The 461,373-nt window shown below is 48.1% G+C and carries 419 protein-coding genes, 4 tRNA genes, 2 other RNA genes, 3 pseudogenes and 3 riboswitches (1 of these 431 cut by a window edge); of the genes and pseudogenes, 231 read left to right on the top strand and 197 right to left on the bottom strand.

Going from position 1 to position 461,373, the window contains the following annotated elements:
- Positions 1 to 538: 538 nt before the first annotated feature.
- The 3 genes from N530_RS0113995 to N530_RS0114005 are packed head-to-tail and all read right to left on the bottom strand — an operon-like array spanning position 539 to position 4,184.
- Positions 539 to 2,485, bottom strand: a complete 1,947-nt coding sequence (locus tag N530_RS0113995) for a DUF3732 domain-containing protein (RefSeq protein ID WP_026481201.1) — start codon at positions 2,483 to 2,485, stop codon at positions 539 to 541.
- Positions 2,482 to 2,970 (bottom strand): three component ABC system middle component, encoded by a 489-nt coding sequence (locus N530_RS19100; RefSeq protein WP_026481202.1) that lies wholly within the window; start codon positions 2,968 to 2,970, stop codon positions 2,482 to 2,484. Before N530_RS19100 ends, N530_RS0113995 begins: the two co-directional genes overlap by 4 nt.
- Positions 2,967 to 4,184, bottom strand: a complete 1,218-nt coding sequence (locus N530_RS0114005) for an ABC-three component system protein (RefSeq protein ID WP_026481203.1) — start codon at positions 4,182 to 4,184, stop codon at positions 2,967 to 2,969. Before N530_RS0114005 ends, N530_RS19100 begins: the two co-directional genes overlap by 4 nt.
- A 570-nt stretch (positions 4,185 to 4,754) precedes the next feature.
- On the opposite strand from N530_RS0114005, the gene N530_RS19550 reads away from it, so the two are divergent.
- A complete protein-coding gene (locus N530_RS19550) occupies positions 4,755 to 4,937 on the top strand; it encodes a helix-turn-helix domain-containing protein (RefSeq protein WP_018690352.1) in 183 nt (60 codons plus the stop codon).
- A gap of 55 nt (positions 4,938 to 4,992) precedes the next feature.
- Here N530_RS19550 and N530_RS0114015 read toward each other — a convergent pair whose 3' ends face one another.
- A complete protein-coding gene (locus N530_RS0114015; RefSeq protein ID WP_026481204.1) occupies positions 4,993 to 5,808 on the bottom strand; it encodes a hypothetical protein in 816 nt (271 codons plus the stop codon).
- A gap of 169 nt (positions 5,809 to 5,977) precedes the next feature.
- Positions 5,978 to 6,052 (bottom strand) — tRNA-Thr (locus N530_RS0114020).
- A 267-nt stretch (positions 6,053 to 6,319) separates the two neighbouring features.
- On the opposite strand from N530_RS0114020, the gene N530_RS0114030 reads away from it, so the two are divergent.
- From N530_RS0114030 to rnpB, 10 genes are all read left to right on the top strand, one after another.
- Positions 6,320 to 6,502 carry a hypothetical protein gene (locus tag N530_RS0114030; RefSeq protein WP_026481205.1) on the top strand — a complete coding sequence of 61 codons (183 nt, stop codon included), beginning with the start codon at positions 6,320 to 6,322 and terminating at the stop codon, positions 6,500 to 6,502.
- Positions 6,503 to 6,675: 173 nt separating this feature from the next.
- Positions 6,676 to 7,965: a UDP-N-acetylglucosamine 1-carboxyvinyltransferase gene (gene murA / locus N530_RS0114035; RefSeq protein ID WP_026481206.1), complete on the top strand. Its 1,290-nt coding sequence runs from the start codon at positions 6,676 to 6,678 to the stop codon at positions 7,963 to 7,965.
- Positions 7,966 to 8,063: 98 nt separating this feature from the next.
- Positions 8,064 to 8,501 (top strand): DUF2948 family protein, encoded by a 438-nt coding sequence (locus tag N530_RS0114040; protein WP_026481207.1) that lies wholly within the window; start codon positions 8,064 to 8,066, stop codon positions 8,499 to 8,501.
- 20 nt (positions 8,502 to 8,521) lie between these two features.
- On the top strand, positions 8,522 to 9,820 hold the full coding sequence (gene hisD / locus N530_RS0114045; RefSeq protein ID WP_026481208.1) for a histidinol dehydrogenase: 1,299 nt from the start codon (positions 8,522 to 8,524) through the stop codon (positions 9,818 to 9,820).
- A 15-nt stretch (positions 9,821 to 9,835) separates the two neighbouring features.
- Positions 9,836 to 10,333 carry a UPF0262 family protein gene (locus N530_RS0114050; protein WP_018688441.1) on the top strand — a complete coding sequence of 166 codons (498 nt, stop codon included), beginning with the start codon at positions 9,836 to 9,838 and terminating at the stop codon, positions 10,331 to 10,333.
- 122 nt (positions 10,334 to 10,455) lie between these two features.
- Positions 10,456 to 10,674: a translation initiation factor IF-1 gene (gene infA / locus N530_RS0114060; protein ID WP_018688439.1), complete on the top strand. Its 219-nt coding sequence runs from the start codon at positions 10,456 to 10,458 to the stop codon at positions 10,672 to 10,674.
- A gap of 26 nt (positions 10,675 to 10,700) precedes the next feature.
- Entirely contained in the window at positions 10,701 to 11,330 is a 630-nt protein-coding gene (locus N530_RS0114065) for a Maf-like protein (RefSeq protein ID WP_018688438.1), read from the top strand.
- Entirely contained in the window at positions 11,330 to 11,542 is a 213-nt protein-coding gene (yacG, locus tag N530_RS0114070; RefSeq protein WP_026481209.1) for a DNA gyrase inhibitor YacG, read from the top strand. Before N530_RS0114065 ends, yacG begins: the two co-directional genes overlap by 1 nt.
- Positions 11,543 to 11,610: 68 nt before the next feature.
- Positions 11,611 to 12,759 (top strand): Gfo/Idh/MocA family protein, encoded by a 1,149-nt coding sequence (locus N530_RS0114075; protein WP_026481210.1) that lies wholly within the window; start codon positions 11,611 to 11,613, stop codon positions 12,757 to 12,759.
- A gap of 63 nt (positions 12,760 to 12,822) precedes the next feature.
- Positions 12,823 to 13,215, top strand: an RNA gene (gene rnpB, locus N530_RS18770) — RNase P RNA component class A.
- A gap of 245 nt (positions 13,216 to 13,460) precedes the next feature.
- Here the strand turns inward: rnpB and N530_RS0114080 are convergent.
- The gene (locus N530_RS0114080) at positions 13,461 to 13,925 is read right to left on the bottom strand and encodes an NUDIX pyrophosphatase (RefSeq protein ID WP_026481211.1); all 465 of its coding nucleotides are present in this window, start codon (positions 13,923 to 13,925) and stop codon (positions 13,461 to 13,463) included.
- A gap of 136 nt (positions 13,926 to 14,061) precedes the next feature.
- Positions 14,062 to 14,649 (bottom strand): transglutaminase-like cysteine peptidase, encoded by a 588-nt coding sequence (locus N530_RS0114085; protein ID WP_202899087.1) that lies wholly within the window; start codon positions 14,647 to 14,649, stop codon positions 14,062 to 14,064.
- Between the two features lie 477 nt (positions 14,650 to 15,126).
- On the opposite strand from N530_RS0114085, the gene mraZ reads away from it, so the two are divergent.
- From mraZ to N530_RS0114195, 23 genes and pseudogenes are all read left to right on the top strand, one after another.
- Positions 15,127 to 15,582, top strand: coding sequence for a division/cell wall cluster transcriptional repressor MraZ (gene mraZ, locus N530_RS0114090; RefSeq protein WP_026317269.1), 456 nt, complete (start codon positions 15,127 to 15,129; stop codon positions 15,580 to 15,582).
- On the top strand, positions 15,579 to 16,622 hold the full coding sequence (rsmH, locus tag N530_RS18270) for a 16S rRNA (cytosine(1402)-N(4))-methyltransferase RsmH (RefSeq protein ID WP_051540986.1): 1,044 nt from the start codon (positions 15,579 to 15,581) through the stop codon (positions 16,620 to 16,622). The genes mraZ and rsmH overlap by 4 nt, the downstream gene beginning before the upstream one ends.
- Before the next feature lies 1 nt (position 16,623).
- A complete protein-coding gene (locus N530_RS18275; protein ID WP_035267247.1) occupies positions 16,624 to 17,004 on the top strand; it encodes a hypothetical protein in 381 nt (126 codons plus the stop codon).
- The gene (locus tag N530_RS0114105) at positions 17,000 to 18,703 is read left to right on the top strand and encodes a penicillin-binding protein 2 (protein WP_081774021.1); all 1,704 of its coding nucleotides are present in this window, start codon (positions 17,000 to 17,002) and stop codon (positions 18,701 to 18,703) included. The genes N530_RS18275 and N530_RS0114105 overlap by 5 nt, the downstream gene beginning before the upstream one ends.
- 43 nt (positions 18,704 to 18,746) lie before the next feature.
- Positions 18,747 to 20,198: pseudogene (locus N530_RS19375) on the top strand (UDP-N-acetylmuramoyl-L-alanyl-D-glutamate--2,6-diaminopimelate ligase); the annotation flags it as partial.
- A 24-nt stretch (positions 20,199 to 20,222) separates the two neighbouring features.
- The gene (locus N530_RS19380) at positions 20,223 to 21,632 is read left to right on the top strand and encodes a UDP-N-acetylmuramoylalanyl-D-glutamyl-2,6-diaminopimelate--D-alanyl-D-alanine ligase (RefSeq protein WP_256374336.1); all 1,410 of its coding nucleotides are present in this window, start codon (positions 20,223 to 20,225) and stop codon (positions 21,630 to 21,632) included.
- 44 nt (positions 21,633 to 21,676) lie between these two features.
- Positions 21,677 to 22,759 (top strand): phospho-N-acetylmuramoyl-pentapeptide-transferase, encoded by a 1,083-nt coding sequence (gene mraY, locus N530_RS0114115; RefSeq protein WP_026481215.1) that lies wholly within the window; start codon positions 21,677 to 21,679, stop codon positions 22,757 to 22,759.
- Positions 22,760 to 22,768: 9 nt separating this feature from the next.
- Positions 22,769 to 24,097 (top strand): UDP-N-acetylmuramoyl-L-alanine--D-glutamate ligase, encoded by a 1,329-nt coding sequence (gene murD / locus N530_RS0114120; protein ID WP_026481216.1) that lies wholly within the window; start codon positions 22,769 to 22,771, stop codon positions 24,095 to 24,097.
- On the top strand, positions 24,097 to 25,257 hold the full coding sequence (gene ftsW / locus N530_RS0114125; RefSeq protein WP_018688427.1) for a putative lipid II flippase FtsW: 1,161 nt from the start codon (positions 24,097 to 24,099) through the stop codon (positions 25,255 to 25,257). The genes murD and ftsW overlap by 1 nt, the downstream gene beginning before the upstream one ends.
- A 2-nt stretch (positions 25,258 to 25,259) precedes the next feature.
- Positions 25,260 to 26,378 carry an undecaprenyldiphospho-muramoylpentapeptide beta-N-acetylglucosaminyltransferase gene (murG, locus tag N530_RS0114130; protein ID WP_026481217.1) on the top strand — a complete coding sequence of 373 codons (1,119 nt, stop codon included), beginning with the start codon at positions 25,260 to 25,262 and terminating at the stop codon, positions 26,376 to 26,378.
- A gap of 33 nt (positions 26,379 to 26,411) precedes the next feature.
- Positions 26,412 to 27,821, top strand: a complete 1,410-nt coding sequence (gene murC, locus N530_RS0114135; RefSeq protein WP_026481218.1) for a UDP-N-acetylmuramate--L-alanine ligase — start codon at positions 26,412 to 26,414, stop codon at positions 27,819 to 27,821.
- On the top strand, positions 27,821 to 28,792 hold the full coding sequence (gene murB / locus N530_RS0114140) for a UDP-N-acetylmuramate dehydrogenase (protein WP_026481219.1): 972 nt from the start codon (positions 27,821 to 27,823) through the stop codon (positions 28,790 to 28,792). Before murC ends, murB begins: the two co-directional genes overlap by 1 nt.
- A 103-nt stretch (positions 28,793 to 28,895) precedes the next feature.
- Entirely contained in the window at positions 28,896 to 30,284 is a 1,389-nt protein-coding gene (locus N530_RS0114145) for an MATE family efflux transporter (RefSeq protein ID WP_026481220.1), read from the top strand.
- A gap of 288 nt (positions 30,285 to 30,572) precedes the next feature.
- Positions 30,573 to 31,505 carry a D-alanine--D-alanine ligase gene (locus tag N530_RS0114150; RefSeq protein ID WP_256374328.1) on the top strand — a complete coding sequence of 311 codons (933 nt, stop codon included), beginning with the start codon at positions 30,573 to 30,575 and terminating at the stop codon, positions 31,503 to 31,505.
- Positions 31,493 to 32,434 carry a cell division protein FtsQ/DivIB gene (locus N530_RS0114155; protein WP_051540987.1) on the top strand — a complete coding sequence of 314 codons (942 nt, stop codon included), beginning with the start codon at positions 31,493 to 31,495 and terminating at the stop codon, positions 32,432 to 32,434. The genes N530_RS0114150 and N530_RS0114155 overlap by 13 nt, the downstream gene beginning before the upstream one ends.
- Complete coding sequence (gene ftsA, locus N530_RS0114160; RefSeq protein WP_026481223.1) at positions 32,434 to 33,723, top strand: cell division protein FtsA; 1,290 nt, start codon at positions 32,434 to 32,436, stop codon at positions 33,721 to 33,723. Before N530_RS0114155 ends, ftsA begins: the two co-directional genes overlap by 1 nt.
- 65 nt (positions 33,724 to 33,788) lie before the next feature.
- Positions 33,789 to 35,510, top strand: a complete 1,722-nt coding sequence (gene ftsZ, locus N530_RS0114165) for a cell division protein FtsZ (protein ID WP_026481224.1) — start codon at positions 33,789 to 33,791, stop codon at positions 35,508 to 35,510.
- 248 nt (positions 35,511 to 35,758) lie between these two features.
- Positions 35,759 to 36,712 (top strand): UDP-3-O-acyl-N-acetylglucosamine deacetylase, encoded by a 954-nt coding sequence (gene lpxC / locus N530_RS0114170; protein ID WP_026481225.1) that lies wholly within the window; start codon positions 35,759 to 35,761, stop codon positions 36,710 to 36,712.
- 157 nt (positions 36,713 to 36,869) lie between these two features.
- Complete coding sequence (locus N530_RS0114175) at positions 36,870 to 37,736, top strand: outer membrane protein assembly factor BamD (protein WP_026481226.1); 867 nt, start codon at positions 36,870 to 36,872, stop codon at positions 37,734 to 37,736.
- A gap of 52 nt (positions 37,737 to 37,788) precedes the next feature.
- Positions 37,789 to 39,459, top strand: a complete 1,671-nt coding sequence (recN, locus tag N530_RS0114180; RefSeq protein WP_026481227.1) for a DNA repair protein RecN — start codon at positions 37,789 to 37,791, stop codon at positions 39,457 to 39,459.
- A gap of 3 nt (positions 39,460 to 39,462) precedes the next feature.
- A complete protein-coding gene (gene ligA, locus N530_RS0114185) occupies positions 39,463 to 41,595 on the top strand; it encodes an NAD-dependent DNA ligase LigA (protein ID WP_026481228.1) in 2,133 nt (710 codons plus the stop codon).
- 93 nt (positions 41,596 to 41,688) lie between these two features.
- Complete coding sequence (locus tag N530_RS0114190) at positions 41,689 to 42,396, top strand: AzlC family ABC transporter permease (protein ID WP_026481229.1); 708 nt, start codon at positions 41,689 to 41,691, stop codon at positions 42,394 to 42,396.
- Complete coding sequence (locus N530_RS0114195; RefSeq protein ID WP_026481230.1) at positions 42,396 to 42,692, top strand: AzlD family protein; 297 nt, start codon at positions 42,396 to 42,398, stop codon at positions 42,690 to 42,692. The genes N530_RS0114190 and N530_RS0114195 overlap by 1 nt, the downstream gene beginning before the upstream one ends.
- Here N530_RS0114195 and N530_RS0114200 read toward each other — a convergent pair whose 3' ends face one another.
- The gene (locus N530_RS0114200) at positions 42,693 to 44,531 is read right to left on the bottom strand and encodes an aminopeptidase P family protein (RefSeq protein WP_026481231.1); all 1,839 of its coding nucleotides are present in this window, start codon (positions 44,529 to 44,531) and stop codon (positions 42,693 to 42,695) included.
- Positions 44,532 to 44,735: 204 nt separating this feature from the next.
- On the opposite strand from N530_RS0114200, the gene N530_RS19210 reads away from it, so the two are divergent.
- On the top strand, positions 44,736 to 44,903 hold the full coding sequence (locus tag N530_RS19210; RefSeq protein ID WP_018688410.1) for a hypothetical protein: 168 nt from the start codon (positions 44,736 to 44,738) through the stop codon (positions 44,901 to 44,903).
- A 61-nt stretch (positions 44,904 to 44,964) separates the two neighbouring features.
- Here the strand turns inward: N530_RS19210 and N530_RS0114210 are convergent, their stop codons facing one another.
- The 4 genes from N530_RS0114210 to N530_RS19420 all read right to left on the bottom strand — a co-directional run bounded on the left by N530_RS0114210 (position 44,965) and on the right by N530_RS19420 (position 48,576).
- Positions 44,965 to 45,855, bottom strand: a complete 891-nt coding sequence (locus N530_RS0114210) for a 50S ribosomal protein L11 methyltransferase (RefSeq protein ID WP_026481232.1) — start codon at positions 45,853 to 45,855, stop codon at positions 44,965 to 44,967.
- Between the two features lie 10 nt (positions 45,856 to 45,865).
- Positions 45,866 to 47,719: a sodium:proton antiporter gene (locus N530_RS0114215; RefSeq protein ID WP_026481233.1), complete on the bottom strand. Its 1,854-nt coding sequence runs from the start codon at positions 47,717 to 47,719 to the stop codon at positions 45,866 to 45,868.
- A gap of 65 nt (positions 47,720 to 47,784) precedes the next feature.
- Entirely contained in the window at positions 47,785 to 48,357 is a 573-nt protein-coding gene (locus N530_RS0114220; RefSeq protein WP_018688407.1) for an SCO family protein, read from the bottom strand.
- A gap of 84 nt (positions 48,358 to 48,441) precedes the next feature.
- Positions 48,442 to 48,576, bottom strand: a complete 135-nt coding sequence (locus tag N530_RS19420; RefSeq protein ID WP_256374329.1) for a hypothetical protein — start codon at positions 48,574 to 48,576, stop codon at positions 48,442 to 48,444.
- Positions 48,577 to 48,726: 150 nt separating this feature from the next.
- Between N530_RS19420 and N530_RS0114230 the strand changes: the two genes are divergently transcribed.
- On the top strand, positions 48,727 to 49,212 hold the full coding sequence (locus tag N530_RS0114230; protein WP_018688405.1) for a CreA family protein: 486 nt from the start codon (positions 48,727 to 48,729) through the stop codon (positions 49,210 to 49,212).
- Positions 49,213 to 49,216: 4 nt separating this feature from the next.
- On the opposite strand, the gene N530_RS0114235 is transcribed toward N530_RS0114230, so the two are convergent.
- On the bottom strand, positions 49,217 to 51,694 hold the full coding sequence (locus tag N530_RS0114235) for an ATP-dependent helicase (protein WP_026481234.1): 2,478 nt from the start codon (positions 51,692 to 51,694) through the stop codon (positions 49,217 to 49,219).
- A gap of 105 nt (positions 51,695 to 51,799) precedes the next feature.
- Here N530_RS0114235 and N530_RS0114240 point away from each other — a divergent pair, with 105 nt between their 5' ends.
- Positions 51,800 to 52,045 (top strand): hypothetical protein, encoded by a 246-nt coding sequence (locus N530_RS0114240; protein ID WP_155852012.1) that lies wholly within the window; start codon positions 51,800 to 51,802, stop codon positions 52,043 to 52,045.
- Between the two features lie 12 nt (positions 52,046 to 52,057).
- Here N530_RS0114240 and N530_RS0114245 read toward each other — a convergent pair whose 3' ends face one another.
- Positions 52,058 to 53,692, bottom strand: coding sequence for a chloride channel protein (locus tag N530_RS0114245; RefSeq protein WP_035267249.1), 1,635 nt, complete (start codon positions 53,690 to 53,692; stop codon positions 52,058 to 52,060).
- Positions 53,689 to 54,195, bottom strand: coding sequence for a thioesterase family protein (locus tag N530_RS0114250; protein WP_026481237.1), 507 nt, complete (start codon positions 54,193 to 54,195; stop codon positions 53,689 to 53,691). Before N530_RS0114250 ends, N530_RS0114245 begins: the two co-directional genes overlap by 4 nt.
- 116 nt (positions 54,196 to 54,311) lie before the next feature.
- Here N530_RS0114250 and N530_RS0114255 point away from each other — a divergent pair, with 116 nt between their 5' ends.
- Positions 54,312 to 55,748, top strand: coding sequence for an FAD-binding oxidoreductase (locus N530_RS0114255; protein ID WP_081773992.1), 1,437 nt, complete (start codon positions 54,312 to 54,314; stop codon positions 55,746 to 55,748).
- A gap of 73 nt (positions 55,749 to 55,821) precedes the next feature.
- Complete coding sequence (locus tag N530_RS0114260) at positions 55,822 to 59,589, top strand: AsmA family protein (protein WP_026481239.1); 3,768 nt, start codon at positions 55,822 to 55,824, stop codon at positions 59,587 to 59,589.
- A 12-nt stretch (positions 59,590 to 59,601) separates the two neighbouring features.
- Here N530_RS0114260 and N530_RS0114265 read toward each other — a convergent pair whose 3' ends face one another.
- The 3 genes from N530_RS0114265 to ssrA all read right to left on the bottom strand — a co-directional run bounded on the left by N530_RS0114265 (position 59,602) and on the right by ssrA (position 60,859).
- Positions 59,602 to 59,820, bottom strand: a complete 219-nt coding sequence (locus tag N530_RS0114265) for a ribbon-helix-helix domain-containing protein (protein ID WP_081773993.1) — start codon at positions 59,818 to 59,820, stop codon at positions 59,602 to 59,604.
- On the bottom strand, positions 59,820 to 60,368 hold the full coding sequence (locus tag N530_RS0114270; protein ID WP_026481241.1) for an SspB family protein: 549 nt from the start codon (positions 60,366 to 60,368) through the stop codon (positions 59,820 to 59,822). The genes N530_RS0114265 and N530_RS0114270 overlap by 1 nt, the downstream gene beginning before the upstream one ends.
- Before the next feature lie 119 nt (positions 60,369 to 60,487).
- Positions 60,488 to 60,859: a transfer-messenger RNA gene (ssrA, locus tag N530_RS18935) on the bottom strand.
- Between the two features lie 112 nt (positions 60,860 to 60,971).
- On the opposite strand from ssrA, the gene N530_RS0114275 reads away from it, so the two are divergent.
- The 7 genes from N530_RS0114275 (at position 60,972) to N530_RS0114305 (ending at position 66,928) form a co-directional block, all read left to right on the top strand.
- Positions 60,972 to 61,280 carry a DUF2853 family protein gene (locus N530_RS0114275; RefSeq protein WP_018688396.1) on the top strand — a complete coding sequence of 103 codons (309 nt, stop codon included), beginning with the start codon at positions 60,972 to 60,974 and terminating at the stop codon, positions 61,278 to 61,280.
- A 116-nt stretch (positions 61,281 to 61,396) separates the two neighbouring features.
- Positions 61,397 to 62,191 (top strand): thymidylate synthase, encoded by a 795-nt coding sequence (locus N530_RS0114280; RefSeq protein WP_026481242.1) that lies wholly within the window; start codon positions 61,397 to 61,399, stop codon positions 62,189 to 62,191.
- Positions 62,188 to 62,745, top strand: coding sequence for a dihydrofolate reductase (locus tag N530_RS0114285; protein WP_026481243.1), 558 nt, complete (start codon positions 62,188 to 62,190; stop codon positions 62,743 to 62,745). The genes N530_RS0114280 and N530_RS0114285 overlap by 4 nt, the downstream gene beginning before the upstream one ends.
- A 244-nt stretch (positions 62,746 to 62,989) precedes the next feature.
- Positions 62,990 to 64,117 carry an FtsH protease activity modulator HflK gene (hflK, locus tag N530_RS18280; RefSeq protein ID WP_018688393.1) on the top strand — a complete coding sequence of 376 codons (1,128 nt, stop codon included), beginning with the start codon at positions 62,990 to 62,992 and terminating at the stop codon, positions 64,115 to 64,117.
- Positions 64,117 to 65,040, top strand: coding sequence for a protease modulator HflC (gene hflC, locus N530_RS0114295; RefSeq protein WP_026481244.1), 924 nt, complete (start codon positions 64,117 to 64,119; stop codon positions 65,038 to 65,040). Before hflK ends, hflC begins: the two co-directional genes overlap by 1 nt.
- Positions 65,040 to 65,228, top strand: coding sequence for a DUF2065 family protein (locus N530_RS0114300; RefSeq protein WP_026481245.1), 189 nt, complete (start codon positions 65,040 to 65,042; stop codon positions 65,226 to 65,228). The genes hflC and N530_RS0114300 overlap by 1 nt, the downstream gene beginning before the upstream one ends.
- A gap of 161 nt (positions 65,229 to 65,389) precedes the next feature.
- Positions 65,390 to 66,928: a Do family serine endopeptidase gene (locus N530_RS0114305; protein WP_051540988.1), complete on the top strand. Its 1,539-nt coding sequence runs from the start codon at positions 65,390 to 65,392 to the stop codon at positions 66,926 to 66,928.
- Between the two features lie 35 nt (positions 66,929 to 66,963).
- Here the strand turns inward: N530_RS0114305 and N530_RS0114310 are convergent, their stop codons facing one another.
- Positions 66,964 to 67,542: a GNAT family N-acetyltransferase gene (locus N530_RS0114310; protein ID WP_026481247.1), complete on the bottom strand. Its 579-nt coding sequence runs from the start codon at positions 67,540 to 67,542 to the stop codon at positions 66,964 to 66,966.
- Positions 67,539 to 68,426, bottom strand: coding sequence for a phosphoserine phosphatase SerB (gene serB / locus N530_RS0114315; protein WP_026481248.1), 888 nt, complete (start codon positions 68,424 to 68,426; stop codon positions 67,539 to 67,541). The genes N530_RS0114310 and serB overlap by 4 nt, the downstream gene beginning before the upstream one ends.
- An 87-nt stretch (positions 68,427 to 68,513) precedes the next feature.
- Here serB and miaA point away from each other — a divergent pair, with 87 nt between their 5' ends.
- On the top strand, positions 68,514 to 69,422 hold the full coding sequence (gene miaA / locus N530_RS18285; protein ID WP_081773994.1) for a tRNA (adenosine(37)-N6)-dimethylallyltransferase MiaA: 909 nt from the start codon (positions 68,514 to 68,516) through the stop codon (positions 69,420 to 69,422).
- Between the two features lie 189 nt (positions 69,423 to 69,611).
- Positions 69,612 to 70,307, top strand: a complete 696-nt coding sequence (locus tag N530_RS0114325; protein WP_211097913.1) for a GGDEF domain-containing protein — start codon at positions 69,612 to 69,614, stop codon at positions 70,305 to 70,307.
- An 833-nt stretch (positions 70,308 to 71,140) separates the two neighbouring features.
- Here N530_RS0114325 and N530_RS19555 read toward each other — a convergent pair.
- A pseudogene (locus N530_RS19555) lies at positions 71,141 to 72,337 on the bottom strand (ATP-binding protein); the annotation flags it as partial.
- Between the two features lie 294 nt (positions 72,338 to 72,631).
- On the opposite strand from N530_RS19555, the gene N530_RS0114335 reads away from it, so the two are divergent.
- The 20 genes from N530_RS0114335 to N530_RS0114440 all read left to right on the top strand — a co-directional run bounded on the left by N530_RS0114335 (position 72,632) and on the right by N530_RS0114440 (position 94,471).
- Positions 72,632 to 74,431: an acetolactate synthase 3 large subunit gene (locus N530_RS0114335; RefSeq protein ID WP_202899088.1), complete on the top strand. Its 1,800-nt coding sequence runs from the start codon at positions 72,632 to 72,634 to the stop codon at positions 74,429 to 74,431.
- 94 nt (positions 74,432 to 74,525) lie between these two features.
- On the top strand, positions 74,526 to 75,098 hold the full coding sequence (gene ilvN, locus N530_RS0114345) for an acetolactate synthase small subunit (RefSeq protein WP_026481252.1): 573 nt from the start codon (positions 74,526 to 74,528) through the stop codon (positions 75,096 to 75,098).
- Positions 75,095 to 75,406 (top strand): putative quinol monooxygenase, encoded by a 312-nt coding sequence (locus tag N530_RS0114350; RefSeq protein ID WP_051540989.1) that lies wholly within the window; start codon positions 75,095 to 75,097, stop codon positions 75,404 to 75,406. Before ilvN ends, N530_RS0114350 begins: the two co-directional genes overlap by 4 nt.
- Before the next feature lie 19 nt (positions 75,407 to 75,425).
- On the top strand, positions 75,426 to 76,328 hold the full coding sequence (locus N530_RS18290; protein WP_051540990.1) for a diacylglycerol kinase family protein: 903 nt from the start codon (positions 75,426 to 75,428) through the stop codon (positions 76,326 to 76,328).
- A 65-nt stretch (positions 76,329 to 76,393) separates the two neighbouring features.
- On the top strand, positions 76,394 to 77,524 hold the full coding sequence (locus tag N530_RS0114360; protein WP_026481254.1) for an ATP-dependent RecD-like DNA helicase: 1,131 nt from the start codon (positions 76,394 to 76,396) through the stop codon (positions 77,522 to 77,524).
- A 74-nt stretch (positions 77,525 to 77,598) separates the two neighbouring features.
- Positions 77,599 to 78,345 (top strand): pyridoxine 5'-phosphate synthase, encoded by a 747-nt coding sequence (locus N530_RS0114365; RefSeq protein ID WP_026481255.1) that lies wholly within the window; start codon positions 77,599 to 77,601, stop codon positions 78,343 to 78,345.
- A gap of 100 nt (positions 78,346 to 78,445) precedes the next feature.
- Entirely contained in the window at positions 78,446 to 79,099 is a 654-nt protein-coding gene (locus N530_RS0114370) for a TetR/AcrR family transcriptional regulator (protein WP_026481256.1), read from the top strand.
- Positions 79,100 to 79,133: 34 nt separating this feature from the next.
- A complete protein-coding gene (ilvC, locus tag N530_RS0114375; protein WP_026481257.1) occupies positions 79,134 to 80,153 on the top strand; it encodes a ketol-acid reductoisomerase in 1,020 nt (339 codons plus the stop codon).
- 112 nt (positions 80,154 to 80,265) lie between these two features.
- Positions 80,266 to 80,970 carry a hypothetical protein gene (locus N530_RS0114385; protein WP_026481258.1) on the top strand — a complete coding sequence of 235 codons (705 nt, stop codon included), beginning with the start codon at positions 80,266 to 80,268 and terminating at the stop codon, positions 80,968 to 80,970.
- Positions 80,957 to 81,877 carry a PhzF family phenazine biosynthesis protein gene (locus N530_RS0114390; RefSeq protein ID WP_026481259.1) on the top strand — a complete coding sequence of 307 codons (921 nt, stop codon included), beginning with the start codon at positions 80,957 to 80,959 and terminating at the stop codon, positions 81,875 to 81,877. The genes N530_RS0114385 and N530_RS0114390 overlap by 14 nt, the downstream gene beginning before the upstream one ends.
- A complete protein-coding gene (gene guaD, locus N530_RS0114395) occupies positions 81,874 to 83,169 on the top strand; it encodes a guanine deaminase (protein ID WP_026481260.1) in 1,296 nt (431 codons plus the stop codon). The genes N530_RS0114390 and guaD overlap by 4 nt, the downstream gene beginning before the upstream one ends.
- A gap of 92 nt (positions 83,170 to 83,261) precedes the next feature.
- Complete coding sequence (locus tag N530_RS18295; RefSeq protein WP_051540991.1) at positions 83,262 to 85,682, top strand: mechanosensitive ion channel domain-containing protein; 2,421 nt, start codon at positions 83,262 to 83,264, stop codon at positions 85,680 to 85,682.
- Positions 85,683 to 85,793: 111 nt separating this feature from the next.
- Positions 85,794 to 86,072, top strand: coding sequence for a hypothetical protein (locus N530_RS0114405; RefSeq protein ID WP_026481261.1), 279 nt, complete (start codon positions 85,794 to 85,796; stop codon positions 86,070 to 86,072).
- Between the two features lie 153 nt (positions 86,073 to 86,225).
- Positions 86,226 to 87,692 carry a UbiA family prenyltransferase gene (locus N530_RS0114410; RefSeq protein WP_026481262.1) on the top strand — a complete coding sequence of 489 codons (1,467 nt, stop codon included), beginning with the start codon at positions 86,226 to 86,228 and terminating at the stop codon, positions 87,690 to 87,692.
- Positions 87,685 to 89,046, top strand: coding sequence for an FAD-binding oxidoreductase (locus N530_RS0114415; RefSeq protein ID WP_026481263.1), 1,362 nt, complete (start codon positions 87,685 to 87,687; stop codon positions 89,044 to 89,046). The genes N530_RS0114410 and N530_RS0114415 overlap by 8 nt, the downstream gene beginning before the upstream one ends.
- Before the next feature lie 28 nt (positions 89,047 to 89,074).
- Positions 89,075 to 89,497 (top strand): EamA family transporter, encoded by a 423-nt coding sequence (locus N530_RS0114420; RefSeq protein ID WP_018688368.1) that lies wholly within the window; start codon positions 89,075 to 89,077, stop codon positions 89,495 to 89,497.
- Complete coding sequence (locus N530_RS0114425) at positions 89,494 to 90,507, top strand: NAD(P)-dependent oxidoreductase (protein ID WP_026481264.1); 1,014 nt, start codon at positions 89,494 to 89,496, stop codon at positions 90,505 to 90,507. The genes N530_RS0114420 and N530_RS0114425 overlap by 4 nt, the downstream gene beginning before the upstream one ends.
- Before the next feature lie 8 nt (positions 90,508 to 90,515).
- A complete protein-coding gene (locus N530_RS18300; RefSeq protein WP_051540992.1) occupies positions 90,516 to 92,030 on the top strand; it encodes an aspartate aminotransferase family protein in 1,515 nt (504 codons plus the stop codon).
- A 15-nt stretch (positions 92,031 to 92,045) separates the two neighbouring features.
- Positions 92,046 to 93,284: a hypothetical protein gene (locus N530_RS0114435; RefSeq protein WP_026481265.1), complete on the top strand. Its 1,239-nt coding sequence runs from the start codon at positions 92,046 to 92,048 to the stop codon at positions 93,282 to 93,284.
- The gene (locus tag N530_RS0114440) at positions 93,281 to 94,471 is read left to right on the top strand and encodes a hypothetical protein (RefSeq protein ID WP_026481266.1); all 1,191 of its coding nucleotides are present in this window, start codon (positions 93,281 to 93,283) and stop codon (positions 94,469 to 94,471) included. Before N530_RS0114435 ends, N530_RS0114440 begins: the two co-directional genes overlap by 4 nt.
- On the opposite strand, the gene N530_RS0114445 is transcribed toward N530_RS0114440, so the two are convergent.
- The gene (locus N530_RS0114445; protein WP_026481267.1) at positions 94,468 to 97,029 is read right to left on the bottom strand and encodes an FAD-dependent oxidoreductase; all 2,562 of its coding nucleotides are present in this window, start codon (positions 97,027 to 97,029) and stop codon (positions 94,468 to 94,470) included. The two genes, N530_RS0114440 and N530_RS0114445, sit on opposite strands and share 4 nt — an antisense overlap.
- A 178-nt stretch (positions 97,030 to 97,207) precedes the next feature.
- Between N530_RS0114445 and N530_RS0114450 the strand changes: the two genes are divergently transcribed.
- Positions 97,208 to 97,867, top strand: coding sequence for an ABC transporter permease (locus N530_RS0114450; protein WP_026481268.1), 660 nt, complete (start codon positions 97,208 to 97,210; stop codon positions 97,865 to 97,867).
- On the opposite strand, the gene N530_RS0114455 is transcribed toward N530_RS0114450, so the two are convergent.
- From N530_RS0114455 to N530_RS0114510, 12 genes are all read right to left on the bottom strand, one after another.
- Positions 97,864 to 98,631, bottom strand: a complete 768-nt coding sequence (locus N530_RS0114455; protein ID WP_026481269.1) for a substrate-binding domain-containing protein — start codon at positions 98,629 to 98,631, stop codon at positions 97,864 to 97,866. The genes N530_RS0114450 and N530_RS0114455 overlap by 4 nt on opposite strands.
- Positions 98,632 to 98,677: 46 nt before the next feature.
- The gene (locus tag N530_RS0114460; protein ID WP_081773995.1) at positions 98,678 to 99,694 is read right to left on the bottom strand and encodes a GlxA family transcriptional regulator; all 1,017 of its coding nucleotides are present in this window, start codon (positions 99,692 to 99,694) and stop codon (positions 98,678 to 98,680) included.
- 157 nt (positions 99,695 to 99,851) lie between these two features.
- The gene (locus N530_RS0114465; RefSeq protein ID WP_026481271.1) at positions 99,852 to 101,033 is read right to left on the bottom strand and encodes an MFS transporter; all 1,182 of its coding nucleotides are present in this window, start codon (positions 101,031 to 101,033) and stop codon (positions 99,852 to 99,854) included.
- Positions 101,034 to 101,077: 44 nt separating this feature from the next.
- The gene (locus N530_RS0114470; RefSeq protein WP_026481272.1) at positions 101,078 to 103,111 is read right to left on the bottom strand and encodes an ASKHA domain-containing protein; all 2,034 of its coding nucleotides are present in this window, start codon (positions 103,109 to 103,111) and stop codon (positions 101,078 to 101,080) included.
- Positions 103,108 to 103,560, bottom strand: coding sequence for a hypothetical protein (locus N530_RS0114475; protein ID WP_162150964.1), 453 nt, complete (start codon positions 103,558 to 103,560; stop codon positions 103,108 to 103,110). The genes N530_RS0114470 and N530_RS0114475 overlap by 4 nt, the downstream gene beginning before the upstream one ends.
- Positions 103,526 to 104,596: a methyltetrahydrofolate cobalamin methyltransferase gene (locus N530_RS0114480; RefSeq protein ID WP_026481274.1), complete on the bottom strand. Its 1,071-nt coding sequence runs from the start codon at positions 104,594 to 104,596 to the stop codon at positions 103,526 to 103,528. Before N530_RS0114480 ends, N530_RS0114475 begins: the two co-directional genes overlap by 35 nt.
- A gap of 51 nt (positions 104,597 to 104,647) precedes the next feature.
- A complete protein-coding gene (locus N530_RS0114485) occupies positions 104,648 to 105,739 on the bottom strand; it encodes a methylenetetrahydrofolate reductase (RefSeq protein WP_026481275.1) in 1,092 nt (363 codons plus the stop codon).
- Positions 105,736 to 106,305, bottom strand: a complete 570-nt coding sequence (locus N530_RS0114490) for a methylenetetrahydrofolate reductase C-terminal domain-containing protein (protein WP_026481276.1) — start codon at positions 106,303 to 106,305, stop codon at positions 105,736 to 105,738. Before N530_RS0114490 ends, N530_RS0114485 begins: the two co-directional genes overlap by 4 nt.
- A 6-nt stretch (positions 106,306 to 106,311) precedes the next feature.
- Complete coding sequence (locus tag N530_RS0114495; RefSeq protein ID WP_026481277.1) at positions 106,312 to 106,614, bottom strand: virulence factor; 303 nt, start codon at positions 106,612 to 106,614, stop codon at positions 106,312 to 106,314.
- A gap of 100 nt (positions 106,615 to 106,714) precedes the next feature.
- Positions 106,715 to 107,479, bottom strand: coding sequence for a formyl transferase (locus N530_RS18305; protein WP_051540993.1), 765 nt, complete (start codon positions 107,477 to 107,479; stop codon positions 106,715 to 106,717).
- Complete coding sequence (locus N530_RS0114505; protein WP_211097914.1) at positions 107,476 to 108,111, bottom strand: exopolysaccharide biosynthesis protein; 636 nt, start codon at positions 108,109 to 108,111, stop codon at positions 107,476 to 107,478. The genes N530_RS18305 and N530_RS0114505 overlap by 4 nt, the downstream gene beginning before the upstream one ends.
- A gap of 103 nt (positions 108,112 to 108,214) precedes the next feature.
- Positions 108,215 to 108,859: a DUF1638 domain-containing protein gene (locus tag N530_RS0114510; protein WP_026481279.1), complete on the bottom strand. Its 645-nt coding sequence runs from the start codon at positions 108,857 to 108,859 to the stop codon at positions 108,215 to 108,217.
- 98 nt (positions 108,860 to 108,957) lie between these two features.
- Between N530_RS0114510 and N530_RS0114515 the strand changes: the two genes are divergently transcribed.
- Positions 108,958 to 110,049 (top strand): glycosyltransferase family 2 protein, encoded by a 1,092-nt coding sequence (locus tag N530_RS0114515; protein ID WP_026481280.1) that lies wholly within the window; start codon positions 108,958 to 108,960, stop codon positions 110,047 to 110,049.
- Positions 110,050 to 110,118: 69 nt separating this feature from the next.
- On the opposite strand, the gene N530_RS0114520 is transcribed toward N530_RS0114515, so the two are convergent.
- Positions 110,119 to 110,817, bottom strand: a complete 699-nt coding sequence (locus tag N530_RS0114520; protein WP_018688350.1) for a cobalamin-binding protein — start codon at positions 110,815 to 110,817, stop codon at positions 110,119 to 110,121.
- Between the two features lie 292 nt (positions 110,818 to 111,109).
- On the opposite strand from N530_RS0114520, the gene N530_RS0114525 reads away from it, so the two are divergent.
- Positions 111,110 to 112,720 carry a trimethylamine methyltransferase family protein gene (locus tag N530_RS0114525; protein ID WP_035267256.1) on the top strand — a complete coding sequence of 537 codons (1,611 nt, stop codon included), beginning with the start codon at positions 111,110 to 111,112 and terminating at the stop codon, positions 112,718 to 112,720.
- A 158-nt stretch (positions 112,721 to 112,878) separates the two neighbouring features.
- Here N530_RS0114525 and N530_RS0114530 read toward each other — a convergent pair whose 3' ends face one another.
- Positions 112,879 to 113,253, bottom strand: coding sequence for a rhodanese-like domain-containing protein (locus tag N530_RS0114530; protein ID WP_018688348.1), 375 nt, complete (start codon positions 113,251 to 113,253; stop codon positions 112,879 to 112,881).
- 77 nt (positions 113,254 to 113,330) lie between these two features.
- Complete coding sequence (locus tag N530_RS0114535) at positions 113,331 to 113,840, bottom strand: hypothetical protein (protein WP_026481282.1); 510 nt, start codon at positions 113,838 to 113,840, stop codon at positions 113,331 to 113,333.
- Positions 113,841 to 113,985: 145 nt separating this feature from the next.
- Here N530_RS0114535 and N530_RS0114540 point away from each other — a divergent pair, with 145 nt between their 5' ends.
- A complete protein-coding gene (locus N530_RS0114540) occupies positions 113,986 to 115,095 on the top strand; it encodes an S-(hydroxymethyl)glutathione dehydrogenase/class III alcohol dehydrogenase (RefSeq protein WP_026481283.1) in 1,110 nt (369 codons plus the stop codon).
- Positions 115,096 to 115,165: 70 nt separating this feature from the next.
- Here N530_RS0114540 and N530_RS0114545 read toward each other — a convergent pair whose 3' ends face one another.
- The gene (locus N530_RS0114545) at positions 115,166 to 115,855 is read right to left on the bottom strand and encodes a PRC-barrel domain-containing protein (RefSeq protein ID WP_026481284.1); all 690 of its coding nucleotides are present in this window, start codon (positions 115,853 to 115,855) and stop codon (positions 115,166 to 115,168) included.
- A 168-nt stretch (positions 115,856 to 116,023) separates the two neighbouring features.
- Between N530_RS0114545 and fghA the strand changes: the two genes are divergently transcribed.
- On the top strand, positions 116,024 to 116,857 hold the full coding sequence (fghA, locus tag N530_RS0114550) for an S-formylglutathione hydrolase (RefSeq protein ID WP_026481285.1): 834 nt from the start codon (positions 116,024 to 116,026) through the stop codon (positions 116,855 to 116,857).
- 3 nt (positions 116,858 to 116,860) lie between these two features.
- Here fghA and bmt read toward each other — a convergent pair whose 3' ends face one another.
- The 4 genes from bmt to N530_RS0114570 all read right to left on the bottom strand — a co-directional run bounded on the left by bmt (position 116,861) and on the right by N530_RS0114570 (position 120,716).
- A complete protein-coding gene (bmt, locus tag N530_RS0114555) occupies positions 116,861 to 117,883 on the bottom strand; it encodes a betaine--homocysteine S-methyltransferase (protein WP_026481286.1) in 1,023 nt (340 codons plus the stop codon).
- A gap of 89 nt (positions 117,884 to 117,972) precedes the next feature.
- Positions 117,973 to 118,638, bottom strand: a complete 666-nt coding sequence (locus N530_RS0114560) for a methyltransferase domain-containing protein (RefSeq protein ID WP_026481287.1) — start codon at positions 118,636 to 118,638, stop codon at positions 117,973 to 117,975.
- A 9-nt stretch (positions 118,639 to 118,647) separates the two neighbouring features.
- Positions 118,648 to 119,877 carry a DUF3419 family protein gene (locus N530_RS0114565; protein WP_035267263.1) on the bottom strand — a complete coding sequence of 410 codons (1,230 nt, stop codon included), beginning with the start codon at positions 119,875 to 119,877 and terminating at the stop codon, positions 118,648 to 118,650.
- A gap of 17 nt (positions 119,878 to 119,894) precedes the next feature.
- On the bottom strand, positions 119,895 to 120,716 hold the full coding sequence (locus tag N530_RS0114570; protein WP_026481289.1) for a UDP-2,3-diacylglucosamine diphosphatase: 822 nt from the start codon (positions 120,714 to 120,716) through the stop codon (positions 119,895 to 119,897).
- 240 nt (positions 120,717 to 120,956) lie between these two features.
- Here N530_RS0114570 and N530_RS0114575 point away from each other — a divergent pair, with 240 nt between their 5' ends.
- Both N530_RS0114575 and fdhF read left to right on the top strand, forming a co-directional pair.
- Positions 120,957 to 122,639, top strand: coding sequence for an NADH-ubiquinone oxidoreductase-F iron-sulfur binding region domain-containing protein (locus tag N530_RS0114575; protein WP_026481290.1), 1,683 nt, complete (start codon positions 120,957 to 120,959; stop codon positions 122,637 to 122,639).
- Complete coding sequence (fdhF, locus tag N530_RS0114580) at positions 122,639 to 125,428, top strand: formate dehydrogenase subunit alpha (RefSeq protein WP_026481291.1); 2,790 nt, start codon at positions 122,639 to 122,641, stop codon at positions 125,426 to 125,428. Before N530_RS0114575 ends, fdhF begins: the two co-directional genes overlap by 1 nt.
- 20 nt (positions 125,429 to 125,448) lie before the next feature.
- On the opposite strand, the gene N530_RS0114585 is transcribed toward fdhF, so the two are convergent.
- The 4 genes from N530_RS0114585 to N530_RS0114600 form a co-directional block, all read right to left on the bottom strand.
- Positions 125,449 to 125,895, bottom strand: a complete 447-nt coding sequence (locus tag N530_RS0114585) for a glyoxalase superfamily protein (protein ID WP_026481292.1) — start codon at positions 125,893 to 125,895, stop codon at positions 125,449 to 125,451.
- Between the two features lie 178 nt (positions 125,896 to 126,073).
- Positions 126,074 to 126,412, bottom strand: coding sequence for a Lin0512 family protein (locus N530_RS0114590; protein WP_018688336.1), 339 nt, complete (start codon positions 126,410 to 126,412; stop codon positions 126,074 to 126,076).
- A 57-nt stretch (positions 126,413 to 126,469) separates the two neighbouring features.
- Positions 126,470 to 127,516, bottom strand: a complete 1,047-nt coding sequence (locus tag N530_RS18740; RefSeq protein WP_051540995.1) for an AraC family transcriptional regulator — start codon at positions 127,514 to 127,516, stop codon at positions 126,470 to 126,472.
- Between the two features lie 56 nt (positions 127,517 to 127,572).
- Positions 127,573 to 127,833 (bottom strand): hypothetical protein, encoded by a 261-nt coding sequence (locus N530_RS0114600; RefSeq protein WP_026481293.1) that lies wholly within the window; start codon positions 127,831 to 127,833, stop codon positions 127,573 to 127,575.
- A gap of 304 nt (positions 127,834 to 128,137) precedes the next feature.
- On the opposite strand from N530_RS0114600, the gene N530_RS0114605 reads away from it, so the two are divergent.
- Positions 128,138 to 129,508 (top strand): aspartate aminotransferase family protein, encoded by a 1,371-nt coding sequence (locus N530_RS0114605; RefSeq protein WP_026481294.1) that lies wholly within the window; start codon positions 128,138 to 128,140, stop codon positions 129,506 to 129,508.
- A gap of 87 nt (positions 129,509 to 129,595) precedes the next feature.
- Positions 129,596 to 129,982, top strand: a complete 387-nt coding sequence (locus N530_RS0114610; RefSeq protein WP_026481295.1) for a hypothetical protein — start codon at positions 129,596 to 129,598, stop codon at positions 129,980 to 129,982.
- Between the two features lie 7 nt (positions 129,983 to 129,989).
- Here N530_RS0114610 and N530_RS0114615 read toward each other — a convergent pair whose 3' ends face one another.
- Positions 129,990 to 130,577: a DUF922 domain-containing protein gene (locus tag N530_RS0114615; protein WP_035267265.1), complete on the bottom strand. Its 588-nt coding sequence runs from the start codon at positions 130,575 to 130,577 to the stop codon at positions 129,990 to 129,992.
- 421 nt (positions 130,578 to 130,998) lie between these two features.
- Between N530_RS0114615 and N530_RS18315 the strand changes: the two genes are divergently transcribed.
- The 6 genes from N530_RS18315 to N530_RS0114650 all read left to right on the top strand — a co-directional run bounded on the left by N530_RS18315 (position 130,999) and on the right by N530_RS0114650 (position 139,991).
- Positions 130,999 to 132,492, top strand: coding sequence for a cobyric acid synthase (locus tag N530_RS18315; RefSeq protein WP_051541035.1), 1,494 nt, complete (start codon positions 130,999 to 131,001; stop codon positions 132,490 to 132,492).
- A gap of 23 nt (positions 132,493 to 132,515) precedes the next feature.
- A riboswitch (cobalamin riboswitch) is annotated at positions 132,516 to 132,738 on the top strand.
- A gap of 113 nt (positions 132,739 to 132,851) precedes the next feature.
- The gene (cobU, locus tag N530_RS0114630; protein WP_026481297.1) at positions 132,852 to 133,391 is read left to right on the top strand and encodes a bifunctional adenosylcobinamide kinase/adenosylcobinamide-phosphate guanylyltransferase; all 540 of its coding nucleotides are present in this window, start codon (positions 132,852 to 132,854) and stop codon (positions 133,389 to 133,391) included.
- Positions 133,392 to 133,394: 3 nt separating this feature from the next.
- Entirely contained in the window at positions 133,395 to 134,444 is a 1,050-nt protein-coding gene (gene cobW, locus N530_RS0114635) for a cobalamin biosynthesis protein CobW (protein WP_026481298.1), read from the top strand.
- 6 nt (positions 134,445 to 134,450) lie between these two features.
- Positions 134,451 to 138,146, top strand: a complete 3,696-nt coding sequence (gene cobN / locus N530_RS0114640) for a cobaltochelatase subunit CobN (RefSeq protein ID WP_026481299.1) — start codon at positions 134,451 to 134,453, stop codon at positions 138,144 to 138,146.
- Between the two features lies 1 nt (position 138,147).
- Positions 138,148 to 138,777: a cob(I)yrinic acid a,c-diamide adenosyltransferase gene (gene cobO, locus N530_RS0114645; RefSeq protein WP_211097915.1), complete on the top strand. Its 630-nt coding sequence runs from the start codon at positions 138,148 to 138,150 to the stop codon at positions 138,775 to 138,777.
- Between the two features lie 98 nt (positions 138,778 to 138,875).
- On the top strand, positions 138,876 to 139,991 hold the full coding sequence (locus N530_RS0114650; protein WP_026481301.1) for a hypothetical protein: 1,116 nt from the start codon (positions 138,876 to 138,878) through the stop codon (positions 139,989 to 139,991).
- On the opposite strand, the gene N530_RS0114655 is transcribed toward N530_RS0114650, so the two are convergent.
- The gene (locus tag N530_RS0114655) at positions 139,988 to 140,746 is read right to left on the bottom strand and encodes a TSUP family transporter (protein ID WP_026481302.1); all 759 of its coding nucleotides are present in this window, start codon (positions 140,744 to 140,746) and stop codon (positions 139,988 to 139,990) included. The two genes, N530_RS0114650 and N530_RS0114655, sit on opposite strands and share 4 nt — an antisense overlap.
- A 69-nt stretch (positions 140,747 to 140,815) precedes the next feature.
- Here N530_RS0114655 and N530_RS0114660 point away from each other — a divergent pair, with 69 nt between their 5' ends.
- The 9 genes from N530_RS0114660 to N530_RS0114700 all read left to right on the top strand — a co-directional run bounded on the left by N530_RS0114660 (position 140,816) and on the right by N530_RS0114700 (position 150,667).
- A complete protein-coding gene (locus N530_RS0114660) occupies positions 140,816 to 141,259 on the top strand; it encodes a TerB family tellurite resistance protein (RefSeq protein WP_026481303.1) in 444 nt (147 codons plus the stop codon).
- A 216-nt stretch (positions 141,260 to 141,475) separates the two neighbouring features.
- Positions 141,476 to 141,658: a DUF6732 family protein gene (locus tag N530_RS0114665; RefSeq protein WP_026481304.1), complete on the top strand. Its 183-nt coding sequence runs from the start codon at positions 141,476 to 141,478 to the stop codon at positions 141,656 to 141,658.
- Entirely contained in the window at positions 141,651 to 142,790 is a 1,140-nt protein-coding gene (locus N530_RS0114670; RefSeq protein ID WP_026481305.1) for a sirohydrochlorin chelatase, read from the top strand. The genes N530_RS0114665 and N530_RS0114670 overlap by 8 nt, the downstream gene beginning before the upstream one ends.
- A 904-nt stretch (positions 142,791 to 143,694) precedes the next feature.
- Positions 143,695 to 144,327, top strand: a complete 633-nt coding sequence (locus N530_RS19385; protein ID WP_026481306.1) for a precorrin-8X methylmutase — start codon at positions 143,695 to 143,697, stop codon at positions 144,325 to 144,327.
- The gene (locus N530_RS0114680) at positions 144,327 to 145,529 is read left to right on the top strand and encodes a bifunctional cobalt-precorrin-7 (C(5))-methyltransferase/cobalt-precorrin-6B (C(15))-methyltransferase (protein ID WP_026481307.1); all 1,203 of its coding nucleotides are present in this window, start codon (positions 144,327 to 144,329) and stop codon (positions 145,527 to 145,529) included. The genes N530_RS19385 and N530_RS0114680 overlap by 1 nt, the downstream gene beginning before the upstream one ends.
- On the top strand, positions 145,526 to 146,263 hold the full coding sequence (locus tag N530_RS0114685) for a precorrin-2 C(20)-methyltransferase (RefSeq protein ID WP_026481308.1): 738 nt from the start codon (positions 145,526 to 145,528) through the stop codon (positions 146,261 to 146,263). Before N530_RS0114680 ends, N530_RS0114685 begins: the two co-directional genes overlap by 4 nt.
- The gene (gene cobJ, locus N530_RS0114690) at positions 146,256 to 148,073 is read left to right on the top strand and encodes a precorrin-3B C(17)-methyltransferase (RefSeq protein ID WP_026481309.1); all 1,818 of its coding nucleotides are present in this window, start codon (positions 146,256 to 146,258) and stop codon (positions 148,071 to 148,073) included. The genes N530_RS0114685 and cobJ overlap by 8 nt, the downstream gene beginning before the upstream one ends.
- Positions 148,070 to 148,843, top strand: coding sequence for a precorrin-4 C(11)-methyltransferase (gene cobM / locus N530_RS0114695; protein WP_026481310.1), 774 nt, complete (start codon positions 148,070 to 148,072; stop codon positions 148,841 to 148,843). Before cobJ ends, cobM begins: the two co-directional genes overlap by 4 nt.
- A 162-nt stretch (positions 148,844 to 149,005) precedes the next feature.
- Complete coding sequence (locus N530_RS0114700; protein ID WP_026481311.1) at positions 149,006 to 150,667, top strand: mucoidy inhibitor MuiA family protein; 1,662 nt, start codon at positions 149,006 to 149,008, stop codon at positions 150,665 to 150,667.
- Here N530_RS0114700 and N530_RS0114705 read toward each other — a convergent pair.
- Together N530_RS0114705 and N530_RS0114710 are read right to left on the bottom strand one after the other, a co-directional pair.
- Complete coding sequence (locus tag N530_RS0114705) at positions 150,664 to 151,341, bottom strand: cobalt-precorrin-6A reductase (RefSeq protein WP_026481312.1); 678 nt, start codon at positions 151,339 to 151,341, stop codon at positions 150,664 to 150,666. The two genes, N530_RS0114700 and N530_RS0114705, sit on opposite strands and share 4 nt — an antisense overlap.
- Positions 151,338 to 152,468, bottom strand: a complete 1,131-nt coding sequence (locus N530_RS0114710) for a cobalt-precorrin-5B (C(1))-methyltransferase (protein ID WP_035267268.1) — start codon at positions 152,466 to 152,468, stop codon at positions 151,338 to 151,340. Before N530_RS0114710 ends, N530_RS0114705 begins: the two co-directional genes overlap by 4 nt.
- Before the next feature lie 57 nt (positions 152,469 to 152,525).
- Here N530_RS0114710 and cobA point away from each other — a divergent pair, with 57 nt between their 5' ends.
- From cobA to cbiB, 4 genes are read left to right on the top strand one after another with little or no spacing between them, the layout of a single operon-like run.
- On the top strand, positions 152,526 to 153,389 hold the full coding sequence (gene cobA, locus N530_RS0114715; RefSeq protein WP_018688312.1) for a uroporphyrinogen-III C-methyltransferase: 864 nt from the start codon (positions 152,526 to 152,528) through the stop codon (positions 153,387 to 153,389).
- A complete protein-coding gene (locus N530_RS0114720) occupies positions 153,386 to 154,672 on the top strand; it encodes a cobyrinate a,c-diamide synthase (protein WP_026481314.1) in 1,287 nt (428 codons plus the stop codon). Before cobA ends, N530_RS0114720 begins: the two co-directional genes overlap by 4 nt.
- Positions 154,672 to 155,658, top strand: a complete 987-nt coding sequence (gene cobD, locus N530_RS0114725; RefSeq protein ID WP_026481315.1) for a threonine-phosphate decarboxylase CobD — start codon at positions 154,672 to 154,674, stop codon at positions 155,656 to 155,658. Before N530_RS0114720 ends, cobD begins: the two co-directional genes overlap by 1 nt.
- Before the next feature lie 23 nt (positions 155,659 to 155,681).
- A complete protein-coding gene (gene cbiB / locus N530_RS0114730) occupies positions 155,682 to 156,659 on the top strand; it encodes an adenosylcobinamide-phosphate synthase CbiB (protein WP_371179715.1) in 978 nt (325 codons plus the stop codon).
- On the opposite strand, the gene N530_RS0114735 is transcribed toward cbiB, so the two are convergent.
- From N530_RS0114735 to N530_RS0114750, 4 genes are all read right to left on the bottom strand, one after another.
- Complete coding sequence (locus N530_RS0114735) at positions 156,645 to 158,270, bottom strand: ABC transporter ATP-binding protein (protein ID WP_026481317.1); 1,626 nt, start codon at positions 158,268 to 158,270, stop codon at positions 156,645 to 156,647. The two genes, cbiB and N530_RS0114735, sit on opposite strands and share 15 nt — an antisense overlap.
- Position 158,271: 1 nt before the next feature.
- Positions 158,272 to 159,144 carry an ABC transporter permease gene (locus tag N530_RS0114740; protein WP_026481318.1) on the bottom strand — a complete coding sequence of 291 codons (873 nt, stop codon included), beginning with the start codon at positions 159,142 to 159,144 and terminating at the stop codon, positions 158,272 to 158,274.
- A 3-nt stretch (positions 159,145 to 159,147) separates the two neighbouring features.
- Positions 159,148 to 160,095 (bottom strand): ABC transporter permease, encoded by a 948-nt coding sequence (locus N530_RS0114745; RefSeq protein ID WP_026481319.1) that lies wholly within the window; start codon positions 160,093 to 160,095, stop codon positions 159,148 to 159,150.
- Between the two features lie 73 nt (positions 160,096 to 160,168).
- Entirely contained in the window at positions 160,169 to 161,647 is a 1,479-nt protein-coding gene (locus N530_RS0114750; RefSeq protein ID WP_026481320.1) for an ABC transporter substrate-binding protein, read from the bottom strand.
- A 155-nt stretch (positions 161,648 to 161,802) separates the two neighbouring features.
- Here N530_RS0114750 and N530_RS0114755 point away from each other — a divergent pair, with 155 nt between their 5' ends.
- Entirely contained in the window at positions 161,803 to 162,159 is a 357-nt protein-coding gene (locus tag N530_RS0114755) for a hypothetical protein (RefSeq protein WP_026481321.1), read from the top strand.
- Here the strand turns inward: N530_RS0114755 and N530_RS0114760 are convergent.
- Positions 162,156 to 163,427 carry an acetylornithine deacetylase/succinyl-diaminopimelate desuccinylase family protein gene (locus N530_RS0114760; RefSeq protein WP_026481322.1) on the bottom strand — a complete coding sequence of 424 codons (1,272 nt, stop codon included), beginning with the start codon at positions 163,425 to 163,427 and terminating at the stop codon, positions 162,156 to 162,158. The two genes, N530_RS0114755 and N530_RS0114760, sit on opposite strands and share 4 nt — an antisense overlap.
- A gap of 149 nt (positions 163,428 to 163,576) precedes the next feature.
- On the opposite strand from N530_RS0114760, the gene N530_RS0114765 reads away from it, so the two are divergent.
- A complete protein-coding gene (locus N530_RS0114765) occupies positions 163,577 to 164,008 on the top strand; it encodes a L,D-transpeptidase (protein WP_026481323.1) in 432 nt (143 codons plus the stop codon).
- A 46-nt stretch (positions 164,009 to 164,054) separates the two neighbouring features.
- Here the strand turns inward: N530_RS0114765 and N530_RS0114770 are convergent, their stop codons facing one another.
- Genes N530_RS0114770 through N530_RS0114790 form a run of 5 tightly spaced genes read right to left on the bottom strand, consistent with a single transcriptional unit; the run spans position 164,055 to position 168,907 of the window.
- A complete protein-coding gene (locus N530_RS0114770) occupies positions 164,055 to 164,999 on the bottom strand; it encodes a lipid A biosynthesis lauroyl acyltransferase (RefSeq protein WP_035267270.1) in 945 nt (314 codons plus the stop codon).
- Between the two features lie 9 nt (positions 165,000 to 165,008).
- On the bottom strand, positions 165,009 to 166,037 hold the full coding sequence (locus N530_RS0114775; protein WP_026481325.1) for a zinc-binding dehydrogenase: 1,029 nt from the start codon (positions 166,035 to 166,037) through the stop codon (positions 165,009 to 165,011).
- A gap of 38 nt (positions 166,038 to 166,075) precedes the next feature.
- Positions 166,076 to 167,359: a beta-ketoacyl-ACP synthase gene (locus N530_RS0114780; protein ID WP_026481326.1), complete on the bottom strand. Its 1,284-nt coding sequence runs from the start codon at positions 167,357 to 167,359 to the stop codon at positions 166,076 to 166,078.
- Positions 167,359 to 168,573 carry a beta-ketoacyl-ACP synthase gene (locus N530_RS0114785; protein WP_026481327.1) on the bottom strand — a complete coding sequence of 405 codons (1,215 nt, stop codon included), beginning with the start codon at positions 168,571 to 168,573 and terminating at the stop codon, positions 167,359 to 167,361. Before N530_RS0114785 ends, N530_RS0114780 begins: the two co-directional genes overlap by 1 nt.
- Before the next feature lie 52 nt (positions 168,574 to 168,625).
- On the bottom strand, positions 168,626 to 168,907 hold the full coding sequence (locus N530_RS0114790; protein WP_018688296.1) for an acyl carrier protein: 282 nt from the start codon (positions 168,905 to 168,907) through the stop codon (positions 168,626 to 168,628).
- A gap of 220 nt (positions 168,908 to 169,127) precedes the next feature.
- On the opposite strand from N530_RS0114790, the gene N530_RS0114795 reads away from it, so the two are divergent.
- The 3 genes from N530_RS0114795 to N530_RS18320 all read left to right on the top strand — a co-directional run bounded on the left by N530_RS0114795 (position 169,128) and on the right by N530_RS18320 (position 173,434).
- The gene (locus tag N530_RS0114795; protein WP_026481328.1) at positions 169,128 to 170,582 is read left to right on the top strand and encodes an NAD-dependent succinate-semialdehyde dehydrogenase; all 1,455 of its coding nucleotides are present in this window, start codon (positions 169,128 to 169,130) and stop codon (positions 170,580 to 170,582) included.
- Complete coding sequence (locus N530_RS0114800) at positions 170,582 to 171,598, top strand: aldose epimerase family protein (protein WP_026481329.1); 1,017 nt, start codon at positions 170,582 to 170,584, stop codon at positions 171,596 to 171,598. Before N530_RS0114795 ends, N530_RS0114800 begins: the two co-directional genes overlap by 1 nt.
- 141 nt (positions 171,599 to 171,739) lie before the next feature.
- Positions 171,740 to 173,434 (top strand): iron ABC transporter permease, encoded by a 1,695-nt coding sequence (locus N530_RS18320; protein WP_035267272.1) that lies wholly within the window; start codon positions 171,740 to 171,742, stop codon positions 173,432 to 173,434.
- Positions 173,435 to 173,476: 42 nt separating this feature from the next.
- Here the strand turns inward: N530_RS18320 and N530_RS0114810 are convergent, their stop codons facing one another.
- A complete protein-coding gene (locus N530_RS0114810) occupies positions 173,477 to 174,505 on the bottom strand; it encodes a Fe(3+) ABC transporter substrate-binding protein (RefSeq protein WP_026481330.1) in 1,029 nt (342 codons plus the stop codon).
- 151 nt (positions 174,506 to 174,656) lie between these two features.
- Between N530_RS0114810 and rirA the strand changes: the two genes are divergently transcribed.
- The 4 genes from rirA to N530_RS0114830 all read left to right on the top strand — a co-directional run bounded on the left by rirA (position 174,657) and on the right by N530_RS0114830 (position 178,967).
- A complete protein-coding gene (rirA, locus tag N530_RS0114815; protein ID WP_026481331.1) occupies positions 174,657 to 175,121 on the top strand; it encodes an iron-responsive transcriptional regulator RirA in 465 nt (154 codons plus the stop codon).
- Positions 175,122 to 175,297: 176 nt separating this feature from the next.
- Entirely contained in the window at positions 175,298 to 176,794 is a 1,497-nt protein-coding gene (gene glpK / locus N530_RS0114820; protein WP_026481332.1) for a glycerol kinase GlpK, read from the top strand.
- Complete coding sequence (locus N530_RS0114825; RefSeq protein WP_035267274.1) at positions 176,794 to 177,648, top strand: MBL fold metallo-hydrolase; 855 nt, start codon at positions 176,794 to 176,796, stop codon at positions 177,646 to 177,648. Before glpK ends, N530_RS0114825 begins: the two co-directional genes overlap by 1 nt.
- 131 nt (positions 177,649 to 177,779) lie before the next feature.
- Positions 177,780 to 178,967, top strand: a complete 1,188-nt coding sequence (locus N530_RS0114830; RefSeq protein WP_035267276.1) for a multidrug effflux MFS transporter — start codon at positions 177,780 to 177,782, stop codon at positions 178,965 to 178,967.
- 12 nt (positions 178,968 to 178,979) lie between these two features.
- On the opposite strand, the gene N530_RS0114835 is transcribed toward N530_RS0114830, so the two are convergent.
- Together N530_RS0114835 and N530_RS19110 are read right to left on the bottom strand one after the other, a co-directional pair.
- Positions 178,980 to 179,414, bottom strand: a complete 435-nt coding sequence (locus N530_RS0114835) for a DUF3995 domain-containing protein (protein WP_026481335.1) — start codon at positions 179,412 to 179,414, stop codon at positions 178,980 to 178,982.
- A 203-nt stretch (positions 179,415 to 179,617) separates the two neighbouring features.
- Positions 179,618 to 179,785: a hypothetical protein gene (locus N530_RS19110; protein WP_155852015.1), complete on the bottom strand. Its 168-nt coding sequence runs from the start codon at positions 179,783 to 179,785 to the stop codon at positions 179,618 to 179,620.
- A gap of 202 nt (positions 179,786 to 179,987) precedes the next feature.
- Between N530_RS19110 and N530_RS0114845 the strand changes: the two genes are divergently transcribed.
- Complete coding sequence (locus N530_RS0114845) at positions 179,988 to 180,425, top strand: hypothetical protein (protein ID WP_026481336.1); 438 nt, start codon at positions 179,988 to 179,990, stop codon at positions 180,423 to 180,425.
- 1 nt (position 180,426) lies between these two features.
- On the opposite strand, the gene N530_RS0114850 is transcribed toward N530_RS0114845, so the two are convergent.
- Both N530_RS0114850 and N530_RS0114855 read right to left on the bottom strand, forming a co-directional pair.
- Positions 180,427 to 180,840, bottom strand: a complete 414-nt coding sequence (locus tag N530_RS0114850) for a lysozyme inhibitor LprI family protein (protein WP_081773997.1) — start codon at positions 180,838 to 180,840, stop codon at positions 180,427 to 180,429.
- Between the two features lie 29 nt (positions 180,841 to 180,869).
- On the bottom strand, positions 180,870 to 181,667 hold the full coding sequence (locus N530_RS0114855; protein ID WP_026481338.1) for a creatininase family protein: 798 nt from the start codon (positions 181,665 to 181,667) through the stop codon (positions 180,870 to 180,872).
- 117 nt (positions 181,668 to 181,784) lie between these two features.
- Here N530_RS0114855 and N530_RS0114860 point away from each other — a divergent pair, with 117 nt between their 5' ends.
- From N530_RS0114860 to pcaD, 3 genes are all read left to right on the top strand, one after another.
- On the top strand, positions 181,785 to 182,855 hold the full coding sequence (locus tag N530_RS0114860; protein ID WP_026481339.1) for a GTP-binding protein: 1,071 nt from the start codon (positions 181,785 to 181,787) through the stop codon (positions 182,853 to 182,855).
- A complete protein-coding gene (locus N530_RS18325) occupies positions 182,855 to 183,856 on the top strand; it encodes a WD40 repeat domain-containing protein (RefSeq protein WP_051540997.1) in 1,002 nt (333 codons plus the stop codon). Before N530_RS0114860 ends, N530_RS18325 begins: the two co-directional genes overlap by 1 nt.
- Positions 183,857 to 183,931: 75 nt before the next feature.
- Positions 183,932 to 184,765 (top strand): 3-oxoadipate enol-lactonase, encoded by an 834-nt coding sequence (gene pcaD / locus N530_RS18330; protein ID WP_051541037.1) that lies wholly within the window; start codon positions 183,932 to 183,934, stop codon positions 184,763 to 184,765.
- A gap of 4 nt (positions 184,766 to 184,769) precedes the next feature.
- Here the strand turns inward: pcaD and N530_RS0114875 are convergent, their stop codons facing one another.
- Positions 184,770 to 185,177 (bottom strand): ACT domain-containing protein, encoded by a 408-nt coding sequence (locus tag N530_RS0114875; protein WP_026481340.1) that lies wholly within the window; start codon positions 185,175 to 185,177, stop codon positions 184,770 to 184,772.
- Between the two features lie 130 nt (positions 185,178 to 185,307).
- On the opposite strand from N530_RS0114875, the gene N530_RS0114880 reads away from it, so the two are divergent.
- A complete protein-coding gene (locus N530_RS0114880) occupies positions 185,308 to 185,697 on the top strand; it encodes a cytochrome c family protein (RefSeq protein WP_035267278.1) in 390 nt (129 codons plus the stop codon).
- Between the two features lie 75 nt (positions 185,698 to 185,772).
- On the opposite strand, the gene N530_RS0114885 is transcribed toward N530_RS0114880, so the two are convergent.
- From N530_RS0114885 to puuE, 5 genes are all read right to left on the bottom strand, one after another.
- Positions 185,773 to 187,263, bottom strand: a complete 1,491-nt coding sequence (locus tag N530_RS0114885) for a CoA-acylating methylmalonate-semialdehyde dehydrogenase (protein WP_026481342.1) — start codon at positions 187,261 to 187,263, stop codon at positions 185,773 to 185,775.
- A gap of 202 nt (positions 187,264 to 187,465) precedes the next feature.
- Entirely contained in the window at positions 187,466 to 188,884 is a 1,419-nt protein-coding gene (locus tag N530_RS0114890; RefSeq protein WP_026481343.1) for a uracil-xanthine permease family protein, read from the bottom strand.
- Positions 188,885 to 188,904: 20 nt separating this feature from the next.
- Positions 188,905 to 189,417 (bottom strand): ureidoglycolate lyase, encoded by a 513-nt coding sequence (locus tag N530_RS0114895; protein ID WP_026481344.1) that lies wholly within the window; start codon positions 189,415 to 189,417, stop codon positions 188,905 to 188,907.
- Entirely contained in the window at positions 189,417 to 190,235 is an 819-nt protein-coding gene (locus tag N530_RS0114900) for a bifunctional allantoicase/(S)-ureidoglycine aminohydrolase (RefSeq protein WP_018688273.1), read from the bottom strand. Before N530_RS0114900 ends, N530_RS0114895 begins: the two co-directional genes overlap by 1 nt.
- On the bottom strand, positions 190,232 to 191,650 hold the full coding sequence (gene puuE, locus N530_RS0114905) for an allantoinase PuuE (RefSeq protein WP_026481345.1): 1,419 nt from the start codon (positions 191,648 to 191,650) through the stop codon (positions 190,232 to 190,234). Before puuE ends, N530_RS0114900 begins: the two co-directional genes overlap by 4 nt.
- Before the next feature lie 146 nt (positions 191,651 to 191,796).
- Between puuE and uraH the strand changes: the two genes are divergently transcribed.
- On the top strand, positions 191,797 to 192,162 hold the full coding sequence (gene uraH, locus N530_RS0114910; RefSeq protein ID WP_026481346.1) for a hydroxyisourate hydrolase: 366 nt from the start codon (positions 191,797 to 191,799) through the stop codon (positions 192,160 to 192,162).
- Between the two features lies 1 nt (position 192,163).
- Here the strand turns inward: uraH and N530_RS0114915 are convergent, their stop codons facing one another.
- Entirely contained in the window at positions 192,164 to 193,075 is a 912-nt protein-coding gene (locus N530_RS0114915; RefSeq protein ID WP_026481347.1) for a LysR family transcriptional regulator, read from the bottom strand.
- Between the two features lie 107 nt (positions 193,076 to 193,182).
- Here N530_RS0114915 and N530_RS0114920 point away from each other — a divergent pair, with 107 nt between their 5' ends.
- Entirely contained in the window at positions 193,183 to 194,403 is a 1,221-nt protein-coding gene (locus N530_RS0114920) for a urate hydroxylase PuuD (protein WP_026481348.1), read from the top strand.
- Positions 194,400 to 195,263, top strand: a complete 864-nt coding sequence (locus tag N530_RS0114925; protein ID WP_026481349.1) for a DUF1989 domain-containing protein — start codon at positions 194,400 to 194,402, stop codon at positions 195,261 to 195,263. The genes N530_RS0114920 and N530_RS0114925 overlap by 4 nt, the downstream gene beginning before the upstream one ends.
- A gap of 64 nt (positions 195,264 to 195,327) precedes the next feature.
- On the opposite strand, the gene N530_RS0114930 is transcribed toward N530_RS0114925, so the two are convergent.
- The 9 genes from N530_RS0114930 to xsc form a co-directional block, all read right to left on the bottom strand.
- The gene (locus N530_RS0114930) at positions 195,328 to 196,242 is read right to left on the bottom strand and encodes a DmsC/YnfH family molybdoenzyme membrane anchor subunit (RefSeq protein ID WP_026481350.1); all 915 of its coding nucleotides are present in this window, start codon (positions 196,240 to 196,242) and stop codon (positions 195,328 to 195,330) included.
- Positions 196,243 to 196,253: 11 nt separating this feature from the next.
- Positions 196,254 to 196,997, bottom strand: coding sequence for a 4Fe-4S dicluster domain-containing protein (locus tag N530_RS0114935; RefSeq protein ID WP_026481351.1), 744 nt, complete (start codon positions 196,995 to 196,997; stop codon positions 196,254 to 196,256).
- Positions 196,994 to 199,849, bottom strand: a complete 2,856-nt coding sequence (locus tag N530_RS0114940) for a molybdopterin oxidoreductase family protein (RefSeq protein ID WP_035267279.1) — start codon at positions 199,847 to 199,849, stop codon at positions 196,994 to 196,996. Before N530_RS0114940 ends, N530_RS0114935 begins: the two co-directional genes overlap by 4 nt.
- Positions 199,850 to 199,963: 114 nt before the next feature.
- Entirely contained in the window at positions 199,964 to 201,235 is a 1,272-nt protein-coding gene (locus tag N530_RS0114945; RefSeq protein WP_211097917.1) for an ABC transporter permease, read from the bottom strand.
- Complete coding sequence (locus N530_RS0114950; RefSeq protein WP_018688263.1) at positions 201,232 to 202,038, bottom strand: taurine ABC transporter ATP-binding protein; 807 nt, start codon at positions 202,036 to 202,038, stop codon at positions 201,232 to 201,234. The genes N530_RS0114945 and N530_RS0114950 overlap by 4 nt, the downstream gene beginning before the upstream one ends.
- Before the next feature lie 87 nt (positions 202,039 to 202,125).
- The gene (locus tag N530_RS0114955; protein WP_026481354.1) at positions 202,126 to 203,130 is read right to left on the bottom strand and encodes an ABC transporter substrate-binding protein; all 1,005 of its coding nucleotides are present in this window, start codon (positions 203,128 to 203,130) and stop codon (positions 202,126 to 202,128) included.
- 275 nt (positions 203,131 to 203,405) lie between these two features.
- The gene (locus N530_RS0114960; RefSeq protein ID WP_051540998.1) at positions 203,406 to 204,935 is read right to left on the bottom strand and encodes a PLP-dependent aminotransferase family protein; all 1,530 of its coding nucleotides are present in this window, start codon (positions 204,933 to 204,935) and stop codon (positions 203,406 to 203,408) included.
- Between the two features lie 426 nt (positions 204,936 to 205,361).
- Positions 205,362 to 206,357 (bottom strand): phosphate acetyltransferase, encoded by a 996-nt coding sequence (pta, locus tag N530_RS0114970; RefSeq protein WP_026481357.1) that lies wholly within the window; start codon positions 206,355 to 206,357, stop codon positions 205,362 to 205,364.
- Between the two features lie 108 nt (positions 206,358 to 206,465).
- Positions 206,466 to 208,247 carry a sulfoacetaldehyde acetyltransferase gene (gene xsc, locus N530_RS0114975; RefSeq protein ID WP_026481358.1) on the bottom strand — a complete coding sequence of 594 codons (1,782 nt, stop codon included), beginning with the start codon at positions 208,245 to 208,247 and terminating at the stop codon, positions 206,466 to 206,468.
- A gap of 344 nt (positions 208,248 to 208,591) precedes the next feature.
- On the opposite strand from xsc, the gene N530_RS0114980 reads away from it, so the two are divergent.
- From N530_RS0114980 to N530_RS0115000, 5 genes are all read left to right on the top strand, one after another.
- Positions 208,592 to 209,287, top strand: coding sequence for a CoA transferase subunit A (locus N530_RS0114980; protein ID WP_026481359.1), 696 nt, complete (start codon positions 208,592 to 208,594; stop codon positions 209,285 to 209,287).
- A gap of 3 nt (positions 209,288 to 209,290) precedes the next feature.
- Entirely contained in the window at positions 209,291 to 209,920 is a 630-nt protein-coding gene (locus tag N530_RS0114985) for a 3-oxoacid CoA-transferase subunit B (RefSeq protein WP_018688253.1), read from the top strand.
- A 66-nt stretch (positions 209,921 to 209,986) separates the two neighbouring features.
- On the top strand, positions 209,987 to 210,568 hold the full coding sequence (locus N530_RS0114990) for a TRAP transporter small permease (protein WP_211097918.1): 582 nt from the start codon (positions 209,987 to 209,989) through the stop codon (positions 210,566 to 210,568).
- On the top strand, positions 210,565 to 211,887 hold the full coding sequence (locus tag N530_RS0114995) for a TRAP transporter large permease (RefSeq protein ID WP_026481361.1): 1,323 nt from the start codon (positions 210,565 to 210,567) through the stop codon (positions 211,885 to 211,887). The genes N530_RS0114990 and N530_RS0114995 overlap by 4 nt, the downstream gene beginning before the upstream one ends.
- Before the next feature lie 149 nt (positions 211,888 to 212,036).
- Complete coding sequence (locus tag N530_RS0115000; protein ID WP_026481362.1) at positions 212,037 to 212,801, top strand: IclR family transcriptional regulator; 765 nt, start codon at positions 212,037 to 212,039, stop codon at positions 212,799 to 212,801.
- 115 nt (positions 212,802 to 212,916) lie between these two features.
- Here the strand turns inward: N530_RS0115000 and N530_RS0115005 are convergent, their stop codons facing one another.
- Together N530_RS0115005 and N530_RS0115010 are read right to left on the bottom strand one after the other, a co-directional pair.
- Positions 212,917 to 214,788: an ABC transporter ATP-binding protein gene (locus N530_RS0115005; RefSeq protein ID WP_026481363.1), complete on the bottom strand. Its 1,872-nt coding sequence runs from the start codon at positions 214,786 to 214,788 to the stop codon at positions 212,917 to 212,919.
- Between the two features lie 47 nt (positions 214,789 to 214,835).
- Positions 214,836 to 216,728, bottom strand: coding sequence for a SulP family inorganic anion transporter (locus tag N530_RS0115010; protein WP_026481364.1), 1,893 nt, complete (start codon positions 216,726 to 216,728; stop codon positions 214,836 to 214,838).
- A gap of 401 nt (positions 216,729 to 217,129) precedes the next feature.
- Here N530_RS0115010 and gloB point away from each other — a divergent pair, with 401 nt between their 5' ends.
- Positions 217,130 to 217,900, top strand: a complete 771-nt coding sequence (gene gloB / locus N530_RS0115015; RefSeq protein ID WP_026481365.1) for a hydroxyacylglutathione hydrolase — start codon at positions 217,130 to 217,132, stop codon at positions 217,898 to 217,900.
- A 27-nt stretch (positions 217,901 to 217,927) separates the two neighbouring features.
- Here gloB and N530_RS0115020 read toward each other — a convergent pair whose 3' ends face one another.
- Together N530_RS0115020 and N530_RS0115025 are read right to left on the bottom strand one after the other, a co-directional pair.
- Positions 217,928 to 218,674: an SDR family oxidoreductase gene (locus tag N530_RS0115020; RefSeq protein ID WP_026481366.1), complete on the bottom strand. Its 747-nt coding sequence runs from the start codon at positions 218,672 to 218,674 to the stop codon at positions 217,928 to 217,930.
- 9 nt (positions 218,675 to 218,683) lie between these two features.
- The gene (locus tag N530_RS0115025) at positions 218,684 to 220,138 is read right to left on the bottom strand and encodes an aldehyde dehydrogenase family protein (protein ID WP_026481367.1); all 1,455 of its coding nucleotides are present in this window, start codon (positions 220,136 to 220,138) and stop codon (positions 218,684 to 218,686) included.
- A 162-nt stretch (positions 220,139 to 220,300) separates the two neighbouring features.
- On the opposite strand from N530_RS0115025, the gene N530_RS0115030 reads away from it, so the two are divergent.
- The 15 genes from N530_RS0115030 to N530_RS18340 all read left to right on the top strand — a co-directional run bounded on the left by N530_RS0115030 (position 220,301) and on the right by N530_RS18340 (position 235,059).
- Positions 220,301 to 221,368 (top strand): Gfo/Idh/MocA family protein, encoded by a 1,068-nt coding sequence (locus N530_RS0115030; protein ID WP_035267280.1) that lies wholly within the window; start codon positions 220,301 to 220,303, stop codon positions 221,366 to 221,368.
- 24 nt (positions 221,369 to 221,392) lie between these two features.
- Entirely contained in the window at positions 221,393 to 222,406 is a 1,014-nt protein-coding gene (locus N530_RS0115035) for a Gfo/Idh/MocA family protein (RefSeq protein ID WP_026481369.1), read from the top strand.
- Positions 222,403 to 223,473, top strand: a complete 1,071-nt coding sequence (locus tag N530_RS0115040; protein ID WP_026481370.1) for a Gfo/Idh/MocA family protein — start codon at positions 222,403 to 222,405, stop codon at positions 223,471 to 223,473. Before N530_RS0115035 ends, N530_RS0115040 begins: the two co-directional genes overlap by 4 nt.
- Positions 223,474 to 223,509: 36 nt before the next feature.
- Entirely contained in the window at positions 223,510 to 224,790 is a 1,281-nt protein-coding gene (locus N530_RS0115045) for an ABC transporter substrate-binding protein (RefSeq protein ID WP_026481371.1), read from the top strand.
- Between the two features lie 76 nt (positions 224,791 to 224,866).
- On the top strand, positions 224,867 to 225,835 hold the full coding sequence (locus N530_RS0115050; protein ID WP_026481372.1) for a carbohydrate ABC transporter permease: 969 nt from the start codon (positions 224,867 to 224,869) through the stop codon (positions 225,833 to 225,835).
- Complete coding sequence (locus tag N530_RS0115055; RefSeq protein ID WP_026481373.1) at positions 225,828 to 226,886, top strand: carbohydrate ABC transporter permease; 1,059 nt, start codon at positions 225,828 to 225,830, stop codon at positions 226,884 to 226,886. The genes N530_RS0115050 and N530_RS0115055 overlap by 8 nt, the downstream gene beginning before the upstream one ends.
- Positions 226,887 to 227,975: an ABC transporter ATP-binding protein gene (locus N530_RS0115060; RefSeq protein ID WP_026481374.1), complete on the top strand. Its 1,089-nt coding sequence runs from the start codon at positions 226,887 to 226,889 to the stop codon at positions 227,973 to 227,975. It abuts the gene before it with no gap.
- A gap of 118 nt (positions 227,976 to 228,093) precedes the next feature.
- A complete protein-coding gene (locus N530_RS0115065; protein ID WP_026481375.1) occupies positions 228,094 to 228,366 on the top strand; it encodes a hypothetical protein in 273 nt (90 codons plus the stop codon).
- Between the two features lie 270 nt (positions 228,367 to 228,636).
- Positions 228,637 to 229,167, top strand: coding sequence for a hypothetical protein (locus tag N530_RS18335; RefSeq protein ID WP_041951587.1), 531 nt, complete (start codon positions 228,637 to 228,639; stop codon positions 229,165 to 229,167).
- 12 nt (positions 229,168 to 229,179) lie between these two features.
- Positions 229,180 to 230,454, top strand: coding sequence for an imelysin family protein (locus N530_RS0115075; RefSeq protein ID WP_026481376.1), 1,275 nt, complete (start codon positions 229,180 to 229,182; stop codon positions 230,452 to 230,454).
- Between the two features lie 13 nt (positions 230,455 to 230,467).
- The gene (locus N530_RS0115080) at positions 230,468 to 230,785 is read left to right on the top strand and encodes a bacterioferritin-associated ferredoxin (protein WP_026481377.1); all 318 of its coding nucleotides are present in this window, start codon (positions 230,468 to 230,470) and stop codon (positions 230,783 to 230,785) included.
- 59 nt (positions 230,786 to 230,844) lie between these two features.
- A complete protein-coding gene (gene bfr / locus N530_RS0115085) occupies positions 230,845 to 231,330 on the top strand; it encodes a bacterioferritin (protein WP_026481378.1) in 486 nt (161 codons plus the stop codon).
- A 50-nt stretch (positions 231,331 to 231,380) separates the two neighbouring features.
- A complete protein-coding gene (locus N530_RS0115090) occupies positions 231,381 to 232,862 on the top strand; it encodes a di-heme oxidoredictase family protein (RefSeq protein WP_026481379.1) in 1,482 nt (493 codons plus the stop codon).
- 1 nt (position 232,863) lies between these two features.
- A complete protein-coding gene (locus tag N530_RS0115095; RefSeq protein ID WP_026481380.1) occupies positions 232,864 to 233,949 on the top strand; it encodes an imelysin family protein in 1,086 nt (361 codons plus the stop codon).
- Positions 233,950 to 233,955: 6 nt separating this feature from the next.
- The gene (locus tag N530_RS18340) at positions 233,956 to 235,059 is read left to right on the top strand and encodes a DUF1513 domain-containing protein (RefSeq protein ID WP_051541000.1); all 1,104 of its coding nucleotides are present in this window, start codon (positions 233,956 to 233,958) and stop codon (positions 235,057 to 235,059) included.
- On the opposite strand, the gene N530_RS0115105 is transcribed toward N530_RS18340, so the two are convergent.
- The 8 genes from N530_RS0115105 to N530_RS0115140 all read right to left on the bottom strand — a co-directional run bounded on the left by N530_RS0115105 (position 235,056) and on the right by N530_RS0115140 (position 242,291).
- Complete coding sequence (locus N530_RS0115105) at positions 235,056 to 236,066, bottom strand: endonuclease/exonuclease/phosphatase family protein (protein ID WP_035267283.1); 1,011 nt, start codon at positions 236,064 to 236,066, stop codon at positions 235,056 to 235,058. The genes N530_RS18340 and N530_RS0115105 overlap by 4 nt on opposite strands.
- Complete coding sequence (locus N530_RS0115110) at positions 236,067 to 237,128, bottom strand: sn-glycerol-3-phosphate import ATP-binding protein UgpC (RefSeq protein WP_026481382.1); 1,062 nt, start codon at positions 237,126 to 237,128, stop codon at positions 236,067 to 236,069.
- Positions 237,129 to 237,140: 12 nt separating this feature from the next.
- Positions 237,141 to 237,932 (bottom strand): ABC transporter permease subunit, encoded by a 792-nt coding sequence (locus N530_RS0115115; protein WP_247869217.1) that lies wholly within the window; start codon positions 237,930 to 237,932, stop codon positions 237,141 to 237,143.
- A 133-nt stretch (positions 237,933 to 238,065) separates the two neighbouring features.
- Positions 238,066 to 238,947: an ABC transporter permease subunit gene (locus tag N530_RS0115120; protein ID WP_018688226.1), complete on the bottom strand. Its 882-nt coding sequence runs from the start codon at positions 238,945 to 238,947 to the stop codon at positions 238,066 to 238,068.
- Between the two features lie 61 nt (positions 238,948 to 239,008).
- Positions 239,009 to 240,310 (bottom strand): extracellular solute-binding protein, encoded by a 1,302-nt coding sequence (locus N530_RS0115125; RefSeq protein ID WP_026481384.1) that lies wholly within the window; start codon positions 240,308 to 240,310, stop codon positions 239,009 to 239,011.
- Positions 240,311 to 240,471: 161 nt separating this feature from the next.
- Positions 240,472 to 241,389, bottom strand: a complete 918-nt coding sequence (locus N530_RS0115130) for an MBL fold metallo-hydrolase (protein WP_026481385.1) — start codon at positions 241,387 to 241,389, stop codon at positions 240,472 to 240,474.
- Between the two features lie 26 nt (positions 241,390 to 241,415).
- Positions 241,416 to 241,835: a DUF6691 family protein gene (locus N530_RS0115135; RefSeq protein WP_026481386.1), complete on the bottom strand. Its 420-nt coding sequence runs from the start codon at positions 241,833 to 241,835 to the stop codon at positions 241,416 to 241,418.
- A gap of 3 nt (positions 241,836 to 241,838) precedes the next feature.
- Positions 241,839 to 242,291 carry a YeeE/YedE family protein gene (locus N530_RS0115140; RefSeq protein WP_026481387.1) on the bottom strand — a complete coding sequence of 151 codons (453 nt, stop codon included), beginning with the start codon at positions 242,289 to 242,291 and terminating at the stop codon, positions 241,839 to 241,841.
- A gap of 75 nt (positions 242,292 to 242,366) precedes the next feature.
- Here N530_RS0115140 and N530_RS0115145 point away from each other — a divergent pair, with 75 nt between their 5' ends.
- On the top strand, positions 242,367 to 242,684 hold the full coding sequence (locus N530_RS0115145) for a helix-turn-helix transcriptional regulator (RefSeq protein ID WP_051541001.1): 318 nt from the start codon (positions 242,367 to 242,369) through the stop codon (positions 242,682 to 242,684).
- Between the two features lie 8 nt (positions 242,685 to 242,692).
- Here N530_RS0115145 and N530_RS0115150 read toward each other — a convergent pair whose 3' ends face one another.
- Together N530_RS0115150 and N530_RS0115155 are read right to left on the bottom strand one after the other, a co-directional pair.
- On the bottom strand, positions 242,693 to 243,265 hold the full coding sequence (locus N530_RS0115150) for a GNAT family N-acetyltransferase (RefSeq protein ID WP_026481389.1): 573 nt from the start codon (positions 243,263 to 243,265) through the stop codon (positions 242,693 to 242,695).
- Between the two features lie 73 nt (positions 243,266 to 243,338).
- Positions 243,339 to 244,472 carry a type III PLP-dependent enzyme gene (locus N530_RS0115155; protein WP_026481390.1) on the bottom strand — a complete coding sequence of 378 codons (1,134 nt, stop codon included), beginning with the start codon at positions 244,470 to 244,472 and terminating at the stop codon, positions 243,339 to 243,341.
- A gap of 613 nt (positions 244,473 to 245,085) precedes the next feature.
- Here N530_RS0115155 and N530_RS0115165 point away from each other — a divergent pair.
- From N530_RS0115165 to N530_RS0115190, 6 genes are all read left to right on the top strand, one after another.
- Positions 245,086 to 245,364 (top strand): hypothetical protein, encoded by a 279-nt coding sequence (locus N530_RS0115165; protein WP_026481391.1) that lies wholly within the window; start codon positions 245,086 to 245,088, stop codon positions 245,362 to 245,364.
- Positions 245,361 to 245,855 (top strand): RimK/LysX family protein, encoded by a 495-nt coding sequence (locus N530_RS0115170; protein ID WP_026481392.1) that lies wholly within the window; start codon positions 245,361 to 245,363, stop codon positions 245,853 to 245,855. The genes N530_RS0115165 and N530_RS0115170 overlap by 4 nt, the downstream gene beginning before the upstream one ends.
- A gap of 52 nt (positions 245,856 to 245,907) precedes the next feature.
- Complete coding sequence (rimK, locus tag N530_RS0115175) at positions 245,908 to 246,813, top strand: 30S ribosomal protein S6--L-glutamate ligase (protein WP_026481393.1); 906 nt, start codon at positions 245,908 to 245,910, stop codon at positions 246,811 to 246,813.
- A complete protein-coding gene (locus N530_RS0115180) occupies positions 246,813 to 247,856 on the top strand; it encodes a succinylglutamate desuccinylase/aspartoacylase family protein (protein ID WP_026481394.1) in 1,044 nt (347 codons plus the stop codon). Before rimK ends, N530_RS0115180 begins: the two co-directional genes overlap by 1 nt.
- 131 nt (positions 247,857 to 247,987) lie before the next feature.
- Complete coding sequence (gene dusA / locus N530_RS0115185) at positions 247,988 to 249,085, top strand: tRNA dihydrouridine(20/20a) synthase DusA (RefSeq protein WP_081773999.1); 1,098 nt, start codon at positions 247,988 to 247,990, stop codon at positions 249,083 to 249,085.
- Between the two features lie 26 nt (positions 249,086 to 249,111).
- Positions 249,112 to 249,936, top strand: a complete 825-nt coding sequence (locus N530_RS0115190; RefSeq protein ID WP_051541002.1) for a sulfite exporter TauE/SafE family protein — start codon at positions 249,112 to 249,114, stop codon at positions 249,934 to 249,936.
- Here the strand turns inward: N530_RS0115190 and N530_RS0115195 are convergent.
- The gene (locus N530_RS0115195; RefSeq protein WP_026481397.1) at positions 249,933 to 250,154 is read right to left on the bottom strand and encodes a DUF1289 domain-containing protein; all 222 of its coding nucleotides are present in this window, start codon (positions 250,152 to 250,154) and stop codon (positions 249,933 to 249,935) included. The two genes, N530_RS0115190 and N530_RS0115195, sit on opposite strands and share 4 nt — an antisense overlap.
- Positions 250,155 to 250,183: 29 nt before the next feature.
- Complete coding sequence (cobS, locus tag N530_RS0115200; RefSeq protein WP_162150965.1) at positions 250,184 to 250,981, bottom strand: adenosylcobinamide-GDP ribazoletransferase; 798 nt, start codon at positions 250,979 to 250,981, stop codon at positions 250,184 to 250,186.
- Positions 250,982 to 251,076: 95 nt separating this feature from the next.
- On the opposite strand from cobS, the gene cobT reads away from it, so the two are divergent.
- Positions 251,077 to 252,099 (top strand): nicotinate-nucleotide--dimethylbenzimidazole phosphoribosyltransferase, encoded by a 1,023-nt coding sequence (gene cobT, locus N530_RS0115205; RefSeq protein ID WP_026481399.1) that lies wholly within the window; start codon positions 251,077 to 251,079, stop codon positions 252,097 to 252,099.
- Positions 252,100 to 252,123: 24 nt separating this feature from the next.
- On the opposite strand, the gene N530_RS0115210 is transcribed toward cobT, so the two are convergent.
- The gene (locus N530_RS0115210; protein WP_026481400.1) at positions 252,124 to 253,677 is read right to left on the bottom strand and encodes a HAMP domain-containing sensor histidine kinase; all 1,554 of its coding nucleotides are present in this window, start codon (positions 253,675 to 253,677) and stop codon (positions 252,124 to 252,126) included.
- Between the two features lie 123 nt (positions 253,678 to 253,800).
- Between N530_RS0115210 and N530_RS18345 the strand changes: the two genes are divergently transcribed.
- From N530_RS18345 to N530_RS0115230, 4 genes are all read left to right on the top strand, one after another.
- Complete coding sequence (locus N530_RS18345) at positions 253,801 to 254,400, top strand: thermonuclease family protein (protein WP_162150966.1); 600 nt, start codon at positions 253,801 to 253,803, stop codon at positions 254,398 to 254,400.
- Positions 254,397 to 255,029, top strand: coding sequence for a glutathione S-transferase N-terminal domain-containing protein (locus N530_RS0115220; protein WP_026481401.1), 633 nt, complete (start codon positions 254,397 to 254,399; stop codon positions 255,027 to 255,029). Before N530_RS18345 ends, N530_RS0115220 begins: the two co-directional genes overlap by 4 nt.
- On the top strand, positions 255,026 to 255,628 hold the full coding sequence (locus N530_RS0115225) for a uracil-DNA glycosylase family protein (protein ID WP_026481402.1): 603 nt from the start codon (positions 255,026 to 255,028) through the stop codon (positions 255,626 to 255,628). Before N530_RS0115220 ends, N530_RS0115225 begins: the two co-directional genes overlap by 4 nt.
- A gap of 72 nt (positions 255,629 to 255,700) precedes the next feature.
- A complete protein-coding gene (locus tag N530_RS0115230) occupies positions 255,701 to 256,174 on the top strand; it encodes an Lrp/AsnC family transcriptional regulator (protein WP_026481403.1) in 474 nt (157 codons plus the stop codon).
- On the opposite strand, the gene N530_RS0115235 is transcribed toward N530_RS0115230, so the two are convergent.
- From N530_RS0115235 to moaA, 13 genes are all read right to left on the bottom strand, one after another.
- Positions 256,171 to 257,004 carry an ABC transporter permease gene (locus N530_RS0115235; RefSeq protein ID WP_035267286.1) on the bottom strand — a complete coding sequence of 278 codons (834 nt, stop codon included), beginning with the start codon at positions 257,002 to 257,004 and terminating at the stop codon, positions 256,171 to 256,173. The genes N530_RS0115230 and N530_RS0115235 overlap by 4 nt on opposite strands.
- On the bottom strand, positions 257,001 to 257,708 hold the full coding sequence (locus N530_RS0115240) for an ABC transporter permease (protein ID WP_026481405.1): 708 nt from the start codon (positions 257,706 to 257,708) through the stop codon (positions 257,001 to 257,003). Before N530_RS0115240 ends, N530_RS0115235 begins: the two co-directional genes overlap by 4 nt.
- Positions 257,709 to 257,789: 81 nt before the next feature.
- Complete coding sequence (locus N530_RS0115245; protein WP_018688201.1) at positions 257,790 to 258,572, bottom strand: ABC transporter substrate-binding protein; 783 nt, start codon at positions 258,570 to 258,572, stop codon at positions 257,790 to 257,792.
- A gap of 139 nt (positions 258,573 to 258,711) precedes the next feature.
- On the bottom strand, positions 258,712 to 259,266 hold the full coding sequence (locus N530_RS0115250; protein ID WP_026481406.1) for a cytochrome b/b6 domain-containing protein: 555 nt from the start codon (positions 259,264 to 259,266) through the stop codon (positions 258,712 to 258,714).
- Positions 259,267 to 259,281: 15 nt separating this feature from the next.
- Complete coding sequence (gene glp, locus N530_RS0115255) at positions 259,282 to 260,553, bottom strand: gephyrin-like molybdotransferase Glp (protein ID WP_026481407.1); 1,272 nt, start codon at positions 260,551 to 260,553, stop codon at positions 259,282 to 259,284.
- Positions 260,550 to 261,065: a molybdopterin-guanine dinucleotide biosynthesis protein B gene (gene mobB, locus N530_RS0115260; RefSeq protein ID WP_026481408.1), complete on the bottom strand. Its 516-nt coding sequence runs from the start codon at positions 261,063 to 261,065 to the stop codon at positions 260,550 to 260,552. The genes glp and mobB overlap by 4 nt, the downstream gene beginning before the upstream one ends.
- A complete protein-coding gene (mobA, locus tag N530_RS0115265) occupies positions 261,062 to 261,688 on the bottom strand; it encodes a molybdenum cofactor guanylyltransferase MobA (RefSeq protein WP_026481409.1) in 627 nt (208 codons plus the stop codon). Before mobA ends, mobB begins: the two co-directional genes overlap by 4 nt.
- On the bottom strand, positions 261,681 to 262,568 hold the full coding sequence (gene fdhD / locus N530_RS0115270; RefSeq protein WP_026481410.1) for a formate dehydrogenase accessory sulfurtransferase FdhD: 888 nt from the start codon (positions 262,566 to 262,568) through the stop codon (positions 261,681 to 261,683). Before fdhD ends, mobA begins: the two co-directional genes overlap by 8 nt.
- A gap of 39 nt (positions 262,569 to 262,607) precedes the next feature.
- A complete protein-coding gene (locus tag N530_RS0115275) occupies positions 262,608 to 263,819 on the bottom strand; it encodes a multidrug effflux MFS transporter (protein WP_026481411.1) in 1,212 nt (403 codons plus the stop codon).
- 105 nt (positions 263,820 to 263,924) lie between these two features.
- On the bottom strand, positions 263,925 to 264,833 hold the full coding sequence (locus N530_RS0115280) for a DMT family transporter (RefSeq protein WP_026481412.1): 909 nt from the start codon (positions 264,831 to 264,833) through the stop codon (positions 263,925 to 263,927).
- Positions 264,834 to 265,757: a DMT family transporter gene (locus N530_RS0115285; RefSeq protein WP_026481413.1), complete on the bottom strand. Its 924-nt coding sequence runs from the start codon at positions 265,755 to 265,757 to the stop codon at positions 264,834 to 264,836.
- 70 nt (positions 265,758 to 265,827) lie between these two features.
- Positions 265,828 to 266,913 carry an FAD-binding oxidoreductase gene (locus N530_RS0115290; protein ID WP_035267288.1) on the bottom strand — a complete coding sequence of 362 codons (1,086 nt, stop codon included), beginning with the start codon at positions 266,911 to 266,913 and terminating at the stop codon, positions 265,828 to 265,830.
- Entirely contained in the window at positions 266,906 to 267,931 is a 1,026-nt protein-coding gene (gene moaA, locus N530_RS0115295; protein WP_202899090.1) for a GTP 3',8-cyclase MoaA, read from the bottom strand. Before moaA ends, N530_RS0115290 begins: the two co-directional genes overlap by 8 nt.
- 102 nt (positions 267,932 to 268,033) lie before the next feature.
- Here moaA and N530_RS0115300 point away from each other — a divergent pair, with 102 nt between their 5' ends.
- Entirely contained in the window at positions 268,034 to 268,387 is a 354-nt protein-coding gene (locus N530_RS0115300; RefSeq protein ID WP_026481416.1) for a gamma-butyrobetaine hydroxylase-like domain-containing protein, read from the top strand.
- A complete protein-coding gene (locus tag N530_RS0115305; protein ID WP_026481417.1) occupies positions 268,384 to 269,001 on the top strand; it encodes a pyridoxamine 5'-phosphate oxidase family protein in 618 nt (205 codons plus the stop codon). The genes N530_RS0115300 and N530_RS0115305 overlap by 4 nt, the downstream gene beginning before the upstream one ends.
- A 24-nt stretch (positions 269,002 to 269,025) precedes the next feature.
- Here N530_RS0115305 and N530_RS0115310 read toward each other — a convergent pair whose 3' ends face one another.
- The 3 genes from N530_RS0115310 to N530_RS0115320 form a co-directional block, all read right to left on the bottom strand.
- Positions 269,026 to 270,627 (bottom strand): fumarate hydratase, encoded by a 1,602-nt coding sequence (locus tag N530_RS0115310; protein ID WP_026481418.1) that lies wholly within the window; start codon positions 270,625 to 270,627, stop codon positions 269,026 to 269,028.
- A 185-nt stretch (positions 270,628 to 270,812) separates the two neighbouring features.
- A complete protein-coding gene (locus N530_RS0115315) occupies positions 270,813 to 271,850 on the bottom strand; it encodes a fatty acid desaturase (protein ID WP_026481419.1) in 1,038 nt (345 codons plus the stop codon).
- A gap of 115 nt (positions 271,851 to 271,965) precedes the next feature.
- A complete protein-coding gene (locus N530_RS0115320) occupies positions 271,966 to 272,646 on the bottom strand; it encodes an HAD family hydrolase (RefSeq protein ID WP_026481420.1) in 681 nt (226 codons plus the stop codon).
- Positions 272,647 to 272,814: 168 nt separating this feature from the next.
- On the opposite strand from N530_RS0115320, the gene rpiA reads away from it, so the two are divergent.
- The 11 genes from rpiA (at position 272,815) to gltX (ending at position 283,794) form a co-directional block, all read left to right on the top strand.
- Complete coding sequence (gene rpiA / locus N530_RS0115325; protein ID WP_026481421.1) at positions 272,815 to 273,516, top strand: ribose-5-phosphate isomerase RpiA; 702 nt, start codon at positions 272,815 to 272,817, stop codon at positions 273,514 to 273,516.
- Positions 273,517 to 273,559: 43 nt separating this feature from the next.
- Positions 273,560 to 274,105: a DUF2059 domain-containing protein gene (locus tag N530_RS0115330; RefSeq protein ID WP_026481422.1), complete on the top strand. Its 546-nt coding sequence runs from the start codon at positions 273,560 to 273,562 to the stop codon at positions 274,103 to 274,105.
- A 106-nt stretch (positions 274,106 to 274,211) separates the two neighbouring features.
- The gene (gor, locus tag N530_RS0115335; RefSeq protein ID WP_026481423.1) at positions 274,212 to 275,603 is read left to right on the top strand and encodes a glutathione-disulfide reductase; all 1,392 of its coding nucleotides are present in this window, start codon (positions 274,212 to 274,214) and stop codon (positions 275,601 to 275,603) included.
- Positions 275,603 to 276,220, top strand: coding sequence for a gamma-glutamylcyclotransferase family protein (locus N530_RS0115340; protein WP_026481424.1), 618 nt, complete (start codon positions 275,603 to 275,605; stop codon positions 276,218 to 276,220). Before gor ends, N530_RS0115340 begins: the two co-directional genes overlap by 1 nt.
- Positions 276,221 to 276,344: 124 nt before the next feature.
- The gene (locus tag N530_RS0115345) at positions 276,345 to 277,724 is read left to right on the top strand and encodes a class II 3-deoxy-7-phosphoheptulonate synthase (RefSeq protein ID WP_026481425.1); all 1,380 of its coding nucleotides are present in this window, start codon (positions 276,345 to 276,347) and stop codon (positions 277,722 to 277,724) included.
- 71 nt (positions 277,725 to 277,795) lie between these two features.
- On the top strand, positions 277,796 to 278,188 hold the full coding sequence (locus tag N530_RS0115350) for a GFA family protein (RefSeq protein ID WP_026481426.1): 393 nt from the start codon (positions 277,796 to 277,798) through the stop codon (positions 278,186 to 278,188).
- Between the two features lie 4 nt (positions 278,189 to 278,192).
- Complete coding sequence (locus N530_RS0115355; protein ID WP_026481427.1) at positions 278,193 to 278,549, top strand: diacylglycerol kinase; 357 nt, start codon at positions 278,193 to 278,195, stop codon at positions 278,547 to 278,549.
- Between the two features lie 75 nt (positions 278,550 to 278,624).
- The gene (locus N530_RS0115360; RefSeq protein ID WP_026481428.1) at positions 278,625 to 279,422 is read left to right on the top strand and encodes a class III extradiol ring-cleavage dioxygenase; all 798 of its coding nucleotides are present in this window, start codon (positions 278,625 to 278,627) and stop codon (positions 279,420 to 279,422) included.
- Between the two features lie 48 nt (positions 279,423 to 279,470).
- Positions 279,471 to 281,150, top strand: coding sequence for an NAD+ synthase (locus N530_RS0115365; protein ID WP_026481429.1), 1,680 nt, complete (start codon positions 279,471 to 279,473; stop codon positions 281,148 to 281,150).
- Positions 281,151 to 282,368 carry an MFS transporter gene (locus tag N530_RS0115370; protein ID WP_026481430.1) on the top strand — a complete coding sequence of 406 codons (1,218 nt, stop codon included), beginning with the start codon at positions 281,151 to 281,153 and terminating at the stop codon, positions 282,366 to 282,368.
- 46 nt (positions 282,369 to 282,414) lie between these two features.
- On the top strand, positions 282,415 to 283,794 hold the full coding sequence (gene gltX / locus N530_RS0115375) for a glutamate--tRNA ligase (RefSeq protein ID WP_026481431.1): 1,380 nt from the start codon (positions 282,415 to 282,417) through the stop codon (positions 283,792 to 283,794).
- On the opposite strand, the gene N530_RS0115380 is transcribed toward gltX, so the two are convergent.
- The 4 genes from N530_RS0115380 to dgcA all read right to left on the bottom strand — a co-directional run bounded on the left by N530_RS0115380 (position 283,712) and on the right by dgcA (position 289,098).
- Complete coding sequence (locus tag N530_RS0115380) at positions 283,712 to 284,788, bottom strand: DUF2865 domain-containing protein (protein ID WP_026481432.1); 1,077 nt, start codon at positions 284,786 to 284,788, stop codon at positions 283,712 to 283,714. The two genes, gltX and N530_RS0115380, sit on opposite strands and share 83 nt — an antisense overlap.
- Positions 284,789 to 284,929: 141 nt before the next feature.
- Positions 284,930 to 287,242, bottom strand: coding sequence for an NADP-dependent malic enzyme (locus N530_RS0115390; protein ID WP_026481433.1), 2,313 nt, complete (start codon positions 287,240 to 287,242; stop codon positions 284,930 to 284,932).
- An 89-nt stretch (positions 287,243 to 287,331) separates the two neighbouring features.
- Positions 287,332 to 288,108: an SDR family oxidoreductase gene (locus N530_RS0115395; protein WP_026481434.1), complete on the bottom strand. Its 777-nt coding sequence runs from the start codon at positions 288,106 to 288,108 to the stop codon at positions 287,332 to 287,334.
- A 15-nt stretch (positions 288,109 to 288,123) separates the two neighbouring features.
- Positions 288,124 to 289,098, bottom strand: a complete 975-nt coding sequence (dgcA, locus tag N530_RS0115400) for an N-acetyl-D-Glu racemase DgcA (RefSeq protein ID WP_026481435.1) — start codon at positions 289,096 to 289,098, stop codon at positions 288,124 to 288,126.
- Between the two features lie 111 nt (positions 289,099 to 289,209).
- Here dgcA and N530_RS0115405 point away from each other — a divergent pair, with 111 nt between their 5' ends.
- From N530_RS0115405 to N530_RS0115420, 4 genes are all read left to right on the top strand, one after another.
- Positions 289,210 to 290,412 (top strand): ABC transporter permease, encoded by a 1,203-nt coding sequence (locus tag N530_RS0115405; protein WP_035267291.1) that lies wholly within the window; start codon positions 289,210 to 289,212, stop codon positions 290,410 to 290,412.
- Positions 290,413 to 291,234 (top strand): ABC transporter ATP-binding protein, encoded by an 822-nt coding sequence (locus N530_RS0115410; protein WP_026481437.1) that lies wholly within the window; start codon positions 290,413 to 290,415, stop codon positions 291,232 to 291,234.
- A gap of 1 nt (position 291,235) precedes the next feature.
- Positions 291,236 to 292,612, top strand: coding sequence for an MlaD family protein (locus N530_RS0115415; RefSeq protein ID WP_026481438.1), 1,377 nt, complete (start codon positions 291,236 to 291,238; stop codon positions 292,610 to 292,612).
- Positions 292,613 to 292,674: 62 nt separating this feature from the next.
- A complete protein-coding gene (locus N530_RS0115420) occupies positions 292,675 to 293,289 on the top strand; it encodes an ABC-type transport auxiliary lipoprotein family protein (protein ID WP_035267405.1) in 615 nt (204 codons plus the stop codon).
- 77 nt (positions 293,290 to 293,366) lie between these two features.
- Here N530_RS0115420 and N530_RS0115425 read toward each other — a convergent pair whose 3' ends face one another.
- Positions 293,367 to 298,166, bottom strand: a complete 4,800-nt coding sequence (locus N530_RS0115425) for a hypothetical protein (RefSeq protein ID WP_026481440.1) — start codon at positions 298,164 to 298,166, stop codon at positions 293,367 to 293,369.
- Between the two features lie 311 nt (positions 298,167 to 298,477).
- Here N530_RS0115425 and N530_RS0115430 point away from each other — a divergent pair, with 311 nt between their 5' ends.
- The 5 genes from N530_RS0115430 (at position 298,478) to folK (ending at position 301,071) form a co-directional block, all read left to right on the top strand.
- Positions 298,478 to 298,861 (top strand): Hpt domain-containing protein, encoded by a 384-nt coding sequence (locus N530_RS0115430; RefSeq protein ID WP_081774001.1) that lies wholly within the window; start codon positions 298,478 to 298,480, stop codon positions 298,859 to 298,861.
- A 118-nt stretch (positions 298,862 to 298,979) separates the two neighbouring features.
- Positions 298,980 to 299,300 carry a 2Fe-2S iron-sulfur cluster-binding protein gene (locus N530_RS0115435; protein WP_026481441.1) on the top strand — a complete coding sequence of 107 codons (321 nt, stop codon included), beginning with the start codon at positions 298,980 to 298,982 and terminating at the stop codon, positions 299,298 to 299,300.
- A 28-nt stretch (positions 299,301 to 299,328) separates the two neighbouring features.
- Complete coding sequence (folP, locus tag N530_RS0115440) at positions 299,329 to 300,204, top strand: dihydropteroate synthase (protein ID WP_026481442.1); 876 nt, start codon at positions 299,329 to 299,331, stop codon at positions 300,202 to 300,204.
- The gene (folB, locus tag N530_RS0115445; RefSeq protein ID WP_026317225.1) at positions 300,204 to 300,563 is read left to right on the top strand and encodes a dihydroneopterin aldolase; all 360 of its coding nucleotides are present in this window, start codon (positions 300,204 to 300,206) and stop codon (positions 300,561 to 300,563) included. The genes folP and folB overlap by 1 nt, the downstream gene beginning before the upstream one ends.
- Positions 300,547 to 301,071, top strand: a complete 525-nt coding sequence (gene folK, locus N530_RS0115450) for a 2-amino-4-hydroxy-6-hydroxymethyldihydropteridine diphosphokinase (RefSeq protein WP_155852017.1) — start codon at positions 300,547 to 300,549, stop codon at positions 301,069 to 301,071. Before folB ends, folK begins: the two co-directional genes overlap by 17 nt.
- Here the strand turns inward: folK and N530_RS0115455 are convergent.
- The 4 genes from N530_RS0115455 to N530_RS0115470 form a co-directional block, all read right to left on the bottom strand.
- Positions 301,064 to 301,597, bottom strand: coding sequence for a hypothetical protein (locus tag N530_RS0115455; RefSeq protein ID WP_018688161.1), 534 nt, complete (start codon positions 301,595 to 301,597; stop codon positions 301,064 to 301,066). The two genes, folK and N530_RS0115455, sit on opposite strands and share 8 nt — an antisense overlap.
- An 86-nt stretch (positions 301,598 to 301,683) precedes the next feature.
- Positions 301,684 to 302,796, bottom strand: a complete 1,113-nt coding sequence (locus N530_RS0115460; protein WP_026481444.1) for a YcjF family protein — start codon at positions 302,794 to 302,796, stop codon at positions 301,684 to 301,686.
- Complete coding sequence (locus tag N530_RS0115465; RefSeq protein ID WP_026481445.1) at positions 302,793 to 304,241, bottom strand: YcjX family protein; 1,449 nt, start codon at positions 304,239 to 304,241, stop codon at positions 302,793 to 302,795. The genes N530_RS0115460 and N530_RS0115465 overlap by 4 nt, the downstream gene beginning before the upstream one ends.
- A 97-nt stretch (positions 304,242 to 304,338) precedes the next feature.
- Entirely contained in the window at positions 304,339 to 304,845 is a 507-nt protein-coding gene (locus tag N530_RS0115470; protein ID WP_026481446.1) for a histidine phosphatase family protein, read from the bottom strand.
- Positions 304,846 to 305,040: 195 nt separating this feature from the next.
- On the opposite strand from N530_RS0115470, the gene dksA reads away from it, so the two are divergent.
- Positions 305,041 to 305,460: an RNA polymerase-binding protein DksA gene (dksA, locus tag N530_RS0115475; protein WP_026481447.1), complete on the top strand. Its 420-nt coding sequence runs from the start codon at positions 305,041 to 305,043 to the stop codon at positions 305,458 to 305,460.
- Positions 305,461 to 305,520: 60 nt separating this feature from the next.
- Here the strand turns inward: dksA and N530_RS18745 are convergent, their stop codons facing one another.
- The gene (locus N530_RS18745) at positions 305,521 to 306,333 is read right to left on the bottom strand and encodes a flagellar biosynthetic protein FliO (protein WP_051541005.1); all 813 of its coding nucleotides are present in this window, start codon (positions 306,331 to 306,333) and stop codon (positions 305,521 to 305,523) included.
- A 153-nt stretch (positions 306,334 to 306,486) separates the two neighbouring features.
- Here N530_RS18745 and cckA point away from each other — a divergent pair, with 153 nt between their 5' ends.
- Positions 306,487 to 309,066, top strand: a complete 2,580-nt coding sequence (cckA, locus tag N530_RS0115485) for a cell cycle histidine kinase CckA (RefSeq protein ID WP_051541039.1) — start codon at positions 306,487 to 306,489, stop codon at positions 309,064 to 309,066.
- Between the two features lie 72 nt (positions 309,067 to 309,138).
- On the opposite strand, the gene N530_RS19120 is transcribed toward cckA, so the two are convergent.
- The 4 genes from N530_RS19120 to N530_RS0115505 form a co-directional block, all read right to left on the bottom strand.
- Complete coding sequence (locus N530_RS19120; RefSeq protein WP_018688154.1) at positions 309,139 to 309,294, bottom strand: hypothetical protein; 156 nt, start codon at positions 309,292 to 309,294, stop codon at positions 309,139 to 309,141.
- A gap of 147 nt (positions 309,295 to 309,441) precedes the next feature.
- Positions 309,442 to 309,549 (bottom strand): DUF2474 family protein, encoded by a 108-nt coding sequence (locus N530_RS19425; protein ID WP_081774002.1) that lies wholly within the window; start codon positions 309,547 to 309,549, stop codon positions 309,442 to 309,444.
- The gene (gene cydB / locus N530_RS0115500; protein ID WP_026481449.1) at positions 309,549 to 310,550 is read right to left on the bottom strand and encodes a cytochrome d ubiquinol oxidase subunit II; all 1,002 of its coding nucleotides are present in this window, start codon (positions 310,548 to 310,550) and stop codon (positions 309,549 to 309,551) included. Before cydB ends, N530_RS19425 begins: the two co-directional genes overlap by 1 nt.
- An 11-nt stretch (positions 310,551 to 310,561) precedes the next feature.
- Entirely contained in the window at positions 310,562 to 311,971 is a 1,410-nt protein-coding gene (locus N530_RS0115505; protein WP_026481450.1) for a cytochrome ubiquinol oxidase subunit I, read from the bottom strand.
- A 275-nt stretch (positions 311,972 to 312,246) separates the two neighbouring features.
- On the opposite strand from N530_RS0115505, the gene N530_RS0115510 reads away from it, so the two are divergent.
- The 9 genes from N530_RS0115510 to N530_RS0115550 all read left to right on the top strand — a co-directional run bounded on the left by N530_RS0115510 (position 312,247) and on the right by N530_RS0115550 (position 321,580).
- Positions 312,247 to 313,014 carry a DeoR/GlpR family DNA-binding transcription regulator gene (locus N530_RS0115510; protein WP_026481451.1) on the top strand — a complete coding sequence of 256 codons (768 nt, stop codon included), beginning with the start codon at positions 312,247 to 312,249 and terminating at the stop codon, positions 313,012 to 313,014.
- A 78-nt stretch (positions 313,015 to 313,092) separates the two neighbouring features.
- Positions 313,093 to 314,643, top strand: a complete 1,551-nt coding sequence (gene glpD, locus N530_RS0115515; RefSeq protein ID WP_051541006.1) for a glycerol-3-phosphate dehydrogenase — start codon at positions 313,093 to 313,095, stop codon at positions 314,641 to 314,643.
- A 12-nt stretch (positions 314,644 to 314,655) separates the two neighbouring features.
- Positions 314,656 to 315,735 (top strand): ABC transporter ATP-binding protein, encoded by a 1,080-nt coding sequence (locus N530_RS0115520; RefSeq protein WP_026481453.1) that lies wholly within the window; start codon positions 314,656 to 314,658, stop codon positions 315,733 to 315,735.
- Between the two features lie 2 nt (positions 315,736 to 315,737).
- A complete protein-coding gene (locus N530_RS0115525; protein WP_026481454.1) occupies positions 315,738 to 316,811 on the top strand; it encodes an ABC transporter ATP-binding protein in 1,074 nt (357 codons plus the stop codon).
- A gap of 2 nt (positions 316,812 to 316,813) precedes the next feature.
- Complete coding sequence (locus N530_RS0115530; RefSeq protein WP_018688146.1) at positions 316,814 to 317,701, top strand: carbohydrate ABC transporter permease; 888 nt, start codon at positions 316,814 to 316,816, stop codon at positions 317,699 to 317,701.
- Positions 317,702 to 317,787: 86 nt separating this feature from the next.
- Positions 317,788 to 318,597 carry a carbohydrate ABC transporter permease gene (locus N530_RS0115535; RefSeq protein ID WP_026481455.1) on the top strand — a complete coding sequence of 270 codons (810 nt, stop codon included), beginning with the start codon at positions 317,788 to 317,790 and terminating at the stop codon, positions 318,595 to 318,597.
- Between the two features lie 12 nt (positions 318,598 to 318,609).
- A complete protein-coding gene (locus tag N530_RS0115540; RefSeq protein WP_026481456.1) occupies positions 318,610 to 318,891 on the top strand; it encodes a DUF2160 domain-containing protein in 282 nt (93 codons plus the stop codon).
- A gap of 67 nt (positions 318,892 to 318,958) precedes the next feature.
- Entirely contained in the window at positions 318,959 to 320,680 is a 1,722-nt protein-coding gene (locus tag N530_RS0115545) for an ABC transporter substrate-binding protein (RefSeq protein WP_026481457.1), read from the top strand.
- A 138-nt stretch (positions 320,681 to 320,818) separates the two neighbouring features.
- Positions 320,819 to 321,580, top strand: coding sequence for an SDR family NAD(P)-dependent oxidoreductase (locus tag N530_RS0115550; RefSeq protein WP_051541007.1), 762 nt, complete (start codon positions 320,819 to 320,821; stop codon positions 321,578 to 321,580).
- A 17-nt stretch (positions 321,581 to 321,597) separates the two neighbouring features.
- On the opposite strand, the gene N530_RS0115555 is transcribed toward N530_RS0115550, so the two are convergent.
- Positions 321,598 to 322,458 carry a MurR/RpiR family transcriptional regulator gene (locus N530_RS0115555; protein WP_026481459.1) on the bottom strand — a complete coding sequence of 287 codons (861 nt, stop codon included), beginning with the start codon at positions 322,456 to 322,458 and terminating at the stop codon, positions 321,598 to 321,600.
- Between the two features lie 135 nt (positions 322,459 to 322,593).
- Between N530_RS0115555 and N530_RS0115560 the strand changes: the two genes are divergently transcribed.
- The 17 genes from N530_RS0115560 (at position 322,594) to N530_RS0115640 (ending at position 337,956) form a co-directional block, all read left to right on the top strand.
- Positions 322,594 to 323,370 carry an N-formylglutamate amidohydrolase gene (locus N530_RS0115560; protein WP_026481460.1) on the top strand — a complete coding sequence of 259 codons (777 nt, stop codon included), beginning with the start codon at positions 322,594 to 322,596 and terminating at the stop codon, positions 323,368 to 323,370.
- Complete coding sequence (locus tag N530_RS0115565; protein ID WP_018688139.1) at positions 323,367 to 323,933, top strand: TRAP transporter small permease subunit; 567 nt, start codon at positions 323,367 to 323,369, stop codon at positions 323,931 to 323,933. The genes N530_RS0115560 and N530_RS0115565 overlap by 4 nt, the downstream gene beginning before the upstream one ends.
- Complete coding sequence (locus N530_RS0115570; RefSeq protein WP_018688138.1) at positions 323,933 to 325,255, top strand: TRAP transporter large permease subunit; 1,323 nt, start codon at positions 323,933 to 323,935, stop codon at positions 325,253 to 325,255. The genes N530_RS0115565 and N530_RS0115570 overlap by 1 nt, the downstream gene beginning before the upstream one ends.
- Before the next feature lie 62 nt (positions 325,256 to 325,317).
- Entirely contained in the window at positions 325,318 to 326,352 is a 1,035-nt protein-coding gene (locus N530_RS0115575; RefSeq protein ID WP_026481461.1) for a TRAP transporter substrate-binding protein, read from the top strand.
- A gap of 87 nt (positions 326,353 to 326,439) precedes the next feature.
- Positions 326,440 to 327,807, top strand: a complete 1,368-nt coding sequence (locus N530_RS0115580) for a glutamine synthetase family protein (protein WP_026481462.1) — start codon at positions 326,440 to 326,442, stop codon at positions 327,805 to 327,807.
- Between the two features lie 3 nt (positions 327,808 to 327,810).
- The gene (locus N530_RS0115585; RefSeq protein ID WP_026481463.1) at positions 327,811 to 329,190 is read left to right on the top strand and encodes an aldehyde dehydrogenase family protein; all 1,380 of its coding nucleotides are present in this window, start codon (positions 327,811 to 327,813) and stop codon (positions 329,188 to 329,190) included.
- A gap of 1 nt (position 329,191) precedes the next feature.
- Positions 329,192 to 330,337, top strand: coding sequence for an iron-containing alcohol dehydrogenase (locus N530_RS0115590; RefSeq protein ID WP_026481464.1), 1,146 nt, complete (start codon positions 329,192 to 329,194; stop codon positions 330,335 to 330,337).
- Positions 330,338 to 330,369: 32 nt separating this feature from the next.
- Positions 330,370 to 330,470, top strand: a riboswitch (TPP riboswitch).
- 50 nt (positions 330,471 to 330,520) lie between these two features.
- On the top strand, positions 330,521 to 331,336 hold the full coding sequence (gene thiD, locus N530_RS0115595) for a bifunctional hydroxymethylpyrimidine kinase/phosphomethylpyrimidine kinase (protein WP_026481465.1): 816 nt from the start codon (positions 330,521 to 330,523) through the stop codon (positions 331,334 to 331,336).
- The gene (locus tag N530_RS0115600) at positions 331,333 to 332,328 is read left to right on the top strand and encodes an FAD-dependent oxidoreductase (protein WP_026481466.1); all 996 of its coding nucleotides are present in this window, start codon (positions 331,333 to 331,335) and stop codon (positions 332,326 to 332,328) included. The genes thiD and N530_RS0115600 overlap by 4 nt, the downstream gene beginning before the upstream one ends.
- Positions 332,312 to 332,509 carry a sulfur carrier protein ThiS gene (gene thiS / locus N530_RS0115605; RefSeq protein WP_026481467.1) on the top strand — a complete coding sequence of 66 codons (198 nt, stop codon included), beginning with the start codon at positions 332,312 to 332,314 and terminating at the stop codon, positions 332,507 to 332,509. The genes N530_RS0115600 and thiS overlap by 17 nt, the downstream gene beginning before the upstream one ends.
- A gap of 2 nt (positions 332,510 to 332,511) precedes the next feature.
- The gene (locus N530_RS0115610; RefSeq protein WP_026481468.1) at positions 332,512 to 333,285 is read left to right on the top strand and encodes a thiazole synthase; all 774 of its coding nucleotides are present in this window, start codon (positions 332,512 to 332,514) and stop codon (positions 333,283 to 333,285) included.
- The gene (locus tag N530_RS0115615) at positions 333,282 to 333,878 is read left to right on the top strand and encodes a thiamine phosphate synthase (RefSeq protein WP_026481469.1); all 597 of its coding nucleotides are present in this window, start codon (positions 333,282 to 333,284) and stop codon (positions 333,876 to 333,878) included. Before N530_RS0115610 ends, N530_RS0115615 begins: the two co-directional genes overlap by 4 nt.
- Positions 333,875 to 334,867 (top strand): HesA/MoeB/ThiF family protein, encoded by a 993-nt coding sequence (locus N530_RS0115620; protein ID WP_155852019.1) that lies wholly within the window; start codon positions 333,875 to 333,877, stop codon positions 334,865 to 334,867. Before N530_RS0115615 ends, N530_RS0115620 begins: the two co-directional genes overlap by 4 nt.
- Positions 334,868 to 334,869: 2 nt before the next feature.
- The gene (locus N530_RS0115625; RefSeq protein WP_026481471.1) at positions 334,870 to 335,808 is read left to right on the top strand and encodes an ABC transporter substrate-binding protein; all 939 of its coding nucleotides are present in this window, start codon (positions 334,870 to 334,872) and stop codon (positions 335,806 to 335,808) included.
- On the top strand, positions 335,805 to 336,491 hold the full coding sequence (gene tenA, locus N530_RS0115630; RefSeq protein WP_026481472.1) for a thiaminase II: 687 nt from the start codon (positions 335,805 to 335,807) through the stop codon (positions 336,489 to 336,491). The genes N530_RS0115625 and tenA overlap by 4 nt, the downstream gene beginning before the upstream one ends.
- Positions 336,488 to 337,213, top strand: coding sequence for an ABC transporter ATP-binding protein (locus N530_RS0115635; protein ID WP_026481473.1), 726 nt, complete (start codon positions 336,488 to 336,490; stop codon positions 337,211 to 337,213). The genes tenA and N530_RS0115635 overlap by 4 nt, the downstream gene beginning before the upstream one ends.
- Positions 337,210 to 337,956 carry an ABC transporter permease gene (locus N530_RS0115640; protein ID WP_026481474.1) on the top strand — a complete coding sequence of 249 codons (747 nt, stop codon included), beginning with the start codon at positions 337,210 to 337,212 and terminating at the stop codon, positions 337,954 to 337,956. The genes N530_RS0115635 and N530_RS0115640 overlap by 4 nt, the downstream gene beginning before the upstream one ends.
- Before the next feature lie 5 nt (positions 337,957 to 337,961).
- Here N530_RS0115640 and N530_RS0115645 read toward each other — a convergent pair whose 3' ends face one another.
- The 5 genes from N530_RS0115645 to N530_RS0115665 all read right to left on the bottom strand — a co-directional run bounded on the left by N530_RS0115645 (position 337,962) and on the right by N530_RS0115665 (position 343,444).
- Complete coding sequence (locus N530_RS0115645) at positions 337,962 to 338,189, bottom strand: alkylphosphonate utilization protein (RefSeq protein WP_026481475.1); 228 nt, start codon at positions 338,187 to 338,189, stop codon at positions 337,962 to 337,964.
- Between the two features lie 93 nt (positions 338,190 to 338,282).
- Entirely contained in the window at positions 338,283 to 339,638 is a 1,356-nt protein-coding gene (locus N530_RS0115650; protein WP_026481476.1) for a VOC family protein, read from the bottom strand.
- 56 nt (positions 339,639 to 339,694) lie between these two features.
- Positions 339,695 to 341,194, bottom strand: a complete 1,500-nt coding sequence (locus N530_RS0115655) for an aldehyde dehydrogenase family protein (protein ID WP_051541008.1) — start codon at positions 341,192 to 341,194, stop codon at positions 339,695 to 339,697.
- Positions 341,195 to 341,217: 23 nt separating this feature from the next.
- Positions 341,218 to 342,399 (bottom strand): pyridoxal phosphate-dependent aminotransferase, encoded by a 1,182-nt coding sequence (locus tag N530_RS0115660; RefSeq protein WP_247869209.1) that lies wholly within the window; start codon positions 342,397 to 342,399, stop codon positions 341,218 to 341,220.
- Positions 342,389 to 343,444: a saccharopine dehydrogenase family protein gene (locus tag N530_RS0115665; protein ID WP_026481479.1), complete on the bottom strand. Its 1,056-nt coding sequence runs from the start codon at positions 343,442 to 343,444 to the stop codon at positions 342,389 to 342,391. Before N530_RS0115665 ends, N530_RS0115660 begins: the two co-directional genes overlap by 11 nt.
- A gap of 103 nt (positions 343,445 to 343,547) precedes the next feature.
- On the opposite strand from N530_RS0115665, the gene N530_RS0115670 reads away from it, so the two are divergent.
- Entirely contained in the window at positions 343,548 to 344,450 is a 903-nt protein-coding gene (locus tag N530_RS0115670; RefSeq protein ID WP_026481480.1) for a LysR substrate-binding domain-containing protein, read from the top strand.
- A 34-nt stretch (positions 344,451 to 344,484) separates the two neighbouring features.
- Here N530_RS0115670 and N530_RS0115675 read toward each other — a convergent pair whose 3' ends face one another.
- The 3 genes from N530_RS0115675 to N530_RS0115685 all read right to left on the bottom strand — a co-directional run bounded on the left by N530_RS0115675 (position 344,485) and on the right by N530_RS0115685 (position 347,490).
- Entirely contained in the window at positions 344,485 to 344,820 is a 336-nt protein-coding gene (locus N530_RS0115675; RefSeq protein ID WP_026481481.1) for a DUF779 domain-containing protein, read from the bottom strand.
- A gap of 61 nt (positions 344,821 to 344,881) precedes the next feature.
- Complete coding sequence (locus tag N530_RS0115680) at positions 344,882 to 346,372, bottom strand: aldehyde dehydrogenase family protein (RefSeq protein ID WP_026481482.1); 1,491 nt, start codon at positions 346,370 to 346,372, stop codon at positions 344,882 to 344,884.
- A 137-nt stretch (positions 346,373 to 346,509) separates the two neighbouring features.
- Positions 346,510 to 347,490 carry a helix-turn-helix domain-containing protein gene (locus tag N530_RS0115685; protein WP_026481483.1) on the bottom strand — a complete coding sequence of 327 codons (981 nt, stop codon included), beginning with the start codon at positions 347,488 to 347,490 and terminating at the stop codon, positions 346,510 to 346,512.
- 265 nt (positions 347,491 to 347,755) lie between these two features.
- On the opposite strand from N530_RS0115685, the gene N530_RS0115690 reads away from it, so the two are divergent.
- The gene (locus N530_RS0115690; protein WP_026481484.1) at positions 347,756 to 348,052 is read left to right on the top strand and encodes a hypothetical protein; all 297 of its coding nucleotides are present in this window, start codon (positions 347,756 to 347,758) and stop codon (positions 348,050 to 348,052) included.
- Positions 348,053 to 348,282: 230 nt separating this feature from the next.
- Here N530_RS0115690 and N530_RS0115695 read toward each other — a convergent pair whose 3' ends face one another.
- Together N530_RS0115695 and N530_RS0115700 are read right to left on the bottom strand one after the other, a co-directional pair.
- A complete protein-coding gene (locus N530_RS0115695; RefSeq protein ID WP_026481485.1) occupies positions 348,283 to 349,812 on the bottom strand; it encodes a hypothetical protein in 1,530 nt (509 codons plus the stop codon).
- 35 nt (positions 349,813 to 349,847) lie between these two features.
- A complete protein-coding gene (locus tag N530_RS0115700; RefSeq protein ID WP_026481486.1) occupies positions 349,848 to 353,624 on the bottom strand; it encodes a vitamin B12-dependent ribonucleotide reductase in 3,777 nt (1,258 codons plus the stop codon).
- Positions 353,625 to 354,641: 1,017 nt separating this feature from the next.
- Between N530_RS0115700 and N530_RS0115705 the strand changes: the two genes are divergently transcribed.
- Both N530_RS0115705 and N530_RS0115710 read left to right on the top strand, forming a co-directional pair.
- The gene (locus tag N530_RS0115705; RefSeq protein WP_026481487.1) at positions 354,642 to 354,896 is read left to right on the top strand and encodes a hypothetical protein; all 255 of its coding nucleotides are present in this window, start codon (positions 354,642 to 354,644) and stop codon (positions 354,894 to 354,896) included.
- 152 nt (positions 354,897 to 355,048) lie between these two features.
- On the top strand, positions 355,049 to 355,465 hold the full coding sequence (locus N530_RS0115710) for a cytochrome c (protein WP_026481488.1): 417 nt from the start codon (positions 355,049 to 355,051) through the stop codon (positions 355,463 to 355,465).
- Between the two features lie 240 nt (positions 355,466 to 355,705).
- On the opposite strand, the gene yghU is transcribed toward N530_RS0115710, so the two are convergent.
- Positions 355,706 to 356,587 (bottom strand): glutathione-dependent disulfide-bond oxidoreductase, encoded by an 882-nt coding sequence (gene yghU, locus N530_RS0115720; RefSeq protein ID WP_026481489.1) that lies wholly within the window; start codon positions 356,585 to 356,587, stop codon positions 355,706 to 355,708.
- Positions 356,588 to 356,657: 70 nt separating this feature from the next.
- On the bottom strand, positions 356,658 to 357,071 hold the full coding sequence (locus tag N530_RS0115725) for a helix-turn-helix domain-containing protein (protein WP_026481490.1): 414 nt from the start codon (positions 357,069 to 357,071) through the stop codon (positions 356,658 to 356,660).
- Between the two features lie 75 nt (positions 357,072 to 357,146).
- Between N530_RS0115725 and N530_RS0115730 the strand changes: the two genes are divergently transcribed.
- A complete protein-coding gene (locus N530_RS0115730) occupies positions 357,147 to 357,770 on the top strand; it encodes a cation transporter (protein WP_026481491.1) in 624 nt (207 codons plus the stop codon).
- A 75-nt stretch (positions 357,771 to 357,845) separates the two neighbouring features.
- Here the strand turns inward: N530_RS0115730 and gpt are convergent, their stop codons facing one another.
- The 9 genes from gpt to N530_RS0115775 all read right to left on the bottom strand — a co-directional run bounded on the left by gpt (position 357,846) and on the right by N530_RS0115775 (position 366,156).
- Complete coding sequence (gene gpt, locus N530_RS0115735) at positions 357,846 to 358,343, bottom strand: xanthine phosphoribosyltransferase (protein WP_018688103.1); 498 nt, start codon at positions 358,341 to 358,343, stop codon at positions 357,846 to 357,848.
- 98 nt (positions 358,344 to 358,441) lie between these two features.
- Complete coding sequence (locus N530_RS0115740) at positions 358,442 to 358,975, bottom strand: phosphoadenosine phosphosulfate reductase family protein (protein WP_026481492.1); 534 nt, start codon at positions 358,973 to 358,975, stop codon at positions 358,442 to 358,444.
- Between the two features lie 103 nt (positions 358,976 to 359,078).
- The gene (locus N530_RS0115745) at positions 359,079 to 359,837 is read right to left on the bottom strand and encodes a molybdopterin-binding protein (RefSeq protein ID WP_026481493.1); all 759 of its coding nucleotides are present in this window, start codon (positions 359,835 to 359,837) and stop codon (positions 359,079 to 359,081) included.
- 168 nt (positions 359,838 to 360,005) lie between these two features.
- Entirely contained in the window at positions 360,006 to 361,007 is a 1,002-nt protein-coding gene (locus N530_RS0115750; protein ID WP_026481494.1) for an ABC transporter ATP-binding protein, read from the bottom strand.
- Positions 361,008 to 361,022: 15 nt separating this feature from the next.
- Positions 361,023 to 362,090 (bottom strand): Gfo/Idh/MocA family protein, encoded by a 1,068-nt coding sequence (locus N530_RS0115755; RefSeq protein ID WP_026481495.1) that lies wholly within the window; start codon positions 362,088 to 362,090, stop codon positions 361,023 to 361,025.
- Complete coding sequence (locus tag N530_RS0115760; protein ID WP_026481496.1) at positions 362,087 to 362,944, bottom strand: carbohydrate ABC transporter permease; 858 nt, start codon at positions 362,942 to 362,944, stop codon at positions 362,087 to 362,089. Before N530_RS0115760 ends, N530_RS0115755 begins: the two co-directional genes overlap by 4 nt.
- A gap of 11 nt (positions 362,945 to 362,955) precedes the next feature.
- The gene (locus N530_RS0115765; protein ID WP_035267416.1) at positions 362,956 to 363,882 is read right to left on the bottom strand and encodes a carbohydrate ABC transporter permease; all 927 of its coding nucleotides are present in this window, start codon (positions 363,880 to 363,882) and stop codon (positions 362,956 to 362,958) included.
- A gap of 72 nt (positions 363,883 to 363,954) precedes the next feature.
- On the bottom strand, positions 363,955 to 365,214 hold the full coding sequence (locus tag N530_RS0115770; protein WP_026481498.1) for an ABC transporter substrate-binding protein: 1,260 nt from the start codon (positions 365,212 to 365,214) through the stop codon (positions 363,955 to 363,957).
- A gap of 27 nt (positions 365,215 to 365,241) precedes the next feature.
- On the bottom strand, positions 365,242 to 366,156 hold the full coding sequence (locus tag N530_RS0115775) for an N-acetylmuramic acid 6-phosphate etherase (protein WP_026481499.1): 915 nt from the start codon (positions 366,154 to 366,156) through the stop codon (positions 365,242 to 365,244).
- A gap of 165 nt (positions 366,157 to 366,321) precedes the next feature.
- Here N530_RS0115775 and N530_RS0115780 point away from each other — a divergent pair, with 165 nt between their 5' ends.
- From N530_RS0115780 to nagA, 4 genes are read left to right on the top strand one after another with little or no spacing between them, the layout of a single operon-like run.
- Entirely contained in the window at positions 366,322 to 367,224 is a 903-nt protein-coding gene (locus N530_RS0115780) for a BadF/BadG/BcrA/BcrD ATPase family protein (protein ID WP_162150967.1), read from the top strand.
- A gap of 1 nt (position 367,225) precedes the next feature.
- On the top strand, positions 367,226 to 367,981 hold the full coding sequence (locus N530_RS0115785; RefSeq protein WP_018688093.1) for a GntR family transcriptional regulator: 756 nt from the start codon (positions 367,226 to 367,228) through the stop codon (positions 367,979 to 367,981).
- 19 nt (positions 367,982 to 368,000) lie between these two features.
- Positions 368,001 to 369,032, top strand: a complete 1,032-nt coding sequence (locus N530_RS0115790) for an SIS domain-containing protein (RefSeq protein WP_026481501.1) — start codon at positions 368,001 to 368,003, stop codon at positions 369,030 to 369,032.
- On the top strand, positions 369,029 to 370,177 hold the full coding sequence (gene nagA, locus N530_RS0115795) for an N-acetylglucosamine-6-phosphate deacetylase (RefSeq protein WP_026481502.1): 1,149 nt from the start codon (positions 369,029 to 369,031) through the stop codon (positions 370,175 to 370,177). Before N530_RS0115790 ends, nagA begins: the two co-directional genes overlap by 4 nt.
- 2 nt (positions 370,178 to 370,179) lie before the next feature.
- On the opposite strand, the gene N530_RS0115800 is transcribed toward nagA, so the two are convergent.
- The 10 genes from N530_RS0115800 to N530_RS0115845 form a co-directional block, all read right to left on the bottom strand.
- On the bottom strand, positions 370,180 to 370,806 hold the full coding sequence (locus N530_RS0115800; protein WP_026481503.1) for a 5-formyltetrahydrofolate cyclo-ligase: 627 nt from the start codon (positions 370,804 to 370,806) through the stop codon (positions 370,180 to 370,182).
- 79 nt (positions 370,807 to 370,885) lie between these two features.
- Complete coding sequence (gene alr / locus N530_RS0115805) at positions 370,886 to 371,980, bottom strand: alanine racemase (RefSeq protein WP_026481504.1); 1,095 nt, start codon at positions 371,978 to 371,980, stop codon at positions 370,886 to 370,888.
- Complete coding sequence (locus N530_RS0115810) at positions 371,980 to 373,239, bottom strand: D-amino acid dehydrogenase (RefSeq protein ID WP_026481505.1); 1,260 nt, start codon at positions 373,237 to 373,239, stop codon at positions 371,980 to 371,982. Before N530_RS0115810 ends, alr begins: the two co-directional genes overlap by 1 nt.
- Positions 373,240 to 373,329: 90 nt before the next feature.
- On the bottom strand, positions 373,330 to 373,863 hold the full coding sequence (locus N530_RS18355) for a hypothetical protein (protein ID WP_026481506.1): 534 nt from the start codon (positions 373,861 to 373,863) through the stop codon (positions 373,330 to 373,332).
- 153 nt (positions 373,864 to 374,016) lie between these two features.
- Positions 374,017 to 374,430 (bottom strand): nucleoside diphosphate kinase regulator, encoded by a 414-nt coding sequence (gene rnk, locus N530_RS0115820; RefSeq protein WP_018688086.1) that lies wholly within the window; start codon positions 374,428 to 374,430, stop codon positions 374,017 to 374,019.
- Between the two features lie 426 nt (positions 374,431 to 374,856).
- Positions 374,857 to 377,694, bottom strand: a complete 2,838-nt coding sequence (gene gcvP, locus N530_RS0115825; RefSeq protein ID WP_026481507.1) for an aminomethyl-transferring glycine dehydrogenase — start codon at positions 377,692 to 377,694, stop codon at positions 374,857 to 374,859.
- Positions 377,695 to 377,708: 14 nt separating this feature from the next.
- The gene (gene gcvH / locus N530_RS0115830) at positions 377,709 to 378,071 is read right to left on the bottom strand and encodes a glycine cleavage system protein GcvH (protein WP_211097933.1); all 363 of its coding nucleotides are present in this window, start codon (positions 378,069 to 378,071) and stop codon (positions 377,709 to 377,711) included.
- A 19-nt stretch (positions 378,072 to 378,090) separates the two neighbouring features.
- Entirely contained in the window at positions 378,091 to 379,200 is a 1,110-nt protein-coding gene (gene gcvT, locus N530_RS0115835; protein WP_026481508.1) for a glycine cleavage system aminomethyltransferase GcvT, read from the bottom strand.
- 129 nt (positions 379,201 to 379,329) lie between these two features.
- Positions 379,330 to 379,415: riboswitch (glycine riboswitch) on the bottom strand.
- A 103-nt stretch (positions 379,416 to 379,518) separates the two neighbouring features.
- Positions 379,519 to 381,903 carry a 1-deoxy-D-xylulose-5-phosphate synthase N-terminal domain-containing protein gene (locus tag N530_RS0115840; protein ID WP_026481509.1) on the bottom strand — a complete coding sequence of 795 codons (2,385 nt, stop codon included), beginning with the start codon at positions 381,901 to 381,903 and terminating at the stop codon, positions 379,519 to 379,521.
- A 62-nt stretch (positions 381,904 to 381,965) separates the two neighbouring features.
- A complete protein-coding gene (locus N530_RS0115845) occupies positions 381,966 to 383,180 on the bottom strand; it encodes a methionine gamma-lyase (protein WP_026481510.1) in 1,215 nt (404 codons plus the stop codon).
- A gap of 94 nt (positions 383,181 to 383,274) precedes the next feature.
- Between N530_RS0115845 and N530_RS0115850 the strand changes: the two genes are divergently transcribed.
- On the top strand, positions 383,275 to 383,754 hold the full coding sequence (locus tag N530_RS0115850) for an Lrp/AsnC family transcriptional regulator (protein WP_026481511.1): 480 nt from the start codon (positions 383,275 to 383,277) through the stop codon (positions 383,752 to 383,754).
- Positions 383,755 to 384,890: 1,136 nt separating this feature from the next.
- On the opposite strand, the gene N530_RS0115855 is transcribed toward N530_RS0115850, so the two are convergent.
- From N530_RS0115855 to N530_RS18365, 4 genes are all read right to left on the bottom strand, one after another.
- Positions 384,891 to 385,646: a response regulator transcription factor gene (locus N530_RS0115855; RefSeq protein WP_026481512.1), complete on the bottom strand. Its 756-nt coding sequence runs from the start codon at positions 385,644 to 385,646 to the stop codon at positions 384,891 to 384,893.
- Positions 385,647 to 385,970: 324 nt separating this feature from the next.
- Positions 385,971 to 386,681 carry a Crp/Fnr family transcriptional regulator gene (locus N530_RS18750; protein ID WP_051541009.1) on the bottom strand — a complete coding sequence of 237 codons (711 nt, stop codon included), beginning with the start codon at positions 386,679 to 386,681 and terminating at the stop codon, positions 385,971 to 385,973.
- A gap of 82 nt (positions 386,682 to 386,763) precedes the next feature.
- Positions 386,764 to 387,960 carry a polysaccharide pyruvyl transferase family protein gene (locus N530_RS0115865; RefSeq protein ID WP_026481513.1) on the bottom strand — a complete coding sequence of 399 codons (1,197 nt, stop codon included), beginning with the start codon at positions 387,958 to 387,960 and terminating at the stop codon, positions 386,764 to 386,766.
- A complete protein-coding gene (locus N530_RS18365) occupies positions 387,957 to 388,943 on the bottom strand; it encodes a hypothetical protein (RefSeq protein ID WP_155852021.1) in 987 nt (328 codons plus the stop codon). The genes N530_RS0115865 and N530_RS18365 overlap by 4 nt, the downstream gene beginning before the upstream one ends.
- A 157-nt stretch (positions 388,944 to 389,100) precedes the next feature.
- On the opposite strand from N530_RS18365, the gene N530_RS19125 reads away from it, so the two are divergent.
- The 6 genes from N530_RS19125 (at position 389,101) to N530_RS0115895 (ending at position 404,777) form a co-directional block, all read left to right on the top strand.
- Positions 389,101 to 389,451 carry a hypothetical protein gene (locus N530_RS19125; protein ID WP_155852022.1) on the top strand — a complete coding sequence of 117 codons (351 nt, stop codon included), beginning with the start codon at positions 389,101 to 389,103 and terminating at the stop codon, positions 389,449 to 389,451.
- Between the two features lie 195 nt (positions 389,452 to 389,646).
- On the top strand, positions 389,647 to 390,465 hold the full coding sequence (locus N530_RS0115875; protein WP_202899093.1) for a glycoside hydrolase family 16 protein: 819 nt from the start codon (positions 389,647 to 389,649) through the stop codon (positions 390,463 to 390,465).
- Between the two features lie 242 nt (positions 390,466 to 390,707).
- Positions 390,708 to 392,660 (top strand): non-ribosomal peptide synthetase, encoded by a 1,953-nt coding sequence (locus N530_RS0115880; RefSeq protein WP_051541011.1) that lies wholly within the window; start codon positions 390,708 to 390,710, stop codon positions 392,658 to 392,660.
- On the top strand, positions 392,657 to 400,702 hold the full coding sequence (locus N530_RS0115885; protein ID WP_081774004.1) for a hybrid non-ribosomal peptide synthetase/type I polyketide synthase: 8,046 nt from the start codon (positions 392,657 to 392,659) through the stop codon (positions 400,700 to 400,702). Before N530_RS0115880 ends, N530_RS0115885 begins: the two co-directional genes overlap by 4 nt.
- Entirely contained in the window at positions 400,699 to 403,209 is a 2,511-nt protein-coding gene (locus N530_RS0115890; protein ID WP_026481517.1) for a condensation domain-containing protein, read from the top strand. Before N530_RS0115885 ends, N530_RS0115890 begins: the two co-directional genes overlap by 4 nt.
- Complete coding sequence (locus N530_RS0115895; RefSeq protein WP_026481518.1) at positions 403,206 to 404,777, top strand: hypothetical protein; 1,572 nt, start codon at positions 403,206 to 403,208, stop codon at positions 404,775 to 404,777. Before N530_RS0115890 ends, N530_RS0115895 begins: the two co-directional genes overlap by 4 nt.
- A 2-nt stretch (positions 404,778 to 404,779) precedes the next feature.
- Here the strand turns inward: N530_RS0115895 and N530_RS18370 are convergent, their stop codons facing one another.
- The 8 genes from N530_RS18370 to N530_RS18395 all read right to left on the bottom strand — a co-directional run bounded on the left by N530_RS18370 (position 404,780) and on the right by N530_RS18395 (position 414,913).
- Entirely contained in the window at positions 404,780 to 405,529 is a 750-nt protein-coding gene (locus N530_RS18370; protein WP_051541012.1) for a 4'-phosphopantetheinyl transferase superfamily protein, read from the bottom strand.
- A gap of 39 nt (positions 405,530 to 405,568) precedes the next feature.
- On the bottom strand, positions 405,569 to 406,387 hold the full coding sequence (locus tag N530_RS0115905) for a methyltransferase, TIGR04325 family (protein WP_026481520.1): 819 nt from the start codon (positions 406,385 to 406,387) through the stop codon (positions 405,569 to 405,571).
- A 3-nt stretch (positions 406,388 to 406,390) separates the two neighbouring features.
- On the bottom strand, positions 406,391 to 407,938 hold the full coding sequence (locus N530_RS18375) for an oligosaccharide flippase family protein (RefSeq protein WP_051541013.1): 1,548 nt from the start codon (positions 407,936 to 407,938) through the stop codon (positions 406,391 to 406,393).
- A 398-nt stretch (positions 407,939 to 408,336) separates the two neighbouring features.
- Entirely contained in the window at positions 408,337 to 409,014 is a 678-nt protein-coding gene (locus N530_RS18380) for a sugar transferase (RefSeq protein WP_035267301.1), read from the bottom strand.
- 105 nt (positions 409,015 to 409,119) lie between these two features.
- Positions 409,120 to 410,415, bottom strand: coding sequence for a glycosyltransferase family 4 protein (locus tag N530_RS18385; RefSeq protein ID WP_051541014.1), 1,296 nt, complete (start codon positions 410,413 to 410,415; stop codon positions 409,120 to 409,122).
- A gap of 2 nt (positions 410,416 to 410,417) precedes the next feature.
- Positions 410,418 to 411,365: a glycosyltransferase family 2 protein gene (locus tag N530_RS0115930; protein WP_202899094.1), complete on the bottom strand. Its 948-nt coding sequence runs from the start codon at positions 411,363 to 411,365 to the stop codon at positions 410,418 to 410,420.
- Complete coding sequence (locus tag N530_RS18390; RefSeq protein WP_051541015.1) at positions 411,353 to 413,581, bottom strand: exopolysaccharide transport family protein; 2,229 nt, start codon at positions 413,579 to 413,581, stop codon at positions 411,353 to 411,355. Before N530_RS18390 ends, N530_RS0115930 begins: the two co-directional genes overlap by 13 nt.
- A gap of 12 nt (positions 413,582 to 413,593) precedes the next feature.
- Positions 413,594 to 414,913 carry a polysaccharide biosynthesis/export family protein gene (locus tag N530_RS18395; RefSeq protein WP_081774005.1) on the bottom strand — a complete coding sequence of 440 codons (1,320 nt, stop codon included), beginning with the start codon at positions 414,911 to 414,913 and terminating at the stop codon, positions 413,594 to 413,596.
- A 308-nt stretch (positions 414,914 to 415,221) separates the two neighbouring features.
- Here N530_RS18395 and N530_RS18400 point away from each other — a divergent pair, with 308 nt between their 5' ends.
- Entirely contained in the window at positions 415,222 to 416,391 is a 1,170-nt protein-coding gene (locus N530_RS18400; protein WP_081774006.1) for a glycosyltransferase, read from the top strand.
- 129 nt (positions 416,392 to 416,520) lie between these two features.
- Positions 416,521 to 416,955 (top strand): hypothetical protein, encoded by a 435-nt coding sequence (locus N530_RS0115950; protein WP_026481523.1) that lies wholly within the window; start codon positions 416,521 to 416,523, stop codon positions 416,953 to 416,955.
- A gap of 56 nt (positions 416,956 to 417,011) precedes the next feature.
- Here N530_RS0115950 and N530_RS0115955 read toward each other — a convergent pair whose 3' ends face one another.
- Complete coding sequence (locus N530_RS0115955) at positions 417,012 to 417,560, bottom strand: hypothetical protein (protein ID WP_211097920.1); 549 nt, start codon at positions 417,558 to 417,560, stop codon at positions 417,012 to 417,014.
- Positions 417,560 to 418,276, bottom strand: a complete 717-nt coding sequence (locus tag N530_RS18755; protein WP_051541017.1) for a response regulator transcription factor — start codon at positions 418,274 to 418,276, stop codon at positions 417,560 to 417,562. Before N530_RS18755 ends, N530_RS0115955 begins: the two co-directional genes overlap by 1 nt.
- Positions 418,277 to 418,769: 493 nt before the next feature.
- Between N530_RS18755 and N530_RS0115965 the strand changes: the two genes are divergently transcribed.
- From N530_RS0115965 to N530_RS0115995, 5 genes and pseudogenes are all read left to right on the top strand, one after another.
- Positions 418,770 to 420,575 (top strand): hypothetical protein, encoded by a 1,806-nt coding sequence (locus N530_RS0115965; protein ID WP_247869210.1) that lies wholly within the window; start codon positions 418,770 to 418,772, stop codon positions 420,573 to 420,575.
- A gap of 120 nt (positions 420,576 to 420,695) precedes the next feature.
- Positions 420,696 to 422,633, top strand: a complete 1,938-nt coding sequence (locus N530_RS0115970) for a hypothetical protein (protein ID WP_026481526.1) — start codon at positions 420,696 to 420,698, stop codon at positions 422,631 to 422,633.
- A gap of 95 nt (positions 422,634 to 422,728) precedes the next feature.
- Complete coding sequence (locus tag N530_RS18410) at positions 422,729 to 424,759, top strand: type I secretion system permease/ATPase (protein ID WP_202899106.1); 2,031 nt, start codon at positions 422,729 to 422,731, stop codon at positions 424,757 to 424,759.
- Between the two features lie 3 nt (positions 424,760 to 424,762).
- Positions 424,763 to 426,100 carry an HlyD family type I secretion periplasmic adaptor subunit gene (locus N530_RS0115980; RefSeq protein ID WP_026481527.1) on the top strand — a complete coding sequence of 446 codons (1,338 nt, stop codon included), beginning with the start codon at positions 424,763 to 424,765 and terminating at the stop codon, positions 426,098 to 426,100.
- Positions 426,101 to 427,119: 1,019 nt separating this feature from the next.
- Positions 427,120 to 428,251: pseudogene (locus N530_RS0115995) on the top strand (IS3 family transposase).
- A 525-nt stretch (positions 428,252 to 428,776) separates the two neighbouring features.
- On the opposite strand, the gene N530_RS0116000 reads toward N530_RS0115995, so the two are convergent.
- The 5 genes from N530_RS0116000 to N530_RS0116020 form a co-directional block, all read right to left on the bottom strand.
- Positions 428,777 to 428,863 (bottom strand) — tRNA-Leu (locus N530_RS0116000).
- A 95-nt stretch (positions 428,864 to 428,958) separates the two neighbouring features.
- A complete protein-coding gene (locus N530_RS0116005; protein ID WP_026481530.1) occupies positions 428,959 to 429,315 on the bottom strand; it encodes a hypothetical protein in 357 nt (118 codons plus the stop codon).
- On the bottom strand, positions 429,308 to 429,937 hold the full coding sequence (locus tag N530_RS0116010) for a hypothetical protein (RefSeq protein WP_026481531.1): 630 nt from the start codon (positions 429,935 to 429,937) through the stop codon (positions 429,308 to 429,310). Before N530_RS0116010 ends, N530_RS0116005 begins: the two co-directional genes overlap by 8 nt.
- A gap of 10 nt (positions 429,938 to 429,947) precedes the next feature.
- Positions 429,948 to 432,191, bottom strand: coding sequence for a xanthine dehydrogenase family protein molybdopterin-binding subunit (locus N530_RS0116015; RefSeq protein WP_026481532.1), 2,244 nt, complete (start codon positions 432,189 to 432,191; stop codon positions 429,948 to 429,950).
- Entirely contained in the window at positions 432,188 to 432,652 is a 465-nt protein-coding gene (locus N530_RS0116020) for a (2Fe-2S)-binding protein (RefSeq protein WP_026481533.1), read from the bottom strand. The genes N530_RS0116015 and N530_RS0116020 overlap by 4 nt, the downstream gene beginning before the upstream one ends.
- A 204-nt stretch (positions 432,653 to 432,856) precedes the next feature.
- Between N530_RS0116020 and ade the strand changes: the two genes are divergently transcribed.
- A complete protein-coding gene (gene ade, locus N530_RS0116025) occupies positions 432,857 to 434,656 on the top strand; it encodes an adenine deaminase (protein WP_026481534.1) in 1,800 nt (599 codons plus the stop codon).
- Between the two features lie 147 nt (positions 434,657 to 434,803).
- A complete protein-coding gene (locus N530_RS18760) occupies positions 434,804 to 435,397 on the top strand; it encodes a hypothetical protein (protein ID WP_051541019.1) in 594 nt (197 codons plus the stop codon).
- Positions 435,398 to 435,617: 220 nt separating this feature from the next.
- Here N530_RS18760 and N530_RS19130 read toward each other — a convergent pair whose 3' ends face one another.
- From N530_RS19130 to N530_RS0116060, 5 genes are all read right to left on the bottom strand, one after another.
- Positions 435,618 to 435,785, bottom strand: a complete 168-nt coding sequence (locus N530_RS19130) for a hypothetical protein (RefSeq protein ID WP_155852023.1) — start codon at positions 435,783 to 435,785, stop codon at positions 435,618 to 435,620.
- 42 nt (positions 435,786 to 435,827) lie between these two features.
- Positions 435,828 to 436,196 (bottom strand): nuclear transport factor 2 family protein, encoded by a 369-nt coding sequence (locus N530_RS0116040; protein ID WP_202899095.1) that lies wholly within the window; start codon positions 436,194 to 436,196, stop codon positions 435,828 to 435,830.
- A gap of 264 nt (positions 436,197 to 436,460) precedes the next feature.
- Positions 436,461 to 437,651, bottom strand: a complete 1,191-nt coding sequence (locus N530_RS0116050; RefSeq protein WP_035267303.1) for an SAM-dependent methyltransferase — start codon at positions 437,649 to 437,651, stop codon at positions 436,461 to 436,463.
- Positions 437,648 to 438,775, bottom strand: a complete 1,128-nt coding sequence (locus N530_RS0116055; protein WP_026481537.1) for an amidohydrolase — start codon at positions 438,773 to 438,775, stop codon at positions 437,648 to 437,650. The genes N530_RS0116050 and N530_RS0116055 overlap by 4 nt, the downstream gene beginning before the upstream one ends.
- Before the next feature lies 1 nt (position 438,776).
- Positions 438,777 to 440,228 (bottom strand): TrkH family potassium uptake protein, encoded by a 1,452-nt coding sequence (locus tag N530_RS0116060; RefSeq protein WP_026481538.1) that lies wholly within the window; start codon positions 440,226 to 440,228, stop codon positions 438,777 to 438,779.
- Between the two features lie 141 nt (positions 440,229 to 440,369).
- Between N530_RS0116060 and ilvA the strand changes: the two genes are divergently transcribed.
- A complete protein-coding gene (gene ilvA, locus N530_RS0116065) occupies positions 440,370 to 441,623 on the top strand; it encodes a threonine ammonia-lyase IlvA (RefSeq protein WP_026481539.1) in 1,254 nt (417 codons plus the stop codon).
- 6 nt (positions 441,624 to 441,629) lie between these two features.
- Here ilvA and N530_RS18425 read toward each other — a convergent pair whose 3' ends face one another.
- Positions 441,630 to 442,781, bottom strand: coding sequence for an AI-2E family transporter (locus N530_RS18425; RefSeq protein ID WP_051541020.1), 1,152 nt, complete (start codon positions 442,779 to 442,781; stop codon positions 441,630 to 441,632).
- Between the two features lie 165 nt (positions 442,782 to 442,946).
- Positions 442,947 to 443,966, bottom strand: coding sequence for a carboxylesterase (locus N530_RS0116075; protein ID WP_051541021.1), 1,020 nt, complete (start codon positions 443,964 to 443,966; stop codon positions 442,947 to 442,949).
- Between the two features lie 149 nt (positions 443,967 to 444,115).
- Between N530_RS0116075 and N530_RS0116080 the strand changes: the two genes are divergently transcribed.
- Together N530_RS0116080 and N530_RS18430 are read left to right on the top strand one after the other, a co-directional pair.
- Positions 444,116 to 444,430, top strand: a complete 315-nt coding sequence (locus N530_RS0116080; RefSeq protein WP_026481541.1) for an HlyU family transcriptional regulator — start codon at positions 444,116 to 444,118, stop codon at positions 444,428 to 444,430.
- Positions 444,431 to 444,530: 100 nt separating this feature from the next.
- Positions 444,531 to 445,331, top strand: coding sequence for a MipA/OmpV family protein (locus tag N530_RS18430; RefSeq protein ID WP_035267304.1), 801 nt, complete (start codon positions 444,531 to 444,533; stop codon positions 445,329 to 445,331).
- Here N530_RS18430 and N530_RS0116090 read toward each other — a convergent pair.
- Entirely contained in the window at positions 445,328 to 445,816 is a 489-nt protein-coding gene (locus N530_RS0116090; RefSeq protein ID WP_026481542.1) for an Lrp/AsnC family transcriptional regulator, read from the bottom strand. The genes N530_RS18430 and N530_RS0116090 overlap by 4 nt on opposite strands.
- Before the next feature lie 142 nt (positions 445,817 to 445,958).
- On the opposite strand from N530_RS0116090, the gene ald reads away from it, so the two are divergent.
- Positions 445,959 to 447,077 carry an alanine dehydrogenase gene (gene ald, locus N530_RS0116095; protein WP_026481543.1) on the top strand — a complete coding sequence of 373 codons (1,119 nt, stop codon included), beginning with the start codon at positions 445,959 to 445,961 and terminating at the stop codon, positions 447,075 to 447,077.
- 60 nt (positions 447,078 to 447,137) lie between these two features.
- Here ald and N530_RS0116100 read toward each other — a convergent pair whose 3' ends face one another.
- From N530_RS0116100 to N530_RS0116115, 4 genes are all read right to left on the bottom strand, one after another.
- Entirely contained in the window at positions 447,138 to 447,707 is a 570-nt protein-coding gene (locus tag N530_RS0116100; protein WP_026481544.1) for an OmpA family protein, read from the bottom strand.
- A gap of 66 nt (positions 447,708 to 447,773) precedes the next feature.
- On the bottom strand, positions 447,774 to 448,376 hold the full coding sequence (locus tag N530_RS0116105; protein ID WP_026481545.1) for a GNAT family N-acetyltransferase: 603 nt from the start codon (positions 448,374 to 448,376) through the stop codon (positions 447,774 to 447,776).
- Position 448,377: 1 nt separating this feature from the next.
- Positions 448,378 to 449,223: a 3-mercaptopyruvate sulfurtransferase gene (gene sseA / locus N530_RS0116110; protein ID WP_026481546.1), complete on the bottom strand. Its 846-nt coding sequence runs from the start codon at positions 449,221 to 449,223 to the stop codon at positions 448,378 to 448,380.
- 132 nt (positions 449,224 to 449,355) lie between these two features.
- A complete protein-coding gene (locus tag N530_RS0116115) occupies positions 449,356 to 450,390 on the bottom strand; it encodes a cysteine synthase A (RefSeq protein WP_026481547.1) in 1,035 nt (344 codons plus the stop codon).
- 246 nt (positions 450,391 to 450,636) lie between these two features.
- Between N530_RS0116115 and N530_RS0116120 the strand changes: the two genes are divergently transcribed.
- A complete protein-coding gene (locus N530_RS0116120; RefSeq protein WP_026481548.1) occupies positions 450,637 to 451,284 on the top strand; it encodes a cupin domain-containing protein in 648 nt (215 codons plus the stop codon).
- A 71-nt stretch (positions 451,285 to 451,355) separates the two neighbouring features.
- On the top strand, positions 451,356 to 452,192 hold the full coding sequence (locus N530_RS0116125) for an SDR family NAD(P)-dependent oxidoreductase (RefSeq protein WP_035267454.1): 837 nt from the start codon (positions 451,356 to 451,358) through the stop codon (positions 452,190 to 452,192).
- Here N530_RS0116125 and N530_RS0116130 read toward each other — a convergent pair.
- From N530_RS0116130 to N530_RS0116155, 6 genes are all read right to left on the bottom strand, one after another.
- Positions 452,189 to 453,517, bottom strand: coding sequence for an MFS transporter (locus tag N530_RS0116130; RefSeq protein WP_026481550.1), 1,329 nt, complete (start codon positions 453,515 to 453,517; stop codon positions 452,189 to 452,191). The two genes, N530_RS0116125 and N530_RS0116130, sit on opposite strands and share 4 nt — an antisense overlap.
- 92 nt (positions 453,518 to 453,609) lie before the next feature.
- The gene (locus N530_RS0116135) at positions 453,610 to 454,872 is read right to left on the bottom strand and encodes a cyclopropane-fatty-acyl-phospholipid synthase family protein (protein ID WP_026481551.1); all 1,263 of its coding nucleotides are present in this window, start codon (positions 454,870 to 454,872) and stop codon (positions 453,610 to 453,612) included.
- 41 nt (positions 454,873 to 454,913) lie between these two features.
- Complete coding sequence (locus N530_RS0116140) at positions 454,914 to 455,750, bottom strand: DUF1365 domain-containing protein (protein WP_051541022.1); 837 nt, start codon at positions 455,748 to 455,750, stop codon at positions 454,914 to 454,916.
- Positions 455,751 to 455,759: 9 nt separating this feature from the next.
- Positions 455,760 to 457,100, bottom strand: a complete 1,341-nt coding sequence (locus N530_RS0116145; protein ID WP_026481553.1) for an NAD(P)/FAD-dependent oxidoreductase — start codon at positions 457,098 to 457,100, stop codon at positions 455,760 to 455,762.
- Positions 457,097 to 458,563 carry a deoxyribodipyrimidine photo-lyase gene (locus N530_RS0116150; protein WP_026481554.1) on the bottom strand — a complete coding sequence of 489 codons (1,467 nt, stop codon included), beginning with the start codon at positions 458,561 to 458,563 and terminating at the stop codon, positions 457,097 to 457,099. Before N530_RS0116150 ends, N530_RS0116145 begins: the two co-directional genes overlap by 4 nt.
- A 150-nt stretch (positions 458,564 to 458,713) precedes the next feature.
- Positions 458,714 to 458,788, bottom strand: a tRNA-Asn gene (locus N530_RS0116155).
- A gap of 152 nt (positions 458,789 to 458,940) precedes the next feature.
- On the opposite strand from N530_RS0116155, the gene N530_RS18435 reads away from it, so the two are divergent.
- From N530_RS18435 to N530_RS0116175, 4 genes are all read left to right on the top strand, one after another.
- Positions 458,941 to 459,213 (top strand): hypothetical protein, encoded by a 273-nt coding sequence (locus N530_RS18435; RefSeq protein WP_247869211.1) that lies wholly within the window; start codon positions 458,941 to 458,943, stop codon positions 459,211 to 459,213.
- Positions 459,214 to 459,291: 78 nt separating this feature from the next.
- A tRNA-Cys gene (locus N530_RS0116165) sits at positions 459,292 to 459,365 on the top strand.
- 41 nt (positions 459,366 to 459,406) lie between these two features.
- Positions 459,407 to 460,081 (top strand): protein-L-isoaspartate O-methyltransferase, encoded by a 675-nt coding sequence (locus N530_RS0116170; RefSeq protein ID WP_026481555.1) that lies wholly within the window; start codon positions 459,407 to 459,409, stop codon positions 460,079 to 460,081.
- Positions 460,082 to 460,247: 166 nt separating this feature from the next.
- Positions 460,248 to 461,373, top strand: partial view of a TolC family outer membrane protein gene (locus tag N530_RS0116175; RefSeq protein ID WP_035267307.1) — the 5' portion only. 251 nt of this gene lie beyond the right edge of the window; the window shows 1,126 of its 1,377 coding nt (coding positions 1-1,126); its start codon is at positions 460,248 to 460,250; the stop codon falls past the right edge of the window.

The raw sequence follows: 461,373 nt of genomic DNA on the forward strand, positions 1-461,373 counted from the left end.
TAGAGCTGCTTTTTAAAATTTGAAGGTCTTGTGTTACAAAGTGAAGGTCTTGTGTTATTTTTTGATACAGTAACGGGGGCGTTCGCGCTAAAAGCAAAAAATCAGCAGGCAAAAACTGTATTTTCTTAGAATACGATATCAGGCGACCCGTCAGCGTTGATAAATACGGCAGCCAATAAGTAATTTATCGCCTCCAAACAAAGACGACCTGCCTAGCTCGTTCGCGCTCAACATTGGCATATTGGCCAACGTAAAATGACAGATCGTGTTCTGTTGATGCGATGAGTTCGCTGAGTATGGCTCGGACGCGACGGTAAATATTGCAGTCAAGCTCACCAAACAATTGCCTTCGAATGAGACAAGTCGGCGACAAAAATCGCTCATTTTTGTAATCGTTGGTTTGCTCAAAGCTTCCAGGAATGCGATCCAATCGATTGGCTATAATAAGGGCGGGGTGCAGCTATTTCGCTGCACTGCCGTAGAAGATTGCACAGGTCGCGAAAGCGGACCTTGAATGCACAATCATCTTCGATACTGGTTACTCACCACGTTCAGGCCAATCATCTGGAATCAGTTTCTGCCCGTTTTCCTTCGTCCAACGTTCCACAGTTGCATCAACGTATCGGGCGTCATTTGCCATGTATGCATGTTCGATTAACAGGACTTGCAGACCTGCTGCCTTAGCTGTTTCAGCAAAGATGAAATCAACGATCTGGGTCATGGCACGCCGGTCGTCATCGTCTTTCATTTCGCTAAGATCACGCTCATCTTCAGCTTTTTCATCCTTTGGATAGTAGGGGCGACTTATCTGGTCGATCACCAACAAACCCGGTATCGGCGACGAAACCTGTTCAAAATGCTTGTGCAAACCGAATAGGAGCGCCAAGTGTATAGCGAGATAGTTCTGATCTGAACCTACTTCGACCAAATGTAGCGAGCGTTGTCGCACCGATTCAATGATCTTAATTCTCCCATCAGCTAGAAATTGCATTCGAGCACCGGTCAATGGCTCAGTGGATGGTAACTGCGCCAGCATTTCCGTCGAGTAGTTTGAAACCATATTCTCTGCGTCTGCTATCTTGTCGCGCAGCGCCTGCGGATCAACTAAGTCACGCAACTCGTCAATCTGACTTTGAAGATCACCCAAATTGATCGAAGGTTGTTGAAAATCTTCCACAGTGGTTTCTAGAAACTGCTCTACTCGACCAATAGTCATCGCACGCGCTTGGGCGAGATCGTCGGCACGCCTAAGAGCATCATTCTGTTGAATAGCACCCCGTATTTGACGTTCGATTTCTTGGATGCGCGAGTTGGTCGATTTTAGATCGTCCTCTGCTCGCTCCAATTGCTCGATTAATTCAGGAGCAACTTGTTGGACAGACGCCACCTCTTGTTGAATTATGCTTAAAGAATTAGATATTGCATTCGCGATCTCGGTGCCGACTTCGCTGGGATTTTGACAAACGGGGCATACGCCCGCACCTAGGCGCAAGTGCCCGACAAGTTTCAATTTTTGATATTGCTCGGAGACTGTCGTTTCGAACCCCGAAGAGTCTTTGACCAATGCGCGTAGTGCATTCCGTTCTTCACGTTTGGACGAAACAGAACGTACGGCCTGTTTTCGAGCTTCTTCCAGTGGTCCCAGTTGATCGCCAAGTTCAACATCTGTTCGATTGATGTCAAAGTCTGTTATTTCTCGAAGTAAAGCTAATAATTCTGGTTCGCTGGTCTCAGGCGACGGAGCATCGACAAGTCCCACACCAGACGCATGAGTGAGAAGCGCCAATGCTCTTTCGGTTACCATCGATCGACTTTTTTGCTGGCTTTTCGACTGACGTTCCAGCCGGCCATAAGCGGCCTCTAACCGCCGTAGTTTTCGTTGTATCAACACGGTTTCTTGATCAACAGCTTGCAAGAAGTACGGCATCGTAGCCTTCAAATCGCGCACTTTGTTCGGGTCATCAAAGTCATGCAAAAGCTTTGACTTACTGATTATTACATCTGATGTGAGATACAGGTAAGGCGTTATGTGCCTAATTGTTGCCTTGCCAACTGTCCATTTTTCATCGACGTCAGCGTCTTCGATATCAGCGATCTTAAAGGCTCGTTCGATCAACTGTTTGGCAGTTGCGCGCGGTGCTGGTCCTTGCATGCGATCAAACGAACTGGGAAGTGCTAAGCCTGCCCCAGTTTTAACAAACATTTTCTCTGTGCCTTTGCCTCCATCGGGGACTACACGTCCAACCAGCATATCAATATTTCCATCAGTCCAATGAACTGCTACTCCAATTGCCCGTCTTCGAACGAAGAATGGAAGATCGCAACTCTCGGAACCAAGACAATAGTCAATTGCCTCAATTATCGCTGACTTACCTGTACCTGAACGTCCCGTGAGGATCGTAACGTCATTTTGACGTAGATTGATTGTCCTACGGCTTTCTCCTACCCCGTAAAAAGCAATTTGCACAATATTCCAACGGCTCATGGCGCTACCTCTAATGCTGAAAAGATTAACGCGGGGCTGCCGACCTGTGACATCCATACTCCCAACCGCTCAGCCCGGGAAACCGCATTTTTGGGTCCGCTAGAGAGTTTGCCCTTAGCGTTTTCTGGTGGTCTCTTAACAACGCCAATTCCCAACGTTCCATCGGGTTTTATATTGAGTAACTGGCTGTGAAGTGCTGCCCGAAGTCCCGCAGTCGTCACATGCTTTGAGTGTGCAACATCTCTTTGCAGACCGATCCTACTTTCTGGGAAGCGGTTTAACCAAGCCAGGAAGCCAGTCGATACATTTGTTGAAGCAAAGCTGGTTTCAAGCCTTTCAGACATTGCCAACGGCACCGTCAGGTACGCGAGGCTGATGTGTGGGGTGTGAGATGTGCCTTCAGAAAAACTCTTAACGAAACGGTACAACAAGAAAGAAACAAATGCTGGGTTTGTTTCAGCATAGAGATCATAGCTAATCGTCATTTCTTGAAGCCCAATCTTTCAATGTACTCTGGATGCCACCCAACACGCCCCTGAATGGACAAGACCTGATAGCTTCCGCGGACATAGAAGGGGGATGTTATGGTACTTTCAATACTGCCAACTTCTGCGGCAGCATCTTCCAACGCCCATTTTAATACATTTAGCCCCTGAGATTTTTGAGATGTTTCATCACCTGCGATTACGTTCTCACATGCAGTGTCGTGCTGATACTCCCACTCCAAAACAAGCTTTTCATCATAATCGACAATCTTGCTGTGCTTGGATGGCGCTTCGATAGACCATTGAGAGCGTTGGTTCCGCGCTTGCCATTCAGAGATGCGTGCGCGCCTTAGCATTGCAGATTTCGCATCAACCAGATCACACTGTTTTGCCAGCATTTCGTTGGTGTGAAAGATTAGGGGAGGCTGCTTGCTGCTAAAGCTGTCCATCAATGTCTCAGTGTGGAGCATCGCACAGGTCTCCGACAACTGCTCCAGTATTTCATGGCGAGCGATGAAGCGATTTCTCTTGCCTTCAAATGAAAGCAAGACCTGGCGATCCCACCATTCATAGATCTTGCGTGCAAGGGTCTCTCGTTGCCTTACTGGGTACGTATCCAAACTTTTTGCAAATGTCTCCTCCAGCGCGTCTATTTTTGGCGCATCCGGACGTAGAACGATCTTAGAAAGCAACTCTTCCCTTTCCTTGTCGGGGAGAGACAAATAGGCATTAACACCGGGCAACCTTTTTGCGTGGGGTCTTTTTTTACCTGCCAATTCTGCCGCACTCACTTCTTCCAAGACACGTTGGGCCTCCGAGACAAGCGCGCTCTGCAGTGCCGAGCGATCCGAACCTATCGTTTGCAAACACTCCAACAACGAACCTTGGGACAATGGCGCAACAGTTATCAGCGCAAATCTGGTGCTTGATATGTCAACGGAAGATAGTAGGTCGGCCCAAATTCTCAGCGTTGTCCAGAGGTTGGTAGACTTGATATCAATCGGTGCCGGTTGCTTCGCAAACGAATGTTTTAGCTGTTCGAGTATGTCAGTGCCGTTTGCCGTAAGCTGAACATCGTCCAGAGCTTCAATTGCAACAGCCGCTTCTTCATCTTTCTCACGGAGTAATTCCAACAGCGCGAAGCGTTCTTGGTATCGAAACCCCAATGCCGAAGCGGTTGCGTCATGCACAGAATTCACCAATCCTACATTCATTCAATGTTCACCCAGAAAATGTGTTCATTGCAAGGTGCACGCCGATGTCTAAGTTTTCAAGCATTAAGTAATCAGAAATGCAGCTGCGATATTCTGCAGTCTTAGGCAACTTTATTAGTAAATGTAGCCCGCAACCAATAGTTCGGTATCATCCGATCTAGCAAGTGCAGCGATGTCCGGAATTAAGAGCCGCACCGAATTACAGCAAAGGCACTGTGAACGTCAGCTTCGGGCCTATTCCGTTGAAGAAAGTCGATATTGAACGCATCTAAATGGTTTTTATAGAAACTTTTTTGAATTCGCGCCTGTAAACGGAATTTAGTTTCTTGGAAGTCGTGTTTACGAAACCGCATTCTATATTTTTCGGATGAATTTCTATTCTCTGGCTTTTTCAACAGAATTGGCCGAAAGCGCCAGAGTAGGTTAGCTTGGAGGCGGCTCATGTGGGCGACCAAAGTTGCTGTTTTGAGAGGGTGGACGCTCGTTGAAAAAAATAAATTTCTATGTCCAGATTTTAAATGATGCTGCCTGTCGATAGTTTTCTCTCAAATGGATGTTGGAGAAAACAAGATGAGTACTGTTTTAGCATATTCGATAGATGAGGGTGCACGCGCACTTGGTATTAGCAGATCGCTTTTCTATCAACTCGTAAAATACGGGGAGATCAAAATTGTAAAAATTGGAAGACGGTCGGTAGTGCGATCGCAGGAGCTTGAGCGTTATCTCAACTCGTTAGAAGTCGGTGGAAATTAATGCTATGAAGCTTAACCGAAAGAACTCGTATATATTTTGAAATAGGAAACGGGGCTTATTCAGACACAAGTGCTTTTTTGAAATGCTGAGCAACTAATGAGTTTAGTTGGAGAGGGGTTAAATCGGAATGTTTGAAAAATAGCAGTCCGCTTTGCAAATACCGAATAAATGGATTGGTTTCGCCTTCTGATCTTAAAGGTAACCCCAGTTCTGGATCAGCATATTCAGCCCAAATTTTTGTGAGGTTTTCTAAAAACCGCATCGTGGGTTCATCTGTTTTTCTGACCTTGGAGGCGTCTATCTCTTGAACGTGTAATCCGTCATTTGTATTCGTAATATAATGGCCAACCTCACGTGCAGCCGCAGACAGGATGAATTCCTCCAGAGCTAATTCATCTGCCATTTCTTGGAGCTGCTCAACTTGCTGCGTCTCGTTGTTTAGACGACGATTGATATCTGCCGATTGATCAGCTGCGCAATTTTTTAAAGTGTGTTCAGTTCGCGAGAGGCGCGCCTTTTTTGCGTTCAACGCCGCAGTTGTGGCTGCAAGCCCGTTTTGGATTTGCTGTAGATCATTTAAGAGTGCTTGAGTGACCTCAGGCTCTCGCTCATGCCGGCTTAATTCCATCCTTATCCAGCGATAAGCGATGGCTAAATCTTCGTCTGAGATATCTGAACCCAGCAAGCTACGTTTTCTTTTGATCTCCGTCAGCAGCGAGGTCATGTGGTAAATAACTTCAGATGGCTTACCGAGAGGCTTCCAATTTAGAGCCTTAATTGTAGCAATCGTTTGTAGTTCGTCATCTAGAGGCGCCCAGTTAAACAAGTCGCCGCTACCTATTACATTCGCAATATCTCCGATCTGTACCATTTCATCTCACTCAACTGCACATTACTCATATTTTTTTAAGTTAGCTTGTCAGTTGGAAAAAAAGCAGTCTTGGGTTGGACTATGCACGAATTTTTATTTTGGGGTAACAGCGGGGTAACAGATAATATGATATTGGTAAAAAGCTAATTGATTGAAATTGTTTGAGAAATGGTGCTGTCGAAGAGATTTGAACTCTCGACCTCTCCCTTACCAAGGGAGTGCTCTACCCCTGAGCTACGACAGCTTCCATTTTCTCACCCTGTAACCCAGGGTGTTACCCAACAAACGTTCTTCCATGAAGTACATGTTATATAACAAGTACTTACAACTTTAGAGCAGTCCCTTACCAAGGGAGTGCTCTACCCCTGAGCTACGGCAGCAGATGCGATGAAACTTAATTCGCGGGTGCGGGGCTAATGCCACAAGGCAAACCCCGTTGCAAGATGGTTTTCGGCTCTCATACACATCTGATCGGTGATGATGCAAAGAAAGACTTTTATTTGGCGCTGCTATGCCATATTTGAAGACTGATATGAGTGATCAAAAGAAAAAAGAAGACAAGGCCAAGCGATTGGCTGAACAATTGCGCGCTAATCTTGCTCGCCGCAAAAGCCAAGCGCGGGCGCGGCGGGCATGCGAGGGTGATGCACGCCGTGATGGTATCAAAGCGGCAAAAACAGAAGATAAAGAATAGTTCTAAGCTTCATTTTGTCTTGCTAAAGTTTATCGGCTTTGCCTTTGACGACATTATTGATCGTTAGTTTGCCTTGAACCAGCCCATTTGTTGGTCTAAAGCCACGCGCTAGTAAGATGTGGTTTTACGTTGGCCACGATAATTTATGGGGCCGCTTTTTGCGGGATTGATTTATGGACAGCATTCGAGTTGTTGGCGGTAATAAGCTGAACGGAATTATTCCGATTTCTGGCGCAAAAAATGCGGCATTGCCGTTGATGATCGCATCGTTGTTAACAGATGATACGCTCACATTGGAAAATGTGCCAGATCTTGCTGATGTTCAGCAATTGATACGCATATTGAGCAATCATGGTGTTGATTATGCTGTTACCGGCCGTCGCCGTGCTGAAGGGCAAAATTTTGCCCGTACTGTGCATTTCACGGCACGCAATATTGTCGATATTCGCGCACCTTATGAACTTGTTTCTAAAATGCGTGCCAGTTTCTGGGTTCTTGGCCCGCTGCTTGCCCGTACGGGTGAGGCGATTGTTTCGCTTCCAGGTGGCTGCGCGATTGGTACGCGCCCTGTTGATCTGTTTTTGGAATCGCTCAGAGCGCTTGGCGCCGAGATTGAGGTGGAAAACGGTTATGCTCATGCAAAGGCGAAAAATGGCCTTAAGGGCACGCATTATAAATTTCCAAAAGTATCCGTTGGTGCAACACATGTAATGCTCATGGCGGCATCGCTGGCTAAGGGCGATACTATTATTGAAAACGCTGCATGTGAGCCGGAAGTTGTGAACCTTGCTGATTGCTTGAATGCAATGGGCGCGAAAATTACCGGCCAAGGCACAACAACGATTAAAATTCAGGGCGTTACGTCTTTGTCTGGTGCGCGTCACCGTGTCATTTCTGACCGGATTGAAACAGGCACCTATGCGATGGCTGTTGGTATGACTGGCGGCGATGTGCTGCTTGCGGGTGCCGATGGTTCACTTTTGGAGACAGCGCTTGAAACGCTGCGCCAAACGGGCATGGAGATCAACCAAGAAGAAGGCGGTCTACGTGTGCGCCGCAATGGTAATGGTTTGCGTCCGATTGATGTGAAAACCGAAGTGTTTCCGGGCTTTCCGACCGACCTTCAGGCGCAATATATGGGCTTGATGACAAAGGCGGACGGGGTTTCGCATATTACTGAGACGATTTTTGAGAACCGCTTCATGCATGTGGCCGAACTTGCGCGCCTTGGTGCGAATATTACGCTTTCCGGCCAAACGGCGACTGTAACCGGTGTACCTATTTTGAAAGGTGCGCAGGTGATGGCGACGGATCTTCGTGCCTCATCGACAATGATTATTGCTGGTCTTGCGGCCGAAGGTGTAACGGAAGTTAGCCGTGTTTATCATCTTGATCGCGGATTTGAGCGATTGGAAGAAAAATTGCAGGCTTGTGGCGCTGAAGTTGAACGGATGTCTCACTAAAGCATGCTTGCGAGTATTACAGTTATGTGACTTTATGTTGCAATGCAACATAACGCGTACTAGGTGTTGGTTTGGAATAATTACATAGAGGCTCGGGGATGGCCGATTTAAAACTGATAGCAATGGACGATGCGGACCTCGCGGTCATTTCTGCACATGTGCAGGATGCTGTCTGTAAGCCGGCTATGTTTGAATATACACCTGCTAGTCGCCAGTTTTCATTGGTGTTGAACCGCTTCTCTTGGGATGCGGCGAAAAATGAACGCAAAGACTCCTATCAACGTCATGGATCTGTGCTGACATTTGCCGGTGTTAATGCGGTGCGCACGCGCGGCATTGAGCGTGGCAGCGAAGAACAGGTGTTATCTTTGCTCGCGGTTCAGTTTAATGCCGATAATGCTCCTGCTGGCACGATTGAGATTGTTTTTTCAGATGGCCCGATTCTTCAACTTGATGTTGAATGTATTGAAGTGCGCTTGAACGATCTTGGTTCTGCGTGGGAAACAAAATTCAAACCACGTCATCCTTTGGCATAATTTCACAATCGGAGTGCCTTGTGCCTATTTTTCTGAACGCCAATAGTGATGACTTCGAAGCGCGCTTCAAAACCTTTTTAGGTATGAAGCGCGAAGTTTCTGCTGATGTTGACGCAACCGTGCGCGCGATCATTGATGATGTGCGCGAAAATGGTGATGCGGCGCTTAAAAAATACACGCTGCAATTTGACAAGCTTGATTATGATAAAACGCCGATGCGTGTGTCACAGCAAGAGCTTGAAGCTGCGCTTAAAGACGTTGATGGCGAAACGCTTGATGCGTTGACTTTGGCGCGCGACCGCATTCGTTCGCACCATGCGCGCCAATTGCCGAAAGACGATCTTTATACGGACCCGATTGGTGTTGAACTTGGTTCGCGCTGGACTGCGGTTGAAGCGGTTGGGCTTTATGTGCCCGGCGGTACGGCGTCCTATCCAAGTTCTGTTTTAATGAATGCTGTTCCAGCTGTCGTTGCTGGTGTGGAGCGCATTGTCATGGTTGTGCCGTCGCTTGGCGGCGAACTGAACCCGCTGGTTCTTGCGGCTGCGCATTTGGCTGGCGTTACCGAAGTTTACCGTGTTGGCGGTGCGCAGGCTGTTGCAGCGCTTGCCTATGGCACAGATACAATTGAGCCTGTGGCGAAAGTCGTTGGGCCAGGTAATGCCTATGTGGCCGCAGCTAAACGGCAAGTGTTTGGCACAATCGGCATTGATATGATTGCCGGTCCGTCAGAAGTGCTTGTTGTTGCTGATAAAGACAATGATCCTGAATGGGTGGCTGCTGATTTGTTGGCGCAAGCTGAACACGATAGCGGTGCCCAGTCTATTTTGATCACGGATGATGTAGCTTTTGGCGAAGCGGTGGTTGCGGCTGTTGAACGCCAGCTAAAAGCGCTTAGCCGTAGTGAGATCGCCGCAGCGAGCTGGCAGGATTTTGGTGCCATCATTAATGTGGATGATATTTATTCCAGCCAGACATTAAAGCTGATCAACCGGATTGCAGCAGAGCACCTAGAGCTTGCTTGTGACCGTGCCGACGAACTTGCCACGAAAGTGCGCAATGCTGGAGCCATTTTTATCGGGCGCCACACGCCAGAAGTGATTGGCGATTATGTCGGTGGTTCTAACCATGTTTTACCGACAGCTCGCTCGGCGCGTTTCTCATCTGGTTTAGGTGTTCTTGATTTCATGAAGCGGACGTCGCTGCTTAAGCTTGGACCTGATCAATTGCGTGAACTTGGTCCTGCTGCTATTCGCTTGGCTAAAGCCGAGGGACTGGATGCGCATGGGCGCTCTGTCTCCATCAGATTAAATCTATAGAAAGCGCGGACACAGATGTCTTCGGGTGAAATAGAATTTGGTGCCAATGATCGTCTGACCGACTTAACTTTCGGTCAGTCTATTGGTCGTTCTACGCCTGATGTTGAGCATGAACGCGCCGTTGCGATTTTTGATGTGTTAGAAAAAAACAATTTTCGCCCCGTTGGCGATGATGTTGTTGAGGGCCCGTATAAGCTGAAATTGTCGGTCATCGATAATAAGCTGGTGCTCGACATTACACTTGATGATGACAGCGAAGTTGCAACGCATATTTTGTCGCTTGGTCCGTTTCGCCGTATTGTGCGTGATTACTTTATGATTTGCGAAAGCTATTATGAAGCTATTAAAACAGCTTCAACAACGCAGATCGAGACTATTGATATGGCGCGGCGCGGGGTTCATAATGAAGGCTCTGAAACGCTGATGCAGCGCCTTGATGGCAAAGTGGCTGTTGATTTTGATACGGCGCGGCGTCTATTTACGCTTGTATGCGTTCTACACTGGAAGGGCTAACGGGGAACCGATTAGCCTTCTTGATCATTTTGTCTGTTCAAAGCGTGTTTCATGTTATAGATGAACGTGAAACAGGGGCAGATATGTCCAAACTGAAATATTTAGAAGGTGCTGATTAAAGCATGGCAAAAGAAGAACTTTTGGAATTTCCCGGCGTGGTGTCGGAATTGTTGCCGAACGCGACGTTTCGCGTGAAGCTTGAAAATGATCATGAGATCATTGCTCATACCGCTGGTAAAATGCGCAAAAACCGTATTCGTGTACTCACAGGCGATAAAGTGCTTGTTGAAATGACACCGTATGACCTGACTAAGGGTCGCATTACTTACCGCTTTAAATAAGCTTTTTTACTGGGCGAACGCACCGCATGAGTGTTTTTCAAAAACTTGTACTTGCCTCAGGTTCGCCCCGACGCGTCGAATTATTGGCGCAGGCCGGTATTGAACCGGATAGATTGCTACCTGCGAATGTTGATGAAACACCGCAGCGCGCCGAACATCCACGTTCGCTGGCGCGCCGTCTTGCATATGATAAAGCGCACCGCACGCTGGAACTTATGCGCGAAGATGGCGAGACATTAGAAAACACTTATATTTTGGCCGCTGACACAGTGGTGTCGGTTAGCCGTAATATTTTGCCAAAAGCAGAATTGCTGGATGAGGCGTCACAATCGCTGCGGATGTTATCTGGCCGTGCGCATAAAGTGCATACCGGCATTTGCTTGATTACGCCGAAGGGTAAATCGCGCTCAAATGTTGTTGAAACGAAAGTGCGTTTTAAACGTATTCCGCGCGATGAAATGGATGCCTATCTTGCCTCCGGTGAGTGGCGCGGCAAAGCAGGCGGCTATGCAATACAAGGTTTGGCTGGCACATTTGTGGTCAAGCTGGTTGGTTCTTATAGCAATGTCGTTGGTCTGCCGCTTTATCAGACTACAAAGTTGCTCACAGACGAGGGCTTTAATGTGCATTTTAATTGGCTTAGCGGAACAAACTAATGTCTTCGAAAGTCGAGCCTCTACGCCCTAAAGTTAAATGTCCTGAATGTTCGCGCGATAGTGCACGCGACACGTATCCATTTTGCTCAAAGCGCTGCAAAGATATTGATCTTAACCGTTGGCTCTCAGGCGCTTATGTCATTCCCGGTCCGCAATTGACGGATGAAGATGATTATGAGGCTGTGGATTTTAATCCAGAAGTGAAAGATTAAGCGGGCGCAGCTTGCTAACTGCATTTCAACGCTTTTCCTGTAGCGTTACCCAAAACAGGAATTTTTCAATGCGATTTGCTATTATCGGGACAGGCTTTGTTGCCGATTATTATATGAAAACGCTTAAAGCTGCTGCGTCCTTGTCGCTGGCTGGTGTTTTTGACATTGATGAAAAACGTCTTGCGCAGTTCTGCGATTATTATTCAGTGGAATCCTATGCATCGCTTGATGCGGTTTTGAATGATAGCGCTGTTGAGCTGGTTGTTGTGCTGACCACACCGGAAACGCATTATGAAATCGCTTCCGCCGCGCTTGCTGCTGGCAAACATGTTTATTGCGAAAAACCATTGGCGATGGATATTGATGATGCGCGCAAATTGGTGGCGCAGGCTCATTCGGCAGGGCTCGTATTGGGCGGCGCACCGGCAAATGCTTATTGCGATGCTTATAAAGCGACCCAAAGCACACTCCACGATAATAAAATTGGCAAACCAAAACTCGTCTATGCTGAAATGGAAGATGGGGCGGTTTTTCGTGAGCAATGGCAAGAATGGCGCAGCATAAGCGGTGCTGCATGGCCAGGTAAGCATGAATTCGAGATCGGCTGCACGTTGGAACATGCAGGGTATAGCCTGTCTTGGCTGATCGGCCTGTTCGGTTCCATCAAACGTATTACGGGCATGTCGGCGACTTTGTTCATGGATAAGGGCGTTGATATTGCTGTCGGTGACATGGCACCGGATTTTTCGACGGCTATTCTTGAATTTGAAAATGGTGTTGTTGCGCGGCTGACATGTGGTCTTTGCGCGCCCAAAGATCGTTCTCTAACCATTATGGGCGAGGATGGCACGCTTACTGTTGCGGATCTCTGGGACGATGCATCCGATATTTTTCTTGAACGCAAGGATCAGCCGCTCTCATTCATGTTTAAGGTTTTCAGACGGCTGGAAGCTATGCGCGGACGGTTTATGCCAATGAAACCTCATGCTGGAACACGGCTAAAATATGCGCATACTAAAAATGATAGATTGCCTGCTTATCCATCGCGTATAAATTTTGCCGCAGGCATTGATGCTGTTCGGCAAGCTGCGCAAGGCGAGGGGAAATCGCCGGATCAACTTAGCGGCGAAGCATTGCACATAACAGAAGCTGCTTTAGCGCTGAACCGTATCGCAGAACATGCAGGGCGCTATGATATGGTCTCAAGGCTTACATAATAACAAGAGCTGCTTAATCTCGTGCTTGCGTCAAATTGGTCATGCGGTTACAGACCCATTGTGTCAGTTGGCCGGGCGGCCGCGCCGTATCAATGTCGAAAGACGTGCGGTGAGGAAAGTCCGGGCTCCACAGAGAACGGTGCCGGATAACGTCCGGCGAGGGTGACCTTAGGGAAAGTGCCACAGAAAGCAAACCGCCTTCAAGATGCTCGCATCATGGGGGTAAGGGTGAAAGGGTGCGGTAAGAGCGCACCGCATGATTGGTAACAATCATGGCAGGGTAAACCCCACCGGGAGCAAGACCGAATAGGGATGGCGTCAACTTTGTTGCGCGGCTCTTCGCGAGCCATCCGGGTAGGTTGCAAGAGGCGCATAGCAATATGCGTCCCAGATGAATGGTCGCCACGTGCTGATTTCAGCGCCATACAGAACCCGGCTTACAGGCCAACTGACACATCTTTAATTTATCCTATAGGCCCGTGAAACCTCGGGCCTATAGGGGCAGTTCCGGTTGAGTGCGAAATGACACTTTAATGAAAGTTACCCACATTTTCACCACCCATTTGTGCTGTTTTGTTCATGAAACGGTAAAGATACAGAAGTTGATGGCTAAAACGTCCAACTTAGAGCCTTTCACAAACGAAGGTTTGAGAAACAACGAATGTCTGTTTGGAGCCCATAGTTACCGAGCCAACGTCGTTCTAGTTGCTTTCAATTAGAAGATGCTTGTTTGGGGTTCTTTTAACGAACTCGTCTTCTATCCAACTAAGAACGCGGCGTTGCCCACCAAAGGCTACCATTTCAATGGCCTCCGCAAAACTAACCCATCGGTAGTCGCTGTGTTCATGGTTCAGTGTCACCGTCGCGGAGTTATCGATGAATGCGACAAATACGGGCGCTATCGTAATCGCGTCACGATCCGCTTCATAGAATTGCTCGCAAGTATCCGCCGAATACAAAGCGTTAGGCTGTAAGCCAGTCTCTTCATCAAGTTCTCGTAAGGCTGTTTGCCAAGCCGCTTCACCTTCTTCGATGCTGCCCGCCACCTGACACCACTCACCTATCAGGGTCTGCGTTCTTTTTAGGAGCAGAACCTCATGCTGCGTCTCAGTTTTTCGAACAGCGACGAGCGATGCAAGGAACGACCTGATTGGAATTTCCGCCATAATATAATCTTCGGGTCCAATGATTTGTTGTCCTATTTAGGTGATTGTGTGTGGTTGGTAAAGTGTCGCTTGGTCCCGCATTGCTGACCTTAAGGTGCCATTTTAAACTCAGCTGGAACGGCCCCTTATCGTATGATTATTGCAATGCCGCGGTTTTGGTTTTTCCATTAATCGTCAGCCAATTATTGGCATTGTTTGAGGCTTGCATACTCAAAAAGCGATAACGCACTTTGCTAACGGGCTGAACGCGGTTGCTTAAATTATCAAGCATGTAGTCGCCCTGATTTGTACGCACGATCAAAACAATATGGGCCTGACCATTTGGTAAGCGCACCTTTGTGAGTGGCAGTTGCGAGGCTTTAAATCCTGCTGCCATCATTCTTGAGCGCTTGAGGAGTGCGTAATCCTCGCAATCGCCTTGGCTTTTTGGGACTTCCCAATATTCATTGACGCCGCGACTATTGATATCCAGAACAGGCTTGATCTGTTTGTTGACAGCCGTATTGATACGGCGGATTTTAGCCCATCGGCTTTCAGTCATCTGCGCTGGTGCTACTGCGCGTTGTGATCCGCAATGGCTGCCGCCGCGTTTGCAATATTCATAATGGCCAAATGGTGTTTTTGATGCTCCACCTGTCTTCAGCCATGTTTTGGCAGATGCAGGTGCGCATGTGACCATGAGCGCGGCAAATGCTGCCGCAGCAATACGTATTTCAAACTTCAATTCCTCAACCCCCACGTTAGTCCCCACCAACGACACCTAGAAAGCGTAACAGAAATGTGAGCGCATGCAATGTTGTTATGGATGATAATATAAATGGCGATTTTCGCCTCATGGTTAACCAATCATAAATGGATTTTGGGCAATTCTATTGATTCGTGTGGGTGGTGATTGGTGTGCTTAAAACACGGCATTCCCGTTGACGCCCATGTTTGCCCATGTTACCCCATAAGGCAGCTTGATTTGCCCGGTTCTCAGTCATGCGCTTCTCAGTATTTGGTACGGTATTCGCCTTTGGCGGGTCACGCGCAAAGCAGCGCAATGTCCAAACTGAATGCTGTGATGCAAGGGTTTAGGCTATGTGTTGCAGCGTTACCGATTTTGCGGGAATTCGTAATTGGTATCGATTGTGTGGGGAAAGTTGTTTGTCTGCGCTTTCATATGAAGCTTGCGGACACGCAAAAGGTGCAAGTGGGACTGATGGAGCGATTTCTTTCAAATGCAGTCAATCGGATCGATGCGAAGGGACGTGTTTCTGTTCCTGCGCAATTTCGTTCCGTTCTGCAATTGAAGGGTTTGAGCGACCTTTACGCTTTGCAATCAATCGATATGCCTGCCATCGACACGGGCGGCATGGACCTTCTGGAAAAATACGAAGAGAAAATAGCGCTCGACGATCCCTTTCTTCGCTCGTCCGACGATATGTCGATATTTTGTCACGGCGATGGGGCTTTTTTCAAAGTGGATGGGTCGGGCCGATTGCAAGTGACGGATTTTATCCGCGAACATACGGGCATCAAGGATCACATCGCCTTTGTGGGCCGTGGACAGTTTTTTCAGATGTGGGACCCCGATCAGTTCGCAGATCATCGTGCACAGGTGCGCGCACGACTGTTGGAAAAGCGCAATCTGGATGCAGGGAAGCAAGTTTCATGACCGGCGAAGCTGATATTCACACAAGCGCAGAAGCGCCGCATATTCCCGTCATGCTGCCAGAAGTGCTTGATGCGCTTGAGCCGCGCGAAGGCAAGCACATTATTGATGGTACTTTTGGTGCCGGTGGTTATTCAAAAGCGATTATGGACCGCGGCGCGCGCGTGACCGGTTTTGATCAAGACCCCAATGCGATTGCAGATGCTGGCGCGATGGTGAGCGAGCGGGCTGGGCAATTGTCGCTCATTCAAGCGCCGTTTTCCTCAATGGATGAACATTTTGAAGCAGGATCGGTTGACGGTGTTGTTTTGGATATCGGTGTTTCATCGATGCAGTTCGATCAGGCCGAGCGTGGGTTCTCGTTCCGTTTTGATGGTCCGCTTGATATGCGTATGGCGCAATCGGGTATTAGTGCTGCCGATGTGGTCAATAAATTTGCAGTCAACGACCTCATTCGTATTATCGGAATTTTAGGCGAAGAGCGGCAAGCCAGCCGTATTGCCAAATCGATTGCTGATGTGCGTGATGAGGTGCCTTTTGAAACAACTTTGCAGCTCGCCAAACATATTGAAAAAGTAACGCCGCGAAAACATAGCGATAAAATTCATCCTGCAACGCGCACATTTCAGGGTTTACGTATCTTTGTGAATGATGAGCTTAATGAGCTTGCCCATGCGCTATACGCAGCCGAAAAGGTTCTTGCTGTTGGTGGGAAGCTGGTTGTGGTCACTTTCCATTCACTTGAAGACCGCATTGTGAAAAGATATTTTCAGGATCGCACGGGCAATGTTGGCGGTTCACGCTTCTTGCCTGCATCTGTTCCAGTACCCATGCTCTATTCAATTGATGGCAAAGCCATGTTGAGTGCAAGTGAAGCAGAGACGGCGGTTAATCCGCGCGCGCGATCTGCAAAGCTGCGTCATGGCACACGCACAGATGCAAGCCGCGACGATCTCGATTTCTCGATTTTCAAATTACCTAATCTGCCTTGGCCGCGCTTTTCAGACGCTGCGACTAACAATTCAACGCGACGGAGACGCTGACATGATGCGCTGGATAAATCTTTTGTTTCTGGGGCTGGTGATTGCGGCTGCAACGTGGACCTATCAGGTCAAGCACGAAGCCGAAGTAAAGCTGACTGAAATACGTGAGCTAAAAAATAAGATTGCACTAGAGCGCGAAACGATTGAGCTTTTAAAGGCGGATTGGGCGTTTTTGAGCCATCCAGCACGGCTTGAGAAACTTGCAAAACGTTATGAGCAAGAGCTGGGACTGCAAGTCACGGAAGCAGATCAGATTATTTCAGCAGATGAATTGCCAGATGTGCCGGTCTTTGCGCCCGGTGATGGAATTGGCGATCTCATCGCGGGTGAAGCAATCGATGATCTGCAAACAGGTTCCATTGAAGAAGGGCAAAGCAATTAAAATGCGGTTTCCTTTTTCCAAACCTTTACGGCGCTCATCTGATCAAGGCCATAAGCCTGCGCTCTCAGCGGCATCAAGCCGAAACCGTGTCGTCATTGCGATGGGATGTTTTATTGCTGTTTATGGCGTCATTGGTGGGCGGCTTATTCAATATGGTATGACTGACCTTGAGCAGGGGCGCAGCTACGGTTCGATTAACCGTAACATGGCTGCTCGACCTGATTTGGTTGACCGCAATGGCGCAATCATGGCGTCTGATATTCGGGTTGCATCGCTGTACGGTGAACCGCGCCGTATCATTGATCCAGATGAAGCTGTTGAGGCGCTAACAAGCGTATTGCCTAATGTGGACTATAAGGAATGGCACCGAAAATTATCTTCGGGTGCTGGGTTTGTTTGGCTGCGCCGTGAAATAACGCCGAAGCAACAAGCACAAGTTTTAGCGCTTGGTATTCCAGGTATCGGGTTTCGTAATGAAACGCGCCGCTTTTACCCCGGCGGCCCAAACGCTTCCCATATTCTTGGTCTCGTCGATATCGACAATGCAGGTATTTCTGGAATTGAAAAATACATCGATAACCAAGGTATCGGCGCGTTGCAGGCTCTGGGTTTAGATGCTTCTGAAGAACTTGCACCGGTCAAATTGTCGATTGATGCAGGTGTTCAGCATATTTTGCGTGATGAACTTATGACCGCGATGGATAAGTACCAAGCCATTGCTGCTGGTGCTATTATTTTGAATGCAAAAACGGGCGAAGTGGTCGCCATGGCATCTGTACCGGATTACGATCCGAACAATCCATTTAACGCTAATGATAAAGACCGGCTGAACCGTATGGCGGCGGGTACTTATGAAATGGGCTCAACGTTTAAAGCGTTTACAACCGCAATGGCGTTGGACAGCGGCAAGGTGAATTTGAATAGCCGTTTTGATGCGAGTAAGCCGATCAAAATTGCGCGTTTTACGATCAATGATTTCCACGGCAAAAAGCGTGTTCTGACTGTACCGGAAGTTTTCATATATTCCTCTAACATTGGTACGGCAAAAATGGCCGATGTTGTTGGCATTGAAGGGCATCGTGATTTTTTGAAAAAGCTTGGCCTGCTGGACATGCTTAAAACTGAGCTGCCAGAGACGGCCCGTCCGCTTGAACCTAAAGAGTGGAAGAAACTCAACTCGATCACGATTTCCTTTGGCCATGGTGTAACAACGACACCTTTGCAGACGGCAATGGCTGCTGCGGCTCTCGTTAATGGGGGCAAACTGATCAAGCCGACTTTCTTGCCGCGCACAAAAGAAGAAGCCGATGCGATGGGCGAACAGGTTATTTCAGCTAAGACAAGCGCTGAAATGCGTTATCTATTCCGCTTGAATGTGGAGCAGGGCTCTGGCCGCAATGCCGAAGTTGATGGCTTCTATATGGGCGGTAAAACAGGCACAGCCGAAAAAGTTATCAATGGAAAATATTCCAGTAATGTCCGCTTTAATGCCTTCTTGGCAGCGTTCCCGATTGATGATCCTGAATATGTCGTTTTGACAATCGTTGATGAGCCCAAACCGGTGGAAGGCCAGTACAGTGCGACAGCTGGATTAAATGCGGCACCTATGGTTCAGAGCATAATTCGCCGTTCAGCTTCATTGCTTGGTATACAGCCTAAATTCCATAATGATCGCGAGGCCTTACAAGTGTCGTATTAAGCAGCGTATAAGCCGAGCTGATTCCACTGATTTCGAGACAAAAATGTTTTTAACCCAATTATCTCCTATACTTAATAATGCACTGGAACTGAAATCAGGCGCTGTTTTGCCTGAAATCGAGGCCAATGGGGTGAGCGCTGACTCACGAGAGATTTCTACGGGTGAAATTTTTGTTGCGCTGTCAGGCGTAAAAGCCAATGGCGCGCAGTTTGCTTTGGATGCGGTACAAAAAGGTGCTTTGATTGTCGTATGCGGCCCTAATGATGATTTGGGTGATATTGGTGTGCCCGTTCTGCATGTGCCTGACCCGCACCGGACATTAGCGCTTTTAGCCGCTGCATTTTATGGCCCGCAACCAGAAACTGTTGTTGCTGTTACTGGCACCGCTGGCAAAACGTCGGTTGCAGCTTTTGTGCGCCAAATTTATGCTTTTTCAGGATTGCAGGCTGCCAGTATTGGTACAACCGGCATTGAACGGCCGGGCGGCTCGATTGAAGGCTCGCTAACAACGCCTGATCCTGTGGTGTTGCACATTGAAATGCGTAATCTGGCAGCTGAAGGTGTGACACATGTTGCGATGGAAGCGTCCAGTCATGGACTAACACAGCGACGTCTTGACGGTGTGAAACTGGCCGCTGCAGGATTTACCAATCTTGGCCGCGATCACATGGATTACCATCCAACGGTTGAAGATTATCTGGCTGCTAAAATGCGCCTTTTTGATACTTTGATGGACCCAAAATCTCCGGCTGTTATTTTTGCTGATGATGCTTATTCAGAAAAAGCCATCAATGCTGCTGCCAAGGCTGGCCTGTCGGTGATGACGGTTGGGCGAAAAGGCGAGTATATTACGCTCAAGCGTGTGGAGCACGAACGGCACCGCCAAATCGCAGAACTTGCGCAGGGTGGTAAAATCTACCGTATTGAATTGCCGCTTGCAGGTGACTTCCAAATTGCCAATGCGTTGGTTGCTGCCGGACTTTGTATCGCAACGGGTGTGGCTGCTGAAACTGCATTTAAAGCACTTGAGGTGTTGCAGGGTGCGCCGGGCCGGCTGGAGCATGTTGGCACAACGAAAAATGGTGCGCTGGTCTATGTAGACTATGCGCATAAGCCAGAGGCGCTTGAACAAGTGCTGCTATCTGTTCGCCCATTTACGACAGGCAAGGTTGCGGTGGTGTTTGGCTGCGGCGGTGACCGCGATACGGGCAAACGTCCGATCATGGGCGAAATCGCGGTGCGGCTTGCTGATGTTGTTTATGTGACCGATGATAATCCGCGCACGGAAGATGCAGCACTTATCCGCCGTGCCATTATGGACGTTGCAGATGGTGCGGTGGAAATTGGTGATCGCCGCGAAGCTATTCGCACAGCGATCTCAAATCTTGGCAAAGGCGATACGCTTGTTATCGCAGGCAAGGGCCATGAAACGGGCCAAACAATCAATGGTGTGAAGCATCCGTTTTCAGATCATGAAGAAGCGCGCAGTGCTATTGAGGAAGTTGGTCCGATTGGTGAAATGCCATTATGGACAGGTCAAGCGATGGTTGAGGCCATGCATGCACGGCCTGTGCACGGCGTTCCAGATGAGATCACAGGCATTTCGATTGATACGCGCACCCTTCAAAAGGGCGAGGCGTTTTTTGCGATCAAAGGCGACCGTGTTGACGGGCATGATTATGCCACAGCGGCTGCGGCTGCAGGTGCAGCTGTCTTGGTTATTGACGAGAAAAGACTGCCATCACTTGGCCGGATACAAACACCGCTCATGGTTGTTGATGACGTTCTGCATGCGATGGAACTTTTAGGCAAAGCGGCTCGCGCACGCTCCAAAGCAAAAATTATTGCGGTAACTGGTTCGGCTGGTAAAACCACGACAAAAGATGCGCTGGCACATGCGCTTGCTACCTGCGGCAGGGTTCATGCTTCTGCGGCCTCCTTCAATAATCATTGGGGCGTACCGCTAACATTGGCGCGTATGCCGGAAGAAACAGAGTACGGCATATTTGAAATTGGCATGAACCATGCTGGTGAAATAACACCGCTTGCGAAAATGGTGCAGCCACATATTGCCATCGTTACATTGGTTGCTGCGGCCCATATGGGGCATTTTAAAACGCTCGACGATATTGCCCATGCTAAGGGCGAAATTTTCAGCGGGCTTGTTCGCGGCGGCACTGCAATTATCAATCGGGATGATAAGCGTTTTAAACTGCTGAGCGAAATTGCTGAAAAATCAGGTGTGAAAAACATTGTTGGTTACGGTGCGAACCGGCGCAGCGACGTTGTGCTCAAAAATGCAGAATATTTAGACGATTGCACAACGGCGATTGCCAAGGTTTTTGGACAGGAAGTTGCTTTCAAGGTCAGTGTACCGGGCAAGCATGTTGTTCAAAATATGCTGGCTGTTTTGACAACGGCTCATCTGGTTGAGGCGGATATGTGCAAAGTTAGCCATTCTTTGGCGCGGCTGACCGCATCCGATGGACGTGGCCGCCATTATGAATTGAAAGTCTCGGGCGGCACTTTCACGCTGATTGATGAGAGCTATAATGCTAATCCGGCCTCTATGGAGGCAGCGCTTGAAATGCTGGCTTCGATGAACCCGAAAGGGCGTGGCCGCCGCATTGCTGTGCTTGGCGACATGCTTGAAATGGGCAAGTTTTCACAAAAGCTACATGCGGCCCTTGCTGATCCTTTGGCGCGTTTCGCGATTAAGGATGTTTATCTTGCGGGCTCAGAAATGATTGCGCTTGAGGCGGCTCTTGGCGAAGAATTTAATACGCATTATTTTGAAGATGCGGATGGTTTGGCCAAAGAATTTACCGAAGTTCCCTCTGCAGGAGATGTGGTCATGGTGAAATCGTCTAATGGTATTGGGTTTTCAAAAATTGTTAAAGCGCTTTTGAAAGCGTATAGCGCTGCGTAACAACAGGGTAATGCTGCTCGGCAGTAATTAAGGGGAATTCTACAATGCTCTACTGGCTGACGCAGTTCGCTGACCAGTTTCAAGTTCTTAACTTGTTTCGATACATCACTTTTCGCAGCGGCGGCGCGTTAATTACGTCCGCTTTTATCGTGTTTCTATTTGGCCCGCGCATTATTGCAGCGCTTAAATTGCGGCAGGGCAAAGGCCAGCCAATTCGTGCCGATGGTCCACAAACGCATTTGAAAAAAGCGGGTACGCCGACAATGGGCGGCTTGATGATACTTGTTGGTATTATTGTTGCGACACTGCTCTGGGGCAATTTGAGCAATACCTATGTGCAAGTTGTCATGATGGTAATGATCGGCTTTGGCGCAATCGGCTTTTATGATGATTATTTGAAAGTGACCAAGCAGTCAGACAAAGGCTTTTCAGGCAAAATGCGTCTCACTCTTGAGTTCATTATTGCTGGTATTGCATCCTACATTATCATGAAGGCTGGCGGCGAACCTTTCTCCTCAAGTCTTGCATTCCCGTTCTTTAAAGATTTCCTATTCAATCTCGGCATTTTCTTCATTCCAATGGCTTCTTTTGTAATCGTTGGCGCGGGTAATGCGGTGAATTTAACTGATGGTCTTGATGGGTTGGCGATTGTGCCGATCATGATTGCGGCAGGCGCTTTTGGTATTATTGCCTATTTGTGCGGTAACGCGATTTTTGCCGATTATTTGCAGATTCACTTTGTGCCGGGCACAGGTGATTTGGCCGTTGTGGTGGGTGCATTAATGGGCGCTGGCCTTGGCTTTTTATGGTTCAATGCACCGCCAGCTGCGATTTTTATGGGTGACACAGGCTCTCTCGCGTTTGGCGGATTGATTGGCACTATTGCTGTGGCGACAAAGCATGAAATCGTTATGGGCATTATTGGCGGCCTGTTTGTTATGGAAGCGCTCAGCGTGATCATTCAGGTCGGTTATTTTAAGATGACTGGCAAGCGCGTATTCCTGATGGCGCCTATTCACCACCATTTTGAGAAAAAGGGTTGGACCGAAAGCCAAGTTGTTATTCGCTTTTGGATTATCGCTCTCATTCTTGCGCTTGTGGGATTGTCCACACTAAAACTTCGCTAGGCAATAACGATGATTAAGCTGACAGTCATGGCTGGTAAAAGGGTTGCCCTTTTTGGATTGGGCGGCTCTGGCATTATGACTGCCGAAGCGCTGGTTGCTGGTGGTGCAGAGATTTTTGCTTGGGATGATAATCCTGACAGTGTCGCGCGGGCGCAGGCCAAAGGCATCAATTGTACCGATTTGCACGGCGTGGATTGGTCGGGAATTGATAGTTTCGTTCTATCGCCCGGCGTTCCGCTCACACATCCCAAGCCGCATTGGTCGGTTGATTTGGCCCATGGTGCCGGTGTGGAAATCATTGGCGATGTAGAATTATTTTGCCGTCAGCGCCGTGATGCAGAAACGACAGCCAAGCTTGTTGCGATTACCGGAACGAACGGCAAATCAACAACAACGGCGCTAGTTGCACATCTGTTTAAGGAAGCTGGACGTGATGTCCAAATGGGCGGCAATATTGGCGTTCCAGTGCTTGCGCTCGAAGAGCCTGAAGATGGGCGCGTTTATGTGATTGAATGTTCATCTTATCAGATTGATCTTGCCCCTTCGCTTGACCCTGATGTGGGCATATTGCTGAACCTGTCGCCAGACCATTTAGATCGTCACGGTTCAATGGAAAACTATGCGGCCATTAAAGAGCAGCTCGCTGCTAAATCTGTGCAGGGCGTGATTGGTGTTGGCGACAAATGGTCGACTGCCATTGCTGCACGTATTGAAAATGCGATGCTTATCGATGTTGAGCAATATGGCGATATGCTTGATTTGAGTGATGCGCCTTCACTGCGCGGTGCACATAATATGCAGAATGCTTTGGCAGCGACCGCTGCGGGCCGTATTCTGGGGCTAAGCGCGCAGGATATGACGGCTGCGCTTAAATCTTTTCCTGGCCTTGCTCACCGCATGCAAATTATCGCGGAGCGCGGGAAAACCAAATTCGTCAATGACAGTAAAGCGACCAATGCAGATGCGGCGGAGAAATCGCTTTCTAGCTTTAGTTCAATCCATTGGATTGCGGGCGGGCTTGCAAAAGAGGGCGGTATTGAACCGCTGCGTCCTTTGTTTGGCAATATTGCAAAAGCCTATCTGATTGGAGAAGCAGCACCATCTTTTGCTGCAACCCTTGGCGAAGATGTTGCTTATGAGATTTCGGCAACGCTGGATGTTGCAGTTCGACATGCTGCGGCAGATGCGGCGCAAAGTTCGCACCATGAACCTGTGGTATTGCTGGCACCGGCAGCGGCAAGCTTTGACCAGTTTTCGAATTTTGAAAAACGCGGTGAAGCTTTTACTGAAGCTGTTGAAAAATTGCCACTTGAAGAAAAAGTGGAAGGGAAAAGCTAATGTATGTACGCAGTGACCGCAGCGCAGGCGCAGAATGGTGGCGTACCATCGACCGTTGGTTATTGGTCGCATTTTTAGCGCTCATCGGCTTTGGAATGGTTTTGTCCTTTGCCGCGAGCCCGAATGTGGCCGAGCGCATTGGCTTGGATAGTTTTCACTTCGTCAAACGCCATGCCGTTTTCTTGCTGCCCTCGATAGCCGTTATGATTGCTGTTTCTTTTCTTGAAGAACGCCATGTGCGCAGACTTGCGCTACTTGTGTTGGCAGGTTCCATTGTACTTATGGTTATGGCGCTGTTTTTTGGTGTTGAAATCAAAGGCTCGCGCCGCTGGGTCAGCATTCTTGGTTTTCAGCTTCAACCATCAGAGTTTATGAAGCCGGCCTTCGTGGTTATCTGTGCTTGGATGTTTGCAGAGCGCCAACGCCGCCCTGATATACCGGGCAATTTGTTTGCTGGAATTTTGTTCATTGCAATCGTTGGGCTTTTGGTAGCGCAGCCAGATTTGGGACAAACGATTTTGCTCGCCGGTACTTGGGGTGCCATGTTCTTTATGGCTGGCATGTCTTGGTTATGGATTGTTGTGCTTGGCGGTATTGGTGCGGTTGGTCTTCTTTCTGCCTATTATGCGCTGCCGCATGTGGCCGGACGTATTGACCGCTTTTTGACCGGAGAAGGCGATACATTTCAGGTTGATATGGGGCGCGAAGCGATTGTGCGCGGTAGCTGGTTTGGCCAAGGGCCGGGCGAAGGCACCGTTAAGCGCGTGCTTCCAGATAGCCATACGGACTTTATTTTCTCCGTTCTTGGCGAAGAATACGGCATTATTTTATGTATGGTTTTGGTGGCTGTTTTTGCCTTCATCGTCCTTTATGGTTTGAAGCGCTCATTTAATGAAACTGACCATTTCCGCCGTTTTGCCGTGTCTGGTCTTGTCATCCTGATCGGCTTTCAGTCGATGATCAATATATCGGTTAATTTGCAATTGATGCCTGCGAAGGGCATGACACTGCCATTCATTTCTTATGGCGGCTCATCCATGATCGCGGTTGCTTTGACCGCTGGGTTCTTGTTGGCTTTGACACGTAAACGTCCTGAAACGCGTGCAGGCAAAGTACGCTTCCATTCACCTATTGAAGGTGGCTTGGAAGCAGCGGAGTAGAAATGACAAAAGGTGTAATTCTTCTTTGTGCCGGCGGTACTGGCGGCCATTTATTTCCAGCTGAAGCGCTGGCGCACGAACTTCACAAGCGTGGGTGGACCATTCATCTGGCAACCGACAAGCGCGCGCAGCAATATACGGCGAATTTCCCCGCCCTACAAACACATGTGATTGAAGCGGCATCGCCGTCAGGCATGAACCCGATAAAGATCATTAAAGCGGTTTTTATTTTAATGCAGGGTATGCGCACATCAAGGCAGTTGATTGGCGATCTTAAACCTAAAGCCGTTATCGGATTTGGTGGCTATCCAACGGTGCCGCCGCTCATGGCTGCTGCTGGTAAAATGCCAACGATGATCCATGAACAAAATGCTGTTGCTGGGCGCGCTAACAAAATGTTGGCAAAGCGTGTGACGATGATAGCGGGCGGTTTTTTAAAAGCTGAGGGCGCGTTTGCCGATAAGATAATCGAAACGGGCAATCCGGTTCGGCCTGCGGTTAAAGAGGCAAGCGCCAAAGCCTATGCACCAATTGGTAAAAGCGGGCCGATCAATCTTGTGGTTTTCGGCGGTAGCCAAGGCGCACAGTTCTTTTCTAAAACGATACCTGCCGCACTGGCAAAACTGCCGGAAGGTCTGCGCGCACGTATTCATTTAACGCAGCAAGCGCGGCCAGAAGATGAAGATGAAGCACGCGCAGCCTATGCAGCTATTGGCGTTAAAGCCGTGGTGTCGCCGTTCTTTTCTGATCTGCCAAATAGCATCAGCAGTGCACATTTGGTTATGGCGCGCTCTGGTGCCTCAACTGTTTCAGAGGTTGCAGCTATTGGCAGACCTGCGATTTTCGTGCCGTATCCGCATGCGCTAGATCACGATCAGGCTGCAAATGCTGCAGCTCTGGAAGCGGTTGGCGGGGCAAAAGTCATGCGCCAGTCGGACCTTGATGCTGATATAATCGCTGCAGAGTTTGAGCGTTTGTTCCAATCACCGGACGAACTTACCAAAATGGCAGCGGCTGCTAAGGCTGCGGGCAAACCGCAAGCAGACATCTTGCTTGCAGACCTGACAGAGGCTATTGCGTCAGGAAAGAGTGTTGCTGAGCTGAAAGCTGCGCAATCCTAGATATTCAACGCCTAGAATTTCGGAACTAATCATATGAAAATGCCGCAAAATATCGGACTGGTTCACTTCGTCGGAATTGGCGGCATAGGTATGAGCGGGATTGCCGAGGTTCTGCACAACCTTGGCCACAAAGTGCAAGGCTCCGATCAGGCTGATGGACCCAATGTGCAGCGCCTGCGCGAAAAAGGCATTGAAGTGTTTGTCGGTCATTCGTCGGCAAATATTGGCGATGCGCAGGTTGTGGTTGTTTCAACGGCGATTAAAAAAGACAATCCTGAATTGGTTGCTGCACGCGAGAAATTACTGCCGATCGTGCGCCGTGCAGAAATGCTGGCTGAAATTATGCGTTTTAGAAACGCGATTGCGATTGGTGGCACGCACGGAAAAACAACGACAACTTCAATGGTGGCAACACTATTGGAAGCTGGTGATCTTGATCCAACCGTTATCAATGGCGGCATCATCAACGCTTATGGCACCAATGCGCGCATGGGCGAAGGTGAGTGGATGGTTGTTGAGGCCGATGAAAGCGATGGCACATTTTTAAAATTGCCAGCGGATGTGGCTGTTATCACCAATATCGATCCTGAGCATCTTGATCATTATGGTTCATTTGACAATGTGCGCAAAGCTTTCAAACAATTCGTGGAAAATGTTCCGTTTTATGGCTTTGGCGTGTGCTGCATTGATCATCCGGAAGTGCAGTCGCTGGTCTCTAAGATCTCTGATCGCCGCGTCATAACATATGGTACAAACCCGCAGGCTGATGTGCGTTATACGCATAAAGGTATGGACGGTGCGACATCGCTGTTTGATGTTGAAATTCGTGACCGCAAAGGCGGCGAAATCGTATTCCTGCCTGACTTACGTTTGCCAATGCCGGGCGCGCACAATGTTTCAAACGCCACTGCTGCAATTGCCGTTGCGCATGAGCTTGGCATGAGCGTGGAAAATATTACAAAAGGGCTTTCTGCCTTTGGCGGTGTAAAACGCCGTTTTACGCATACGGGTGATTGGAACGGCGTTGCTGTGTTTGACGATTACGCGCACCATCCGGTTGAAATTAAAGCGGTTCTACAGGCAGCGCGTTCTGCGGCTAAAGATAAGCGTGTTATCGCGATTATGCAGCCGCACAGATATACGCGGTTACATGATTTGTTTGATGATTTTGCTGCTTGTTTTAACGATGCAGATATCGCGCTTGTTGCCCCTGTTTATGAAGCTGGCGAAGACCCGATTGAGGGCGCAAATCATGAGACGCTGGTCAGCCATATGAAATCTGGCGGGCACCGTGATGCACGCACAATTTCGGGTCCTGCGGATGTCGCATCAATCGTGCGCAAGGAAGCATCTGAGGGTGACTATGTGATTTATATGGGCGCTGGCTCCATCACACAATGGGCTTATGCGCTGCCACGCGAATTGGCCGGTGGTGACGCCTAATGTCTATTAATGGTGAAGCATTGCTGGAACGGCTGCGTCCTTTATTGCCGGATTTGCGCGGACGCATGACACCTGATGCGCCAATGAGTGCTGTGACTTGGTTTCGCACAGGCGGGCGCGCAGAGGTGCTTTATCAACCAGCAGATGAAGATGATCTGGCGATGTTTCTAGCAGCGCTGCCTGACGATGTGCCTGTTCTGGTCGTTGGGGTTGGCTCCAATTTGATGGTACGCGACGGCGGCCTTAAAGGCGTTGTTATTCGTCTTTCAGCGCGCGGTTTTGGCAGCATAGAAACTGTTGGCGACACACAGATTAAGTGCGGTACTGCCGTGCCGGATAAAATGCTGGCAAGTGCTGCGCGTGATGCGTCACTTGGCGGTTTTCATTTCTATCATGGTATTCCAGGCGCAATTGGCGGTGCATTGCGCATGAATGCAGGGGCCAATGGCACTGAAACACGCGAGCGCGTTGTTGAGGTTTATGCGGTTGATCGCCAAGGTGCAAAACATGTCATTTCGAATGAAGATATGGGCTATTCCTATCGTCATTCGGGTGCATCCAAGGACTTGATCTTCACGGGTGCGCTTTTTGAAGGTTATGCGGAAGATAAGGCCGTCATCCAAAAACAGATGGATGAAGTGCAACATCACCGCGAAACAGTTCAGCCGGTGAAGGAAAAAACCGGCGGTTCGACCTTTAAAAACCCAGATGGCCATTCAGCGTGGAAATTGGTTGATGATGCAGGGTGCCGCGGTCTGATGGTGGGACAAGCGCAAATGTCGCCCATGCATTGCAATTTCATGATCAATACGGGCGGTGCAAGCAGTCATGATCTTGAAACGCTCGGCGAAACAGTCCGCACGCGCGTGCTTGATACGTCCGATATTCGTCTTGAATGGGAAATCAAACGCCTCGGTGAGTTTGCGGACGATCAAGAGCCGGTGCAGGAGTTTCTTGGCCGTTTGCTGTGATATGGTTTTGGTAATCTGAATTTAGACTTTAACCGTTGATTTTTTACTTGATGGTGTGAAAATATTTATTGGCCTTTCGTGTAATCGAGGCTAATGGGTCTTGATGACAGATATGACTCACATCGATACGAACGTTGTAACGCCGGCAGTCAAGAGCTGGTCAGAGCATTTGCGCGCGACATTCAAGCTTGGCATTCCACTTGTCGGATCTCAGCTTGGTCTTATGCTGATGAATACCACCGACACTATCATGCTCGGCTGGTACGGCGTGGAAGAACTGGCCGCCAGTGTGCTCGCGACGCAATTGTTCTTTATCATTATGATCTTTGGTGCTGGTATCGGTCAGGCCGTAATGCCGATGGCTGCGCAAGCAGAAGGTGAAGGCGATAAACGCACGGTACGCCGTGTTGTTCGCATGGGCTTATGGATTGCTATTTTGTATTCCAGCCTTGTTCTGCCACTGCTTTTCTTTGGCGAATCTATTTTGCTTGCGCTGGGGCAAAAGCCGCAACTTGCACTTTTAGCTGGCCAATATTTGGCCATTGCAGCGATCGCTATGTTCCCGACATTGCTTAGCCATGCTTTGCGCTCGTTTTTGTCTGCTATTGAACGTGCGCAAATTATTTTCTGGTCAACAATGTTGGCAGGCCTTGCCAATATCGTTGTCAATTACATGCTTATTTTTGGTAATTGGGGCGCGCCGGAACTTGGTGTTCGTGGTGCGGCTTATGCGACATTGCTGGTTAACATTATTATGTTCTTGGCGATGGCACTTTACGTTGCTTATCAAAAAGATGCGCGTAAATATGAAGTCTTTGTTCGCTTTTGGCGCCCTGATTGGCATGCGTTCTTTGATGTATTGAAGATTGGTATTCCTATTGCCATTACGATTTTGGCAGAAGTTGGCATGTTCATTTTTGCATCGATTATGGTGGGCTGGCTTGGCGTTGTGCCGCTGGCTGCTCATGGTATCGCGCTGCAATTAGCCTCGATAGCCTTCATGATACCGCTTGGTATGAGTCAGGTCGCGACGATACGTGTATCGAACGCCTTTGGCCGTAATGATCCGGGCAACCTTCAGCGGGCTGCCAATGCTGTTATGGCAATAGCGATCTTGGTTGCTGTCGTCAGTGCGAGCCTGTTTTTCATCATGCCAGATCAGTTGATCAGCATGTTCTTAGATGAAAGCAAAAAAGATGTGGCCGCTGTGGCAACTTATGCGGTGCCGCTGCTTTTCGTTGCTGCTGTTTTCCAGTTGGTTGATAGTACGCAGGCTGTTGCGGTCGCTCAATTACGCGGTTTGAAGGATACGCGTATTCCCATGGCAATGGCTATTTTCTCCTATTGGGGTGTTGGGCTTTCAACGTCCTATTATTTGGGAATTGTCGAAAATTGGGGCGGTGTTGGCATATGGACCGGACTGGCAGTTGGTTTGGCATTTGCGGCAATCTTACTGAATTTCCGTTTTCAGCTTATTCGTCCGCGCGATTAACTTTTTTCTGTATTGAACGACCCAATGCGGCCTAACTGGCGCGCATTGGGTTCGTGTGCTCAATTTTGAAGACAATAATTCCCTTGCTGTGAAGATTTTTCGCAAGATGCTTTGGTACTTTTTTCGATTTTCACTTGTCAGCGAATCGCCACTCTGATTCATATAGACTTGTTCCGTTTTGGTTTGAGTCGGGTGCGTGTGTTGCTGCCTTGGTTCACGGTTTGCGTTTTGCGCCGTGATCGGACTCTTGCTTTATCTTGCGGATGTTGTGAAACGAAGGGAAGCGCTTTGGTCAGTCGAGATAAGCATGTAGCAGTATTGATGGGTGGTTTTTCGTCGGAAAGACCCGTCAGTTTGATGTCTGGAAATGCCTGTGCTGATGAGCTTGAGCGCTTTGGCTACCGTGTCACGCGCATTGATGTAACCCATGATGTTGCGAGCCAGCTTGCCGAAGTAAAGCCGGATGTTGCGTTTAATGCGCTGCATGGCCCTTACGGTGAAGACGGCACTATTCAAGGTGTTTTGGAATTTATGCAAATTCCTTACACGCATTCAGGCGTGCTTGCGACTGCGGTGGCAATGGACAAAGAGCTTTCTAAGCGGTTGGCCAAAACACACGGTATTACTGTTGCTGAATCAAAAGTGATGAACCGCTTTGATATTACTTCCGCGCATCCAATGCAGCCGCCTTATGTGGTCAAGCCTGTGGCCGAAGGATCAAGTTTTGGCGTGGTGATTGTGAAAGAGGGGCAAAGCCATCCGCCGCAAGTGATTACCTCTGCTGATTGGAAATATGGCGACCGCGTTATGGTGGAGCGCTATATTCATGGCCGCGAATTTACCTGTGCCGTTATGGGAGATGTTGCGCTTGGGGTCACAGAAATAATTCCGCAGGGCCAAGAATTCTACGATTTTGATGCAAAATATGCTGCTGGGGGATCAAATCATGAATGCCCAGCAAAAATTTCACCTTTTGTTTACCAAAAGATTACGAATATGGCGTTAAAAGCTCACAAGGCATTTGGCTGTCGCGGCGTGACGCGTTCCGACTTCCGCTATGACGATCGTTTCTCTGCAGAAGGTGAAGTGATCTGGCTGGAAATCAACACGCAACCGGGCATGACAGCGACATCTTTAGTGCCTGAGCTTGCAGCTTATGCCGGACATAGTTTCGGAGAGCTTTTACATTGGATGGTGGAGGACGCTTCTTGTTCGCGTTGAAGTCAAAATTGCTAGAGTTTGAAGGTTCTGTGCTTCCAAGTGCACATTACGCGAACTTGCGCGTTTTGCCGCGTTTGCTGCGGTGGCCAGTCCGTTTCTTGAAACGGCTGCTGGACGGACATATCATCATTCCAAAACATGCCGAAGGATTTGGCATTACTGCAATTATTGGCGGCGCGGTTGTTTATGGCTCAGTGATGGGCGGGCAATTCGGCGTTGCTGTGGATTCTGTGACGGCTAAATCTGGTTTTGCCGTTTCTGAAATCGAAATTTCTGGCAATACGCACACGACAGCCAATGATGTGTTTGCTGCGCTGCGTTTGGGTGAGCAACGCTCCCTCGTTTCCATCGACCCAGATGCGTCGCGCGAAGCATTGAAGCAATTGCCATGGGTTGGTGCCGCAAGAATCGCAAAAGTTTATCCTGATAAGCTGAAAATCGACATTGAAGAACGCGATGCTTTTGCTGTTTGGCAGCAAGGCGAAGCACTTACAGTTGTTCAAAAGGATGGTTCGGTTATCGGGGGCTATGCAGCTGATGCCCGTTTGTCGGCTCTACCATTCCTTGTTGGAAAAGGTGCAGCAGAAAACGGTGAAGCTTTTGTGGAAACGGTAGCGAAATTCGATGATTTGGCAGGGCGTGTTCGTGCTTTCATTCGTGTTGGTACGCGCCGCTGGAATTTGCGTCTGGACAATGGCATGACGATCCGTTTGCCGGATGAAGGATTAGAAGACGCGCTGGCACGCCTGACAGATTTGCAAAACAAACTCGGCGTCCTTGACCGTGATCTTGCTGCCATTGACCTTCGTTTAAAGGATCGCACTATTTTTGCTTTGACAGAAAATGCACAGGAAAGCCGTGAGGCTTTTGTCAAAGCACGCGCTGATGCTGCGGAAAAAGAACGCAAAGCGCGCGGGAGCCGTATCTAATGGCTAAAATTCGCAGCTCAATTGTTACTGTTCTGGATATTGGTTCCACAAAAACCGTATGTGTCATTGCAAAAATGATGCCGGTTGATGGCGGGCGTTATTTGCATGGCCGCACGCACGCACCGGAAGTGATTGGTATTGGACATACCAAGTCTGTGGGCATGAAGTCTGGCATGGTTGTTGATCTTGACAGTGTTGAGCGCACAGTGCGCCATGCGGTTGAAGCTGCTGAGCGCATGGCTGGCCTGACCGTTGAATCTATTATTACGAATATTAGCGCAGGGCGTATGGCCAGCACAAAATGTTCAGCGTCGATTACGCTAGAAGATCGGCCAATCGCTGCAAAAGATATTCAAAAAGTTCTAAAAGCTGCGGTAGCGCGTGCAGCGCGTATTGATCGCCAAGTGGTTCACTTGATGCCGGTTGATCATGTGCTTGATGGTGAGCGCGGCATTCTTGATCCACGCGGTATGATTGGCGAAGAATTATCGCTGAATATGCATTTACTCAGCGTTGATGCTGCACCGCTGCGCAATCTGGAATTGGCAATCAACCGTTCGCATTTGAGTGTCGAGCAAATGGTTGCAACACCTTATGCTTCTGGTCTTTCAACGCTTGTTGATGACGAGTTAGAACTTGGCTGCGCCTGTATTGATATGGGCGGCGGCACAACATCAATATCTGTATTCTCAGAGCGCCGATTTATCCATGCGGACTGTATTCCTGTGGGCGGTCATCATGTGACGATGGATATTGCGCGCGGGTTTTCTTGCAGTATTGAAAATGCAGAGCGCATGAAAGTGATGCAGGGTTCTGTTATGGCGGCCACTGTTGATGACCGCGAAATGATTTCTGTGCCTGGCCTTGGTGAGGACGGACTTGATAACCCGCATCAGGTGCCACGCAGCTTGCTTAACCGTATTATTGCAGCGCGTGTTGAAGAAACTTTGGAAATGTTGCGCGAGCGTCTCAATAAATCGGGACATTCAAGCGTCATCGGTAAGCGCGTTGTTCTAACAGGCGGCGCTGCTCAGATGGCAGGCCTGCCAGATTTGGCGCGCCGTGTTCTTGGCCGCAATATCCGTATTGGCCGTCCGCTTGGCATTAAAGGCCTACCGACATCAGCTAAAACACCAGCATTTGCTGCAACTGTGGGACTAATGATCTATCCACAGACAGCACATAACGATCAGAGTTTGACGAATTTTCAGGGCGCGGTGCGCCATCAACGTAACGGAACCGAAGGTCCATTGGGTCGCATGACACAATGGATCAAAGATAGTTTTTGATTTCACACGAGAGTGTGACCACCGGCAGCAAGGCAATGCTTCCGAAACCAAATGGGGAATGAGCCATGACCATTAATTTACAGAAGCCTGACATCACAGAGCTTAAGCCGCGTATCACTGTGTTCGGTGTTGGCGGTGGCGGCGGCAACGCAGTCAATAACATGATCACTGGTGGTCTGGATGGCGTTGAGTTTGTTGTTGCGAACACAGACGCTCAAGCATTGTCGATGAACAAAGCTGAACGCATTATTCAACTTGGTACTGTTGTAACCGAAGGCCTTGGTGCCGGTTCAATGCCTGACATTGGACGCGCTGCTGCTGAAGAGTGCATTGACGAGATCAACGACCACCTCAATGGCACGCATATGTGTTTCGTAACTGCTGGTATGGGCGGTGGCACAGGTACTGGTGCAGCACCTGTTGTGGCACGTGCAGCGCGCGAGCGCGGTATTTTGACTGTTGGTGTGGTAACAAAACCATTCCACTTTGAAGGTCAACGCCGCATGAAAACGGCCGATGCTGGTATCGAAGAGCTTCAGGCGAGCGTGGACACACTTATCGTGATCCCGAACCAAAACCTTTTCCGCATTGCCAATGATAAAACGACATTTGCTGATGCATTTGGCATGGCTGACCAAGTTCTTTATTCTGGTGTTGCCTGCATTACTGATCTGATGGTCAAAGAAGGTCTTATCAACCTCGATTTTGCTGATGTGCGTTCAGTTATGCGCGATATGGGCAAAGCGATGATGGGCACAGGTGAGGCGTCTGGCGAAGGCCGTGCGATGACAGCTGCAGAAGCTGCAATTGCTAATCCGCTGCTTGATGAAACATCAATGAAAGGCGCTCGCGGCTTGTTGATCTCCATCACTGGTGGCCGTGATATGACGTTGTTTGAAGTTGATGAAGCTGCAACGCGTATTCGCGAAGAAGTTGATCAGGATGCCAATATTATTCTTGGTGCGACATTTGATGAATCACTTGAAGGCATCATTCGCGTTTCTGTTGTTGCTACGGGTATTGAGTCAATGGAGGCAGCTGGTTCAGTGGATAACCGTACACCCAGCCGTGCTGTAACCGGCGCTGCTCCGGTACAATCCATGCCGCGCCCTCAGCTAAGCGTGCAGCCACAAGCAAAACCTGTAGAAGCTGCAAAGCCTGCGCCTGCAAAGCCTGCGCTTGATCCTGTTGCTGAAGCACAAAAAGAAATGGAAGCTCTTTCCAACGCACGCAAGGTTGAAGAAACAAAGCAAGAAGAAAGCTTCGTTCCGCAAAGCCGTTTGTTCACAGCGCCGCAAGCCAAACCAGCGCCAAGCGTTGCGACAGCTCAGCCAGTTCGTGAGCCTGCTGCTGAGGTTAAACCGCAGCCAACTGTTGTGCCTATGCCAACGGCTACGCAGTCTGCGCAATTTACTGAACCAAGAATGCCGCAAGTGGAAGATTTTCCACCGATGGTTCAGGCTGAACTTGAAACAAAAACTGCACGCACAGCACCGCGCGTCGCAGAAGATGATGACCGTGGACCGCTTGGCCTTTTGAAGCGCTTAACAAATGGTTTGTCACGCCGTGAGGAGCATGAAGCACCTGCTGAACCGCGCCTTCGCCCGATGAGCCCAGCGAGTGAACAACGCTCTGAAGAAACACGCCGTCCTCTTAGCCAAGAAGCATCTATGTATGCGCCTGCAAGAAGTCAGCATGACAATCAGGGTAGAACACAACCTGCCGCTGTTAATCAGGATGATGATCAGTTGGAAATTCCGGCATTCTTGCGCCGTCAAGCTAACTAACAGCTTGTAATATGACACTGTAATATTGTAACGGGCCTCGTTTTCGGGGCCCGTTACAGGTTTATTAACTCTATGTTTTTATTATTCTTTGTCGCTAAATTCTAAATGTTTCAGATGGTAACAATTAGTAAGAAAGCGTGATTTGGAAAGCGAGCCGACTCGCGGATATGTTATCTGCGGGGTATGAGCGCGTATTCTCATTTGCGGCTAGCAGGGTTCCGCATTGAGCGCCTAATAAGGAAGTGTCTATGGGGACCGATTTGAGGGCTTATCAAACCTCACTCAGCGAAGTTGTAAATCTTTCAGGTATTGGTGTTCATAGCGGTGATAGTGTTTCTATCTCTATGTTGCCCGCTGATGCTAATACGGGAATTATATTTCGCCGCATCATGCCTGACGGCACAATGCATGATTTTCCAGCTGTCGTAAGCCATGTCGGTGCAACCGATCTGTGCACGATGCTTGGCGATCCTTCAAAAATACATGTATCGACCATTGAACATATGATGGCTGCGTTTTCAGCCATTGGTCTTGATAATGTTATTATTGAAGTTGATAGCCATGAAGTGCCGATTATGGACGGTAGCTCACGCATATTTATTGATGCGATTGATGAGGCTGGCCTAACGCATTTTACTGCCAAGCGCCGTTATATTCGCGTTAAAAAGACTGTACGCGCTGAAATTGGCGGCTCATGGGCCGAGTTTAGCCCGTATGAAGGCACACGTTTTGAAGTCGTGATCGATTTTGAGAGCGCTGCTATTGGTCGACAGGAATTTAAATCAGAAGTTGATGGCGATGTATTTCGCAATGAACTTTCAAGTGCCCGCACTTTTGGCTTTATGAAAGACGTTGAGCGGCTGTGGGCTTCTGGCCATGCGCTTGGTTCATCGCTCGATAATTCAGTGGTTATCGGTGATGACAATATGGTTATTAACCGCGAAGGCTTGCGGTTTAAGGATGAGTTTGTACGCCATAAAACGTTGGATGCTGTTGGCGATCTAGCATTGGCTGGTGCACAATTTATCGGAAGCTTCCGCTCTTATCGCGGTGGTCACCGTCTTAACGCTACAGTTTTAAAAGAACTTTTGGCTGATCGCACAGCATTTGAGATTGTTGAGACACCAGAACCGCGCGAACGTGCGTTTGCGCGTGAGTTTGTGGCTATTGCTGCTCAAGCATATGCCCCTTGGGATGTGTAGAAGTCTCTATTGGCTTTAAAAACACCGACAAAGCTTGATCAAGTCACAAAATTGCGGCATTTGGTGTGCATCGCTGAGCGAGAAGTTTATTCCGCTCAGTTTTGTGGTATTGTTAAGGACATTGTGTGTCCTGCGTTTAAAGAAGCCGGTAGTTAATATGACATCTGAAAATCGTTCATCGCGTTTAAAATACCGCGCATTTTCCATCGGTCGCAATTTGCTTGTAGCCGGATTGGCTGTTGGCGTTGTTTCTGGCTGTGCCAAAGATAATGATGATGTCGATCTGAACGCTTATGTTGAGACTATCGAGCCTGCTGATGTGCTTTATAATCAAGGCCTTGCGAATATGAACCAAGGTCGTTTGCGCGAGGCATCTAAAAAGTTTGATGCGCTTGACCGCCAGCACCCTTATTCAGAATTTGCTCGTAAAGCCAATGTGTTAGCTGCGTTTACCCAGTACAAGCAGGGTAATTTTGATGAAGCTATATCTTCAGCGCGCCGGTTTGTGAGCCTTTATCCAACGCATGAAGATGCAGCTTACGCGCAATATATCATTGGTATTTCCTATTTCAGTCAGATGCCGGTTGTAACGCGCGACCAGCGCGATACGCGTCTTGCGATTCAGAACTTCAACGAGCTGTTGGAGCGCTACCCTGATTCGATCTATGTGGATGATGCGAAAGCAAAAATCCGCATTGGTACGGACCAGCTTGCTGGTAAAGAGATGCAGATCGGCCGTTATTACCTAGAACGCCGCGAATATGCTGCATCTTTGTCTCGTTTTAGAAGTGTGGTCGAAGAATATTCAAACACGCGCCATATTGAAGAGGCGTTAGCGCGCCTGACCGAGACTTATATGGCGATGGGCCTGACCAACGAAGCGCAAACGGCAACCGCTATTTTGGGTAACAACTTTCCAGACAGCGAATGGTACGCAAGTTCTTACAAGCTTCTGCAATCTGGCGGTTTGAAACCACAACAAAATTCAGGCTCATGGTTATCTCGTGCGTTCAAACGCTCTTAATCGGGGATTGAGTTTCGCTCGTCCGATTCTCTGTTTCAGGAACCTTTAAAGAATGCTGGCTGAGCTTTCGATCCGCGACATTGTTCTGATCGAAGCGCTAACGATACGCTTTGATGAGGGACTTTCTGTGCTTACCGGTGAAACCGGCGCGGGTAAATCTATTCTGCTTGATTCTCTTGCTTTGGCACTTGGTGCACGCGGCGATGCTGGTTTGGTGCGCCAAGGCGCTAATCAAGGCCAAGTGACAGCCATATTCGAATTACCGGCCGTGCATCCGCTACGCTCGGAAATTAAAGATGCAGGCATTGATGTTGATCCGAGCGAAGCATTAATTTTTCGCCGTGTTCAATCAGGCGATGGGCGCACCCGCGCTTATATCAATGATCAATCTGTGAGCGCTGGCCTTTTGCAAAAAGTCGGCAAGCATCTTGTTGAAATCCATGGTCAACACGATGAGCGAGCGCTGATAGAAACAGATACGCACCGCGATCTTCTCGACGCATTTGGACAATTGTCTAGCGAAACTGAACATATTGCACGATTGCATCATGATTGGCGTGCGGCAGCAAGAGCGCTTCTAACACATAAAGCGCGGGTGGCAGAGGCAGCCAAAGAAGCTGATTATCTCAAAGCGTCATCTGAAGAGCTTGAAGCACTTGCGCCAGAAGAGGGCGAAGAAACTCAGCTTGCCGAAAAACGTCAAGGCATGATGCAGGCCGAGAAAATTGCGTCTGACTTGAATGATGCGCATGAGGTTTTATCCGGTCCCAAATCACCTGTACCAGATATTGCAAGCTTGCTGCGGCGTCTTGAGCGCAAGACAGAAGAAGCACCGGGCCTTTTGGAAGAAGCCAATGAGAATTTAGGCAAAGCGCTCGACCATCTGGCTGAAGCGCAAACGCTGATCGAAAAAGCGATCAATATTTCTGATTTTGACAATCGTGTGCTTGAGCAAACCGAGGAGCGTCTATTTTCGCTGCGGGCTGCATCGCGCAAATTTAATGTTCCGGTTGAAAATCTGGCTGAACTTGCCGTTCAAATGGCCGACCAATTGGCCGAGCTTGATGCCGGCGAAGCGCGGTTGATTGAGCTTGAAAAGGCTGAAGGCGAAGCGCTGGCGATGTATGACCGTGCAGCGTTGCAGCTTTCCGAAGCGCGAAAAGCGGCTGCAGATCAGCTGGTTGCAGCGGTAATGGCCGAGCTGCCTGCTTTGAAGCTGGAAAAGGCGGCGTTTATCATCAATCAGACATCGGACGCTGAAAACCGTGCGGAAACTGGCATTGATACGATTGAGTTCTGGGTTCAAACGAACCCGGGTACACGGCCAGGGCCAATGATGAAGGTTGCATCGGGCGGTGAGCTTTCGCGCTTTTTGCTTGCGTTAAAAGTTGCGCTCGCGGACCGCGGTTCTGCGCCAACATTGGTGTTCGATGAAATTGACACTGGCGTTGGCGGCGCGGTTGCAGATGCCATTGGCTCGCGCCTTTCGCGCTTATCATCAAAGGTTCAAGTCTTGTCCGTAACACATGCACCGCAGGTTGCTGCGCGCGCAGGACATCATTTCTTGATTTCGAAAAAGACAGAAGATGCCGACAAGCTGGCGACTTCTATCGTTGAGATTGATATGGATAAGCGCCGTGAGGAGCTTGCACGTATGCTTTCTGGTGCCACAGTAACAGATGAAGCACGCGCAGCAGCAGCACAGCTTTTGAATGCAGGTTAAGCCATGCCAAATGAATTGCGTCTCATAAAAGTTTCTGATCTCGACGAGACACAGGCTGCAGCTGAGCTGGCTGCTCTTGCGGCAGATATGGCCAAGTATGACCTTGCCTATCACACGCAAGATGCGCCGCTTATTTCAGATGCTGACTATGATGCCTTAAAAAAGCGCAATGAGGAAATCGAAACCCGTTTTCCGAGTTTGAAACGTGCCGATAGCCCTTCTGAAAAAGTAGGGGCGACAATTTCGGAGAAATTCGAAAAAGTGCGCCATGCCGTGCCGATGCTGTCGCTCGATAATGCTTTTTCTGATGATGATGTTGAAGATTTTGCCAAGCGGGTGAAACGCTTTTTGAAATTGCCGGAAGCGGCACCTTTACGCTTGACCGCTGAGCCAAAAATTGACGGTTTGTCGCTTTCGCTGCGCTATGAAAATCGCAAGCTTATCTATGCGGCCACGCGCGGTGATGGTGCTGTTGGCGAAAATGTAACGGCCAATGCGCGGACAATTTCAGACGTTCCTGATCGTTTGCCTGAAGGTGCGCCGGACGTATTTGAGGTGCGCGGCGAGGTCTATATGACCAAGGCCGATTTCGCAGCGCTCAATGTGGCGCAAGAGGCCGCAGGCAAACAAACCTATGTGAACCCGCGCAACACGGCTGCCGGATCATTGCGCCAGCTTGATGCGTCGATCACCAAAGCGCGTCCGCTCAAGTTTTTCGCTTATGCATGGGGCGAGGTGAGTGACATGCCGGCGGACACGCAAAGCGGCATGGTTGAAAAACTGCAAAGCTATGGCTTTTCCATTAATCCGCTGATGGCGGTTTTTGATGATGTGTCTGCGTTGATTGCGCATTACCACAAGATTGAGCTTGGCCGTGCGGAACTGGAATACGACATCGACGGCGTTGTTTACAAGGTTGACGATCTTTCTTTGCAGCAGCGTCTTGGCTTTGTCTCGCGTTCACCGCGCTGGGCGATTGCACATAAATTTCCGGCTGAAAAAGCAGTTACCATCCTCAAAGCAATCGATATTCAGGTTGGCCGCACGGGCGCACATACGCCTGTTGCGCGGCTTGAGCCTGTTACCGTTGGCGGTGTTGTTGTCACCAATGCCACGCTGCACAATGCAGAAGAAATCGAACGCCTCGGTATTATGATCGGCGATACTGTCACCGTGCAACGCGCCGGTGATGTGATCCCGCAAGTGCTGGGCTATGTGCCAGAAAAACGCTCCAATAGTGTTGAGCCGTTTAACTTTCCTACACATTGTGCATGCCCTTTAAAAACCGAGCTTGTTCAAGAGGACAAGGCAACGGGTGAGGCGGGGGTTATTCGCCGCTGTACAGGTGAGTTTGCCTGTCCGTTCCAGCGCAAGGAACATTTGAAGCTGTTTGTTGGCCGCAAGGCGTTCGACATTGATGGGCTTGGCGATAAACAGATCGAGTATTTTTACGATTTGCCAGATGATGATCCTCTGCAAATTCGCACGCCTGCTGATATTTTCAAATTGCAGGAAAATGACCAAAAAGATGAACTTCGCAAGTTGAAAAACCGTGAGGGTTTTGGTGAGACGTCTGCGGCGAAACTCTTTGCAGCTATCCATGAAAAGAAGAGTATCCCGCTTGATCGTTTGATCTTTGGTCTTGGTATTCGCCATGTCGGTCAGACTACGGCCAAGACATTGGCCAAGGGCTATGAAAGCTGGGGCGCTTTTGAAAAGGCAGCGCTTGCTATTGCCAATGGCGATATGGTTGCGCGCGGCGAAATGGAAGCGCTGGATGATGTTGGGCCTGCTGTGCTTGATGCCGTTGCGCGTTTCTTTGGGGAAGAACACAATCTGGATATGGTCAAAGCGCTTGTCGATCAGCTGACGCCGCAGGACGCTGAAAAGCCGAAAAGCGATAGCGCTTACGCAGGCAAAACAATCGTGTTTACAGGCTCATTGGAACGGATGAGCCGTGATGAGGCAAAAGCTATGGCTGAGCGGCTTGGCGCTAAAGCATCCGGCTCTGTCTCGTCGAAAACCGATCTTTTGGTTGCTGGGCCAGGCGCTGGTTCAAAGCTTAAAAAAGCGCAGGAATTAGGCATTGAAGTGATTGACGAAGATGAATGGTTTGAGCGCGTGGCGAACGCTTAAACTCATCTTCAAAACATCTGATTGTCACGATCACAATTATTCAAGTGCAATAAATTGTTGCTTCCAATAGGGTCTCTTTATTGGAGAGATACATTGACGTTCACAAAATCAGAGTTCAAATCCGGCGCTGTTATGTCCATACCTATGGTCTTAGCAGCACTGCCTTTTGGTGCGCTTTTTGGCACATTGGCCGTTAAAAATGGGATGACCATTTTCGAGAGCTTTTTGATGAGTGCGACGCTATTTGCTGGTGCAAGCCAGTTGGTTGGCATTGAGCTTTTTGGTGCAAATGTTGCGCCGTGGTTGATCGTCCTTTCAATCTTTGCCGTGAATTTTCGCCACATTCTATATTCGGCTGTCACCGGCAGATATATGACGCATATGACTTTCATGGAGCGTTATTTATCTTTCTTTTTTCTCATCGATCCTTTGTATGCGATGATGGAAGAAAGACATGATCGCGGTGAAAAGATCAGTTTTTCATGGATGCTTGGTGCAGGGCTTTGTTTTTGGATTCCTTGGCAAATCGCGACGGTCATCGGGGCGACGTTTGGTAATTTGATTGCCAATCCAGAAGCGATTGGTATCGATTTTCTCTTACCTGTTTATTTTATGTCTATTGTGATGGGGTTCCGCAAACGCAATAACTGGGCTGTCATTGTTATTGCCAGTGGTGCAGCATCAATGTTTGCCTATCATTATGTTGGTTCGCCGTGGCACGTCACGATCGGCGCTTTGGCAGGCATAGTGGTGGCGGCAATCATTGGATTGCCCAAAGATGCAAAATTGGTAGCAGAATAATGTCGACAATAATCTGGATAATTTTTGCTGGCGCGTTTGCGACCTATTTAACCCGTATCGGTGGGCACGTTGTTTTGTCACGTTTTGACAAAATTCATCCGCGCGTTGATGCAGGCTTGCGGGCAGTGCCCGCAGCTGTTTTGACCGCAATTGTTGCGCCTTACGCTGCCTTTTTTGGCTTAGCGGAAACGCTCACTTTGGTCGTTGTGGCAGTGCTTGCACTATTTTTGCCGGCCCTGCCGGTATTTGCACTCGGCTGGGCCTGCATATTAGGGCTGCGTTATTTACTTGGCTGATTAAACGCGCTTGATGCGGCGCGTTGCTTTTTCCAGCCAATGAAGCGTGTCTTCATCTTCGATCAGTTTGGATAGTTCTGTGCGCACCTTGCTGTGATAGCCGTTGACCCATCGTTTTTCGGCAACGGTGAGCAAAGACACATCGATCAAACGGCGGTCAATCGGGCAAAGCGTCAGCGTTGTAAAGCTCAACATTTCGAGGTCGCCGCCCTCAGGAACTTTCGGCGGATTGACGACCAGAATATTTTCAATGCGAATGCCGTGGCTGCCTTCTTTGTAATAGCCAGGCTCATTGGAAACGATCATGCCAGGTTCAAACTCAACCATTGCGCGGCGGTGGATACCTTGTGGGCCTTCGTGAACACCAAGGTAAGAACCAACGCCGTGGCCTGTGCCATGGGCATAATCATAGCCTTCTGCCCATAATGCCTGACGGGCAAGACCATCAATGTCGATGCCGCGTGTGCCGACTGGGAATTTGGCTTCAGAGATTGCGATCATGCCTTTGAGCACGAGTGTGAAATGGCGGCGCTTGTCTTCTGCTGGCTCGCCCACAGGAATAACGCGCGTAATATCGGTTGTGCCGTCCAAATATTGAGCGCCGGAATCTACCAAGACGAGGTCGCCGTCAGTCACTTGACGGTTGCTCTGCGTATTGACGCGGTAATGCGGCAAGGCGGCATTCGGACCAACAGCGGAAATCGTATCGAATGAAATCTCTTTGAGCGGGAAGCCAAGACGCTCGCCTGTTTCAATACGGATTTGTTCCAGCTTTTGCGCGATTTTGATTTCATCAAGATCTTCAGCTTTCTGGCTATCCATCCAGCTTAAGAATTGCACCATCGCTGCGCCATCGCGCTTGTGTGCTTCCATCGCACCTTTGCGCTCGGTGCGGTTTTTGCAAGCACGTGGAAGACGGCACGGGTCATCGCCTTTTATGATTGTCGCGCCCGATGTTTCGAGTGTTTCGGCAATCTTTGCGGCTACTAAGGATGGATCGAGCAGGACGTTCAGTTCAGCTTCGCCAAGTGAGACAAGTGCTGCTTCCAGCTCATCAATTGAAGATAGCTGCGCAAGCTGGGTCAGATATGCTTCTTCTTCCGTATCGATCTTGCTTTGATCGATAAACAACATCGCGTCGCCCTGTTTTGGAACGATAGCGAAGCTGAGCACGAGAGGCATATGCGATAGGTCTTCACCGCGAATATTGAACGCCCAACAGATAGACGTTGGATCAGTCAGTACGGTTACATCCGCACCTGATTCTCGCACGGCTTTGGCAATTTCGTTGAGCTTTTGCCTTGGCTGAACGCCTGCATAATCCATATCGTGGATTGCGACTTTGCCTTTTGGTGCGTCTGGCTGATCTGTCCATGTTGCATCAAGCGGGTTTTCATCAAGCTTCACAAGGGTTGCGCCAATGCGATCGGCAGCGCTTTCAAAAGCGGCGATGCCTGCCATTGTGTGCAGCCAAGGGTCGATGCCAATGCGCATATCCTTTGAGGCCCATTTATTCAAATTGAGGGCAGGGCCAGCTTTGGTAAGGTCATGGCGCTCAAATGTTTCTGCGTCTGTCTGCTCACGCAACTGCACAGTGTAGCGACCATCAGAGAAAACATGTGCGCTATCAGCCAAGATAACGGCAGCACCCGCAGAGCCGGTGAAGCCTGTCAGCCAAGCCAATCGTTCTGCACGCTTTGGCAGATATTCATTTTGGTGCTCATCGCTATGGGGAACAATAAATGCATCAATGCCTAAATCTGCCATGCGCTCGCGCAAAGCGGCAACGCGTGCTGGGCCTTCAGATTTTTCAGAAGTGACGTCAAAAGATTGAAACATAAGAGTATCCGTTGTGTTTTTCGGCAAGCTATCTGAGCTGCACCATGTCTTCAAGATGGAAGGTTAATGTTGCGTTGCAATAAGATTTGTTCGCACATGCAAAAACGCATAGCTGCATTGCTGTATTATGCGTGGTAGAAGTGCTCTTCATATCCCATATTGCTGTTATCGCAACAATGCGAAAACAATTATTGGAGAATAGTCATGGCAAACCGTAAAGGTTTCTTAGAGGCAATGATGGATGCACGTTCACGCCAAGCCAAGGCATATGTAAACGGTGCACTTTTGATGCTTGACGACAAAACACTTAAAGCTCACGGCTACGACCGTAATGAGTTGTCTAAGAACAAGTCATCTTACTACCCGTTCTAAGCAACGGTTATAGAGTTGAAAAAAAAAGCGGTCTTTTGGCCGCTTTTTTATTGCTTTAAATTTATAGATTGCCGTGGCGCAAGTGAATAGTTACCCAGCCTTCACGCTCAATGGTGCGGCGGTGCGTCAGTCCCATATTGCGGAAAGCGGCAACAACCATTCTGCGCTGATGGGTCAAAATACCTGACAAAATAAGATCGCCGCCATAGGCCAGATGTTTTTCAATATCGAGCGCCATCGCCATGAGCGGCCAAGGCAGAATATTGGCAACAATCAATTCAAACGGGGCTTGATGTTTAAAAGCCAAATGTTTGAAGCCAGTGGATGTTTCGCACTGAATTTGAGCTGTTTGGCCATTAAGGGCAACGTTTTCACGCGCAACTTTTACCGCTATCGGATCAATATCGGTCGCCAGAATTTTTGCTGACGTTAGTTTTGCAATGGCAATAGCTAAAACAGCGCTGCCTGCACCAAGATCAAGCGCGTTATAAGGTTTGCGCTTATTAATGATGTTCTCAAGCATGATCAGGCAGCCGCTAGTGGTGCCATGATGGCCAGTGCCAAATGCCTGGCCTGCGTCAATCTCGATGCCAACATCGCCAGCACGCACGGCATGGCGATCATGTGCGCCATGCACCAAAAAGCGTCCAGCGCGTACGGGTTTCAACCCTTCAAGCGATTTTGCAACCCAGTCAATGTCGGGCAGGTCTTCGCGTGTAATTGGCACGCCAAATCCATCGGAACCGAGACCGTTTTTAATGCGGGCCGTGACATCATCAATCAGGGCATCATCCGTATCGATATACAAAGACACCATATGAATATCGGCATCTTCATCTATTTCAGTAATGGCAATGGCATAGCCGTCATCTTCGAACTCAAGTTCGAGCAGTGAGAATATGCGTTCTGCTTCGGCTTTTCCGGTACGCAGACTAATCAGGCTTTGGGACATGTGTGTTTCTTTATTTCGGCAATTTAGGATCAGGTAATTTCTTTTCGGTTTTTATCTTTACCGCTTCTTTTTCAGGTTTGGCCATCGCAAAACTCATAATCACATCTTTTGGCTGTGGTTGATGGTCCTCAAGCGCTTTGCCGGGAATCAATTTGCCATCTGGTTTACGCCAAAGCACAACATGCGTGCCTTCTGGGCGTGTGTCCTGAAATTTCTCAAACGTGAATTCATCGGTGATGCGCGTTGATTGAAATGTCCAGCCTTCGCGTGTTTTTTGTTCAAGCTCATCATAGCTGATGCCGGGCGACATTAATTGCCTGCCGCCAAGTGTGAAGCTGAGTGCTTTGCGTTCTGATTGCTCTTTGTAAGCGCCGATTTGGAAGACATGGCTACGGCCCATTTCTGGTCCAAAATCCGTGCACACCAAAGCATTATAAGCATCATTATCGCTTACCGCGATCAATGTTGAAAACTTGTTGAGCGCGAGGTGATGGTGAGAGTGCTCAGACAAGACATCGCCAAAATGAACTGGAATATCTGCGAGCCTTGCCTCGGAAAGGTGGTTCCAGTTTGAATCCGAAATGGTGACCGGAATTTCCATTGCTTGAAGACGCCTGGCAAGTGCGGTTGACCATTTTGATCCGCCAACAAGCAAGACACCAGGTTTTTCTGTCGTTTTAAGTCCAAGCGCACTCGATAGGGGCGACAGTGAAAAGCCGTGGAGTAGAATAGAGCCGACAACAACAGCAAAGGTGAGGGCAATCATGCGCTGCCCGTCTTCAACGCCAGCAGCAACCAGTGAGGCGCCGAATAGTCCTGCAACGGCGACGGCAACAATACCGCGCGGTGCTATCCAGCCAACCAAAAGACGTTCTTGCCATGTCAGGCCAGTTCTGATGGTTGCGATGGTAACGGCGATGGGTCTGACGACAAAGAGTAGAAGCAGCACGAAGGCAAGTGCATTCCAATCTAGTGTTTGAATGGTTTCCCAATCAAGCGCTGCTGTGAGCAAAATGAAAACGCCAGATACGAGAAGGACGGTGACGGTCTCTTTAAATCGGCGCATTTCTGTCAGGGAGGCGATGCGTGTATTGGCAAGCGTGATGCCCATCACGGTGACCGTGAGAAGCCCAGACTCTTCTAAAATCATGTTTGACACAGCAAACAGCGCAAGGACGGTTGTAAAAAGCACGGGTGCTTTAAGATAGTCTGGAATGAGGCCTTTTATGAAGGCGCGTGATAATAAGTATCCAGCTGCATAACCAATAATAACAGCAAAGGCGAAGGCTGAAATGACATTCAGAATAATCGCGCCTGCACCATGGCCATTGACGCTTTGGGTCGCTAGAAAAACCTCGAAAGTAATCACCGCCAAAAGCGCGCCTATCGGGTCGTTGACGATGGCTTCCCAGCGTAGCATTGAGGCAGGGCGCTGCGAGAGTTTTGCCGAGCGCAGCAGTGGCATAATAACGGTTGGTCCGGTGACAACCAATATCGCACCGAGCACCATGGCCGCAGGCCAAGCCAAGCCGCCGACATAATGGGCTGCTAAAAGCGCGCCAAGCCATGTGAGTGGTCCTGCAATGAGGATCATCCGGCGCACGCCTTTGGAGGTTTCCGATATTTCACGGAAATTGAGCGTAAGCCCGCCTTCAAAAAGAATGATTGCTACTGCTAAGCCGACAACGGGTTTATATATTTCGCCAAAATCGGTGCTTGGATCAATAAAGCCTGTTACAGGGCCGGCGATAAAGCCAGCAAGTAATAAGAGGACAATCGCTGGCAGTTTAAAGCGCCATGCCAGCCATTGTGCACCGATGCCAGCAACGCCAATTGCCGCCAGTTTGAGTGCTACATCTTCCATGTTCGCTCACTTTTTTTGTTCGACTAGCTCACTCATATGAGCCAGTCGCTCAAAAATGCAAGCAATTAGCTGCCAGCAAGGTTGCGGAGCTTTTGAATGGCTGTTTCAGAATTTTCGCCCCAAGCAATGGTGGAACGGAAATCTCCATTGGAATCGAGCAAGAAAATGGATGCTGTGTGGTCCATCGTATAGTCGCCATCTTCAAGTTCTTGGCGCTTGTAATATATGCCATAGCCCGATGCCATGGCGCGCACTTTATCAGGATCGCCTGTAATTGCTGTGACGCGATCGGTTACGCTTGAGACATAATTATTCAAAATCTCAACGGTGTCGCGCTCAGGGTCAACCGTGATGAAGAACGCTTCGATGTTTTCGCCATCTTCGCCCAAAGTTTCAAGCCAGCCATTTAACTCATAGAGTGTTGTTGGGCAGATTTCAGGGCAGTGTGTGAAGCCAAAAAACAACGCAGATGGCTGCCCTATAAATGCTTCCTGTGTAATTTTTTCGCCTTGGCCATCAACAAGTTCAAACGGTACGCCGTAAGCTTCAACGCTATTTTGTGTCTGTTGCCATTGATAGAAAACCACGCCTAAAGCCGCGACAAGCGCGACGATGAGAACGGAAAAAAGAATACGCATAAAAGTGCCCAATCATTAAATGTTGGATGTTGTATAGGATGTAAAAAATATAGTGCCTATGCGCAAATTAGCGCAGGTGCGGGCCTAAAGACACCAAGCAAGACCAGATTGAATGAGCGATGCCATCATCTGTTTGCCTGTGCCAAGCCAAGTGGCAAAAGCCAATAACGAAACGACAATGATCAGGCCGCTGGCGGCGATCATTTGCTTTGTCATCATTTGGTTTGCTTGCTTATGGTTCTGCATGCTTCGATCATAACCGCATAATCATTGCAGCGCTAGGTATGTTTTATTGTGTTCCATCACTGATAATCTTTGTTTTGGGAACTATATAGAGTTTAGATCGTTTCTAACGTCATGGAGAACATAATGTTACGTCGTTTCACAGCCGCAATACTTACCCTAGCCATAAGCACATCATCTAGCCTTGCCGAAGAAGTCGGCGAAGTGAGCGTTGATTGGCTTGGCAATGATATTGTTATCGAGGCCGTGAGCGATCCAGACGTTGAAGGTGTGACGTGTCATATTAGTTATTTTGACCGCGGTATTATTGATCGCTTGCAAAAGGGCAATTGGTTTGAAGACCCTTCAAACTCTTCTATTGCGTGCCGTCAAACTGGGCCGATTAAAATCGGCAAGATTGAACTGGACGAAGGTGGGGAAGAGGTTTTCAAGCAGCGCCGCTCGATCATCTGGAAGCAGCTTGTTGTCAAACGCATTTATGACAAGAAAAACGACACACTGATCTATCTGTCACATTCAAGGCAGGTTCAGGAAGGCTCGGCAAAAATGAGCATGTCCACTGTGCCGCTTTATGGTGCTGAGGTGGATTGGGCTGAAGGTAAGCCGGAATAGCGGCTTAAGCCTTCTCTACAAACCCATCTAAAACCTTTTTCTCGCCTGCCTTATCAAAGGTAACGGTCAGCTTGTTGCCGTCAATTTGCGCAACATTGCCGTTGCCAAACTTCATGTGAAAGACGCGGTCGCCAACTTCAAAAGCAGAGGGCTTATCTGCAACGGATTTGGCGACGAGTTCGCCCTCAATCATATTGCCTTTTATTGAGCCACGGCCTGCGCCGCGGCGGCTGTCTGTTTCGCCATAACCGATGCGTTCGACATTGGTGCCAGATCGTGAGCCCCAATTGTTGCGTGTTGCATCTGTTTTATTGGCCTGTGCGCGCCCCCAGCCCGGTGTTGAATAGGTGTTTTCAAATGGCTCGGCTTTATCAAAACGCGATTGGCCATAGCCGCCATTACCGCCGCCATAGCTGGATGGTGGGTCGGCAACATCGACATGCGCAAGTGGCAGTTCATCCAAAAAGCGCGATGGAATTGTGGATTGCCATAGGCCATGAATACGGCGGTTAGAAACAAACCAGATGTGACAATTGATTTTAGCACGGGTCAAGCCAACATAGGCGAGGCGGCGCTCTTCTTCTAAGCCGTTGCGTCCGCCTTCGTCCAATGAACGTTGGTGCGGGAACAGACCTTCTTCAAAGCCCGGCAAAAAGACGGTTTTAAATTCAAGACCTTTTGCAGCGTGTAGCGTCATGATCGAGACTTTGTCATCGTCTGGATTTTGCTCAACATCCATCACCAGCGACACATGTTCGAGGAATGAGCGCAGGCTTTCAAACTCACTCATAGAGGTGATGAGTTCTTTCAAGTTCTCCAAACGGCCCGGTGCTTCCGCACTACGATCAGCCTGCCACATGCCGGTGTAACCACTTTCTTCCAAAATGGTTTCGGCGAGCTCCGTATGTTCGGTATTTTCCAGCGCTTTTGCCCAACGCTCGAAATTAATGACGACTTCGCGCAATGCGGCGCGAGGCTTTGGCTTTAAATCGGTCGATTCAATAAGCTGGGCAGAAGCGGCAAGCATCGGAATGTTTTTGCGCCGTGCATAATCATGGATCAGCCGCACGGAGGCATCGCCAAGGCCGCGCTTTGGTACGTTGATGATACGTTCAAAGGCTAGATCATCGGCCGGTTGGCAAACAACACGGAAAAACGCCATTGCGTCACGGATTTCCAAGCGTTCATAAAAACGTGGGCCGCCAATGACGCGGTAATTGATGCCGCTCTTGATAAAGCGTTCCTCGAACTCGCGCATTTGAAATGATGCGCGCACCAAAATCGCCATTTCGTTGAGATCGTGCTGATCGCTGTGAAGACGCTCAATCACTTCGCCAATAGCGCGAGCCTCTTCTTCAGAGTCCCAAGCAGCGTGAACCTGCACCTTTGGATCATCAATGTCGGGATCATCCGTGAAGAGCGTTTTACCAAGGCGGTCTTCATTATGGCTGATGAGATGGGCCGCAGCCCCAAGAATATGTGCGGTTGAGCGATAATTGCGCTCTAATTTGATCACCGCTGCGCCCGGAAAATCTTTTTCAAAACGCAAAATATTGTCGACTTCTGCGCCGCGCCAGCCATAAATCGACTGATCGTCATCGCCCACACAGCAAATGTTTGTTGGCGTGCCTTTGGGCCGCTGCGACAAAAGCCGTAGCCACATATATTGGGCCACGTTGGTGTCCTGATACTCGTCCACCAATATGTATTTAAACTTGGCGTGGTATTCAGCCAGCACATCGGGGTGATTTTTTAATATGCGGATTGGGTGACACAATAGATCGCCAAAGTCGGCAGCATTAAGCGTGCGCAGACGATCCTGATAGGCTGTGAACAGTTCGCGGCCTTTTCCATTTGCAAAAGCGCGTGCATAGCCTTCGGGAATATCGGCTGGGCCCCAGCCTTTGTTTTTCCAGCTATCCATCAAATGCGCAAAAGTGCGCGCTGGCCAACGCTTATCATCAATGCCTTCGGCTTGGATAAGCTGCTTGATCAGGCGAATCTGGTCGTCCGTATCAAGGATTGTGAAATCTGATTTCAGGCCCACCAGTTCGGCGTGCTTGCGCAAAATCTTCACGCCGATGGAGTGGAATGTGCCAAGCCATGGCATGCCTTCAACAGCGCCGCCAACAAGAACGCCGATGCGTTCTTTCATTTCGCGTGCCGCTTTATTGGTAAAGGTGACGGCAAGGACCTGACTTGGCCATGCCAAACCTTGGCCCAATATATGGGCGATGCGGGTTGTCAGAACGCGGGTTTTGCCGGTTCCTGCACCGGCCAGCACCAAGACAGGGCCTTCAACGGTTTTTACCGCTCGGCTCTGCTCAGGGTTTAAGCCATCAAGATATTGCGGTGTTGCACGGGCTGCCATTGCGCGCGCAGCAATGCCGGACCCGCCTCCATGATTAGGGGCAGGGGCGGCGTTATTTCGAGATGGTGCTGGACCATCATCGAATGGTATGTCATCGAACGGGTTGCTCATTTGTTCGCAATGTAATGATTCGGCGGACAATTGCGAGTTTTTAGTGGAAAATTGGAAGAGATGTTAACGCTTTGGTAGCATGTTTTACATTATCGTTACCGCATTATGACAGTATTTAATAAAATCTTTGTCGGATGCGCTCTAATCTTGGCTGGTATCACAGTTGCAAGTGCGACAACGATGTCCTCTGATGCGAAGATTATTAAATCAGCTTTCACTCAAGCCAGCTCAATTGATTTCATTGTAACGGGCGGATCTAAAACCCCAACACCTAAAGGTGTTTTGCGGCATTTAGATGCGTGTGATGCAGATTGTCAGGCGAAACGCCTCGGTCTTACTTTCGATAAATAAAGTTTGCTTTGCCTAGCGGTGTTCTTCCACGCTGGCATCAATCAAAGCCTTGTTGAAATATCGCAGCGCGTTAACCTGCAAAGCCCAGGCTATAATTTTTGTTTCGTCACGCTCATCAACAACGGGCAAGCGCTGATAACCGCCAGCATCAAATGTGCGCAGCGCAAAATCAATTGAGTTACTTGGTTTTAACACTGGCGTTCCTTTTTCAGGATCAATTCTCTCCGGTTCAAGGCCGGGCTCCACAACATCCATAAAGTCCATTACTTTTTTGGTGCGCATGATCGAGCGGTGCGGCCCTAAATGGTCAAACAGACCACGCATTTCCAATTGCCAATGGAAATATGACAAGCCATGCAGCGCTTGGTTCACACCGTGAGCAATTGCCACACATAATAATAATGCGATGGAGAGGCTGTAGCCGCCTGTCAGTTCAAACACGATCATTGTGGTAGAGATAGGCGCGCCAAGCACGGCGCCTGCCACAGCGCCCATGCCCAAAATTGCGTAAAGTCCGCCGCTCGATGCAAGATCGGGGAAGAGGCTTCCGGCAATTAATCCAAATGCGCCGCCTGTTGCTGCGCCCAGAAATAGAGCAGGGGAGAAAATGCCGCCGCCAAAGCGCGAGGCAAGTGTTATGGCCGTTGCAAATGTTTTTGCGATGATGAGTGTGAACAATAGCCATAGCGGCAATTGATTCCAGAGCATCTTGTCGGTGACTTCATAGCCAACGCCAAGAATATGGGGCAGAAACATTGCCATGATACCCACGACAAGACCGCCAACAATCGGGCGCATCCAAATGGGCATCTTTATGCCGCGCGCGACATATTCAGCTGAAAATAGGGTGAACTGGAACAGCACAGCGACAAGAGCGCAGACAATGCCGAGCAGCGCGAATGCTGGGAACTCCCAATAGGATGTGATCTGATAGATTGGAATGAGAAATGTTGTTACTTCATCAAACCATAGGCGCGACAAAACAGTGCCAACGGTAGAGGCAATTACAATCGGCACGAACGAACGCATGGCATAGTGTTGCAAAATTACTTCGTGGGCAAACAAGACACCGGCGATGGGCGCGTTAAATGAGGCTGATATGGCGCTGGCGACGCCTGCTGCCAGTAATGTTTTAGAACACCATTCAGGTAATTTTTGACGATGTGCAATAAAACTTGCAAGCGTTGCGCCCAAATGAACGATTGGCCCTTCACGGCCTGCGCTGGCACCGGCACCAAGCGAAATTGCACTGACCAGTGCTGACCACAGCCCTTGTGTTAATCCAAGATTTCTGCCTGTTGTTGAGCGTGCTTCAATAACATCTGAAACATTGCCTGCACGGCGCGCATGAAGAAAGCGCAATAATTGCCCAACAATGAGGCCGCCAATTACAGGGGCTAGAAAAAGCCAAATAGTGGATACGTTTTGTGCGGCTGTCAGAATGTCTTCGCTACGGTTTTTGAGCCAAGGCCATTGTACAATGCCGATTAATTCGCGAAAAGCGATCGCGGCCACGCCAACGGCGGCACCAATGAGCAGTGAGAGAATCCAGATATTAAGTGCTCGAGAGCCTTTGAACGTATCAAGGTTAGGTTTAATCCAGCTTACCAAGATTGTCGGTAGTTTTTTTATAATGGCCCAATTCATGACGCTGTATTTTCTTTTGAACGAATGGCGATCGATTGGCCCGCTTTGGCAGGGCGTTGCAACCTTAAATGCTTGTCAGCCATCGTTTTGATATTGCTCAAAATGTCGGCAGGGAAGGGCGCAACCTTCGGCCCGCTCGCATCGATGTGAAGCGTCAAGGTTTCGCATGTTGCTGCGACAGTACCGTCCTCAAATTGAAGCTCTTGCCATGTGTGAATGCGCTTTTGATCATAATTCAAAATTTGGCAGGTTGCTGTGAGTTTGGTGCCCTTGTGCACTTCGCGCAGATAGTCAATTTTGGTTTGGCCAGTATAGGTCGTCATGTTGCGGGTTTTGACATAGTCCTCGGTCACGCCGAATGCATAATGGAAATCATCAAATGCTTTTTCAAACATGACAAGGTAATATGCCATGTTGAGATGCCCGTTATAATCTATCCAGCTGTCTTCAATATCCACTGCCTTAGAGGTAAAGGGCATAGGGCTGTGAAAATCATCGGACATTATGCTTTCAATCGCTTTTTGGTGGTGGACACAAGAGCGTGGTAACGGCACATTACGAAACATAACATAAGCAGCAAGTCAAATTGCTGAAAAATTGAAATTCTTGAATTATTTCAATGAATTTTATTGGTGGAGGAACGTCGTTGGCGCTCAAAGATATTGTCGAAGTTAAACGCAATGACGCGGGTATTTCTACGGCTCTTGGCATTTTAAAACAGGCTTTTGGAGAGGCGTTTCAAACAGGTGAAGCTCTGCGCGCGCAGCATGCGCATACGACCACGTATATACCGGCACAATTGCCCGACGGTGTGTTGTTTGCAAAATCATCTGATGATGTACAAAAAGCTGTAGAAATTTGTGCCGAGCACAAGGTTCCTATCATTCCCTTTGGTACTGGCACGTCGCTTGAAGGTGGGGTCAATGCACCTGCGGGCGGTATTTCCATTGATGTTAGCCAGATGAACAAAATCATCTCGGTTAATGAAAGCGATCTGGACTGCATTATTGAGCCGGGTGTTACGCGCGAGGATTTGAATACATATTTACGTGCATCTGGCCTTTTCTTCCCGATTGATCCGGGTGCCAATGCCAGCCTTGGCGGCATGACAGCAACGCGTGCATCGGGCACTAATGCAGTGCGCTACGGTACGATGAAAGACAATGTTCTGGCGCTCGAAGTGGTGCTGCCAAATGGGCGCAAGATCACAACGGCGCAGCGCGCACGCAAAAGCTCTGCTGGTTATGATCTTACACGGCTGATGGTTGGCTCTGAAGGCACGCTCGGCATTATCACGCAGATCACGCTTAAATTGCAGGGGATACCGCAGGCAATCACCGGCGGCGTGTGTCCTTTCCCAACGCTTGATGCGGCGGTTGAGGCGGTTATTTATACAATTCAAATGGGCCTGCCTGTTGCCCGTATCGAATTGGTCAATGCACTACAAATGCAAGCGATGATTGATTATTCAAAACTTGATTTTGAACCGACGCCTTGTTTGTTCCTAGAGTTTCATGGTTCTGAAACCGGCGTTGCAGAACAAGCTGAGATGTTTAATGAAATCGCTGCTGATCTTGGCGGCGGCCCGTTTAAATGGTCAGCGGTCCAAGAAGAGCGAACCAAACTGTGGAAAGCGCGTCATGATGCTTATTGGGCAGCGCTTGGCTTGCGGCCTGGCGCTAAGGGCATATCCACGGATGTGTGTGTGCCAATCTCGCGGTTAGCGGACTGTATTCGAGATACTGAAGCCGATATCGAAGAGCTTGGCTTGATTGCGCCAATCGTTGGACATGCAGGCGATGGCAACTTTCATGTTTTGCTTCTGATTGATGAAGAAAATCCAGAAGAAATTGCGATGGCAGAAAGTTTTGTTGAACGCTTGAATGGGCGTGCATTGGCAATGGGCGGCACATGCACTGGCGAGCACGGTATTGGGCAGGGTAAAATGAAGTTTCTGGAGATGGAACTTGGCGGCGCTATTGATGTTATGCGTGGTATCAAGCGTTCTATTGATCCGGACAATATTATGAATCCAGGTAAGATTTTTACGCTATGATGCAGAAAGATTTTTCGCTGTCCTTAAATTGTCAATTTGGCAGCGCAGGCTTACGGAAAATCAGGGGTTAGGGTTGCGTTTATTTGTTCTAATCGGCGGTATGATCGTACTGGTGCTGCTTGCAGCGCTGGTCGGGCCGTATTTTGTCGATTGGAGCGGTTATCGTGATCGATTTGAAGCCGAAGCATCACGTATATTGGGCCAAGAAGTACGGGTTGAGGGCAGCGCATCGGCGCGGTTGGTTCCTTTTCCGTCTGTCACTTTTTCCGATGTTCGGGTTGGCCCCAAAAATGCGCCCAATGTAACGGTTGAAAAGTTCTCAATGGATGTTGAGCTTGCGCCTTTCTTGCGCGGTGAAATCCTGATTTTCGATATGAATTTTGTATCGCCTGTTGTTCGCCTTGATTTAGATGAAGACGGCAAACCACAATGGGATTTTCCGCTTGAAGCGCCTGTTGACCCTGCTCAAATCATTCTGGAGCAGGCCAGCTTTAGCGATGGCACAATTGTGGTGCGTGATCAAAAGACCGCACGGCAATGGGATTTTGTTTCACTGAACGGCACGGCAGCGGCGCAAAGCCTGTTCGGGCCTTGGCGGGTTGAAAGCAAAGGTTTTGTGCGCGGTGAAGCTTTTGAGGCGCGTATTTCTACGGGCAATCTTAATCGTGAAGGATTTTCGGCGCGCATTCAGGCGATGTTGCCAGAAAGCAAGTTTGAACTGGTGAGTGAAGGGCGCATTGCGGCCCCTACAACGGAGCGCGAAAGCTGGTATTCTGGCACTTTTTCCATCAAGCCAACTGCTAAATTAACGCAGAACTATCTGATTGAAGGTCTGTTTGAAGCCGATGCGCGCTCTTTGAAAATCGAACAATTTCGCGGTGATTTCGGTGCGCTCGATGATCCTTATACGATCAATGGAACAGCCGAGATTGATGGCGGTGAAATCCCGTCATTCAACTTTCAGGCCAAGGGCAATCAGGTAAGCTTTAATGACGCGGCTGACGGGGAAGGCGCGCCTGTTTCTTTATCGAACCGATTTGCAGAGATTCAAAGCGTTCTTGCCGCGCTGCCTATACCGTCTATGGCGGGCACAATTGATCTTGATTTACCAACGATAGTTGCGGGCAGCACGACTATTCGAGATTTGACGTTGCGGGTTGAACCGAAATCAGATGCTGCTGGCAGTGTTTGGGATATCAAACGCCTTGAGGCGAAGCTTCCTGGCCGGACGGTTCTTGAAGGAAGCGGTACGTTGGTGCTGGGCGAAGGTGAGACTGCGGCGGCGGGCACATCCTTTAAAGGTGATTTGGTTATGGCCTCGCGCCAGCCCTCCGGTCTTGCTGCATGGCTTACCGATGACATAGACGAAACAATTCGCATGATGCCCAATGCAGGATTTTCGGCGCAGGTTGAGCTAAACGCAGAGCAGCAAATATTTAGCGAACTTGAACTTGTGCTTGGTGCTGCACAGCTAACAGGACGTATTGAGCGCAAGGAAAGCGCATCATCCATGCCGTATATCTCTGTTGATCTTGCGGGTGACAATGCACGCTATGAAACATTGGATGCACTCTCACGTGTCTTGTTTGGCGCGGGCAGTGGGGCATCAATATCCGGCCATGATATCGACGCGACATTTGATCTGACAAACCCACATATCAAAGATTTAGAAATGGGTGCGTTAGAAGCGGCATTGCGGGTGCGCGGTGAACGCGTTGAAGTGGATAAGCTCTCCATACGCGACATTTTTGGTGCTGCAGTTTCAGCCACTGGCACGCTTTCTGCGTTAGAAGATCAAGTTGGTTATAATACGAATTTTGATGTGAGTTTAATTGCAGCGCAAGGAGCGCCCTTTATGCGCGGGCTTGCGCGTATTTTTCCAAATGTCGCTTTCTTGGACACATTGCAGAGCGTTGCTGTGCGTGATGCTGCAGCTTTGCAAGATACAAGTTTGAATGTTGTTGGTACGGCTCTTCTGCCTGCCGACGATAATGGGGAAGTGTCAGCAAGTGTTTCGGGGCAAATCGGAGGCTCTGATATTTCTCTGACGACCACGATTACTGGCGCATTACTCAATCCGGAAAAGGCAGGTATTTCCCTTAGTGGTACGGTGTCTAACCCTGAGGCTTCGATTTTATTATCGCAAGCCGGCTTTGACGTCTTGCCTTTGCGCTTACTGGGTGAGGGGCAAGTCAAGCTGAATGCTTTGGGCAATCTGGTCGAGGGGTTAAGTACAAGGTTTAGCCTTCAAACACCGGATAGTTTTGGCAGCGCTGAAGGTGTTTTGAAGCAAAATGTTTCAGGACTTGATTATGTTGGCGCAGCGCGTGTTCAGAGCGGAGATGCCGAACCGTGGATGGATGTGCTTGGCTATGTTTTTCCTGCAACTGGGCTTGGAACGCCATTAGCAGGTGAAGCGCGTATCACGCTGCAAGATGGCAAGTTGGCGCTGTCTGATTTATCGGGCCAAGTTGCGGACAATAGTTTTGCAGGCAATTTAACCATTGCAAATGAGCGCTCGAAACGCCTGTTTGAAGGCACGCTGAAGCTGACACAACTTGATCTGGGTTTCTTGGCTGAAATATTGACGGGCCGTTATGATCTATCAGACGGGGCCAGCCTGTTTAGCAGCCCGCTTTATACGGACAACGCGCTTGATGTGCGTGTGTCAGCTGAAAAGCTCACAGCGATGGAAAACAGTGCAACTGCCGCGCAATTGCGATTAATATACCGTGATAACGCATTGTCTTTGCGCGAAATTCAGGCCGCGCTCTTTGGCGGAAATGTTACGGGTTCGCTTGACGCACAAAATGATAATGGCGCGGTTTTATTCAATAGTAATATACGTCTTCAAAATGTTGATTTGACGCATTTTGCAACAGCGCCATTATCCGATGTTGAAGCCAATGGCGCTGTAACGCTTTCGTTGACGGGGGCTGGCAATAGCACAAAAGCGGTTGTTAATTCACTGGCAGGTTCAGGTGTTGTTGCAACGGATAATCTAATATTGTCGGGGCTTAACGGCGAGGCGTTGCCGTCTGTTTTGGGTGCAGCTGATGAAATTGGCTACCAGATCACGGACGCGCAAATCACCAATATTGCAGCGATGTTTATACCGTCAGGCAGCGTGTCATTGCCGCCACTCGAATTGCCTGTGTCCGTCAATAATGGCCGTTTGAGCATTGACAATATTGCCGTGCAACTTGACCAGTTTGTTCTTAACGGCGCGTTGTCTTTGGCACTTGGAGAACAAACAATGTCAGGTGAGGCGCGTGTTACTTATGATGTTGGCGATGACATTATTGCGGGTTCACAGCCAGAAGTTGTCGTGTCGATGAACCAAGCCAATGGACAAGAACCGATCACCGTTGAACGTGATTATGCGTTGCTAACGTCTTTCATTCGTCAACGCGCATTGGAGCGAGAGCAAGCACGGGTGGAAGCCCTGCAGGCACGGTTGTTGGAGAAGCAGCGCCTTCGCCGACAGGTCCGCTATCTGAAATATCTTCAACGAGAAAACTTCGTGCGCAGCGAAGAGGAGCGACTGCGTGAAATCGCTGCAAAACGCTTAGCAATTATCATTGAGAGGCGCAGACAGGAGCAGCGGGTTTTAGAAGCGCAGCAAATTTTGGATGAGCAAAAGCTGCTTGAAGAAGCCGAGCGCCAACGCTTTGAGGCCGAGCGCAAACAAGCCGAAGAACAAAAACGTGCAGAAGACGCAGCGCGCAGGGCGAATGAAGAAAAGCCGGAAACGCTAGACGATGGGCTGACCGAAAATCCTTTCGGGCCACGCCGCAACGATTCAAACCTGTTCCAAGATTTAGAATTTGATTCTAATTGAGATGTGCGCAGTTTAAAGACGGCCGTTCTTGGCGGCGTCTAAAACATAAAGTCTAAGAGATGATGATAGATTGCTGTCGCGCGGGCGATCATTATCTATTTTAGTCACGAGCGCTGCGATAGACAAATCGTCCTGTTCGGCTAAGCGACACAAATCATCAAAGAAAATGTCTTCAAGCGAAAAGCTGGTGCGGTGCCCAGAAATTGAGATGGATCGCTTGCGCGCCAGCATTATTTCTTTTTGCGGAACGAATCGAGTGAAACAACATCAGCAGAATTGTCGCCGCCTTCATCTGATGATGGGGCATCTTCGGTAGTTGTTTCTTTGTCGTCCGCTTCACCATCAGATGCAGCGTCCTGTAGGACGGGCTGCGGTGTGCCAATGGCAGTAACGCTTGCATCACCGTCTTCTTCATCTTCTGCCTGCTCGACATCAAATTCGAGTTCAAAGTTGACAGACGGGTCGTAAAAGCCGCGGACAGCTGAATAGGGAATATAGAGTTTTTCAGGAATGTCAGAGAATGAAAGACCTATACCAAAGCCTGTTTCATTGACCTCAAGCTCCCAATATTGGTGCTGAACAACAATTGTCATCTGCTCAGGATATTGTTCTTTGATTCGGTTTGACACTTTGACGCCTTGAGCGCCGGTCAAAAACGTAATGAAAAAATGATGGTTGCCTGGAAGGCCAGTCTTGTCGACCTCAGACAGCACTTTGCGAATAACGCCGCGCAGGGCATTTTGTACGAGAATGTCATAGCGCAGAATGTCTTCTGTCATCTTTCGGGTGCTTTCCACTTCATTATTACAATTGCAGATGTGCGCCGAACGAGGGTTGAGGTCAAGAGGCAGGCACACTGCTGATTACAATAAATGTATGGAAATGGGTAGAAAATGAAAGTGCAGGCTTCTGTTGCCAGGTGCCTGCGAACCCCGCCTAACAGTGCGAACCGTTAGGAGTTAGTGTGAAGCTGTCGCACCGCAATTAAGCAGCGAGACGTGCTTCCGCGTAGTTGTCGTTTGCAACTATACAAATGACCCGATAACGGCGGTATCATGCCGAGTAAAAGTACGCTCTTTACGCCCTCGTCGATCCTATTTCGCCCCCATCATCAAAAGTTCCCGTGCACAATGTCACTTAAGAACTGTTGGTGGTGGAGGCGCCGGGTACCGCCCCCGGGTCCGAATGGTTTATTACAACGCCAATTTATCACCATAGCTGGCAAGCCAGCAGTGCTTATATAGATGTTATGTTTATGAAATTAAAGCCCCAAGTTTAGCCCGGCGCTTGACTTTACGTAGCTGTTAAAGAACATTCCCACGGAAGTTAGATTTATACCGGACTATTTAGTCCAACACTGGTCCATTCAAGAGGGGAAATCTATGAGTGACTATCTAGGTGACGTGCAGCGTTATGATTCGGGCGCAAATGAAGATGTTGTAAGCAAAATTGTAAAGCATTTGGGAATTGCGCTTCGCAGCCGCGATGCTTCTTTGGTTTCATGCAGTGATAAAAGCGAACTTGATCGTGTTATTGAAAAATGGTGCGGTAAAAAACTTGGTATGGATGCAGCTGCAGGCAGCGAAATTGTTTCTAAAGTCTGTGAAGAAATGTCCGGTGACCGCAATAAGGCGCGTGTGACATTCTATTACCTTGTTGCCAAACATGCAGGTAAACTCGGCGATCTTTAATGGTTGTTGATTTTGAATAGATGAAGCCTCCGCTTGCGGGGGCTTTTTTGTGCGTATCTTTGCCTGGAAAAAGTCAATTGTGGATTTTTGGTGAGAAATGGTAGAAAGCTTGATCCATGCAACAATATCTCGATCTTATGTCTCATGTAATGGAAAACGGCACCGATAAGGGTGATCGTACCGGCACAGGCACGCGTTCCGTTTTTGGCCATCAGATGCGTTTTGATTTGCGTGAAGGCTTTCCGGTTGTCACAACCAAAAAGCTTCATTTGCGCTCGATCATCATCGAACTTTTATGGTTCTTGCGCGGCGACACGAATATTGGCTGGCTGCAAGATAATGGTGTGTCCATTTGGAATGAATGGGCCGATGAAAATGGTGATCTTGGGCCTGTCTACGGCTATCAATGGCGGTCATGGCCTGCGCCGGATGGCACGAGCGTTGACCAAATTGAAAAGCTTGTTGATGGGATTAAGAATAATCCCAATTCACGCCGCCATATTGTGAGCGCTTGGAATCCAGCTTTGGTTGATGAGATGGCATTGCCGCCTTGCCATTGCCTGTTTCAGTTTTATGTCGCTGACGGCAGGCTTTCGTGCCAGCTTTATCAGCGTTCGGCGGATATTTTCCTTGGTGTACCATTCAACATAGCGTCCTATGCGCTTCTTACTCATATGATTGCGCAAGTCTGCGATCTTGAGGTTGGTGATTTTGTTCACACGCTTGGGGATGCGCATTTATATTCAAACCATTTTGACCAGGTCAAAACCCAACTTGCACGCGCGCCAATGGCTTTGCCGCAGTTGAAGATTAATCCCGATGTGAAAACGCTTTTGGATTTCAAGTTCGAGGATTTTGAAATTGTGGGTTATGAATCGCATCCGCATATAAAAGCGCCGGTGGCGGTATGAAAAACATAGAACCTCATATCGAAATAGTTGTTGCTGTTTCTCAAAATGGTGTGATTGGCCGCGAGGGTGATATGCCTTGGCGTCTGTCGGCTGATCTGAAGCGCTTTAAGTCGCTGACAATTGGCAAGCCGGTAATAATGGGGCGCAAGACGTTTGAAAGCATTGGCAAGGCTTTGCCGAACCGGTTGAATATCGTCATTACGCGTGATGCTGATTGGCACGCTGATGATGTGATGCGGGTTGGTTCAATTGGTGCGGCTGTGGATTTGGCGCTGGCGCATCTTGAAAGTGCTGAACCTGATCCTGATGATCTGGAAGCGCCACTGCCTGATGAAATATGTATTATTGGCGGTGGGCAAATCTATGCGCAGGCTATTAATATGGCGCATACGCTTTATGTGACGCATGTTTTGGCCGAAATTGATGGCGATACACATTTTCCAGAAATTGATGAGAATTTATGGTTGGAAGTGTCCAGCGAAGATGTGCCTAAAAGTGACAAGGACAGCGTTGAGACGCGATTTGTCATTTATGAACGTAAATCTGCCGAATAGTTTGTTTTAAACAAGTTTCACCATGTGGATAGCTTGTACGTAATCTGCCGCACAGCCTAAAACATCATGCAAAAATTCTGGTTTTTGCTCATAAGTGAGACGTTTTGTAGCATTACGTGAAGTTTGCTTGTTAAAGGCAACGAAAATCGCGCCTTATGCGTTGAAACTGGTTAAGCTGCCACCTAGTATACACATAACGGCTCTGCACATGCGGAGCTCTATTTATTCGTTTGAGAGGATTTTGATGCCCTGGAGCAATCAGAACGGTAATGGCGGCGGAGGCCCTTGGGGCGGCGGCGACAAAAATAATGGTAGTAACGGCGATAATGGCGGCCCTTGGGGCAATGGTCCAAAACGCCCGAGCAATGGCGGTGGCAATCAACCGCCTGACCTTGAGGATATCATTCGGCAGGGACAGGATCGCTTAAGAAAAGCTATCCCTGGCGGTGGTGGCCGTGGAACGAATGGTGCCTTCATTGTATTGCTGATTTTAGGCGCACTTGTGCTTTATGCTATGCAAGCTTTCTATCAGGTTGATACTGATGAACGCGCTGTGGAGCTGCTTTTCGGAAAGCCAAAACAAGAGCTTTCACAGCCAGGTCTTCATTTCCACTTCTGGCCGATTGAGACTGTTGAAAAAGTCAAAATCGTTGAGAAACAAGTTGCTATTGGTGCTGGTACAAGCCGCTCTGGTTCAACAGGCTTGATGCTTTCAGGCGATCAGAACATCGTGGATGTTCAGTTTGCGGTTCTGTATTCAGTGATTAACCCGCAAGATTATCTGTTTAATGTTTCTCGCCCTGATGATGTTGTGCGTCAAGTGTCTGAAAGCGCGATGCGTGAAATCGTTGGCCGCCGTCCGGCACAGGACGTGTTCCGCGATAACCGTGCTGCGATTGCTGAAGATGTTCGTACATCGATGCAGACAACGCTGGATAGTTACGGCGCTGGTATTCAAGTGAATACAGTTTCCATTGAGGATGCTGCACCGCCGCGCGAAGTTGCCGATGCATTTGAAGAAGTGCAGCGTGCCGAGCAGGACGAAGACCGTTTCCGCGAAGAAGCAAACCAGTATTCGAACCAGAAACTGGGTGCTGCACGTGGTGAAGCTGCGCAGATACGTGAAGAAGCCTCTGGTTATGCAACGCGTGTTGTTCAAGAAGCTCAAGGTGAGGCAGCCCGCTTTATCTCGATCTATGAGCAATATAAGTTGGCACCGGAAGTAACACGCAAACGTCTCTTCTTGGAGACAATGGAAGGCGTGCTGCGTGATTCAAATAAGATCATCATGGATAAAAATGGCAACGGTGTCGTGCCGTATTTGCCATTGCCTGAGGTTCAGAACCGCCGCACAGACGGAGGAAACAACTAATGAACAGCAATAAATTACCAATAATAGGCGCTGTGCTTATTGCGATTCTTCTCGCAATTTATGCGTCCGTTTTCGTCGTCAATGAACGCCAGCAAGCGGTTGTATTGCGCTTTGGTGAAATTCAGCGGGTTCACACAGAGCCAGGTCTTTATTTCAAAGCACCTTTAGCTTTTGCTGGCTTTGATACTGTTCAGCTTATTGATGACCGTCTTCTTCGCCTTGATTTAGAAGATACACCGCCGGTTCAGGTTTCTGGTGGCCGTTTTTATGAAGTTAATGCGTTTTTGACTTATAAAATTACGGATGCTCGCCGGTTCAGAGAAGTTGTTTCTGGTGATCTTGCGTCAGCTGAAGCGCGTTTGAAAACACGTTTTGATGCGGCACTTCGCCGTGTTTATGGTTTGCGTGGTTTTGAAGCGGCATTGTCAGAAGAACGTACACAGATGATGACGGAAGTGCGCAACTTGCTCACATCCGATGCAACATCATTGGGGCTTGATATTAAGGATGTGCGTATCGTGCGCACCGATTTGACATCTGAAGTTTCACAGCAAACCTATGACCGTATGAAAGCTGAGCGTTTGGCTGAAGCGGAACTTCTGCGTGCACGTGGCCGTGAAAATGCGCAGGCAATTCGCGCGATTGCGGATCGTCAAGTTGTCGAGACTGTTTCTGAAGCACAGCGTGAATCAGAAATATTACGAGGCGAGGGCGATGCAGAACGTAACCGCGTTTTTGCTGAAGCCTTTAACCGTGACCCAGAGTTCTTTGAATTCTATCGCTCAATGGCAGCTTACACAGCGGCATTGCAGCAATCAGGAACGACACTTGTGCTATCACCTGATTCTGAATTCTTCCGCTATTTTGAAAATGCAGATGGTAAAAAGCCTGCAGCTTCTAACCCGGTGTCTAACAACAATTGATGCTTAGCGCTTTGATTACCGCCGTAGGACTTGTTCTCGTTATTGAGGGCCTGTTCTACGGCGTTTTTCCATCAGCCGCCAAAAAACTGGCTGAATTACTCGAAACCACACCGCGCGATGTTATTCAAACAACGGGTATTGCGATGGCATTTGTCGGTGTCGTTATTGTATGGCTTGCACGTGGGTAATCGAAGGTTCGTTTCATGAACTTTTTAGAAACTACATATACGTGTTTTTCACTTTGTCGTTATCTACCCTTTGCACGAACGAAGTTCGGCCTTATTTCTTTTAAACAATAGTATTTGAACAGGGCATCGGCCAGCAGGCCAAAGCTTCTATGGAGGACTATATGAAAATTTCTGAGCTTGGTGCGCAGCTGCGCAGTGGTATGGCGCGCACCACCATTGCTGCTTTATCGGTTGCAACAATTGCGGGAACTGTGCCTACATTTGTGCCGCAGGCATCGCTGGTGACGCCAGCATATGCGCAATCTGGACCCGTTTCATTGGCAGATCTTTCAGAAAGCCTGATTGATTCTGTGGTGAATATCTCAACGTCGCAAACGGTTGAAGCTTCGTCTGGCGACCGCAATGTTCCACGGCCTAAATTGCCGGATGGATCACCGTTTCAGGAATTTTTTGACGAGTTTTTTGAAAACCAACCAGGCAGCGGCTCATCTGGTCCGCGTAAAGTCCAGTCTTTGGGATCAGGTTTTGTGCTTGATGCAGAAGAAGGCATTGTCATCACCAACAATCATGTGATTGCAGACGCCGATGAGGTGGTTGTGAACTTTAATGATGGTTCACGTGTTGATGCAGAAATTATTGGCCGCGACCCGAAAACGGATATTGCGGTGCTTAAAGTTGATCCCAAAGCGCATCCTTTAAAGGCTGTGAAATTTGGTGATTCAGATGTAATGCGTGTTGGTGATTGGGTTCTTGCTATTGGTAACCCGTTCGGCCTTGGCGGCACTGTGACGACCGGTATCGTTTCTGCGATTGGCCGCGATATTCAGTCCGGTCCTTATGATAATTTCATTCAAACCGATGCTGCGATTAACCGTGGTAACTCCGGTGGTCCTTTGTTCAATATGTCGGGCGAAGTTATCGGCATTAACACGGCGATTATTTCACCATCAGGCGGCTCAATTGGTATTGGTTTTTCCATTCCATCAGAGCTTGCGACAAATGTTGTTGCGCAATTGCGTGAGTTTGGCGAGACCCGCCGTGGTTGGCTCGGTGTTCGTATCCAACCAGTAACAGACGATATTGCTGAAAGCCTTGCGATGGATGAAGCAAAAGGCGCGCTGGTTGCGGGTGTTATCGAAGGTGGCCCTGTTGATGACGGATCAATCTTGCCCGGTGATGTGATCGTTACTTTTGACGGAAAAGAGATCGACGAAATGCGGGACTTGCCGCGTATTGTCGCTGAATCTCCCGTTGGTAAAGCTGTTGATGTTGAGGTTATCCGCAAGGGCAAAAAAGAAACATTGCAGGTAACGCTTGGCCGTCTTGAAGATGGTGAAAAGCTGGCTTCAGCGGAAGATGGCGATTCTGATGGCGAAAATGCATTGGAAGAGTCATCTGTCGAATTATTCGGCATGACGCTTAATACGCTTAATGATGCGACGCGCGAGACTTTTGGCATTGGCGACGATGTGGTTGACGGTGTTGTTATTACAAAAGTAGCAGAAGGTTCTGCTGCTGCTCGCAAGGGGGTGAGCGCTGGTCAAGTGATTATGGAAATTGCGCAAGAAGCGGTCAAAGAACCGGAAGATATTGTCGATGCAATTGATAATCTGAGAGACGAAGATCGCAAGAATGCACTTCTGATGATTGCCGATAAAGACGGTAACTTACGTTTTGTGACAATCCGCATTGATGGCTAAACTGGCCGAATTGTATATGAATGAAAGCGGCGGGTTTAACCCGCCGTTTTTTGTTTGAGCCATTCATCGCGTGTAATGGCATAAGTGTTGTGGCGGCGAAGTTCTGCGCGCTCATCTGGAATGCTGGGGTGGTCAAATTCGCGGGCCTCATCCAAGCGCATACCGATGCGTTCCATAACCGCAAAAGACTTTGCATTGCCTTGCACCGCAAAGGCCATAATTTCGTTTACGCCAATCACTTCAAAACCATATTTGAGAAAAGCGTTTGCCGCTTCGGTTGCATAGCCTTGATGCCAAAATTCGGGCAAGAAACGCCAGCCGATCTCGGTGCCGGGCCCATTTGGAAAGTCATCACGAACAGCTGCAATGCCCGCCATGCCGATGACTTGGCCTGTTTCTTTTAAGGCCACCGCCGTCCAACCATAACCATTTTCTGTAATCAAATTGGCAATGACGCCCATCATTTGATCGGATTCTTCGCGGCTGCGGCGATGCGGGAAAAACGCCATGACTTGCGGATCATTACTCAGCCGGAAAAAGGCATCGCCGTCTTTGGTTTTATCCCAATGGCGCAAAATAAGGCGCTCTGTTGTGACCTTGTCACCTGGTTTCATCGGTCGAACTCGTTTGAATGATAACCTTGGATATAAAGAAGCGCCGTTAGATCGCTATGGTCAATGCGAATATCGGCTGCCGCGGCAACAGCAGGTTTTGCGTGGAGCGCAACACCTGTTCCAGCCAGATTGAGCATCCCCAAATCATTGGCACCGTCACCAACAGCAATGGCATCGTTTGGTGTTAGGCCTAAACGGTTTGCAATATCATTGAGTGCATCCACTTTGGCTTGTTTGCCAAGAATAGGCTCGCCAACTTTTCCTGTTAATTTGCCATTAGCGTGTAGTAATGTGTTGGCACGGTTTTCCTGAAAGCCAATCATTTGCGCTATGCGGCTTGTAAATTCTGTGAACCCGCCGGAGACCAGTGCGCAGTAAGCGCCATTTTTGCGCATAGTGCGAACAAGTTCTACGCCGCCGGGCATGAGTTCAATTCGGGTCGCAATTACTGTGTCTATCACGCTGACCGATAAATCCTTCAGCAGTGCGACACGTTCTTTAAGGGCTGCATCAAATTCGATTTCGCCGTTCATGGCGCGGGCCGTAATGCCCGATACTTGTTCTTTCAGACCCGCTTCTGCGGCAAGCTCATCAATGCACTCTTGGCGGATCATGGTTGAGTCCATATCAGCGATGAGAATTTTCTTTGCCCGGTGGCTATCCATAGGCTGGATAACAATATCAATGGGGGCTTGGCCGATGATGTCTAAAATCGTCTGCCTTATTTGTGAGCCTTCAGCATTTGGGCAAAATAAATCGAGGGCTTCACCATCTTTCAGCCAGTCGATCTTTTCGCAATTGAGTGCAGCCGAACATCGCAGTGCGATCTCTTGGGTGATCAATGCGCTCGACTGAGGGGCGATGAGTGTTGCGAAGAATGACATTATCAATTGCCTTTATGCTTGCGGGTAGGCTGGTCCTATGCCAACTCAATTAGCATCGCAATAGTAGCAGCATCGGGCAGGGTGAAGGTGAGCACCAACAGCACAGAAAATAGTAATTTGCCTTGGCGTAATGCGACATTGCTCGCAGGGCCAACGGCGAGTGGTAAATCGTCGCTGGCGCTTGATATTGCGCGCAAAAATGATGGCATCATTATCAATACTGATTCAATGCAGGTCTATGATGTTTTGCGGGTGTTGACCGCCCGCCCAAGCATTGAAGATGAAAAGTCCTTGCCGCATCATTTATACGGCCATATTGACCCTGCATCACCATATTCAACGGGCAATTGGCTGCGCGATGTTGAAGGACTGCTTTCCACACTGCCACCTGAGCAGCATGTTATTTTTGTTGGCGGTACTGGATTATATTTCCGTGCGCTGCTTGGTGGGTTATCACCCATGCCAATGGTTAATGATGAAGTGCGTTTGCATTGGCGTGAGCGGCTTATTCATGAAGGTGCGGCGGTGCTGCATAGAGAGTTGGAAAAGCTGGATGCTGATGTTGCTAAAACGCTAAATCCATCTGATGGGCAGCGCATTGCCCGTGCTTTGGAAGTGATTGATGCTACCGGAAAATCTATTTTATGGTGGCAAAACCAAAAAGGGCAATCATTGGTCGCCGCTGAAAGCGTTGACCGCATTGTTATCGAGCCAGATCGTGAAATTCTGAAGAAGCGGATTGCAAAGCGCTTTGATCAAATGGTTGATGAGGGCGCGCTTGGCGAGGTTGAGGCTATTAATGCGCTTGAAATATCAAGCACAATGCCTGTCATGAAAGCAATCGGTGTTAAACAGCTAAGCGATTACCTCGCGGGCGCTCAAACGCTCGACACTGCAATAGAGCTGTCCAAGATTGCCACGCGCCAATATGCCAAGCGACAAATGACATGGTTTCGCAATCAACTTGGTGATAATTGGCGGCGCGTTCAGCTTTAGTTTGTACTATTCGCGAATACATTAAATTCGATATACTTGCTTAATGTTCTTGCAAGAATACTGTTGTAGTTAGGCCTTGCAAGTAGGTAGATTAATAAGATGCGACTTCACAAAACGGAAATTGTTTTTCTGGGCTACGCTGCCCTGACTGCGACGGCTACTTGTTTGATTTTTTTGCTGCAGCGTAATTTGGATAATCGGATCAATGTTGGTTATGCAGATTTAAGTGCTTTGAGCGACATTAATACAATGTTGCTTGGCGCACTTGCTATCATGATTAGTGGTTTGGCGATTGCCATGCTTAGTATTTATCCTGCGCTTCGCTCTGCATTGAAAGAACGTGGGCGCTTGTCGGAAGTCACGCAAGATCTGACAAAAAAGAGCGCCACTTACCAACATGCTGCATTAACCGATCCTCTGACAGGGCTTCATAATAGGCGCTATTTTGATGATGCCATAGAGCAATATTTGCAAGAGTTTGGCGCTATCGATTACCCGCTTGGTGTCGTTCTTCTTGATTTGGACCATTTTAAACGCGTTAATGATACGTATGGTCATGATGTGGGCGATGATGTGTTGAGGGCGATTGCACGATGTCTTCTTGATTACACACGCCATCATGATGTTGTTGCCCGTGTTGGCGGCGAAGAATTTGCTATTCTCGCACCAAATTTAGATGTGACTGCTCTTAATAAGCTCGCAAATCGTATTCGTGTTGCGATTTCCGAAATCACTTTCAAATCAGATGATATTTGTTTCCAAGTAACGTCTTCAATGGGTATGTCGATTTGGGACGGCAAGGAAAATGCTGCGACGCTCGTAAAGCGCGCAGACAAAAACCTTTATGTTGCAAAAGATGGTGGCCGCGACCGCGTTGTTTCTTAAGGCCGAACAGGAACTTGCTGTCCTTAGTCATAAGTGCTTGATGTTGTAACTCACGATTTCCTAAAACGACTAATTATGCTGTTCGCATTACCTGTGCGAATCTCTGGTGTTGGTGAAACAGATTGCCGTTGACGGATTGCGTCATTCAGTTGCGCTGATGATGAGCGCAGCGATGTGATTTCGGCAAACAAGTTTTGCCTGACCGTGTCAAACCTATCAGATGAAGGCGCTTGTGGCATTATTGATGCAGGTTGTTCATCCACTAAACTTGCACCGAGGGGCGCGACATCCATCATTGAATCTGAATCAAATTGGCCGCCTGGGAAGCGAATTTTCTGTAAAACAGTGCTGATATCAATTGGAATATCAACATTGTCATCCTTGCTGCCAACTTCCTCCATGAGGTGGTTGGCGGGCAACTCATGCTTCGGAATATTGATAAAACGCATGCGCATCGGCGTGTTAACGCCTTGACCGAACATGATCGCTTCACGGTTGGCAAGCGATGGCAAGAAATTGAGGTAGGAGCGTGATGCGCCTGAAATTGCTTTTCGCACGATATCTTGGTCGACATCATTGCCGAGCCGCATCGCGACAAAAGTGTTGCACTGGGAGAGTATTGTCTCGTCCAATTCACCTGGGCGCTGTGTCACAACACCGAGGCTGACGCCATATTTACGGCCTTCTTTTGCAATCCGCGCAATTGCTTGGCGCGTAGGTGCAAACCCATCTTTTTTATTGGCAGGTATGTAACGGTGTGCTTCTTCGCAAAGAACCAGCGTCTTAATTTTTGAATCGCTCCAGACCGCAAGGTCAAATGCGAGACGGCAAAGTACAGATACGACCGCATTAACAACTTCTGACGGAATGCCGTTGAGCTGGAATACGGTGATTGGTTTGCCGTTAGCAGGGACACGGAATATTGTCGATAAAACGCCGTTTAAATTGTCTTCAATGGCCTTGTTTGAAAACATGAAGCGAAAGTTTGGATCGTTTGTCAGAGCATTGATGCGGGCAAGCAGTGATTTTAAATTACTGCGCTGTTCAGCAATACCCAGTTTTCCCAAAGTATCGTCAATCATGCGAGCAAGATCAGATATGCGGTATGGGATGGGCGTGTCAGCCGTAATGCCACCGCTGTCTTTTTGTGAGCGGCGAAGCGATGTTTTGTCATCACCTTTAAAAAGCTGTTTTGCGCGCGGGATTAAATCACGTAAAATATCCACTTCGGCAGGGATATGCTCGTTTCCGCGAAATAGAACCTCAACAAACTCTTCCAGCTTGAAAGCCCAAAACGGTAAATCAAGATTAGATTCTGTGATGACAATCGATTTGTCGGGAAAAGCTGAGGAGAATTCATTGTGCGGATCCAATATGAGGATACGCATGTCGGGACGATGTTCGATAATTTTACGCATGAGAAGCGTTACTGTTGACGATTTACCAACGCCGGTTGTTCCCACCACTGCAAAGTGGCGCGAGAGCATCGCATCGATCGCAATGAGCGCTGGAATGTCAGAGTTTTGCGACAGGGTGCCAATTTTTACGGCTGATGTGTCGCTGTTTTCAAATACGGCAGATAAATCTGCGCTGCGAATACGGTGAGCAACCGCCCCTAAATGAGGGTAGGCCGATATGCCGCCATTAAAAAACGGTTTTCCGGCGGCATTGTTCGTGATTTCGCCAACCAGCTCCACATGAATCTTCATTCGGTTGTCGCCATCAAGGCTCCAGCCGTCATCGTCGGATTCGACTTTATATAACATGCCGATGGTGCGTACGCCGTCACCGACAGAAATAGAGATCAACATGCCGACCGACCAATAGTCTTCGCTGGCCGAATCTTCTTTGCGTCTAATTGCAGATATGACGGCATGCATACCATCACATTCAATCACGTGCCCCTCTGTTCGGTTCCTGATTACAGAACCGTCAGGCGCTACTTTTATACGGCTTTGGTCTCTCGAACCAACCATAGTGTGGCCAATTTGGTCTTCGTTATTCATATCTAATGCCCCGCGTCGTGCCATTTTACACCTTTGTGGTTAACGAGACACTATCGCCGCAAAATTGAACTCAAAACATCTTATGATGACGCACATTTCGGGCTTGACTGGACGTAATCGCGTGCTAGTTTTCAAATCATGACCAACATTCTTCTTATTGTGGTGGGACGGCGTATGGGCAAGATGGTGTAACCATCTGGCGAAAGCACCCATGCGCGGTAAACAACAGGCTCCTAAAGGGAGCCTTTTTTATTGCCTTTTGCGGGTCATATGCCCAAAAGGTTCAAAGAGAACCAAAATATACACGGAAATTGAACGATGAACGCTAAAAAACGCGACTTTGATGGCATGGAGATGACTGGCGCCGCAATGGTTCTACAGGCGCTACGTGATAATGGTGTAGAGCACATTTTCGGATATCCGGGCGGTGCGGTGCTGCCGATTTATGATGAGTTATTCCAACAAGACGATATTCAGCATATTCTTGTTCGCCATGAACAGGGCGCTGGCCATGCGGCAGAAGGTTATGCACGCTCCACAGGCAAAGCGGGCGTTGTTCTGGTTACCTCTGGGCCAGGCGCGACGAATACAGTGACGGCGCTGCAAGATGCGTTAATGGATTCAATTCCGCTCGTTTGTATAACAGGGCAGGTGCCTACATCGCTCATCGGTTCTGATGCGTTTCAGGAATGCGATACTGTTGGCATCACGCGTCCATGTACCAAGCATAATTGGTTGGTGAAATCGGTTGATGATTTGCCGCGCGTATTGCACGAGGCATTTCGCATCGCGACGACTGGCCGTCCGGGCCCCGTGGTTGTGGATGTGCCAAAAGACGTTCAATTTGCTTTGGGCATATATCAGGGACCTAAAATTGCAGAATCCCGCATCAGCTACAAACCCAAAGTGGGCGCAAATTTAGAGCAAATCAAAAGCGCTGTTGCCTTAATGGCAAAGGCTAAAAAACCAGTGATCTATTCTGGCGGCGGTGTCATAAATTCCGGCGATAAGGCCAGCGAGTTATTGCGCGAGCTTGTCAAAGAAACCGAATTTCCGATCACGTCTACATTGATGGGTTTGGGCGCATATCCAGCCTCCGGCGAGCGTTGGCTCGGTATGCTTGGTATGCACGGTACTTATGAAGCCAATATGGCTATGCATGACTGTGATGTCATGGTGAATATTGGTGCGCGGTTTGATGACCGGATCACAGGACGTATTGATGCCTTTGCGCCGGATTCCAAGAAAATCCACATTGATATCGATCCAAGCTCAATCAACAAAATTGTTCATGTTGATATTGGTGTCGTTGGCGATGTTGCCTATGTGCTTGAGCAGATGTTGGCGCTTTGGAAAAAAGAAAAGAAGAAACACCAAGCCAAAGCATTGAAAGACTGGCATGCGCAGATTGCTAAGTGGCAAGCACGCAATTCGCTGGCTTATAATCAAACTTCCGATGTGATTATGCCGCAGCACGCTATTGAGCGCTTGTATGAAGCGACGCAGCGGTCTGGCAAAGAAACTTTTATCACAACAGAAGTTGGCCAGCACCAGATGTGGGCAGCGCAATATTTTGGTTTTGAAAAGCCAAACCATTGGATGACATCGGGCGGTCTTGGCACGATGGGCTATGGTTTTCCAGCCGCCGTCGGTGTTCAAGTTGCGCACCGTGAAGCACTGGTGATTGATATTGCAGGCGATGCGTCCATTCAGATGATGATGCAGGAAATGTCTACGGCTGTTCAATATCACTTGCCGGTAAAGATCTTCATCTTGAATAACCAGCATATGGGTATGGTGCGCCAGTGGCAGCAATTGCTGCATGGAAACCGCTTGTCGAGTTCATATTCAGAAGCTGTGCCGGACTTTGTAAAACTTGCAGAAGCTTATGGCGCAACAGGCATGTATTGCGATGATCCGAACACATTGGATGATATGCTGGATGATATGATCAATGTTGATGGGCCGGTCATTTTTGATTGCCGCGTTGCTAATCTTGCAAACTGTTTCCCGATGATCCCATCAGGCAAGGCGCATAATGAAATGTTGCTACCCGATGAGGCAAGCGATGATGCGATTGCAAATGCAATTGATAGCAAAGGTAAGGCACTCGTTTGATGAAGCGCCAATTTGAAAATTTTTACAATTACCGGTGTGGCATTTGTCTCGGTGAGACCACACTCATTACACGCATCCAAAAGGAGCTTTCGCTATGAACGAAGTTGTTGCACCTCCTGCCTCTGCCTATTTCATTGTTAAAGATAATGGTATTCCGGAAAACCACACCTTGTCGATCTTGGTCGACAATGAACCTGGTGTTCTGGCACGCGTTATTGGCCTATTTTCAGGACGCGGCTATAACATCGAAAGCTTGACTGTTACCGAGACTGAGCATGAAAAACACCTGTCGCGGATTACGATTGTAAGCAACGGCACGCATTCTGTTCTTGAGCAAATGCGCCATCAGCTGGAGCGGATCGTGCCTGTGCATTCAGTCACCGACCTGACAGTGGTTGCACATGCAAAAGGCTATGAGAAACCACTTGAGCGCGAGCTTGCGATGCTCAAAGTTGTCGCAACAGGCGAACAGCGTCTTGAAGCACTGCGTTTGGCGGATGCATTTAAAGCGCAAGTGATCGATGCCAATGTCACACATTTCATTTTTGAAGTGACTGGCCGAACATCTAAAATTGAGCAATTTATTGCGATTATGGCCCCGCTTGGTTTGGTCGAAGTTTGCCGCACAGGTGTTGCTGCTATGGCGCGTGGTCCGGGGATCGAATGACGCTCAACAGTCAAAAGCCTGACCTAAATGAAGGCAATATACATTTAACGGGCTATATAGATGTGCCCGTTGATCGCCTTTATGATGTGCTTGGTGCGATGAACACGCATATTAATTTAACGCGCGGGGAACTGGGCTGCATCTATTTCGTTATGGAGAGGGATGTATCAAACTCTAACCATCTAAATGTCGAGGAGATATTTAAAGATCGGGCTGCTTTTGAGCATCACAAAGAGCGGAGTGCTGCGTCTGATTGGGCGCAGACGACCCAAAACATCGATCGACATTTTAAGATCAGGGAAATCTGATTAGTTAGTGGAAACAGTGATGAAATTCTCTCTTCTCCTCAATGTTCATAGCGGAACTGTTCAAGACATAGGAGCGGAGGTGATTGAGGATAAATTCTCTAAATCATTCAAAGCTGCTGGCCACGATACGTCCGTCCATCATTTCGGTTCTGGCGACCTGATTGAAGCGCTCAAAAAATGCGCTTCTTCAGGTTGCGACGGTATTATTATGTGCGGCGGCGATGGATCTGCGTCTGCTGCTGCTTCTGTTCTAACGGGCAGCGATGTTGCGCTCGGTGTTTTGCCTGGCGGGACAATGAACCTCTATGCCCGCTCGCTTGGTATGCCACTTGATGTTATCGAGGCAATAGAGGCGTTAGCATCTGCTGAAATTCGCAAAGCGGATGTGGGCTGCGCTAATGGGCGTATTTTTGTGCATCAATTTGCAACGGGATTTCAGACACGCGCGGTTAAGCTGCGTGAGAAGATGGACTTTGGTTCAAAGTTTTCAAAAATGTTTGCCAGCACGAAGGCGATTTTCAACGTCACGGTCAATCCGCCAATTTATAAGCTGGAAATGAGCCTTGATGGCGGGCAATTCCAACCGGTTAAATCTTCGCTTTTTGCTGTAACCAATAATATATTCGGTGTTGGACATTTGCCTTATGCCGATGAAATAGATGGCGGCAAGCTTGGCGTCTATTTTTCTGAACCATTGTCGCGCTTAGCTGCTGTGAAGATTATACGCGATACAGTTCTTGGCACATTGCATGATAATGAATTTGTATCGACAGATACAGCAGAGCAGGTGACGTTACGCTTTCCCAAGCTAAAGCAATCGGATCAAGCTGTTATTGATGGCGAACTGATTAAGCTAGAAGAGCAGGTCGATATTAAAATCATGAAACAAGCTTTGCGCGTTTTGGTGCCGAATAAAGTTTGAATAAGTTAGGCTTTGATGCGTTTTTTCATATTTGCCTTATGCGGCGAATCCCGTAAGCGTTTTCTATGCAGTTTTCTCCTCAACAAGATGATGCCTTAAAGGCTGTTGCCCAATGGCTTAAACGCGGTGATAGCCAATTATTCAGGCTTTTTGGTTATGCCGGTACTGGTAAAACAACTTTGGCACGCCATTTTGCCGAAGATGTTGACGGCGACGTTCAGTTCGCCGCTTTTACGGGCAAGGCCGCTCAGGTCATGCGCGGCAAAGGCGCCTCTAACGCTAAAACCATTCACTCGCTGATCTATCGTCCACGCGGCGAGGAAGAGCGCGAGGATATTGTTACGGGCAAAATGGGAATGGCGCCGGCATTTGCGCTTAACCGCTCATCAGATATCGCTAAAGCAAAACTTGTCATCGTTGATGAATGTTCAATGGTTGACGAGGATTTGGGGCGCGATCTTTTAAGCTTCGGCACGCCGGTTCTTGTCTTGGGTGATCCGGGCCAGTTGCCACCAATTTCAGGCGGTGGGTTTTTCACCGATGCGGAGCCTGATTTTTTGCTGACGGAAATTCACCGGCAAGCAGCAGAAAACCCGATTATTAAGCTAGCCATGGATGTGCGTAATGGCATTGAAATTATGCATGGCGATTATGGACCATCGGCAAAGATTATATCTAAAGCCGATGTCGATACGGACGAAGTTTTAGCTGCGGACCAAGTGCTTCTTGGTATCAATAAAACGCGGCGTCGTTACAATCAGCGTTTGCGTGAGCTTAAAGGGTTTTCTGCACAATATCCGCAGGCTGGCGATAAACTTGTTTGCCTTCGCAATGATCCCAATAAAGGACTTTTAAACGGATCGCTCTGGAAGGTGATGACATCATCTAAAGAGACAACCAAGCCCGGTATCAACCTTTTGGTGTCGCCTGATGATGGCGATCATGATCGGGGCGCTGCGAAGATCAAATTGCTTAAATCTGCATTTGATAGTCCAGATGAAGATGTCGCTTGGCAGCTTAAAAAACGCTATGATGATTTTGATTACGGATATGCGCTAACTGTGCATAAAGCGCAGGGTTCGCAATGGGACAATGTTGTTCTCTTTGACGAAAGCTATGCGTTTCGTGATATGCGTTCGCGGTGGCTCTATACGGCAATTACCCGTGCAGCCGAGAAAATCACTATCGTAAAATGATACAGTGACAATTATTTGGTGGAAGCTGCCGCATGGCTCTCTTATGCTTGGCCATATGAAGTGGAGTGCCTACGATGTCGGTTAAGCTGTCCGTTAATGTAAATGCGGTTGCCATGTTGCGTAATCGCCGTGATTTGCCTTGGCCGAATGTTGTCGATCTTTCCCGCCAAGCGCTCGAAGCTGGGGCGCATGGTATTACGGTGCACCCACGGCCAGACCAACGGCATATCCGCTTTTCTGATCTTGCGCCGCTACGCGCTTTAATCGACGATGAATTTCCGGACGCAGAATTTAATATTGAAGGTTATCCCAGCGATGATTTTCTTGAGCTGGTTATCAAAAATGAACCGGAGCAAGTAACGCTTGTGCCGGATGATCCATCGCAGGCAACGTCTGACCATGGCTGGGATTTTGTCGGCAAAGGCAATTATCTTAAGGACCGCGTGTCACGCCTCAAAGATCGCGGGTTTCGCGTATCGCTGTTTTGCGATCCAGATGCTGGCGAAGATATGATCGCACGGGCCAAAGAAACCGGTGCTGATAGGGTGGAGCTTTACACTGGTCCTTATGGCGGCTGTTTTGACGATGCCAAAGAGGCAGCGCATCAGATCAATCTGCTTGGCACCACTGCTGATTATGCCAAAAATGCAGGGCTTGGCATTAATGCAGGCCACGATTTGACTGTAGCCAATTTGCCTGCGCTTGTTGAGCGTGTGCCACATTTAGCGGAAGTTTCCATTGGTCATGGCCTCACTGCCGATGCACTGGAATATGGCTATAAGGGTGCTGTGAAGCGATTTTTGGCTGCTTGCGGCAACTGATTTTCCGCACTTTTTGACGCAAATAAATTATACAAGAATTTTGCTTCCGCGTTAGATTTACGCTTGACATAGTACCGAACGGTACGGTACACGTTTAATCATGAATACACATGCTGATCCATATATCGAAAGCGATTTTACAGACCGTCAAGGCGCGGTACTGGAAGCTGCGCTAGGGCTGCTTGTTGAAGGCGGCGAAAAAGCAATTACCACTGCTGGTATAGCGCGTGCGGCCAATTGTTCGAAAGAAAGCCTCTATAAATGGTTTGGCGATCGCGATGGCATTTTAGCCGCGATGATTACTTATCAAGCTTCAAAGGTTCGCGTTTCTGCGCGTCTTGGTGGTCCATCTCAGTCGCCAGAAGCTTTTCGCGCTGAGTTGCAAGTTTTTGCCAATGACCTTTTGACTGTTTTGTCGGGCGAGACTTCGCTTGCGCTTAATCGTTTGGCTATCGGGCAGGGCAGCCGTGAAGGCTCTGTGCTTGGCAATCTTTTGATTGAGCGTGGACGCAAAACGGTTCGAGAACGCGCCATGGTTCTTTTGCAATCTGGCCAGCTTGCGGGCGTATTACGCTTTGATGACCGTGCCGCCGCGTTTGATACACTTTACAGCCTTGTTGTTGGCGATTTTCATGTGCGTATGTTGCTTGGCGAAACTGTGCCAGCGCTGCGCGACGAGCTTGCTCGCAAGGAACATGTCGAACAGGCGATTAACCGATTTCATTTGTTCTATTCAAAAGATCATATGAACTAATTTTCTAACATTAACTCACGAACTGGAGACGACAATGCGCGTATATTACGACCGTGATGCAGACTTAAATTTGATTAAAGGCAAAAACGTACTGATCATTGGTTATGGCTCACAGGGCCGCGCCCATGCGATGAACTTGAAAGATTCCGGTGCTGAAAATGTTCGCATTGCGCTACGCGATGGTTCAACAACTGCACTGAAAGCGGAAGCTGATGGCTTTAAAGTCATGAGTGTTGCTGAGGGTGCTGCTTGGGCTGACCTTATGATGATGGCAACGCCAGACGAATTGCAGTCAGGCATCTACAAAGAACACGTAGAAGCAAACATTAAAGACGGTGCAGCAATTGCATTTGCGCATGGTTTGAACGTGCATTTTGGCCTTATCGAGCCATCAACAAACATTGACGTTGTTATGATTGCGCCAAAAGGCCCAGGCCATACGGTTCGCGGCGAATACCAGAAAGGCGGCGGCGTTCCTTGCCTTATCGCTATTCATCAGGATTCTTCTGGCAACGCACATGATCTTGCGCTTTCATATGCATGCGGTGTTGGCGGTGGTCGCTCAGGCATTATCGAAACAACGTTCCAAGAAGAATGTGAAACAGATTTGTTCGGTGAGCAGGCTGTTCTATGTGGCGGTTTGGTTGAGCTTATCCGTGCTGGCTATGAAGTTCTTACAGAAGCTGGTTATGCGCCAGAAATGGCTTACTTCGAGTGTTTGCATGAAGTGAAACTCATTGTTGACCTGATTTATGAAGGCGGTATCGCCAACATGAACTACTCAATCTCCAACACAGCTGAATGGGGCGAGTATGTAACTGGTCCGCGTATCATCACATCAGAAACTAAAGCTGAAATGAAACGCGTTCTACACGACATTCAAACTGGTAAATTCACTTCTGAGTGGATGCAGGAATGGCATTCAGGTGCTGCTAAGTTCAAAGGCACACGCCGTATGAATGATGCGCACCCAATTGAAGAAACAGGTGAAAAGCTTCGTGCGATGATGCCTTGGATTAAGTCCAACGCGCTTGTGGACAAAGACAAGAACTAACAGTTCTAATCAGATTACGAATAAAGCCGCGATATCAGTATCGCGGCTTTTTTGTTTGTTGCTGAAACGGATTCTTCCTTTTCAAGTGAAGCGATCATGTTAAACGCTGCGCATGATTCATCTGATTTCCGATTGTGAACTGACCGTCACCAGCGAACCGCTGCCTTTTGAAGAGGCGCATAAGTCACTCATTGATGTTTTTTGGGAGCAAGCATATGCGCTTAATCCACGTCTTTGGAATGGCTTGTATTATATGTTTTCGGATGTTCAGATTAAAGACGGGCATTTGCGTGCACGAGCGCACCGAACTGATTTTGCGACATTTCTTTACTGGCGCGAAAATGGTTCTGACAACACAACAAAACACATCACAGCGACGACATTTCCGGCGCTTGCTGATGGTTCATTGCTGGCTGTGCGTATGTCGCAACATACGGCGAATGCTGGACGAATTTACTTTCCCGCAGGTTCATTCGACAGGCCCGATATTGTTAAAAACAAGCTCGATCCCATGATTTCCATGACGCGGGAAATGACGGAGGAGACGGGTGTTTCACTTGAGCCCAATTGGCTTGAAGGGTCGCTGCTCGCTGTAGAAATTGACAATTCTATCTATATTACGCGCAAATCTAATCTTCCCCACAGTTTTGAAACGGTTGAGAAAATCTGGCGAAAACACCAAAAGAATGGCGGAGATGATGAAATATGCGGCCTTGTGCAGATTGAATCAACAAGGCACATTCCAGATGAAATGCCGCGCTATGCAGTAGAGCTGTGCAAACACCATTTTGGAAATGAAGATTATGACAAAAACTAAAGTCTCCAAACGGAAATATGCGATTTATGATGTGTTCACGCATGAAGCTTTGAACGGCAACCCTTTGGCGGTGGTTTTTGACAGTGCTGGCCTTAGCGACGATGACATGCAAAATATTGCTGCTGAGTTCAATTTGTCTGAAACCGTGTTTATCAGCGATGCGGAGAACAAAGCGCATACCGCCAAGCTTAGAATTTTTATGCCGCGCGGTGAGTTACCGTTCGCAGGTCACCCCACGGTGGGCGCAACAGTTGCGATTTGCGAAGCGCAAAATACGGATGTTTCACGCATTTTGATGCTGGAAGAAAATGTGGGTGTTATCCGCAGCGCCTATTCTAAGAAACAGGTTGGCTATGGCGAGTTTGATCTGCCCAAATTGCCTGTACGTGAAGTGCCAATGCTTGAAAAAGATATGGTCGCAGCGGCGCTGGGGATTGCTACAGAAGATATCGGGTTTGAGAACCACCTCATTAGCCAGTTTAGCGCCGGAGTGCCTTATTTATGTGTGCCGGTAAAGAATCTGGCTGTGATGGAGCGCTTGGTTTTCAACGAGAGCCGTTGGTTGTCCTATTTCCCATCGCTTACGCCGCTTGAAGTGCACTGTCCCTATGTTTATTGCCGTGAGACGGTCAATCATGATGCGTCTTTGCACACCCGCATGTTTGCGCCCCATCACGGTATTGCGGAAGATCCAGCAACTGGCTCAGCTGCTGCGGCGCTTTCTGGCGCACTGTTTTACTTTGATAACCCGCTTGATGGTGCCCATGAATATTTAATCGAACAGGGCATTGCAATGGGGCGTCCCTCTTTTATTCGGCTTGAGATCGAGTGCCAAAATGGCAGTATGAATTCGGCCCGCATTGGCGGTCATGCAGTGAAGGTCGCAGAAGGTACATTATTGCTATGAGCTTGGATTTACACATCATCCGTGGAAGATTGCTGTCGTTCTTGGGCGAACCTATGGGACCGGACGAGCAGGATAAATTCACCTATACCGAAGATGGTGCGCTTGTTTGTGAAAACGGCAAAATCGCATGGCGCGGACCATGGGAGAGCCTTCCTGAAAAGTTCAAAGGGCTAGATTTTACCGATCACCGGCCGCATCTTATTGTTCCAGGATTTATTGATTGCCACATTCATTTCCCGCAGCTTCAAGTTGTTGGTTCTTATGCAGGGTCATTGCTTGAATGGCTCAACACATACACATTTGTTGAAGAGCAGCGTTATCGTGATGCTGACCTTGCTGCAGCCATGGCATCGCGGTTCTTAGATCAGCTTGTTTCGCATGGCACGACAACTGCGGTCGCCTTTGGTTCTGTTCATAAAGTGTCTTGTGACGCTCTTTTGGGTGAAGCTGAAAAGCGCAATATGCGCATGATTGCTGGCAAAGTGATGATGGACCGCAATGCGCCTGAGGCGCTGCTTGATACGCCTCAAACCGGCTATGATGATACAAAGGCTTTGCTTGAGACTTGGACAGGGCGAGGGCGCTGCGAGGTTGCTATCACGCCGCGTTTTGCTTTGACTTCGTCTGAAGAGCAAATGGAAATTGCAGGTGCGCTGGTGCGTGAATTTCCCAATGCTATTATGCAGACGCATCTGTCAGAAAATCATGATGAAATTGCCGCTGTAATGGCGCTTTATCCACATTGTAAAGATTATACCGATGTTTATGAGCAATATGGATTGCTGACAGATAAGGCTCTTTTTGGTCACACAATCCATGTGAGCGAGCGTGAAACCGCACGGCTAGCCGAGAGCGGCGCGGTGGCAGTATTTTGCCCGACATCCAACTTGTTTCTTGGCAGCGGATCCTATGATCATGCGCGATTAAGTGCTGCTGGTGTGCGCCATGCTATTGCGACAGACATAGGCGGTGGTACATCTTGGTCTATGCTGCGCACTTTGGATGAAGGCTATAAAATTCAAAACTGCTTAGGCAACCGCTACCATCCCTTGCGTTCTTTCTATCAAGCGACATTGGGTAATGCGCGCGCGATTAACCGCGAGAGTGAAGTTGGTACTTTGGATATTGGAACCGAGGCTGATTTTATTGTTCTCAATGTCCATGCGACATCTGCGATGGCGCTGCGCGCTGAGAGAATTGAAACTTTGTCGGAAGAGCTTTTTGTTTTGCAGACGATGGGCGATGACCGTGCTGTGGAAGCAACGTATATTGCGGGTAATAAAGTAAAATAAAACTCTTTATTATGGTAAGCATTCTTTTGTCGCAAAGTGGCCTCATATGCTGGCCACCCGATGATCAAGGGTAATTGTGCTTTGGAGCCTTTATGCATCTATTTCGACGTTTAATCTCTGTTGTTTTGCTTGTCTTTGTCGCAACATTTGCGGCTGCCCAAGAGGTTGGGGAAGAAGACGTCAAAGCTGTTGAGACGATCACCCAAAAGATCGAGCAATATGCAAAACAGGTTGAAGCTGCGCGCGATTCCGATCAGCGTTTGGTTGAACTGGGCGTTGAAATTGAGGCGCTGGAAAAAGAGCTCTTCAACCGCGGCGTTAAGCTTTCGCCGCGCCTGCCACAAATTAAATTACGACTTGATCAAATTGGTCCAGTACCAGAAGAGGGGCAGGGCGCCGAGCCTAAAAGTGTCGTAGATGAACGGCAGAAACTTGTCGAAGAACGCGGCCGGATAAACCAGCTTTTGGGCATACTCGAAGATCAATCCATTCGAACCAACCAACTGACGGACACGATCTCTGAGGCACGCCGTCAGTTGTTCACTGATGCTTTGTCGCGTCGTTATGATATTACCGATGCCTTCAGTACTGAACTGTTTACAGATGTGGGCGATAGCATCACCTCGCTTACCAACCGTATTCATTCTTGGTGGCAATTTACGTGGCGGTTCAAATCGCAAAATGCCCTGCTGGGGCTTGGCGGTGTCATCGCGCTCACGCTGATTGCGCTATTGGGGTTAAGAAAAATATTTTCTGGGTGGATTTACCGTGACCCAAATGTGGCTGATCCATCTTATCTCACACGCCTGACAACGGCATCTTGGTACACTATTTTACCAACAGCGCTGACTTGGTTGTTTTTTCTTCTGACCTATTTGGTCATGAGCTTTTTGGGTGTCTTGCGCGACGACATTGGGCAGATTCTAAGCACCATCTTTGTTTGTGCTGCGATTATTATCTTGGTTTGGCGGCTCACGGAGGCAATTTTTGCACCGAAACTAAAGCAATGGCGCTTAATTGATGTTTCAGACCATGCGGCACGGCCATTAAAGACATTTGTTGTTCTTATGGTTGTGGTTTCAACGGGTGATGTGATGGTTACCCAAATCAATTCTATCATAGGCACATCGGTGCCCGTGACGATTGTAAAAAGCCTTTTTACTGCAATTGCGGTTGGCTTGTTGTTGATTTCAATCGCTTTTCTTAAACCGTTTGACCGACTTTTAAACGATCAAAGCTTGGTTAAAGTTGCTTGGCCTCGCACGATAAAATGGCTGCTCTGTTTTGCGGGGGCAGGACTGATCATCTCCGCGCTTTCAGGCTATATCGGGTTCTCTCGGTTTGTTGCGCAGCAGATCGTTGTTACAGGCGCTGTCATTGCGACGATGTATCTTGGTATTCGCACTGCGCGAGCCATTTCTGAAGAGAGTGCCTTTGTTGAGACCTCTCTTGGCAAAAAGTTTCTGCACAATTCAAGGCTTACAGAATCTGGCGTTGATCAACTGGGGCTTATCGTTGGGTTTGCAGTCACGGCATTGGTTTTGGCCGTTGGCCTGCCGCTACTTGCACTTATGTGGGGCTTTCAGTGGCTGGACATTGAGCGCTTTGTTATTAGCGCCTTCACCGAGATTCAAATTGGCTCCATCTCACTGTCTATCAGCAGTATTTTGATTGGCGTCGTTCTGTTCTCATTAGGCTTGCTTTTAACGCGTTATTTCAAATCTTGGCTCGACGGTAATATTTTATCGCGTAGCCGTATGGACCCAGGTGCGCGTAGTTCAATCACGACAGCGGTCGGCTATATTGGTGTTGCGATTGCTGGACTGTTCGGTGTTACAGCCGCCGGAATTGAGCTTAGCCAATTGGCGCTCATTGCCGGTGCATTGTCGCTTGGTATTGGTTTTGGTTTGCAAAACATTGTCAGCAATTTTGTATCTGGATTGATATTGCTGGCAGAACGTCCTTTCAAAGCTGGTGATATTGTTGAAGCTGGCGGCTTTACCGGTGTGGTAAAAGTGGTGAAGGTGCGCGCAACCGAAATCGAGACCTTCGATAAGAAAACTTTGGTTTTGCCCAATTCGGAGATGATCAACTCCGCTGTTATCAACTGGATGCACAAGACAGCACTTGGACGTGTGAGCGTAGCTGTCGGAGTTTCCTATGATAGCGATGCGCAGGCAGTTCATGATCTTTTGATTGAAATTGCTAAAGACCATCCGCGTGTGCTGGCCAATCCTGAACCATTTGTTGATTTTTACAATTTTGGTGATTCTGCGCTAGAGTTTGAATTGCGTGCTTATATTGCAGATGTTGGCTTTTCGGTGGGTGTGAAAACCGAGCTGCGCATTGCTATTCATCAGCGTTTCAAAGAACAGGGGATTGAAATTCCGTTCCCGCAGCGCGATGTAAATTTAAAAGTCGTGGGTGATAGCGTTAGCCAAGTTTTAGGAAACGCTGCCCAAGCGGCCCCAACGGTGATAAAGACGGGCAAAACGCCTAATTTGGACGACTAATATCATCGATATAATAATTATGGCTTTGTTCAGGCAGCATTCAGGTTCGCTTGTTATATTGCTTACATAGAAAAGCTCCATTTATTCAGGAGCAGAAAAGGGAGACGCAAAATGTCGTCTAAAATTATTAAAACTGTTCTTATTGTGGGTTCGGCAATTATGGTAACTGCTTTTGCAGCCTCTGCTGCTAGCATTGAGAACAAAGATTCTTCAGCTCACACATTGTCTGTCACTGAGGGTGGCGTGAAAAATGAAATCATTATTGGCGCTAATGAGATCGTTACAATCTGCCAAAGCGGTTGTTTTATCACAATGCCAAATGGTGACCGTGCGGCGCTATCAGGCGGAGAGAGCGTACAGATCGTGGATGGCGCGGCCATCATAAACTAACACCATAATTTTGAATGCAGTAACCGGCAGTTAACGATACTGCCGGTTTTTGCTCATTTTATGCATCGTTTTTACTTTGCTTCATCGATCCTTACCAATTGTCTGTCAGGTTGCCTTCACCTTGAGGATTAGACATTGGGCTAGACGAATACGATGGATGCAAAAACTGAAAATCAAACAATTCCGCTTGCTGTCGATTTAGATGGCACATTGATTGCCGCTGATCTTTTATGGGAATGCTTATTCAAGCTCATCCGCCGTAATGCGCTGTTCTTGTTTATGGTTCCCTATTGGGTTGCTGTGGGGGGTAAAATACGCCTCAAGCAAGAAGTGTTTTCGCGCGTTGATGTTGATCCTACAAAACTGCCTTACCGCGAAGAGGTGCTTGATTATATTCGCGCGGAAAAAAGCAAAGGCCGCAAGATTATTCTAGCGACTGCAAGTGCCCAGCATATTGCAGAAAAGATCGCGGCTGAACTTGGTTTGTTTGATGTCGTCATTGGCTCAACCTCAAAAGTCAATTTGAAATCAAAAGACAAAACCGCATATCTTGTTAAAGAATATGGTGATGGTGGTTTTGATTATATGGGTAATAGCCGCGATGACCTTGCGGTGTTTGATGCCTCACATAAGTCAATAGTTGTCGCGCCAGACAAACATGCGCGCCAATGGGCAAAATCGCATAGTGCAGAAACGCTGGCCGATGGCGGTCCTGCGACCTTCAAAGAATATTTGAAAATGCTGCGCGTTCATCAATGGGCGAAAAACGTGCTTATTGCTGTTGCGCCGATATTGGACCACCGGATATTTGATTTTACGATGATCATGTATGTCGTGGGAGCCTTTTTTGCGTTCTCATTTCTGGCTTCATCGGTCTATGTTTTCAATGATTTGTTTGATCTGGCAATCGATAGAACGCATCCTACAAAACGTAAGCGACCATTGGCTTCGGGCCGGATTGATCCTGCCACGGGCATAAAAATCGCACTGTGTTTGATTGGCCTTTCAGTGCTCATTACGATGCTACTGCCTTCAATGTTTGCTGTTGTTCTTGTGGTTTATTTCATTGCCACGACTGCCTATTCGCTCAAAGTGAAGCGCTGGCTGTTGCTTGATGTTTTAACGCTTGCTGGTCTTTACACAATTCGTGTGGTTGCCGGTGCTGCTGTCACATTCACGCCGGCATCATTCTGGTTGCTCGCATTTTCTGTTTTCTTCTTTTTATCCTTGGCTTTGGTCAAACGTTTTGTCGAACTCGACCAAGCCAGCATCGATGAGAAAGAACGCCTTTCAGGGCGTGGCTATAGACCTGAAGATAAGTCAATCATCGCCCAAAGCGGTATCGCGTCTGCTTTTGCCTCGATCCTCGTTTTAGCGCTTTATATTCAATCGGATGCAGTTTTCGAACTCTATGAATATCCATTCTTGATTTGGCCGATTTGTCCGCTGGTTCTTTATATCATTATGCGTGTTTGGATTTTGGCCAACCGCCGTGAATTTTATGATGACCCAGTTGTGTTCATCATTTCAGATTGGCGCAGCCAAATCATGATCGCTCTTGGCGCAGTCTTGATGCTGGTTGCTGGTTTGCTTGAAGCGGGTGGTACGCTCTTTGGATAATCAGTACGATAGTTTTGGCGGGCTTAATAACCATGCGCGCCATCATGTGAGCGGTGCTGTCGCTGTTCGCGGCATTGAGAGCGCGGCTGCTGATCGTTATTTGCCCTTTGGCAACGGTCGCTCATACGGTGATAGTTGTCATAATGATCATGGTGTGCTGGCTGACATGCGCGGTCAGAACAACATCATTTCTTTTGATGCTCAGAGCGGTTTGTTGACTGCAGAGCCCGGTGTTTTTCTGCATGAGATTATTGACCACTGCGCGCCCCATGGCTGGTTTTTACCGGTTACCCCTGGCACACGCTTTGTCACTTTAGGCGGTGCTGTTGCCAATGATGTGCATGGCAAAAACCATCATGTGCGCGGCACGTTTGGCTGCCATGTTGAAGCATTGACGCTGGTACGTTCTGACGGTGTTCACAGACTAACACCAGATGACTTATCCGGCCTTTTTCAAGCGACCGTAGGCGGGATGGGGCTTACGGGCATGATCGCGCGGGTCACGTTGCGCATGATGAAAATCGCATCGCTTGATGTGACGGAAAAGTTGATACCGTTCCAGACATTGGATGAATATTTTGCGCAGGCTGAACAAGCCGATGCTGACAATGAATATGCGGTGGCTTGGCTTGATCAGCTTTCCGGTGAACGCGGCATATTGATGACCGCTAACCATGCCGACAATGGCAATTTTGATACTGGTTCTCATAAGGCGAAATTGCAGGTGCCTTTTAAACTACCCTTTAATGCGCTCAATCATTTGAGTCTTAAAGCGTTTAATACAGCGTTTTACCATGCGAAAAAACGCAAAAGTGGACAGCTTCTGATATCCAACTATCAAGGCTTCTTTTATCCACTTGATGCGGTTGAAAATTGGAACAGGCTTTATGGGCCGCGCGGCCTATTTCAGCACCAAAGCGCAATTCCGGCTGACCGCGCAGTCGACACTATTCGCCTGATGCTTTATGCCAGCCAAAGGGCAGGGCAGGCATCATTCCTAACGGTGCTTAAAAGATTTGGTGCGGTTAACTCGCCCGGTCTGTTGAGCTTTCCGCAGCCCGGTTACACGCTGACGCTCGATTTTCCCAATCGCGGTGAAAAAACATTGGCGCTGCTTCGTGAGCTGGATCGGTTGACGGTTCAAGCTGGTGGCCGCGTAAATCCATATAAGGATGCGCGTATGAGCGCGCAGACCTTCGCAGCCTCATTTCCAAATTGGGAACAGCTGGAAGCAAAGCGTGATCTTAAAATCATGTCTGATTTCTGGCGGCGTACAGCACAAAAACTGCCCAAAAATGGGAATGCAAACAATTCTAATGAATTAGTTCAGCGGACTGAAACCCCTTCTGTGTAGGGTTTGAAGCAGGGAATAGGAAAGCTAAATGAAATATATCATTTTCATACTCTTTACGGTTGCGACCAATGCCGCAGCGCAGTTGATGCTTAAGCAAGGCATGACCACGCTTTCGCCATCTGTTTTGGCACAAGATAACATCATCCTGAAGCTTTTGATGGTGGTGTTTTCGCCATGGGTTTTCTTTGGATTGGCAACATTTGTCATCTCAATGGCGAGCCATATGTTCGTGCTGTCAAAGGTTGATCTGTCTTTTGCCTATCCGTTTTTATCGCTTGCCTATGTGCTGGTCGCTGTTCTTGCTTGGCAGCTTTTTGGCGAAGAACTCGGCACATACAAGATCGCAGGCATCGTATTCATTTGCATAGGCACTGTGCTGATCGCGCAATCTGGTTCGCCAACGCAAGAAACATCCATTTCACAAACGACAACTGAAGAGTATAATTCATGAAACACGTCATTTTCGGCGGCGATGGTTTTGTCGGTCGCTACCTTGCAAAAGACCTTGTTGAGCGCGGCGAGAAAGTTCTAGTCGCAGACATCCATAAGACAGATCTACCGCATTATAAATCGGCGGAATATGTGCACTGTGATGTAACCAACTCAGCGTCTGTTTCTGGTGTGAAAATCGCCAAGGGCGACATGGTTTATAACATGTCGGCAATGATGCTCTCGCCAATCCAAAAACGGATTGATCGCTATCCGTTTTTCTATCCGGTCAACACATTTGGTGCAGCCAATATTATGGCGCATACCTATGCTTCTGGTGGCCGCCAATTGGTGCAGTTCACGACGGATATGGTTTACGGCAAGACCGTTCAGAGCCCGCAAGATGAAAAGCATCCGATTGAGCCAATTGGCCATTATGGTGCGTCGAAAGCCGCGACAGAAGAGATTGCTGAAAGCTGGCGCGAAAAGGGCATGAACATTACGATCATTCGTCCGCGCCTTATTATCGGCCCTGGCCGTCTTGGTATTTTGGGCAAATTGTTCAAACTGATTGATATGGGCCTGCCTGTACCGATGATTGGTTCTGGCAAAAACCCTTACCAATTTATCTCAGTGTTTGACTGCGCGGAAGCTGCGCGTTTGGCATGGGAACATGGCGTGCCGAACAAGGCTTATAATATTGGGTCGGATAATCCGCCGCCAGTGAAAGTGCTTTTGGGTGATTTGATTAAATCAGCCGGTTCAAAATCCATACTGATCCCGACACCGGGCTTTGCCGTTAAATGGACTTTGGCAACGCTTGATTGGTTCAATGTGCCGATTATGGACCCTGAACAATATATGATCGCTGATGAGTATTGCGTGCGTGATACAACCGCGATCAAGGCAGATTTTGGCTGGGAGCCAAAGTATCGTGACGAAGACATGCTCAAAGATGCTTATGCGGAATATCGCAAAGCTGTTGATGCGGGTGTCGATGTTGGTAACTCAACCGTTGTTGCAGCGGAATAGGAACGAAAATGCTTGATTTTTTGAAGTCTAAAAAAACAGTTGAAGCACGTAAAACCGTTGCTGCACCTTCCGTTGTGACGCCAGTACCAGGACCGGTTTCAAAACCGGATCTGCTATCGGTTGAAGATGCCAAGGCAATGAGCGTTGAAAAGATGACTGATCTATTCAAAACGCATTACAATCCGGGTCAGCTGCATTTTATGAAGCTATTAGGCTTTCATAAAATCAAAATCGAACGTGCTGAAGGCATGTATTATTACGACCAAAACGGCCGTGCGATTTTGGATTTCTTTGGCGGCTTTGGCTCGCTTGCCGTGGGGCACAACAATCCGCGTATTATTGCAGCCCGCAAGAAGTTCCAAGACGAACAGCGCCATGAAATTGCAATGGCTTTCATGAGCCAATATGCAACAGCATTGGCGCATAATATTGCTGCGGTTTCACCGGGCGATCTTGATATGGTGTTTCTTGGTTCATCTGGTTCTGAGGCTATGGAAGCAGCGCTTAAGGTTTGTGAACGTGCTGCTGGTCCAGACCGCTCAATGGTGTTGTTTGCCGAAAACTCATTTCACGGTAAAACAAAAGGCGTTCTGTCATACACAGATGGCCCGCTTTACAAGAGTGAATTCAAGCTGCTTGAAAATGGCGTTAAAGTACCTTTTGGTGATATTGATGCGATTGAAGCTGCATTCAAAGCGCATCCTGAAATTGGAACAGTTTGCCTTGAGACCATTCAAGGCGGCGGCGGCATTAATACGGCACCTGCTGAGTTCTGGCAGAAATTGCGCGCATTATGCGACAAGTACGACGTGTTGTGGCTTGCCGATGAAGTGCAATGTGGTGTTGGCCGCACGGGCCGTTTTTATGCCTTTGAACATTATGGCGTTGTGCCGGATGTAACGGCAATTGCTAAGTCACTTGGCGGTGGCAAATGCGCTATGGCAGCCATGATCGCACGCACAGAAATTTATATGAAAGCCTATGGCACGCCTAAAACTGCACTTATTCATGCAGCGGCGACATTTGGCGGTATCGGCGAAGGCTGTATCACTGCGATGGAAACCATCAATGCGCTTTATGAGGATAACCTCATCAACAATGCGGCTGAAGTGGGTGCCTATCTTAAATCTGAACTTGAGCGTTTGCAGGCGAAATATCCTGATATTATCAAGGATGTTCGCGGGCAGGGCCTAATGGTTGGTCTTGAATTCCAAGATTTTAGCCAAACATTACCTGCTGTCATGCGCCCAGCCGTTGCCATGTTGGACGATAAGCTAAAAGGCTCTTTGTCCGGCTTTATGGGCGCACTGCTTCTGCGTGACCATGATGTGCTTGTCGCCTTTACTGAATATAACCGCAATGTGGTGCGCCTGTTGCCGCCTCTCGTTTGTACCAAACAGAACGTTGATCAACTGGTTGGCGCTATGGACAAGATGCTGGGCAAGGGCGTTGTGATGATCGTAAAAGACTTCATTGCTGCGCAGGTTATCGAGAAGAAAACCAAAGGCAAGAAAGCTGCTTAAAGGCGGGGATGCTTTATGCGTACTCAAGAACATCACATTGAAAATAATAAGCCGCGTGGATTTGATCCACGCGGTATTTTGATCTCCATGTTGCACGCCATTCTTGGCACCTCGGGGCAGGTATGGTTGCGCTTTGGCGGACTTGTCTCCGCGTTAACAATCATTGGTTATTTTGTCGTTGTTATTGGAATAGATTATCTGCGGCCGAGCCATAATTGGGACACGCTTGCCTATCTGGGTGTTGCGGCACGCGACTGGATGGGCATGGCTGATCCGGCGCTTATTCATGCTTTTGCCTATGACACGGTGCGTAGTGCAATCTCACCGGAACAATTTGCAATTTTTACGGAAAATGACGCTTACCGCGAACGGATGTTTGCTGATCCTCAGGCATTCGTTTCAATGCTTGGCATGTATGATGTTAAATGGCTTTATATTGCGTTATTGGTAGCGCTTAGCCCATTTGTCGGTGCGTATGATGCTGGTTTTTTTATCAATATTTTAGCCGCAACATTATTATCTGCTTCAACAATTTGGTGGCTATCTGCCAATAAAATATTGCGTTTGGGCTTTGTGGTTCCTGCATTGATGATGATTGCTGGTGTTGCCAGCTTTGCGATGTCGGATATGCCTGACTTTTTGACGCTTGCATTGATGATGAGCGCGGTTTTTGCACTTGATCGGAACCGTCTATCAATCGGATTTACCCTATTAATTCTCGCTGTAGCCACACGGCCTGACGCACTTGCTTTTGCTGGTGTGCTCATGTGCGCCGCTTGGGTTTGGCGGGATAAAATTACCGCTGGTGCCGCGATAGCTTTTCTTGTTGCCGTTGCTGTTTATGTTGCGATTCAAAGCGTTAGCACGCATCCTGGATGGTGGCCTCATTACTGGTTTTCTACCTATAAAATACAAAATGATATGACTGGATTTGCACCTGCTTTTGACCTCAAAGTCTATGTCGTTGGGCTTGGATGGAACATTGTGCGCAGTGTGCTGGAGGATACTTGGCTCGGCATGTACACCATAACGCTTGGTGTATGGGCTATGATGCAGGCAGGCGGCTTGAAACTAAACAAGCGTAGAACTGTTTTAGTTGGCGCGCTGCTTCTTGGGGTTGCTGCTAAGTTTTTGATCTTCCCGCTGCATGACGGCCGTGTGCATCTGCCACTGCTTCTGCCTGCAATTATGTTACTGATGGTTGGCCTGCGCGATGCATTGGTTTTACCGGACGAGAAAGAGAACTTGAAATGAGCGTCACGTCGCAATCATCAGGCTTTCGCGAAACACTTATGATAGGTGTTCAAAAGCTATATCGCAGGAAGGTTGTTGACGGTATCTGCCTTACTCTAGCAGCAGGACTTATTTTACTGATTGCTGCCTTTAGCATCCTTAAACCTGCCTATAATTGGGATATGATTGCTTATGTCGCCGCTGCGCTTGAGCCTGAATATCCAAATCCAACGGACCTTCACCAGCAAACTTGGGCAGTCATTGAAGCGGGTGCCAGTGAGGGGGATATGCGGCGGCTAACGGATGCTAACCCTTATAATAAAGCCAATTATGAAAGCCCTGAAGCGTTGCAATCGCAATTGGTGATGTTCGCTGTTAAACCCTTATATGTTTGGAGTATCCGTGCGCTAGAGCCTATTATCGGTATTGCTAAGGCTGCGATGGCGATGAGTTGGGCCCCAGGAATATTCGTTGGCTTTTTTACGCTTTTCTGGCTTTGGCGTGCCGATGCACTGCATGCAGCGCCGCTTGTCTTATCCATGTTTATTATCGGTGATTATTTTCATATGGCACGAAATGTGGTGCCCGACATGATGCATGCGGCAATCGCTTTGCCAGCATTATATGCTCTCGCGCGCGGCAAAAGCTGGACTGCTGCAGTGCTTTTGATCGTAGCGGTGGGCATACGTCCAGATTCTATTATTTTGACATTTGCTTTGTTGCTTGTTGCGCCGTTTTTTGGCTTGCGCATCATTCCAATTTTGGCCGCGTTTATCGGTGGATTAATCGCCGCAAAAATAATCGCAAATTATTATGACCATATTGGTTGGTGGTCTCATTTTGTTTTCTCCACCGTTGAGCTGCAAGCCAATGTTGATAAATTCGACCCTGCGTTCTCACTCAATACGATGATTACTGGTTATGTTCGCGGCGTATCCGTTGCACTTCAGCACTCTGAATGGCCTTGGTTGTTTGCGATATTGATCTTTACCCGCCTGTTTGCTCTGGCAAAGGGTATTGTTGGCGAGGCAAAAATCGAAGCTGTGTTTGCTGGATGCGCACTTGGTTTGCTTGGAAAATTTGCAAGCTTCCCTTTACCAGATGACCGGTTTTATTTCATTTTTATAGCCGGAATGACGATCGCGCTGGCCGCGATCATCAAACCTTCATTGGAGCCACAAAGCTTACGCAGTTCTGCTGCCGCTTAAGAGCGCGGTTTTAGATTCTCCGGATCGTAAAGCGGTTCATAGCCAATACCAGCGACTGATACGGCAAGCTCTTCTCCCATATAATCAATCAGCAAGCTGGTGCCTTTTTTCGCATAATCATGCGGCAGATAGGCAAGGGCGATGTTTTTGCCAATTGTAGGCCCAAACGCCATTGATGTTGTGAAAGAGCGGCGGCCCTGTGCATCCACAAGCGTCTGTTTTGTAGCCGGATCAAGAACCGGGCAAATGCCCACAGGATAGCGCGCAACACCTTGGCTATCATTATTGTCGTCAATAATGAGCGTGCACAGCGTTGCTGGTTGATGATCACGCGCACGAATGTCCAGATAGGCTTGTTTGCCGCGGAAATCGGCTTCTTTGACTTTCGGGCGGGCAAGGTCAGCCTCAATGAGGTTGTACTCGGTGAGAAGGTCGGCGTTTTGCAAACGCAAGGATTTTTCCATGCGGCGTGTATTAGCATAGGTTTCAACACCGAACGGCATGACGCCAGCTGCGTAAATGGCATCCCATACGGCAAGACCATCTTCATATTTCATATGAAGTTCCCAGCCCTGTTCGCCAACATAGGAAAGACGCAAAGTGGTCACGGATTTACCAGCGATCTCAATTTGACGCAGTGATGCAAAAGGTGAGTTTTCCTGACTAAGTGCGTCTGGATCACTGATAACCTTTTGCAATGTTGCGCGTGCGTTTGGCCCCCAAACACCAATGGTGGTGTATTTTTCAGATACGTCTTCGATGGCGACATCAAAGCCTTTGTCTTCGGCAAGGCGGCGCAAATAATGATAATCGCGTGGGCCAGCGTCCGCACCATCAATCACGCGGCAACGGTCTGCCATGCGAATGACGGTAAGGTCAGCGGCAACGCCGCCAATATCGTCAAGGAAATGCGTGTATATGCCTTTGCCTATCATGTTGTCGCCGCCGATTTTCGCAACGCAAGCATATTCCATCAGGGCTACATGGTCCGGTCCTGACACTTCAAACATGGCAAAATGCGACAGGTTTACCATGCCGACATTCTCGCTCATCTCAAGATGTTCAGCGTTTGAAACGCGCCAGAAATGGCGGTTGTCCCATTCGTTTGTGCGAACCGGAACTTTATCAGCCCATTTATCAAGCAAATGTTCGTTTGACGCATAGCCATGCGCGCGCTCCCAGCCACCAAGTTCCATGAAATAGCCGCCAAGTTCAACTTCGCGTTCATAGAACGGTGAACGGCGAATGCCGCGTCCGCCTGCGAAAGGCTCGCGTGGGTGAACCGCAGGGTTATAAATCTTCATCGCCGTTTCTGTGCAGCGTGCTTCAATATATTCTTCTGTCGTCTGGAATGGATAAAAACGTGCATAATCAATCGCGTGGTGATCAATTTCCGTGCGTCCATCGGTCATCCAGTCAACGAGCAGTTTGGCCATGCCTGGGCCGTCTTTCACCCAGATTGCGACCGCATACCAAAGGCCGCGCACTTTTTGGCTTTCACCCATTGAAGGGCCGCCATCGGTGGTTACTTGCAAAAGGCCGTTAAATGAGTGGCTTTCATTGTAGCCCAGCTCGCCAAGAATTGGCGTTAGCTCCATAGCACGCTCAAGCGGCTCCATGATTTGTTCGATTGGCAGATCACGCTGTGATGGCGAAAGGCGTGCTTCGTTCTTTTCTAAAATATCGCGTGGATGGCAAAGGCGTGGCTCTTTTTCCTCGTAGTAGCCCCACTCAATTTGGCCGCCTTCTGGTGTCTTTGGGTCGCCCGTATCGCGCATATAGGCCGAGTTGCCCTGATCGCGCATAAGCGGATAACCAATGTCTTTGCCTGTGCCTTCAAACTCTGTGTAAGGGCCAAAGAAGGTCAGTGGGTGGTCAACTGGCATGACGGGCAAATCTTCGCCAACCATATTGGCCATTAGGCGGCCCCAAAGACCTGCGCAGATGATGACTTTGTCAGCCATAATGGTGCCGCGTTCAGTTTTAACGCCTTTGATGTGTCCGTTTTCGACAATCAAGTCGAGTGCTGATGTATTGGCAAAGCTATTAAGCTTGCCGCTGGCGATTGCTTCATCAACAAGTTCGCCAGCCAGCGTTTGGGATCGCGGCGCAACAAGGCCAGCATCAGGGTCCCAGAGCGCGCCTTGGATTTGGTCTTCTTCGAGCAGCGGGAATTTCGCTTTTGCTTCTGCCGCAGAAATCATTTCGGCACGTGTGCCAAAAGCTTTGCCGGATGTGACTTTTCGCTTAAGCTCCATCATGCGCTCATCGTCGCCAACACGCGCGACTTCCAAACCGCCTACCTTTGCGTAACGGCCGCGCTTGGAAAAGAAATCAATCGAATAAAGCGTTGTCCAGCATGTCAAAAAGTCATGGGCTGTCGCGTAGCAAAAATCAGAGGCATGAGATGTGGAGCCGATATCCGTTGGGATAGCTGATTTATCGATGCCGACAATGTCGTCCCAGCCGCGCTCAATCAGATGATGGGCAATAGAGGCGCCGACAATGCCGCCCAAACCGACGATAACTACTTTTGCCTGAGTCGGAAATGCTGCCATATTGGCCTCCCATGTGTTTAATTTAAGCTACGTATATTGTGCCAAATTTGATGCGCGCGGCAATGCAAATAATAGGTACATATCAATTTGATTTATCTCTAAAGCTGTTTTGAATTCCTGTTCTTAATGCGACAAGTTTTTGCGTGAACTATGAAACGCAATAAGCTAGATCAATCTCATGCACCTTTCAGCTGAGATTATTGATATTTTACTTTTGTCATTGCGGGTCAGTATTTTGGCCTCGCTGATTGGCTTGGGTATTGGTGCGCCCATGGGGGCGTATCTGTGCACCATCTCAAATAAGAGCCAAACCATTTGGCTCACTGTCTTTAGCGCGCTGCTTGCTGTGCCCACTGTGGTTGTCGGCCTTGTTGTTTATCTTCTTTTGTCGCGTTCAGGGCCGCTTGGTTGGCTAAACATTTTATTTACGCCCACGGCTATTGTGATCGCACAGGTTCTCATCACGGTGCCTGTCATCACGGTTTTTGTTCACCGTGCCTGTTCTGCTGCATGGCGTGAGGTGGGCGATGCGCTACGCCTTGATATCGTTAAGCGTTGGCGGCGTATGTGGGAGGTTGGAAAAATAGCAAAGGCGGGCCTTGTGACTGCGTTTTTAGTCGCATTTGGCCGGGCGATTTCAGAAGTCGGTGCGGTGATGATTGTTGGCGGTAATATTCGTGGGGTAACGCGTGTGATGACAACCGCGATCACGCTGGAAACGCGGCAAGGCAATTATTCGATTGCTGTTTGGCTTGGGGTAATTTTGGTGTTGTTATCGCTTGGCGTAACGATCGTCACGTTTTTGGTCACGCGTGAGCGCAACCCTTCCAAACTCTAATCCGTGCCAAGAAAGAACATTTGCTGACCATCGATGCGAAAGTCTTTTATAGCTTTTCTGCCTTCTGCGCCCGTTAGCCATTCATGCCAGCTAAGAGCATATTGTGTTTCTTCATTTGGAATGAGTTTGTTTGTAACAACGATGCTTGAATAAGGGTTGTTGATCGGTGGATTGCCCTCAAAAACAATGACATGATCAGCTTTTCTGGCAAACTTTGTCCAGGTTGCACGATCTGATAGAGTGTAGCCGTTGATCTGTGTTGTCGTAATGATTGTTTGCCCCATACCGCTGCCGGCTTCGCGGTACCAAGAACCGAAATTGGCAACATCAAAACCTGCTTTTTTCCACTCACGCAGTTCTTTGCGGTGGGTGCCGCTATCATCGCCGCGTGAGATGAAGGTCGAGCCACCTTGCGCAAGAGCCTTGAATGCATCTGTGGTTGTTTGCGCGTCTTTGAGGCCGGCTGGGTCGTCACTGGGGCCAATAAAGATGAAGTCATTATACATGACATCACGGCGGTCTTTGCCATAGCCTTCGGCAACAAATTTGTCTTCGCCAAGCCTGTCATGGGTTAACAATGCAGCTGCATCGCCGTTTCGTCCCATTGCCAGCGCTTGCCCTGTGCCTATGGCGACAACCTTGACCTTAATGCCTGTTTTTAAAGTGAATTGAGGAATGATTGTATCAAGAAGGCCCGAATTTTCCGTTGATGTTGTTGTTGCCAGAACGAATGATTTATCAGCCGCATGAACCGAAGAAGCCATGATGGCTGCTCCTAATACGCATGCTAAAAACTGCCGTTTGTTCATATTAGGCAACAAGCAATTGTTTGCGTTCTGCGCGTTCTTGCTGCGGTGATTTGGCGTAAAGCTCGCGGTAACATTTTGAAAAGTGCGATGCCGATACAAAGCCGCACGCAATCGCAATTTCAACCACAGGCAGTGCGGATTGTACGAGCAAGTGCCGCGCGCGATCTAACCTGATTTCCAAATAATAGCGTGCCGGAGAACGGCCCATTTCATGGCGGAAAAGGCGCTCAATCTGCCGCCGTGACAATCCGACATGATTGGCGATTTCAAGCAATGATAATGGTTCAGAAAGATTGGCTTCCATAAGCTCGATGATGGCGAGCACACGCGCATTTTGTACACCAAGGCGCGCACGCAAGGGTAGGCGTTGTCTATCACTGGCGGCGCGAACGCGGTCAGTTAACATTTGTTCGCAAATTCTATTCACCAATTCATCGCTGAAATCTTCAAGTATCAGCGACAGCATCATGTCCAATGCCGCTGTGCCACCTGCACAGGTGTAGATGTTCGAATCAACTTCAAAAAGATCAGCATAAACCTCTGCTTTTGGGAACTTTTCCTGAAAGCCGGGCATGTTTTCCCAGTGAATAGCGCAGCGTTTTCCGCTCAATAGACCTGCTGCGGCAATGACATAAGCGGCGGTACATAAGCCACCGATTGCAATACCGCGCGCATATTCTTCTCGCACAAGGCCCATGACTGACTTCGTGGTGAAGTTTTCTATATTGGTGCCGCCGCACACCAAAAACAATGTCGGCCTATTGGAGGCGCTTAAAAGTTTGCGCTCTTCTTCGATTGAGGTCTTTGTTATGACCTCAATGCCATTTGAAGCCGAGACGCTGCCACCAGATTCGCATGACAGACGCCAATTATAAGCATCATAGCCCAACATTCGGTTCGCTGAACGCAGCGCTTCAACCGCCGATGTGAAGGCGATCATTGTAAATTCTGGAAGCAAGTAAAAGACGACAGTACGTCGATAAGCCGCCGAATTTGATTGGGCCTCAGTCATGGCCATCGTCCCTCAATTAAATACCCGAACTACGGGGCGCAAATTCTATTAAGAAAGCAAATCATCAAACGCGCTATTTTAGCAAGAGAAATTTATGCCGCTGGATATTATTCCAGCATGAAATTGCATTGTTGATTGAGGCTCTTAGGTTAAGACAGCCTGCTTAAGCAGGACGATACCAATTTCTGAGGTAGCCACAAAGGATGTGAACACAAATTCCCATGACATAAGCGAGGCAGGCAATGACGAGCATACCGCTCTGATTGAATGTGCCGATGGTGACCGCAAGCACAGGTGTGCCAATCAAATTACCAAAATTACCCGTTTGGACAAGAAGTCCATTGGCCTTTGAACGGTCTTCAATTGTGTTGTTAAGCTGAGGAACGGCGGCAAAAGTTGCGCCTTGGACAAGGCCAAGGCCAATATATAACGCAATCGCCATCCAAGCGTTGACACCAGAAAAAATCATTACCAAGGAGACGACAAAGGCGAGGGCAAACCCCACCGTAACGACTTTGACAGCGCTCATAATCCGCAGCAAATATGTGCCGAGCGTAAGAGACGCGATGATGCTGGTTACCGGCATGGCACCGATCACCAATAGTCTTTGATCTTCTGCAACAAATTGCGGGAGTAGCGTTATCATTGAGACAAAGGTCAGTGTGTAAAATACCCAACCAAGTGCAGGCGCTGCAATAAAGGGTGATTTGTATGCCTGAACATGTGCGATCCAGAAATTGGTGTCTGGCGCGGGTGTTTGCGCGGTTGATAAATTTGTGCGCGGGTTGGGCATGCAAAGAACCAACAAGATGCCAATCAAAGCCATGTAGATGCCGTGATAAAGGAATAGCTGGTCAAAGCGGCCGTTTTTCAACACCGCAGGTGAGATCACTGACATGAGAGCAAAGGCGACACCGAAATATGTGCCCCAAAGTGTCATTGCATAGGTTCTGATCTTGTCGGTGGCGTAGCTCGCAATAAGAGTTGGCGCTGCAACCGCAATGGCAAGGTGCGAAATGCCCTCGATCGCACGTAATGTGATCATGCCCCAGAAAGGCAAAAGCAGAACCTGTGCAAAAGATGTCAGTGCGCCGAGAAACAGGCCGCCAATCAGCAATTTCCGATTGCCATATTTGGCACCCATGACGCCGGCATAAAGACCGAAGATAACGCCTAAGAGGCTTATGGTTGATAAAAGAAAACCAGAGCGTGCATCGCTTTGACCATAATAGGCGCTAAGCTCGCCAAAGATTATCGTGATTTTGGCAAATTGCGCGGCAGCGCCAAGGCCCGCGAGCCAGATTGCAATAATCAAGAAGATCGGATTGACGCGCTGAAATAACATAAAGCAGCTATTAGCCTATTTGGTCGTGCAGAAAAGGCTGAATCTTATGTGCGCCCTCTGCGTCCACCGGATCTGCGTGGCCGTGTTTGTCCATCACTATCATCAGCGTTTTGTTTTCTTGGCGGCAGGTTAACAACCTTTCCAAGCTTTTCGAAAAGGTCGACTTTGTTGGGCAGCGCCATAGCATTGATGAAATGCTCTTGGAACTTCGGCTCCAATGCAGTTTCTACTTTTTCGATTTCACGCACTGTCTTTTCGATTTCGCGGCGGTAATCGCGGTTGATAAGTGCCATGCGCGCGCCTGTGCCAGCCGCATTACCGACGGCTTTTACGTTTTCAATTTCACAATCGGGAATAAGCCCCAGAACCATTGCGTATTTAGGGTCAATGAAAGAGCCAAACGCACCAGCGAATCGAATTTGATCAATCTGCGTTATGTTTTGCTTGTCCATAAGAAGTTTGATGCCTGCATAAAGCGCAGCTTTGGCCAGCTGGATTGCGCGGACATCATTTTGTGAAATAATGATTTTCTGGGCACCGTCATGTAGCAAATATGAATATGTGCGTCCGGTTTCCTGCACACGGCTGGAACGCTCGGTCAGAGCGCCGTTGATCACGCCATCTTCTGAAATGATGCCTGCCAAAAACATTTCGGCAACAACTTCGATGATGCCAGAACCGCAAATGCCAGTGATGCCAGTCTTTTCAACGCTCTCTGCAAAGCCTTCTTCATCAGACCAAAGCTCTGATCCAATAATGCGGAATTTAGGCTCTAATGTTAGCGGATCAATGCGCACACGTTCGATAGCGCCGGGCGCTGCGCGTTGGCCGCCAGATATTTCAGCGCCTTCAAAGGCTGGGCCAGTAGGGGAGGAGGCAGCAACCGTTTGTTGCTTGTTGCCAAGTACAATCTCTGCGTTCGTGCCAACATCCACCATGAGCATAATGTCGTCAGAACGGTGCGGGCCTTCGGCCAAAGTTGCAGCTGCTGCATCGGCGCCAACGTGTCCGGCAATGCACGGGATCATATAGACGCGGGCGCCTTCATTGGCTTCAAGATCAAGCTCTTTGGCCGATGTGTGAACAGCACCGGAAACGGCAAGCGCAAAGGGTGCGCCGCCTAGTTCTGTCGGGTCAATGCCTAAGAAAAGATGGTGCATGACAGGGTTGCCGACAAACACCATATCGAGAATGTCTTGGCGTTCTATCTCGGCAGTTTCGCAGACTTCACCAATCAGTTCGTTTAGCGTCTTGCGGACCGCGTCCGTCATCGCGCCGCGCCCTTCAGGGTTCATCATCACATATGAGACACGGCTCATAAGGTCTTCACCAAAGCGAATTTGCGGGTTTGATGCACCTGCTGATGCGATAACGGCACCAGAAAGCAATGATACAAGATGGAGCGCGATTGTTGTTGAGCCAATATCGCAGGCAATGCCATAGGCTTCGTTTTGAAGTTCAGGCCATAGCGCAATCAGTGTGGGCTGTGCTGTGTCTGAATCTCGATGTATCGCGGCTGTTGCTGTCCAATTTCCTTTGCGAAGGGTCTTTTGGACTTGCGGCAAAATATGTTGCGCGACCTCAATATCTGTCCAGCCCCAATCATTTTCGAGCGAGACTTTCAAGCGATCAAGATCGCCAAGCGGCTTGTGCATGTCTGGTTCTTCAACCTCAACATAGCAAAGTTGGACAGCTGGTTTTCGCTCAAAGACCTTGTTGTCAGCGGCCTTACGTATGACCTGAGCATTGACTTGAACATCAAGCGGAATGTCAACGACAAGATCACCTTCAATCGTTGATGAGCAGGAGAGGCGGCGTCCTTCTTTTAGGTCGCGTTTTTCTGCATAGCGCAGTTCTTTTGCGCCAAGCTCAGAGATGTTTTCTGCTTTTGATTCAATGCCATGCTTTGAGAAATGGCCAGTTTGAATCTCGACTTGGCAGCGGCCGCAAATGCCGCGACCACCACATACTGATTCCACATAAACGCCAAGATCGCGCGCTGCTTCGAGCACATTTGTGCCCTTGGCGAAGCGCCCACGTCTGCCAGATGGTGTAAAAACGACGAGGTGGTCGGTCAAAGTATGCTCCCTACTGAAACTGCTATATTAAATTTCGCAACAGAAACCAAAATAGTCGCGCCAACATAAACACCGATAAAAACAATTAATGAGATCGCTAAGGCCAATAGCGATATTAGAAAATTTTTACTATCAAATACGAAATTAAAATAGTTTTGCGTTTGGCCCATAATTGATGCTGCGAGAGCTAAACCTAAGAACCCAAATGTAAGTGAAATGAAGAATAATCCTGCGCTTTCGAAGGGCGGTAAATCTGAAGTTCGAATATAATCCCCAATACCTAGACTTAACGCAGAACAAAAAATGAAACGAGTGATTAAAGCAACGTAGTCAGATAGCTTTTTTACCTGATCAGGGTCTGACGATTGAAATGGAATATTCATTTGTCTGGCATTTCTAGGGTGTTTGAGTAAATCACCCCCGCGAGCGGCGGCCTTCACGGCGACCACGTGCGCCTGCAATTGCAGCATCGGGGTCTTTGTTAAAGTTGATCCACGCAGCACCGCCATCATCTTGATTAAGCAGGAAATTCGCAGCACGAATAGCTTCCATTTCTTTGCCGGGGCGCGGTTTTGTAGAACCCATGCCAAACATTTTCACAAATGTTTCGTCGTCCATTTCTGGCAATATGATGCCGGCTGCTTCAACAAGCGCGCGTTTTTCTGCAATCTTCTTGGGGCCGATTGGAAGTGCAACAGGATTCATGATCGCTGATGTCATGCCAGCAGCGTAAGCCATAGGGAGGAACGCATTGTTGATACCATGGCGGTTTGGCAGGCCAAATGAAATGTTAGATGCACCACAAGTTGTGTTGACGCCAAGCTCTTCACGCAAACGGCGCACGAGCGTGAACACTTGGTGTCCTGCTGTCGCCATAGCGCCGATTGGCATAACAAGCGGGTCCACCACAATGTCATGCGCGGGAATGCCAAAGTCTGCTGCGCGCTCAACAATTTTCTTTGCTACGGCAAAGCGCACTTCGGGATCTTCTGATATTCCAGTGTCATCATTTGAAATTGCGACAACCGGCACATCGTATTTTTTCACCAGAGGCAAAACCAGTTCCAAGCGTTCTTCTTCGCCCGTCACAGAGTTTAGCAATGGGCGACCTTTTGCCGTTTTTAGTCCGTTTTCAAGTGCGCCCGGGACAGATGAATCAATACACAACGGGCAGTCTGTTACCGCCTGAACATGTTCAATCAATTGCTGCATTAAAATAGGTTCAACAAAATTGTTGTCGGCATAACGCGGATCGGCAGCCATCTTGCCGGAAAATACAGCACCGGAATTGATGTCGAGAATAGTTGCGCCAGCAGCGACCTGCGCAATTGCGTCTGCTTCCACGCGGCTGAAATCACCATCTTCAAGTTCTTGATTCAGGATTTTTCGGCCGGTCGGATTAATCCGTTCGCCGATAACGCAGAACGGCTGGTCAAAGCCAATGATTGTTTCTTTGGTAGCAGATGCAACGATTGTGCGTGTCATGGGAGTCTCCTGAAGATATAAAGAGTTGTTTATATCGTTATATGAATTTGATCAAGTGTTGCTGGCGGCATTTTCAGCCATCTCAGCTGGTATTTGTTTTTGTTCGTCGACGAGTTCTTCCATGCGTTCGGCAACAAGTGCTGCGTCAGATACGGCTTCGCGTTTCCAAGGTTGGCGGCCTTTTAAAACGCCAGAATCATGTACAATTTCGGCGACGAATTCTTCTTGCCGATACGCCATAACATGAATGCCTGAAACGCCCTCGATTTCTTTAATCTCTTGCATGATTTCAATACAGAGACGTTTGCCTTCAGCTTTTTGCTTTTCAGCCCCTTCAAGACGCGTGATGATATGGTCAGGGATGTGAACACCGGGCACATTCGAGCGCATCCAGCGTGCTGTCTTAGCTGACGCCAGCGGTCCAACACCTGCCATGATGTAACACTTTTCATTTAATCCCATATCCACGACGCGCTTCATATATTCGCGAAACATTGGCACGTCGTAGCAATATTGGCTTTGCACAAATTGTGCGCCGGCCTCTATTTTCTTTTTAAGGCGTAGCGGCCTAAAATCATGAGGCGGGGCGAAGGGGTTGATCGCCGCTCCTAGAAAAACATTTGGCGGATAGGTGATTTTGCGGCCCGATAAAAAACGCTCTTCATCGCGCATTGAGCGTGCTGTTTCTAAAAGCGACATACAGTCCAGATCGAATACTGGTTTTGCACCTGGTTGATCGCCCGCTTGAACTCCGTCGCCTGTTAGGCACATAATGTTTTGAACGCCCATTGCAGAAGCGCCAAGGATGTCGCCTTGGATGGCGATACGGTTTTTGTCACGGCAAGCAATCTGCAATATGGGGGCATAGCCCATGCGGGTTAAAAGCGCACAAATGGCAACAGATGACATATGGCAGTTTGCGCCGGATGCATCGACCGCATTGATGCCGTCTACCCAACCTTCGAATATTGCTGCGCGCTCATAGACCTCATTCGGATCTGCGCTGTCTGGTGGGTTTAATTCGGAGGTGATTGCAAATTCGCCGCGGCGCAATACGCGTTCAAGGCGTCCGCGCGAGGAGTGACCCGGCAATGGATCAAGCGGCGCACCAGCATCGAGTGGATTGATATCTGAAATGCTCATGATTTAACGCTTTCTTTTGCCTGCGCTGCCTCAGCGGTGACGCGAAGCCAAGATGAGGTCTCGCGCAAAGATTGGTTCACAGGTTTTTGAACATCCATCATTTTTTCTTGGCCATTTGCCATTTTGCTGGCACCATTCCATGCTTGCACCCATACACAAGGCATATCTGGTTCAACTTCGCAGTTGCCATTTGCGCGCACGCCGCCGCATGGGCCATTGCGCAATTGTTTGGGGCAATTCATAGGGCAGGACATGCCGGTCGAGGACAAAGCGCACTGACCGCACATGCGGCAATCAAACAGCAGGCCTTTTACATGTCTTTCGACAAATGTGACTGGTTTTTCTGCGCGGTGATAGCCGACAGCTTTCCAAAGTGGATGCAGGAACAGAAAAAGTTTGGCAAATTTTTCATAGAACCATTCGAAGAACCGCGCATTGCGCACAACCCAGAGCCGAATGGTGAAACGGCGCTGCTTGCGCCTGTCAGGGCTGACATTGGCGGGCTGAAAATCGGACTTAGCATTTGTCCGGCGTAGTTTCGAAGTCCACGTTTCCAGTCTCGCCATACTGTCTCAGCTTTCTTTGCCGTCGCCTTTGACCAATGCCACAAGACGAGCCTTATCATAATTTGCCTCAATCTCGGCGGCGGCAGCTTCTGCTTCCGCTTCCAGATCATCGCCAACAGGAACGGGGTCTGATTTTCGCCATTCAGCTAGATAAGCATCGGAATCTTTGGCGCCGACGCGCATTGCGCACATATCAATCGCTTCGGTAAAACGAAGCGACAGTTCGCGCTTTGCGACATTGCGACGTCCTGCTTTTACAATTACTTGCGCAGGAATATCACGCCAATATACGATGGTCTTGTCGGCCAAAATCAGTACCTCCAATTGAAATTTGAATGAATGTGTTGCTGTCAGCTTGTTGCATGACGACGAGGGAAGATCAAAAAGCGACAGAGCTTATTTAGACTGCTCACCAGATATTTTTAGTAATTCCATTCCAAAAGTATCCATAGACCGTTGGATGGTAGTGTTGTTTTGATACTCCTTGGACCGTCATTGGCTTCACATTGCCTTCGAGGGCAGATTTTACCGCCGCAATACATATATCGGCGCATTGTGCCGAGATCGTGTGATGATAGGTCAGGAAATTATCGTTCGGATGTGGTTTGCAGGTTTTCTGAGCAATGACATTGCCAGTATCAATGCCGGCATCAATGAAATGGACTGTGCCACCGAATCGATCCGGCCTGCCATCGATCAGCGACCAATAACCAGGATTGAGGCCGCGATAATCCGGTGTTAACCCGCCGTGAAAATTGAGTAGCGGTATGTCAATCGATGCGATGGTTGCTTTTGAAAATATACGCGTGCCGATGACTAATGTTGTCGCAATCTGATTATCACGCAGATGTCCGGCAAGGCTTCCATCATTGACGGAGCCAATATGGATTGTTTGAAGGTCGCTCGGCATCGTTTGCGACGTGTTATAATCAACTGAAATTTGCTGAAAACGCTTTTGTGCCCATGTTTTGCCAAGCTTGGATATGAATTGCATGGTTAATTGCGCCAGCGTTTGAAACCAGCCAATCTTGCGCGCGCGTCTTTTAAGAAAGGTGGATTTTGATTCGCTGCTTTCTACGATCAATAATGCATCAGGGAACTGCTGCTTGAGCAGATTGATTAGAATCGCAGGCGCAGAACCGCCCGCGGTTACAATTGCCAGCCGCTTGGTCATGCACCGATTATCCATGTCACGCCGAAATGGATGGCCATAACCATGCCGATAAGGACAGCGATTGAGATAGCGCCCAATGCGACGCCGATAAACAACAGGCGGCCATCACGCTCAGAAAGGGCCGCACCACATATGGCGCATGCAAATGCGGGGAACCAGTTGCCGAGCGGTACAGGTAAAATAACGGCAATGCCTAAAATTAATGCCCAGATGCCGATAATTTTTTCGGCGCTTTTAACATCTGGAAATGGCCACGCGCGGGGTTTTACGTAGCTTTCAAGTTTTTCCAATGCGGGGATGATCTTGGTTGTTAGCTTTTCGAATGCCTTTTTACTCAAGGATTGTTTGAGAAAAAACTCTGGTAGCCAAACGGTGTTACGCCCCAGCACCATCTGCATGGCGACAATAACAATGGGTATGCCCAAAACTATTGTGGAGCCGGGCGGGAAAGGCAGCATATTAATGAGGCAGGTGATAATGAGAAATGCTGCAAATGATCTGCCCGCAAGCGCCTCACGAATGCAGCGAATGGTAACTTTTGAGTCGCCCTCACGGGCCGCGAGTCCGCGCAAAACAGCTGATAGCGGACGTGGATGATACTCATCGCTTGCCGGTTCTACTAGCATAGTCATCGTCTCATCCGTCTGCTGTAACATCAAATTGCTCGCACTACATCGCCATTAGGCGCAATTACCTGTCGCCTTTATGACTACACGCAATTTACAACTAAATTATTTACGAAATGCCGTTATCCGGAATTTGGGTATTGGCAATTGCAGGTGCAAGGTCTCCATAGCCGGTAAACTTGCGGATATAATTTAAACCCAAAATTGCGGCTATTTCTTGTGCTCTTCTGTCCAATTCAGTGTCATTTGTTTGGGCTAAATACAGCGCTGTCGTGTAATTGCCGAAATACATTTCTAACAGCTCTGGATGTTTGAGTATTCCAAGTGGTTTAAGCAAAAAGTTCTCATAATGACGGGCTAAAAAGTCCGTGATGAAGAAGGTCGTTGTGTAATCGTCGCTTGTTTTGTCAAAAGACTGATTGCCGATATAAAATGAAAAGCAGTGCGGTCCTTCTATGCGTTCCACACCGTGTTTTTGACAGATTTTATCGAGCTGTCCGCCTGTGCCACAATCTGCGTAGCCAATAAATATATTGTCGTAGCCTTCGCTGCGCGCTTTAACGATTGCTTCGTCAATCGCTGGTGCAATTAATTGCGGCTTATGATGGTAATCAGCAGGCAGGCAAGTCAGTGAGACGTGCCCAAATCCATTCATTTCGCAAACATCTAAAATTTCACGTGCGATCATACCGCAGGCAATCACACGGGTTTTTGCCTTTTCAGAGATGTCTGTTATTGGGTTTTTGTTGGGCATTCATTCACCTTTGCCTATGTAATAGCTCTTTGATGGGTGTTTTGGCCAGTGTGTATACGTCGTAGTATTGTCGCATTGGCTCATAGTTAGGGGACGACATGCAAGCTCCGGAACTTACGGTTGTTCTTCCGGCATTTAATGAGTCGAAGAATATTGAGCCGCTTGTTGGAAAAATCGCTGATGCAATGGGCAAAATTGCCCATGAAGTGATTGTCGTTGACGATAATAGCCCTGACGACACAACGGGTGTGACGCGCAGATTGGCCGCCAAGCATCCGCATGTTCGTTGTATTCGGCGTGTCGGGCGGCGGGGCCTATCGGGTGCCTGTATTGAAGGTATGATGGCGGCTAATGCACCGGTTGTGGTTATTATGGATGCAGACATGCAGCATGATGAAACTCGTTTGCCAATCATGCTGGATGAAATCAAAAATGGTGCGGACCTTGTTATCGGTTCGCGCTATGTCGATGGCGGCGATCATAAGGCTGGCTTTAATCAAAAGACACGCGCAAAAGGTAGCGAGATTGCGACGACAATGGCCAATTATATTACCGGCCATTATACATCAGATCCGATGAGCGGGTTCTTTATGTTAACGCGCCAGACGGCAGATAAAGCTGCTGAAACCGTTTCAAAAGACGGCTTTAAAATCCTTTTTGATATTGTCAGCCGTTATGGCGATAGGCTTAAAATCAAAGAAGTGCCGTTTCAGTTTCGCGAGCGCGTCGAAGGCGAGAGTAAACTCGGCTTTCTCGTCACAATCCAATTTTTGGGTCTTTTGGTGTCCCGTTTTACTGGTGGCCTAATACCTATGCGCTTTATGCTTTATGGGCTTGTGGGTTTTACCGGATTGTTCGTCCATATGGCGACATTGTTCGCTTTGCATTATGGCGCCAATGTTGATTTTGCCGCGGCGCAATTTGCTGGCGCATTTGCTGCGATGACATCTAACTTTATCCTCAACAATAGCGTCACCTATGCGCACCGAAAATTGAAAGGTAACCGCTTTTGGATTGGCCTTTTGACATTCTATGCGGTGTGTAGTGTTGGTGCATTGGCAAATGTTTCCATTGCGCAAAGCTTTTTTGAACTTAATCAATCGACATTGTTTGCAGGATTTGCCGGAGCGCTTATGAATGCAGTCTTTAATTATGCTGTCACGAAACTTGTGACATGGCGCGATACGTGACGCCAAAGTAATTTTGTTATAAAAAAAAGGGCTGCTTTTGCTGCCCTTTTATTTTGATTTATGAAGCTACTAAGCTAATTCTTGGTTGTGCTTCCGCTTCATGAATTCCTTTGCTGTTTCCACAGCAACAGCTGCGTCGCGGCAATAAGCATCGGCACCAATTGCTTTGCCGAAGTCTTCATTGAGCGGCGCGCCGCCCACAAGCACGATAAAGTCATCGCGCATGCCTTTTTCTTTCATCGTATCAATAACGACCTTCATATAAGGCATTGTGGTCGTAAGAAGGGCTGACATGCCTAAAATGTCTGGCTGCTCTCTTTCCAACGCTTCGAGATATTCTTCAACAGGCGTATTGATGCCCAAGTCGATAACATCAAAGCCAGCGCCTTCCATCATCATGCCGACGAGGTTTTTGCCGATGTCGTGAATGTCGCCTTTAACAGTGCCGACAACCATTTTCCCAAGTTTTGGCGCGCCTGTTTCAATCAACAGAGGCCGCAAAATGAACATTCCGGCTTTCATAGCGTTTGCTGAGAGCAAAACTTCCGGCACAAACAAAATGCCATCACGGAAATCTTCTCCAACGATACGCATACCCTCAACAAGAGCTTTGGTTAGAACCTCATAAGGTTCCCATCCTCGCCCAAGAAGAATATTTGTGCCCTCGGTAATCTCTTCTTTGAGACCATCATAAAGGTCGTCATGCATTTGCTGCACGAGTTCGTCGTCTGACAATTCACTTAGGATGATTTCTTCTTCGTCGGACATAGTAAACTCCTCGGCTATGCGCGATAATAACGTAAGTCTAGCGTGGTTTTTCTTAACAAGTTGAATCTGGTGCGACGTTACTTAATACGAAAACGACACGATAGGCTTAACGTTTAAACATAAGGGTATCCTTATGTCATTATGTGTGAACGATCAAGGGGTTCTTATGCGTCATGTGAATTATAATGTGTCGTCTTAAAGCTAGACGAAGGCGCGTATTGAAGGACCAAGAATCATTGTTGGCTGAATATGAGATTAAGACTATGTAGTCTCGCACTGTGGGGATAGGCAAATGAGCGATTCTGAAAATTTTGATGATATTATTCCAACACCGGAAGGTGGCGGGGAGGAGGTTCATGTGCCTGCACGTGCGCGCTCGCGCAAAGCAGGCCGAGGCGCAGCTGGGCGAAGAGCTGCACGTACTGGCGGCGGCCCGGGCGAAAGCCAATCATATATAAAGCGTAAGATTCCGGTTTATGAGGTTTTGAACGAAGAGGCTTTGGCGCTCATCGAAGCGAATGCTGATAAAATTCTTGAAGAAATCGGCATTGAGTTTCGAGAAGACGAAGAAGCATTGCGAATGTGGCGTGAGGCTGGCGCAATGGTTGAAGGCGAGCGCGTTCGTTTTCCCAAAGGGCTTTGCCGCGAATTGCTTAAAACAGCGCCGTCAATCTTCACGCAACATGCCCGTAATCCGGAACGATCTGTCCAAATTGGCGGCGATGCGACTGTGTTTGCGCCTGTTTATGGACCGCCATTTGTGCGCGATCTTGAGGGTGAACGTCGGTATGCGACGATTGAAGATTTCCGCAATTTTGTAAAATTGGCTTATATGGCACCTGCCATGCACCATTCGGGCGGCACTGTTTGTGAGCCTGTTGATGTGCCGGTCAATAAGCGTCACCTCGATATGGTTTATAGCCATATCAAATATTCAGATAAACCATTCATGGGATCGGTCACTGCGCCAGAACGCGCTGAAGACACGATTTCAATGGCGAAAATTGTGTTTGGCGAGGAGTTTGTTGATAATAATTGCGTTGTTATCAATCTAATTAACGCCAATTCTCCGATGACATTTGATGGCACGATGCTTGGTGCGGCAAAGGTTTATGCCCGTGCGGGGCAGGCTTGTATCATTTCGCCGTTCATTCTTGCAGGCGCTATGAGCCCCGTCACCGTTGCGGGAACTTTGACACAAGTTTTGGCCGAAGTATTGGCGGGCGCTGCCTTCACGCAGCTTTGCCGTCCAGGTGCGCCGGTTTTGTTTGGTACATTTGCTGCTTCAATTTCCATGCAGTCAGGTGCGCCAACATTTGGTACGCCTGAACCTTCTTTGGTGTCTTATGGTGCTGCGCAATTGGCGCGTCGCTTGGGCTTGCCGTTCAGAACAGGCGGATCTCTTTGCGGATCAAAAGTGCCGGACGCACAAGCAGCGCATGAAAGTGCCAATACAATCAATATGACGCTGCTTGCTGGCACGAACTTTGCACTTCACTCGGCTGGATGGTTAGAGGGCGGTCTTGTTTCTTCCTATGAGAAATTCATGATCGACGTTGACCAGCTTGGTATGATGCAGGCGATGAGCCAAGGGGTTGATATTTCAGAAAATGGGCAGGCCTTGGATGCAATTGCAGAGGTTGGTCCGGGGTCCCACTATCTTGGATGCGCGCATACGCAAGCAAACTTCCAGACAGCATTTTACCGCTCTACAGTCGCTGACAATAATTCTTATGAGCAATGGCTTGCAGAGGGCGAAAGCCGTGTTGAAAGCCGTGCGAACAAGCTTTGTCGCCAATGGCTTGACCAGTATGAAGCACCGGCCCTTGATGAGGAAATTGACGCAAAACTCTTGGCCTTCATCGAAGACAAAAAGAATTCGATGCCGGACGCATTCACCTGAACACAGCCCGTTCACGCCAGGGAGACAGGCAGTGTGCGCCAGATGGCCCGCCTTATCCATGGTGAAGTGTGGCGTGTAGAGAGTAAGTAATATAATAAAGGCGGCGCGCTATAATCAGCGCCCCGCCTTTTTTAATGACCGTTATTGGCTAAAGCGAATTAGTCTTCCATATCGCCGCCGGCTTCTTTCCAGTCGCCAATGCCGCCAATATTTGTGACGTTCTGATAGCCCATATCTTTAAGTGTTTTGCCTGCAAGAGCGGCTTGACCACCAGCGCCGCATACAAGGTAGAGATCAGCGTCTTTTTGCAATACTGGATTGTGGAATTGCATCTCGCTATCGGCCGCAAATTCCATAAAACCGCGGGCAATGCGATGCGCACCTTTTATAGTGCCGCTTTTAGCAATGTCACCAGAATCACGCACATCAATAAATGTGCCGCCGCCAGACTTGTATTTCGCAATTGCTTCTTCCGCTGAAATGCGCGGAACGCTGGCGTTGGCTTCTTCGAGATAATTTTTTGCAGATTTCATGGTCTTACTCCTGTTGATGGTTCGATCAATAGGTAAGAAGCATACGCTAAAAAAACGAGGTGGTTCGCGCTTTTATTTTAAGTATCTGCGGGTTTTTCTGTGAGCCAGAACTTATATGCGTTGGCGTGTGTGCAATGGGCCAATTTCTCGCGTTTGTTGCGAAAATCAAGACTTAAACTTTCTAATTGCTGTTTTCGTGCGACGGGTAATTTTCCTAACTCATCGGGTAGTGACGTATAAAATTTACGCGCAACATTGGCACGAAGATCGGAAATTTCACCTTGTTTTTCATTGGCTTTCAAGCCGAATTGATTAACTATTTCATAGTCAGTCGCAATGTTTAAAGTGAAAAAATTAAGGTGTTCTGGCGGAAGTTCCGTTTGATATATTTGCGCTGCACATATGGCCACACCCTTAGCAAGGACATCTTCTATGCCTGCCTTATCGCTTTTATAAGCTTTGGCATTATGCATAATATAAGCACGAATTTGCTGGTGTGATGAAGTGACACGATCATACTCGCTATAGGCTGCGCCGCCGATGACGGCAAGCAGCGCCATGCCTGCAATGAGAATGCGTGGTTTCATCAATATTCCTTCCGAATAGATAGTATCCCACCAAAACTGTAAAAAATGATAAACAGCACGAAAATTCCTTTTAACGTGCCTATGGCTGGCTTGCATCACACAGCCATGCGCGGCAAGGTTTGCAAAAATATTAACGGAGAATGTTATGAAAACACGTGCCGCTGTAGCCTTTGAAGCAGGTAAACCGCTTGAAGTTGTCGAGGTTGATTTGGACGGCCCAAAATCTGGTGAAGTTCTGGTTGAAATGAAGGCAACGGGTATTTGTCATACGGATGAATTTACTTTGTCGGGCGCAGATCCTGAGGGCGCATTTCCAGCAATTTTGGGCCATGAAGGCGCTGGTATTGTTGTTGAAGTTGGTCCGGATGTGAAAGATTTAAAAGTAGGCGATCATGTGATCCCGCTTTACACACCTGAATGCCGTGAGTGCGAATATTGCCTCAATCCGAAAACCAATCTTTGCCAGAAAATCCGCACGACACAGGGCCAAGGCGTGATGCCGGATGGCACAAGTCGCTTCTCTTATAAAGGCAAGCCTATACTTCACTATATGGGATGTTCTACATTTTCGAACTATTCCGTTTTGCCTGAAATTTCGCTGGCTAAAGTGCGCTCCGATGCGCCTTTCGACAAGATTTGTTATATTGGTTGCGGTGTTACAACCGGCCTTGGTGCCGTTATGTTTACGGCCAAGGTAGAGCCAAATTCGACGGCTGTTGTTTTTGGTCTCGGCGGTATCGGCCTTAATGTCCTTCAAGGGTTGCGAATGGTTGGTGCGCGCCAGATCATTGGCGTTGATATGAACCCTGCTAAAGAAGCGATGGCACGCCAATTTGGTATGACCGATTTTGTTAATCCAAACGACATTAAGGGCGATTTGACCGGACATTTGGTTGAGCTTACTGGCGGCGGTGCGGATTACTCATTTGAATGTATTGGCAATACAAATGTTATGCGCACAGCGCTGGAATGTTGCCATAAAGGGTGGGGCGAAAGCATCATTATCGGCGTTGCACCAGCAGGGGCGGAGATTGCTACGCGTCCATTCCAACTTGTAACCGGTCGTTCGTGGCGCGGTTCAGCATTTGGTGGTGCAAGAGGGCGTACTGATGTGCCGAAAATCGTTGATATGTATATGGAAGGCCGCATCGATATTGATAGCTTGATCACGCATACAATGCCTTTAGACGATATCAATAAAGGCTTTGATTTGATGCATTCAGGTGAGAGCATTCGCTCTGTTGTTCTCTATTAAGTTTTAAACGAACACATGAAAAAGCCGCCTCCAATGGAGGCGGCTTTCTATTTAGACCAGTAAAATGTGCTTACTGCGCTGGAACTTCTTCTTTAGGTGCTTCCATTGTTTCAGGAGCAACTGGAGTTTCAGCCATCGGCTCTGCCGTTGTCATTGCTTCTTCTTCTGAAGCCTGTTCTTCTTTGGTTGTAAATTCTGGCGCTGCTTCCAGTTCTTCTTTCGTGCTGTTGAGCACTAGAAGTGTATCGCCTGAATCTGGGTCGGTTTCAAAAGTGATTGCATCAAAATTGATCGCAACGCTTTTCTCACCGATGCCGAGGAAGCCGCCAACACCGACGATAACGCCAGCTAGGTCGCCTTCTGTAGACACGATAATCTGTTCTACATCGCCAAGTGATTCACCTGCCGTGTTTTTGATATCAGAACCGATCAGATCGTCAGATGTCATCTGATTAGCAGCTTCATATACGAAGAATTTCTCCGTGCTGGTTGCGGCCATATCTGCCGTTGGCGCAGCATCCATATCCGTTGCTGGCATAGCTTCTTCTGACTCCATAGCAGGCTCAGTCATTGTGTCTGTGCCGACCTCTGCTTCAGGCGCTTTTTCCATTGTTACCGCACCATCCGCAGGTGCTTCCATCTGCTCTTGTGTAGTTTCTGGCTGCGCTGCGTCCTGTGCAAGTGCCACGGGTGTAGCGAACGCCATTGCGCTGAATGCTACTGTTGCGAGTGCTGTAGAAAGGTTCAATTGCTTTTTCATTTTTTCTCTCCAATCTTGCCGTTGAGGCTGTTATGCTGCAACAACGACAAGAGCTGGGTTCGGTTCCTCTTGTTGTTTGAAAATTTTTCGATTTTTATATTAAGATACTGAAATATATTGCTATTTTAGATTGTGACCATTGTGTGTCTGAAAGCTATGGAGTTGGTTTTGAAGCTTGTTGAGCAAAAAAAGACTTTTGATGGGGCGCTAGAAGTGTTCGATCACGAGAGTGAATCTTGTCAGTGCACGATGCGGTTTGCCGTATATACGCCGCCACAAGCTAAGACCGCTAAAGTGCCGGTCCTATGGTATCTATCGGGCCTGACCTGCAATTGGTCCAATGTGATGGAAAAAAGCGGCATTATGCGTTTGGCCGCTGAATTTGGCTTCATGGTTATCGCACCTGATACATCGCCGCGCGGTGAGCAGGTTGCCAATGATGATGCTTATGATTTGGGGCAGGGCGCAGGGTTTTATATCAATGCGGCCGAAGCGCCGTGGGCAAAACACTTCCAGATGGAAACATATATTATGGAAGAGCTGCCTGCATTGATTGCTAAGGAGTTCTTAAATGCTGATATGGATAAGCAAGGCATTATGGGCCATTCAATGGGTGGACATGGTGCGTTAAGCTTGCATCTCAAATATCCGGGGCGCTTTAAATCTGTTTCCGCCTTTTCGCCAATCGTTGCGCCATCGCAAGTGCCGTGGGGCGAGAAAGCGTTTTCTACATATATAGGTGATGATCGTGCAGCTTGGAAAGCGCATGATGCGTGTGCGTTGATGTCATCATCAAGCGATGTGCCGATTTTGATTGATCAAGGAACGGCAGATAATTTTCTTGATGAGCAGTTACGGACACATTTGTTCGCGGAGGCTTGTGAGGCCGTTGGGCAAAAAGCTGAAATCAATATGCGTGATGGGTATGATCACTCATATTACTTTATCGCGACATTTCTGCCCAACCATTTTGATTGGCATGCAAAAGCGTTGAACGCTTAAGTTTTACTTGCGGCGGCGTCCACCGCTGCGGCGCTCTCTTTGCGGGCCTTCACCGGCTGCTGCCGCTTTGGTGTTACGCATCGGGCCAATTTGGTCGCAAATAAATTCAACCGTTGGGCGCTCGGCTTTCACATGATTGTCGAGCGCGACACGCATCGCACGCAAATGATCGCATGATGTGCCGCAACAACCGCCGATAATGGCTGCACCACCGTCGATGGCCAGTTCAACATATCTTGCCATCAGGTCAGGGGTGCCGGAATAAACGATTTTATCGTCTTGAAATTCTGGAATACCGCAATTGCCCTTGATGACGATTTTCGCATCGGGTGCAGCGTCTTTCATATCGAGCAGCGAAGACAAGATATCGGAAGCACCAACACCGCAATTTGCGCCGTAAGCTGTTGGCGCTTGTGGTGATTTTTCAAAAATCTTACCCATTTCAGCCGGATGTATGCCCATCATGGTTTTGCCTGCCGTATCAAAAGATGCGGTGCAAACAAATTCCATGTCTTCTGCGGCAGCGGCCTCTGATGCTGCTTGCATTTCGCCGCTGGCAGACATTGTTTCGATCCAGATAACATCCACACCGCCAGCCTTTAGGCCCTTAATTTGTTCGCGGAATGACTCCACTGCAAATTCATAAGTTAGAGCGCCAAGTGGGACGAGCAGTTCACCTGTTGGGCCGACAGAACCGGCAACGATTATTTTGCGATCTGCTTTATCTGCAACGCTGCGCGCAATTTCAGCGGCTTTTTTATTGAGTTCGAAAACACGATCTTCGGCTTTGTGAAGCTTTAAGCGTTGGCGCGTACCACCAAATGAGTTGGTCAGAAAAATATCAGCACCGGCATCAACAAAGTCCTGATGCAGTTTGACAATTTTTTCTGGTGCGCTTTCGTTCCAAAGTTCTGGCGCTTCTCCTGCTTCCAGTCCCATCGCAAATAGGTTGGTGCCCGTTGCGCCATCGGCAAGAAGAACGCCTTTTTCAGCGATGAAATCAGCAAGAGGTGTTGCGGTTGTCATTAGATGCTCCAAGATTCAGAATGTTATATAAAGAAATAAAGAAATCTTTATGTGTTTGCAACGCTTGATTCTTGTCGCGTTCATTCAATCTAGGATATGGATGGTTTTTTGATGACCGTGAAGTGTGCATAGCCACGATAGAGAGTGCCGAATTCAGCGGTGCCGTGGACTGTTCTGGCAATTCTACGCGTTACCGTTTCAAGGTCCTGCCGTGGCTGAACATGAAATTTGCGCAACCAGCCATAGAGCGCATTTTTAAACCAGTTCGGGAGTTTTGCTTGATTGCCAAAATCAACAATCCAAAGTTCGCCGCCTGGTTTTAATTGGTGCGCGGCATGTTCAATCGTGGCTTTCCAATCAGGTATCATCGACACCGCATAGGAGAGCAATATTCTGTCGAATTTTGAAACGTCAAAAAGCGCTGCCCCGTCAAAATTGGTGGCATCGCCCTTGGCAAGTTGAACCTTACCTTGAAGGCCCGTTCTTTGCAGATTGGCTTTTGCGGATTTGAGCATTTCTTCAGAAATATCCAAACCATAGAGTTTTGCGGTTGGATAAAGCTTTGCCCCTAAACACAAATTTCGCCCCGTACCGCATGCAATTTCGAGCATGGTGCCGTTTTGGGGCACAGCTAAGCGTTGCAAAATTTGATCGCGCCCAAGCAGGTAAAACTTACGAGTCGCGTCATAAAAATAGCGCTGCTTACCATAAATGGTATCCATCAAGGATGCGTGGCTGTGATCTGCGTTGCTCAAAATCTTACTCTATTTTCGGGTGTAAATATGAAAGCCGCCATAAATCGCAGAGCGGTCTTCCAGATTGAGCGCTTGTGAGCGTTGTTGATCATAATGCCAGTTGCCGAGCACTTGGGCATCCACGCGCCCTTGAAGAATGTCATTCGTACCAGCGGTGCGGTAGATTACGCGCGCGCCACTTTGGGCGGTGCGATCAATTTGTTTCCACATGGCGTTGAGCTGTTGATCGGTCATCCAGTCTTGCGCGTCGAGTAGGATGTAGCAATTTTTAGTCTCGGCGGGCATTTCCTCCAGCAGATCGGTGAGGTTGCGATTGTGGATTTCGGCCTTGTGAACATTGTTGCGCACAGTTTCATAGTGTTCTTTTTGTAGATATAGGGGCAGCGGTCCTGTGCCATCTTGTTTGTAAGAGCGGTTAAACGCCTGCCAAGCAAAGTAGTTTTCATTCAATGGAAAATCACACATGAGCTTGCGTGTGCGCTCGGTGAGTACGGCATGAATGTCGCCATCTGCGGCTCCGGCAAGTGCCTCATATTGCTGCGGCGGAATGCCGAGACCAAAAAGAGATGCACGGTTAGACGTGATGAATTTGATGAGTTTTGCATTAAGAGCAGGGCGCATTTTTGCGTCGAAAAATGCTTTTTGCTCTGCCTGTGTTTTGCAGGCCAAAAACGCTTTGTAATCCACGCCCAATAGTCGTGACATGAAATGTGCAATGCCGATGAACTTACCAAGTGCGCCGTAACGGTAAAAACCATCTTCAAACATATCGATCCGGCGCGCGCGTAAGCCTTTGCGCCCATTCCAATAGTCTAGCGATTGCTGATCCAAATAGGGGGCAATATAATGGTCAAATAATGCAGCATTGCCTTTGACATTTGCTTTGCCAAAAAACTGATAAAAAGCATCATAATCAGGCAAGTGAAGTGCAGCGGTATATTTCAAACGGTTGAGCGCGATGTGAGCCGGAGACAAATCAACCGCAGTTATGGATGCTGGCTGGGCGGTCAGGTAGCTCATAATATTGCAGCCACCAGAAGCAATCGTAACAACATGATCGGTGTGCTGAATGTTCAGTGCCTTCATATCTTGCTCTGGGTCTTCCCATATTTGCGGATAGACCAAGCCCGTGAATGTTTTGGCAAACATACGCTCTAAAATACCATCTATGCTGAGGGCTTTATTGCGTTGTACGGCTGCACCAAGCTGAGTGCGTACAGTGTTTTGAATTGCTGACATTGTGTGATTTCTGCCCTTTAAGCGGCGGATTGTTTGCCATTCGTATTGGTTGATTGTGGAGCGCTGGCGGCCAATAATTTAAGGTTTCTAAGGCGCATCTCTTCGGCCCAATCGACGAGATGAAACTTGCCACTTTCATCTTCTAAAATTGCCGTGCAACTCTCCACCCAGTCGCCTGTGTTTACATAACGAATGCCGTTTAAATCATGCAGTGCGGCATGGTGAATATGGCCGCAGATAACACCGTCAACGCGTGTCTTTTTCGCTTCTGTTGCGAGCGCTTCTTCAAAGTCGCCAATAAAATTGACAGCTTGCTTAACCTTGAGTTTTGCCCATTTAGATAGGGACCAATATTGGCCACCCCAAAGGCGGCGCACACGATTGAACCACCCGTTGAACCAGAGCAAAAAGTCATAGGCCCAGTCACCTGCATGGGCGAGCCATTTTGCGCCCATGACAACCATATCAAACTGGTCGCCGTGAATGACGAGATATTTCATGCCGTCAGCGGATATGTGAATGTCGCGGTCGCGTACTTCGATGCCGCCAAAATGCGTGCCGAGGAAGCCGCGCAGCATTTCATCATGATTGCCCGGAATATAAATTATTTCAGTACCCTTACGCGCTTTGCGCAATAGCTTCTGAACAACATCATTATGCGTTTGAGGCCAATAAAATGCCTTCTTCATTCGCCAACCGTCAAAAATGTCACCGACGAGATAAATCTTGTCGGCATCATTATGGCGCAGAAAGTCCAACAGCATTTCAGCTTGGCAGCCGCGTGTGCCCAAATGTACATCGGAAATGAAAATCGTTTTGTGGTGCTTGGTTTCAATCATAGCAGAACCGTTTTTAATTTCAGTTCGCTAGATCAGATTCATATGTCAGCTATATGAACATGCTGTGGTTCAAAATGTGAGATATTTGAACTGTATGTTTTGCAATGGGTGGTCGTGGGCCGCAAAATCCAGTAATCATTTAAACCGTAGATAAACACGACGCATTAACGACGCTTTAGAAAAAGCCTATTGCTCTTTGCCGTATTAAGTTGTGATAATGATGATATTGGATGATTTAAGATGAATGATTTGACGCCCATGCGCAAAGGCCGAAAAAGCAGTCTTACCAAAGGACGTCAGCTTGAAGACACAGCGCTGGACGAAGTAAGGCTTGCTTTGGCAGGCGCATCTCTTGCCCGCGATTTGCTAATCGAAAATCTTCACAAAATTCAAGACATGTTCGGCTGCATTGAAGCGCGTCATATTCGCGCTCTGGCTGAGGAAATGCGCATCGGCCAAGCCGAAATATATGAAGTTGCATCCTTCTACGATAATTTTGATGTTATTCGGGAAGACGACGAAAAACCTGCGCCGCTAACCATTCGCGTGTGCGATTCACTGTCCTGTATGATGAATGGTGCGGAAGATCTGATCGCAAATTTAAGCGCAAATGCGAACCCAAATCATGTGCGCGTTTTGCGAGCGCCTTGCATGGGGCGCTGTGCTGGCGCACCTGCAGCGCGCATTGGCGACCGCGAAGTAGACAATGCTTCGGCGGAAAAGCTTCTTAAAATGAGTGAGCTTGGCGAGTTTGATGTTGCTGTGCCTGACTATATCAATCTTCATGCCTATCAGGAGAGCGGTGGATATCAGGTGCTTGACCGTGTGCGTGCCAACGAGCTGACTGCTGACATGTTGATTGAAACGCTCAGCGGGGCAGGTTTGCGCGGTCTTGGTGGAGCAGGGTTTCCAGCGGGTAAAAAATGGGGCTTTGTCAAAGGCTACCCCGGTCCGCGCCTGATGACCATCAATGGTGATGAAGGCGAACCTGGTACATTTAAAGATCGGTACTATCTCGAAAGTGATCCGCATCGCATGTTTGAAGGTGCAATTGTTGCAGCTCATGCGGTCGAAGCGACACGTATCTATCTTTATATGCGGGATGAATATCCTGCTGTTTTGGAAATTTTGCGCACTGAAATTGCAGCGCTTGAAGAAGCCGAAATCATAGACAAAGGCTTTATCGAATTACGGCGCGGCGCTGGCGCATATATATGCGGCGAAGAAAGCGCGATGATCGAGTCGATTGAAGGTAAACGCGGGTTGCCACGGCATCGCCCGCCTTACATCGCAGAGGTTGGTTTGTTTGGCCGGCCAACACTTAATCACAATGTTGAAACATTGTGGTGGATACGTGATATCGTGGAAAATGGACCTCAATGGTTTGAAGATCAGGGCAAACCTGACCATCCAGGTATTCGGTCATGGTCTGTGTCGGGCCGTGTTAAAGAGCCAGGGGTCAAACAAGCGCCAGCTGGTGTTACCGTGCGCGAACTGATTGATGAATATTGCGGCGGTATGGCCGATGGACACAAATTCAAAGCCTATCTTCCGGGCGGTGCATCGGGCGGCATTTTGCCTGCATCCATGGATGATATTCCGCTGGATTTCGGCGATAGTCTTTTCCAGCATGGCGCGTTTGTGGGATCGCACGCTGTCGTAATCTTATCCGATCAAGATAATATCAAAGATGCGGTCATCAATTTGATCGATTTTTTCGCGCATGAAAGTTGCGGCCAATGTACGCCATGCCGAAGCGGTACTGAAAAATTATCCAAGCTTTTGCGCAAAGAAGGCAAGCTGGATGAAGAAACCATCCGCGATATTGAACAAGTTATGCGCGATGCGTCGATCTGTGGTCTGGGGCAGGCGGCACCCAATCCGGTCAATCATTTGCTGACCCATTTTAGGGAGGATTTGTGATGAGCAAGCAAGTCAGTTTTACTCTTAATGGCAAGTCGGCAATCGCCGAAGATGGCGAAACCATTTGGCAGGTTGCAAAGCGCGAAGGCGTGGACATTCCTCACCTATGTTATCTTGATAAGCCCGGTTACCGCTCGGATGGTAACTGCCGTGCATGCATGGTGGACATTGAGGGCGAGCGTAATCTTGCTGCATCATGTATCCGTAAACCTTCAGAGGGCATGAAGGTAAATACGGCGACAGAGCGTGCAGAAAAAAGCCGCAAAATGGTATTTGAAATGCTCGCCGCTGATATGCCTGCGCGCGATAGCGGCCCTGATGATAAATCCGTCTTTTGGGCATGGGCGGAAAGCTTTGGCATTGACGGTTCGGACCGTCTGCCGAACAAATTTGCCGATGCCTCGCGCGAAGTGCATGACATTTCAAATCCGGCCATTGCTGTGAATATGGATGCATGTATTGCCTGCGGTCTATGCGTGCGTGCGTGCCGCGAAGTGCAGGTTAATGATGTGATCGGCATGGCGCAGCGCGGCTCTCATTCGGTACCTGTTTTTGATATTCATGACCCGATGGGGCTTTCTACCTGCGTGACATGCGGCGAATGTGTTCAGGCTTGTCCAACCGGAGCGCTTTACGAAAAAACGCTTATGGATGAGGCGGGAAAAACACGCCAAATCAAAGAGTTTGATAAATCAGTCAATTCCGTTTGTCCGTTTTGCGGTGTTGGTTGCCAGACAACGATTAATGTCAAAGACAATAAGATTGTTCAGGTAGATGGCCGCGATGGACCGGCCAATGAAAACCGGCTCTGTGTTAAAGGCCGCTTTGGTTATGACTATGCGATGAGCAATGAGCGCCTAACCAAGCCGTTGATCCGCCGTGATGATGCGCCCAAGCGCGGCGATATCGATATGCGTTTTATGAAAATCGAAGACGTTTTTCGCGAAGCGACATGGGAAGAAGCGATGGCTAAGTCCGCTGAAGGGCTGATGGCGATAGAAAAGGAATATGGCGGCGATGCGCTCAGCGGTTTTGGTTCAGCCAAGGGTTCGAACGAAGAAGCTTATCTGTTCCAGAAATTGGTGCGCCAAGGTTTTGGCACCAATAATGTCGATCATTGTACGCGGCTTTGCCATGCTTCGTCGGTTGCAGCGCTGCTAGAGGGCGTTGGGTCCGGTGCTGTGTCTGCGCCATTTACAGATGCAATGGTGTCTGACTGCGTGATCATTATTGGCGCACGCCCAGCCACCAACCATCCGGTTGCTGCGACCTATTTCAAGCAAGCGGCAAAAAAGGGCACCAAGATCGTTGTCATGGACCCGCGCAAGCAGGACATGATGAAATTTGCAGAGCATGCTCTGCAGTTCAAGCCGGGTACAGATGTCGCGATGCTGAATGCCTTGCTGCATGTGATCGTTGATGAAGAGCTTTATGATGAGCAATATATTCAAGCAAATGTAACGGGCTTTGCGGCGCTTAAAGAAAAGGTCAAAGACTTTGCGCCCGAAGACATGGCCGAAGTTTGCGGCATTCCGGCAGAGACTTTGCGCGAAGTGGCGCGTCTTTATGCAACGTCCGAGCGGTCCATCATTTTTTGGGGTATGGGTATATCCCAACATACGCATGGCACGGATAATTCTCGCTGCCTGATTGCGATGGCTTTGATTACGGGGCAGATCGGGCGTGAAGGCACAGGTCTGCATCCATTGCGCGGCCAAAACAATGTGCAAGGGGCCTCTGATGCGGGCCTTATTCCGATGTTTTTGCCTGACTATAGAAGCGTTGAGAACGCCGATATTCGTAGCCAGTTTGAAAATGTTTGGGGCGCGACCATTGATCCGAAACGCGGTCTTACCGTTGTTGAAATCATGGATGCTATCCATGAAGACAAGATCCACGGCATGTATATTATGGGCGAAAACCCAGCAATGTCGGATCCAGATCAGCTTCATGCGCGTGCAGCACTCGCCAAACTGAAACATCTTGTTGTTCAAGATATTTTTCTGACTGAAACAGCATGGCATGCTGATGTGGTTCTGCCAGCTTCTGTGCATTCAGAAAAGCTTGGTACATTTACCAATACGAACCGTCAGATACAGATCGGTCGGCCAGCGCTTGATCCGCCCGGTGAAGCGCGACAGGACTTGGACATTATCATTGATCTTGCCAACCGGATGGGCCTTGGCTGGACTTATGGTGACGTTAGCGATGTCTACAATGAAATGATGCTTGTTATGCCATCATTGAACAATATTCCTTGGTCGCGTCTGATTAAAGAAGATGCTGTTACCTATCCTGCGAAAAGCGAAAATGAACCGGGAAGTGCCGTGATTTTTGACGACGGTTTTCCAACGGCTGATGGCAGCGGTAAGCTGGTGCCTGCGGATTTGCGTGCACCGGATGAAGTGCCGGACGAAGAATTTCCGATGGTGCTGACAACGGGCCGCTTGCTTGAACATTGGCACACAGGGGCAATGACACGCCGTTCAAATGTTCTTGATCATATTGAACCGGAAGGCATTGCCGCCATGAACCCGTATGAGATTGCGCGTCAGGGCTTGGTTGTGGGTGAAATGGTGAGCGTTGAGACGCGGCGCGGAGCGATTTCAGCCGTGTTGCGCGCCGACCGCGAAGTGGCGGATGGTATGATTTTCATTCCGTTCTGCTTTAATGAAAGCCCAGCGAATGTGCTTACAAATCCGCAGCTTGATCCATTTGGCAAGATCCCTGAGTTCAAGTTCTGCGCGGCGAAAATTGGACGATATGAAGAGGTTCAGGCAGCAGAATAAACTGCTGCCTTTGTCGTTTTTCACCCGTGCACATGCCCAAGAATCGATAAATGCGGTTCGCCATCGCTGGTTTTTGCTGGTGAATCGCCTTTAATGTCGATTTGCGCATTGATGCGTTTTCTGAAAGCTGAAAAGCTATCAAATGTGACAACATCAACAGCTTCATCCAGATTAAGCGTCACACGGAAATAAGCCCCGCCGCCTTGCTCTGTCACCGATAGGACGCGGCCGGTGAACGGTTGTTTGAGATATGTGCCACGCACATGATCGCCAACTTGTACCGAAATGTCTGGATAATTTGAGAGCAGGGCCGCAGCGGTGTTCCAGTCTCTGTAGCCTAGTTCTTTGGCGGCCAACTCAAGTGCTTGGCCGTGCGATAGCTGATTGCCGGTTTTTGATTGTTCAACCCGCATTTGCCGTGCGCGGAATTTGGCACGCTGTAGTGGTGTGTTATTGTTCGAGTGCATTCTTGCCTCCGTTGAGGCGGTCTTTGAAGTGGGGCTCACATTACCACATGACCGCAATAAACGGGATGCAGAATTCAACTTTAAAAAGGTTTCACCATTTTCAGTGAGCGGCAGGCACCTCAAGCCCAAGGCGGCATTAGCCTCAAACTTGCTTGCTTGTCAAACCCAAAGATGATGCTCAGATATCGAGCCAAACTTGCACAGCGGCAACTGCCATTGTCGTCACGCCGCCAGTATCAGGCTTTCCTTGGTCCAGCCCGCCAATTTCAGCTGTGACCGTTATGTCGCCATAAGGGAAGACTTTGGCAACTTCTGCCGTGTCCACGAGGTCTGGCTTTGCAATGCCGATGACGCATTTAACGACCATCTCTGACGGGTCTTTATCAAGTGCATGGGCGACAGTAAGCGAGTTGCGATAGAGCGCATCTTTGACGGCGCGTATTGCTGCCTTTGTGTAATCCTGACCACGCAGATCAACACCCATACCAAATTCAGTTGCAAATCGTTTTAGCGCCATAATGCTTCGTTCCTTTGCTAAAGATGCGTTGTGCTGTGCTCAGTTTTTAGCCAGCGATTATGCCGTTTGAGTAAGGCTTTGTTCTCTAAATTCCGTCGGACTTTGCCCTGTTCTTTCACGAAAAGCACGGTTAAACGGTGCCAGAGACGTGTAGCCTAAATCAAAGGCGAGGCTGGTGATTTGCTCGCGCGCAAAGCTTGGTTCGGCAAGTCGCTTTTTCGCGTCCGCTATACGATGATCATTGATAAAGGCGGCGAAATTTCTGTAACCGAGACCATTGTTGATCAGTTTGCGCAGACGATGTTCTGGAATGTTCATCTGAGCGGCCAATTGACCAATTGAAAGGCCGGAATGCAAATAAGCACCTTCTTCCATGAGATCGCGCAGACGCCCCAGATCAATACGGTCTGCCGCGCTTAGTTCTTCAGTATTTAAGGTCAAGTTTTGTGCGGATATTGATAATGGCAACAGGGATTGACGCAATGTCAAAACAGATATGACCAAAATAATGCCGACACCTAAAATCGCGCTCGCAACGGTAATGCGGGCAACAGCATGTTGTATTTCTATTGTTTCAAGAATTTCAATGCCGATAATTGCAACGCCGATCAGTGGAACAAGTACGCGCATGGCACGCCCAAAGTGACGCCGTGAAGCCACAAGATCATCGCGGTAGCAGCAGCGAACTCTTTTAATGGTCCAGCCCATAAGCAGGGTCACGATGATGAGTTGCAGCGTTTTTGCGTAGATTGCTATAGGCGGAAACGGGATGCAGATAAGATAAAGAGTGCCGATCAAAATGAGCGGAACTGCTTTGTACCACCGCCATTTATAATTATCATCATGCAGTGCTTCAATGAAGAGCCAGAAAAAGGCAGGCGATAACATGCCGAGCATTTTAAATGGGATGACGTAAAGCCCCATTGCTTCGCGCACGATGGGGAGAGCAACGACTGAATAAACAGCTGCGCCTGCCAAAAACAGGCTGCCAAATGCAGCGGCAGCGGTAATCGGGCGCCTTGCGAGGAGCTGTAAAACTAAAGCCATGCAAAGGGCAGCGGCGCCGCCTCTCATAGAGCTTTCAATGAGTTCGATAATCGTCATGCAAGTCAGATATATCAGCAGCGCTCAATTTAAAAGAGCACTGCTGATAATGGCGCTTATATGCCGAAGTTGCCGATGGGGGCACTAGGGAATTGTGGGTTGGGATTTCCCTTAGTGATGCGGCAAACAAAGTCGGCACCAGGCGCAGACGGATCACATGTTTTAATGCTGCCAGTTGCTTGGTTGTCTAGCTCTACAATTTCAGCGTTTTGTTTCGGTGCTTTATTGTCAGCACTTGCTGTTGTGATACCCATTTGCATTGCTGCAATAAGTGTAATCGCTGCGATTGCTGTTTTATTCTTTTTGAGGTCAAACATCTTGTGTCCCTTTCGTTTAATAAATTCGATGGGCTAGAGATGGTTGATCTATTGGCTTCGTGCTGCGCAGATTTGAAAACAGTTCAGTCATTTTCAAAAACGATCAGAGGTTTTTAAAAATGATTTGCCCTCAACCGACATTTGTTGATTGCCAAGTTTTGTAGCTCTGATAGGCTTCTGTCATGAGATTGAAAACCACAAAATTGTCACGCCAAGCGGAGCTTTTATTGCTTTGCGCACGGATCGGCTATTCGCCGCCGCATTTTTCCTGATTCATTAATTTTCTCAACTTCAGGAACTGACCATGACTTTTCAAAATTATTCGACTGAACAACTTCAAAAAATGGATGCTAAACATCATTTGCATCCCTTCACTGATCACAAAGAATTACGTGATGCTGGTAGCCGCATCGTTACGCATGCCAAGGGTGCCTTTATTTACGATAGCGAAGGCAACGAGATTCTCGATGCTATGGCAGGTCTTTGGTGTGTTAATATTGGCTATGGATTTGACGAATTAGCGGATGTTGCCGCAGAGCAAATGCGCGAATTGCCATATTACAATTCATTCTTCAAATGTACGACGCCAACGCCGGTTTTGCTGGCAGAGAAAATTGCATCACTTGCACCCGATAATATGAACCAAGTGTTCTTTGGCTCATCGGGCTCTGAGGCTAATGATACAGCGCTTCGTTTGGTGCGCCATTTTTGGGTGCTGGAAGGCAAGCCAGAAAAGAACATCATTATATCACGCGACAATGCCTATCATGGCTCCACCGTGGCAGCGACCTCGCTTGGCGGTATGAGTGCAATGCACGAACAGCTCAATGGCGCTGTACCGAACATCAAACATGTGATGTGTCCTTATTATTATGGACTTGCGCAAGAAGGTGAAAGCGAAGAGGCATTTGGCCTACGTGCTGCTAAAGCCGTGGAAGATGCAATTCTCGAAGCTGGACCTGAAAATGTGGCGGCGTTTATTGGCGAGCCAATTCAGGGTGCGGGCGGGGTTAAAATTCCGCCGGCAAGCTATTGGCCTGAAATTCAACGCATATGCGAAAAATACGACGTGTTGTTGATGCTGGATGAAGTGATTACCGGCTATGGCCGCACTGGCGATTGGTTTGCGGCACAGTCGATGAATATCAAAGCGGATACGATAACGACGGCCAAGGGGCTCACATCAGGTTATATGCCTTTGTCTGCACTGATTGTTGGTGACCGTGTTGCCAAGACATTGGTTGAAAAGGGCGGTGAGTTTTATCACGGTTATACTTATTCAGCGCATCCTGTTGCCTGTGCTGTCGGCCTTCGCAATTTGGAAATCATTGAACGTGAAGGAATGATTGAGCAGGTTCGTGATGAAACGGGTGATTATCTGCTCAAGAGCCTTCAAGATAAGATTGGCGATCATCCTTTGGTCGGTGAAATTCGCGGAAAAGGCTTTTTGATTGCGATTGAAATCGTCAAGGACAAGAAAAGCAAATCACGTCACGAACCATCGGGTGCAGGGGCGAGTGCTGTGCGCGATAACGCAATTGCTAATAATATTATGATGCGTGCTGTTGGCGATACGATGATTATGTCGCCGCCATTGATCTGGACACGCGAACATATTGATATGGCTGTTGAGCGGGTTAAGGCTGCACTTGATGGGGCTATGAAAACACTTTAGTAGCGCCTATGCTGCACTGCAGCGCGATAAAGCTTGATTTTATTGCGCTGCAGCATTATGTGTGATTTCCAATGATCGGAGATCACTATGTTTACGCCTGTTGACTTATTTGACTTATCACTCAAAAGGCGTTCATCCGGAATGGATGTTATGGTGCTCGCACCTTGGGTTATCGCCATGCGTATGCCAGCTTTGGCGTATGAAGTTGCGACACCTTGGCTTGCTAAAAATGGCAAGCGTGGCGGTGAGGGCGAATTGGCTCTAACCGAAAAAACGGCTGCCCTCATGGAAAGCTATAATGCGGCTCAAGCTGAGATGATTTCAGCATGGAGTTCGCTTGTTATCGGCGCTATGCGCGGCGAAGTTCCAAATGCCCAAGGAATTTCTAAATCACTTCAAGATATTTCGGATGCGAGCATTGAGCCAATGGCTAAACGCGTTCGGGCAAATTACAAAAGACTACGAAAAGGCTGAATTTGGCTTAAGCGTCCTCAAATATGGCTGCTAGTCGTTTCTGCTCAATAGCATCGAATCGTTTTTGAGCGCGGTCATGGCTGCGCAATATGCGTTTGAATGTTTTTTCGGCCACTTTATCAAGCTTTTCGCATGTTTTATGCGTTGGAAGCGCCATTAGGCTTTCACCTATTTGTTTGGCAAATTGCTCTGCAATCTTTACGTGCATCTGCTCGTGAAGTTTCGCATATTTTGAAAGCCCATCCCAAGCGCGGCGCAAGTCACGGTCTTTCGATGCGCGTCTGTCTGCCCAGCGCGGTAATGTAATATCAGCCTTCACGCGGAATTTTGCAGTCTTGAAACTGCAACCAGCTTTTGTGGTTTCTTGTAAGACGGAAACTGGCTCAAAACTAATCGCAGCAGAGGCAAGCGCATGGCCGCTCAAGGGCCCTTTGACGCGAAGCTCGCGGTCGATTTGTGCGCCTGTTTGCCCGTTAACTGTATAGAAGCTCGTCTTAACGGCTGGGCTTGTGCTCACGCATCCGAAAAGTGACGTAAGGGCAATAAAAATACAGCCTTTGCGCAATGTTGGCTTCACTGCCATGAAAGTGATCATCGAAGCTCCTTTGATTCTTCAAGAGCATTCAGCACTTGCCGGTCAATATCAATGCAAGAATTGCATGATGTGGCTTTGAACGCGGAAATCGTTAACAAGTGTAAACAAAAAAAGTCATAAAAAGTGCAAAATTTAGACTTGGTTAAGGTCTCAATAACTTCGTGGTAACGATGTGTGTTTATAGATGTGAGGCAAGGCGTTCAATACAGCCTGCTCCGGATCAGGTACTGCGTACCGGAGAGAATTTCGCCACAGCGTATTTGTGGTAAGTTTTGAGTACTAACCGCATTGCAACACATAGTTGCAATGCGGTTTTTTACTTTAAATGAGGCTTACACGAAATTTGCGTGACGCAGCGTCATCTCTAGGGCGTTATATATTTACGCTTTTCGCTCATGATAAATTGAGCTACGCGATTATCATGACACTTTCTATTATGTTGCAGGGTACAGGCTCGGATGTTGGCAAGACCGTATTGGTTGCTGGCCTTTGTCGTGCGCTTAAAAATCGCGGCATGAAAGTTCGTCCCTTTAAGCCGCAAAACATGTCGAACAATGCAGCTGTTGCCGATGATGGCGGTGAAATCGGGCGAGCGCAGTGGTTGCAAGCGCTGGCGTGCGGTGTCGCGCCCAGTATTCACATGAACCCCGTATTGTTAAAGCCGCAATCGGATGTTGGCAGTCAAGTCGTTGTGCACGGTAAGGTAACTGGAAGCGCAAAGGGGCGGGATTATCAAAAACTAAAGCCCAAATTACTCGGCGCCGTTCTGGATAGTTTTGAGACACTCAAACAACAAGCAGACATTGTTGTTGTCGAAGGTGCAGGTTCACCAGCCGAAATCAATTTACGCGCTGGAGACATTGCCAATATGGGGTTTGCGACGCGCGCAAATGTACCTGTTATATTGGTTGGCGATGTTGATCGGGGCGGCGTGATTGCTTCGCTCGTGGGAACACACACAATTTTACCAGATCAAGACCGCGCTATGATCGCAGGTTTTCTTATCAATAAGTTTCGCGGCGATGTTTCGCTGTTTGATGATGGTTTAACGGCCATCACTGAATTTACAGGTTGGCGCGGATTTGGTGTTGTGCCCTGGCTTGCAGAGGCTGGAAAGCTGCCAGCGGAAGATTCTGTGGCGCTGGAGACATTGGTGCGGGCGGCATCCGGCAAGGCGCTGCAAGTTGCGGTGCTGGTCACGGACCGTATTTCCAACTTTGATGATTTTGATCCGCTGATTGCCGAGGATGATGTGGATGTTCATTTCATTCGCAAGGGTGAGGCCATTCCTGCCGACGCGCAAATCGTTATCTTGCCCGGTTCTAAATCAACTATCGCTGATTTGGCTTGTCTGCGCGCAAATGGATGGGATGTTCAATTATATGCGCACGCAAAGCGCGGCGGGCATATTGTTGGTATTTGCGGCGGCTATCAAATGCTCGGGCTGAAGATTGCTGATCCCAATGGTATTGAGGGCGCTGCTTGCACCATTGATGGGCTTGGCTTGTTGGATATTGAAACGATCATGTTGCCAAAGAAGAATGTGCGCAATGTAAGTGCACATAGTCCGGTTTTTGACGTGCCACTGACGGGTTATGAAATTCATATTGGTGAAACGTCTGGTGCAGATTGTCAGCGCCCGACAAGCATAATCGACGGACGTGCCGATGGCGCTATGAGTGCGGACGGAAAGATCATGGGTACTTATCTTCATGGTTTTTTTGATAATGGTGCGTTTCGGCGTGCTTGGCTTGCGAGCTTCGGTATTGCTTCGGCTGGCGGCAACCATTTGGACCGTGTTGAAGCGACGCTTGATGATCTTGCAGAACGCTTGGAACAATTACTGGATATTGATGCGATGCTGGCTGTTGCCAAACGCTATGAACAGAAAACTGCCTTAGCCTCTTCAATTTGATTGACGTTGCTTGCAACAAAGACCTAATGTTGGCGTGCAATGGTTCTAAAAATGCTTATGCATTTTTGGATGAAAAGGGAATGTGACAGGCGAACCCAAATCGGGCGCCTTTATCACTGCCGACCCCGCGACTGTAGAATGGTAAGCACACCGCGTCTTTATGAGACACCACTGGGATAGCCCGGGAAGGTAGATGTGCCGGATAAACCATGAGCCAGGAGACCTGCCTTTGCGATTGATCTGATAGGGCGGGCGTCCTGTGTCGGGCCAGATGTGTAGGCAGTTGGTTTGTGCTGGCAGTCTTCACCTTTAGGTTCGTTCAATGCGCTTGCTATGAAACGCAATGAGATGAACCGGACATGAGCGCAGCTTCTAATTTTGAGACAAAGGGCCGAGTAACGCTTGTTTTGGGCGGTGCGCGCTCGGGTAAATCGACATTTGCCGAAAATCTCGTCTTAAAGAGTGGTCTTTCACCTCATTATATTGCGACGGCGCAAATCTGGGACGATGAAATGCGTGCGCGCATTGATATGCACAAAGAGCGGCGAACCACTGGCTGGACCAACATTGAAGCACCTGATGATCTGGAATCTGCACTGCTAGAGGCGGATGGTGAAAGTCATATCATTCTTGTGGATTGCCTCACCTTATGGGTGACCAACCTTATGATGGGACAAGCCGATGTTGCGGCGCGTTCGCAAAAATTGCGCTCAGCATTGAGCGACATGAAAGCGCCGGTCGTGCTGGTCAGCAATGAGGTTGGGCTGGGCATTGTGCCTGAAAACGACATGGCGCGCGCGTTTCGCGATCACGCTGGACGACTACACCAAGAAATAGCCGCTATGGCGGATGAAGTTTATTTTATCGCAGCGGGATTACCGCTGAAAATGAAGGGCTAAACTATGTTGAACGCAAAAATTCCTGCCACCGTGATTACTGGCTTTTTGGGCGCAGGCAAAACAACAATGATCCGCAATCTGCTGCAAAACGCTAATGGCAAGCGCATTGCGCTGATTATCAATGAATTTGGTGATCTTGGCGTTGACGGCGATGTGCTGAAAGGCTGCGGCATCGATACATGCACCGAAGATGACATTGTTGAGCTTAACAATGGTTGTATCTGCTGTACCGTTGCGGACGATTTTATTCCAACAATGGAAAAATTGTTGGAACGCGAAAACCGCCCTGATCACATTATCATTGAAACGTCTGGTCTGGCGCTGCCACAGCCGCTTGTAGCAGCCTTTAACTGGCCTGAAATCAAAACGCAGGTCACCGTCGATGGTGTTATCACCGTGATTGATGCTGCTGCTGTATCTGAAGGGCGTTTTGCGCATGACCATGATAAGTTGGATGCACAACGTGCCGCTGACGAAGAGCTAGATCATGAAAGCCCGCTTGAAGAATTGTTCGAAGACCAAATTCGTGCAGCAGACATGATCGTGTTGAATAAATCAGACTTGATTGATGCTGACCGTCTTGAGGCTGTGAAGGCCATTGTTCAAAGCCAAACAGATCGCGCGCTCAAAATCGTGTCTGCTAAACATGGCGAACTGCCAATCGAAGTGCTGCTTGGACTTGGTTCGGCGACAGAAGGCGAGATTGAAAACCGTAAGTCTCATCATGAAATTCACCATGCTGATGGTCATGAGCACGACCATGATGAGTTTGAAAGCTTTGTTGTTGAGACAGGCGAAATTGCCGATACGGAAAAGTTTATTGCTGGGCTTAAAACAATCATTGCGGCTCATGATGTGCTTCGATTGAAAGGTTTCTGTGCTGTTCCGGGCAAGCCGATGCGTTTGGTTGTTCAAGCTGTTGGGCAGCGTATTGAGACTTATTTTGATCGTGCTTGGCAGGCAGGCGAAACGCCTTCATCACGTTTGGTGGTGATTGGTTTGCACGATCTGGATCAGGCCGCAATTGCTGCCGAAATCAAAGCTGCGGTTTAATCCAACATGCATTTATTGCTGGCGCAAAAAGGCTCGCTAACGGATGGCGATGGGGATGCGATTGATCTTGGTCAATCGCCCGCAGATATTTGCTTTTTATCTTCTGCTGATACCGAGCTTGCGAGCCTTGCGGAAGCTGCAGATGCGACCGCGTGCGATAATCTTCGATTAGCCAATATGCTTCAACTCAAGCATCCAATGTCGATTGATGCATGGATGGAGCGAACGGGCAATAAAGCAAAGCTTATCGTTGCGCGTCTTCTTGGCGGGAAAACCTATTGGAATTATGGTGTTGAAGCGCTGATGATGGCGGCGCAGCAACATGGCGTTCGCATCGCTCTATTGCCCGGCGATGATAAGCCAGATGCTGAACTTGCTGATTTGTCGACTATTTCCGTTTCCGATTATTGGGCGCTGTGGCAGTTTCTTGTGCAGGGCGGGGCATCGAATGCGCAAAGCTTTTTAGGTGCTTGCCATTCAATCGTGGATGGTCAGCCGATTGATGAAGAAGCGCGTCCATTGCTCAAAGCGGGTCTATTTGGCGCGCTTTATACAAGCAAGCAAGATCAACCGACTGCTGCAATTATCTTCTATCGTGCCTTGTTACAATCGGGGCAAACGGCACCCATTCATGCGCTTTGTACAGCACTGCAAGAACGCGGTGTTCGCCCACTGCCAATCTATATATCCAGCCTTAAGGACGAGGTGAGCGTTGCGACTGTTGCGCAATTGTTTGAAAAGCACGAGCCGGATGTTGTTTTAAACGCGACCGGATTTGCGGTTTCTACGCCCGGTGCCGACCGCAAGAAAACGGTGCTTGAATCCACAGGCGCGCCAGTGCTTCAGGTTGTGCTCTCAAGCTCAGATGAGGCAACATGGGATGCTTCTACCCAAGGGTTAAATTCACGCGATTTGGCGATGAATGTTGCCCTGCCTGAGGTCGATGGGCGTGTGTTGTCGCGGGCTATTTCTTTCAAATCTGCCGACGCGTTTAATGAGCGTGTGGAATGCAATATTGTTGCTCATAAGCCGGTTGCTGACCGTGTTGATTTTGTTGCTGATCTTGCGGCCAATTGGGCGCGGCTCAAGCGCACTCAAAACGTAGACAAACACATCGCCATTGTGTTGGCGAACTACCCCAACCGTGATGGGCGCCTCGCCAATGGTGTCGGCCTTGATACGCCCGCTGGAACTGTTGAGGTGCTGCGCGCAATGCGTGATGCGGGGTATAATGTTGGTGATATACCTGCTGATGGCGATGCGCTAATCGATCATTTGCGGGCGGGCCCAACAAATGCTGCTGTTAATGCGCGGGAGATTCGCGAAACGATTTCCTTGAATCAATACAATGAGATGTTCGCAAAACTTCCCGTTCAGATTCAAGATGAAGTCGCTGCGCGCTGGGGTGCGCCAGAAAATGATCCGTTCTTTGTCGATGGCAAATTTGCGCTGCCGCTTGCGCGTTTTGGTGAAACGCTTATCGGCATCCAGCCCGCACGCGGCTATAATATTGATCCGAAAGAAAGCTATCATTCGCCGGACCTTGTGCCGCCGCATGGTTATCTGGCGTTTTATATTTATCTGCGCGAAATCTATGGTGCGCATGCGGTCGTTCATATGGGCAAACATGGCAATCTGGAATGGTTGCCGGGCAAGGCTTTGGCGCTTTCTCAAACCTGTTATCCAGAAGCTGTGTTTGGTCCATTGCCGCATATTTATCCGTTTATCGTCAATGATCCGGGTGAGGGAACGCAAGCAAAGCGGCGAACCTCTGCTGTGATTATCGACCATCTGACCCCGCCGCTCACACGCGCAGAAACCTATGGGCATCTTAAAGATTTAGAGGCGCTGGTTGATGAATATTATGATGCTGCGGGAAATGATCCGCGCCGGCTAAAACTCTTAAAGAAGAACATACTCGAACTCGTGCGTGATATCGGACTTGATCATGATGCGGGAATTGCCAAACAAGACCGTGATGATGCTGCGCTGGAAAAGCTGGATGCTTATCTATGTGATCTCAAAGAGATGCAAATTCGTGATGGTCTGCACATTTTTGGCCTTGCACCAGAAGGCCGTTTGTTGACCGATTTGGTTGTTGCATTGGCACGTGTGCCGCGCAGTGCAGGCGAGGGAAAAGATGCGAGTTTACAGCGGGCAATTGCTACTGATTTCGCACTTGGGTTCGACCCATTGGATTGCAATCCGGCCCTGCCGTGGGACGGTGAGAAACCGCGCATTCTCATGGAGATTTGCGATGATGTTTGGCGCACAAACGGGGATGCGATTGAGCGCATAGAACTTTTTGCGGCGCAATTGGTAAGCGGCGAAACTGCTTGTGAAAGCCAATGGACAAATACACGAAACGTTCTTGAAGAAATAAACCAGCGCATTCGTCCTTCCGTTGTGGTGTGCGGACAGGCTGAACTGGACGGTATTTTGACCGCGATGGGCGGACAGTTCGTTGAACCTGGACCATCTGGTGCGCCGACACGCGGGCGGCCCGATGTTTTGCCGACAGGGCGAAATTTTTATTCGGTTGATACACGTGCCGTTCCAACTGAAACAGCTTGGACGCTCGGCAAGAAATCTGCCGAACTTTTGATCGTGCGTTATATGCAGGATAATGGCGAATGGCCGACGAGCTTTGCGCTCACTGCGTGGGGCACATCCAACATGCGCACGGGCGGTGATGACATTGCGCAGGCGCTTGCGCTAATCGGTGCAAAGCCAATATGGGACGGCGTATCGCGCCGTGTTACTGGCTATGAAATTATTCCAACATCGGTGCTGGGACGGCCACGTGTTGATGTGACTTTGCGCATATCTGGCTTTTTCCGCGATGCGTTTCCTGATCAGATTGCATTGTTTGATAAAGCGATACGGGCGATTGGCGCATTGGATGAAGATGAGGCCGATAATCCAATTGCTGCACGTATGGCAAAAGAGTGCACAGCGCTTGTCGATAAGGGAATGGATTTGTCGGCGGCTCAGGCGCAATCCGGCTACCGCGTATTTGGCTCAAAACCCGGTGCCTATGGCGCTGGTCTTCAAGCGCTTATTGATGAAAAGGGCTGGGCTGACAAAGCTGATCTTGCCGAAGCCTATATGGTTTGGGGCTCTTATGCCTATGGTGCGAAGGCTGAAGGCGAAGGCGCGCGCGGCATTTTTGAAACGCGGCTAAAGAGCGTGGAAGCTGTTGTACAAAATCAAGATAACCGTGAGCATGATTTGCTCGATTCTGATGATTATTATCAGTTTGAAGGTGGCATGAGTGCTGCTGTAGAGCACCTCAAAGGCGAGCAGCCTATTGTCTACCACAATGATCATTCGCGCCCTGAGCGGCCAGTTATTCGCACGTTAGAAGATGAAATTGGCCGTGTTGTGCGTGCGCGTGTTGTCAATCCAAAATGGATCGCAGGCGTGATGCGTCACGGTTATAAGGGCGCATTCGAGATGGCCGCAACAGTGGATTATATGTTTGCTTTTGCCGCAACAACGGGTGCGGTGAAAGACCATCACTTTGATGCTGTTTACAATGCGTTTCTGGTAGATGATGCTGTTCGTGAATTTATGGAAGCAAAAAACCCTGATGCGCTGCGCGAAATGGCCGATCGGCTGAATGAAGCAATAGAGCGCGGTCTATGGACGCCGCGCAGCAATTCAGCCAAATTTGATTTAGATGAGATAGTTGGAGCTTGATATGAGTGAAGAACAAAAGCCTGTGATCGACGATGTTGCAAAACACAACGCGAAAATGGCGAAGAAAAAAGCTGCGCGCGATAAAATCATGGCAACCAAGACCGATGAAAAGGGCCTTGTCATTGTTCATACGGGCAAAGGAAAAGGTAAATCCACAGCGGCATTTGGTATGATTTTCCGCAATATCGCGCATGGGCGAAAATGCTGCGTTGTGCAATTTATCAAGGGCGGCATGTCCACCGGCGAGCGCGATCTCATTCTTGCTAAGTTTGGAGATGTTTGTGGTTTTCATACGATGGGCGAAGGTTTTACTTGGGAAACACAGGACAAATCACGCGATATCGAAATGGCACAAGCTGCATGGGCAAAGGCCAAAGAAGAGATTTTAGACGAGAGCAACCACATGGTTTTGCTCGATGAAATCAACATTGCTATTCGCTATGATTACATCGACATCAATGAAGTCGTTAGCTTCTTGAATGAGCACAAACCTCATATGACGCATGTGGTTCTAACTGGCCGTAATGCAAAAGAAGAATTGATTGAAGCAGCCGATCTTGTCACTGAAATGGAGCTGATCAAGCATCCTTTCCGCAGTGGTATTAAAGCTCAAATCGGCGTGGAATGGTAAGAAAAATCTATGGTAATCAGTTTTAATATTACTGTTTAAATTTTGTAATTCTTAATATTCCCATTTTAAACTTCCTCTGCAGAACGCGGGGGAAGTGAATGGAAATCCAACCTATTAGTTCGATCGAATGTGTGTTGCTGCACAATCGCTTCTCGCCTTTGGCGCCTGAAAAAATCACAGCACATATCGCGAATTTAGCGGCCTTACTTGGTTGCCGCGGCGATTGCCATATGATTTCCGAATTGGGCCGGCCGCCCGTTTTTACTGTTGGTGATTACCGGATCACGATTATTCAAGAGAATAAGCCGTTGCCGATTGAAGGCTTCGGTGGGTGTCTTCCGCAGCCTATTACAAAAATGATGATGCCGGATGCGGAGCAGCGTGTTGCTAACCACAGCGCTCATAGCTTTGTGAAGATTGCGCGTAACCTTGCTTTGCATGATTATGATATTGTGCCAAATCTTGACGATGAGACGTCTGATAATTTTGTTTCAACACAAGATTCATTGCGCGCCATGACGCTTGCCTACCGGATTGCAGATGTCATGCATCGCAATAATCAGGCGACCGCTTTCCACTGGCTGCCAAGCGATTATCTGGTTTCGCCGCAAGCTTTTGAACAGGCAGGCAGTGAGGCTTCCCTGACCAGCTTTTTCATCCGCCCTTATCTTTATTCAAGCGATGGCTATATTAATGATCAAGGGCCGGTTGGAATGGTGGCAAATGGTTCACAATATCTGCTGCCAAAACCGGTTATTTTCAAAGAGGCGAATGTTTCATATGAGTGGATGATCAAGCGTTCCATTCAGTTTATCGATATGGCTATCAAAGCGGATGCGGTTCCTGCAAATGGCGCACCTTTTGGTGTTGCTGAAGGTGAAATTATCGAAGTGTTTCATCAGCCGCCGGAACCTGCAAACCCGATGGGCGCTTTCATGTTGGTACCGCGCAATGTGCCCGAATTTGGCATCAAGGGTGGTTTGCATTCCATATTGAAAGAAGAATTGCTTGACGATGATATAGAAGAGCGCGCTCTTGACGAGTTGAATAAAGATGATCCCATTGATCTGGCGATCTTAAATGCACTGCGTGATCGAATGCAGGAAGCGCAAAATCCAACGGTTCTTCCACGGGTTCAAGATCGCCGAATGGGACCGCGTGAAACGCATAGGGCCGCTACATTTGGAAAGCGCAAAACGTTCGGCAAGCGCTAGTAATATTGATCGAAGAGTAGTTTTGCCGCCAAGGCTATACAGGTCAATGTGAGCAGCGGTTTAATAATGCGGGAGCCTTGCTTCATAGCCAGTCTTGCGCCGACTTGAGCGCCTGCAAATTGTGCAATACCCATCAAAATTCCAAGCTTCCAAACCACTGCGCCAGCGAGCGCCAGCACGACAAAGCCGCCAATATTGGAAGCAAAGTTGAGAAGCTTTGTGTGCGCGGTTGCTTTTAAAATGCCAAAGCCGGACAGCATTACAAAAGCGAGCATGAAGAATGAACCGGCTCCGGGGCCGAAAAAACCATCATAGAAGCCGATAAGCGGCACTATTGTTGCTATGAACACAAATGGCGTTAATCTTTGCGCGCGATCAACATCATCAAGACCAGGCTTGAACCAAAAGAACAGCGCTATGGCGATCAGCAGCGCAGGTAATATGAGACGAATATTTTCCGATGGAAGCTGTGTGATTAGTATCGCCCCAACGCAGGACGCTAATCCCGATATGATAGCAGGAACGATTTGCTTTTTCAGGTCCACATGGCCTTTAGATGCATAGGTAAAAGCAGCGGAGCCAGAGCCGAAAAGCCCCTGTAATTTGTTTGTGGCCAAGGCTTGAAGCGGCGGCAAACCTGCAATGAGTAGCACTGGCAATGTGACGAGGCCGCCGCCGCCTGCAATTGAATCAATGAAACCAGCAAAAAAGGCTGCGAATACTAACAGGATGATGATTTCATTGCTTGCTGACATATCATTCCATGATCATAGTAGGGGCGTATTGGCAAGTGCTAAACTGCCAGACATGGATTGGGGAATATAATGGGCGACGAAAAACCGCAAAGTCTTTTTGCTAAAGTTAAATCCATGATTGAAACGGATAAAAATGTCCGTTTGGTTGCGGGCGATCCGACACTGAGTGCGGAGCTCTTATTGCTCTTTCGAATGATTTTGGCTGATGGCACAGTGCGTGAAGTCGAGATTGATATGCTCAAACGCATATGCGCTGAAGAATTTGACGTCACGCCCAGTGCGCTTGATGCCATATATAAATATCTTGCCGACATGGCCTACGAAACATCTGCAACGCAATCAGCTGAAATGTTTAAAGAGCTCAGTCTTGAGCGACGTCAAAAATTGCTCGATCATATGATTGCAATTGCCGAGGCCGATGGTGAGCTGGTTGCATCAGAAGTTAAGCTTATCGAGCGAACCGCGACACTGCTTGGATTCGACTTAAAATCGCATGGGCCTATTGCCGATTAAAAACTTTTGCATCCTGAGTTTCTATGATTGACCCATAGGTTTTTAATGCCTAGGTTCGACCGATTACCGGTGGTGCTATTTTATGATGGCCAGAACGGGGGTTGTTAATTGGTTGACCCAGATCGGGGACCTTGAACAAACGCTGCCGAACTGAAGATCTTGGTTCTTAATTGAACTCGAGTGCCCTTGGTAATGCCAATAGCAATTGAGGGACTTATGATGCTTAGAATTTTCGTTACACTTCTTTCTTCCATTCTTGCAACGAACGCATTTGCGCATGCAGGTCATGTCGAACTTAAAGATGGTCATGGGCATCATCTGCTCTATGCAGGTGCTATAATTGCCGTTGCAATTCTTGCTGCACTCTACGTAAAGTTTGGCAAATCAAACAATGTTTGATAACGCGCCCGACGGCAAAAAATACGGTGTCATGATCTGCGGTCATGGCAGCCGTAACCAGAATGCGGTTGGTGAGTTTGCAAAGCTTGCTGAACGTATGCGTGAGCGGTTTCCTGATGTGCCCGTTGACTATGGCTATTTGGAATTTGCCAACCCTGTTATTCACCAAAGCATTGATGCGCTTAAAGCCAAAGGTGTGAACCATGTGCTGGCTGTGCCGGGCATGTTGTTTGCTGCTGGTCATGCGAAAAATGATATTCCATCAGTGCTGAATACATACCAAGCGCAAAACCGCGACATCACTGTCGATTATGGCCGCGAATTGGGCATTGATATGCGGATGATCCGCGCTGCTGGTGCACGTATTAAAGAAGCGCTTGTCGCCTCTGGGTGGAAAGAGGGCGAAAGCCTGCATGATTCCATGCTGGTTGTTGTTGGGCGCGGTGCTTCTGATCCTGATGCCAACTCCAATGTTGCCAAAGTTATGCGTATGCTTTGGGAAGGCTTGGGTTTTGCGTGGGGCGAGACAGCCTATTCTGGCGTTACGTTTCCGCTGGTTGAGCCCGCGCTCGAACATGTTTCTAAGCTTGGGTACAAACGTATCGTTGTTTTCCCATATTTTCTTTTTACCGGCGTATTGGTCAAACGTATTTATACGCACACCGATATTGTTGCCGCAAAACATCCCGATATTGAGTTTATCAAGGCTGGTTATTTAAACGACCATGATTTGGTGATCGACACGATGGTTGAGCGCGTGCGCGAAATCATTGAGGGTAGCAACAATATGAACTGCCAGATGTGTAAATATCGTGAGCAGGTTCTTGGGTTTGAAGCTGAAGTTGGTTTGGCGCAAGAAAGCCACCATCATCATGTGGAAGGTCTTGGCGGCGCGCCCGTCAATTGTCCATGCGATGGTGACTGTGATGCGTCATGTCGCGATGAAGCATTTTGTGCCAAGCACGGTCTTGAGTGGACGCCGATTCATTCGCACGACCACGAGCATGACCATGATCACGCACACGATCACGACCATCATCATGACCACGCTCATAGCCATGATGATCATCACCATCACCCATATCCGCAGGCAGACCACCCGCTTGGTCCGCGCACATTGAAAAAGAACTGAGCACACTGCCGTGGCGCTGTTTGACAGATATTTGATTGTGGATTGGTCTGCAGCGAACGCACCCAAAATGGGTAAAGACTCAATTTGGGTTGCGTTGTGCGATGGCACCGAGTTGCAATGGGTGCGTAATCTGGCAACGCGGTTTGAAGCTATGGCGCTTGTGCGGGAGGTTATTGCTGACAGTTTGGCTTCCCGTAAACGTCTTTTTGCTGGCTTTGATTTTGCCTTTGGTTATCCGCAAGGTGTTGCCGAACGCATTAGCAGTTCTGCAGATTGGCAAAGTGTTTGGGAACGGTTTTCGGCACTTGTTTCAGACAATGCCGACAATCATTCAAACACATATGAAACAGCTGGAACTCTCAACCAAACGGCTTTTGACGGCGTGGTTGATGGTCCTTTTTGGGGACATCCACACCAGCATGGGGAGCGTTATCTCGGTCTTGCGCCAACAAAGCCAAGCCATGCTTTTGGCATGATCCGCGAGTTTAGGCGCGTGGAGCGGGTTTATAAAAGCGCAAAATCTCTATGGCAAATGGCAGGTGCAGGCGTCGTCGCTGCGCAGTCGATGACAGGTATAAAACATCTGCAATCCTTGCGCGAAGATATGGCGCTGAAAGATCATATTGCTGTTTGGCCTTTTGAAACAAAGTTTAATGATGACCTTTCAAAATCGGTTGTGATCGCAGAAATTTATCCGTCAATTTTTCCGATTGAACAGGGCGACGACGAGGTCAAAGATGCGGCGCAAGTGCGCACGGTGGCACAGGTGTTTTCACAAGCCGATGCGCAGGATGGCTTTGCCTATTGTCTGTCATGTCCTGAAGATTTGAATGGTACTGATCGCGGGATTGTCGAGCGCGAAGAAGGCTGGATTGTGCGTGCGCCAAAGGTTCAGCCCGCCGGATTGGATTACATTCGTGATCCTGCAGAAATTTATAAGCAGTCCTTTGCAACTGTGATGCGCGAGGCGAATTTATCGAGTCTTCCCAGTGGTATGCGCGAAGTTGCTGTCAGATTGATTCATTCTTGCGGGATGATTGATATCGTTGATGATATCGCTTTTTCGACTGGTGCGGTGAAGGCTGGAACGGCTGCGCTTAAAAATGGTGCGCCGATTATTTGTGATGTTGAAATGGTGCGTCACGGCATCATCAAACGTCATTTAATGCATGACAATGAGTTGCTTTGTGCGATTGCCGATGAGGCAACCCGCACCCTCGCTGGTGATATGCAAAATACACGCAGCGCAGCGGCGATGGATATTTTGAAAGATCATTTGGGCGGTGCAGTGGTGGTGATCGGCAATGCGCCGACTGCGCTTTTCCGCTTGCTTGAATTGATTGATGATGGCGCGGAGAAGCCAGCGCTTATCATCGGTATGCCTGTTGGATTTGTTGGTGCGCTTGAAAGCAAGGAAGCGTTGATCGCAGATAATCGCGGAGTGCCTTACATCGCTGTGCGTGGTCGCCGCGGTGGCAGCGCTATGGCATCGGCAACGCTCAATGCGCTGGCTGGCGGCTTGAAAGGTGGTCTTTGATGAGCACAGCTTGGCTTAATATTATCGGTATCGGTGAAGATGGTATTGACGGTCTATCGCAAGAGGCACGGGCGCTGATTAGCGCTGCGGAAATCATCATTGGCGGGGGTCGCCATCATAAATTGGCCGATGCGCCCAATGCGACGCGCATTAAATGGCCGTCACCTTTTGATGCGATGATTGATACGATTAAAAGCTATAAGGGAAAATCTGTCGTTGTTTTGGTGACGGGTGATCCACTTTGGTATTCGGTTGGCGCACGTATTGGCCGCGCTATTCCTGCAGCTGAAATTGCTTATCATCCACAATTGTCTGCCTTCCAATGGGCGGCGGCTCGGCTTGGCTGGTCCTTGGCAGATGTTGAAACGCTGACCGTGCATGGCCGTGCGGCCGAACAGATCGTTCCATATTTTGCGCCGGATGTGCGTTTGCTCATTTTGACAAAAGACAAAACATCGCCTGAAACGGTCGCAGAACTGCTTGTTGATCGCGGCTATGGCGCATCTAAAATGACGGTACTTGCCGCACTTGGGGGCCCAAACGAGGCGCGGTTTGAAGGTGTTGCAGAAAGCTGGAAACATGATGTTCCAGATTTCCACACTCTAGCCGTTGAATGTGTTGCTGGGGCAGGGGCGCAGATATTGCCGCGCACTGGTTTGCCCGATGATGCCTTTGTTCATGATGGCAAAATGACCAAGCGTGCTGTTCGGGCGTTAGCACTGTCTAAGCTCGCCCCAACACGCGGCGCATTGCTCTGGGATATTGGCTGTGGGTGCGGCTCTATTGCAATCGAATGGATGCGCGGTGCACCAGAAGCGCAAGCCATTGGTTTGGAGCCGCGCGAAGATCGCCGTGCTATGGCGCAGCAAAATGCTGCGCAGCTCGGCACGCCCAAGCTTAAATTAGTGGACGGGCAAGTGCCTCACTCTTTGGGTGGGTTGCCTGCGCCAGATGCTGTGTTTATCGGCGGCGGCTTATCAATGGAGACTGTCGCGGCTTCAATTGATGCTTTGAAACCTCATGGCCGTCTTGTTGCCCATGCTGTAACGCTTGAAAGCGAAGCTGTGCTGCTGGAAGTTTTTGCAAAACATGGCGGCGAGCTGCAACGCATTTCCGTGGAAAGTGTCATTGATGTTGGTTCTTTTCACGGCTGGAAACCTTCTATGCCTGTGACGCAGTGGTCATGGAGTAAAGACCTATGAGCGGTAAACTTTATGGCGTGGGCGTTGGGCCGGGCGATCCGGAACTTATTACGATCAAAGCGCACCGCATTTTGCAATCCTGTCCGGTTGTTGCCTATCCGGCACCTGATAGCGGGCAAAGCTTTGCTCGGTCTATTGTTGCCGAATATCTGAGTGCTGAACAAATTGAGCTTCCCATCATTGTGCCGATGCGTGTTGAGCGGTTTCCAGCCGCTCAAGTATATGATGAAGCATCTGAAAATATTGCGGCGCATCTTGATGCTGGCCGTGATGTGGTGGTTCTTTGTGAAGGTGATCCGTTCTTTTATGGATCCTTCATGTATGTTTATGAGCGCTTGGCTGAGCGCTATGATTGCGAAGTCGTGCCGGGTGTTTCATCTATTATGACGGGTGCTGCGATGAGCGGCATTCCGCTTGCTGCGCGCAATGATGTTCTGACAATTTTGCCGGGGCCTTTGCCAGATGATGAATTGCGTGCACGCATTAATGCGGCTGATGCACTCGTCATTATGAAAGTTGGCCGCCATCTTGCGCGTATTCGCACATTGATGGGCGAAATGAACCTGCTTGATAAGGCAGTTTACCTTGAGCGCGTGAGCCTTGCCGAACAACGCACCATGCGCCTTGCTGATATGACGGACGAAACCGCTCCCTATTTTTCTATGATCACGATTTACAAAGGCGCAGAGCCTTGGATCGACACCGCTAATATGAATGTGACAAAATATGACTAAGCAAACTGCCATTATTGTGCTGAGCGAATCTGCGCTTCCGGTTGCGCGGAAAATCGCAGAAGCAACAAACGGCGTTATTCACGCGCAGAAAAAACGTGTATCTGGCGCTGAATTGACGCCAATCGACGATCTGCGTGCACATGTTCAAGCGCTGTTTTTAGATGGCACGCCCATTGTTGCCGTGATGGCTTCGGGTGCATTGATACGGTTGCTCGCTCCAGTGCTCAGTGACAAAATGAACGAGCCAGCTGTGCTTGCCGTTTCTGAAAATGGGGCAAGCATTGTGCCGCTTTTGGGTGGGCATCATGGTGCCAATGATTTAGCGCGTGAAATCGCAGACGCTTTGAATGGTTTTGCAGCTGTGACCACGGCGGGCGATGTGAAGTTTGGTGTTGCGCTTGATAATCCGCCCGATGGTTTTGTTCTGGCCAATCCTGAAGCTGCAAAAGAAGTTATGGCTTCCCTTGTCGCAGGCGCAACGGTCAAGCTTGAAGGCCAAGCTGAATGGCTGACGGCAAGTGCATTGTCATTTGCTGATGATGGCGCTGTATCAATTGTGGTCACGGATCAAACCTATGCGCCAAGCGCAAACCAATTGGTTTATCACCCTAAAAACATCGTTATTGGTGTTGGCTGTGAACGTGGTTGCCCTGCCGAAGACTTGCAAGAGTTAGTTTTAGAGCAGTTGAGCAAGGCTAATCTTTCGCAGCATTCCATTGCGTGCATCGCTTCGATTGATGTGAAGTCAGATGAGGCAGCTGTTCATGCCTTGGCAAACCATTTTAATGTTCCTGCACGGTTCTTCGATGCAGCTTCTTTGGAAGCGGAGACAGCGCGATTGCAAAACCCATCCGATGTGGTTTTTGCCGAAGTTGGCTGCCACGGTGTATCGGAAGGCGCAGCATTGGCATCTGTTGGCGGCGATGGTGATTTGATCGCCCCGAAAGCTAAAACTAAAAAATCGACATGTGCGATAGCGCGTGCCGCAAAACCAATGACGGCGCTTGCAGGCAGGGCGCGGGGCACTGTGTATGTTGTCGGCATTGGGCCCGGATCAGAAGCATGGCGTTCGCCAGAAGTCAGCCGCATGGTTTTGAAATCCACAGACCTTGTGGGCTATTCGCTTTATCTTGATCTGCTTGGACCTTTGGCCAATGGCAAGCAGAGGCATGATTTTGATCTTGGCAAGGAAGAAGATCGCGTGCGCCATGCGATGGAGCTTGCAGGCGAAGGCAAAGATGTTGCGCTCGTATGTTCAGGCGATGCGGGCATCTATGCGATGGCGACATTGATCTATGAGCTTTTCGACAAAGGCGGTATTACGGATGCTGCGCAGCGCATTGAAGTTATCTGCTCGCCGGGTATTTCTGCATTGCAGGGGGCAGCTGCACGTTCTGGTGCACCGCTTGGCCATGATTTTTGCACGATTTCATTGTCTGATCTCTTGACGCCTTGGGCCGATATTCAAAGACGTGTTCGCGCTGCTGGTGAAGGTGATTTTGTGATTGCCTTTTACAATCCAGTCTCAAAAAAGCGCCGGACGCAGCTTGCTTGGGCGCGCGATGAATTACTCAATCATCGACCTGCCACTTCGCCTGTTATTCTAGCAACAAATCTTGGCCGTGACGGTGAAAAGGTGCGCATTGTGCCGCTCGGCGAATTGAATGTTGATGATGTCGACATGCTGACGGTCGTTATCGTTGGCTCATCGGATAGCCGTGTTGTTACGACTGGCGATGGCAAATCATGGGTTTACACACCGCGCGGTTATAGCGGCAAAGACACAACACAAATGGAGAGCACACGATGACCGTCTATTTTATTGGCGCAGGACCGGGCGCGCCTGACCTCATCACTGTTCGCGGATTGCGGTTGATCGAAAATTGCCCTGTTTGCCTTTATGCAGGATCATTGGTGCCAACAGAAATTGTCGAAGCTGCGCCAGATGATGCGTTGGTTATGGATACTGCGCCAATGCATCTTGATCAAATCATTGAAGAGATCAAAAAGGCGCATGAACTTGGCCAAGATGTTGCCCGTGTTCATTCCGGTGATCCGGCGATTTATGGCGCTGTAGCTGAACAGATGCGCCGCCTTGATGCGCTTGGTATTGATTATGATGTTGTGCCGGGCGTGCCAGCTTTTGCTGGTGTTGCTGCAAAGCTTAAGACCGAGCTTACATTGCCGGAAATTGCACAAACGATCATCGTGACTCGCACAGGCATGAAAGCTTCTGCGATGCCAGACGGTGAGCAACTCGAAATTCTTGGGCAATCCAAAGCAACGCTTGCGATCCATTTGTCGATCAGAAATCTGGATTATATTCGCCGTTCGCTAGAGCCTTATTATGGTGATGATTGTCCGGTGGTGATTGCTTATCGCGCGACATGGCCCGATGAGCTTTATATCAAGACAACGCTGGCGGGGATGAAAGAAGAAGTGCGCAAGCATAAAATTACGCGTACAGCGCTGATTATGGTTGGTAAAGTTTTTGGCGATGTCGAGTTCCGCGATAGTGATCTTTATAATGCTGATTACGCCCATGTGCTTCGCAATAAAGGGAAAAAGAAAGCGAAATAACCTGGCGGGTATGCGTCTCGCAAAATTTCGCTTTCCCAGTCTGGAAACCGCTATCACTTTTCTTGAAACTGTTTGTTGGCCCTGTAATGGTCACAAACCGGTCTAATTCAGACCAAGTTTTCACGGAATGAAACGTACAGTTATAAAACTGGAGGGGTTTTCATGAAAACAATATCATTGGCAATTTTGCTTTCGACAACGATGCTTGGTTCGGCTTTTGCCGATGAGTTTAAATTTTCATCTGCGGTTGATGCTGTAACCGTTTTTCCGCGGGGCGCAGAAGTTGAGCGTGTCGCGACAGGCGAGATGAAGCAGGGCACGCATGTTGTGCTGATTGAAAATCTACCTGCGGATATTTCAGCCGATAGCGTGCGGGTGGAAGGTGTAAGCGATGGCGATATTTCGATCGGTTCTGTCGATGTGCGGCAGGTCTATCTTTCACGCAATGAAAACCCCGAAGATCGACTTAAGATAGAATTACAGATTGAAGCGCACAATGATGAGCATATGAGGCTTGATCAAGCTATCTCGGATACGGATTTGCAGCGCTCAATGTTGCAAAATCTGATTTCAAATGCGGGCAAGCCTAATCAGGGTGATGCAAGCAATGTTCTTTCCGCATTTGAGGTCGCCGATCTGCTTGATGGAGCGGCGCAGCGCCTTGATGCTTATGCCAAGCGGACGATTGATGCGCGCGCGAGCCAACGCGATATTCAGCGCCAAATTCAGGATTTACAAGGTCAGATCGCGCAGCTTGCGCCAAATGAAGAATTGCGCTCTGTCGTGGCAATTAATCTTGATGCAAAAGATGCAGGACAGGCTTCATTTAAGATAAAATATGCCATCCGCGATGCGGGGTGGCAGGCCGTCTATGATGCTGAATTATCGTTGGGTGATGGTACAGATCCAACAATGGAAATTGTACGCCGTGCCAATGTGCGTCAATCGACGGCTGAAAGCTGGGACAATGTTGCACTCACACTTTCAACGGCACGCCCGTCCACGCGCACTGCTGCACCTGATTTATCTTCGTTTGAAATAAACCAGATAAAGCCCATGGCGCGTTCAGCATCGAAGGTTCAAGCGTTGGAAGATAGTGTTCGTTTAAGCTATGCTGATGTCGCAGAGCCAGAGGTATTGGCTGTAGCCGCACCAATGGGAAATATGGCTCAGCAAACAGCGATTATGGAAACGGGCGGCTATCAAGCAACCTATGCAATCGCGGGAAAAGTGACGATTACCAATACGGGTGAAACCAAATCCGTGGTTATGGGCGAAGATAATTTTGATGTTGATGTGAGCGCCTATGCGGTTCCGCGTTTGGATGCAGCGGCCTATTTAATCGCTGGTTTTACGCTCAAGGGCGATGCGACTTACTTGCCGGGTCCAGTGCTGCTGTCACGCGATGGCGCTTATATTGGGCGCGGGCAAATGCCAATGCTTGCTCCTAATGATACGCATGATTTGAGCTTTGGTCAGGACGATTTTGTTACTGTTGAATTTGTTGAGACAGATAAAAAAGAAGGTGAAACTGGCCTCATTTCCGCGTCATTGACCAATGAGCGTAGAGCCGTGACCACGATCAAAAACCTCCATGGATTTCCGATGGATGTTACGATTGTGGACCGATTGCCGGTTGCCAACCATGAGGACATTAAAGTTGCCATGTTGGCCGGAACAACGAAGCCGACGCAAGAAGATGTTGATGGTAAGCGCGGCATTTTGCATTGGGATTTGAATATGGAAGCCGGCACGGCGACAAAAGTTGATTTCGGTTATCGGGTCACATGGCCAAAGGCGATGGATGTTTCCCCGTTAAACTAAGTATTTTGCCCAATAATAATAACGGGGATTTTCAAGGCGCGTGCTGCTTCAATTTTGGCATATGCGCCTTGGCCACCTGAATTGCGGCAAACGATATGTGTGATGGAGAACTGCTTTAAAAGCGCAGTTTCATCTTCTATGTCGCCGGGCTTTCCAATGATAATTTGATGGTTCGGCAACGACAATTGTGTGGATGGTTCATCGACCATGCGCACTATGAAGTGCACGTCGCTCCGCGTTTTGAAAATATCAATATATTGACTGCCAAGCGCTAAAAGAACGCGGGCACCAATTGGAATTGCTTTGCGCGCATCTTCCAATGTTGTGACTTCAATCCAAAGATCGTCTTGTGATTTTTGCCAAGGTTGGCGCGTTCTGATTTCTAATTTAATGCCAGTATTAACCGCCGCGATTTTCGCATTTTTAGATATGTTTTTTGCAAATGGATGCGTGACGTCGATGAGGCGCGTGATATTGTTTTGAGTTAAGAACCTAGCCAAACCTTCTGCACCGCCAAATCCGCCAATGCGCACTTCGCCTGCAACAGGCGATGGTTCTTTTGTGCGTCCAGCGAGCGAAGAAATGATGCGTGCTTGCGGCAATTCCAAGACAAGTTTTTCTGCCAATTCAGCGGCTTCTTTTGTGCCGCCTAAAATCAAAATGGTTTGGCTCATGAACCGTTAAATCCGGTTTGATGAAGCACACTTCCTTTGCGGTCCACAATCATAATTTCCACATCAACGGGAGCGTCACGCAGCACGTTCAGTGCTGTTTGTCGCGCGAGATCAGCAATTGGGGCGGTTAAGTCGATATTGTTTGTGCGAGTCAAATCAAGCACTTGTGCCGCTGTGTTTGCATTTAGAATCTGGTCCTTAAGATTTTGATTCAAAGGTGACTTAACGTCAGTTTTTTCAGTGAGTGCGGCTAGAAAATTCATGTCGACTTGGCTGCGGCCAGAGTGGAGATCAACAGCGCCTTGGGCGAGCTTGACGATCTTAGCAAAGCCGCCTGCAATGGTGATTTTATCGATTGGATGCTCACGCAAATATTTTAAAAGACCGCCTGCGAAATCTCCCATATCGAGTTGTGCAATTGCCTCAAATCCATAGACCTTGATGGCAGCATCTTCTGATGTTGAGCCGGTTGAGCCGAGTACATGGTTGATGCCTGCCGCCCGTGCAACGTCGATACCGCGGTGGATGGAGTGTATCCACGAAGAGCATGAAAAAGGATGCACAATGCCCGTAGTTCCCAAAATGGAGAGACCGCCCTTTATGCCAAGGCGCGGGTTCCACGTTTTTTGCGCAAGTGCTTCGCCGCCCGGAATAGAAACGGTAATTTTGAAGTTCGGCGCAACGCTTTGCTGGGCGCAAATTTCGTGCACAATATTGGTCATGAGTTGACGTGGTACGGGATTAATCGCTGCTTGCCCGACAGGCAAAGGCAGGCCTTCAAGCGTAATTGTGCCCACACCTTCGCCTGCTGCAAACACGATGCCTATCTCTGATGGTTCGACTGTAACGCATATCATCGCGCCATGGGTAATGTCTGGATCATCGCCAGCGTCTTTAATGATTGCGGCTTGTGCAAAGTTACGCTCAAGTTTCTCTGTGGCGAGAGCAAAAGCAGGTTGTTCACCCTTGGGCAATGTGATTGAAACTGGATCAGGAAACTTGCCTGTGAGCAAAGCGGTTAACGCAGCTTTTGTTGCAGCCGTTGCGCACGCGCCTGTTGTCCAGCCGCGTCGCAATGGACCATCGGGTTTTCGCAAACCGGCATCCGGTTCATCTGCTTGTGGCATATTGTTCATAAGCGTTTTATACTCTGATGAGAGACTTACCGAAAGGTGTTTTAGACAATGTCGTTACAAGCCAATATAAGCGATGCGTTGCGTGATCGTCTGCCTAATTTTGAGGCGGGACATGTTTGGCTTGTGGGCGCAGGGCCAGGCGATCCAGGGTTGCTGACGCTTCATGCTGCAAATGCTCTTAGCCAAGCTGATGTCGTGATCTATGATGCCTTGGTAAATGAAGAATGTTTAAAATTAGCCTCAAGCGATGCGCAATTGGAATATGCGGGTAAACGCGGCGGCAAACCTTCGCCAAAACAGCGCGATATTTCACTCAAGCTTGTTGAATATGCTCAAGCGGGTAAACGCGTTCTGCGTTTAAAAGGCGGTGATCCGTTTGTGTTTGGGCGAGGCGGCGAAGAAGCGTTGACGCTTGTTGAACATGGTATTCCGTTTCGAATCGTGCCGGGCATTACGGCGGGCATTGGCGGGCTTGCTTACGCAGGCATTCCGGTCACGCACCGTGAAACCAACCATAATGTGACATTTTTGACGGGGCACGATGCTACAGGCATTATGCCAGATGCAATTGATTGGGCTGGCGTTGCGCGTGGCTCAAAGGTCATCGTGATGTATATGGCGATGAAACATATTGATGTCATTGCAAAGCGTTTAATTGCTGAAGGGCGGTCAGCGGACGAGCCGATTGCCTTTGTTTGCGATGCTTCAACCGACAAGCAAAGTGTTTTAGAATCAACGCTGGGTAATGCTGCTAAAGATGTAGAAGCATCTGGTCTCAAGCCGCCAGCAATCGTTGTTGTTGGCGAGGTTGTTCGCCTTCGTAAAGGGCTTGATTGGAAAGGGGCACTGGAAGAGGGGCGCACACTTGTGCCTGATCCGCTTGGCACTCGCGCTCAAGGTCAATCTGCATGAACGGTTTTATGATCGCTGCGCCGCATTCCGGTTCTGGAAAAACGACGGTGACGCTTGGACTTTTGCGTGCGCTGCGCACTGCAGGTGTTGCTGTGGCACCTGCCAAGGCTGGCCCTGACTATATTGATCCGGCATTTCACGCTTTTGCCAGCGGCGAGCTTTGTTTTAACCTTGACCCTTGGGCGATGCGCGATGATTTGATTGATGATCTTGCACATAAGCATGGCGAAAATCGTCTGCTCATCGTTGAGGCGATGATGGGGCTTTTTGACGGTGCGGCTGATGGAACAGGAAGCGCTGCGGACCTTGCTGAACAGCTTGGACTGCCGATTGTGTTTGTGGTAGATTGTGCGCGTATGGCGCAATCGATTTCTGCTCTTGTATCGGGTTATATGAACTATCGGCCCTCACTTCGATTTGCCGGAATTGTTTTAAACCGCGTTGGCAGTGCGCGCCACGAACAGATGCTGCGCGCTGCACTTAAGCCGCTTGATGTTCCTATCCTCGGCGTTGTGATGCAGGATGCAGATTTGGCGTTGCCAAGTCGTCATTTGGGGTTGGTGCAGGCGCGCGAGCATGAAAGCTTGGAAGGTTTTTTGAATAAAGCCGGTGAGATTATGGGCCAAAGCCTTGATCTTGATGCTTTGACGAAGCTCGATGCGCAACTCATCTCCATTGCGCGGCCGCAATTATTGCCGCCGCTTGGGCAACATATTGCGATTGCTGTCGATGATGCTTTTGCCTTTTGCTATCCGCATATGGTGCAGGGGTGGCGTTCGGCTGGTGCAGAGATTTCTTATTTTTCACCACTTGCCGATGAAGGGCCGGAACGTGAGGCCGATGCTATTTTTCTGCCCGGTGGATATCCTGAATTATACGCAGCGCAGCTTGCCGCAACGAAGCATTTTAAACGGGCATTGCGTAATGCTGCCGACCGTAAAATTCCGATCTATGGCGAATGTGGTGGCTATATGGTGCTTGGAGAAGCGATTATAGATGCGGATGGCAAAAGCCACGATATGCTTGGGTTGTTGCCGTTGAAAACAAGTTTTGAAACACGCAAGCGCCACCTTGGATATCGCAAACTCAAGCCGCTTGATGGATCACCTTGGCAGTTTGATCTTAAAGGTCATGAGTTTCATTATTCTACTGAAATTAAGCGTGGTGTTGGTGAGCCGCTTTTTGCGATGCGTGATGCGCTGGGCAATGATCTGGGCGAGGCGGGTTTGCGCGTCGGCTCTGTTGCGGGCTCCTACTGCCACGTGATTGATCGGGCTGCTTGATGACTAAAGTTCAGCATGGCGGCGGCATTGATCGTGCAATAGCGCTTTATGGCGGGCATAAATCTGAATGGCTTGATCTGTCTACGGGGATAAATCCTACGCCTTATCCCATTCCTGATATGCCTGATGATGTTTGGCACCGCTTGCCAGATGAGAGCCTTTTAGAGGCATGTTTGATGGCTGCATGCAGCTATTATAATGTGCCTGAAGGCGCAGCTATCGTTGCGGCGCCCGGTACGCAAGCGATTATTCAACGGCTGCCTGAATTGCTGCCTACGCCAGATATTGCCATCGTCTCGCCAACCTATAACGAATATGAGCGCTGCTATACTAATGCGGGGACGCAAGTGCACAAGGCAGCTGATTTTGATGCGGCGTTGAAGGCGTCAAATGTGGTTGTGGTCGGCAATCTTAATAATCCAGATGGGCGTAGTGTTGGTGCATATAAAGTAAAGCAAGGTGCTCTATCGGGCGCGCAAATTATCGTCGATGAGGCTTTTGCTGATGTCGCTCCAGATTGTTCCCTTGTGGGTGAGGCAGGCGGCTCCGGTTTGCTCGTGCTAAAATCATTCGGCAAGTTTTTCGGGCTTGCTGGTTTGCGCCTTGGATTTGCGATTGGTGAGCCAGCTAAAATCGATGCTTTGCGTATGTCGCTAGGTCCGTGGGCGGTGTCCGGCCCAGCGCTTTTTATAGGTGAAAAGGCCATGCGCGATAATGTGTGGATTAATGAGGCGCGTTCGACCTTAAGTGCAAATCGCATACGGCTTGAGGCGATGCTAAGCGCCTATGGTTTTGCAATCGAAGGCTCTACAGATTTGTTTGTTACGGCCTCACGTTCTGATTCAAATGATGTTGCTAAGGTGTTGGCGCAGAATCATATTCTGGTGCGCGAGTTTGACTATGCGCCGGAATGGATACGGTTTGGATTTCCACGTCATGATAATGACTTTGCTCGTTTGGAAGCAGCGCTTGCGCAAGCAGATTAAGAGAGCAGAAGCGTGAAATGATATTGGGAACCTCAACATTTTTGATCTTGCTCATCGCGTTGATCATTGATCGTTTTGTCGGCGATCCTGACTGGCTGTGGCAGCGTTTTACCCATCCTGTTGTTGCTTTTGGTGCAGCCATTTCATGGGCGAATAAACGCTATAATCGGTCCACTCTTTCTGCCTTAGACAAAGAAAAGCGTGGCTTTGTTGTTATCGGTTTTTTGATGATTGCATCTGTCATAGGCGGGTGGATCATGTCTGAATTATTGCTTCGCTTGGGTGCTCTGGGGCTGGTTCTTGAAGCGATTACCGTGGCGATTTTTCTAGCGCAAAAGAGCCTGTCAGACCATGTGGGTTTGGTTGCCAAGGGGCTTCGAAAAAACGGATTAGCGGGTGGGCGCTTGGCCGTTTCTATGATTGTTGGGCGCGATCCTCAGACCTTAGATGAGCCTGCTGTTTGCCGTGCTGCAATCGAGAGCTTGGCAGAAAATGCATCGGATGGTGTTGTTGCTCCTGCATTTTGGTACGCGATATTTGGCCTGCCGGGATTGTTTGCTTACAAAATGTTGAACACTGCAGATTCCATGATTGGTCATTTGAATGATCAATATCGCGATTTTGGCCGCGCATCGGCAAAACTCGATGATTTGGCGAATTATGTGCCTGCGCGGTTGACCGGTGGGTTGATCGTCCTTGCCTCAACACCGCCGCGCTGGATTTTTAATCTCAAAACGATGCTTCGGGATGCATCGCTGCACCGTTCACCGAATGCAGGTTGGCCAGAAAGTGCGATGGCAGCAGCGACTGATTTAGCGCTCGGTGGCCCACGTATTTACGCAGGCGACATTGCTGACGAACCTTTTATGAATGATAGCGGCAACAAGAGCGCTTCAGCAGGCGACATTGAACGCGCCATTGGTATCTATTGGCGCGCGATGCTTATCGGGACAATTTTATTGGCGGGTCTCGTGCTCATTCAAAACTTAATTGTTGGCTGAGCGCCGTTCTATTGCCTGCTGTAAATCGGGCGTTGCATCAACAAGCATCTGCGCTGCCTGCGTTTGTGGATTGTCGAGAATATCGGCTGTGCGGCCTTGTTCAACAATTTTTCCTTCGTTCATCACCATAACTTCATGGGTAATGGCGCGGGCAACACTCAAGTCATGGGTGATGAACAAAAACGCGATGCCAAGATCATCATTGAGCTTTGCTAGCAAATCCAACACTTGCGCACGTATTGAAACATCAAGAGCCGATACGGGTTCATCTGCGACTATGAGTTTTGGACGTGTGATGAGCGCACGGGCAATAGCGATGCGCTGGCGCTGGCCGCCGGAAAATTCATGCGGATATTTCTTCATCGCATCAGCCTGCAGGCCAACTTCGGTGAGCGCGCCTGCAATGCGTTCACGTTTTTGATTTCTTGTGAGATCCTCATCTTCGAGAAATAATGGTTCTGCAACCAGCCATTCCACGGTTTTTCTGGGATTAAACGAGCCGTAAGGGTCTTGGAAAACAACTTGCATATGACGCCGGCTGGCGCGCATCGTGTTATCATCAAGGTCGGTGGTTACCTTGCCATCAAATTGTATCGCTCCGCTCGTTGGCTTGCTGAGGCCCAATATCATGCGCGCGAGCGTAGACTTGCCGCAACCAGAACGACCGACCAGTCCAACTGAACGTCCATGGGCAATGGAGAATGAGACATTGTTGACGGCGGTGAAATCTGGTGCGCGTGAAACGAAGCCTGTTCTGCGTCCATTATAGGTTTTGTTGAGCTCATTAATTTGGAGCAGGGGCTCTGCGGCCGGTTTTTGTGCGCGGTTTTGCCAAGCTGGAATATGGACAGAGGCTTTTGCAAGCTGCGCAGTGTAGGGATGTTTTTGCTCTTTGAGAACTTGAACGGTTGGCCCAGTTTCTTCCACCACGCCTTTACGCATAACAGTAATGTCGTCAGCAACATCGGCAACGACACCCAGATCATGACTGATCAAAATGAGCGCCATATCATTATCAGCAACCAGCTCTTTAAGCAGGTCCAATATCTGTGCTTGCAGCACAACATCAAGGGCTGTGGTTGGTTCATCCGCAATCAGTAGCTTAGGGTTCAAAGCCGTAGCGATGGCGATCACAACGCGCTGGCGCTGTCCGCCAGATAGTTCGTGCGGATATCGATCAAGCGGATACTTTGATGAGGGCAATCCTACGCGGTCGAGCATATGGCGCGCGCGTTCTTCGGCCTCGGCACGCGATACATTTGTGTGCCAGCGGATACCTTCGCTGATTTGTTCGCCGATCGTTTTAACCGGATTGAGCGCTGTCATGGGTTCTTGAAACACCATGCCAATTTCGTTGCCACGCAAGGAGCACATGGACTTTTCGCTCATATTTAAGAGATCTTTGCCATCGAACTCTATCAGCCCGCCGAGTTTGCAGACTTTTGGTAAAAGCTGCATCACAGACAGTGCGGTGAGTGATTTTCCAGAGCCACTTTCACCAACAATGCCAACAATTTGTTTGCGTTCTACTTGCAAATCAATGTCGTGCAGAATCTTAGTTTCAGCGACTTTAAGGCTTAAATCTTTGATTTTTAAAAGAGGTGAAGCCATGTTAGCGCTCCCGCTGTAATCTTGGATCAAGTAGGTCGCGAAGACCATCCCCAAGCAGGTTCAATCCAAGGACTGTCACAATGATAGCCACGCCGGGAATAATCGCCATATGAGGGGCAATTGACATCATCGTTTGCGCTTCATTGAGCATACGGCCCCAAGACACATCCGGTGGCTGTGTGCCCAATCCGACATAAGACAGGCCAGCTTCTGCCAAGATGCCAAGCGAGAATTGGATTGTGCCCTGAACAACCAAGATATTTGTAATGTTTGGCAGGATATGTTCGCGGGTAATGCGTACAGCGCCTTTGCCAGAAGCGCGTGCTGCTAAAATATATTCGCGTGACCAGATGGAGAGCGCTGCACCGCGTGCTACGCGGGCAAAGACGGGAATATTAAATATACCGATTGCGATGATGGCATTGGTGGCACTGGGGCCAAAAATCGCAGTAATCATAACGGCTGACAACAGCGCTGGAAAAGCAAAGATAATATCTGATGAGCGCATCAGTAATTCATCAACAATACCGCGCTTGGCAGCTGCCCAGCACCCCAGCGGAACACCGATTAATATGCCGATGCCGACAGCAAAAAGGGCAACAGCAATGGAGTTACGTGCGCCGACCATAACCATAGAAAATATATCGCGGCCAAAATGATCTGTGCCGAGAAAATAAGTGAGGTTCGGCGCTTTAAGGCGGTCAGCTATGATTAGCTTAGTTGTGTCAAACGGCGTCCAGACAAAGGATATTAGCGCAATTGCGAGAACAAATCCGGTCAAGAAAATGCCGACCAAAAAGTTTTTATTGCGTAGAGCGTTTTTTAAAAATGTGCGCCAGCCTTCAGCTTCAGCGTTGTGTACTTGATCATTCATCGATCATCCCTCCCGTCTTAGGCGCGGATCTGCCCAAGCATAGGCAAGATCGACAAGAAAATTGATGAGAATGACGGAGGCTACAAGCAGAACAACAACGGACTGCACCACCATCAAATCAAGGCGCTGGATTGATTGAAACACAAGACGTCCCAACCCTGGTAGATAGAATACATTTTCAATAATGATTGTTCCGGCGAGGAGGAACGCAAATTGTAACCCCAAAATGGTCAAAACAGGAATAAGTGCATTGCGCAGTGCATGATGCCATAGCACGTGTTGTGCTGTCAGCCCTTTTGCACGCGCAGTCCTAATGTAATCCTCGGCCATTGTGTCGAGCAGTGCAGAGCGCGTCACCCTTGATAGAATAGCCGCCTGCGGCAAGGCGAGGGCTATTGCGGGCAGTAGCAATGATTTTAGTGCTGGCCAAAGTCCTGCGTCCCAGCCTGGAAATCCACCTGCGGGCACAAGCCGGAATGAAATAGCAAAAATATAAACCAGCAAAATCGCGAACCAAAAATTGGGAATAGCAATGCCCACTTGGGTGATTGCCATCGCGGTTGTATCTGTCGCGGTGCCGCGCCGTGACGCAGTGAAAATGCCAACCGGAATTGCGATCACAGTCGAAAGTGTCAACGCTATGAGAGCCAATGGAAGGGATACAACAACGCGCTCAGCGATGAGGCTGCCGACAGCAGCGCCATAAGTATATGAGTAGCCGAAATCGCCGACCATCATACCGCTCATCCAATTTAAGTACCGCTGAAGAAGCGGAACATCGAGACCAAGCTGACTGCGAAGGGCTGCTATTGAATCGTCTGTTGCATTAATGCCGAGCATTAATTGTGCCGGATCACCGGGAATAACTTGCAGCATTGCAAAGATGATTATACTCGCCACCCAAAGTGTGAGCAAGACGATTAGCAATCGTCGCACGATGTAATAGGCCATGGTCAATCCAATGCAGAAAGGAACACACGATGATTGGGAGGATACATTGCTGCACCCTCCCAGTGAGTGAACATCATTCGGACCAGCTAACGCCTGTCACGTCATTTGCTTGAACGGGTGAATTTTCCCATAGACCGTTCAATTTAGCGTCCCAAACGCCATTCTTAGCCAATTGGAAAAGATAAACATTTACAGCATCATCGGTGATAATCTGCTGTGCCTGACGGTATAAATCAAAACGGGCTTCTTCGTCAGCTGTGACGTTCAGCTTAGCAATGAGTGCTTTGAAATCAGGGTTTTCATATTGGAAATAATAGTCATCGCGGGCATAGATATCGATGTCATTGGGTGCGGTATGTGACACGATAGTCAGATCGTAATCCTTGCCTCTGAAAACTTGCTCTAGCCACTGACCCCATTCCAGCGGAATGATTTCCAAATCAATGCCAACTTCACGTAATTGCGAGGCAATGATTTCGCCGCCGCGACGTGCATAAGATGGTGGTGGCAATTTTAGCGTTGCTTTTATGCCGTCTGCAAATCCAGCGTCGGCAAGCATCGCTTTTGCTTTTTCTGGATTATATTCATAGGTCTCTGACAATTCTACATAAGCAGGGTTGTGCGGCGCAAAATGCGTGCCAATCGGCGTGCCCAGACCAAACATTGCACCATCAATAATCGCTTGGCGGTCGATTGCATGTGCCATCGCGCGGCGCACCATTATATTATCAAATGGTGGTTTCATATTGTTGGTCGAGAGGATCGTTTCACCTTCGGTCGAGCCGATAGCAACGGTAAAGCGCGGATCTGCCTCAAACTGCGCGATAGCTTCTGGCGCAGGCAAGTTTGGAAATGCTTGAACATCGCCGGCTAAAAGCGCTGCAGTAGCCGCAGCAGGATCAGGAATAAAACGGAAAGTTACTTTGTCGAGTTTTGCCTGCTCGCCCCAATAGTTTTCGTTACGCGAAAGAGTAATTGCTGAGCCGCGCTGCCAGTTATCCAGCTTGAACGGGCCGGTGCCTACAGGGTTTTCTTTATTGGTATCTGCGCTTTCAGGCGCAACGATTACAGCGTCGCCCCAGCCCATGTTGTAAAGAAATGCGCCAGAAGGTTCTGACAATGTTACGACAACTGTTGTCTCGCCCGTTGCTTCAACTTTTTCGATTGCTGAAAAAAGTGCCTTTTGAGCGTTTGTTGAATCTTCAGCGCGTGCACGATCAAGCGAGAACACCACATCAGAGGCATCAAGTGTCGTGCCGTCGTGGAACGTTGCACCTTCACGCAATTCAAATGCATAGGACAAGCCATCTTCAGAAATTGTCCACTTTTTAGCGAGCCCTGGCATTATTGCACCATCAGGGCCAATACGGGTTAGGCCTTCAAAAATATTGGCATAAACAACTTCGTCAATGGCTGCAGCAGCTTCTGCTGTCGGGTCAAGACCTGGCGGCTCCAGCACCATGCCGATGGTCAAATCCATGCGGGCTGCAAGTGCAGATGATGAGAACAGGATGGCAGCTAATCCACCGAGTAAAATTGGACGTAAAGTCATTGAAATTCCCCCGTTAATATTTTCAAAGTCTAAGCAGGAAGGTTCGGCTTTGTAAAGGCTTGTCTTTTATTTTAGCCAATAACCCCCGTCTTTATGCAACTAATCATGGATTGTTACGTTATATATAGTCTGATGTAGAAATTTAGGAGGGGATTATGTTTTCAATTTATTCAATATTATCCGTATGGTTAGCAATTATTCTTGGCGGTATAATCGGCTGCATAGCGACCGCATTTGTGGCTAATGCGCTTAAAGGTGTTCCAGTTAAAGCGGTTGCAGGAAACTGGGCAAAACATGTCTGGTCGATCATATTTATGGTTCCTGTACCCTTGTTAATTGGCTTGCCTGCCGGATGGATCATTGCGTTCTTATGGTTGGTTTTAGCGCCTACAATTGCTTCGAAAATATATTTTGGCCCAAAAGATCTTCCTTTTATAACGCTTTGTACATTTCATGCCGGTTTTGCTGTTGCGGGATTGATCATCTACGCGCTGATATCCGGCACACTTTAAAGTTTATGTGATAAGAGCACGTGGACTGCATTCGCCATAACTTTGGCGGATTGCACCATGTCCTCGATGCCAATCCATTCGTCTGGCTGGTGCGCTAGATCAATCACACCTGGCCCGTAAGCAATGCAGTCATGCAAGTGACCAATGCGAGCAATGTGTTTTTGATCATATGTGCCCGGTGAGATTACATAGTCCGGTTCTTTGCCAAACTCATCGCGGATTGCGTCTGCAACAGCCCGTACAACAGGCGCATCACGGTCTGTCATTGTTGGTTCAACAGACCAGAGTTCGCGCAATGAATAATCGAATTTAGGACGGGTCAATTTTAGCTGATCCAGTATGCTGACAACTTCATTGCGCACGTCTTCGACATTTTCTTCCAATAGATAGCGGCGGTCGATGGTCATCTTACAGCTGTCTGGTACATTGGGTGAGGGCAAGCCGGTAAAGCCATCTGTCTGCCCGCCCTGAATACCATTGATATTCATGGTCGATTTACGAGCGCCTTCAGGCACCACAGGCATTTCGGTTTGTTTTTGTGCAAGCGCTGGAAAGAGATCTTGCTCAAAACGCTCCATTACAGCGCCCATATGGCGAACGGCGCAATCGCCCAGAAACGGCATTGACCCGTGTGCGATATGACCGTGCGTCTCAATTTCTGCCCACCATACACCACGGTGTCCAAGGCAAATACGGTCTTTGTTGAGTGGTTCAGGAATGATGACGTGGTCAACACGCGGCTTTGAAAACATACCTTTTTCAGCCAGATAGGCGACACCGCCAAAGCCTCCGGATTCTTCGTCCACCGTGCCAGAAATTTCGATTGCACCTGAAAAATCAGGAAAACACCGTATATAGGCTTCGGCAGCGATAATAGAGGTCGCCAAGCCCCCCTTCATATCACAAGTGCCGCGCCCAATGATTTTCCCATCATGAACGGCTGCGCCGAAGGGATCAAAAGTCCAGCCAAATCCTGGCGGAACAACATCGATGTGGGAGTTGAAATGAACGGTTTTTCCCGGACGTTTGCCTTCGCGTCTACACACCACATTGATGCGCGGATATGTATCGGTATGGCCCGGGTAATCGACGGCTGTGAAAAACTCACAATGAAAACCGGATCGCTTCAACCGCTTTGCAATATATTCGACACATGGCCGATACGCATCACCGGGAGGGTTGATTGTCGGGAAACGAACCAGGTCCTGCGTTAAGGCGACTAAGTCGTCGCGTGAATCATTTATATATTTTGATAGGTGCTGTAACATGAAGATATACTGCCTAATGTTTAATATTGTGCAAGTAAAAAAGTGAGGGAAAAGATGACGTTAACGGCTTAATTTGCTTTTTTTGACCTTTTTAAAAATCTGACGTAACGTAATATTGGGGAAGATTAAGTTCGGTTAAGGAGAGTTAAATGGGGAAGCTTTTTGGCGCAATCACATTGTCGATTGCAATCGTTTTATCAGGTGTCAGCACATCATTGGCCGCGAAGTTGGTTGCCTATGTGGATATTTCAAGTCAGACGATGACGGTGAAAAAGAATGGCAAAACCATGCACCGCTGGAAAGTCTCCACGGGCAGAAAAGGTTATAGAACGCCACACGGTACTTATAGTCCGAAGCGCATGCATAAAATGTGGTACTCGCGCAAATATGATAATTCGCCGATGCCTTATTCAATCTTTTTTCGCGGCGGCTATGCAATTCACGGAACGAACTATGTAAGCCGATTGGGCCGCGTGGCATCGCATGGCTGTGTTCGCCTAAAGACAGCGAACGCAAAACGGCTTTATGATCTGACACACCAAGTTGGCGCACGTAATATGCGCGTTGTTATCAAGCATTGATGTTGGGAAGGTGGCGGCCTGACGATAAGTGACCGCTGGCCCCATATTATTTGTTTAGATTTTCAGTTTTACTAATCCAGCGCCGATGCAGCCACATCCATTGTTCTGGCGTTTCACGGACCCAGCGTTCAACAACGTCGTTGAGCATTTGGGCTGATTGAGCAACATCAACTTCATTATTGTCGTCGCGTGGCAAAACCAGTTCTTCTTCCAAAATCAAGCGGAAGCGGCCACCGGGAAGCCGGATGCAGCGGGCAGGATATACGGGCACATTAAATTGGCGCGCAAGTTTTGGTAGCAACGGGTTTGTGCGCACTGGGCGGCCGAAAAACTCACTGACAATGCCGCGCGCGAATTTTTGATCAACCAACACGCCAACCGACTGACCGTTATCGAGCGCACGCGCAAGTCCCCAAGCAGCACCGGCCTTTGATGGCACAAGGTGCCCCATTTCAGTGGTGCGTGATGCGAGCAAACGCTCTGCAATATATGGATTGTTCGGCGGTCTAAAAAGGGCTGTTACTTCAAGACCATAGGTTGCGGCGCAAATTGGAAGAAGTTCGAAATTGCCGACATGGCCCGTAAAGAAGATGCACGGCTTGCCTTCGGCATGAAGGCGGCGAAAAATATCTTCGCCCTCAACTTCGACAAGGCCGACTTTATCTGTGTCAGGATCATAATCAAAAAGCTGATCAAGAAAGATATACTCGGAAATTAGGCGCCCAATATTGCGCCACATACCGCGTGCGATTTTTTTTATCTCCGCACTGTCCTTTTCAGGAAAGGCTTGAGTGAGATTTTCAATCACCATTTTATGGCGTGGCAAGTAAGGCCCGATGAACTGCAATAATTTCGCGTTGAGTGTCATTGCCGATTTCATTGGCAATAAACGCAGCGCGCCCAGCATTGCAAAAGACACTTTTGCCTCAAGCCAATAGCGCACATGCTTTAGCTTTGTTTTGGCTTTGAATATCTGGATTTTCCAGCTCATGAGTACTTATCAGGAAACGCGTAAAATAATTTTGCCAAACACATCGCGTGTTTCCATACGCTCAAGTGCTTTGCCAATGCCTGCAAAATCAACTTCAGTGTCGATAACAGGATGCACGATACCGCGTGCCATTTTCTGCATAGCATCTTCCATATTGCGCATATTACAGCCGAAAGACCCGATAAGGCGCAATTGCTGCTGGAAGAGCATCATAAGGTTCATGGATGTGGAAACGCCTGATGTTGAGCCGCAAGTGACAAGTCTGCCGCCGCGCTTCATGCAAAGCATTGAGCCTGCCCAAGTGTCTGCGCCCACATGTTCGAACACGACATCGACGCCTTTTTTCTTTGTCAGTTTGCGTACAACGCCTTCAAACCGATCTTCGCGGTAATTGATAACGTGATCAGCGCCGAGCGCTTTTGCTGGTTCTATTTTCGCGTCAGAGCCAACGGTCGTGATGACTGTGCAGCCCATTTTTTTGGCAAGCTGAATTGCTGCTGATCCAATGCCGGAGCCACCAGCATGGACAAGAACTGTTTCGCCCGGTTCAAGTTTAGCATTGTCAAAAAGCATGTGCTCGACGGTGCCAAAAGTAATGGGTGAGACAGCCGCGCCAATTTCATCAACGCCAGGAGGGGCAGCGACAAGATTGCGCGCTGGCATATTGACCAGTTCCTGCGCAAAGCCATCTAAATGGAAGCCATGCACACCGCCAACATGTTCGCAGTGATTGTCGCGACCTTCTTTACATGCGCGGCAAAGGCCGCAGGTGCGTGCTCCAAAGATGGAGACAAGCTGTCCTGGCAAAAAGTTAGAGACGCCTGGGCCGACAGATTCGACAATGGCAGAGGCTTCTGCGCCAACGGTGAGCGGCAATTTGCGTTTTGCAAAAGCCATACCGCGCCATCCCCACACATCAATATGGTTTAGTGCTACCGCTTTAATACGTAGTTGAACTTCTCCGAGCCCCGGTGCATCCGGTTCCGGTACTTCAACAAGTTCAAGTTTACGGTCTTCGACAAGCTGTAGCGCGCGCATTAGCCACCTATTATTGTTTTACTGTTTGACGAAAGGCTCTAAGCGGGTTCGCGCCCGATGACAAGGCAGGCATTTTGTCCACCAAATCCAAATGAGTTGGATAATACGCGTTTCACATCAGCATCGCGCTTCTCATTTGGCACCGCATCCACTTCAAGAGCCGGATCTGGATTGAGATAATTGATGGTAGGCGGAAGAACGCCGTTGCGAATTGTAAGCAGTGAAAATACGGCTTCAATTGCGCCTGCGGCTGTCAATGTATGGCCAATCATTGATTTATTGGAGGATATTGGTGTCCCGCCAAGTCTATGGCCAAAAATAGATGTCAGTGACATGCACTCCATCTTATCATTTTCAGGCGTGGATGTGCCGTGCGCATTGATATAGTCAATTTCGTCTGGCGTTACGCCTGCATCGTCAAGGGCGGCACGAACGGCAGCAATGGCTGGTGATCCATCTGGTTTTGATCGCGTGCGGTGGAAATCGTCGGCGCATTCGCCGCAGCCTTCCATAATGCCCAGAATTTTTGCACCACGTGCTGTGGCAGCTTCCAGTGTTTCAAGAACCAGTGCGCCTGCACCTTCTGCCATGATGAAACCATCGCGGTCTTTAGAGAAAGGCTTGGAGGCTTTTTCTGGTTCGTCATTTTGTGTTGAAAGCGCTGAAAGCAGCGAGAAACGAATAAGTGCTTCGGCTGTCACGGAACCATCAGTGCCAATAGCGATTGCGCGATCAGTCTCGCCGCGGCGAAGGGCTTCAACACCTGTTTGAATAGCCGTTGCGCCCGAAGCGCATGCTGTTGACAATGTGACGGGAAGGCCGCGCGAACCAATACGATCCTGCAAGCGGCGCGCTGTTGCCGCAAATTTAACCGATGCTGAAAACGAAGGATGTTTACTTGATTTTGCTGCGAGAAGCAGGCGGTCATAGCTTTGAACACTCGGTGTAAGCTCAGCGCCTTCAGCGTTTAATTGAAAGCGGTGTTGCCATTCAAGTTCAACGGGCGGTGCGGCAAGGAAAAGTTGGCCGCCAAAATCGCTTGTCGAAATGCCTGCTTCGTCGATGGCTTCAATGGCCGCAGCTTCCGCTAATGTATAGGTGAGGGCGGCAGAGCCTTCTTCTGGCGCCGTCATAAAATCGACAGTGCCAGCGATTGTTGTTCGCAAATGATCTTGCGGGAAGCGGGTAATTTTGTGGATGCCTGAAACGCCGTTTGTGAGCTTATCCCAGTTATCTTTTTTGCCGCGTCCAAGTGACGAAACAACGCCAGCGCCTGTGATCGCAATGATTGGGCGACCATTTTTATCGGTGAACTTTGACATTATGCTTTGCCTCCGTTCGCAGGTGTTAGAAAAGCTGCGCCTTCTGCGTCTTCATATCCAAGGCTTAGCACGCCAACACGCTCTGGCTTTTGGCTGATGGCAACCTCAAAGCGGCTATCCATTTGTTCAATTGGTTTTTCGTGATGCAGGCTCAAAGCGGCCAATGCGATGGCGAAGGGAAATTGTACTTCGCGCATATGACCAACGGCTGAAGCAACGCCGCGTACTGGCACGGCTTTAAGCGTTGAATTTAGAAATTCTTTTTCAATTTCAGTGCGTTGCTTGGCGCCAGATGCTGCTGAAATGATGTAGCTTGCATTTGCTAATTTTGTCGCATTGCTAATTCCGCTTAAGCGTTCAGCGGTTGCAGCTTGATCTGATTTGCCTTGATCGGCCTCAACGCTTTCTAGGGTCGCATAAATACGAGCGCCGCGCGCTTCGGCATGGCTACGTGATTCCAAAACGAGGAAAGTGCCGCCAGAACCGGTTATTAGGCCGCCGCCATCACTGTCTTCACGTTGCCAAACAGACGTCCAGCCATCGCGCTTTAAGTGATGCTCGATTTCATATCCAAGCAACATATCTGGATGCTCAGCGTTGAACGAAGCGCCGACAAGCGCATGTGTGCCCTGACCTGAGCGAATGCGGGCCGCAGCAGTGCGCACGGCAGAAATGCCTGCGCCTTCCTCACCCATGAAGGTGCGTGAGGAGCCTGTTACTTTATGCACAATGGAAATGTTGCCAGCTAACAGATTGGAAAGCTGGGCTAGAAATAGTGTTGGACGCAGTTCTGTCGTCAATTTTTCATTGACGATAATATTCGTGTCCGTTTCACCTTTGCTTGCTTCTGCAAGGATCATCGTGTCGACATCAACGTCGCGCTCACCGCCTGCGGCAGCAACAATCATATCCATTGTCGACGTAAATTCGGGGCTGTCCTTTAGGCCGGCATCATCAAGTGCCAAACCGGCAGTGTAAGTGCCGATGCGTTGCCACGCTTCCATTTGGCGTTGGTCGCGCCTAGAGATTTGCTCTGCCCAATCGATTTCGGGCAGAGGGTGCACGGTGTAGGGCGCAAATTTTTCACTATTAAATACAGGCGCAGCGCCTGATGAAAAATTGTCCCAGTTTTGCTGAGCGCCTACACCCAGTGCCGAAACCATTCCGATACCGGTAATTACAACGTCACGACCGTCCATGTTCTGTTCGTTCATGGTTGACCCTCCGGCTATCGAATTTTCATTTCAAGTAAATAGATTTTGTCAATTAAGCAGATTTTGCCGCGACGAGTTCGTCAATTTTACCGCAAAGATTCTTCAACACGAAATATTCTTCGGTTGGAACTTTGCCGTCATTGACATCCTGCGTCCACTTTTCAAGCGGAATTTTAATGCCAAATTCTTTGTCGATAGCAAAAACGATATCAAGGAAATCAAGGCTATCAATGCCGAGATCATCAATCGTGTGGCTTTCTTCTGTAATTGTTTCGCGGTCAATTTCACTTGTATCCGCAATAATGTCTGCCACTTTGTTAAACGTGTCTGCCACGGTGTTATCCTTCTGATTTCATATGCACCGCGAATGTTCCCCGCGCGCCTACTTATTGTTTTGGTTGCCGCGTATCTAAACGGTTTCGCGCGCAAGTAAAAGACTCAAGACGACTTTCTGGTCGATCAATCCAAAGTTCATTGACGCATCTAATGATTGCCTTACAAGGATGCAATTAAAATAATCTGCAAAAATGCCTTATCTGGCGGGAGAAAATGCTATGTCTACCGGTAATCAGTTCCTTCGCGAAGAAAATTACATCAATGGCGCTTGGCTTGCTGCTGATAATGGGCAAACCATTGCTGTGAATAATCCAGCAACGGGGGCGACCATTGGAACTGTGCCGGATTGTTCGACGGCAGAGACTGAGCGCGCGATTGATGCGGCCGTCGAAGCCTTTAAGACATGGCGTAAAACCACTGCGCTTGAACGTGCCAATATTTTACTGAAAATGCATGATCTGGTTTTGGAAAACCAAGAAGCATTGGCACAATTATTGACGATGGAGCAGGGTAAGCCAATTGCGGAAGCACGGGCTGAAGTTGGTGGTTCTGCTGCTTATTTGCGTTGGTTTGCAGAAGAAGGCCGCCGTGTTTATGGCGATCTTGTGCCCAGCCCGATTGCTTCGCGCCGTTTAATGGTGATGAAGGAGCCTGTGGGAGTTGTTGCCGCGATTACGCCTTGGAATTTTCCATCGTCGATGATTCCGCGCAAGCTTGGACCGGCATTGGCCGCAGGCTGTACGATCATCATTAAACCATCAGAATTTACACCCTATTCCGGTATCGCTTGGGGGCTGATTGCAGAGCAAGCGGGTGTTCCTGCCGGTGTTGTCAATATTCTGACTGGCGATGCTGCTGCTATTGGCAAGGCGCTGTGTGCAAGCGAAGCGGTGCGTAAGATCAGCTTTACTGGATCGACGCGCGTTGGCAAAATATTGCTTTCTCAATCTGCCGATACGGTCAAAAAAGTGTCGATGGAGCTTGGCGGTAATGCGCCATTTATCGTGTTTGATGATGCGGACATTGATGCCGCTATCACAGGTGCGATTGCTGCAAAATTTAGAAATGCAGGACAAACATGTGTTTGTACGAACCGTTTTTACGTTCAGGCGGGCATATATGACAGCTTCGTCAAGAAATTGACTGAAGCAGCTGGCGCAATGAAAGTTGGCGAAGGCAATGAGGATGGTGTGGTTCAAGGACCGCTCATCAATGATGCAGCACTTGCGAAAGTTGAAGAGCTGGTTGGCGATGCCGTTGAAAAGGGTGGTGACATCACCGTTGGCGGTAAACGCCATGAACTTGGCCAGACATTCTTCCAGCCGACCGTGATTGCCAACGCAACGCAAAATATGCGGTTTTCAAAAGAAGAGATTTTTGGCCCTGTAGCGCCCGTATTCAAATTTGAGAAAGAAGAAGAAGCGGTTGCGATGGCCAATGATACTATTTTTGGTCTTGCGAGCTTTGTTTATACGCAAAATCTTGGGCGTGCATGGCGCATGATGGAAGAACTCAAATACGGCCTCGTTGGCATTAATGAAGGCGTGATTGCTACGCCAGAAGCGCCATTTGGTGGATTAAAACAATCTGGCCTTGGTAAAGAGGGCGGCCATCAGGGCATTGATGATTATCTTGATGTTAAATATGTCGCTGTTGGTGGTTTGGGAATGTGATGCTTGAGGCAGCAAATATAAAAGACTGGGGAACGACAAAAAGTGGTTCTCCGGTCAAAAAAATCACATTGCATAATGGCGCTCTTACCGCGTCAATAATCACTTATGGCGCAGTGGTTCAGGATTTGCGCCTCCAAGGGCACAATGCACCGCTCGTTCTTGGTTTTGATAGGCTAGAGGCTTATGAAAATAACCGTGTCTATTTTGGTGCAATTATAGGGCGCTGCGCAAACCGAGTGTCAAACGGCACCTGCACGATTGAGGGTCGCGAATATCAACTGGAGCGCGCAGAAGGCGAAATTCATCATTTGCATGGCGGCCCTAATGGTTTTTATAGCAAATGTTGGGACATTGTTGAGATCAGCGAAAGTGCCGTTAAACTTCAGCTTGTAAGTGAAGATGGAGAGGCGGGCTACCCAGGAAAACTTATCGCAACGTGCACTTATCATTTAACTGATGACAATGCGCTGAGTATTAAACTTGAGGCGCAAAGCGACAAAGCAACGCTCTGCAATCTTACTAATCACAGCTATTTCAATCTTGAAGATGGTGGCAGTAATGATGTTAGTTTGCACCGTTTAAGGGTGGATGCGGAGCGCTATCTTGTGCCGGATGACACGCTTGTTCCAACCGGTGAGATCGCTGACGTCAGCCAGACTTTATATGATTTTCGTGTGTTGCGTCCGATTGGCGACTTTAAAAATTATGACCATAATTTTTGTCTTGCCGATACGCGCCGCCCGCTGACTGAAGTTGCGCGCGTGTCTGCGCCTTCTTCCGGCGTGGAAATGGATGTTTTAACAACAGAGCCCGGTGTTCATTTCTATGCAAGTCGGGGCTTATCTGTTTTAGATACTGGTTTGGACGGCCGTGCTTATGAGCTCGGGGCAGGTATTTGCCTTGAAACGCAAATTTGGCCAGATGCCATAAATAATGCTGCTTTTCCGACTTCTGTGTTGAGGCCCAATGAGGTGCTTACTCAGCACACAATATATAGGTTCTCTAAGGTGAGTTAAGAGGCGAAGCCAATTCGAGGTTGGTTTATCCAACTTGGTGCGACTTCATCGCTGGTGTTGATCGGTTGACCATAAAATATGTTTCATTTACTCCACTTTCCAGCGAGAAATTATAGTTCTTCAATTTAAGTTGGTACTCAGTTGGGTCGTTTTTCATTTAAAGCAGCTGTCGGCCTGTTTGCCGGACTTTGTTTGGTGCCGATTATTGCGGTCGCCATTTCAGCGTTAACGGGTACATTTGATACATGGGCGGGGCTGGCAACCACCGTCATGCCGCGCTTTATTTGGGCAACGGTTCAGCTTATCTTTTTCGTAGGCCTTGGTTCTGCGGTTATTGGCACGTCAACGGCGTGGCTTGTTACAACTTGCCAATTCCCCGGCCGCAGACTGTTTGAGTTTTTATTGGCTTTGCCGCTTGCGTTTCCCGCTTATGTTTTGGCTTACGCCTATACGGATTTATTGGACCATCCCGGCGCCGTACAGTCCTTGCTGCGTGATATAACCGGATGGGGGCCGCGCGATTATTGGTTTCCTGAAGTGCGCTCTTTGGGCGGTGCAGCGCTTATGTTGATGTTTGTGTTGTATCCTTACGTGTATTTGCTCGCACGCGCTGCATTTTTGCGCCAATCGCCGACGGCATATCTTGCCGCGCGAACACTTGGCCATAGACCATGGTCTGCATTTTTACGTGTTAGTTTGCCCGTTGCGCGCCCAGCAATCGCTGGCGGCGTTATTCTGGTTTTGATGGAAACTGTCGCTGATTTTGGAACCGTTGCGCATTTCGGTGTGCAAACATTTGCGACAGGTATTTATCAAGCGTGGTTTTCGATTGGTGATCGGTCTGCAGCTGCTCAGCTGGCATTTTGTCTGTTGATTGTTGCTCTGTTTTTGGTCTTTCTGGAAAAAGCGCAGCGCGGCGCTGCAAAACATCATGAGGCAGGTAAGCGTGTCGAGGCCATGGCGCCGCATCACTTGAAAGGCTGGCAGTCTTTCTTTGCTTTTGTCATCTGTGTGGCACCGATTCTTTTTGGTTTCCTCATTCCATTGATCGTTTTGACACAAATGGCGATTGAGTCAGGCCAAAACCCATTCACATCGCGCTATGTGCATTTCATTGCCAATTCGCTCACCGTATCGTCGATTGCAGCGGTGTTTACAGTCATTGGTGCTGTTTTGGTCGGTTATTGGTCGCGGCTTTATCCAAGCTGCTGGGCCGAGCGGTCCAAAATGCTGGCAGGGCTTGGCTATGCTATTCCAGGCGGCGTGATTGCGGTTGGCTTGCTCGTGCCAATGGCTGCTTTCGACAATGCGCTTGATGCGTTTTTGCGGGAGAAATTTGATATTTCCAGCGGCTTGTTGCTGTCAGGTTCAATCATCATTTTGATTTTCGCCTATGCCGTGCGGTTTATGGCGGCAGCGCTTTCTGCGTTTGATACGGGCATGAGCGCGATTAAACCGAATGTTGACGCGGTGGCACGCTCGCTAGGCGCAAATAGTATGCGCATGTTCTTGAAGGTGCATCTGCCGCTCATGCGCGCCAGCCTTCTGACCGGTTTGTTGATCGTCTTTGTTGACACAATGAAAGAATTGCCAGCAACGCTTATTTTGCGGCCTTTCAACTTTGACACACTGGCTGTGCAGGCCTACCGGCTTGCTTCTGATGAGCGTCTTGCGCAAGCCGCTGTCCCATCGCTGATCATTGTCGCGTTTGGGCTGCTGCCCGTTATCATTTTGTGTTTCACAATCGCGGGTTCTCGGCCACGCCACCACAGTGAAATCTCACTGCCGATTGTGGGCAAGGCAAACAAAAAACCCGCGACCGAGGCCGCGGGCTAAAGCTAGCTTAATTGAAGGGTGCCACCTTCGAATTTGGCGTGCTTATTTGTAACCGACAGTGTTGTAGATTTCCTGTGCTTCGGCTTGGTTGGTGCCGAGCTCAGACAGGTTCAACTCATCGGCTTTGAACTTACCTAGTTTTATAACAGAGGCTGATTTTTCAACGCCTTCGACAACTGGAAATTCATCATTGCCTGCAGCGAAATAATGCTGTGCTGAATCAGATGCGAGATATTCCAAGAATTTTACCGCATTTTCTTTGTTAGGCGCGTTCTTCAAAAGGCCAGCTGCAGAAACATTAACATGTGTGCCGTTGCCGTCCTGATCAGGGAAAACCCAGCCGATCTGATCGATATCAGCAGAAAGATCTTTTACTTCTGTGCGCATAGCACGTGCGAAGTAATAAGAGTTAGCCACAGCGATATCACATTCACCTGAAACAAGACCGCGAAGCTGGTCTGTGTCACCGCCTTGAGGCTCACGCGCTAGGTTGTCTTTAAGACCTTGAGCAAATTGTGTTGCTACTTCTGCACCATCGTGGGCAATGCGCGATGCCAAAAGTGACAACATGTAGATATTAGAAGATGAACGTGTGCAAATTTGACCTTTGTATTTTGGGTCAGCCAAGTCAGCATAAGTCTGTGGTGGTTCAGAAACGCGATCTTTCGAGTAGAAAATCATGCGTGCACGCGTTGAAAAGCCAAACCAATGGTTTTCAGGGTGCTGAAGTGCTGCAGGAATACGCTTTTCTAGCTCTTCGCTTTCAACGGCTGCAAAAAGATCAGCTGATTCTGCGCGCCAGATACGGCCTGCATCAACCGTTAATAGAATATCTGCAGGACTATTTGCGCCTTCGCTTTTCAAGCGTTCAATCAACTCGTCGGCTTTGCCTTCAATACGGTTGACTTTGATGCCTGTCTGCTCTTCGAAATCGCCATAAAGCTTTTCGTCAGTGTCATAATGGCGTGATGAGTAAAGGTTTAATTCGCCATCTGCGAATGCCATCTGGGCAGTTCCTGAAAGGGCGGTTGCTGCAGTGAGTGCAATAAGGGCGGCTTTAGCGAAAGTCATGACTATTCCTTTTAACTTGATTTATTTTGTCATGTTTTATTGTCGACCCAATTGCGTGTCAATAAGGTCAAGAATAAAACTTGACGAAAGAAGTAAGTTTTTCTGGAAACTTATGCTTCGGGTTGCTATTTAAGTTGTGGAGACCATTTTAATGAAGCTTACAAAACAAACTGATTACGCATTTCGCATATTGATGTTTTGCGCATCAAGTGGCGGTCGGCTAAGCCGTATTGCTGATATTAGCCGCGTTTATGGTGCGTCTGAGCCATTCCTGTTTAAGATTTTACAACCGCTTGTTTCAGCGGGAATCATCGAAACAGTCAGAGGGCGTAATGGCGGTATTCGGTTGGCAAGGCCTGCTTCTGAAATTAAGCTGGGTGAAATTGCACGTCTTACCGAAGAAAATTTTACAATTGCTGAATGCTTTGAGCGTGAAGATACAGATTGTCCGCTCATTGATAATTGCCGTTTAACATCTGCTTTGCGTGAAGCGATGAACGCTTTCATGGCGGTTTTAGATAAGTATTCTGTTGATGATTTGGCCAAGCCAAGTGCTGCGGTCATTACATTGCTGGCGATGATGGACGAAAAGCCACAGGTTAATCGTCAGCCTTGACGAATTGCTCATAAAATTTCAAACGATTTATCTTTAGAGCTTGTAGCATTGTGCACCTTTTGTATGTACGCATTATTGTTCGTGCAGATTTAGGGTGCCGTTGTCATTTAGAGAGCGAACACGCGCGTTAAGCATGGAATTAAATTGCTGCGTTGTTTGAAGTTTGGGAGAAAAGTATGGGCGAGTATATTCTAGCCATTGATCAGGGAACGACATCGTCACGCGCGATTGTTTTCAATAAAGACCAAAGCATTGCCGGTGTAAGCCAAAAAGAATTCACGCAGCATTTTCCAAAATCTGGATGGGTTGAACACGATCTGGAAGACATTTGGGAAGGTGTTGTCGAGGTGTGTCACACCGCGATGAAAAACGCGAAAATTGACGCTTCAGATATTGCTGCAATCGGTATCACTAACCAACGCGAAACCGTTGCGATGTGGGATAAGAAAACCGGCAAGCCAGTTCATAAAGCAATTGTTTGGCAAGATCGCAGAACCGCAGATATGTGCGATGATCTGAAAAAAGCAGGGCACGAACAAACATTTACAAAGAAAACAGGCTTGTTGCTTGATCCTTATTTCTCAGCCACCAAAGTGGCTTGGATGCTCGATCATGTGCGCGGACTGCGCAAGAAAGCAGAAAATGGTTCTGTTTTATTCGGCACAATTGATAGTTTTCTGATTTGGCGACTCACAGGCGGTGACCGTCATGTGACAGATGCAACCAATGCTGCACGCACAATGATGTTTAATATTCGCACCCATAAATGGGACGCGAAGCTGCTCGAAATTCTCAATATTCCTGCTGCCATTTTGCCTGAGGTGCTGGATTGCCAGGCAGATTTTGGCACCGCACATGCGGATATTTTAGGCGCTGATATTCCGATTTACGGTGTTGCTGGTGACCAGCAAGCCGCGACCATTGGCCAAGCTTGCTTTGAGCCGGGAATGTTTAAATCTACCTATGGAACAGGTTGCTTTGCACTGCTTAATACAGGCACAGACGCAGTAACATCCAAGAACCGTTTGCTGACGACCATCGCCTATCGTTTGGATGGCAAAACGACCTATGCACTGGAAGGCTCGATCTTCATGGCTGGTGCCTCTGTGCAGTGGCTGCGTGACGGTTTGCAAATTATTGACGAGGCCAATGCCAGCGGCAAGCTGGCTGCCGAGGCTGACCCTGAACAAGAAGTTTATCTTGTGCCGGCCTTTGTTGGCCTTGGCGCACCGCATTGGGATGCTGATGCACGCGGTGCAATGTTTGGCCTGACCCGTGCGACAACGGCTAAAGAGATTTCTAAAGCGACGTTGGAAGCTGTTTGTTATCAAACGGCTGACCTTTTGAACGCTATGCAGAAAGACTGGAAGGGCGCTAAAGCTGCCAAGACAACGTTGCGTGTTGATGGCGGAATGGCGATGTCGGATTGGACTATGCAGCGATTGTCAGACCTTTTGAATGCGCCTGTTGATCGCCCGATGGTGCTGGAAACAACGGCGCTCGGTGTTGCTTGGCTCGCCGGTTCGCGTGCAGGCATTTGGCCTAATCAAAAAGGTTTTGCAAAAACGTGGAAACGCGATCAACGCTTTAAACCAAAAATGAAAGAAGCCGAACGCACGCGCAAATTGGCAGGCTGGAAAGACGCGGTCGCACGCACTTTGACGGTTCGATAATGGCGCGCGTTACACTTTTGGGCACAAAGGGCGGTCCGGCGATTTATCCCACTGAAAACTTGCGCCTCCCTGCGTCATCTCTGCTGGAGATGGGTGGGCAGGCGATTGTTGTTGATTGTGGGCTCGGCGTTACACGCGGCATTGTTAACACAGGCCATTCCCTGAAATCGCTTAGCACAATTGTGATTACGCATTTACACTCAGATCATTATCTTGAGCTTGGCCCTTTGCTTCACACGGCTTGGACCGCAGGATTGCAGGCACCCGTAGCCATTTGGGGTCCAAAGGGCATTGATACTTATTGGCAGGCGTTTTTAGCGTCGATGGCCTTTGATATTAATTTGCGCATTGAGGATGAGGGCCGTGTCGATTTGGCCTCCTTGGTCACGATCCATGAGCTTGCTGAAGGCGAGATTATGCTTGGTGATCTGTCTATGCGTAGCATTTTAAACTGTCATCCGCCGATTGAAGAGAGCTACGCTTTGCGGTTTTCAGATGGCAGTAAGTCTATTGTTTTGTCTGGAGATACGGCGCCATTTCAAGCATTTAATGCCTTTGTTGATGGCGCTGATGTGCTGGTTCATGAAGCGATGATGAGCGAAGGTGTTGAGCGCCTTGCAGCGCGGGTCGGCAATGGTGCGCGCCTAAAAGAGCATTTGTTTGCCAGCCATACGGATGCATCCGATGTGGGCAAGCTTGCGAAAGATTGTCAGGTGCAGGTGCTTGCACTTAATCATCTTGTGCCCGTCGATGATCCTTTGATCACGGATGAAACATGGACAGAGGCTGTACGGTCATCTAGCTATGACGGTGACCTACACATTGGCCAAGACGGACTGGTTATCGATTTTTGAAATATAAGCTCCTGTCACACCGTGTCATGATGCTCTGTTTCATTTTGTTGAGGTCTGCTGGGTGCTCTGATAAAGCGTGCGCATAGAGTTCAAATTTGCGGCACGAGTCGCACTGTTTCTGGATAATAAATATGTTTCGTTTTGCCGTCATCTTGGGATTGCTTTCGGCTGTTGGGCCTTTAGCAATTGATATGTATCTGCCTGCGCTGCCTTTAATTGAAGCGGGGCTGGGCGCAGATGTGACAGCTGTACAGGCATCACTAACCGTTTATTTTATTGCATTTGGTGTGGCTCAACTGTTCTTCGGCCCTTATTCTGACCAAGTTGGCCGGAAGAAACCTCTTTACATTGGGCTGGCTATTTTTGCCATTGGATCAATCGGCTGCGCTCTTGCGCCAACGATTGGCTGGCTGCTGGCTGGACGCTTTGTGCAAGGTATTGGCGGTGCTGTTGTTATGGTTGTGCCGCGCGCTATTATTCGCGACCAGTATACAGGCACCCAAGCAACGCGCCTCATGGCATTGATCATGATGGTGATTAGCGTGTCGCCAATGCTTGCGCCCTTGGCTGGTAGTGTCCTTATGGAGGTCGCATCGTGGCGCGGCATTTTCTGGGCGCTTGCTGTGCTCACCCTTGCAAGCCTTTCATTGACGCTTTTCGCTTTGCCTGAAACGCTTGCTCACGACAATAAAGTGCCTGTAAATGTTACCTCACTGATGCGCGGCTGCGGTATTCTTCTGCGTGATAAGAAGTTCATGGGGCTGACATTTATTGGCGGCTTTGGCATGGCGAGTTTTTTCGTTTTTCTTGCCAATGCTGCATTTGTTTATACGTCTGAATTTGGTCTTTCGCCTGTTCAGTTCAGCCTTGCTTTTGCGGTCAACGCTCTTGGCTTTTTTAGTAGTTCTCAGCTTGCGGCTAATCTTGGCGAAAAGTTTGGCATGGAGAAGGTTGTTGCAACGGCGACGTTCGGGTTCCTGGTATTTACCGCTCTCTTGTTAGGCTTGGTACTTGCTGGATTTGGTACATTGCCAGTTATCGTGGGCGTATTGTTTCTCGCCAATGCTTGTCTTGGACTTGTTGTACCATCGACAATGGTAATGGCGCTGGACGATCACGGCGACATGGCTGGGTTGGCATCGTCGCTTGGTGGCACGTTGCAGATGGTTGCTGGCGGTCTCATGGTCGTGCTTGCTTCACCGTTCTTCGACAATACGGCACTGCCAATGGTTGCAGCGATTGCGATTTGCGCCGTTGTGGCCTTCGTTCTCACACGTCTTGTACTCAATAAGAGTGATATTGCCGTCACGCCGGCTTGAGTAAGTCGGTGCCTAGTTTGTAAACAACAGATAAAACATCATCACCCCTAAAAGGGTGATGAGAGGTGAGAAATAACGCAAGTTTAAAGTGGCGAACGGTTCTTCGGAATTCATGTGCCGTGCGATTGGTAGAAGGCCGCCAAGACCGCGTATTATAAAAATTGCGGTTAGAACAAACATCCCAGCGGTTACAATCCAGTTGGGTAATGGGTGCGGTATCCAGTTCAGCCATAGCATAGGCCAGATCGCAGCACCCCATATGCCAACAGACACCAAAGCGGTAACCCAGCGTGGAGGCATAGCTTTTATGCCCGTTGAACCAATAACTGTTTTGGAGAGGGTTTTCTCGTTTATACCGGGCCAAAGGCCGCCCAAGGCCCAATAGATATGAATAAGCGCGGTGATTGCTAAGACGACAAAGATGAAAAGGACTAGAATTGTGGTCATTATTGCTCTGCAGAAATCACTGCTACGTTCGTAATCATCTTAGCTTAGTTTTTTCGGACCATGTTGTCTCTTGGATAAAGTGCCGCAAGGGCAAAGCATATTGCCAGCAAGTCTGAATTTAATATTGTTACGACAACAAAAAATCCGGCATCGAACTATTCGTTCAACACCGGATTTGTAACTGTCTTGATTAAATAATCTGATTAAAGGCCGAATACTTTGCGCAGTTCATTGTCGCGCGTTGTGCCTTTAGTTGCAAAATGCTGTTCAGGCATGTTCGCAATTTCTTTTGCTAAACGTGCGCGGCCGAATGTTTCTGCTGCACCGAGAAAGTAATTACCGATATTTTTAAAGCGTGATTGTGAAGACATTTTCTTCTCCTTGGGTTGAGTAGAAGATACTCTCTTTTGTGCGGTGCATAATCGCTGTTTAGGGATATCAGCTATGCAATAACGGATAGGTGGCAGATAGTATTTGCAAATAAATCTCCATTTCAGCGCGGATATACTTCGTGAAGGAACGTCCTTTGAACTTGTGAGTTCTATTTAAAATGAAATAGGCAAGGGATCCGAAATGACTTTAAGAGCAATCATTGTAATTCTTACTGTGTTCACACCGCTTTTTGTTCACGCGCAGGGAATTTCTGAAACCTCTGTCGTGGGTAAGGAAATGACGGTTAGAACTGTCGATAGTAATGTGGCAGCCGATGCGTTTACGGATTTCACCAAAGATTCTAAAAACACTGCCAATGAGATACGTGTCCTCACCGCGCCGCAGGAAGTTCAAATTGTGAAACTTGGTGAGCGGCGCGTTGTCGGCGATGAAAAAATCGAAGAAGCCATGCGCGAAGAACGTGAGAATATTGAGGAATTACGCAGCGCGATTCAGATCAATGCAATCCTGATGGACGTTCTCGACACGCAAAAGATCGGCATTCCTCAGGTTGTTGGTGCGAAGTTTACGGGCGACAAGAAAATCGAAATTTACGCTTTTGCGGCGCATGATGAGTAATTTACCGATCTATGATCATTTGTTGTAATTCATCTGTACGTTTTTTTGTCATGCCCGCGAGACAAGAGTTTCGGATAAGTGGTTGAATTGACCCGCCAGCATATTGAGCCGTTTCTGCTGCACATTGTCCGTCGCGATAATCAATCCAAGCGCGTTGTGCTTTTAGCAAATTGTCGGCTGCGCTTGGCTCATCTGGTTCGAACTCTTGATTGTTTTTATCAATGGATTTCATAGCCGCGCGCGCACTAGACCAAGCTTCATTGAGGGCATTGTCCGCTTCTTTAAATTCCAAGCCAGAGCAATGGTTCATATCGAACTGCGTTTCGGCGTTATCGCAGTCAACATCTTGGCTTAATGCTGGTGTGATGGTGCTCATGAGTGCCAAAAGGGCTATAAAGAGGATAGTTCGGATCATAATTCCCACTCCGTTAATGTTAGGCCAGCTTAAAGCTTAATCCAGTCGTTTAAATCAGCTTTGTGAATATCCCTTAATAGTTCAATAAAGCCTGATGTCTGGTGCGCTGCTGCTGCTCTGCCTTTTTGCGCTGTCGCTGCGGCGGCATTGCCTACCACACCATGCTCGTTCAAATCGCCTGCCAACCAAGCAAAACCGTGTGGGCTTTGAGGCGCTAGATGCGTGAATGTTTCGCGTGCCAGTTTTGTGCTGGATTGGAAATTCTGTGCCTTAGCCATATCAACCAGTGATGGCTGGAAGGCGAGCATGAGCGATGTTTCATAATCGCCGCCATGAATACCCAGTTTCATTTCTTCATCTGTGAACAGACCATCTGGCACGCCAAAGCGTCCCCATGATGTTTTGACAACCAGCATGTCGTAGCGTTTGCGCAGCTCTAATGCGGCGATTGACATGGCCGGTTCATTGCCGCCGTGCGAGTTTACAAGTACGAGTTTTTTAATGCCGTAGCTGTTAGCTTCTTCGCCGCGCTTAACAATGATGTCGGCCATTTGCTGCGATGAAAGAGATTGTGTGGCGGTGAAGCGGCTATGTTCGTCTGATGCGCCAACACGTTCGACGGGGAAAATGCGCACATCCAGATCATGGGTAAACTGCTCGACGACAAGATTCAGCATGCCATCCATGATGTCTGAATCCGTGGTGATTGGCAGATGAGGGCCATGCTGCTCAGTGGCACCAAGAGGCAGGATTGCGATAACATTGTTCGCATCAATCCTTGAGAAGTCTTCCGGCGAAAAATCGCTCCACCAAATCTTGCGTGTCATGACAAATCCTGTTTGCGTACTTTGTGTCACGGGTGAAACGATTAGCCAAGTCGCAGGGTTGAATTTTGAGGCGAGAAAGCGCACATCACACTTTCAAATTCTGGATGGAATGCTTTCATGACGATTTCAAACGAAAAAACACCGATCACAGTGCTTACTGGCTATTTAGGTGCTGGTAAAACAACACTTCTTAATCGCATTTTGACGGAAAATCACGGCAAGAAATATGCTGTTATCGTCAATGAATTTGGCGAAATCGGTATCGACAATGATTTGGTTGTTGATGCGGATGAAGAAATTTTCGAAATGAATAATGGTTGTATTTGCTGCACTGTGCGCGGCGATCTCATCCGTATTCTTGCTGGCCTTATGAAGCGCACCGGCGATTTTGATGGTATTCTTGTTGAAACAACTGGTTTGGCGGACCCAGGCCCTGTTGCACAAACATTCTTCGTTGATGAAGATATTGCGGCTAAAACCAAACTTGATGCGATTATCACCGTTGTTGATGCGAAACATTTATTCTTAGAGATTGACCGTGCACCTGAAGCGCAGGAGCAGATTGCTTTTGCTGATATTGTTGTGCTCAATAAAATAGATACAGTTTCAGATGATGATTTGCGGACGGTTGAAGCGCGTATTCGGCGCATTAATCCAACATGCCGTATAGAGCGCGCCGAGCGTTGCAACGTGCCGATAGACCATCTTCTTGGGCAGAACGCTTTTGCGCTTGATCGCATCTTGGATGATGATGCCGATTTCTTGCAAAAAGACTTTGATGATCACGATGGTCATGATCATGAACATTGTGACCATGACCACGGAAAATGTGATCATGATCATGCGGACCATGATCATGGTCATCTGGATGCAAGCCGACACGATGAGCATGTTGCCAGTTTTTCTTTCGTGACACGCGACAAGATTGATCCTGAAAAGTTCTTTCCTTGGATACAAATGATCGGGCAAGAATTCGGTATCGATATGCTTCGTATGAAGGGTATTTTGGATATCAAGGACGATAATCGCCGCTATGTTGCGCAAGCTGTGCACATGATGCTCGAAGGTGATTTTCAACGCGAATGGCGCGAAGGCGAAGACCGCTATAGCCGTATCGTCTTTATTGGCCGTAATTTGCCACGCGATATCATTGAAGATGGCTTCATGAAGACGAGAGTGACTGCGTAATGGATCCGTTCGACGCAGCAGGCGCTGTTCTTCATTATAGATTTGAAGCGCAAGCAACGGCTTGTGCCTTTATTGGTTCTGTGTTGGCTGTTGCAGGCGGCGATGGCGCTGTGCGGCTTTGTGCGGTGGATGGCAGCTCGAAGAAGATAAGCCTGCACGATGGTGCAATTTTAGGTATAGCGTCCAATGCTAAAGGCGATGCGCTTTACACAGCTGGCGATGATGGCAACCTAAAGCGCTTGGGCGCAGACGGTGCGATAAGCGATATCCATACGGGCCGAAAATGGGTGGATTGTGTTTCCTGTTCACAGCGCGGCCATGTTGCATGGTCTTGCGGCAAAACCATTTATCTTGCCAAAGAAGGCGAAGAGCCTGTTGAAATTACGGCACCATCATCTGTCAGTGCATTGGCCTTTTCACCAGATGGAAAATGGCTCGGTGCGGCAGTCTATGGCGGCGCATTGCTAATTTCACCCAATAAGCCTGAAACAACCAAGTTTTTGGAATGGAAGGGGTCGCACGTTGCTATTGGTTTTTCCACAGATGGCCGTTTTTGCGTAACGGCGATGCTTGAAAATTCGCTTCACATTTGGAAAATCGCGACACCTGAAAAGCATGGCAATATGGGCGGTTATCCTGCCAAGCCGGTTTCATTTGACTGGATGGCAGACGGGCGCAGTATGTTGACTGCGGGCGCTGATGTTTTGGTCACGTGGCCGTTCACGGGTAGCGATGGACCTCTTGGCCAGAATGCAGCGGTGTTTGAGGGCGGTGTCGGGATTGTTCGTTCTGTGCGCGCGCGTCCAAGTTCGCAGCAAGTTTTGATTGGTTATGCCGCTGGCGGGGTCGCGTTGTTTGACCGCAAAGACGATAGCTATGGCTATATTGCGGAGGCCGATGGTTCTCCGGTGATTGACGTGCGCTTTTCACCCGATGGTCGTATGGCTGGTTTTATACGTGAAAATGGCACGGCAGGATTGCTGGATATGGGCAAGCCCTAAGCTTAAAATTGCCATGCGTAATTTGAATTTGATATTGAAGACGAAATATAGCGCACCCGCGCTGAAAGGATGATCATGCAATTTGCCACTGTAAACGATGTGACACTTCATTATCAGGAGATTGGTGGACCAACTGGAACACCGACATTGGTGTTTATCAATTCGCTGGGTAGTGATTTTCGTATCTGGCGTGATGTGATTGTGCGCTTTGTCGGCGAAGTGTCTATCATGACATATGACAAGCGTGGACATGGTCTGAGCAACATTGGCGACACGCCTTACACGATAGAAGATCATGCAGAAGATTTGATCGCACTGCTTGATCACCTTGGGAAAAAAGATGTTGTGCTGGTTGGCTTGTCGGTTGGCGGTTTAATTGCCCAAGCTGTCTATAAAATGCGTCCAGACCTCGTTGAAGCGCTGGTGCTGTGTGATACGGCAGCCAAAATAGGCACCGCTGAAATGTGGCAGGAACGTATCGATTCAATTGAAGAAAAAGGTATGGTCGAACTGGCTGAGGCGACAATGCTGCGTTGGTTTACGTCTGTATACCGCCAAAAGAACCGCGACGATGTTGCCGGTTATCGCAACATGTTGGCGCGTCAGCCGCAAGACGGCTATTTGGGCACCTGTATGGCCATTCGTGACGCCGATTATACGGCGGATGCCAAGGTGATAACAGCGCCAACGATGTGTATTGTCGGGCTTAATGATGTGGTGACAACGCCAGAACATGTTTATGAATTGTCAATGCATATTGATGGCAGCCGCTATGAAGAGATTTCAGGCGCAGGGCACTTGCCATGCATCGAGAAGCCGCAGGATTTTTCTATTCTCCTCAAGGATTTCTTGAAAGAGCTAAAAGAAGAGACAAGTGATTCAGCGCCTGATGGTGTTTCTGTTCACTGATCGCTCATTGAGTTGAAGCCTCTAGGGCCATCTTTTCCAGCTCGACCATTGCATCTTGTGCGCGGTTTGAGGGTACGAATAGATGGTCATGATAAAACGCTGAAACAGGATTAACACCCATGTTCAGCGCGGCGAGGCGGGGTGTGATTTTCGCTAAAAAACCGACCGCATCCAGCGATGAGTGAATGTTGAGAGTGATCATTCGGCAGGGGAAATCAAATTTAAATTTTTGCGCTTCTGCGTCTTCACGCTTTAAGATCAGCGTTGTGCCTTCCTCTTCTGTGAAAAGCATAAGAGGCGCAGTTTCCATATAGTCGATGGGCTCGCTTGTGGTTGCAAATACAAATTCGCCATCACGCAAGACCGGCTGCATGGAGGCGATCAATGTTTTTAAATTGGTTTCACCAGTCACAAACTTACTCCTTAAAATTTGTCAATCGCTGGTTTCTTGCTGCGTCCAATGGTCTGATTGTGTGATGTGCAATTGAGTGACATTGTTTAGATCCTACTTATTAATGTGTCCAACCTTTGGAGCCAAAGCTATGAATGGATTGAAACAGTTTATTGGAGCCGCCGCACTTTGTCTTGTTGCAGGCCAAACATTTGCCGCAGAAGGCGATGCGGATGCAGGCGCAAAGGTTTTTAAAAAATGTGCTGCTTGTCACAAAGTTGATGAAGCTAAAAATAAAGTCGGCCCTCATCTTGTTGGTATTGTTGACCGAGCCGTTGCTTCTATTGAAGGCTATAAATACTCAAGTGCGATGACAGCATTTGGTGAAGGCGAAAAGACTTGGGATGAAGCAACACTGAGAGAATATTTGGCTAATCCGCGTGCAGCCGTAAAAGGAACACGGATGGCATTTGTCGGTTTGAAAAAAGAAGAAGATCTCGACAATATTATTGCTTATTTGAAGACGTTTCCCGCTGAATAAAGCACGAACTGTTGTTAAAAAAACGCGCCGTTATTTTGGCGCGTTTTTTATTTTTATAACTGTACTAGATTTAACCTAGCTCGGGAATGTGAAGACGGCACCGTCTTTAATACCGTCAGGCCAGCGCTGGGTAATCGTTTTAAGCCGTGTATAGAACCGCACGCCTTCTGCGCCATAAATATCATGATCGCCAAAGAGTGAACGTTTCCAGCCGCCGAAGGAATGATAGGCAACGGGCACAGGTATCGGCACATTCACGCCGACCATGCCGACTTCAATACGGTCGCAGAAATCACGTGCCGTGTCACCATCGCGTGTGAAAATGGCTGTGCCATTGCCGTATTCATGAACATTAATCATATCCACGGCTTCTTGATAGCTTTGCGCGCGTACAACAGACAAAACAGGGCCGAAAATTTCGTCCTTATAGATGCTCATATCGGTTGTCACTTTATCGAACAGTGCGCCGCCGACAAAGTAGCCGTCCTCATAGCCTTGCAGCGAGAAACCGCGACCATCGACGACGAGTTCTGCGCCTTCTTCAACGCCTTTGTCCATGTAGCCCAAGATGCGTTGTTGAGCATCCTTGGTAACAACAGGGCCCATATCTGCGTCGGCATCAGTTGCCGGACCGATTTTAAGGCTCTCAATGCGTGGCTTTAGTTCTGCAACCAATGCGTCCGCAGTTTTATCACCGACAGGCACGGCAACGGAGATCGCCATGCAGCGTTCACCAGCTGAGCCGTAACCTGCGCCCATGAGCGCATCAGCGGCTTTCTTGATGTCCGCATCAGGCATGATAACCATGTGGTTTTTTGCACCGCCCAGCGCTTGAACACGTTTGCCGTGCTTTGTGCCCGTTGAATAAACATATTCGGCAATTGGGGTTGAGCCGACAAATGAAACAGCCTTGATGTCTGGATGCTCTAGAATCGCGTCGACACATTCTTTGTCGCCATGAACAACATTTAAAACACCGTCTGGAAAGCCAGCTTTTTTGAACAGGTCATAGATAAACATAACCGCAGATGGGTCACGTTCTGATGGCTTTAAAATGAAAGTGTTTCCGCAAGCGATGGCAACCGGATACATCCACAATGGCACCATGGCAGGAAAGTTAAACGGTGTTATGCCAGCAACAACACCAAGCGGCTGGCGGTCTGCAATCGTGTCGATGCTTGGGCCGACATTGCGTGAAAATTCGCCTTTCAACATAGATGGCATACCACAAGCATAATCCACAACTTCGATGCCGCGCGCAACTTCGCCCAGTGCATCATCATGGGTTTTGCCATGTTCGCGTGAAATCTCCCGCGCAATATCATCAGCGTGCTCGTCTAAGAGCTGCTTGAACTTGAACATGAACTTTGCGCGCTTAAGCGGCGGCAAATTACCCCATGCTGGCGCGGCAGCTTTTGCCGCTGCAACCGCACTATCTAACTCTTGGCGGCTGGAGAGGGGCAGGGTTCCTATCGCTTCTCCTGTCGCAGGGTTAAATATGTTTTGGCTGCGCGATGAATTTGAAGATATTAGCTCACCGTTGATTGCATTTTGGATGGTGTACATGGCGTCCCTTTTCGCGTGCATTTTGATTTGTTGATCACAGGCTAATCGGTTTTGATTTACAACGCTAGATTTTTTGACCGTGCGGTAAAAATAATTTTGAACATCAATGATATGATTGCCGATTTTAGGCGTAACTAATCATAAAATTTGGGCAAATAAAAACCCGCCTGTTAAAGGCGGGTTTCTGAAAGACAGTTTGTGTTTAGGATTTTTTCGGGAAAGACCCTTCTCCCTTACCTGACATGCCGCCAGATACTTCTTCGGTTGATTCATCGGCCAATTCCTCCGGCAATAGGAGGTTTAGAACGATTGCTATAAAGGCCGCAGGCAAGATGCCTGATGTTGCCAATACTTTAAGTGTCGAAGGCAAGTATTGCAGTGCGCCTGGCTCTAATTGCAGGCCGAGACCCAGTGAGATCGCAATCGCGAAAATCACCATATTACGGCGATTCCAGTTCACATCTGAAAGCATAGACATACCAGCAGCAACAACCATGCCGAACATAACAATCACACCGCCGCCCAGCACTTCAATTGGCACTGTTGCAATGATTGCACCGATTTTGGGTACAAGACCGCAAAGGATCAAGAAGATCGCGCCAATGGTCACAACATGTCGGCTCATAACGCCGGTCATCGCGATCAAGCCAACATTTTGAGAAAACGATGTGTTGGGTAGTGCGCCGAACAGACCTGATACGGCTGTTCCCAAGCCATCTGCAAATGTTGCGCCTTGGATTTCCTTGTCTGTTGCTTCGCGCCCTGCGCCACCTTTGGTGATACCTGATACGTCGCCTACGGTTTCAACGGCTGACACAAAGGACATGAGGCAGAAGCCGATGATCGCAGCTACAGAGAATTCGATACCGAAGTGAAACGGATTTGGCAGTGCAAATGGTGCGGCGTTTGCCACATTATTGAAGTTCACCATGCCGAGCGCAAATGCCACGATATAACCTGCAATAAGACCCAAAAGAACAGCTGAAATGGACAGCATGCCTTTTGTAAAGAATTTCAAACCAAGTGTGACGAGAATAACGACGCTTGCGACAAACCAGTTGATGCCAGAGCCATATTCAGGTGTGCCGATGGCAGGCACGCCGCCAGCTGCATATTGAATGCCAACTTGCACAAGTGCCAAACCGATCATTGTAACAACAAGACCAGTTACGAGCGGCGGTAGCGCAAAACGAATTTTGCCAATGAACAATCCAAGACAGGCATGGAAAAGACCACCGACGACGATGCCGCCCATCAATACGGCAACGGCATCAACGCCTTTGCCAGCAACAAGTGGGATCATGATTGGAATGAACGCAAATGATGTGCCTTGAACGATAGGCAGTTTTGCGCCGACAGGACCAACCCCGATTGTCTGGATGAGCGTTGCAATTCCTGCAAAGAACATCGACATCTGGATCATGTAGATCATTTGCGGAAAGTCTGGCGAGTTGGAGCCAAAGCCAAAACCGGCCGCACCGCAAACAATGATCGCTGGTGTAACGTTTGAAACAAACATGGCCAAAACATGCTGGATACCCAGCGGAATTGCTTTGGCAAGCGGTGGTGTGTAGTTCGGATCCCGCAGTTGTTCCTGCGTTCCAATCGAGTGGTCAGTCATGTCATTATTCCCCAATAAGTTTACATTTCAGTCCCTCTTACCAATTGCTTGGCAATTATTTTTGGTTCATCGAACCAGTATTCTTGTAAATTATCACCTGCTGAAACACGGTCGATCACGGCGAATTGGCCGGGCGCTGACAGTGGTGTCAGCACACCATGCCACGTGTTTCGGTGAAAATTGATTGTTTGTCCGGGCTTGGTGATAAATGCATGTACTTTGCCGGGCGTGTCGTCGTTACCTTCTGCAACGATTACCAAAAACGGATTTTGATGCAGTGGAATGAAGGCCTGCGTGCATAAGGGATGTCGTTCAACCATCTCCAGCGCATAGGGCAGTGAGCGCGCCTCCGCGTTAAACAGGCTCAAACCGCCTTTACAATTGGGACCGAAATCAAAGCGGGCGCGATCATGATAGCGCCCACATAGACCTTGATTGATAATTTTGTCCGGCTCACCGGATATGTCCACAAGGTCGCCAAATGGTGCAAACGCATCATGTGTAATGTCTTGTATGAGGACCGCTTCGCTCATTATTTGAGCCTCAGTGATGGGTGGCGGTTAACATCTTTATAGAGCAGATAGCGGAACCGTCCCGGACCGCCTGCATAACAGGCCTGCGGACAAAAAGCGCGCAGCCACATGAAGTCGCCAGCTTCAACCTCTACCCAGTCGCGATTGAGTTTATAAACCGCTTTGCCCTCAAGCACATAAAGGCCGTGCTCCATGATATGGGTTTCTTCAAACGGGATTAAGCCGCCCGGTTCAAAGTTGACAATGTTAACATGCATGTCATGGCGCAAATCATCGGGTTCAACGAAACGGGTTGTTGACCATGCACCATTGGTGTCTGGCATGACGGAAGGTTCGACGTTTTTTTCATTGGTAATGAACGCTTCTGGGGCTTCAATGCCTTCGACGGGCTCATAGGCTTTGCGGACCCAATGGAATGTCGTTTGGCTGCCTGACGCGTTCCTTAATGTCCATTTTGTATGCGCTGGAATATAGGCATAGCCGCCTTCATCAAGATCGTGAACATCGCCCTCAATGCTTACTTGCAATTTGCCTTTAACAACAAACAAAACGGCTTGTGCACTAACGTCTGGTTCCGGTTTATCACTGCCGCCATTGGGTTCAATTTCCACGATATATTGTGCAAATGTTTCCGCAAATCCGCTCATTGGGCGCGCGATAATCCATGCGCGTGTGCCAGTGAAATGCGGCAGGGCGCTTGTCACAATATCGCGCATAACGCCTTTGGGAATAACCGCGTAAGCTTCGGTGAAGATTGCGCGGCCGGTCATCAATTCTGACTGCGCAGGAAGTCCTGCAATCGGAGTTGCAAAGCTCATGGTAAAATATCCTTCAAGCGTAGAAGCGCGATACGTTCGACTTGTTTGCAGGCAGTCTCGAATTCCCGATCGCGTTTATTTTCAACACGTTGTTTGAAGCTGCTGAGAATTTGATTCTTGTCGAGGCCTTTGACCGCAATGATGAAAGGGAAGCCAAACTTCTCTGTATATTTGTCATTGAGGCGTGTGAAAGTTGCGTGCTCTTCTTGCGTCAAAGCATCCAGCCCAGCGCTTGCTTGTTCTGCGCTCGACTCTGCCGTTAGGCGTTTTGCTGCGGCAAGTTTTCCAGCAAGATCAGGGTGCGCTTTTAAAACGTCCAAGCGTTCGTTTTCACTTGCTGATCTGAATTTGCGTGTGAGTGCGCTGTGTAGTCCAATTGCTGTATTATGTGCAGGACTAAGTTCATCATCGAAGGCGCGTTCTGCTATCCAAGGCGAGTGTTCAAAAATTGATCCATAATGATCTATGAACTCTTGCCGGGACATATGTGTTGGGCGTGACATGTGATGTTCAGGCGCATGATTATTGTGCCAGTGGTCGGCGATTTCGTTACGTTTAGCAAACCAAACATCTGCATGACTTTTAGCATATTCCATAAAGCGGCGCAGAGCTTGGATGCGGCCTGGACGTCCGAGCAAGCGGCAATGTATGCCAATGGACATCATTTTCGCCTGACCTGCTTTGCCTTCGGCATAAAGGGCGTCAAAGCTGTCTTTCAAATAGCTAAAGAACTGATCGCCTGAATTAAAACCCTGCGGTGTTGCAAAGCGCATATCATTGGCATCAAGCGTGTAAGGAATAATCAGTTGGTGGCCGCTATCATGTTCATACCAATAAGGTAGGTCGTCAGCATAGCTGTCTGAAACATAAGCAAAGCCACCTTCTTCCGCAACGATGTCCACGGTGTTGACCGAACAACGGCCCGTATACCAGCCTGTTGGCCGTGTTCCTGTAACATCCTCATGCAATGCGATGGCCTTGTGCATATCTGCACGCTCATCGTCCATTGTGTAATCTTTGTACTCGATCCATTTGAGGCCGTGGGAAGCGATTTCCCATCCAGCAGATTGCATTGCTGCAACCTGTTCAGGGGCGCGCGCAAGAGCTGTTGCCACGCCGTAAACGGTGACGGGAATATCCATTTCTGTGAAAAGCCGATGCAAACGCCAAAAGCCTGCACGCGCGCCATATTCATAGATCGATTCCATGTTCCAGTGGCGTTGGCCTTCCCAAGCTGATGCGCCAACGATTTCGGAAAGGAATGCTTCTGAGGCTTTATCGCCATGAAGAACGTTATTTTCGCCGCCTTCTTCGTAATTAATTACGAATTGGACAGCGATTTTAGCGCCGCCGGGCCATTTGGGGTCCGGTGGGTTTGCGCCATATCCGCCCATGTCGCGTGGATAACGGTTCATTCTTGTGCCTCCATACTTTTTTGTATCGCAAAACAATCAATAGGATTATCAAATAAATCCATAAAGACTATTCGTATTTGTGCTGCATTGCGTTTTTCATTTATTGAGTAGAACACTATATGGGCATCGACCAAGTGGAGAGTTTTATGGCTGACGGTTTTTTGACGACACATGTTCTTGATACAGCGCGGGGGCTGCCTGCGGCCGGAATTGAGATCACGCTTTATCGTGTGTCGGAAGATAGCCGCACGAAATTGGTGTCGATGGTGACAAATGATGATGGTCGTACCGATTCGCCAATTTTGCCGAAAGACAAATTCCAAACGGGGCAATATGAGCTGGTTTTTAAAGCCGGTGATTATCTTCGTGCGCATGGTTTGGTAGACAGGGACGCAGAAAATCTGTTTTTGGATGAAGTGCCGATCCGGTTTGGTGTCGATGATGAAACATCGCACTACCATGTGCCTTTGCTGATCTCACCCTACAGTTTTTCGACCTATCGGGGCAGCTAAGTTAGCTACGTTTTTTAAGCTCTTGGCTGCATTTTTCTGACATGTAATCGATGAACAGCCGAATTTTGGGATCTTGATAACGGCGATGCGGATAAAGGCAGCTAAGCTGCACTGGCGTTGGCGGCGTATCGGTGCACACTTCAACCAGAGCGCCGCTTTTTAAGTGCTCAATAACTTCAAAGCGCGGTTTGTTGACAATGCCGCGCCCATCAAGCGCCCATTGGGTCAACACATCACCATCGTCGGATTCAAACGGGCCTTTCACATCATATTCTTTAAATGAATTGTCGGTTTTGAGCGTCCAGCGGAATTCTGCTGTTCCAGGAAAGCGCAAGAGCAGACAATGATGTTTGTTTTTAATGAGCTCAGTTCCGTTTTTCGGTGTACCCATTATTGCCAAATAATCGGGCGAACCACACAAAACGCGTTCGCAATCGGCGATAATACGGCGTTTTAGATTGGAATCTGGCAATTTGTGCATGGAAAATGCGACATCAATGCCCTCGGCTGTAATATCAATGAAGCGGTCTGACAAACGAAGGCGCACATCAATGAGAGGGTATTTTTCTTTGAAATAAGGAACGTGCGGCGCAATGAACCTGCGCCCAACGCCAAGCGGTGCACCAACAAAAATTGAACCGCGCGGATTATTGGAGATTTCTGCAATCGCAGCTTCCGAGCGTTCTATTGTTTCTAAAATTTGCGTTGCGCCGTCGTAAAATACTTTGCCGTGTTCTGTTGGTTGCAGTCGGCGCGTTGTCCTGTTGAAAAGCCGCACATTTAAATGGCGCTCCAATTCGGCAATGCGGCTGGAGGAAACGGCCGGCGATACACGCTGATCGCGTGCTGCGGCCGACATTGACCCCAATTCAAAAACGCGCACAAACATGCGTATATTTTCAACGTAACTCATATTGTCTTGTATGATTGTTTTGCTTTGTTTGAAAGTGTTTGCTTATACCAATGCTTTTGCAAGATAATTAATGACGCTAAGCTTAGGCCGTTGTGGAGGGGATTCGAATGTATGATCTAACTGTTGCTATGGAATGGCTGGAATTTGCAGTGCGCTGGACGCATGTCATTACAGCCATGGCTTGGATTGGTTCGTCGTTTTATTTCATTGCATTGGACCTTGGTCTGAACCGCAATATAGCTGGCCCCGCCGATGGTGAGGAATGGCAGGTGCATGGCGGTGGTTTTTATCACATTCAAAAATATTTGATTGCACCTGAAGCTATGCCGGAGCACCTGACGTGGTTTAAATGGGAAAGCTATATGACATGGCTGTCAGGTTTCTTCCTGCTCTGCTTAGTCTATTATCTTGGTGCTGATCTTTATTTGGTTGATCCGAATGTCGCAGATATTTCCACACTATCAGCGGTAGCAATCTCAATGGCGTCGATTGCCTTTGGCTGGATTGCCTATGATTTCTTGTGCAAATCAAAGCTTGGCGAAAGCCCAACGGTGCTTATGTTGCTGCTTTATGCGCTGCTCGTATGCATGGCTTATGGCTATACGCAGGTGTTTTCTGGCCGTGCGGCACTGCTGCATTTGGGTGCGTTTACCGCGACGATTATGAGCGCGAATGTGTTCTTTATCATCATGCCGAACCAGCGCATTGTTGTGGCAGATTTAAAAGAGGGCCGAACACCTGACGCAAAATATGGAAAGATCGCCAAGTTACGCTCGACGCATAACAACTATCTGACCCTGCCAGTTATATTCTTCATGTTGTCAAACCATTATCCGCTTGCCTTTGCGACCGAATATAATTGGATCATTGCAAGCTTGGTGTTTTTGATGGGCGTGACTATTCGCCATTATTTTAACTCAAAGCACGCACGCAACGGCAACCCAACCTGGACTTGGCTTGCGACGTTAATCTTGTTCTTGATTGTGGCTTGGCTCTCGACTGCTCCGCTTTACATGAATGAAAAAACAAGCTCAGCAGAAACGATCACACCAGTGCAGCAGTCGCTTATTCAATCTGATGGTTTTGAAAATGTCGCGACGATTGTGCAAGGGCGCTGCGCTATGTGTCACGCTGATGATCCAAGTTGGGAGGGGATTGCGTGGCCACCCAAAGGGGTGCGGTTGGAAACGCACCAGCAAATCGCGCAACATGCTGAGGCAATCTTTATTCAATCTGGTGTAACGCACGCTATGCCGCCTGCAAATGTTTCGCAGATTACGGATGAAGAGCGCGCGCAATTGGTTGCTTGGTATCGTGAAAACCGATGAAATATACGCCGCAAAATTCTGCGCCCTCAGATGCTGCGACGCGCAAAGCCGTAAAGCCAGTAATCTGCTATCCGGTTGATAGTTTGCCAGCCTATGACGCAAGTGTGTTTGCACCTGCGCGTGAGAGCATGCAGCTTATCGATGAATTGATTATTCCGCCGCGCGATGCAAAAGTTTTTGATGTGCCTGCGGGCCATTTTTTCCGCATAGTCTGTCCAGAAGGACCACAAGTCGGTGATTTAAATCTTTGGAACGCGCAGAACCTGAATGAAAGGTTCTTCTCAGGCAAAACCCGTGCGCTCCATGGAACGCATGTTTCTACCGGCGATCATCTATGGAGTAATCTTCCATATTTTCGTCCGCTCGCCACCGTCACGTGGGATACGCTCGACTGGTATGGGTGGGATGAATTTGGCGGCGGTGTACACGATGTTATCGGCACGCGCTGCGATCCTTACACGAACAGACTGCTTTCGCACGATGACTATCATTACTGCTGTCATTCAAATCTTACACGCGCGTTGGCTGCTGATACAGGCATGTCGCTTGATGAAGCCGAGCCTTATGTTCATGACGTTTTGAATGTCTTTATGTGCACCGGTTTTACGCGCGATACGAAGCAATATTTTATGAAAGCCAGCCCTGTACGAACAGGCGACTATTTGGAAATGTTCGCGCAAATTGATTTAAAAGGCGCGTTGTCGGCGTGTCCGGGCGGTGATTGCGGCTCTAAACATTCCAGCGAAGAAGCAATATGTGCGCCGCTAAAAGTGGAGATTTATAAGCCTGCTGAAGGCAGTTTAGGCAATTGGACTGCGCCTGATATATCTGCCTATAGCCGAACGCATGGTTTAAAATAAACGCCCAAAGGCTGGGCGTTTAGGTTTTCGAGCATTTCGCAGGGCCGTATGTCACGGAAATGCTTTAATAATATAAGCTAACGGCGTGTTTTGCTTCTGCAAAAAACAACCAACGTTCAGCAAATAGGCCAATTATCATGCTGATGGCAGCGATGAGCAAAAAGAACACTGGCGCTGTAAATAGCGCAAATGTGCACATGATGACTGGCACTATACCGCCCAAAATATAAGCGATAGCGCGCAGTTTAAGCGCATGTTTGCGCCCAATTTGGTGCACCATTTCACGGGTAAGATAGTTCTCGCCAGAATGTGGTTTTTCGAGCAGGCGAACCTTGCCGAGATGCCCAAGGCCGGTCGCCGTTCCTGTGTTTGAACCTGTCTGCGAAAATCCGATTGTGTCTGCACGGCGCCACCAGACGGATTTGATAATCCATGCAATGCCGAGGGCGATCACGATGATTGTCGGTGTTGGCAGCCCAAGAATAGAGGTTGCCTTACCGATCATGCCAGCCAGTAAAAGGCCGGACGCAATGGAAAAGGCGAGATAGCAAAACGGTGTGAGTTTAGAATGCCAATTTGGCACCGTTTTAAGCTGCGCGTAGATCATCGATGTTGCATAAACAGTGAGTAGGGAGCCTGCCGCGACAGCCCAGCCTAAAGGCGCGATGCGCTGGCCCGTAAACATCCAAATCAAGGCGTAAACCGCAAATAGCAATAAGGTAATAATTGCGATGACACCTTCGCGTGATAACCACGATGAGCGCCATTGTGAAAGAGCACGCCATGCTCGTTCTGGATGTCCTAAGTGAAATGTCGAGGACAGTAAGCCAGCAACGGCTAACCCGCCGCCGAACAGGCAAGATAAAAACGCCGCAACAAGACCATTGTGCATTGGAAAACCAAGGCCAATCATGGTCATCAGGCCAAAGCCTGCACCGGATGTGACGGTAAAGAAAATAACAGATATTGCCGGATGCATTGGTTTTCTCCTTAGCCGAGCTTTTCAAGTGCACGGTCAAGCCAGCCAAGCAAACCTTCGCCTGCTTTTGGCACGAATGCGGGTGCGATTTCAGTTGTCTCTTCTGGGCGAGACTTCTTTCGCGGCGGCAAATATTGATTGACCGGTTTGGTGCCCATTTCTGGCATTAGATCATAACCGCCTCGTTCTCGTGTCATTGTTGAGACGTTGGAATTTGGGTCGGCGAAATCACCAAAATGGCGCGCATTGGCAGGGCAGGTGCGAACACAAGCAGGTGTGCGGTCGATTTCTGGGATATTGTCATTGTAAATTCTGTCGACGCAGAGCGTGCATTTTTTCATAACATTTTCGACAGGGTCCATTTCGCGTGCGCCATAAGGACATGCCCAAGCGCAAAGGCTGCAACCAATGCACATGCTTTCATCGACTAGCACAATGCCGTCTTCACTGCGTTTATAAGATGCGCCGGTCGGGCATACGGTTACGCAAGGCGCATCTTCGCAGTGCAGGCAGGATTTTGGAAAATGAACGATTTGCGCAGGCGCATCATCGGGCGTGACTTCAAAGGTGTGAATACGGTTGAGCCAAGCACCGCTTGGATTGTCGCCATAAGCATCAACATCACCTAAAGGCGCGCCATAGCCGCCCGTGTTCCACTCTTTGCAATTGACCACGCAGGCATGGCAGCCAACGCAAACATCTAAGTCGATCACAAGGCCAAGTTTTTTAGTCGTTTGTGCGGGGAGCAGTGTCATTTCGTCCACTCCTTACCATATTCCACGGTCTGGTCGGGCGTACCAACCGGATTGTTTTGTGCGTCAACTTGCGGCTGACTGACTTCGTCTTCTGCGGGTGCTTTTTCCACGCGCACCCGCAAATCAAACCACGCTGCTTGCCCTGTAATTGGGTCGGAGTTTGACCAGCGATGACCGTCACCTTTTGGCGGCAAAAGCTCATTGATGATGTGGTTCAAAAGGAACCCTTTTTCAGTTTCTGGTGCTTTGGCAGATAGCGCCCAAGCGCCTTTACGTTTGCCAATCGCGTTCCACGTCCACAGGGTTTTTCCGTTCACTGCATTCATGCGCTTCACGGGTACTTTGATCTTGCCATGGTGCGAAATGATATAGGCCCAATCATCGTCCTTGAGACCAACTTCATCGCAAATTTCGCCCGGAATAAACATCGGGTTGTGCCCATGTATTTGGCGAAGCCAAGCATTTTGCGAGCCCCATGAATGATACATAGCGGCTGGGCGCTGTGTGAGTGCATGATAGGGAAAATCGTTTAAATCAATGCTTGCGCCCTCGAACGGCGGATACCATGAAGGCAGCGGGTCAAAACAGTTTAGAATCCGCTCGCGGTGCGTTTCGGGCGGTTGTGGTTCGGCCTTGCCTTCTGCACATAATTGAAACTTGCGCATTGGTTCGAGATAAAGTTGGAACACATTTTCGACAGGCGCATCCTGCAAGCCCATTTCTATGGCCCAATTTTGCCAAGCGGCATTGGCATGTTTGAAATAGAGTGCTTCGGCAGGGACATGCGCTTCTGAAAAGCCACCATTTTTGATATAAGCATCAATCTGGTTCGGGTTCGGCTCCCCGCGTCCGGTTTTAGAACCATCCTTGCCGCGCCACCCAAGAAGAGGGCCGACGCCGGGCTTTCGTTCATGGTTTTGAATATAGTCCGCGTAGTCTTTGAATTTTGGCGTACCGTCTTCATTCGTCATGGCTGGCAAGCCGAGGCGTGCACCAAGATCAAGCAGTACAGACTGGAAACCGCGCACATCGCGGTCCGGCTCGATAACCGGCCAGCGGATAGCATCACAGAGCGCTTCGGGTTCTGAGATCGGACGGTCAAGCGCCGAGATCGCATCATGACGTTCAAGATAGGTTGTGTCAGGCAAAATGAGGTCGGCAAAGGCGACCATTTCCGATGAGTAAGCATCTGAGTAAATTAGTTTTGGGATGATGTATTCGCCGTTCTCATCCTTGTCAGTCAGCATCTTCATGACACCAGATGAGTTCATGGAAGAGTTCCATGACATGTTGGCCATATACATAAACAGAAGATCAATGCCGTATGGATCGCGGGCATGGGCATTGGCGATTACCATATGCATCAGGCCGTGGGATGACATTGGTGCATCCCATGAAAAGGCTTTGTCGATGCGCTGCGGTGTTACGCCGTCTTCTTCCAACAAAAGACCTTCTGGTCCGCGCATAAAGCCAAGCTGCGGGCCTTTAAGCGGAGTGTTTGGAATATTGCCGCCATGCGGGGCTGGCTGCGCTGAAACTGGACGTGGATAAGGCGGTTTAAAGCGAAATCCGCCAGGGCTGTCGATTGAACCAATCAAGATTTGCAGCAGATGTATTGAGCGGCATGTTTGAAAGCCATTGGAGTGTGCAGAAATGCCGCGCATGGCATGAAAAGCAACCGGACGGCCGATCATTTTTTCATGTCTTTCGCCTTTCATGTCTGTCCAAGGCTGGTCGATGATGACTTCTTTTTCAAAGGCGGCATGGGCAATTTCGGCTGCAATGCGCCGTGTTTGTGATGCCGGAACACCTGTCTCTTCGGCAACATTTTCAGGCGTATAGCGGTCATCAAGATATTTCTTGGCAAGAAGTGTGAAAGACGGGACAGCCTTGCGTCCGTTTTTGAGGTTCACCTCACCTTGAAGGTCAGGTTTTACGCCTTTCGCATTATAGGCGACCGTTTTGCCTGTTTTGCGATCAATGACTTGGGCATTGCCGTCTTTATCGCGTAAAAACAGGCCGTGATCTTTTGCATCTGGATCGTCAATCAGCAGCCATGGCGCATTGGTGTAGCGGATGAGATAATCCACATCGATCCGGCCCGCTTTGAGCAATTCATGCACAATCGACAAGACGAAAAGGCCGTCGGTTCCAGGTGTTATGCCGACCCATTCATCTGCAATGGCATTGTAACCAGTGCGAACGGGGTTTACGCCGATGATTTTTTTGCCGCGTGATTTTAGCTTCGAAAGGCCAAGTTTAATCGGGTTGGAATCATGATCTTCGGCAACACCAAAAATCATAAAGAGCTCAGTTTTTCCCCAGTCCGGTGCGCCAAATTCCCAAAATGCACCGCCAAATGTATAGATACCGCCCGCGGCCATGTTTACCGAACAAAAGCCGCCATGGGCTGCAAAATTAGGTGTGCCAAAATTTTGCGCCCACCAGCCGGTGAGTGATTGGCTTTGATCGCGTCCGGTAAAGAACGCCAGCTTTTTCGGGGCTTTTTCACGGATAGGCTTTAGCCAACTTGTTGCCAGCTCCAGTGCTTCATCCCAAGAAATTTCTTCGAATTTTCCTTCGCCGCGTTCGCCAACCCGTTTCATCGGTGCTTTCAGGCGGGCAGGGGAATAGTGCTGCATAATACCCGCAGAGCCCTTCGCGCAAAGCACACCCTTATTGATCGGGTGGTCGCGATTGCCTTCGATGTAGCGTATCTTTGGTTTGCCGTCTGCATCGTTTCGCAAGTGGACGTTAATGCCGCAGCGACATGCACACATATAGCAGGTCGTTTTGCGTATCTCGTCAGAGACATGCGGAGATGTATTGACGCGTTGGCTGTCCGTAGTCAAAGACAGGTTCCTCCCGATGAAAATGCCCACCTTCTTCTTAGGGCGGGCATGTGAGGCATGATAGTGCCAGTTTTTTGTGTTCTTGAGACAGAAGGTCTCACAATTATTGATTTATCAACCCCGACCTTTCCAAGGCACAAGATATTTTTCGGCCATACGCATAAGCATATCGATACCAAAGCCGATTATACCAATTAAGATAATGCCGAGTAAAACAATGTCGGTGTTTTGAAATTTAGATGCGACCATGATCATCATGCCTGCACCTTTCTCTGCAGCAACCAATTCGGCAGCAACAACGGTTCCCCAACAAACGCCCATAGCAACGCGCGCGCCGGTAAAAATTTCCGGTAACGAGTTTGGAATAATCACATAGCGCATGATTTGCCATTTTGATGCGCCCAATGAATAAGCGGCATGGACTTTTGAAATGTTCACGCCAGAAACACCTGCGCGTGCTGCAATCGCCATAATCCAAAGCGCTGCCAAAAAGAGCAATATGATTTTGCCAACCTCGCCAATGCCAGCCCAGATGATTACGAGCGGGATTAGTGCGAGCGGTGGAACTGGCCGCATGAATTCCACAATTGGATCAAACCAGCCACGGAACCAGTTTGAAAGGCCCATTGCATAGCCGAGTGGAATGCCAACAATTGCGCCGAGCAAAAAGCCTGCAACCACACGGAATAGCGACCAACCTAAATGGCCGTATAAAGATGTGCCACGAAAACCTTCGTTTGCCAGCTTGATGGTTCTGTCCACCACGGTCTCTGGTGCTGGCAGATAAAGCGGCTCCATTTGCCAACCGTTATAGGGTTTGAAATTAGGCGTTCCTTTGTCGGATATAGTCACCGAACCGCCAGTTACATTGACTGTATCGCCCGGATTTACACTTTGGCCGTCGATGGCCGTAATCTGTGAGCCATCAGATTTGCTGATGTCATCATTTTTATCCCACGGCACCAGTTTGCTGCGCCATTGTGCAACCGAAATAATATCATTTTTCGCAAAGCCGTCACCGCCTGCAGGTTCGTTAAAACTTGGGTTTTCTGCGCGCGGGTGAACAATAACGGTTACGGTTGCTGTATCGCTCTGACCGTTTGCTTCTGCTGTATAGTCAAAAGACGTTTCGCCGACAAATGGACCCGGGGCGTGAAGAAAGCTTGGCAAGAGTGACGAGCCGGTGAACATGCCCCACAATAGGAAAATTGTTAAAATGGAAATGATGCCGGCTGCGCGGTTAGGGCGCACGGCACTCTCATCGCCAAAGGTAACGGTTTTGAGTGAGGTGTAATCACGTGTTGTTCGTGAAGCGATCCTTGAGATGATAAAAAAAGCGGCGACAAAAATACCGACATAGATTGCAAGAACTATCAAACCGCTCATGCGCTTTCCTCCGTACGGCCCATAATCTCTTCTTCCATGTCCCAGATCATTGAGAGAATTTCTTCGCGTTTAGGGCCAAAATCTGGATGTTTTTTTACTTCGCGCAAATCAGCGTCCACGCCCAGTTCAGCGAAGGGCAAATTATATTCTTTGTGGATACGTCCGGGGCGCGGGGCCATAACAATAAGGCGCTCACCAAGAAGCAGCGCCTCTTCAACAGAATGCGTGATGAGGATGATTGTTTTGCCAGTTTCTTTCCAGAGCTTGAGAACAAGGCTCTGCATTTTTTCGCGTGTCAAAGCATCTAGTGCACCCAATGGTTCATCCATCAAGATGACATCGGGATCATTGGCAAGACAACGCGCAAGAGCCACACGTTGCTGCATGCCGCCGGACAATTCGTAAACTGCCTTTTCTTTAAAATCACCCAAGCCAACAACATTCAGCAGGTGATCTACGGTTTGTTTCTTTTCGGCTTTGGGCATCTTTTTCATGGAGGGGCCGAACCCAACATTTTCGCGCACGCTCATCCATTCAAATAAAGCGCCTTGTTGGAAAACCATGCCGCGCTCAGCATCTGGTCCTTTGATCTGATGGCCATTAAGTGTCATCACACCACCTGTCGGAGCAAGAAAGCCAGCGACAATATTAAGAAGAGTGGTTTTGCCACATCCAGATGGTCCAAGAATACTTAACAGCTCGCCGCTTTTTAGGTCGATAGAAACATTTTTGAGCGCTTGAACCACCCCGCCATTAGGCAAATCAAAGCGCATCGAAATATTATCAATAGAAAGTTCTGACATTTCCCTCTTTCCGTTTGCTCTGGCAAACTGAAATTCCGATTGCGTATAAAAAAGGCCCGGCTGTGTGCCGGACCTTAATGGTGGGTTTTACATTTTGCTTGCAGCTTGCAATGGCGCAATGTTCACGGCGCCTTCATAGCTGTCGAGAGCTTTGTCGATGCTGCCCGCTTCGACAAATACATCCGCCACACCTTTCATGAAGGTTGCGGCATTTCCACCGAGCCATTTTTCAGAAGTCTGTTCTTCAAGGCTTAGAAACTTCATTGTTGAAATGGAAGCTTTGGTCGCGTCTAAATCCATGCCGGATTGCTCAGCGATTACTTGCAGCATTTCATCGCTTTGATTTGCATTCCACTGCGCATTTGCTGCAGCTGTTACCGATAGGAATTTTGCAACAATATCGCCATTTTCAGCAACATATGCTGCTGGCGCTGTTGTCACGTCAAAGACAAGGATGCCCAGCTCTTCTTTTTCTGCGCCTGTGAGAAGCACATTGCCGTGTTCCTTCATACTTGTCAGGCCGCCGCCATAACCGCATGCCAAATCAACATCGCCTTGGCTAAGGGCAACGGCTCCATCAGGTGGTGACATGTCTACAATTTCAAGTGATGAAAGCTCGACACCGAAGTGGTCCATTTGGCGTAGGAAACCGTAATGTGCGGCGGTGCCTAAAGGTACAGCAACTTTTTTGCCTGCAAGTTCGGAAGCGGAATCTTTGTCAATTTCAAGCGCCGAAGACACGACGCAATTATCGTTATCTGAATAGCTAACGGCTACATCGAGAACCTGAATGTCCTGACCGCCAGATGCTGCGACGACAAAGGGTGGAACACCTTGGCTGATGGAAAACTGTACATCGCCAGAGGCCATTGCTGCTGACATTGCTGTGCCCGTTTCAAACGCACGAAAATTGACTTTCATGCCGAGTACTTCGTCATATTTTCCTGCGGCTTTGGCTGCAAGAAATGGCATCGGCCATTGCTCGAAATAGGCAACTGTAATTTCTGAATCGCTGGCGGCGTGTGCACCTGTTGCTGCAGCGATTGCAGCTGTGCCCGCTGCTAGGCTGGTGATGAGTTTTCTTAACGTCATTTAAAGTCCTCCAAATTGCCGGTTTTCCCGTGCTGAATGTCGCTTTGTGAAACAAACGACAATTGTTGTGACGCGGTAAATGCCGAGATTTACCGCTCATCCCATTTCTTGGCCGATTTGGGCCAGAGACTTTAATCAGCACACTCTGGTTTCGAGTGCGGACCTAGCGCCAAAAATTATAGCTGCATGAGTCCAGTAAGCAGAATGCAGCATGAAATTTCGCGCCTCTGATTACTCGTACAATTTCATGCACAAAACTTAGTGTTTGTGCCTGTTTATTCAGCAGCAAAAGTAGTGATGGTCGCACTTTGTGTTGCTTCAATCGGTGTTGTCCCGAGCACTTTTGTTGCCTGTTTTGCCAAGAGCTTTATACCTTCTTCGATTCGCTCATCTGGGATGGAGGAGAAACCGAGGCGAAAATAATTTTTATGGCTCTTGCTATCGGCGAAAAATATCTCGCCGGGCTCTATTAGAATGCTATCTTTAATCGCTTCGACCGCAAGCTCTGTTGCGTCAAATCCACGTGGGCCTTGAACCCAGAAGGAGGTTCCGCCGAAAGCTGGCATATGTGACCAACCGGGGAAATAATCGGCTAGTGCAAGATTCATAATTTCCCAGCGTTTTAAATAAGTACGGTGCAAGCGGTTTATGAGTGCGTCATGGCCACCAAGTGACAGAAACAGTGCAACAACGCGCTGGTTGTTGCCGGGCGGGTGGCGCAGCATTAAGCGCCGCAATGCTCTAACCTCAGCAATCACATCTGCAGAAGCAACGACAAAGCCCATGCGAAGCCCCGGCATCATTGATTTAGACAGGCTGCCTACATGCAAAACGCGCCCGCTGGTGTCGAGACTTTTTAGCGCCGGTGTCGGTTCGCCGCGATAATTGGTTTCATACTCATAGTCATCTTCGATGATGAGTGCATCGTTTTCATTGGCCCATGCCAACAGCTCACGTCGCCGCCTCATGCTCATGGTTACATTTGTCGGAAACTGATGGCTTGGGGTGACAAAAACAACCTTTGCATCGCCCAAATGATCGACGCAAATCCCTTCATCATCGACGGGAATACGGCGCACATCATTTGTGCGAAGTTCAAACATGTTGCGAATATCAGGATAGCCGGGGTCTTCAACGGCAACGGGCGTGTCCTCACGCACAAAAAGATGGGCAAGAAGGAAGAGGGCATTCTGCGCGCCCATGGTTATTAATATTTCGTCTGAACGTGCCATCACGCCGCGCCGCGTTAAAACGCGCTGTTGAATTTGTTCAACAAGCATCGGGTCATCTGCGCTGAACCGATCATCTGTCCATGCATCGAGCCATTTGAGGCTCATTGTTTGGCGCATACAATCGCGCCATGCACTGATCGGGAAAAGCTTTGGATCTACCTGCCCATAGATGAATGGATATTTGTAGTCGTGCCAGTTTTCGGGCTTTGAAATATTGAGTTGAGCGGCAGGACGCAGACGTAACTTATCGTTCCAGTTGACGGGGGTGAGCGCTTGTGAAGATTGCTGTGCTACGTTTTGTGTTTTGTGCTTGGGGGCGGCCTGAACATCGGGTGCTACATAAAAGCCAGAACGCTCCCGAGCGACGAGAAATCCGTCTGCTGCAAGCGCTTGATAGGCGAGCATAACAGTGTTGCGCGATACTTTAAGACGCTTTGCCATGGCCCGTGTTGAAGGCACAGGTGAATTTGCGGGCAATTGCCCTGCGATCATTGCCGACACAAGCATCTCACGTATCTGAGATTGCAAAGACATCGAGTCTTGGCGTTCAACATGAAATAGGCTGTATCTCATTTTCGGCACCTTTCTAGCTTCATTACTATGCGTAAATCTGGCCCAGTTATCAATAGAAGTTGGCCCCATTTATGGATTTAATGAAACTATTTGTCCCATTTATTGATAAATGCGATGCCTCTAGCTGCTGCGAATGGCTGACATGAATTTCGGGAGAAAGATATGTTTATGCAGGCCATGTCCCATACCGTCCGATGGCCATGGCGCGCGGGTTTCGTCGTTCTCTTTTCCATGCGCATTTGAAAGAACAAGGCGACGTGTTTGGTGAAGTTGCTGGTTGGGAGCGTGCAAATTGGTTTGCGAATGCTCCCAATGAGCACCGTGCCGTGCAAAGGCGAGGCCGCGGCCGATATATGATCCGAAATCTGAACGCGTGAAGGTGTGATAAACTGATTCAAGTGTTTGGCTTAACGCCTTGGCTTTGAATCATTTTACCTGTGCTGCGGTGATGGCAATCATGTCTGTCACATCCTGTGCAGAGCAGCCGCGTGATAGATCATTTGCTGGTTTTTTAAGGCCCTGAAGGATAGGGCCGATTGCCTGCGCGCCGCCAATGCGCTGGGCAATTTTGTAGCCGATATTACCCGCATTCAGATTGGGGAAAACGAATATGTTTGCATCGCCTTGCACGGTATCATCCGGTGCTTTTATCTGCGCGACAGAAGGCACAAAGGCTGCATCAAATTGCAGCTCGCCTGAGACTGTTAAGTCTGGTTCTTTTTCGCGTATTAGCTTTGTGGCCTTTTGAACCTTGCTAACTTTTTCATGACGTGCGCTGCCTAGCGTTGAAAAAGATAACATGCCAATTTTAGGCTCGCGCCCTGTGAGTGATTTGTATGAGCGGGCAGATGCGATAGCGATTTCTGAAAGCTGAACAGCATCAGGTTCAATCGTAAGGCCGCAATCAGCAAATACGAATACCCCTTTTTTCGTATGATATTGCTCATTCATAACCATCAGAAAAAAGCTGGAAACCAACGCAGCGTCGGGTGATTTTTTGATGATTTGAATGGCGGCGCGTACTGTGTTGGCGGTTGTGGTAACGGCACCAGAAACGGTGCCATCCGCATCGCCAAGGCGCACCATCATCGCGGCAAAGTTAAGCGGTTTTCTCATGCTCTCATGGGCAAATTCTTTTGTTACCCCATTTTCTTTTCGAAGCTCATAATAACCGCTGGCATAGGCTTCATGGTGTTGTGTATCCGCCGGATCAATCAGATTGAAATCTGATGGGGTGTATCCGCGCGATTGAATGGCGTTCGTAACCTCAACTTTGTTGCCAAGTAGAGTAATGGCCGCAAGATTTTGTTTAATGGCTTCGGCAGCGCCATCAATAATACGTGGATCATGGCCCTCGCTAAGCACAATATGGCGGCGCACTTTTTTTGCAGTGGCATAGATGGACTTTAGCGGATCAAGCATGGTTTCTCTCACGTCATATAAAACGCTCTGCCAATGTTGGAATCACTGGCAGAGCGTAACTTTAATCATCCATTTATGTCATTTGACAGTCCGAACAGGTCTTTAACCTTATTCAGCAGCTTGTTGAGGACGCATATCGTTTGGATCAATGCCTGCGACAGTGACAGGTTTCTTCATTGCATCGCGGCGGAACGGTTCACCAAGCTCCTGATTTAAAACAACTTCGATGAAAGTTGTTTCGTTTCGCTTCATTTGGCCTTCAACGGCTTCGTCCAGCGCTTTTGTCAGATCTTCCATCGTTGTGACTTGCACGCCTTTGACGCCGCAAGCTTCTGCGATTCTAGCATATTCCACGCCGAGATTTAGCTCTGTGCCCACGAAATTATCGTCAAACCACAATGTTGTGTTGCGTTTTTCAGCGCCCCATTGATAGTTTCGGAAGATCACCATGGTGATCGGCTTCCAGTCATTACGGCCACAAGCGGTCATCTCGTTCATGGAGATGCCGAATGCACCATCGCCAGCAAATCCGATAACCGGCGTGTCTGGGTTGGCGATTTTAGCGCCTAGGATGGCTGGAAAACCGTATCCACAAGGGCCAAAGAGGCCTGGTGCTAGATATTTTCGGCCCTTTTCAAATGTTGGATAAGCGTTGCCGATCGCGCAATTATTGCCAATATCAGACGAAATGATCGCATCATTTGGCATTGCGACCTGAATTGCGCGCCATGCCATGCGTGGTGACATGCGTTCGGGCTCACGATCACGTGCACGTTCGTTCCATGTTGTGCCCGGATCGTCATCTTCGTGGTCCATGGATGAAAGCTGTTGCAGCCAAGCAGATTTTGTTTGCGCAATAAGCGCTTCGCGGTCTTTGCGGCCGTCATCGCCAGCGCTTGCAGATAGTTTTTCCAGAATTTGCTCAGCGACAAGTTTTGCGTCGCCCTGTATGCCGACAGACACTTTTTTCGTCAGGCCGATACGGTCTGAATTCATATCAACCTGTATGATTTTTGCGTCTTTTGGCCAGTAATCAATACCGTAAACTGGCAGTGTTGAGAACGGGTTGAGGCGTGTGCCAAGGCACAGAACAACATCTGCTTTGGCAATCAACTCCATTGCTGCTTTTGAGCCATTATAACCAAGGGGGCCGACTGAGAGCGGGTGTGAACCGGGGAACGCGTCATTGTGCTGATAGCCGCAGCATACCGGTGAAGAGAGTTTTTCAGCAAGTTCGGCGGATACAGGAATAGCACCAGATAAAACGACACCAGCACCGTTTAAAATAACCGGAAACTTGGCTTCTGAAAGCAGTTTAGCAGCTTCGGTAATCGCTTGCTCGCCGCCGCGAGGGCGCTCTAGGCGAACGATCTGCGGCAATTCAATATCAATCACTTGTGTCCAGTAATCGCGTGGCACATTGATTTGTGCAGGGGCTGATCCGCGCCACGCTTTTTCGATCACGCGGTTAAGCACTTCAGCCATACGAGAGGGGTCGCGCACCTCTTCTTGATAGCAAACCATGTCTTCGAACAGTTTCATCTGTTCGATTTCTTGAAAACCGCCTTGGCCAATCGTTTTATTGGCAGCTTGCGGTGTAACCAGAAGCAATGGGGTGTGATTCCAATAGGCTGTTTTGACAGGCGTTACAAAGTTGGTAATGCCGGGGCCGTTTTGCGCGATCATCATCGACATTTTACCGGAAGAGCGCGTGTAGCCATCTGCGATCATGCCTGCGTTGGTTTCATGGGCGCAGTCCCAGAATTTGATGCCCGCTTTGGGAAATAGATCTGAAATTGCCATCATGGCAGAACCGATGATGCCGAATGCATTTTCGATGCCATGCATTTGCAAGACTTTTACAAAGGCTTCTTCCGTTGTCATCTTCATATTATGTACCCTCCACAGTGGTTACAGATAAATCGCGCTGTTGAGATGAACCATGTTCGCTCAACATTCTCATTCTTGCGTAGTATAAGGGCTTGCATCATATTCAGTGCCAGATTTTATGGTTCATTGGGCCAGTTATGTTTTCATGCTGTTTAACGAGCAAAAACAGTCAAACACAGCCCTGATTAAAATATGCTGATATAGGGGCTTAAAATATACAACGGACACTCTTGTTCGTTGCGGACAACTCACACCAATGCATTGCTAAGCTTGACAATTGCTGCAGTGCGAAGTCAAACACTACAAGAAGCCGCCTTTTGAGAGCGGCATTTGTGGAGGTTTTGATGAAGAAGATTTATCCGAATGCGGCATCTGCTTTGGAAGGCTTGTTGCATGATGGAATGTTCATTGCTGCTGGTGGTTTTGGCTTATGCGGTATTCCTGAATTGTTGCTCCAAGCAATCAAAGAAGCTGGAACCAAAGACTTAACTTTTGCATCCAATAATGCAGGTGTTGATGAGTTTGGTATTGGTATTCTTCTTCAAACCAAACAGGTGAAGAAAATGATTTCGTCCTATGTGGGCGAAAACGCTGAATTCATGCGCCAATATCTCTCTGGCGAGCTTGAATTGGAATTTAATCCGCAAGGAACTTTGGCAGAGCGTATGCGTGCCGGTGGCTGCGGTATCCCTGGTTTTTACACCAAGACTGGCGTTGGTACTGTGATTGCCGAAGGCAAAGAACACAAAGATTTCAATGGTCAAACCTACATCATGGAAGAGGGCATCTTTGCTGATCTTTCTATCGTAAAAGCTTGGAAGGCTGATGAAACGGGCAATGCGATTTTCCGCAAAACAGCGCGAAACTTCAACCCACCAGCTGCCATGTGCGGCAAGACTTGCGTGATGGAAGTAGAAGAGATTGTGCCTGTGGGCACGCTTGACCCGGACCATATTCATTTGCCGGGCATTTATGTGCATCGCCTTTTCCAAGGTGAGCATGAAAAACGCATCGAACAACGCACAGTGCGGGAGGCTTGATCAATGGCTTGGGACAGAAATCAAATGGCTGCACGGGCAGCTAAAGAGCTTCAAGACGGCACTTATGTTAATCTGGGTATCGGTATTCCAACCATGGTTGCCAATTACATTCCAGATGGTGTGGAAGTTACACTTCAATCAGAAAACGGCATGCTTGGCATGGGGCCGTTTCCGACCGAGGAAAATATCGACCCTGATCTTATCAATGCGGGTAAGCAGACAATTACGGAACTGCCGCATACGGCATATTTCGACAGTGCGACATCGTTTGGCATGATCCGCGGCGGTAAAATAGCTATGGCGATTTTGGGCGCTATGGAAGTTGCCGAGAATGGCGACTTGGCCAATTGGATGATCCCGGGCAAGCTTGTAAAAGGCATGGGCGGCGCAATGGACCTTGTTGCCGGTGTTGGCCGCGTTGTTGTTGTGATGGATCATACCAATAAGCATGGCGATTCAAAACTGCTCAAAGAATGCTCATTGCCGCTGACAGGGCAGGGTGTTGTTGACCGTATCATTACCAATCTTGGTGTGCTGGATGTTGTTGATGGTGGCTTAAAAATCATTGAAACTGCTGACGGTGTGAGTGAAGATGAGCTTCGTGCAGCAACGCAGGCAAATATAGTCAATTGATGATAAACTCTGTTTGTGCGTTGAACTTATTTGTTAATTTTAGCGCACAAGCGCGGAGCAATTGTTTTGAATAATATACGCCGAATAGCCACTAGCCTTGCCAAGCTTATGGCTGTTCTGGGTGGTTTGCTGCTCATTTTCCTCATTGTAATGACATGTGTCAGTATTGTTGGACGCGGTTTCAACACGATTGGCAATATGTCTTTCGTGAAGGAAAATATGTCCTCAATCGCCGGATTTTTGCAACAGTTTGCGCCGATAACAGGTGACTTTGAGCTTGTTGAAATATCAATGGCTCTGGCGATATTTCTATTTCTTCCTTGGTGTCAGCTTAACCGTGGTCATGCATCTGTCGATCTGTTCACGCAGCGTCTTTTAAGCGGGCGCGGCAATGAATATCTTGCGCTAATCTGGGAGGTGCTGCTTGTTGTAATAACAGTTGTCATCACTTGGCGGCTCTACGCAGGTATGCGCGATAAGATGCTTTATAACGAGACAACATTTCTGTTAACATGGCCTGTCTGGTGGGGGTATGCCGCATGCTTCATCGCAGGCCTGTTTGCTGTTGTTGTGGGCTTTATGAGTTTGATTATTCATTGGTCAGAGCGCAACGAAACGATACATTCATCTGAACAGGTTGGCCCATGAGTAACTTTGATATTGGGCTCATTTCACTGCCTGTACTGATCTTTCTTATCTTCATCCGCATGCCGATTGGTGTCGCGATGATTGTTTGCGGTCTTGGTGGTACAGCGCTGGTGTTTGGCGACTGGACTGTCGTTCTGGCAAAAATGAAGTCAGAAACCTATTCCACATTTTCCAGCCATTCCTTGTCGATTGTGCCCTTGTTTTTGTTGATGGGACAGTTTGCATCGCTTGGCGGTATGTCCCAATCCTTGTTTCGCGCAGCAGAAGCATTCTTGGGCCACCGCAAAGGCGGGGTTGCGATGGCTTCTGTTGGTGCTTCGGCTGGGTTCGGTGCGATTTGCGGCTCGTCCTTGGCAACAGCTGCAACAATGGGGCAGGTGGCACTGCCGGAGCTTCGCCGCGCAGGCTATGAAGGTGGGTTTGCAACTGCAACACTTGCAGCAGGCGGCACGCTTGGCATTTTGATACCGCCTTCTGTCGTTCTCGTTATCTATGCTATTTTAACAGAGCAAAATATCGCAAAATTGTTCATGGCTGCCTTTATTCCAGGCTTGCTCGCGGCGATTGGTTATATGTTGACCATTGCCATTTATGTCCGCGTTTTCCCCGGTAGTGAGCAGATTAAAAGCCGTATGCCCTATAGCGAACGGCTGACAGCGCTTTTAGCTGTATGGCCGGTATTGCTCGTGTTTTTTCTGGTTGTTGGCGGCATTTACTTCGGCTGGTTCACACCAACTGAAGCGGCTGCAATCGGTGCGGCTGGAACAGGGCTTATCGCCTTGTTTAGCCGTGCGCTTACGCTTGATAATTTTGTCGATGCCTTGCTATCAACGGCATCCAATACGGCGATGATTTTTTTAATCGTGCTTGGTGCGAGCTATTATAATGGTTTTCTAGCGCTCACGCAGGTGCCGCAAGAAATGTCGCAATATGTTGTTGCTATGGGCTTAAGCCCTTGGGTTGTTTTGACTGTTATCCTTTTGGTTTATCTCGTTTTTGGCTGCATTATGGATAGTCTTTCCATGATTTTGCTGACGATTCCGATTTTCTTTCCAATAATTTCTGGTCTTGATTTTGGATTGTCGCCAGAAGAAACAGCGCTTTGGTTCGGTATTTTGGTGCTTATTGTGGTTGAGGTCGGGCTTATCACGCCGCCTGTGGGCATGAACCTTTTCATCATCAATTCGATGGATAAGGAAACACGGTTAGGGGCCACCTATAAGGCGATCATGCCCTTTATTGCGTCGGACATTTTGCGCACGATTATTCTTGTGATGTTCCCAAGCCTAACGCTTTATCTGGTGCGACTTTTCTATTGATGTTGCACAAGCAGCTTTATTCATCAGTGCTTTGCGCATGACACGCGATGTTGCAGATTCAGTAGTGTTCTTTTGCTGAAAATGAGACTTTTTGCCTCGATTCACCGCTTCAGACATGCTTGTATTCTTGAGAATAAGGAGCATGTTTGATGACGGATGAAAGCCGAATACCAACGAATTTAAGAACTTTATTGATACTTGAAATCGTGGGTAATTCAGACAAAGCACTGTCACCAACTGAAATTAATCAACATATCGGTTTGCCAAAACAAACAATGCACCGGCTTTGCGCGACATTGGTGGAAGAGGGCTTTTTAATATATGAGCCAAGCGGCAAACGTTTAAGGCCAGCACGGCGTTTGCGTTCGTTGGGCGTGGGCATGTTATATGCGTCGCATATTCACATTGGCCGTCGGCAGATATTAAAGCATGTCGCACAAACGCTTGGAGAAACGGTCAATTTTGTTGTGCCATCCGATGATGGCATGACCTATCTTGATCGGGTTGAAACCGACTGGCCAATTCGCGTTCAGCTTCCGGTGGGAACTCATGTTCCTTTCCACTGTACGGCCAGTGGCAAAGTTTTTTTGGCGTCGCTTGCACCAGCTATGCGCGAACGGCTTGTTCGCTCTCTTCAGCTTAAACCCTATACAAGCAACACGTTTGAAAATGCAGACAAGCTTCTTGAGAGCTTAGAGACGATTGCCAGCCAAGGTTATGCGATTGATGACCAAGAATTCATGGATGGAATGGTTGCGATTGCAGTGCCTATTTTTGATGAGAAAAAGCGTTTCCTTGCAGCACTTGCTACGCATGGTCCAACGGTTCGTCTTGATCCTGAAATTCTAGTTCAGCACAAAACACTTTTATCAAATGCTGCACGGCAATTGGCGCGTGCACTGGTTGATGAATGAGTTGCCAGATTTCAGATAATTGGACCTTATGCGCTTCTCGGTGCGCTAAAATTACCGAAACAAATGGAGTGCTCTGGAAGAAATGAAGCGCAAGAACGCTTGAGGTTCGGGTAAACTAAACTTCTGACGTTGCAGGCTGGTTTGTCACAAGAAACCCGCCTGATTGACGCGCCCATAGCTGTGCATAGAGGCCGTCGCTTTCAATCAATTCATCATGCGTGCCTTGCTCGACAATCATGCCCTTATCCATAACGACAAGGCGGTCCATCGCGGCTATTGTCGAAAGACGGTGGGCAACGGCTATCGTGGTTTTGCCCTCCATCAAATTGGTAAGGTTTTTCTGAATCGCTGCTTCTGCCTCAGAATCAAGCGCGGAGGTTGCCTCATCTAAAGCCAAAATCGGGGCATCTTTTAACAAAACACGAGCGATAGAAACGCGTTGGCGCTGTCCACCAGATAGCTTTATGCCTTTTTCGCCGACATGGGCATCATAACCTTGGCGATCATCACTGTCTGTGAGCTCTTGAATGAAAATGTCTGCTTGCGCTAACTTTGCCGCGTGCTCAATTTGTGCATCGCTGGCGGTTGGATCGCCATACCGTATGTTGTCGCGAATGGAGCGATGCAACAGAGATACATCTTGTGTCACGACACCAATTTGGCGTCTAAGCGATGCTTGTGTCACGTCGCGAACATCCTGACCGTCAATTTGGATGCTGCCAGCATCAACATCACGCAACCGCAAAAGCAGCGCTATGAGAGTTGATTTACCCGCGCCAGACAGACCAACAATACCAACTTTTTCACCTGCTTTAATTTGAAGATCCAGTTTGCGCAGCACCGGCTTTGCTGCATCTCCATAGGAAAAATCGACGTTGTTAAACGTAATTTCTCCAGCACGTACAACAAGGCTTGGTGCCTTTGTTTTGTCTGTGATTTTAGGCTGGCTGGTAATGACCGGCATTGCATCTTTTATTGTGCCGAGCGCCCGCGTAATGCCCTGACCAAGGCCGATGAAAGCATTGGATGAATCTGATAGTGATCGCGATACAGTTATAGCGGCAACAAACTCACCAAGCGTCACAAATCCGTCCACCAAGCCCCAAATGCCAATAGAGAATATTGAAACCACGAGGGCAACATTGAGTAAGTTGACGCATGTGTCTGTGGCGATGTATGCGCGGTTTTCGCTGTGCTGTGTGTCAATTGTCTCGCCAATGACTTTGCGAATAGCGCCTGCTTCTGAATCTTCGGCGGCAAAGAGTTTCACCATCGCGATATTGCTGTAGATGTCAGTCATTGCGCCAGTTGCTTTGGAGCGTGCACCGGCAACATGTTTGGAGCGCTGCATGTAAAGTGGCATCACATAATAGGCGAGTATGCTATTGGCTATGATCCAAAAAAGAACAGGCATTGCAAGCTGCCAAGACAATGCGAGCAACAGTGCAAACGAGCCAAAAAATTGAATGCCAACATAGGGAATAGTGCTCATTGAAAGCATCATAATGCGCTGTGACGCGCTTGTTACTTGCGCGATACGGGAAGCGACTTGCCCTGCAAACAAATCTTCAAAGAATGCCATGTCTTGGTTTTCGACAGCTTTGTGCGCTTGCCAGCGTAGCGCCGCTGGCATCAAGGTTTCCACTGTTTGATACATATATGTTTCTGCCACAAACCGTATGGAGGGATTGAACACGGCAAGCGTTATCAAAATTAAAAGCAGTAATATCCAATTTTGATCTAGAAAAAGCGATGCACCTTGCGCAGATACACCATCAACAATGAATGCCATAGCCCAGATGAGAAGCAGAGACACTGACGCTGAAATAATCGACAAAATACCGACAACAATCAGCACGGCACGGAACATTTTTGCAAAATGCCAGACCAGTTTTAGTGGTCCGTCATCCGGCATTGGCAGCACTGGTAAATCCAGTGGGGCAATCAGTTTTTCGAATGGTCCAAATATACGGTCAGCAATTGTCATCTAAGATATATAGCTACAAAAATTGTCACTGCTATATAATACAAGAATTATTCTGCTGATTGCGTTTTGGCGGGTTGAACATTCGCGGAAGATGCTTCTGATTTCGCCTCGTTCATTTGCTCCAATATTTCTTCAGGAACGGGCTTTGGTTGTGCTTCACACTCGAAGAAAATGCGTTTTGTGCATGTCGCACAAATTGATTTATCCAATGTGGGAACAACGCCGGCAATCGCATCACCTTTCGACAGGTGAATGAATTCACGGCCTAATTCCTTGATAACTTTAAAACGCGCTAGCTTAGAAATTGTCTTGGGCGTTTTTGTTTGTAGGTGGAAGGAACCGCCGCGCTTACGTCTGCGATTAGCCTCTTCTATCAACAGGTCGGCACCGGGCATATCGATTTCACCGATGCCCTTCACGATGAAGATCATATTGGTTTGATCTTTGCGCTCGATTTCAAAGCGTCTGAATTGTTTGCGCAGATATTCAACCGATCCGAAATAGAGCGGACCATCCAAACGGGCAATCATGAGCTGCGGGCATTCGGGTAGTGTTTCATTGCCACTGCCGATGCCTGAGCCAGAGAATGTGCGGCGTTTAGAATTGGGATCCGGTACGCCGATACCAATTGATGGCTTTGACGTTGAATTCAAAAACAAGCCAAGTGACAAAAGCACGCCAGCATAAATCGCAAATTCGAGATTGATTAGGATTGCCGAGAAAAATGTGATGCCAGCAATGACAGCTTCTGAGGCGGATGTGCTGAATATGTGCTTGATTTCTTGAAGGTCCACCAAGCGCCATGCGACAAGAATGATGACGCCAGCCATTGCCGGAATAGGCACATAGGCAAACCAAGGGGCGACAAGCAATAGGATGATGAATAAGAATATCGCTGAGAAAATAGCAGATAATGGCGTTTTTGCGCCTGCTTCATAGTTCACACCTGAACGGGTGAATGATGCTGAACCGGGGTAGCACTGGAAGAAGCTGCCGACGATGTTTGATGCGCCTTGGCCCAAAAATTCACGATTGTTGTCAACCATCTGACCTGATTTCAAGCCGATTGCGCGCGCCACTGACATAGCCTCCAAAAGGCCAACCATCGCGATCGCAAATGCCGCAGAAGACAAGTCGCGCAAAGAGCCCAATGAAAAGTCAGGGAGTACAAATTTTGGTATAACAGTTTCAACCGCGCCGACCGTCGCAACGGAAGTTGCTTGTCCGGAAAGCCAAATACTAATGCCAGTCGCAGCTGCAAGCGCAATGAGGTAATTGGGCCATAAGGGGCGCCATTTCTTTATCGCTACACCGATAAAAAAGGCAAAGGCTGCAATGCCAACGGAATAGGGATCTATTTCGGGGAATTTTTCATAGATGCCGACGGTGAACTCAACCAATTCGTCAGGGCGGGGTATCTCAACACCCAAGGCATGACGTACTTGGCTAAGAGCAATCAAAAGCGCTGCACCGGTCATAAAGCCTGTCATGACTGAATGGGAAACAAAATCCACCATGCCGCCTAGGCGGGCTATACCAAGCGCGAACTGATAAATACCAACCAGAAAGGCGAGCGTAATTGCAGCGCTGATATAGCTGTCTGTACCGGGCTGGAAGCTGCCGACAAGAGACACAAAGACCAGCGCAGAAATTGGCGTGGTTGGCCCTGAAACAGCATGTAAGCTTGATCCGCATAATGCCGCGACAATAGACGTGACTATCGCAGCATAAAATCCATATTCAGGGGGCAGTCCTGCAATCGCTGCGAAGGCAACGGCTTGCGGCAAAACGAGGGTTGCACCGGTTAGGCCAGCGATGAGATCGCTGCGCAGCGTATCTTTGCTGATCGTTTTGATCCATGGCGGCATGTAAAACAGTTCGTTCAAGTAGCCCTGAAATTGACGACCACGTTCTCGCCACGGATGGGCTTCTTCGCTCATTTTACTGTCCTGACCGAGCAGATGAATACGTATTTCCAATACGCACAGCAGCACAATGGCTTTTTAGCCATATGCTGTATGATCGGAAATTGCTCATTCCACTACCAATTAATTTATTTGACTTGTACAGTCTGTTTGCCTGCGCATGAAATGCGCGACCCACCAATTGGCAAAACTGTCAGTACGAGCCAAAGCTCAAAAATAAAATTTATACGGGCATTTCAAATGCGTACGTAACTGAATATCGTTATCTACTTGTAATGATGTGTCGTATAGGACCAGTTAGGTCCATGACGCAAACCGGATGATCTTACTTTGTGTCAATATTGCGAATTACCCGTTGATAAGCGCACATTTTCTCTAAATCTTAGTTTAGTGCCAGATCTTATTAGGAAATAGCCATGACCTCTCTGCAAATTCACCAGTTCGATTATTATAACGACAATTACGGCGTTCTGATTCACGACCCTGAAAGTGGTGATACAGTTGCTATCGATGCAGGTGATGCCGATCCTTATTTGAATGAGGCTAAGCTCAAAGGATGGAACATCACCCAGATTTGGATCACGCACCATCACTGGGATCACACTGATGGTTTGGCAAAGCTCAAGCAGGAAACAAAAGCAAAAGTCTTTGGACCAAGTAAGCAGAGCACAGCTATTGTCGGATTAGACGTTCTTTTGAATGAGGGTGATGAAATCGAATTTGCGAACCGCAAGGTCGAAGTTCTTGAAACGCCAGGGCATACGCTGGACATGATCAATTTCTATTTGCCCGATGATGACACCATCTTTGTCGGCGATACATTGTTTGCGCTGGGGTGCGGGCGTCTTCTTGAAGGTACGCCGTCCATGATGTGGAGCAGCTTGCAAAAGCTAGCCAAGTTACCCGCAAAAACGACTGTGTATTGCAGCCATGAATATTCCCTTGCGAATGCGACATTCGCATTGAGTGTCGATCCGGAAAATGAGGCGCTTAAAGAACGCGCTGAACAAATCGCAAATCTACGTGAAAAGGGCCAGCCGACGGTTCCTTTTACATTGGAAACGGAGCTGGCGACCAATCCATTCTTGCGCCCTGATGATGAGAAAATCCGTTCCACTTTAGGAATGGAAAATCAAAGTGACGAGGCGGTATTTACTGAAATTCGCAAGCGCAAAGATAATTTCTAACGCGCTATAAGCTTTTGCTGAATTGCTTTAGATGCAACGCCCTCCATCAACTTCCATACATACACCAGTCACCATGCTGGATTCATCCGAACAAAGATAAACTGCGGCATTGGCCATATCTTCTGGTGTTGAAAAACGGCCCATAGGAATCGTGGAGAGAAATTTAGCACGCATTTCAGGGGTGTCTTCACCCATGAAGGTTTTGAGTAGCGGTGTTTCACCGGCAACGGGATTGATCGCGTTCACTCGTATTCCTTCAGGCGCGAGTTCAATTGCCATGCTTTTGGTGGCGTTGTTCATCCAGCCTTTGGATGCGTTGTACCAGCTCAAGCGCGGGCGAGGGCTAACGGCAGCTGTTGATGCTACGTTGAGAATTGCGCTTGCTTGGTTTTTCCTCATGTGAGGCACAATATGCTTTGCCGTGAGGAAAACAGACTTGCAGTTGACGGCAAACACCTTGTCGAAATCTTGTTCGGTAATTTCATCCAAAGGTGCGGGCAGGTGAGTGGTTCCTGCATTATTGATCAATACGTCGATTTTTCCATAGGCTTCGAGTGTTGCTTCTACCATTGCTGCAACGCTTTGATCATCGGCAACATTGGTTTTAATTGCACGCGCACTTTGGCCAAGTTCACCGGCCAGCTCATTTGCTAAATCGATATTGAGATCGGCAATCATTATTTGCGCCCCTTCGGATGCAAATTTTCGTGCAATACCAGCGCCAAAACCAGATGCTCCACCGGTAATGATCGCGACTTTATTCTTCATTCGCATGGGTAATTCCTATCCGTGACGTGCTGCGACAGTTTTTAATGTTGAAAATCCATATAGGGCTTCAAACCCTTTTTCACGGCCATGGCCTGAAAGACCTGATCCGCCAAAGGGTAATTCTACACCGCCGCCAGCACCATAATTATTCAAGAAGACTTGGCCGCTGCGCAAGCGTTTGGCAAGGCGCATTTGGCGCGCACCATTTTCGCTCCAGACGGAGGAAACAAGCCCGAAATCTGTGCCATTGGCTATCGCGACCGCTTCTTCTTCGTCTTGAAACGGAATTATAACTTGCACAGGTCCGAATATTTCTTCCTGCGCCAGAACATGTTCTGACGATGCTCCAGACAATAATGTCGGTGCAATATAAGCGCCGCCTTGAGGAGCGTCTTCGACTATCGTGCCTTTTCCTATGATTTCCAGATCGCCTGCTTTTTGAAGATAGCCCTCAACGATTGATTTCTGGCGCGCAGAGATGACTGGGCCAAGATCAAGGTCTGCCATAGCTGGGCCAACTCTCAATGCAGAGTAACGTTTTGCCATTCTTGAAGCGACTTCATCATATAGGCTTTGGTGCACTAAAATACGTGAAGAAGCTGAACAGGTTTGGCCTGCATTCTGGATGCCAGCATTGACGAGAAAAGGCAGTGCTGCATCAAGGTCTGCATCTTCAAAGACGAGCTGGGGTGATTTGCCACCCAGCTCCAATGTCACTGGTATAACATTTTGTGCAGCGGTTGCTTGAATTGCACGGCCAGTAGGCACCGAACCGGTAAAGGAAATGTGGTGAACGCCTTTATGACTGCTGAGTGCTGCACCTGCCTCGCTGCCACGGCCGGGAACGACATTGAGTGCGCCTGCGGGAAGTCCAACCTGTCTTGCAAGATCAGCAAATGCCAGTGCTGTTAAGCATGCTTCTTCTGCTGGCTTTAATACGCAGGCATTTCCCATTGCTAAGGCTGCGCCCACAGATCTGCCGATGATCTGCATAGGGTAATTCCACGGAATAATATGTCCCGTTACACCGTGGGGTTCACGCAGCGTATAGACAGTATATCCATCAAGGTAAGGGATGGTGGTGCCATGAATTTTATCAACAGCGCCGCCATAAAATTCTAAATAACGCGCCAGTGCCAACACATCTGCACGTGCTTGGCTAAGAGGCTTACCAACGTCCAAAGCTTCAAGCTTAGCCAGTCGTTCAGTGTTCTCAAGAATCAAAGCACTTAGTTTAAAGAGAAAACGTCCGCGCTCTGGTGCTGTCAGTTTTCCCCATTCACCATCAAGGGCTGACTGTGCAGCAGTAACGGCATCATTGATATCAGCAGAAGATCCTGCTGCTATATCGCAAATTACTGTACCATCAGAAGGGTTGATGAGATCAATAGTTTCACTGCTATGGGATTGGCGCCATGCGCCGCCAATAAAACATTTATTAGTTTCAAACCAAGTATCAGGCTGGCTCATCTGTTTCTCCATTTCAGTTTTAATCTTGCATGTAATTTATATGATGCAAAGTGTACTCATTATTCATGCCCAAAAATATTGTGCGTGCCACTAAAACTTATCTGTTCTTTTTAGTCGTTTAATGTTGTTGACGCCTCAAAATACTTGTATACATGAGGTGTTATGACAATTGATAAAACCCAAAATCGCAAAAGAACGGTCATTATTGGCGGAGGTATGGTCGCTAAGACCCATCTTTTAGCTTTGGCTGATTTGGCTGGAAAAGTTGACGTTGCGGGTGTTTTGACTCGCAGCAAAGATTCTGCACAAAAATTTGCAGATTCGGCGCAGAAGGTACTCGGCTATAAGGTCCAAGCCTATGAGAGTGTCGCAGAGATTTGCTCCGATGCATCTATAGACTTTGCTATTGTTTTAACGCCGCCAAATGCGCGCGAAGAAATCATTGGAGAGCTGGCGCAGGCAGGCAAGCATATTTTGATGGAAAAGCCAGTCGAGCGCACAAGCGCCGCTGCGGCTGGTCTTGTCGATCTGTGCGAATCGCAAAATGTTACGTTCGGCATTGTTTTTCAGCACCGCGTAAGAGAATCCTCAACCAAGCTAAAAACGCTGATGGATGCGAACGCGCTTGGTGCGCTGCATATTGTGGAAGCGCGTATTCCGTGGTGGCGTGAACAATCCTATTATGATGAGCCGGGACGTGGAACTTATGCGCGTGATGGCGGGGGTGTTTTAATTAGTCAGGCAATTCATGCGCTGGATCTTATGCTGAGTTTGACCGGTAAAGCAAAATCAGTTCAGGCAATGGCACGAACAAGTGCCTTGCATGAGATGGAAGCAGAGGACCATGTGTCTGCCGGTGTCGATTATGAAAATGGTGCGATAGGTTCAATCCTTGCGAGCACGGCACTTTATCCTGGTGATGCAGAATCATTGTCTTTTCAATTTGAAAAAGCGGCCGTTTCATTACAGTCCGGTTTGCTCTCAATTAAATGGCGTGATGGACGCGAGGAAGTGATTGGCGAAGCTGGTGGTACTGGCGGCGGGGCGGACCCGATGGCGTTCACGCATGATTGGCACCGCGGTATTATTGAAGATTTTGTCGATGCATTGAGTGAGGGGCGAGCGCCCATTTGTTCTGGACGCGAAGCGCTGAACGTTCACTATCTCATTGATGCCATCGTTCAATCATCGAATGAAAAATGCGCTGTCACTGTTCGAGATAACAACTAACAACATTTTATAGGAGCCGTTCCGTTGGCTAAAACGATCAAATTTGCTGCAATGGGTCTCGATCATCGTCATATTTACGGCATGTCACAAAACATGATGAATGTTGGTGCTGAATTCGTCGGTTGGTGGACGGAGGGAAATCCAGAAACTTTAGACGGGTTTGAAAAGCGCTTTCCAGATGCCGTGCGTCTTAGTGACCGCAATGCAATTCTTGAGAACCCAGACATTGATCTGGTTTTGATCGCAGCAGTTCCATCTGATCGTGCGGCACTTGCCATTGAAGCGATGGAAGCTGGCAAGGATGTGATGGTCGATAAGCCTGGCTGTACGACTATGGAACAGCTGGAAGCCATTAAAGCATGTGTCGCGCGCACAGGCCGCATTTGGTCGGTCAATTATTCAGAGCGTTTTGAAGTTGCGTGCGTCACTAAAGCGGCCGAACTGGTTGCTGAAGGTGCGATTGGCAAAGTGGTGCAAACCATCGGCATGGGGCCGCACCGTTTGAACCGTGATATTCGGCCTGATTGGTTCTTCGACAAACAAAAATATGGCGGCATCATTTGCGATATAGCTTCGCACCAGATCGATCAGTTCTTGTTCTTTACTGGTTCTACTGATGCAAAAGTGACGATGGCGAGTGCAGCGAATTATGCAAATCCAACTGATAAAGGATTGCAGGATTTTGGTGAAGTTGCACTGCGCAGCGACCAAGGTCACGGCTATATACGCGTGGATTGGTATAATCCAGATGGATTGCCGACATGGGGTGATGGACGCCTGACCATTCTTGGCACGGAAGGCTATATTGAATTGCGCAAATATGTTGACGTGGCTCGCAGCGAAGGCACCGATCATGTCTATCTCGTGAACAAGGATCGCTGTGAGTATATTGATGCTTCAGATGCGGGATATCCATATTTCTCTCGTTTGAGTGCGGATATTGAAAACCGTACTGAAACAGCCATGAGCCAAGCGCACTGTTTCAAGGTCATGGAACTGGGCTTAAAAGCTCAAGCAATGGCGGATGCTGCTCAATGAGTAAGGTTCTTAAAGTTGCAATTATAGGCGCTGGAATTGGGCGTGAGCATCTTGCTGGTTATCGTGCTTTGCCGGACCGTTTTCAGGTCAGCGATATTTGCGATATTGATGAAGCGCGTGCGCGGGAGATTTCGGGCGGCGACACTGCCATTTCCATTACTTCAGATTTTGATTCACTTTTAGCGCGTGAAGATCTTGATTTAATTGATATTTGTCTGCCACCGCATTTGCACTTTGATATGTCGATGAAGGCACTTGCAGCGGATAAGCATGTGGTGTGCGAAAAGCCGCTTGTTAATTCTCTAAGAGAGGCGGATTTGCTTGCAGCGCAGGCAGCTAAACATGGCAAAATGCTTTTTCCGGTTTTCCAATATCGTTTTGGACCTGCGATTTCAAAGCTCAAAGCTTTGATTGAGCTTGCCGGCAAACCGCTGGTTGCCAGTATTGAAACGCATTGGAACAGGGAAGCCGATTACTATGCCAACCCTTGGCGCGGTACATGGAAAGGCGAGCGCGGCGGCGCTATTCTTGGCCATGCCATTCATAATCATGATCTTCTTTGTGCAATCTTCGGCGGTGTGAAAAAGGTGAATGCTTTCGTTGATACGCGGGTTAACGACATTGAGGTTGAAGATTGTGCGTCGATTTCATTTGTTATGGAGAACGGCGCTTTGGCGACGAGCTCAATCACGCTTGGTGCAGCAAATGATACTTCAAGATTAAGGTTTGTGTTTGAAAACCTTACGGCGACAAGTGGTACATCGCCATATAATCCAGCTGAAGATGAATGGACATTCGAAGCACGTGGCCGTGTGACACAGGATGACGTTGATGCAATAATATCAAAGGTAGATTTTGTGCATTCTGGCTTTGCTGGTTTCTTTGAAGCGCTGGCAGATTGCCTGCAAAATGACGGCAAAAATGCGGTAATTATCGAAGATGGTAGAAGGTCACTTGAAATTGTATCAATGATGTATCAATCTGCTCGAAGCTGCGCGATAGTGCAGGCACCAATTACAGAAGGCGATGCCTTCTATGATGGATGGGCGCCAACGGTTACAAGCTAATCTTGGCACTCGAATAGACACAAAGGGAGGAACCAGATGTCTATGAATTCAATGAAACTATTGCTCGCATCAGCGACTGCAATATCCGGCCTTGCGATGAGTGCGGGTACGGCTTCTGCGCAAGAAATTACGTATATGTGTTCCAGCGATGGAACAGAGTGCGCTACAGCACGCGAGATTTTTGACCGTTTCCAAGAGGAAAATCCCGGCGTTACCGTTAAAATTGATGAAGTGCCATATAAAGCAATTGTTGAAAGCCTGCCTGTCCAGCTTGCCGCTGGTGATGCGCCGGATATGGCGAAAGTTACAGACCTTGGTGGTTTGTCTCAGTATTATCTCGACCTTTCACCATATGTTGATGCAGCCTATTGGGAGAAGAATTTTGGCGGCACGCTAGATTGGTACCGTAAAGGCCCAGAAGACAAAGGCATTTATGGCCTGCACTCACAGCTGACAATTACAGGCGCATATATCAACAAAACGCTCTTTGAACAGGCTGAAGTGGAAGTGCCTGGTTCAGATGCAACTTGGGAGGACTGGGCAGCTGCAACACGCGATGTTGCAAAGAAAACTGAAACTCAGTTTCCAATGGCAATGGATCGTTCTGGCCACCGCATAGCGGGCCCTGCAATTTCTGATGGTGCTAAGCTTCTTGATGAAAATGGTGTTGGTATTCTCGTTGATGAAGGATTCACAACCTATGTGAAGAAGTTCGTTGAGTGGAATAATGACGGCACAATGGCGCGTGATGTATGGGCCAGCACTGGCGGTTCAGCTTATCAAGCTGCGGATAAAGAGTTCATCAATGGACAGTTGGTGTATTATTATTCTGGTAGCTGGCAAGTTGCTAAAATGGACGAACAAATTGGCGATGCGTTTGACTGGGAAGTCGTTGGTACACCATGTGGCGTTGGCGGATGTACAGGCATGCCGGGTGGTGCTGGTATCGTTGGTTTTGCTTCAACTGAGCATCCTGAATTGGTTGCGAAGGCAATTGATTATCTTGCCCAAGAAGCCAACTATGCAGAAATGACTGCTAAGACGAAAAACATTCCTGCACATGCGGCTGTTGCTGCAAAAGGCGTTGAGTATTCGGATGCATCACCTGCAGCAGCTGCTGCACTTAATGCTTGGAGCGCGCAAGTTTCCAAGATTTCGCCCGTTGCCTATGCTTATCAAGGCTACAAGAACAACCGCGCAATGTTCAACATTTCAGTTGAACGTATCACGCAGGCAATTGTTGGCGAGCTCACAGTCGAAGAAGCTATGGATCGTGCAAAAGAAGACCTAAAACAGGCTCTTGCTGAAACCAAGTAACACTATTGTGCCGCCGATATTAATGATATCGGCGGCACATATACATAATGCAAACAGTTCGACGGGAGGGAACTAGATGCTCGCAGTGCTAAATCCGCTCATGCGCTTGATCGAAGTTCCGATGAAGTGGATGCAAGATATATTGGGTTTAAAAAATCCTGCTTGGTTGTTTCTTCTACCGAACCTTATTTTATTTGGGCTATTTGCTTTTCTACCCGTCATTATCAATTTTGTGTATTCGTTCACCGGAAGCGATGGCATTTTACTGGTTAATCGTCCCTATGTGGGCACACGCAATTTCGAAAATCTTCTTGAATGCGCGAGCTATTTTGATCCTAATTCATGCCGCGATGATATATTCTGGCGTGCTGTTCACAACACGATTTTATTCGTGATTTTGCAGGTCGGCTTGATGGTTGGCTTCTCGCTGTTGACCGCGATTATTCTTAACCGCAAAATTCGTGCGCGCGGGTTCTTTCGCAGCGTTTTCTTCTTTCCTGTGCTTCTATCACCTGTTGTGGTGGCACTTATCTGGAAATGGATTTTGCAACGCGAAGGCGTTTTGAACGCTTGGCTTGAAGCCGTAGGGCTTGATAGTTTTAACTGGCTGCTTGACCCAAGTTGGGCCTTTGGCTGGTCTGTGTTCTTGTCCATCTGGGCGCATATGGGCTTTTACACTCTAATCTTGCTGGCTGGCCTGCAAGCGATTCCGCGCGATGTATATGAAGCGGCGATGATGGACCGCGCATCGCCTTGGCGGGTGTTCAGGCGCATTACGCTGCCGCTTTTAATGCCGACCATGCTTGTTGTACTGGTTCTGGCGCTGATTAAGGGCGTGCAGACATTTGACGAGATTTTTGCCTTCACAGGCGGTGGTCCAGGTTCTGCGACCACATTTATCATTCAATATATTTATAATACTGGCTTTGCTGGAACGCCGCGCTTGTTTGGTTTGGCATCGGCTGCATCAATCATGTTGGCGATAGTGCTGGTAATTCTCACATTTGCGCAACTCTGGGCAAACAGGAAGAACGTTGATGGCTAATCCTGTTAAATTTCTTACACGAACACGCGGTAACGGTTTGGGTGGTCTGCACTGGACCGATTGGCTGTCTTACTTTTATCTGTTCTGCGGTGTTTTGTTGATGTTCCTGCCTGTTATTTGGCTCGGCTTTTCATCTTTTAAGACTGAGGCTGATTTGTTGCGCTTTCCGCCGCGGCTGTTGCCTATGGCGCAAGAAACAATTGTCGTTGATGGATATGATGATCCATTGCCGCTTTACCGTATTAAAGGCGGTGAGCATGAAGGCAAAACCCTCGCTCAAGTTCGGCGTATTGGTATTATTGCGCAGATGGTTGATCCGGCGACGCCTGATGAACGATTGAAAATCAATATCAAAGAGCGCGAACCTATTGAAAGTTTCCGTCTGGCTACGGAAAACTATACGGAGCTTTTTAAGAAATTTAATTTCGGTCGTTATTTGTGGAACAGCGTGTTTATCACGGCGACGGCGACGATTATCATGCTGATTGTCAATTCTATGGCGGCGTTTGCTCTTTCCAAATATCAGTTCAAAGGCCGAACCGTTGTGCTGGCACTTGTGATTGGCACGCTTATGATTCCGCAAACCGTAGTTTTGGTGCCGTTGTTTTTGATCTCTAAAGAGCTTTATCTAACGGATAGTCTTTGGGGGGTTATTATTCCAGGCGCAGCTACGCCAACTGGTGTGTTTTTGCTGCGCCAATATATGCTGACCATTCCTGATGAAATTCTTGATGCGGCGCGCATGGATAAAGCCAGTGAATGGAAGATCTTCTGGCGCATAATTTTGCCACTTAGCGCGCCAGCAATTGCAGTATTGGCCATTCTAGCCATCATGTGGCGTTGGAATGATTTTTTGTGGCCTTTGATCGTTTTGTCAGACAGCAATAATTTCACACTACAATTGGCACTGAATGCGTTTCAGGGGGATCTGAATACGCAATGGAGTAATCTGCTTGCCATGACGATGTTGGTATTGCTGCCTATCGCAATTGTGTTCGCCTTTTTACAAAAATATATCGCGACGGGAATCGCGTCCACCGGGGGTAAATAAATGTCTCATCTGGTTCTGAGTAATGTGCGCAAATCTTATGGCGCAACGGATGTGATCAAAGGTGTCGATCTAAGTATAGAGCAGGGCGAGTTCTGTGTATTTGTTGGGCCTTCGGGCTGCGGGAAATCGACTTTGTTGCGGATGATTTCGGGTTTGGAGCCAATTACTGGCGGTACAATTTCTATTGGCGGGCAAGTGGTGAACAATATTCCTGCTGCCGACCGTGGGCTGGCAATGGTGTTCCAATCATATGCTCTTTACCCGCATATGTCGGTGCGCGAAAATCTCTCCTTTGGCCTTGAGAATGTTCGAACGCCAAAAGCGGAAATTGAGAAAAAAGTCGGTGAAGTTGCAGCCATGTTGCAGATTAGCGAATTGCTGGATCGTAAGCCGAAGGATTTGTCTGGTGGGCAGCGGCAACGTGTTGCTATCGGGCGCGCTGTTGTGCGTGAACCATCAATTTTCCTCTTTGATGAGCCATTATCAAATCTTGATGCTGAATTGCGTGTGGATATGCGCGGCGAAATTTCCGCTCTCCACAAGCGCCTTGGCAATACGATGATTTATGTCACGCATGACCAAGTTGAAGCGATGACGATGGCTGATAAGATCGCTGTCCTGCGTTTAGGGCTTGTCGAGCAATATGGGGCACCGCTCGAAATTTATAATAATCCAGCCAATATGTTTATAGCCGGCTTTATCGGTTCGCCTAAAATGAATTTTCTAACGGGTGAGGTGACGGGTGTTGCGGCTGGTAAGATTTCTTTCCAACCGACTGACGGTAAAGCGATCAAGCTTGATGCAAAGCGTTTTGATGTAAAAGCTGGCGACAAGGTGACGATTGGTTTTCGCCCTAACCATTTGACTGTTGGCACCAAAGCAAAGTCAGATATTGTCGTGAAAGTACGCAATACGGAGCAGCTTGGCGGCGAATCCTTTATTTACACTTTTGCAGCTGATGGAACGCCAGTAACAATTCATTTAAACGGACAAACATCCATTGAAGCTGATAAAGATGTTGGCATTATTCTGGATCAAAACGAGTTCCATCTCTTTGATACAGACAGCGGCCTAACACTGAAAAAGTAACCGCATCAATATTTGACGTGCGAACTGCACAATAGGAGTTGGCTGTAGGCGGAGTGTGTTGTAGCGGTTGTTATGGTAGTGAATCGCTGCTGTTTAACCAACACGAAAACACGAAACCATGATGTCTGCCGCTAAAATGGATCTGGCCCGCGAGATGATTTGCGGTGTTACTTCAGCTGATAAGTCTACTGCAATTACCTATCGGCATTTGTTGAAGTCAGCTTTGCCGGACAATATTCGGAGCGGTCAGCAATCTGTTCTTTTCGCCGCAGCCAATGAACGGTTTGGTGAATTGCTTGCGGCAATTACTGTTGAAAACCACAAAGCTATTCAGGACAGTAGAGACGCGTCTTTGGCCGCTCTAAGTGAGTTAGAAAAACTATTTTCTTAAATTGCAGTCTGCTGATTCACGCGAAAATTGCGCTCAATCTGTGAAGAAAATAAATAATCTCAATTGAAAAATGATGCCGCTGGTCTGCTTTTGTTCAAATTGTTGAGAGCTTAATTTATTGATTTTACATAGTAAATTTTATTTATTCTGTGCTTCGGGCACTCTGCTTAAACGCTAAGTTTAGAATCGTTTTAAACTTGAGTGTTTGACACATGTTTTTTGACATGTTTAATCGGACAAAATTAGTCAGGTTATATGGCGGTTCTGCAAATGCAGGGACAAACACACACTATTGCACATCGATATCTCAGCCGTCCGCCAGAGCGGTTAGTGTTGGAGGGATATCGACATTGGACAGAGAGCGTTGTTACGCAATCACCTGTTCCTATGGACGCGGCGAATGATCTGTACCGCGAAATTCTTGGTGCGCAATTTTCACGCCCAGCTTTTGTGGCAATGGCAGATTTTCTTCATACGTTAGGGCTGTGTGCAAAATGCCCGCTTCATATGTTTGCAACCAATACCCCAAATATCTGCACTGATGAGACAATGATACTTGGTCTTATCTCCGGTATTCAAAACGGCGATGATGAGGCTGTAGAGCTTTGTCTTAGTGCGCTTAGCTGCCCGACACGCTGCGACGAAGTTGTAATGGCAGCGGGTTCTTTCGCGCTCATTTTAAAAGGGGCGGCAAAGATATTGATGCCTATCCCTTCAGAAGTTCTCACATCGATTTTAAACCATCACGCAAAAACAGCAGCGCATCGTTTTAACGATGTGTCGCCGCCGACTTTTCACTAAAAGGAACGACTTATGAAACGCTCGATTACCGGAATTGCAATGCTTGCAGCTTCCACGGCACTCTTCACTTCAACAGCATTTGCAGAAGTGACAGCAGAAGCAGTTACCAAGACTTACGCTGATATTGCTTTGGCGAAGTTTGAAGATTCTCTCGCAACAGCAAAGAAACTGGACGCAGCGATTGATGCACTTGTTGCGGAACCATCAGAAGCAAACCTTGCAGCGGCAAAAGAAGCTTGGTTGGCCGCACGCGTTCCTTATCAACAAACGGAAGTTTACCGTTTTGGAAACGCGATTGTTGATGACTGGGAAGGCCGTGTGAATGCTTGGCCGCTTGATGAAGGTCTGATTGACTATGTGGACGCTTCATACGGCGCTGAAAACGATGAAAATGCGCTTTATGCTGCAAATGTAATCGCCAATAAATCAATTGCTATTAACGGCGAGACCATTGACGCATCAACGATCACACCTGAGTTTTTGTCTTCGACATTGCAGGAAGCTGGTGAAGTGGAAGCCAATGTCGCGACCGGTTATCACGCGATAGAATTTCTACTTTGGGGCCAAGACCTCAACGGTAATGATGCGGGCGCTGGTGCGCGCTCATGGACTGATTATGCGTTAGGCGATGAATGTACGAACGGTAATTGTGATCGCCGCGGCGAATATTTAGCGGCTGCATCTGACCTGCTTGTTGCGGACCTTGAAGAAATGGTTGCCAACTGGACAACGGAAGGTGAAGCGCGCGCAACACTTACTGAAAATCCTGAAAATGCGCTTTCTGTTATCCTAACAGGCATGGGTTCATTGTCTTACGGTGAGCTTGCTGGTGAGCGTATGAAGCTCGGCCTGCTTTTGGGTGATCCTGAAGAAGAGCATGATTGTTTTTCTGATAATACGCACAACTCTCACCTGTATGATGCTGTTGGTATTCAGAATGTTTACAATGGCAGCTATACACGTGTTGATGGATCAAAAGTAGAAGGCCCGTCTATATCTGAGCTCGTTGCTGCTAAAGACGCAAGCGTTGATGCTGAGCTGAAAGAAAAACTCAGCAAAACTGTATCGCTTATGCAGGCAATGGCGAAACGTGCCGAAAACGGTGAGGCCTATGACCAGATGATTGGTGAAGGTAATACCGAAGGTAATGCGGCTGTTCAGGCTGCGATTGATGGTTTGGTTTCTCAGACACGCTCAATTGAACGTGCGGTTGCAGCACTTGAACTTGGCGAGCTTGAAATCGAGGGTTCAGATAGCCTCGATAGCCCAGACGCTGTTTTCCAATAGGATCTGACCGATCATGATCGTATGTAGTTGTAACTACATTTCAAAATATGACATTGAGGGAGTCGTTCGCGGCTTCCTTGATGATGATGCATGGCAGTTGATTACGGTTGGCATGGTGTATCATGCATTGCAAAAGCGCGGAAAATGCTGCGGATGTTTTCCCAATGCGATTGGCGTGATTGTTGAGGTTAGTGCGCAGTGGCACCGTGAACAACAATCGCCTGAAGCCGAGATTATTTGTCTGCTTGATCGTATGAAGCACGAGCATGATCGCTTCGAAACTTTCAAATTAGTGAACCAAAAAAACAAAACGAAACAATTTGCAGCCTGACATTCTCATTGGATTTGGCGTAAGCTATTCAGGGCATTTTTCAAATAAGGAGTGGCCTGATGAAGGGCAATGAAAAAGTAATCGAGCGTTTGAATGAAGCGCTTTTTTTAGAGCTTGGTGCGGTGAACCAATATTGGCTTCATTATCGTTTGCTTGATGATTGGGGTTTTAAAAAACTTGCCAATAAAGAGCGTGCAGAGAGCATTGAAGAAATGAACCATGCTGACAAGCTGGTTGAGCGTATTATCTTTCTGGAAGGCTTCCCAAATTTGCAGTCTGTTGCGCCATTACGCATCGGGCAAAATGTCAAAGAAGTGCTTGAATCTGACCTTGCAGGTGAGAAAGAAGCTTGGGCAAGCTACACAAAGTCTCGTGAAATTTGCGAAGAAGCTGGCGACTATGTTTCCAAAAACCTGTTTGAAGAACTCATTGCCGATGAAGAAGGTCATATTGGTTTTATTGAAACGCAACTCGATTTGATGAGCAAAATTGGCGAAGAGAAGTACGGGCTTCTTAATGCTGTTTCTGCGGATGAGGCTGAGTAAAATTGTTACTAAAACGCTTCCGAATTGGATTGTGCTGTATTTTTGTCGGCATGCCTTTATCTGCACAAAGTGCTGATTATGATTTTCCTTCAACTGTGCGCGACGATCTTTCAGATAAAGATCTGCTGCGGGTTGAGAAAATTACAGAGCCGACTTTAGACTTTTCAAAAGCGGAACGTTTTGAAACCAATCAAGGCGGCGCGGCAACGTCAACGAAAGTTGCAAACCGCGACGCCTTTTCACAATTTTCATCCAATCTAACTTTTGAGGATGAGCAAACTTTCAAACTTGGCAATGCGCTGTTTCGCAAATTGTGGGTGTCATCGCCTTCATCCACACAGGCATCGGATGGTTTAGGGCCGCTGTTTAATGCGCGTGCATGCCAGAGTTGCCACTTAAAAGATGGTCGCGGGCATCCACCCGAAGGCGATAGTGATGCAACGTCGATGTTTTTGCGCCTTGGCAAATCAGGCAGCACTGCAGAAGAAATAGAAGCGCTGAATAATTATGTTTCTGCGACCATTCCTGATCCTGTCTATGGTGGGCAGTTGCAGGATTTAGCTGTGCCAGGGCTTACAGCTGAAGGCCATATGGTCATCGACTATCAAGAGCAGTTGGTGCAGCTTAAAGATGGCACCGAAGTCTCACTTCGAATGCCAACCTATTCTGTTTCCGATCTTGGCTATGGTCCGATGCATAAGGATACGACTTTATCGCCGCGGATCGCACCGCCAATGATCGGGCTTGGGCTGCTTGAGGCTATTCACCCTGCTGATATTATCAAAAATGCTGACCCTGATGATCTGGATGGCGATGGCATATCTGGAAAATACGCAATTGCGCGAATGCCGGTCACGGGTGAGTTAACATTAGGCCGTTTTGGCTGGAAGGCAGAAAATCCGACTGTGCGCCATCAGTCTGCATCAGCATTTGCGGGTGATATAGGAATTTCATCGCCTGATGTTGATAAGCCTTTTGGTGACTGTACGCAAAACCAGCAAGCCTGTTTGGCTATGGCAACAGGTGTGCAAGAACGGCTCGGGAATACCGAAGCACCTGACCCTGTTCTCGAGCTTGTGACGTTTTATTCAAAGAACTTAGCAGTACCTGCACGCCGCGATGTGGAAGATCAGGGCGTCTTGCGCGGTAAAGAGCTGTTTTATGGTGCTGGCTGTGCCTCATGCCACCGACCTAAATTTGTTACGCGCCGCGATACGGATGACAAAGCGCAAGCTTTTCAGTTGATCTGGCCATATACAGACATGTTGCTTCACGATATGGGCGAGGGACTTGCGGACGGTCAGCAGGTTGGCGTTGCGAATGGACGTGAATGGCGCACGTCGCCGCTATGGGGGCTTGGCCTGACTGAAACCGTGAACGGGCACACATTCTTTTTACATGATGGGCGGGCACGTAATCTAATTGAAGCGATCATGTGGCATGGTGGTGAGGCAGAAAAAGCCAAGCAAGCATTTGCCGATATGAATAAAACCGATAGGCAAGCACTTATCGGATTTTTGGAGAGCCTTTAATATGCGTGTTGCCTTCACTGGGTTGATCGTCGCTGTCGCTCTTTTAACAGGCACAGTGCAGGGGGCTTTTGCCCGCGATGCGAATGATATCGTGCGTGATGTGATTGCCGATTATATCAGGCCAGCGACAACGGCACTGAAAGCACGCGCAAATACCATGCATGCTGCCGCCAATGTTCTTTGCGAAAAGCCTAATGCAGTTGCGCTGAGTACTGCCAGAGATGAGTTTAGTGCGCTTGTTAAAGATTGGGGGCAGGTGGAATTGTTGCGCCTTGGTCCGCTCGCGCAGGATAACAGGTTGGAGCGCATGTTGTTTTGGCCGGATCGTCGTGGACGTGGTTTAAAGCAGGTGCGCGATATTGTGCGCAGCGGTGATGAAACGGCACTTGATGCTGCAAGCTTGTCTGATAAAAGCGTGGCTGTACAAGGACTGCTCGCGCTTGAGTATACGCTTTTTGGTGATGATAGTGCAGCGCTGGCGACAAGTGATGGCGCAGTGCGGTGCCAATATATGCAGGCAATTACAGAGAATATCGCTAATGTGACGGGTGAGATTGAAGCGGCATGGTATGATGATGGCCCGCAGGCGATCTCAACGCTTTGGCAAAATCCGTCTGACACCAATCCGCTCTTTCGTGATGGCCGCGAGCAACTATCTGCCTTGTTTAAGATTGTCGGCGGCGGGTTAGAGATTGTCAGCGTACAACGCATTCAACCATTTTTAGATGATGGTTTTGAAAGCGTTAAACCAAAGTCAGCTCTGTTTTGGCGTTCCGATAATGCGGTCAATATTATCGCGTCAAACTTTGCAGGTTTAAATGCGATTATGCGTGCAGCTGACTTAACCGGTGCCTTAGAAGGCGATGTGACCAGAACGGCCAACAGCGTGTTTTTTGAGTTTGATAATGCCGCACGAACTTTAAATGCGATCAACAAACCCACGGCTGATATCGCTGTTAATGCGGATGATTATGATAAGTTTAGCTATGTGAATATTGTCGGCAGAAGCATTGAGACAATCCTGCGGGAACAATTGTCGCCTGCGTTCAATCTTTCTTCTGGGTTCTCTTCGTTGGACGGGGATTAAGGCGCAATGCATAAGCCGCTGCTGATTGATCGCAGAACTTTTCTCACCTCGGCAGGTGCAGCTTTTCTTAGCTGTATGAGTGACGCCCAAGCGCGGGCTATTCAACAAACAGACGCTATCTTTGCATCAGCTTATAAAGCTCCTGATGGGCGCTATGGTATTGCGACTTTGTCTGAGCGCGGCGAGTTGTTGCATAGCTATGTTTTGCCTGAGCGGGGGCATGATACGGTCTGGCGCGCTTATGGTGGTCAATTGATTGCATTTGCCAGACGACCGGGAACATTTGCTGCTGTAATCGACCCTCGTGGTCAAAGCGCACCCACGATGATCCACGCCGTAGAGGGGCGCCATTTTTATGGTCATGGTGTTTATTCGCCCGATGGCGCATTTGTCTTTGCAACAGAGAATGATTTTGACAATGCGCGCGGTGTGATCGGTATTTACAATACACGCGACGGCTTCAAGCGTGTTGGCGAGTTTGATGCACATGGCATTGGCCCGCATGACATGGAACTTTTGCCCGATGGGCGCACATTGGTCGTGGCCAATGGCGGTATTGAAACCCATCCGGATTTTCCGAGGGCGAAGCTAAACATTGCTTCTATGAAGCCAAATTTGACCTTTCTTGATAGTGTGACAGGTAAGCTGATTGGATCATTTGAACTGCCTAAAGATCAACATAAGCTGTCAATTCGGCATATGGCGTTGATAGGAAATAATGTCTGGTTTGCGTGCCAAAATGAAGGCGACCTTGTTGCTGCTACACCGCTTGTTGGGCAAGTTTCTTTAGAGAGTGGCACGATTGATATGGCTGAAATTCCTGAGGATGTGGGCATGAATTTGCGCGGTTATGTGGGGTCAATTGCTGCAAATGAGCAGAGCAACGAAATTGCGTTCACATCACCGCGCGGCGGCATATTGGTGCGCTATGATACGCGCACCAAAAAGGTTGCAGGCATTAAGCGCAGTGATGAGATTTGCGGCGTTGCGGCATCTGGGGCAAGCTTTGCTTGGTCAAATGGCGAAGGTGCTTTTAATGCTACTCAACACCCTATGCTTTGGGATAACCATATCAGTGCTTCTAAATCTGCTAGCGCACATAAGAGCTAAACAAGCGCCACTTTCGCTATAATTAACTCGTGATCTGAAAGCGCCGTACCTTCCGTGTCCAATGCTGGCACAATGTCAGATTTCAGCTTTGCAACGCCGCGATGGGCGAACCAATCCAGCTTCATCGTGCGTTCTGGAAACCTTGTCAGACGACTCTTGCGCGTCGTGTCTCCGTCAGCATTGCCTTCCCATGAAAAGCCTTGTCGTTCAGCGGCTTGAAACAATGTTTCCTCGCGCCAGTCATGGCTTGGGATATTGTTTCCCGTGTTCAAATCCCCACCAATGATTACGGGTAGGCCAGCAGCAAAACTATCGACAGCGGCGATGATACGGTCGATCTGCGATTGGCGTATGCTGATGCTTCCCGCGCTCTCCAAATGTGTTGATACGGCGCAAATATCACCAACCTGTGTTGGAATAATTGCGGCGACCGCGACCCGGCCACCAATGCGCGGCTGGTTTGTATCTGTATCGTCGGAGGCACAAAACCAATGACCATGATCGTCAAGACGGATTTGCAATATACGCTTAGGCTTCACCTTGCTTAAAATCGCATTGCCATGCCAGCCATGTGTGTTTTGTTCATCTTTAACAAATTCAAGTTCTGGTCCGCTGCCAAGGCCGAGTTCATGAAACTCGACGCAATAGGCATAGCCCATTTGCATGAGTGCGGCGAGATCACGCGTTGTATGGCGCTGACCTGTACGCGCCATGCCATTGTCCATTTCAGAGAGCAGGACGATGTCCGGTGAATGTTTTGTAAGCAGCTGTGCGCTGCCTTCTACATCAATGCAGCGCTCCAAGTTCCATGCGGCAATGGTCAAATCTGAAGGTAATTCTGCATCGCCAATATTTTCCCAATTGTTTTCTATCAATGATAGGGCTTCAACTTGATCCATTAAATCGCGATGATTGCTGGCCGTGCGTTGAGCCGTAGAAATGTTACTGCGCAGTTGAGCCGGTACATCCGGCAATTTTTCAGAGCTATGTTCGCTATAAAGCTTCATTTAGCTGAGCCTTTTGCCAGTAGCTGTGTCGAAAAGATGAAGCATGTCGGGAGAAATCGTTGCGTAGAGATCGCCTGTTGGTACTTCATCCTCTTGATGCAGATTGATAACGAATGGCTTATCGCCCAAGCGTCCATGCACCAGACGCGCGGCTCCAAGTTCTTCTGTAAAATCATGCACGAAAGGTTGTGTGATGCCGTTTGCCTTTGTGGTCAGTTTGACCTTTTCAGGCCGCACGCCAACAGAAACATTGGATGATGCATCCAATTTATGATCGCTTTTAAGCAATCCAATACCGTCGATTTCAATGCCGCCTGAAGCGACTTTCCCTTCCATGAGGTTCATGGCCGGTGCGCCCATGAAGGTTGCGACGAATACGCTGGCTGGGCGGTGATATATTTCGTCTGGCGTGCCGATTTGCTCGATATTGCCGCCATTGAGAACGACGATGCGGTCTGCCATGGTCATCGCTTCCACCTGATCGTGGGTTACATAAACAGATGTTGTGCCCAATTGACGTTGTAGTTTGCGAATTTCGATGCGCATTTGGTTGCGCAGTTTCGCGTCAAGGTTAGAGAGCGGTTCATCAAAAAGAAACAAAGCAGGTTCACGAACAATCGCGCGGCCCATCGCAACACGTTGGCGCTGACCGCCTGAAAGTTGACTTGGGCGGCGATCAAGATGTTCTTCAAGGTTGAGAAGTCTTGCAGCTTCACGCACACTTTTATCGATGCTTTCTTTGCTGTTTTTGCGGTTTCGCAGACCATAAGCCATATTGTTATAGACCGTCATATGCGGATAGAGCGCATAGTTTTGAAACACCATGGCGATGTCCCGATCAGCAGGATCAAGATCGTTGACCTGTTTGTCGCCAATTATCAAATCACCGGATGTGATTTCTTCCAGTCCTGCAATCATGCGCAATAGCGTTGATTTTCCGCAGCCGGAAGGGCCGACAAGAACGATAAATTCTCCGTCCGCAATTTCGATGTCAGCACCATGAACGGCCTGAAATCCATTTGGGTAGATTTTTTGCAAAGCTTTGAGCGATACGATTGCCATAATTGTGACTCTCTATTTGTCAGATTCGGTCAGCCCTTTGACGAACCAAGATTGGAAGAAAATTACGATAAGAACAGGGGGCAGCATGGTGATTATCGTCAGAGCAAAACCGACGGTGAACTCAGGTACGCTGCTGCTATCTGTGAATGATTGAATGATGTTTTTAATGCCGCGCACGAGCGTGAACATGCCTTCATCTGTCGTAATCAGTGTTGGCCAAAGATATTGGTTCCAACCGTAAACAAACATGATGATAAACAGCGCAGCGATCATGGTTTTTGATAGTGGAACAAGAATGTCGATGAAAAACTTCACAGGGCCAGCGCCATCAATGCGGGCTGCTTCGACGAGTTCTTCTGGTACAGAACGAAAAAACTGGCGGAAGAAAAATGTGCCTGTTGCAGATGCGATGAGAGGGACAATCAAGCCGGTATATGTGTTGCCAAGCCCAAGGCCTTGTACAACCTCGTAAGACGGTAATATGCGCACTTCGAGCGGCAACAAAAGTGTTGTGAAAATGATCCAGAAGCTGAGCGTTGCAAACCGAAAGCGGAAATAGACGATAGCGTAGGCCGCCATCATGGAAATGACGATTTTGCCGATCGCAAATCCAAAACCCAAAATGAGTGAATTGGTGAGCATCGACACACCATCAATTGCTCCGGTGAAGCCGCTGGTCTCAAACATTGCGCGTTCGTAGTTCTCAAAAAACTGGTCACTCCAGCCAAACTGCAAACCTGATTTTGCAAATGCCAAATTGTCGTAGCTGGAAGTCATAAAAGTGAGCACGACTGGAAACAGCATGAAGAGCGCACCAAAAATTAAGATGAGGTGATCGACTACTGCTTCACGTTTTACCCGAAAGCGCTTTTTTACTTTTACAGCTGTTACGGCTGGCGGCGTTGAAAATGTATCTGTTACGGTCATGATGTGTGCCTTACGTGTAATGGATTCTGCGTTCGATCAGGCGGAACTGAAAAATAGTCAGTGCCAGAACGAGCAGCATAAGAATGACCGATTGCGCCGATGAGCCGCCAAGATCGCCGCCGCGGAAACCATCAACATAGACTTTGTAAGTGAGCGTCATCGGGTTGTTGCCAGGCTCGCTGCGCAACATCACGTCAATCACGCCAAATGTATCAAACATTGCATAGGTGATATTGGTGATCAGCAAGAAGAATGCTGTCGGTGCGAGGAGCGGGAATGTGATTGTCCAGAAGCGGCCTGAAGATGAGCGGTTATCGATCATCGCAGCTTCGCGAATTGAGCGCGGAACAGATTGCAAACCGGACAGGAAGAAGATGAAGTTGATTGGAACTTGTTTCCAAATCGACACAGCGATGAGCGCAAAGCCTGTGTCGTAATAATTTACGCCAATAACAAACTCATGGCCGAAAAAACCAAATAGCTGCGTAATCAGGCCGTGCCCTTGATAGAATAGGCTGACGCCTAAAATGCCTGCAACGGGCGGTGCAACGGCATAAACCCACATAAGCAATGTTTTATAGGTCGAAGCGCCGCGTATAACTTTGTCAGCTTTTACAGCGAACAGAAGTCCAAATGCCAGCGAGAAGAATGTCACACTAACGGTGAATACCAATGTGAAAATGCTGATCCGTAAATATTCACTGTTTTGGAAAAGCGTGAGGTAATTTTCAAAACCAACGAATGTGCCAGTGAAACCAAACGGATCTTGTAGGTAGAAAGACGATTCTAAAGCTTCGAATGCGGGCCAGTAGAAAAATACGAAAATAATACTCACCTGCGGCAATAAAAGCAGAACAGGCATCCAGGGACTTGAAAAAGCAGCGCGTTTCAATTGGCCAACTCCAAAATGGAAAACGGCCCGGATGAATCCGGGCCGAATGTTAGGTTAAAGATTAGCCTTGAGTTTTGGCGAAACGAGCAAGAAGTGCGTTTGACTCTTTTTCGATTGTTGCGAAGGCATCTTCAACGGATGTTTCACCGGTTAGGATGCGGCCATATTCGCGGTTCATCACGTCACGGATCTGAACGTAAAAGCCCATGCGGTAGCCTTTAGTCCATTCGCCAGCAGGCAATTGAAGCTGTTGAATGCCAACTTCTGCAGCCGGAGATTCTTTGTAGTAGCCGTCTTCTTTTGCAAGCTCATAAGCTGCTTCAGTAACCGGCACATAGCCAGTTTCTTTATGCCACATATACTGAACTTCAGGTGATGTTAGATATTGGAAGAATTCTGCTGTTGCTTTGTTTTCTTCAGCAGATTTACCAGCCATTGCAAATAGTGCCGCACCGCCAATGAATGTCTGTTTTGGTTCTTTTGTTACGCCTTCCCAGTATGGAAGAAGTGTTGCTGAGAACTTGAAGCCAACTTTTTCTTTAAGGCCGCCAAATGAGCCTGAAGAACCGAGCCATATAGCCACTTTTTCTTCTTCAAATGGGTTCTGGTTGTCGCCCCAACCTGTGCCGTACCATTCAAATAGACCTGCATCTTTCCACTCTTTAAGAGCTGTAAAATGCGCTTTGATTTCAGGTGTGTTGACTTTGATTTCTGTTACACCTTCATCATAACCGTTGTTGTTGGTTGCGAATTCAAGGTTGTGACGCGAGAAGAAGTTTTCTGTGAAAATCCATGGCAGGTGCGACTGTGATAACGGGATGTAGCCAGCTTCTTTGAGCGCTGGTGCCGTCGTCTCTGCGAATTCTTCCCATGTTTTCGGTGCGCTAACGCCAGCTTTTGCAAGCGCTTCTTCATTGAAGTACATGATTGGTGTTGATGAATTGAACGGCATGCCGATCATTTTGCCATTCGCATCAGCATAGAAATAACGAACGCCTGCGATATAGTCGTTGATATCGAACTTAACGCCGTTTTCGTTCAAAAGATCTTCAACAGGCACTGTTGCGCCTTTGGCACCAATAACAGTCGCAGCGCCGGCATCAAAAACCTGAAGGATGTTCGGGTGCTCACCAGCGCGGAATGAAGCGATGCCAGCTGTTAGGGCTTCTTCATATGTGCCTTTGAAAACGGGTGTGATTTTGTATTCGTCTTGGCTCGCGTTGAAATCGGTTGCGATCTTGTTGACTGTTTCGCCAAGTTGGCCGCCCATAGCGTGCCACCAAGTGATGTTTGTTTCTGCAAATGCAGTTGTTGAGAACATTGTCGCGGCAAGACCGGCTGCCAGTAATTTACGGAGGGACATAATAGCTTCCTTAAAGATTGGAGAACCCGTTCGGGGTGGGCGCTATTTATGAAGGCTCCGTGACAGTTGGATGTAGCTTTTATGACATTTGAGTGAATGCTCGTGTGGATTGCGTTAAACCAAAAGCGTTAGCCACCTTTGCGGCTAACGCTTGATCCATTCTAAAAACGGTTTACCGGCATTTTAAGGTAGTGGTTTCCATCATCTTCGCGAGCGGGTAATTTTCCTGCACATAGGTTTACTTGCAAAGCTGCAAGCATTCTATCGGGTAAGGGCAGGGTCGCATCTCGCTTTTCTCGCTTGGCAATCCATTCATCGCGGTCTGTGCCGCTTTTAACATGTATATTGCTGGCGAGATGTTCGCTAATTGTCGCTTCCCATTGCGGCTCTTGGCGTTCATCATTGGCATAGTCATGACCGATAAACAGCCGCACATCATCGCCCAGTGCAAAAATGGCCTGAATAGAATCCCAAAGTTCAGAAGCTGAACCACCTGGAAAATCGCAGCGTGATGTTCCACGGTCAGGCTGCATCAATGTGTCATGCACCAGCGCACAATCATCGCCAACGACATAGGAGATGGAGCCGAGCGTATGGCCTGTCGACAACATTACCTGCACGTCTAGCTCACCTATCGTAAAGGTATCGCCATCATCAAATAGGTGCGTGTAATGTTCATCAACTTTCAAGCCATCGGGCTCATTATAATAATCGCGCCAAAGTTCTGCGATTTTTCGTGTCTTGGCACCAATAGCGTTGGGCACATTATAGTGCTGCGCAAGTAATGATGAGGCGGTGAGGTGGTCGGCATGGGGATGCGTATCAAGCACCCATTCGACTTTGTAGCCTTCACGCTTAACCAGAGCGACGATCTGGTCAAAGGCGGTTTTGTCGGTTGCAAAACTCTTTGGGTTAAAGCCTTGAACGATATCGACCAAAGCGCATTTCTTCGTCGTCGGGCAGGCCACAACATATTGCGCAGAACCTGTTGGTGGATCATAAATTCCCCAAACCTCAGGTGATTTTGGGCCATTTGATTTTGAAAGACGCTCTACGCGATTGTCATTCGAGTTACTCATGTTGATTACTTTCCTGCCGTTTTATTCTATTTTGTCATCATATTCTTGATTGGCTGACCAATTAGAAAGCCAATTAGCATGGCAGGCAAAAAAGCCAAGGTTCCTGATGCCATAAGCGGTAGTGCTGTCCACGCAGGACCCGGGCAAAATCCACCAATACCCCAGCCGATTCCAAATAAGGCTGCACCCATCAAAAGCGGCTTGTCGACCGCAGTGCTTAAAGGAAGCTGAAAATCGGTCATTAGGATAGGATGATCGCGCTGCAAAACAATCCGGTAGCCAATAAAAGTAACGAGTGTTGCGCCGCCCATGACAAAGGCAAGCGATGGGTCCCATGTGCCAAATACATCCAGAAAATTGATCACTTTGGCAGGGTTAGACATGCCTGAGATTACCAGACCAATGCCGAAAACAAGACCGGAGAGAAAACCAAATATAATGCGCATTGATCAGCTCCAAACGTGACGTAGAAGGAAAACAGTGGCAGCTGCAAACAACATAAAAGTTGCAACGGCTGCGAGCGAGCGGGTCGATAACCTTGCTAGACCACAAACACCGTGGCCGGATGTGCAGCCGGAACCGATGGTTGTGCCAATGCCGACCAGTAAACCAGCCAGCGCCATGCCAAGCACATTGTCCGATACAGTTTGCTGAATATCGCCAGTGAAGAGCGAAACGAGCAAAGGGGCAATGATAAGACCCGCGATAAAGGCTATACGCCAGTCCCAATCTGCGGCTTTTGTTTGCGAGGGCATGATAAGGCTCAAAGCGCCCGTGGATACGCCGGTAATGCCAGCGATACGCCCGAACAAAACCATGACCATAACCGCGGAAATTCCAATTAAGACACCACCTAGGAGCGATGCCCATGGGGTGAATTCAGTAACGACACTGGGTAACATGTTCGACTCCGCGCTTTATTTCAGGGTGAATGTCGTATATTAGGAAAATGTATATAAGGCAATGGTAATATAAAGATGCTCAGCGTTCAACGTGAAGAGATTGAAATTTTAAAATCGCGCGCCGATGAGGTTGCGGGTATTTTATCGTTGATGGCTAATTCTAAGCGACTGCTTATTCTTTGTTTTCTAGCTGACGGTGAAGCTTCGGTGGGGAAAATTCAAGATACGCTTGGAATAGGGCAGTCGTCTCTCAGTCAGCATCTTACAAAACTACGTGAAGGAAACGTGGTCGCAACACGCCGCGATGCGCAAACAATCTATTATCGTCTTGCCGATGAGCGGATCGTCGCAATGATGAACGCGTTGTGCGACACCTTTGTCAAAGGAGGCTGAACTAAAGTTCAGCCCACCAATTGGTTTTTGTGCTGATTTGCAATTAGTTTTCTGCCTGAAGGCACCAAAACACCTGCTGCACCTGCCAGTGCATCTTTTTGTAGCTCTAAGCCAAGAAAACGATCCTGCTCATAGGGGCCGGGCATAGATAGCTGTTGTGTGAGGCCAGCAGAAAAACCAAACCGCTCATAATAAGCAGCATCACCGACAAGCAAAATTGCACCATGACCAAGCTCGGCTGCCTTGCTTATTGCAGCTTTCATGAGTGCAGAGCCAACGCCTGATGATTTTGATGCATCATCCACGGCAAGTGGGCCAAGCAACAAGCCGAGTTTGCCATTTTCGGATGCGACATCCCAAAGGCGGACTGTGCCAATCAATGAGCCGAACTCATTGCGTGCAACAAGCGTCAAGCCGCGAGAAGGCATGTAGCCACGGCGCAAAGCATTGGAGCTTTTCTTGCGCCAGTTTGGTGCCATGACACGGTCGAGTAATGCGTTACGCGCGCGGCCTTCGCCGTTTTGCTCAGCGCCAATCGTGAAAGTGCTTTCGGCATCGGCCGAGACAGACATAAAATTCATTGAGATATACCCAAAACGCTGTGGTAATCGGTGCTGACACTGGCGCCAGCACCGATTCCGGCTGGAGGCCGATTTAGATGACGTAAGATTTCAATGGTTCAAAACCATTGAACGCAACAGCGGAGTAGGTTGTTGTGTAGGCGCCGGTGCCTTCAATGAAAATTTCATCGCCAATGCTCAAAGTTACGGGCATTGGATAAGCGTTTTTCTCATAAAGAACATCAGCTGAATCGCAGGTCGGGCCCGCTAAAACACATGGTGTTTTATCAGCGCCATCGCGCGATGTTTTGATGTCATAACGAATGGCTTCGTCCATGGTTTCTGCAAGGCCGCCAAATTTACCAATGTCGAGATAGACCCAGCGCACATTGTCATTTGCTGATTTGTTAGAGATCAGCACAACTTCAGATTTGATAACGCCTGCATTGCCAACCATACCACGGCCAGGCTCAATGATTGTCTCTGGCATATGATTGCCAAAATGTTTTGAAAGCGCATCAAAGATTGCGGAGCCATAGGCTTCTGCTGTTGGAATGTCTTTCAAATAGCGCGTTGGAAAACCACCGCCCAGATTGACCATTTTCAACTGTACGCCAGCTTTAGCCATCGCATCGAAAATCGTGCGTGCATGCGAAAGAGGTAAGTCCCAAGCGTCGACTGTCGTCATTTGAGAGCCGACATGGAATGAAATGCCATGTGCAACGAGGCCAAGCGCAACGGCGTGTTTAAGCACGTCTGTTGCCATTTCAGGCACGCAGCCAAATTTGCGAGAAAGCGGCCATTCAGCGCCTTCGCCGTCTGTGAGGATGCGGCAAAATACGCGTGAGCCGGGTGCAGCGCGGGCGATTTTTTCAACTTCGGCTTCGCAGTCAACAGCAAACATGGAAACGCCATGGGCAAAAGCAGCAGAAATATCACGCTCTTTTTTGATTGTGTTGCCGTATGAAATACGGTCTGGCGTTGCGCCAGCTTCAAGTGCCATTTCGATTTCAACAACAGAAGCGCAATCGAATGAAGAGCCCATATCAGCAAGGAGGCGCAAGATTTCTGGCGCAGGGTTTGCTTTAACCGCATAGAAAATTTTAGATAGAGGAAGCGCGCGGCGGAATTTTGTGAAGTTGTCGGCGACGACATCAAGGTCAACAACCAAGCATGGTGTTGCAGGGTTACGTGTGTTGAAGAAGTCGATAATACGTGCAGTTGCCATTAGGCCAATCCTCAAAATCAAATACCGGATTTTCCGGCGTCAGAACGATGTCGCTTGAAAAAGAAGGCAGTAATGCACCTTACGATGAACAAGCAGCGAGATTGTGATCCTTGTGGAGTGGATCGGTTCTGCCTTTGATTGGGGATTGCTCCGCCGCACATCTGGCAATGAAAGTGGTGTCTCGAAAACCCCGACGTTTGGACCGCCAGAAGAGTAAACTTGGGCTTCAAACCCTGAGACCCTCACCGTCGTTGCTTTACGATATCCACGTATCAAGGGTTGGCCTTTGATACGTCCGGAGGGGTTAGCTCCGGTTACCTTGCCGTGCTCTTCACCATATCGAAGAGTCGGCGGATACCTATAGGCACGTGCGACTATGGGTGCGCGTCTAATACGCCGTTTTTATATGATTGCAAGTGGATTTTTTACTGTCGGTCCTCAAGGCTTCATATTTTTTATTCAATGCCCAAATGAATTGGCTTCGTTGCCTTATTTTGCAGCTTGCAGCGCATGAATAAATATTTTGCACATGCATACTAAGGGTTTGCTTTCCGTAAAATAAAATTATATTTTACCTATAGACAAATAATTTTTACCTATATATTGAATTTATATGACTTGTGATAATGAATGGATTTTTAAAACAGCTGATCGTCTCTGCGATTTATACGCGCAGGAGTTCGGTGGGAAAAAATCTGGGCGATATAGAATCCCAGCAAAACTCTTACGGGAAATAGCGGGAAGGCGGCGTCTCTACGAAGATGATATTCGTGAGATTGGACGTGCTGTTGCTGAGCGTGGTTTTGTTTTGATTGATATGGATAGTTTTTACGTGATTATGAGTGCAAACACCTTTGTGAACTATCGTCGCGCGAATGAGGATTTTCTTTGATAAAGGCCCCATCGCAGCCACGTTCCGAACCTCCTGTCCGCTGCGTCGGGTGGCGAGAAGTCGTCGAACTGCCAGATCTCGATATAAAGAAACTCCGCGCAAAAATTGATAGTGGTGCGCGAACATCGGCAATTCATGCCGAAAACCAAGAGATATTTTATCGCGATGACGTTAAATGGGTGCGTTTCAGTTTCCCTTCGCCCGATAGAAAGGGTCGAAAAATACTTGAGGCTGTTGTTTCTGATGAGCGCAAAATTAAGAATACAGGCGGTGTGCCTGAGCAGCGCGTAATCATTAGAACAAATTTGATGGTGGGGAGCTATCGCGCCAAGGTCGATATCTCTCTCGCTGACCGAAAGAATATGGAGTTTGATCTGATTTTGGGTCGAACTGCCTTACGTGTGTTGCGCCTCATGATTAACCCAAGTCGTTCTTTTTTAATGGGTGATCCTGTTTCTAAAGTGACACAAAAACATGCTGTAAACCAATAGCAACGTGGCGGTTTTCGCCTTCCTATTTACAAATTAAACAAAGGAAAAGTCGATGAAGATTGCGATGTTAGCTCGAAATGCAAAGCTTTATTCTCACAAGCGGTTGAAAGAAGCTGCAGAAGAGCGTGGTCACACGCTCGATATAATCAATACGCTTCGATGCACGATGAACATCGCGTCTCGCCGTCCAGATATTTATTATGAAGGCCAAAAACTCACTGGCTATGATGCAGTCATTCCGCGTATTGGCGCTTCAGTGACGTTTTATGGTCTTGCCGTATTGCGTCAGTTTGAGATGGCGGGTGTTTATCCGCTTAACGAGTCTGTTGCTATTGGCCGTTCACGCGACAAACTGCGCTCAACACAAATCTTGGCCCGTGATGGTATTGGTTTGCCAGTCACCACATTTGCCCATGATCCTAAGCAAACCGAAGAAGTGCTTAAAATGGCGGGCGGTGCGCCGCTTGTCATCAAGCTTCTTGAAGGTACGCAAGGCTTGGGCGTTGTTCTTGCCGATACTGATCGCTCGGCAAAATCAGTTATTGAGGCGTTCCGCAGCGCCAATGTGAACATTCTTGTGCAGGAGTTCATTAAAGAAGCGGGCGGCACAGATATTCGCGCATTGGTTGTTGGCGGCAAAGTTGTTGCAGCGATGCAGCGCACCGGCGGCGAGGGCGAGTTTCGCTCGAACCTTCATCGCGGCGGCACGGCTAAAATGATAAAAATCTCGTCGGAGGAACGCTCAACGGCTGTTCGCTCTGCAAAGGCAATGGGCTTGAATGTATGCGGTGTGGATATGCTGCGTGCAAACCATGGTCCTGTCGTGATGGAAGTGAATTCCTCACCTGGATTGGAAGGCGTAGAAAGAGCGACAGATATCGATATCGCAGGAAAGATCATCGATTTTCTCGTGGCAAGCGCTGCCAAGGGCAGCACGAAAACTAAAGGTAAGGGATAATGGCAGCGCGCGCGCCTTTTTCTATTGGTGAATTTGAAATTGAGGCTGGTGCGCAGCGCACGATTGATCTGCCGGTAAGTGTTCTTTCTGACCATACGCCTGTCACCATGTCTGTTCATGTGGTTCACGGTGAAAAACCGGGCCCGACGCTTTTTATCAGTGCGGCTATTCATGGTGATGAGGTGATTGGCGTAGAGATTGTGCGCCGGGTCCTTCAATCCAAAAGTCTGAGTAAGTTACGTGGTACTTTATTGGCGATCCCAATTGTCAATGCGTTTGGCTTTATGAACCATTCACGCTACCTGCCTGACCGCCGTGATCTAAATCGCTCGTTTCCCGGTAGTCCAAAGGGATCTTTGGCTGGACGGCTCGCGCATCTTTTTGAAACGGAAATTCTTGACCGTTCAGATGTCGGTATTGATCTTCATTCAGCCGCTATTCACCGCACGAACTTACCGCAAATACGTGTATCACCAAGCGGTGCACGAACGTCAGAACTTGCGAATGCCTTTGGTGCGCCGTTGGTTCTAATGTCCAAAGTAAGGGAAGGTTCTTTGCGCGGTGTGGCGCAGAAAAAAGGCGTAGACGTTCTACTTTATGAAGCAGGCGAAGGCCTTCGCTTCGATGAGTTTTCTGTGCGTGTCGGCGTGTCCGGCATCTTGCGCGTCATGCACACTTTGGGCATGATTGGCGCAAAAGGGGTGCCTAAATCGCGCACGACATCCATGCAGTCTTCACACAGCGTGTGGGAAAGATCGCCTGCAGGGGGGCTGCTGCGTTGTTTCGTCGGCACTGGAGAAAACGTCAGCAAAGGCCAAGTGCTGGGTATTGTTTCCAGTCCGTTCGGTGATTTCGAAGAAAATGTAATCGCAACGCATGGCGGCCTGATTATCGGCCGAACGAACCTTCCTATCGTGAATGAAGGCGACGGCCTTTTTCATATCGCAACCATTCGCCAAAACATTTCGGCAGAAACGAAAATTGAAAATATAGCAGCCGAGCTGGAAGATAGCGTCATGGCCGACGAGGACGAGATTATTTAGTTTCACTTTAGGGGGTAGAAAAGGCGTTGCACATTTATGGGTAAAATTTATGCTTATACGATATTGCCGTCTTTAAACATAAACGCATGATGGCTTCCATAAGCTATGCCAAAAGGTATATAATAGACCCAATGAGATTTAATGAGACTGTTCGTGGTCGTGTTCAAGATACTAAAATATCAAATGTTCATGATGCTAAAAAATATCTATTTTTTTCCATAGCCCCCATGATGGATTGGACGGATCGGCATTGCCGGTTTTTCCATCGCCAATTGACCAAACATGCTTTGCTTTACACGGAAATGGTTGTGGCGGACGCGGTCATTCACGGCAATCGTGAGCGGTTGCTTGGTTTTGATTCGGTTGAACATCCGGTCGCAGTTCAAATTGGCGGCAGTGAGCCGCAGAAGATGGCCGAGGCTGCACGCATATGTGCTGATTATGGCTATGTCGAAGTTAACATGAATGTGGGCTGCCCATCGGACCGTGTTCAGTCTGGTACATTTGGCGCTTGCCTGATGCGTGAACCAGACCTTGTCGCGCGATGCGTTGACGCAATGAAAGAAGCCGTTGATATTTCCGTGACGGTAAAATGCCGTATTGGTGTTGATGATCAAGACACACAAATAGCGCTGGATGATGTTGCTCAAAAATCTTGGGATGCAGGTTGTGATGCGCTTTGGGTTCATGCCCGTAAGGCTTGGCTGCAAGGTTTAAGCCCGAAAGAAAATCGCGATGTACCGCCTTTAGATTATGCGCGTGTGCTGCAGCTCAAGTCAGAAAACCCGAGTCGTTTCATTGGTTTGAACGGTGGTCTTGAGAATGTGATTCATGGTTTGGATGCTGCGAAGGGTGAAGGGGTTACGCTTGACGGCATTATGCTTGGCCGTGCCGCTTATCAAAATCCGCTGTGCCTGTCGCACGTCGATCCGCTGGTTTATGGCGATGAGAACGCAAGCTTTGATGCTGGCGAACTCATTGATGCGATGTGTGATTACATTGATGCTCAAATCGCAAGCGATAGCGGTATTCGTGTAAATCACATCACACGCCATATGGTGGGCCTCTTTCCGGGCGTTGCTGGTGCGCGGCGTTTCAGACAAATTTTGTCCAATGAATCGGTTAAGCCTAATGCTTCAAGCCAAGTATTGCGCGATGCGTTTGATATCGTCAGGGATGGGCTTGGCAAAGATAGTGACAATGCACTAGACCCTTCTCAGGCGGCGTAAGCTAAACGCCTGAGATCGGAGGCGTTTTGGCTGAGTTGGATTGGACACTTATCGCTGGTTTGGCCAGTGTTGTTGCGGCTTCCGGTGTCGTTGCCGGATTTCTAGCTGGTTTGTTCGGCATTGGCGGCGGCGCTATTCTGGTTCCGGTGTTTTTCTTTGCATTTGGCGTGGCCGGTATCGACGATGCTGTGCGTATGCACCTTGCTATTGGTACATCGCTCGCAATCATTGTTCCCACATCTCTGCGATCATTTTCGGCCCACTATAAAAAGGGCGCCGTTGCAATGGATGTATTTAAATCATTCATCATCTGGGTTCCCATTGGCGTTCTTTTGGGAACGTTGGTCATTGCCAGTATTTCCTCAACAGAGCTGCGCGTGGTGTTTGCAGGCATTGCCACAATTGTTGGTTTGCGGCTTATTCTTCACCGTGAAAGCTGGCAGCTTGGAAGCGATATTCCAACGGGTCCTATTCGCTGGATTGCCGGTGTTGTGATCGGTGCTCTTTCGATGTTGATGGGCATTGGCGGCGGTGTGTTAAACAATACGTTTATGACCTTATATGGCAGATCCATTCACCAAGCTGTTGCCACGTCTGCAGGTACAGGCGTTTTAATTTCAGTGCCTGGCCTGTTTGGTGCGATTTGGGCTGGGTGGGGAGAGGCAGGATTACCGCCATTTTCGACCGGTTATGTGAATTGGATCGGCGTTGCGCTGATCATTCCCATTACGCTTTATATGGCGCCGCTTGGTGCAAATGTTGCGCACCGCTTAAAGAAGAGACATCTTGAGGTGGGCTTTGGGGTGTTCTTGTTGATCGTTGCTGCACGCTTCGTATATAGCGTAACTTAACCGCTTTTGTTGCTGCTTTTCATGGCGCGTCGCTTTGTGACACGGCGCGGCCGTGTTTCGATTTTAGCAACACGCTCAGGCAGTTCTTGCATCAGTTCTTTACGGCGCTCATCTGAATACATTGTCCATGCGGCGATTTCATCGCGCGTGCGCCCGCAGCCATAACAATGGCCCGTGTTCATATCAATTGAGCATAAAAGGATGCAGGGCGATTCCATTAGTCTTCACTTTAGTTCTGTTATGTTTGTTAGATAGTGATTGCATAAGTGCTGGCAAGGCCAACGAGCATGGTAATCTCTACCAATTGCTGACATGCACCGAGCGTATCGCCGGTTTGTCCGCCAATCATTTTCATACATAGTTTTTGAAATCCAATCATAATCATAACTGAAAGAACGATTGCGATTGTTGCGGATATAAATCCGGTCCCTAAAACACCGAATATCAAAGCGCTGCCTAAGCCCATAACAGCTGCAATGGAGACGGCGTTTTCATGCGGTTTTCCTAGTTGGCCGGACACGCCATCAATGCGCGCTGGTGGCAAATCAGACCACATCCATACCATTGCGCCGCGCGAGGCGGCGTTCGCGGCAATCATCGCAAAGCATGCGGCAATAATGCCTGAGGCTTGTAGAATTGCCGTGAGAGCGAGAACGCGCAAAAGCAGCGAGGATATAACGGCAATGACGCCATAGGTGCCGAGCCGCGAATCTTTCATAATTTCAAGTCGGCGCTCTTTGGTTGCACCGCCGCCAAACCCATCGGCGATATCTCCCAAGCCATCTTCATGTAACGCGCCCGTCAAAATGATGACTCCGATTATTGCAATGGCGGATGAAAGCGCAGGAGGTAGATGCAATATGTGGGTGATAATAAAAGCTACGCTACCCAGCAAGCCGATCACAATTCCAGCTGCTGGAAAGTATCCCGCACTTTGAATTGTTTCGTTATGCGCATCATCATCATCATTGAAATAAGTATTTGGCACGGGCAGGCGGGTCAAAAAAGCAAGAGCGCGGGCTGTTTCTGCGATGGGTGAGTTCAATTTCATCTTTCCTGCGACATTCTTGGAACAATTGGGGCTTTAGTTGAGTAACGCTATAGGCTAATCGAAGAGCAATAACCACACTTTCAAAATGGATGGCTTTCGTGACTACTGGATTACCTTTTGATGATTTTCGTGCGCTTGTTCGCGATTTGCCAAAACCAGCGTTTGAGGCAGCAGAAGCTGTTCGCCAGCGCGATGCCACATTGACCAAGCCTGCCGGATCGCTTGGCCGCCTTGAAGAGCTTGCTGTGTGGCTTGCTGCATGGACAGGCCGCGCGCCAGCGGTCACCAGACCGCTTGTGGCTGTGTTTGCTGGTAATCACGGTGTTACGGCGCAGGGCGTATCGCCATTTCCATCTAGCGTGACTGCACAAATGGTTGAAAACTTTGCAGCAGGTGGTGCCGCAATCAATCAGATCTGTATAGCCCATGATCTTGGTCTTAAAGTTTTTGACTTGGCGCTAGATTTGCCTACTGCTGACATCACGCAAGAAGCGGCAATGGACGAGCGCACATGTGCTGCAACAATGGCATTTGGCATGGAGAGCATTGCAGGCGGTACTGATCTTTTATGTATTGGCGAGATGGGGATCGGCAACACAACCATCGCAGCGGCCATTTATTATGCATTATATGGCGGCAAGGCAGAGGACTGGGTTGGCGCAGGTACAGGCCACAGCGCTGAAGGGATTGCATTAAAAGCAGATGTTATCCGCAAGGCTGTTGATCTTCACAAAGACCATTTGAAAGATCCATTCGAAGTATTGCGCCGTTTAGGTGGGCGCGAAATTGCAGCGATGGCTGGTGCAATTTTAGCCGCACGCGTTGAGCGTATCCCAGTTATTATTGATGGCTTTGTTGCGACTTCTGCAGCAGCTATTTTGCATGCTGCATCGCCTGATGCATTAGACCATTGCCAGATTGGACATGTTTCAGCCGAACAAGCCCATAGAACAGTTGTTGAGAAGCTTGGCAAAAAGCCAATACTTGATCTTGATATGCGCTTGGGCGAGGGGACTGGCGCGGCATTGGCGGCAGGCATCGTTAAAGCTGCGGCGCTTTGTCATAGCGGAATGGCAACATTTGAGCAGGCAGGCGTTAGCGACAAGGCGTAAAGGCAGCCGAATGCCTATAATCAACTAAGCGATTGAGCGCTGTTGGCTACGTCTATCGTGAAGCCCATGGCGTTTTGACTTTTGCTGACTTTCTATTGGCTCTGCCGGCAATTCATTTAAAACGCGGGAGCGTGGAAGGATCGCAATCGCTTTTGTGCCTTCACGTAGTTTAGAGCGTAATTCCAGTTTGCCGCCATGCATTGATAGCAATGCTTGCACAATTGGAAGGCCGAGGCCTGTGCCTTGCTCCGCGCTTTTGATCGCGATGGAACCTTGTCCAAATGCTGACAGAACAATGGGGATTTCTTCTTCTGGGATGCCAGGGCCATTGTCGACAACGGACATGTATTGGCCGCCGGATTCGGTCCAGCCGACGAGTAATTTAATTGTGCCACCTGACGGTGTGAATTTAACAGCATTTGAAAGCGTGTTGAGCAGAACTTGGCGCATTGCGCGTTCATCAGCCAGCACGCGCGGCAAACCTTCTTGAAAATTCGGTTCGATTTTAATGCTCTTTTGATCCGCTTTCATCTGAATCAAAGCCATGCAATCTTCTGCAATATCGGTCAGGCGCAGTGTTTCTTCTTTGATCTCATATTTGCCAGCTTCAACGCGGCTTAAATCTAGTATCTCGTTGATGAGGTTTAAAAGGTGCTCACCTGAACTGTGAATGTCTTTTGCGTAGGTCTTATAGGTGTCGTTGCCGAGTGGGCCCAAAATCTCTGCGCTCATGGTTTCGGAGAAACCTAAGATCGCATTGAGTGGTGTGCGCAGCTCATGGCTCATGGATGCAAGAAAACGCGATTTGGCCAAATTGGCTTCTTCAGCGCGGCGGCGTGCTTCATCAGAGATAGATTTTGCCATTTCCAATTCGGCCACCAAAGAGTGGTTTTCATTTTGATAGGCAAGTCCGGATTTAGACGATTTTTCAAGGCGCACAGCTACAAAGGTGAAGAACAATAAGCCAGAAAAAACCAATGCTGTTGCCAACATTCCCGTCTGTTGCATACCGTATTGTGCACCAAATGCCACAACCGGAATGGCGAATGAGATAACGATGGTGATTGGCAGTGTGTAGCAAATTGTTGCTGTTGCCGATGTCGCCATAAGCAAGAGGATTGCTTTATAAAATATGGCAGGTTCAGCGCCGCAAGACGCACATGGTATGATTGTTAATACAGCCCAAGATAGACCCACAAACAAATGACCCAGGAGAAAAATACGTGTCCAGAGTTTGCGAGTGTCTTTTTTTCCTGTTTTCAAGAAACGGCGTGATAGCAATGCCATGGCTGTGTAGATCAGGCATGAAAGCGTAGCCCAAACAAATATTTCAGGGCCAAATCCAATTGCGAAACCTGCAAAAGATGCAAGAACGACCAACAGCGGAACCGCAACGACTGAAGAAACGATCGCATGGGCGTGGAGCTTCAATAGTTCTAGCGAGTATTCTGGTGATACCATGCTTTGTTTTGCGAGCCGTTCGCGGCTTTTTTGCACCGTGTTTCGCAAGTCACGGTTGCGCACAGTCTTGCGACGGTCAACAATGGTTTTATCGGGAAGATTTTCCGTGGAAATCATTTCAACAACACAACAAACACATTCAAAAAAGCGAACACCCGCGAACGACGATGCCGCCGCGTAGAACCCAATTTATACTTTCTAATGGGTTAACAAGTCCCTTCTATTCTCAGGATTTACAATTTGAGTAAGCGATATACAAAAGGCAGAAAGTGGCGCGCATTTGGATATTTACGGCTTATCTTGTTGTTCGCCCTCGTCGCTTTTGCTGCCAGTTGGCTTGAACACCAAAGCCGAGAGCGCCTAACCGCTGATTTTAAAGTCGTTGATGGCGATAGTTTAAAAAACGGCGATGAGCGGATACGGTTGGTGGGAATTGATGCACCAGAGATCAAGCAAATATGCGGCTCACCAAAGGGAGATTATCGCTGCGGTATTCAAGCGCGGAACTTTTTACGCGCTCTTGCCAGTCGGGGCGCGCCTGAATGTTACGTTGAGGGCAAAGATAAATATGGCCGCCTCTTAGCTGAATGCTTTGTCGGGAAAACCAGTCTCAATGCACAATTAGTGGCCGCTGGATGGGCCGTTTCCTATGGTAGTTATGGTTGGCAAGAACGTTTGGCGCGGCATGAAAAACGTGGACTTTGGCAAGGCGAATTTGACCGGCCACAAGATTGGCGCGCGACACACAGCGCTTTAATAGACAGTCCTTCTGGCCGTGTTTGGCATGGGCTCTGGCGTAGGTTAAGCTATTGGTTTTTATCCGAGGAAAGTAACATATGAGCATTGATGCGACGGACCACACGCTTTTTGATGGTGGGCGTGCGCCCAACCCACGCCGCGTTGCGATTTATTTGGCAGAGCGCGATATCAATGTAACGGTTAAGCCTGTTGATATGAGTGCTTTGGAACATAAAAGTGATTCAATATCTGCGCTCAACCCACTGAAACAATTGCCTTTGTTGCAATTGCCGGATGGCGATGTGATCACTGAGTCCATCGCCATTTGCCGCTACTTTGATGCCCTTTATCCCGATGGGGCTCTTTTCGGTAAAAATCCAAAAGAGGTGGCTATTTTTGAAATGTGGCAGCGCCGCATAGAACTTCAACTTCTCTTTCCTGTCGCACAAGCCTTTCGCCATATCCATCCGGGTATGAAGGACTGGGAAGTGCCTCAAGTTCCAGAATGGGGAGAAGTCAATAAAGCCAAAGCGGTTCGATTTTCCAAATTACTGAATGAGCATCTTACCGATAATGAATTCATTTGCGGCGATGATTTTACGGTTGCGGATATAACCGGCATTATTGCTGTGGATTTTTCAAAACCTGCACGCATCGCTTATGATGAAAACTTACCGCATTTCAGTCGGTGGATTGAGGCTGTGCGATCAAGGCCAAGTTATCGCCGATGAGCGTGAGCACATTAAGCACTGCAATTAAAGCCTGCCGTATATGCGTTGAAGAACCTATCGGTACACCACTGCCGCATGAACCAAATCCGGTTTGCATTATATCGAGCAAGGCTCGTATTTGTATATGCGGGCAAGCACCGGGCATGCGTGTTCATAAATCTGGTAAACCGTTCACAGACCCTTCTGGTGAGCGTTTGCGCGATTGGATGGGCATTGAAGAGCAAGATTTCTATGATGCTGATAAGCTTGCGATTGTGCCTATGGGGTTTTGCTTTCCCGGCTATGACGCAAAGGGCGGCGATTTGCCGCCGCGCAAAGAATGCCGAATGCACTGGCATGACCGTGTCTTTTCGGCGATGCCGCAGATCGAACTTATTTTGGTTGTTGGCCAATATGCGCAAGCGTATCATTTGGGCGCGGCACGTAAATCCAACATGACAAAAACCGTGCAGGCGTGGCGCGACTATATTGATGAAAAGCCTGCCATATTACCTCTGCCCCATCCTTCATGGCGTAATTCAGGATGGCTCAAGCGCAACCCTTGGTTTGCAGAAGATGTGTTGCCTGTACTAAAGAAACGCGTTCAAGACTTGCTTTGACTGCTCATTGTGGTACGGAATTAAATTCTAACGCGTGCATTTTCTGCATCGTATTTTAGAAAGCCATACCGTATGGACCGTTTAGATAGAAAAATTTTGAAGCTTGTGCAGGAAGATGCCACATCTTCTGTAGCTGATATTGCGAAAGCAGTTGGCTTGTCCACTACGCCGTGCTGGCGCCGAATTCAAAAGCTTGAAGATGAAGGCGTTATTCGCAAACGCGTTGCGCTTCTTGATCCTAAGGCTATCAATGCCCGTGTAACTGTTTTTGTATCAATTCGCACAAACACGCATTCTGTCGAATGGCTCAAACGCTTTTCAGAGGTGATTAGCGAGTTTCATGAAGTTGTCGAGTTTTACCGTATGAGCGGTGAGGTTGATTATCTTCTGCGCGTTGTCGTTCCTGATATTGCGGCCTTCGATGCGTTCTATCAGCGCTTGATTACGAAGATCGAAATTCGTGATGTGTCGTCTGCTTTTGCTATGGAGCAGATCAAATACACAACAGAAATGCCGCTTGATTATATGGTGATCGACAAGCCTTAGCGTTTTAGGTGGCGTGTTAGGCGCAGCTCTAGCCCATTCCAAATATTGCGTAATACTTCGACGATAACGAAATAAAATACCGCCGCCCAGATATACATTTGGAAATCAAAGGTACGTGAATAGGCGCGGCGGGTCTCCCCCATTAGGTCAAATACAGTTACTAGCGCAACGATGGCAGAGCCTTTGACCATGAGGATAATCTCATTGCCATAGGGGCGCAGTGCGACAATCAAAGCCTGTGGCAGAATGATTTTCTGGAATGTTTTCCAGCGCGGTATGCCGAGCGAATCTGCACCCTCCCACTGGCCTTTAGGCACGCTTTGAATAGCGCCTCGCAAAATTTCGGCTTGGTAAGCTGCCGTATTAAATGTGAAGGCCAAAATAGCGCAGTTCCATGCATCGCGGAAGAATATCCAGATGCCTAGCGCGTCCAATTCTGCTCGAAAAGTGCCTAGACCATAATAGATTAGGAACACCTGCACGAGTAGCGGTGTGCCGCGGAAAATATAGACATAGGAAAACGAGAGTGCGCCGATGATCTTATTTTTCGACAATCTGCCGAAGGCAATGGGCAATGAAATTATTGCGCCCAGTGCAATAGAAACAGCGACAAGCGTGAGTGTGGTTTGCAATCCGGTCCAATATTTTATGCCGTATTTATCAAACTTTGCTGGGTCCCAAGACGTAAAAAGAAACCAGATTAATCCAATGCCTGCTGCTGTCCAAAACAGCATGAGGATATTTCCGCTTATGCGCGCGCTATTCCATTGTCTTGGTGGGCGCGGCGGCGGGGCCTGATCGGGCAGTATTTCTGTGGCAATGAATTTCATCGGGCATCACCTTTTTCGCTAAAGGCTTCAATGCGTGAAATCACAATCGATGATAGAAGCGCCAGAACAAGAAATAGTAGAAAAGACACGCCATAGAACAAGAAAGCGTGTTTGGTAACGCGGGCTGCAATGCCGGTTTGCCTTACGATGTCTGCTAGCCCGATAGCTGAAACAAGCGCGGTGTCTTTTAAGAGCAGCATCCATAAATTTGCTAAGCCAGGAAGCGCAATGCGGACAAGCTGCGGGAAAATGATCAACCGCATGACGACCGATTTGCGCACGCCTAAGGCAAATCCACCTTCATATTGTCCAAGGGGAATAGCGCGAAATGCGGATAAAAATACTTCTGATGCATAGGACGAGAAAACCAAACCCAAAGCAATCATGCCTGCGACGAACGAATTAAATTCGAACGATATGTCCAGATCAAGAATGACAATGACTTTTTGTATGGCGATCTGCATGCCAAAGTAGACGAGGAACAATGTTAGAAGTTCAGGCAGCCCGCGAAAAATCGTTGTGTAAATATCGGCTGCAGTTCTCAGCGACCATTCTTGGCTTTGTTTAGCCAACGCTACAAAGAAACCGATCAGCAGTCCAAATGGAAGCGTGGCCAAAGCAAGCGTTATTGTTATTAAAACACCTGAGGCGATTTCATCACCCCAGCCCAGATCTCCAAAGGAGAGTAACTCCCAACTCGTCAAATCCCAGTCCCTTCGACTTGTTGATGTGACAACGGCGGAAGCTTATAGAACTCCCGCCGCTCTCTTAATTAAAGCGAATAATTAGTCGCCGTAAACGTCGAAATCGAAATACTTTGTGTTGATTTCTTCATATTTTCCAGATTCGCGGATCGCAATAATGGCTGCATTGAATTTTTCACGCAGTTCTTCTTCGCCTTTGCGGATCGCAATACCTGCGCCTTCGCCATTGATCGCCAAGTCTGGTGTCAAAGTGCCAAGCAATTTACAGCATGCGCCGTCTTCTGTTGCGAGCCAGTCAGAAAGAACAACAACATCGTCGATCACGCCATCGATACGGCCGCTGGCAATATCAAGTTTGTATTCGTCTGGTGTCGGGTAAAGTTTCAGTTCAGCAGAACCTAGTTTTTCTTCAGCATAGTTAGAATGCGTTGTTGAAGATTGAGCACCAAGTGTTTTGCCTGCAAGGGCTGCATCTGTTGCTTCTGCAATGTCAGAGTCTTTTGGTACGGCAATTGCTGGCGGTGTGTTGTAGTATTTATTTGTGAAATCGACCTGCTCTTTACGCTCGTCTGTGATTGACATAGACGCGATGATTGCATCGAACTTGCCAGCAAGAAGGGCAGGGATGATGCCATCCCAATCGCTTGTTACAAATTCACATTCTGCTTTCATTTCTTCGCAAAGGGCTTTTGCAATGTCGATATCAAATCCAACCAGCGAGCCGTCTGCTTCAAGGCTGTTAAATGGAGGGTAGGCGCCTTCAGTGCCGATTTTGATTTTCATAGCGTGGCTTTCTGCCTGCGCTGCGCCGACTGAAAGCGCGACTGCTGCAACAGATGCCAGAATTGTTTTTGTAAAACGCATTTTTCTTCCCTTGTAGTTTGTGCACTGCTGTTTTCGCAGTGTCATTTAAACCCAATATTTTAGGTTCCCGATCTTCCCACTAGTTTACATTGAAATGCAACAAGAAATCGGAGTAGCTGACAAAAAATGGGTGTACCGATTATTTGCCGCCGTTCAGTGGTCTTAACATGCGCAAAGTATTGCCATTTTTATTAATAATGGCATGGCGCGCAAAGCTTGCCAAATGAAGTAAAAATAATGGCAATAGGGCAGTCGCACAGAACAAATGTACCTGCTGTGTTATCTCCAATGCCGCTTGGTTGCCTGAATAAGGCGCTGTCCAGCTGACCAGATTGAAGAAATTATACGCAGTGCCAGAGAGTAAGGGCATTATAAGTCCGGTTATTGCGAGCAGAAAAATCGCAGCCAATAAGCCGATAATAATTAAGCGCTCAAGAAAACTAATTGTCGGGTGTTGATTGGGCGTGCGTGGAAACCCGCGCGAAAGGCGAAAAATAACGCGCCATATCAACGGCAGCGCTAGCAGCAGGCCAAAGCTCAAATGGATAGAAGGCAAATCAAGTTGCTGCGCGGCGACCATAATGATGATCGCAAGCACGCCAAGCCAATGATTGATCACAGAAAGCAGTGAATAGTTCGCCGCCGGATCTGCTTTTGCATTTGGTACATCATGCGGCAATATAGTTTCGGTCATTTATTTAATCTGCACTCAACTTGGTTTGAAGGCATGAAATGGTACAAAACGCACCCGATCGCCTTTGTTGATCTTGTTTACCTCTTCAGGGATTTCGATCAAGCCGGTTGCTTTGCGCAGTCCCGTTATCAGCCCTGAGCCGTCACGATCAAACTTCACTGCAATAGTGTTTCCATTTTCATCTTCTTGCAGCCAACCGCGCAGAAATTCGCGTCGGTCAGTCTTCTTCTTTTTGATTTCAAAGTCAGCTGCTACCGATATGACCTGCGGCTGCTTGATAGGCATACCTAGCAGTTTTGCGATGACAGGATAAACATAAAGATTGGCGCAAACCATAGATGCGACTGGGTTGCCGGGCAGGCTGACGACAACGCAATTGTTGATTTGTCCAAACATCATGGGGCGACCCGGTTTAATCGCGATTTGCCAAAGGTGCCGCTTGCCCAAATTGCTTAGCACATTGAGCATATGATCTTCGTCACCGCGTGATGCGCCGCCACTTGTGAGAATCAAATCATGATTTTTCGCAGCATCGCGCATGGCTTGTGTGATTGCCGCTTCATTGTCTGGCAATATGCCCAAATCGCTGATTGTTACCATTGGGCTGGCAAGTAGCGCTTTCAGCATCGGCCTGTTGGCGTCATAAACTTTGCCGGCTGAGAAAGGTTGCGACGCATCAAGTATTTCATTGCCGGTCGATAGAATTGCGATGCGTAATTTTTTGCGTAGTTTGATTTGTGCCATTCCAATTGAGGCGAGCGTCGCAATTTTCGCTGGCGTTAAAAGCTCTGCCTGATTGATAACGCATGTTTCAGCCTTGAGGTCTTCACCAGCTTTGCGGCAATTAGCGCCTAATTTTAAGCCTGACGGAATAAAGATTTTCCCATCTTCTGTGATTTCGCAATCTTCTTGCATGGCCACCGTTTCGGCGTTTTGTGGCATGATTGCGCCAGTGAATATGCGCGCACATTCACCTTTTTTCAACGTAACCTCATGGCTATCACCAGCAGCGATCAACGCGCCGAGCGCTAATTTTCCTTCGTATGAAATATAGTCCGCATGAGAAAAGGCGTAGCCGTCCACGGCTGTATTATCGGTATAAGGTACATTGCGCGGCGCGATCACATCTTGCGCGATGATACGTCCGTAAGCATCATCTAATGATAATTCTTCGTCATTGACGACCAAGTTTAAACTACGATCAATCGTATCTAAAACTTCGGCATGTTTCATCCTGTCTTTGTCGTGCAAAAAACAATCATCAAGCAGTTGGCGCGTGGTGCTCATGAACGTGGCTCTAAGTTGAGATGCTGAGCAATAAAGTCTGCGATCTGTTTGATGTCATTACGCTCAAAACGGGGAAGATCGCTGTCGATCTCGATATCTGGTTCGGCAGCGATAGCGACGACATTATTGATGCGTCCCATAAGTTTTGCCTGCTCGGCAGAAGCGATCAAAAGCACTTTGGGATGTCCTTCACTTTTAAAGCCTTCAGCCAGAATAATATCTGCGTCTGCCATATGTGTGATGAGAGTTTGTAGGTTAGGTTCGTCTTCATCGGCGCTTATTTCATGCATGAGCGCCCAGCGTTTTGCGCTGGAAATCACGACTTCCTTTGCGCCTGAACTTCGATGCTTGTCAGTATCTGTGCCCGGTTGATCAAGGTCGAATTCATGATGTGCATGCTTGACGGAGGAGACGCTTAGCTTGCGTGATGTGAACTCGGCGATCAACGAAGCCGTGAGCGTTGTTTTGCCGGAGTTCTTAAAACCTGAAATACCAAAAAGCGGCTTCGTCATGCTTGCTGCTCCTGATAGATTTTCTGAGCGATCGCCAAATCTTCCGGTGTGTTAATGTTGAAGAACGGATCGCTATCTTGTTTAAACGGAAAATCGACAAAGACATGCGGGTGCGAACGAACCCACGCCATGACTTTTAGAATGCCAGTGTCACTCAACCATTTTTCAAGATCGTTGCACAAAGATACTGGCCATAAAGCGAAGACGGGGTGATTGAAGCCGCCTGATTTTGCCATAATAATGGTTTCGGCATCTGGCGCATTTGCTGCAAGCTCGGCGGTCAAATTATCGGGGAAAAACGGCGAGTCGCTTGCAATCGTCACGATATGTGTTGTGGAGGGGCGGTTTTCACGCACCCATTGCATGGATGCTAATAGCCCTGCGAGCGGACCTTGAAAGTTAGCAAGCGTGTCGGAAAAGCAAGGTGTAGAACCTATGTTAAAACGGGGATCATCCGAATTGGTGTTGATGGCAATATCTTTGACTTGAGCTTCCAATTTGTGATGCACAGCTTGAAGGATTGTTACATCGCCAAGTTTCAAAAGTGATTTGTCCCCGCCGCCCATGCGCGTTGAGCGACCACCAGCAATAATGACGCCCGTGATGTTTTCAAGTTCAATCATCTTTGCTTCCTTTGCGCCCATGTTCAGCGTTTTCATGGGAAACTGATGCTGGGTCCAGATCACGGATAATGCGTTGATGTCCTGCAAGTGCTGTAAATCGCTTGCCGCGTGCACGCCCGATGAGCGTCAGTCCAGCACGCTGTGCAAGTTCCACGCCCCAAGCTGTAAAGCCTGAACGCGAGACGAGAATAGGGATTTTCATCATCACAGTCTTAATCACCATTTCAGAGGTGAGGCGGCCCGTGGTGTAGAAGATTTTGTTCTCCGCGGGCTCGTTGTTCAAATGCATCCAGCCTGCAATTTTATCGACCGCATTATGGCGGCCGACATCTTCCATATAGACCAGTGCTCGCCCGTCTTGGCAGAGCACACAGCCATGAATAGCACCAGCGCTTAAATATAGGCTGGGCGTCGTGTTGATGGTCTTGGTCAACTGATAAAGGTCGGATGTTTTCAAACGCGCTTCAGGATCGAGGGCGATATCATCAAATCCATCCATTATGTCGCCAAATATGGTGCCTTGAGCGCAACCGGATGTGCGCACTTTCTTTTTTAAAACTTGTTCGTAATTCGTCTGGCGCTTTGTGCGCACAACCACGACATCCAAATCATCATCATACTCAATGCCCGTTATCTCATCGTCTGGTTTGAGCATGTTTTGATTGCGTAAATAGCCGACAGCTAGAAGATCTGGGTGGTCGCCAATCGTCATCATTGTCACGATTTCCTGCGCGTTCAGGTAAAGCGTGACCGGTTTTTCAGTCACCACATTGACGGTAACGGGCAGGCCGTTTTCATCATATCCCGAAACATGGGTCGATAGACCTTCAGCTTCAGGGTTAGGCGCTAGCAAATACTGATTTTCATCTGAGGTGTTCATGACACTTATATGCCTGAAGATGAGGGCTGACTTCAAATGCTAATTTGCTTCGTATCGGCGCGACATACGCGCCGCCATCAAGGTGATAATTAATGCGGCAAGTCCAAAGCCCACCAATAGGGCACAAAGCCCGTAAGGGGAGCCTGTTTCGCCAACAACGATGCCGCCAATAATCGATGCCAAACCACCACCGCCAATCTGTAATGAACCGAGCAAGCCAGATGCGGCACCAGCGGCTTCTGGTCTCACTGATATGGTCGCAGCCGTGACATTGGGCAGTGTCATGCCATTGCCAAGGCCAATTAGCGAAAGCGGTACGAACAACATCCACGCAGCAGGTTCCGCCGACAGGTAAAACAAAAGAAGAGAGACGACCGGCCCGATAAAGCTGAAAATAGCACCAAGGGACATCATTTTTTCAAGCCCAACGGCTTCAGAATATCGACCAGCTATTCCGTTGCCGAATGCATAACCAAGGGCACATAGGGAAAAGTACATTCCATATTCAAAAGGTGTTTGCCCGAAGAACAGGCTGGATACGGCTGGCCCACCGCCAAGGAAAGAAAAGAAGACAGCTGAGGTAAATGAAGCCGAGCCGACAAATAGCCAGAAGATTGGCATTGTTGCGAGCGAAATATAGCCCTGTATCTGATTGCTCGCGCTTTGGCCGATATTTGTGTTTGTCTCAGGCAGCAAAATTAAAGTTGCCAAAAGGGCAATTAAACCAAATGAAGTGAGTAAGCCAAAGGACCATCTCCAGCCTGCGACACTGTCTATGTAGCCGCCGATAGCAGGGCCAATCATGGGCGCGACTGCCATGCCCATTACGACATAGCCAATCATGCTGGCTGATTTTTCACGTGGATAAACATCGCGCACAATCGCGCGCGATAGCACCATACCTGTCGCACTTGCTGCTTGAATAATACGGCCAATTAGAAATGATGAAGCATTGTCTGCCAGTAGGCAGATGGTGGAGCCGACGAGAAACAAAATAAGCGACCCTACAAGGACGGGCTTTCGTCCGTATTTATCCGACAATGGGCCAGAGAAAAGCGAGATTGCAGCGGTGGCCAATAGGTACATCGAAAGGCCCAGCTGCACCGTTGCATAAGGCGCATCAAGATCGAGAGCGATGCTTGGCATAGACGGAACGAATATGTTGATCGCTAAAGGACCGACCGCTGCCAGTATGACCAATATCCAAATTTTTGGCTTTGCTGCCTGATAAATGTCTGCGGAAATCGTCATTGTAGCCTCATGAATAGTACGAGGTCTTAACTTGATGACCCGATACGCTTTGTGTTGTCGCTCTATAGTACTTGCATTGTTTGAACGTTATTGATTGCGCTTACATTACTGGGGTTGAGGGTTTAGCTTTTTGAGCTCAAGCGCCCGTATGCGTTCGCGGTAGATCGCATAAATACCAGAAGCAATAACCAATATTGATCCAATTATCATCAGCAGATCTGGGCGCTCTTGTAGGAAGAAATAGCCGATAAAAATTGCGAAAATCAAACGTGTGTATCTAAACGGAGCAATGGTTCCCATCTCTCCCAGTCTGACCGAATGAACGATACAGTAATAGCCCGCAGGACCGACGAGGCAGGCGGTAAAAAGATACCAGAAGGTTGCGCTATTAATGGGTTGCCATCCACCCTGAAATTCCATCAGAAAATATGACGGTATCGCTAACGTCAAAAAGGCTATTGCAGATACGACCGCAGTTGAAATATTGACATCAACACGCCTTGTTGCCAAATCGCGCAGTGATATGCCGGCAACGCCTATAAGGGCGAGAATAGATGCTGCGTTAAAGCCCGCCATTCCTGGGCGGATGATAATGATGACGCCAGTAAATCCTATTAAAATAGCTGACCAACGACGCCAGCCGACAGGTTCTTTTAAGAAGATTGCAGCGCCAAGGGTTACCATCAGCGGGGTTGCTTGCAAAATTGCCGAAGCATTGGAAAGCGGCATACGGGTTAGTGCTGTTACAAAGGCAAACGCAGCAATAACTTCACCCAAATTACGCAACACAACGGGTGTTTTGAGTAATTTTGCCGTGAATAATTTTTCGTTTTGCAGGCGTGCAATAATTGCAAATGAAATAAAGCCCGCAAGTGAAAGAACAAAGAGTATTTGTCCCACATCCAGCTTGAGAGAGGAAAACTTTATCATGGCATCTTCGACAGCAAAAAGTGCCATAGACACAACCATCAGGATGATTGCGCGAAGATTATTCTGAATGAGGGCCAATGCCATTTAAGTACCTCGACCGCCGGGGATTTGGGTTGCTGATTTGCTGATGGCTTGAACGCTTCGGTTGCGTTGATGCTCACGAAAGATAGCGTAAAGGCCACTGCCAACAACAATGATACTGCCGATAATCGTCCAAAAATCAGGCAGGTCGTCGAATATTAAATAGCCTAGTAATATTGCCCAAAGTAGTGCGGCGTATCGGAAAGGGGCGACCGTTGCGATGTCTCCATCGCGCATTGCAAGAACGATAAAATGATAGCCAACGAATAAAAATCCTGCTGCTAGTATAAGCGTGCCCAGTGTTTTTAATGTCATTGGCTGCCAGCCGCCAAATGGGACAATTAATGCAGCGCCTAGCAATGTGACCGCCGCCGCAGCAAGTAACGAGACATAAAAAGGTGATATGTCTTTGTCGAGCATGCGTGTGACAATGTCTCTGCCTGCTGCCAGCACAACAACCACCAACATGACAAGTGAGTAGATATTAAAACCATCAAGGCCCGGGCGGATAATGATCAAGACCCCGGCAAAGCCGATCAAGATTGCCGAGACCCTGCGCCAACCTACAGGCTCATTTAAAAACAGAAATGCGCCCAATGTGACAACCAAGGGCAAGGATTGCATGATCGCAGAAGCATTTGCGACAGGCAAATTTGAAAAGCCAATCAAAAAGAATGTGGTCGCCACAGCTTCTAAGATCACACGCAAAAGCATAGGCACACTTGTGGCTTGCCTAACGGTAATGCGTTGTTTTTTATAAATGATTAGTGCGGCCAGCAAAGCAACCATCATTAAGCCACGCACAAACATGACCTGACCAGCATTTATTTCATCGGACAATGTTTTGACGATCACATCATTAATAATGAAGCCGGACATCGCCAACGCCATAAATGCGGCGGCCTTATAATTTGTGGATAGGGTCATATTGATTGTCTTATTGTGATTGATGATATCGGGTTATCATCAAGATGAAGAAACACATAGTGCACTTTGGCTAATCGCGCGCTTCAAGCCAGAGCTTTAACGATTCATAGTCCTTATTTGTAACGGATTTCGCGATTTGCTTGCCAATGGCAGCACCAAACTTATACCCATGCCCAGAACAAGCTGAGACCACGGTTACGCGTTTTACTTGATGCACAAAGAAATGGGAATCCTTGGTGAATGTGTAAGCACATGTCACCGTTTTCTCATGGATGTATTCGTTTAGCCTGTTGAAGGGCGGTGAAAAGTGGTTTTTAATTTCTTCGGCTTCTTGTGCCTGCGCGACCCTATTGTGATCGGGCAGAGACGCGTATTTATGCAACCCCGTTCCAAGCTTTACGCCTGAGCCAGCAATGGGCGGAATAACATAGCCGTCAGTGTCTGCACCAACATCAAGAATTACAGGCGCTTTTGCCCAGGCTTCGGCAAGATCTTGAGGCGGCGTATAATAGCCAACAGCGGTGCGATAGGTTGTAAGGTGCTCGGCAAGCGATGGCATAAGCTCTAATACCCACGCTCCTGCCGTTATGATAATTTGGTCATAGTGATCGCCATCAACAATGCCAAATTTTGGCGCAACGGATTTAACTTTATGATTTTCGCGTAGTTCAGCACCATTGCGCAAAAGCCATTGCTTTAAATCGGCCGCGATGTTTTGGCAGAGTAGGGCGCCGCCTTCGGGGCTTTCAGCGGCATACATAAATGTTGACGCATCTAGGAACGGATATTTTTCCGCAGCTTCCTTAGGTGTCATCTTGTGATTTGGATAGCCGCCTTCAACAAGACCTTGATAATATTCATCGGCCTCATCACCCTCGCATTGGCTAATGAGTAGAAAGCCAGTTTCTTTTAAGTGCCGTTCGCCAAGGTCTGCAAATAATTCTTCCCAAGCTGCATAGGCATCATCGATTCGTTTTTGATAACCGCTTTGCTTGCCATAGGCACGGCGAATGATGCGGTGTTCATCGCCTGATGCAGATAAAGGATTTGGAATCGGGCCTTGTTCATAGAGCGTTACTTGATGCCCGTCCTTCGTAAGCGCCCACGCCGACGATAGGCCAGCAATCCCAGCGCCAATGATTGCAACTTTAGCCACCAGTTACACTCATATGGCGCGATACAGATGGCCGTTTTGTTGTCCGGTCAATAATAAAATCATGCCCTTTTGGTTTGCGGCTAATTGCTTCGTCAATTGCTTGGCTGACAAGTTCGTTGCCCTCAGATGCGCGTAGCGGTGTGCGTAAATCAGCAGCATCATCTTGGCCAAGACACATATAAAGCGTGCCTGTGCATGTAAGGCGCACACGGTTGCAACTCTCGCAGAAATTATGCGTCATGGGCGTGATGAAGCCAATGCGTCCACCGGTTTCAGCCACTTCAACATAACGCGCAGGGCCGCCGGTTTTATAAGCGATATCGTTCAGGGTGAAATCTTGTTCGAGATCACTGCGCACTTGTTTGAGCGGTAAATATTGATCTGTTCGATCTTCATCGATTTCACCCATTGGCATTGTTTCAATGAGCGTGAAATCCATATCATCCTTGTGTGCCCAGCGCATCATATCAACGATTTCCATGTCATTGACGCCCTTAAGCGCAACGGCATTGATCTTAACTTTGAGGCCAGCGCTGCGTGCAGCTTCAATGCCGGTCAGCACGCGGTCGAGTGCGCCCCAGCGGGTGATCTTTTTGAATTTGTCACCATCCAGCGTATCCAGTGAGACATTGACGCGTTTGACGCCATTATCAGCCAATTGTTGTGCGTATTTGGCCAGTTGGGAACCGTTGGTTGTGAGTGTTAGCTCATCCAGCTCACCTGATTTTAAGTGCCGCGACAATTGCTCAATGAGATGCATGATATTTTTGCGCACTAATGGTTCACCGCCTGTAAGACGCAATCGCTTCACACCCTTGTTGATGAAGGCTGTACAAAGCCGATCAAGCTCTTCAAGCGTTAAAAGCTCTTTCTTGGGCAGAAAGGTCATATGCTCTGACATGCAATAGACGCAGCGAAAATCACAGCGGTCTGTCACTGAAACGCGCAAATAATCGACCATTCTGCCGAATGGATCAATCATTTCTGGTCCTGTTGTGCTTGCTGTCATTGTTTTCATGTCCTAACGCATATCAGGTGACTGTTGGCTGTAAAGGTCTGTTGGTCAACTCAACTTGCGGTGTTTTTTTGACACTGACACAATAATTAACGGATGCTGCCCATGAGTGAAATATGGCCGACTGAACTAAGGGTTTCAAGCGATAGAAAGCTGCTTTCTGTTCGCTTTGACAATGAAAGCGCATATGATCTTCCTGCAGAGATGCTTCGTGTGATGTCCCCATCGGCAGAGGTGCAAGGTCATTCGCCCGAACAGCGCAAGCTGAAGCACGGCAAAAAAGACGTGGAAATTATGAAGATGGAGCCGGTTGGCAATTATGCTGTGCGGATTGTCTTTGATGATATGCACGATACGGGTATTTTTTCTTGGACTTATTTGGCCGAACTTGGCGCTAACAAGCAAGCCAAGTGGTCAGAATATTTAAATGAGCTGGCAGAAAAAGGTCTAAGCCGATGAGTTTTGAAGCAGTCAAAGATGTCGCTACGCTTGAAGAACTATACGGCGTTCCGGGACAAGCATCACAGGTTAAAGTGGCACATTCATTGACCGCTGAATATCGGGCTTTAATTGAAGCTTCTCCGTTTTTTGCCCTTGCAACGGCAGGGCCAGAGGGACTTGATTGTTCGCCGCGCGGTGAGCTTGGGGGCGCGTTTGTTATTTATGATGACAAGACGATTATCATTCCTGATAGACGCGGCAATAACCGCATGGATAGTTTGCGCAATATTGTGCGTAATCCCGAAATTGCGATGTTGTTTTTAATCCCTGGCTCGCTGACAACTATTCGTTTGAATGGAACGGCCATTGTTACGACAGATGAAAAACTTTTGAAATCAATGGAGCGTGATGGAAAATTACCACGTTCTGCCGTGGTGGTTAGTCTTCGCGAAATTTACACGCAGTGCGGACGTGCTGTCCTGCGGGCAGGGTTGTGGGATCCGGAGACCTATGTTGATCCGGCAGCCATTCCATCGACAGGTGATGTGCTGAAAGCACAAACGCAAGGCGCGTTTGAGGGCAAAGCATATGATGAAGAATGGGCTGGCCGCGCAGAAAAAACGATGTGGTAATCGCTTTTGATATAGAGTTCGGAATTACATTCCGAACTCTTTGAAAAAGTCATTACCCTCACCATCGATGACGATAAAAGCAGGGAAATCCTCAACTTCAATTTTCCAAATCGCTTCCATGCCGAGTTCTGGATATTCCACAACTTCGACTTTTTTGATGCAGTCCTGCGCCAATCGTGCCGCTGGGCCGCCAATCGATCCTAGATAAAAGCCACCGTGGGTTTTACATGCCTCGCGCACTTGGCGTGAACGGTTTCCTTTGGCAAGCATCACCATTGAGCCGCCAAAACTTTGGAATTGATCGACATAGGAATCCATGCGGCCAGCCGTCGTTGGGCCGAAGGAACCAGAAGCCATGCCTTCTGGCGTTTTGGCTGGGCCGGCATAATAGATCGGATGATTTTTAAAATAATCCGGCATATCTTCGCCAGCTTCAAGCCGTGCACGGATTTTTGAATGCGCCAAATCACGGGCAACGATGATTGTGCCGGTTAGAGAAAGACGAGTCTTTACAGGGTGTTTGGACAGTTCTTCAAGAATTTGATTCATCGGCTGCGCGAGATCAATTTTGACCACAGCACCGCCCAAATGTTCTTCATCTACATCCGGCATATATTGTGCTGGATTGGTTTCCAACTGCTCGATGAAGACGCCTTCCTTGTTGATTTTGCCAAGCGCTTGTCTATCTGCCGAGCAGGAAACACCAAGGCCAATTGGCAATGAAGCACCATGCCGCGGCAAGCGGATAACGCGGACATCATGGCAGAAATACTTGCCGCCAAACTGTGCGCCAATACCCATGTTTTGGGTCATCGCATGGATTTCTTTTTCCATTTCCAAATCGCGGTAGGCGTTGGCTTCTTCGGAGCCTTCAGTCGGCAACTCATCTAAATAATGCGTTGATGCGAGCTTGACCGTTTTCAAATTCATTTCGGCTGATGTGCCGCCGATAACGATTGCAAGGTGATAGGGCGGGCAAGCCGCTGTGCCGAGCGTTAAGATTTTTTCACGCAAGAATTCGGTCATGCGGTCATGCGTTAGGAGCGATGGCGTGCCTTGATAAAGGAAGGTTTTGTTGGCTGACCCGCCGCCCTTGGCTACGAATAAAAATTCGTATTCATCAACGCCTTCCTCATAAAGGTCGACCTGTGCAGGTAGGTTGTTCTTTGTGTTTTTTTCCTCATACATCGACAAGGGCGCTAGCTGTGAATAGCGCAGGTTTTTCTTCTCATACGCGTCACGCACACCGCAGCCGAGCGCATCTTCGTCGCCGCCTTCGGTCCAAACGTTCCGGCCTTTTTTGCCCATAATGATTGCGGTGCCAGTATCTTGGCACATCGGCAATATACCGCCAGCGGCAATGTTGGCGTTTTTCAAAAGATCATAGGCAACGAAATGATCGTTTTCGGTGGCTTCTGGGTCTTCGAGAATTGAGGCCAGCTGCTTTAGGTGGCTGGGGCGCAATAGGTGATTGATATCGGAAAAAGCTTGTTCTGATAACAAACGTAGCGCTTCGGTTTCGACAACCAAGGTTTCGTTACCACGAAAATTGTCAACCGAGACGAATTTGTCTGTTAGCTTGCGCCATTGAGTGGATCGTTTACCCAGCGGGAAGAGCTTGCTCATCTGTTTTTCCTAAAGAATTACGATTGTTTGGTTTGTAAGGATTTGTGCGAAAATCGCAATCGCTCGGATATAGGATTTTCTGCTAAGATTGCGCATTTGGGCAGCAAAGCTTGTCTTTATGTACCAGATCCCAATCCCTAAAAAAGCGGCCCATGAAGGGCCGCTGATTGTTCAGTTTATGTTTCTTATGCTGATCTTGCTTCTGCAAAGGTGACGAGGCGACGTTTGTCCTCATCCCACAATTGCAGGTTTATGCATTTCAAGCTTTCTAGAAATGTTAAACGGCGAATATCTGCCAAAGCAGGATTATCATTAAGCACCTGTGTCAGGCGGTAAAACGGAATACGGCTATATAGATGATGCACATGGTGGATGCCAATATTGGCTGTTAGCCATCTGAATACCGGCGGCAAATCATAATGTGAGCTGCCATAGAGCGCAGCTTCATGAAGCTGCCATTCATCGCCGCTTTCCCAAACGGTCTCTTCAAACTGGTGTTGAATATAGAAAAGCCAAACACCAATTGCGGCCGCCATAGCCGTTGTTGCGAAGAAGATAGTGAAAAATTCAGCAAGGCCCATCGTATAAATGAGGACCGCAGCAATAACGGCAATAGCGACATTTGTACCCATGGCGCTTACCCAGTATTTTGCACCAGCGGTAAAGAACTGGAACGGCAAACGATTATCGAGCATGAAAATATAGACAGGTCCAATAACAAACAGCACCAATGGATTGCGATAGGCGCGATACTGCAAGCGTCCCCAAAATCCGCGCTCAGAAAACTCTTTGACGGTCAGCGTTTTAATGTCGCCAATGCCGCGATTGTCCAAATTACCTGAAGAAGCGTGATGCAAAATATGGCTTTGGCGCCAAACATCGTATGGCGTGAGCGTTAGAACGCCAAGGGCACGGCCAACCCAGTCGTTTAATTTCTTGTGTCGGAAAAATGCTCCGTGGCCGCAATCATGTTGGATAGCAAAAAGGCGCACGAGGAAAAAAGCAGCAGGAACGCAAATCAAAACTGAAATTATGGGGCTAATCGAGAACGCAAACCACGCCGCAAGCCACAAACCGATAAACGGTACCAATGTCCATGCTATTTCAAGTGTAGATCGACCGTGATGCGGGTCTCTATATTTTGCGAGTGTTCGCATCCAGTCAGCAGCTGGTTTTTCGCCATTGTCGACGTCAAACGTCTCTGCACTCGGTCGTTTATTCATATCTTAAGCCCAGTTAATTTTGTACTTGATGAACGGCTGAAACAATAAGTGCAATAGACGAATGGTCACAGTTGCGTTTTATCCAAAATTAAAACCATGAAAAAAGATGACTTATTTACTTGTTTATCAACGATAAAACCATTTTCGAGGTCATTTCATTAAAGTGTGAAATTATCTTTTCAGGCTGATAATCTTCAACGGGCGTGTCGCAGTAGCCAAAATCGACCGCAATGACGGGAATCAACGCCGCTTTGGCTGTTGAAAAATCCGTTGGTGTGTCTCCGACCATAATTGACCGTTTGGGATCTGCGCCTGCCATTTCGATTGTTTTTAGAAGATGATCTGGGTGCGGTTTTCGCACGGAAAATGTATCTTGGCCTGTAATTGCTTCAAACCAATGGTCCATATTTAAGGCTTTTAGAAGCTTTTTTGCGAGCATTTCCGTCTTGTTTGTACAGACTGCGAATTGAAAGCCATCTTTTTTAAGAGCCTCCATTGTATCCAAAAGACCGTCGAAAGGCTTGGAGTTGCCAGGCATGTTTTGTGCGTATTGTGCAATGAAGTCTGCAACCAGATTATCGAGTTTTTCAGGATTTATATGTTTTCCTGCCATTTGATACGTGCGCGCCAGCATGACACGGCTTCCAAAGCCCACATGTGCACGCATTTCATCCGTATCTACGGCATCCAATCCTTCAGCCGCGATTATATCGTTAAGCGTGGCAAGAAGGTCAGGAGCCGTGTCGATAAGTGTTCCGTCGAGATCGAACACAATCAGCGGCGAGGGCTTGTTCATAGTTGGTCCTAATGTAACTCTTTTGAAGCTTTAGCTCTTTGACTAATGTAATGTTTGTAAAATTGAAAAGCTATTTGATGTCTTTATAAGGTGTTTTGGCGGTTGGCGGGGTGAATTGCACATGTTATCGGACAATTTGACCTATTATATGAATGAGTGCTGAAATAAATGTCCCAACAATCCATGAAAATTGAAGCTGCGCGTGCTGCGCTTGAATATGTTGAAAGTGGTATGCGCCTTGGTATTGGCACTGGCTCAACCGCAGAGGAGTTTGTGAAACTTCTGGCTGAGCGGGTCAATGATGGCCTTGAAATCATTGGTGTTCCAACGTCTGAACGCACGGCCAAGCTTTGCACAGAGCTTGGTGTGCCGCTGTCCTCTTTAGATGAAACGCCGCAGCTTGATCTAACAATTGATGGTGCCGACGAGCTGGACGCGAATCTATCGCTTATAAAAGGCGGGGGCGGTGCATTGCTGCGCGAAAAAATCGTTGCTTTTGCATCTAAGAAAATGATCGTGATTGCGGATGGCAGCAAGGTTGTGGAAAAACTGGGTGCTTTTCCTCTGCCGATTGAAGTCAATATTTTTGGGTTGGCAGCGACCAAACAGGCCATAGAAGATGCCGCTGGTCGATTGAACCTTGTTGGCACGATTAAAATTCGCGAAAACCGCGATGGTGATGAATTTAAAACCGATGGTGGACATTTGATCCTAGATGCATCATTCGGCCACATTTGCGACCCAGAGGCGTTATCAAATGCGTTGCATGCGATACCAGGTGTTGTTGAACATGGGCTGTTTATTGGCCTGGCTGATGTTGCTGTGGTTGCTCAGGAAAACGGTATTGAGATTAAAACGACTGCATTGTGAACATAACAATGCAGATGGAACAGAGTTATAGGAGTTGGGTAGAATGAAGATAACCAAATGGATTAAAGGTGGCGTACTCGCTATTGCCGTGACAGGCGCAACGATGACAACATCCATGGCTCAAGAAGTTACTGAAGGCCACTTGGAGGCTGCGCGTAAAGCGATAACGGCTATTGAAGCAACTGCGCGTTTTGATGAGATTCTACCGAATGTAGCTTTGCGTATTACAAGTCAAATGATTGGGAATAATCCTGATTTGGAAACGCAAATTAATGAAATTGTTGACACAGAGACCTTGGCGTTGGTTTCGCGGCGTGCTGACTTGGAAAAAGAAGCTGCGCTTGTTTATGCCAAGTCAATTTCTGAAGCAGATTTGAATGCTATTGCTGCGTTTTATTCATCTGATGCAGGCAAGGCTTTGTTGAATAATGGCGCGATATTGGCCCGTGAAGTTCAACAAGCTGCTGCCGTTTGGCAGCGCGGTATCGAGCGCGATTTGCTCGAAAACGTGAACGAGAAACTTAAAGAAATAGCGCCGCGTTCGGTTGAAGACAAAACCGATGATGCAGCCGAGACTAAAACTGAATAATGCGTGTAATAAACTAAGAGTGATCGTTAAACGGTCCGCTTAGACCTTGTGAAAAGCTGCTTGTAACGCGATATGTTGCAGGCAGCTTTTTTATTTGGATAATATTATGTCTGATTTTGATTTCGACTTCTTTGTGATTGGTGGCGGTTCTGGTGGTGTGCGTGCCGCAAACCGGGTGAGCGCGCTAGGGAAAAAGGTTGGTTTGGCCGAAGAGTACCGCATGGGTGGTACTTGCGTCATTCGCGGCTGTGTTCCCAAAAAACTTTTTGTTTATGCCTCACATTATCCAGAATATTTCGAAGATGCTGCTGGTTATGGCTTTAGCGTTGGTGAGACGTCTTTCGATTGGAAGGTGCTCATGGCGAAAAAAGACGAAGAGATTGCACGGCTAGAAGGACTTTACCGTAAAGGTCTTGAAGGCAATAATGTTGAGATTTTTGATAGTCGTGCGGTTCTTAAAGGACCGCATGAGGTTTATCTTGAAGCCAGCGGAAAGACTGTCACGGCGGCACAAATATTGGTCGCAACTGGTGGCAACGCGAACACTCATAATGATTTGGATGGGCATGAGCATTGCATCACTTCCAATGAGGCGTTGCATCTGGAAGAATTGCCCAAATCAATTATCATTGCAGGTGGGGGCTATATTGCCGTCGAATTTGCTAATATTTTCCACGGCTTGGGTGTCGAAACCACGTTGATTTATCGCGGCGTCAAGATTCTTGGCGGTTTTGATGATGATTTACGCGATCACTTGCAGCAAACGATGATCGACAAAGGCATAAAAGTCATTTTGCACGAGGTCTTTACGAAGGTCGAAAAACGCAGTGACGGGAAGCTTGATGCAACCCTATCTGGCGGTGATGTGCTGACTGTGGACCAGATTATGCTTGGGTTAGGGCGTCACCCTAATACCAAAGGTCTTGGATTGGACAATGCAGGCGTAGAAATCAATCAGAAAGGCGCGATCATCGTTGATGATTATTGCCGTACAAATGTGCCACATATTTGGGCCGTGGGCGATGTGATTGACCGCGTGCAATTGACACCGGTTGCTATTCACGAATCTATGTCTTTGCTCCAAACGGCGTTTTTGAATAACCCAACAAAACCAGACTACGATACAATTCCAACGGCAGTGTTCTCACAGCCGGAGATTGGCACTGTTGGTTTGAGCGAAGAGCAGGCGGTTAAAAAATACAGTGCACTTGAAGTGTATAAAACCACATTCCGGCCGATGAAAAACATTTTGCCGGGCCGCGATGAAAAAATGATGATGAAGCTCATTGTTGATGCTTCAACGCGCATCGTTGTTGGCGCTCATGTGATTGGTCCGGATGCAGGCGAAATGGCTCAGTTGCTTGGTATTTCATTAAAAGCGCGTTGTACCAAAGATGATTTTGATGCGACGATGGCCTTGCATCCATCAGCAGCAGAAGAATTTGTGACAATGTATGAGCCAACTTACCGTATTAAAGATGGTGAACGTGTAGGCTAATGATGGAGTGGGAAGCACTTGTTGAACGGGCACGCGGCGGTGATCTGATTGCTTATTTTGGGTATGGCTCGCTCGTAAATCCGGCAACACACCGTACCAATGTTCTGCATTATGAACGCGCGCAGTTGCGCGGTTTTAAGCGTAGCTGGCAGGAAAGACCGGATGTTGGCACAGAGCCGATCGCTCTGCTTAGTTCAGCGCCGTCATCGCGTGATGATTTGTTGGACGGTTTGCTGGTCTTTGATTTTAGCGAGAATTTACCTTTGCTCGATGAGCGAGAGTGTGGCTATGACCGCCTTAGCGTGACGCCTGAGGATTTGAAGCTATATGATGACAAGGCTCTGCCTGAGATACCGCTTTATGTTTATTCAGGTAGATTGCCGCAAAAAGTCGACGCGCCGCATTATATTTTGCAGAGTTATCTTGATGCCGTAATGCAAGGGTATTTGCATCAATATGGTGAAGAAGGCGTCCGTAATTTCGTGGAACGCACGGCGCGGTTTGATACCAAACTTTTTGCAGACCGCGCATCGCCGCGTTATCCGCGTTATGTTTCCTTGTCAGACAGCGAGCAGTATTTGTTTGACCAGATCACATCATTTATGAGTATAGTTTAAGAACTATTGTTTAAAAATACAGGTCTTTCTAAGTCGAATTGCGGGGTGACATAACCGCAGGTTATGTTTTATAGGATCGCAAGTTAATGCCGCATTGGGCGGCGCAATATTAGGTTTTAAGATTATGGCAGACAATTGGACACCCGACAGCTGGCGCAGCAAACCCATTTTGCAGGTGCCTAACTATCCGGACCAAGCGAAACTCGAAGTCGTTGAGAAGCGCCTTTCATCGTTTCCGCCACTTGTTTTTGCAGGTGAGGCACGCTCGCTGAAAAGCCACCTTGCGGATGTTTGCGAAGGCAACGGATTTCTCCTTCAGGGCGGTGACTGCGCTGAATCATTTGCTGAACATGAAGCAGATAATATTCGCGATTTCTTCCGTGTTTTCCTTCAAATGGCAGCAGTGCTGACTTTTGGAGGTTCTAAGCCTGTTGTGAAAATTGGCCGAATTGCAGGGCAATTTGCCAAGCCACGTTCATCGGATATTGAAAAGAAAAATGATGTTGAATTACCGTCTTACCGCGGTGACATCATTAACGGCATCGATTTTGATGAAGCTTCACGTATTCCTGATCCAGAGCGTCAGATTATGGCATACCGCCAGTCTGCAGCTACGTTGAACTTGCTTCGCGCTTTTGCGCAGGGCGGTTATGCAAATCTAGAAAATGTGCATCAGTGGACGATGGACTTTGTTGCTGGTAGCCCGCAAGGTGCACGTTATTCAGAACTTGCTGATCGCATTTCTGAGACGATGCAATTCATGTCATCAATCGGCATCACAGCGGAAAATCATTCTAAGCTACGTGAAACAGAATTCTTCACGAGCCATGAAGCGCTTTTGCTTGGTTACGAGCAGGCGATGACACGCACCGATTCAACCTCTGGCGATTTCTACTCGACATCTGGTCATATGATTTGGATTGGCGACCGTACACGCCAGCTTGACCATGCGCATGTTGAGTTCTGCCGCGGTGTTAAAAACCCAATCGGTTTGAAATGTGGTCCATCGCTTGAAACAGATGATCTTTTGAATTTGATCGACCGTTTGAACCCTGAAAATGAAGCTGGCCGTTTAACGCTGATTGCACGTTTTGGCCATGATAAGGTTGAGCAGCATTTGCCACAGCTTATTAGAGCTGTTGAAAAAGAAGGCAAAAAAGTAGTTTGGTCATGTGACCCGATGCACGGAAACACAATTTCTGCAGGCGGTTATAAAACGCGCCCATTCGACCGTGTGCTTGGCGAGGTTCAGTCTTTCTTTGATGTTCACCGTGCAGAAGGTACTTATGCTGGTGGTATGCATGTCGAAATGACTGGCAAAAATGTTACCGAATGCATGGGCGGTGCTAAAGCAATCACGGAAGCTGATTTGCAAGATCGCTACCACACGCATTGTGATCCGCGTCTGAACGCTGATCAGGCTTTGGAATTGTCATTCCTTGTTGCGGAGCTTTTGAAAAAAGATCGTGATAGCGGCACATCGAAAGTGGCTGTTAATGGCTGATAAGGTCGCATATTAAACGCATTTATAAGGCCGCAGCTGTTATTCTGCGGCCTTATTTGTTGGAGGTTTTTATGGCCAAAGGTTCATGCCATTGCGGCGCTGTTTCATTTGACGTTTCAGGCGAGCTGCGCAAGGTGATTTATTGCCATTGCGAACAATGCCGCAAGCAAACAGGTCACTTCGTTGCTGCGACCAGTGCGGCAGACAAAGATATTGATATTCATGGCGGTGAGAACCTGACATGGTATGCAGCATCTGAAACTGCAAAACGCGGATTTTGTTCACATTGCGGGTCGGTGCTTTTTTGGAAGAGCAATGGCAGCGATAAAACGTCAATAATGGCTGGTAGCCTTGAAAAGCCAACGGGTTTGGTTGCAGATCGTCATATCTATGTTGCTGATAAAGGTGATTATTATGAAATCTGCGATGGCCTGCCTGTTTTTGAACAATCGGATTTGATCTAGTTTAATGCTGCGACTTGTATCTGCATTGAAAAATTCTTGGGCTGGCTTGGTGCATTTGCTTCGGCATGAGACAGCGTTCAAACAAGAATGCATCATTCTTGTCGCTGCTCTACCTGCTGGTTACATCATTGCAGCTAGTTTTCAGCAGTATCTTTTATTGATTTTTATGTTGGTCTTTATCATTCTTGTTGAGGTGCTGAATACTGCGGTTGAAGCGGTTTGCGATGCCTTGAGCACTGACTTTGATGCTAATATCAAGATTGCAAAGGACTGCGGTTCGCTTGCCGTTTTGCTCTCTGTTTTCATGGCCGCAACGGTGTGGGGCTTTGCTACCATAGAATGGCTATTGCGATTTAGTTGACAATGTGTCGTGAAAACCACGGCTTGTGTGAACGATCCTCACCGCACATTATCTCCTGACTAAGGAGAAAAGATAATGCCTAACACATATCCCGATGCTCTATTTATTTCGCACGGTGCGCCGGACCTTGTTTTGGCTGATACCGCCGCTGCTCGTTTCTTAAAAGAGTTCGGCGCCAATGCAGCAAAACCTAAAGCCTATGTGGTGGCCAGTGCTCATTTTGAGGCTGATCAAGTTTTGTTGTCAGGCGATGCTGAGCCGGAAATGATTTATGATTTTGGTGGTTTTGATCGACGGCTCAACGCCATGGTTTATGCCGCGCCCGGTCTGCCAAGTTTGGCATCAGATACGGCGCAAACATTGATGGAAGCTGGCTATGATGCGCACGCATTTGAAAACCGTGGTTTTGATCACGGTACTTGGGTGCCAATGATGCTCCTCAATGAAGCTGCAGATGTGCCGATTGTTCAAATATCTGTTGCGCCAAATCGCGATGCAAGATGGCATTTCGAATTGGGTAAAGCGCTGCGCGCTGCACTATCGGATGATATTGCAATCATCGGCTCTGGCTCATTCACCCACAATCTTCGTGCGGTTTTTGGTGCAAATGGTCTGGCAGATCGGAATGCCATTGCGCCTGAATGGGTGACAGAGTTTGAGAATTGGATGACCGAACGATTGGAGAGCGGTGATATTGAAGCGCTTTTGGATTACCGCAATCAAGCGCCTTATGCCGAAGAGAACCATCCGACAGAAGAACATATTGCGCCACTTTTTGTTGCTCTGGGCGCTGGTCGTTCGGGCAAAGCCGTGATGTTGCATGAAAGTCATGAGTTTGGGGCGCTTGCGATGAACGCATTTGCGTTTAATTAGGCTCTGGACCCGATTGCACGTCTTTAAAAGCCGCGCTACATCAGCTTTATGGAAAACCATTCGACCCTAGATACATTACGCATCGCTGTTGCTCAGTTAAATCCGACCGTTGGCGATATTGAAGGTAACTTAAAGCTTGCGCTGGAGGCATATCAAGATGCCAAGCGTCAGGGTGCAGACCTTGTGCTTTATCCTGAGCTTTTCATTTCAGGCTATCCGCCTGAAGATCTGGTCATGCGTCCAGCTTTCCTAAAAGCTTGTGAGGCTGCGGTCGAAGAGTTTGCGAAGACGACCAGCGAAGATGGGCCGGGCGCTGTTATCGGCGTTCCGCTGTCTCGTGAAGGCAAGCGCTATAACGCCGTGATGGTCATCGACAAGGGTGCGATCATTGCGGAGCGTTACAAGGTGGATTTGCCTAATTATGGCGAATTCGATGAGAAACGCGTTTTCCATGCGGGCGAAATGCCAGGTCCGGTGAATTTTCGCGGTGTGCGAATTGGTATTCCAATTTGCGAAGATATTTGGGGACATTTGGGTGTTTGCGAAACGCTGGCTGAAAGCGGCGCTGAAATTTTGCTGGTGCCCAATGGCTCGCCTTATTACCGCGGTAAAGTCGATATTCGTCATCAGGTCGTGATAAAGCAGGTTATCGAATCTGAATTGCCTATGGTTTATTGCGCGTTGCTGGGCGGGCAAGATGAGCTTGTGTTTGATGGTGCGTCATTTGCATTTAACGCTGATCGTTCGCTTGCCTTCCAGATGAGCCAGTTTGAAGAGCAAACAAGTATTTCGACTTGGAAGCGTCAAGACGATGTCTGGGTTTGCACTGACGGGCCGCGCTCGAAAATTCCGGAAGCAGAAGAGGCAGATTACCGCGCCTGCATGTTTGGCTTGCGTGATTACGTCAATAAGAACGGTTTTAAAAATGTCGTTCTTGGCATGTCTGGCGGTATCGATAGTGCGATCTGCGCTGCATTGGCGGTTGATGCGCTGGGTGAGGAACGCGTTCGCTGTGTGATGATGCCTTACACTTATACTGCCAAGGATTCGCTCGTTGATGCAGAAGCGGGCGCAAAAGCGCTTGGTTGCCGCTATGATGTCATACCTATTTTTGAACCAGTGCAAGGTTTTACGTCAGCTCTGTCTGATATGTTTGAGGGAACAGATGAGGGCGTGACCGAGGAGAACCTTCAAAGCCGTACACGCGGTACGATTTTGATGGCGATATCCAACAAGTTTGGTTCAATGGTCGTAACCACAGGCAACAAGTCTGAAATGTCTGTTGGTTATGCAACGCTTTACGGCGATATGAACGGCGGTTTTAACCCGATTAAAGATCTTTATAAAATGCAGGTCTATGCGCTTGCGCGCTGGCGCAACACGCAGGTGCCGGCAACCGCATTTGGACCGTCGGGCGAAGTTATTCCGCAAAACATTATCGACAAGGCACCATCTGCTGAATTGAGGCCCGATCAAACAGATCAGGATTCCTTGCCACCTTATCCAGTGCTTGATGACATTTTGGAATGTCTGGTAGAAGGCGAAATGGGCGTTAATGAGATTGTTGAGCGCGGCCATGATCGAGAGTTAGTGCACCGTATTGAGCACTTGCTGTACATCGCAGAATATAAGCGGCGCCAATCTGCGCCGGGTGTAAAAATTACCCGCAAACAATTTGGCCGTGACCGTCGCTATCCGATCACAAATAGATTCAGAGATCGGAACTAAGTGTCTGTTTTTAATTTCCTTTCTGATAACGCCCGATGGATTGGTGGTGCGTTTTTACTGACCTTGTTTTCATCGTTCGGTCAGACGTTTTTCATTTCACTTTCGGCTGGCGAAATTCGAAGTGAATACGGTCTTAGCCATGGGCAATTTGGTTTGCTCTATATGGTGGCGACACTATGTAGTGCGCTAACTTTGCCTTGGATGGGCAAAATTGTGGACCGGTTTACACCTGCTCAAGTTACAATGATGATTGTGCCAATGTTGGCACTTGGTGCCGTCGGTATGGCGTTTTCAACACATATCGCTGCATTGGTTTTGTCTATTTATTTGTTGCGCCTTTTTGGGCAAGCGATGATGACACAAAACGCATTGACGGCGACTGCGCGTTGGTTTGCCGCCAATCGCGGTAAAGCGATCTCATTTGTTACTATCGGGCACAATGTCGGTGAGGCGGTTCTTCCATTTACATTTGTGCTTGTGGCAGGGGCCGTTGGCTGGCGAAATAGCTGGTTGGTGGCGGCAGCTTTGCTTATTGTTTTTGCTTTGCCGGTGATATCAAAACTTGTCGCAAAGGACCGCGAGCGGCAAGCCTCTGATCCTGAACCAAAAGTTGCTGCCGTGCGTGACTGGACGCGGCCTGAGGTAATGCGCGATATTTTCTTTTGGCTTTTGTTGATTGGTATGCTTGCGTCGGCATTTATAGGCACAACAATTTTCTTCCATCAGGTTTATCTTGTTGAATTGCGCGGTTGGTCACTAACTGTCTTTGCTTCGGCCTTTTCTGTGATGGCGATGTTTACAATCGGGTTTGTGCTTGTTGCAGGGGCGTTGGTTGATCGATTTTCTGCTGTTGCTTTATTGCCGAGTTTTCTCATCCCGCTTTCGCTGGCATGTTTCGTACTTGGTGGTTTTGATGCGCAGTGGTCGGTATTTGTTTTTATGGCGTTGCTTGGTACATCATATGGCTTTTCATCCACTTTGTTTGGTGCTGTGTGGCCAGAAATTTATGGCACGAAACATCTTGGTTCCATCAGAGCGATTACAGTTGCGATGATGGTGTTTTCGACAGCGGCAGGACCAGGTTTAACGGGCTGGCTTATTGATATAGGCGTGTCCTATTCAAGCCAAATTATCGCGATGGGGCTATATTGTGTTGTCGCATGCGGTATCATGACATTCGTTTCAAAGGGACTATTGCGGCGTAACGCAACCACATAGTCCAATTCTGCTTGCAAAATATTACATCCTTGGTTAGGCGACATTCATGTCAGTTACAGTTAGATTTGCTCCTTCACCCACCGGTTTCATTCATATTGGCAATGTGCGTACAGCATTGTTTAATTGGCTTTATGCGCTTCAAAGCGGTGGCCAGTTTGTTTTGCGCTATGATGACACCGATGTCGCACGCTCAAAAACAGAATATGCAGAGCAAATTGCCAAGGATTTGCAGTGGCTCGGTATTGAGCCGCACCGCGTTGAATATCAATCAAAACGCATGGCAAGCTATGATGAAGCCGCGCAAAAGCTAAAAGATGCAGGGTTGTTATATCCTTGCTACGAAACAGCCGATGAGTTGGAACGTCGCCGCAAAATTCGTCTCGGCCGAAAACTACCGCCACTTTATGGGCGCGAAGCACTGAAACTCACACAAGAAGAAAAAGCAACCTTTGATGCTGAAGGTCGCAAGCCACATTGGCGCTTTTTGCTTCCGAACTTCGAGAGCGATCCATTTACGACAAAGCGCACTGAAATCGTGTTTGATGATGCCGTGCGTGGCCGTCAAGCGGTTGATCTTGCGTCTATGTCCGATCCCGTTTTGATCCGTGAGGATGGCACTTATCTTTACACGCTTCCTTCGGTTGTCGATGACATCGAAATGGGCATAACGCACATTATTCGCGGTGATGACCATGTTACCAATACTGGTGCGCAAATCGCTATCTTTGAAGCGATGGGCGCAAAAGCTCCGCAGTTTGGCCATCACAACTTGCTGACAACGATCAGCGGTGAGGGACTTTCCAAACGCACAGGTGCTTTGTCCATTAAGAGCCTTGAAGAAAGCGGTTATGAGCCGATGGCAGTTAATTCGCTGGCGGTTCTTATTGGTACATCTGAAAATGTGTTTGCCGTGCCTGACATGGCTGCGTTGTCGGAGCGTTTTGATATTGCGTCAACAACCAAATCAGCGGCAAAATTTGACCCAGCAGAGCTTGATGGGCTGAATGAGACATTGGTTCATGCATTGGCATTTGACGATGTTAAAGAGCGCCTTAGCGCAGCTGGTGTTGATATTTCTGATCCGCGTGCTCAGGATTTTTGGACGCTGATCGTCAAGAATTTGAAAAAAGTAACGGATGCTGGTGAGTGGTGGCCTATTATTGCTAGCGCCAAAGCAAATGACGCAACATTAGAAGGTGAAGATCTGGAGTTTGCGCGCAGTGCTTTTGATTATCTGCCTGAAGGCGAGATAAACGACCAGACTTGGAAGTCTTGGACGGATACGCTCAAAGAAAAGTTCGGACGCAAAGGGCGTGGTTTATTTATGCCGATGCGTATTGCGCTTACTGGACGCGCGTGGGGGCCGGAGCTTGCAGATTTATTGCCGCTTCTGGGTCGGGAAGAAATTCTGGCCCGACGACCCTAACATTGCGCTGATTAGCGCTGGCTATAATTTCATCTTTGGTCTTTGGGGCAACAAATTGCTTCATTGTTTGGACCGTTAGGTCAGCCTGCGCATTCAAACGCGATTCTGCATCTGCATACAGGTTAGGGCGGCTGGTCGGCGCGGGCAGTCGCTTCAAAAGCGGATCATCCTGTTTCGTTTCAACTTTTGCAGCTGCCTCTCCAGTAGAAAGACCTACAGCCGCTGGATCAGCTACACCGCAGCTACATGATGGACTGCGTGTTTGTGTGCGGTATTTAAAAGCCGTTGGTAGCTCTGTATAAGGCTTGCCTTCCAGTGAGACCATTTCTTCGCTTTGTGCTTCTGTGCTGTTTTTATAAACAAACAAGCGGGATTCTGTTGCTGGGCACAATGCGTTACATATTGCTTCATCACGCTTGAAATCACGGTTTGATGAAGCATGGGAAACAGGAAAGTAATATCCGTCACATGTACGCACGCACATTGTGCGGTAACCGCCGCCGGTAGCGATGGAAGGCGTTGCTATACGTGGTGCCGTTGGGGTCTTGACGATAACTGATTTTCTGGTCGTGCTCTGGCCTGAAGAATTGCAATTTAGCGCCGCAAGTTTGCGTTTGATTGATTGTGCTCTGCGACCAGAACCACCGCTAAGGCTTTCACGTTTGCGAATAAGCGCTTTATAATTTGCATTCATTTTGCGCAATGTCGCTGTCATGGCCCGGCATTGGCCACTATTGGATGAATTGCAGTTGGCACGGCGCATGTCGCGTTTAACGTACCAGATTTCTGTACTTTGGCGTTCGGCAGCAGCATCATATTTTGCATAATTGCCTGAACCGCCGCTTAGCGAAGACAATTGGTGTTGCAAGCTAGCGCATTGTTGAGGGCTGGCTTGAGCACCGGACATTGAGACCGAAACAAAAGATGCCAATGCTGCAAACAGCGTTGCAGCATGCTTTGGAAATCTGGAAAATGAAGCCTTTGAACCTAGCAATGTACACTACGCCTCAAACATACGATGTGATCAAACTTACGCAACTCATATCAGATAAGAAGCGCTGTTTGATTAAAAATGCGACAAAAAATGCAACAATTTGTAAAGCTTGATATTAGCGTTAATGTTTTCCTACATCGTTTACTTTGCCGCCTTAGCTTGCTGTGCAGCTTCCACAGCTGCAATTGCAGTCATGTTGACCACACCTCTTGACGTCACCGATGTGGTAATAACATGGGCTGGCCGAGCAACACCAAGCAAAATCGGTCCAACATGAAGTGAGTCTGTCATAGATTTCACGGCATTAAGCGTAATGTTTGCAGCATCCAAATTAGGGAACACGAGCAAATTCGCTTCACCTTCCAGAACAGAATGTTGGAATACTCTGTCACGAAGCTCTGGTATCAACGCGCTATCTGAATGCATTTCACCATCGGCCATTATCTCAGGGGCTATTCTGTGCAGAATTTCGGTTGCACGGCGCATTTTAATCGCAGATTCAGAAGGGCGAGAGCCGAAATTTGAGTGCGATACCAGCGCAGCTTTAGGCTCAACGCCGAAACGGCGAATTTCTTCTGCTGCAAGGATTGTCATTTCAGCCAACTCTTCAGCGCATGGATCAAGTGACACATAGGTGTCGGTGTAGAATGTAAGGCCGCGCTGCGAAATCAGAATTGAAAGCGCAGATAAATCTTGCGTGCCTTCCTTCGTGCCGACGATCTCTCGTACCGAGCGCAAGTGACGTTCATAGCGCCCCTCAAGGCCGCACAGCATCGCATCCGCATCACCGCGCATCAGCGCAAGTGCTGAAATGGTGGTCGTATTTGTGCGTACCAATGTGCGTGCGACGAAAGGCGTAACGCCTTTTCGTCCGCCAATGCGGATCAAGTCATCGACATAATCGCGGTAACGTGGATCGCTTTGCGGGTTGATGAGTTCGAAATCGCGGTCAGGACGAATGCGAAGACCGAAACGTTCGAGCCGTGCTGTAATGACTTCCGGGCGACCGACGAGAATTGGTTGTGCAATCTTATCTTCAATAACGATTTGAGCTGCACGTAGTACGCGCTCATCTTCGCCCTCTGCATAAATAACGCGCTGCATCGGTGCAGACTGCGCCGCTGCAAAGATTGGCTTCATGGCAAGACCAGATCGGAAGACGAAACGGTTTAGCCCATCCATATAGGCTTCATGATCCGTAATTGGACGGGTGGCAACGCCGCTTTCTTCCGCAGCTTTTGCAACGGCGGGCGCAATGCGTAAAATCAAGCGCTGATCGAATGGTGACGGGATCAAATATTCCGGCCCAAAAATCGGGGTCTCACCGGAATAGGCGCGGGCTGCAACATCAGACGGTTCTTCACGGGCAAGTTGAGCGATGGCGCGCACGGCTGCCATTTTCATTTCTTCATTAATCGCCGTTGCGCCAACATCTAATGCACCGCGGAAAATATACGGGAAGCAAAGAACGTTGTTAACCTGATTTGGAAAGTCGGAGCGGCCTGTGCATATCATAGCATCAGGGCGTTCTGCTCTTGCTTGGTCTGGCATGATCTCTGGTGTCGGGTTCGCCAGCGCCATGATGAGCGGCTTTGCAGCCATTGATTTCAAATATTCCGGCTTCAAAACACCTGCAGCGGAAAGACCGAGGAACACGTCCGCGCCGTCAATCGCTTCTGCCAAAGTGCGTTTTTCGGTTTCTCGCTCAAAGAGGCATTTCCATCTATCGCATGGAATTGGCCGTCCTTTGTAAACAACACCGTCAATATCTGTGACGATGATATTTTCATAAGGTGCGCCCAAAGCGACGAGTAGGTTCAAGCAGGCAAGGGCCGCTGCACCTGCACCTGACGTTACGATTTTTGCCGTTGTGATGTCTTTGCCAGCAAGTTCAAGGCCGTTGAGAATAGCTGCTGCAACGATAATGGCTGTGCCATGTTGGTCATCGTGGAAGACTGGAATCTTCATCTGTTTGCGAAGTTGCTCTTCAACTTCGAAACATTCCGGCGATTTGATATCTTCTAGGTTGATGCCGCCGAATGTTGGCTCCAAAGCCCGCGTGACCTGCACCATTGTTTCGACATCAGGTGCATCGATTTCAATATCAAAAACATCAATGCCTGCAAATTTTTTGAAGAGAACCGCTTTACCTTCCATCACTGGTTTGGAAGCCAGTGCGCCAATATTACCAAGGCCAAGAACCGCTGAACCGTTAGATACAACACCAACGAGGTTGCCGCGCGCTGTATAATCGGCGGCTTTGCTTGCATCTGCTGCAATAGCAAGACAGGGGGCTGCGACACCAGGGGAATATGCCAGTGCCAAGTCGCGCTGGTTACCCAGCGGTTTTGTGGCTTGAATTTCTAACTTACCAGGCTTTGGATATCGATGATAGAAAAGCGCGCTTTCTTCGAAATCGGAGAGTTTCTTTTTCTGCTCATCTTTATCTGACATGGCGGCATCCTGAATTCGTTAAAGTAATAGTGTTAATGGAGCTCATTGCTGTGGTGAAGCGTGTTTAATGCGAAACACTTTATCTGTTTTTAAAAAGCACTTGGGTACACACCGCCGTCTAGTATGATGTTTTGGCCGGTCATATAACCTGCATGGGCAGATGCTAAGAACGCGGCTGTCGCACCAAATTCCTCAATCGTTCCAAAGCGCTTGGCTGGAATTAATGCCATTTGGTTTGCTTTTTCGATATCGATCTCAAGCCCTTTTTTATCGGCTGCAAATACGATTGTATTGCGGATACGGTCGGTGTCAAATTTCCCAGGCAGGATGTTGTTTATGGTAACATTCTTATTGGCAACTGAGCGGGCGATGCCAGCCAAAAACGCTGTTAGGCCAGCGCGGGCACCCGACGATAGATCAAGGCCCAAAATTGGATTGTAAACAGACAAGGATGTGATGTTGATGATACGGCCGAACTGACGCTCTGCCATACCGTCCACAACGCGCTGCATCAGTTCAATCGGTGTCACCATGTTTTGTGTTACACCTTGAAGGATTGCATCGCGGTCAAGCTCTCTAAAATCTTTCAGAGGCGGGCCGCCATTATTGTTGACCAAAATGTCTGGCTCTGGGCAGGCTTTAAGCAACGCATCTTGCGTTTTGTGTTCAGAGACATCGCCGATCACGACGGTGACTTCAACGCCTTTGGCGCGCAATTCGTCGGCTGTTGCCTGAGTGATTTTTTCGTCGCGGCCATTGATTGTTAGGTCAACGCCAGCATCAGCCAGCATGAGTGCGCAACCTTTGCCAAGGCCTCGGCTTGAGGCGCAAATGATTGCCTTGCGGCCTTTAATACCTAGATCCATTTTACTCTCCTGGTTCTATCCCCAAAGCGATGGTGTTGGGGGTGATACCGTACTGCCAAAATAGTGCAAGGCTGGACTCCGGTCTTTTGCCAACAATAATGGTCCATCAAGATCAACAAACTCTGCATCCTGTGCCAGTAGCACCGCTGGAGCCATTGCAAGCGATGATCCCACCATGCAGCCCACCATTATTCCGAAGCCAAGTTCACGTGCTTTATCGCGTAGTTTTAGAGCTTCTGTTAATCCACCGGTTTTATCCAGCTTTATGTTCACGAAATCATATTTTCCGCGTAAATTACCCAGCTCTTCGCATGTATGAATGCTCTCATCGGCACAGATGGGCACAGGGTGGGGAATATCGAGCAATATATCGTCATCATCAACGGGTAGGGGCTGCTCTATGAGTGCGATTTTCAATCGTGAAGCCTCGCGCATCATTTTAGCAAATATATCGCTGGTCCAAGCTTCATTCGCATCGATGATTATGCGTGAACTTGGCGCATTTGCTGTCACGGCATGCATGCATGCAATATCATTATCACCGCCGAGCTTGATTTTGATAACGGCACGGTGCGAAGCTGCGCGTGCTGCATCCGCCATACGGCCCGGTGTGTCCAATGAGAGTGTGAATGCAGTTTCCACTGGGCGCGGTGTCATGGCGCAAATTTGATCAGCGACAGTTTTTCCTGTGGACTTAGCCTTCCAATCCCATAGCGCGCAGTCAAGTGCGTTGCGCGCAGCGCCAGGTTTAAGGCTTGTGACCTGTGCTTCGACTTCATTCATATCGCCATGCTTGATTGCCGAGATTTGATCAAAAACACTGTCCATGTTTTCGCCGTAACGGCTGTATGGTACGCATTCGCCGCTACCGATCAGACCATCTTGTTCAATCTGACATAAAATTACTTCCGCTTGTGTTTTCGCGCCGCGAGAAATCCGGAACTCACCACGAATAGGATAGCTTTGTTTTTCAATTTTTATTTTTAGCATGGTCAACTCGATATCGATTGTTGTGATAATGTTGGAATTTAGTCGAGAACGAATGCAAGTGTGTCTTTCAGGTTGCAGACATAGTTTTGTTAATACTTTAAGAACAGCAGCATGACTCGAACTAATAGTACAATATTAAAGAAGGGATCGGCAATTTCATCATTGTCCGATCAAGAAATACGTTTGCCTTCTTTTTCGGAGACAAGCGAGGGCGATACGCACACGATTGCGCTTGATGGTGTTTGGGCTACCCATAGCGTGGGTACGGTAGATAAGAAATTCAAAGCTATCAAGCTGCCAACACAACCTGTTCGTTTTATTATCGACTGCGCTGATATAACCATGCTGGACACGGCCGGTGCGTGGATGATTTCCCGTCTGAAGTTACGGATTCAGGACGATGGAAATGAGGTTGAAGTTCGAAACCTTAGCAAAAACAATGAAATCTTGCTCGATGCAGTAATGCATGCTGTGACCAATGACAAAAGTGAAGTTGTGAAGCCTGCGCAATTCCAATTATCTGGAGTATTGGCGGCAATTGGCAAAATGTCATATTCGTTTGCCGCTGATTTCATGGCTTCGATGAATTTGCTTGGCGCAGCTGTTCGAGGCTCGCAAGGGAAAACGGGCCAAGGCCGCCGCATGTCATTTGCGCCGATTGCCAGCCAAATAGATAAAATGGGTGTCGGCGCTATTCCAATCATCGTTCTGATGAGCGTGATTATGGGCGCTATTATTGCGCAGCAGGGCGCCTTCCAATTGCGTTATTTTGGCGCAGAGATTTTCGTCGTTGACCTCGTCGGCATTTTGGTTTTGCGCGAAATTGGTGTCATTTTGACTGCAATCATGATCGCTGGCCGGTCAGGCAGCGCGATTACAGCTGAAATTGGCTCGATGAAAATGCGCGAGGAGGTTGATGCGCTAAAAGTCATTGGCCTCAATCCAATCAGCGTATTGATTTTGCCGCGCTTGATAGCGCTGGTTATTTCTCTGCCGCTTTTAACGTTTGTTGCGAATATGGCCGCTTTGGGCGGCGCGATGATTGTCGCTCAAACATATTCGGGTATTTCTCCTGATGCCTTTATGACCCGTGTTCGGGAAGCTGTCGATATGACGAGCTTTTTTGCCGGCATCATCAAAGCGCCATTTATGGCAATTATCATCGGTATTATTGCTTCGGTTGAGGGCATGAAAGTGGAGGGCAGTGCTGAATCGCTGGGTCGCCGCGTTACATCGTCTGTTGTTAAATCTATCTTCGTCGTCATCGTGGTTGATGGCTTGTTTGCAATCTTTTTTGCGGCGGTGAATTTCTAGATGGTTGATGTAAACAACATTGTTTTATCGGTTCGCGATGTTCACGTGCAATTCGGCGATCATGTCGTGCTGCATGATCTTGATCTTGATGTTTATGCTGGTGAAATTCTCGGCTTTGTCGGGGGCTCTGGTACAGGTAAATCTGTGCTGATGCGCAGCGTGCTCGGTCTCAATCAACGCCAGAATGGTCAGGTCAAGTTTTTTGGCCATGACATTGATGCTGCTGATGACGAAACGCGTTTGGCCATTGATATGCGCATGGGCGTTTTGTTTCAGCATGGCGCATTATTTTCATCGCTTACGGTGGCTGAAAATATTGAAGTGCCGATGCGTGAATATCTTTCAATGCCCAAAAGTCTGATGCGTGAGCTTGCGCTTGTTAAGATGGAGTTGGTGGGGCTGAAACGTAGCGATGCTTATAAGCTTCCATCAGAATTGTCTGGCGGTATGATTAAACGCGCAGCATTGGCTCGCGCTTTGGCGCTTGATCCAAATATTGTGTTTTTGGATGAGCCAACATCAGGGCTTGACCCTATCGGGGCCGCAGAATTCGATGGTTTGATTGCAAAGCTTCGCGATACGCTTGGCCTGACTGTCTATATGGTGACGCACGATCTGGACAGTTTGTTTTCTGTAACAGACCGTATTGCAGTGCTAGGGCAGAAAAAGGTTATTGCTGTTGGCGATCTGCAATATATGCTTGCTCAAGACGATCCGTGGATACAATCCTACTTTAAGGGCGAACGGGCGCGCACTATTCCAGCCTTTGATGAAGCGCAACGTAAAATGCAGAACAATAATTCTAAGTTAGCGAGCCAGTAAAATGGAAACGAAAGCAAATTATACACTTGTTGGTTTGTTCACAGTCGCAGTTTTTGCGGCTTCGTTCGCATTCGTGTTTTGGATCGCAAGATCCGGCGGCGGCGAATCGCAGACAGACCTTGATGTTGTGATTGAAGGTTCTGTTACAGGCTTGGGCGTTGGCAGCCCAGTGCTGTTTAATGGTATCAATGTTGGCAAGGTGACAAATTTGCGCTTTGACCCAACCAATCCAAGGATCGTGATTGCGCGTTCGCGCGTGCGTGACAATTTGCCAATCACTCCTTCTACGAAGGCGGTTCTAGGCTTTACTGGTCTTACTGGTATTGCGCATATCGAATTTGAAGGCGGCGATTTTAATGAAGCGACTGTTTTTCAAGCGGCTGAAAATGAGGGCGGCGTTGCCTCGGTAACAGCAGACCCATCTGCGGTGAACAATTTGCTCATTACTGCGCAGGATATTTTTGATCGCACGGACAGTGTTTTGAGCGAATTGGAAGGCTTTGTTGCTGATGCGCGTGGACCGCTGACACAAACCCTCACCAATACGGCTAAACTGACTGATGCTGCGGCTAAGAACACAGATAAAGTCGAGCTCTTCATGAAGAGCATGGGCGATCTTGGTAATACTTTGGAAGCGGTGTCGGGCGATATGAGCACACTGCTTAATAGTGCGAACGGTCTAGTTGCTTCTATACCGCCAGAAGATTTGCAGGCAATTTTGACGAATGCAAAAGGTGTGACTGAAAACTTTAATAAGTTGTCAGGGGATTTGACTGGCGTTGGAAGCTCTGTAACGGCATTGGTTGATGCTTATTCAGGTACAGGACCTAAGGTTGAGCAGATTGTAAGCCAGCTGCAGGACATTCTTGGCGCAGTTAAAGCTGAAGACATCGACAGGGCGGTTAGCGGATTTGCCGATGCAGGAACGGAAGTTCAAAAGGCGGCCAAAGAAGTAAGCACGCTGACGGATGGGCTCGGCGAGCACCGTAAAGATATTGAAACTTTGCTCGCCAATGCGTCGCAAATGGCAGAACGTCTTAATGCGGCATCCGTGCGGGTTGATGGTGTTTTGGCCAAGGTTGATGGTTTCCTCGGCGATAGTTCAGCAGAAAATGTTATGGACAATGTCGATCAAACGCTGGCCTCGTTTCGTGCTGTAGCTGATACGCTGAATGCGCGCCTTGGCACGATAACAGCTGGGCTTGAGAGATTTTCGGGCAGGGGATTGCGCGATGTTGAGGCGTTGGTTTCTGAAACGCGTCGCTCTATTAGCCGTATTGAGAGTGCAATCACGTCGCTCGAAAGCAACCCTCAACGCCTATTGTTTGGTGGTGAAGGTGATGTGAAGCGTTTTGACGGCGCGCGTCAGCGTCGATAATGTAATTGTCTAAGTGGCGCGGTTGCTGACCGCGCGCTTGGTGTAAATGATTGGTTTTTGTAATGGTAAATTTGATCGCAGAAAAACGTTTCTTGCGCGGTGCAATCAGTGCAATCGGTCTCGGTTTGCTCAGTGGCTGTGCTGCTATTGGTGGCCAGAAAGCGATTTCTGATACGTTTGAACTATCTGCTGCGGAAGTCACCAATGCACAGTCCGTGCGCCGTGGTTCTCAAATTTTGATCGTTGAACCGGTCGCGCTCAAAGCACTTGATTCCGAAAATATCGTGATTGAGACATCTAATCTCACCATTCAATATCTATCTGAAGCGCAGTGGAGTGATCGCCTCCCGCGTGTGGTTCAGCAAAAGATTGCGACGGCCTTTGATAATTCAAATAAGTTCGCTGGGATTGGTCTGCCGGGCCAAGGACTGGCGATTGACTATCAGTTGATTACTGAAATCCGTGAGTTTGGGGTCGTTGCTACTGGTAACCGTGCGAAAGTTACAATCGCTGTGAAACTGCTTAATGATAGAACAGGCACTGTCATTTCCAGCCAAGTGTTCTCCTCGACTGCGAATGCAGGTTCAAGTGCATCAAGCGCTTACGTGCGTGCACTCGATACTGCCTTTAAAGACGTTAGCGAGAAAATGGTTGTTTGGGTTACGACTAAAATTTAACAGCTCTTCATATCGATATAAAAAGGCCGGATTGCATCGCTGCATCCGGCCTTTTTGTTTGGATTATTGACTGCGGTTTACTTTAAGTGGCCGCTTGCATGAGCAAGCATGGTGTACACTTTGCCTGTGTCAGATGTCAGATAGCTAAGTGCCATCGTGCCATCACGATCATTGCGGCTTACATCATCAATTAGTCGTTCAAAATCGGCAATGTAACGATCGACTGTGTCCGCAAATGTTCGGTCGTTATCATAGCGCCGCTTCATTTCCTCAAAGGTTTTCTGCCCACGCAGCGTATAAAGACTGCGTGTGAATATGTTGCGTTCACCGCGGCGATAGCGATCCCAGAGCGCAACCGATGCTTCATGGTCAATCGCCTGAGCGATATCGGCTGACAATGTGTTGAGCGTGTCAGCTTTACGCGCATCCGTGCGTGTAGGTTCTTTTTTCGCTCCCGCAGTTGGCAAATCACCTTCTTGCGATGCGCGGCGTAGCAAATCGCTTACCCAGCCACTTGATGCCGTTTTATCACTGCTTGTTGGCGCAGCACTCACTGTGCCACGCAATTGAGGCTGTTGTGGAGCAGGTGTCCGCTGCGCCTGTGCAGCAGGACGGTTTGCAACTGGTGCCTCGACTGGCGCTGTTTTAGTAGCGGTCGCCGAGGCCAAGGCCTTTTTTCCGCGTGCTCCCCCGTTCCCGACATCAAAGGCGCGCCCAGAATCTTCAACGATGCGTGAAAGATCTTTCAATGCTTTGATTTGTTCGGTTACAGCGCGGCGCATAGCGTTTGCGGATTCGCGTGTTTCTTCTGGTAGAGCCATGACACCTTTGCGAACTTCGTCGCGTGTCGTTGCAAGCTCATCGCGCATTTCAGTTGAGACACGGCGCATGTCGGTGGTTGCTTCATCAAACCGGCTCATAGCGTCTTCAGCCGTCTGGCGGATAGAATGGGCCAGATTGTCGGTTGAAGACAATGCGCGTTTCTCAATTGTATCAAGCGTTGAGGTAATGACGCTTTCAAATGAACGCATCAAGCCTTGTATCTCTTCTGATTTTCCAACCAGACCCGCAGACAGATTTTCCAGTGCATCACGGCGCTCTTCAAGCGTAGATGACAGATTGTCTTGGGCTGAACCAAGTAGGTTAGAGGCTTGCTCTAGCACGTGACCATGTTCGTTAAAGCGCGACGCGATTGAAGCCACGTTTTGCAATGTCTTGGTTGAAACATCATCCAATTTATTGGTGTTGGTTGTAAGCAACGAGACAGATTGAGCAAGATTTTCAGCAACACCGCCTGCTTTTTTCAAGAAGGCTTCTGTGCTAGCATCCAGGCGTCCATCAATTGAACCAATGTTAGCTGCTGCATGCTCAATCAATTCACCCAAGCGCGAATTAGATGCAGATAGGCGTTCAACAAGATCGCCAACATTCTCGCTGAGGTTTTGGTTCATGCCTTCGACAGCATTAACGGCCTGTGCAGTTCGGCTGGTAATAGAGTTGAGCATTCCATCAACATTGCCTTCAAGATTTGAACGCATCGTTTCGACGGTATTTACAGTATCCTGTGTTTTTGCAGTCAATGTACCCATCATGCCATCGACACCGCCTTTAAGGCTGCGCTGCATATCTTCAACAGCAGTCAATGTATCGGCAGTGCGTGTTGCAAGCATATTGACCAGCTCTGCATTTTCCGCACGCAAGCGCTCGGTTGCAGCTTTCGTCGCAGCTTCAAGCTCTGCAGCAAGGTTCTGACCACTGTCAGTCAAGCGATCAACAAGCGGTTTAGCTGAGTTGTCAAGAATAGTATTGAGCTCTTGAGTGCGTGCTTCTATCTGGCTTTCATAACGGCTGATTTCAGCTGTTAGGCCTTCCTGATGGCTGCGAAGAACAGCGGCAATACGTTCAGAGAGGCCTTCAGAATTGTCACTCGACATTTGCGCAATGCGATTTGCTTCTTCTTCAATTTCGCGGCGTGATTCAATAACTTTGTCACGCAGTGTCGCAGCAAGTTTGCCAGCGCTTTCTTCCAATGTGCGTCTGACATTGTCGACGCCCATCGTTAGTGCTTTTTCCATTGTTTCAGTGCGCTCGGTAACAATGCCTGTTTGAGACGTGAATGTCTCATCAAGTGCTGTCGTGCTTGCTTGTACTGAATCAACGGCTGCAGCTGTGCGCTGTTCAACTAGCGCTGACATTTCCATTGCTACTGCGCTTAGGCGTTCACCAAGTTTAGCGCCTTTTGCTTCCAAATCATCTGCTGGCGCACTCAGAGCTGCACCAAGACGTTCTGTTGTGCGGTCAACTGCGCCATAAATTGCATTGGTCCGTGCATCAAGCTGCGAAATGAAGCCTGTCGATGTTTCTTCAATACGCTGCGAGGTTGCTTCTGAAATCGCGGTGAGGCGGGCATCGAGCAACGATAGTTTTTCTTCAAGCGTTGCACTTTGCAAGTCAAAGGTTTCGCTGAATTTGGCACTGTTATGGCCAATTGAACCGCTGATGGAGTTTGCTTTTTCATCAAGCTGCGCAAGGAAGTTACGGCCGTCAGTATCAATGCGGCTATAGGTTTCTTCTGTCACGCGTTTAAAGCGTGCTGCTAGCTCATCAACTTTGGCATCCATGCCGCCTGTTTGGCCGGCAAGTGCGTTGGTCAGTTTTTCAGCGGTATGCTGCACAGAGCCGTAGATAGCCTGTGTTTTCTCATCAAGACGCGCCAAGAGGTCTTCAGAAGTTTCACCAAGCTTGCTGACTGTGTTGGACGTTGCTGCTTCCACGCGGGCAGCCAATTCATCGGCCTTACGGTCAATGTTTTGCGCTTGCGCAGACAGTTTTTCATCAAAGCTGGATGCGCTCTTTTGCATTGTCTCGTCGAGTTTTGACGCCTGTGCGCTAAGCGAAGAAGCCAGGCGGGCCGTTGTTTGATCCGTTTTGGTTTCGATAGCATTGGCACGCTCGTCGAGCACTTTTGCAAATTCATCAGCTTTACGGTCAATGTTTTGCGCTTGTGCAGACAGTTTTTCATCTAGGCTGGATGCATTCTTTTGCAGTGTCTCGTCGAGTTTTGATGCCTGTGCGCTAAGTGAAGAAGCCAGACGGGCCGTTGTCTGATCCGTTTTGGTTTCGATCGCATTGGCACGCTCGTCGAGCACTTTTGCAAATTCGTCAGCCTTGGCTGTGAGTGTAGCTGTACGCGAAGTAATAGAGGCGTCGATTTGCGAGCTGCGCTGTTCAAGAGTTTGTTCAAGCTCATTTTTGCTCGCATCCAAACGTTCGCCAAGTTTGCTTGTTGTATGATCCACGGCACCATAAATGGCCTGCGTCTTCTCATCTGCATGTTGCAGGAATGAGTTTGAGCGCTCGCTAATCGAGCCTGAAACCGCGTTTAATTTTTCTGTGAATGCAGCCGCACGACTTTCAAGTTCTGCAGAAAGTGATGTTGTTATGCTTGCCGCTTGCTCGCCGATGCGGCTTGAGAATGTATCTGCACCGCTTGTCATAGTTTCGGCAATTGCGCGTGTGCGCTCGAGAAGTGTCTCGTTTAGCTGACGTGCGCGTGAATCCAGCGCATTATCAAGGCGCTCAGTACCTGTATTGACGGCTTCTACGCGTGTTTGGAACTCATGGAGTAGTGATGTGCCGCGTTCGCTTAGAATGCGTTCCATATCAGCCATGCGCGTATCAAATTCGCTCGTCATAGAGCTTGTTGCGCCGCCGATAAGTGAGACCATAGATGAAGAGCGGGCTTCGAGTGCTTCAGCAAGACGCTGGCTCGCGCTATCGGTTTCCGTCTGTAGAGTCGCGATACGTGTGTCGAGTAGGCTTGCAAATGTTTCGCCTGAAGAAAGCAAATTGCCCGAAACTTCCTGCAAACGCTTAGCAATCGATTGATTTATCTCGCCGCCGCTCTCATTAATACGGCCAACCAGCTGTTCGCCAGATTGGTTGAGGGCCATGGTGAGCTGTGTCGATGCATTCATGACATTGTCACGAATAACATCAGCAGCGCTGGTTAGTTCATCACGAAGCTCTTCGTGCGCGCCAGAAATTGAAGCGCGTAAACGCTCTGCGTGGGTTACGATGCCTTCGCGCTCATTGCCAAGGTCTGTAAGAAGCGAGCGTACCCGCACTTCGTTGTCAGAATAAGAGCGCTCAAGTTCATTCACTTCGGTCTGCATAAGGGCTTCAAGCTCTGATGCACGCGCAACTGTGCGCTCAATACCTTCGCCCATAGCAGCAACTTCGCGGCGAATTGCCTGTCCAACTGTTGCAACGCGGTCTGATGCCATTTTTTCAGGGGCAGCAAGGCGGAAGGCAATCTCGCTCATTGAGCGGGCTGTCATCCGCATTTCTTGTGCACGGCGAATCATGATCGCAAATGAGAAGAACATAAACACAGGCACAATTGTGCCGACCAATACAGCGAGCGCTCCAGGAATTGCCTGTAGCTCTGCAAAGCTGCTCACTTGCCAAACTTGCGGTGCATAAAGTGTGTGTGCCAAGAAGATGCCGCCAGCGACCCACAGCAAACTAATAAGAGTAGCAACGATGTAGGATGAGCTGGCAGGCTTGTTATTAAGGCGCGCAATCATCTGTGCATATTCACGCTCTGCGTCATCATCATTAGCAGGGCGGAAGGAAGATGTCGGCGCAACAGCTGCTGCGGCAGCCGCCGTCTGATTCGCAGCCTGAAGAGCAGGCTTGTTATCGCCTTTTAATTCAGTCGCGGCTTCTGCCACCTGATTTTCAAAATCATCAAGTGATAGCTCTTCATCGAGATCCAAATCCAGATCGTCACCTAGATCTTCATCAAGTGCATTTTGAAGAGCTGCTTCCATATCCAGATCAAGATCTGCTAGGTCATTCTTCTTAACTGCCATTTCGCCTCACCTGGCCCGAAAGCCTGTACGCATACTCATTATTTTTAGATGTCACTTATATTGCCTATAAAAAGGCACAATTAGGGTGTCATCACGCTTTGCCCGTATCGTATCGATACAGGCTTGTGAAATAAACAATTGAATCGCGAAACCACTAAAAGTTTAAATATAAAGTTAACGCGCTAGATAATCATCCAGCTATTTATGCCCAAAATCCAGCAATTCCGCCCTTTTGTTAACCGGATGGGCAGGATTTTCTGGCACGATTAATGTTGGGAACGGTTTGTGTACGCGTGAAATAAGGTGTTGATATGGGACAAGCAGTTATTAAAGCCGGTCATCCGGTGTTCTCCTCTCCAGCAGGGGAATCACACATGGAGGCGCGGTCGCGTCCTGTAGATTTGGTGCATTTAGCGCGTCAAACAGGTGGCAATCGCAATCTGGAAGAAGAGGTTCTTCAGATGTTTTTGCGCCAAGCCCATAAGCTAACGCGTGAAATGGCGCAGGATTGTGATTGTGAGACGCGTAAACTCGCTGCCCATAATTTAAAAGGCGCGGCACGTGCCGTTGGCGCATTTAATGTTGCTAATTGCGCAGATGATTTGGAAAACAATCCTTCAGAAGTTTCTTATGTTTCTACATTAACGGCCGAGGTTAACACGACCTGTGATTACATATCCTCATTGCTGCGCTAATCGTTGCACAATATGTAGGTTGTAAAACGCCAATACTTGACAATTGACAGTCAACAGCTAAGCCGCAACTTAGAGACTAGGCGTGAGTAACGCCCAAAGCTTATCAGTTGGAGAAACCATGCCGAAGCTAACTATCGTCGCCTTTGATGGCACCAAATTTGATCTGGATGTAGCCAGCGGTTCAACCGTTATGGAAAATGCTGTCAAAAATTCTGTGCCGGGCGTTGAAGCAGAATGTGGTGGTGCCTGTGCTTGTGCGACCTGCCATGTTTATGTTGATGATGCGTGGAGCGAAAAAGTTGGTACGCCAGACGTGATGGAAGAAGACATGCTTGATTTTGCTTATGAGCAAAAACCAACATCACGTCTTTCTTGCCAAGTAAAAATGACGGATGATTTGGACGGACTTGTTGTTCATGTCCCTGAACGTCAGGCCTGATATTTTCAAATTATAGTGAGGGGCGGCTATGCTTGACCCGTTCCGCAAAAGACAATGGCATATCGCGTCGGATCAAACTGTAGAGCTTGGTCCGCGCGGTCATTTGATGGGCGTTGTGAATGTCACGCCTGATAGCTTTTCTGATGGTGGGCAATTTGCCGACCCGCGAGCTGCGGCTGACCAAGCACTGAAAATGGTCAATGATGGCGCTTTGATTGTCGATATCGGCGCCGAAAGCACCAAGCCGAACGCAAAATCAGTTGATTGTGATGAAGAACAAGCGCGCTTAATGCCAGCGCTGAAGGCTATTCTTGAAGCATCGCCTGATATTTTAATTTCTCTTGATACATACCGTGCTTCCACTGCTGAAAAAGGCTTGGCTGCCGGTGCGCACATTGTCAACGATGTGTGGGGGCTTCAAAAGGAGCCTGATATTGCACGTGTCGCAGCCGATTATGGTGCGGGCATCGTTATCATGCACACCAATCGCGACAGAACCGTTCTGGATGATGTGATCGAAGATCAAAAGCAATATTTTGACAAGTCTTTAAAGATCGCAGAGCAAGCGGGATTGAATGAAAATCAGATCATGCTTGATCCGGGGTTTGGTTTCGGCAAGGAAACCACTGATATCAATCTGGAATTGATGGCACGTTTTGATGAATTGCATGTTTTTGGATTGCCGTTTCTGATTGGAACCAGCAGAAAACGTTTTCTAGGGGCGATTACGGGGCGCGAGCCGCAAGACCGTGATATCGCAACGGCGGCAACGACGGCGATTTTACGTAAAAATGGCGCTGCGATCTTTCGTGTCCATGATATAAAAATAAATGCGGATGCATTAAAGCTTGCTGATGCTTTGATTGTTACCGGCCAACGTTCAGCAGGGAGGTTTGAACCTTGATATATGAAATCCGCATGAAAAACTGCGCGTTTTTTGCACGCCACGGGGTCTATGATCAGGAGGAATTCCTTGGTCAGCGTTTTTACGTGGATGCTGTTTTGCAAGTTGATCCGGGCAATGCACTGGAAAACGATTCCATTGAAGGCACCGTGGATTACGGGCGTGCATTCATCGAAATTGAAAAAATCATCGCTGGCGAACGGCGCTATTTGATTGAAGCCATTGCTTTGGAAATTGGAAAATCGCTTTGCGACGAGTTCCCGCAAATTAAAGAGGCGGATATTACAGTACGTAAACCCAATGCTCCTGTGCCGGGTGTATTGGATTATGTAGAGGTTCGCGTTGTCTATAAGCCCTGATCGTGCCGAAACATCTGCTCTGATTGGGCTTGGTGGTAATGTTGGTGATGTGTGTGCGTCAATGCAGTTTGCCATTGATGCTTTACAGACGAACGCGCAATGCCGTGTCACTAAAATTTCTAAAATTTATAAGACACCACCTTGGGGCGTGACCGATCAAGACTGGTTTTTTAACGCCTGTGCTGAGATTAAAACGTCGCTTATGCCGGAGGTTTTGCTTGATCAATTGCTCGCCGTTGAGCGTTTGCGGGGCAGGGTGCGTGATGTGCGCTGGGGGCCAAGAACGCTTGATCTGGATTTGCTCGTATATGGCGACACAACAGTTGCGACTGAACGGCTAACGGTTCCGCATCCGCGCATGGCGGAACGTTCATTTGTGATTGTGCCATTGATGGATATTGCGGCTGACCGCACCGTGCTGGGCCGTACCATTGCTGATTATGCTAAAGAGCTAGATCTTGCGGGCATTGAGGTTGCGGCGCAAGAACTGACGCTGCCTATTACTTAATTGAGCCAACAGCCATATTGTCGATGCGGTTAAGGCTCATGCCGATGACAGGCACAAGGTCTTGTCCAACGCGTACAGAAACAGTGACATTGAGCTTATTGTCGTTTGCAAGACGCGCAAGCATAGCGCCGTTTAAATCTTTGCGTTTCAATGTGAGAACGATCCGGTCGCTGGTTACATTGCCAGCTGTTACATCAAGACCTTCGCCAAGTGCACCATCCAGAAATGCACCCTTGTAGGTTTTACCCTTGCGGGTAACCGTTGCTTCCATTCTTTGGCTGAAAATACCGACGCGGCATGTGCCTTTAAGTGCCATGCCTAGGTCTTTATCCGGTGTTGATCCATCAAGGTCACAGGTGAACTTTGTGCCCTTATATTTGCCAGCGACGATTTCGCCTGGGCCACGCCAAGAGCCTTCAATTTTATTGAGAAATTTTGAATCGCGTTTTGCGTCCGCATGCGCCGGTAGGCTTGTTGTAGCAATGGCGGCGATAGATAGACACGAGGCAACAAAACGAACAAACATTGAAAACTCTTCCTGAATGGATTGGAATCATCGTGCAATCATGAACAGAAATGGTTAACGCATCCTTTTTTTAGGCCGTGCGCATGCTATTTATTTGGTTCGTTTTGCTGGGGCTTTAAATTGCTCATGGAGGTGAGGTTCGCGGCGAAATCAGAGATTTTTGGCCTTTCGAGCGCATGAAATGGTGCCGGACGGCACACATCGATCGCCGATAAGCCAACTCTTGCGGTCATTAAACCATTAATAACGCCTTCACCTAAACGGGCAGATAGTTTGGCGGCCAGTCCATGGCCTAAAAGTTGCTGGATGATGCCGTCACCAATAGCGATAGAGCCTGTGACAGCCAAATGCGCGACGACACGGCGCAGCAAGCTGAATGTACCAACAAGGCCACTGCGCCCACCATAATGTTCGCACATAACGCGTATCAGCCGAATGTTTTCATAAAGAACATAGCCTATATCGACGATAGCGCGCGGAGACACTGCTGTGACAACGGAAACGCGTTTGGCTGAGTTCATCACGATTTGGCGTGCCTCACGGTCAAGACCTGCAAGTAATTCGCGTTCGGTCAAGGCATAACGATCTTGTGCATCCATGACTTCATTTTTATTCGCATTCAAAATGCTGCGGCCATGGGCCGTTTTGGGATGGCCTTCAAAATGTGATTCAAGTTCTTTTGTTACGTTGTTGATTTCTTTGGGTTTGTTTTCCGATAGGGCAGCCTCAATACGCTCGCGCAACTTGGATACGGAGCGGATTTTCCAAATGCCGCGCAGCTCGCGTATTACGAAAGCCAAGACACCCAGCACGAACAAAGCCGCAGCAAACATGGCTGCACGGCCCAGCCAAAGATTTTGTGCGGCTAAATCGGATATCAAATTTTCAAGCCACAAGCCCAAAGAAGCAGATATGAGAAAGCCAAGCGCCGCTGTTGCGAGGGTGCCAAATTTTATACGGCTTTTTCGCAACCGCTTTTGCGGCGGCGGCGGTGCTAATGCATCCAGTTCACCGCGCTCTTCTGCTGCAAAAAAGGCTTCATCAGTCTTTTCATAATTCAGTGTAGGCGAGGCAGGTATGGACCGTGGTTTGCGCGGCTTTGGCTTTGCTTTTTCGACGTCTGGATTACTTACCTGATTAGCCTCTGCGGGTACAGAAAATGCGCGTGGCTTGCGAGAATCGGAAGGTTGCTTACTCACTGGAGGCGATCTCCCAAGAGGAACTGTAGCGCTTTATCAAGACGAATATGCGGTAATGAAAGCGTTATGCCTTCGGCGGTGCGCTCAACTTTGGGTGGCTTGAAGCGGACAAATCGTTGCTGCGGCATACTTTCCATGCGGAATAATGCTTCTGGGTCATCGGGCAGATCGCCAGGAAAAACGGCGGTTTGGCGTATGCCGTCAAATATTTCATCGCCGATACGTTCGCCTTTGGCCGGTATGCCGACGACGACCGGTAATTTTTCGCCGCCATCATCAATCGTGGCTTCTTTGGTGGCGCGCACGGCAGCCATAGCCACGGTTTCTATTGATGCGTTGGCAAAGCCTGCTGAGACAGTCACATTTTTCACCAGTCGGTCGACAACAGCTTCTAGCCGGTCATGGCTTTCGTGGTGCAAATGGTCGGCTTTTGTTGCCGCAACAAGTATTTTGTCGATGCGCCGTTGCCATAGCGATGTCAGTAAATTACCCGCGCCCGGGCGGAAGCAACTCATGATTTCAACTAAGGCGCGCTCTAAATCGGCGACGGCATCAGGGCCAGCATTGATGGCTTGCATCGCATCAATCAAAACAATTTGATGATCAAGGCGCGTGATGTGTTCACGGAAAAATGGTTTAACGACCAGTGTTTTATAAGCTTCATAGCGCCGCTCCATCATTGCTTGAATGGAGCCCGGCTCTGCGTGGTCTGTAACATTGGTGAGCGGTGCAAATGTCAGGGCAGGCGAGCCTTCCATATCTCCTGGCATTAAGAACCGTCCGGGCGGCAATGTGGAAAGCGCTAGCTCATCCTTGCGGCAATTAGCAAGATAGGTTTTGAAGCTGTCTGAAAGTTCTCTGACAGCTGTTTCATCTGCTTCAGCATTTGATTCAAGCTTATCTGCTAAGTCTAGGAATTCGCTCGCGATTTCAGTGCGTTTCTCACTTTTTGCACGGGCGATGGATTCGCGCGAGAATGTCGCAAAATCTTTACGCAGCAGTGGCAGATCGAGAAGCCATTCGCCGGGATAATCGACGATGTCCAAATGGAGCTTGTTGCGGGAAAAAAAGCGTCCCCATCCTGATGCGGTTTCATATTCAATTGTTAAACGCAGCTGCGATACGGCGCGCGTTGATTCAGGCCATATTTGATTTTTAATGAGGTCTTCAATGTGTTTTTCATAGGCAAAGCGCGGCACACCGTCATCAGGTTGCGGCTCAAGATAGGCTTTAGAAATTCGGTTGTTATGGGCAGGTTCAAAAAGCGGCATACGCCCGCCATGAATCAAATTATGTACCAATGCTGAAATGAATACGGATTTTCCCGCTCTGGATAGGCCCGTAACGCCTAATCGTACATTGGGATAAAAAAAGCTCGTAGCGCGCTCGGAAACCGTGTCCAGCGCGATAAGCGCTTCATCTCCTAGTGAAGTCAGAGAAGCCAAACTATTCAACCTTTGTGCACAAACGAAAACGACCTTCTTATAAAGTAGTTACACTATGGGCACATTTCAAAAAAGTAATTGCTATAATGATTAAGCGTTACAAATCGCGTGGCCGCAAATAATCTTCCAGCGTCCACTTTGTTTCTTGAATATTGCTCATAGGGCCGTCGAACTTTAATATTGCGACGCAGGCTGTGCCAAATCCCATATTGATATGGGTGTAAGCTTCGTCATTGCCTGTTTGACCCAATGCTATCGCAAGATCTTCAAGCATCGGGTTATGGCCGATTAACATCAGATCGCCATCACGTCCCATTTCAGACGCAACTTCCAGATAGCCGGGGGCATCGGTAGAATAGAGCGTGTCTGTGAAGGTGACATTTTCGCGCCAACCATCATTTTGGTCGATAGCATCAAAGGTTTCACGCGCGCGATCTGCGGCAGAACAAATAATTTGAGTTGGAATAAGACCGCGCTTGCGCAATGCGACGCCAACGCGTTGAGCTTCTTCGATGCCTTCTGGCGACAGCTTTCTGTTGAAATCCCGCATGCCAGGCTCAGCCCAGCTCGCTTTTGCGTGACGAAACAGAAACAGTCGGCTCATATGGTTCTTATCCTGCTTAAATTATAGTCAATCGATAGACGTTATAATGTCAGATTTCAATTAACATTTGTGAGATGTGACCAGCATATGTTGTGTGAGAATAAAGCTTAGAATCATTTTCACTCAATCTTCACTTGTTCCATGACTAAGCTATGCGTATACACCGCCCAATATCGATTTGCTGGGAGTAGGTGAATGGCAGACGAAATTCGCATTGCGGATTATTTCCCCGACGATAAAGAACCGTTCATGAATGATCGGATGCGGGCATATTTTCGAGATAAATTAGTGAAATGGCGTGCAGATCTTTTGCGTGAATCGCGCGAAACTATAGATCATCTGCAGCGTGAAAGTTCGAATCATCCAGATGTTGCTGATAGAGCATCTTCTGAATCTGATCGGTCTATCGAGCTGCGGGCACGTGATCGTCAACGTAAGCTGATTAATAAAATTGATTCAGCATTGCGCCGTGTTGATGATGGTACTTATGGTTATTGTGAAGAAACGGGTGAACCGATTGGTGTTAAACGGCTTGATGCTCGTCCAATCGCGACTTTGTCTCTTGAAGCGCAAGAACGCCACGAGCGCCGCGAAAAAGTTTATCGTGACGATTAAAGATTAAGTCTTTAGCTAAAAAATAAAGCCCGCTGATTGTTTCAGCGGGCTTTTTTATGTCTACTTATCAGAGCTTGTCAGCTTGTTGAGCAAGGCTTCCATTTCATCTTCCATTGGTTCTCGCGCTTCATCATTATTTGCGCGCTCGATTTTGTCCGACGGAAAATCCACCGTTGGCTCGAACGTATTGACCGTGCGGGAAGGTTTTTCGATGCCTGCGGTCAAATCACTGGCTGAAATATCAAGATCGAAATCATGTTCGCTGAACACTTCATTTGTAGCAATTTCAATCGTCGGCTCAAGATTTTGAGGCTCTTTAACCAGTGGAGCAGGCGGGGTTGTTGGTGTCGAACGTTGAACTTGAGGCTCTATCGTTGGGGCCGCCTCATGGCTTACGTCAGGCACTGAAGCGACAAGTGTTTCAACTGCTGGTTCTGACGCTTTTTCTCGCGGAGAATTAGACGCGGCAGGTGCCGCTGCTGCTATTAAAGGTGCTGCCGCAATGGGGGCAGCTTTGCTGCTCTCTTGCGGGCGAACTTTAGCGGCTCTTTCCTCGCGCTGCGGTGCAGGCGATGTTTTGGGTTCACCAATGTTACTTTCAATCAGCACATCGCTCATGCCGCCGATCATCACGAGATGTTCGACATTGTCACGGCGCACCAGAACCAAACGTCTGCGGCTGTCCACAGCTGTTGCATCAACAACAGCAAGGCGGCGCTCACTCTTTGCGCCGTGCACGAAAGTGCCGCCTGACATCGTTTTCCAAAGCCAACGAAGAATAAATACCGCAATGATTAGCGCGACAAAAATAACGAAATAATATATAATGAGCGCAGTTTGCTCACCAAATTGCTCGGCTAACCATTCAAACATGAATGAAATCCTTTCTTGCCTGAAGTTCTTAAGTCAGCGATTGCTATCAAGATGTCTGACTATTTACAAATTTTTATGGATAAGGGGCTTTTGCGCCTCACAGCTTTATGATTCAAGCTATAAGAAATGAATGTGGGTGTTTTGGGGAATTTTATGTTGGGACGTAAATCGACGGTAAAAAGCAGTGAACCGCTTGTTTATCGTAAAAATCAGCCGACCGCGTTCATCCGACTTTCAATGTTGGCTGCTGTCCTGCTTATTAGCTTTGGCTTCCTCGCTTTTTTTCGAGATACGATAAATGAGGGGTTTCTCCTAGGTTTGCTGGGTGTTCTGGCGATGATCGGGGTCTTTTTTCTTTTTGCGCTCGTCATCGGTTTGGTCGAATTTGGCGGTTTGAAACAAAATGACGATATTGGCGACACGTTTCTGAATAGTTTGGATGATGGTATTTGCATCACCGATAGTGATAATTCGATCGTTTATGCCAATGCAGCTTACGGCAAATTAACGGGCGTTACAGAAAGTGTTGACTTAAACACGCTTGAAAATGTTCTTTCGCGCCATGAAGACGCTGCGAATGCTCTTTATCGCTTAGCCAACGACGCCCATAAAACAGTTGATTCTAATGAAGAGTTTCGTCTGCCTGCGAGCCTTGATGGAAAACAGATGGAAGCTCATTGGTATAGAGCCACTGTTCGTACCATGGCGGCGCCAAATGGAACTGCGATGAAGGTTTGGCGCTTAAGCGACATTTCCAAAGAGCGTGACGCGCAGGAACAATATTTCCTAGAATTGCAAAAAGCGATTGATCATCTTGATCGTGCGCCTGTTGGCTTCTTTTCATCTGATTCAAATAACCGCGTTCAATATCTAAATGCGACCCTTGCTGAATGGCTTGGTATTGATCTTGTCTCTTTTAGTGCCGGTTCTGTTGGAACAGATGATATTTTGAGTGAGGAAGGGCTTCAGCTTATCAATGCGATTAAGGCTGAGCCTGGCAAAATACGCACCGCTATGCTCGATTTGGATTTGGCGGCTAGCTCCGGCGAGCGGTTGCCTGTCCAACTTATACATAGAGCGCAAACTCATTCAGATGGTGTTGCTGCCCAGTCACGAACGATTGTGATTAATCGAACCGAAGGTAATAACGAATCACAAGACCTACGAAGTGCAGAGCTGCGTTTTACGCGTTTCTTCAATTCCACCCCGATGGCTATTGCTGCAATTGATGGGGATGGCCGGATTATCAGAACCAATGCTTCTTTTGCCAGCTTGTTTGGCACTGCTGCTGATAGTGATGAGCTGAATCGACGTGTGAAGTTTGAGGAATTTGTGCATAAGCGTGATCAGCTGCGCTTTGAGAAGATATTTGAAGCGGCACGACAAAACCAAGTTAATATCGAACCGCTCGACACGGTTCTGACGACTGATAATGCACGGGAAGAAAAACATATTCGTGTGTTTGTAAATGCCGTGGCGCGCGTTGCTGGCCTTGAGGGGGATCAAGCCAGCGAAGAAGCGGCTATTGTCTATGCGATGGACACGACCGAACAAAAGGCGCTTGAGGGCCAGATGGCTCAAAGTCAGAAGATGCAAGCTGTTGGCCAGTTGGCAGGTGGTATCGCGCATGACTTTAATAACGTGCTGACCGCTATCATTATGGCTTCGGATTTGTTGCTTACAAACCATCGCCCTACGGACCCGTCTTTCCCAGACATAATGAATATTAAGCAAAATGCGAACCGTGCTGCATCACTGGTGCGTCAATTGCTTGCATTCTCGCGCCGTCAGACTTTGCGTCCAGAAGTGTTGTCTCTAACGGATGTTCTGGCTGATTTGCGTATGCTGTTGTCTCGTCTCATCGGGAACACGATCCATTTGACTATCGATCATGGACGCGACCTATGGCCGGTTAAAGTTGATCTTGGCCAATTCGAGCAAGTTATTGTCAATTTGACGGTCAATGCGCGTGATGCAATGCCAGATGGTGGTGATCTTACCGTTTCCAGTCGCAACATGAGCGCAGATGAGATTGCTGAGCTTGATTATCGCGGGCTGGAAACCGATGATTATGTGATGATTGATGTTCGCGATAGCGGTACAGGTATTGATCCTGATGTGCTTGAGAAGATCTTTGAGCCTTTCTTTACAACCAAGGAAGTTGGCAAAGGAACCGGCCTAGGGCTGTCGATGGTCTATGGCATCATCAAGCAAACAGGCGGTTATATCTATGCTGATTCAGAGATAGGCGAGGGAACTACGTTCCGCATCTTCTTGCCACGTTATGTGCCAAGTGAAGAGGAATTGGCTAAACCTAAACCAGCAGATGCGAAGGCAGAGAAAAAACAAGACCTTTCCGGTTCAGCCACTGTCTTGTTGGTGGAAGATGAAGACGCTGTTCGTATGGGCGGTATTCGTGCTCTGACATCGCGCGGTTATACTGTGCATGAGGCTGGTGATGGTATGGAGGCGCTAGACGTTCTCGAAGAACTGGACGGCAAAGTCGATATCATTGTTTCCGATGTGGTAATGCCAGAGATGGACGGCCCTTCACTCCTGCGTGAAGTGATCAAAGATTATCCAAATGTAAAATTTATTTTCGTTTCAGGATACGCCGAAGACGCATTCTCGAAAAACCTACCTGAAGGTGCAAAGTTTGGCTTCTTGCCTAAACCGTTCTCGCTCAAGCAGCTTGCGACAGTTGTGAAGGAAACGCTCGAAAGCGATGACTAGCCTTGCTAGCGAATAAAAAAACGCCCGAGGCGTTAACCTCGGGCGTAGTTACTGGAAGTTATTCAAAAATTCTTAGTAGTTGCGGAATTTGCCGCGCGCGATTTCGTTCTGACGGCGTTCCAAATCTGCCAGTGAAATAGAGCGCTCAAGGTAAGAATTCTCAGCCTCATAACGAGTAGGTGTTGAGAATGCACCGGCGATACGGCTAAAAGCTGATTTCAATTTCATGGACCGTCTCCTGTTTCAGGTGATTGTTTCGTTTCGTTGAAACCTATATAGGCGCATGGTTATCAATTGTGCAGTGCAATATATGCAAGTTGCTTATGCATAATTGCATGGCCTGCGTAACAGGAGCTGGTACAGATATTTACATATCTACAGGATGACCAGCTTTATTGCGTAAGCGACGACGCTTAAGGCCGCCACACTGCAAAGCCATATGAAGGCAAACCATGCCAGTTTTTTTATGCGGCTATTGGCCATTAATGATAGCCTTCATCAGGATTAACTTTGCCGCGAAACACCCAATATGCGTAAGCTGTATAAGCCAGAATAAGCGGCACCAAAACCACGGTGCCCACTAAAGCAAACAGTAGACTTGAATCAGGAGCCGCTGCTTCAACGATCGTTAGGCTAGGGGGAACGATATTGGGGTAAAAGCTAATACCAATTCCGATGAAGCATAAAACAAACAGACTAAGAGCTGCTAAAAATGGTTGTGCGTCCTTCTTGGTTTTCAGTCCGGAGTAGAGTGCGAATGTTGCTGCGATGAGTGCTGCAGGCATGATGGCGCTGAGCACACTGCCGGGCAAATTAAACCAACGCTGGAAATATACCGGATCCTGGAACGGTGTTAAAATGCTTACTAATCCGATAAATGCCAATGTGCCAGCTGCCAGCCAATAGGCGTATCGCTGCATCTGTTCTTGTAGTGGGCCTTCTGTCTTGAGAATGAGCCATGTTGCACCAAGCAAAGTATAGCCGACCACAACGGCAAAGCCTGTTAGGATTGAAAATAGGCTGAGCCAATCCCACCAACCGCCAGCGTAAGCACGGTTTGCGACTTCGACACCTTGAACCAATGCGCCAAGTGCTATGCCTTGCATAAAAGCTGCAAGCAGCGAGCCGCCAAAAAATGCGACATCCCAAACGCGTTTCCAGCGCACGGTTCGCCAGCGATATTCAAAAGCGACGCCGCGGAAAATTAATGCAAGCAGCATTAAAGTTATGGGCATGTAGAGCGCAGGCATGACCACGGCATAGGCCAGAGGAAAGACCGCAAAGAGACCGCCGCCGCCCAGCACCAGCCATGTTTCGTTCCCATCCCAAATCGGCGCGATGGAGTTCATCATCGTGGATCGCTCTTTTTCTCCTTTTGCGAAAGGGAAAAGGATGCCGACACCAAGGTCGAACCCATCAAGGATCACATAAGTCAAAACGGCAAAGGCAATAATACCAGCCCAAATAAATGAAAGCTCAAACATGCTAGGGCTCCTTATGCCTTGGGTTGGTTGTCAGAATTGGATTGCATAACCGGCGTGATACCAGCGCTGCGGATAGGTCCGTCGCGAAGCCCGAGGTGAGCTGTGCCAGCCGGTTTGTTCATCATGCGCAATAGATAGAACGTGCCTGCGCCGAAAACGAAGAAGTATACGATTATGAAGGCTGTGAGTGATGCGGCAACAGCAGGCGCTGCAATGGGTGCAAGGCTGTCGCTGGTGCGAAGCAAACCATAAACTGTAAATGGTTGGCGGCCGACCTCTGTTGTTACCCAGCCCGCTAGCACTGCGACAAATCCCATTGGACCCATTACAATTGTCGCGCGTTGAAGCCATGCGCCTTCATACAATGTGCCACGAAATCTGCGCCAAAGGCTCCAGATACCGAGGCCAAGCATTGCAAAGCCAAGCCCAACCATCACACGGAAACTCCAAAAGACAATGGCCACGGGCGGATGGTCTGCCTTTGGTATCGTGTCAAGGCCAGCCAATGGGGCGTTAAGATCGTGCTTTAAAATCAAGCTGGATAGTTTTGGAATTTCAATCGCATAATCAACGCGTTGTTCCTTGGCATTGGGCATACCAAATAGAATGAGCGGCGCGCCATTTGGATGGCTTTCGAAGTGGCCTTCCATTGCCATGACCTTGGCGGGCTGATGCTCCAGCGTATTAAGGCCATGCAGATCGCCTGCAAATATTTGTATAGGGGCGACAAGAACAAGCATCCACATGGCCATTGAGAACATGCGCCGCGCCGGAGCGTCTTTACGGTTCCGCAGGATATGAAGCGCGCCAACACCGCCAACAACAAGTGCTGTTGTGAGATAAGCTGCAAGCACCATATGGACAAGACGGTAAGGGAATGACGGATTAAAGACGATCAACCACCAGTCTTCTGGCACAAACTGCCCAATATCATTGATGCTGTAGCCTGCGGGGGTTTGCATCCAAGAGTTAACGGATAAAATCCAAGTGGCAGACATGAGCGTTCCAAAGGCAACCATAGCGGTTGCGAACATGTGCAGGCCGTTGCCGACACGTTCTCGGCCAAAAAGCATAATGCCGAGAAAACCTGCCTCAAGGAAGAACGCTGACAGAACTTCATAGGCCATAAGCGGGCCTAAAATTGGACCGGTTTTATCTGCGAACACGGACCAGTTCGTGCCAAACTGGTAGGACATGACGATACCGGAAACAACGCCCATGCCGAAGGCAACCGCGAATATTTTCTTCCAGTAATTGAATAAGGTTAGATAGGTCTCGTCGTCTGTTTTCAACCAAAGCGCGTTCAAAACAGCAAGGTAGCTCGCAAGGCCGATTGAAAATGCGGGGAAAATAATATGGAAAGAGATGGTGAATGCAAACTGCACACGGGCAAGCATTTCTGCTGACAGGTTTTCAAACATTATTTGCTCCAACAACCATAGTAATCAGTGATTGTACTGTATTTCAAATGCTACTTCGCCAACATTATGCGCTCATTTTGAACAGTACAGCAATGCGGCATCAAGAAGCGTGACCAAAACGCGCAGTTATTTGTCGAGTGTTCTATTTTTAGAAGTGTAACTATTGGGCCTGATAGGGGGATGAGAGTCAATTCAAACCCGCTGCGCATAGATTGCTAGTATGTTTACACTTTTCGTTTTAAAGTGAACCGAAATCACAAGGACAAGGTTTACAAGTGCAGTCACGGCATAGACATCAAAGAATTCTCGATATTCTGAAAACCAATGGTTCGGTATCGGTTGAGCAACTTGTCAAAGAGTTCGATACATCACCGCAAACGATACGCGCTGATTTGAGGGATCTTAGTTCAACCAAGAAACTTGTTCGGGTTCATGGCGGTGCGCGCAGTATCGACCGACGTGAAAATTTGGAATATGAAGCGCGCAGGCAAATTGCCGCGGATGAAAAGGTCGCTATAGGCAAAGCCGCTGCCAATCTTATTCCCAACAATTCTTCTATGTTTGTGAATATAGGCACGACAACTGAAGCAGTTTGCGCCGCATTGTCCTTGCATAAAAAACTACTCGTCATCACCAATAACATCAATGTTGCCAATAGTTTGCGGATATATCCAGAGATTGAAACTGTTATTGCTGGTGGTGCTGTGCGCATTAGCGATGGCGCCATTGTTGGTGAAACGGCTGTTGATTTTATCAAGCAGTTTAAAGTTGACTACGCCATCATCGGTTCGTCAGCTTTAGATGTTGATGGTTCTCTTCTGGATTTTGACATTCGTGAGGTGAAGGTTGCGCAGGCAATTATTCAAAACGCTCGAACCGTTGTTCTTGTTGCTGATTCTTCAAAGTTTGATCGCTCGGCACCTGTTCGCATCGGCCATCTCTCACAGGTAGATATCTTTGTTACTGACCGTTTGCCGAACGATGAGATTAGGCAGATTTGTTCTGATTGCGATGTAACTGTGATTGAAATTAGTAAATCTTGAGTGTTTTCCACATTTTCGTTTTCTTTCGTTTGACATTCGTTTAAGTTTCGTATTCTTTGGTGGGAACCGTAATCCTTAATGAGGATTGTGCGGCGATCGGAGGATCTTTTGTCAACAGATTTTGATATATTCGTCATTGGTGGCGGTATTAATGGTTGTGGTATCGCTCGTGATGCTGTGGGCAGGGGCTATTCGGTCTGCCTTGCAGAAATGAACGACCTTGCAAGCGGAACGTCCTCTTGGTCTTCAAAGCTTATTCATGGTGGCTTGCGTTATCTTGAGCATTACGAATTCCGCCTTGTGCGCGAAGCATTGGGTGAGCGCGAGGTTCTTTTAAAATCCGCGCCGCATATTATTTGGCCTTTACGTTTTGTCTTGCCGCATCACAGCGGTTTGCGCCCGGCATGGTTGCTGCGCCTTGGCTTGTTTCTTTATGACAATATTGGCAAGCGTGTGCTTCTTCCTGGGACAAGCACTGTTAATTTGAAAACGGCTGAAGTTGGCAAGTCGCTTAAACCTATTTTTTCTAAAGGCTTTGAGTATTCAGACTGCTGGGTTAATGATGCGCGTCTCGTTGTTTTGAATGCAAAAGATGCACAAGAACGCGGCGCTGTTATTGAGACCCGTACGCAGTGCATCTCTGCCAAGCGCGAAAATGATCATTGGTCTGTCACGACGAAAAACCTGAACACCGGTGAGACGCGCACGCGCACAGCTAAGCTTGTTGTGAATGCTGCGGGGCCTTGGGTCGATGAGGTTTTGGGCAATACGTTTGGCAGTAATTCATCTAAAAATGTACGCCTCGTTCAGGGCAGCCATATTGTTGTGCCAAAACTGCATGGCCATGATCGCGCTTATATTTTCCAAAATGCAGATGATCGCATTATTTTCGCACTGCCATATGAGCAAGATTATACGCTGATCGGTACAACTGACAGGGATTATACGGGTGATCCAAAAGATGTGAAAATCACACCAGAGGAAGTAGATTACCTTTGCGATGCGGCCAGCGAATATTTCAAAGAGCCGGTTAAGGCGGAAGATATCGTCTGGACTTACTCAGGTGTACGTCCGCTTTTCGATGATGGTGCTTCGGAGGCGCAAGAAGCGACCCGAGACTATGTTCTGCGTGAAGATGGCGAAGGCGATGAGCCGCGTGTCATTAATATTTTTGGCGGCAAAATCACGACATATCGCAAACTTGCTGAATCCATGCTGAAGAAAATCGAGGCGGCTCTTGGCTCTAAGAAGCAAGCTTGGACTGCAAATTCGACCTTAACAGGTGGCGATTTTAAAGTTGGTTCGTTTGATGATCTTGTTGCCGAAGTTCAGTCAAAGTACCCATTTTTAGAACCCAAATTGGCATGGCGTTTGGTGCGAGCATATGGCACGCGCGTATGGATGCTTATGGATGGCGCTTCTTCAATTGAAGATATGGGCATTCAATTTGGTGGTTCTTTAAGCGAACGCGAAGTTGATTATTTGATGCAAAATGAATGGGCGCAAGTTGCCGACGATGTCATTTGGCGTCGTTCTAAGCTGGGATTGCGTTTGAAAGCTCCCGAAATTGCAACGTTGGAAGAGTGGATGCGAAATAGATTCGCCCAACTTTCACAAGCTGCAGAATAAAGGTTTCTCACAGTGCTTGAATTTAAAAACGTCAGCAAGAAAGTTGGAAACAGTTTCCATATTAAGGATGTGTCCTTGAGTATGGAAAAGGGGTCTTTGAATGTTCTTTTAGGACCAACGCTTTCTGGTAAAACTTCTCTGATGCGGCTTATGGCTGGGCTTGATCGTCCGACCTCTGGTGAGATTCTTATGGATGGTAAGAATGTTGTTGGTATGCCTGTTCAAAAGCGCAATGTGGCGATGGTTTATCAGCAATTCATCAACTATCCAGCGATGACTGTTTATGAAAATATTGCATCACCAATGCGTGTCGCAAAAGTTGATGCTGCAACAATTGATCGCCGTGTTCGTGAAGCCGCCGAACTCATGAAGCTTGGCCCTTATCTTGACCGCACGCCGCTTAATTTGTCTGGTGGCCAGCAGCAACGTACAGCATTGGCGCGTGCGCTTGTTAAAGATGCTGAATTGGTTTTGCTTGATGAGCCGCTTGCGAATTTGGATTATAAACTGCGCGAAGAGTTGCGTGTTGAGTTGCCGAAGATTTTTGCCGCGACAGGCGCGATCTTTGTTTATGCAACAACAGAGCCGCAGGAAGCGCTTTTGCTTGGCGGTCAAACTGCAACGCTGCACGAAGGCCAGATCACGCAGTTTGCCGACACGATTGATATTTATAACCGCCCGATAGATTTGCTCACAGCGCAAACATTTTCCGACCCGCCGATGAATGTCATTACGGTTGAGAAAAAAGGTAAAGTGCTGACTGCTGGTGGTGCGCGCGTTGCTGCGCCTAAGCAAATTGCTGATCAGGCCGATGGTACGTATAAAATGGGCGTGCGGCCGCACCATGCCACATTGTCTGAGCCAGCTGGTGAATCGCTTAAAATTGAGGGCACTGTCACAACGACAGAGATTACCGGTTCTGAAACCTTCATTCATATGGATATTGGATCATCTCAAATTGTTGCGCTTATGCACGGCGTTTTCCGCGTTAATATTGGCGACAAATTGCCAGTTTATCTCGAACAGCCCAAATTCTTTGTATTTGATGCGCAAGAGCGACTGATCGCGTCACCTCAAATGGCAGGAGCTTAATCATGGCTAAAATTACGCTCGATGGATTGGCGCATTCCTATTACCCAAATCCGAAAACTGATGCTGATTTTGCTCTTAAAGAGCTTAATTATGAGTGGGATGATGGCGGTGCTTACGCGCTGCTTGGGCCTTCTGGCTGTGGTAAAACAACGCTGTTAAATATCATTTCTGGCCTGCTTGTTCCTTCAAAAGGAAACATTCTGTTTGGCTCGGAAAATGTTACAGAATTGCAACCTGAGCAGCGCAATATTGCGCAGGTTTTTCAGTTCCCTGTGATCTACGATACAATGACGGTGCGCCAGAATTTGGAATTCCCGCTGGTTAATCGTCAGGTTCCTAAAAATGAGATCGACAAACGCGTTGCGGAAATGATTCAGGTTCTTGACCTTGAAGATAAAGCTGATCGCAAAGCGCGCGGCCTGACGGCCGATGAAAAGCAAAAGATTTCGCTTGGGCGCGGACTTGTGCGCTACGATGTTAACGCGATCCTGTTCGATGAGCCGCTGACCGTTATCGACCCGCACATGAAATGGCAGTTGCGCACGAAGCTCAAAGATTTGCACCGCCAGCTTGGTCATACGATGATTTATGTGACCCATGACCAGACCGAAGCGCTGACTTTCGCGGATAAAGTGGTTGTTATGTATGAGGGTGACGTTGTGCAGATCGGCACACCTGAAGAGCTGTTTGATGAGCCGGCGCATACATTTGTTGGTTACTTCATCGGTTCGCCGGGCATGAATATCCTTTCCTCTGAGGTCAAAGGAAAAACGGCACGCATTGGCAGCCATGAAATTAAGTTGGCTCATGAATACCGCGCACTTGGTGAAACTGCTGAGGTTGGTATCCGCCCGGAATTTGTGACGCTTTCAGGCGGCAAAAAAGGCATGCCAGTTAGCATCAATTCAGTTGAAGATATCGGACGGTTTAAGATCGTTCGCGCTTCGCTTGAAGGCCAAGAGCTTAATGCTGTGCTACCAGAAGGTGCTCCGGTGCCTGCAGATCCAAAAGTATCCTTCGATATGTCGCGGATCAATATTTATGAGAATTCACACTTGGTTAGAAAGGGCGCCTGATCATGGACAAGACCTATAATAACAAGGCGTGGTTTCTCGTTCTTCCTGTTTTTGTATTGGTTGCGCTGAGCGCGATCATTCCGATCATGACGGTGGTGAACTATTCCGTTCAAGATACGTTTGGTAACAACCAATTTTTCTGGGCTGGCACTGAATGGTTTGAAGATGTTTTGAGCTCTGAGCGGTTTTGGAATTCGCTAAGCCGCAATTTGCTCTTCTCATTTATCATTTTGAGTATCGAAATTCCGCTTGGTATCGGTATCGCGCTGTGTATGCCTAAAAAGGGCCCTTGGGTTCCAGTATGCCTCGTTATGATGGCGCTGCCGCTTCTTATTCCTTGGAACGTTGTTGGTACGATCTGGCAGATTTTTGGGCGTGCTGATATCGGCTTACTTGGCCACACGCTTGAAGCGATCGGCGTTGATTATAACTACACCTCAAACATCTTTGATGCTTGGGTCACGATTATCGTGATGGATGTATGGCATTGGACAAGCCTTGTTGTGCTGCTTTGTTATGCTGGCTTGGTTTCTATACCCGATGCTTACTATCAAGCTGCACGCATTGATGGCGCTTCTAAGTTGTCTGTTTTCCGTTTCATTCAATTGCCAAAGATGCGCGGTGTTTTGATTATCGCATTCTTGCTGCGCTTTATGGACAGCTTCATGATTTATACCGAACCATTCGTTTTAACGGGCGGCGGACCGGGTAACTCAACGACGTTCATGTCTATTGATCTCGTCAAACAAGCCATCGGCCAATTCGACCTTGGACCGGCAGCTGCTATGTCACTGATCTATCAATTGATCATCATCTTAATTTGTTATGTGTTCTTTACAGTCATGAGCCACACGGGCTCAGACAAGCCAGAGCAGGGAGCGGGAGAATAATGGCTGATACAATGCTAACACCCTCAACGCCAACGGATGCATCTGGTAATAAGATTGACATCACGAAGGTTCGCACGGCGAATTCGATGAAGCAGCAGCGAAGCCTAAAGTGGCTTGTGCCGACGATTTATATCATTTTGCTTATGTTGCCGATTTATTGGCTTACCAATATGAGCTTTAAGGATAATCAGGAAATCCTGTCTTCATTCTCGCTTTGGCCTGCCAATCCGACGCTTGCCAATTACCGCGTCATTTTTAGCGACCCGTCTTGGTATAATGGTTATATCAACTCGATGATCTATGTGGCCATGAATACGGTGATTTCGATCAGCGTGGCATTGCCTGCTGCTTATGCCTTTTCGCGTTACCGCTTTCTTGGCGATAAGCACATGTTCTTCTGGCTCTTGTCTAACCGTATGGCGCCTGCTGCGGTGTTTGTGTTGCCGTTCTTTCAGCTCTATTCCGCGTTTGGATTGATCGACACGCATATTGCTGTTGCGCTTGCACACTGCCTGTTCAACGTTCCGCTTGCTGTGTGGATTTTGGAAGGATTTATGTCTGGCGTGCCAAAGGAAATCGATGAAACAGCCTATATTGATGGCTATTCGTTTCCGAAGTTTTTCGTCAAGATTTTCACACCATTGATTGCTTCGGGTATCGGTGTTGCTGCGTTCTTCTGCTTCATGTTCTCATGGGTTGAGCTATTGATTGCACGCACACTGACAACAACAGATGCAAAACCGATTGCCGCTATTATGACGCGTACAGTTGGCGCATCTGGTGTCGATTGGGGCGTGCTTGCTGCGGCAGGTGTTTTGACGATTATTCCGGGCGCGCTGGTTATCTATTTCGTACGTAATTACATCGCCAAGGGCTTTGCCCTCGGACGGGTTTAGGGGGAGTTTGTCATGGAATTATCATGGATGGCATGGACTGGCCCAACCACACTATTTTGGGTCGGAATTATAAGCTGCCTCATCGCTATGTGCGTGTGGGAATATTTCTCACCGGGCGGCAATCCACGCGTTGGCATTCTACGATTTGAAACAACACGCGGCGACCGGCTTTTTATATCGTTGCTTGGCGCGGCGTTTATCAACCTTGCCTGGTTGGGCCTTGTCGGTCCCAGCCTTTGGTGGGCCATGGGTGTCTCAGTTCTCTACGCAATCGTTGTGTTTAGAACTGTATAGCACTCGACTAAATGAGAGGGGCGACAAGCTCTTTTCAAAACGCATTGAACCTTAGGGAGGATTAATAATGCGAAATTACCTTTTAACAACCAGCGCAGCCAGCGTGCTGATGTTGGCTATGGGCACAGCCGCCCATGCTGACATGGCCGCAGCTGAAAAGTTTCTAGCCGATGAAATCGGCGAACTTTCAGTGCTGTCACCAGATGAACAAAAGGCAGAAATGCAATGGTTCATTGATGCAGCTAAGCCATTTGATGGCATGGAAATTAAAGTTGTATCCGAGACAATCACGACCCATGAATATGAGTCAAAAGTTCTCGCACCAGCATTTACTGCAATTACCGGCATCAAAGTCACACATGACTTGATCGGTGAGGGCGATGTGGTTGAAAAGCTACAAACTCAGATGCAGTCTGGTGAAAACATCTATGATGGCTATGTCAACGATTCCGATTTGATCGGTACGCATTGGCGCTACAAGCAGGTTCGTAACCTAACTGACTGGATGGCTGGCGAAGCCAAGGATGTCACAAGCCCAACGCTTGATCTGGAAGACTTCATCGGTACATCATTTACAACTGCACCAGATGGCAAGCTTTACCAGCTTCCAACACAGCAGTTCGCGAACCTTTACTGGTTCCGCTATGACTGGTTCAACGACGACAAAAACAAAGCCGACTTTAAAGAAAAATACGGCTATGATCTTGGCGTTCCGGTCAACTGGTCTGCTTATGAAGACATCGCAGAATTCTTCACAGGCCGCGATCTTTCACATATGGGCATTGATAGCAAAATCTATGGCAACATGGACTATGGTAAAAAAGACCCATCACTAGGATGGCGCTACACTGACGCATGGATGTCTATGGCAGGCATGGGCGATGTGGGCGAACCAAATGGTCTTCCTGTTGATGAATGGGGTATTCGCGTAAACGAAAACTCACAGCCTGTTGGTTCTTGTGTCGCACGTGGCGGCGCAACTAACTCTCCAGCTGCTGTTTATGCTGTTGAAAAAGCAATTGACTGGCTCAACAAATACTCACCACCTGAAGCTATGGGTATGACATTCGGTGAAGCTGGCCCAATTCCTGCGCAGGGTAATGTTGCCCAGCAAATGTTCTGGTACACAGCCTTTACAGCTGACACAGTGAAACCTGGTCTTCCAGTCATGAACGAAGATGGTACGCCAAAATGGCGCATGGCACCTTCACCGCATGGTGTTTACTGGAAAGAAGGCACGAAGATTGGTTATCAGGATGCTGGTTCATGGACACTCATGGAATCAACACCGGTTGATCGTGCAAAAGCTGCTTGGCTCTATGCTCAGTTTGTAACGTCAAAAACTGTTGATGTGAAAAAATCTGATGTTGGACTAACATTCATTCGTGAATCAACAATCCAGTCAGATCACTTCACTGAACGTGCTGACAAACTTGGCGGTTTGGTTGAATTCTACCGTTCACCAGCGCGTGTTCAGTGGTCTCCAACTGGTACTAACGTTCCAGATTACCCGAAACTCGCACAGCTTTGGTGGCAGAACATTGGTGATGCAATGTCAGGCGCGAAAACTGCGCAGGGTGCATTGGATAGCCTTTGTGAAGCACAGGAAAAAGTACTTTCTCGTTTGGAACGCGCAGGCGTTCAGGGCGATCTTGGTCCTAAGCTGAACGAAGAAAAAGGTGCTGACTTCTGGCTTGCTGAGCCTGGCTCACCAAAACCAAAAATTGAAAATGAAAAGCCGCAAGGCGAAACAGTTTCATATGATGAGTTGATCAAAAGCTGGCAGTAAGCTGAACACTTTTAATTGATATGCACGCGGCCATTGCCGCGCGCTAAAAGAGGGGCCAAAACATGTTTTGGCCCCTTATTTAATTGGTTTTATGATTGCGTATGAGGAACGAAAAGTTCTCAAATTTGGAGCTGCGACATGACAAAATTCGGTTTCGATAAGGATTTGTTGGCTGGAAAGACAGTTGTTTTAACTGGCGCTGGGCGCGGCATAGGTTTGGCGGTTGCACAGGCTATTGTTGAGTGCGGGGCAAAGCTGATTGCTCATAGCGGACGCGCGGGTACAGCTTCATCATTGGATGGTATCGCTGACGCGGTATTTGAGGGTGACTTATCCGAAGGTCAAACATGCGTTGATTTCGTTGATTTTGTAAAATCAAAGACATCAGGTGTGGATGTGCTGATCAACAATGCGGGCACAATGCTGGGGCGCTTTGCTGCGGACGCATTGACGATGGAGCAATATGATAAGCTTGTGGCGCTTAATCAGACTTCTGTTGTGCGGATCACTAGCGGGTTGATACCGTTATTGAAAACCTCCCATAGTGCGTCAATCATCAACACAGTTTCGATTTCTGCTACCACCGGCGGTAGCGCAGGGTCGTCCATCTACAGTTCAACGAAAGCCTTTGTTGCGACTTATACAAAGGCGCTTGCAACTGAACTTGCGCCAGATGGTATTCGGGTTAATGCCGTTTCACCGGGCACAATTGCGACGGACTTTCATGAGCGTTATTCGACGAAAGAAAAGTTGGAAAAGACGAGAAATGCTATTCCGCTTCGCAGATTAGGGACTGCGGATGATTGCGCGCCTGCTTATGTCTTCTTTGCCAGTGAACGCTTGTCTGGCTATGTCACGGGCCAAGTTTTTGAAATCAATGGCGGGCAGCTTATCTGCTGATTAAAACGTCTGTAGAACTACGAAAACTTTCTAAAAAAGCGCGTGCGGTCAAACATGTTTTCTAAATCCTGCATGCGTTCTTTTGTCGTGTCCCAGTGATGCTCTTGAACTTCGGCGATCACAATTTCAGCCAGTAGCATACAGGTTACATTGGAGTCCCAAGCAGACGGAACGGCAATTCTGCTGCTAAAGCTGTGGCTGGCGTAATTGCTGATGGGGGACTTCCATTGGTCGGTAAAGAGTATTATTTCAGCGCCTTTTTCACGTACCATTTCAGCCAATTTTAATGTGCTGTTTTCATAGCGGCGAATGTCGAAAATAACGACAATATCACCTTCAGTCACGTCAATCAGATAATGCGGCCATGCATTCGAACTTGAGCTAATGTGCGTTACATTATTTCGGATAACTTGCATGTGCAAAAAGAAATAATCTGCAAGTGTGCGCGTAATTCGCCCACCCACAACAAAAATTCGTCGATCCACATCGCTCAGTTTTTGACACGCTTGGTCAAAAAGTTCGGTGTCAATGTCGGCCAATGAATGTTTGATATTGTCGATAACGGCATCGGTGAAACGGTTTATGATATGCTCGTTCGGCGCATTGTTTGCCCAGCCTTCGCGCTTGGCGATTGGACCTGAAATTTTCTCATTCAGCTCCTTATGCAGATGCGCTTGAAAGTCGGGAAAGCCCGTAAAACCAATCTTTTGCACCAACCGTGCGACTGTTGGCGTTGAAACCTCAGCGGCACTTGCCAGTGTGGTAATCGTACCTAATCCCGACGCTGGATAATTTTGCATAATGGTTTGAGAGAGCTGCCGTTCGGCGCGGGTGAGCTGATCTGTCTTATCCTGCAAACGTTCGGCAATTGATTTCATCGGACAGTTTCACCCCTTCGTTGAAAACAAGATTTAAAGTATCAAAGCAAAAAAGAAAATAGAATAAATCTTGACAAGCTCAACTCAATTGAAGAGGATTTTACAAAACGGGGATTTTGACGGAGGGTTTTTTACTTGTCGCAGACGCAGCAAACACCGCAGATTGAAGTTTTAAGAAGTGGTCATCAGTCACCATTCTTATTTGTATGCGAGCACGCGTCGAATTTTATTCCTGATGAATATGACAATCTCGGACTGCCAGAAGATTTGCGCCAAAGCCATATTGCGTGGGATCCTGGCGCTGCAATGGTCACGCGGTTTCTAAGCGAAAAGCTTAATGCTCCTGCGGTTCTTGGTGTGGCCTCTCGTTTGCTCTACGATTGTAATCGGCCGCCTGAAGCCATTGATGCTGTGCCATCGCGCAGTGAAGTTTTTGATGTTCCGGGCAATTTAGATTTGACTGCTGAGGACATTAAGGCGCGTGTCGATCAATTTTATCTTCCCTTTGAGGCGGCGCTAAAATCTGAACTTGATAAGCATGGCGCTGACATTGCGCTTGTTACAATTCATAGCTTTACACCCGTTTATAAAGGGCAGGCTAGGGCGGTGGAAATTGGTATTTTGCACGATACGGATTCGCGTTTTGCAGATACAATTTTAATGCATGCGTCTAAACATACTTCAATGAAAGTTGAGCGTAACCAACCTTACGGCGCGCAGGACGGTGTTATGCATACGCTTGTTGAGCATGGTTTGGGGCGCGGCTTGCTTAATGTGATGATTGAAATTCGAAATGATTTGATCGCGACAGATGCAGATTGTGAAGCTGCTGCCGATATGCTCGCTGGATTGTTTAGCGATGCCCTTGGAAGCGTCTCACAAACAGATCAGGCTAAGCAGGTGATTTCATGAGTTTTGCCCGTACCTATATCCGCAGTGTTGATGCCATGAATTATCGCATCGGGCGCGTGATGATGTACGGCATTTTTGTCATGGGCGGGATTTTGCTTTGGTCTTCGATTTCCAAAACCTTCTTTAATCCATCGCTTTGGACATTGGAAATGGCGCAATTTGCGATGGTCACTTACTACATTCTGGGTGGGCCATATTCGATCCAGATCGGTGCTAATGTACGCATGGATCTCTTCTATGGCGAGTGGAGCGATCATCGAAAAGCACAGATTGATGCGATTACGGTGTTGATGTTGATCTTCTATCTTGGTGTTTTGCTTTATGGCGCGCTTGGCTCAATGGCCTATTCGCTTGGGCATTATAAAAATGTGCCGTTCCAGTTTTATTGGGGCTTGCTCACAGGTGCAGAAGAAATAGGGCGCTTAGAACATAGCGCGACGGCATGGCGTCCCGTAATTTGGCCGATCAAACTCATCATGTGTTTCGGATTCTTCCTTATGCTGCTTCAAGCCATATCCGAACTTTTGAAAGACCTCATTCGAATTAAAGGCGGCACCGTTTAATGTCACAAGAGATGATCGCCATCTTCATGTTTTCCTCCATGATGCTGATGCTTTTTACAGGTCAGCGTGTTTTCGGTGCAATCGGTGCCATTGGTGCGATTGCAGCGATTGCATTGTGGGGCGTTGGCGGCTCAGATATTCCATTCTCATCGGCAATGAAAGTGATGAAATGGTATCCACTCTTGACGCTGCCTATGTTCATTTTCATGGGCTATGTGCTGTCGGAATCAAAGATTGCCGACGATTTATACAAAATGTTTCATGTCTGGATGGGACCGGTGCGCGGCGGACTGGCTATCGGCACAATTGGCTTGATGGTTTTGATTTCAGCGATGAACGGCCTTTCTGTTGCTGGTATGGCAATTGGCGCGACCGTTGCGCTGCCTGAACTTATCAAGCGTGGCTACGATAAGCGCATGGTGACAGGTGTTATTCAAGCTGGATCATCGCTCGGTATTCTTGTCCCGCCATCGGTGGTGTTGGTGCTTTACGCAATGATTGCACGCCAACCGGTTGGTCAGCTTTGGCTTGCGGGCATTTTGCCTGGCTTGATGATGGCCGCAATGTTTATGATCTACATCTATATTCGTTGCCGTATTCAGCCAGAGCTTGGGCCTGCGCTTCCGGAAGCGGACCGCGATATTTCACGCAGTGAAAAATTCAAACTGCTGCGTGCAGGACTGCTTCCTTTGTTCATATTTGCAGCGATGATGGTGCCGTTCGTTAATGGGTGGACATCGCTCGTGGAAAGCTCTGCCGTTGGTGCTGCAACAGCGTTTTTAGCGGCTGTTGTAAAGAAGCGTATGACGCGTGCCGTGTTTGAAGTGTCCGTGCGCCAAACGCTTGCGATCTCTTGCATGTTCATGTGGATTATTCTTGCCGCACTTGGCTTTGGCGCGGTGTTTGATGGTCTAGGTGCGGTCAATGCGATCGACGGATTGTTCACAGAACAGCTTGGGCTTAATCCTTGGATGATCCTGATTTTGATGCAGCTTTCATTCCTGATTATGGGCACGTTTTTGGACGACACAGCCATGTTGGTTATCGTTGCACCGCTTTATGTGCCGTTGGTGGATGCGCTTGGTTTTGATTTGATTTGGTATGGCGTGCTTTATACAATCACGACACAGATCGCTTATATGACGCCGCCATTCGGCTATAATCTGTTCTTGATGCGGGCCATGGCACCGCCGGACATTACGCTTAAAGATATTTACGCATCAATCACGCCATTTGTGCTGGTGATGTTGTTCGCACTGATCTTGGTCATGCTGTTTCCGCAAATCGCGATGTGGCTGCCAAACTACGTATACGGGAAATAACAAGAACCTCGCAAAGAGGCGGCAACTGTTTTTTAAATAGAGCTGAAACCGAGGAGAGTACCATGACGACAAGACGTACATTTATTAAGGGTGCGGCATTGGCTGCACCAGCCGCTGCATTGGCAACACCTGCCATTGCACAATCAAAAATCAAATGGCGTATGCAAACTTATGCAGGCAGTGCATTGGGTGAGCACGTTATCAAACCAGCGATTGATACATTCAACAAAATCGCCGGCGATCAGATGGAAATTGAACTTTTTTATGCCGACCAATTGGTTCCAACGGGCGAGCTTTTCCAAGCTTTGCAACGCGGCACAATTGATGCAGTTCAGTCTGATGATGACTCAATGGCTTCACCAACCGAGGTTACTGTTTTTGGCGGTTACTTCCCGTTCGGCAGCCGTTATTCGCTGGATGTTCCGGTATTGTTTAACCAGTATGGGTTGAAAGAAATCTGGGATGAAGAATATGCCGCTGTTGGCGTGAAACACATTTCAGCTGGTGCATGGGATCCATGTCACTTTGCCACAAAAGACCCGATCAATTCATTGGCCGATCTTAAAGGCAAGCGTATCTTTACATTCCCAACAGCTGGCCGTTTCTTGAGCCAGTTTGGTGTTGTGCCTGTAACGCTTCCTTGGGAAGATATTGAAACTGCTGTTCAAACTGGTGAACTTGACGGCATTGCTTGGTCTGGCATTACCGAAGACTACACAGTTGGCTGGGCAGATGTGACAAACTACTTCCTGACCAACAACATTTCGGGTGCTTGGATTGGCCATTTCTTTGCCAATATGGACCGTTGGAATGAACTACCGGACAATCTGAAAGAACTTCTGACTGTTTGTATGGAGCAAAGCCATTACTATCGTCAGTGGTGGTATTGGGGCGGTGAATCCGATCTTCGTGTGAATGGCGATAAGCTGAAACTGACAACTATTCCAGATGAGGAATGGGCGACAGTGGAAGATGCAGCTGTTAAATTCTGGGATGAAATTGCCGCAGAATCGCCAACGAAAGCAAAGGTTGTCGAGATTTTCCGCAAATATAATAACGACATGAAAAAAGCGGGACGTCCATACCGCTACAGCTAAGCTTTAGCTGGGACTTAAATAAAGCCAGCGCCGAATTTCGGCGCTGGTTTAATGTGAAAATAGTTACTTACAGAGAAGAGAACTTTCATGGCAGGTACGATGTCGTTTGATGCGCTAAAACAAAAAGTATCATCGGGTGAGATTGATACAGTTCTTGTTTGCCTTGTTGATATGCAGGGCCGCCTAATGGGTAAAAGATTTCACGCGCAAAACTTTGTAGACAGTGCCTACAAGGAAACTCACTGCTGTAACTATTTGCTGGCCACAGATTTGGAAATGGCCACGCCAAGCGGATACGCGTCGACCAGTTGGGAAAGCGGTTATGGCGATTATGTCATGCAGCCTGACCTTGAGACGATCCGTCCAATGCCTTGGCTTGAAGGAACGGCGATGGTGCTCTGTGATGTGCTTGATCACAACACACATAAGGAAGTTCCGCATTCGCCGCGTGCAATTTTGAAGAAACAAGTCGCGCGCCTTGCTGAGCTTGGGTTTGAAGCCAAAGCCGCGACGGAACTTGAATTCTTCCTTTTTGAAAAAAGTTTTGAAGAAATTCGCAAAAGCGGATTTCGTGATTTAGAGCCAATTAGTGGCTATAATGAAGATTACAATATTATGCAGACCACGCGTGAAGAGGTGGTTATGCGTCCGCTGCGTAATCATCTTTATAATGCTGGTATTCCCATCGAGAACTCGAAGGGCGAGGCTGAGGCTGGCCAAGAAGAGCTTAATATTCGCTATTCAGATGCGATGGATTGCGCCGAATTTCACACAATCGCTAAACATGCGACCAAGGAAATTGCTTGGCAGCAAGGACATGCAGCAAGCTTTTTGCCTAAATGGCATCATGAGCGCGTTGGTTCATCCTCTCATGTGCATATGTCGCTTTGGACGAAGGACGGCGAGGCTGTGTTCTTTGACAAGGATGGCGACCATACAATGTCGCAAACCATGCGCCATTACGTTGCCGGCATGCTCAAATATGCGCCTGACATGACTTATTTTCTTGCGCCTTACATCAATTCCTATAAGCGCTTTTCTGCTGGCACATTTGCGCCAACAAAAATTATCTGGTCGATTGATAATCGCACGGCAGGGTTCCGTCTTTGCGGCGTTGGTTCAAAGGCAGTTCGTATTGAGTGCCGTATTGGTGGCTCAGATATCAACCCTTATTTGGCGATTGCCGCCATTATTGCTGCTGGTATTAAAGGGTTGGAAGACAAGTTAGAACTCGCGCCGCCAAGCAAAGGCGATATCTATAAAGACAACAAGGCTAAGACGCTGCCGACATCGCTACGTGATTCTGCTGAAACGCTGCGCAGTTCCAAAATGCTGCGTGAGGCAATGGGGGATGATGTGGTTGATCATTATGTACGCGCAGCGACTTGGGAGCAGGAAGAATTTGATCGGGTCGTCACCGATTATGAAATCGCACGTGGATTTGAAAGAGCGTAAATAATGACAAAACTATTGAAGTGTATTTCGCCGATTGACGGTTCGGTTTATGCCGAACGTCCGGTGTTAAGCAGTGCTGAAGCGCGTGATGCTGTTGCAAAGGCCAAATCTGCTCAGCTTGAATGGGCAAAACGTCCCTTGCAAGAGCGTATTGATTTGGTGCTGGCAGGCGTTGCCGCCGTTGGTGCAATGAATGATGAAATCGTGCCAGAACTTGCCCATCAAATGGGCCGTCCTGTGCGCTATGGCGGCGAATTTGGCGGCTTTGAAGAGCGCGCAAAATATATGGCGAAAATTGCTAGTGAAGCATTGGCGGATATTGAAATTGCGGATGATGCGCAGTTTCGCCGTTTGATCGCGCGTGAACCGCATGGCGTTGTGCTTGTCGTTGCGCCTTGGAATTATCCTTATATGACGGCGATTAACACGGTCGCGCCTGCTTTGATTGCAGGCAATAGTGTTGTGCTTAAGCATGCGACGCAAACGCTGCTTGTGGGCGAACGCATGGCAAAAGCGTTTCACTCTGTTGGTATTCCTGAAGAAATATTCCAAAACGTGTTTCTTGACCATGATACAACGTCGGCGCTTATTGCTGAGCGCAGCTTTGGCTTTGTCAATTTTACAGGTTCTGTCGGTGGCGGCAAAGCCATGGAAAAAGCTGCTGCTGGAACATTTACCGGTGTTGGGCTTGAGCTTGGAGGCAAAGACCCAGGCTATGTGATGGAAGATGCAGATCTCGACAGTGCTGTTGATACGCTGATTGACGGCGCAATGTTTAACGCTGGTCAATGTTGCTGCGGCATTGAACGCATTTATGTGGTCGAATCTCTCTATGATGCTTTCGTAGAAAAAGCGGTCGCCATTGTTAAGGGCTATAAGCTTGGCAATCCGCTAGACAAAGAAACCACGATGGGGCCAATGGCGCATGTACGTTTTGCGCAAGAAGTTCGTGCGCAAACTGCTGAAGCAATTGAGGCAGGCGCGATTGCGCATATTGAAACCTTTGCGGAAGATGATGGCGGGGCCTATTTGACACCGCAAATTTTGACCAATGTGAACCATGATATGCGCGTGATGCGCGAGGAAAGCTTCGGTCCTGTTGTTGGCATCATGAAAGTCAAAGACGATGAAGAAGCTATCGCGTTGATGAATGACAGCGATTACGGCTTAACCGCATCGCTTTGGACCGCAGATATCGACCGCGCTTTGAAAATTGGCCGCCGCATTGAAACGGGCACCGTTTTCATGAACCGTTGTGACTATCTTGACCCAGCGCTTTGCTGGACCGGCTGCAAGGATACAGGCCGCGGCGGCGGGCTTTCCGTAATCGGTTATCACAATTTGACCAGACCAAAATCTTACCATTTGAAGAAAGCAAACTAACATGAACTTGACTGCTAATTGGTCATATCCGACAGCCATTCGATTTGGCGCAGGCCGGATTTCAGAAGTCGCCGATGCATGTATTGCAGCGGGTATTTCAAAGCCGCTTTTGGTAACGGACAAAGGCTTGGCGTCCATGGATATTACATCCAAGACGCTCGACCTTATGGAAGCGGGTGGTTTGGGCCGCGCGATGTTTTCCGAGGTTGATGCAAACCCGACAGACTTGAATGCTGCAGACGGCGTCAAGATTTACCGCGATGGTGGTTTTGACGGTGTTATCGCATTTGGCGGCGGCTCTGGTTTGGACCTTGCAAAAGTTATTGCTTTTATGGCTGGTCAGACGCGTCCGCTTTGGGATTTTGAAGATGTTGGCGACTGGTGGACGCGTGCAGATGCAAGCGCTATCGCACCTGTAATCGCTATACCAACAACGGCTGGAACAGGGTCTGAAGTTGGCCGTGCGAGCGTGATCACCAATTCTGAAACGCATGAAAAGAAGATCATTTTCCATCCGAAAATGCTTCCTGTGACTGTGATTTGCGATCCGGAATTGACGGTCGGTATGCCGAAATTCATCACGGCTGGTACGGGCCTTGATGCTTTTGCGCATTGTGTCGAAGCTTACTCCAGCCCGCACTACCACCCAATGAGCCAAGGCATGGCGCTTGAAGGCATGCGGCTTGTAAAAGAATATTTGCCGCGCGCCTATGCGGATGGCAGTGACATTGAAGCGCGTGCGCATATGATGTCTGCTGCTGCAATGGGGGCAACGGCTTTCCAAAAGGGGCTTGGAGCAATCCACGCGCTTAGTCACCCGATTGGCGCATTGCACCACACGCACCACGGCACAACCAATGCGGTTTGTATGCCTGCAGTGTTGCAGTTTAACAAAAGCGCTATTTCAGATAGATTTAATGCGGCCTCCGCATATCTGGGAATTGAAGGCGGCTTTGATGGTTTTTGCGCCTATGTTGATGAACTCAACGCGTCGATGCAAATTCCAAAAACCTTGACGGCGCTTGGCGTTAAAGACCCTGACCTTGATCGTTTGACTGCTGATGCGCTGCGCGATCCAAGTACAGGTGGCAACCCAATTGAAATGACTGCTGAAAATACACGCGCACTGCTTGAAGCACTTCTTTAAGTTGCGCATCTAAAAAATATAAGTTACAGACGATTTATCCGTCGGGGGGCCCATTAGGGCTGAGAGGTGCTTGCACCGACCCGTCGAACCTGATCCGGGCAATGCCGGCGTAGGGAACGGGTAAATCGCAAAACTTATTGCGACCAATCTCCTTTTCTCGCCGTTTTGCCCCTTTGTGGAGGCATGATTGCGTTGAAAAGAATACCAATTGCACTGACAATTGCTGGCTCCGATAGTGGCGGCGGCGCAGGCATTCAGGCCGATTTGAAAGCCTTTAGTGCCAATAAGGCCTATGGCGCGAGCGCCATAACTGCGATCACGGCGCAGAACACAACATCCGTTATGGCTGTTCATGAAGTGCCTACTGACATTGTCGCGGCGCAAATCTCTGCGGTTCTGTCCGACATTTCAGTCGATGCAATCAAGCTCGGCATGTTGTTTTCGGCGCCGATTATTTCTGCTGTTTCCAATGCGCTGAAAACCTATGACGGAAAGATCGTCGTTGATCCGGTGATGATTGCAAAGTCCGGTGATATGCTTTTGCAAGATAAAGCGATCAGCGCTTTACTCGCAGAAATCCTTCCGCGCGCTGATCTTTTAACACCGAACCTTCCTGAAGCTGCACGATTGCTTAATTGCGATGTTGCAAATTCAAATGATGAGATAATCGCGCAGGCCAGAGCGCTATTGCAGCTCGGTCCTAAAGCTGTGTTGCTGAAAGGTGGCCATGCTGATGGCGGCATTTGCACCGATGTTCTTGTCGATAAAAGCGGCGTTGTTACAAGCTTCACGGCTCCGCGTATCAACACGAAGAATACGCATGGTACAGGCTGCACATATTCAGCTGCGATTGCTGCGCATTTGGCACATGGCGAGGAAATGGTTGCGGCTGTTCAGCGCGCACATGATTATTTGCACGCATCGATTTGTGCTGCTGACACATTAGATGTTGGCGCAGGGCACGGCCCAGTTCATCACTTTTCTGCGATGTGGACATGACCCAAATCACCATCATAGGCGGCGGTGTTGCTGGGCTATGCGTCGCGCGCAGTTTACGTGATCGCAGCGCCGATGTGCGCGTTATTGATCGGCACGGCGCGCTTGGACCGCATGCTTGCTCATGGTGGGCAGGCGGTATGCTTGCACCTTTTTGCGAAGGTGAAAGCGCTGAAGAACCGGCTGTACGGCTTGGGCAAGAGGCGGCGGATTGGTGGGATGCAAAAACCCACGCTGTTAATCGCTGCGGCACGCTGGTTATCTCGCCCACACGTGACAAAGCCGAGCTAATACGGTTTGGCCGAAGAACAAGCAATTTTGAAACGATTTCAGGCGCTGACATTGATGCACTTGAGCCAGACTTGGCTGGCCGCTTTAACACGGGCCTTTTGTTTAAAGATGAAGCGCATTTATCACCACGCTTGGCGCTTAGCCATCTGCGTGACGGTTTAATCGCTGACGGTGTGACATTTGAAACCGCTGATGCTGATCCAGAAGTTTATGCCAGAGGCGGTTTGACTGTGGATTGCCGCGGATTTCAGGCACGCGACACGATCACTGATTTGCGTGGTGTTAAAGGCGAGATGCTCATTCTTTCTTGCAAGGATGTTACGCTCAACAGACCCGTGCGACTGCTTCACCCACGTATCCCGCTTTATGTCGTCCCACGCGGCGACGGTATTTTTATGCTTGGCGCAACGATGATTGAGAGCAGCCAAAAATCACATGTTACGGCGCGTTCATTGCTTGAATTACTCAGTGCTGCCTATGCATTGAACCCAGCTTTTGGCGAAGCTGAAGTCTTGGAAATCGGCGTCGATGCGCGTCCGGCTTTTCCTGATAATTTACCGCGTATTCGCCGCAATGGAAATTTGATCCGTGCAAACGGGCTTTTCCGTCATGGCTTTTTGCTCGCACCCGCAATGGCGCGAATGGTCGCCGAAATGATTTTTGACAACACAAGACCGGAGATGATGGATGAAACTTCAGCTTAACGGTATCGCAATTGATACGGACGTGACGACACTGGCCGCACTTCTTGATGAGCAAGGTTTTGCTGAGGCGAAAGTGGCAACGGCTGTCAATGGTCAGTTTGTACCAGCAGCGCTTCGCAGTGCCCAAATTCTTGATGAAGGCGATCTGATTGAAGTGCTTGCCCCGATGCAAGGAGGCTGAGCATGCGCGATTTTTATGGCACCAGTTTAACAACCGGACTTATGCTCGGCACGGCGCAATATCCGTCGCCTGCGATTATGATGGATGCCTTCAAACGCAGCGGCGCATCGGTTGCGACCGTTTCTCTGCGCCGTGAAAGCGGTCAAGATCGTGCAGGGCAGGATTTTTGGGCCATCATCCGCGATCTAAATGTTCATGTGTTGCCTAATACGGCTGGCTGCCACAGCGTGAAAGAGGCTGTCACAACGGCGCATATGGCACGCGAAGTCTTCGACACAAAATGGATTAAGCTGGAAGTCATCGGCGAAGAAGATACGCTCCAGCCAGATGTTTTCGGGCTGGTCGAAGCGGCGCGTATTTTGAGCGAAGACGGCTTTAACGTGTTTCCTTACACGACTGAAGATCTCGTTGTCGCTGATAAATTATTGAATGTTGGCTGCGAAGTTTTGATGCCCTGGGGCGCGCCAATTGGTTCGGGCTTGGGCCTTAATAATCCATATGGTTTGCGCTCCATGCGCGCACATTTTCCTGATGTTCCGCTGGTTATTGATGCGGGGTTGGGCCTGCCGTCACAGGCAGCGCAAGCAATGGAAATGGGTTTTGATGCGGTATTGCTGAACACGGCTGTGGCGAAAGCAGGTGACCCAGCAGCTATGGCTGAAGCCTTTGCGGGGGCCGTTCATGCGGGACAATTGGCGGCTAAGGCCGATCCCATGGAACCGCGCGATATGGCAGCACCTTCCACGCCCATACTTGGAAAGGCTTTTTTAATATGAAGCTTGATCGATTTTACCCAATCTTTGACAATGCAAAATGGCTCGAACGGCTTTTACCACTTGGCATCAAGCTCGTGCAGCTTCGTATAAAAGACATGCCCGATGATGTGCTGCGTGATGAGATTCGTCGTGCACGCGATCTTTGCAAACAGCACAATTGCACGTTGGTCGTGAATGATTATTGGCAAATCGCCATAGAAGAGAAATGCGATTTTATTCATCTAGGCCAAGAGGATTTAGAGGGTGCTGATATTAAGGCCATCCGCGCTGCTGGTTTGCGCATTGGTATCAGTACGCATGATCGTGCTGAGCTTGATCGCGCATTAGCGCTAGAGCCTGATTATATTGCGCTTGGCCCCATTTACCCAACCATTTTGAAAAAGATGAAATGGCATGAGCAGGGCGTTGAAAAACTCACCAAATGGCGCGGACTGATTGGCCAAACGCCTTTGATTGCGATTGGCGGTATGAATATTGAGCGGGCGGCAGGCGCTTTTGAAGCGGGCGCGGATGTCGTTTCTGCCGTGACAGATATTACTTTGAACGAAGACCCTGAAGCGCGTGTCAAAGCTTGGCTGGAGGCGACACGATGAGCCGCTATGCGCGTCAGGAAATATTGCCAGAAGTCGGCGCTCAAGGTCAGGCTGCTATTGGCAAAGCAACTGTCCTGATTGTTGGGGTTGGCGGGCTTGGCTGTCCCGTCGCACAATATCTCGCAGCGGCTGGCGTTGGGCGCTTGATCCTCGTTGATAGCGATATTGTTTCGGTTTCAAATTTGCACAGGCAAACGCTGTTTCGCGAAGCCGATATTGGAATGCTCAAAGCTCAAATTGCGGCGCAAAGTCTGGCAGGCTTGAATTCTGATTGCACCATCATGCCGGTGTGCGAACGCCTCACGCCGAAGAATGCAAAGGTGCTAATTAGCGAGGCGTCATTGGTGGTAGATTGCGCCGATAGTTTTGCTGTCAGCTATATTTTGTCAGATTTTTGTAAGGCTACAGCAACGCCATTTATTACGGCGTCAGCGCTTGGTTTATCTGGATATGTCGGCGGGTTTTGTGGCTCTGCGCCATCCTTACGTGCCGTATTTCCAGATTTACCAGCTCGCGCGGCGACATGCGCCACGGCTGGTGTCATGGGGCCAGTTGTTGGCCTTTTGGGGGCGGCACAAGCACAAATGGCACTGTCTGTTCTATTGGGATTAGAGCCTTCACCGCTTGGCCAACTTGTTACCCATGATCTGCGAACAATGCGCAGCAATGGATTTCGTTTTGACAATGCGCCGGAACCTGAAAGCGGATCATTTGCATTTATTGCCGATGATGAAATTCAGCCGTCGGACTGGGTGATCGAGTTACGAGACGAGGCAGAAGCGCCCGCGCTTGTTCATCCTGCGGCGCGGCGCATGAAGGTCAGCGATTTTCCAACCGCAAAACCGATGCCTGATACAGGCCAGCGCGCTGTTTTAATTTGCAGGTCAGGACTTCGTTCTTGGCAGGCAGCAACACACCTAAAAACATATTGGGATGGTCCCATTTCTTTAATTGCAATGGGCGATATGCCCGAACTTGAAAGGTCTTAATGATGAAACGAACCGCTTTGACGATGGCAATTGCAATGCTGACTTCTCCTGCAATCGCAGCAGATCAGATGACCCTTTTACTCGACTGGTTTGTAAACCCTGATCATGGACCCATTATTGTTGCGCAAGAAAAGGGGTATTTTGCAGAGCAAGATTTAGAGGTGGAAATCATCGCGCCTGCTGATCCTTCCGATCCGCCTAAATTAGTAGCGGCAGGAAAAGGCGATCTTGCGGTTTCTTATCAGCCGCAATTACACATTCAGATACATGAAGGTTTGCCGCTAAAGCGGGTTGGCACATTGGTTGCCACACCGCTCAATTGTTTGCTTGTTCTCAAGGACGGCCCGATTAAAACACCTGCGGATTTGAAGGGCAAGAAAATTGGAACTTCCGTTGCTGGTGTTGAAGAGGCCATACTTGGTACTGTTTTAAAAAATCACGGTTTGACTTTGAAGGACGTTGAACTGGTCAATGTGAACTTTTCATTGTCACCAGCGCTCATGTCCAAACAGGTTGACGCTGTGATTGGAGCGTATCGAAATTTTGAACTTAACCAGATGAATATTGAAGGCGTAGAAGGCAAATGTTTCTATGTCGAAGAAGAAGGTGTGCCGCCTTATGACGAGCTTATCTATGTTGCGAATTCAGACACGATGGATAAGGAAATGATTGCACGCTTTCTTTCAGCAACCGAGAAGGCCACGCAATATATCACCAATCATCCGCAGGAAAGTTGGGAAGTTTTTTCCAGCACATCAACCGAATTACAAGACGAGTTGAACAAGCTTGCATGGACAGATACTTGGCCGCGTTTTTCCAAGCGTCCCGCTGCTATGGATGCTGGCCGCTATGCCAAGTTTGAAGCATTTTTGAATGAAGCAGGTCTTATTCCATCGCAAAATCCAGTAGAGGCGATTGCAATCGATGTGACCGCGCAATGACACATCCTGATTATGGAAAAACATTCGCTGTCTGGCGTGCCGGAGCAGGGCAGAGCTGGCATGATTATATCAATCACGATTTTGTAGAGGGGTTGCGTGATGGTAGTTTGCCGCGCGTTTCATTCCTTCACTATTTGATCCAAGACTATGTGTATCTTGTGCACTATGCGCGTGCATGGTCATTGGGTGTGATCAAGGCCGAAACGTTAGATGAAATGAAAATCTGCGCCGGAACGGTCAATACGTTGGTCAATCTTGAAATGTCTTTGCATGTGACAACTTGCACTGCAGCGGGTATCAGCGAAGAAGCGCTTTTTGATGCTTCTGAAACCACGGAAAATCTTGCCTATACGCGCTATGTAATGGACGCTGGCATGCAGGGTGATTTTCTTGATCTTATGGCGGCACTTGCGCCTTGCGTTATGGGCTATGGTGAGATCGGTTTGCGTTTGGCAAAAACCGCAGCAGAAGACACGCCTTATGCGGACTGGATTGCTGTTTATTCAGGCGATGAATATCAGCAAGCTTGCCGTACAGTTGGTGCAATGATTGACCAATCGGTTGAACGACGTATCGGCCATGATATGACTGCGTCGCCGCGCCTTGCCTCTGTGCAATCCCGTTTTACCAAAGCGACTGAATTAGAGATTGGGTTTTGGGATATGGGGCTGCGCGGAAAATGAGCCCGTCGCCTGAAATCATCTTCAAGGGCTGTTTTTTCATTGAGAATAAACAGCTCTTTGATGCTTCCTTTGTGATGCCTGCGGGACGTTGGACTTGTTTGCTTGGTCCTTCTGGCGTTGGGAAATCTACTATTCTGCGTTTGCTTTTGGGGCTTAAGACGGGCGGTCATTTTAAAGGTGAAATTTCAACATCTGATGGGCAATCCATTGCTGGGCAGATAAGCTATATGGCGCAATCTGATCTTCTTTTGCCTTGGTTGTCGGTTGTTGAAAATCTCATGATAGGTGCTTCACTCCGCGGTGATGCACATGATGAAGAACGTGCAATGATGCTGCTTGACCGTGTTGGTCTTAGCGATCATGGGCACAAAAAACCGGCGGCTTTATCTGGCGGCATGCGGCAACGTGCTGCGCTTGCACGCACATTGATGGAGGATCGGCCAATTGTTTTATTGGACGAACCTTTTTCTGCGCTCGACGCGGGCACTCGTGCAGATATGCAAGAGCTATCTGCAGAGCTTTTGACAGGTAAAACCGTGTTGCTCGTTACCCATGATCCGGCAGAAGCGAGCCGTGTGGCAGACCAAATTCTCGTTATGAATAAGAGCGGCATGGTGGTTTGGCCTGCACCTGATTTGCCAGCCATACGGGCGGTCGATGCGCCGGAAACACTGCTTTGCCAATCAAAATTATTGGCCTATTTGAGAGCGTTAGCGGCATGAGAAAACTCGATCTCCTTTTCGCAATTCTATTGATGCTTTGTATTTGGCAGGCTCTGGTTTTGATTACTGGTGCGCCGCATTTCATTTTGCCGTCGCCGTGGCGGGTTGCAAAATCGGCCTATTTTAATCGCGTGCTGATTGGTGAAAATGCACTTGTCACAATAACAGAAATTTTGTTGGGGCTGTTGCTCGGCACGTTGTTTGGCGTTGCGACTGCATTGCAATTGACGCTTTCAAAAACGGCTGAAAGATTGATGCTCCCTATTTTGGTTTTCACCCAAGCGGTGCCCGTTTTTGCACTCGCACCTTTGCTAACATTGTGGTTTGGCTACGGCATGGGGTCCAAAGTGGTGATGGCTGTTTTGATTATCTATTTTCCGGTCACATCGGCTTTTCATGATGGTTTGACGCGCATTGATCGCGGGTATCTTGATCTTGCTAAAACAATGGGTGGTCGGCAGTTGCAGATTTTGCGCCATATCCGAATTCCAGCCGCTTTGCCGGCGTTAGGCTCTGGATTAAAATTGGCCGCGGTCTATGCGCCTATTGGTGCGGTAATTGGCGAATGGGTCGGTGCTTCCAAAGGGCTTGGCTACTTAATGTTGCTTGCCAATGGACGTGTTAAAACCGACCTCATGTTTGCCTGTTTGATTACGCTTGCGTGCCTGACTGTGATCTTGCACAGCCTTGTTGGCCTATTGGCCAAACGCCTATCCAACTATGCGGAAGGCGTTGAGCGGTAATCGTTTTACGCCTTTTTCAAAAACTCTGTACGCAGCACAAGACCTTTTGTTTTTTCGACTCGGCATTCAACTTCGTCAGGATTACCCGTCAAACGAATACCTTTGACCATCGTGCCGCGCTTAATGGTTGAGGACGTGCCTTTAACCTTCAAGTCTTTAATGACGGTAACATTATCACCATCTGCAAGTACGGCTCCGTTTGAGTCGCGTGTTTGGTCTTCATTTTCTGACATAATCGTTCTCCTTTTATGCCGTATTGGACCAAATCAATGCCTATGTCTATTGCGGCACTCCATCGCAGATCTCAGCAACGCCAAAGTGTTTATTTAACACAAATGGCCTTGCCCAAGTTGAGCAAGGGCTTCGGTGAGGCTGTCGATTTCAATCTGAGCATAAAGCGCCATTTCGTCGATGACTTTTGTGCCGAGGGCAGCTTCAAAAGCATCCTGATTGGCCGAAGCGCTATAGTTTGATTGATCTTCCGCTCCAAGGTTTGATTGGAAAATACCGGCAGCTGAAACGGGTAAGAAATCTTCATAGATTTGCGGATCGGCTATGAGTGCACCTGAGGCAATCAATTCCGACAGATTTTCTGCCTTGCTTGCCAGCGTTTTATCGGTTGCACGATAGCGGAAAAATGCCAATCGCTCTTGGCGCAATGTTTCTAAATCATCCGGCAGTGCCGAAAAGGCCGCTTCGAGTAGTGCTGTGTAATTATCTGCACCAGGTTTTGATGCGGCTTCGCGGGTTTGCGTCAAAGCCTTGTCATAAAATTCGCGCCCTGCTGGTGTCAGCGCTACGCCGCGTTGTTCGATCTCACCAAAACGGGCTGTGTGGCTGCCTGCTACACCTTGGAATAAAACCTCTTCATCAAGTGCCTTGAAAGATGTTTGGCGCAGCAGAATATCAGTTTTGCGGTGTGGTGGCCCTTCAATGACTGCCTTTGGTGAAATGCCACGTGAAGGCATTTGTGCCTGCACGGCATCAATGTCCAACGTGCGCGGCGTTAAATGATTGATATGCGGGCCTTTGAAGCTGACCACATCTGCAATCAAGCGGTGTGCTGCAACCAGTTGTTCATAGGTTTGCGCATCGACAGTCGCATCGCGGTGCCAGCGGAAAGTTTCCAAAGCCTCTAGCACAAATTTATGCGCTTGTTCTTCTGTTAGGCCGCCTTGTTTTTCTGCCACATCAATAAGTGCGAAAGCGCCGTCGGTAACAATTTGGCGCTTGCTTAAAATTTGTTCGGACTTTTCAGCCAGTGCACGATCTTCCACCAAATCCAAACGCAAGAGCGATGTGAATACGCGGAATGGATTTGCCTGAAGTGAAGCCTGTTCAACAGGGCGAAATGCGGTTGAATGGACTGGTATGCCCGCAACGGATAAATCATAATAGCTGACGGGAAACATGCCCATCACAGCAAACATGCGCCGGATTGTTGCTAATTCTTGTGCTGTACCCAGACGAATTGCGCCGTGACGTTCCACATCAAGACGGTCCAATTCTCCTGCTGCTTCTAGCCGCGATTTTAGCGCTGGATTTTCTTTCAGTGCCGCGTCGTTCACATCGCGCACAAGTTCCATCAGCGTGCCGTATTGCGGCACCTCTGCACGATACATATCGGACATCGCTTGGGAAAACAGTGTGCGAATCTTATCGGGGTGCATGTGAGTAGTCATCAATATTTCCTGATTGAGTTGGCTTGGCCTTATAAAAGCCCAAGCCCATATAGAGTTTAGATATCGAAAGATACACCTTGTGCAAGCGGTAGTTCAGCCGAATAGTTGACAGTTGAAGTTTGACGCCGCATGTAACCTTTCCATGCGTCTGAACCGCTTTCACGCCCGCCGCCTGTTTCTTTTTCGCCGCCAAATGCGCCGCCAATTTCTGCCCCTGATGGGCCAATATTGACGTTTGCAATTCCGCAGTCAGACCCTGTGGCTGATAAAAATGTTTCCGCCTCACGCATGTTGAGCGTAAAGATACAAGAAGACAGGCCTTGCGGCACATCGTTTTGCATGTGGATTGCTTCGTCCAATGTCTCATATTCCATGACGTATAATATAGGCACAAAAGTTTCGGTCTTTACCGTTTTGGTTTGGCTTGGCATTTCAACCAATGCGGGCGCAACATATGCACCCGATGGCACGCCTTTGGTCACAGTTTCGCCGCCATGCACGACACCGCCTTCGGCCCTGGCGTTTTTCAATGCTTCTTGCATCGCCGACAGTGCATCTTGGTCGATTAATGGGCCAATCAATGTGCCTTGGGTTCGCGGATCGCCGACGGCCAAGCTGCTATAGGCCGACTTCAGTTTCTCGACGAGTTCTGCTTTGATCGACTTGTGAACGATCAAACGGCGCAGTGATGTGCAGCGTTGCCCTGCGGTGCCAACAGCTGAGAACACGATGCCGCGCACAGCCATTTCTAGATCAGCAGATGGAGCGACGATCATTGCATTGTTGCCGCCAAGTTCAAGAATAGAGCGCCCCCAACGTGCGGCAACTTTTGGTCCTACGATGCTGCCCATCCGCGTTGACCCTGTAGCAGATAGTATTGGCACTGCTTTGCTATCTACCAATGCAGCACCGATATCTGCGCCGCCAATCAGCAATTGATGCAAGCCGTCTGGCGCATCATCGCCAAAGCGGGCAATGGCGCGTTCAAGAATTTTCACACAAGCCATTGCGGTAAGGGGTGTTTTTTCAGATGGCTTCCAGATCACTGGATTGCCGCATATGAGTGCAAGCGCCGTGTTCCATGACCAAACCGCAACCGGAAAGTTGAATGCGGAAATGACGCCGCAAGGGCCCATGGGATGCCATGTCTCGGACATTTTATGGCCGGGGCGCTCAGATGCAATCGTCAGGCCGTATAATTGACGCGATTGACCTACGGCAAAATCGCAAATGTCGATCATCTCTTGTACTTCGCCCAAACCTTCTGAGGTCACTTTGCCAGCCTCTAATGTGACCAAAGCGCCAAGCGCATCTTTTGAGGCACGCAGTTCTTCGCCGAGCAAGCGCACCAGTTCACCGCGGCGCGGGGCAGGCAGGGTGCGCCATGCTTTAAACGCTGCTTGAGATTTGGCGATGATCGTCGGCATTTCTGCTAATGGCGTTTCATGCACTTTGGCAACTTCTGCGCCATCAATCGGCGAGATCACTGCAAGCGTTCCGCCTGTCAATTCAGCGGCTGTAAAGCCAAGGTTTTTCAATACTGTGGAATGATCCATGAATATTCTCCTTGATTGGGCTGCTAACGCAGTTTTTTGAGTGCAGAGGCCATGCGCGTGAGGCCTTCGTTCAGGTCATCTTGGCCGTAGGCAAAAGAAATGCGGACGTGTCCAGGCAGGCCAAAGGCAGCGCCTGGAACGATGGCGACATGTGCTTTTTCGAGCAGCCAGTTGCAGGCATCCGTACAGGTTTCAAAACCGCCCTTGGCCATCATCCCTTCGATATTGGGAAAGACGTAGAATGCGCCGTCTGGCTCTGGACATGTGATGCCAGCCATGGCGTTAAGGCCGCCAACGACAAGTTTGCGGCGGGCATCAAAATCCTGAAGCCTATCGGATAGTAGTTTTCTATCACCCGTTAACGCGGCGAGTGCGGCCGCTTGGCTAATCGAACATGCGCCTGAGGTGACTTGACCCTGAACAGCAATCATTGCTCGGATCAATGGCGCGGGGCCAATGCCCCAACCAATGCGCCAGCCTGTCATGGCCCAAGCTTTTGAGACGCCATTGACGATCAGTGTGCGGCTTGCCAACTCTGGCGCTGCGACCGCGAAGCTGGTGAAAGGTACATAGCTAAGATGCTCATAGATTTCATCGGCCAAGACCCAGACGTGGGGATGGTTTGCTAAAACTTGAGCAAGGGCGCGGATCTCGCCTTCGGTGTAAATTGCACCGGATGGATTGGATGGTGAGTTTAGCATCAGCCAGCGCGTCTTAGGGCTGATGGCTTTTTCTAAATCTTCAGGTGTGAGTTTGAACCCTTGAGACATCGGGCAGGGCACCGTGACAGCGGTGCCGCCTGCCATTGTCACAATGTCAGAATAGGATGTCCAATAGGGTGTCGGTATAATGACCTCATCGCCATCATTTAAAGTGGCGAGCATGGCGTTGGCCAAAACTTGTTTGGCACCCGTGGATACAATCACATGGGCACGTGTGACATGGCTTTGCGCTGCTATTTCATCACGCAGTTGATTGGTGCCAGCCGTTGCCGTGTAACCAGTTTGTCCAGCAAGGGCAGCATTATGGGCCGCTTGAATCACAAAATCCGGTGTTGGAAAGTCCGGTGCGCCCGTGGATAAAGCAACAACATCGTGGCCATCGGCACGCATTTGCGCCGCTGTTTCGGAAATTTGCACAATTTGTGAAATCTCAATTCCATTGATGCGGGCGGCGCGGCGAAACTCGCTTGGACTATCCTGCATAACGCGCCCCATTTGCGGTGTTTAAGAACGCTGCCAGTGATATATCTTCCTGTTTTAAAAAGCCTGTGTTTGGCAAGGTGCCATCGCGCACCATTTCAATAATTGCGACGACGGAAGATGCTGTCGTCCATGCAATTGCTGTGCGGTGTTTACCCGCAATCTCAAGTGGTTTTAGGCCTCGTACAAATTCACGGCGCTCTAAGCGTCCATCAATCGTGCCTTCAGCGGAAACATGAATATAAACGATGTCATCGCTTACCGGCGGTTTTGCATTGACGAGAATTTCTCCGGCCTCTTTGCGTCGGTCACGCATTAAAAGTTCGTGGAAGAAGAAATTCATCAAATCGACATGGCCCGGATAACGCATGGTTTTATAGTCCATGTTCGGCACCGTTTCGGCATAGGTTTCGCACATGGTGCCAAGCCCGCCTGATGTGGTGAAAGCTTCGAGCTCAATACCGCCAATGACAACTTTTTCCACCCATTCCATGGGTGAAATCCATTTGGTTTCTCCGTTCTCAAGGACTTCGCAATCATTCAGATATTCGTTGACGACACCTTCTGGTGACCAGTTGAACGAATAGCCCATTTGTCCTGTCGGGTTTTGAGGTAATGCGCCAACGCGCATTCTGCATGAGCGGCAGTCATCAAACTGGCTGATAAGATCAGCGCCTACAATGCCAACAAATCCGGGGGCGAGGCCGCATTGCGGAGCCATCAAGCCTTTGGATGTTTTAGAGAGTTTCAAAATAGCTTTGGTTGTCGGTACGTCTTCGGTCAGATCAAAATAATGCAATCCTAAGTCATGGGCTATTTGCGCCACGCCAATGTTTAAAAAGTAAGGCAAGCAAGACAAAACGGCATCTACATTTGAGAGTGCTGTTCGCAGCGCTTCTAAGTCAGATACATCAACCGCCTTTGTTTCAAAGGGCAGGTCGGTCATAGCGCGATTATCGATGCCTGTAACTTTAAAGCCTGTATCGTGCAGTAATTCACCAGCCAGCGTGCCGACTTTTCCCAATCCAAGAATCGCAACGTTTTTCATTTGATCTCTCCCAGTGTTGGAGAGAGCGTAAGCGGAATTCACATTGCAATAAATACCTATGATATGTATTTATCCATTCATAAAATGAATGGATTAGCTCTATATGGCACATGCTGACCGACTGCCCACACTTGCTGTTTTGCGTTGTTTTGAAGCATCGGCAAAGCAAGAGAGTTTTACTGCTGCAGCAGAAGAATTAGGCCTCACGCAAAGTGCCGTTAGCCGGCAGGTCAAGGAATTAGAAGAGCAAATTGGTACGCCTTTGTTCAGGCGAGAAGGGCGCGGTGTACGGCTGACAGGAGCGGGGCGCGCGTTAGCCGATGCCGTGTGCGGCGATCTGGAGCGGCTGCGCCGCACGATGTATCATGCCATCGCTGCAGGAACAGGACCGCAAGTGCTTGCAATCGCCGCGCCGCCGACTTTTGCTGCGCGGTGGCTCGTTCCGCGCTTGCCAAAGTTTCGTGATTTACACGATGGCTTGGAAATGGTTGTGTATAGCCGATCTGAACCGTTCGATTTGTATAAGGAACAAATCGATGTCGCCGTCCATTTTGGTGGATGGGATTGGCCAGGGGCGCAACTTTCGCCTCTTTGTCCTGAAACGCTTGTGGCTGTGGCCGCACCGGACCTAATTTCGCGCTGTGGAGTGTCTAAGCCATTAGATGTGCTCGATATGCCTCTTTTGCATTTATCGGCGCGGACACATTTATGGGAAGAGTTTGCAAAGAGCCTTGGTGAGAATGGTTTGGCGCTGCGACAAGGAAGCCATTTCGACCAGTTTAGTCTTGTCATTTCTGCTGCGCTTGCAGGAATGGGCGCTGCGATTTTGCCGACTTATTTGATTGAGCGCGAACTCAATGATGGTGATTTAATTCGGCTGGCGGATGTAACGACCGATGCTGCAAAAAGCTATTTCGTAGCGACCCCAATGGGGCAAAATTTGCCGCTTGCAGCTTCCTTTACGGCTTGGCTTAGAAAACAAGTTATCCAGCCGCGTATGGGTTAATGGGTGGGAAGTAACGCTTTTGACGCGGTTAATTTCAAGGTACGGAACATATTTCGGAACGGGTCAAAAAGCGTTTGCCGCGGCCATTGTCTAGCGAAAACATACCGCCTTTGCCTTCGACAACATCGATTATCAATCGCGTATGTTTCCAGACTTCATATTGATCGCCGCCAATATAAAATGGCGCGCCGCCTATCTCGCCAAGCTTAACATCATGATCGGCAATAATGAGATCGCCGAGAGCATAGCACATGGGCGATGAGCCATCGCAGCACCCACCCGATTGATGGAACATGACTGGCCCGTGATCTTCAACAATTTCTGCAATGAGCTTTAATGCGGCATCGGTTGCTTCGACTTGATTTTCCATCAGTGCACCTTTCTTCAGGTTGGATGTTGGGGCACGCGAAATTGCGCACCCCATTTATTCCTTAGAAGAAACCCAGTTTGTTCGGGCTGTAGCTCACAAGCAAGTTTTTCGTTTTTTGGTAATGGCTAAGCATCATCAAGTGGTTTTCACGGCCAATGCCTGACTGTTTGTATCCGCCAAATGCTGCGTGCGCAGGGTAGGCATGGTAGCAATTTGTCCAAACACGGCCCGCTTGAATTGCACGTCCAAAGCGATAGCATTTGTTCGCATCGCGGCTCCAAACACCAGCACCAAGGCCATAAAGCGTATCATTGGCAATTTCCAACGCTTCTTCATCTGTCTTGAACGTACAAACAGACAGAACAGGGCCGAAGATTTCCTCTTGGAAAATCCTCATATCATTGGTGCCTTTAAACACGGTTGGCTGAATGTAATAGCCGCCTTCAATATTGCCTGTTTGTTTGGCAGCGCCGCCGCCAATCAATAGTTCAGCGCCTTCTTTCTTGCCAATATCCATATAGGACAGGATTTTCTCGAACTGTTCGCTTGATGCCTGCGCGCCGACCATTGTGCTTGGATCAAGCGGATCGCCTTGCACGATCGCTTCGATACGCTTGAGACAACGCGCCATGAATTCTTCATATATGTCTTCATGAATGATTGCGCGGCTCGGGCAGGTGCAGACTTCACCTTGGTTAAAGGCAAACAAGACCAAACCTTCAATCGCTTTGTCGAAGAATGCATCATCTTCGTCCATGATGTCTTTGAAGAAGATGTTAGGAGATTTACCGCCCAATTCCAATGTGCATGGAATGATATTTGCGCTTGCATATTGCATAATCAGGCGGCCGGTTGTTGTTTCACCCGTGAAGGCGATTTTTGCGATACGCTTGCTGGATGCCAAAGGTTTGCCAGCCTCAAGGCCAAAGCCATTTACAACATTGAGCACGCCCGGCGGCAATAAATGTCCAACCAGTTCCATAAGAACGAGAATGGATGCTGGCGTTTGTTCAGCTGGTTTAAGGACAATACAATTGCCGGCTGCAAGCGCTGGTGCAATTTTCCATATCGCCATAAGAATTGGAAAATTCCACGGAATAATTTGGCCAACAACGCCCAATGGTTCTTGGAAGTGATAGGCAACTGTATCGTTATCAAGCTCGCTGAGCGCGCCTTCTTGTGCTCTGATTACGCCTGCAAAATATCGGAAATGATCAATCGCAAGGGGAATGTCGGCAGCGGTTGTTTCACGAATAGGTTTGCCGTTGTCCCATGTTTCTGCTTCAGCCAGTGTTGCCAGATTGTCTTCCATTGTTTGCGCAATATTGATCAAAATCTGGCTGCGTTCGGTAACGCTGGTTGAGCCCCAAGCGTCTTTTGCGGCATGGGCAGCATCAAGCGCTGCTTCAATATCTTTTTCGTTGGAACGTGCGATTTGGCAAAGCACTTTGCCGTTCACGGGTGAGGTGTTGTCGAAATATTGACCGTCTACCGGATCGGCGAATTTACCATTGATAAAATTGCCATATTTCTTCTTGAATTCAAAAACCATGATTTCCTCCCTGATGGTCGTTGCAGGGAGATGGTGGGCGGTGAAACTCAAATTGTCACGGTGGCCGCATGTGGTTCATGCATGGATGTGTAATGGTTTTGCGACACATTTTTGCAATTAATGTGCTTGTTTGCCGTTTAGTTGGATTGGCGAAATTTATTGATTTTTCGGTGCAGCGTTGCGCGGCTTATGCCCAGAGCAGAGGCGGCAGCACTGATGTTTCCATTCGTGCTGGCGATCGCCTGTTGAATAACACGCTGTTCTGCTGTCGCATAACGATGTGCCTGATCGTTCTCATGACCAAGCAAACTTGAAAGCGGCACATTGTTTTTAAGGTCTTGTTGGCCGAGTTTATAAATGCTTCGGGCTGCCCGTGTTGCGCCAATAATCAGATCATCTTGATCAACCGCAATAAGGGCTGCGCTTTGCCAGCGGTGCTGTGCTGACGCATCGGTTGTATCTTGCGGCACGAGCAAAATTTTCGCGCTAGAAAACTTCTCGCTGAAATAATTTGCTTCAATCGTGCGCGCCGCATTGATGACTGCGGAAGAGATCAATTTTGAAAATCTTGACGTTAAGTCTGAGCGGCATGAGGATACATCAACCACTGCAATGAGCTCGCCCTCATGGTCAAAAATAGGGGCGGCGGTACATGAAAGGTCAATATTCTTTTTGTGAAAATGTTGGTCTTTATGAATGGTCAGCGGGCGCTCTTCGACAATGCATGTGCCAACGCCGTTTGTGCCTTCGCTTGCCTCGCTCCAGATCGCGCCGGTCCATAAACCCCAGCTCTCAAATGTGTCATCATCAGCTGGCGAGCCGCGCCGTGTGAGCGGAACGCCCTCACGGTTTGCCAAAATGACATTGCAGCCAACATCGCCAACAGCTTGGTAGAGTTGGTCCAATGATGCTTCGCTGTTTTTAATCAGAAGCCCTGCTTGTTCGCGCGCAATGTTAAATTCGGCCTGCGTTAAGCGTTCCGGTGCGCTGCGTTTATCGGGATTTAAATCGTGCAGCTTTTTAGACCGCTGCCAAGAGGCAACGAGAGGGGCGTAGGCGGCTTCATTGCGCGCAATTGCTGCATCTATGCGCGTTGCATGATTATAGGGCTCCCGCATTTTGATATTCCTCCCAAGATACCAATTTTCACCTTAGTATGAATTTGCTGTCCGTGTAATGTCATTCGCCGCGTATCGTTTTGTGCATGAATGTGTCGCAGTTCTGAGACAGTTTTGTCAAAAATCATCAATAGTTATGCTCTGATAGTGTTGCACATTGGTTTTGAGCGCAAGGTGCGGTGCTGATCTGTTGTATTTGAACTTTCTGGCAAAATCTTTATTTACAGCTCGCTGTTAGAATGACGCCTTAAAAGTCGGGGGCGTTATGTCATTTTTTCTTAAAGCGGGTGGATTGGTTGGGCTGGCATTTGTTGGCGGCGCTGCTGTTGCTCTTGCCCCACCTGAACTGAACGACAAAGCCGCTGATATTGCTGCGGCCTATGGGCTTCGTTCTGATTGCGTGATCAAAGGCAATGTGAGTATTGGTTCACGTGAGAAGATTTATCATGTGCCGGGGCAGGAATATTATTTAGCTACCAATATTCGCACGAAGTATGGCGAACGCTGGTTTTGCACCGAAGCTGATGCCCGTGCTGCGGGATGGCGCAAAGCAGGGCGTTAGTTGTTAGTGGGCTCTTTATGAAGCCCTCATCCGTCTACTCGTTAGCACTCGTATCCACCTTCTCCCGCTTGCGGGAGAAGGGAGGGCGCTTATTTGCTGAATTTCATTTTCTCAACCAGCACTGTGTTTGGCGGCTAGCCTCTGTTCTTCCTTCTCCCGCTGGTGGGAGAAGGTGGTCGAACGCAGTGACTTCGGATAAAGCAAATTGCGGCGGTATTTCCTCGCGAAAGCTATAAAAGATATTTTACAAGAGAATAGAGAGCGACAACCAATACCACTGATATCGATATCAGTATCGTAAAAACATTTTTAGACACTAGTTGAGTGTCGAACACATCCGATGATTTCGTGATTGTATATCGAAGGAGTAACCACGCAGAAAAAGAAAAATATACTAATAATGAAAAGAAAATAGACGAGAAACCAAACGGCAAAATCGGAATCGTATCCTCTTCAGAATAGTTGTACAACATTCTCGCTTCAACGCCTCTCAAAGAGGTCTCAGAAATTAGTACACCATCTTTGCACATGTCTTTAGTTGGATAACTTTCTGGATCATTCCCATTCAAAAACTGCACTGGGTCTTCACCACACGAGTAACGAAAGTTTCCAAACTCTGCTAATATATCTACGTTTGCTATCACGTTGAAAACTATTTGATTATCGGTAACCTTTTTTGAGCCTAAACTAATTAACTTTCTTAAATCGCTACCTAAGAAGTTGGTATCGCTAACCGCATCTAGATAAGTCTTTGCGAATTTAACTAGTGAGGGGCGGCCACCGCCAATTAACCTGAACATCATGACGTCTGTTCCTAGAAACCCAGTTTCTGAAAAAAGAACTTCAGCAGACGTAATATTTGGCGAAGATTCTAATATATGTGCGAATCGCTCTGCTATTACTTCATTTGTTTCAGTCGCAGATTCAAAGTATAAAAGTTGGCCTGATAGGACAAAATCTTCAGCTTTAGATTCCGCATAGTTCTCTGTTTTAAAATTTGCGTGCGGCGAAGTAAGTACTGTGGGATTCACATAGATCCACTTGTTTTCTTCTATGTTTTCTAGGAAATCACGTCTCGCTATTTCCTTTGGCGATAAGTCGCTTTCATTTTTAGCAATGCTCGGACTGTAGGGCATTCCCGTTGATATTATATCGCGTATGTCTACCGTTTGCTGAAAAGATGCAGTTTGCAACTTTATGACTATGTCTCTAGGTGCTTGGTCAAAAAAAGTGTAAGTAGTACCAATAATAAACATAGGTAATACACATATAAATATTACCAGTGATAATGCTATATCAGCAAATGCTATGAAGACTAAGTCGCCGCCGCTTTCTATTCCAGAGAATAATCTTACGAAACGCGCTGTCTGATAAAAGGAAAGTACGTCTACTATGACAAAGCAAGCGCAATAGCATAGAAATTTTATAGGCTCATTGTTAAATATACTTAGGAACTTTGATGTTGTATTTTGGTAATCATAGTCATTAAATTGATACTGAAGTGACGCTACAAATATTAATGATATTACGCTGAGGATTGTAGCTCTACGTATCGAAAAACTACCGTTTTTGTAAACGAAAGAAAAATAATATTTTGATATTTGACTCGATTCAACTTTCAAGCCTTGGTACTTTTGTGAAAGAATTGCGGTAGCGAAGCTCTCCCTTATATCGCCTCTTACAAACCTATCTAACAGTACACCGAAAGCGATGGGCGAGGCTAATCCAATCATGCTTAGTACCGTTAAAAGATTGAGCATAATAGATTAGCCTAGATAATTAATTTTTGTTTCGCTTACGAACAACCGCTCGTTGAGCCGCAAGTGTCACACTTCAAACAGGTGCCATTTCTAACCATCGTGAAGTTAGAGCATTCCGAGCACATGTCGCCCGTATAGCCCTGCATGATGGATTTTGCGCGGCGGGTGTTTTCCAGCTTTTTGGCTTCAGCCGCTTCAAGCTTTGCTTCCGCATTGGCTTTGGCGACTTCATCCACTTTTTCTTTTTCAATCACCTCGTCATGCACTTCGGCTTGGAAATCCGCATTGCGGTCCTCATAATCGCGTTTGAAGGCGGAAGCCTCTTCCTGCAATTCAAGCACTGGTGCTGTGGCAAGCGCAGCTTTGTTTTTTGCAGCGCTGGCAATTGCCGTTACACCTTTAGATGCGCTGCCTGCGGGTACGTCGCCGGATGATTTTTTGCCGGAGACAACAGACAATTTGTGACCGCGTGTGAGGCCCGAAGACACCGCATCGGCTTTGCCGCTAGTTATGCCTTTGCCAAGCGTGGTCTGTTCAAATGCTGACTGGTCAACATGGGACAGATCGTGGCGGCCAAGATAGGACACGGCCAGTTCGCGGAACACATAATCCAAAATGGATGTTGCGTTCTTGATCGCATCATTGCCCTGAACCATGCCAGCAGGCTCGAATTTGGTGAATACGAACGCATCCACATATTCTTCCAACGGCACACCATATTGCAGGCCAAGCGACACGGAGATCGCGAAGTTGTTGATCAGCGCGCGCAGGGTTGAGCCTTCCTTGTTCATATCAAGGAAGATTTCGCCAAGGCGGCCATCATCATATTCGCCCGTGCGCAAGAACACAGTGTGACCACCGATTTTTGCTTTTTGCGTGTAGCCCTTGCGGCGTGATGGTAGTTTTTCTTGATCGCGTGAGATTTTCTCGATGATGCGTTCGACGATTTTCTCTGTCACCTGAACGGCACGCGCCGCTGCTGGTGCTTCGATCAAATCTTCCATTGCATCTTCGTCGTCATCATCCTCAATCAGTGAAGCATTGAGCGGCTGTGACAGTTTAGAACCATCGCGGTAAAGCGCGTTGGCTTTCAGCGCCAATTTCCATGACAGAAGATAGGCGTCCTTACAGTCTTCAACCGAAGCCGAGTTTGGCATGTTGATAGTTTTAGAAATCGCACCAGAGATGAACGGCTGCGCCGCTGCCATCATACGGATGTGGCTTTCGACAGACAAATAACGCTTGCCGATTTTGCCGCATGGGTTGGCGCAGTCAAACACCGCATAATGTTCTTCTTTCAGGTGCGGGGCACCTTCCAGTGTCATGGCACCGCAAATGTGAATGTTGGCCGCTTCAATGTCTTTTTTGCTAAAGCCCATCGCAGACAGCATGTCGAATGAGAAATCATCGAGTTGCTCATCGGTAAAGCCGAGCGTTTCTTTGGCAAAATCTTCGCCGACAGTCCATTTGTTGAACACGAATTTAATATCGAAAGCAGCGCCAAGAGCGGCATTGATCATTTCGATTTTCTCGTCGGTAAAGCCTTTAGCTTTCAAGCTGCCTGGGTTGATTGCGGGTGCTTGGTTCATATTGCCATGACCAACCGCATAGGCTTCGATCTCGGCAATCTGTGCTTCTGTATATTCGAGTGTGCGAAGAGCAGCAGGCACAGCGCGGTTGATGATTTTGAAGTAACCGCCACCGGCAAGTTTCTTGAATTTCACCAATGCGAAGTCTGGCTCGATACCTGTTGTATCGCAGTCCATGACAAGGCCGATTGTGCCGGTTGGCGCAATCACGGTTGCTTGCGCGTTGCGGTAACCGTTCTTTTCACCAAGCTCGATAGCGCGGTCCCATGCACGCATTGCCGCTTTTGGCAGGTCAGCATCTGGGCATTCTTCATGAACAAGCGGTACAGGATTAACGGCTAGTTCTTCATAGCCTTCAGATTTACCATAGGCCGCAAGGCGGTGGTTGCGCATAACGCGGGCCATGCTTTTAGCGTTTGGCTTGTAGCCCGGGAACGGACCAAGTTCGCCAGCCATTTCAGCGGATGTTGCATAGGACACGCCGGTCATGATTGCTGTTAGCGCACCGCAGATCGCGCGGCCTTCTTTTGAGTCATAAGGAATACCTGATGACATCAACAAGCCGCCGATATTTGCATAGCCAAGGCCAAGCGTGCGGTATTTGTAAGATAGTTCTGCGATTTCTTTTGACGGGAACTGCGCCATCATCACAGATATTTCTAGCACGATGGTCCACAGGCGAACTGTGTGCTCATATTGCTCGATATTGATGTTCTTGGTGCCAGCGTCTTTGAACTGGAGCAAGTTGATAGAGGCCAAGTTACATGCCGTATCATCAAGGAACATATATTCTGAACACGGGTTTGATGCACGGATAGGACCAGCAGACGGGCAGGTGTGCCAGTCGTTCATTGTCGTGTTGTAGTGCAGTCCCGGATCGGCAGAAGCCCAAGCGGCATAGCCAATTTTGTCCCATAGGTCGCGGGCTTTAAGCTGCTTGACCACAGAACCGTCGCGGCGTGCTGTCAATTCCCAATCAGCGTCATCTTCAACAGCGCGCAGGAACCCATCTTTGATGGAAACAGAGTTGTTGGAGTTCTGGCCAGCAACTGTCAGATACGCTTCTGAATCCCAGTCAGTGTCATATGTTTTGAATTGAAGGTCGGTGTAGCCTTGCTTCGCAAATTGAATCACCCGAAGGGCGTAATTCTCTGGAACTAAAGCTTTTTTTGCCGCTTTAACTTCGCGCTTAAGGGCAGGGTTCTTGTTTGGGTCAAAGCAGTCATCATTATCAGCCTGACAGTTTAGGCATGCTTTCATGATGAGCGAGAGATGTTTTGAAACAACTTTCGAACCGGTTACAAGCGCTGCAACTTTTTGCTCTTCGTTCACTTTCCAGTCGATATAGGCTTCGATATCTGGGTGATCGATATCAACCACAACCATTTTGGCTGCACGGCGTGTTGTGCCACCTGATTTAATGGCACCGGCTGCGCGGTCACCAATTTTCAAGAAGCTCATCAAGCCTGATGATTTGCCGCCGCCTGAAAGAGGCTCGTTTTCGCCGCGGATATAAGAGAAGTTTGAGCCAGTGCCTGAACCATATTTAAACAAACGCGCTTCGCGAACCCAAAGGTCCATGATGCCGCCTTCGTTTACAAGGTCGTCCTGCACAGACTGGATGAAACAAGCATGCGGCTGCGGATGCTCGTAAGATGATTTTGATTTTGTCAGCTTGTTGGTGAATGGGTCCACATAGAAGTGGCCTTGGCCCGGACCGTCAATACCATAAGCCCAGTGAAGGCCCGTGTTGAACCATTGCGGTGAATTGGGCGCAACGCGCTGTGTGCACAGCATATAAGACAATTCGTCCATGAAAGCTTGTGCATCAGCTTCTGAATCGAAATAGCCGCCTTTCCAGCCCCAATATGTCCATGTGCCCGCAAGACGTGTGAACACCTGACGCGCATCAAGCTCAGAAATATAACGTTCATCTTCAGGCAGTTCTGCCAAAGCTTCTTCGTCAGCTACAGAGCGCCAAAGAAACGATGGAACAGAGTTTTCCTCAACTCTCTTCAAGCGGGCAGGCACACCTGCTTTACGAAAGTATTTTTGAGCTAGAATATCAGCAGCAACTTGGCTGAACTGTTTTGGCACATCAATATCGGCCAAACGAAAGACGACAGAACCGTCCGGGTTCTTGATTTCACTTGTTGCCTTGCGGAATTCTACTTCCGCATATGCTGATTGACCTTCTTTGGTGAACTGACGTTCGATGCGCATTGGATTGTCCCTTTAGTGCCTTAAATCTATATCTAGTGTTTTCCACAGGTAGCCTTTCAAGCGCACCTGTTTGACACGTTACATTCACTGATTGTTTGGCACAGTGTTGCCTAGCCGCCGATCCCCCAAGACAAAGCGTATACCGGCGACTGGTATGCGCGAAACTCAAAAATACTATGGTTTGTTCCGAAATATGCGCTGCATATGAACTCGGTACAGATACCTTATATGGTTGCTATGATGCCTGTAAACACTAAATATAGTATTAACAAACATTTTAGCTGTCTTATTTTGACACGGCAAAAGTCGTGAAAAATTACTCGAATTGCCGTGCGAAAGACGTCTGAAACACACGGTTGTCGACTGGAACTCATCTAAAATTTGAAAATATCACCGGTAATCTAACCCGATCCGGCGAAGTGACTTGCATCACATGAATGTCATAAAGCGCGACTCGCCCGCGACCGTCAAGCACTAGATTTGGGAAAATGGAAAAACACTACATATGGTGTGTGCGTTAACCTTATCTGACCTGTGGAAAAATGAATAACGGGGAAAAGTGTAAAACGGGGTTGCGAGATAGAGAAGGCCGATAACGTAAGGGTTTTTAAATAAATCCAATTTTTGGGCGCTAAAAACTTACGCTAAGGCATTTATTTAAAGGCCGAGGTGATCTTTGCATGCCTTCGTTAAGTGCGCTGCGGAACCAAACTTAAGTTTGGAGGTTATCCAAGCGAACACGAAGGGAGAATACAATGCATAACATTATTTACCTCGTCGGCTTGGTCGTTGTTGTCGCTGCAATTTTTAACTTTGTCGCGTAAAAAGACTAGCCAAATTATTTGAAACAGGTGTTGTCGATGGACAGCGCCTGTTTTTGCTTAATTGAGACAAGCGCTTCGCTTAACGTTTTCTCTTTTGCCCATGTATGTCTTTCACGTAACACTTCGTGACTCCTAAAATTGAACTCTTAGCGCCTAACAGCGTTGTTCAGTTATAATCGAAAAGGAGTTGGCTATGAGAGAATCTGCAAAAAACACCCATCCTGATGTTCAGCGAGTTATTGACAATCAAAGCTTGTCGAACGGCGACAAGATTGCTGAACTCAAGAAACTACATGGTGACGAACGAGCGATTCAACGGGCGGCAAGCGAAAGTCCGATGATAGAAGATGACGGCCTTAATGATCGCCTTCATGATGTGGAGGTCGCGCTTAAAAATCTCGGTGTTGAGATAAATGGTCCAGAAGACAATTTGGGTGCTACGCTTTAGCTATTGTCATCGCAAAGCCGAGTTTTGTTATAAATCAATGAAACGACCAAGACGATTTGCATCGGCAATCTCGGCTTGGTCGTTTTAATGGGCGCTTGACCTTCCACCTAGGGGAAGGTGCAAACTCTGCCTAAATTTTAGCGAGTGATTCTATGAACCGGAAATTCCTTTACATTATCACCGGTGTCATCGTCATCGGCGGGGCTGCTTATATCGGTCTTAAACCAGATGAGCAGATAAGCGCGACCGGTGCGCCACTGGCTGATGTAAGCGTTCCGCAATTAACACCCGCGCAAAGTGCAGGTGAGGTGGCATTTAATAAAAATTGCGCTGCCTGTCATGGTCAGAACGCTGCAGGACAAGATGGTGTTGCGCCGCCTTTGGTTCACCCCATTTATGAGCCATCGCACCATGGTGATCAGGCTTTTGTGATGGCTGCACAGCGCGGTACACGCCAGCACCATTGGCCATTTGGCGATATGCCGCCCGTTGAGGGAATTACCGATACCGAAATTCAATCCATTATTGTTTATGTTCGTGCTTTGCAGCGCGAAAATGGCATCAACTAGCCTAAAAAGAAAATGTCTTTGAGAAGTGTAACAGATGACTGCTGATGATCGGTTGCACCAAATTACGCTTGATGCACTTGGCGCCAGTGCTGATGAGCCTAAAGATAATTTGGGTGCTACACTTTAGTTTTTAAATTGGTATTTCTGCTCGAGAGCATTGTCGCTCTTTGATATAAATTAATGAAACGGCCAAAAAGGATTGCGTAGGTAATCGCGATTTGGCCGTTTTAGATTTGAATGCTATTGCGCTTCGTTTTCCAGCTTATCTTGCGTTTTGTTTTCAAAGTCGCTGGCATCGTGGCGTTCACGCAATTGGGTGTTTAGTTCACCCCAAGAACGGTTGACCATTTTTCCGCGCTTCACAGCTTCACGGCTTGCAATCAATTTTGCCCAGCGCACTAAGTTCTTATAGCCAGCAGCCTCAAGGAAGGTTGCAGCATCATCGTAGATTGTGCCTTCCGCAACAGCGCCATACCAAGGCCAGATTGCCATGTCGGCAATCGTGTATTCTTCGCCGGCAATATAAGTGTTATTTTCAAGCTGTTTGTCGAGCACATCAAGCTGACGCTTGGCTTCCATCGTAAATCGATCGATAGCGTATTCTATCTTGTGCGGTGCATAGGCGTAAAAATGGCCAAAACCACCGCCTAGATAAGGCGCAGAACCTTGCAGCCAGAATAGCCAGTTGAGAGCCTCTGTGCGTTTTGCTGGTTCGGTTGGCAAAAATGCACCAAACTTTTCAGCAAGATAAAGCAGGATCGCGCCAGATTCAAAAACACGGGTTGGGGTGTCTGTCGAATGGTCCATCAATGCTGGGATTTTTGAATTCGGGTTAACGCCAACAAAGCCTGAGCCGAACTGATCGCCTTCCTGAATATTGATCAAGTAAGCATCATATTCTGCCTTACTATGGCCTGCTGCGAGCAGTTCTTCGAACATGATCGTGACTTTGACGCCATTAGGCGTCGCGAGCGAGTAAAGTTGAAAAGGGTGTTTGCCAACGGGCAATTCTTTTTCGTGTGTGCTGCCAGAGATAGGGCGGTTGATGTTGGCAAATTTGCCGCCATTACCTGGTTCCCATTTCCAGATTTTCGGTGGTGTATATTCGCTTGAGTCTGACATGGAAACCTCATTGTTTTAAATTGGATAACGTATGTAAGAGAAACATAATGCGATTCAAGCAATGCACGTTTTAGTGATCGCTTTTGCAGGTGCTGTGATCGCCCAAAGCTTCTAATACTTTGCAATGACCAACAGTGTCGCTGTCACAATTTTGCGTAATTCGGGTTAATTCCAAGCTTAATTGCTGCAATTGCGTGATTTTACGCGCGATATCTTTCAAATGCTGATTGGCAATGAGATGGGCTTCATCACAGGGCATGTCTGGATTGGCATTCAAAATAAGTAAATCTTTGATCGCATCTATAGAAAGTCCCAAATCGCGCGCATGGCGAATGAAGGTCAGCCTGTCCAACACTTCAGGCTCATATCGGCGTTGGTTGCCTTCTGAACGGTGAGGCGGCTCAATAAGTCCGATATTCTCATAATAGCGAATAGTAGGAACCTTAACGCCGACTTTGGATGATAATTGGCCGATTGAAAACATTTTTAAAAATACCGCTTGAACCTCTAGTCACTAGAGCAATTACATAATTAGTCACCTAATTCAATGGAGACTAAAATGGCAGGCTGTAATCATCATCACAATCAATCTACATTCGACGGTATGTCGGATGCATATAAGCGCCGCTTATGGATGGTAATTTTCCTCAACGCAGGAATGTTTGTTGTCGAAATCTTTGGTGGCGCATTTGCTAACTCAAAGGCACTTCAGGCCGATGCGCTCGATTTTCTGGGTGATGCAACCACCTATGGCCTGTCTCTATATGTCATTGGCATGAGCATCACGGCGAGAACCAGAGCTGCTATGCTGAAAGGCATAAGCCTGTTTGTAATGGGGCTTTGGGTTTTTGGTTCAACAGCTTATTCGTTTTGGACTGATACTTTGCCAGTGGCCGAACTCATGGGCGGTATTGGATTTATGGCGCTTGCTGCAAACCTTTTGAGCGTATTTCTTTTGGTCAATTTTAAAGATGGCGATGCCAATGTGCGCTCGGTTTGGCTGTGTTCGCGCAATGATGCGATTGGCAATGTTGCGGTCATGCTTGCTGCTGTCGCGGTTTGGTTTTTGGGTAGCCGCTGGCCGGACCTGATCGTCGCAATAATGATGGCCGGTCTGTTTTTGAGTTCTGCTTGGCAGATATTGACGCAGGCTCTGCGGGAGAAAAAAGAACTCACCGCATAGTCAGGTTTGGTGTTTCAAAGCACCTAAAGGCAAGCGCGGCACTTCATGCAGTGCTTGCCTAAGGCTCTTTAAGTTCTAGCCTTTGTGGTCTTCAGCGATTGGCTTTTGGTATGTAAAGCCCATATCCCAAGGGAAATAAATCCACGTATCTTGGCTGACCTCTGTGATAAAAGTATCAACAAGCGGCATGCCTTTAGGCTTGGCATACACTGTCGCAAAATGCGCTTTAGGCATCATCGCACGTACAAGACCTGCCGTTTTGCCCGTATCGGTCAAATCGTCGATAATCAGAATGCCTTCGCCTTCTTGCTCAAGAAGTTCAGGAGATATCTCTTTCAACACATAGATTTCGCCCTGATTTTCGTAATCATGGTAACTGGCGACGGATACGGTTTCTATGACGCGAATACCGAGCTCACGGCTGATAACTGCGGCAGGCACAAGACCGCCGCGCGTAATGCAGACAATAGCTTTCCATTCTTTGGATACATTGGCAACGCGCCACGCTAATGCGCGTGCATCGCGGTGGAACTGGTCCCAAGAAACGGGAAATGCTTTTTCAGGTAGGGACATGGCTAGACTCCAAAATGTTTGGAGTTCGCTTAGCGGTATTCTTTCGTAGAGGCAAATGTTTGCGGCTACGAAGCTGTGAGTTTAGGCTATTTCGCCTGTTAAGCTGCGATACTCTGCTTATTCAATTCAGCGTTCCTGCGTGCAGGGCTAGCTATTTTCGATCCAGCTTTGAATTCAAATAGTGGATTAATCGGAATTTCGTGCTCTGCGATCGACTTAATAAGCTTATCAAATGTCCAGTCAGCCAGTGGGTTGATTTGTAACACACCGCGGTCATCGTCCCATTTTGCAAACTCTATGGATTTATTTGCGCTCAATTGTTCGTTGCGCAAACCGGAAATCCACACATCGCTTGCAACAGCTTTGACGGCAGCAATGTCGATGTCATATTGCTCTGCTGTGATGGAGCGCAAAGTCTGCGCATTCTCTAATAGCAAACCATTTAAGGTTGTTACGATTTTCAAATGGTTGCCATGATTGATAATCGCCCACGCGATCAATTGATCTTCGGTACTGAAATTTGTCGGAAATATTGCCTTGGGGAATTTCTTTGCGATAAGTGCAATGCGCTCATCCAGTGGAAGCGTTGCAAATTCATCATTTAGTTCTTTGGCTAGTCGAACATAGTTCATGAGAACATTCCTTGTGGCTATGCCTAGAATGTTCAAAAAACGAGACTTTTAAAAGAAACGAGAATCTATAAATGAGCTCAATGTTAGAATGGAGCTTCTGGCTTTAAGCGTTTTGCAATTTTGAGAGCATGATTTTAATGTCCTCAAGGGCGCTATCAAGGGAAGCTTCATTGGCGCTGCGCACAACCAGCTCTGTTGAAAAATTACCATCCTCATAGCGCGGGTACGATCCGATCACCGTATCGGGGTGGTTTTTCTGAACTTCACCAAGCGGTGCGCCAATGGTTCCTTCGCCTAAATCTGAAAGCACTGATTTGGACAAGAGTTTGCGGCCTGTGCGCAATGAATGAACCACATGATCCAACATGGCTTGAAAAATTGACGGAACGCCTGCCATGACATGCACATTGCCAACCACGAAGCCGGGAGCTTTCGATATCGGATTATCAATGTGGTGCGCGCCTTCTGGCATACGGGCCATACGCTTGCGAGATTGAGTAAACTCAATGCCGCGGTTTTTATAATGCTCGGCCAGAATTTTTAAGGCTTGATCGTCATAATCGCAGGGTAGGCCAAAGGCAGCTGCTATGGCGTCTGCGGTAATATCATCATGGGTCGGGCCTATGCCGCCGGACGTGAACACATAAGTATTGCGTTCGCGTAGCTGGTTGACCGCTTCGATAATGGCATCTTGGTCATCGGATACAAAGCGTACTTCTTTAAGATCAATGCCAATCGCAGTCATGATGGACGCTAAATGGCCAGCATTGGTGTCGCGTGTGCGCCCTGACAGAATTTCATCGCCGATCACCACCATAGCGGCGGAAACAACATCAAAATTTTCGTCATTTTCTTTGGTCATGGTCTGCTGCTTGCCGGTTCGTTAGCGTGACATTGGTGTACTGCTAATGTAGCGGCTTTTTACAGTATGAGGAGGGGGTAATTCCAAAATTGTGAAATGAGTTTAGCGCAGCCTTACGCGCGCAGCGAAATGTGATGCTGCGTGCGTCATTTTTATACAGTCTTTGTCTTAGTTGATCGTGTCGCCATTCTTGTCGAATTTGAACATTTTATCACGGTCAAAATGGAGCGAAATATCGCTTCCCACTTCTGTGTCATGCTGCCCAAATAGGCGAATGCAGATGAGGCCAGCGTCAGCACAATCAGCATATATATTGGTGTCGCTGCCCAGTTTCTCGATATGAGAAACTTTGCCTGTGAGGTCTGCTTTTGCACCGTCAATCAAAATGTTTTCAGGGCGTATGCCGATGGTTTCCGCATCGTCGATTTTAAGGCAGCTTGCAGGAATAAAGTTCATTTGCGGTGAACCGATGAATCCGGCGACAAATTTGTTTTTAGGTTCGTTATATAATTCCATTGGCGTGCCGACTTGCTCAATCACACCATTATTGAGAACGACGATGCGATCAGCCAATGTCATGGCTTCTGTCTGGTCGTGCGTTACATAAACCATCGTGGCGGATAATTGCCTGTGAAGGCTTGCGATTTCGAGGCGTGTGTTAACGCGCAGTGCTGCGTCCAAGTTCGAAAGCGGCTCATCAAAAAGGAAGAGCTTGGGTTGGCGCACAATGGCACGGCCAATTGCAACACGCTGGCGCTGACCGCCCGATAATTCAGCAGGGCGGCGATCAAGATAATCATCAAGCGAAAGCATGGACGATGCAAAGCCAACGCGTTTTTCAATCAGCTCTTTGGGACGTTTTGCTTGCTTTAGCCCTAAGCTCATATTGTCTTTGACCGTGAGGTGTGGATAAAGCGCATAGGTTTGGAAAACCATTGAAATACCGCGCATTGAGGGTGATTGTCCGTTGACCGGATCGCCGTCAATTTCAATGCTGCCAGTGCTTTCGGTTTCAAGGCCGGCAATAATTCGAAGCAATGTCGATTTTCCGCAGCCAGAAGGGCCGACGAAAATCACCAATTCGCCATCCTTTACATCAAGATCAATGCCCTTGATGACCTCGACATTGCCGAAAGATTTACGAATGTTTTTGAGCGATAATGATCCCAAAACGAGTCCCCAATACTAAAATGTAATTTCTTGGTTGGTGCGGATGCTTTCATCCGCAGCCAGACACACTGCTAAGGATTTTACTGCGTTTTCCATATGCTCGGTTAAATCCACATCATTGCGGATTGCATCCAGCACAAATTGCTGTTCAAGCACGCATAATTCGTCATGCGAAATATCGGCATTGGTGGATAGAAGCGTATCTTCGCTTTTCACAAACTCTCCCTGCGCATCCGTTTCTGAATCGTGGATACGTATGGTTGAAGCTTTGGTGTGATTATCAATGTCATCAGATTGCATGTCATCGGATACAACAATCGAAACCGAACCATTTGGCGAAATAACATCTTTCACGAAGAAGGCCGTTTGAGACATCATTGGGCCCCATCCAGCTTCATACCAGCCAATAGACCCGTCTTTGAACGTGACTTGGAAATGGCCGTAATTATACATGTCATCGGCAATTTCATCGCTCAAGCGAAGACCGATGCCGCGCACTGATACCGGATCAGAATTTGCGATCTGGCACATCACATCGACATAATGGACGCCGCAATCAACGATAGGCGAAGTGGTTTCCATAAGTCTTTTATGGGTTTTCCAAGTATCGCCGGATGATTGCTGGTTGAGGTTCAAGCGGAACACGAATGGGCCGCCGAGCTCACGGGCTTTATCAACAAAAGTAATCCATGATGGATGATGGCGCAGGATATAGCCAACAACGAGTTTGCGGCCTAACTTTTTGGCAACAGACACTACTTTTTGTGCTTCGGCTACTGTGTTGGCAAGTGGCTTTTCAACAAAGACATCGCACCCAGCTTCCATCGCCGCGATAGCATAATCTGCATGGGTGTCTGAATAGGTATTGATAGACACCAGATCAGGTTTGTATTTTTCCAATGCGGCAGGGTATGATTTTTCAAACTCATAACCTTGCAAGTCAGCAGGCAAATCTCTTTCGGATCGATTGACCAAAGCGACAATCTCATAACCATCATTGTGGTGATACGCTAGAGCATGGCTCAGGCCCATATTGCCGAGGCCGACAACGAGAACGCGCACTTTATTGGTAGACTTATTCATTTAACTGCACCTGCTGTAATACCCTTAATGAGCTGTCTGGAGAAGATGAGATATAAGACCAGCACCGGAATAATTGCCAATGACAAGGAAGCGAGAACGGCATTCCAATCGGTTACGAATTGGCCAATGAAGACCTGCGCGCCGAGCGTGATTGTTTTTGTTTCTTCGGCTGGCGCAAGGATGAGTGGGAACCACAGATCGTTCCAGATAGGGATCATGGTAAACACGGCAACCGTTGCTAAAGCTGGCCGGATGAGCGGCAAAACAAGAACGCCGAAAATAGTGTATTCGGTGAGCCCGTCAATTCGCCCCGCATTTTTAAGGTCATCTGAAATGCCTTGCATAAATTCGGACAGAATGAAGACTGCAAGCGGCAAGCCTTGCGCTGTATAAACCAATATCAGGGCTGTCAGCGTGTTCACGAGACCTGAGGCGACCATCATTTCTAGAATGGCAACTGTACCAAGGCGGATCGGGATCATGATGCCGATTGCCAGATAGAGACCTGTCAGCAAATTACCGCGAAAGCGATATTCAGACAAAGCAAAAGCGGCCATGGCGCCAAACAGCAAAACCATAGTGAGTGAGGCAACGGTCACGATCAGGCTGTTCTGAAAATAGAGAACAAAATCGCCCTGTTTCAGAACCGTTTCATAGCCCTTCAAGCTGAATGATTCAGCGTTCGGCAGGGATAAGGGTTCTCTGAAAATCGCATTGCGAGATTTGAATGAATTGATAACAATCACAAACACAGGGAAGAGGGCGATGAGCGTGTACGTAATAAGGATTGCGTGCGCGGCGATCGCTCTGAAAGTTACCTGCGAACGGGCAGTTTTTTGGATATCAACGGACATGTTTTGGTTTCCTAAAACTGGTATCGGCGAAGGCGTGTTTGAATACCAAAGAGGTATATCGATACGCCGATAAGAATGATGATAAACATGATCGAGGCGATTGCGGAGCCCATATTAGGGTCGCCCAATTGCAGCTGAAATCCGAAGAATGTTCTGAACATGAATGTGCCAAGTACATCGGTTCCGAAATTTGGACCAGCCAGCGCACCTTGGACAGAATATATCAAATCGAATGCATTGAAATTGCCTACGAAAGTCAAAATCGAGATAATGCCGATTGATGGCAAAATGAGCGGCAGTTTGATTTTCCAAAATTGTGAAATTCCGGTTACGCCATCACATTCGGCGGCTTCTAAAATTTCATCTGGTATGGATAGCATAGCTGCATAGATCAGCATCATTGGAATGCCGACAAATTGCCAAACGGAAATCAGCGCAAGTGTGGTGAGGGCATATTCTTCTTTGCCAAGCCACGGTGTGAATAGGCTTTTCAAACCAACTGCATCCAACATACTTGGTGCAACACCCCAAATAGGGCTCAAAATAAGCTTCCATGCAAAACCAACAATCACGAAGGAAAGGATTGTCGGGATAAAAATTGATGTGCGGTAGAAAGCCTTCATGCGTAGCTTGTTGCTGCTGAGTAGCGCTGCAAGCAAAATGCCGATTGGGTTTTGAACCAGCATGTGAATGACAAAGAACCACGTATTATTGAGCAGAGCGTTCCAGAACTGTTGAGACCAATGCTGATCGCCCAGAAGTGTTTTAAAATTGGCAAGGCCAACAAAAACCTGCTCACCGTCAATATCACTGAATAAGGAAAGCTGGATCGTTCCAAGCAATGGAATGACCATAACGGCCGTGTAAATCAAAAAAGCTGGAGCAAGAAAGACAGGGATATGCCAACGGATTGGAGGCTTGCTGATCGGTTTTTGCATGAGTTTTTCCAGCTTGTTGAATGGCGTGAAGCGGGCCGCACGAAATGCGCGGCCCACAATCATTTTAAATGCTTATTTTTGTGGATCGTACCAAGATGCAAGACCATCTTGTAGACGCTTGCCAGCTTCTTCAGGTGTTTCTGCACCTTTGATAACGGACACTGATGCGTTCCAAGTCTCGTTTTCGAGGTTTGGTGTGCCGCGTGACAAAATCTGGTACGTTGAGCGGATTGTTGGCTCACACTTTTCACGCCAAGAAATGAATTCCTGAGCAAGTGGATCTTCCATTTTTACAGCTGCTTTAGACAGCGGGAAGAAGCCAGGAAGTGAATTGGCATATAGGCTTGCGAATTCTTCTGAACCAACCCAGTTCAAAAATGCTTTTGCCGCTTCTGGGTGTTTCGTATTTGCATTCATGCCAATGCCGATATCGGTATGGTCAGAAATGTAACATGTATCACCTTCATTTGGCACAGGTGGGTTGAATGCGCCCATTTTGAACTGTGCGTTTGTGTTGAAGCCTGAAATTTCCCAAGAACCGGCTGGGTAAACAGCTGCTCGGCCAAGCGTGAAGAGGTTTTGGCTGTCAGGGTAAGTTTGCGCTTCAAAACCGTCACCAAGGTAATCTTTCCATTTTGCCAGCTGGCGGAATGGAGCAATCCAAGGCTCATCGGTAAGTTTTTGCTCGCCTTTAATCAAAGCGTTGCGGCCTTCTTCACCTTTCCAGTAGTTTGGACCAACATTGTTGTAGCCCATTGTTGCAGCTTCCCACTGGTCGTTCGTGCCCATAGCAAGTGGAATGTAGTTGCCTTTTTCTTTGATCGCATCGAGCGCTGCAAAGAATTCAGCTTCGGTTTCAGGCACTTCTACGCCTGCATCTTCAAATGCTTCTACATTGTAAATGAAGCCATGAATAACAGACGCCATTGGTACGCAGAACGGTGTTGAGCCGTCGTCGGTGATCCATGCTGATTTGGCAACGTCTGAGAAGTTGCTCATGCCTTCTAGGTCTGTAAGCGGTGCAAGCTGGTTCGCTTCAAACAGAGATAATGACGCATCAAATGGGCGGCACGTGATAAGGTCGCCAGCTGAACCTGCTTCAAGCTTTGAGTTCAAAACCGCATTATATTCAGCAGGGGCTGATGGGGTAAACTTTAGCTTGATGTTTGGGTGCTTTGCTTCAAACGCTGGAATGATTTTGTCCTGCCAGATTGACAAGTCATCATTGCGCCAGCTTTCAATAGTCAATGTAGCGTCTTGAGCATATGACAAGCCTGCACTGCCAAATATTGTCGATGCAATCAAAATTGCCTTGAACGATTTGTGTTTCATTTGCTTACTCCCTGTTGATGCATAAAATTATGCGTTAATGTTCTCGTCAGACCGGATTTCCTCCAAACATCTTCTGAGAACGCCTCCATGCTCAATTAACATGCGTTCTGCTGCATGTTCATTTTGGGCTCCCGCCGCCAGAAGCACGGCTAATTTAACATTGCCTTTTGCTTGCTGGAGCGTATTTTTCGCCGTGCTTAGATCGCACTGGGCAATGTCTTTCACCATGCTCAATGAACGCTCGACTAGTTTTGCGTTATCGGCTTTGAGGTTTACCATAAGCCCGTCGTGGATATGCCCGAGCTCAATACCCATAAGGGTAGAGATCATGTTCAATGCAATTTTCTGCGCTGTGCCAGCACCCAGTCTGGTTGAGCCGGCAATGACTTCCGGCGGCGTATCCAAATGAATTGCAATGTCGGCGTTGTTTAAAAGTTCGCTGGGATTGTTATTGGCGATAGCGATTGTCGTAACGCCCAGCTGTTTTAATTCATGCTGCGCTGAAACCGTATAAGGCGTGTTTCCGCTTGCAGAAACGAGAATGGCGCAGTCGCCAGCTTTTAAATTTGTGTCTTTAACGTCAGTTTTGGCAAGATCAGTATCGTCTTCTGCGCCGCCGCGCATATCAACAAGCGTATCTGGGGCGCCAGCAAAGAGGATTTTAATTTGGCTCATTGATACGCCAAAAGTGCCGGATATTTCTAAGCTGTCTGATAGAGCCATTAGGCCGGAGCTGCCCGCACCAACATAGCATAGATTACCGCCAGACCGAATTGATGATGTGGCGGCTTTTGCCGCTTTAATAATGGCGGGGATGCAGGATTGCAGTGCGTTAACAGCGTTAATTTGACCGCCGAGCAGCGCTTCAAGCGCTTGAGCGGAGTCGAGCGTGTCAATGCCTTGCGCCAATTCGCTTTTTAACTCTGTCTTAACTTTTTGCATTGAATTCCTCCGTGATTATCTAATACCAAAACAATACCATCTGTCTAGTAAAACTTAGCATTTTTAACCGTTTCTCTTATGATAAGTAAAAAAACGCATAAAATTCAGATGATTAGTAATTCGTTGTGATAATTTTTATGTTTGGCTATTGGATGTGGTATTAAATTGGTTTATATCGCTGGTATGGTTGAGGGTCAAAAATATTACTTGGGTGTTGATGGCGGGGGGACAGGCTGCAGGGCGTGTCTTTGCGACGCTAACGGTAATCCTTTATCATATGCCAAAGCCGGTTCTGCCAATGTCATGTCGAGTGTTGATGTTGCGCGTGGTAACATTTTAAAATGTTGCACAGAGGCTTTGCTTGAAGCTGGTATATCTGCCGAAGTGCTGCATAAAATTCCAATTTATATGGGGCTCGCGGGCGCTGAATATGAAGCGCAAAATCAAAAACTACGGCAAAGTTTGCCGTTTGAGAATATGATCATTGAAACCGATGCTCATATTTCGCTAGAGGGCGCTGTTGGCTCTGGCGATGGCGCTGCTGCAATCATTGGTACAGGCTCCATTTACCAGTTCAGGCATAATGGTGTTGAAAAAACGATTGGCGGCTGGGGCTTTGTCGTCGGTGATTTATCCGGCGGTGCTTGGCTAGGGCGGGCGTTGTTGCAAGAAGCATTGCTCGTTTATGACGATATCCATGCTGGCTCTGACTTAACGCAAAAAGTTTTAGATCAGTTCGAAAATAATCCGCAAAAAATTGTTGAATTTGCGCAAGCTGCCAAGCCTGGCGATTTTGGCGTTTATGCGCCGCTGGTTTTTGAATATGCTGATTTGGGCGACACTGTTGGTTTGCACATCATGCAGCAGGCAATTGCCAATATCGAAGAAACGCTTGATCGAATTTTACCGGATGCTGACAGTCAATTTTGCATGATTGGTGGCCTTGGCGCTGTTTATGCAAAACGCCTTAGCGACGATTATAAAACACGTCTTATTGCGGCAAAGGGCGATGCGCTTAGCGGTGCTGTTAGTCTAGCCATTCAAAGTTTTTCAGGGAAGGATTTGTAAAATGTCCGCAGATATTTTGCAGGTACTTGCTCCAGATAACTGGCTGAAAAAGAATGGTGGGCCATTATACTCTCAACTTAGCCAACATATTGAAAATTCAATTCTATCTGGAGAATTGAAAGAGGGCGCTGCGCTTCCTTCTGAACGTGAATTGGCAAGCATAAGCAATTTGTCCCGCGTCACTGTTCGCAAAGCTGTCGAGAAACTTGTCAAAGACGGACTTGTTATCAGAAGGCAAGGGTCTGGAACGTCTGTTGCGCCGACATTTGGGCGGGTCCAACAATCACTTTCGAAGCTTACATCCTTTAGTGAGGATATGGAGCGGCGCGGATTGGTGGCTAGATCAGAATGGCTCGACAAGGGCATATATGTGCCGTCGCCAGAAGAGAGCATGACGTTGGGGATTAGCCCAACAAGCGCCGTTGTGCGTATCGCGCGCTTGCGAATTGCCAATGATCAACCGCTGGCGATTGAGCGCGTATCCATATCGTCAAATATTATTGCTGATCCTAACCTGATTGACGGCTCACTTTATGAGTATTTGCATAAGATCGGCAAAAAGCCATTTCGAGCCGTACAGCGCATTTCCGCAGACATTCTGGTTGGAATAGATGCTGGACTTTTGAATGTTGAAGATGGTTCGGCTGGTTTGCGCATTGAAAGGGTTGCCTATCTTGAAAATGGGCAAGTCGTAGAATTTACCAAATCTGTTTATCGCGGCGATGCTTATGATTTTGTCGCGGAATTACAGCTCTAAATATCCGAGGGCGAATTGAATGTTTGATTTTAAAACTAAAATGCGTGCTGAAGTTGAAGGCATTCCTGATGCTTTAAGCGAACTGCTTCGTAGCTCGCGCGATAGTATCATGAATGCTGGCGCTGAATTGCGTGCATTGGAGCCCAATCTTATTTGCACCGTTGCGCGGGGCTCATCTGACCATGCGGCAACCTACCTTAAATATGCCATTGAACTGACCGCGCAGACGCCTGTTGCATCAATTGGGCCTTCGGTGAGCTCCATTTATGGTGCTGATTTAAAGCTGCAGAAAACGGCTTGTATAGGCATTTCTCAATCGGGCCAAAGCCCCGATATTGTTAGCATGGTCAAGACTGCGCTCAAAAATGGTTCGCTGACGATTGGGCTTACGAACACACCCAAATCGCCCTTGGCAGATATCAGCGATTACACAATTGATATTCATGCCGGTATTGAAGAAAGCGTTGCAGCCACAAAGACATTCATCACTTCGGTTGTCTCTGGCCTAATGTTATTGGCTTATTGGCAGAAAGACGAAGCGCTTTTGAGTGCGGTTGAAAAACTGCCTGAACTGGCAAAGCAAGCGCTTGAAACAGATTGGGACCAACTAACAAAGCGTCTGTTAAGGCAAGACCGCCTCTATGTGCTTGGACGTGGTCCAGCCTTTGCGATTGCCAATGAAGTTGCGCTTAAATTCAAAGAGACATGCCAATTACAGGGTGAAGCTTTTAGCTCTGCGGAAGTTTTGCATGGTCCGGTTTCTATAGTGTCCTCTAACTATCCTGTTCTTGCGCTGGTTGCACGCGACAAAGCTGAAAGCTCAATGATAGAAGTCGTTGATGATTTATGCGCGCGCGGCGGCGATGTTTATGCAACATCCAGCAATTCGGGCAAGGCAACGCAATTGCCTTATGTAGCGACGGGCCATCCACTTACTGACCCGCTATTGCTGATTGTATCTTTCTATTCGTTTGTCGAAGAATTATCGCGCTTGCGCGGTTTCAATCCGGATGAACCTTTGAACCTTAAAAAGGTGACTGAAACAGTATGAGTAAAACATGGACATTATCGTGCGCTGACCTGTTTGATGGGAATAATCACCGCAAGAATCAATCGCTGATTATTGAAGACGGGATCATTGCAAAAATTTGTGATTCTGCAGATGTGGATGACAACCAGATCACACTTGATGCGGGGCATGTTGCGCCCGGCTATGTGGACTTGCAGGTTAATGGCGGCGGCGGCGTATTGTTTAACGATAGCCCAACGGTCGATACAATTCGCACGATGTGCGATGCGCATGCTTTGTTTGGCACGACATCGCTTTTACCCACACTTATAACGGATACGCCGGAGGTAACGTCTCAAGCGATTGAAGCTGCGATTTTAGCTCAAGAGCAAAATCTGCCAGGCTTTTTAGGTCTGCATTTGGAAGGGCCGCATCTGGACAGTGGCAAGCATGGTGCACATGATCCGGCGCTTATTCATGCCATGAGCGATGCCGATATGAATGAGCTATTGGCAGCAAAACAAAAGCTTGCCCATATCATGATCACCGTAGCACCAGAATCGGTGTCGCGTGAACAAATTAAAACATTGTCTGATGCGGGTATTGTTGTCAGCTTAGGCCATAGCTCAACGACTTATCAAAATGCGCAGGCCGCAGCAGATGCCGGTGCAACATGTGTCACCCATTTGTTCAACGCAATGAGTGCTTTATCGCATCGTGAACCGGGCCTTGTTGGTGCGGCTTTGCAAAATGAAAATCTATATGCCGGATTGATCGCGGACGGTATTCACGTTGATCCTGCCGTGATTACAATTGCGCTGAATGCAAAGCAGGGCGGTAAGAAGATATTTCTGGTGACGGATGCGATGTCGACCATTGGTACCGATCAAAAATCGTTCTTTCTTAAGGGGCGGGAAATCACACGGGCTAACGGCCGTTTGGAATTAAGTGATGGTACGCTTGCTGGTGCAGATTTGGATATGAACGCTGCTGTAAATTATATGAGCGATGTCATTGGATTGAGCGCCGATGAAGCCTTGCGCATGGCAACACTTTATCCGGCCAATTGTATGGGCGCAAAATCTGGTCTTGGCGAAATCAAAGTTGGCGGCGCGGCAAGTTTTGTTCATCGCTCTGACAAAGGTGAGCTGCTCGGCTGTTGGCGTTCAGGCGATAAGGTCGTCTGATTTTACGTGTCAGCCAGTAGAATTCGCTGCATAGGAATATCCCACGGCATTGGATAGATGGTGTCCATTTTTGCAAAGGATTGACCAACACCAATGGTCATTGCGGAAGGCAATTGCGCTAAGGTGCGATCATAATAACCGCCGCCATTGCCTAAGCGGTATTGCTCTTTATCGACACCAAGCAGGGGTACAATGATAATGTCTGGTGTTACGGCTACCGCATCAGCAGGGATCGGAATACGCCAATTACCAATGGTCATTTTGCAATCCGGTGTCCAGAGGTGGAACTCAACAGGTTGGTTCTTTTCAACCACGACCGGCAGGGCAATTTTGGCGCCTTGCTCTACTGCCTTTTTCATCCAAGGCCGCAAGTCAAGCTCACCACGAATTGGCCAATAGGCCGCGATTGTTTTGCCGGATATATCATCCAATATGGCGTCGAGTTGGTCTGCAATGTTTTTTGCTGCACTTTGGCGCGCTTCAAGCGTTGGCTTTTGTCTTAATGCGTAAAGACGCTGGCGATTGGATTTGCGAAAAACGCTCACATCGTGGCGCGTTTGAGGGTCAACAACATGGCCATCAACCAGCGTGTGCGCAAAGCAAGGCGATGAATCGTCTTCTTGTTCCATGTCAGCTCCTCCTGCATAAACTGTGAAGCGTCCGCGCGGTGGAAACGAAATGTCAAAAATTCCAAAATGAAATTACATTTCACTTGTTGGAATATCGGCGTTCAACACGTTCTCCGATTGAGGTTAGCACTTCATAACCAATAGTGTGTTGGGTATCTGCAATTTTGTCGAGTGTTTGTTCGGTATTGATAAGGTCGACAAACATGTTTCTGGATAGCTGCGCCTCTGGCACGTCCGTGATATCAACAACCATGCTATCCATTGAAATTCGGCCGACGACCGGCAGATAAATGCCCTCATACATAGCGCCTGAAGTCCATTGTCGGTGCCAGCCATCCGCATAGCCAATGGACAAAGTCGCTAATCTTCGCGGCGTTGATGCTTTGTATAAATAATCATAACCAACTTGGGTGCCGACGGCGGCATCGCGTATTTCCAATATGCGTGCCTGAAGTTGGACGACAGGCTTCATCGGATTTGAAGAATCGCCTGTTGGATTGATGCCATAAAGTGCAGCGCCTGGGCGTGCGAGATCATAGTGAAATTCACTGGATAGAAAAATACCAGATGAATTGGCAAGCGAGCGTTTTGTTTTTGGCATCGTTTTGCATAGCGCATCAAATGCTTGCCGTTGTTGCTCATTTGCAGGGTTTGATGGATCTCCTGCGCAAGCTAAATGGCTCATCGTAAGATCAATGTTTATGCCTTCGATCAGAGAAGGATCAGCGTTGATTTTTTGTATGTCTTTTGCAGATAGCCCTAAGCGCGACATGCCCGTGTCAAATTGCAATGCGGCGGTAAGCGACTTGCCAGTTTGTTTGGCAAGCGCTATCCAAAGTTCAAGGTCCGATAGAGAGTTGATGACAGGCGTTAAATGATTTGCCAGAAACTCATCCGCATAATTATCGGGGATGCCATTTAATATGAAGATTTCGGGCGAGCGGCCAAGTGCTTTGCGCAGCTTTATGCCTTCTTCAAGGTGAGCCACAAAGAACGTATCGCATTTGTCTGATCGTAATTGCGTTGCAATTTCTTCAGCGCCAAGGCCGTAAGCATTGCTTTTGACGACTGCAGCAACTTTGGTGGTTGGGGCTTGTTTGCACAAATATTGATAGTTTGCGCTAATTGCTGCCAAGTTCACATTTAGAACCGCACCTGCACGGGTCATCATCATTATGCTCCGTGATAACGGGTTAAGCTTAAGCCAGCAGTATCAACATCAGGCGTTGAGCCGTCAATAATATCTGTAACAACGCGCGCTGAACCGCATGCCATTGTCCAACCTAATGTGCCGTGACCTGTGTTAAGGTAAAGCCCTTCGATTTTTGTTGTACCAATGATTGGTGGGCCATCTGGCGTCATCGGGCGCAAGCCACTCCAAAATGATGCCTTGTTCAGGTCGCCGGAATTTGGGAATAGGCTTGTGAATGAACGCTCCAAAGCGCCGCGTCTTTTAAGGGCAAGGCTGTTGTCATATCCGGATAGCTCTGCCGTGCCGCCAATGCGCACACGGTCTCCAAGTCGGGTGATTGCCACTTTATAGGTTTCATCCATGACCGTTGACACGGGTGCCGCATCAGCGTCGGATATAGGCACTGTCATGGAATATCCTTTTACCGGATAGATAGGCAGATTTATTCCGTAAGGCATTACAAGCGATCTGGATGCCGTGCCAAGTGCAACAACATAGGCATCAGCTTGCAGTTTTCCTTTGGACGTGACGACAGATGTTAGCTTGCCGCCATCAACTTCTAAATGTTTGATCTCGGTGTCGAATAGAAACTCAACGCCCAAGAGCTTAGCTTTTTCTGCAAGTTCTTTTGTGAAAATGTGACAATCACCGGTTTCATCTTCTGGAAGGTGCAGACCGCCGACAAACGGATCGGCTGATTGTGCCAGTGCTGGCTCAACTTCCAAACAGGCAGCTTTATCCATGAGGCGGTAGGGGACGTCAAACTGCTTTAGAATCTCGATGTCGCTTGCAGAATTATCTAATTGTTTGGCTGTTCTGAAAAGCTGCAATGTGCCTTCACTGCGCTCGTCATAGGAGATACCGCTTTCTAGGCGAAGTAATCTCAAACTATCACGGCTATATTCAGCCAAAGGCACCATGCGGCTTCTGTTAAGTGCGTATCGGGATGATGTGCAGTTTCTCAACATTTGCATCATCCAAGTTATAAGCTCTGGGTCGATCCTTGGCTTTATCAGCAGCGGACCATGCTTCATCAAAAGCCATTTTATCGCTTTAAGTGGAACGCCGGGCGCTGCCCAAGGTGAGGCATACCCCGCTGATATCTGGCCGGCATTGGCAAAACTGGTTTCATTTGCAGGCTGATGCGCGCGGTCAATGACCTGCACTTCATGACCTGATTTTGCCAAATAGTAAGCTGTTGTTACGCCGACAACTCCAGCACCTAGAACTATAACTTTCATGCGACTTTTACCTTGATGTTTCGCTTGGGCCTAGATTCCTATGAACATCTAGGCGTAGCGGTGGGTGGTTTATATTTTAAGGCCGGAGGATCAAGTATACCCCGGCGTTTCAACAATTGGCCGAACTGCTCGCGTCATAAAGTCATGCTGGCTATTTGCCGAATGAACCAGCTTCATTGATGCGCGGCGTTTTGAAGGCGAGTTTTCTGCGACAGAATCTTTTAAGAATTGCCGATGCGCTTCGGGTTGAAAGCGAACTTTTTTAACGTGAAGCAAATCAGTTTCCTGTCCTGCTTCTGTTAAATGATAATAGTCGCCTTCCTTGAGGCCGATAAGCGCAAGGCCTCTAAGGTTTGTTATCGAAAGAGATAGGCCAACAATATCGTTGCTGCGATGCGCTGACAGAATGCGGGTATCTGTAAAAACGTCATTCACGCTATAGGTAACGCGGCTATCCAAGGTGACGATATTCGCTGGTAAATCACTTTCGGAACATATCTGCGCGTTCTCTAATTTGGCTTTTAAGAGCATTGAAAACGGAGTGTTTTTTGCATGCTGGGCATCAAAGAGCCTTTGCAGCAGGGCCGCATTGCTTTGTGTTAAAATACATTCGTTTAAAATCACGATCAGTCTCCTGGTGCCTTATGGCTATTTTCTAATTTGAAAATTGAACCGTTCCCCTGGCTGCATTTTTGCAACGCAGGGGTTAGTATCCTGCCAGCAGACATCCTCCTGATAACGCTAATCTATTGAACTTTGGGTATGACATCAGCAGACCTACTGCGCCGCTTGAACAGGAGCTTCTTGTTCAGTGCTGGTGGCCGTAATGGTTAGCCGGTGCTTATCACCGGTTGGCGTTGTCCATATTATTGATTGCCCGACGCGCAGACCGATTAGTGCTGCACCGATTGGTGTCAGGATGGAAATTTTGCCAAGCGAAATGTCGGCATCGACAGGGAACACGAGCGTGACGGTTCTGCTCTCCCCATGGTCTGTTTCATAGGTGAGGGTGGAGCCCATTTTCACTGTGGTCGGCTTGACCAAACGATCAGGTTTGATCGTCGCGCGATCAAGCTCCGACATCAAATATTCAGCCACTGAACTGTTCGATTTAGCTGTTGCCTCAGCAAGACCGCTCAGTCTGGCGTAATCAGATTCGCTAATTGTTATTCTTGGAGATGATGAGGTCATATCGCGTTCGTATCACAATGTTCAATGCATCGTGGCGCGCAGAAAAAATCACGCGTTCACGATCAATAATAAAATAAATGGTGTGGGGTGACAGCAACTTGCTGTTGGTCGTTCGGATGTTCCGATGATTAACGCGCCCCGATATCGATGCAATAAATGCACGATTCGGGGTCTAATTCCGTGCCGGAATTACCCTCAAGCAATAGCGTATATGTGCTGTTACGTTTCTCATGCCTAAAAGCTACATTAATGCCCAAAGCTGTCAAGTTGTCTTTTCGCTGCTCTGAAATAAGACGAAAAGCGCAATAGAACGAGTGAGATAAAGCTTAAAGAACAATGATAATATATGTGTCAGCGGCCCATAAAATTGGACCGCTGTTATGTGTTAAACGAATCTCTCGATGTTAATCGAGACAAACCTGTTGCCTATCCGTCAATATAGCTTTCAAGCGGCGGGCAGGTGCAGACGAGGTTTCTGTCGCCATAGGCGTTGTCGATGCGGCCGACGGATGGCCAATATTTATCAACCCTAAATGCACCGGCAGGAAAACAGCCAGCTTCACGCGTATAGGGGCGATTCCAATCCGCAATCAGGTCGGCTGTCGTATGTGGTGCGTTTTTCAGAGGGTTGTTTTTCTCATCCATTTCGCCGCTTTCAATTGCAGCGATTTCATTTCGAATAGACAACATTGCTTCACAAAAACGATCAAGCTCGGCTTTTGTTTCGCTTTCGGTTGGCTCAACCATCAATGTACCAGCAACGGGCCAGCTCATTGTTGGTGCATGAAAACCGCTATCAATCAGACGCTTGGCAATGTCTTCGACAGTGACATGGGCGCTATCCGCAAAAGGCCTTGTGTCTAAAATACACTCATGGGCAACACGGCCATTGCGTCCCTTAAAGAGCACGCCAAATGCATCTTCCAAACGCTTGGCGATGTAGTTGGCGTTTAGGATCGCAATTTTGGTTGCTTGTGTTAGTCCGCTGCCGCCCATCATCAAGCAATATGCCCAGCTGATTGGCAGGATTGATGCTGAACCATAACTTGCGCTGGAAACGGCGCCTTCTTCCTGCAAAGGATTGCCTGGCAAGAAGGGTGCTAGATGGCTTTTGACACCAATCGGGCCCATGCCCGGACCACCGCCGCCATGCGGAATACAGAAGGTTTTGTGCAAGTTCAAATGGCTGACATCAGAACCGATCTCGCCCGGCTTTGCCAAGCCGACCATCGCGTTTAAGTTCGCGCCATCTAAATATACCTGTCCGCCGAACTCATGGGTAATGTCGCAAATATCGCGCACTGTTTCTTCAAACACACCGTGAGTTGACGGGTAGGTAATCATACACGCAGCTAAACGATCGCCTGCAAGATTTGCTTTTTGGCGGAAATCCTCAATGTCGATATCGCCGTTTTCAGCTGATTTGACGACAACAACTTCCATGCCTGCCATTTGAGCGGACGCAGGGTTGGTGCCATGTGCAGAAACTGGAATGAGGCAGACATTGCGTTTCTGATCGCCGCGTGAGCGATGGTAAGCGCGAATGGTGAGAAGGCCTGCATATTCGCCCTGCGCGCCTGAGTTTGGCTGCATAGACATCGCGTCATAGCCAGTAATCAAGCATAGCTTGGCCGACAAATCGGTCAGCATTTCATTGTAGCCTTCAACCTGTTCGCTCGGCGCATGAGGGTGAAGGTTGGCAAATTCCGGCCATGTTATCGGCATCATTTCTGCTGCCGAATTAAGCTTCATTGTGCATGAACCAAGCGGTATCATTGCGCGGTCTAGCGCAAGATCACGGTCTGCTAATCTGCGCATGTAACGCATCATTTCCGTTTCGGCACGGTTCATCTGGAAGACCGCATGCTGGAAATAATTAGTTGTTCTGACCAATGTGTCAGGCAGGCAATAATCTGGATCTTTTTCTTCTACGCCATCGGTAATGCCAAAGGCTTGGAGCAGATCGGATAAGGATTCAAGGCGCGTTGTTTCATCAACGGAAATGCCCAGCTTGCTTGTACCAATTTTGCGCAAGTTGATTTTGCGTGCACGCGCAGATTCCAAAATGGCGCCTTGCATAGGACCAACTTCGACACAAATTGTATCAAAGAATTCTTTATGCTCGATCTCAAAGCCATTGGCAGACAATGCTTTTGCAACGCGCGCAGCTTTAAGATGAATAGCTTGAGCAATGGCTTTTAGCCCTTCAGCGCCATGGAACACGGCGTAAAATCCGGCGATGACAGCGAGCAGTGCCTGTGCTGTACACACATTCGATGTCGCTTTTTCGCGGCGGATATGCTGCTCGCGGGTTTGCAGCGAAAGGCGGTAAGCTTGATTGCCTCTTGAATCAATCGACACGCCAACAATACGGCCGGGTAGGGAGCGTTTGTAGCTATCACGGCATGACATATAGGCAGCGTGTGGCCCGCCAAAGCCCATAGGCACGCCAAAGCGCTGGGTTGAGCCAACGGCAATATCTGCGCCCATTGCGCCGGGCTCTTTAAGCAAGGCAAGTGCCATCGGATCAGCAATTACGATGCCGAGCGCTTTTTCGTTATGCAGTGCTTCGATTTGCGATGTGAAATCTTGCAAGCCGCCATTTGTGCCCGGATATTGGAAAATCGCACCAAAAACCGTTGGTGGATCTAATTGGTCAACGGGTCCGACAACAATCTCAATGCCGAGCGGTTCAGCACGGGTTTTCATCACGGCAATATTTTGCGCATGACAGTTTTCATCAACAAAGAATTGTGTGGCTTTTGACTTGGAAACGCGTTGTGCCATCGTCATTGCTTCGGCAGCCGCTGTACCTTCATCCAGCAATGAAGCATTGGCCACATCGAGGCCGGTTAGATCACAAATCATGGTTTGGAAATTCAGCAGGGCTTCAAGACGGCCTTGGCTGATTTCAGGCTGGTAAGGCGTATATGCCGTGTACCATGCAGGGTTTTCCAAAATGTTGCGCTGGATGGCAGGCGGTGTCACCGTGCCGTAATATCCTTGCCCAATCATAGATGTGAAAACATCGTTTTTCTTGGCAACCTGACGCATATGCCACAAAAGGTCTCGTTCCGACAAAGGTTTACCGAAATCGAGCGGCTCTTTTTGGCGAATGCTTTTCGGGACGGTTTGGTCAATCAGTTCGTCGAGGCTATCAACGCCGATGACTTTGAGCATTTCGGCGATTTCAGCGGGGGAAGGGCCAATATGACGCCGATTGGCAAAATCATAAGGCTCGTAATTTGTCGGAACAAAAGACATTTAAAAAGGCTCCGTTAAGCGATCATCGCGTTATAGGCGGTTTCATCCATCAGTGCGTCCATCTCGGATGCGTCTTTCAATTTCATTTTGAAAAACCAGCCATCGCCAAGTGGGTCGCTATTGACGAGCGCAGGATCATCGCCAAGTTTGTCGTTAACTTCGACAATTGTTCCATCCAGTGGCGCAAGAATGTCAGAGGCAACTTTCACACTTTCGATAACGACAACATCATCGCCTTTTGAAACGTCATTATCTGCATCGGGTAATTCGACGAAAACAATGTCGCCGAGCTGTTCTGCTGCATAAGCTGTGATGCCAACAACGACCAGATCGCCTTCTACGCGAAGCCATTCATGTTCTTCTGTGAACTTCATAATTATAATCTCCGAGATTTTTTTAGCGTTTAAAATTTAAAGGTGTGAAAGGCATAGCGCAGATACGCGCTGGCAAGCGTTTGCCGCGCACATCACCAAAGATGATTGCATCGACGTCCGAATGTTCAGCGCTTACATAGCCCATAGATACAGGCCGTTCGACCGTTGGGCCAAAGGCACCGGAAGTGACTTGTCCAATCGGTGTTTCGTCATTTTCATGCGCATAAAGATTTGTGCCTGCACGCATGGGCGCACGCCCTTCGGGCAACAGGCCAATACGTTGCTTTTTCACACCCTTATCAAACTGGGCAAGAATATGCTCGGCACCGGGGAAACCGCCTGCGCGCGCGCCATCCTTGCGCCGTGCTTTCTGGATAGCCCACTGCAATCCAGCTTCAAGCGGTGATGTGGTTTCATCAATATCGTTGCCGTAAAGACATAGGCCAGATTCTAGTCGCAGACTATCGCGTGCACCAAGTCCGATTGGCAGCACATCTTCATGGGCCAGTAATGCTTCTGCGAGCGCTATGGCTTGTTCGTCTTCAACTGAAATTTCAAAACCATCTTCGCCCGTATAACCTGATCGCGAAATCCAAAGCTCACCAAATTTGCTTGGCGAAATACGTACATCCATGAACCGCATTTCGGCGACATCAGGCACAATTGTGCTCAATATGGTTTCGGAAGCAGGGCCCTGTAGAGCCAGAAGAGAGCGGTTGTTGATCGTTTCAACCTTGCATTTAAGGTTGCGCTCCATATGGGCGATGTCGGCATCTTTGCAGCCAGCATTTACAACAACAAACAGGTGGTCGCCTCTGTTGGCGATCATGATATCGTCTAATATGCCGCCTGTTTCATTTGTAAAAAAGCCATAGCGCTGTCTGCCTTCAGGCAGGGTTGCAACATCTACAGGCACAAGGCTTTCGAGCTGCAATGCGGCATCAGGGTTATGTAAGATCACCTGTCCCATATGGCTGACATCAAACAAACCAGCCTTGGCGCGGGTGTGCAAATGTTCTTTCATCACACCAGCGGGGTATTGAACAGGCATGTCATAGCCTGCAAAAGGCACCATTTTGGCACCAAGTTTTAAATGCAATTCATGCAGCGAAGTTGTTTTTAAACTTTCCATCCGGCCCTCTAAAAAAACCGGACTATCCGGCACCACTCATACCGCGGATGCGGATGATGATACCCCCTCTGTCTGTTTGCCTGAGATTGTTATCCCTTCGGCGGGCAATTAGCCTCTCTCCAGAGTCATTGTACTATATTGGTCCATTTGCCTGAGAGTTTCCGGGGTGGTTGCTCCTTCGGCATCGGTAATTCCGATTCTCCCAAAATAGTGAAGTGACGTTACAGTCGATATGAATTTACTGTCAATATGTTTTAGCAATGCAGGCGCGCGCATAATAGTTCTGTCACCAGAATTATAGGCGCATTCTGGCAATTTTCACATGTTTGTCACACGCGATATAGACTTGCCGTCGGTTAGTTCGGCTACTTTCTCGATGATGGAATTCGCATCAATGCCGAAATGTTTGTAAAGGTCACCAATTGTACCCGTCTGGCCAAAATGCTCGACGCCGAGGGGAACGGTCTGATGGCCTTTCACGGAACCAAGCCATGCCAAAGTGGCCGGATGGCCATCGATAACGGTTATGATTTTGCAATGGCTTTGAAGATCACCAAGCAATTTCTCAAGGTGGCTTTGGGCAGACTTGTTGCCGCGCGCGCGGGCGCGCTGTGCAGCCGTCCAACCAGCATTTAAACGGTCTGCCGATGTTACGGCCAAAACGCCGATGTCGCGGCGGCTTTCTGCGATGATACCTGCAGCTTTTATCGCTTCTGGTGCCACAGCGCCTTGATAAGCGATGACGACTTCGCAATTAGGGCCAGGCTTGCGCAGCCAGTATGCACCGTCGATTGCACCTTGGCGGAAGTCTTCGTCCACCCGTTTTCCGGGCTGTTCAATTGGGTTGGTTGTAAGCCGCAGATAGACCGAGCCGCCGGTTTCATCGCGCAGCCATGTGCGCTCATCGGGATCGCCTTCACCATCACGCTGTAGGTAATCGAATGCCCATTGCATGATAACGGCAAGCTCATCGGCAAAAGCTGGTTCAAAGCTTGCAAGACCGTCTTGGCTCATGCCGATAAGCGGTGTTCCAATCGATTGATGGGCGCCGCCTTCTGGCGCAAGCGTTACGCCCGATGGTGTGCCGACGATCATAAACCGCGCATCTTGATAACAGGCATAATTTAGCGCATCGAGGCCGCGCGCCACAAAGGGATCATAGACGGTGCCAATTGGAATGACGCGCTTGCCAAACAGTGAATGGGACAAGCCTGCCGCTCCAAGCAGCAAGAACAAGTTCATTTCAGCAATGCCGAGTTCAATATGCTGGCCTTTTGGGGTGAATTCCCATTTGGCCGTTGAAGGTATTTTCTCATTGATGAATGTATCTGACTGTTCCGTGCGGGCAAAAAGCTTGCGCCGGTTCACCCAAGGACCAAGGTTTGTGGTGCCGGTTACATCCGGTGACATTGTCACGATGCGGGCGGCTAAATCGCTGTCACCTTTTGATAAATCATCAAGGATTTTGCCAAAAGCCATCTGTGTTGAGATTTCACGGTCTGACGATAATTCAATGTTTGGCACGTCAAGAATTTTGTCTGTGTAACGGCGCACGCCCTTGGCAAAGAACGGTGTTTTGTCCAACGCAGTTTGTAGTGCTTTAGGGTCATCGACTGTCGCAAATTTTTCCCACTCTTCGCCTTCTGCCACGCCCATATGGGCTTGCCACTCAGCCATTTGGGTTTTGTTCATCAGGCCGCCATGGTTGTCCTTATGACCAGCAATGGGGGTGCCCCAACCTTTAATCGTGTAGGCAAGAAAACATACAGGGCGGTCATGATCGATAGCGTCAAACGTTTCAGCCATTGTTTGTACGCAATTACCGCCGAGATTTTCCATCAGTTCAGCCAATTGCTGATCTGTGCGCGCCTCGATGAGCGCCGTGACATCGCCCTGATCGCCAAGCGCATCCATAAGACGCTCACGCCAAACTGCGCCGCCCATAAAGGTTAGTGCTGAGTAAAGCTGGTTCGGGCAATTGTCGATCCAATCGCGCAACTTGTCGCCGCCCGGTTCGTTAAATGCTGCACGTTGCAGCGCGCCGTATTTTACTTTGACCACGTCCCAGCCAAAAGCATCAAATATCTGCTCAATGCGCTTGAAAAGCCCTTCGCGCACGACGCCGTCCAGCGATTGGCGGTTATAATCGATGATCCACCACGTATTGCGAAGGTCGTTTTTCCAGCCCTCTTGCAGGGCTTCGTAAATATTGCCTTCATCCAATTCGGCATCGCCAACCAGCGCAATCATACGGCCAAGCGGCACATCTTTGCCCCAGCTTTTTGCTGTGATGTAATCTTGCACAATCGAGGCAAAAGAGGTGATGGCGACACCTAGGCCAACAGACCCCGTGGAAAAATCAACATCGTCGATATCTTTGGTACGGCTCGGATAACTTTGCACGCCTTGAAGCCCGCGAAAGTTTTCCATTTTTTCGCGTGTTTGATTGCCCATCAGATATTGTATGGCGTGAAAGATCGGCGAGGCGTGAGGTTTAACCGCCACACGGTCCTCTGGCCGAAGAGCGCTGAAATATAGCGCCGTCATGATAGACACCATTGACGCGGACGATGCCTGATGCCCGCCAACCTTAATGCCATCTGTTTTGGGGCGGATGTGGTTGGCGTTATGTATCATCCAATGCGACAACCATAATAACCGTTGTTCGATGGTCTTAAGATGAGCTTGGTCAATATGAGGCATGGTGATGCTTTCGGTTACGCTTGGTGTGCTCGAATTTCTACGCTGATTTCAGCCAAACAAATTTAATCCGTCAATTCGTCGACTGGCATATTATGGGCGCCTAATGCAGCCTGCAAATCGTCGATAATATCCTGCGCGCCTTCCAATCCAACGGAGAGGCGTACCAAGCCTTCGGCAATGCCGTGCTCTGCGCGTTCTTCAGGTGTATAGGTGGAATGTGTCATGCTTGCAGGGTGCTGGATAAGGCTTTCTGCATCGCCAAGGCTTACGGCGCGCTGGATGAGGTTTAGCCTGTTCATCACCGCGATACCTGCAGCTTTTCCGCCTTTGACTTCAAACGGTATCATGCCGCCGAAATTAGACATTTGCTTGCAAGCAAGCTCATGCTGCGGAAAGCTTTTAAGGCCGGGGTAAAACACATTTAGAACGGCTGGATGTGCTTCCAATATTTGCGCCACTTTGAATGCCGTCTGGCAATGTCTTTCAACGCGCAGCTCAAGCGTTTTAATGCCGCGCAACAATAACATCGCTGTTAAAGGTGACATCACAGCGCCGGTCATGTCTTTTAAGCCGACAAGTCTGATTTGCGTCATATCTTCCAAGCTGCCGACGATGAGCCCAGCAACGACATCGCCGTGGCCGCTCAAAAACTTGGTGGCAGAATGTAGAACAATGTCTGCGCCGTGCTCAATAGGGCGGGTGATAACCGGTGTGGCGTATGTGTTGTCCACGATTACTTTTGCGCCAACACTGTGTGCGATTTCAGAAATTGCAGCAATATCGACCAGTCGGTTGTTGGGGTTGGCGGGTGTTTCAAAATAAACAAGTTTGGTTTTGTCGCTGATAGCGTCTGCAAGATTGGCAGGCGTGGTCATGTCGACAAGTTTCACTTTGACCCCAAAGCGCGGCAGGCCGTGCGTCATGAATGCAAAAGTGCAGCCATAGAGGGTTTTGTCGATAATGATTTCGTCGCCAGCGGCAAGAAAAGACCAGAGCGTTGACGTGATAGCCCCCATGCCAGAGGCGGTACAAAGTCCGGCTTCTGCGCCTTCAAGATTGGCGATGCGTTGTTCCAAGTGATCCAAGGTCGGATTGGAAATGCGTGAGTAAAAATGGCCTTCTTTTTCACCGGCAAACATCGCGCCGCCTGCCTCTGCACTTTCAAACGTGAATGTAGAGGACATATAGATTGGCGGGTTTAGTGCGCCATGTTCAGATTGAGCGTCATAACCGTGGTGAATGGCGCGTGTTGAGAAGTCTTTATTATTATCGCTCATGGGGTGCCTCTAATTTTGATAAGGGCATTATGTGCTGTCATAAAAGGTGTTTAGTTGTTATTATTGACCGTGTTCACATGAATTTTGGAATATAATGTCAAAAATACCGCAATTAGATGCGCTGGACCGCAAGATTATCAGAGCCTTACAGCGCAATGGCCGCATTACGAATCTTGAATTGGCCGCGGAGGTTAATCTTTCGCCTTCGCCCTGTTTGCGGCGGTTGCGTAATCTGGAAAATAATGGCGCGATTACAGGGTATAGTGTTGACGTAAATACGAAGGCCTATGGCCTGCCTGTGACTGTAATGGTGCGTATCAGCTTGGAAAAACATACTGAAGATGTTGTCGTTCGGTTTGAAGAGCGCATGAAGGCGATTCCAGAAGTACTCGAATGTTTCGTCATGACGGGCCTATCGGATTATTTGCTGCGCGTGGTTGTCAGCGATCTTGAAGATTATGAGCGCTTTGTCAGAGATCGCCTACACCCGATTGGCGGCATCAGCTCTATCGACACAAGCTTTGTCTATGGCGTGGTTAAACGCACGCATGTGTTTCCCGAATTTCATGGGTGAGGCTTTTGGGGCCGTGCGAAGCAACAAGAAGAATAAGACTTAGAATAACCAAGTGATTACAAAGGGGGGGATTCCGTACCTTTGTATCTAGGTTGTTTTTTTTATTGGAGATTAGTTCCCTGTCGGAGCAATCAAAACTCTCTATGTATATGAATAATATATATAATAATTTTTAGTTATTTCATTATACCCCATAATGCACCCCTTTTTGTTCTTGCTGCGTAGGTCAAATTTACTTACCGACAGCGTTACTTAGATATTCAGTCTTCCACAAAAAAACGCGCCCAATTGCTTAAGCCGCGGTAAGACACACAGCAATCCGGAATGCTTATTCATCCAATTAAATTTGGCCACACAAGAGGATCCGAGCTTTCGCTATATTTTTTCTACCGATACACCACTGTCATCCTGCTTTAAAATGAACGCCTTCTGGACACCAAAATTTGGCTGCTTTCATACCTTCCGTTCTTTATTCTAGTCAGACAATCATGCGAAAAACTCTAATCAAAACGGTTCACTTTCTAGCGCTCGCAGCACTGGGGAAAAGTGTGATCCATCGCAAAAGAACGCCCGCGAACCTCTCAACGGTATTTTCTATATTATTCGTACTGGCGTGTAGTGGCGTGACTTGCCGGAGCGATATGACTAGGCTTTTTTTCATTCCGCATCCAGTTCTCGTTTTGGCTATTTTTCGTTCGAAATTTGCAGGTGATATCCCTTCAATGCTGAGTAGCAATTACGGATGTAGTGGAGGTAATTCTCTTTGTGAACAAACTCATTGTCTTTGGTAAGATCAATATCGGACGTTGCAAGGAGATCATCGGGTTTTCATTTCTGAATTCCATTAGGGCCATGGCGAAAGCCCTATACCCTAAACTTTAGAAACTTGCCGGTGTGTAAGTTCACTATGAAGGTCTTTCACGACGAGTTTAGGCCAGAATGCTTAAATTCAAACTTGAATTAGGCCCATGAAAACGTCACGCAAAATACTGAAATTTAGTATTATAAAAAATGGGGTTCGTCCGCATTTTGTATTTGGTTCTACCATACCGATAGCATTAAATGCAGATGAGATAAGTGATTGACTATCAAATTGACGGACAGAAAGTCCCACCTGCAGCGCACTAAACAAGTGCTCAAAGCTCGCGCAATTTATAGGCCACCTCTGTCCTGTTCGTTGCGCTCAGTTTTTTCATTATACTTCTAATATGCACTTTAACTGTGCTCTCACACAAATTGAGATCATACGCGATTATTTTGTTCGCTTTGCCACGGCGCAACGCATCAGCGACTTCTGCTTCACGCGGTGTGAAAATGTTGCCCAATCCGCAAGTATCTTTGATAGCAGCTTCAATCAGGTCGCCTGCGGCCAGTAGCCCTGAAGCGGGAAGAAACACGCCGCCTGCGCGCGCTAAGCTTATTGCCTCGATAGCGACATCAATGCCTACACTGCTGGGAATAAAGCCTCGTGCACCATGTTGTAGCGCTCTGAGCATTTGCCCAAGTTCTTCTTTATCGGAGACGATAATTAACGGACTCTTCGGAAGTTTGTGAACTAACTCTGCAATCATTTCGTAATTTTTAGCTTCGTCGATTGATGAACTGCCGATGACAAAAACTACGGCTGAAGGAACGTCGCCTGCATACTCAAGTATCCATTCGTTCAGGCTTGCAGCAGTAACATATTCTATTTCGGGTTTATTTGCTTTTAAGCTGCGCGCAAGACAATCGCGGTCTAATGCGCGATGATCAATCAGTAAAACGTAACCATCGAATGGTTTATTCTCGGGGGCCAGATTGGGTGAATCAACGACAATATTTCTACGCTTGAAATTTGCAGATTCTTTAAATTCTCTTGTTGCATCTGTTGCATCTGTTGCAATTGATTTCATTATTATTACCCCCGTTACTATTCAATCTTGAACTCCGATATTTTCATTTTACTTATTTTTTTCTTACTGCTTGGATTTAAAAGAAACTAAATTATCTGATTTTAAGGAAAAACTCCAACTTAAGTTGCGGTAAACTTAATTCTCGCCTCCCGAATTATTTAGCATTTTTAACTATTACGCATTAACCTAAGTTAACTTTATGTTAAGTAACTGTATGCGCCTTTTCAATATTACAAAACGCAATTTGATTGTTCTCATACCAAATTGTCTCATTTTGGTACGTCGAATTCTGTAATAGTTTTCTGTTGAAATTTATGCTCTATCTCATGATTTGAGATAACGATAATCAAACCCGGATATGTGCACGAGCTGCTCAATATCAAGGAGTTTGACAAGTCCGTGATGCATGTCTGCAAGTTTGCGAATACGCAATTCCTTGAGAATTCGGTTTACATGTACGCTGGTTAATCCAAGCGCATCACCAATATCTGCTTGCTTCAGGGGACACTTAAATGATCCTGCTTTACCATCAATAGACACGCCCGATCGCATGCTAAGCTCAAGCAGTAATTGCGACAAGCGTTCAAGTGCGCCGACCCGTCCCGCCATTGCCATACGTTCCACAACGCGTGCATAGCGTCGCCGAATTGACGAAGCCAATAATTGAGTTAGATCGTGATTACAAGTCGAGTTTAGAGCCGTGTCTTCGTACAATATTGCAAGAATAACGTCATTTGAAGCCGTAACAATCTCATTGGTATTGGTACTATGCCAAGTGCTTGTGATATCGCCTGGTAGAACGAAGTCTATTATTGTTCGACGCCCGTCCATTTGAAACTTTGCGCATAGTCCCCAACCGTGAACTGGCACAGCAGCAAACTGATGCTTATATTCCAATTTGAAAAACTCTGCTCCGCTAGGTACAAATTTTGTCTTACATTGGAAGTTTTTACTTATTCCTTCGGATGGAATGTCGCCAATTGACCTAAGCAATACCTCACCCGTGTAATCATGGATTTGAATTGGCTTAACCATAGATCCTCTCCCCCAAAATTGAGATTAATTTATCATTTAATCAAAAATAATGCATCTACCCCAAAGGAAGTACCGAGAATCGTCAGCTTTTTAGGTCGTCAATTAGCTTTTTTATGCCAGCAATACTCTTATTTTTAAGGTGCGGGCGTACTTCGTGGTCACAGCCTTCTTTGAGAAGTCGATCAACCTTTGATATAATTTCTTTTGAGGAGGCTTTGCTCTCAATGAAGTATTTTCTGCGTTCGCTGAAATCAAAAAATGCTTCGACTTTATTGTCCCATCCTAACCCAAATGTTGGAATGTCAAGTGCGTGGGCAGCTATACAAGCGTGTAGCCGGTGAGCGATGACTACATCAGCAATTGCAATTATTTCAAGCAGATCAAAAGGGTTTTTCGGTCTGTTGGTGACATTCACATTGCTACTGTTGATGAGATCACTAATCACGCCAGTATTGGCGATCTTTTCTAACAATTTATAATCTTCTCGTGCACCATTGCAGAATAAATAGATTCTGTAACCGCGCTTAACCAAGCCTGCGATAAGCGAAATATAATTGCTTACGGATTGAAATACGTTTGTAGAAAGCGGATCGCTTGAGTGCCGCACTAAAATCAATGGGTCGGTTATGCAGAGACCAATTATAGGGCGGTAAGTTCGGGTTTTGCTGCTCGAAATCTTCTTTTTTTGCGTCGTAGGCCATGACACGCTCAATGCTGGATCGGGCAAAATGAGGGCATCTTGCGAATCCGGAAAGTGATTTTTCCAAGCTGTCTGTGCTAATTTATCTCGAACAGAGCAGTGTACAAGGTCTACATTTTTGATAGCATCGAAAAGAGCTTGAGCTTGGGTCGACCAATTAGCGGTTACACCAACAGCATATATAGCTAATGGCTTTTTATAGTATAGAACTGCATCTATGACGGCTGCTATTTTTGTGGGAAAATTCAAATCATCGTCTTGAAAAAGATTTCCGCCACCAATTATTACAGCATCGGCGTTTGAAATTTCGTCGTACCATTTCGCTTTCAGGGTACGCACTTTACTTGCAACCAAATAACGCACAACACGCTGTCTAATATTGTTCGGCAGATGCGCTAACACTCTTAGCAGTAAGTGCCTATACTTATTTGTTTCGCCATAATTTACGCGCCCGGCAAGATCAAATGTCTGTAACTCTACGCTTGGGAGAAAATCGCGAATTTGATTCTCCAAGCAGGTTGCTAGTAAACCATCACCAATATTCTCACTAAATTTTACGTTGAATATTGCCAGTTTCATGAGCTTCTTTTGCTCTGACTATGTGTGGTATTTAACAATTGTGCATTCGTTAAGGTGGCCGAAAAATTTGGTACCTTAGTCGGGGTAGAAATTGGGTATGTGCAATATGCTGCGCAAATTCCGCCGGCAAAGTAGAACAGTAAGCCTAAGTCATAGACTGTTCCGGAGATAAAGCTTGTTAGAAGAACTGAAATAAAACCGGCTTTAGTGGCGCGTGTAACACGCGCTTGATCTAGTTCAATTTCCGTTGTTGCTTCGGACCACGCTGATTTGGAGAAAATGATGGATGCAGCAAATATTGTGAACAGAGCCGTACCAACGATTCCGATGTTAGATAGAAGTACCAACAGGTAACTGGAAGCGCGGGCACTGCCAAGACCTGCACCAAAGCCGTAGGTATCGAGAAAAGTTTGATAAGCCGACGCGTTCCACTGTAAGCGTTCCATCCCAGATCGGCTTTGTGCTTTAGAAAATAGGATTTCCTCCAGAAATGTAATGACTTCATCTGCTATTGAAGGGGCAAGAGTGGGAGTGATGATAATTGCGATCACAGGCAAACATGCGAATATCGCAATGAAAATCTGCCTGCCTCGATTAGGATGCTGAAGTGAGGTTGTGAGTGAGCGGCATCCAAGAAAGAAAGTGATTGCAGAAATACCAACAAGCGCCGTTGCCGATGTGGAAAGCAAAAGCGTGAGGAAAAGCGAGAAAGCGATTGGACCAGCATAGCGGTTGGGTGAGCGGTCTAGCCAGAAGCTGGTAGCGATAGCAAATAGTGCTAGCGTGTAGTTTGCAAATGCAGATGCTTCCGAGAATGTACCGGATATACGCTTGAGGCCACCCTTTTCAGAACCCGTTAGAAATCTATAATTGGCAGATCTGATAGAATCCATCAGATATTCGGTGCCTGTGTAGAATGTTATGACATCGATAGCCGCAAATAAAATGTTGATGCTGCCTACGATGAGGAGGATTTTAGTCATCTCTTTTGGCGATGCATGTTGCCTCCCATACGCAAAAGCGAAAACAAAACAAATTAGCCCGCCAAGGGCGTAAACTGATTGTGTAATGTTATTGGACGTGGGGCGCAGATCTATTAAAGAAAGAAAATTGCGATCTCCCACGGAACGGGTGACAGATATGGTTTCAGTCATTCCCGCAAACAATTTTGGTAAAAATAATGCGGTTACAATGCCGAATAAAGTCAAGAGCAAAAGCCAGAAACCAGGTCGCCACGCTATCATTGCAGCGAATACGGGCCCTTCGCCGCTCGCCCTGAAAATGCGCAAAGCAAAGAATATCAGAAATAGATTCGGAACGAGAATGGATGCGCCGCCCAATGCAGGCAAACTGATAGCTGCCGCCGCCCCGAATATTGTTGCCAGTACCATAAATAGGGCAGTCCAATATACCGATGCGCTGAATAGCGACATTCCAATACCGGCTGCTACAATTCCCATTAATTCCAGATTCATCACGATCCCTTTGTGAGTATCTAAAACCAATTTGTAACATTTAGCTGTTGGTCTGTATGTCCGTCCTTCGCTAACCCTTTAGTGGTAGGCACGGATCGATTGCATATATTTAATTGTGTTCCAGTTGGCGTATCCTTATCTCATGCAACAACATTATTGGTCTCGGCAGATATGGCGTATGCGGGGCGCGTCTGGGCGCAGGCGTAGTTTATTGACCATAGTAATGTTGTTTTCGGTAACTTTCTGGATGCCGCTTCACACAACAACCTTAAAAGCAAATACCGAAGATAAATTTAAGGCATTGCCGGAGGATGAGCTAGATTTTGATGAAATGAGAATGAGCTTTGATGAGCCATTCAACACATTAGATGTATCAGCTTGGGGCCCCAATACACGCTGGATTGCACACACACCGTGGTCCGGAGATTTTGGTGGCGCGGCGTTTGCTGATCCTGAAGACGGTTTTCCGTTCACAATAGAAGATGGTCAATTGCGCATTGAAGCTACCATGGATGTGTCAAGAAAATGGCGCTCCGGTCTACTGGCCTCCACTGACTCGGATGGCAATGGTTTTTCACAGCAATATGGTTATTTCGAAATACGCGCACGCTTACCTGTTGGTGCAGGTGTTTGGCCTGCATTTTGGCTCATAGGTATTGATCGCAGCAAGTACACGGCGGAAGTTGATGTGCTGGAATATTATGGTGACAAGCCGGACGGTTATTCGACCGTCGTGCATGTTTGGCATCGCGATGGCGAACATTATTCCGACTATGACCGCATTCAAGTTTTCCCAGAATATGACCCGACCGAATACAACACATATGGTGTTAAAATCGATCAGTCATTTATCCGTATCTACTTCAACCGTCAGATGGTGTGGCGCACACCGACGCCTGAAGAACACTATCAACCGATGTATATGCTTTTGAATTTAGCGCTTATTGATAACGCGACTAAAGACGGTACGCCCAACCCGTCTTTCATGTTTGTGGACTATGTAAAGGCGTTTACATTGTCTCAGGATTAGTTCGCTGACATTGGTTGCATGGCGATGTAGACACCTAATCCTTTTGGCCATAGGTGTTCTAACACTTGCAGCGAAATAACGCGTATTGCGTTCATTATCTATCCGTTTGGCTAGGTTCGGCCAACGCCGATTAGCCCTAAGATCATCTGTTCTTATCAAGCACACATGACAATCTACAATCTTCGTCAAACGGCTTTTAAAGACAGCAGTCGTTTTTGACGGAGGTAAACCGGAGAATCTTAATGCAATTATTGGAACAACAATGCGAACGGCAGGAAATGTCAGACATGGCGCATGCGGATATGGTCAATTTTGCAAAAAACACCTATAATCGTGACCGGAGTGTTCCTGCTTATTTTGAGGCAACCGTAGAGCGTTATCCGGACAAAACAGCAGTTATTTTTGACGATGTTTCTCTCAGTTATCGCGATCTGGACACAGTATCGTCCGCGTTGGCGCAAACGCTGGTCCGGTCAGGCATAAGAAAGGGAGATTTCATCGCTCTTCTCGTTCCGCGCAGCATTCAGACAGTGATCGCCATGCTTGCCATTTTGAAGGCAGGCGCAGCCTATGTACCGATTGATCCTGGTTATCCCGATGCGCACATAAATTTTATAATGAGTGAATGCGATGCGAAAATTATTCTTGTCCGAGACCATGACCGGCAACGCATTGCCAAAATGGATAACCAAAGCGGCGCGGTATTAAACCTTAATGAGGTAATCAAGAAGCTTGATCTCGATGCGGCTGCCACTTGGGTTATGCCCCAGATAGTCGGCGGGGATATTGCCTATCTAATGTACACATCGGGTTCGACAGGAAAACCGAAAGGCGTGCTTATTCCGCACCGCGGCATCATGTGTTCGGTCGTTGAACAAAACCAGATTGAATATCGCTCGAGCGACCGTGTGCTGCATTGCGCAAGCGTGTCATTTGATGTTGCAACAACTGAGATTTGGGGATCGCTGACTAATGGGGCAACCATTATTGGCGTTCCTGATGAGACATTATCGGTCTCACGGCTTGCCGGGGTCATGCGGTCCGAGAACGTGACATTCGCCTGGTTGACGACAGGGCTTTTTAATCTGTTTGCAGATTATGCAAAACCTGAGTTGCCGCACCTCCGTCAAATGCTTTTTGGCGGTGAGGTTGGTTCGGCTGAACATGCGCGACGCTTTTTAAATCGTTTACCGCATGTGTGCCTCATCAATTCTTATGGTCCAACAGAAACAACAACGCACGCTACCGGCTTTGTGGTGCCAGCCGATTTTGAAGCAAACTTTATGCCGATTGGTCCGGCGATTTCTCACAGAGGCATTCATATTGTTGACACGGATTTGAATATTTTGCCGCATGGCTGTGAAGGCCAATTGGTCATTTCCGGCGATGGTGTCGCGCACGGCTATTTGAAACGTCCCGAATTAACTGCTGCAAAATTTATCGAATTGAAAACCGCCAGCGGAATGGTGCAGGCCTACTTGACCGGTGATAATGCGATATTGGAGCAAGACGGCACCGTTATTTTCAAAGGCAGAACGGATCGTCAGGTCAAAATCAACGGCAAGCGCATTGAACTGGATGCAATTGAGGCCGCATTGCGCCGCAACGACACACTTTCAGAATGTGCGGTCGAATGCCAAGGCGAGGGACTGAACAAGAGGTTGGTTGCCTATCTACGTCCAATCGTCGGGATGCCGGTCAACAAAGAGCTATTTGCGCAAGCCACCATTTCAAGGCTAAAAGATACACTGCCCGATTTTATGGTGCCCGCATTAGCCATTGTTTTGGAAGAATTGCCGCTGAACAGGGCAGGCAAAATCGATCGGGCAAAACTACCGCAAAGCGCGGATATAAACAGCGAACTGCCGGCCAAAAGCGGAGATACTATAGAAGACCTTTTATGCGCATTGCTTGAAGGGATTTTAGGTGAGCGAGTTACGGATATCACTAAAAATCTATTCGATCTAGGTGCGTCATCACTGCACCTCTTGCGTCTCCACGCTTCTATTGAAGCCGAGCTTAACCGCCAAATAAATGTGATTGAGCTTTTCCGCCATACAACCATCAGCGCGCTGGGTGCCTATTTGCGCGGCGATGCCGGATCATCAGACGACCGGATAACGCCTGCCCAACGCTCAGTTTTACGGCGCAAATCCATGCTCACGGTCCGCAACACAAACAGGTGCGTATCATGAACAAGCACAGCACATTGCTCGGCTGCATTACCGGCGAGAAATCATCGCTTCCATCTGATGCAATTGCGATCATCTCGATGGCGGGGCGGTTTCCGGGTGTTAAAACAACGGACGAACTTTGGAAAATGATTTGCGATGGCAAAAGTGTCTTTGAACGGTTTCCCGTAGAATCCGCCAAGGATGTGGTCAGTCAGGCCGACCGTCAATCGCCGGATTATGTGCCTGTCCGTCCAGCTTTGGAAGACATTGAAAATTTCGATGCCGGATTTTTCGGCATGTATCCGGCAGAAACTGCAAGCACTGATCCACAGCAGCGTGTATTTCTCGAAATCTGTTGGGAAGCGCTGGAAAGCGCAGGTTATGATCCTTTTGATTATGCCGGGCTGATTGGTGTGTTTGCCGGAGCAACATTGCCAACCTACATGATGCATAATGTGTTGGGCAGCAGAGATAAGATTGAGGAATTTACGACCGGCTATCCGGTCAGTTGCTACAATGAGCGGGTAGGTTCGCTGAATGAAGCATTGGCTATGCGGGTGTCTTATAAATTGAACTTACGCGGTCCGGCTTTCAGTATTCAATCGGCATGCTCCACATCCCTATTATCTGTGACCCAAGCGTGCATGAACTTGCAGACCTATACTTGTGATATGGCACTGGCAGGCGGGGTCTCCATCACCGTTCCGCAGAAGCGCGGTTATATTGCTCAGGAAGGGGGTATTGTTTCGCAGTCAGGTACGTGCAGACCGTTTGACGAAAAAGCAGACGGCACGGTATTTGGCAGTGCAGCTGGTGTAGTTTTATTAAAGCGGCTGGATGATTCCATTGCGGACAAGGATAACATCGTCGCTGTCATCCGCGGCTTTGGTGTTAATAATGACGGTGCCGACAAAATTGGCTTCACGGCGCCCAGTGTCAGCGGTCAAACCGATGTTATAGCGACCGCACTTGCAAATGCCGATGTTGATCCGGCAAGCATTGGGTTTATCGAATGTCACGGCACAGCAACGCCGTTGGGCGATCCTATTGAGTTTAGCTGTATTCGCAGCGCTTATGGTGCTGAAGGCGATAGGTGCGCGCTCGGTTCACTCAAAGGCAATATCGGTCATTCAGATGCTGCTGCGGGCATATGCGGGCTGATCAAAGCAGCGCTCGCGGTCAAGAATGCCACTATTCCCAAAATGGCCAATTATACATCGCCCAATCCGAAGCTGGCGCTCGGCAATGATCGCTTTTGGGTGCCTTTAAACACAGAAGTATGGGACGCAGGTAGCAGCCCGCGGCGCGCAGGGGTCAGCTCGCTTGGCTTTGGTGGCACCAATGTGCATCTGGTGTTGGAAGAAGCGCCGCAAGTTGAAGCTGAAAGCTCTGCTGATAAAGGAAAATTCATTCTGCCGTTGTCCGCGCGCGATGACTACGCTTTGTCGGAAATGCGGGAGAACCTTGCGCAGCACCTCCGTGAAACACCGGATATTTCGCTGCGTTCAGTTGCCCACACTCTACAGCATCATCGTCATGTCTTTGAGCAAAGAAGTGTTGCTGTTGCATCAACTATAGAGGAGGCGGCTGAGAAGCTTGTCGGTGCACGCCTGCCAAGTTCAAATGCCTCTAAAGTATCGCCTCCGGTTATCTTCATGTTTCCGGGGCAAGGCGCTCAATATATCGGCATGGGCGCGGCATTACACCAAAGTGAGCCGGAATTTGCACGGTGGATTGATCTTGGTGCAGAGCAATTGAAGCCGTTGCTAAAATTTGATATTCGAGACTTCATTTGCCACGCGGATCAGGCAACACCTGAACAAACCGAACAGCAACGCGAAACCCATATTGCTCAACCCTGCCTTTATCTGGTCGAATATGCGCTGGCGCGTTTATGGATGAGCAGGGGTGTTCAACCTCATGCGATGATAGGCCATAGTGTTGGAGAATTTGTCGCTGCTGCTCTATCGAATGTCATCTCGTTTAACGATGGTGTGCGGCTTGTGGAAGCGCGTGGGGCGCTCATGCGCGATCAACAGCAAGGCGCGATGGTTTCTGTGCGCAGCAATGCAGAAGCAATAATGCCGACGCTTCCTAAAAATGTGGAAATCGCCGCGCGCAATGCGCCGGAATTATGCGTGATTTCAGGACCGTTTGATGCTGTTGATAGGGCATGTGAAAATTTTGCACGCGCAGGCATTGCGTTCAGCCGCTTGCACACGTCCCATGCCTTTCACTCAGCAATGATGGAAGATGCTGTAAAAGAATTGCGGAGGGAAACAGCAAAAGTGACTTACGGCAAAGTCACGATTCCATTTATTTCGTGCGTCACAGGAACCTGGCAAAATGACGAGCAGTCTTCTTCGCCGGACTATTGGGCACGGCATTGCCGCGAGGCAGTCGAGTTTGCAAAAGGTCTCAAAACACTTTGCGAAGGCCAAGAGCCGATGCTTTTGGAAGTTGGCCCGGGAAGGGCGCTATCAACTTTTGCGACACAATCGATTTCTCGAAAAACACTGGCCGGGGTGCTTCAATCTCTGCCTGAATATGAGAATAAAGCCGATGCCGACGAGATCATTGCGCAGACCCATGGCCGTATTTGGATAGCTGGGTGCAGTATAAACTGGCCACAATATGAAGGCGATGAAACGCGAAAAATTGAGTTGCCAACTTATCCTTTCCAACGTCAACGCCACTGGATTGATGAGCCGGAACATCAAAATAAGGCGCAAGCTCAAACAAATGAAGCCGCTTTACCGTCATTAGCTCAAGTCGCTAAGGAGCCCGTTACCATGAATGTAAGCACGCGCGTTATTCCGCAAAACCGGATTCCTGCCCTGACAACTTCATTGCTTGCTTTATTGTCGGAAATGTCCGGTGAAAACTATGAGACTGACGACAGCACAGCGACCTATCTTGAGCTGGGTTTTGACTCTCTGTTTATCGGTCAGTTTGCACAAAAAGTGGAAAAGCAATTTAAAGTGAAATTGTCGTTCCGCGAACTTTTGTCTAACATTCCCAGTGTTGCTGATCTTGCTGCGTATTTGGATGCGCAAATGCCAGCTGAAACGGTTGAAGTTGCTGTTCAAGAGGCTGCGCCGTCAGCATTGGAAGTCAGCAAACCTGCGCCTAATGTCGTGCAACCCGTTTCGGCACCAGCACCAGTTCTCAATTCTGCAAGCGGTATAGAAAGTATAATTCAGCAACAGCTTCAACTTGCTCAAAACCTGTTTTCTCAACAACTCCAGACACTGCAGGGGGCCGGACATGGCGTTTTGCCCCAAACGTTTGCGCCGCCATTGCCCCCATTGGCAGCGGATAATCCAAGTAGGTCCCTTGCAGTTGCCAATGTACAGGCAAAGACGCTGGAAGATGTTAATGAATATGGTACCGACCGCTTCAAAATCTACAAACCAAAGAGTCGTTCCGAGGAAGCACAAATGGCACCGGAAAAGGCCCGGTTAATTGATGATCTGGTCAAAGCCTATGTCGCGAAAAATCCGAAATCAAAATCCTATGTTGCCAGTCACCGCGAGCATTTGGCTGACCCGCGCACCGCATCAGGCTTTCGCGACGAGTGGAAAGAGATGGTGTTTCCGATTGTTGCAGACCGTTCAAAAGGTTCCCGCATTTGGGACATTGACGGCAATGAATATATCGATCTGGTGTCCGGCTACGGGCAAACCGCATTTGGTCACTCGCAAGATTTTGTGATTGATGCGATCAATGCTCAAATGCAGCTTGGTTTTGCTATTGGTCCTCAAAGCACACTTGCCGGGGAAGTTGCTGATAAGTTAGCCGAAATGACCGGACAGGAACGTGTCACGTTTTGTAATACGGGTTCTGAGGCCGTTATGGCTGCGATGCGTGTTGCACGATCTGTCACGGGCAATGACCGCGTTGTTGTTTTTGCCAATGATTATCACGGGCAATTTGATGAAGTGCTTGTGAAGGGGAGTAAGCGGGCCGGAACGCCGGTAGCGCTGCCGATTGCAACTGGCATACCTGCGACCTCACTGACGAACATGACGGTGTTGAAATATGGTGCACAGGAGAGCCTTGATTGGATTCGTGACAATGCTGATGAGATAGCCGCCGTTGTCGTTGAACCCATACAGAGCCGTCATCCTGAAAATCAGCCCATGGCGTTTGTTCGAACGATCCGTGAGATTGCGACTGAAAAAAAGTTTGCGCTGGTGTTTGACGAGGTTGTTACAGGCTTTAGGGTTCATCGCGGAGGTATGCAGGCAATATGGGACATTAAGGCTGATATGGCTACATATGGCAAAGTGTTGGGCGGCGGGATGCCGATTGGCATTTTGGCCGGAAACACTCGCTTTATGGGCGCGTTGGACGGTGGTGTCTGGAACTATGGCGACGATAGTGTGCCGATGGTTGCGCCAACCTTTTTCGCCGGAACTTTTGTCCGGCATCCGCTCATATTGGCGGCGATCAAAGCCACTCTTAATTATATTGACAGCGAGGCGGGTGCGGAACTTTATTCGCGTGTTGCCAAGCGCACAGTGGCGCTTGTTGAAGAAATTAAAGAGGATCTTGCGGCGCGCGGACTTCATGATTGCATCGAAGGCTATTCCAGTTGGTTCTCAACCAATTTTTCTGCTGCCGATCAGCTTGGATCGCTCATGTATCCGCAATTGCGTTTGCGCGGTGTTCATGTGATCGAAGGTTATGCCTGCTTTTTGACAACGGCTCACAGCGAAGACGATTTTAAAGCGGTCGCCGCCGCATTTAGAGACAGTGTTGATGCTCTGCAATCTGTCGGTATTTTGTTACCGGAAGGCAAGACGGTTCAAGCTTCAATCGCTTTAGAAAATTCACAAATCCAGCCTGATGAAATGCCAAGATCAGCCCCTTTAACGGAAGCGCAAAAAGAGATTTGGTTGGCTGCACAAGCAGGCGATGAGGCCTCATGTGCATTCAATGAGTCCTTTACAATCAACTTTAGAGGGAATCTTGACGAAAGCGCATTATTGTCTGCGATCAATACTGTAATCGCGCGTCATGATGCTCTGCATACCCGGTTTACGCGGGATGGCAGTTTTTCCCAATTTGCAACTGATTTTGAAATCAGCATCACCCGAATTGATCTACAAGAGAGCGATGACGCCAAGGCCGCGTTTGCTAATATTCTTGAAGCTGAAGCTAACAACGCCTTCCATATGGTGGAGGGGCCACTTGTTCGCGTATCATTCGTTCGCATTAATGAAGACATTACGAAACTTGTCTTTACAGCCCACCATATTGTATGTGACGGCTGGTCTTGCAACATCATTACCCAAGAGATTGGCGAGGCCTATCGTGCTGCACTGGCCAATGCGGCCGCTGATTTTGAACAAGCTGAATCCTTTGGGCGTTATGCGGCTGCGCGTTCTTCACGCGGCCATGTGGAAATCAAGGCGGAAAAATATTGGTGTGGCCAATTCAGCACGCTTCCCAATGTAATTGATATGCCGCTTGACCGGCCGCATCCAGAATACAAAACATATAATGGCGGAACCCGTACGGGTTATATTGATCGGGAAACCTATTTGGCGATCAAAAAAGCTGGCGGAAAAGCTGGCGCGACTTTGTTCTCAACACTTCTTGGCACGCTGCAAGTCATGATAGCACATATGTCCGGGAGCAATGACATTGTGGTGGCCATACCGTCAGCAGGGCAGTCGTTGCTTGAAAAGCAAACGCTTGTTGGCCATTGCGTCAATTTACTGCCGATACGCTCGAATGTTACGCCAGATCAATCATTTGAAGCGCATCTGAAGCAAGTACAGCGCACTGTGCTCGATGCTTTCGATCATCAGGATTACACATACGGTACGTTGCTTCGCAAACTTGGTGTCGCACGTGATCCGCGACGTCTTCCGCTTACCGAAATTCAGTTTAATCTGGAACGCATAGGAGAAAATGTTGACTTTGGTGCACTGGATGTATCAATTCAACCAAACGCCAAGGCGTTCGCAAATTTCGATATGTTCCTTAATATGATTGAAAGCGCTGATGGGATTCGTATTGATGTTGATTATAATTCCGATGTTTTGGATGCCGCAACAGTTGATCGTTGGATCGGGCACTTTACGTGTCTGGCAAAAGCAATTGCACAGGATACTACAATACCGATAGGGCAATTGCCGCTTTTAACAGTGAGCGAAAGAAAATGGCTTGCTGAGACTCTCAATGATACTGAGTGCGCATTCGATCAGGATATGTTCGTTCATAAATTGTTTGCGCAAAATGCTGCTGAAACACCGCAGGCAGTCGCCGTTGTTCATAAAGGCAGGTCACTGACCTATGCGCAGTTGGATATAGCTTCAAATAGACTTGCGCATCATTTACAAAATTCACTGCCTAAGGCGGGGCAACGAATTGCAATTTTGCTCGAACGCTCTTTGGATATGGTTGTCGCACTTTTGGCGGTCATGAAAGCCGGTCACACCTATGTGCCGATGGATACGGCGCATCCTGAAGGCCGCTTGTTGCAAACGCTACAGACCGCAGAAATTGCAGGCGTCCTGTGCGACACTGATGAGATGGCGTTGCTGGCGCCGAAAGATGCCGTAACAATTCATCTTGAAACTGATAAAGAATTCATAAAAGCACAAAAAGAAACCGCACCAAATGCGTGTAACCCTGCAGATGCTGCGCCTGCCTACATTATTTTTACATCCGGCTCGACTGGTACGCCAAAGGGTGTTGAGGTTGGACATAAGGCGCTTGCCAATTTTATGATGTCGATGGCTGCTGAACCGGGCTGTAAAGCTACGGATAGCCTGCTTGCCGTTACGACCATTTCATTTGATATTGCCGCGCTCGAAATTTATTTGCCATTGATTACCGGTGCAAAGAGCATCATCGCTGACCGTGCTCAAGTGCAAGACGGTTTTGAACTTCTTGATCTGATTAAGAAAAATGAGGTCACAATCTTACAAGCAACGCCAACGCTTTGGCGGATGTTAGTGGAGGCTGGGCTTGAAAAGAACGCTTCACTTAAAATGTTGTCCGGCGGTGAACCACTGCCGGTAGATCTGGCAGAAAAATTAGCCGGTTTGGGTGGACAATTATGGAATATGTACGGCCCGACCGAGACGTCGATCTGGTCATCGTTACACCGTATTGAAGATATTACCCAGCCGATCACCATTGGTCACCCAATCGCAAATACTCAACTTCATATAGTCAATCGGCAAAACCAGATTGCACCAATCGGGGTTATCGGTGAGCTGTTGATTGCTGGCGATGGCCTTGCCAATGGCTATTTTGGCCGTGCTGATTTAACTCAAAAGGCTTTTGTGGATCTCGACCTGGGGAAAGGTGAACTAGAACGACTTTACAGAACAGGTGATGTTGGACGAAGGCTTGCCGATGGTTCCATCCAATTGCTGGGTCGGCAGGATAATCAGGTAAAATTACGCGGTTACCGAATAGAACTTGACGATATTGAAAGTGTCGTTATGGCAGCGCCTGGCGTCCGGCGATGCGCGGCAGTCGTAAGCACCAATAGCGGCGGCGATAAACATTTGGTGGCTTATGTATTGGCGCAAAATTCAAACACTGTGCCCCAACTGGACGAATTAGCGGCCTTCGCCAAACGCGAATTACCTTCGCATATGGTGCCGGCTGCCTGGGTTGTTCTGGATGCATTCCCACAAACGGGAAACGGGAAACTGGACCGCAAAGCGCTTCAAGAAATGGGCGTTCCAAAGAAAAGCGTAAAAAAGGACAAAACACTTCCATCGACTGAAATCGAAAAAGCGTTGCACATGATTTGGCTGGATGTTTTGGCTCAAAATGAGATTGACGTGAATGATGATATTTACGCACTTGGCGCAGATTCGTTGAGTATATTCCGTATTGCTTCACGCATGCTGGATAGCGGACTGGGACTGGAAGCTAAACATCTGCTTCGTTATCCCTCAATCACGCAATTGGCAAAATTTGCAGGAGAGCAAAAAGCAAAAAAAGTCGGTTACGCACCTAAAACGGCACCATCATTGCGTGATTTTAGAAATGGCGCAGGGCGTGTTTCGCGTGATGGGGTGCCACTATGAGCCAAGCGACTGTCCTCAATCAATCATATGAAAATCAACCGGCCCTGGCATCGTTTCCTTGCACGCAGGAACAATTGCGATGGTGGATTTTAGACCAGCTTGATCCTGGTAATCCGGCTTACAATGTTGCCATTTGTTGGGAGCTACGGGGAAAGTTCAAAGCATCGTCAATCGAAAAAGCATATCAGAAAGTTATAGAGCGCCATGAGGGGCTACGCACCAGATTTGTAAATATTGGCGGGACACCCGTTCAAGAACTTGTCGAGCCGAAGCCATTTAAACTTTCAGTGATTGATCTGCGCGGTATGTCAGCCGAAGGGCGTGATACGCGGCTAAAATCAATTGCCAAAAAGATGGCGCGCGCACCATTCAATTTGGAGCAAGCAGAGCTAATCCGTGCCTCTCTTTTGTTGCTGGATGAAAAGCGCGGCATGCTTATGACGACAGCGCACCATATCGTGTTCGATGGTTGGTCGATCCGTATTCTTGGACGTGAGATTGGTGAAATTTCTGCTGCGATTGAGGATGGTCGTGCGCCTAATCTTGTTGAGCTTCCGCTTCAATATGGTGACTTTGCCCTTTGGCAAAAAGAATATATGGGCAGCTGCGGCTTCGATTCTGAGATCGCATTTTGGACTGAAAAATTGGGCGATGGCCATTACTTTGAAGTAAAAAGCGACAAACCACGTCCGCCAGTTGTCACGCATAATGGCGATATTGTTTCTCTGCAGCAGCCGATTGAATTTAGCGCCAAAGTTAGTGCGCTTGCGCGTCAGCTCAATGTGTCTGAATTTGTTATGGGAAGTGCTGTTTTAAGTTTGGTTCTACACCGGATCACTAACGAGCGCGATATTAGCTTTGGCATTCAGATCGCCGGACGTGATGATGTGGACTTGGAACATCTAATCGGTGTTTTTATCAATAGTTTGGTGCTGCGAATCGACGTGGATGACACTATGAAATTCGTTGACCATGTCAAATCTGTTGGCGGCGCGGTAACGGCGGTTATCGATCATCAACGTATGCCGTTTAATAAACTTGTTGAGTTGCTCAATCCGGTGCGCGATGCCTCACGCAATCCGATTGTTTCCATCAATTTCAACCTGCAAAAAGCATTTCTGGAAGATCACAAATATGGAGAGTTTGATCTTATCAGCGCGCCATCATTGTCCCCGGGTGCGATCTACGATTTGAACTTCTTTATGGTTGGCCGTCCGGATGGATGGCGGCTGTCGCTGGAATATAATTCGGATTTGTTTGAAAAAAACACAGCATCAAAGCTGCTTCAATTGTGGCAGGAGACCTATGAATGCGTCTTAGCCGAGCCTGAAGTTATTGTCGCCAAGCTGTGCGAAATTGCATCTAATGAAGCCATTCACACCGCTCATATCGAAGAAAAATTCAATAGCTTGGATGATACCGACTTTTTACAAACAGATTCAAATGACCATGCGGGATCGCAAATCCTTGAGGCCGTTCGGGTGATATGGTCAGCAGTACTCCACGTAGATAATATTCAGGATGCAGATAATTTCTTTGAACTAGGCGGTCATTCTCTTCTGGCAATGCGAATGATTAGCGCTGTGCAAAACGAACTGAGTTTAAAAACTAGTCTGGCAACGCTCTTTGCAGCGCCTACCATTGCTGAATTTGCCTCTTCGATCGCGATGAGTACACAAACCGAAAAGCCGGCCGTGCCGGATGCCAATCCTTGGGATCTCGTAACCTATAAAAAGGGACATCAAGCAGCTGTCTTTACGTTGAACCATCCATTTCTATATTACCGCTTGGCAAAGGATTTGCCTGATGATGTGGCGGTTTATAATCTCAATTTATTCAACACTGATATTGATGACGCGCTAAAGAAAAAAACATTTTCAGAACTTGCGGCACAAGTAATTACAATAATTGATACAGTACCTGAGGAGGTTCCTCTCGCACTCATTGGACTTTGTGTGAACGGCAATTTGGCAATTGAAGTTACACGCCAGTTGCGTGCTAAGCACAGAGATGTACGCTTTACAGGTATTATTGATAGTTGGGAGCCAAGTTATTTTACGCGTCTCACTGAACCGGAACTAAAAAAATTTCGTCGATCAAAACGCATTCGCCGTACAACGCATTTCATATCGCGACTTGTTCGTGGCCAAGAACATCTGCTTGGCTTCATGAAAAGGTTTAAAGTCACACAAGAAATTATCAGAATATTCGGTATAAAAGCTGGCGAACAAACGCATGAGGACATCATCAATGGTGCCGTAACAAGGCTGCTTGTTAATAGTTCTCTGCAACATAATGGCGACCGTAACCTTGATGATTCCATGCAGCTTTTCAAAAGCCAGGCTATTCACCCACTTGCCAAGAAAGCCCATTTTGGTTGGATTGTTAGCGGGATGATAAATGAACCCGTTGTTGAGCTGGTAGGTTGGCACGAGGACTCACTCACTCGTGGCGGCACGCGAACAATTGCTCAGCTTTTATCTGACAAGCTGGGCATGTTTTCATGAGGTTGCCAGACACCAAGCCTCTACGGATAGTTTTTGTTTGTGATGCGTCTAAGGTTCTAGAAATTTGGCAAAAGCGCTTGATCGACAGGATCGTAACAACGCCGCATCTGGAGGTCGTCGCAATCATTGAAAAAGCGATGCAGACGGCAAGTCGCAAAACATCGCGGATATTTGAACTATTTGCCAAATTCGAAAAAAAGCTTTTGCTGCACATGCCGGATTATTCTGCGGTCACAGATTTTGAACAGTTGAAATGTAGCGCAACGGATAAAACTGTTGAGCGCAAGATGAATGAACTCAAAGCGGATATTGTTTTTAACTGCATTTCAGAAAGGCTTCCAGCCGGCGTTTTGGCAAATGTCACTTTTGGCGAATGGCGGTTTAACTTCTGTGATGAACTTGATGATGTTGCCGACTGGTTCGGGTACGCTGCAATCATAAACAATGAAGCTGCGAGCGAACTTGTACTCATTAATCGTACGGACGCAGGCAAAATCAAAAGGATTGCTTCAGCCGCATTTAACATAAAATTCAGCGGCGCAAGAAGCAGCGCTTTTATCAAAGAACGCGCTGTCACAATGGCGATGCGTGAACTCAACCGCCTTGCGGTCACCGGGCAAATTGCGACGGAGCAAAAGCAACTTCCATCTTGTTCAGCAGCGCCATCTAATGGTGCCACAATCAAATATATTACGATGTTAATAGCGCAATTGGCGCGGCGTGGACTTAAAATGGCCGTAGAAAAATTCGGTGTCGAAACAGCGCTCTGGACGCTGTACACAGGACTTGGGTCGATTGATAAATTTGACTTATCCTCAAGTGCCGAAATTTCATCATCGAGCAAAGCTGTCAAAGCTGATCCATTTTTGTTTGCGCAGGGTGGGACCGATTATGTGTTCTACGAAACTTTTCTGGATGGTGAGAAAAAAGCGCATATCGCCGTCGGCCGCTTGGAGGGAGACGAGTTGGTGCCTTTAGGACCAGCTCTGGTTTGTGGATATCATTTATCGTTTCCATTCGTCTTTGAAGACGCTGGTAACGTATTCATGATGCCGGAAACACATGCTTCTCATCGCGTGGAAATCTGGCGTTGCGTCGATTTTCCTTTGAAATGGGAACTTTATTCAACAGCTCTGGAAGGTAAATCTGCGGCCGATAATGTGTTGACCAAGCATCGTGGAAAGTGGTGGCTTTTCACGAACCTGTCAGACTTTCACGCATTTGAAGATCACTGCAGCGAGCTTTATGTTTTCCAAGTGGATGGCCCTAAGTTGAACACGGTGATACCACATAAGCATAACCCTGTCGTCATGGGCAGCCTTGAAGCAAGGAATGCCGGACGTGTCGTCGAGTGCAATGGTTTCTTGCTCAGACCTTCACAACGAAATGCCTATGGGATCTATGGCTATGGCTTGAACATCATGCAGATCGATGACTTGAGCATCAATAATTATCAAGAACATTGCATCAGAAGCATAGAGCCTAATTTCAATAACAAGATTTATGGCTGCCATCATTTTGATGCTGCGGGCGGGCGCTATGTGGTTGATGCCCGTGTCGGAAATTGAATCTAGAGGGCTTGGAAATCACGATATACTAGGCACGTATTGTGAGCCATTGTATGTGCTACTACAGCCCCGGTATATGTGTCAGGCACATTGATATTCATTAAATTCCATTCGTGCCAAGGCTCTACTAAACCTTCCAAGCGTGTGATCTTGGGGGCGAGGAATTTATGAACAGTCACATCAAATGAATTAAGTGGAAGTGTAAGGCCGGTGCCATGGGCTTTGACGAATGCTTCTTTGCGAGTCCAACACCTGTAGAATGCCTCAAGGTAATCTTCGTTTTTAATGTTGGCGAGTACAGCGCATTCATTGGTCGAAAAAAAGCGTGTGGCGATATCTTCATGAAATGGTTTTATTTCTTCGATATCAACGCCAATTTCACACTGATTTGACACGGCTAGTACAGCATAATTGCCGCTATGGCTAAGGTTGAAATGTACAGGGCGAAAATGACAAAACCCAAGTGTCGGCTTACCGTATTTATTGTAGTTAAAAGATATGCTCTGTGGATTTATTTGGCAGTATAATGCCAGTATTTTTCGTAAAGTGCCCCGTGCGATAATGAACCGCGCGCTATCAATTGGTTTGACGAAACGCCGCGCACGAGTGGTCTCATCGGCACTTAGAAGAGTTTCCATTTTGTTCAAATTTAGCGATGAGCCAATCAGCGGCCAAATCCAAATATCAATCTCGGTCGTGCGGTCTATATTGCTTTCGCATTGTTCATATTGGGATGAGAGAACATAGTGCATGGCATGATTTTCCTCGTCCAATTCAGCAGATTGTGTGCCTTAAAGCTTAAAGTAAAAACCCTTAACTGTGCTTAGTCCTATTTCAGGATGTGTATCGATTTTGCGCATGAGGGAAGGGATATTCCACTCGTCAACAAGCTGATATCCGAGCGCTGTAATTTCACGGTAAAATTCACGCTCGTTGCGCATTTGGTAAGGAACGAGTACGCCCCCAATATTTTCAAGCGTCACCAGATGTCCACTGTCGTGAAAGGCAACTTTGTTAAGAATGATGTGTTGCGGTAGAGACTTCATGCGATGTAAAACTTCGGATAAAGGTTCGTTGATATATTGCATAAGGCCGGAACCTAAAAAAATATCGGCATGATTTAAATGAGTTATATCATCGCAAAATGTTAAGTTTTGAAGTCCGTCCAGAAGGGCTCTTTTTCTGCCTGCCCGCACAATGGCGGGTAAGTCATACACTGTCCATTTCGTGTGCTCGTCAAATGGGAGATAGTTTTGAAAAGCGCGGTATTTCGTGCCCATGTGTCCACCCGCATCAACAATCGAATTATTGTCTTCCATAATTCTTTGAAGCCAAAAGAGAACAGGATAATCCCAAGGGGCCAATTCGCACATTGTGGTAAATGACACATGTACTATTTCTTCATTGTCATAACCTGCTCGCGTTTTCGTTTGGGCATATTGGAATGCGTCATCATATGTGTCAAAGACTCCTGTAAATCGCATGGGCCCAAGACCAAAATAATGCATGCGGCCATGTAACATTTTGAAAAATGTGATGAGTTTTTTTACAGCACGGCGAAGGTAATGCGTGTAGCTATTTCCTTGAGACAAATCAAATGTATTTGCCATAGCTCAAGTCTCCTGCACAACAGCTTTTGGAGGCGGGGCATTGATACCCAATTGCGGCCCTAGTTTGTTAAAACGAGCTCTTGCCGTTGCAAATAAGATTAGAAAGTAAACCATTGCGCCAGCAGCCGTTTGTAATACAATCGTTGTTGTCGGGCTCCAAGCTGCACTCAGTAAACCAACGATGTAAGCGGCAATGGACATCAATGCTGCTGCCACTAGAATCACGAATGACTCGCGAAATATTTGAGCCCAAGCCACACCGCCATAGCGTCCTTGTAAATGCAATGTTGTACCAAATGCAATCATAGCCGCGATGAATTGCCCAGCAGCTATCGCAAGTACTCCGAACGGTGCGCAGATCAATATCATACCGACAGACACACACACATTGAAGATTACAACTGGGGGCATTTTTTTTAGATTGCCAGTGATTGATAAAAGTGTCTCGGTTATGAAACTTGGCATTAGGAAAATTTGTTTGAAGCATAAGAGCGCGACGATAGCGCCTGCCGGCGCCCATTTGTCACCAAGTAGAACGCGAACGAGATCGTTAGAGACAAGAGCTAAACCTAGAAAGATTGGTGTCGCAATTGCTGTCAGTACAATTAAAAAGCTCGTGCCGACTTTTCCAATGACACTCAGATTGGATTGACCTTTTTCCGTTTCTCTATCAGCACGCCTTAGTATGATCCAGGCGAGCATACGTGCTGCGTCTCCAATAAGTTCTGAAATAGCTGCAACAATGCGTTCAGCAGCGCGGAATAATCCCGCTTCAGCCAGACCCAGAGCCGTTCCGATTACTAGGGTACCAGCGTAAGATCGGATCTGTAACATGATCCGGTTTAGAAGGATGTGTTTTGAAAAATCAAACAACTCTTTTGCAAATTTTCGTTCAAAAGAAAAACGGGGAACCCATTTTGTTGTGACCATCGCACCTAGCAAATAAGTGAGCTGCATGGTAAGGCGTCCTGCGACCAAAGCGGCGACATTCCAACCTACCCAAAGTCCGCCAACAGCGACGAATATACCTATTGTCTCGCCTGATATGCGAAGTAAGGAATGCGCTTTGACGTTAGGTTTCGAAATTAATAAACCTTCATAAATAGCAGAGAGTGCTGCAGGCAGAATCCATAAGCTAAAAAATGCTACCAGCTGTCCTTCCCAGACCTGATCGAAATAAAAAGCCAGAACAGCAGCAATAGACAGAGCGACTGCGGTAAAAAACACAGCTGCAATCATCGAAATTGTTGCCACATCATTAAATTTATGGGTGCAGTCACGCGTTTTTAGAATGAATTCCCGCCATCCGCCTTCTGACAAGACAACAAGAATGACAGCAATGGCAGAGGCAAAAGCGAAAAAACCAAATTCTGCGGGTGCTAATATGTGTGCGGCAAATATAAAAATAGATAATTGTATGACTTGGGCATAAATCTTGCAAAAGATAGTCCATGAACCATCACCCAGCAAACTGCTGAAAGAAGCCGGTATGCGCTTTCGCCATAGACCATTGGTGCATGTATGGCGGATGTGATATATGAACGCTGACATCACACATAACCCGCATTACCAAGTATTGCCGTACTCACCCAATTTTTGAGGTTTCTAAGAGTGTGTAAGCTCAAACTTATGTGGGGCTGGTAAGCCGGATTTTGCAGAGTGAAATATTTAGTTAAATAACATAGTGCTGTATTTCTTGGATTAACCATGTTTATTTCGCTAGTTTCCAGCTTTCGTTTTACCTCGTGACATAGCGTTGACGCTAATTCGAAAATTACGAGTTTACTCTGGATAGCTAGCGTACCAAAGTTTATGACAAAGAGAGATAAATCCGTGGGAAAAGTCGCTTTTAACGAGCAAAAAAAGTACGTAATACGCGGACTTTTTTTATTGGTGTGTTTTGTCGTCTGGGGCGCTGCTGCAGTATATCTTTTTCTTTGAAGTTGCATCTATTTCCCGTTTCGTGCAAATAACAGCACTGGAAGAGTTTTCAACATGATGCTGAAATCAAGTTTAATCGACTGATTGAAATGATATTGGACGTCGAGTTCGACGCGTTCTTTATAAGAATTTTCACTGCGCTGTGAAATTTGCCAAAGCCCCGTGATGCCAGGTGTCATGGCAAGATAGCAGTCAAGATCGTTCCCATATCTTGACAATTCATCTTGAATAATGGGGCGCGGCCCTACAATGCTCATTTCACCACGAATGACATTAATGAGTTGCGGCAGTTCATCTAAACTCGTCGCACGCAGTATATTCCCGATCCAATGGACGCGGGGGTCATTATACAGCTTTTGTGTTTCCTCCCACTCACGTCGCCTATCGTCATTGGTTGCTAGAATAGTTTCCAGCATTTTAACCGCGTCTTTTCGCATGGTGCGAAACTTTAAACAGTTAAATTTTTTACCTTGTTGGCCAATGCGCTCATGGCGAAATATAAGGGGACGGCCGTCTGCGATTAGCGTCAATGTGGCAACAACAATAATACCAGGTAGAAACAGGATAAGTGCGAGTGTTGCTATAACAAAATCAACAGTCCGTTTAACCCTTACGGATGAGGGTTCAAATCGTCGCCTTGGCTTTGCTTGCGCACCTCTGGCCTTGATGTCGATGTAAGTTAGCATTTTACGCAATCCTAAACACAATCTCCTCAAAGGGTGCCAGCATCATTTATCAAATTCAACCGAGCTGATTTGGTTTGGTCTACTGAAAAGGGAGTAGTTAGCGAGCTATTTTGCTGCCCTTTTGGTCATTAAAAATGACTTTTTGATACGCACTTGCTCTAAGGGTGCATGGCCGTTGGCGTGGATGAGCACTTCACTGTAAACGCCCTTTATTGCATCAACCCAAGATTCCGTTGTTTGTGCCAGCGTGTTGCCGTGTATTTGACAATTATGGTTCATTGATTGAATTAACTGATCGCTCTTTCTCATCGAAGTAAGCATCTCGCAGAGCGATGCAATACTGCCACTTGAAAATGCCAACCCGCAGCCGGAGTTCACAATTTCTGGTGCCAGCAGTGCTGCGTCGGAGATGATTATCGGAATGCCACTAGCGATGGCCTCGATTGCAACAAGGCCAAAAGGTTCCGGTATACGAGATGAAATAACAACAGCACGAGCATGTTTAAGAAGAGGGCGCATCTCTTCCTTGTTTTTCCATCCGTGCAAAATGACATTGGGAAAAGTTGTCTGTAATTTGGAGCGTAAAGCACCGTCGCCAATTACATGAAGCCGCACGCCAGCTTGTCTTGACGCTTCGGCTGCATCCTCTACGCCTTTTTCCGGTTCTAGCCGTCCGATGAAGAAGAAGTCTTTGTTGAGCCATGGTTCAGTGCCGTTTGGCAAAATGGCATCAGCGGGATTGCGAATTGTACGAATGTATGAGGCTGCTATCCCAGCACGATCAAAATATGTCCTCATACCTTCATGAATGAGCAACAAATTAGCCGGCTGAGTTTTGATTGGAAACAAGTTTTCGCGAAGCATATGACGTGATGTGCGCCAAACTTTTTGTGTCGGTCCCCGCTTGTCGCACTGAGTGGCGAGGCATTTGGCTGACATCGGTTTAAGCGCGCAAGTTGTCGTTTTTTGAAAATTTGCAAACCCACCATTGGGACAGGCAAGGAAGTAATCATGTGCATGCAGAATCGTGCGCTGGCGTACTCTGTTCAATGTTTGAAAAATTGATGGTGACAGAATTTTTGACCAGCCATGCACATGATAAATGGTGCTTGGAGTGTCGTACTTTTCTATTGTTCGGCGCATGCACAAATAAGCCTTCCTGTTGTACAGACCTTGAGTGAAGGCCCTGCTGGTAGATTTATCCATTAAAGGGTTGTCACGGACGTAGACCATGTCCCCGATAGGAGCGTCCGGTGACGGGCCGTCACCTGCGAAAAAAGTTGTATCGATTCCGGATTGCTCAAGTTTCCTAGCGAGAAGACAGGCCAAATTAGATGCACCGCCAACCATCGCGGAGCGGTCATTAATTATGACAATTCGCTCAGCTTTAGTGCCTTCCATAATTACTCCATTGCTAGAACATTTTCCGGTGAAAGCTTTCCTCGTATCAAGTCGCCTACAGCTTTCATATTGCCGCGCAAACGTCCGCGACGATCAACCCAAGGCTCAGGACGAACGACTTTAGTGAAGTTGGCCACAAAATTTCTTGTCAACTGAATACTCATATGACGAAAGCTCATTGTGTTTTTTCCGAGTAAATAAATCGGGTTTGCAATTTGGGAGTAGCCGAGCCGCTCACCTGGTGTTCTGCCAACCTTGGTTCCAAGATGTACGCCGCGCAAACAAGCTGCCCGCACAATCTTGCCGAAAGGCGCAACTTGCCGACTGAAATCCACATCCTCAAGCCAACCATAAAGCGGAAGATTTTCGTCGAACACTATGCTGCTGTTACGAATAGAATCCATTCGAATTGCCATATTGCAACCATAACAATTATAAATTTGCACATAGGACGTGTTTTCAATGGCAGGTGAATTTTGGGAAACGTTCAATATTTGCAAACCATCATTTACTGAAAATCCGGGGCCTAATATGCCGTCTGCCAGGACACTGCCAGTGCTCATGACAACATCTATATGAATGCGGAAAAAGACCTCCAAATTTTCTAAGTAGTCTGATGCCATCAAAAAATCATCGTCAAGAAACAAAACAATATCAGCATCACGCGCTTCGGCCAAAATTGCATTGCGTTGACGACACAAGCCGCGCTCTGAAACGAGCTCCTGCACTTTACAATTCAGTCTTGAGAAAGAGTCACTTGGGATGTCGTTTTTCGATGGTGCACATATAATTATATTGTCTGGCAGACGTGTTTGTTCCTGGATGTGCGGGATTACTTCTTCCAGTATTTCGCGGCGGTTGGCGCTGGCAATGGCCAGGGTGATTGTCAGTTCCTGATGAACGCTGGCCACATTTTTCCCATCTGGATTATTAAGCTCTAATACGGCCACGATTTATTTCCTCCTAAACCATGGCGAGAAGATTGATTGTGTTCTGCTATGTATCGATTAAGAGCAATTCCCAAGATATTGATTTGTGCCTGACCAAAGTGTGTGAGTGCAGAAGAAAATGCTTCAATCGTTGTTTTACGCGCATCACCAATAACGATAATAACGCCGTCTACCATCGCACTGATTGCTCGCGCATCAGCGGATTGTGAAAAGCTGGACATATCAACGATCACGACTTGATACTCCTCACGCAATACTTCTAACTTTGCCTTGAGCCTAGGCAAATGTTGATATTGCCGGTCGCTGCCTTCTGCATTTTTTAGAGCGGTGAGGGGAACGATTGGCAGTGCGAGGCTCTCTTCATCCTCGACTGACCGTAATGCGCAGGCGTCACTGTGCAATTCCATAATTTTGCTTAATGTTTCTGAAATAAAGTCCGCGTCAATAACGACGGCATCGACCCCTTCGTTGATATATAGCTGTGCGAGATTGATAGCGATGGTGGTTTTGCCTTCGCCGGCACTCATTGATGTAATGCCCACGGTCAGCGAAGAATCTGTGTTGTTCGTAGCATCAATAGATGATTTGAGATCGCGCAACGATTCTGCAAAAATCTCATAAGGTGCATCTATGACGGACCGTAGCATTGCGATTCGGCGAAGCTCTACAGCCTTTTTCCTACTTGTCCATCTGGCAAGTTTGGGTTTGCACAATGGAATTCGGCCCAGTGTGGCAATGCCCAATTCGCGGCGCAGCCGCATACCTGTGCCGAGGCTCCGATTCATACCTTCGCGCCATGCTGCAATTGAAAATCCGGCCAATAAACCGCCAATAATTGATAATGGCATTATGGCCGACGTTTTCGGAAAAGTTTTTGCTAGGGGAGGAGTAGCTGCCGTCACTATGCGCGCTGTTCCCAGTGGAAATGATTGCCTTTGCAAAGCGCCAAGTAGCTGCTGCAAAACATTTTCATACATCTTGCGATATGTGGTGGCGCGGCTCTCCAGTTCCGCCAATTCAACGCGCGCTATGTTGTTTCGAACGCTCTGAAATTTCAAATCGGACAGGTCAGATTCGATAATATTTCCCTTGGCAAGCGCCACTTCCAGATTGGAAAGATAAACACCTTCAATGCGTTGGAGTTCGTCTTGAATCTCAGACTCTAAACGCATAACATCATCCTGTGTTGATAGGACGGCCTGATTGGACGCATTGTAGCGGCCCTTTAATGTTTTAAGCTTTGCCTTTGCTGTGCGAATTTCATCCCGCAATTTTTGTGCCAGTGCGCTATTGGCTGCCTCGTCAATTTTTCCATCGGGCACATCACCTGCTATAACGCGCTTTATGGTTTCCAACTTGGCACGTTCGTATGCCGTTTCAGTTTGAGTGCGAAGCAACTGGCTTGATGTTTCAAGAAGTTGTTGCTGGTGGAGGGATGAAACGGTTGAAACGGGTGTAATGCCTTTTGCTGTGCGGTATTCTTCGACAGCTACTTGTGCTTCCCGTGCCTGTTGACCGACCTCAATTAAGCGCTCTTCGAGCCATTTTGCACCACTTTGAGCTGCGTTTGAGCGCTCTTGCATACCATTGCGTATATATGTTTGTGCAATGGCATTGGCGCTGCGGGCAGCCAGATCAGGATCAACGGATGTATAGCCGACTTCCAAGACATAAGATTGACCAACCCGCCGCGCTGAAACGCGACTAAGAAAACCGGCCATCGTGCGGCGCATCAACTGTTCTTCTGTCTGCGGAATATCATTAGGATGTTCTGTCAGACCCAATCGATCAGTCTGGATACGTACCCATGATTTTATATTAGAGCGCCATGATTTGGCTTCCTGAATCTCGGGGTTCGTTAACAAATCAAGCTCGTTAATGACACTGCGCGCAACAGACTCAGATTTTACAATCTCGACTTGGCTTGCGATCTCGGCGGATTCGATAATTATTGTTCCGGATACAGCGTCTTGAGACGCAATTCTGGCTTGGCCGGGGTCCATGACAAGACGTGCTACAGCCACGTATGTCGCAGGGGTGTGAATGAGGTAAGCGACACCAATGACTGCGCCCAAGATAGTACCAATGGCAAAGTAAACGGTGTTGCGTTTCAAAAATAACCAGATGTCGCGGAAGGTATAATATTCTTTTTGTGTATGAATATCTTTGCTCAACGAACTGTTTGGAAATATTGATTTCGCATCTTGATATAGCATTTAATCACCCCATCAGTTTGTGCCAATGTTTGCAAATCGCGCAACACGTTCCTCGTTGAAACTAAGGGCTACATTCACCTGAAGCAGGTCGCCTGGCAAAAGCAGGTACTGTTCACTTAGATCTGTAAAGGTTTGCGCCGTTGAAGCGCGTACGACCTTGTAGGTAAGGCCTTGTTCATTAAGTTTTGTAAGTAGATTGTTCTCAGCAATCAGCCCGCCAGTCGCACGTAATAATTGACGGGTTGTGCCGCGTTTGATGATCAGTTCTTCCATTTCAGTTTCTGCCAACTGCAGATCCCGGCTCACTTCGATTTGCCGTGTGCTTTTCAAACTTACGGCGTCACGTCCGGTTTCGCTGAGCTTCTGTTTCGCGCGCATGGTAGCAACGATCATATCGAGCCTGCTGCTTTCCAAATCGGCAACAACGCGTTCAAGTCCTGTTTTGCGAGAAACATTCACTGTGCGTTGTGCGTAAAGTTTGGTGACAGCATTCAACTCCTCTTTGGCCGCAACAATTTGGCGGTCTTGAGTGACCATTTTCTCTTCAAGCAACACGATCTCGCGTTCAAGCAATTCACCGAGCTCACTTAATGAATCAAGTTGGCTCCTTAGTGCGTCCGTTCTGGTGTTAAAGAGGGTGGTTTCGGTTTGTTTTATTTGAGCAATTGTTGGATTTGTAGTTTGTTGTTCAAACTCTGCTGGCAAGACCAATGCGGGCTTTTGAGCAAGTTCCGCCTGCAAGCGGGAGCGGCGGGCAAGTTGTTGCGCGAGAGCCAAATCGATACGGTCCAGTTCTCCCGTATAGCGAATTTGATCAAAATCAGAATAACGGTCAAATTGATTATTTCTGCGCTCACGGCCACCCGCGAGTGACACTGCTTGTAAAACAGTTAGGCCGGGACGATACTCAATTGCGCCGGGCTTCTCTACCGTTCCTGCAATAAACACCGGAGGGTATTGAATAACCTGTACCGAGACGCTGGGTGCTTTTGTAAGTCCTGTGAATACCTTTAATTGTTCGGCAACCACTAATGCCACTTGGGATACTGTTTTACCGAAAGTACTGATTTCTCCGACTATAGGCATGGCAAATTGGTGGTTGGCTGCAATAACATATTCGCCGCTAAGTGCCGTCCACTCTTTATAATCACCTTCAGTTTCGACCCACTCCACAACCGATATTTTCACGCGTGTTTCTGGTGCTAACTTGAAAGCAGATGCGGACGTTTGCGCGTTGACTTGCAAAGGCGCCATGACAGTCACGATTAGCAAGCAGAACACGATTGTGCCTAACCATGTAGATAGGAGCTGTTGAGCAGAAAATATCTTCATTATCAGTACTCACATGTGGTCGCAGGATGCAAAAATACAAAAGGGTCCCAACGAACTTGATGTCAGTCATAAAAATGTATGCATTCGAAGACGTATATCCCCACCTGCGGAGTCACACCTCATCCAAATTGGGGTGTCAAACTAAGCCCTTTCGTTAATTAGGTCGAAAACAACTTCCTGGTGGTTGATTTGAGGACCTCCATTCGGCGAGCCTTAGACTATTGGCTTAGGGCGTTAACCCATTCTGTGTCCTGTACTCAATCGATTTTTGCCCACACTGTGAACACTGTTTTGGAGGGAGGCGTGCCATGCGGGTTGCAATAGTACACTACTGGCTGGTCTCGATGCGTGGTGGTGAAAAGGTTGTTGAAGCGCTATGTGACATGTATCCAGAAGCTGATATTTTCACGCTGCTTTATGATCCCAGCGCGGTTTCCAGTAAAATTCGCGAACGCAATGTCACTTCTTCATTTTTGCAAAAGTTTCCCGGTGCAAACAAATATTATCAATTCTTATTACCGCTAATGCCGTTTGCGTTGGAGAGCCTTGACTTAACCGGATACGATCTCATTTTATCAAGTGAATCGGGGCCTGCGAAGGGCGTTATTCCACAGCCTAACGCTGTGCATATTTGTTATTGTCATTCACCGATGCGGTACTTGTGGGACCACTACCATTTCTACCGTTCGACCGCTAGCTTTATGCAACGCATCGCAATGTCTTTTGTTGCGCCATTGCTGCGCTCTTGGGATGTGAACACCAGTGCACGAGTGGACCGCTTTATAGCCAACTCGCATCATGTGGCCGCACGAATTGGTAAATATTATAGGCGGTCAGCAAGCGTGATTTACCCACCTGTTGCCATCGAAGATTTTAAACCATGTCATGATATTGGTGATTTCTACTTATGTGCTGGCCAACTCGTTGCTTATAAGCGTGTTGATCTTGCGATTGAGGCTTTTAATAAAAGCGGGCGCAAGCTTGTTATCATTGGTGAAGGGGCGGAGTTGGTGCGCTTAAAGGCTATCGCTGGCCCATCCATTAGCTTTCTTGGCCGCGTGGACTTTGGCGTGCTTAAAGATCATCTTGCCCGATGCCGCGCTCTTGTGTTTCCAGGCGAAGAAGACTTTGGCATTGTTCCCGTTGAGGCGATGGCGAGCGGACGTCCTGTAATTGCTTATGGTTCAGGAGGGGCGCTTGAGACGGTCATACATGGCAGTACCGGTATATTATTCCAAGAACAAACGGCCGACGATCTTGCTGATGCAGTCGATATGTTTGAAGAGCATGTAGAGTTGTTTGTTCCGTCTCAAATTGTGAAAACCGTTTCCAAGTTTGCTGGAAGCGAATTTAAAAACGCTATTTTCCAAGTCATAGAAGAAGAGTTGAAAATTCGCAGTACGGGCACCGTGGCTCAACCCACGTTTCCAAGAAAAGAAGCTGTTCATTCTACTCCACTTGCGAGCACCTTGCATTAGCGTGACGCGGCGATTGGAGTGCACTTTTGTAATTTTGAGAAAGTCAGAGTTGAATTTATTCAAATCAGAAAGCTGAAATAACGATGCGCACAAACGGTCTGGGCGTTACTAGTATCAAAGGAAATGATTATGGAATTCTCACGCTTGTCATATGAGATTTTAAGACTGCAATTAGGTTTTACAAAACATGAAGATAACCAAGTTGCTGATGGCAGTTCAGCAGTAATGGTTGATAAAAGGACAAAATTTGGAGTGCGAAATTTGCAGCGCGACCAGCAATCGGATTCAGTAAGAAAACTACGTTTAGAAAAAGCTTTGAACGCATTTTCAGATGAGGTTAGAAATGAAGCCAACGGACTCAAGAACCGTCTTGCTACAGATACCAATGATGCCGCATTTTTAATGGATGCAATTGACAATGATGAAGCGTCCGATGCCGAAATGCTGCGGATGAGCGAGTTGGAGTCTTCTGTCATTTATGCGCGTGAACGGATCAGATTATTGGCGCGGCAAGCAGGCTTTTTTGACGATATTTCAAATTTGGCAAAAATGTACCCGTTGTGATTTCTTGTGTTTGATTATATAGAGCCTACTGAGATGACTGTCGATTTCGGTTGTCGTCAGACCGGCATTTCAAATTTGAAAATGATTGCCCAAGCGCGGTTATTTAGCGATTCAATTTCATGCACCACGCTAGCGATCTTTTCAATTCTCGCGGCATCCAACTGTTGTTTTCGTCCCATTTTTAAGCCGGTTTTAGTTGCGCTAATCCGCATCATAATTGTTGTGACATCGCCATTATTCTCATCAAATGAATAAAGACTATGGTTGAGTTCATTGCGTTGCCGGCTGGCTTTTGCCAAATCTTTTGTCAGGTTAAGTATAGCGTTACGTAATTCATCGCAGATATTTGCACGTTTTGATAACCGCTCTACGAGATCGATGCGCGCCTTTGTTGTGTTTAGTGAAAGGTAAATGATTGTTGCGACTTCTTTTTGGGTTTCTGCCAGCCCCGCGATCACATGAACCAGTAAGCTCTCGGTGTTGGTCCATGTATAATTAACACGCCCAATAAGATATAAGACCTGATGAAATGACGCATTCACCATGCCATCATTTGTTTTGCCCTTCAGATCAGCGGGAGTTGATGGTGCCGGATTTGCGATCATTATTTTATCGCCTCATTTTTAAACATAGCAGCAGCCTGTGTTCGGTTGCTTACACCAAGCTTTGAAAAAATATGATGCATGTGAAGCTTTATGGTGTGTTCAGAAAGCCCTAGTTCGATTGCTACATTTTTATTTTGCTGTCCTTCAGAAACCAGCTTTAGAACTTCCCGTTCTCTTGATGTCAGGCGAACGATGCCATTATCAGAAAATACTTGAAGGCCTTTTTCTGTATAAGCTGGTGCTACCTGAAGCGCTGAATTTCGGTTGCTTTTGAGCAAGCGCATGATGTCACTTGGCATGTATGATCCGCCGGATAGCATGAGTTTGATTGCAGCAAGCCAGATATCCAGACGTATGTTCATTGGAAGAAAACTGCGTAAACGTGGATATTCAGCGGCCGCTTCAAGGCAACCTGTCAGCAAGCTTCTATCATCATAAGCTAGGCAAATTATTTGATGCGGAAACCGCTCCTCAATTATCTTTTTGTTTTTCAAAAGCTGCGAGCGTTGGCTGGATTTTACGATAATGAGTGAAACGCCGCTATCGATGTTGGTATTTAGAAAAGTATCGACGTCGTCGAACATCTGTAGTTGGAGGCTTTGAATTTCAGTTTCAATTGCATGCGCATAACAGCGTGATGTTTCCGCCGTTGCGCCAATAAATGCGATGCTAACCATTTCGGTTGGGGCACCAGAAAATCTTTCGTTTATCTGCATATCTTCCTCCCTCAAAGGCCACCGATATGTGATTTCCCGACAAATGATTTTAATGCCCTAAATATTGCCGGCACACGTTCATTATTAGAGCTAACACTTAGATTAATGCCGAACAATATATCAAACGGGTAGTACGCATAAACAAAGGAAGGTCATGCTACGCCTCATCGGTCTTTAGCGTTGATCTTGTTGTAAGGTACTATTATTTAATGGTTTTTTTAATATATTTGGTGGTTTAATCGTTCTTAATTATATCGATGTCATTAAAAACTACCACTCCATGTGACTATATACTGTGCATTGTGCTGTAAAGAATACTCTATTTCGACTATCCTTAGGTGGTCGAAATGAATGGTCTAGTAACAATTGTTATCTTATCGCGTTAACTTTTTCATAACAAAGTCTGAAAGCTCCACTGTTGAGCAGAATTTCGCATTTCTTAGAAATCTTGGATTCAAAACAGCGCGTGAGTGCTTCGATCCGAAAAATGTGATTGCGTTCGACTTTCTTCACATCAGTGGAACCGGTGCTGGAAGGCACTGTAAGCCCCGCTGCCATGATGGCGACGGGTAATGTAACGCAAGCAACCGAGTGTCGTATTGGAAAGACTTACGGCGAAGTTGCTGCTCATACGTTTGAGGAGAACGACATGCCTAAGAACCAAAATTTTATACCTATGTGGTGGGATTCAGATAACCAGTCTCAAGATCAGGACCAAGATCAAGCTCAGTTGCAAGCGGAGCTTCAAGCTCAACTGCAAGGTCAAGGGCAGGGCCAAGATCAAGGCCAGGGTCAAGACCAGTATCAAGGTCAATATAGCGAAAACCATAATGGTAATTTGAACGGTAATGGTAACCTGAATGGCAATCTGAATGGCAATCTGAACGGCAATGGTAACCACAACTCTAACACCAACTCTACTGACGCGACTGCGGCTGGCATTGGCGCCGGTTTGGGCGTTGGTATTGGACATGCTGATGCGGATTCCACTTCGAATTCAGGATCACAAAGCAACGCAACATCAACAACGAAAGTAAATGTTGATGTGAATCTCGGACTTGAAGGTTACTCACCGACAGATAACGATCTCGCAGACGTGGACATCAGCAATGGTGCGAAAGTTGATACTTTGCTTATAAACCGTGACGGTGATGTTAGTTATAATCCGGGCGATGATGTCGATTTTGATGACATCTTGAATAATTCACTCAACGGTGCAGGCGATGACAACGGCTTCGTATTTAGCCAAGTTGCTGATCTGAACGATCAAGATGTTTTAAAAGATCCGGACGTTACTAACAATGCGAATTTTGAACAAAACGGTGACGCTAACGGCGGAACTTCAAACTCTGATGATGGTATAGATGCAGGTGGCGAAGGTGGCGGTCATGCAGATGCCAACGGTGGTAACGGCGCGAATGCAGGTAACGCGTTTGGTGGTATAGCAGGAGCAACCGGTGGAACTGGTGGCGCTGCAAATGGCGCGAACGCAACTGGTGGCGCGGGCGCAGGCGCAAACGCGACTTCTGTTGCACTTGGAGCCTTGGGTGTCGGCGTTGGTGTCGGTGGTGATGGCGAAGCAGGTGGTGCCGGTGGCGCAGGTGGCGCATCTTCAGGCAACGCCAATGGTGACGCAGGCACAGGTGGTGAAGGTGGCAATGCAGGCAACCTTTCATTTTCTGCTGCCGATGCTGATGCTGATGCTGATGCTATCGGTGTTGATGTACTGAGCTTATTGGATGTCGGTCCAGAGCTGAACGCGGCTGGTGCTGGAGCTATTGCAGGCTCCAATGCTGATGCTGGCTTTGCCTTTGCAGGTGATGGTGGCAATGGTAGCGGTGGTGACGCAACATCTGGTTCCGGCGGTGCTGGCGGTGCAGGCGGATCTACCGCAGGTGGCACTGGAGCTGGTCTTGGCACTGCAAAAGGTATCGGCGCGAGTATTGCTGATGCTGAAGGCGGCGACGGTGGAGCTGCATTTGGTGGCTTTTCATGGGGCGGTGATGGCCTTGGCGGACAGGCTATGCTTGGTGATACAATCGTAGGTCGCGCTGGTGACGGTGGAGACGGTGGTATTGCTACCTCAGGTGCCGGTGGCAATGGCGGTATGTGGGGTTCAAACGTAGGTGATGATAGCATCATTAACGGTTTGTCAGAAGCTTCCGCAGATGCAATGCTTGATACAACCGCATTCAACCAATCAATTGTTATGGGTGCCAATATCCTTGGTAACACTGTCGATATGACTGTGGTTGGTGGCGATAACATCAGCACACTTACAGGTGACGATTCTGTATAAACCCCAAAGAAAGAAGGGCCGGTCAGTGATCGGCCCTTTAATTTTTCGTGCTGAATTTCAAAATGCCTCAAGCCGTGAAAACTTAAAATATCTGGGGCTCCATTCTTAGAAAGGGCAGTTATGTTTACTGACCGGGTTTCAGAAGCCATCGCGCATTTTATAGGCTTATTTGAACTCCTGCTTGAACAGGAGCGAGCGCGTGATGGACATGACGAGTTTTCTAAGCAGGAAGAGGATGCCGAGATTCCCATGGATCTGGAATTTTCACAGTATGATTCAAAGGCTTCCCACCAGCTAACAGACCTTGAGGCTGACGTTAAGTATAAGGCACCTGACCACGAAATCATTGAGCTTCGTCAACGCTTAGACGTTGAGTCTGTGAAGTTTGGATCAGTTTCAAGTGATGCCATGTTAGGCAAAAAAATGTTTCAAATGGACCAGAGCAATGTGTTTGGCGGTGTTTCACCTCTTTACCTTGTGCCGCCAATTCCGGGATCTATTGGTTTGGCCGTGAAGCAAAGCAATACACTTATAGACAATGACAAGATCTTAGATAGCGATATCGCGTTTGATTATGTTGATCCAATAACTTTTGAAAATGACCTGCAACACGCTGCGCTTAATGCTAAGGCGATTTCCGCCCTGTCGTCCATTAAACCGCCAGCATTTGAAGATGCTATCGCAGAAATCGTTGATGAGGCGAGAGTTCTAGCTGCTCAGATTGATACGAGTTCGAATCCGTTAAACGCGTCGATTGATGTGGTTCAAAGCGATACATTTTCAGGCATCTATGTGAATGGCGAAATTACTGATGAAGCGCCAGAGCTATCGCAGATATTATCGCCGCCAGTTGAAAATGAAGTGGATTCTGAAACTGATAATACTGACAATGTGCCGTCTTTTGACATAAGAGCTGGTGGCAACACGTCGATAAACGAAGCGGTCATGATTGAAGCGTGGATTGATGCGCCGGTTCAAATGGTTCGTGGTGATCATGTTTCTTTGAATATAATCAGCCAAACCAATGTGCTTGTTGATTCAGATGAGCTGGACGGCGTTGTTTCCAAGGTGGCACAAAGTGACCATTCGGCGCTTGTTCAAAATATTGCAGCCTTTGTTACGACGTCATCAGCAATCCCTGATGCTGCAGCACAAGTGACGGCTTCCATGCCAAATGATTGGTCGATTACTGTGCTTGAAGGTAATCTTATTCTCCTAAACTGGTTAGAACAAATAAATTATCTCGTTGATAATGACGTTATTTCAACAACCGCCTCAGGCTCAAATGTGATGATGCAAACAGGCAATAATCTCACACTAAATTCATTTTCAATATTGGAGCTTGGTTACCATTATGATCTAATAATTGTTGGCGGCGATATTTATCATGCCAATATCATCAATCAAATCAACGTTCTTTTTGATAATGATTTTGTAACCACCACAACTGCGAATGCTGGTGTTGGCGGCATTGCTAGTGGCGGTAATGCCCTATGGAATGTGGCTTCTATTGAGCAAACAGGCATCGATACGACATATGCACTATCGCAAGCGATGATGGATGGTATTTCAGTTATAAATTCAGGCGACATGTCATTTCAACAAGGAATGGCTTCATTTTCAGAATTTGCTGAAATAAGCCATTTAAATGTTCTTTATATCAGTGGTTCACTGCTTGATCTGCAGTATATCAAACAGGTCAATGTCGTGGGTGATGCTGATCAAGTTGCTATTGATCTTAGCAATTCAGGTATAGATTGGGATGTAGAGACGGGTGACAACACGCTTCTCAATTTAGCGGCCATAGTTGAGGTGGGTGTTAATTCATCTGTTTACGTTGGCGGCGATATTTATTCAGACGCTCTTCTTTATCAAGCAGAGTTAATTATCGATGAGCCTGTTTTTGTGGCGACCGATACAAGCCATTTGGCTAGCGAAGCTGTACTTTTCCTAAGCGATGATATGGTCGATGATACCGGCGCTCCAGATAGCGATACAATCGTACCCACACCTGCAGAAGCACCTCAAGTCGATATCATGCAAACGATGTTGGCGTAGGTGTAGATATGACAAAATATCAATTTCGTTCAATCGATCAAGACAAGATAACTGTTAAGAAAGTTCACGCAGATATCTACGACGAAGTTGCTGCTATGCAGCAGATTGATACACTTGTTCGTGACTTGTCGGGTGAAGTTTCTCTGCCAGAAAAAAATCGGCCGCGTTATGACAAAGATAACTCATCTTCACCGGAAGTTTATTTAGGGAGCGATGTGCGCACGAAAGCAAAGGTTGATCAGCCGCAATCACCTACTAATCTGAATAAAACCCCATTTTTTGCCAAAACGACAGAGCATGACCCATCTGAAGTTGTACCGCCCGTCGAGCCCACGACAAACAGTGGCGGCAGTGGAAAAGGCAATGGCGGCGGCAGTGGTAAGTTCCACGAACGGGTTGGCCCAACTGATTTCTCGAAGAGCTTAAAAAAAGGTTTGAGCGCTGTTAAAGCGAACCTTGCGATTGTGATGATTTTCACATGTGTAACAAACATACTTGTCCTTGCAATCCCAATTTACCTTTTTCAGATTTCAGATCGGGTTTTAACTAGTCGCTCAATCGATACACTTGTGATGCTTACAGTCGTTATTGTGGGTGCTGTCGTTTTGCAGGTGGTATTTGACGGTATAAGACGCATAATCCTGATGCGCACTGCGGTGGAAGTTGCGGTGCAACTTGGTTCCCCAATCCTAAGCGCTGCAGCCCGTGCGTCGCTTAATGGCAACGGAAAAGAATACCAAATACTAGGTGACTTGCAGCAACTGCGTTCATTCTTAACTTCGGGAACCTTGCTGTCATTTTTAGATGGACCTTTCGCGCCATTATTTATTTTGGCGGTATTTCTCATTCATCCTGACTTGGGCATGATTGTTATCGCGACATCATTGATGTTGCTCATTATGGCGCTGCTAAACCAAAAGGTCACTTCAACACCGTTTGGCACTGCGAATGTTCACCAAAGTAAAGCAAACCTCCACCTGGATTCGATGGCGCGTAACAGTCAGATTATCAATGCGCTTGCGATGATTCCTGAGGCCGTAGGGTTGTGGGGCAAGGACACCGCAGCTTCACTGAGTGCGCAAGTTATCGCGCAAGATAGAAACATCATTACTGCGTCGATTTCAAAAGGCATCAGACTACTTACTCAAGTCGGCATGCTTGGGTGGGGTGCATATCTTGCCATCCATGGTGAGATTACGGGCGGTATGGTGATTGCAGCATCAATTGTAGCAGGCCGTGCGTTAGCCCCGATCGAAGGTGCTATTGAAGGGTGGAATCAGTTTCTTCTTTCGCGTTCATCTTATAGCCGAATTTCAGGGTTGCTGAAATCATCACCTTTGAATGCTGGGCGGTTGCGGTTGCCAACACCAAAAGGAAAACTGGACGTGGAACGACTGCTCTATGTGCCACAAGGTACAAAGCGGGTTGTTCTCAATGGTTTGCAATTTTCGCTTAACCCTGGTGTTTCGCTGGCGATAATCGGCGACTCGGGTGCAGGAAAAACCACGCTTGGTAAAATGTTGGTTGGTTCCATTTTGCCCACATCTGGCAGCGTGAGGCTAGACTTGATGGATTTACGCAATTGGGATCAACGCCAATTTGGTGAGAATATTGGCTACCTTCCACAAGATGTGCAACTTTTTCCAGGTACTATTAAAGATAATATTGCGCGCATGCGAGCTGATGCGACCGATGCTGAAATATTTGAAGCGGCGACCTTGGCAGATGTTCATGAGATGGTTGCCTCGCTACCGCTTGGATATGAAACCGTGGTTTCCGCTGATGGTTCACCGCTTTCAGGTGGTCAGAAGCAGCGCATAGCACTGGCTCGCGCATTCTTTGGAAATCCTACATTGTTAGTTCTTGATGAGCCCAATTCCAACTTAGATGCCATCGGGGATAAAGCCCTTGCAAACGCTATGAAGCATGCCAAAGCGCATAAAATAACGGTTGTGGTCATAACACAGAAGCCAGCACTGCTTCGGTATGTCGATAAAATTATGCTTCTGTCGAACGGGACTATTGCGATGTTTGGTGACCGTATTCAGGTTCTTGAAGAGCTTGCAAGTCATCAAGACAGAGGCTCGCTTGGCCAAGGCGATAACGTGCCGACCCAAAAGGAATAAGCAATGAGTGTGATGATAATTAACGATCACAATGAATGGTATTCAGCGGTTCCTAGGCGAATATACAAAATTTCGATTTTGGGCTTCTTGATACTGTTTGGAGCGCTTGGCGGTTTTGGGTATTGGGCTTTTTCTGCGCCATTGGCAGCGGCGGTTATCTCCCAGGGCAGCTTTGTTGCGACGGGTCAAAATAAAATTGTACAACATCTAGAAGGTGGAATTATTCACGAAATAAATGTTTCAGAAGGCGATCATGTTACCGAAGGCCAGCCTTTGCTGCGCCTTGATGAAACAACGGCTTTGGCAAATGAGCGGCAGTTTTCACTTCGTAGTTTGCGACTTGAAGCAATAGATGCCCGCCTTCGTGCTGAGTATGAGTTGCAAGAGAAGCTTGAGTTTCCTGAGCAGTTGCAAACGCAGTCGCAAGACCCTGAAGTTGCCGCTGTTCTTAGCAGTCAACGAGAAGCGTTCTACTCATCCAAGCGTAAGTTAGAAAGTGACATACTTTTGCTGGAGAGCAATATCCAATCCTTGCAATATAGAGCTCAAGGCTATGACTTTCAAAGAGAATCAATGGAACGCCAACTCATTATTCTTCGCGATGAATATGAAGGTAAGAACAAACTTTATGAGCGTGGCTACATGCGTAAGCCAGATATCAACGCGATAGAACGTGCGATTGTAGAAGCTGAAGGACAAATTGCACGGCTCAAAGCGGAAGTATCGGAAACAGGTGCGCAAATTGAACGCTATAAACGGCAAAAAGCACAGACGATCGCAGCTCATAGGCAGACAGCTGTTGATAATTTAGGGCTAATTGAGGCCGAATTAGACAGCGTCCATGAACAGGCCCGCAATGCGATAAGTGTACTGAAACGCTCGGTGATAACTGCGCCGGTATCCGGCACAGTCGTCAAACTCCATTATCATACAGCGGGCGGCGTTATTGAAAGCGGCAAGAGCATCGCTGAAATAATTCCGTCCGGTGTTCCGTTGATAATTGAAACACAAATTTCACGCACAGATATCGATTCAGTGCGGGTTGGTCATCCTGCTACGGTGCGATTGAGTGCGCTTAATCAGAGAGTAACGCCGGTACTGCAAGGCGAAGTTGAATATGTTTCTGCTGACGCTTTGCCAATATCAACAAATGGACAAACAAGTGACGTGTATTTTGTTCGTGTAAGCCTTGCTTCCAATGAAATCACGCGCATTCCCGGCTTTGTACCTACACCTGGTATGCCCGCAGAAATATTAATTCAAACGGCGGAACGTACTTTCTTTGATTACCTTTCAAAACCAATTGTTGACAGCATGGCACGCGCATTTAAAGAACAGTAAATTGGAATCAGGCAACTGGGTCCATACGTGTGGAACGAGAACATTGTGAGGTATACTAAATTTTTGGTGCGGACTTAGGAATCTGTTAGCTTGCAAATGATGAGAGAAACTTGACCATGCGTTCTATGAGAAAGAATGGGGCACAATGCCATTTAAGCGCTTCTCAACGCGAAGAGATTTTTCAAACTTGGGATGCGTCGGATCAAGCGCGTGGTGTTATCGGAACGATTGCAAAAAAGTTTGGCGTGAGTCATGTCACGGTGTCAAATACAGTCTTGAGGTTCACTGGAAGACGGCCAATTTATCATCAAGCAGATGCCAAGACGATAAATAGAGAATCAGAATAGGGTTTACGATAGGGCTAATTTTCCAGAACCAATTTCCAGCGGTTACTGCTATTTCCTTGCTGGGCGATTGTCAAATAATTCTATCGCACCCAAAAATGATACGGTTACCTGTCTCGATGGCGAAGAAATGTTGGGAAAGGATGAGAGGTTATAATTTTACTTTTTTTACCATCAACGCCTAATGGTCTGATTGGCCTATTTGCCTAGAGGAGAGTTCTCGGCTCATCACTACTGTCATGGAGTAAATGATGAGACAGGTCGAAGATCAGAAAAACGGTTAAATGACGTTTTCTTAACAACGAGCTGCACCGAGAAGCTGTAGAAGGAACAATCACAGACTTTTACCATCAGCCACGCCGCAATTACACTACTTAAGAGCAAATTGGTTCGTTTAAGCGATATCTTCATAGCCCGAGTTTCCTAGACACCCTGTGAGTGCATCGCCCCTTATGTATCGCTCATTTGCTAACCTCTCACCGATCCGCAGTAAAATTTTGCTCTTGATCGGGAAGGTGTACGCCGCTCGCCTCTTGTGGCTCGACGAAGTAATCTAGGTTGGCGACCCTTCTCTTTTATAAACTCGAACAGTTGATTGTGAACCGGTAATCCCCCCTAAAAATAACGGTGTTTCAAAGTAGAATTTTCTCGGCATAATGAACGAGGAGATTTTGAATGAAAACGACCCGATATAGTGAAACGCAGATCATGGCGATTCTTCGCCAAGCTGAAGACGGCATTCCAGTTAGTGAACTTTGCTGTGAGCATGGCATGAGCAATGCGTCATTTTACAAATGGCGTGCCAAATACGGGGGTATGCGCTGCACGGCAGGCTATGCGTAGCATGGCCGAGAGTGGACGCTTCCTTGATCAGCCAAATGAAAGCAATGGAAGATGAGAACCGTCGTCTGAAACGCATGTATGCAGATTTGAGCATGCAGGCTGACTTGCTCAAAGAGGCTCTTGGAAAAAAGTAAGGCGGCCGTCTCATCGCCGAGAGATGGCCGTGTCAGCTGTGGCATTGCGCGGTGTCAGTATCGCGCTTGCATGCCGAGCTTTTGGCGTGAGCGAGACGTGTTATCGCTATTGCCCCAGGTTGAGGACCGATAACGAGAAAATAGCTGACCTGCTTCTTGGTCTGACCAAAGCGCGTAAAACATGGGGCTTTGGGCTTTGCTTTTTATATTTGCGCAACGTCCAAGGACATCCATGGAACCATAAACGCGTTTATCGGATTTACTGCGAATTGGAGCTGAACCTTCGTATCAAACCCAGAAAACGGTTGAAGCGTGACAAGCCAGATGAACTGGCAGTGCCTGACGCGCCAAACATAACGTGGTCAATGGATTTTATGGCTGATCAGCTGGGAGATGGCCGAGCGTTTCGGTTGTTGAACGTACTTGATGACTTCAACCGTGAAGGGCTTGGCATTGAAGTGGACTTCTCGCTGCCTGCCGAACGCGTCATCCGTAGTTTGAACCAAATCATTGAATGGCGCGGCAAACCATTGTCGATAAGAGTTGATAATGGGCCAGAATATATCAGTGAGAAGCTGCGGAGTTGGGCTGAAGAGCGCAGTATTGTTATAATGCATATTCAACCAGGTAAGCCGCAGCAGAATGCATATGTTGAGCGCTACAACCGAACGGTCAGACATGAATGGCTCGACCAATACATTATCGAAAGCATAGAGGAGGCACAAAACTACGCCACGCAATGGCTCTGGACATACAACAATGATCGCCCCAATATGGGTATTGGCGGGATAACACCTGCTGCAAAACTGAAGCAACAAATGGCCGCTTAAATTCTACTGCCAGACCCCATTAAAAATGGGGGGATTACCTTGGAACCGATAGGCAGCATCCCGCCAGCCGAAGCCGAACAACGTTATTATGAAAGGTTGGACGAACGAGAATTGGCAGCATAACTTAAACCAAACGGCCTCCAGCAAAGGTGGGGCGGTTCACTAATGTCCCCGAGAGAAAAGCTTAAGATGATCACAGGCAACTCTCGGGAGTCTCAGGAGTGGCGTGAAGACACCACACAAGGGGGGGGCACTCTTGAAATAAGACGGCCCTCAGCGTCCAAATTTGAGTCGAATAGGGGCAATCAATAGCCAGCCCTCCGCGTAAAATTTTAAAAAAAATCTCTAAGCCCAAATGGATACATACAAATATGAAGTCCCCCCGTGGGGTAGAGGTGTAACTAGATCAACTTATATGTGGAATTTCAACCTAGAAAATTGTACAGAAGCTGGTACAAAATTAATGCGGTTTGTACAAAGAGGTCAGTTGCTAATGCCTGTAAATAAAGGGCTCTTAGAACCGTATGGTGCCCCCTGCCGGACTCGAACCGGCATGATCAAACGATCGAGGGATTTTAAGTCCCTTGCGTCTACCAGTTCCGCCAAGGGGGCACATGCTGAAAACAGCACGAAGCACTCCTAGCCAAAGTGGCCGTTAAACAAAAGCCCTTAATTGTCGTTGATGCGTTTTTTTACACTGACAATCCTTATGCATTGCGTTTGATGGGATTTTTACGCCGCCATAAGATGATAAATAGCATAAATGCACAGGCAATATCGGCGCCGATAATCACCTGATAGCCGGTTTGAACAATTCCTTGCTGGGTTGGCATAGACATATAGGCGCCAACTGCACCGAACAGCATGAATGTAAAAACAATATAGGCGATCCAGCGGCGACCTGCTTGCATGAGATAGGCAAGCAGCAAATAGGCAACGCCGATACCAAGTAGTACAGCATCAAAAACACGCAGGCCAGACAAGCCCGCAACGACAATATGCGCTATTCCGGAAACTGAGAGAAACAGAGAGGCAAGCTGGTAGCGGCGCGGCGCATTATCCATCGGACTTTTCCTCCTCTTGCGGGCACGGTTTTCCTGCAGCTGTCCAAGCCAGAATATCCATGACATTGACTTTTGCAGAGTAGGGCGCTGGTTGACGCCCGGGGCCAGGGTTCCAGCCCCAATGCACCAACTCATCATTGGCAACATGCTCTGCAACCTCTTTCATCGTACGGTCGCCATTGCGTTCTGGGTCTTGAATTTGCGCGCAAATTTCAGCCGATGATTTGTTGTACCATACCATTTCAGGCGGTGGTAAATGCCACACTTCAGCGCCGGGCGGTGCGTGATTAATATCGCCATTGTTTAACGTGTGGCAGGTCGTGCATAATATGGTTTCTGCACCGACGCGGCTTTCACCAGCCTTGATGTTCATGCCGTGTGGGCGTGGCTCTGGCCCATAAGACGGTCCCGACCATATGGGTATGCCGCCTTCATCAACATGGCAATTCGAACAGCGGGGGTGCGAGAAAACTTCATAAATTCTGGCCCAGTGCTCAAGGCCTTTTTCCGGTGAAACAGAGCCTTCTTCGAGCAGTTCCACTTCAACTCTTTCTTCGGTTTCTTGCGCGATTGCCATTGTCGGTGACAGCAGCACGATTAAGCCTATGAGGATGTTTTTCATTTTCTTTTCCTCACACGAAATCAATGTGTTTGTTGAATGGCATTTCACGAATTCGCTTGCCTGTTGCGGCAAAGATTGCGTTGGCGAGCGCAGGTGCAGCAGGTGGTACAGGCGGTTCGCCAATACCGCGCACTTTGGCGCCATTTTCCAGAGCGCGTACCTCTATATTCGGGCATTGATAAAGCCGCATACCTTCATGATCATGAAAGTTTGACTGCTGCGCCATGCCGTCTGCATAGGTCATTTGGCAGTTCATCGCATGACCAAGCCCCCATATAACGCCGCCCTTGACCAGATTATCAAAGTTGATGGGATCAATTACTTTGCCAACTTCGGCCGCAACATAGACATTATCTATTTTAATGCCGTTTTCGGTATTCGTAACTTCTATGACTTCAGCGACTGCTGTGCCGAATGACAAACAGAAAGCGACGCCGCGACCACGGTTTTCGCCAAGATCGCTGCCCCAATTTGACATTTCACCCACAGCTTCCAGCACTTTGCGCGATGGTTCATGCCACATAAGGCGAATGCGCTCTTCAAGTGGATCTGCACCTGCTGCATGGATTAATTCATCCAATGCGCAATCATGAAAGAAACCGTTTGAAGATGCACCAACAGAACGCCAAGAGGAGATGGGTGCAAGTTCAGGCGCGCGATATCCGGTCGTGCGATAATTGGGAATAGCGTAAGGCTGCTCCCACGCACCGGCAAGGATTGCTGGGTCGGGGCCAGGTACAGGAAAATTTTGTCTGCCCATTTGTGATGCAATGACCGATGGCATGGCGATGGAAAGATCAAAGCTGTCGACTTTGCCGTTTTTGACTTTGCCTTTTGCGCGCGCCATTGCGATTTGGCGTGGATAATCATGTGCAAAATCTTCTTCACGGCTATAGGTCAGTTTAACCGGCGTTCCTTTGATGGATTTTGCAATTTCCACGGCTTGCTTGACCACATCATCTTCAAGCCTGTGACCGAAGCTGCCGCCGACATAAAGCACATGAACAAAGACTTGTTCTTCCGTTAGGCCCGTTGCCTTGGCAACATTGCTGCGCACAAAGCCCGGAATTTGAGTGCCTGTCCAAATGTCTGCGCGTTCATCGGTAATTTTTGCAATTGCTGAAAGCGGCTCTAACGGTTGGTGCGCCACATAGGGTGCGCGGTATTCGGCTTCAAAATCAGGTGGTCCTTCGGCGAACACATTATCGATCTCGCCGTCATCGCGGGTGCGCGAATCTTGCAGATCAGGCGTGAACGAATCTGACAAGGTTTGCCAATGCGCGTCCATTTCAGCTGGATAGGGCGCTTGGCCCCAATCAAATGTGACAGCGTTTGCTGCTTTAAAAGCACGCCATGTATTATCAGCGATTACGGCAATGCCGTTTTTAAGCGGGATGATCTTTTGAACGCCGCGCATTTTTTCAGCTTCTGTGGCGTCATAGCTGTTCATCGCGCCGCCTTGGCGCGGATTGGTTTTAACCGCAGCGTAAACCATGCCTTCGATTTCAAAATCAATGCCATAAGGCAGAGTGCCCGTTGATTTGGCGATGATGTCATGGCGCAGCACTTTTTTACCAATTAGGCGCCACTCGCTCGGGCTGCGCAGTTCAATGTCTTTTATTGGTTCTATTGTGGCAGCTATGGGTGCAAGCTCGACATAGGACAGGGAAGTGCCATCGGGTAATTGCACCATGCCTTTTTCGGTTTTGAGCCGGTCAATCGATACGCCTGATTGCTGTGAAGCTGCCGCTTTTAAAGTCTCGCGCGCGACAGCGCCCGCTTGGCGTAATTTCTCATATGAATCGGGCACAGATGTTGAGCCGCCAGTAATTTGAAGGCCGAGAAACTTCATTGCGGCATCAACAAATGAGCGTGTGGATTCAGCTGCAAAGCTATCATCGGTAGGTCTAACGGGCGACGCCTCATCGGACAAAGCGGTGTTATAATAAGCAGGGTCCGGCATACCCGGATCGACTTTGATTTGATCAAGCTCAACATCAAGCTCTTCAGCAATCAGCATAGCTTGCATGGAATAGGTGCCTTGGCCCAAATCCGTGCGCGGCGTAATGAGTGTAATGCCGCTCGCGTCAATTTTCACATAAGGTGTGATGGCCGCTTCATCTTCTTTAAGTTGAGCGGTGAGCGGGTTTTGCGGATCGCGCTTATACATATAAGCGCCAAAGGCGACACCGCCTGCGATAGCCGTTGAGCCAATCAAAAATGTGCGGCGTGTGATGGTTTTGAGCTTGCTCATGCTGCACCTGCGCTCAGTTTTGAGGCGGCATCTTTTATCGCTTCGCGAATGCGCGGATAGGTGCCGCAACGGCACAGATTTGCCGACATATAATTGTCGATCTCTTCATCGCTTGGGTTAGCGTTTTGGTCGAGCAGGGCTGCGGCCGACATGATTTGGCCAGACTGGCAATAACCGCATTGCGCAACCTGATGATCGATCCAAGCTTTTTGAACGATATGAAGCGCATCAGGATTGCCAAGGCCTTCAATTGTCGTGATTTCACCTTCAACATCGCTTACACGTATGGCGCATGAACGCACGGCAACACCGTCAATGTGAACGGTGCACGCGCCGCATTGTGCGATGCCGCAGCCATATTTTACGCCTTTGATGTCAAGTTCATCGCGCAGCACCCATAAAAGCGGCATGTCATCTTCAACATCCACCGTCTCGGATTTTCCGTTAATGGTCAGCCGCATGGTTGGCTCCGCTCGTTTGAGGACGTTTTACACTATGATGAGTATATTGACCAATTGGGTAAAGTTTCAAGAAAATGCGCTGAATTAAGTTGGATTGAGTTGCAAAGATAAATTCAGCTCAAAAAATAGTGCATTGAAATAGCCAAAACGTCTGGCTTTAACGGCTTATGCTTGGCACATTGTGGCAAACAATTGGAGCCTTATATGTCTGAATCGAAAATTAAGCCTTGGACCGACGTTTCTGCGCATCTTGTGGATGTTGCTATGGGGCGAAAGCCAGCTGATCTCGTCGTGCGCAACGGCAAGTGGGTCAATGTTCATTCAGGCGAAATCATTCCCGCAACAGATATCGCGATAGCCGAAGGGCGCTTTGCTTATTGTGGCAATGATGCCAGCCATTGTATCGGGCCAAACACCAAGGTCGTGGATGCGCAGAACCGTTATCTGGTGCCGGGGCTTTGTGATGCACATATGCATGTCGAAAGCGGTATGGTGACAGTGACGGAATTTACACGCGCTGTTATTCCTCACGGCACCACATCGATGTTCATCGACCCGCATGAAATTGCCAATGTGCTCGGGCTTGCAGGTGTTCGGCTGATGCATGATGAAGCCGAAGCCATGCCCGTCAATGTCTATGTGCAGATGCCTTCCTGTGTGCCGTCTGCGCCGGGGTTGGAAAATGCGGGTGCTGAGCTTGGACCGGACGAAATCGCTGAGGCGATGGATTGGCCCAATATTATTGGGCTTGGTGAAGTGATGAATTTTCCAGGTGTCGCGGGCAATGATCCGGTTATGCGCGGCGCGATTAATGCAACGGTGCGCGCTGGCAAAACAGTCGGCGGTCATTATGCATCGCCAGATTTAGGGCTGCCATTTCATGGCTATGTGGCGGGTGGTCCAGAAGATGACCATGAAGGTACACGCGCAGAAGATGCGATTGCACGTGTGCGCCAAGGCATGAAGGCGATGCTGCGTTTAGGATCAGCCTGGTATGATGTGGCCGAGCAAATCAAAGCGGTGACGGAGCAGGGCGTTGACCCGCGCAATTTTATTCTTTGTACCGATGATTGCCATTCAGGCACGCTTGTTAAAGATGGTCATATGGACCGCGTGGTGCGCCATGCTATCGCGCAGGGGCTAAAGCCAATCACGGCCATTCAAATGGCAACGCTCAATACGGCTTCACATTTTGGTCTTGAACGCGAGCTTGGCTCGATCACGCCCGGTCGGCGTGCGGATTTTCTGCTTGTTTCAGATTTGGCAGAACTCAAAATTGATGCGGTTTACGGCCGCGGCATAAAGCTTGCAGAACAAGGCAAATTGATCGCAGATATTCCCGCTTACCCATATCCTGATAGTGCGAAAAACACGGTCAATCTGCTGAAAAACATGACCGCACAACGTTTCCATATTGATGCGCCGAGCGGTGCCAATGAAGTCAATGCACGGGTGATCGGCGTTATTGAAAACCAAGCACCAACGAAAGCGCTGGAAGCAACGCTCAACGTTAAAGATGGCATGGTTAAAATGGACCGCAAAAACGATGTTTGCCAGATCGCGCTGGTGGAACGTCACCGCGCCACAGGCGGCGTTACCAATGCGTTCGTCTCTGGCTTTGGCTACACAAAAGACTGCGCGATTGCTTCCACCGTTGCCCATGACAGCCACCATATCATTGTGGTGGGCACGAACCACGGCGACATGGCGATGGCGGTAAACCGTTTGGCAGCCGTTGGCGGCGGCGTGTGCATGGTCAGCCAAGGCGAAGAATTGGCGATGGTGGAAATGCCGATTGCCGGATTGATGAGCGATGAACGCGCCGAAATTGTTGCTGCAAAAGCCGACATTTTAACCGCCGCTATGCGCGAGATGGGCTGCACGCTCAACAATGCATTTATGCAGCATTCTCTGCTGGCGCTGGTGGTTATTCCCGAATTGCGTATTTCAGATGAAGGCCTGATCGACGTGCGCACGTTTGAGAAGGTGGAGCTTTTTGTTTAGGGGGGCGCGGGTATTGCGTTTAGCGTAACAAAAGATGTTCCGTACATTTAATTTTGCGACATCGAATGACAGCTCCGAGCCCCTAGTGGACATTTGTTGACTGGGTAAATATAGACAGCTAACGCAGAGGAATACTGGACTACGAAGATGCTTCATAATACCCTTTACCGACTTCAGCGTGGCCAAAAAAAAAGTTTGCTTATTTTAGGCATACTCTTTCTCAACCTTTCTGCCCTATGGTTGTATGCTGAGGTAGTCAAATGGTGGTTTCCAATGGAGCCACTTGTTGTCTTCGTCGGCGGGCTCACCACCCTTCTTGCAATCTATTGGCCTATCACAGCTTCGAATGAGGACGAACGAGTGACAGGTCGAATTCGATTCGATTACGAGACCAACAGCGGTAATTTCGAAATTGGAGAAAATACGTACGAGTTTACACTGATGTTCACTAAGGCATCGGATACCTCAATCCATATGTACCGAGATCCTTCGGATATTCAAAGAATAGCGCTGGCTTCCGATGTTGGACAAATTTCGGATATCAAAGATGTTAGTGTCTTCGATTTTACAAATCGAAGAATCACACCAACCGAAGGGCAAATTGTTTGTCTAGAAAACACAAATGGAAACTTTGCCTGTCTACAGATCCATGACATTAGAGACTCTAGCCGGGAGGATGAAGAAGACGAGGTCACGTTTTCTTTTGTTATCAACCGGGACGGCGGTACAGACTTCTCTTAGATGAGGCATCGCGATCGGCAGCTTTGTCCGCATTGCTGTCATTGAGAGTCGCAAAAACCATTCTTTTTGCAACGTGAAACTAACGTCATTAATATCAATGATTTAAATGCCGCCAATATTGGTCGCGAAACTAAAACATCATGGGGGGAGTGTTTGGTCAGAAAAAAATTCGAGAAGAAATGGGCGATAAGCACAATGAAAGCGTCACGTACCTAAACAATTATTGCCCAAGCAAATCTCTCAAATTTTCTTCAAGCGCGTGTTTTTCAAAGCCGCTAGATTTTTTCAGTTCAAGATAATCAGCCCACGCTTTTGCGCGGTCAATTTTGTCGGATTTTTTACCTGCCAGCATGACGTTCTTTGCCGTATATTCAATTACGTGACACATGTCGGCTCCGAGCCGCTGGCGGACATCTGCTGTCTGTCGAAGTCAGGAGATGTGCACAGACATTCGGGGCTCGCTTGTCTTGAACCATGCTTTTGCAATCTTGCCGTCTTCGATCTCATAAATGCAAACGACGTCGACCTCTCCCTTTCCCTCAAGAAAGGTTCGTGTGACCGTTTCGTGATCTATCACCACGTTTCCGACAACGATGCGATTGAGCAATTTACCGAACAAATCAGGCTCTTTGAACCGCTCGACATGACGCGCCTTGATTTCCTCAGCGCTTCCCGCAAGCAGAGTGTTGGGGAAAGAATAATACTGGCAATCAGGCGCCCACCAGAGCATGAATTCATCAATGTCACGCGCATTATAGGCCTCAAGCTGCTTTTGTACCGGCTGGGAAACCTCGTCCAAAATGGTGATCCTTTAAAATTGCCGCTGAAGTTATTGATAGCTTAAGCTATGTTCCGATGTTTGCAAAGTCCGCATTGCCGCCATTGAGAGTTGCAAAAACCATCCTTTTTGCAACAAGTTTTGCAGGCTAATAATATCAATCATTTGAGTGTCGCAGATATTGGTGGCTAAACTAAAACATCATGGGGGCGAGTGTTTGGCCAGAGAAAATTTCGAGAGGAGATGGGGCGATACGCACAATGAAAGCGTCACGTACCTAAACAATTATTGTCCAAGCATATCTCTCAAATTTTCCTCAAGCGCGTGCTTTTCAAAACCGCTGGATTTTTTCAGTTCCAAGTAGTCAGCCCATGCTTTTGCGCGGTCAACTTTGTCGGATTTTTTGCCTGCCAGCATGACGTTCTTTGCCGTGTGTTCAAGCGGGGTGAATTCGAGGAATTTCACCTCATAGCCAAGGGCGGTTAACATCAGCGCGCGTGCGGTGTCTGTTATCAGATCGGCTTGCCTGCGGCGCATTAGCGGGTATTGGTTGACCATATCAAATGTCGTGCCTGCATTGCCTATCTGGCGTGAAATTTCTGCCTGACAGCACGGCGCACAGAAGAAATATTGCATATCTGCACGTATACCCAGCGCCAGCGCATCATCGGTGGCGGTATCGCAGGCATGGAGCGCGATCAGAATGTCGACGTTTTTTGGTTGGTTTTTGTCAATGCGTGCATTGATGAATTTTAGCCCATCAAAGCCAACATCGCCAGCAATCTCATTGCATAGATCAATGACATTTTCTTTGATGTCGATGCCTTGGCCGATGGGCGTATGGCGCGCGCGTTCGGCCACATAATCATAGGTCGCAAAGGTCAAATAGCCTTTGCCGCACCCAAGATCGAGAATTGAAATCGGGTGATTTGCCGTTTCAACAAAGGTGCCAATGTCGCGATCAATGATCTCGACAAAATTCGCGATCTGGCGAAATTTTGGATGGTACTTCTTGATGATATGACCGCGCTGATCGGCAACTCCAAGGCCGTGCAAATAAGGTCGTTTTTCTGAAAGGACGTAATTTTTAGGCTTGTTATGCGTCTGCACCACATCGCGCATTGTTGCTTTGGCAGGGTAAAAGCTCGGCTCGCCTTTACGGTTTTCCGTATAGTGAAAATCTTTATCCTGCGTGAAAAGCGTGGCCGCGCGAAAGCCCGCATAAGGCTCGGCTTGTATCAGCGTGATAATAGCTTGTGGATCATAGTTTAGCGTTTCAGCATCACTTAAATGGCTGGCTTCATGTTTGATGATCTTCTTGGAGCCGCCCACCACCAAATCAAAGCTGGCTTTGAATTTATCGGCGTTTTTGGCTTTTGCAGACAATGTCACGCGTTTGAAGCTGGAATCCTGCAGAGCATTTTCCAACTGTTTTATGAAAGCTGCTTGTTGCGCGTTGCGCCAGATGTCACTCATCCGCAATGCTTTCGTGCAATTTCTTCAAACATATCAATACCAGTTTTCATAATGCTGTCGGGGAAATCATAATTTGAGGCGTGAAGCTGCGGGCAGTCTTCGCCGCTACCAAGCACGAATAAAGCTGTATTTCCTGCTGCGCTGAATGCGCCAAAATCTTCTGACCAGCGGAATGGCTTGTCGATTCTCACCATTGGTAATTGCAAGTTTTCCGCTGCGTTTTTGATGTTGGTCGCCGCCGCTTCATTGTTGTCGCAAGCAGCAAATTTTTCATCATAGCTGATGGAGGACGACAAGCCATGTTGCTCTGCATAGGCTTTGGCGCATTGGGCAGCGTTCTCAATCAGCTTTGCTTGCAAGGCGTCATTTTCAGCGCGAAAGGCCGCCATGAGTATTGCATCGCCCGGTGTGATGCCAAAGGCCGGTTCGCCTAAGCTCGCATGGCAAATTGTTACCAGCGCATGGTCTGGCTCAATGCCAAGCTGTGCGGGCAGGTTGGTCAATTCGTCAATCAATCCAATCAATGCTTTCATCGGTGATACAGCATCTTCGGGATGTGACGCATGAGAGGTTCGCCCGAACAGCGATATTTTTAAACCTTCTGACGCAAAGCACATCGGACCAGATTTTACACCAATATGGCCGAGCGGCATGCCCGGTAAATTATGCAAAGCGTAAGCAAAATCAGGTTTTATGGCTTTGAACTTTTCATCAGCGATAACGGCAGGTGCGCCAACGCCAGTTTCTTCTGCTGGTTGAAAAAGCAGCACAATGCGTCCGCGCGTGATGGGGTTTTTAGCTAAGCGCTGCGCAACGCCGATCATGATCGACATATGACCATCATGGCCGCACAAATGGCCTTTGCCTTCTACGGTTGAGCGGTAGGGCGGCTCACCTGTTTCAATGATCGGCAGCGCATCAAGTTCGCAGCGCAGCAAAATTGTTTCGCCCGCTTGCCCGCTATCAAAAATGGCGGCAACACCGTGCCCGCCTAGATCGGTGATGATCTGCGACGGATTGCATTCGCCAAGATATTTTACGATTCGGGTCGCGGTGATGCGTTCTTCGCCGGATATTTCTGGATGGCGGTGGAGTTCGTGCCTGAGGTCTATAAGATCGATCATGTTAGTCTCGCCAAAATGCTGGGCTTAGCAGAACCAATACCGTGAAGAGTTCTAGTCGGCCAAGCAACATGCCAAATGATAGAACCCATTTGGCGCTATCGGCCAGAGGCCCGAATGTGCCAGCTGGGCCTACAATCTCACCCAAGCCCGGTCCAACGTTTGAAATTGAGGTAATGGCAGCGGAGAACGAGGTAACAAGGTCTGCGCCGGTAAGAGCCACAAGAAGCGTGCCGATGCCAACGAGCAAGCCGAAGGTGCAAAAATACATGAGCGTCACAAACTGAACTTGCTCAGGGATCGGCATTGCGCCGCTGCGTACAGGTCGCACCGCATTGGGATAGATGAACTTTTCCAAAGCGCGGTTGATAACGCCGAAAAGCACAATCCAGCGCGATGCTTTAATGCCGCCTGATGTTGACCCTGAACAGCCGCCCATGAAGGTGGCAATAAGGAATACACCAGTCGCAAACGGTCCCCACAAAGTATAATCTTCGTTAGAATAGCCTGTCGTCGTTATGATGGAAACCAAATTGAACGTCGCATGAGAAAAGGCTTCGGTGCCATCCATGACGCCTGTGCGCTCTAGCTGAATGGTCAAAATAATTATGAAAACCATCGTATAGGTGAGGAAGAACATCACCTGATTGTCGCGAAACACATCAAACCGGCCGCGCAATGCCATAACGAGAATTATGGTGAAGGGAACCGCGCCAATGATCATAAATACAACCGCTATCCAATGGAGCTGGTCGTTGAAAATTCCAAAGGATTGATCATGGGTAGACATGCCGCCTGTCGAAAGCGTTGTCATGGCGTGGTTGATTGCATCAAAGCCGCTCATGCCAAAATAAGCATATAGAATGGCGCACAGTACGGTGAGCGCGGTGTAAATTAAAACAACGGATGTCGCATAGGTTGAAAACCGCGCGAAGGGGCGGTCATAGCGGTCTGACGATTCGATTTTGAAGAAGGACGAGCCGCCGATTTTCAAGAACGGAAGAATGAAAAGACCAAGCACAATCACACCCAATCCGCCGACCCATTGCAAAATGGAACGCCAAAGCAAAATGCCAGGCGGCATTGTATCAAGGCCCGTTAGAACCGTTGAGCCGGTGGATGTTGCACCCGATACAGCCTCAAAAACAGCATCGGCGAGAGAGATGTTTAGCGTGGATAGATAAAACGGCACCGCTGCACAGATGCAAAAGGTGATCCAAAGCAAATTGACGACAAGAAAGGTAAACCGTGTTGAAACAACAGGCGGACCAGAGCGCGTGGCGATGGCAATAAGCGCCGATATGCCGCCGATGCCAGCGGCAGAAGCTGCAAAAACTTTCCAGTCAGCATTGTTGTAATAGAGATCGACCAAGCCGGGGATCAGCATCATCGTTGCTAAATAGAAGGCAAATATCGCACTGATATGCAGTGCGTTTCGCAGCGTCGAACTATTCATATGAGCGCTTTGCTCCCGCAGTTTCGTCTCAATTGTGCTTTTTAGCTTATTACAGAACTGGCATTGTTAAGAAAGCGCCTATACACCGAGCGGTGAGCTAATGCATAGGAAATTGCAAAATCTGCGTTACGAAAGTCCGTTATGAGTGAATTTTTAGACAATGTTGCCACTGCCGCAGATGCGATGCGTGATTTATTCGCACTAACGCCGCTGCAGGAGAATGTATTTTTAAGCCAGCGCTATGATGCAAATATTTTGCTCAAGCGCGAAGATTTGTCACCTGTGCGATCCTATAAGATTCGCGGTGCTTTCAACTTTTTCCGCAAATGTCTGGCGACATCCAATCCTGCGAGTTTCGTTTGTGCTTCGGCTGGCAACCATGCGCAAGGCTTTGCCTATGTGTGTCAGTATTTTGGCAAGAAGGGCGTTATCTTTATGCCTGTGACAACGCCGCAGCAAAAGATTGATAAAACGCGCGCGTTTGGTGGTTCTGCAATCGAGATTCGCTTGATTGGCGATATTTTTGATCAGTGTTACGCAGCTGCCAATGAATATGCCAAAGATAATAATGCCATGATGGTGTCGCCTTTCGATCACCCTGACATTATTGAAGGCCAAGCAACGGTCGCGCATGAAGTGCTGTCACAAATGGCTGATGGCCAATCGATTGACCGGATACATGTTGCTGTGGGCGGCGGTGGTCTATCGTCGGGTCTAGCGCGCTACTTTTCCGATATGAAGCTTGCGCCGGAGTTTATGTTCGTCGAGCCGCAGGGAGCGCCGAGCCTAAAACGCAGTTTGGCAAAGGGCGAACGTGTTGATGTTGGTCATGTCGATAATTTTGTGGATGGCGCATCAGTTGCTCTGATGGGGGAATATCCGTTCGAAATTCTGAAACGGTTTTCACCCGATAATGTCAATCTCGTGCCTGAAGATCGCCTATGTTTGACGATGATCGAAATGCTCAATGTTGAAGGCATCGTGCTTGAACCAGCCGGAGCGCTGTCCGTTGATGCGCTTAAAGACGTTCAGCCCCATGCGATCAAAGGCAAAAACGTGCTGTGCATTGCATCGGGCGGTAATTTTGATTTTGAGCGCTTAGCCGAAGTCAAAGAACGCGCATTGCGCCATAGCGGCGTTAAGAAATATTTCGTATTGCGTTTGCCGCAACGCCCCGGCGCTCTGCGTGATTTTCTCAATCTACTCGGGCCCGACGATGATATTGCGCGCTTTGAATATCTGAAGAAATCTGCGCGGAACTTTGGTTCTATTCTCATTGGTATCGAAACCAAGGATGCCGGCAATTTTGCAGGCCTCATGGCGCGTATGACCGATAGCGGCATTGTCTGGCAGGATATTACCGATAATCAGCTGGTTGCAGGCCTGTTGATCTAAGCTTGATCAAACATGTTCGTGGTCGTCGGTGATGGGGGTATCTCCTGCACGTTGCCGGCGAGGCGGAATTTTTCCCGCGCGTGAGAGTAGCACAGCGAACGGCCGTGTGCCTTCAAACTCTGAAAGAATGATGACGAGAATCGCTGTGATCGGCACTGATAGCAATGCGCCCGCGATGCCCCATAATGTTCCCCATGTGGTCAATGCCACCAGAATAACAAACGGGCTTAAATTGAGTGTGCGGCCCATTAAGTTTGGTTCTAGAAAACTACCAACAAGCACTTGGCAAATTATGAGCGCTCCGGCGACGCCGATAATCCAAGTAGGATCGCCAAATTGGACGATGGCGATGGCAACTGGAAATGCAACGCCTAAAAATGATCCAACATAAGGGATGTAGTTGAGCAGTGCGATTAACACGCCCCAAAACGCAGCAAAATCCAACCCCACAAAAGCCATAACAACATAGCTCATCAAACCCAATATGAGATTGACGAGGGTTTTTGCAGCTAAATAATTGCCGATACGTTCGTTGATGATGGCGATAATATCGGCAATACGTGCAGCGGCGATAGGGTCATCGGTTAACTTGGCAAGTTTCCTTGTAAAGGTCACACGTTCGGCAAGCGCAAAACCTGTATAAACCAATACAACGAACACCGATCCTGCGAGTACAGATATTGATGTAATGGTCGAAGTGATGAGGCTTTGTAAGCTGATATCGCCCAAAACATCGCGGCGAATTGTCTGCCATGTGGGTTCGGTTTCTACTTCAAATTCTTCACCAATGGTGCGGGCAATATCCTGAATGAAGGTTAAGAGTTTTGCCTGATATGTCGGTGCGACGGCAATCAATTGGTTGATGTTCGATATGATCAAAAACACGAATGCTGACACGACCGCAACAATGACCAATATGGATATGAGATAACGGACCCAAGCTGGCGCAGAACGTCCGCCAATTGCTAAATAGTTTAGCAATTCGGCAAGTGCGATAATAATATAGGCCAGAATAATGCTGGCGATAATGGGAACTAAAACACTCTGCCCGATGCTCAGAACCCAGCCGATCATCAAAGTCATCGCGACACCATATACGGTGTTGCGAAACCGCTCATTGCGTTCATGTGGAAGCTGAGGCTCAAGCGGGGCGTTCATTATGTTTCTTTCTCCATCGCGTCTATTTTATGCGTTGCGCGATAACCGGCAAGTTAATCAATATATAGACTAATTTGCGACAATTTTACGTAAGCCTTTGGGATAATTTTAGGGCTTTGGTACATGCGTATATTATCAAAAACCTACGGTAGCCCTAAATAACCACTAATGCAGTGTTGTTACCCAATTGACGATAATGTCTGCCACTTCTTGGGTTTTGTTGGGTGACAAAGCATTTCCAGCAATCACGTGTTTGTATGGATCATCGGCACCGGTCACCGCATGTAGGCTGGTTTGACCGCCCCATCTATCCATGACTTGACTGGTCAGATGATGATCAATCACTTTGTCTTCGTTTGAATATATAAACAGTGCAGGCTGGGTGATTTTTTCATAGCGCAAAGTTTTGGCATAAGCGACGAGGGCGCCCATCGGCAAAATAGCTTTGGTTGGATATGTTGATGTCCAATATTTTTCATGGGCATCATTGACCGGCTCAAAGCTACGCTCTTTTCCTATGATTAAAGGAAGCCACTTTTCCGCATAAGGAAAGGTCAATAGCTCGCTACCTGCAGCCTTCACTTTGAAGTTCGGCGATATAAGGATGAATGCAGCCACTTTGTCTTTAAAAGATGGTTCAAGCGCTGCAACCGCTGCAAGTGTGGCACCTGTTGATGTGCCGATAACAACCACTTTCTCGCCAATGCGTGCGCCGATCTCAATGGCTTCGGCCGTATCATCCAACCAGTCTTGAGCCGTGGCTGTTCCCATTGCGGGCCCGCCTGCGCCATGCCCTTCAAGACGGGTATAAAATAAATTGGCCTTAAGCGCGGCAGCAGCAAGATCAGGTACGGGGCGAATTTCGCCTTTTGATGCTGAAAATCCATGAATATAAACCAAAGCGATTGGCGTTTTGGCCTTGGATGCCGGGTATGCCCAAACAATCTCTTTTACAGCTTGAGGAAGCACATCAGGATTAGCGCTTTCTGATTTGGCAAGATAAGCATCCAGATCGCCATCTAATGAAGCTGCATCGAAGCGAATATTGTCATTGAATGTCGCGCGCGGACCGAAAATAAACAGTGCCGCCAGAGCAATCGCAATGAGTAGTATAAAATAGAATACCATCTTTAATTTTCCGCGTTTTTTAGGCTTCGATGGTTGGGCTGCTGGTATTTGATTCATTAAATACTTCCTGTTTTCGCTATAACTAAATGCTGGAACTTGCGAAAGCAATTGGATAAATTTTGAACTAAAGTCACCTAATACTTGCGATTTAACCACAATGCCCTCATCTTATCGTTAGTTTAAAATTTTAAATTGAGTGAGGTGTTATGGCCGGATTTTTGAAGCGCTTATTTGGTGGTGGAGAGGATAAAACCTCCAATCCTGCTGATCTGCAGCCAAATGAAGTTTACAAGGATGTAGAAATCAGGGCCAATCCAATTAAAGATAGTAGTGGTCAATGGCGTGTCGCGGGCATGATTACTAAAAATATTGATGGAGTGAGCGCATCACGGAAATTCATACGTGCGGATCTTGTGCAAAATCAGGATGAAGCGATTGCTGCCAGTGTTAACAAGGCAAAGATGATTATTGATCAAAACGGCCCAAGTCTTTGGTATGGGGATGATAGTCAGCCGGTGTGATGATGAATGTTTATTTTATTATTTTTGGCGTAGTCGTTGTTTCTTGAGATTTTATACTTATACTTTATCAATACTTACCTCCAGTGAGATCAAAAATATTATGAATAAAGTGACAGTTACTGCAATTGTTGGTTCATGTGCAGCTTCTTTTGTTGGTGTCAGTCCTTCGGCGGCGCAGGAATCTAACTTGTTTTCCAATGTCAGCCTAGCTGCAGGGGGATTTGCTTCTGTTGCTCCTGTGTATGAAGGCTCTAATAAATACCGTGTTAGCGCGTTCCCTATTGCCTATCCGACCTTTGGCGACGGTAATGGTGAGCGTTCGCGGCTTACATTTCGCGGGATTGACGATGTACGTTATGCTGCCTTTCGCAAAGGTGGTTTCGATTTGGGACCCGTTGTGGGCTACAATTTTGGTCGAAAAGAAAGCCTTTCAACTGATTTGAACGGGCTTGGTGATGTGGATGGCGGCGTTGTGGCTGGTGCCTTTGCAGCTTATACTGTCGATGGATTTTCAGTAGATGCAGCTGCCTCAAAGCAGTTCACAGGTCTTGATGATAGTGGTTTTCTTGTGCGCTTTGGAGCAGGCTATGAAACGGCTGTTACCGATAGTTTGACATTAAGTCTTTATACTGGGACGACCTATGCTTCAGATGATTATATGGACAATATGTTCGGTGTAAGCTCAGCACAAAATGCTGCATCTGGATTGTCCGTGTTTAACGCCGGTGCCGGTTTCAAAAATGTCGATGTTAAGGCCGCCGCCAGCTATCAGGCGAGCGAGCAATTGAATTTACGTGCCAATGTTGGCTATTCGAAATTAATCGGTGATGCGGCCGACAGCCCTATATCTGTAACGAATGATCAATTTTCCGGTGGTTTGGGCTTTATCTACCAATTCTAGATTTTAGCATTTTTCGCTAGCCCAGCATCAATACCGACATTTGGTCGATCAATCACTTCGCGCAGTGCAAAGCTTGAGTTGATTTTTGCAACATGGGGAAGGGCTGTTAGCCAATCCCTGTGGATGCGCTCATAGTCCGCTAAGTCTTTAGCAACGACCCGCAATGTGTAATCATATTCGCCGCTCATCAGATAACAGACAACGATGTCGGGGCAGCGTTTCACTGCCGTTTCAAATTCGCTAAGCGTTTTTTGAAACTGACCTGAAAGTGATATGTTCACAATCGCCGTCATGTCATGGCCAAGTTCTTTGTTTGAAACACGTGCATAATAGCCGCGAATGACGCCGTTTTTCTCCAGCACATCTAAGCGTCTTGAACAGGCCGAAGCAGACAGACCTACTTTCTCGGCAAGGTTCGCATTGGCAAGTCGCCCGTCTTTTTGTAGCGCTTCTAAAATCGCGTAATCAATCGTATCAAGCTTCATAAACGCAAATATCTTTTGTTTCGTGTGCACTTCTTGCAATAAACAGCAATAATTGCATGTTTGCAAACCCAATTTCGCAAGGACATTGCGTGCGTTTTTTTTGTAAGGTACTTAGTAATAATACATATTAGAGGAGAATATTATGCGCGTTGGTTGCCCGAAGGAAATCAAGAACCACGAATACCGTGTTGGACTGACGCCTAGTTCTGTTCGAGAATATGTGGCGCACGGACATGATGTTATTATGGAAACAAATGCCGGTGCAGGCATTGGCGCTGGCGATGACGCTTATAAAGCAGCAGGCGCGAAAATTGTTGGCACAGCCAAGGAAGTTTTCGAACAGTCAGACATGATTGTTAAAGTAAAAGAGCCACAGCCTGCTGAATGGGCAATGCTTCGCGAAGATCAGCTTCTCTACACTTACCTTCACCTTGCTCCAGATCCAGAACAGACAAAAGGTTTGATTGACAGCGGCTGTACTGCGATTGCCTATGAAACAGTAACCGATGATCGCGGCGGCTTGCCATTGCTTGCGCCAATGTCAGAGGTAGCGGGTCGTTTGTCGATACAAGCATCTGCAACCGCTTTACAAAAAGCAAATGGCGGTAGCGGTGTTTTGCTTGGCGGTGTACCTGGTGTTCTGCCTGGCAAGGTTGTTGTCATTGGCGGCGGTGTTGTTGGTATTCATGCTGCTAAAATGGCCGTTGGCCTTGGCGCCGATGTGACTATTCTTGACCGCTCATTGCCGCGTTTGCGCCAGCTTGATGATATTTTCAACGGCCGTGTGAAAACACGCTATTCTTCAATCGATGCGCTTGAGCAGGAAGTTTTTGCTGCTGACGCTGTTATCGGTGCGGTACTCATCCCTGGTGCTGCTGCACCTAAGCTTGTAACGCGCGAAATGCTGTCCGGCATGAAAACGGGTTCTGTGCTTTGTGATGTTGCGATCGACCAAGGCGGTTGTTTTGAAACATCAAAAGCAACAACGCATTCTGAACCAACATATGTCGTTGACGGTGTTATTCATTATTGCGTCGCCAATATGCCCGGCGCTGTTTCGGTTACTTCAGCGCATGCGCTTAACAATGCGACACTGCAATATGGCGTCATGCTTGCCGATAAAGGCTTAAACGCGATTTTGGAAAACCATCATTTGCGTAATGGCTTGAATGTTCACAAAGGCAAAATCACCAATGCTGCGGTTGCCGAAGCACTTGGCTATGAAATGACAGCGCCAGAGACAATTCTTAAAGTCGCTTAACTCCCCAGTTGTTGTGACTTATTGAAACGCCGGATCATCTTTATGATCCGGCGTTTTTATTTAGCGTGTTATGAAATCTGTAATTCGGCGTAGCGTAACGCGCCGATTGCGCCAATCTTCTCGTTGAGTTTGAACCAATAAATCTTCTTCACCATAACCTATCGTTTCCATCGCTCTAGGCGAAACGCCAAAGCGGGTAAGCTGCCGTGCCAAAGAACGGGCGCGGCGCTCGGAAAGCGCAAGGTTTGAGGTGTTGCTGCCAACGGCATCAGTGTGGCCTTCGATAAGGAACACTTCGCGTGGATTGCGCTGCAAAATTCTATTCATCGCAACGGCAATACGCTCAACTTTCCAATATTGATCCTGAGGAATGCGATCTGAACCAAAGGCGAAATTAATAGACTGAATATTGACCGACGGCGCGATGCGGCGCAGTTCTGGGCGTTGTTTAAAAACGTTTGGTGAAACCCGTTTCGCAGGTGCAAGCCCCTTGGTTGGCGCTGATAGACTGCGCTCAATGGATTGTGCAGATGGTGTGGATTGTGCATGCGCAACAGATGTTACAAGGCTGGCTGCTCCAACCAAAGCTGCTAGGGCGGCGCGGCGGGAAATTACTTTTTGACGATCCAATTTAGAGCTCCTTAATTTGCTTTACCCAGATATTGCAAAATCAATATGAATTGGAGCTGAACGGATTTAATCGCTGGTTATGCCGCTGTGTGCAGCCAGATTTGCACATTCGCTGCCGCTCAAGGGACGCGCATGGCCTTTTGATTGACGGTAGGGTTTGAAACCTAGTTTTTGGTACAATGGCAAGGCTGCGGGATGATCAAGTGTGCATGTGTTGACGGTAACGCGGCTTGGATTTCCGGCCCAGCAAGCATCAATTGCATTTGATAAAAACCAGCGGCCCAAACCTTTGCCTGCACCGTGAGGCATCATGCCAAAATAGGCCAAGTCATTGGTGTCAGTTGCTGTTCGATTTACTTCATAGAACCCAGCTGGCGCGCCATCTAAATAAAGCACTGTTATTTCAACATTGGGATTGTGAATTGCTTCGGCAAGTTCCTCATCTTTGAGTCTCAAGCGCGTTTCCCAGCTCCAGTGAATGCCCACATTAAAATATAAGTAACGGTAGAAATGAAGCGGCATGTCTTTGGTAACAAGCAATGCTGCATTGATGTTTGATGGGCGCTGAGCATGTGTTTCAGGACGCTCAAACATTTCAAGATATGTTACTGTCGTCTCTAATGTTTTCATGTTTTTTTCGAGCTTAACGCCCGGACCAAACCAATTCATTTTAATCTCCAGTAACAATCGCTGTGTCTGGTTTGCTACCCCATTCGGCCCATGATCCGTCATAAAGGCGCGATCCTGCTGCATTGACGGATGCCAAGGCCAGATTGATCACGGCTGCGGTGACACCAGACCCGCATGTTGTGACCACAGGTTTGGATAAATCAAGGCCAGCCTCGGTCAATGTCTTTCGAAGCTCTTCGGTGGTTTTTAAATAGCCTTTGTCTGAAAGGTTACTAAACGGAACATTTATTGCCGCTGGCATATGCCCTGAGCGCATTCCAGCGCGTGGTTCTGCTTCACTGCCATCGAAGCGACCTTTGCCGCGGGCATCTGCTATCTGGCAGCTTACGTTTTGGACAATCTCATTCATTTCAGTGAATGTGACCACATTATCTGCGCTTGTTTGGCAGTCAAAAATTGTTGGCTGCGGGGTCGATTTTTCGTTCGTAACGGGGCGTTGCTCTGCTTTCCAATTATCAATGCCGCCATCCAAAACGAATACATTTTCAGCACCAAAATGGCGCAGCATCCACCAAACGCGCGGTGCTGTGAAAATGCCGGGACCGTCATAAACAATGATTGTCTTTTGGCGTGTCAGGCCCATTTGTCCTGCGAGTTGAGAAAATTTCTCAGGCGAGGGCAGTGTATGCGGCAGTCCACTATCGGCATCGACAACGCGTTCATGGTCAAAAAAGACCGCACCTTGTATATGCGCTTCGTCATATTCTGCGCGCGCATCCCGATTTTGAGCAGGCAGATACCAAGCGCCATCAATGATGGCGATGTCTTCGTCACTTAAATGTTCTTCAAGCCAATCGGCCGATACAATGAACGGACTTTGTGTCATGAAAGCAATCTCGCATTGAGTATGTAACATTTGGAAAATGTAACGCTGGAAACGTTCATTATTCCGCATTTGGCTTTTTTGAATATTGCAGCAAAACAATGCTGCTGCAAATGTTTGCTTGGATTTTAAGCCTTAAACATCATCCTCATAGGGCACGGCGATATCCACTTTTGCTTCCATCCATTCTGGTACGGGTAAGTCTTTCGAGCGCAGAAATTCAGGATTGTAAATCTTGGACTGGTAGCGATTGCCATAATCACACAGCATGGTGACGATAGTTTTGCCCGGTCCTAAATCTTTCGCCAGTTTCTTTGCGCCAGCAATGTTGATGCCAGTTGAAAGGCCCATGACCATGCCTTCTTCTTGCGCAAGGTTAAAGATGATTTCCAATCCTTCTTTGTCCTCTGCCTGATACGCGAAATCAGGTTTGAAGCCTTCCAGATTTTTGGTGATACGGCCTTGGCCAATACCTTCTGAGACCGAACCGCCTTCAGATTTGAGCTCGCCTTGCGTGTAATAGGCATAAAGGGCAGCGCCCATTGGATCGACAAGACCAATTTTTACGTCAGGATTTCCAGCGCGTAGTGCTTCCGCCGTTCCAACCAAAGTGCCGCCTGATCCACAAGCGCAGATAAAGCCATCAACTTTGCCATCTAAATCGCGCAAAATTTCAGGCCCTGTGGTTTCAATATGGGCTTGGCGGTTGATAACATTATCAAACTGATTGGCCCAGATCGCGCCGTTTGGTTCTGTTTTGGCAAGCGCTTCGGCTAGTCGCGCTGAAACCTTGATGTAGTTATTCGGATTTTTGTAGGGCTTAGCTGGCACTTCGACCAATTCCGCACCCATCAGACGCAGCGCATCTTTTTTCTCTTGGCTCTGCGTTTCAGGAATAACGATCACTGTGCGGTATCCAAGCGCCTTGGCCACCAAGGTCATGCCAATGCCTGTATTGCCTGCGGTGCCCTCGACGATGACGCCGCCCGGTTTAAGTTGGCCTTTTTTTTCTGCATCTCGAATAATAAATAAAGCTGCGCGGTCTTTGACGGACTGGCCAGGATTAAGAAATTCGCATTTGCCATAAATATCGCAACCGGTTTCCTCCGATGCGCGTTTTAGGCGTACAAGGGGCGTGTTACCAATGAGGTCGATGACGGAGCTGTGCATAGCGCAATCCTTTTATTGTTTTGACCTGCAAATTAGGGTTGCGCGTGCGTTCGGGCAAGTCAGAATTGGTTAGATAAACAACTGAAGATGATAAATATTTGCTTTGGCGCAGGGATATTAGAATTTTAACCTCAAAACTAATCCGATTTTGATTGCGGTGCGTAATAACAAAGTGGCTTAAGAAGTAAGTGAATGAGTCACAACAGGCTGATAAGATTGACACGTTCATATGAAGACGGGACGAGCATGACGATAGACTTTGACAATTTGGACGCGCTGCTTTCCGCTTATGTTGCAGGGAGCCTGCCTTTGCCCTTGCAAGTTATGATGGCATCACAGCTGCAATTATCCAATCAGCACCACGCTTTTGTTGCGGGCTTGGAGCGTGCGGCTGGTGCTGAGCTTGAAGAACTGTCGCCTGTACCGATTTTAAAACGCGATGAAACGCTGGACCGCATATTCAATAGCGATGATAAAATGCGTACTGAAATGAAAGCGCCTGTGCATTGCGATGTTATGCCGTCTGCACTGGTTGGATTTGTTGGACGCAGCGTTACTGATATTCCTTGGAAAACCAAACTGCCAGGTTTCAAGGAATTTGATTTGGGCAATGTAGATGGCTGTGATGTGTCCATGTTTTGGATACGTCCTGGTAGAACGGTGCCCATGCACACGCACGAGGGCAAAGAGCTTTCGCTTGTTTTGCAAGGTGCATTTACGGATGAGCGCGGTGCATTTGGACGCGGTGACATTTCGATTGCTGACGAGAATGTTGAGCATCGGCCAACGGCAGATATGAGCGCGCCGTGTATTGGCTTTGCTGTTACGGACGGGCCGCAGCGCCTGAGCGGATCATTAAAGCAGCGCATAGGTGACATTCTAGGCGCTTATTAAATTTCGCAAGATTTGGAACCAATCAGGCTCTCGCGGCGTAGTGCTGGGAGAGCTTTTTTATGGAAAACAATATGAACCTTTATCAAACTTCAGCTGGCGACGGTGTTGTGTGGATTACTGGCGCAAGTGGCGGCATGGGGCGCGAACTTGCGCTTCAGATGGTGCGCGAGGGATATGTTGTTGTTGGCAGTGCGCGCGGCGAAGATAAGTTAAAAGAGATGGAGGCAGAAGCCGCCTCATATAAAGGGCGTTTCCACGCGCTACCATGCGATGTGACTGACCGTGACAGTATGGCGGTTGCTGTTGAAGAGATTGAATCATCATATGGCCCCATTCGTCTAGCCGTGTTTAATGCTGGTAATTATTGGCCAACGGCAGGCGAAGCACTTGATATTGATGCTTTTCGCAAAACATATGAGATCAATGTTTTTGGCATGTTGAACGGGCTTGTTCCGGTGGTTGAAAAAATGAAGGTGCATGGCAAGGGGCAAATCGCGCTTGTGGCATCTGTATCTGGTTACTCTGGCCTACCAGCTGCGGCCGCTTACGGTGCATCAAAAGCTGCGATCAACAATATGGCGGAGTCTTTGAAATTCGATTTTGATAAAATGAATATTCGCATTCAGGTCGTTAATCCGGGCTTTATTGATACGCCGCTTACCGAGAAGAATGAATTTGATATGCCTGCTTTGATGCCCGTGGATAAAGCTGTGCGCCGAATGATCAGTGGTTTTGAACGTGGTGGTTTTGAAATTACTTTCCCGCGCCGGCTTACTTATCTGCTGAAAATTCTGCGTATGTTGCCGCATCGTGTTTATTTTTGGCAAATGAAACGCGCGACAGGTTGGAAAGAACGACCTTTGAACTTTGGCGATACGGCAGCAGCTAAAGTACAACGCAAAGTTTAATTGCTTTCGATTTTGCTGCGCAGTTCGCGCTGCATTTCTTCCGTAAGCGGAAAATTCCATATTAATGCGACTGCGCCCAGTTTAAGCAGGGCAGGTATCCATGCATAGATTACTGCAAGCGCACTTAACGATGTGTCGCTTTGCTGTGTGCTTATCTCTGGTTGAAAACCGAAAAGTCCAAGCAGTGGAAAGGCAAAGCCGACCGCCAGTGCCAGTGACATTTTTGTCGACAGGCTCCATGCTGCAAAATATGTTCCGGAGCGTTGCTCGCCCGATGCTGCCGTATCTATGTCGATGACGTCGGCCTGAATTGATGCGGGCAGTGACAAGTCAAAACCAACGAGCAAACCAGTCATCGCGCATATGAAGGCGAAAGCCATTACATCGCCATGTGATAGAAGCGGCGTGAACGCGAAAATGATCGTTGCTGCCAACATGCCGTAAGCCCAAGCGCGGTGTTTGGACGTGCGTTTTGCGATGAAGGCAGCCAATGGCACGCCCGCAACACCGCACATAAAGTATAAAAACAAAAGCGGTCCGCGAGTTTCTGGTGCGCCGAGATAATCAGACACGAAATAAAGAAAAAGCGTGGCTGGAATACCGTTTGCGAGGCCGTTGACAAAGAAGGCTGCGATTAATCGCAAAAACGGCCTGTTGTTTTTCAAATGCTGAATGCCTTCGGTAAAGCTTACCGCTTGCCGCGTATATTCGCGTGGCTCCGGCACTTTCCAAATGGTGAGGCTGCCCAGAAGCGGTAAGGTCAATGCGATGACAATGCCAAGCAGCGCCAGTCCGTGAAAACCATTGGCGTTGTGCGTGCCAATTGCGAAAGGCAGTGCGATTGCAATCAAGGTGCCGATAAGTGTTAAAGCTTCGCGCCAAGCTGTGATCGTTGTGCGCTTTTCATAATCGCCAGCCATTTCTGCGCCCCATGCGTAAAATGGGATGAGGCAGGCGGTGTAGCCAAAGGATAAAACAGCGCCCCAAAAGGCTAGATACCAAATCGTGGCCTCTATTGGCGGCCAGAAGATCATGAGTGCTGCAAAAGCAGTAAGGGGCAAAGAAAGCGCAAAAAGTGTTCGCCGGCGGCCAAAACCAACTCGCAATTTGTCTGCGCCATAGCCGATAAGCGGATCGTTGATGGCATCAATAATACGCACAAATAAAAGCGCTGCGCCAACGGATGTCAGCGATAGGCCAAGTGTTTCTGAATAGAATGTTGGCACCAATATATAAAGCGGTAGCGTGAGCGCGGCGAGGGGCATTGCAGGCAATGCATAGATGATGATGCGCGCAAGCGTGAGGTTGGAGCCACGATCTTTCAATGTGTGCAATTTCCAATTGGTGAATCAATACAGGATGTTGCGGTCATTTGTGCATAAAATGATTCAAGGTAGGTGGCGCGAATGCGCGCATCTTATTGTACACGTTCATAAACGACTTGGCGCACATCAATGAATTCCTCTTCAAAACCGGCTTCACAATAATAGAGATAAAACTCCCAAAGTCGTTTGAAGCGGTCATCGAAACCCATGGTTTTTAGAACATCCCAGCTTTGCCAGAAACGTTCGCGCCATTCAGCCAGTGTGCGGGCATAGTCACGTGCGAAAATACGTTCATCCTGCTTTTTCAAACCAATTTCGATAGGAAGTTGATCAAGCATAGAGGGCGGCGGCAACATGCCGCCTGGGAAAACATAACGTTGAATAAATTCAGGGTTTTCACGGTAGAAGGGAAATGTTTTCTCATTGATTGTAATGATTTGCAGGCCTGCTTTGCCGCCGGGCTTTAAGACGTCGCGTAGTTTTTCAAAGTAAGTGCCCCAATAGGCTTCACCAACGGCCTCGAACATTTCGATTGAGACAACTTTATCGTATTTTGCGCGCTCATCACGGTAATCTTGAAACTTGAATGTGACCTTGTCAGAAAGGTTCGCAGCGCGAATACGCTCCCGCGCAAAATCCAATTGCTCACGGCTGATCGTCAAGCCTGTAATTTTACAACCAATTTCACGCGCTGCAAATTCTGCAAACCCGCCCCAGCCGCATCCAATTTCCAAAACGTGATCGTCTTTTTTTATGCCCGTAGCCTTTGCAAGCGCACGATATTTAGCCGTTTGTGCTGATTGCAGATCATTCGCGCCGTCCTGATAAAGAGCGGAGGAATATGTCATGGTTGGGTCAAGCCAAGCGGCATAGAATTTATTGCCGAGATCATAATGTGCCGAAATGTTCTGTCTGGCTTTGGCTTTGGTGTTTCTATTGAGCCAATGGCGCAGCTTGCCAAATGCGGTCATTATTTTGCTGCTGCTGGCGAGGCGATTGCCCCACTCTTCATTGATGACAAACAAGCGCAGAAAGGTCGTTACATCAGGGCTAGACCAATCGCCATCCATGTAGCTTTCTGCCACGCCAATGGTTGCACCGCTCAAGGCGCGTTTTGGCAAGTTCCAATTATGCAGAACAAGCGCGGCGTTAGGACCTTCTTCGCGTCCTTCGATTTTAATCACACGGCCATCGGGCATCTGAATGGTCAACGTGCCTTTTGGTAATTGCAATGCGAGTTTAAGCGCAAGACGTGCTTTTACGGGCAGGCCGCGCGCGTAATTGCGCAAGTTTTCTGCGGTCAATGGCTCTGCAGAGGCCGAAAGATCATCCATGCTGTTTGTTGCGTGTGACATATCAATCTGTCTCGTTTCTTCTGTTTATAAAGTTATACAAATTATTCGGCAGGTCCAGTAATACGGTCTTTATAACTGACCGGATCGGGCGGTGTGCCTCTTGCGCGGTACTTTGCACCCTTGACCCAAAGCTTGAGTGCTTCCCAATGGATGCCTGCAACAACCTTTAACGTCATAAAGGGCAAACGAGCGACCTGACCAGTAAGCGCAAGCGTTGTGAAGGGCTTTGCCTCGCCGATAAATGTCGCTGATAAAAGCGGGTCTGTTCCGTCGGTTTCAAAAATGCGGAATTTGACCTTTTTGCCGGGCGGCGTAATGCGGAAATGATAGCGCATGCCCATATCGATAAAGGGAGAAACGTAGAAGATCTTGGTGCGTTCCTGCCGCAGTCCTGAGCTCGTAAGCTGTCCATTTTCGACCTTGCAGACATAGCTATGTCGCTCGCCAAATGTGTTGCGAACTTCGTAAATCACAGCGGTCAAATGATCGCTTGCATCATAACAAAAATACACGCTGATCGGGTTGAAAACGAAACCTAGAATACGCGGATAGGCCAGAAGAAGAATACGGTGAGGGCGATGCACACCTGCTTCCTGCGTCAATGCCGATGCATAATCGCGTAAGCTACGCTTTTCACCTTCAGGCAGGTGGTCACGCTCATAAAAGCTAATGAGGTTAAAGCGGCCAACTGAAAACAGCGAAGATAATGTGGAGGCATCTGCGAGCCTGTCTAGGTCAAACAAGCAATTGAAAACGCGGTAATTGAAGCGATGTCCAAACGGCTTCAAGCGCGCATGCATTACCTTGCCGGGATACAGTGTTGCTGCTTGTCCCGGCGGCGGGAACAGGGCTTGATTTGACATATTTTGCATATGCATATCCACAGTCTATTCGGCCGCAACGGCAATTGGAAGTGCATCAGGTAGCGCCGATCGCCAAGGCACATGACCGCCCAGCGCTTCAGCGGCCTCTAATCCGGATCGCAATCCATCTTCGTGGAAGCCAAAACCTGTCCAAGCACCGGCAAAAAAGATGTTGTCGTTGCCTTGTAGAAATTCAATTCGTTTTTGAGCATCAAATGCGGCTTGATCATATTGTGGATGGTCAAAGCTCCATTCGCCGAAGACTTTGGCTGGATCAGGTTCACGCGTTGGGTTGAGTGTTACAAAAAGCGGTTTTGAACTGTCGATATTTTGCAGGCGGTTCATCCAATAGGTGAGGCAGATTTCGCTTTCATCTCCATTGGCTTCTGTTTCACGCATATAGTTCCACGCAGCCCACGCTTTGGTGCGTTTTGGCATAAAGCTAACATCGCGGTGTAGGACGACGCGGTTCGGCTTATATTTAATGTCAGATAAAACACTTTGCGTTTCCAACGGCCCATTGCCAGCAGCAAGAATGGCGCGTGCTTGATCTGAATGGCAGGCAAATACCACGGCATCAAAATGTTCTATTTTGCCATTTTGATCGGTTAACGAGGCACTGCCATCATCATTGTTATGAAGCGCGGTGATTTGCGTGTTTAATTTTACGCTGTCGCCAAGTGTGCTGAGTAATTTTTGATGATAATTACGCGATCCGCCAGAGACCGTGCGCCATGTTGGTGGCTCTAGTTCAAGAAGGCGGTGGTTTTCAAAGAACTGAATGAAAGACAATGCAGGAAAAGCCAGCATTTTAATTTTGGGCGTAGACCAGATCGCTGCGGCCATTGGAATTAAATAGTCATCTTGAAACCGCTTTGAGAACTTTCTCTTGTTTAAATATTGACCGATCGTCATCGTGCCAAGATAACCGCTGTCACGGTCTTTTAGGCATTGCTTATTGAAGCGCACAACTTCGCGAAGCATCCATAAAAAGGACGGTGAAAAAATATTGGCTTTTTGAGAGAATACAGTGCTGAGGCTAATGCCGCACCATTCACGCTGACCGCCATTGAGCGATAGTGCGAAACTCATATTGGTTTCTTCAGATTTCACACCGAGAAAATCAAACAAAGCGCAAAGATTTGGATAGTTGCGTTCATTGAAAACAATAAAGCCCACATCCACAGCAATGGGTGTGCCGTCATAATCGACATCAACGGTACATGTGTGCCCGCCAGCGCGGCTTTCTGCTTCAAACAGCGTAACATCCTGCGTGAAGTTCAAAGACCAAGCTGCCGCTGCGCCAGAAATACCGCTGCCGATAACTGCAATTTTTTTGCGCGGCGCGGGTGTATTTATGTTCATCCGGTGCTCTTTCTCATGGTTTGGTATGCGGTCAAAGCTCGCTCGCGCGCAGTTTTGTGATCAACGACGGGGTTGGGATATGTATCGCCGAGGGTCACACCTGCATTTTTAAGGATTTTCTCGGGGGCATCCCAAGGTTTGTGTATGTATTTTTCAGGAACATCACGCAGTTCGGGGCAGTAAAGTTTCACATAAGTGCCAAGCTTATCGAATTTTTCGCCCTGCAGAATCGGATTGAATATACGGAAATATGGAGAGGCATCGGCGCCGGAGCCTGCAACCCACTGCCAGCTTGCCGTATTGGATGCGGGATCTGCATCTACCAATGTGTCCCAGAACCATTTTTCGCCTTCGCGCCAGTCAATCAGCAGATGCTTTACCAAGAACGAAGCAACGATCATTCTGACGCGGTTGTGCATCCATCCGGTTTGCCAAAGTTGGCGCATGCCTGCATCAACGATGGGGTAGCCGGTTTTGCCCTGTTGCCAAGCCGCTAAATGTTTCTTGCTGCTATTCCACGGAAAAGCATCAAACTGACTATTATAGTTCTTGTTCTTTAAATCTTCGAAATTGACCAAGAGATGGTACGCAAATTCGCGCCAGACGACTTCTTTTCGAAATGTCTCTTTATTCGGCGTATGGGTGCCATGCTTCGCATTCACTTCAGACCAGATTTGATAGGGTGAAATTTCACCAAAGGTGAGGTACGGCGATAATTTTGATGTGTCCTGCTTGGCAGGAAAATCACGCCCTTCTTTATAATCATTGATGGGCCCATCAAGAAAATCACCCAAACGCTCTAAGGCGCCTTGCTCTCCCGGTGTCCATTCATCTGAAATTCCGCCTGACCAGTCTGGTTTTGTTGGGAGCAACGCCCAATCATTAAGCGAATCGCTTTTTATAGTTTTGTTGTAGGGGTTAAGTGCTTGTGGCTTGGGGGCAGGGTCGCGAGGTTCATCCTTGCCCGACAGCGCACGCCAAAAGGGTGTGTAAACCTTATAAGGGCCACCCGAGCCTGTGCGCAGTTTAGTCGGCTCATGCAGTAATGCGCCATCAAAGCTGATTACTTCTATACCATCATTGGTCAGCTCGCTTTTGAGCTCTGTGTCGCGCTTGATGTGGCTTGTCGCATAGCGCCTGTTCCACAAAACGGTTTGCGAACCGGTATCATCGATTAAACTCTTGATGATTTTGTTTGGCGAGCCGCGCTTTAGAATCAGTTTTGCGCCAATGGCTTCCAATGATTTTGATAGTGCGATTAGCGAATGATGCAGCCACCAAAGCTGCGCACCGCCATAATGCGTTGTCTCGTCTGCATCTTCATCCAATATATAAAGGCAAATCACCTCTTGGTTGCTTTGCGCTGCCTTTAACAATGCGGCGTTGTCAGCAATCCTCAAATCATTGCGAAACCACACAATGATTGGGCCGTCTGGTAATGATGGATTCGTTGCGGTCGGCATAAGATCAGAGCACCCAAAGTTACATTAAAGTATTTGTTGTTTCTGCTTACGCAACGCCAGACGTTTTAGATCATTCAAGAATGTCGATTTATTGAAATATGCGCTGAAAAGAAAAACCGGCTGATGCGATTTGCATCAACCGGTTTTAATTGGCTCCCCGAGTAAGATTCGAACTTACGACCGATCGATTAACAGTCGATTGCTCTACCGCTGAGCTATCGGGGAATATCTTGCGATGAGCGCTCATAACAAAAGGTATTTTGTTTTGCAAAGGGACTTTTGAGAAAAAGTCACAATTTTTTTGTTTGATGCCAAAATAATGCTTTGAAGCGCGATAAATGCTGGCAGATCGAGACAGAAATTCACATATAAGCTTAATGCAAGATAAATCTGATCATTATTTGAAGCTGTTTGGTCGCTCCATACGCTTACCAAGGCGTCGCTTTATGCGCGTTTTGCTTGGTGTTGCATTGATTCTCGGCGGCATATTAGGCTTTTTGCCAATATTAGGCTTCTGGATGTTGCCGCTTGGAATATTCGTTTTGAGCCATGATTCTAAAGCTGCGCGGCGCTTTAGTCGTAAAATGGCTGTGAAAATAGGGCGTATAAAAGCCAATTTTCGCGCTAATCGTGATTCAAAGCAAAAATAATAGGTACAATAATGATTGCCCTGCTTGTCGTTTTAAAAACGCTCTGTTAACAGATGCCGCGATACGCAGTGGTATTAGGGCCTCGTGGCGGAGTGGTTACGCAGCGGATTGCAAATCCGTGTACTCCGGTTCAAATCCGGACGAGGCCTCCATTTTCTTATTGCTGCACACCGAAAAGCGCAGAGATCAATCGATGATGGAAAATTACACAGAACTTCGTCGCGCAATGGTTGATAGCCAGGTTCGCACAACAGATGTGACCGAGCTGCGCTTAATTGAAGCGATGTTCGAAATTCCGCGTGAGGCTTTCGTACCAGCAAAAACCAAGCCGCTTGCTTATATTGATGATGAAATTCTTGTCACATCGCCAGATGCAGCGCAGCCACGTTATCTTATGGAGCCATCGCCTTTCGCTAAGCTAGCGCAGATGGCTGATATTGGTTCGGATGATTTGGTTCTCGATATTGGTTGTGCAACGGGTTATTCATCTGCCGTATTTTCTAAACTTGCCGGTGCTGTAATTGCGCTTGAGAGCGACGAAGACCTTGCAAACAAGGCATCAGAGACTTTGGCATCGCTTGGCTTTGATAATGTTGTGGTTGTCACAGGTGATCTGAATGCAGGTTTTGCCGGTGAGGGGCCATATGATGTTATCTTTTTGAACGGCGCTGTTGATGCTGTGCCTGAAGCGCTTCTTGCTCAACTTAAGAGCAACGGCCGTTTGGCTGTGATTGAAGGGCGCGGAACAACAGCTTTTGCACGTCTTTATATTAAAGACGATGAAGGCGTTGTATCGAGCCGCAAGACATTCAATCTTTCTGCGAAAACTTTGCCGAGCTTTGTGAAAGAGCCAGAATTCTTATTTTAAACCCTAAGCTTACTGACATTGTGGTGCGAATTAACAACGGTTAACTTTTTAAAACTGTAAACACTGTGTCTATGACAATTTTGTAACTTGAGTTTTGCGTCTCAATTGTCTTATTGCCATCATACGGTTTTAATAAGCGTACTTATGTCAGATTGGGATTACTTATATGCGTCGGTCAATATTTTCAGCGGTTCTGACTTTGACTGTTTGCATCGCCTCAGCCGCGCATAGTGCTGAAACTATTCATGGCGCAATGGCGAAAGCCTACGAAAACAACCCTAGCTTAAACGCTGCACGTGCTGGTTTGCGTGCTGTTGATGAAAATGTACCGCTTGCAAAATCGGGCCACCGTCCACGCGTTCAAGCGACGTCCTCACTTCTTTACAATTTTTCTGAGGGCGCTCGCGGCTACAGCACTGCGAGCTTTGGTGTTGAAATCAACCAGTCAATTTTCGATGGGTTTGAGACACGTAATAAGATTAAAGGTGCGGAAGCTGGTGTACGTGCAGAACGCGCTAATCTTCTAAATACAGAGCAAAATACGCTTTTTGATGCGTCGCAAGCATATATGGATGTTTTGCAAAACCGCCAGATAGCTTCTCTGCGGGCGCAAAATATTGATTCGCTTAATGAGCAACTACGCTCTGAGCGATCTCGCTTTGAGGTTGGTGAAGGCACACGCACTGATGTTGCGCAAGCGCAAGCCAGTTTGGCTGCCGCTCGTGCGCAGCTTATTGCTGCACAAGCGCAAGTAAAATCATCCGAAGCAATTTACATGCAAATTGTCGGTACAGAGCCGGGTGCTTTGAAAACGCCAGCACCTCTTTCTAAGCTTTTGCCACGTTCTCTTGCGCAAGCAGAGCAAATTGCATTTTCAAGCCATCCTGCAATCGAAGTGCGCAATGCACTTGTTGATAGTGGTCTATTCAGTGTTAAGGCAGCTGAAGGTGCGTTTCTGCCACAGGTGGGTGTCAGTGCTTCTGTTTCGCGTAATTTATCATCATCTTCAAATTCTGGTCGCGTACCAAGCGCGCTAGACAGCTCATCTGAATCAACCACAGGCCGTGTCGGTTTGAGCGTGACAGTGCCTATTTATCAAGGCGGTCAAGCGTCTGCGACTGTGCGTAAAAGCAAAGAGCAGTTAGGCCAAGCACGTTTAGAAGTTGATGTGGCGCGTAATCAGGTTCGTGCGGCCGTTGTATCTGCTTACACGCAGCTTGAGGCGTCTCGTGCCTCTGTGAGTGCCAATCAGGAAGGCGTGAGCGCCGCCCGTCTAGCACTAAACGGCGTTG

The sequence above is a fragment of the Ahrensia sp. 13_GOM-1096m genome (genome assembly GCF_000620605.1).
Taxonomy (GTDB): domain Bacteria; phylum Pseudomonadota; class Alphaproteobacteria; order Rhizobiales; family Rhizobiaceae; genus Ahrensia; species Ahrensia kielensis.

Coding starts and splice junctions, on each gene's coding strand:
- cobM (WP_026481310.1), top strand. CDS start 148,070: ATGACCGTCTATTTTATTGGCGCAGGACCGGGCGCGCCTGACCTCATC.
- N530_RS0114210 (WP_026481232.1), bottom strand. CDS start 45,855: ATGTCCCAAAGCCTGATTAGTCTGCGTACCGGAAAAGCCGAAGCAGAA.
- cobT (WP_026481399.1), top strand. CDS start 251,077: ATGGCTTTCGTGACTACTGGATTACCTTTTGATGATTTTCGTGCGCTT.
- N530_RS0115635 (WP_026481473.1), top strand. CDS start 336,488: ATGAGCCCGTCGCCTGAAATCATCTTCAAGGGCTGTTTTTTCATTGAG.
- N530_RS0114915 (WP_026481347.1), bottom strand. CDS start 193,075: ATGAGTTACGTTGAAAATATACGCATGTTTGTGCGCGTTTTTGAATTG.
- N530_RS0115320 (WP_026481420.1), bottom strand. CDS start 272,646: ATGAACAAGCCCTCGCCGCTGATTGTGTTCGATCTCGACGGAACACTT.
- N530_RS0115790 (WP_026481501.1), top strand. CDS start 368,001: ATGTTTGATTTTAAAACTAAAATGCGTGCTGAAGTTGAAGGCATTCCT.
- N530_RS0114890 (WP_026481343.1), bottom strand. CDS start 188,884: ATGACTGACCACTCGATTGGAACGCAGGAACAACTGCGGGATCCGAAC.
- uraH (WP_026481346.1), top strand. CDS start 191,797: ATGGCTGACGGTTTTTTGACGACACATGTTCTTGATACAGCGCGGGGG.
- N530_RS0114960 (WP_051540998.1), bottom strand. CDS start 204,935: ATGAGATACAGCCTATTTCATGTTGAACGCCAAGACTCGATGTCTTTG.
- N530_RS0114585 (WP_026481292.1), bottom strand. CDS start 125,895: ATGCACTCGAACAATAACACACCACTACAGCGTGCCAAATTCCGCGCA.
- N530_RS0114650 (WP_026481301.1), top strand. CDS start 138,876: ATGGAAATCCAACCTATTAGTTCGATCGAATGTGTGTTGCTGCACAAT.
- N530_RS0114285 (WP_026481243.1), top strand. CDS start 62,188: ATGAAAAACATAGAACCTCATATCGAAATAGTTGTTGCTGTTTCTCAA.
- N530_RS0115075 (WP_026481376.1), top strand. CDS start 229,180: ATGAAACGCTCGATTACCGGAATTGCAATGCTTGCAGCTTCCACGGCA.
- N530_RS0115365 (WP_026481429.1), top strand. CDS start 279,471: ATGGAAAACCATTCGACCCTAGATACATTACGCATCGCTGTTGCTCAG.
- N530_RS0115125 (WP_026481384.1), bottom strand. CDS start 240,310: ATGTCCCTCCGTAAATTACTGGCAGCCGGTCTTGCCGCGACAATGTTC.
- N530_RS0114540 (WP_026481283.1), top strand. CDS start 113,986: ATGAAAACACGTGCCGCTGTAGCCTTTGAAGCAGGTAAACCGCTTGAA.
- mraY (WP_026481215.1), top strand. CDS start 21,677: ATGCTCTACTGGCTGACGCAGTTCGCTGACCAGTTTCAAGTTCTTAAC.
- fdhD (WP_026481410.1), bottom strand. CDS start 262,568: ATGAACACCTCAGATGAAAATCAGTATTTGCTAGCGCCTAACCCTGAA.
- pcaD (WP_051541037.1), top strand. CDS start 183,932: ATGCAATTTGCCACTGTAAACGATGTGACACTTCATTATCAGGAGATT.
- N530_RS0114930 (WP_026481350.1), bottom strand. CDS start 196,242: ATGCATCCGGCAATATCTGTTATTTTCTTTACCGTCACATCCGGTGCA.
- N530_RS0114445 (WP_026481267.1), bottom strand. CDS start 97,029: ATGGCAGCATTTCCGACTCAGGCAAAAGTAGTTATCGTCGGTTTGGGC.
- N530_RS19420 (WP_256374329.1), bottom strand. CDS start 48,576: ATGATGACAAAGCAAATGATCGCCGCCAGCGGCCTGATCATTGTCGTT.
- N530_RS0115535 (WP_026481455.1), top strand. CDS start 317,788: ATGAAGCAGCAGCGAAGCCTAAAGTGGCTTGTGCCGACGATTTATATC.
- N530_RS0114040 (WP_026481207.1), top strand. CDS start 8,064: ATGGCCGATTTAAAACTGATAGCAATGGACGATGCGGACCTCGCGGTC.
- N530_RS0115405 (WP_035267291.1), top strand. CDS start 289,210: ATGACTCGAACTAATAGTACAATATTAAAGAAGGGATCGGCAATTTCA.
- gltX (WP_026481431.1), top strand. CDS start 282,415: ATGTCAGTTACAGTTAGATTTGCTCCTTCACCCACCGGTTTCATTCAT.
- N530_RS0114505 (WP_211097914.1), bottom strand. CDS start 108,111: ATGACTATGCTAGTAGAACCGGCAAGCGATGAGTATCATCCACGTCCG.
- N530_RS0114420 (WP_018688368.1), top strand. CDS start 89,075: ATGAAATATATCATTTTCATACTCTTTACGGTTGCGACCAATGCCGCA.
- N530_RS0114745 (WP_026481319.1), bottom strand. CDS start 160,095: ATGGCCTATTACATCGTGCGACGATTGCTAATCGTCTTGCTCACACTT.
- N530_RS0115845 (WP_026481510.1), bottom strand. CDS start 383,180: ATGAGCGATAATAATAAAGACTTCTCAACACGCGCCATTCACCACGGT.
- N530_RS0114065 (WP_018688438.1), top strand. CDS start 10,701: ATGAGTGTTTTTCAAAAACTTGTACTTGCCTCAGGTTCGCCCCGACGC.
- N530_RS0114830 (WP_035267276.1), top strand. CDS start 177,780: ATGTTTCGTTTTGCCGTCATCTTGGGATTGCTTTCGGCTGTTGGGCCT.
- N530_RS0115770 (WP_026481498.1), bottom strand. CDS start 365,214: ATGAAACACAAATCGTTCAAGGCAATTTTGATTGCATCGACAATATTT.
- N530_RS18395 (WP_081774005.1), bottom strand. CDS start 414,913: ATGAAGATATTTTCTGCTCAACAGCTCCTATCTACATGGTTAGGCACA.
- glpK (WP_026481332.1), top strand. CDS start 175,298: ATGGGCGAGTATATTCTAGCCATTGATCAGGGAACGACATCGTCACGC.
- N530_RS0114825 (WP_035267274.1), top strand. CDS start 176,794: ATGGCGCGCGTTACACTTTTGGGCACAAAGGGCGGTCCGGCGATTTAT.
- N530_RS0115310 (WP_026481418.1), bottom strand. CDS start 270,627: ATGAGCAAGCTCTTCCCGCTGGGTAAACGATCCACTCAATGGCGCAAG.
- N530_RS0115885 (WP_081774004.1), top strand. CDS start 392,657: ATGAACAAGCACAGCACATTGCTCGGCTGCATTACCGGCGAGAAATCA.
- N530_RS0115565 (WP_018688139.1), top strand. CDS start 323,367: ATGAGTTTTGCCCGTACCTATATCCGCAGTGTTGATGCCATGAATTAT.
- N530_RS0115585 (WP_026481463.1), top strand. CDS start 327,811: ATGACAAAACTATTGAAGTGTATTTCGCCGATTGACGGTTCGGTTTAT.
- N530_RS0115115 (WP_247869217.1), bottom strand. CDS start 237,932: ATGCTGTTTCCAGTCGTGCTCACTTTTATGACTTCCAGCTACGACAAT.
- N530_RS0115330 (WP_026481422.1), top strand. CDS start 273,560: ATGAAGATAACCAAATGGATTAAAGGTGGCGTACTCGCTATTGCCGTG.
- N530_RS0115230 (WP_026481403.1), top strand. CDS start 255,701: ATGGACCGTTTAGATAGAAAAATTTTGAAGCTTGTGCAGGAAGATGCC.
- N530_RS0114855 (WP_026481338.1), bottom strand. CDS start 181,667: ATGACACGCAAGATTTGGTGGAGCGATTTTTCGCCGGAAGACTTCTCA.
- N530_RS0116125 (WP_035267454.1), top strand. CDS start 451,356: ATGAACCTTTATCAAACTTCAGCTGGCGACGGTGTTGTGTGGATTACT.
- N530_RS0114515 (WP_026481280.1), top strand. CDS start 108,958: ATGCAAGCTCCGGAACTTACGGTTGTTCTTCCGGCATTTAATGAGTCG.
- N530_RS18760 (WP_051541019.1), top strand. CDS start 434,804: ATGCTTCATAATACCCTTTACCGACTTCAGCGTGGCCAAAAAAAAAGT.
- N530_RS0115670 (WP_026481480.1), top strand. CDS start 343,548: ATGGCACATGCTGACCGACTGCCCACACTTGCTGTTTTGCGTTGTTTT.
- N530_RS0114660 (WP_026481303.1), top strand. CDS start 140,816: ATGGGCGACGAAAAACCGCAAAGTCTTTTTGCTAAAGTTAAATCCATG.
- N530_RS0115420 (WP_035267405.1), top strand. CDS start 292,675: ATGGTAAATTTGATCGCAGAAAAACGTTTCTTGCGCGGTGCAATCAGT.
- cobA (WP_018688312.1), top strand. CDS start 152,526: ATGTCGTTACAAGCCAATATAAGCGATGCGTTGCGTGATCGTCTGCCT.
- N530_RS0115390 (WP_026481433.1), bottom strand. CDS start 287,242: ATGTCAGATAAAGATGAGCAGAAAAAGAAACTCTCCGATTTCGAAGAA.
- N530_RS18750 (WP_051541009.1), bottom strand. CDS start 386,681: ATGGTTAAGCCAATTCAAATCCATGATTACACGGGTGAGGTATTGCTT.
- N530_RS18300 (WP_051540992.1), top strand. CDS start 90,516: ATGCTTGATTTTTTGAAGTCTAAAAAAACAGTTGAAGCACGTAAAACC.
- N530_RS18740 (WP_051540995.1), bottom strand. CDS start 127,516: ATGACGATTATCGAACTCATTGAAAGCTCTATGAGAGGCGGCGCCGCT.
- N530_RS0116120 (WP_026481548.1), top strand. CDS start 450,637: ATGACGATAGACTTTGACAATTTGGACGCGCTGCTTTCCGCTTATGTT.
- N530_RS0115785 (WP_018688093.1), top strand. CDS start 367,226: ATGTCCGCAGATATTTTGCAGGTACTTGCTCCAGATAACTGGCTGAAA.
- ade (WP_026481534.1), top strand. CDS start 432,857: ATGTCTGAATCGAAAATTAAGCCTTGGACCGACGTTTCTGCGCATCTT.
- N530_RS0115740 (WP_026481492.1), bottom strand. CDS start 358,975: ATGAACTATGTTCGACTAGCCAAAGAACTAAATGATGAATTTGCAACG.
- ilvA (WP_026481539.1), top strand. CDS start 440,370: ATGAGTGAATTTTTAGACAATGTTGCCACTGCCGCAGATGCGATGCGT.
- N530_RS0114665 (WP_026481304.1), top strand. CDS start 141,476: ATGATGCTTAGAATTTTCGTTACACTTCTTTCTTCCATTCTTGCAACG.
- N530_RS18435 (WP_247869211.1), top strand. CDS start 458,941: ATGCAAGATAAATCTGATCATTATTTGAAGCTGTTTGGTCGCTCCATA.
- N530_RS0115150 (WP_026481389.1), bottom strand. CDS start 243,265: ATGAATTTTATGTCTGTCTCGGCCGATGCCGAAAGCACTTTCACGATT.
- N530_RS0114175 (WP_026481226.1), top strand. CDS start 36,870: ATGACATCTGAAAATCGTTCATCGCGTTTAAAATACCGCGCATTTTCC.
- N530_RS0114405 (WP_026481261.1), top strand. CDS start 85,794: ATGTCGTCTAAAATTATTAAAACTGTTCTTATTGTGGGTTCGGCAATT.
- N530_RS0116080 (WP_026481541.1), top strand. CDS start 444,116: ATGGCCGGATTTTTGAAGCGCTTATTTGGTGGTGGAGAGGATAAAACC.
- N530_RS0115060 (WP_026481374.1), top strand. CDS start 226,887: ATGTCTCATCTGGTTCTGAGTAATGTGCGCAAATCTTATGGCGCAACG.
- N530_RS0115235 (WP_035267286.1), bottom strand. CDS start 257,004: ATGAAATTCATTGCCACAGAAATACTGCCCGATCAGGCCCCGCCGCCG.
- N530_RS18385 (WP_051541014.1), bottom strand. CDS start 410,415: ATGGAAGGCACTAAAGCTGAGCGAATTGTCATAATTAATGACCGCTCC.
- N530_RS19100 (WP_026481202.1), bottom strand. CDS start 2,970: ATGACGATTAGCTATGATCTCTATGCTGAAACAAACCCAGCATTTGTT.
- N530_RS0115470 (WP_026481446.1), bottom strand. CDS start 304,845: ATGAGCCGACTGTTTCTGTTTCGTCACGCAAAAGCGAGCTGGGCTGAG.
- N530_RS0115210 (WP_026481400.1), bottom strand. CDS start 253,677: ATGATTTCCACGGAAAATCTTCCCGATAAAACCATTGTTGACCGTCGC.
- gcvP (WP_026481507.1), bottom strand. CDS start 377,694: ATGTCTTTTGTTCCGACAAATTACGAGCCTTATGATTTTGCCAATCGG.
- gloB (WP_026481365.1), top strand. CDS start 217,130: ATGACCTCTCTGCAAATTCACCAGTTCGATTATTATAACGACAATTAC.
- N530_RS0114300 (WP_026481245.1), top strand. CDS start 65,040: ATGCTTAGCGCTTTGATTACCGCCGTAGGACTTGTTCTCGTTATTGAG.
- N530_RS0115040 (WP_026481370.1), top strand. CDS start 222,403: ATGAGTAAGGTTCTTAAAGTTGCAATTATAGGCGCTGGAATTGGGCGT.
- gpt (WP_018688103.1), bottom strand. CDS start 358,343: ATGTCCCTACCTGAAAAAGCATTTCCCGTTTCTTGGGACCAGTTCCAC.
- cobJ (WP_026481309.1), top strand. CDS start 146,256: ATGACTAAGCAAACTGCCATTATTGTGCTGAGCGAATCTGCGCTTCCG.
- N530_RS0114770 (WP_035267270.1), bottom strand. CDS start 164,999: ATGAGCTGGAAAATCCAGATATTCAAAGCCAAAACAAAGCTAAAGCAT.
- N530_RS0114655 (WP_026481302.1), bottom strand. CDS start 140,746: ATGTCAGCAAGCAATGAAATCATCATCCTGTTAGTATTCGCAGCCTTT.
- N530_RS0115970 (WP_026481526.1), top strand. CDS start 420,696: ATGTTTACTGACCGGGTTTCAGAAGCCATCGCGCATTTTATAGGCTTA.
- murD (WP_026481216.1), top strand. CDS start 22,769: ATGATTAAGCTGACAGTCATGGCTGGTAAAAGGGTTGCCCTTTTTGGA.
- N530_RS0114450 (WP_026481268.1), top strand. CDS start 97,208: ATGCACCTTTCAGCTGAGATTATTGATATTTTACTTTTGTCATTGCGG.
- N530_RS18375 (WP_051541013.1), bottom strand. CDS start 407,938: ATGTCAGCGTTCATATATCACATCCGCCATACATGCACCAATGGTCTA.
- N530_RS0114525 (WP_035267256.1), top strand. CDS start 111,110: ATGAGCGATTCTGAAAATTTTGATGATATTATTCCAACACCGGAAGGT.
- rirA (WP_026481331.1), top strand. CDS start 174,657: ATGAAGCTTACAAAACAAACTGATTACGCATTTCGCATATTGATGTTT.
- N530_RS0115130 (WP_026481385.1), bottom strand. CDS start 241,389: ATGAGTAACTCGAATGACAATCGCGTAGAGCGTCTTTCAAAATCAAAT.
- N530_RS18410 (WP_202899106.1), top strand. CDS start 422,729: ATGCAGCAGATTGATACACTTGTTCGTGACTTGTCGGGTGAAGTTTCT.
- tenA (WP_026481472.1), top strand. CDS start 335,805: ATGACACATCCTGATTATGGAAAAACATTCGCTGTCTGGCGTGCCGGA.
- N530_RS19380 (WP_256374336.1), top strand. CDS start 20,223: ATGCCATTATGGACAGGTCAAGCGATGGTTGAGGCCATGCATGCACGG.
- N530_RS0115880 (WP_051541011.1), top strand. CDS start 390,708: ATGCAATTATTGGAACAACAATGCGAACGGCAGGAAATGTCAGACATG.
- N530_RS0114275 (WP_018688396.1), top strand. CDS start 60,972: ATGAGTGACTATCTAGGTGACGTGCAGCGTTATGATTCGGGCGCAAAT.
- N530_RS0114995 (WP_026481361.1), top strand. CDS start 210,565: ATGAGTAACTTTGATATTGGGCTCATTTCACTGCCTGTACTGATCTTT.
- N530_RS0116055 (WP_026481537.1), bottom strand. CDS start 438,775: ATGATCGATCTTATAGACCTCAGGCACGAACTCCACCGCCATCCAGAA.
- rsmH (WP_051540986.1), top strand. CDS start 15,579: ATGACCGGCGAAGCTGATATTCACACAAGCGCAGAAGCGCCGCATATT.
- N530_RS0114240 (WP_155852012.1), top strand. CDS start 51,800: ATGACAGTATTTAATAAAATCTTTGTCGGATGCGCTCTAATCTTGGCT.
- N530_RS0116135 (WP_026481551.1), bottom strand. CDS start 454,872: ATGTCACACGCAACAAACAGCATGGATGATCTTTCGGCCTCTGCAGAG.
- N530_RS0114145 (WP_026481220.1), top strand. CDS start 28,896: ATGACAGATATGACTCACATCGATACGAACGTTGTAACGCCGGCAGTC.
- N530_RS0115575 (WP_026481461.1), top strand. CDS start 325,318: ATGACGACAAGACGTACATTTATTAAGGGTGCGGCATTGGCTGCACCA.
- N530_RS18315 (WP_051541035.1), top strand. CDS start 130,999: ATGACACTTTCTATTATGTTGCAGGGTACAGGCTCGGATGTTGGCAAG.
- recN (WP_026481227.1), top strand. CDS start 37,789: ATGCTGGCTGAGCTTTCGATCCGCGACATTGTTCTGATCGAAGCGCTA.
- N530_RS0115455 (WP_018688161.1), bottom strand. CDS start 301,597: ATGTTTGTTCGTTTTGTTGCCTCGTGTCTATCTATCGCCGCCATTGCT.
- N530_RS0116010 (WP_026481531.1), bottom strand. CDS start 429,937: ATGAAAAACATCCTCATAGGCTTAATCGTGCTGCTGTCACCGACAATG.
- N530_RS0114835 (WP_026481335.1), bottom strand. CDS start 179,414: ATGACCACAATTCTAGTCCTTTTCATCTTTGTCGTCTTAGCAATCACC.
- N530_RS0116090 (WP_026481542.1), bottom strand. CDS start 445,816: ATGAAGCTTGATACGATTGATTACGCGATTTTAGAAGCGCTACAAAAA.
- N530_RS0114800 (WP_026481329.1), top strand. CDS start 170,582: ATGCTTGAGGCAGCAAATATAAAAGACTGGGGAACGACAAAAAGTGGT.
- murB (WP_026481219.1), top strand. CDS start 27,821: ATGTCTATTAATGGTGAAGCATTGCTGGAACGGCTGCGTCCTTTATTG.
- N530_RS0116060 (WP_026481538.1), bottom strand. CDS start 440,228: ATGAATAGTTCGACGCTGCGAAACGCACTGCATATCAGTGCGATATTT.
- N530_RS0115395 (WP_026481434.1), bottom strand. CDS start 288,108: ATGGATCTAGGTATTAAAGGCCGCAAGGCAATCATTTGCGCCTCAAGC.
- N530_RS0115545 (WP_026481457.1), top strand. CDS start 318,959: ATGCGAAATTACCTTTTAACAACCAGCGCAGCCAGCGTGCTGATGTTG.
- puuE (WP_026481345.1), bottom strand. CDS start 191,650: ATGAACCGTTATCCACGCGACATGGGCGGATATGGCGCAAACCCACCG.
- N530_RS0115045 (WP_026481371.1), top strand. CDS start 223,510: ATGTCTATGAATTCAATGAAACTATTGCTCGCATCAGCGACTGCAATA.
- N530_RS0115865 (WP_026481513.1), bottom strand. CDS start 387,960: ATGAAACTGGCAATATTCAACGTAAAATTTAGTGAGAATATTGGTGAT.
- N530_RS0115775 (WP_026481499.1), bottom strand. CDS start 366,156: ATGCAAAAAGTTAAGACAGAGTTAAAAAGCGAATTGGCGCAAGGCATT.
- N530_RS0116115 (WP_026481547.1), bottom strand. CDS start 450,390: ATGCACAGCTCCGTCATCGACCTCATTGGTAACACGCCCCTTGTACGC.
- N530_RS0115250 (WP_026481406.1), bottom strand. CDS start 259,266: ATGACCGAAACTATATTGCCGCATGATGTACCAAATGCAAAAGCAGAT.
- N530_RS0115600 (WP_026481466.1), top strand. CDS start 331,333: ATGACCCAAATCACCATCATAGGCGGCGGTGTTGCTGGGCTATGCGTC.
- N530_RS0115660 (WP_247869209.1), bottom strand. CDS start 342,399: ATGCAGGATAGTCCAAGCGAGTTTCGCCGCGCCGCCCGCATCAATGGA.
- N530_RS0115640 (WP_026481474.1), top strand. CDS start 337,210: ATGAGAAAACTCGATCTCCTTTTCGCAATTCTATTGATGCTTTGTATT.
- N530_RS0115680 (WP_026481482.1), bottom strand. CDS start 346,372: ATGGTTTTTGAATTCAAGAAGAAATATGGCAATTTTATCAATGGTAAA.
- N530_RS0115590 (WP_026481464.1), top strand. CDS start 329,192: ATGAACTTGACTGCTAATTGGTCATATCCGACAGCCATTCGATTTGGC.
- N530_RS0114545 (WP_026481284.1), bottom strand. CDS start 115,855: ATGAAAAAGCAATTGAACCTTTCTACAGCACTCGCAACAGTAGCATTC.
- N530_RS0114015 (WP_026481204.1), bottom strand. CDS start 5,808: ATGGTACAGATCGGAGATATTGCGAATGTAATAGGTAGCGGCGACTTG.
- N530_RS0114765 (WP_026481323.1), top strand. CDS start 163,577: ATGGGGAAGCTTTTTGGCGCAATCACATTGTCGATTGCAATCGTTTTA.
- ftsA (WP_026481223.1), top strand. CDS start 32,434: ATGGCTAAAATTCGCAGCTCAATTGTTACTGTTCTGGATATTGGTTCC.
- N530_RS0114465 (WP_026481271.1), bottom strand. CDS start 101,033: ATGTTATTTCAGCGCGTCAATCCGATCTTCTTGATTATTGCAATCTGG.
- N530_RS0115345 (WP_026481425.1), top strand. CDS start 276,345: ATGGCAGACAATTGGACACCCGACAGCTGGCGCAGCAAACCCATTTTG.
- N530_RS0116015 (WP_026481532.1), bottom strand. CDS start 432,191: ATGAGCAAGCTCAAAACCATCACACGCCGCACATTTTTGATTGGCTCA.
- N530_RS0114700 (WP_026481311.1), top strand. CDS start 149,006: ATGAAAACAATATCATTGGCAATTTTGCTTTCGACAACGATGCTTGGT.
- infA (WP_018688439.1), top strand. CDS start 10,456: ATGGCAAAAGAAGAACTTTTGGAATTTCCCGGCGTGGTGTCGGAATTG.
- N530_RS0114535 (WP_026481282.1), bottom strand. CDS start 113,840: ATGAAACCACGCATTCTCATTGCAGGCATGGCGCTGCTTGCCGTCATC.
- N530_RS0116005 (WP_026481530.1), bottom strand. CDS start 429,315: ATGGATAATGCGCCGCGCCGCTACCAGCTTGCCTCTCTGTTTCTCTCA.
- mobB (WP_026481408.1), bottom strand. CDS start 261,065: ATGACGAAGCCGCTTTTTGGTATTTCAGGTTTTAAGAACTCCGGCAAA.
- N530_RS0114530 (WP_018688348.1), bottom strand. CDS start 113,253: ATGAAATCTGCAAAAAATTATCTCGAAGAAGCCAACGCCAGCGTTCCG.
- bmt (WP_026481286.1), bottom strand. CDS start 117,883: ATGACAACCGCAACACCTCTTGCTGATTTCATCGCTGAAAAAGGCGTT.
- N530_RS0114250 (WP_026481237.1), bottom strand. CDS start 54,195: ATGTCCGATGATTTTCACAGCCCTATGCCCTTTACCTCTAAGGCAGTG.
- N530_RS0114305 (WP_051540988.1), top strand. CDS start 65,390: ATGAAAATTTCTGAGCTTGGTGCGCAGCTGCGCAGTGGTATGGCGCGC.
- serB (WP_026481248.1), bottom strand. CDS start 68,426: ATGTCATTCTTCGCAACACTCATCGCCCCTCAGTCGAGCGCATTGATC.
- fdhF (WP_026481291.1), top strand. CDS start 122,639: ATGAGCAAGCAAGTCAGTTTTACTCTTAATGGCAAGTCGGCAATCGCC.
- yacG (WP_026481209.1), top strand. CDS start 11,330: ATGTCTTCGAAAGTCGAGCCTCTACGCCCTAAAGTTAAATGTCCTGAA.
- N530_RS0115760 (WP_026481496.1), bottom strand. CDS start 362,944: ATGTCCGTTGATATCCAAAAAACTGCCCGTTCGCAGGTAACTTTCAGA.
- N530_RS0115145 (WP_051541001.1), top strand. CDS start 242,367: ATGCTCAGCGTTCAACGTGAAGAGATTGAAATTTTAAAATCGCGCGCC.
- ilvN (WP_026481252.1), top strand. CDS start 74,526: ATGAACGAAGTTGTTGCACCTCCTGCCTCTGCCTATTTCATTGTTAAA.
- N530_RS18745 (WP_051541005.1), bottom strand. CDS start 306,333: ATGTTTGAATGGTTAGCCGAGCAATTTGGTGAGCAAACTGCGCTCATT.
- N530_RS0114880 (WP_035267278.1), top strand. CDS start 185,308: ATGAATGGATTGAAACAGTTTATTGGAGCCGCCGCACTTTGTCTTGTT.
- N530_RS0114565 (WP_035267263.1), bottom strand. CDS start 119,877: ATGTCAGCAATTCAAAACACTGTACGCACTCAGCTTGGTGCAGCCGTA.
- N530_RS0114680 (WP_026481307.1), top strand. CDS start 144,327: ATGAGCACAGCTTGGCTTAATATTATCGGTATCGGTGAAGATGGTATT.
- N530_RS0115580 (WP_026481462.1), top strand. CDS start 326,440: ATGGCAGGTACGATGTCGTTTGATGCGCTAAAACAAAAAGTATCATCG.
- murA (WP_026481206.1), top strand. CDS start 6,676: ATGGACAGCATTCGAGTTGTTGGCGGTAATAAGCTGAACGGAATTATT.
- N530_RS18365 (WP_155852021.1), bottom strand. CDS start 388,943: ATGACTAAAATCCTCCTCATCGTAGGCAGCATCAACATTTTATTTGCG.
- N530_RS0114950 (WP_018688263.1), bottom strand. CDS start 202,038: ATGTCAGAACTTTCTATTGATAATATTTCGATGCGCTTTGATTTGCCT.
- N530_RS0115305 (WP_026481417.1), top strand. CDS start 268,384: ATGAGTTTTGAAGCAGTCAAAGATGTCGCTACGCTTGAAGAACTATAC.
- N530_RS0114760 (WP_026481322.1), bottom strand. CDS start 163,427: ATGTTACAGCACCTATCAAAATATATAAATGATTCACGCGACGACTTA.
- N530_RS0115300 (WP_026481416.1), top strand. CDS start 268,034: ATGAGTGAAATATGGCCGACTGAACTAAGGGTTTCAAGCGATAGAAAG.
- N530_RS0114920 (WP_026481348.1), top strand. CDS start 193,183: ATGTATGATCTAACTGTTGCTATGGAATGGCTGGAATTTGCAGTGCGC.
- N530_RS0114435 (WP_026481265.1), top strand. CDS start 92,046: ATGCGTACTCAAGAACATCACATTGAAAATAATAAGCCGCGTGGATTT.
- N530_RS0115410 (WP_026481437.1), top strand. CDS start 290,413: ATGGTTGATGTAAACAACATTGTTTTATCGGTTCGCGATGTTCACGTG.
- N530_RS18370 (WP_051541012.1), bottom strand. CDS start 405,529: ATGCACTATGTTCTCTCATCCCAATATGAACAATGCGAAAGCAATATA.
- N530_RS0115350 (WP_026481426.1), top strand. CDS start 277,796: ATGGCCAAAGGTTCATGCCATTGCGGCGCTGTTTCATTTGACGTTTCA.
- sseA (WP_026481546.1), bottom strand. CDS start 449,223: ATGACACAAAGTCCGTTCATTGTATCGGCCGATTGGCTTGAAGAACAT.
- N530_RS0116020 (WP_026481533.1), bottom strand. CDS start 432,652: ATGCGGCTGACCATTAACGGAAAATCCGAGACGGTGGATGTTGAAGAT.
- mobA (WP_026481409.1), bottom strand. CDS start 261,688: ATGATTGAACTTGAAAACATCACGGGCGTCATTATTGCTGGTGGTCGC.
- N530_RS0114460 (WP_081773995.1), bottom strand. CDS start 99,694: ATGGCCATGACTGAGGCCCAATCAAATTCGGCGGCTTATCGACGTACT.
- N530_RS0114610 (WP_026481295.1), top strand. CDS start 129,596: ATGTTTACGCCTGTTGACTTATTTGACTTATCACTCAAAAGGCGTTCA.
- N530_RS19550 (WP_018690352.1), top strand. CDS start 4,755: ATGAGTACTGTTTTAGCATATTCGATAGATGAGGGTGCACGCGCACTT.
- cobU (WP_026481297.1), top strand. CDS start 132,852: ATGAGCGCAGCTTCTAATTTTGAGACAAAGGGCCGAGTAACGCTTGTT.
- N530_RS0115530 (WP_018688146.1), top strand. CDS start 316,814: ATGGACAAGACCTATAATAACAAGGCGTGGTTTCTCGTTCTTCCTGTT.
- N530_RS0114850 (WP_081773997.1), bottom strand. CDS start 180,840: ATGATCCGAACTATCCTCTTTATAGCCCTTTTGGCACTCATGAGCACC.
- N530_RS0115610 (WP_026481468.1), top strand. CDS start 332,512: ATGCGCGATTTTTATGGCACCAGTTTAACAACCGGACTTATGCTCGGC.
- N530_RS18390 (WP_051541015.1), bottom strand. CDS start 413,581: ATGCTATATCAAGATGCGAAATCAATATTTCCAAACAGTTCGTTGAGC.
- dksA (WP_026481447.1), top strand. CDS start 305,041: ATGGCAGACGAAATTCGCATTGCGGATTATTTCCCCGACGATAAAGAA.
- N530_RS0115540 (WP_026481456.1), top strand. CDS start 318,610: ATGGAATTATCATGGATGGCATGGACTGGCCCAACCACACTATTTTGG.
- N530_RS0115705 (WP_026481487.1), top strand. CDS start 354,642: ATGAGAGAATCTGCAAAAAACACCCATCCTGATGTTCAGCGAGTTATT.
- N530_RS0115055 (WP_026481373.1), top strand. CDS start 225,828: ATGGCTAATCCTGTTAAATTTCTTACACGAACACGCGGTAACGGTTTG.
- N530_RS0114985 (WP_018688253.1), top strand. CDS start 209,291: ATGGCTTGGGACAGAAATCAAATGGCTGCACGGGCAGCTAAAGAGCTT.
- N530_RS0115105 (WP_035267283.1), bottom strand. CDS start 236,066: ATGAAGCTTTATAGCGAACATAGCTCTGAAAAATTGCCGGATGTACCG.
- N530_RS0115030 (WP_035267280.1), top strand. CDS start 220,301: ATGACAATTGATAAAACCCAAAATCGCAAAAGAACGGTCATTATTGGC.
- N530_RS0114255 (WP_081773992.1), top strand. CDS start 54,312: ATGAATTTTATTGGTGGAGGAACGTCGTTGGCGCTCAAAGATATTGTC.
- N530_RS0115685 (WP_026481483.1), bottom strand. CDS start 347,490: ATGCGGGAGCCCTATAATCATGCAACGCGCATAGATGCAGCAATTGCG.
- N530_RS0114365 (WP_026481255.1), top strand. CDS start 77,599: ATGTCGGTTAAGCTGTCCGTTAATGTAAATGCGGTTGCCATGTTGCGT.
- ftsW (WP_018688427.1), top strand. CDS start 24,097: ATGTATGTACGCAGTGACCGCAGCGCAGGCGCAGAATGGTGGCGTACC.
- N530_RS0115855 (WP_026481512.1), bottom strand. CDS start 385,646: ATGAAATCAATTGCAACAGATGCAACAGATGCAACAAGAGAATTTAAA.
- N530_RS0115550 (WP_051541007.1), top strand. CDS start 320,819: ATGACAAAATTCGGTTTCGATAAGGATTTGTTGGCTGGAAAGACAGTT.
- N530_RS0114735 (WP_026481317.1), bottom strand. CDS start 158,270: ATGGCTTCACCTCTTTTAAAAATCAAAGATTTAAGCCTTAAAGTCGCT.
- N530_RS0114200 (WP_026481231.1), bottom strand. CDS start 44,531: ATGTTTCAATCTTTTGACGTCACTTCTGAAAAATCTGAAGGCCCAGCA.
- bfr (WP_026481378.1), top strand. CDS start 230,845: ATGAAGGGCAATGAAAAAGTAATCGAGCGTTTGAATGAAGCGCTTTTT.
- N530_RS0115955 (WP_211097920.1), bottom strand. CDS start 417,560: ATGATCGCAAATCCGGCACCATCAACTCCCGCTGATCTGAAGGGCAAA.
- N530_RS0116105 (WP_026481545.1), bottom strand. CDS start 448,376: ATGAATTGGTTTGGTCCGGGCGTTAAGCTCGAAAAAAACATGAAAACA.
- N530_RS0114945 (WP_211097917.1), bottom strand. CDS start 201,235: ATGAGCGGTTTGATAGTTCTTGCAATCTATGTCGGTATTTTTGTCGCC.
- N530_RS0115665 (WP_026481479.1), bottom strand. CDS start 343,444: ATGAAAAACGTTGCGATTCTTGGATTGGGAAAAGTCGGCACGCTGGCT.
- N530_RS0114810 (WP_026481330.1), bottom strand. CDS start 174,505: ATGACTTTCGCTAAAGCCGCCCTTATTGCACTCACTGCAGCAACCGCC.
- N530_RS0115135 (WP_026481386.1), bottom strand. CDS start 241,835: ATGCGCATTATATTTGGTTTTCTCTCCGGTCTTGTTTTCGGCATTGGT.
- N530_RS0115695 (WP_026481485.1), bottom strand. CDS start 349,812: ATGCTCAATCTTTTAACGGTACTAAGCATGATTGGATTAGCCTCGCCC.
- N530_RS0115435 (WP_026481441.1), top strand. CDS start 298,980: ATGCCGAAGCTAACTATCGTCGCCTTTGATGGCACCAAATTTGATCTG.
- N530_RS0114755 (WP_026481321.1), top strand. CDS start 161,803: ATGTTTTCAATTTATTCAATATTATCCGTATGGTTAGCAATTATTCTT.
- N530_RS0116075 (WP_051541021.1), bottom strand. CDS start 443,966: ATGAATCAAATACCAGCAGCCCAACCATCGAAGCCTAAAAAACGCGGA.
- N530_RS0114245 (WP_035267249.1), bottom strand. CDS start 53,692: ATGAATTGGGCCATTATAAAAAAACTACCGACAATCTTGGTAAGCTGG.
- pta (WP_026481357.1), bottom strand. CDS start 206,357: ATGCTTGATCCGCTAAAGTCCATCTATGCCACTGCAAAAAAAGTGCGC.
- N530_RS0115620 (WP_155852019.1), top strand. CDS start 333,875: ATGAGCCGCTATGCGCGTCAGGAAATATTGCCAGAAGTCGGCGCTCAA.
- N530_RS0115355 (WP_026481427.1), top strand. CDS start 278,193: ATGCTGCGACTTGTATCTGCATTGAAAAATTCTTGGGCTGGCTTGGTG.
- guaD (WP_026481260.1), top strand. CDS start 81,874: ATGAGCTTGGATTTACACATCATCCGTGGAAGATTGCTGTCGTTCTTG.
- N530_RS0114750 (WP_026481320.1), bottom strand. CDS start 161,647: ATGACTTTACGTCCAATTTTACTCGGTGGATTAGCTGCCATCCTGTTC.
- N530_RS19210 (WP_018688410.1), top strand. CDS start 44,736: ATGGCAAACCGTAAAGGTTTCTTAGAGGCAATGATGGATGCACGTTCA.
- N530_RS0114280 (WP_026481242.1), top strand. CDS start 61,397: ATGCAACAATATCTCGATCTTATGTCTCATGTAATGGAAAACGGCACC.
- N530_RS0115010 (WP_026481364.1), bottom strand. CDS start 216,728: ATGAGCGAAGAAGCCCATCCGTGGCGAGAACGTGGTCGTCAATTTCAG.
- N530_RS0115220 (WP_026481401.1), top strand. CDS start 254,397: ATGAGCATTGATGCGACGGACCACACGCTTTTTGATGGTGGGCGTGCG.
- thiS (WP_026481467.1), top strand. CDS start 332,312: ATGAAACTTCAGCTTAACGGTATCGCAATTGATACGGACGTGACGACA.
- N530_RS0115655 (WP_051541008.1), bottom strand. CDS start 341,194: ATGGATCATTCCACAGTATTGAAAAACCTTGGCTTTACAGCCGCTGAA.
- N530_RS18380 (WP_035267301.1), bottom strand. CDS start 409,014: ATGCTAACTTACATCGACATCAAGGCCAGAGGTGCGCAAGCAAAGCCA.
- N530_RS0115905 (WP_026481520.1), bottom strand. CDS start 406,387: ATGGCAAATACATTTGATTTGTCTCAAGGAAATAGCTACACGCATTAC.
- N530_RS0114895 (WP_026481344.1), bottom strand. CDS start 189,417: ATGAGCGAAGCGGTCCTCATACAAGACATTACACATGATGCGTTTGCA.
- N530_RS0115425 (WP_026481440.1), bottom strand. CDS start 298,166: ATGGCAGTTAAGAAGAATGACCTAGCAGATCTTGATCTGGATATGGAA.
- alr (WP_026481504.1), bottom strand. CDS start 371,980: ATGATGATGACCCGTGCAGGTGCGGTTCTAAATGTGAACTTGGCAGCA.
- N530_RS0115225 (WP_026481402.1), top strand. CDS start 255,026: ATGAGCGTGAGCACATTAAGCACTGCAATTAAAGCCTGCCGTATATGC.
- N530_RS0114425 (WP_026481264.1), top strand. CDS start 89,494: ATGAAACACGTCATTTTCGGCGGCGATGGTTTTGTCGGTCGCTACCTT.
- N530_RS0115725 (WP_026481490.1), bottom strand. CDS start 357,071: ATGTTTTCAATCGGCCAATTATCATCCAAAGTCGGCGTTAAGGTTCCT.
- N530_RS0115080 (WP_026481377.1), top strand. CDS start 230,468: ATGATCGTATGTAGTTGTAACTACATTTCAAAATATGACATTGAGGGA.
- N530_RS0114370 (WP_026481256.1), top strand. CDS start 78,446: ATGAATACACATGCTGATCCATATATCGAAAGCGATTTTACAGACCGT.
- ligA (WP_026481228.1), top strand. CDS start 39,463: ATGCCAAATGAATTGCGTCTCATAAAAGTTTCTGATCTCGACGAGACA.
- N530_RS18325 (WP_051540997.1), top strand. CDS start 182,855: ATGGATCCGTTCGACGCAGCAGGCGCTGTTCTTCATTATAGATTTGAA.
- N530_RS0114480 (WP_026481274.1), bottom strand. CDS start 104,596: ATGACACGCACAATCGTTGCATCTGCTACCAAAGAAACAATCATTGGC.
- N530_RS19110 (WP_155852015.1), bottom strand. CDS start 179,785: ATGTCTTCACAATCACGCTTTAAAAATATCGGTAATTACTTTCTCGGT.
- N530_RS0115615 (WP_026481469.1), top strand. CDS start 333,282: ATGAAGCTTGATCGATTTTACCCAATCTTTGACAATGCAAAATGGCTC.
- N530_RS0115025 (WP_026481367.1), bottom strand. CDS start 220,138: ATGAGCCAGCCTGATACTTGGTTTGAAACTAATAAATGTTTTATTGGC.
- N530_RS0113995 (WP_026481201.1), bottom strand. CDS start 2,485: ATGAGCCGTTGGAATATTGTGCAAATTGCTTTTTACGGGGTAGGAGAA.
- N530_RS18430 (WP_035267304.1), top strand. CDS start 444,531: ATGAATAAAGTGACAGTTACTGCAATTGTTGGTTCATGTGCAGCTTCT.
- N530_RS18755 (WP_051541017.1), bottom strand. CDS start 418,276: ATGCAGATAAACGAAAGATTTTCTGGTGCCCCAACCGAAATGGTTAGC.
- dusA (WP_081773999.1), top strand. CDS start 247,988: ATGAGATTTAATGAGACTGTTCGTGGTCGTGTTCAAGATACTAAAATA.
- N530_RS0115840 (WP_026481509.1), bottom strand. CDS start 381,903: ATGCCTCATATTGACCAAGCTCATCTTAAGACCATCGAACAACGGTTA.
- N530_RS0114385 (WP_026481258.1), top strand. CDS start 80,266: ATGATTCATCTGATTTCCGATTGTGAACTGACCGTCACCAGCGAACCG.
- N530_RS0115090 (WP_026481379.1), top strand. CDS start 231,381: ATGCCTTTATCTGCACAAAGTGCTGATTATGATTTTCCTTCAACTGTG.
- N530_RS0114235 (WP_026481234.1), bottom strand. CDS start 51,694: ATGAGCAACCCGTTCGATGACATACCATTCGATGATGGTCCAGCACCA.
- N530_RS0115850 (WP_026481511.1), top strand. CDS start 383,275: ATGTCAAAAATACCGCAATTAGATGCGCTGGACCGCAAGATTATCAGA.
- N530_RS0115950 (WP_026481523.1), top strand. CDS start 416,521: ATGGAATTCTCACGCTTGTCATATGAGATTTTAAGACTGCAATTAGGT.
- N530_RS0114740 (WP_026481318.1), bottom strand. CDS start 159,144: ATGAATGATCAAGTACACAACGCTGAAGCTGAAGGCTGGCGCACATTT.
- N530_RS0114900 (WP_018688273.1), bottom strand. CDS start 190,235: ATGAGCTTTGCAACTCCGATTGCAGGACTTCCTGCGCAGTCAGAATTG.
- N530_RS19130 (WP_155852023.1), bottom strand. CDS start 435,785: ATGTGTCACGTAATTGAATATACGGCAAAGAACGTCATGCTGGCAGGT.
- N530_RS0116170 (WP_026481555.1), top strand. CDS start 459,407: ATGATGGAAAATTACACAGAACTTCGTCGCGCAATGGTTGATAGCCAG.
- N530_RS0114570 (WP_026481289.1), bottom strand. CDS start 120,716: ATGATTGAAACCAAGCACCACAAAACGATTTTCATTTCCGATGTACAT.
- N530_RS0115765 (WP_035267416.1), bottom strand. CDS start 363,882: ATGCAAAAACCGATCAGCAAGCCTCCAATCCGTTGGCATATCCCTGTC.
- N530_RS0114520 (WP_018688350.1), bottom strand. CDS start 110,817: ATGTCCGACGAAGAAGAAATCATCCTAAGTGAATTGTCAGACGACGAA.
- N530_RS18425 (WP_051541020.1), bottom strand. CDS start 442,781: ATGAACGCCCCGCTTGAGCCTCAGCTTCCACATGAACGCAATGAGCGG.
- N530_RS0115810 (WP_026481505.1), bottom strand. CDS start 373,239: ATGAAAGTTATAGTTCTAGGTGCTGGAGTTGTCGGCGTAACAACAGCT.
- N530_RS0115165 (WP_026481391.1), top strand. CDS start 245,086: ATGACTTGTGATAATGAATGGATTTTTAAAACAGCTGATCGTCTCTGC.
- cobN (WP_026481299.1), top strand. CDS start 134,451: ATGCATTTATTGCTGGCGCAAAAAGGCTCGCTAACGGATGGCGATGGG.
- N530_RS0114710 (WP_035267268.1), bottom strand. CDS start 152,468: ATGCCACAAGCAGATGAACCGGATGCCGGTTTGCGAAAACCCGATGGT.
- N530_RS0114780 (WP_026481326.1), bottom strand. CDS start 167,359: ATGTCAAAGTTCACCGATAAAAATGGTCGCCCAATCATTGCGATCACA.
- thiD (WP_026481465.1), top strand. CDS start 330,521: ATGATTGCGTTGAAAAGAATACCAATTGCACTGACAATTGCTGGCTCC.
- N530_RS0114360 (WP_026481254.1), top strand. CDS start 76,394: ATGCAGTTTTCTCCTCAACAAGATGATGCCTTAAAGGCTGTTGCCCAA.
- ald (WP_026481543.1), top strand. CDS start 445,959: ATGCGCGTTGGTTGCCCGAAGGAAATCAAGAACCACGAATACCGTGTT.
- N530_RS0114075 (WP_026481210.1), top strand. CDS start 11,611: ATGCGATTTGCTATTATCGGGACAGGCTTTGTTGCCGATTATTATATG.
- N530_RS0114955 (WP_026481354.1), bottom strand. CDS start 203,130: ATGACGTTAAGAAAACTCATCACCAGCCTAGCAGCGGGCACAGCTGCA.
- ftsZ (WP_026481224.1), top strand. CDS start 33,789: ATGACCATTAATTTACAGAAGCCTGACATCACAGAGCTTAAGCCGCGT.
- N530_RS0114845 (WP_026481336.1), top strand. CDS start 179,988: ATGACTTTAAGAGCAATCATTGTAATTCTTACTGTGTTCACACCGCTT.
- hflK (WP_018688393.1), top strand. CDS start 62,990: ATGCCCTGGAGCAATCAGAACGGTAATGGCGGCGGAGGCCCTTGGGGC.
- N530_RS0114265 (WP_081773993.1), bottom strand. CDS start 59,820: ATGCTGGCGCGCAAGCGATCCATCTCAATTTCTGGGCACCGCACCAGC.
- N530_RS0115315 (WP_026481419.1), bottom strand. CDS start 271,850: ATGAATAAACGACCGAGTGCAGAGACGTTTGACGTCGACAATGGCGAA.
- gor (WP_026481423.1), top strand. CDS start 274,212: ATGTCTGATTTTGATTTCGACTTCTTTGTGATTGGTGGCGGTTCTGGT.
- mraZ (WP_026317269.1), top strand. CDS start 15,127: ATGGAGCGATTTCTTTCAAATGCAGTCAATCGGATCGATGCGAAGGGA.
- gcvT (WP_026481508.1), bottom strand. CDS start 379,200: ATGGAAAGTTTAAAAACAACTTCGCTGCATGAATTGCATTTAAAACTT.
- xsc (WP_026481358.1), bottom strand. CDS start 208,247: ATGAAGATGACAACGGAAGAAGCCTTTGTAAAAGTCTTGCAAATGCAT.
- murG (WP_026481217.1), top strand. CDS start 25,260: ATGACAAAAGGTGTAATTCTTCTTTGTGCCGGCGGTACTGGCGGCCAT.
- rpiA (WP_026481421.1), top strand. CDS start 272,815: ATGTCCCAACAATCCATGAAAATTGAAGCTGCGCGTGCTGCGCTTGAA.
- N530_RS0114935 (WP_026481351.1), bottom strand. CDS start 196,997: ATGACACTGCTCCCCGCACAAACGACTAAAAAACTTGGCCTTGTGATC.
- cobW (WP_026481298.1), top strand. CDS start 133,395: ATGTTGAACGCAAAAATTCCTGCCACCGTGATTACTGGCTTTTTGGGC.
- N530_RS0115625 (WP_026481471.1), top strand. CDS start 334,870: ATGAAACGAACCGCTTTGACGATGGCAATTGCAATGCTGACTTCTCCT.
- cydB (WP_026481449.1), bottom strand. CDS start 310,550: ATGTTTGAGCTTTCATTTATTTGGGCTGGTATTATTGCCTTTGCCGTT.
- N530_RS0114080 (WP_026481211.1), bottom strand. CDS start 13,925: ATGGCGGAAATTCCAATCAGGTCGTTCCTTGCATCGCTCGTCGCTGTT.
- N530_RS0114030 (WP_026481205.1), top strand. CDS start 6,320: ATGCCATATTTGAAGACTGATATGAGTGATCAAAAGAAAAAAGAAGAC.
- N530_RS0116050 (WP_035267303.1), bottom strand. CDS start 437,651: ATGAGTGACATCTGGCGCAACGCGCAACAAGCAGCTTTCATAAAACAG.
- N530_RS0114795 (WP_026481328.1), top strand. CDS start 169,128: ATGTCTACCGGTAATCAGTTCCTTCGCGAAGAAAATTACATCAATGGC.
- N530_RS19125 (WP_155852022.1), top strand. CDS start 389,101: ATGGTTTCAGTCATTCCCGCAAACAATTTTGGTAAAAATAATGCGGTT.
- N530_RS0114195 (WP_026481230.1), top strand. CDS start 42,396: ATGTCGACAATAATCTGGATAATTTTTGCTGGCGCGTTTGCGACCTAT.
- N530_RS19425 (WP_081774002.1), bottom strand. CDS start 309,549: ATGGCCAATAGCCGCATAAAAAAACTGGCATGGTTTGCCTTCATATGG.
- N530_RS0114885 (WP_026481342.1), bottom strand. CDS start 187,263: ATGTACACCATCCAAAATGCAATCAACGGTGAGCTAATATCTTCAAAT.
- N530_RS0115050 (WP_026481372.1), top strand. CDS start 224,867: ATGCTCGCAGTGCTAAATCCGCTCATGCGCTTGATCGAAGTTCCGATG.
- N530_RS0114050 (WP_018688441.1), top strand. CDS start 9,836: ATGTCTTCGGGTGAAATAGAATTTGGTGCCAATGATCGTCTGACCGAC.
- cobO (WP_211097915.1), top strand. CDS start 138,148: ATGAGTGAAGAACAAAAGCCTGTGATCGACGATGTTGCAAAACACAAC.
- dgcA (WP_026481435.1), bottom strand. CDS start 289,098: ATGCTAAAAATAAAAATTGAAAAACAAAGCTATCCTATTCGTGGTGAG.
- N530_RS0115065 (WP_026481375.1), top strand. CDS start 228,094: ATGATGTCTGCCGCTAAAATGGATCTGGCCCGCGAGATGATTTGCGGT.
- N530_RS0115710 (WP_026481488.1), top strand. CDS start 355,049: ATGAACCGGAAATTCCTTTACATTATCACCGGTGTCATCGTCATCGGC.
- N530_RS0115005 (WP_026481363.1), bottom strand. CDS start 214,788: ATGACAATTGCTGACCGTATATTTGGACCATTCGAAAAACTGATTGCC.
- yghU (WP_026481489.1), bottom strand. CDS start 356,587: ATGTCAGACTCAAGCGAATATACACCACCGAAAATCTGGAAATGGGAA.
- moaA (WP_202899090.1), bottom strand. CDS start 267,931: ATGAAAACAATGACAGCAAGCACAACAGGACCAGAAATGATTGATCCA.
- N530_RS0115155 (WP_026481390.1), bottom strand. CDS start 244,472: ATGGCAACTGCACGTATTATCGACTTCTTCAACACACGTAACCCTGCA.
- glp (WP_026481407.1), bottom strand. CDS start 260,553: ATGAGCACCACGCGCCAACTGCTTGATGATTGTTTTTTGCACGACAAA.
- N530_RS0115020 (WP_026481366.1), bottom strand. CDS start 218,674: ATGCGAATGAAGAATAAAGTCGCGATCATTACCGGTGGAGCATCTGGT.
- N530_RS0114575 (WP_026481290.1), top strand. CDS start 120,957: ATGAATGATTTGACGCCCATGCGCAAAGGCCGAAAAAGCAGTCTTACC.
- N530_RS0114350 (WP_051540989.1), top strand. CDS start 75,095: ATGACGCTCAACAGTCAAAAGCCTGACCTAAATGAAGGCAATATACAT.
- N530_RS0114485 (WP_026481275.1), bottom strand. CDS start 105,739: ATGAGCATTTCAGATATCAATCCACTCGATGCTGGTGCGCCGCTTGAT.
- N530_RS18400 (WP_081774006.1), top strand. CDS start 415,222: ATGCGGGTTGCAATAGTACACTACTGGCTGGTCTCGATGCGTGGTGGT.
- N530_RS0114720 (WP_026481314.1), top strand. CDS start 153,386: ATGAACGGTTTTATGATCGCTGCGCCGCATTCCGGTTCTGGAAAAACG.
- N530_RS0114705 (WP_026481312.1), bottom strand. CDS start 151,341: ATGAGCCAAACCATTTTGATTTTAGGCGGCACAAAAGAAGCCGCTGAA.
- N530_RS0115700 (WP_026481486.1), bottom strand. CDS start 353,624: ATGCGCATCGAACGTCAGTTCACCAAAGAAGGTCAATCAGCATATGCG.
- N530_RS0115360 (WP_026481428.1), top strand. CDS start 278,625: ATGCCTAACACATATCCCGATGCTCTATTTATTTCGCACGGTGCGCCG.
- N530_RS0115275 (WP_026481411.1), bottom strand. CDS start 263,819: ATGACGATTTCCGCAGACATTTATCAGGCAGCAAAGCCAAAAATTTGG.
- N530_RS0115645 (WP_026481475.1), bottom strand. CDS start 338,189: ATGTCAGAAAATGAAGACCAAACACGCGACTCAAACGGAGCCGTACTT.
- N530_RS0115280 (WP_026481412.1), bottom strand. CDS start 264,833: ATGGCATTGGCCCTCATTCAGAATAATCTTCGCGCAATCATCCTGATG.
- N530_RS0115745 (WP_026481493.1), bottom strand. CDS start 359,837: ATGACCAAAGAAAATGACGAAAATTTTGATGTTGTTTCCGCCGCTATG.
- N530_RS18305 (WP_051540993.1), bottom strand. CDS start 107,479: ATGACCAAGCGGCTGGCAATTGTAACCGCGGGCGGTTCTGCGCCTGCG.
- N530_RS0114230 (WP_018688405.1), top strand. CDS start 48,727: ATGTTACGTCGTTTCACAGCCGCAATACTTACCCTAGCCATAAGCACA.
- N530_RS0114510 (WP_026481279.1), bottom strand. CDS start 108,859: ATGCCCAACAAAAACCCAATAACAGACATCTCTGAAAAGGCAAAAACC.
- N530_RS0114335 (WP_202899088.1), top strand. CDS start 72,632: ATGAACGCTAAAAAACGCGACTTTGATGGCATGGAGATGACTGGCGCC.
- N530_RS0115525 (WP_026481454.1), top strand. CDS start 315,738: ATGGCTAAAATTACGCTCGATGGATTGGCGCATTCCTATTACCCAAAT.
- N530_RS0115285 (WP_026481413.1), bottom strand. CDS start 265,757: ATGACCCTATCCACAAATTATAAGGCCGCCGCATTTATGGCGTTGGCG.
- N530_RS0115570 (WP_018688138.1), top strand. CDS start 323,933: ATGTCACAAGAGATGATCGCCATCTTCATGTTTTCCTCCATGATGCTG.
- N530_RS0114860 (WP_026481339.1), top strand. CDS start 181,785: ATGACGATTTCAAACGAAAAAACACCGATCACAGTGCTTACTGGCTAT.
- N530_RS0114590 (WP_018688336.1), bottom strand. CDS start 126,412: ATGGCGCTAAAACGATTTGCAACTGAATTTGGTATGGGTGTTGATCTG.
- N530_RS0114215 (WP_026481233.1), bottom strand. CDS start 47,719: ATGGAAGATGTAGCACTCAAACTGGCGGCAATTGGCGTTGCTGGCATC.
- cobD (WP_026481315.1), top strand. CDS start 154,672: ATGACTAAAGTTCAGCATGGCGGCGGCATTGATCGTGCAATAGCGCTT.
- N530_RS0114220 (WP_018688407.1), bottom strand. CDS start 48,357: ATGCGTATTCTTTTTTCCGTTCTCATCGTCGCGCTTGTCGCGGCTTTA.
- rimK (WP_026481393.1), top strand. CDS start 245,908: ATGAAGATTGCGATGTTAGCTCGAAATGCAAAGCTTTATTCTCACAAG.
- folP (WP_026481442.1), top strand. CDS start 299,329: ATGCTTGACCCGTTCCGCAAAAGACAATGGCATATCGCGTCGGATCAA.
- ilvC (WP_026481257.1), top strand. CDS start 79,134: ATGCGCGTATATTACGACCGTGATGCAGACTTAAATTTGATTAAAGGC.
- glpD (WP_051541006.1), top strand. CDS start 313,093: ATGAGGATTGTGCGGCGATCGGAGGATCTTTTGTCAACAGATTTTGAT.
- N530_RS0114615 (WP_035267265.1), bottom strand. CDS start 130,577: ATGATCACTTTCATGGCAGTGAAGCCAACATTGCGCAAAGGCTGTATT.
- N530_RS0115730 (WP_026481491.1), top strand. CDS start 357,147: ATGGCAGGCTGTAATCATCATCACAATCAATCTACATTCGACGGTATG.
- N530_RS0114600 (WP_026481293.1), bottom strand. CDS start 127,833: ATGTTTGACCTCAAAAAGAATAAAACAGCAATCGCAGCGATTACACTT.
- N530_RS0114455 (WP_026481269.1), bottom strand. CDS start 98,631: ATGGCTTCTTCGGTTCATGCGGCTGATAAATCATTCGTTCTGGCAACA.
- N530_RS0115340 (WP_026481424.1), top strand. CDS start 275,603: ATGATGGAGTGGGAAGCACTTGTTGAACGGGCACGCGGCGGTGATCTG.
- N530_RS0114390 (WP_026481259.1), top strand. CDS start 80,957: ATGACAAAAACTAAAGTCTCCAAACGGAAATATGCGATTTATGATGTG.
- N530_RS0114980 (WP_026481359.1), top strand. CDS start 208,592: ATGAAGAAGATTTATCCGAATGCGGCATCTGCTTTGGAAGGCTTGTTG.
- N530_RS0115195 (WP_026481397.1), bottom strand. CDS start 250,154: ATGGAATCGCCCTGCATCCTTTTATGCTCAATTGATATGAACACGGGC.
- N530_RS0114310 (WP_026481247.1), bottom strand. CDS start 67,542: ATGAAACCAGGTGACAAGGTCACAACAGAGCGCCTTATTTTGCGCCAT.
- N530_RS0115415 (WP_026481438.1), top strand. CDS start 291,236: ATGGAAACGAAAGCAAATTATACACTTGTTGGTTTGTTCACAGTCGCA.
- N530_RS0115245 (WP_018688201.1), bottom strand. CDS start 258,572: ATGCGTTTTACAAAAACAATTCTGGCATCTGTTGCAGCAGTCGCGCTT.
- nagA (WP_026481502.1), top strand. CDS start 369,029: ATGAGTAAAACATGGACATTATCGTGCGCTGACCTGTTTGATGGGAAT.
- N530_RS0115505 (WP_026481450.1), bottom strand. CDS start 311,971: ATGTTTGAAAACCTGTCAGCAGAAATGCTTGCCCGTGTGCAGTTTGCA.
- N530_RS0114605 (WP_026481294.1), top strand. CDS start 128,138: ATGACTTTTCAAAATTATTCGACTGAACAACTTCAAAAAATGGATGCT.
- N530_RS0115895 (WP_026481518.1), top strand. CDS start 403,206: ATGAGGTTGCCAGACACCAAGCCTCTACGGATAGTTTTTGTTTGTGAT.
- rnk (WP_018688086.1), bottom strand. CDS start 374,430: ATGACCTCATCATCTCCAAGAATAACAATTAGCGAATCTGATTACGCC.
- N530_RS0115690 (WP_026481484.1), top strand. CDS start 347,756: ATGTCATTTTTTCTTAAAGCGGGTGGATTGGTTGGGCTGGCATTTGTT.
- N530_RS0115140 (WP_026481387.1), bottom strand. CDS start 242,291: ATGTTACCCAGTGTCGTTACTGAATTCACCCCATGGGCATCGCTCCTA.
- N530_RS0114785 (WP_026481327.1), bottom strand. CDS start 168,573: ATGAACGAACAGAACATGGACGGTCGTGACGTTGTAATTACCGGTATC.
- N530_RS0114685 (WP_026481308.1), top strand. CDS start 145,526: ATGAGCGGTAAACTTTATGGCGTGGGCGTTGGGCCGGGCGATCCGGAA.
- N530_RS0115890 (WP_026481517.1), top strand. CDS start 400,699: ATGAGCCAAGCGACTGTCCTCAATCAATCATATGAAAATCAACCGGCC.
- N530_RS0115800 (WP_026481503.1), bottom strand. CDS start 370,806: ATGGAACAAGAAGACGATTCATCGCCTTGCTTTGCGCACACGCTGGTT.
- hflC (WP_026481244.1), top strand. CDS start 64,117: ATGAACAGCAATAAATTACCAATAATAGGCGCTGTGCTTATTGCGATT.
- N530_RS0115110 (WP_026481382.1), bottom strand. CDS start 237,128: ATGGCAATCGTATCGCTCAAAGCTTTGCAAAAAATCTACCCAAATGGA.
- N530_RS0114410 (WP_026481262.1), top strand. CDS start 86,226: ATGGATGCAAAAACTGAAAATCAAACAATTCCGCTTGCTGTCGATTTA.
- N530_RS0115675 (WP_026481481.1), bottom strand. CDS start 344,820: ATGGAAAATCAAGTCGAAGCAACCGATGCCGCATTAAAGCTCATTGCA.
- N530_RS19120 (WP_018688154.1), bottom strand. CDS start 309,294: ATGAAATTGAAATCAGCTTTTAGCCGTATCGCCGGTGCATTCTCAACA.
- N530_RS18275 (WP_035267247.1), top strand. CDS start 16,624: ATGATGCGCTGGATAAATCTTTTGTTTCTGGGGCTGGTGATTGCGGCT.
- N530_RS0114490 (WP_026481276.1), bottom strand. CDS start 106,305: ATGGCGAGACTGGAAACGTGGACTTCGAAACTACGCCGGACAAATGCT.
- cckA (WP_051541039.1), top strand. CDS start 306,487: ATGTTGGGACGTAAATCGACGGTAAAAAGCAGTGAACCGCTTGTTTAT.
- N530_RS0115980 (WP_026481527.1), top strand. CDS start 424,763: ATGAGTGTGATGATAATTAACGATCACAATGAATGGTATTCAGCGGTT.
- N530_RS18340 (WP_051541000.1), top strand. CDS start 233,956: ATGCATAAGCCGCTGCTGATTGATCGCAGAACTTTTCTCACCTCGGCA.
- N530_RS18295 (WP_051540991.1), top strand. CDS start 83,262: ATGCATCTATTTCGACGTTTAATCTCTGTTGTTTTGCTTGTCTTTGTC.
- N530_RS0116140 (WP_051541022.1), bottom strand. CDS start 455,750: ATGCATATGCAAAATATGTCAAATCAAGCCCTGTTCCCGCCGCCGGGA.
- N530_RS0114440 (WP_026481266.1), top strand. CDS start 93,281: ATGAGCGTCACGTCGCAATCATCAGGCTTTCGCGAAACACTTATGATA.
- lpxC (WP_026481225.1), top strand. CDS start 35,759: ATGGGGACCGATTTGAGGGCTTATCAAACCTCACTCAGCGAAGTTGTA.
- N530_RS18290 (WP_051540990.1), top strand. CDS start 75,426: ATGAAATTCTCTCTTCTCCTCAATGTTCATAGCGGAACTGTTCAAGAC.
- N530_RS0114925 (WP_026481349.1), top strand. CDS start 194,400: ATGAAATATACGCCGCAAAATTCTGCGCCCTCAGATGCTGCGACGCGC.
- N530_RS0115650 (WP_026481476.1), bottom strand. CDS start 339,638: ATGACTACTCACATGCACCCCGATAAGATTCGCACACTGTTTTCCCAA.
- N530_RS0116150 (WP_026481554.1), bottom strand. CDS start 458,563: ATGCCGACCGCAACGAATCCATCATTACCAGACGGCCCAATCATTGTG.
- N530_RS0115755 (WP_026481495.1), bottom strand. CDS start 362,090: ATGAATAAGTCTACCAATAAAGTGCGCGTTCTCGTTGTCGGCCTCGGC.
- N530_RS18335 (WP_041951587.1), top strand. CDS start 228,637: ATGCAGGGACAAACACACACTATTGCACATCGATATCTCAGCCGTCCG.
- N530_RS0114270 (WP_026481241.1), bottom strand. CDS start 60,368: ATGACAGAAGACATTCTGCGCTATGACATTCTCGTACAAAATGCCCTG.
- N530_RS0115000 (WP_026481362.1), top strand. CDS start 212,037: ATGACGGATGAAAGCCGAATACCAACGAATTTAAGAACTTTATTGATA.
- N530_RS0115095 (WP_026481380.1), top strand. CDS start 232,864: ATGCGTGTTGCCTTCACTGGGTTGATCGTCGCTGTCGCTCTTTTAACA.
- N530_RS0115180 (WP_026481394.1), top strand. CDS start 246,813: ATGGCAGCGCGCGCGCCTTTTTCTATTGGTGAATTTGAAATTGAGGCT.
- murC (WP_026481218.1), top strand. CDS start 26,412: ATGAAAATGCCGCAAAATATCGGACTGGTTCACTTCGTCGGAATTGGC.
- N530_RS0114005 (WP_026481203.1), bottom strand. CDS start 4,184: ATGAATGTAGGATTGGTGAATTCTGTGCATGACGCAACCGCTTCGGCA.
- N530_RS0116145 (WP_026481553.1), bottom strand. CDS start 457,100: ATGAACATAAATACACCCGCGCCGCGCAAAAAAATTGCAGTTATCGGC.
- N530_RS0115430 (WP_081774001.1), top strand. CDS start 298,478: ATGGGACAAGCAGTTATTAAAGCCGGTCATCCGGTGTTCTCCTCTCCA.
- N530_RS0115555 (WP_026481459.1), bottom strand. CDS start 322,458: ATGAAATCAATTGCCGAACGTTTGCAGGATAAGACAGATCAGCTCACC.
- N530_RS0114775 (WP_026481325.1), bottom strand. CDS start 166,037: ATGCGCGCGCTACAGCTTGTCGAAGACCGTAAACTTGAACTTGTTGAA.
- N530_RS0114670 (WP_026481305.1), top strand. CDS start 141,651: ATGTTTGATAACGCGCCCGACGGCAAAAAATACGGTGTCATGATCTGC.